The organism is Neisseria macacae ATCC 33926, from assembly GCF_022749495.1.
GTDB classification, from domain to species: domain Bacteria; phylum Pseudomonadota; class Gammaproteobacteria; order Burkholderiales; family Neisseriaceae; genus Neisseria; species Neisseria macacae.
Window position 1 is genome coordinate 1204571 of sequence record NZ_CP094241.1, and the last position, 461373, is coordinate 1665943.

Here is a 461373-nt window from a genome sequence, read left to right on the forward strand (position 1 = left end):
GGGCAAGCTGCTGCAATACTTGGGCGGGGGCGATGAGGATGGTGGGCTTTTGCGCGTTGAGCCTTGGGATGTGCGCGTCCAAGGCTTCGAGCAGGTCGTAAAACTCGAAGCGTATCAGCGGGCTTTTAACGGCGGTGTAGAGGTTGCTGTTGGCGCGCAGGAAGAAGGCGATGCTGTGGCGGGCGAGGTAGGGGCGGGGCAGCATGCGTTTGAGCATATAGCCTGCCCACAGGGCGGACTCTTCGGGGGAAACGAGGAAAATGCCCCTGTTGCCGCTGGTACCGGAGGAAAGTCCGACGGTGATTTCTTTGCCCGAGGTCGTCTGAAAAACGGGGCTGAAGTCGCGGCTTTCTTCGGCTTTGAGCGCGACGGAGAGGGCATCTTTTTCGCTGATGCCGTAGGCGTTGATGTCGGCAAAATGCTGCATGAAGATGCGTTTGTTGATAACGGGGTAGTCTTGCAGCTTGGCGCTGTGGGGGTAGAAGCGGCTGTTGTGGTTCGTTAAAAGGCGGTCGAGCTGTTTTTGCTGGTGTGCTTCAAGGGCGGCACGTTCCGTGTAGTTTCGTGTGTGGAAAAAGGATTTGAGGATTTGCCATTTTGAAGGTTTCATGGTGTGTTCTTTGAGGCGGTTGAGGGGCTTTGCTCGTCGGGTTTTCAGACGACCTGCTTTAATCCAAGCCTTCCATGCCCAATCGACGCAAGGTGGGTTCGCAATGGCTGGGAACGAGGATGATTTCGCGGTTGCGGCGGTGGAGGTGTTGCAGGCGGTCTATGGTGGCTTGGACGGCGTTGCGGTTTTGCGCGATAAGGCCGGTAAGGGGGTTGGGGCGGCGGTTGTGGCTGATGGTCGCAAACCGCCAAACGGCGTCGGCAATCAGGAAAAATTCTCCGGCTATCAGCCCGTATTGTCCGGCGGCATGGCCGGGCAGGGCGACGGCAATCAAATCGGCACTGATGCGGTAGCCTTGTTCAAACGGGTAAAACGCTTCGTCAAGGCGGACTTCGGGCATATCTTCGATAAAGCGGGCGCGCTGCGGCAGGTTTTGGGGCAACAGCTCGCGCAGGAAGCCTTGTTTGACTTCGATGATGCGGTTGGTCAGACTTTCGGGTTTGTCGGTACGGTATACAAAATCGTAGGCGGCGCGGGAAAGGATGATTTCCGTGTTGGGGAAGTCTTTGAGGCCGGCAATATGGTCGGCGTGCAGGTGGGAGAGGAAGATTTGGTTGATGTCGTGCGCGGCATCGCCCAAACGCTCGCGTATGGTCGGTTGGCTGAGGGTGACGGGCGTGGTCAGCGCGTAAAATTTCTCGGGAAATCGGCGGCAGGCTTGGAAAAAGCGGGGCGCGTAGCCGGTATCGAACAGCAGGTTGCCGCCTTGGTGGGTGATGTGGGCGGTCATGGCGGGAAAGGCGGCTTTACGCAGGCTGCCGCCCCGTTCGACCATACATTCGGGATGGGTGCAGTAGCCGGTGTGGTAGAAACGGATGTCCATAGCTTCAGCCTTTCAAGGAGCGGGCGTATTGCCGCAGTCCGTCGGCAACGCTGATTTGGGGTTCGTAGCCGAGCAGCGAACGGGCGCGGCTGATGTCTAGGGTTTGGTCGAAGGAAATCGTACCGATGCTGTAACGGGTGACGAGGGGTTCGCGAAAGGAACGGGTCAGCCGCGCCTGCGTTTCCAGTAGGCGGGCAACGCTGTCAATCAGGCGGTAGGAGACGGGTTTCAGACGACATCCGAGATGCAGGATATCGATGATTTGCCGGTAGAGTGCGGCGATGGTCTGCGGCTCGCCGTTGGTGATGTTGAACGGCATGGCGCGAGGGACATCGGCTTCAGCTGCCAACAGAAGGGCATGGACGACGTTGCCGACGTAGGTCACGTCCACTAATGCGCCGCCTGCTTCGCGGCCGCTGCGCCGAATCAGCGGCAGAAAGCCTTTTTCGGAGATTTTGAGCAGGCGCGGCAGGACGGCGGTATCGTATTCGCCGAAAATGCCGCGCGGACGGATGATGACGCTGGAGAGGTCGGTGGCGGCGGCAACTTCTTGTTCGGCAAGGAATTTGGTGTAAGCGTAGTCGTTGACGAAGTGGCGGCTGATAAAGGTTTCGGGGACTTTGTGCTGGTCGAGGTAGTCGAAATAGATGCTGGGTGTGGAAACGTGTACCAGCTTGCCGATATGGTGCTGCCGCATCGCCGCTAAGACATTTTGCGTGGCGGTCACGTTGGCGCGGTAGAAATCTTCATAACGCCCCCACGGCGAGGACAGCGCGGCGCAATGGAACACGATATCGGCATTGGAAAATGCCTTCAGGGTCTGATTGCGGTCGGACAAATCGAAGGCGTGAAATTCCGTATCCAGCATTTTGCCGATTTCGGCATTGCGCCCGCAGGCGGCTACCTGCCAGCCTTGGGCAAGCAGCGTCTGCACAAGGTTGCGCCCCAGTCCGCCGGTCGCGCCGGTGACGATGGCCTTTTTCATGGTTTTTCCCAAACCAATGCGCCCAAGCCCACGCCTGCGGATGTGCCGAACAGCAAAACTTTATCGCCGGATCGGACGGGGAAGTCGGTCAGCAGGTGGTGCAGCGCGGAGGGAATGGAGGCGGAGATTTGGTTGCCGTGGGTGTTGAAAATATCGACGATTTTGGCAGGATCGAGTTTCAGACGACTGATGATGTGTTGCAAAGCGCCGCGGCTTGCCTGATGCGGAACGATCCAGTCTATGTCTGCCAACGTCAAATCTGCCTGCGCCAACGTTTCATCCAAGAAGCCGGGTATGGCTTCGGCGGCAAGTTTGTAGAGCTTTTTGCCGTTCATGTGGAAATAGGCTTGGGAGACATAGCTTTCGGGATGTTTGGACGGGTGGTTTTCATAGCCGCCCGCGGGAATGGTGCAGAATTCGTAGCCTTCGGGATGTACCTCGAATTTGCTTGTCAGCACGCCGCCGCGTTCAGACGACCTGATGACCGCCGCCGCCGCGCCGTCGCCGAAAATGGTCGAACTGTGAAAATCGTTCCAGTCCAAGCCGACAGAGGCGACGTCGCAGCTGATCAATAAAATGGTGGGATATTTGTGTAACAGAGAATCCGCCAAATCCAAGCTGCGTAAGAACGACAAACAGGTCATGTTGACGTCGAATGCGGCAATCGGGCGCGCGGGCTTCAGCAGGCGCAATGTATGCGCGGCATTGAAGGGAATGCATTGACGGTCGATGCCCGAAGCGTTGATGACGCAATCCACATCGTCAATCGTGATGCCTGCCGCCGCCAGCGCATTTTTTGCGGCTTGAAGCTGCATCGCATCGGCAGATTCGTCATCCGCCAGAAAGTAGCGTTGCGCCAAGCCGCTGAGTTTTTCGGTGCGGCCTTCTTTGATGCCGAGCAGGGCGTCGATTTCGGTGGAAGGGACCAGCCGCGAAGGCAGTCCTTTGCCTGTACCGATGATGTTGAGACGGAGGGATGGGTTCGGATGAGTCGTTTGCATAATATATCCGCTAGTGAGTAATACTTCAGCATAGTATTAATATTTTGTCATTGTCAACGTTTATATCCGCGGCAAACTCAAAAAAAGGTCGTCTGAAAACCTGTAAACGGCTTTTCAGACGACGTTGCCAATATCTTTGTAAAACTGACTATCAGCCCATCAGCCAAACCACCAAATGCACCATGCTCGGCCCGATGATGACCATAAACAGCCCCGCCAAAATCATGGTCAGGCTCGCCATCACGCCTTCGGTTTCGTGGCGTTGTCCGGCGCGGGAAGTGCCGAAGCCGTGGGCGGCGTTGCCCAGTGCGACACCGTTGGCGGTGTGGAAGCGGATGCGGGTGAACGCCAAAAACAAATCGCCGAATATCATGCCGACGAAGCCGGTGATGATGGTGAATAGCGATACCAGCGACGCCGAGCCGTGGATTTCACTTGCCAATACGACGGCAAACGGCGTGGAAATCGAGCGCGCCATCAGGCTGTTGGTGACTTCGCTGTCGAAGTGGAACATATTGCCCATCAGAAACGCGCTGGCCACGCCGACGAACATACCGACCAAAATCGCTATCGACAGGATGGGAAGCTGGCGGCGGATGACTTCGCGGTTTTCATAAATCGGAATGGCGAAGGCGACCGTTACCGGCGTGAGCAGGAAAACGATGCCTTGCGTGTATTTGTGGTAAGTGTCGTAGGAAATGCCCAAAAGCAGCATCAGGACGATGGTGCTGACCGAGACGGTCACGACGGGCGAGAAAATCATCAGTGGTTTTTTACGGTAGATTTTTTTCGCTACAAAATAGGCGAAGCAGGTCCAAGCGAAGCAGGCGAGCGCGGCGTAATCCATTTTTGTTCCCTATCAGGCGTGCAGTTTTTTATACAGGCGGCGTTTCCAGCGGTAGCAGAAATTCAGCGTCAATGCCGTGCTGATCATCACCAGCGCGGTACCGACCGCAATCGTCAGCACCAGCCGCCAACCTTCGGAAAGAAGCAAATCGCGGTATTGCAATACGGAAACCATAATCGGAATAAAGAAAAACACCAGCTCGCCCAACACCCATTTCGCGCCGCGCTCGACCATGCCGGTTTTAATCACGCCCAAACCCAGCAGCGCAAGCATCAAAAACAGCCCCAATACGCCCGAAGAAACAGGCAGATGGGCAAAGCGCACCATCAAATCCGACACCAGCCAAACCAAGCCGACCACGGCAAGCTGCAAGGTCGTCTGAAAAAATCGCGTCAGCGTATCCATAAGGTTTATCCATCCGTAATCCAAAACGAAGGCTTGATTATAAGGATGCGGTTTGCGCATAATATGAATTATCCGCATCAAAATCATGCAAAAGAGGAATAATGGACTTCAAAAGCCTGCATTGCTTCGCCGAACTCGTGCGCCTGCAAAGTTTTTCCGCCGCCGCATCCGCGCTCAACCTGACCCAGCCTACCGTCAGCAAAACCATACAGGCATTGGAAGAAGAGCTGGGTGTGCCGCTGCTGGTTAAAGAAAACGGCCGCAAAAAACGCCAAGTCGCCACCACGCCCATCGGTGAAGAAGTGTACCGCCACGCGCTGAACCTCCTGCATGAACGCGACCTGCTGCTCGCCCGCATCGACGGCTACCGCCACATCAAAAGCGGCACGCTGCGGCTGGGTTTGGCACTGCTCGGCAGCGACCTGCTCAGCAACGCCCTGTTCCGCTTCCGCCGCCAATGGCCCGGCATCGAACTGACCTTCCTCGAACAAGGTTCGCTCGCCATCGAACAATCCTTGCGCAACAACGAACTCGACGCTGGACAACTGCTCGCCCCCGTCCACGAAGACTTCGACAGCATCCCCCTGTGCGACTACCCGCTCGTCGTCCTCATGCCGCGCGCCCAAGCCCGCCATGCCGCCCTCAGCCTCAAAAGCCTGCAACACGAATCGTTTATCCTGTTCGGCTCAGGGTTTTCCCTCAACGAAACCATCCAAACCGCCTGCCGCAGCCAAGGCTTCACCCCCAACGTCGTCTGCCGCACCGGACAATGGGACCTGCTCGCCGACATGGTGGCGCACCATATGGGTATCGCCCTTCTGCCCGAATACTACGCCCGCAAAATCAACCCCGACACCTTCGCCGCCGTCCCGCTGACCGAACCCGAAATCCGCTGGCAACTGACGATGGCGTGGAAAAAACACCAGCGTCCCACCCCCGCACTCAGGGCTTGGCTCGACATCGTCAGGGAAGAGTTCAGAAAATAGAAAAAGGTCGTCTGAAAACTTTTCAGACGACCTTTTTATCAACTGTAAATCTCAGCCCCTTTCTTCACAAACTCAACCGCTTTTTCCTCCATGCCCTGCCGCTGAGCTTTTTGTTTGTCGGCATAGTCGCGCACTTCCTGCGTGATTTTCATCGAGCAGAATTTAGGGCCGCACATCGAGCAGAAGTGGGCGATTTTCGCGCCTTCGGCGGGCAGGGTTTCGTCGTGGAAGCTCTCGGCGCGTTCGGGGTCGAGGCTTAAGCGGAATTGGTCGCGCCAGCGGAATTCGAAACGCGCTTTGCTCAGGGCGTTGTCGCGCAACTGTGCGCCCGGCCAGCCTTTGGCGAGGTCGGCGGCGTGGGCGGCGAGTTTGTAGGTGATGATACCGGTGCGCACGTCTTCTTTGTCGGGCAGGCCGAGATGCTCTTTCGGGGTAACGTAGCAGAGCATGGCTGTGCCGTACCAGCCGATATTGGTCGCGCCTATGCCCGAGGTGATGTGGTCGTAGCCGGGGGCGATGTCGGTAACAAGCGGGCCGAGTGTGTAGAAAGGCGCTTCAAAGCAGTGTTGCAACTCTTCGGTCATGTTTTCTTTGACGCGTTGCAACGGCACATGGCCGGGGCCTTCGATCATGACTTGTACGTCGTGTTTCCACGCTTTGCCGGTCAATTCGCCCAAGGTGTGCAATTCGGCGAACTGCGCTTCGTCGTTGGCATCGGCAATGCAGCCGGGGCGCAGACCGTCGCCGAGGCTGAACGATACGTCGTAGGCTTTCATGATTTCGCAGATTTCGTCGAAATGCGTGTAGAGGAAGTTTTCCTGATGGTGGGCGAGACACCATTTTGCCATGATGGAGCCGCCGCGCGATACGATGCCGGTGAGGCGGTTGGCGGTCATCGGCACATAACGCAGCAACACGCCCGCGTGTATGGTGAAATAGTCCACGCCTTGTTCCGCCTGCTCGATTAAGGTGTCGCGGAACAAATCCCAAGTCAAATCTTCGGCAATGCCGCCGGTTTTTTCCAAAGCCTGATAGATGGGCACCGTACCGATGGGGACGGGCGCGTTGCGGATAATCCATTCGCGCGTCTCGTGGATATGCGCGCCGGTGGATAAATCCATAATCGTGTCCGCGCCCCAACGCAGCGACCACACCATTTTTTCGACTTCTTCGGTCAGGCTGGAGGTTACGGCGGAATTGCCCAAGTTGCCGTTGATTTTGACGCGGAAGTTGCGGCCGATAATCATCGGTTCGAGTTCGGGGTGGTTGATGTTGGCGGGGATAATCGCGCGTCCGGCGGCGATTTCTTGGCGCACGAATTCGGGTGTGATTTGGTCGGGGTGGGTCGGGATGTTCGCGCCGAAACTTTGCCCCGCGTGCTGTTTCAAGAGCTTGACGTATTCGGGCCGTCTGAAAAGTTCGTCCAGCTTCATGCGTTCGCGTATGGCGGCAAACTCCATTTCGGGCGTGATGATGCCTTGGCGCGCATAGTGGAGCTGGGTTACGTTGCGGCCTGCTTTGGCGCGGCGCGGGCGGGTGATTTGGTTGAAACGCAAATGGGCGGTTTGCGGGTCGTGTGCGCGTTCGATGCCGTATTCGCTGGAGAGCTTGGGCAGGATTTCGGTATCGCCGCGTTCGTCCAACCATGCGGTGCGGACGTGCGGCAAACCTTGTTTCAGGTCGATGTGCGCCGCCGGATCGCCGTACACGCCGCTGGTGTCATAGACGGGAATCGGCGGGTTGGCTTCCGTACCTTGCGCCGTGTAGGTGTCATCCTGACGGATTTCGCGCAAAGGCACGCGGATGTCGTTGCGGCTGCCTTGCAGATACACGCGCTCCGAGTTCGGATATTTGAAGCGGATGCCGATGTCTTCGCTCAAGTCGGCAAGCTCGCGCGCTTCGTTGCCGGAAGTTTTGGCGGTTTTCTTTGGCGTAGTCATAAAAAATGCTCCTGTTTTCTCGTTTGAAAAGAAGAAACAGGAGCGTTTTGCTTTTTCAGACGACCTCAATATCAAAAAAGGCCGTCTGAAAGACAGAATCCGTGAAAACTCCCCACGCAGGTATTATCCCGATCGGGTGTAAAGGGTATTTCTCAGCCGCCTGAGTGTCAGGCAGCACCCCTGTTTCGTAAGAGTAGGATTATAAACCACGATACGCATTTGTTGTAAATTAACTTCATATCAGCCTGAGTTTGAAAGGAAAGGGCCGACGGCGGAAAGCACGCCCATATCTTGCCGCCCCGTCAAATTTTTCATGATTTTAGGTATCGGTTGAGGGCTGATTTATCTATAATCTTTTTCCGTTTTTTATAACTATATACGTCGTCTGAAAATGTCTGAAACCATTCAAAACCGCAAAATCAAATTCGCCTTAGTCGGCTGCGGCCGTATTTCCAACAACCATTTTGGCTCGTTTGAAGTATTGCAAGAAGATTGCGAACTCGTTGCCGTGTGCGACATCGATCCTGCCGCGCTTGAAGCGGCGGTCAAACGCACCGGGGCGAAAGGCTATGCCCGCTATACGGAAATGTTGGCGGAAATCGATGCCGACGTAATCGTCATCACCACGCCGTCCGGTTTGCATCCCGAACAGGCGGTTGAGGCGTTGGAAGCGGGTTTTCACGTCGTCACCGAAAAACCGATGGCAACCTGCTTTACTGACGGCGAACTTATGGTTCAAGCTGCCGACAAAGCGGGCAAACGCTTGTTTGTCGTGAAACAAAACCGCCTCAACGCCACGCTGCAACTACTCAAACGCGCGGTCGCAGAACAACGCTTCGGCAAAATCTATATGGTGCATTTGAATGTTTTTTGGACGCGCCCGCAGTCGTATTACGACCAAGGAGGCGGTTGGCGCGGCACTTGGAAGATGGACGGCGGCGCGTTCATGAATCAGGCTAGCCACTACGTCGATTTGATGGAATGGCTTATCGGCCCAGTGGCGGAAGTGCAGGCGATGATTGCGACCCACCGCAAAATTGAAGCTGAAGACACGGGCGTGATGAACCTCCGTTGGCGCGACGGCACGCTCGGCTCGATGGCAGTAACCATGTGCACCTATCCGAAAAACCTCGAAGGCTCGATTACCATTTTGGGCGAAACCGGCACGGTACGCATCGGCGGCATGGCGGTGAACGAAATTCAGGAGTGGAATTTTGCCGACGAGCGTGATTACGACGAACAGGTCAAAACCGCCAATTACGAAACCACGTCGGTGTACGGTTTCGGGCATCCGCTGTATTATCAAAATGTTGTCGATGTATTGCGCGGCAAAGCCGAGCCTATTGTCGATGGACGCGAAGGCTTGAAATCGCTGGAGCTGATTAACGCTGCCTATCTTTCTGCACACAACCGTCAAACAGTTTCGCTGCCGCTGGTGTTGCAATCTTTGCGAACGTTTGACCATTCTGATTGTCCGAAAGGAAGTCCCTTCCATACTCAATCAAAGGAATCATCATGATACTGACCCGCGAACAAGCCCTCGAAATTTTCAAACGCCGCGTTTCCGTCCGCTACTACGACCCTGCGCGCAAAATCAGTGCCGAAGATTTTGCCGCCATCCTTGACTTCGGACGCCTCTCGCCCAGCTCCGTCGGCTGCGAGCCGTGGCAGTTTGTGGTCGTACAGAACACGACATTGCGCGAAAAAATCAAACCCTTCGCCTGGGGGATGCAGGCTTCCATTTCGGATGCCAGCCACGTCGTTTTCCTGTTGGCTCGAAAACACGCCCGCTACGACAGCCCCGCTTTTGAAGAATTGATGGACAGACGCGGTCTGACCGCCGAAGAACGGGCGGGCGCATTTGAACGCTACCGCCGTTTCCAAACCCACGATATGCCCATCGCCGACGACGAACGCGCCCTGTTTGACTGGGCAAGCAAGCAAACCTACATCGCGCTGGGCAATATGCTTACCGGCGCAGCAATGCTCGGCATTGATTCTTGCGCCATCGAAGGCATGGAGTATGCCGCAGTGGAAAAAATCCTTGCCGAAGACGGATTGCTCGACCCTGAACATTACGGATTGTCCGTCGCCGCAACCTTTGGCTACCGTGTGCGCGACATTACCCCGAAACCGCGCCGCGATGCGTCGGAAACGGTAATTTGGGCGGAATAGGGCGCGTAGCCGGATTTCAATGAAATAGGTTGTCTGAAAGTGTTGTTTGACTTTGGTGAAGTGACACTTTCAGACGACCTTTTATTTGGCGGGATGATTTGAAAAACGGCGTTTATCCGTTGATGTCTTCCAGCGTCCTGCCTTTGGTTTCTTCGCCTAGAGCCAAAATCACCAATACAATCAGCATCATTACGCCAGCGAACATCATGAATATATTGCCGAATCCGCTGCTGCCGCCGACCATTTTGGCGACCACCATAGGCGCGAGGATGCCGCCCGCGCGTCCGATGGCGCCAGCCCAGCCGGAGGCGAAGGCACGGAAGCGGAGGGGGTAGAGTTCGGGCGTGTAGGTGTATAAAACGCCCCATGCGCCGAGGTTGAAGAACGACATCAGGCTGCCCCATGCCATGACTTCGGTGGCGCTGCTGCTTTGTCCGAAAAACCACGCGCAGACGGCACAGGCGGCGAGAAAGCCCGCCAAAGTCGCTTTGCGCCCGATTTTTTCCACCAATGCCGCCGCCGCGATGTAGCCGGGCAGTTGCGCGACTATCATCACCAGCACATATTCAAAGGTTTTGACCACCGTATTGCCTTGTTCGACCAGGAGTTTCGGCAGCCAAGTAAAAATGCCGTAATAGGAAAAGACGATGCCGAACCAGACCAGCCACAGCATTAGCGTGCGCCGTGCGAAAGGCTGTTGCCATAGTTGTTTGAAGCGGATGCGCTGTTTTTCCTTTTGCGGCGGTGCGATGGCCGTTGCGGCGGGCGTCATTCCCGCTTCTTCTTCCAAGCGGCTGACCAGCCGGTGCGCTTCGTCCGTTTTGCCTTGCGAGAGCAGGTAGGGTACGGATTCGGGTATGAATTTCAACACCAGTGGGATATACACAATCGGCAGCGCGCCGATTAAAAATGCGCTGTGCCAGCCGAATTTGGGAATAAAGAAATAGGAAGCGAGTGCTGCGGCAAGCCAGCCCAGCCCCCAAAAACTTTCCAGCAACACGATAAAGCGTCCGCGTACTTTCGGCGGCGCGTATTCGCTGACCAAGGACACCGCAACGGGAAGCTGCCCGCCCAGCCCTACGCCGACAAAGAAGCGGAAAAATAAAAGCGCGGACAGGTTGGGTGCAAACGCGCACAAACCCGTTGCTACGCTGTACACTGCCATCGTCCCGGCAAAAACGGTTTTCCTGCCGAAGCGGTCGGCAAACCAGCCGCTGATGACCGCGCCCAATGCCATGCCGACAAAGGAGATGCTGACAATCCAGCCCAATTGCGCAGGCTCAAGCGACCAGTCTTTGCCCAGCTCGGGCAGGATGAACGACACCAGCCCGGTATCCATCGCGTCAAACAGCCAGCCGATACCGACCAGCACCAAAAGCCTGTAATGAAACTTGCTCGGCGGCAAGTTTTGAAGGCGGGTAAGGATATCCATCGTATTTTCCTTTGCGTTGCTTGTTTTGCTCTTGCAGTTTAACGCAGAGCCGCTCCTTTTCAAGGCTTGCCGCTTTGCACGCATCCGTCAGAATGCGGCAAACCTGATATAGTGGATTAAATTTAAATCAGGACAAGGCGACGAAGCCGCAGACAGTACAGATAGTACGGAACCGATTCACTTGGTGCTTCAGCACCTTAGAGAATCGTTCTCTTTGAGCTAAGGCGAGGCAACGCCGTACTGGTTTAAAGTTAATTCACTATAACAAAAAGGTCGTCTGAAAACCCGAAATCCGTTTTCAGACGACCTGTCTTTATTTTTTCCAATAAGCCGGTGTCAGCAAAATCAACACCGTAAAAATCTCCAAGCGGCCCAGCAGCATCACGGCCGAACACAGCCATTTCTGCACATCGCTCAATACCGCATAGCTGCCCGCCGGTCCGACCTCGCCCAAGCCCGGGCCTGCATTGGTAATACACGCGATGACGGCGGTGAAGGCGGAGATAAATTCCATCCCGCTTGCCATCAGCAAAAAGCTGAACACAATCGTCGTCATGAAATAAATCGAAATAAACGCCATCACCGTCAGCGCCATGCGGTCGGGAATCATGCGTCCGTTGACCTTGACCGTGCGCACCGCTTTCGGGTGTAGCAGAATCATCATCTCGCGCAGGCTGAATTTGAACAAGACCAACGCCCGCACGTTTTTAATGCCGCCACCCATAGAGCCGGAGCTTGCCAACAGGTTGGACAGGAAAAACATCCACAGCGACACGATCAGCGGCCATTGCGCGAAATCCGTGTTGGAAAAACCGCTTGCCAGTCCGATGGAGACAAAGTTGAAGCTGACAAAACGCAGCGAATCCCCAAAGGTTGCATAAAAATCCTTCTGCCACAGATACACCGCCGACATCAAAATACTGCCTGCCAGCAGCACCAGCAGTACGCGGCATTCCTCGTCCTGCCAATAGGATTTGAGCGAACGCCGTGTCAGCGCCGTGAAATGCGTGGCAAAATTCACACCGCCCCAAAGCGTGAAAAACATGATCGCCCATTCGACGGTCAGCGAATCAAAATAAGCGATGCTGGCATCGTGTGTCGAAAAACCGCCCAGCGACACCGCCGACATCGCATGGCAAAGCGCGTCAAACCAGCTCATCCCCGCAAAATGCAGCGTCAGAAAAGCCGCCGCCGTCGTCATCGTATAGAAGAACCAAAGCTTCTTTGCCACCTGCGAAATGCGCGGCGCCATCTTGCTTTCCTTGTCCATCCCCGGAATTTCAGCCTTGAAGAGCTGCGTTCCGCCCACGCCCAGCATCGGCAGAATCGCAACCGCCAGCACGATGATACCCATGCCGCCCAGCCAGTTGAGCATATGCCGCCAAAAATTCACCGACGGAGCCAGCGTGTCCAAGCTCGTCATGACCGTCGCGCCCGTCGTCGTCAGTCCGGACATCGCCTCAAAAAACGCATCGGTAAAACTGATGCCCGGGATGTGAATATAAATTGGCATCGCCGCCACCAGCGCAAACGCCAGCCACAACATCAAAACCAACGTAAACCCGTCGCGCGGGCGCAGCTCGCGGCGGAAATGGAAGGTCAGCAGCCAAACCGCGCAAGAGGTCAGCGTTGTCGCCAAAGCCGTGTAGGCAAACGCCGGAAACGCGTTGTCCAGAAAAAAATACGACATCAGCGTCGGTACTGCGAGCACCATGGAAAACAGCAGCCCCAGTCTGGACAAAACGTGGACAATAGGGAGGAACTTATACATATCAATCTTAAATAGGGGTCGTCTGAACGGCGTAATGGACTTGAAGCTGCCGTCCATATCCGCCTGCGAAATCCACATTCAAGCCGTCAAAAGCGGTCGGGAAATTTTCAGACGACCTGTTTTACAGACCATCCTTAGCAGGCAGGCACAAATTCGGTCCGTAATTTTATCAAATTAGGCAAATGGCGTTATTGATATTTTACAGTCGGAAAAGGCAAGGGGTCGTCTGAAAAAATCGACCTCAATCGACATAAACGGACAAAGTAGGGATAAAATGCCGATTGCTTTTTGCGCCGTTGGGCTTTTCAGACGACCTCTTTGCATACTATCCCGCCAGCCACAACGATACCGTATAAATCACCAGTCCGACCAATCCGCCGACGAGCGTGCCGTTGATGCGGATATATTGCAAATCCTTGCCCACGCTCAATTCCAGTTTTTCCACCATCAGGCGGCTGTCCCAGCCTTTGACTTTGTCCGAGACGAACAAAGCGGCCTTATCTTTATAACGCATCACAAAATCCCGAACCAAAAGCGAAATCCGCACATCCGCCCGACGCATAAATTGCGGGTATGCCTGAGCTTGCGAACGCATATGGTTCAGCAGCTTTTCCAGTTGCGCTTGGCACAAAGAATCTTGTTTTTCCACATCTTCCCGCGCCCAGTCCAGAATGCCGCGCCATAAGGTCATGATTTGACGTTGCAGGGCGGGCGATTGCGCGAGCTGTTTTTTGAATTTGTCCAGGCGGCGGTGCCACAGGCGCGATGTGCTCAGGCGTTCGGTCAGTTCGTCGTATTGCACCAAGAATTGTCGGCGCAGCGCGTTATCCTGCTTGTCTGCGGTTGCCAAATAGCCGTCTATCCATGCCAACGCTTTTTCTGCTGCCCAATCATCGACTTTCTCCACCAAGGTTGATTTCACCGCTGCTTTAAGCCTGTCCCAAGTTCCAGGATTGCCGCCTTCGATTTTCGCTGCCCATTCGCGCAGGTTCTGCTCCAGCATTTCGCGGGTTTCCGGCGTTTTCAGCCAACGCCGAATCTGACGGAGCAGGCTTTCAAACGCTTTTTCGTGCATCCCTTGCGCTTTCAGCAGCCGCAAACCGTCGGCAAGCGCGTTGCCGATTTGTCCGCCGCTGTAACGTTCTTCCAGCAGCATTGCCGTAAAACGCGCCGTCTGTTCCGGTTTGGCGATGGCAAGCAGGGTCGGAATCTGCTTGGAAAGCCACGGCAGCCAGTGCGATTTCACGTCTTCGCCGTCCAGCCATTTCAATAATTTATCGCTGGGCTGCGCTTGATAAATACGCATGGCGATGGGTTTGCCCTGCAAAAAATTGTGTTCGATAAACCGCCCCAATTCATCGCCGATGCGTGCCTGATTACGCGGCAAAATCGCGGTATGGGGAATCGGCAGCCCGAGGGGTCGTCTGAAAAGCGCGGTTACGGCAAACCAGTCCGCCAGCGCACCCACCATCGCCGCTTCGGCAAACGCTTTGACAAATCCCAACCAAGGATATTGGCGCACATAAACGGCGGAGGTTGCAAACAGCCCGCACGCCGCAAGCAGCAAGCCCGTCGCCCAACACCTGCTTTTTGCCAACTTTTTGCGCGCCTCATTTAAGCGGACTTGTTCCGAAAGGGTGTGCATTTCTATTCCTTTTTTGAAAATCGGGATTTTTGAGTGGGTGTGTTTGATCAATCGGATTATACGCCGTATTGCCTAATTTTTAATCATTGAATATTTTGGTTGAGAATAGAATAAGTTAGCTGACTTTTCCACAGACTGCACACACAAAGGCAAACACGGTATGTGACTAAACCGACAAACTGCCTATTTTTTAAGCATTGTATTTTTTTGTTTGATTATCAAAAGGTAATAGAACTTATTCACAGGCTGTTCACACCGTTCGGCAAAAAAATTGTGTATAGCGGGGAAAATGGCCAATTCAGGGGTAGGGCGTGTGGACGGATGATGTGGATGATTTGCAGTATTCCTTGCCGGACCGTATTCAGACGACCTTTACTTTGCCGTGTCGCGTTACTACAATCACTATTTTAATCCAATAAAACCAGCCCTAAGGAGCGCATCATGAACGCCTCGCAATTAATCAGCAGCCTGACCCAAACCGTCGGCGAAAAATACATCATTACCGACCCCGCGAAAACCGAACAATACCGCCAAGGCTACCGTTTCGGCGAGGGTAGGGCGTTGGCGGTGGTGCGCCCCGGAACCATTCTGGAAATGTGGAAAATTTTGCAGGCCTGCGTCGAAGCGGACGTGATTGTGATTACACAGGCGGCGAATACCGGTTTGACAGGCGGCTCGACCCCCGACGGCAACGATTATGACCGCGACATTGTGATTGTAAACACCATGCGGATGAACATCATTCAAACCATCAACAACAACGAACAAGTCGTCTGCCTGCCCGGTTCGACCCTGAACCAGCTCGAATTGCTGCTGAAACCTTTGGGGCGCGAACCGCATTCGGTCATCGGTTCATCCTGCATCGGCGCGTCCGTCTTGGGCGGCGTGTGCAACAACTCCGGCGGCGCATTGGTGCAGCGCGGCCCGGCTTACACAGAAATGGCGCTGTTTGCCCAAATCAACGAAGAGGGCAAACTGGAGCTGGTCAACCATTTGGGCATAGACTTGGGCGACACGCCCGAAGAAATCCTGACTAATCTTCAAGGCCATCACTATCAAAGAAAAGACATCACGCAAGACGCAGGCAAAGGACACGACCACGCCTATTGCGACCATGTGCGCCAAGTGGACGAGCCGACCGCCGCGCGTTTCAATGCTGACCCCGCGCGCCATTACGAAGCGTCCGGTTGCGCGGGCAAACTGATGGTATTCGCCGTCCGCTTGGACACTTTCCCGCAAGAGAAGCAAACCGCCGTGTTCTACATCGGCACCAACGACATCAACGAACTGACCGACATCCGCCGCACCGCCTTGGGCGAATTTGAAAGCCTACCTGTTTCTGGAGAATACATCCACCGTCATGCTTTCGATATTGCCGATGTGTACGGCAAAGACACGTTCTACGTCATCAAAAAATTCGGCACGCACCAACTGCCGAAATTATTTGATTTCAAAGCCAAAGTTGACCGATTCGGCAAAAAAGTCAGCTTTCTGCCCAAACATTTTTCCGACAAGGTCATGCAGTTCGTCAGCAAATATCTGCCCGACCACCTGCCCAAATCCATGCGCGATTACCGCGACAAATACGAACACCATCTGATTCTGAAAATGGGCGGAAAAGGCGTCGATGAAGCGCGCGCGTTTTTGAAAGAGTATTTTGCCCACCACAGCGGCGCGTTTTTCGAATGCAACGCCGAAGAAACCCAAGCCGCCATGCTGCACCGCTTTGCCGTCGCCTCAGCCGCCATCCGCTACCGCACCGTGCATGACGACGAAGTGGAAGATTTGGTCGCGCTAGACATCGCCCTGCGCCGCGACGACCGCGACTGGTTTGAAAAACTGCCGTCGGAAATCGACAATAAAATTATCCACAAGCTCTACTACGGACATTTCATGTGCCACGTTTTCCATCAGGATTACATCATCAAAAAAGGCAACGACTGCATGGCATTGGAACACGAAATGCTTCATCTCTTAGACCAACGCGGCGCGCAATATCCCGCCGAGCACAACGTCGGTCATTTATACGAAGCGAAACCCGCGCTCAAACAGTTCTACCGCAAACTCGACCCGACCAACAGTTTCAATCCGGGCATAGGTAAGACCAGTAAGAAGAAAAACTGGGCTGAGTGATAAGGTTGGGATTGTGTAAGTAAATGAAAGGTCGTCTGAAACTGCATTTGGTTTTCAGACGACCTTTTATCTTGTAATGACTCAACTTGTTAATGTATTCTGATAGAATCATGACGCTAACGTTTTAAGGCATAAAGGCAAGGTGTTTAATGAGACTTTACAAGATTTTTAAAGATCCTATGAACCAGTACGAGGCGGTCAAACAAGGCTGGTCTTGGCCTGCATTTTTCTTTTGGGCTATGTGGGCTTGTGTGAAACAAATGTGGGGTTTGGGAATTAGAATTCTTGTCACGTTTGTTGTGTTAAGTTTATTAGCTGGTCAGAATGAATTGTTGAGGGCAATCAACAGTCTTCTTGGTTTCAGTGTTTTTCTTGCGTTTGGCATGTTCGGTAATACTTTGCGTGAAAAAAATCTGGTTAAACACGGTTATGTAGAATTACCTCAACTTATTAACGCTGCTAACCCTGAAGCTGCAATTGCCCAATATATTGCTGAATATGGTCATAAATAAAGCTTTTTGAGATTAAGGTCGTCTGAAAACTGTATTCGGTTTCCAGACGACCTTTTTTTAGATTGAGTACCCAATATTTAAAATGCAGCGACCAAAAATAAAAGCACCGATAAATCGGTGCTTTTTAAAATTTGGCGCGGCGGACGGGGCTCGAACCCGCGACCCCCGGCGTGACAGGCCGGTACTCTAACCAACTGAGCTACCACCGCGCATCATTGTTTTGCAACAATGAAAGGAAACCTGGTGGGTGATGACGGAGTCGAACCGCCGACATTCTGCTTGTAAGGCAGACGCTCTACCAACTGAGCTAATCACCCGAGAACTCGGGATTAAACCAAAAAACCTCTATCAGGGCAAGCCGTTTGTTTCAAGATAAATATATTTATTTGAATATAAATAATAAATAAGTTTAGTATTATCTCAATCAAAAATCATATGCCCCAATTTATCGGCTTTGGTGTGCAGATATCGTTCGTTTTCCGCATTCTTGCCGACATGGAGCGGAATACGTTCGACAACATTGATGCCTGCATTTTTCAACGTCTGAATTTTTTCAGGATTGTTGGTCAACAGCTTGACAGCACGGATATTCAGATGGTCGTAGATTTGCTTGGCAAGCGTAAAGTCGCGTGCGTCAACGGGCAGTCCGAGCGCGAGGTTGGCTTCGACCGTATCCATCCCCTCGTCTTGAAGCTTGTAGGCACGGATTTTGTTGATTAAACCGATGCCGCGCCCTTCTTGACGCAGATAAACGATCACACCGCGCCCTTCTTGTTGAACCACCTTCATCGCGGCTTCAAGCTGCGGGCCGCAGTCGCATTTTTTGGAAAACAGGGCATCACCGGTCAAACATTCGGAATGGATGCGGGTCAGGACAGGGAGGTCGTCTGAAAAATCGCCCATCGTCAAAGCGATGTGTTCTTGTCCGCTCGGTTCTTCAAAACCGTGCATAGTGAAGTCGCCCCATTCGGTCGGCAGGCGGCAGGAAGCAACGAATTTCAAGGTATTATTCATGTTCTTCTTCCTTGTCTTCGATGCCTGCCAATGCTTTCAGCGGCTCGGCAAGTGCCAACGCCAGCGCCGACCAATCTGTTTGGGCTGCGTCATCGGCTTGATCTTTATCGGCAAATTCAACGTGAACCACGCCCAAAACCGTGCCGTTTTGCGTTGCCACAGGGATGGACAACTGGCTTCCGCTGCCCTCGTTCCGGCTGCCTTGGATTTCGTCCAGCGAAAGCCAATAAGCTATATCGTTGGCAATATTCATCCAACCGCTTTGCGCCGTACGGCAGGCAAGGTAAACCGTACCGTTTTCTTCATGAACCGCGAGCAGGTTCTCCAAAGGCTCGCCTTGTGCCGCGATACGAACCAGCAGTGCATGCGGTTCGCCAGGAAGGTGGATGTAAACCGCCGCGCTTTTGACGGCTGTTGCACGGCTGAATACCGAATCCAAAGCCATGAAAACCTGTTTGAGCAAAACTTCGTTTTCAGGCGTTTCTTCAATATGGTCTGCCAGCTTCCAACCGTCTTCCTCACGCCACAAAACCGAGCGGTCAATCGAAGCATTGCCCATATTCATCACCGTCTTTGCGGTCAGATAAGCAATACGGAGGTCGTCTGAAGACAGCTTCAAACCCTGCGTCTGTAAAAAATCCTGAATCAGTAAAACAGGCATGATGTTCCTCTTTGATATTAGTGTGTTCCGGCAGATAACCGACCTGCCATTATATCGGTCGGAATAAAGCAATTTCAAGCCAAAGGTTGTTTGCAGAGTAGGATACTTTGTGTATAATCCTCGGTTTCATCACGCGGACGTGGCGAAATTGGTAGACGCACCAGATTTAGGTTCTGGCGCCGAGAGGTGTGAGAGTTCGAGTCTCTCCGTCCGCACCACACTATAAAATCTAACCGCTTTCGAGCGGTTATTTTTTCGTCTTTTTTTGGCTGATAATTTGTAAATTGTCCAAAGAAGAGCAGTATTGCCAATGTTGATTGTCGGTAATGGTTTGGTAGACACGGTTTATCGGTGCATCGAATATGGTTGTTTTGCTGAGTCGGTGTGTTTTGGGGAGCATTAAGCTGATGAGATGGGGTAGGACAAGCAAGCTGATGGGAAGTAAAACCGAATAAATCAGTATCTTCATTTCTACACCTGTTTGATGGAAAAGGTCGTCTGAAAAACGTTGGAGCGAAATTCGTTCTATCCGTTTTCAGACGACCTTTTTTGTTTTACCGCTTTGGCATCGATATCCTGAGCCGTTTAGTTGATTTCAGGCTGCGGGACTTTGTGTTGGACGGCGTAAACGGCGGCTTGGACACGGCTGCTGAGGTTGAGTTTGCGCAACAGGTTTTGGACGTGGACTTTGACGGTGGATTCTGCCAAGTCCAAATGGCGGGCGATGACTTTGTTGCTGTGTCCGGCGGCGAGGTAGCCGAGGATTTCGAGTTCGCGCGGGGTAAGGGTGGAGAGTGCCTGGTCGGTGCGCGGTGCGGACGGGGAAATCAGGGATTGGACGAGGCGGGTGGTCATTTCGGGAGAGAAGACGTTGTCGCCGTCCACGGCTTTGCGGATGCTGTCGAGCAGGAAGTCGGCGTTGATGTTTTTCAGCAAAAAACCGCGCGCGCCGATACGCATGCATTCGGTCAGGTCGTCGCTGTCTTCGGAAACGGTCAGCATGATGACGGTTTGGTTCGGGTTGACGCCCAAGATTTGTGCCAGTGCTTCGCGGCCGTTCATGACGGGCATGTCAAGGTCGAGTAAGACGACGTCGGGTTTGAGCTGTTCCGCCATTTTGACGCCGGACAAACCGTCGGCGGCTTCTCCGATGACTTCGAAGTCGCTTTGACGGGAGAGCAGGGCTTTGATGCCGCTGCGGAAGAGTGTGTGGTCGTCAATGAGGATGATTTTAATAGTCATGGGTCGTTCTCTTGTGTTGCGGTAAGGTTAAGGTAACGGTTGTGCCTTGTTCGGGCTGGGATTGGATGTCTAGGTTGGCATTGATGCGGCGGGCGCGTTCTTGCATGATGCCGAGTCCGACATGTTCGCCGGAGAGTTTGTGCAGGTGTTGCAGGTTAAAGCCGATACCGTCATCTTCGATGCTCAGGGTAAAGTTTTGTTGGTTGAGCATGCTGATTTTGACGTGTTGGGCTTTGGCGTGTTTGCGGATGTTGGACAGGCTTTCTTGCAGGATGAAGATGATTTGCAGCTGTTCGTCATCGTTTAATGTGCGGCCGTCGTCCTGCCATACTGTTTCTACATTGATTTTGGTTTGGCGTTTAAACCTGGACAGCAGGGTGGTTACGGCTTCCGGGAAGTCTTTGTTGCTGATTTTGGTTCGGAAATTCAGCAGGAGTTCGCGCACGTCTTCGTAACATTCTTGCACGCCGTCTTTGATGAAGCGGATGTTTTCTTCGGCTTGTTCTTTCTGGTCGGCATGGAACGCGCTTTCCAGCATTTGAACTTGAAGATTGAGGAAGGTCAATGCTTGGGCGATGCTGTCGTGCAAACCTTGGGCAATCAGGTTGCGCTCTTGGAGTACGGCAAGCAGGCGCCGCTCTTGTTCGAGACGGCTGCTGGCGATGGATACACCTAATTGACCGCATAATGTACGCAGGAGTTCGTTGTCGTTGTCGTTAAGTGTGGGGTCGTCTGAAAAATATAGGGTCAGGATGCCGAGTTCTTCTTCTTGATAGGTGATGGGGAAAACGACGGTATGTTTGAATAGGGGTGTTTCTTCTTCAGGTTGGGTTTGTTCGGTATCCGAATCTCTGTCTTCGGCTTCAGACAGTCCGATGGAGGCAATAAGGTTTGTGTTTTTACGGTCGTTATCTAAAAGGCGGATGCTGCCTGCGCTTGCGGAAACGGCAGGCAGGGTCCGTGCGAGGAATTCTTCTGCCGCTTCGCGCGGGGTTAGGGTTTGGTGCAGGTCGCGCGTGGTTTGGTAGAGCAGGGTCAGGTCACGGTTTTGACGGGCGAGGTCTTGGGTTTGTCTGGCGACTTGTCCTTCCAAATCGGTATAGAGGACTTTCAGACGACTGCTCATTTGATTGAAACCTTTGCTGACTTGCGCAAACTCTTGAATTTGTTCGGTATCGATTTGTACGCCGAATCGGCCTTGGCTGATGGTTTCTACGCCGTCGCGCAGGGTTTCAAGCGGACGGATAATCCAAGCGTAGTGCCATACGATCATTAAACCTGCGGCGACAAAAATCATCAGCATCATCGCCATTTGGAAACGGCGCAGCCATAAGGTGTTTTTTTCGTTGGCGTTTTCCAATGCCTGTAAGAACAATTCGATATTGCCGGCAAAGCGGTAGAGTTCGATCTGCGTCGGTCTGCGGTAACGTTTCAGCGCGGGTTGGATGTTTGATTTCCAGTCGATTAAGAGCATGGATTGGATCAAACCATAGGCCGGCGGTGTTTCCGAAGGCATCAGGGGATAGATGGCATCGCTTTGGGTGATGCGCAGGAGTGTTCCTTCAAATTCGCGCAATTGGTTGTCGATTTGCGCTTGCGGGGTGCGTTCGCTGGCCATGTAAGCCAAACGGTAAACCTGCATTCTCAAGCTTGCGGCATCATCAATGACGGTGGCTGCGTTTTCCAGCCTCAGCGATAAAATCAGGGTCAGGATGACGGACAATAAAGCCGAACCAACCCATAAGACAGTCAGCAGTTTTAATCGTGAGGACAGGCTCAGGCCGCCTGAAAATAGGGTTCGTAAGCTCATGGAATAAAGGAAGGGCGTTTTGTTGCCAAATGTTATAAACATATCATCCTTTAGGCGGGGAAACAACCTGTCCGAAGGGGAATTTGGTGCGAATGAGGCGATATGCGCTTTAATGTAAAATCGTGTTATGATAAAATTCACTTTATATGAATTTTATCGCGGGCAACCGTCTTTTCAGACGACCTGGGATGATGTGCCGATTTCGCAGGGAATCGGTAGGAACATAACACCTATGAATTAAAAACATAAGAATCAGCCGATTAACAGTATGGGCACACAAAACCAGCGACTTCACAAAGGACTACCAAAATGAAAACCTTCGCATTGATATTGGCCGGCGGGCAGGGAGAGCGAATGGGAGGGACGGATAAAGGATTAGTATTGTGGCGTGACAAACCTTTGATTGATCATGTTATTGAAGCGTTGCGTCCGCAGGTTGAACACATCGCCATCAGCGCCAACCGGAATTTGGAGGAATATGCTCGCCGTAGTGCGCATATTTTTGCCGATTCGCGCCAATGGCAACATTTGGGACCGCTGGCGGCTTTGTGTACGGCTGCCAATGATTTGCAGATTGCGGCGGCGGATTGGCTGCTGGTGGTGCCGTGCAATATGCCTGCGCTGCCGCCTGATTTGGTGGCGAAATTTGAAACGGTTTCCAAGCGCACGCCTTTGTGCAATGCGTTTTATGTGGAAACACCGGTCACGCCGCATTACAACGTAATGTATATCCGTCCGCAAATCCTGCAAAGCACCGTCCCGTATTTGTATTCAGGGATGAAAACCTTGAGCGGCTGGCTGCATCAGCAACGGGCGAGATCGGTGCATTTTGGTTCGGAACATGTTTTTTTCAGCTGCAATACGCAGGAAGATTTACGGGGGCCGCTTTAAGCTTTAAGCATTGCACTTTGGTTTTTATAGTGGATTAACTTTAAACCAGTACGGCGTTGCCTCGCCTTAGCTCAAAGAGAACGATTCTCTAAGGTGCTGAAGCACCAAGTGAATCGGTTCCGTACTATCTGTACTGTCTGCGGCTTCGTCGCCTTGTCCTGATTTAAATTTAATCCACTATACACAGAAAACCGTGTATCCGTACAAACAAAAAGGTCGTCTGAAACTTTCAGACGACCTTTTGTCATTTGCTTTATTGGGGGATGTATTGTTTCAGCAGTTCGCGGAACTGCGCGCCGGTTTCCGGATGTTTCAAGCCGTAGGCGACAGTGGCTTCGAGATAACCCAGTTTGCTGCCGCAGTCGTAGCGTTTGCCGTCGAAGGCGTGGGCGAGGACGAACTCGTGATCCAACAGGCGGGCAATGCCGTCGGTCAGTTGGATTTCGTTGCCCGCACCGCGCGGCAGGTTTTCCAGCAGGCTGAAAATGCGCGGGGTCAGGATGTAGCGGCCGACAACGGCAAGGTTGGACGGCGCTTCTTCGGGTTTCGGTTTTTCGACGATATTGGTAATTCTTTGAAAGTTTTTCAGTTTTTCCACTTCAACAATACCGTATGAGCCGGTTTGCGACGGGTCGACGGTTTCCACGCCTAAAACGCTGTTGCCGCTTTGATTGTAGATATCGACCATTTGCTTCAGCGCGCCTTTGGGCGCGTCAATCAAGTCGTCGGCAAGAATGACGGCGAAGGGTTCGTCACCCACTGCGGCGCGGGCGCACAATACGGCGTGTCCCAAGCCTAAAGCTTCGGCCTGGCGGATGTAAAGACAGGTAATGTTGGAAGGCAGAATGTCTTTGACGTGTTCCAGCAGTTTGTCTTTTTGACGCATTTCCAACTCGGTTTCCAGCTCGTAGGCTTTGTCGAAATGGTCTTCGATGCTGCGTTTGTTGCGGCCAGTGATGAACACCATTTCGGTACAGCCTGCTTCTACTGCTTCTTCTACCGCATATTGAATCAACGGTTTGTCGACGATGGGCAGCATTTCTTTTGGGCTGGCTTTAGTAGCGGGCAGAAAGCGCGTACCCATACCGGCTACGGGGAAAACGGCTTTTTTGATCGGTTTCATTCAGTTTCCTTCTATTTGATTGTCGAATCGAAAATTCAGACGACCTCGGTTGTCTAGGTTTGACTTGGTTGCCACATTGTCGGCGGCAAAAAGGCAAGGCATTTAAAAGGTGTTCAACAGATTTAGAGTGTTCATTCCCCGATAAGTTGCCAAATTGATTGAGAACAGAATCAACGATTTGGACAGTCGGAAAATTGGCTCGGTCATATCCTTGAATATCCTTAATAAATGCTTAATCCAGCATCGCCAAAAGCTCTTCCTCACTCAATACCGCCACACCCAAGGCATTGGCTTTTTCCAGCTTGCTACCGGCGGCTTCTCCGGCGATGACGTAGTCGGTTTTTTTGGACACGCTGCCGGAAACTTTGCCGCCTGCGGCTTCGATCAAGGCTTGGGCCTGGTCGCGTTTGAGGGTGGGCAGGGTGCCGGTTAACACAAAGGTTTTGCCTGCTACGGCTTCGTTGACGTCGTCTGAAATCGTTGCTTCTTGGTTTTCAGACGACGTTTGGGCGAAGAAGGTTTTTAGGTTTTCGAGCAGGGCGGCGTTTTGTGGTTCGCTGCGCCATGCTTGCCAGTCGGCGGGGAGGGCTTTGTCGGTTTGCAGGCCTTCTATGCTTTTGCCGGCGAGTTCCCACAAGGCTTGGGCTTTGTTTTCGCTGATTTTGAAACCGGGCAGGCGGGCAATCCAGCGTTGCGGCTCGGCGTGGCGGGCGGGTGGGATGGTAACCGCTTGGGTTTGCGGGGCAACGCCTGCGGCGAGCAGCTCATCTATCATCGCCTGCTGCGCGTCTTGGGCGAAGAAGTGGGCGATGGAGCGGGCGACGACGGTGCCGATGTCGGGCAGGCAGGCGAGGATGGGTTCGGGTGCGCGGCGGACGTGTTCCAGCGAACCGAATGCCTGCGCCAGCGTTTTGGCGGTGCGTTCGCCGACGTGGCGGATGCCGAGCGCAAACAGGAAGCGGGCGAGTTCGGGCGTTTTGCTGGCTTCTATGCCTGCGAGAATGTTTTCCGCCCACTTGGTCGGTTGTTTTTTGCCGTTTTGGGTGTTGGATTCAGACAGGTCGCCTGAAACCGTTTCGGCGTCGCCGTTTTCGTTTTCAGACGACGCTTTATCTGCCGTTTCCTTCATTTTTTGCAAGGTCAGGATGTCGAGGCGATAGAGGTCGGCGAAATGGCGGACGAGGTCTTGGGCGACAAGCTGCTCGATTTGTTTTTGACCGAGGCCGTCGATGTCCATGGCTTTGCGTGAGGCGAAGTGGATTAAGCCTTGTGCGCGTTGCGCCTGACAAAGCATGCCACCGCTGCATCGGGCGACGGCTTCACCTTCTTCGCGTTCGATTTCGCTGCGGCAGATGGGGCAGTGGGTCGGCAGGCGGTAGGGCTTATGGAGCGGAACGGATTGGGTTTGATTGGTAGACGGTGTTTCGGCAAACAGGTCGTCTTGTTGATGTTTGAGGTCGTCTGAAACGGCAACGGTAGTTTCCTGCATCGGGCGGCGTTCGAAAATCACGCGCACGACCTCGGGAATCACGTCTCCGGCGCGGCGCACGACGACGGTGTCGCCGACGCGCACGTCTTTGCGCGATACTTCGTCCTGATTGTGCAGGGTGGCGTTGGTGACGGTTACGCCGCCGACGAATACGGGTTGCAGGCGGGCGACGGGGGTAACGGCGCCGGTGCGCCCGATTTGTACGTCTATGGCTTCGACGACGGTCAGGGCTTCTTCGGCGGGGAATTTGTGGGCAATCGCCCAGCGCGGCGCGCGGGAGATGAAGCCGAGTTCACGCTGTTGCGCCAAGCTGTTGACTTTGACGACCATGCCGTCGATTTCGTAGGGCAGTTCGGGGCGTTTTTGCTGCATTTGTTCGTAAAACGCCAATACTTCGTCGATATTTTTGAAACAGCCGAAATTGCCATCGGGCAGGCTGAAGCCGAGTTCTCGGAAATAGGCGAGTTCTTGGATGTGTTCTTCGGCTGTGAAACCGCCTTGCTGACGGGCGATGGAGTAGGGGAAAAAGTGCAGTTTGCGTTGCGCGGTGATGCGCGAATCGAGTTGGCGCAGGCTGCCGGCGGCGGCATTGCGCGGGTTGGCAAAGGGTTTTTGCCCGTTTTCGGCTTGTCTTTTATTGAGGGCGGCGAAATCGGCTTTGAGCATCAGCACTTCGCCGCGCACTTCGATGAGTTCGGGCGTATTTTCGCCGTGTAGCCGCAGGGGGATGTTGGCGACGGTTTTGACGTTTTGGGTAACGTCTTCGCCCGTTGTGCCGTCGCCGCGCGTCGCCGCCTGCACCAATACGCCGTCGCGGTAGAGCAGGCTGATGGCGAGGCCGTCGAATTTGGGTTCGATAATGTATTCGGGATTGCCGCCGTCCAAGCCGTCGCGCACGCGTTGGTCGAAAGCGTACATTTCGGCATGATCGAACACGCCGTTTTCATCTTGCGGGGAGAAGGCGTTGGTCAGTGACAGCATCGGCACTTCGTGACGCACTTCGGCAAATCCTGCCAAAGGCTCGCCGCCGACGCGCTGGGTCGGGCTGTCGGGCAGTTTGAGTTCGGGATGGTTTCGTTCCAACGCTTCGAGTTCGCGGAACAATTTATCGTATTCGGCATCGGGCACGCTGGGCGCGTCGAGGGTGTAGTATTCGTAGGCGTAGCGGTTGAGGAGGTCGGTAAGGTGGCGGATGTGTTGTGCGGTTTGATTCATGAAGGAGGGTTTTCAGACGACCTTCGTCTGATACGGACAAAGGTCGTCTGAAAAATGATAGGTTGAAAACAGATGAATTTTACCCGAAAAAAAGCGGATATGCCGTAACGACATATCCGCTTTGATTACATTTGATTTTAGGAAAACAGGCGCAGGGCTTGTTTGCTGCCGGGTTTGATGCCGACTTTGACCATTTCTTCCTGACGCGCCAAGACGTAATTGCGAATGTCTTTGAGCCATTGGGTAGAAACTTCTTCCATTTTGTCGTTGACCAAATCCAAGCCCAACTGACCGGAGAGGCGTACCGCCAAGTCCATGAAGAGGTCGAAGGTTTTTTCGCCGGCAGGTGCGTGCGGGATATCGAGCAACATGCTGAAGCCTTTGTAGGACTGGTTGTCCAAGAGGGCGTTGGTAAACGCGTCGCCTGTGAGACTGTGGATGGCAAACATCGGGCTGCCGGTTTGTCCGGTGTAGTGGAATGCGCCGTCTTCGCCCAACACAAAACCGAGGTTTTCAACAGAAGCGCGCAGTTCGACGCCGCTGATGTTGCTGTGTGAAACCAAGTGGATGGCGATGGTTTGATCGACGCGGGCGCAGAAGGTATCCAATGCCTGCGCGACTTCGGTAAATGCCGCCAAATCGGTGTGGAGGACTTTGCCGCCCATCAGTTGGGCGAAGGTGTCAACCTGTTGGTTGAACTGTTGCAATTCTTCTTGGGTTGCCAAACCGTTGCGGCTGACTGCTTGCAGGCCGACGACGAAACCTTGGTAATACACGCTCGGAATCGGTTCGGCAACTTGGAAGCGGTCGTCCATGGTGCAGCCGATGATTTGGAAACGGTGGCGGTTGGACAGGCGGGGCAGGGCGTGCAGCTCTTGCGCTTCAGAGAGGGCGATGTAGGCGAGGTAGTCGAAGCGCGGGTCAAACCACGGCAATTCGACTTGAGACAATTCGTCCAAGCTGACCAAAGGTTGGTTGGCGGCGGACGGCAGGTTGACCGGCTCGTCGCTGGCGGTTTGGGTGGTGATTTCGTTGTTCAGCCCGATGACGGTATGCTGTACCGGCTCGTCGGTAAAGTCGTCTTCAATCGCCAACTCGACATCGGTTTTGATGGCGGAAGGTTTGGCGAGTTTGGCTTTGGCGGCGAAGATTTCGTCTTGTTCTTGCAGATTGCGCAGCGCGGCTTCTTGGGCTTTGTTCGCTTTTTTGACGAACAGGCCTTTGCCGCCGGATTCTTTACCGTCGCGCACATGGCTGGTTTTACTGTTCAGGAGCGCGTCTTTGTCGGAGTGGCCGAACTGCTCGCGCACCTGTTTGCGGTATTGGTTTTCTTGGTACATATTGTAGGCGATGACGGCAAGGATGACTGCCAAGCCTAAGACGATGAAAATCATGGGTAATCACTTTTTTGTAAGAGCGGCATTCCGTCTTCGTTGCCCGGGGTGGTTTGCCTTTGGGCGTATGCGGAATCGTATTGCCGCGAGTAAGTTCGTCGGAGTCGGACACGGATTGTCCCGTATGGATGCTCGATTATAACGAAAATAAACTTTTCTGACAGCAAATGCCGCGAATGATAGCTCAAAATGGGGCAGGGTCGTCTGAAAAATGCTATATGGCATTTTTGAGCGATTAACGGACAACTGGAAAACCTGCCGCCTGCAATCTTTGCCAATCGAAAAAGTGGCCGGGATCGGTTTTGCGGTCGGGCGCAATGTCTTGATGGCCGGTAACGGCGGTGATGGGATAATGCCCAACCAACGCTTTCAACAGAGTTTCCAGCGTTTGATATTGTGCTTCAGTAAACGGTTCGAAATCGCAGCCTTCCAATTCGATACCGACCGAAAACGCATTGCACTTTTCGCGTCCGCGAAACGACGATACGCCTGCGTGGTATGCCATATCGTCGCAAGAAACGAACTGCACCGCCTCGCCCTCGCGGGTAATCAAAAAGTGGCTGGAAACGCGCAAGGTGTGGATGACGCTGAAAAACGGATGTTCATCGGGGTCGATGCGGTTGGTAAACAGTTTTTCCACCGCGCCCGTCCCATATTCGAAAGGCGGCAGCGAAATATTGTGTAAAACCACCAGCGACACGGTTTCTGATTCTGCCCGCGGTTCGAAGTTTGGTGAAAACGCGCGGCGCGCAGGCTGCCACCAGCCTTGTTGCCAGTCAATGTCTTGGCATTCGGACGGAAGATTCATAATTCAGACGACCCTTTATTTCAGACGACCACTGAGGCGGAAAAAACATACGTCGGGCGGGTGTGCGGGAATGGGGTGCGCATTTCGGTTATACTGTCGCCCGACGTTCACAAATCAAAAATCCTACCATGCTGAAAAAAATGTTGAAATGGTTTGCGGTATTTTTTGTTGCCGTTGCCGCCGTGTTCGCCGCCTTGCTGTTTGTTCCCAAAGACAACGGCAAAGCATACCGCATCAAAATTGCCAAAAACCAAGGCATCTCTTCCGTCAGCCGTACGCTTGCCGAAGACGGAGTCGTTTACAACCGCCATGTGCTGGTCGCAGCCGCCTACCTGATAGGCGCACACAACAAACTCAACGCCGGCTCGTACCGCCTTCCTTCCAACATTTCCGCCTGGGGTATTTTGCAGAAAATCCGCAACGGCAGACCCGATGCTGTTACCGTTCAAATCGTCGAAGGTTCGCGTTTTGCCACGATGCGTAAAATCATCGATAACACCCCCGACATCGAACACAAAACACGCGGCTGGAGCGATGCGGAACTCATGCAGGCAATTGCCCCCGACGCGCTCAGCAGCAATCCCGAAGGTCAGTTTTTCCCCGACAGCTATGAAATCGACGCAGGCAGCAGTGATTTGCAAATCTACCAAACCGCTTATCAAACCATGCAACGTCGTCTGAAAGATGCTTGGGAAGATCGCCAAAGCGGATTGCCCTACAAAAATCCGTATGAAATGCTCATTATGGCGAGCCTGATTGAAAAAGAAACCGCCCACGAAGACGACCGCGCCCATGTTGCTTCAGTATTCGTCAACCGCCTCAACATCGGCATGCGCCTGCAAACCGACCCGACCGTGATTTACGGCATGGGAAGCGCGTACAAAGGCAAAATCCGCAAAGCCGACCTCCAGCGCGATACGCCGTATAACACCTACACCCGCAGCGGCTTAACCCCGACCCCCATCGCCCTGCCGAGCAAAGCCGCCCTTGAAGCCGCCGCGCATCCGTCGAATGAAAAATACCTCTATTTCGTCTCCAAAATGGACGGCACCGGCTTGAGCCAGTTCAGCCATAATCTGGAAGAACACAATGCCGCTGTACGCAAATATATTTTGAAGAAATAGGTTGAACTGAGCTTCAAAAGCATAAAGGTCGTCTGAAAATCTGTAAAACCGGTTTTCAGACGACCTTTTGTCTCAGGACGATTTAGAACAGATTTTTCTTGTTTATCTTTATCAAGTTATTTTATTTTCATTGCTACTGCAAAATAAAAAGCGGTCTGAAACCTTATTTGGTTTACAGACCGCTTTTATTATTTATGCCTTATCGGGTAGGCGGTTTGGCGTATCCGTCATCGGCGGGAAAGGCTTGAGGTTCATTTCTGCTGCGGTTTGGGTCGTACAGTTCGAAAATTGCAGTGCCGATTACACCCGTATTGCGGATGGAGCCATTATCCGAGTTGGCGGCATAAGAGTCGCGGGGGCTGCTGAAGACAAACGACGCCACCGCGCTGCTGCTTTTGCGGAAACCTTCGATTTCTAAAGAATCATGAGGATACAAGACATAACCGTCGGCGTATTTGCTGGCCGATTTGCCTGAAATCACATCCAAACCATCAACGCTGGCTACGATTTCCAAGGTTTTGTTGCTGTTGTTTTGATAGACCAAACGGTATGCCTGTCCGTCTGTACCGCGCAGATAGTAGTTGCCTTTATCACGGAATATCGGCAGCAGGCTGCCATCGTCACCGCGTACAGACAATTCCACTTTGCCTGAAGCTAAAGCAATCGAATTGACGCTGCGGCCGCGATAATCTTTGGAAGAGTAGTTTAATACGCTTTGCGCCAAAGGTTCCTGACTGACACGGCGCAAATTTACGGAATGAACGGAAGATTCCACTTCATCGCCCCAGCTTGTTCCTAATTTCTCTGCCGCTTGCGCACTTTGACTCGGTACGGCTGAATTGGTGGCAGCAGGTGCTTCAACTGCTTGATGTGATTGTGAACAGGCTGCTAAAACGGCAGCCAGCAACACCGGCAGCCATAATTTAAATTTCATTTGAGGCATAATCGCTCCTACGATAAGGTGGATGATGGATAAACAACCTGAAATTATAGTAGATTAACTTTAAACCAGTACGGCGTTGCCTCGCCTTGTCGTACTATCTGTACTGTCTGCGGCTTCGTCGCCTTGTCCTGATTTAAATTTAATCCACTATACATAATAAAACTTACCATATCATTATTGTTTTTTCTAAATAACAAGGGCAATACAGCAAAAGAGTTACCCATTATCTATACATTTACTTCAAATGGGTAAGAAACAGTATTACATCATACTTTGTAGGTTTATATGTCTAAAGCGCTTATCAAAGAACTTTTCTCATTGGAGCCTTGTCAATAAACAGGATAAATAGGGGTAAAACCGTCGGTCAGGTCGTCTGAAAATCCTCTTCAAACCTTTATTTATGATTCTAAAGAATTTTAAATAGCGTATTGTCGGCTTCAAGGATGGAGATTTGTTGAGAGATACCGTATTGTTATGGATGGCAATTTTGACGGCACATTAGAAGATGCTTCTATCGAAGGATAAAATGACGATGAAAATTAAAGTAGCTATGCTGGGTATTACCGGCTTGATATTGTCCGGCTGCTTTTTCGCCAATGACGAAATCAAGTTGGATGATATTGGGAATTTCAAAATTACTGTCCATGAAGCTAAGGATTATAGGCAGGTTCATTTGACAGGTTTATTAGGCAATAGCGCAATGGGCATTTCAGATATCAAAACAACTTCCCACAATGATGAGCTGAATATTACTTTATTTCAAAAATTGGCAGGTTCAAAATATTCAGGAAAGCTAGATAAAGAAATTGCTCTTGACCGCGATATTAAAAAGATTACTTATGGTTCTAAACACGAGATTATCTGGCAGGAGTAAATCGGTTTTATTCGGTATCGCTATTGCTTTTCGGTAATACTGTTTAGCGGTTTAAACGTAACGAAAAAGGTCGTCTGAAAACTGGAAAATCGATTTTCAGACGACCTTTTATGCTATCACTGCTTAGTAAACTAATTCACCAAATCATTGAAGTGTAATGAGATGCAGCAGTTGCCTTAGTCTATTCATTGATGGTCTAACTAATCTGCCAACTGCTCAGCAACGCTTCGAAAATTCATCAAAGCCGCTTCGATATTTTCAATGATTTCATCGGCCAAAATATCAGGGGCGGGCAGATTGTCCAAGTCGGTTAAAGAATGGTCTTTCAGCCAGAAAATATCCAAACTGGTTTTTTCTCGCTGATTGATTTCATCGATACTAAATTTACGCCAGCGTCCGTCGGGATTGTTTTCGGCATGATAGGTTTCTGCGCGCTTTGAACGGTCTTCGGGGCAATAGCAGGTAATGAAATCCTGCAAATCTGCCAACTGCATCGGTTTTTTCTTCAGCGTGTGATGCACGTTGGTGCGGTAGTCATATACCCAGACTTCTTGGGTAACGGCTTTTTCCTGTGCGGGGCGGTTATCAAAGAACAACACATTTGCTTTCACGCCTTGGGCGTAGAAAATACCCGTTGGTAACCGTAAAATCGTATGCAAATCGGTCATCTGCAATAGTTTCTTACGCACAGTTTCGCCTGCGCCGCCTTCAAACAGCACATTATCGGGCACGACCACGGCTGCACGCCCGTTGTTTTTGAGCATGGTGTAAATATGCTGCAAGAAGTTGACTTGTTTGTTGGAAGTGGTTGCCCAAAAGTCTTGGCGGTTATAGACAAAATCTTCGGTTTCAGCTTCACCCTCGGCATTGGTAATGGTCATGGTGCTTTTTTTACCGAATGGCGGATTGGCCAAAACCAAGTCTACTTTGCGTGCGCTTGGCGCAACCAAGGAATCATCGGAGCTAATCGGGCTATCGCCGTCCATTTCGCCGATCCCGTGTAAAAACAGGTTCATCAAACACAAACGGCGGGTATTGGCGACAATTTCATTGCCGAAAAACGTCCCTTTTTTTAACCGCTCTTTTTGGTCGGTGTTTAGATTGGCATGTTTTTCCAAATAGCTGTATGCCGCCAATAAAAAGCCGCCGGTGCCTGCTGCCGGGTCGGCAATCAGGGTATCTGCCTGCGGGCGGACGCATTCGACAATTGCCTGAATCAAAGCACGCGGCGTAAAGTATTGTCCCGCGCCTGATTTGGTATCTTCGGCATTTTTTTCCAAAATGCCTTCGTAAATATCGCCTTTCACATCCACGCCCAAGCGCGTCCATTTGGTTTCATCAATCATTGCCACCAAACGGGATAATTTGGCCGGGTCTTGGATTTTGTTTTGCGCCTTGGCAAAGATTTGGCCAAGCAAGCCTTTGCACATACTTAAATCGCGCAACAAAGCGAGATAATGACTTTCCAATTCCGCACCTGTGCGGTCGGTCAGACTTTGCCAGTTGTATTTGGCAGGAATGCCGACATCGCGCTTGTAGGGCGGCTGGCTGTATTCAAAAGCCATTTTCAAGAAAATCAGATAGGTAATCTGTTCCAAATAGTCGCCGTAGCTCACGCCGTCATCGCGCAGCATATGGCAGAAGCTCCAAACCTTTTGGACAATAGCATTTGAAGTGTGGTTTTGCGTTGTGGTCATATTCGTTTTCTCTTTAATTTATTTATCCAAAAGGCTACCTGAAAAAGCCGCTTTTAAGACGACCTGTTTGAGCAGCTCGGCTTGTTTGAGTTGTTTGGCAAGTTCGGCGGCGAGTTGGTCGCAGGCGGTGAGTTTGCTTTCTAAAATGGCAACGATTTGGGTTTGTTCTGCTAGAGAGCAAACTGGAATCGGCAAATTTCTACAAATTTCCAAAGTTAAATTATGTTGTCCAGCTGTTGTTTTAGCTTGAGATGACATGAGTTTTATAGTCTTTTCTGCTAATAAATAATTTGCCAAAAATTTAGAATGAACAAATATTGAACGATAAATAACTATTGCTTGGTTTATATTCCATTCAGGATAATCATCTGGAACTAAAGAAACCTTACCTAGCGGAGGACCAACAATGTTCATTAAGATATCATTTGGATAGACTTTTGAACGATTTAGGAAATTATTATGTGTTTCTTTTGAAACAAAAGTAGGTTCTATTGTGAAATCCAGCTTCCCATTTTTAGTTAAATTATAAACTTTTAAAAAAGGAACCTCGCCACTTTTCATAAATAGTTCATTCTTAGGAGGAGTTGTACCTTTGGTAATAAAATCACAAATAGATTCTGCTTCTGTTAATAGCCAATTTTCAGGCAATTCACTATCTTTAGAGAGTATATTTACACTCGATAATGAGCTAGGCTTACTCGGTTTTTTCCCTTCTTTTCCATTCTGTTCCCATTGGCTGACGGCTGTTTGCCAGTCGGCAAGCTGTTGGGCGTGGTGTTGTTCGCGGGTCGTCTGAATTTGGGCGAGCAGTTCGTTTTCAGACGGCAAGGTATCTGCGTGCTTGCTGCGCCATTCTTTGGTGAGTTCGCCGTTAAAGGCGTTTTTGAGCAGGGATTGGCGGTATTGTTGGATTTGCTGCGCTGCGGTTTTCAGACGACCTATGCCTTCGTCGATTTCGGTAAACAGGCTTTCGATTTTATTGACGATGGCTTGTTGGGTTTCTAGATTCGGTGGAATGGGAAAAGCATAATTCCACAATAAATCGGGATCTACGTGTGGTGTACCAGAACCTTTAGCGCGAGTATTAATTTCTTTATATTTTGACAGTAAGAAATAATAAGCATAAAGATTGTTTATATCTGGCAATGAAATGCGAACAAGCGTACTACCTAATGCTCCTTTAATGCCTTTACCTACCAATCCAGAGCGTGAACCATCCCAGACCATTAAGAAGTCATCTTCATCACACAGAACACATTTCACTCCATCGGTATAACTTTTAATAACACCTTTTTCAAAAGCTTCAATATCCACATAGGGATAGCAATGTGTATCTGTTTTTTCGCTAGATTGGCTTTTTGGTTTTTTACCCTTTTCAGTAATAGCAATATCACCCAATCGTTCTATTTTCCACCCTTTCGGCAATTGCTGTTCTGTGGTCATTTTTATGCTGTCCATTGTCGGTTAATCTCGTTTAATAGGGTGTTAAAGTCTTGGTCGTTGGCGGCGACTTCGCTCAATACGTCATAGGCTTGCCCTAAGCCGCCGTGTTGATTGAACGGGGTAAGTTCAAAGTCGTTCTCGTCGATGGCAAAGGAAGTGATGATGTGGTCACGAATCATGGTCAGCCATTGCATTTGCTCTTCGGTCAGCGGTTTGTCGGCGCGGCGGTTGTGTTCAAACGCCCATGTTTGGAAGTTTTTACGCACGGTTTTGCTAAATGGGGTGATTTTGCCATCAATGCCAATCACTCGGCGAATAAGGCTGACTAAGGCGGTGAGTTCGCTTTCTGCCTGTTCGCTGACGTTATCCAAACGCGCGTATGCCTGCCAGATATGGCTGAATGCCAATTTCGGTTTGGCTTTTTTGATGGCATCTGCCAGCTCTTTAATCATCGCAAGGCTTAAGGCTTGGCGTTGATAAGGCTGATTATAGAAAATCTGCAAGGCGGTAATTTCGTCTTTGTTGCTGCGTATCCATTCGGCAAAATCTTGGGTCAGGGTTTCATCATTTTCTGCCCAGCCTGCGTGGATGACTTCATCAATCTGGGCGTCAATTTTCTGCTCGTTTTGTTTGCGGATGTCGTCCAATATGGTGAAGAGTTCCATGGAAAGCGGACGTGTGGCGGCTTTGACGCGCTGTTTTTGTATCTGTAAAACGGTTTTTTCAGACGGCGTCTCATCGATGGAAATGCCTTCTTGCTCGCAAGCTGCCCGATGGATTTCATCGGCATTGATGGCGTGAAACAGGTCTTTGACCAATTGCGGTAATGGGACGCCGCCTGTGATGGCGGTGATTTGCTTCTGTTGTTCGTCATCAAGCTGTTTGTTTAAACGGGCAAGGCGTGCCGCCAGTGAGCTGATGCTGTCGCTATCAAATGCGCCGCCGAAGACGACGGCTTTTCCTAAATCGGAAAAGCTGACCGAACGCTTGGTGTCTAATTGTTGGCTTGCCGTTTTGAGCGATTTTGTAACACCGATGGCATCGACAATTACATAATGGGTTTTGGCTGATGATGCGGAAGGGCTGACTTTTTGCAGGCCTTCTTTATCAAGCGTGCGTGTGCCGCGCCCTTTCATTTGCTCGAAATAGTTACGGCTTTTGACATCGCGCATAAACAGTAGGCATTCAAGTGGGCGGACATCCGTTCCTGTGGCAATCATATCGACGGTAACGGCGATGCGCGGGTTGTAGCTGTTGCGGAAATTCGCTAAGACGGTTTTGGGTTCTTCGCCTTGTTCAATGATTTCGCCGTTTTCACCCACAATATCGTCTTTGGCTTTGTAAGTGATTTTTTTGCAAAATTCGTTGCCTTGCCCGAACTCTTCCCGCACCATTTTGATGATGTCGTCGGCGTGGCTGTCGTTTTTGGCAAAAATCAAGGTTTTGGGTACTTCTTGACGATTTGGGAACATTACGGGCAAATGGTCGCGGAACGTACGGATAATGGTGCGGATTTGGCTTGGATTGACAACATCCCTGTCGAGTTGCTTGGCGGTATAGGCCTCATCGCTATCTTGCTGCTGCCAGCGTTTGCGGCGTGTGGTGCGTTCGCGGTGTTCGACCAGTTCTTCGGCTTTGAATTTGCCGCCATCAAGGCTGATTTTGGTATTGATCAGATAGACTTCATTGCCTACGTTTACGCCATCGGCAACGGCTTGCTCGTGGCTGTATTCGCTGACGACATTTTGATTGAAAAAGCCAAAAGTGCGGTTGTCCGGTGTGGCGGTTAAACCAATCAGATAGGCATCAAAATAATCCAACACTTGTCGCCAAAGGTTGTAAATGGAGCGATGGCATTCATCGATAAAGATAAAATCAAAAAATTCGGGTGGCAGATCCGGTTGATAGGCAACGGGCAATGGTTCTTTTAAGCGGTTTTCCCATTCTTCCAATTCCATGCTGTCATCCGGTATCGACAGGTCTTCCCCTTTTAATAGGGAATACATGCGCTGAATGGTACAAATGCAGACTTCTACGCCGTTGGGAATGTGCGGCGATTTAATCACTTGAGCGTTGTAGAGTTCGGTAAATTTGCGGTTGTCGTCAGACGGGGTAAAAACCAACATTTCCTGCTCGGCCTGTTCGCCCAAATTGACGGTGTCGACTAAAAATAAAATGCGGCGTTTGCCTGTGTATTTGAGCAAACGATACATAATGCTGATGGCGGTATAAGTTTTGCCTGCACCTGTGGCCATTTGAATCAAGGCGCGCGGCAAATCTTTTGCCAAAGAATCTTGCATATTTTCAATGGCGGTTAATTGGCAATCGCGCAAGCCAAGTTCAGACGCAGATAGATGATTGGGATTAAGTAGCGGGATAGCCTTGAGTTTGGCGCGTAGGGTGTTTTTGCCTTCACTTGCCCATTTTTGCAATGTCTCGGGGCGGTGAAAGTTGAATACTTCACGGGCACGCGGGGCAGGGTCGTTGCGGTTGGTAAAACGTGTTACTACGCCCGTGCTTTCATATAAAAAGGCAATCTCTGCTTGCTGAATATAATTAAGTTCGCTATCGGCATAGCGTGCGCTTTGCTCTTCCACCGTATTGAGCTTATGTCCAAAATTTTCTGGCTTAGCTTCAATCATAGCAACCGGCTCGCCATCAACAAACAACAGATAATCTACCGGACCGCTGTCGGTCGGATATTCACGCACTGCCACACCTAAACTGCTGTTGCGATTAAAGTGCTTCACCGACTGTATCGCCCAGCCTGCCTGCTCCAATTTTTGATCGATGATGTCGCGGGCTTGCTGCTCGGGGTGTTGGTTGTAGGTTACCTGTTTGCTCATAAATACTATCCTAGATAACGCGTTAAAACTGATAAAAAAAGATGTTCATTTGTTGTATTCGGTGAAACTGTATAACTTGCTGTCCTGCTTCAAAAAGCGAAACACGACAATTTTCCCGGCTGCTCTGCAACTGCTTTTTGTAATTTTCAATGATAACCCAAGTAGCTTTCATTTGCTTCAACTGCATAAGTAAACATTCTGAAAACTCTCTGCTTAAATGGTTTCCCATTGAAACAATTTTGGTGCAAATGTATTTTCCTATTCGGAATCAACCTCAAATTATACAGGGTAGATTTAGATTAAATCAGGACAAGGCAACGAAACCGAAAACAGAACCGGCTTAAACTTGCCCACTATGTTTTTAAACAAGTAGAACGCGCAAGATTCATATTTCACGATTGTGCGTAAACACAGAAGGCTGTCAGGCTATCAATCCGGTTTAACTTGCGAGACACAACAAAAAGGTCGTCTGAAAACCGGAAAACCGATTTTCAGACGACCTTTTATGCAATTCTGTTTTAGAAGGGTTGTTTCTATATAAGGAAAGAATGAAAAAATAAAACTCTAATTATTTCAACTTGTTGCAATCAAATATTGATGACTTTCTTAAAAATACGTAAAAATAACCCGATAACAGAGTAATTATATCATTATATTTTACAATATTAACGTAAAATTTTTACACATTGCTTTCAAGAGCCAACCATTTATGTTCTCTGTTTTACTTTTTGAAAATAAAACAGAGGACTTCTATATTTTGGTGTAAATAATTCTCTTGAATAAATTTCTGTTCTATAGCTATGCTCTATTTTTGAGTTTCAAATGTAGTATGGAGCTATCAAAATTGACAACTCCATAAATAATATTCTTATTCTTTGTTTAATCTAACAAGAAAATGCTTAAATTGTTCTTCGTTGTTATCCAACTTTCCGAAAAATAACTCATCAATTTGCTCAATTAACGGAACAGCTGTTTGTAATATTTCTTCTCCTTTTGAGACCTTTGCAAAATTCCCCAAAATCCCCTAAATGTCTTGGTGGGAATTTAGGGGATTTTGGGGAATTTTGCAAAGGTCTCATTTTAAGATAAACAGGTCGGTGTTTGTCGGGCATCAATGCCCGACCTGCAACTGTTTTCAGACGACATCAACACCTATTCAAACGCCAAATCCCCCACCAGTTCCGCCAGCGTGTTCAGCCGCTGTTCCGATTTTTCTACAAACGGGTTTGCCGTATCCCACGCATAGCCCGCGAGAATGGCGGAAATCATGCGGCTGATTTCGGGCGCGCGGTTGGGTGCGTACACCACGTTTTGGAAACGGTTGTCGTACCAGCCGTCCACATAGGTGCGAAAAGCGTTTACGCCCACCATCAGCGGCTCGGCGAACTCGCGCTGCCAGTCTGCCGCTTCGCCTTTGAGCTGGCGGGCAAGCAGGTCAGCGGCGAGTTTGGCGGAATGCAGCGCGATGGTTACGCCCGATGAGAACACGGGGTCAATAAACTCGGCGGCGTTGCCTAACAGCGCGAAATGTTTGCCGTGCAGGGCTTTAACATTGGCGGAATAGCCTTGGATGCTGCGGTAGGGGAAGCCGTTTTCCCATTCGGAATGTTTAAAAAATTCAACCAGATTGGGGCATTCTGCCACTATTTGTTTCAACACGGCTTCGGAATCGCCCGCCAGTTTGTCGGGTGTGTCGACCACGCCGAGCGAGCAGGTGTTGTCGCCGAAAGGGATTGTCCAAAACCATACGTCGCGGTGCTGCGGGTGGGTGGTAATCAGGATTTTGTTGCGGTCAAAATCGGCTTCGGCGGCGATGTTGTCGGTGATGCGCGTGAAATGCGCCATGCGAACGCTGCGCCGTTTTTAAACTGAAAGCCTTTCTCGGCGCGCACGGCATCGGCAAAACCGGCTTCTTCCAGCATTTCCATGCAGTGCGGCAGCAGGCTCTCGCCAATCACAAAGCGCGGAAAATGCTGTTTTTCCAGCGCGCATACTTTGAAGCCCTGTTTGTTAAGCAGGGCGGAGGCAACCGAGCCTGACGGGCCTGCGCCGATGACGGCAACGTCAAATTGGGTGTGGGACTTTCGCAGATAAATGGTTTGGCATAAAAGCGTAATTATAGAATTTTACAAGGCAGCCTGAAAATGGGGGAATGGAGTTTGAGGCTGCTTTTTGTTGAGTGGGTTGGGCAATTGATGCACGGATAATGCCCGATTTGCTTTACTTCAATAAAAAAAGCAGTCTGAAAGGCCGTCTGAAAACTTTTCAGACGACCTTTTACCTTACTTCGTAGCAATGTTCACTTCCGCCGACATCCCCGGCGCGAGGCGTTCCAAATCCTGTTGCCCTGCGTCAAATACGATTTTTACGGCGATGCGTTGGACGATTTTGACGAAGTTGCCCGTGCCGCTGTCGGCTTTAATCAGGCTGAATTCGGAAGCGGTGGCGGGCGAGATTTCGGCGACTTTGCCGCTGAACGCCTTGCCGCCGAGTGCGTCGATACTCACGCTGGCACTCTGCCCGATTTTCACGTTGGCCATATCGGTTTCTTTGATGTTGGCGATGATCCAGCGTTCGGGCGGCACGACGGACATCAGCTGCGTGCCCGCGCTCACAAGCTGCCCTTGTTTTACGCTGACTTCGCCGAGTTTGCCGCTGGCGGGCGCGTAAATCACAGTATGCCCCAAATCCTGTTTTGCCAAGTCCAGCAGGGCTTGCGCGTTGGCGATGCCCGCCTGTGCGCCCTCGCGCCCTACTCCCGTGTTGATGATGTTCTGCTGCGCCACGGCGTATTGCTCCTGCGCCTGTTTCAGGCCCGCTTCGGCTTGTTTAACGGCGGTTTGCACGGCATCGCGGCTGCTTTGCGACACGGCATCGGCACTCACCGCCTGTATGCGCTGCCATTCGCGGCGGGCGCGGTCAAGCTGGGCGCGGGCGTTGTCAATCGCGGCTTGGTTGGCTTTGGAGACGGCGAGGGCGGAGGCTTTGTCCTGCGCGGTTTTGTTCAACGCCGCCTGCTGCCCCGCCAGCCCAGCTTCGGCTTGGGCGACTTTGGCGCGGTAGGGCGCGGGGTCGATTTCCACCAGCGGCTGCCCTGCTTTTACGTTGTCAAAATCGCGCACCAGCACTTTCTGCACATAGCCGCCCACGCGCGGGCTGACGGCGGTTACGCTGCCGCGCACATAGGCGTTGTTGGTGTAAACCTCGCCCATGCCGAAGGGCGGCAGGCGGAAGGCATACAGGGCAAGCACCACGCCGATTGCGCTGGCGGCGAGTATGCCGATGCTGCCGAAACGGTGTTTTTCAGGCTGCCATTGGGCGGGCTCTTGCGGCTCGGACGGGGTTTCAGACGACGTTTCAGGCTGCATCTCGGGCTGCGGCACGGCGGTTTTTTGGGATTCGGTGTCGGGTTGTTCGGGGGTGTCGGGTTGGGACATTTTTTGCTTTCCGTTGATTTGGGGGTTGTTGATTCGGTTAATGGGTTGGTGCGGTGGTTTTCAGGCTGCCTTTAATGCCGTCTGAAACACTATTTCCCCAACGCCGCAAACACTTTCGCCTTCTCCGCCGCCAGAATATCAATCTTGTAATAACGGCGGTACAGCCACAGGGCGACGGCGACGAGGGTCGATACCGCCGCCATCGCCGCCAGCAGCGCGAACAGGTCGCTGTATGCCGCCACCGACGCTTCTTTGCCCGCCTGCGCGGTGATTTGCGAGACGGCGCGGCCTTGCAGCAGCACCGGGTCGGAGAGGGTGGCGGAGAGGGCGGCGGCGTTGCGCTGGATGTCGGCGGCGAGCGCGGGGTTGGAGAGGGTCAGGTTTTGCGCGATGGCGGCGAGGTGGTCGCGGGTGCGGTAAGTTAAAAACGCGCTGAATGCCGCCGCACCCGCCAGCCCGCCGAGGGTTTGCGACAGGCCGAACACGGCGGAGAAGCTCATCATGTGGTCGGGGCTTTTCGCCAGCGCGCGCAGTGCGCCTTCAAGCATCATCGGCCCCATAAACAGCAGCGAGGCAAAGGCAACGATAAACTGGCTGAAATAAAGTTGCGCGGGGCGGGTCTGCATGCCCACGCCGATTTCCAGCCACGCACCGAGGGCGAAACAGGCGAGCGCAACCATCACGGGGCGGCGGATGTCGTTGATATCCAGCAAAATCAGGCTGCCGACCACACCCGCCAGCATTCCGCCCGCAACAATCAGGTAAAACGTGCTCATCTGCGCGCTGCCCACGCCCACCGCGCCCATCAGCCCCGCCGCGCCGACGGTCTGCTCCGAGGTCAAGAGCCGCGCCATCACGCCCATCACGGCGAAGATGAGGATTTGCGGCACGGTCATCCAGTGCCAGTCCAGCATCGGCTTGTGCCGCGTCGATTCGATGTACAACGCCAGCCCCGTCAGCCCCACACCGCCCGCGAGCAGCCAGCCGAGCCACTGCGTCGTCCACCACACCGTGCGCCCCTGCACGAGAAAGGCGCACAACAGCGCGATGCCGGAGGCGAACAGGGTAAAGCTGAGCGCGTCGGTCAGCGTGAACGATTTGCGCACGGTGATGCCGGGCGGCAGCGGCAGGGCGAACAGGCAGGCGGTGCAGGCGAGCGCGAGGGTAGCCTGAAGGGCGAACACGCCGTTGAGGTCGCCGTCGCCATACAGCAGCGGCACGAGGCTCTGCGCCAGCGGCGTGCCGACCTGCATCAGACCCAGCCCGAACACCAGCCCGACCAGCTTTTTCGTGCCGGTAAAGCCCTGCATCATGTAGTAAATCGACAGCACCAGCAGGCCGCTGGCGGCGATTGCGGCGGCAACACACGCGATGAGTTCCACTTCGTAATGGTGATAAACCAGTTGCAGTAGGCTGGCGGCAAGCTGGGCGAACAGGGTGATGCGGACGAAGCGTTGCAGGCCATACGCCTTGCGGACTTTGAAAAAGAGGACGCTCATGCAGGCGTAAGCCATGAAATACGCCGCCTGAATCCAGCCGCCCTGCTGCAAATCGAGCGACAAATCGCCGCGCAGTTGCGGCAGCGAGGCGGTGAGCAGCCCGTTTTGGAAGCCCGACGACAGCGCGAGTAATAAACCGATGGCAAGATACGCGAGCCGCCGCTTTTTCGGATGCTCGGGCGAGGCGGGCGAACCCGGCATAAAGGGCATTTCATGCGGCTTGAAGGTGTAGCCGCCGGATTGCAGGGGCATGGGGAGTCCTTATGGGTAGGTCGGGTAGGGATGCCCGACTAGCTTGCTGGTTTTCAGGTAGCCTTTGCGTTTCAGGCTGCCTCAAACTTTCGTCATTCCCGCGCAGGCGGGAATCTTGTTCGGGTTTCGGCGGCAGTGGTTTTTGCTGCCTTTTGATGCGGCTCAACCAAGATTCCCGCCTGCGCGGGAATGACAGCAAAATTTTGTTTCAGAAGACATTTAGGATTTTAGCTTCGCAGAAACTCGCGTTGCTCGTTTTCAGGCTGCCTTATTTGTCCGCCGCAAAACCTCCGCCAAAGGCGGTATTTAACGCCAGCCACGCGGTAAACAGCTTCGCCTGTGCCTGCGCCAGTTGCGCTTCGTTTTGCAGGGTTTCGTCCTGCGCGGCGAGCCAGTCAAGCTTGTTGTCCAGCCCCGCGCGGTAGCGGCTTTGCGCGGCGGCGGCGTTTTTGCGGGCCAGCGCGGTCATCTCGGTTTGGTCGCGCACGGCTGCGGCAGCGGTTTCGTATTGCGTCAGAGCGTCGGCCGCCTCGCGCAGGGCGGTGTAAACGTTTTTGTTGTAACGCGCCGCCTGCTCGTCAAACTCGGCTTCCTTGCGCGACAGGTTCGCCCGCAACGTGCCGGAAGTAAAAAGCGGCAGGCTCACGCTCGGCAGCAGTCCGGCGAGAAACGACGACGAATGCGGCAGGTTGCCGATTTCCACATTGGACAAGCCGGCCAGCGCCTTGATGGTAATGTTCGGATAAAACTCGGTTTTCGCGCTGGCAACCAGATGGCGGCGGGCGGTCAGTGCCTCGCGCTGCGCCGCCAAATCGGGGCGTTTGCCGAGCAAATCGGCGGTGAGCTGCGACACGGGCGGCGCGGGGGTGTTGGCGGCGGGGTTGGGCGCGAAGTTGTCCAACGCCTGCGCCGGTTGCCCGGTCAAGGCGGCAAGCGCGTGGCGGATTTGCGCAATGTTGCCGTCCAAATCCGACAAGGCAGCCTGAAAACGGCTGTTGCCTTGCTGTACCGCATAGAGCCTGCTCGGCGCGACCTGTCCGGCGCGGATGAGTTCGCGCACCACCTGCTCGCGCTCGCGGTTCAACTGCGCCCGCTGCGCCACGCGCTGCCGCGTTTCCAGCAGCAACTGCCATTGGCGGTAATACGTCGCCACGCCCTGCGCCAGCAGTAGCCGCGTCTGCGCGATTTCGTATTCCACGGCGCGTTGCTGCCCCAGCGCAGCTTCCAGCTGGTGCTTGTATTTGCCGAACACATCGGGCGACCATTGCCCTTGCAGTTGCAGCGATTCATAAGTGATATTGGTGCCGTGGTCGCCCAGCAGCCGCTTTTCCAAATCGCTGATGAGTTCGGGCTTCTCGCGCTCGTTTACGCCGTCGCGGTGCAGCAGTGCGCCGCTCAGCCCCAATCCAATCTTCACGCCGCGCTGCGAATCCGCCAAATCCGCCCCCGCCTGCGCCTGCCGCAAGCGCGCCTGTGCCGCCGCCAAATCGGGCGAACGCGCGAGGGCGGTGTCAATCAGGCTGTCGAGCTTGGCATCGTTGAGCGCACGCCACCATTGCGGCGCAATCGGCGGCTGCGAGCTGGCGGGCAGACCGAGCGTTTCGGCGGTTTCCACGGCGGCGGGGGTGTGCTTGGGATGAGTGGCGCAGCCCGAAAACAGTGCGGCACAGAGGAAAAATAAAGGGAAGCGTTTGAACATTTTGAAATATATATAAACAGGAATCGGGATGATTATAACGAAAAGCGTATCGGGCGGGGGTTGGAAAACTTCAACGCAAAAGGCAGAGACCTTTGCAAAATTTCTTTTCCTCCAACAACCGAAACCCAAAAACAGGTTTTCGGCTGTTTTCTCCCCCAATCACTCCTAATTTTACCCAAATACCCCCTTAATCCTCCCCGGATACCTGATAATAAGGCATCCGGGCCGCCTTTTAGGCGGCAACAGGCACACTTAGCCTGTTAGCCGCTTTCAACAGGTTCAAACACATCGCTTTCAGATGACTTTGCGCACTCACTTTGAGCAGACCAAAATAGGCTGCCCGGGCGTAGCGGAATTTACGGTGCAGCGTACCGAAGCTTTGTTCGACCACATAACGGGTCTTCGACAAATATCGGTTACGTTTGGTTTGCGCTTCCGTCAGCGGACGGTTGCGGCAGGCTTTGCGCATAATGCCGTCTAACAACTGATGCTCTTTCAGATGTTGCCGGTTTTCCGCACTGTCGTAGCCTTTGTCGGCATAGACGGTCGTACCTTCGGCAATGCCTTCCAACAAAGGGGACAGATGGTTGCACTCATGGGTATTGGCAGGAGTGATGTGCAGTTTCTCGATATAGCCTTCCTCATCGGTACGGGTATGTTGTTTGTAACCGAGTTTGTAGAGGCCGTTTTTCTTTGTCCAACGGGCATCTTTGTCCTTACTCGGTGTGGTTTGGCCGCTGACTTGTCCTTCCTCGTCGACTTCTATGGCCTGACGCTGTTTGCTGCCGGCAGTCTGAATAATGGTGGCATCAATGACGGCGGCGGATGCTTTCTCTACTTTTAGGTTTTTTTCGGCCAGTTGTCGGTTAATCAGTTCCAGCAATTCGGACAGGGTGTCGTCTTGCGCCAGCCAGTTGCGGTAGCGGCATAAGGTGCTGTAATCGGGGATGCTCAGTTCGTCAAAACGGCAAAACAGGTTGAAGTCGATGCGGGTGATGAGACTGTGTTCGAGTTCGGGATCGGAGAGGCTGTGCCATTGTCCGAGCAGGACGGCTTTGAACATGGACAACAGTGGATAGGCGGGACGGCCGCGGTGCTCTCTAAGGTAACGGGTTCTTTGACGATTCAGGTACTGCTCGATCGGTTGCCAATCAATCACCTGATCCAACTTCAATAGTGGGAAGCGGTCGATGTGTTTGGCAATCATGGCTTGTGCGGTTTGCTGGAAGAAGGTGCTCATGAGAAATCCCCTAAATGTCTTGGTGGGAATTTAGGGGATTTTGGGGAATTTTGCAAAGATCTCAATCCGCCTGTGTCAATAAAAGTGTAAAAAAGAGAAACCTTATTTTATAAGGTTTCTCTCATTTTTTTGTGTTATATTTTACAATATTTAATTATATGTAACTCAGAACGGAATATCGTCGTCGATGTCCTCGACAGGGGCTGCCGGTGCGGCGGGAGCTTGGCGGCGGGGGGCGGCAGGGGGTTCTTGGTTTTGCGGGGCGGCTTGGTATTGTTGCTGCGGCGCTTGTTGTTGGTAGCCGCCTTGGCTGTAACCGCCGTCGTCGTAAGGTGCGCCGCCGCTGTTGTCGTTGCGGCCGCCGAGCATTTTCATTTCATTGGCGATAATGTCGTATGCGGTACGTTCGATGCCGTCTTTGCCTTGGTATTTACGGCTTTGGATGCGGCCTTCCAGATAAACTTGGCTGCCTTTTTTCAGGTATTGTCCGGCGATTTCGGCGAGACGGCGGTACATGGTGATGTTGTGCCACTCGGTGCGTTCTACGCGCTGGCCGTTGCGGTCGTTCCATGTTTCGCTGGTGGCGACGCTGAAATTGCAGACGGCTTCGCCGTTGGGCATATAGCGGACTTCGGGGTCGCGGCCGAGACGGCCGATAAGGATGACTTTGTTCAATGACATTTTTTAAACTCCTGTGATGATGTTTTCGGCGGCCTCTTGGTCAAATCCTTTTTGCAACGCCTTGATGTAAATGGTTTGTTTGTCTGCGCTGAAGGTAATGCTTTCGACGCCTTCGACTTGGGACAATGCTTGGTAGAGCGAATCGTGTTTTTCCTGCCATACGGGGCTGACGGGATAGCTGAGGTTTTTGACGGGTTTGGGCGCGGGCGCGAGTACGGCGATGACCAGCCACAATAGCATCAATACGCTGCAAAAGGTGAAAACGCCTGCAAAGCCGTATTGTTGAAACAGCCATCCGCCGCTTGCGCCGCCCACAAACAGCCCGACGGACTGCATGGTATTGTAAACGCCCATCGCCGTGCCTTTCAAATCGGCCGGCGCAATCTTAGAAACCATGGACGGCAGGCTGGCTTCCAATACGTTGAAGCCGATGAAGTAAACAACCAGATAGGCGGTAATCAGCCAAATCGAGTGCATGCCGAACAATAAGCCGATTTGCGCCGCTGCGATGCAGGCGATGCCGAGGATGAAGACTTGTTTGAGCTTGTTGCGGGTTTCGCCGATGATGATGAGGGGGATCATAATCACCAGCCCTGCAATAGTCGAGGGCAGATAGACTTTCCAATGCTGGATTTTTTCCAAACCGAGCTGCGTCATGGCAAAAGGCAGGGCGGTAAACAACGCCATTTGTGCGGCATGCAGCGCGAAAATGCCGAAATCCAAGTTGAGAAGCTGGCGGTCGCGGAGGACTTCGCCCATGCGCGAGGGCTGCGCCTGTGTGTCTTCGTGCAGCTTGGACACTTCGGGATCAGGAGTCATCCAAGCGACAACGCCTATGCTGATGACGGTCAGGATACCGGTCAGCATAAACAATCCGGAAACGCCGATAATATCGGCAATCATCGGGGCGACCACCAGACTGACGGAAAAGGTCAAACCTATGCTCAAACCTATCATCGCCATCGCGCGGGTACGCACGCCGTCTCGGGTCAAGTCGGCGAGCAACGCGGTCACTGCGGCGCTGACTGCGCCCGCCCCTTGTATGGCGCGCGCGGCAACCAGCATGGGCAATGAGTTGGCGGCAGCGGCGAGAAAACTACCGGCGGCAAAGACAATCAGTCCGACATAAATGGTTTTTTTACGTCCGAATTTATCGGAGGCGATGCCCAAAGGCAGTTGCAGCAAAGCCTGCGTCAGTCCGTAGATACCCATTGCCAGACCGACCAAAGTTTTGTTGTTTTCCGCGCCGGGCAACGAGGCGGCATATAAGGACAAAACGGGGAGAACCAAGAACATCCCCAACATACGCAGAGCGTAAACGCCGGAGAGGGTGGTGCTGGCACGCCATTCGTGCGGGAACATTTGGATGCGGGTGTCTTTTGCCATAAACGGTTTTTCAGACGACCCGGTAGGATTTTAAGGTCGTCTGAAATTTTAAAATTATCAGATGTGCGGATTATACAGGATTCAAAAGGGTTTGCATTTGCACGGGCGCAGCCGTTTATACCCCGCGGTCAGCCCCATTGCCAGCGGTTGCGCCATGCGCCTAAGACGGCGTTGGGGTATTTGTTGCTGCCCAGGCTGCCGTTGAAGCGCGCCAAAGCGCGGACGATGTTGCCTTTTTCGATATTGTTGTAGTGGCGCAGGATGGTGCAGCCGTAGCGCAGGTTGGTGCGGATGTCGAACAGGTTGTGCGAAGGTTTGCCGATATAGTTTTTCCAAAACGGCATGACCTGCATCAGCCCGCGCGCGCCCACGCCGCTGATGGCGTATTGGCGGAACGCGCTTTCGACTTCGATCAACCCTAAAATCACTTGGGTATTCAGCCCCGCGCGGCTGCTTTCGTATTGGATGTTGACCAGCAGGCGGCGGCGTTCGGCGGCATCGGGAACGTAGCGGGCAAGGCGGGAGGACATCGCCGCCAGCCAGCGTTCGCCTTCGTTTGGATCGGCGAACACGAGGCGCGGCGGATTGACATTGTTGATGGAGCTGCGCATCACTGAAGCGACATCGTCGGCAAGTGTTTCTTCGCGTTGCGCGCCGGCGAGTGCGGCTGCAGGACTGAGCAGCAATGCGCCGCCAGCCAGTAAAAAGCGGCGGCGGGACGGGGATTCGGGCGTGAGGATCAGGTTTTCCGTTTTCATGTGTACTGTCATTCGTTTAGTCGGTTTAAAGGTCGTCTGAAAACCCTATTTTTGTTTTCAGACGACCTTTTGACGTTTGCAAAACGGGTATTATAAGAATATCTCCGTGCAGAATCAAAGGTGGCGTGTATCATTGATGAGCGGATTGACTTGAAACAGACAATGAGTGATACATCAACTCAGTGCAATATTGCGGCGGTTTAAAGTTGATCTGCGATATTGTCAATCAACGGCGGGACAGAGTAACATTAGAGCTTCGTTTATCCACCGGTATCCCTTCATGACCACTACGCCCACCAACGTCCTGGCATCCGTCGATTTAGGTTCCAACAGCTTCCGCCTCCAAGTTTGCGAAAATAACAACGGACAACTGAAAGTCATCGATTCCTTCAAACAAATGGTGCGTTTTGCCGCCGGTTTGGACGAACATAAAAACCTCGACGAAGCATCCCAAGAGCGTGCCTTGGACTGTTTGGCAAAATTCGGCGAACGGCTGCGCGGGTTCAGGCCCGAACAAGTGCGCGTTGTGGCGACCAATACCTTCCGCGTAGCAAAAAATATCGCCCAATTCCTACCCAAAGCCGAAGCCGCACTGGGCTTCCCCATCGAAATCATCGCAGGTCGTGAAGAAGCCCGCCTCATTTACACCGGCGTCGTCCACACCCTACCGCCCAACGGCGACAAGATGCTCGTCATCGACATCGGCGGCGGCTCGACCGAATTCGTCATCGGCTCCGACCTCCAGCCGCTCGCTACCGAAAGCCTGCCCTTAGGCTGCGTCACTTACAGCCTGCGTTTCTTCCAAAACAAAATCACCGCCAAAGACTTCCAAGCCGCCATCTCTGCCGCACGTAACGAAATCCAGCGCATCAGCAAACTCATGAAGCGTACAGGTTGGGATTTCGCCATCGGCACATCCGGCTCCGCCAAATCCATCCGCGACCTCATCGCCGCCGAGCTGCCCCAAGAAGCCGACATCACCTACAAAGGCATGCGCTACCTCGCCGACCGCATCATTGAAGCCGGTTCCGTCAAAAAAGCCAAATTCGAAAGCCTCAAGCCCGAACGCGTGGAAGTGTTCGCCGGCGGACTGGCCGTCATGATGGCAGCGTTTGAAGAACTCGAACTCACCAAAATGACCGTTACCGAAGCCGCCCTGCGCGACGGCGTATTCTACGACCTGATTGGACGCGGTTTGAACGAAGACATGCGCGATCAGACGACCGCTGAGTTCCAAAACCGCTACCACGTCAGCCTCAACCAAGCCAAACGCGTCGCCGAAACCGCGCAAGCCTTTATGGACAGCCTGTGCCACGCCAAAAACGTAACCGTCCAAGACCTTGCCCAATGGCAACAATACCTCGGCTGGGCAGGCAGGCTGCACGAAATCGGACTCGACATCGCCCACACCGGTTACCACAAACACTCCGCCTACATCCTCGAAAACGCCGATATGCCCGGCTTCTCCCGCAAAGAGCAAACCATACTCGCGCAACTGGTCATCGGACACCGCGGCGACATGAAAAAAATGGCGGACATCGTCGGCAGCAGCGAAATGCTTTGGTACGCCGTCCTCTCCCTGCGCCTCGCCGCACTTTTCTGCCGCGCCCGCCTGCCTTTGGATCTGCCGCCGCAAACCCAACTGCGCGCCGACGAAACAGGAAAAGGCTTCATCCTGCGCATCAGCCAAAACTGGCTCGAACAACACCCTCTAATCGCCGCCGCACTCGACTACGAAAGCGCGCAATGGCAAAAGATCGATATGCCTTTCAACGTGCAGCCTCAATAGGATCAAAAAGGCAAAAAGGTCGTCTGAAAATTAGATTCAGACGACCTTTTTGCCTTTTTGTATATGAACCGTTTGTATCCGCAGGGTAGATATTTTTACCCAAATATGATTCGCCGATCATTCAATACAAAATATGTTTCTTTAAATAGCCTGATTCAATCATTGGGAAAACATCAGCCAGAGGGGAAGGTACTATAATATCTGCGTGATAAATTATTACTTCTTCATTTTTGTTTAATTCATTCTTATATTTTCCGTACAGATTTTTATCATTATCAAAAAACCAAATTAAAGCATATATCTTCCCATGAATATTTTCTGATTCATGATATAACTTTTTAAATTTATCCCTATTTCCTTCTTTATTCAGTCTTTCAAAGCTATTGCTTTGCTTGGATTTCGACCCTTCTTCTCCAATTAATTTACTTTCCAATGCTTTGGCATGGGCTAATCTTGAAACATCACTATCATTTTTACCTGAACGAAAATTCATATTTCCTCCGGCTATTGCCGTAGTTAAGAAAAATAAACCTAACAGAGCTATGAGCATTTTCTGCCATTTCGTTTTGTCGGTTCTAAAAATGAGGATTCCCATAATAATGCTCCTTTCTGAGAGGTCGTCTGAAAAATCATTTTCAGACGACCTGAACTTTATTGCGGCAAGACAAGATTGTCTAACGTCAGCCCCGCATCGCGCAAGCTTTGTACGTATTGCTCAAACACGGTTTGATAATCGTCTGGTATTTGCGGACAGGTATAAGAAAATTCATCTGTTTTACGTTGGTAGTCCCAGTCTTGGCGGAGGTTTTTGATATAAGGGTGGCGTGTATCGTAATGGCAGAAAATATCACGCAGATTGCTCGAAAACAGGTGGCGTATGTTTCCCAGCGGGATGCGGTCGCGGCGGCATTCGGCGGTAAGTATGTCTAATATTTGGGCAATCAGATTGGTGTCGCCTTGAATGTGTCGAACGAGATAACTCAAGTCATACAAATCCTTAAAGCGCGGACGGATGAGCGTTTGATGCAGCTTCCATGCGATTTGCGGGGCGAGCGGTACGGAATAGGGCAGCGTAAATTGGTCCATCGCTGTATTGAATACGGTGTAGTAATCGGGTTCGATAGGCAAATCCAGATTAAACGATACATCAACGCTTAATTCTACAAGCTGACCGTTGATGGTGCAGGTCAAATCGGTATTGGTGGTGGGAAAATCGTCCGACATGGCGTAATCCACATTGCGCCAAAAGGGATTTTGGGAGAATGGTGTGAACGTTACGCCATCATAGGCATAAGCGGTGGTTACGGCTTGCGCCCATTTGTTCAGACTGTTTTCGGCAGAACGGTAGTCTTCTTTATACGGCAACATCACATAATCCAAATCGGCAGGCAGGCGCATTTGCAGATTGGGAAAATATTGGCGCGTGATGTGGCTGCCTTTGAGCATAAAGGGAAAATCCAAGCTGGCAGCGCGGCGGATAAATGCTTCTTGGGCGATAAGCTCCAGCAGCCGGGTTTCGGAAAGGTCGGGATACTGAAGGGCGTAGAGTTCAATGGGATTCATGATGCGTTTTGAGCAAGGTTATATAGTGGATTAACTTTAAATCAGTACGGCGTTGCCTCGCCTTGCCGTACTATCTGTACTGTCTGCGGCTTCGTCGCCTTATCCTGATTTAAAGTTAATCCACTATAAAACAGGGACATGGCTTGAGCACGCTGTTCGTCGGAGAGCGAGGGATTCAGACGACCTGAAGGATTCCTCTCAATGCGTCCATCCTTTATCCAAATCCAAATTGCCATCATACACGCAATATTCAAATTGCTGTTTGATAAGGGATACTGAATCGGGCAGATCGTCTAACAACTTTTGTACACGCTCAACAAACTCAGTGTAATTACCCGAATGGCGCACGGTAATAAACCGTTGGTCAGGCGTATGGCGTAAAGTGTTGCGCGACAGATGGGCATGGCAGCGAGAGCAGTAGGCGCGCAGGGCGGGCAATTCTTCAGCCTCATGGCGCACCTTGCCGTGCCATTCGAAATAACAGGGTTTTTCGTTTGGATAGGTCGTCTGAAAACGGGCGGCGCAGTCGGCAGGAATTTCAATTTTTTCACGAACGATGGTAAAGCCTTGTGCAGCGAACCGGTTGGCAAGCATCTGTACATGCTGCCGAACAGCATGATAATCGTCCGACTGTATTACGGCAGAAAACATCGGCTGCTGAGGATGCTCGCCCTCGGGCAGTTCGATTAGCACGGCTTTGCCTCCTAAGTCGGCACAGGTCGTCTGAAAACGGTGAAGGGCGGAGGAAGGTTGCGGCGTGGAAGTAAGGTGGAGTTCGTAATACATGGTTTCAGACGACCTTAATGTTCTAGGTTGTTTCGTTTATTTGTTTCGGTAGGCCGGATTGCAGGAAATCGGACATTTCGCGATAAAACGCCATAACGGTTTGCATGTTTTGCCGTTCCGGTTCGCTTGTTTGAGGTTGAATGTTTATTTCATCTATCAATTCGCGCAACGGGCGGCGTTTGGTGGGATTGGCTTCGTCCAATATAAAATACAGAATCCCCCCGTCTTGTATCAACCTGCGGCGGGCATCCATTATATGACTGTTAAAAAATAGATTTTGAATCAGATTGGTGCGTTGTTCATCATTTTGTGGAGGTTTAGCGGTCTCAGGAAGCAACACGGTTTTGTTGCATACGCAGGACTGAGACTGATTGAGCGCAAAAACGGGCAGGTAAAACATCATTAACATTGCCTTCAGAATATCGCAGAAATGCCCTTCAGCCTCGTCATCGCCCTGCTGCAGACAAGCGGGGAGTTGGCAGGTTTGAAGGGTAAAGTCACATTCGCTGCGGCCTGCAGGCAAACCCAGTCCCAGATCCAAATAAAAATGACCGTCCAGTTCGATAAAATGCCATGGCGTTCGGTTGGCGCGTACGCGCGGCAGATGCAGATAGGGATTGCGGCAAATCCTTAGGTACAGGCGGATCAGATGGGCAATATTACCGCAATAAGCAGGGGTGAGTTGAAGCACGCGGTTAATGCGGGCGGTCTTTTCTTTTGGGCGGAGGAAGCAGGGCGGTTGTTTGGTTTTCATTAGAATGGTTGGATGGTTTTTGTCGTAGCCAGGTGTGTTTAAATTAGTTTGGTGTAAGGGGTGTGCAGAACGCACGCCCACGGTTTTGCTGTTTAGACGACTTCTTCTATGTCAGCCACCTTAATCCTTCTGGTTAAGGAGGTTTCTACGTTACAACAAACCGTATGCAAGCAGAAAAATGGGTAGCAAGGAAGAACGTTCCTATAACACAATTTGATATACCTAATTCTGAATTGGATAAGTTAGATATTAAAAAATTCTCATCTGCTGATTTGGAATGGGGAGATTTTGTAACAAAAGGTCGAAAGGGCACTTTAAACCATAACCATGATGCGGTAAGTGGTCCAATGTTGGCAAATCCAAGTGATGCTAAAAGAGGAAAAGTACATAAAGCTATAGGTTTGCAGTTTGTTATTTTACAGAAAAAAGCATTCAATTTATTTAATCGATTTAAAAAATTTAATAAAACTGGTAAAAATTGCTCTTAATCTGCCATAAGGAAAAAAATGTTTGATGAGTCTAAAGACAATATGATATTCACTGATAATGAAGCTGGTGATAGAGTTATTTTTCATAGAAAAACTTGGTTATATATAATATTTGGGATACTAATCCATTATTCATTATTTAAGATATACCGATGATTATGCGGAAAAGATAATAAATGAATCTTTTTTATGTTCTAAGGAAGAGTTAAATTTTCATTCGGTTGGTATGTTATGTCATGATGAAGGGTATCATTGGGCAATGTTGTTGGTACATGGGGACAATTATTGGAATCATGGTTTTAATATTGAGCTGCCAGATGATTACTATGACTGGATGGATAGTTATATAAAAAATAATAATTTAAAGCCAATAATATGTGATTAATTGGGGCAATTGGTAAGATTGGCTCAAGACCTAACAAAAGGATGAGCAGGCAATATAAAAACGATCTATGGTTGATTAGGAGATATTTATGATTAAAGTTATAGACTTAAGAAGTGAATATAGTACAAGTCCAATATTTGTGAATTTCAATAGACAAGCTTATGCTATTCCGACGTTATATGTTAAATCACTTCCTAAATTTGACTCTAAAAAAATCAATACCTGTTTGATTATTTTGCATCCGCATAACAATTTCCCAGAAAAACCAAATATACAAGGGTTTGCAGATTTCTATCTGTATTTTAATTTTGATAAGTATTTTGCGTCTTCTGATACTGAGAAAAAAATGATGCAATTACAAGCAGTCCATCAAGGAATGTTGGGTATTGCAGTTGAGCAGGGCTGGAATACGGGCCCGTTTGAAATAGCATATCAAGCCTGTTTGGATGCTGATCTCGTCTTAAATACTCAACTTAAAAAACGTAAAATGAGTCCGAATAGAAAACAATATTTGTCCATATTCGCGCATTGTGATCTCTATCATTTTAAAATTACTTGGACAGTATCTGATAAAAAAGGAACAATCCTTCAAAGGGGGCCTTTATTTTCAGAAGACCCTTCTTTCTTGGCTATGGGCTATCGATTGAATTTCCATTGGATAGACGATGAACATTTTATTGTCGAGTCTAATTATAAAGGACTGATTTCAGATACTTGGGAAGTTGATATTTTGAATGGGACTGTCCTAGTAACTAGCAAATTGTAGCCTGCATAAATCAACAATTACAACAAAGGCCTAAATGATGATTAAAGAAATTAGCTTACCTCTCGAAGATTACACAAAATATAAAAACATTAGCAAAGGAATGTTTGCTATATCAGAACTATATTTGGTATCTCTACCAAAATTTGATTCAAAAAAAGTTTTTAAATGTAATATTTTTTTGTGTGAGGACCGACAATTTCCAACTAAAGCGAAAATACCAGGTTTTGCTATATCGTACCAATTTTTTGATTTTAAAAAATATCTTTCTTTAAATGAGGAAGATAGAAAGCTCATGGTATTACAAGTTATTCATCAGGGAATGCTGGATATTGCTGCTGATTACAATTGGGATACAAAACCGTTGGAAGAAGCTTACCAAAGTTGCTTGACTTCCGATCTAACTTTTAAAAGACAAATCAAAAAGCGCAAGCTAAGTCCGAACAGAAAACAATATCTGTCTTTATGGGCATATTGCGATCAACACCACTTTAAAATCACTTGGACAGTATCTGATAAAAAGGGGGAAATAGTTAAGCAGGGTACGTTGTTGACAGAACAACCATCTTATATCGACATATTGCGTAGCTTGAATTTCCATTGGGTAGACGACGAACATTTTATTGTTGAGTCCAAATACAGAGGATTGATTTCAGATACTTGGGAAGTTGATATTTCGAATAGTGCTGTCCTAGCAACTTGCTGGTTTTAGCCTGTGTGAAACTTCCAATTTTGACGTGGCGTGTGTCGGGATACGTACAGCGGTTTCTGCTTTTCAGACGACCTCAAACCTTAAAGTGAAATTATGATTAACGAAATTTGTTTATACTGTCAAAACGATGAAAGGACTTCTGAATTTAATCAAGAAACCTTTGCTATTCCGGAGCTTTATCTCATTTCAATACCTAAGTTTGATTCCAAAAAGGTGATTAAATGTAATATTTTCTTATGGGAGAATGGCCCATTTCCGCCCAAAGAAAAAATATTGGGGAGTGCTGATTCTTATCAGCTTTTTGACTTCAAAAAGTACACCTCCCTATCTGAAAAAGATAAGAAAATTATGCAGTTACAAGTAATCCATCAAGGAATGCTCGATATTGCGTCTGATTACAATTGGTCGAGAGAACCATTGGAGACTGCTTACCAAACCTGTTTGATGTCTGATTTAACATTTAAAAAGCAAATAAAAAAGCGGAAACTTAGCCACAATAGGAAACAATATCTTTCCTTATGGGCATATTGTGATCTTTACCATTTTAAAATTAGTTGGACAGTATCTGATAAAAAAGGGGAAATAGTTAAGCAGGGTACGTTGCTGACAGAACAACCATCTTATATTGATACATGGTGTAGCTTGAATTTCCGTTGGATAGATGACGAACATTTTATTGTTGAGTCCAATTACAAAGGATTGATTTCAGATACTTGGGAAGTTGATATTTCGAATGGTGCTGTCCTAGCAACTTGCTGGTTTTAGCCTGTGTGAAACTTCCAATTTTGACGAGACGTGTGTCGGGATACATGCAGCGGCTCCTGCTTTTCAGACGACCTCAATCCTTTTCGAGGTCGTCTGAAATATTTGTCCTTAAATAATCTCATTTTCGGCGGCGACGCATGGCTGTTGTCTGCCGAAGTTGATTTGGACTAGGGTTAGGGCTTGAATCAATTAATATTTGTAATCTTGGCGGAAGTAGAAGATATTTTGACAAAAGCTTGGATAAGAAATTTAGAAAATTATGAAAATAACTTTAGATAACTGGGACGGTTCTTCTTGTAAAGAAGAAATTTATCATGTTAATTCTTCAGTAAAACTCTTAGGCATTTTAGAAAGATTGGATAATAAAAAACATACTCTTGTAAATTTAGTTTTATTAGAAGAAAACTATTTGATGATTGGTGGAGGAAATGGAAAATATGTTATAACAGGTGAAGAAAATGGCATAGTTTTTAATTTATTAAACCCCAATGAAGAAAGCACCTTAAAAATAGAATTAAATACGGGAGGGCAAATTGGATTATTTGAGTCTAAATATATTTTATCTAAAGAAATGGCGTTCAAATGTGCTGTAAAATGTTTTACTATAGGATGTATTCCACAAAACGATTTAGATTTTGTCTGGGAAAAGTACTGAGGTTTAGTTTTGATAACTTTTTATCAAGCCCGAAGTTTGTCTAAAAAATTCCCCGATAACTCTGTAGGTATTAGGTATAAGGAGCACACACACGTGGTTTCTTCCAGATAAAATCAATACCTTCCTTAAGGGCGTCTGGAATATTTTTTCAGTAAACTTATTGCTAATTAACAAGCCGGTTGATATAAATTGGTCGTCTGAAACCAACTTTCATGAGAACGATTCTATATAAACTTTCTCACTTTGGTTACCTTCAGTAATACAAAATCGTGTATTGCCAATGTAGTAGGCGTCTGAAAGGAGATAGGAAATCTTGCGTAGAATAATTACTTTTTAAAATTTAGGAGTTTAAATTAATGTTACCTAAAGAATTAACAGCTAAAATTTTACTAGAAAGTGTTTTAGAATGTACGGATTTTATAGCAAATGAAGTGTCGAACTTATACAATGCGGTAATAGAGAAATTAAAGCAAGATGATGAAATATTCTTTATGAATTTTGTTGAAGATGAGCATAAAAAAGATGATTATTATGGATATGTCTATAACAAAACGAATAGAAAAATCTACGAATACGCCTTTCATGATGATAAGTTAATGAAAAATAGGAAGTTATCTCTTGTCGAAAAGAAAATTGAAGAGTTGACAACAAAAGATATTCTTGAGTTGCCTATAATCAATTTGTTGTGATGTTTAAATATAATATATGAACGCTGCTGGAACTCTGACAGTACAGGCTATCCTGACGGCAGTTATGAAACCTTCGAATAAAACCGTCTCAACCTGTTGTTTGCTGTTAAAATCACCTACGACTAGACTCACCGCCGAACTGAGCTCACCAAGTTTGGAGGGTTTGGTTTTGTTTTTGTTAATTTATTTTTTCTTAGAACTTGTATCCTTTTAGATAAGTAATCTTTGGGGGCATGTGGTATAGCGATCTGTGTATAAGGACTAAATCTATCAATCCGTCTTGAATCAATAAGGTCGTCTGAAAATCTACTTCGAACCCCATCAAGCATTTATAATCCTGCTTTTCAGACGACCTTTTGAACATCCGTTCTCTCAATAAAATTGACCTTATGAAACCCAAATTTATCACTCTGGACGGCATAGACGGTGCGGGCAAATCGACCAATCTTGCCGTTATCCGCCAATGGTTCGAATCCCGCGACCTTCCCGTATTGTTCACCCGCGAGCCGGGCGGTACGCCTGTCGGCGAGGCCTTGCGCGAAATTTTGTTGAACCCTGAAACCAAGGCGGGATTGCGCGCGGAGACGTTGATGATGTTTGCCGCGCGGCAGCAGCATCTTGAAGACGTTATCCTGCCTGCGCTGGCGGACGGCATTCATGTCGTTTCCGACCGTTTTACCGATGCGACTTTTGCGTATCAAGGCGGTGGGCGCGGCGTGCCTCTGCAAGATATTGAAATGCTGGAAAATTGGGTACAGGGCGGGTTTGGTCCTGATTTGACGTTGCTGCTGGACGTGCCGCTGGAAGTGTCGATGGCGCGTATCGGGCAGACGCGCGAGAAGGACCGTTTCGAGCAGGAGCAGGCAGATTTTTTCACCCGCGTGCGTGCTGTTTATCTCGAACGTGCCGCCGCGCATCCCGAACGCTACGCGCTTATCGACGGCAACCGGAGTTTGGAGGAGGTGAGGGCGGATATCGAACATGCGTTGGCGCGCAGTTTCGGTATGGATGTTTAAAACCGAATGAAGGTCGTCTGAAAGGATACGTTTTTGCTTTGAGGCTGTTTGTTTCAGATGAAAATAGCAGTATGCGCCGCATTGGGAACATGGTAAAATTACACGCTATTACAAAATAGGTTTATTTGTTAATAAATAAGCCGTTTTGTAATGCCAAACGTCCCGAAACCAATGTTTCAGACGACCTCGTCTCAATATCTCTCGCAACAGGATCGAAAAATGGAAAACTCATTAAAAGAAGCCGCACTGAAATTTCACGAATTCCCCGTGCCGGGTAAAGTCTCCGTTACCCCCACCAAATCGCTGGCCACGTCCAAAGACTTGGCTTTGGCGTACTCGCCGGGCGTCGCGGCTCCTTGTATGGAAATCCATGCCGATCCGCAAAATGCGTACAAATATACCGCCAAAGGCAATTTGGTCGCCGTGATTTCCAACGGTACCGCCGTTTTGGGCTTGGGCAACATCGGCGCGTTGGCGGGCAAACCTGTGATGGAAGGCAAAGGCGTATTGTTCAAAAAATTCGCCGGTGTGGACGTATTCGACATCGAAATCGATGAAAAAGACCCGCAAAAACTGGTGGACATCATCGCCGCGTTGGAACCGACTTTCGGCGGCATCAACCTCGAAGACATTAAAGCGCCTGAATGCTTCTACATCGAACGCGAATTGCGCAAACGCTGCAAAATCCCGGTATTCCACGACGACCAACACGGTACCGCCATCATCACCGCTGCTGCCGTATTGAACGCCCTGCGTTTTACCGGCCGCAACATTGAAGAGGCGACTTTGGTTTGCTCCGGCGCGGGCGCAGCGGCGATTGCCTGTTTGAACCAACTGCTTGATTTGGGTCTGAAACGCGAAAACGTAACCGTTTGCGACTCCAAAGGCGTGATTTACAAAACCCGCGAAGACAAAGACCGTATGGACGAGTCCAAACAGTTCTACGCCATTGAAGACAACGGTCAACGCGTGCTTGCCGATGCCGTCAAAGGCAAAGACATCTTCTTGGGCCTCTCCGGCGCGAACCTGCTGACGCCTGAAATGTTGAACACCATGAACGCCAAGCCTATCGTGTTCGCCATGGCAAACCCGAACCCGGAAATCCTGCCGCCGCTGGCAAAAGAAACCCGTCCGGACGTGGTCATCGGTACCGGCCGTTCCGACTTCCCGAATCAAGTAAACAACGTATTGTGCTTCCCGTTCATCTTCCGCGGAGCGTTGGACGTCGGCGCGACGACCATCAATGAAGAAATGAAACGCGCCTGCGTCTATGCCTTGGCGGATTTGGCGAAGGAAGAGGTAACTGAAGAAGTGGTTGCCGCTTACGGCAAGAAATTCGAATTCGGCGCGGAATACCTGATTCCGACCCCGTTCGACTCCCGCCTGCTGCCGCGCGTTGCTTCGGCTGCCGCCAAAGCTGCGATGGAAAGCGGCGTGGCAACCCGTCCGATTGCAGACTTGGAAGCCTACGCTGCCAAACTGAGCGAGTGGAAACTGTAATCCGGTTTTAATTTGAATGTGATGTAGAAAAGGTCGTCTGAAAACTTTCAGACGACCTTTTTGTTTGGGTAAACGTCCTCCCGCTTTAAACCGCGTCGGTCAGCGATGAGAACACTTCAAAATAAGTCGGGAAGGTTTTATGGGTGCATTTCGGGTCGTTGATGACGACGGGTACGCCCAACAGGGAAACCAGCGAGAAACACATCGCCATGCGGTGGTCGTCGTAAGTGTCGATGACGGCGTCGGGCGTCAGTATTTCAGGCGGGGTAATGTGAATCGCTTCGGCTTCTTCGACGACTTCTGCGCCAAGTTTACGCAACTCGTTTGCCATCGCGGCGATGCGGTCGGTTTCCTTGACGCGCCATGAACCGATGTTGCGCAGTGTACATGTTTGTCCTGTAGCAAGCGCGACGATGGCGAGGGTCATGGCGGCATCGGGGATATGGTTTGCATCCAAATCAAAGGCTTGGGCGGCACGTTCTTTCGGGCGCGAGACTTCGACGAAGTTTTCGCCCCAAACCACATCCGCACCGATTTTTTCCAGCTCGCGGGCAAAGGCGACATCTCCCTGTATGCTGTTTGCGCCGATACCGGTAACGCGGACGGGCGTAGCAGCAATCAAACCGGCTGCGAGGAAATAGGACGCGCTGGAGGCATCGCCTTCGACATATAAATGGTCGGGCGCGTGGTAGCAGGCATCGGCGGGGATTTTGAAGACGCGGTAGTCTTCATTGGCAACCTGTACGCCGAATTGCGCCATCAGTTTCAAGGTGATGTCGATATAGGGCTTGGAAATCAACTCGCCGACCATACGGATTTCAAATGCCTGTCCGGTCAGTGGCAGTGCCATCAAGAGGGCGGTCAGAAACTGGCTGGACACATTGCCCTTAATCGGAATCACGCGCTCGCCGCGGTCTTGGCGTTCGCCGATATGAAGCGGCGGATAGTGTTCGTTGCCGAGATATTCGACATCGGCGCCGGCAATCCGCAGCGCATCGACCAAATCGCCGATAGGGCGTTCGTGCATACGCGCAACGCCGTGCAGATGATAATCGCCGCCTAAAACCGCCAGCGCGGCAGTCAGCGGACGGAACGCCGTTCCCGCGTTGCCTAAAAACAAATCGGCAGTTCGGTTTGGAAATTGTCCGCCTGTGCCGTGTACTTTCAGACGACCTTCGGCAAGATATTCGATTTCAACGCCGAGTTTATCGAGCGCTTCCAACATACGGTTGGTATCGTCGGATTTGAGCAGGGAATGGATTTCGCAAGTATTGTCGGACAAGGCGGCAAGCAGCAGGGTGCGGTTGCTGATGCTTTTGGAGCCGGGTAGGGCGACGGTGGCGGGCTTGAGTGAAGCGGCGGGAAGGCGGATGGATTCGGTCATGATGGTCGTTTGGGAAGCGGAAACAGAAAACGGCATTATACGGCAGGGAGGGGTCGTCTGAAAAACGTGGCTGCTGCAATTCGATAACCGCAGAGTTTGTTTTTGAATGGTTTCGGTATCTTAATACGCTCAAACACGGGAAGGTAACATCCGAATGGTTTGTTGATGCGCGCAACCTTACCAACCGCATTGCGCCGTTCCGTCCGTGTAGGCGTGAGAATGAATTTCTAAGTTTGGAATAAAACAAACCGGATTCCTTTGATGGGAATCCGGTTTTTCTTTTCGATGATTGGATTTTCAGACGACCTTTGGGGTCGTCTGAAACCTTATTTATGCCCTTTACCTTCGTTTATTCAAAGTCTTATAGACTAGCTGTCAGACAAATACGGCTCGACGCTTTCTTTCAATATCTCGATCAATTCTTCGTCCATATAACGGTAATCGTCAGGAATGTCCAAAACAATAATTTCCTTATGCTGCAAAGCGCGGGAAAACTGTGCCGACAGGCGGTTTTTATGTTTTTGTTCCATCACAAAAACCTTATCCGCCCATGCGATGTCGTTGATGGAAACGGTGTGCCGTGCATTAGGGCTTGTGCCTGCAGAACGTGTCTGTACGTTCGGATAGCGTCGGAATACCGCTTCAGCGGTGGGGCTGCGCCATTGGTTGCGGCTGCAAATAAAAAGTGCGTTCATAGAAATTAAAAAAGGCGGAGAAATATCCGCCTTGTGAAAATCATCTCGATTGAGTCGAAATGCGTTTTTAAGTTAATCAAACCATTCGGCTTCAAATTCATGCTGCCTGAAGGGGTAAACAAAGCCCAGTTTTTGCGCGCGTTTGACTTTATTCCTGCGGAAATACATCAAATCCCACTTTTTCTCGAGCTTACCCTCAGAAGGGTTTTTGCCGTGTACGCGATGGCTGGGTCGTTTTGCTTGATGCCGCCGCCATGCACGGCTGCGACAGTGGTCTAAATTGTCCATTATCTGCTTTCTAACTTCGTTTCGGAAATCGGGTTCAGCAGCCGCGATTTTTTCTGTGTTCGATTATTCAGCAAGAAAAAGGAAAATCGGATTGTAGCCAAATTAGCTTGACGATACAAGCATTTGACCGTCGTTGTGGAACAGGTCGTCTGAAGACACCATTTACTTCTGCTTATCCAACGCTTCCTCATCCAGCGATTTCAACCATTCCAGCTTTTCGCCGATTTTGATTTCCAGCCCGCGCGGGACGGGTTGGTAGAAATCCGGTTCGTCCAAGCCGTCGGGCATATAGCTTTCGCCGGCGGCGTAGGCGTTCGGTTCGTCGTGGGCGTAGCGGTATTCGCGTCCGTAGCCCAATTCCTTCATCAACTTGGTCGGAGCGTTGCGCAGGTGGACGGGTACTTCATCGCTGGCGTTTTCTTTGACGAAGCGTCGCATTTGGTTGTATGCCTTGTAACCCGCGTTGGATTTGGCGGCGGCGGCAAGGTACAGCACGGCTTGTGCCAGCGCGAGTTCGCCTTCGGGCGAGCCTAAACGTTCGAAGGTGGCGGCGGCATCGTTGGCGATTTGGAAGGCGCGCGGGTCGGCAAGCCCGATGTCCTCCCACGCCATGCGCACGATGCGGCGGGCGAGGTAACGCGGGTCTGTGCCGCCGTCGAGCATACGGCAAAACCAATACAGCGCGGCATTCGGATGCGAACCGCGCACGGATTTGTGCAGGGCGGAGATTTGGTTGTAGAAACTCTCGCCGCCTTTGTCGAAACGGCGGATTTGCGCGCCCAAGCTGTCGGCGAGAAATTCGGTGGTTAAGGTTTTCAGACGGCGCGTGTCGGCGGCGCGTAAAAGTTGTTCCAACAGATTCAACAATCTGCGCGCATCGCCGTCGGCGGTATTGACGAGCAGCTCCTGCGCATCGGCTTCAATCGTAAAATCCCGGTATTCGGGCAAGGCCAATACTTTGGCAATCAGCTTTTTGAGGTCGTCTGAAGACAAGGACTGCAAAACATACACCTGCGCGCGGCTCAACAGCGCGGGATTGACTTCAAACGACGGGTTTTCCGTCGTCGCGCCGATAAAGGTCAGCAAACCGCTTTCGACATGGGGCAAAAACGCGTCCTGCTGCGCCTTGTTGAAACGGTGGACTTCATCGACAAACAAAATCGTCGCGCGTCCCTGCTGCAAGGCGATTTCGGCCTTGTCGATCGCCTCGCGTATGTCTTTCACGCCGGAGAATACAGCGGAAACAGGCAGAAACTGGGCATTGAAACTCTGCGCCAAAATCCGCGCCAACGTCGTCTTGCCCACGCCCGGCGGCCCCCACAGCAACATAGAATGCGGCTTCCCGCCTTCCACCGCCACACGCAGCGGCTTGCCTTCGCCAATTAAATGCTGCTGCCCGATAACATCATCAAGCGTATGCGGGCGCAGGCGTTCGGCAAGCGGCGCATCAGGTTGGCGGGTGAAAAGGTCGGACATGGCGGATTCCGTGAAAAGAGGGTTTTCAGACGACGTGGATTATAGCAGGTCGTCTGAAAACAGACGGATGGCAAAGGAAACAATAAAGACAGGATACATCACAACCGTCATTCCCGCGCAGGCGGGAATGACGGCATGGGTCTGCCATAACTTACTGGCAGATTTTTTTGTCCGAGTATCCTATATTAGGATGATCATCCTTGTTTCTTGGCGAATCATGATTACAGCTGCCGTAATTAATCTGGATTGACATATTTTTTGCATTAGATTGTATCGGCAGGATAGGTTGGACATTGAAATTATTTAAGCCGGCATTCGATACTAAGGTCATTTTTGAATTTAACGTCCGGTTTTAATATCAATTGCAGGGTCGCCATGACCGGTATTGTCAGGATTACTGACATCAATGCCATCAGTATTGGTACTGATATAACTTTCCGGCATGATTTGCAGGGCTTTTCCGCTGATGACGATACATTCTTCAGCTAATTTTTTAGCTTCTTTAGCAGCTAATTCGTCAGCTGCTTTTTGTTCTTCAGTTTTAGAGTCGTCATCTTTAATTTTAGTGGAGTCGGCTTTTTGGTTATCAATAGTTGGTGGACAGAAAACCTTGGTGTCGCCCAAATTCCACGCCATATAACCGTATAGGGCGTTGTTGCGTTGTTCGGGAATCGGAGAACAATTAATGTTTTTATCTTCTTTTTCTTTTTCTGAAAGAATAGAACATTTGAAATTTTGTTTTAATTTGATCAAGTCATTTTTATCAATGCCGTTGATTTCTTGAGAGCCGTTGTTTTGTTGGAAGTTACTGTGTAGTAAATACCATGAAGAGTTTTCAGGAATTTCAATGGAATGGGTAAAATATAAAATTGCTATTTTATCGCTAAAACCGAATATCAATAGACATAATGTTATTATGATATATGTCATGGCTCCCTTAATAGGAATTTTATAAATTGAATTGTGATCTTTAATCCAGTTTTTATAAAAATAATAGAGAACTATAGCGACAATTATTATTATTACAAATGGATATATATTTTTTGCTTGTGGGTATAAATATTTTAAAAAAATTTCGAGTAATTGAGAAAGAGTATAAACAAATACCAAGTAAAATATTATAAATAATAATATTTCTACCCATCCAACGCTTTTATTAGAGCGATTTGACTTAGGAGATTTTAGGCTTCGAATGTCCTGTATTAAAAGAACTGAATCTGGTAATAATAAATGCACTAAAAGTTGGTACAACAAAAATATAATAATAAAAATAATTATAAAAACTGTACTTGCAGCGATTAGGCTAGACGGATTGCTGATTACATCAGGAAGAATACTTAATTGATTAATATTTAAGAGATAGACAAATATAACAAATCCACCGAAGAGTATCCCTAATACTGTCGATATTCCGATGAGTTTGCTGATGGTTTCCAAATGATCAGATGGTTTTATTTGCTCTTTAGGTTGCTCAACCGTATCAGCTTGTTTTATTTCTGCCTGTTTTGCAGCATCATTGTTTTCTGTGGCATTTTCATCTGCCTTCTTTGAGTTTTTATTTTTTCTTGCGCATATCCATTCTGCAATCTTTTTAAAAAATTTACATAAGCATGTCGATTCATCTTTTTTCTGTGCATTGTCTTTTGATTCAGGCTGTTTATTTTCAGCAGTATGCTCTGAATGTTCTTGACTACCTTTTTCAGCCGTTTTTTCTTGATTCTCTTTAGGGTTTTGCGTGTTTTCGTTTGAGTTAGCTTTAAATTTAACTTTTAATTTAGCCATTGATAAATCCCCTATTTTCCCAAAAAAACGGATTATACCCCGACTTTCCCCAATCCCCCATCTCACACCGCTTACGGTATAATACGCGTTTGTTTAAAGACTTTGCGGGGCGTTTCAGACGACCTTGCGGCAAGGGATGGCTATGAATATGAAAAAGATGGTTGCCGTTGCTTCTGTGGCGGCGTTGTTGGGCGGTTGCGCTTATGATTCTGACTCGGCGTTCGGCGGTTTGGGTGGCGGTACGGGTATCGGTGGCAGCGTGGTGAAAATGGCGGTCGATCATCAATGCCGTTCGGAGTTGAACAAGCGCAATGAGTGGCGTTTGGTCGCGCTGACGATGAGCGCGGACAAGCAGCGCGAGTGGGAAGACAAAATCTGCGGCTGCGCGAGCGAGGAGGCGCCGAATCAGGTGTCCGCGCAAGAGTTGATGGATGTTTTGAATCCTTCTTCGCGCGATCGGGCGATTGCGTCGGTAACGGTGAAAACCGTCAATGCTTGTTTCAAGCGTTTGTATAGATAATGTTTTTCAGACGACCTTTGTGTATCGGGGTCGTCTGAAAGTTTATAGTGGATTAAGGTCGGGATAGGGCGGCTTGCGGGATGGTTCGCAGGCGAATTTCCTGTTTTGATCGGCAATATTTTTGTTTTTATAGAGAAGAAATCATGAAATATATCAGTACGCGCGGCGAGACGGCGCATAAACCGTTTAGCGAGGTTTTGTTGATGGGGCTTGCGCCCGACGGCGGTTTGATGCTGCCGGAACATTATCCGCAGGTCAGCCGCGAGACTTTGGACAAGTGGCGCGGTTTGAGCTATGCGGAGCTGGCGTTTGAGGTGATGAGCCTGTTTGTTACGGATATTCCGGCGGACGATTTGCGCGATATTCTGAACCGTACTTATACGGAAGCGGCGTTCGGCTCTAAGGAAATCACGCCTGTGCGTACTTTGTCGGACGGCATCAAAATTCAAGCCTTGTCCAACGGCCCGACGCTGGCGTTTAAGGATATGGCGATGCAGTTTTTGGGCAATGCGTTTGAATATGTGTTGAACAAAAAGGGCAGGGAACTCAATATCTTGGGTGCGACCAGCGGAGATACGGGTTCGGCTGCGGAATATGCCTTGCGCGGCAAAAAGGGCGTGAATGTATTTATGCTCTCGCCCGACGGCAAAATGAGCGCGTTCCAACGTGCGCAGATGTACAGCCTGCAAGACGAGAATATCCATAATATCGCCGTGAAGGGGATGTTTGACGACTGTCAGGACATTGTGAAGGCGGTGCAGAACGATGCTGCGTTCAAGGAAAAATACCATATCGGTACGGTCAATTCGATCAATTGGGGACGCATCGTTGCGCAAGTGGTTTATTACTTTGCAGGCTATTTCAAAGCGACGCAAAGCAATGACGAGCAGGTCAGCTTTTGCGTGCCGAGCGGTAACTTCGGCAACGTTTGCGCGGGACACATCGCCAAACAAATGGGCTTGCCTATCCGCCGCCTGATTGTTGCGACCAATGAAAATGATGTGTTGGACGAGTTTTTCAAAACCGGCGCATACCGCCCGCGCAACAGCGAGCATACTTATGTTACCTCCAGCCCGTCTATGGACATTTCCAAAGCGTCCAACTTCGAGCGTTTCGTGTTTGACCTGATGGATCGCGATCCTCAGGAAATCAATACGCTTTGGGCGGAAGTCGCGGCGGGCAAAGGCTTTGACTTGCAGTTTGCCTTGGAAAAAGTCGGCGGCAAATACGGCTTTACCTCCGGCAAATCTACCCACGCCGACCGCCTCGCCACCATCAAGCAGGTTTACGAGCAAGACAAAGAACTCATCGACCCGCACACTGCCGACGGCGTAAAAGTCGCCCGCGAAGTGCGCGAAGAAGGGGAGACGGTTGTGTGTTTGGAAACTGCGTTGGCAGCGAAATTCGATGCGACCATACACGAAGCCGTCGGCGATGTCGCCATTCCGCGCCCTGCCGCGCTGGAAGGTTTGGAAAAATTGCCTCAGCGCGTCCAAGTCGTGCCGAACAATGCAGCCGCCGTCAAAGAAATCATCCGCGAAACCTTAGACCAGTAATGCGTTGTCCGAGAGGTCGTCTGAAAAGTTTTCAGACGACCTCTGCCAGACAGCAAGCATTGTGATGATAAATATTTTCGTTTAAAATTGCGCGTTTGCTCTAATTCGGCATTATCTATTCACAGGCGAGAGAGGTCGTCTGAAAACCCTTTTAAACCATCATCCGCCCGACCCGCGCGATCAGACGGATTTACCGACAGGAAACTCAAATGGCAGCATTCAATACCCAAAAAGTATTGTCCGTACACCACTGGACGGATGCGTATTTCACCTTTACCTGCACCCGCGACGAATCGTTGCGCTTCGAAAACGGTCAATTCGTCATGGTCGGATTGATGGTGGACGGCAAGCCGCTGATGCGCGCATACAGCGTCGCCTCCGCCAACTGGGAAGAACACCTCGAATTTTTCAGCATTAAAGTCCAAGACGGCCCTCTGACCAGCCGCCTGCAACACCTTAAAGTCGGTGACGACGTGTTGATCAGCAAAAAACCGACCGGAACCTTGGTTGCCGGCGACCTGAATCCCGGTAAACACCTTTACCTGCTGAGCACCGGTACCGGCATCGCCCCCTTCTTGAGCATCACCAAAGACCCCGAAATTTACGAGCAATTTGAAAAAATCATCCTCGTACACGGCGTGCGCTACAAAAAAGATTTGGCGTACTACGACCGCTTCACCAAAGAATTGCCCGAACACGAATACCTCGGCGACTTGGTTAAAGAAAAACTGATTTACTACCCGATCGTTTCCCGCGAAGACTACGAACACCACGGCCGCCTGACCGACCTGATGGTAAGCGGCAAACTGTTTGAAGACATCGGCCTGCCCAAAATCAACCCGCAAGACGACCGCGCCATGCTGTGCGGCAGCCCTGCGATGCTGAAAGACACCTGCAAAGTTCTGGATGATTTCGGTCTGACCGTCTCCCCGAAAACAGGCGTACGCGGCGACTACCTGATCGAACGCGCGTTTGTGGATCAATAAGGGTTTTAGCAGTAATCAAAATATAGCGAGGCAGAACTTGTTATCAGGTTCTGCCTCGCTATAAATCCATTTCTCTAAATATTCTCTCAGACGCTTCAATAGCCACAATTCTCATCATGTACGATGTCAATACCCACGACGTCCGCCGATTTTTCGCACACGTTTGGAAAAACCGCCTGACCCCGCTGCAACTGGATGCACTTCAACATAAAGCACTCCGTATCATCGAATCCCATCCCGAATATACCCATTATCTTGAAAACATTGAAGATTACTTAGACAAAAACTGGCTGCCTGAAGACGGGGAGAGCAACCCGTTTTTACATATGTCACTGCATCTTTCTCTTCAAGAGCAAGCGGCCATTGACCAGCCCCCAGGTATTCGAGCAATTCATCAGCAGCTTTGCGTCCGTTATAACAACGACTGGATACGAGCTGAGCATGACATGATGGATGCACTAGCGGAAACCATTTGGGAAGCGCAACGATACGGACGCGGTTTGGATGTCAATGCCTACATGACACGGCTTCGCAAACTGATCGGTTTAGGGCAGGAAGAAAATGCCCGCATCAATCCACATGAAGTGAATGCTAAATTTGACTGATGAAAAAGTTTTCTATGTGATGGAAGATAACGATTTTGAGGTCGTCTGAAACGTTATTTTCAGACGACCTTACAGTTTTGTAGTTCTTTGATTTAACCTGAAATTTTTTATGTAGATATTGCTTGTTTTAATGAAAAGTACGATAAAAACTTCCCATTTCTAGTTTTCCATCTTCAGACAGTAATGAGAGTATGGAACTTAGTCCAATGGAAAATAGTATGGGTTTCATTATTATGCCTACTCCTTGTAAATATATAATCATATGTTCTGATTCTATTGTATGATAAGTAGCTGGTTGCTACCTAAAAAAGTTAAGCAGCAAAGGCAATTAATTATTTTACAAACAAAGGCATACACATGGATTTCGAGATTAAACTAGAAACTGACTTTAGGGACTGGTTGATGGCTGTAAGTCGGGAGAATATCCCGCATGATCTTGCGGCCTGGTCGTTCGAGTTGGCCGAGCCTTACCAAATCACTCTAGTCGGTTCAACCTATTTCGACGAGAACGATAATGATTGGGCATGTCCGGATGACGATGATTTTCATCCTATGGCTGCTGAGCCCGACTTATCTGTGTTGTATGGTCAAAACTGGGAAATTGTATTGGAAACAGTCATTAAAATCGTGCGGAAACTGACAGTTGAATTGCCAGACCTCGCCGTTTTTCGAGTACCTCACATCGCAGCAGGATTTGTTGATGGTGATTTAGTGTTGATTCGTTGATTTCAGACGACCTTCCTTTCTTTTCAGGTCGTCTGAAAAATGAATTGTAGCCATATAAGCCGCACGAAATAAGCTGATCTGTCCGAGAAACAGGCGCGATTTTGGGTCGGCGGGTTTGACGATGAAAAAGAATGTACCGCAGGCAATGAAGTTTCTGTGATCGTATTATGAGGAAGGCGTCCTATGACCACTAAGTTGTTTTATTATTAAGCTGTGTTTCAATGAAATCAAAAATTTTCCTGTCAGCAGCATGATTCAAATCTAAGAATGATAAATATTGGCAGTTGCCATTCGGACAGGGCAAAAATAAAAATTCATAAGCAATATCTTCTATATCTGTTATTATTAAATCATTAAATTGAAAATTAGTTGTTACCACATTTAACATATTGTTATTTTTGATAGATTCCAGTTCTAAAAGATTATCAAATTCATCTTCTAAAATATTAGAATCCTCTCCGATAAGAATTATCCAGAATAAAGGATATTGTTTAATCGATTCAAATAAATTATTGCAGTTTATTGTTTTTAGGAAGTTTTGACTGATTAAAGCCACGATAGGCTTATCTTTTTTTATTTTAATCTTTCTGAAATTCGAATCTAGATTTATATTCAGATAATCAATCATTATAGTTACTCCTTTGAAGCAACGGAAATAATCCGCATCATCAGGCGGCAGCGTTCAAATGGCATGGATATTGTTTTCACACATCCATATAGGCTGCACTTAATAAGCTTGGCGTAGGTCGGATTCTCGAATCCGACATTTTCCCGCAAGGGAAAACCCGCGCCGTTTCGGCAAAGATTGTCGGATACGAGTATCCGACCTACGCGCTGCTGGGTTTTTCAGGTAGCCTTTGAGGCCGTCTGAAAATGTTTAAACCGTGTACGCGGCGGGGCGGCACACGCTACGGCTGCGGGCTTGCCGCCAAATCGAACACGCGCTGCTGGTGTTCGGCGGCGTAGGCGAAGTCGGGGACGGTGTGTGTGCCGTGGTGCAGGTCGTGCCAGACGGCGCGGTAGGTTTCGACCAGGCATTCGGCGGGGGTGCTGTGGGGCGGCAGGGTTTGGCTTTGGCCTTCGTGGATGATTTCGATGGTGAGCGGTTCGTATTGGATGTGGCCGCTGTTGGCGGTGATGACGAGGCTGAGGTGTTCGCATTCGATTTGCATGGCCAGCCCGCTGCCGCCGCCGAGGTAAACCACGTCTGTGAGCGCGCCGTTGGTGTGGCGGGCTTGGTAGAGGACGTGGTCGGTGGCGGTGCGGCGGAGGGTTTGGCCGTTGTCTTTGCGGCGCACTTGGGGGTGGAGGCAGGCGGTGAGGGCGCGTTCGAGGGGCGGGCGGCCGGTCAGCAGGTTGAGGGCGGCGAGCATGTGGGCGAACGGGATGGTGAGGGTGTTGACGCCGTTTTCCTGTTGCTGGGCATAGAGATAGCGCGGGTCGATGAGGGCACCGCCTGCGGGGTTGCTGCCGCGCACGGTGCAGCTGAGCAGGCGGCCGGTGGCGGGGTCATCGAGCAGGGCTTTGATTTTGCGCACGTAGGGGGAGGTGGGGGCTTGCAGGCCGATGAAGGTGCGGCAGCCGTATTTTTCGGCGGTTTGTTGCAGGGCGCGGGACTGTTCGGGCGTGGTGCCGAGCGGCCATTCGCAGTAGATGGCTTTGCCGTAGGGGGCGATTTGTTCTATAAGGGCTTGATGTTGGGGGAGGCTGACGGCGACGACGATGAGGCCGATGTCGTCGCGGGCGGCGAGTTCGGCGGGGGTGTCGCTGTAAAACGGCACGCGGTATTTTTCGGCGGCGAGTTTGGCAGAAGCGGGGCTGCCGGCGGTGAGCCCTTTGATGGCGAACAGCTCGGGCAGGCGGGAGAGTGAGGGGTAGTGCGCCATCGACGCCCAGCCGCCGCCTGCGCTGAGGCCGATGATGCCGACGTTGACGGGTTGGGGGGCGGATGCGGAGGGGGCGGTCATGTTAGTTTCCTTTGGGCGGGGATGGGGGTTGGCTTCGCAGAAACTCGGCAACTTGTTTTCAGGTAGCCTTTGAGGCCGTCTGAAAAGGCTACCTGAAAGCGTAGCTTCAACGCAGTTAAAATTAGGGGCTGACGTAGATTAGCCCTAAATTCCACACCAATCCCGCAGGATTTTAAGCTGTTGGGACGGTGTGCCGAAGTTAAATCGAAATTCGCATTCTTTCAAGAACAGTGGGAAAGATTTGCGGTCAGTCCCGTTGTATTTGCGCAAGACGCGTTTCGCCTGATTCCAAAAATTCCCAATGCCGTTGATGTGGTTCTGACGGTCGGCAAACGCTTTGGAATGGTTGATGCGGTAATGGATAAAACCGCTTACGTCCGGCTTGTCATAGCTGCTCAGGCTGTCCGTGTAAACAATGCTGTCCGGCATGATTTTCTTTTTGATGATAGGGAGTAACGTTTCAGACTTGGCATTATCCGCCACAACGGTATAGACCCGTCCGTTGCGTTTCAGAATGCCAAAGACAACCACTTTTCCTGCCGCACCACGACCGCGTCTGCCTTTACGCCGTCCGCCGAAAATAGCTTTCGTCCAACTCGACAGAGCCCTCAAAAACCTCATCGGCAGCCAAGGCCAAATGATGGCTGATGATCATACGGATTTTGCGGTAGAACAGGATGGCGGAGTTGGGCTGAATGTCCAAAATATCGGCAGCGGAACGGGCGGTAACTTGGAGTACAAAAAATTCAAGCAGTTTATTTTGAACTCTCTTGCTTAATTTACAATTGGTTATCTTCATTTTCGTAGCCTAGCATAACTACTAATCTACGTCAGCCCCAAAAAGTTTATTTTCCATTTAATCCTCCAAAAAATCCATAAAAATTAATCACTCTGCCCCAAACAACAACCCTTCCTTAATCCCCCGAATCCTATCCCGTAACACCGCCGCCTCTTCAAACTGCAAATCCCGAGCCGCCTGCTGCATGGCTTTTTCCAGTTTGGCGATTTCTTTAATCGCATCTTCTTCATTGTGGATTTCGCCGACTTTGACCTTGTTTTTGCCTTTCAGACGACCTTTGCCGCTGTCTTCTTCGTGGTACACGCCGTCGATGATGTCTTTGACCTGTTTTTTAATTTGCTGCGGCACGATGCCGTGTTCTTCGTTGAATTTCATCTGTTTTTCGCGGCGGCGTTCGGTTTCGTCGATGGCGGCTTTCATGGAGTCGGTGATTTTGTCGGCGTACAGGATGGCGACGCCGTTCACGTTGCGCGCGGCGCGGCCTATGGTTTGAATCAGGCTGCGGTGGGAGCGCAGGAAGCCTTCTTTGTCGGCGTCGAGGATGGCGACGAGGGAGACTTCGGGGATGTCCAAGCCTTCGCGCAAGAGGTTGATGCCGACGAGTACGTCAAACAGGCCGAGCCGTAAATCTCTAATAATTTCAACGCGCTCGACGGTGTCGATGTCGCTGTGCAGGTAGCGCACTTTGATGCCGAGTTCGCTGTAATAGTCGGTGAGTTGCTCCGCCATGCGTTTGGTGAGGGTGGTAACGAGTACGCGTTCGCCTTTTTGGATGCGGTTGTTGATTTCGCTCATTAAGTCATCGACTTGGGTGGCGACGGGGCGGATGATGATTTGGGGGTCGACCAGCCCTGTGGGGCGGACGACTTGTTCGACCACTTGTCCGGCGTGTTCTTCTTCGTATTTGGCGGGGGTGGCAGAAACGAAGACGGTTTGCGGCATGACTTTTTCAAATTCGTGGAATTTGAGCGGGCGGTTGTCGCGGGCGGAAGGCAGGCGGAAGCCGTAGTCGACGAGGTTTTGCTTGCGCGATGCGTCGCCTTTGTACATGCCGCCGATTTGGGTAACGGTAACGTGGCTTTCGTCGATGAACATGATGGCGTTGTCGGGCAGGTAGTCCATCAGCGTGGGCGGCGGTTCGCCTTCTTTTTTGCCGGAGAAGTGGCGGGAGTAGTTTTCGATGCCTTTGCAGAAGCCCATTTCGTAGAGCATTTCGAGGTCGAAGCGGGTGCGCTGTTCGATGCGTTGTTGTTCGACGGGGCGTTGTTCGCGGGCGAAAAATTCGATACGTTCGCGCAATTCTTCTTTGATGGATTCGCAGGCACGCAAGACGGTGTCGCGCGGGGTAACGTAGTGGCTGGACGGGAAGACGGTGTAGCGGCCGACGCGCTGGTGCAGGCTGCCTGAAAGCGGGTCGAACATATCGAGGCGGTCGATTTCGTCGTCAAACAGGCTGATGCGCAAGGCGTTTTCGGAGCTTTCGGCGGGGTACACGTCAATCACGTCGCCGCGCACGCGGAAGCTGCCGCGTTTGAAGTCCAAATCGCCGCGTTCGTACTGCATGGAAACGAGCGTGGCGATGATGTCGCGTTGCTCGATGGTGTCGCCTTCTTTGACGGACAACACCATTTGTTGATACTCGGTCGGGTCGCCGATACCGTAAATGGCGGACACGGTGGCGACGATAATCACGTCGTCGCGCGTCATCAGGTTTTTGGTGGCGGAAAGGCGCATCTGCTCGATGTGTTCGTTGATCGCGCTGTCTTTTTCGATGAACAGGTCGCGGCTGGGTACATAGGCTTCGGGCTGGTAATAGTCGTAGTAGGAGACGAAATATTCCACCGCGTTTTCGGGGAAAAACTCGCGCATTTCGGCGTAAAGCTGGGCGGCAAGGGTTTTGTTGTGCGCCATGATGATGGCGGGGCGGCCGCTTTGGGCGATGACGTTCGCCATGGTGTAGGTTTTGCCCGAACCGGTTACGCCGAGCAGGGTTTGATAGGCCAGGCCGTCTGAAAGCCCTTCGAGCAGACCAGCAATGGCGGTGGGCTGGTCACCGGCGGGGGGGAAGGGTTGGTGGAGTTTGAAGGGGGAATCGGGGTATTGGATGACTTCCATATTGCCGCCTGTTTTCGGTTCGGGGAAAAGGGAAATTATAGCAAAAAGGTCGTCTGAAGATTTTCAGACGACCTATCTATTTCTTGATGGTAGGCAAGTCGGAACAAAGGTAATGCCAACCCGATTTCCACTACGCTATAATAGCGGATTCCCATTTTAGCCTAAGAGCAACTGCCATGAACGATTATCCCGATACGTCGTCTGAAGACCGCGAAGTCAGCGCGTTGTCGCTGCCGCCGCATTCTATGGAGGCGGAGCAATCCGTTTTGGGTGGACTTTTGCTCGAGAATTCGGCTTGGGACAGAATCGCCGATGTGGTTACCGGTGAAGACTTCTACCGACACGAACACCGCCTGATTTTCCGCGCCATCGCCAATCTGATTAACGAAAGCCGTCCTGCCGACGTGATTACCGTTCAAGAGAGTTTGGAGCGCAATGAGGAACTAGAGGCGGCGGGCGGATTCAATTACCTGATTACTTTGGCGCAAAACACGCCGTCTGCTGCGAATATCCGCCGCTATGCCGAAATCGTGCGTGAGCGTTCCATCATGCGTCAGCTTGCCGAAGTCGGTACCGAAATCGCTCGTAGCGCCTACAATCCGCAAGGCAGGGATGCGGGGCAGCTTTTGGATGAAGCGGAAAACAAGGTGTTCCAAATTGCGGAAAGTACCGCCAAGTCCAAACAGGGCTTTCTCGAAATGCCTGCGCTTTTGAAAGAAGTGGTCGAGCGCATCGACATGCTTTATTCACGCGACAATCCCGATGAAGTGACCGGTGTGTCAACAGGGTTTATCGACTTGGATAAAAAAACCTCAGGTCTCCAGCCGGGCGATTTGATTATTGTGGCAGGTCGTCCGTCTATGGGTAAAACTGCCTTTTCCATCAATATCGCGGAACACGTTGCCGTAGAGGGCAAGCTGCCTGTCGCCGTATTTTCGATGGAGATGGGCGGCGCGCAATTGGTGATGCGTATGCTGGGTTCGGTGGGCAGGCTTGATCAGAGCGTTTTGAAAACAGGCAGATTGGAAGATGAACACTGGGGTCGTCTGAATGAAGCTGTGGTCAAGCTTTCCGATGCGCCTATGTATATTGATGAAACACCGGGCTTGACCGCGCTCGAATTGCGCGCCCGCGCCCGCCGTCTTGCACGCCAGTTCAACGGAAAATTGGGCTTAATCGTGATTGACTACCTGCAATTGATGGCAGGCTCAGGCCGTTCGGACAACCGCGCCTCTGAACTCGGCGAAATTTCGCGTTCCCTCAAAGCCTTGGCGAAGGAGCTGCAAGTTCCCGTCATTGCTTTGTCGCAGTTGAGCCGTACCGTAGAGCAGCGTACCGACAAGCGCCCAATGATGTCCGACTTGCGGGAGTCCGGTGCCATCGAGCAGGATGCCGACCTGATTATGTTTATGTACCGCGACGAATACTATAACCAAGAATCGCCCATGAAAGGCCTTGCGGAATGTATTATCGGTAAACACCGTAACGGTCCTGTCGGGAAAGTATTCCTCACTTGGATGGGACAATTTACCAAATTCGACAATGCAGCCTACGTACCCGAATCCGCATTGATGGAAGATTGAGACAAATCAGCCTAAAAACCAAGCAAATTTCATATTTTATTAGGCAATTCATCCCAATATCGTTTAGAATGAGCCAAACCGCATAATTACCGGCGATAAAAACATTCTAAGCCGGATGATAAAACACATTACTTAACTCTAGACGTTTTTACTACTCATGTACGCACAACAAAAAGGTTTTACCTTAATCGAATTGTTGGTCGTGATCGCTATTACCGCCATCATGGCCACTATCGCCCTTCCCAATATGAGCGAATGGATTGCCTCCCGCCGCGCTGCCAGTCAGGCAGAGCAGGTGGCAAACCTCTTGCGTTTCGCACGAGCCGAAGCAGTCCGCCTCAATCTCCCTGTCTATGTCTGTCCCGTGCAAATCAGAAAAAACGGGATTCCAGATAATAAATGTGATACCAAATACAATCAAAGTGGCATCTTGGCCTATGCTGATAAGAGTGGTGATGTTAACTACAATGATGATAGGGCGGATATTTTCCTGCGCACTATTGTCTTGAACGCTAAGGATGCGAATAAAGTCACCTATCAATTTGACCATGTCAAATTCGGTGGCAAAGACTCTGATTCACAGCCTGTTTTCTTCGCATTCCAGCCGAACGGTACTTTTGGCTATTCTGTCAATAAACCCAGTAAAAAAACAAATTTTACCTACTCGGACGGCTATATCAAAATCAGCATGACCGATTCCGCCGCAACCACAGAAAGTACCAAAAAGTCTCGTGCCAGCATTGTGTTGGTCGACAGTAGCGGACGAGTGGAAATCTGCGCCAAGTCAGATTCACGCCCTCTCTGCCAATATTCTGAACCTCAAAATTCTGAATCACAAAACTAAAAAACGCTATCCTATGAAATACATGACATTACATACAAAAGGTCGTCTGAAAACGAACGGATCGAGTTTCGCCAAAACGAGATCGGTAAGTTCCTCTAAGCCATATCAATCAGGCATGACTTTAATTGAAGTTTTGGTCGCCATGTTTGTCCTCGCAATCGGCGTTCTCGCCCTGCTCGCCATCCAGTTGCGTACCGTTTCCAGCGTGCGCGAAGCGGAAGGACAGACTATCGTATCGCAACTTACTCAAAATTTGGTTGAAGGGATGCTGATTAATCCTAGACTTGAAAAATGCGATACTCATCAAACGGGAGCTACCAAGAGTGGGCGCGATAGAGGGTGGTGTAAGAATTATAAGGATTATTACACCACATACGGTGATTCCTCTACTGAGCCATTGAAAAAAGGACCGCTGAAAGAGGAAGAGAGTATGAAAAAAGAAGAGTTGGCTAAAGCACAGCTTGGTAAATTTCATGATGAACTGAAAGCAGCTCTTCCTGACTCTGCGTTCTACTATTCAGTATGTCAAGATAGTTTGAATAAGGAGCCTACTTATGACGGGGCTTTTTACGAAAATTGCGATAAAAAAGCAGGTGCTGATACCGTTATCAAAGTATTATGGCTTAAAGATTTGGAAGGCGGTAAAGCCGCAAGTGATGTCAAAACATATGAAGATTCCATCATTTACACCTACCAAGTACGCGTAAGGGAAAAATAATGAATAATAAAAACCGCTCACACATTCCGGTCAAAACAGGCATGCAAGGATTCAGTCTGATTGAATTCCTTGTGGCAAGCGCATTGAGTATGATAGTCCTGTTGGCAGTCAGCTCCAGCTATTTTACTGCGCGCAGTTTGAATACTGTTGCCACAGCGCGCTTAAATGTTCAGCAGGATTTGCGTAACGCATCTAATCAGATCGTACGTGATGCCCGTATGGCTGGAAACTTCGGTTGTTTCAATATGTCGGCATATGATGCCCAAGCCGTTATCGCTGATTCTGGCTCCAAAGACTTTCTCAAGCTTAAAGGTAGTGGAAAAATGCTTCCTGCTGTCAGAGAAACAGGTTCTTTAGGTGTAAAGGACTTTACCCAGAGCGGTAAGGCGCTGATTTTCCAATACGGCATAGATACCGCATCACCAAACGCGGCAACAGTAGTGGCCAGCAGCTGCACAAACATTACCAAACCAGGAAAGAAAATTACTGATAGCAAAGCAGCTTTAAAGACAGATGGTTCCCAAGCAGGCAATATCTCCATCATGAAACATGAGGTGAATGCCTATGTCGTCGGTACTGCGGGAGGGCAAAAGGGTCTTTACCGTTTCCAACTGACAGACAAAGGTGAGTGGAGTAATCCGCAGTTGCTGATTAAGGGAATTGAAAGTATGAGTATTCATTATTTTTATACCGAAGGCTGCCCTGAAACATTTGAGGAAAGTGAAACGGCATCTGCGTCTGCACCTACTCCAACTCCTGCCGGAAATGCTCAGAAGCAGGAGGAGGATAAGACAAAAGATGAAACATTTAAATATACTACGACACTGTCTAGTGATGAAACTCCAGCCTCTATCGAACTCCTGTTGAACAGCGGCAGTATTAATGCTGGCGGAAGCAATGATGAAAACAAAGTTCAACTCTATCAAATCAATGCAACTGTACGCGGAGGAAACAAATGCGCAGACCGATTACTCTAAACCATCCTGCTAAAGCCTCCGCACAAAAAGGCTTTGCATTATTCATCGTCTTGATGATCATGATCGTCATCGCCTTGCTCGTCGTTACTGCGACCCAGTCCTATAATACCGAGCAGCGAATCAGTACTAATGATGCTGACCATAAATTTGCTACTACACTTGCTGAGGCGGCATTACGCGAAGGTGAGGACTATATCTATTCTATTGAAGAAGGCACGCAGATTTTTAATGATCAATGTTCCAAAGGGCTTTGCAGAGCTAAACAGCTTAGTGTTAAAGAATACACTACCCCAACTGGTATTATTGATGTTAAAGGCGAGGCAGATCTGAGCAAAGTTGAAGAAGCTTGGAAAAGAAAGCATGCAGAATGTCTTGATTCACATTCTAAGAAAGAAACAGAATGTATCAATGTTAATGGTAGAGAATACCCGATTGATAAAAATAGTGGGGCCAAAAAGTCTCCCCGCTATATCATCGAATACCTAAGCACCAATTCTACCGACAACCGTACCATTTATCGCGTCACTGCTAAAGCATGGGGAAAAAACGAAAATACGGTAGTTATGCTGCAATCTTATGTAGCCAACGAATAAATAGATAAAATCATGAATACGTCTATCACTAAATTTCAAGGGTTTACGCTGGTTGAGATGCTGATTGTCATTGCTATTATCGGCATCCTCAGCACTATCGCTTACCCTTCCTATATCCATTACATTGAACGCGGCTATCAATCTCAGGCGCATGCTGAATTGGTTATCATCAATAATTCCTTGAAAACCGAACTGGTCAAAAACCCTGCCCTTAAAATGAAAGATGAAATTGAGGGAGATACAGGATTTTTTAAGAAATATCAGGCTACATCTGAGGTCGCGGCTAAATATGATTTCAGTGGCGCAATGAAAGATAAGGACTCTAAACACAGCAGAGCCTATTATCTTTTTGCTACTCCGAAAAGTGGGACGAATTACAAACTTTCCGTTTGGATGGATAGTTTGGGCAATGCCTATAAATGTACCGATGCAGAATCGGCTAAAGCCAAGTTAACAACTAAAAACGGTAATACAGGTTGCGAACCTGTTTCAAATAAAAAGTAGAGAAAAACAGTACATTTCCAGCTAAGAAGGTCGTCTGAAATGGTGTTTTAGACTTTAGAATAGATTAAATTGCACCTTAGTAGGTTCATTAAAGTGCAGTTTTTTATGGTGTAACGTACTTTACCCTACAGCTAGATTTTCAGACGACCTGTTTCAAGGAGTCCTGATGTTTTTCAAATTCAAAAACCTCGACAACCAATCACCGTATTCTCCCGAGTCGCCACCCAATCCCCTATACGCCATGCTTGCCGCCGATACAGCGGCTATGGAAGCAGGTAAAAAAACAAGCAAAATCCGCGCTGCTTGGAAAAAACATTTTGATACTTATTCCGTAGCGGCATGCCTGCCTTATTTTTACGATTTCCTGTTGGAAAATATCGATGCCGCACTAACAGGTCGTCTGAAAGACGGAATAGGGCTGCACAAATTCGCTGAAGCGCTTGCTAGCGACAAATTCTTTCATACTGTAGACCGTTGTCGCAGTAAATCTGAACAGGAAGCTGATCAAACTATTGCCTCATATGCTCCGGCAATCTGCGCGCGCATCGATGCCGTACTACAACGCGAATGGCCTGCTGAAATGCAAACCGGTGCGTGGCTGGCTGAAGTGTTCTGTCTGTTTTTTTATCATGCTGCCGCTAATAATCATACCTCCAGAATTGCTACCGCTCCGTGGATCGTGCCGTTTTTGCGTCGTTGGCCTGAACAGGAAGACAGATTGATTTTGAGCATGCTTGATGATTGGTGTGATGTAGCCGCATTGTCAGAATACCTGATGCTCGAAGCCGAAAATGCCCGTCGACAGTCACGTTCTGTAGGTGGATTGTGGAATGATATGATGGGTATTTATGCCGATAAGCGCAGCAATGTTTATCGTCATGCAAAGCAGCTTTTGGCTGCACTAAGCACTGGTGACGAAATATCCCCTGACAGAAAGGAAGCCTTACTTTGTGCCGCCTTGGATACCTTGAATCTCGCTTCAAAGAAGCCAGAAAGCCGTAAAGAAGCCTATGCTTGCATACGTCGCGATCCAGTCACGCGTAATTGTCTGAAGCTGTTGGCTGACAGTATGTCCGATAATCCGTCTGCAGAAACCATCCGTACACTCCTGACGGAAGCGGAAAGTGCATCCAAGTCAGCCGGTACTTACAATTTAAACCAAATCCCCAGTGTACCTTTTGCAGATATCGGTCTGAAAATCGCCGTCATTGACGAATTGATGTACCGCCGCGACCTGCTTAAACCGCGCCTGCTGCTGGATACTTTCGCTAAAGAATATGAAGGTCGGAATATAGACAGGGAGGCAGACGGCTATGCAGTCATTCCCGAAATTTTTGAATATTTCGAGCGGTTGGATATCCCGCAAAGCCTTTTAAACGAAGTGGAGGAACTCTACATCGACGGCGGTTTTGATGGTGGTTCGGCACTATATGAAGAAATGTTTCCTTTTTTTGATCCAGGTTGCGGTGATGAACTCTTGCCTATCAGTAAACAGGCTTTTGCTGATTTGGCGCACCTACCAAATCTCCGTCGTATCATCGGTTTGGAAAACTGCAACCCATCGTCTGAATTGATACAAGCATTGCAAAAAGCGGGTGTAGAAATCATAGCGCAGGAGCAGTGGCAAACTACGTAAGATGGTCGCCGCAAACAATAAATAATCACCGATACTGCCTATCAAACATTCTATCTATAAATGATTGTATCTATAAGCGCAATCTGTGTTTAAGCTGATGATGAGAATGCTAGCTTTTTGAGAAAAAATGATCTTAGAAACAGAAACGTCGTCTGAAATCTGTCATTGAGTTTTCAGACGACGTTTTATATTGAATTAGCTTAGAATGAACTGACGATTTTTTTAAATCTTTGCTTTGGAATTTAAAAAGCAGATTCGTTTCAAACTGTCAGTTCTTTTTAGCGAATCTTTAGCCAATGATATTGGATGCGTTCAACCATACTGCTTGGTCGCTATCGAATTTTGCAAATACAGTATTACTGCTTGCACCTGCCGCACGATAAGCAAGAGTTTGCTGTGCTGAATCAAAAACGAGATAAGAGCGGTCGGCATCGTAATAAGAAGGGTTGCTGACGAACATTTCTGACCAGCTCAACTTCGCATTGTTGCCACTCAATAATGAACGCATAGCAGACAGGTCGAGTTTGTCCATATAAGGGTTGAAGTCTGTCAAACGATCTGTGCTGCCGTCACGGATATCTGATGCAGTAAAGGCGACGGTGTCTCTACCTGTACCTGTGACGATAGTGTCGCTACCCAAGCCACCTGCAATATAGTCATCACCGTCTCCACCATTGAGGTAGTCATATCCATTGCCGCCTGACAGTGTGTCGTCGCCGCTCATGCCGTATAGAGTGTCGTTGCCGTCTTCGCCACTCAAGCGATTATGTCCGCTGTTGCCGGTCAGGGTATTGTTGCCATAATTGCCAATACCGAAGATGTTGTTGCTGCCTGTCAAAGCCAGGTTTTCAACGTTGGTTGGGGCGGTGTAGGAAACGCTGCTGTAAATGGTATCGGTCCCTTCAAACCATCCTTCAGTAACGGAGTCGTTCACATTGTCTACATAGTAAATGTCATCCCCATATCCGCCGCTCATGCTGTCTGCGCCGCTGCCACCGTCTAAAGTATCGTTGCCGTATCCACCATCAAGCAGGTCGTTTCCTTCGCCTCCTTGTAGCACGTCATCTCCGCTATCTCCGTAAAGATAGTCACGGTCATCGCCGCCCATCAGCAGGTCGTTACCGTCCATGCCGTGCAGCGTGTCGTTTCCACGACCACCGCTCAAACGATTGTTGCCGCTGTTGCCTATCAGGGTATTGTCGGAGTTGTTACCGAAACCGTAGTTGTTGCCGTAGCCTGTCAGTGTCAGGTTTTCGACGTTGGTTGGGGCTGTGTAAGAAACGCTGCTGTAAATGGTATCGGTACCTTCTCCCCACCATTCGGTAACCGTATCGTTCACATTATCTACATAGTAAATATCATCTCCGTATCCTCCGCTCATGCTGTCTGCACCGCTGCCACCGTCTAAAGTGTCGTTGCCGTATCCACCATCGAGCAGGTCGTTTCCTTCGCCTCCTTGTAGCACGTCATTTCCACTACCTCCATAAAGATAATCGCGATCATCGCCGCCCATCAGCAGGTCGTTACCGTCCATACCGTGTAGCGTGTCATTACCACGACCACCGCTTAAGCGGTTGTTGCCACTGTTTCCTATCAGGGTATTGTCGGAGTTGTTACCGAAACCGTAGTGGTTACCGTAGCCTGTCAGTGTCAGGTTTTCGACGTGTGTCGGTAAGGTAAAGTCCGTATCAGCATAAACCGTATCGTTGCCTTCATATCCATATTCAACGATAGTGTCACTTGCGTTTTTACTGTGATAAACATCGTTGCCTAAGCCTCCGTAGAATACGGTATGTCCGAGACTGCCATATAAAACGTCATCGCGGGTCGTGCCTTTAATGACGACAGATTCATTGTTTGCTACGTTATAGTATAAAGGGTGCAATGTATTGGCCATAATGGCTCTCCTTGTGAACAAGTTGCTGGGAAAAATAGATATAAATATCTATTTGACATTTATAGGTTTTTTCTTGTATGTTTGATGCTGATTGTATCGAGAAATAGAATGATGCAAAAGATATAATAATTTATATTATTGTTTTTTATATTAATTTAAAATATGAAATAATATTTAATAGTATTTTAATGTCGAGAGGGTGAAAAAACGAAAAGGTCGTCTGAAAACTGATTTTCAGACGACCTTTTGTTGCTATCTGTAACGAATCATGCTTTATGTGTCGTTTCCCAGTAAAAGCAGATTCGTTTTAAATGGTCTGTTCTTTTTAGCAAATCTTTAGCCGATGATATTGGATGGGCCCAACCAGACAAAATCGAATTTGGCAAATATGGTGCTGCTGCTTGAACCTGCCTCACGATAAGCAAGAGTATGCTGCTCTGTATCGAAGATGAGATAAGGACGGTCTTTTTGGAGAATGACCTCAGGGTCTTTTTCAACGAACATCTTTGACCAGCTCAAATTGGCGTTGCTGCCAGTCAGCAGTGAACGCATACCAGATAGGTCGAGTTTGTCCGTATTAGGGTCAAATTCGACCACGCGATCTATACTGCCTTCACGAATATCTGATGCAGTAAAGGCAACGGTGTCGTTGCCTTCACCTGTGATGATGGTGTCGCTACCCGAGCCGCCTGCAATATAGTCATCACCGTCTCCACCGTTGAGATGGTCATTTCCATTTCCGCCTAACAGGGTGTCGTTGCCACCCATGCCGTACAGGGTATCATTGCCGTCTTCACCGCTCAGACGATTATCCCCTTTGTTGCCTGTCAAGATATTGTCATTATGGTTGCCAATACCGAAGATGTTGTTGCTACCTGTCAAAGTCAGGTTTTCAACATTTGCTGCGGCGGTGTAGGAAACGCTACTGTAAATGGTATCGGTACCTTCTCCCGATCGCTCGGTAACTGTGTCATTTACATTATCCACATGATAGACATCATTTCCATCCCCGCCGGTCATCTTGTCTACACCGTAGCCACCGTCTAAAGTATCATTTCCGTGTCCACCATCAAGTACGTCGTTGTTTTCACCACCTTCTAGGATGTCATCTCCGTTACCCCCGTAAAGACGGTCGTCACCTGCGCCACTCTGCAGAAGGTCGTCACCGTCCATGCCGTAGAGCGTGTCATATCCATCTAGATTATCGAGCAAGTGGTTGTTGCCGCTGTTGCCTGTCAGGATGTTGCTTTCTTCGTTGCCATAACCGTTGATGTTATCGTTTCCTATCAGCGTCAAGTTTTCGACGTTGCTATTAATAAAGTAGGAAACGCTGCTGTAAACAGTATCGGTACCTTCATCAAAATATTCGTCAACTTCATCGAGCCAATTATCAACATAGTAAATATCATCCCCCTGGTCACCACGCATGAAGTCTACTCCACTACCACCGTTTAAAGTGTCGTTACCATCTCCACCCACAAGGCCGTCGCGACCATGTCCGCCCTCGAGCCAGTCGTCGCCATCTCCACCATAGAGCCGGTCATCGCCATCTCCAGCATAGAGTGAGTCCTTGCCATCTCCACCATAGAGCGAGTCGTCGCCGTCACCGCCTAGCAACAGGTCGTTACCAGCCATACCTTCTAGCTTGTCATTGCCGCGACCGCCGCTCAAGCGGTTGTTGCCGCTGTTGCCTATTAGAATATTGTTGGAGTTGTTGCCAAATCCGAAGGTGTTGCCGTTGCCTGTCAGTGTCAGGTTTTCGACGTGTGTCGGTAAGGTAAAGGTTGTATCGGCGTAAACCGTATCATTGCCTTCATGTGCATATTCAACAATGGTGTCGCCCGCGTTCTTACTGTAATAAATATCGTCGCCCAAGCCGCCGTAGAATGTGGTATGTCCGAGACTGCCATGTAAAACGTCATTACGGGGCGTTCCTTTGAGGACGACGGGTTTATTATTTGCTGCGTTGCTGGGTAAAGAGTGCAATGTATTGGACATGATGGCTCTCCTTGAGAACAAGTTGCTGGGAAAAAATAATACCTATCTATTTGACATTAATAGATTTTTTCTTGTGTGTCATGATGTTGATTGTATCGGGGAATAAAATGACGGGAAAGGTATAATAATTGATATTATTGTTTTGTTTGCTAATTTAAAATAAAAAATGATATTTGATAGTATTCTGATGTTGATGAGTGAAAAACGAAAAGGTCGTCTGAAAATCGGTTTTCAGACGACCTTTTGTTGTGATCTATGACGGTTCGTGCTTTATATAGTTTCCCTGCAAAAGCGTCGCAAGAATAGGCTGAGATTGTTTCTGTATGGATTGTCAAGAAGAGGAAGAATAATGCCGGATTCTCTAGAAAACAGTTAGGCTGATGCAAACTTGCGAATACGTTGAATTTTAGATATATAGTGGATTAACTTTAAATCAGGACAAGGCGACGAAGCCGCAGACAGTACAGATAGTACGGAACCGATTCACTTGGTGCTTCAGCACCTTAGAGAATCGCTCTCTTTGAGCTAAGGCGAGGCAACGCCGTACTGGTTTAAATTTAATCCACTATAAAAATTCAGACGACCTTGGGAAGGAATCACAAAGGTCGTCTGAAAATCTAAATCCCGTTATAAACCGCAAGTTTTCGGCTTGTTCGCCAGAATATTGATAACTTTACGTTCAGGTTTGGACGGGGTGATTTTGATTTCGCTTTCGTCTTCTTCGCTGCCGTCGGAGTAGCGTTCGGGCATTTTTTCGCTGTCAAACGCCAAGTCGCCGCCGTGTTTCAAGGTTTGACCACGTTCCAAACCGACGAAGTCGAAAAGCTCGGGGTCGGCGAGATGGGAGGGGACGACGTTTTGCAGGGCAGAGAACATGGATTCGATACGGCCGGGGAAGCGTTTGTCCCAATCACGCAGCATATCGCCGATGACTTGGCGTTGCAGGTTGGGCTGCGAGCCGCAGAGGTTGCACGGGATGATTGGGAATTGTTTCAGCTCGGCGTATTTGATCAAATCTTTTTCTTTCACATACGCCAGCGGGCGGATGACGATGTGTTCGCCGTTGTCACTCACCAGCTTGGGCGGCATAGCTTTGAGTTTGCCGCCGTAAAACATATTCAGGAACATGGTGGCGAGTATGTCGTCGCGGTGGTGTCCCAAGGCGATTTTGGTGCAGCCTAATTCTTTTGCGGTGCGATAGAGGATGCCGCGGCGCAGGCGGCTGCACAGCGAACAAGTCGTTTTGCCTTCGTCCAAGACGCGTTTGACGGTGGAGTAGGTGTCTTCTTCGACGATTTTGTACGGTACGCCTATGCTTTCAAGATAGGTGGGCAACACTTCTTCGGGAAAGCCCGGCTGCTTTTGGTCGAGATTGACGGCAACCAGTTCAAAATCAATTGGCGCGCTGGCTTGGAGCTGGCGCAGGATGTCTAATAGGGCGTAGCTGTCTTTGCCGCCGGAGAGGCAGACCATGATTTTGTCGCCCGGCTCGATCATGTTGAAATCGTTAATTGCGTCGCCAACGGCGTGGCGCAGGCGTTTGTTGAGTTTGTTGTTCTCTAATTCTTGCTTGGTTTTTTTGGACATGGCGGTTTGTGCTTTGAAATAATAGAAAATTTAAGGGCGGTATTGTACCGCAAAAAGCGTTTGGAAACCGAATATTAGAAAAAGAATGGGAGCAGATTGAGATTTTAATCACATTATAGTGGATTAAATTTAAATCAGGACAAGGCGACGAAGCCGCAGACAGTACAGATAGTACGGCAAGGCGAGGCAACGCCGTACTGGTTTAAAGTTAATCCACTATATTTGTCCCAATAGAAAGATTTGTGCTTAGGAGGAATTTTTGAGTTGTGTTGAGAATGGGATGTTTATATTCAGGATAGGGTGAGTAAATTTACAGCAGACAGATGTTTACATGCGTTTGGGAAATGATGAGGGCGATGTTGTTTTGAAATTGGAAAAGCCGGTTTCTGCGGTATACAGAAACCGGCTTGTATGAAACATCTGAAAGTTATTTATAGAGACCTAAAATTTGGGAATCACTCTTTTTCAGACGACCTTTTATTCCCATCAGGGCAATTAACGGCTGCGTTCGATAAAACGGTAATAGGTTTCGCCGTCTTGGACGTAACCCAATTCCACACGGGCAATTTCAGAAATTGCTTCTTGACCGTTCGCCAAATCATCGACTTCCGCAGCAAGGAACTGGTTGCGCAAAGTGAGCGTCTGATTTTTTTCCTCCTGTACGGAAAGTTGTTCCTGCAATTCTTCCGTATGCCCGATACTGCCTTTTCCAAACCAAAGGCTGTATTGGCAGTAAGCAAGCGCAATGGATAAAACAACAGTTACCCACTTCATACGTCAATACCTTTTCTTATTTGCCCAGTTGATAGAATGCGGCTTTGCCGGGGTAGTAGGCAGCTTCTGCCAATTCCTCCTCGATGCGCAGCAGTTGGTTGTATTTCGCCATGCGGTCGGAGCGGCTCAATGAACCGGTTTTGATCTGCATACAGTTGGTAGCGACTGCCAAGTCGGCAATGGTGCTGTCTTCAGTTTCGCCCGAACGGTGGCTCATTACGCTGGCGTAACGGCTGCGTTTTGCCAAGTCAACTGCTTGCAAGGTTTCGCTCAAAGTACCGATTTGGTTGACTTTGACCAGCAATGCGTTTGCCACGCCTTTTTCGATGCCTTCGGCAAGGATTTTCGGATTGGTTACGAACAAGTCGTCGCCGACCAGTTGTACTTTGCTGCCGAGTTTTTCGGTGAGAAGTTTCCAGCCGTCCCAGTCGTTTTCATCCATACCGTCTTCGATGGAGATAATCGGGAATTCGTTAACCAAGCCTTCAAGGTATTCGGCAAATTCAGCGCTGGTGTAAGAACGGCCTTCGGCTTCCAAGTGGTATTTGCCGTCTTTGTAGAATTCGCTGGATGCGCAGTCCAAAGCAAACAAGACATCATCACCTGCTTTGTAACCAGCAGCTTCGGTTGCTTCTACCATCAGTTGCAGGGCTTCTTTGTGGCTGTTCAGGTTAGGTGCGAAACCGCCTTCATCGCCGACAGTAGTCGGGAAGCCTTTACCGTCGCACAGTTTTTTCAGCGCGTGGAAAATTTCGGCACCGCAGCGCAGGGCTTCGCGGAAGGATTTTGCTCCGACAGGCATAATCATAAATTCTTGAATGTTCAAGCTGTTATTGGCATGCTCGCCGCCGTTGATAACGTTCATCATCGGAACCGGCAGAGCCATAGGACCGGCACCGCCCAAGTAACGGTAAAGCGGCAGACCTGAATCTTCGGCAGCCGCGCGGGCAACAGCCATAGAAACTGCCAAAGTAGCATTCGCACCCAAATTGCCTTTGTTTTCAGTGCCGTCCAGCTCGATCATGATTTTGTCGATGTAGGACTGTTCGTTGGCATCGATACCGATCAGTGCTTGGGCAATTTGGTTGTTGACGTGTTCAACTGCTTTCAATACGCCTTTGCCCGAGTAGCGGGATTTGTCGCCGTCGCGAAGTTCCAAAGCCTCTTTTTGACCGGTAGACGCACCGCTCGGTACGGCGGCACGGCCCATTACGCCGGACTCCAGCAATACATCGCATTCTACGGTGGGGTTGCCGCGTGAATCCAAAATCTCGCGGGCAAAAATATCAACGATTGCGCTCATGAATATTCTCCAAATGAGGATGAAAAAGAAAAAGTAGCTTTGTTACATTTCAGACGACCTATGATTGCCGCTGAAAGTATATCAATGGCGATTATACCGATAGCGATACCAGAATCGCGATGAAATCGACTGTAAGTTTGTTTCACGTCAACATCGGTTTGCACAAGAAGCCAAATACGTCTAAACAGCCTCGCATTTTAACAGTTTTTGAGATTTTAGGGCAGGGAGGCTTGCTGCAAATGCTTTGTTTTAGGTGGAGAGGTCGTCTGAAAATATCTTAAGTAAGCTAACTGTTTTTGAATATGGACAGGTCATATGGTTTTTTATAAAATTCAGACATCATTTTCAACAAGGTTAATGTATGAAGAAAATATTATTAGGCGCTTTCATTGCATCAGTGTATATGCCTATTGCACTGGCTGATACCTGCGAAAAACCAAAATTATCCGGCAGAGAAGGTTATGACACGGTTTATTGTCTGAATGAAGAAGGCTTGTCTATGGTTACTAAGCCGGGTAACGAGAAGATTCCTTTTTTGTATGGTTTTGTCAATCGACAAGGGAAAGTTATTGTTCCGCTCAAATATTACGTTGCCCGCGATTTTTCTGAAGGATTGGCAGCAGTTTGTAAAATAGTAGGAAAATCAGATCAGATTTTATGCGGTTATATCAATGCCAGTGGTAAAGAAGTTATTCCTTTAAAATTTCAAGACTTGCCTGGTGATTTTGAACAAGGTATTGCTCCTGTCAAACAAAAAGGCAGATGGGGTTTTATTGACAAAAATGGCAAAGTTGTCATTCCGTTTCAATATGTTAAAGCCGATTCATTCAGTGAAGGACTGGCTGCAGTTGTCACTGCTGATACAAATAAATATGGCTATATCAATACAAAAGGCGAGATGGTTATTCCACCAAAATATGAAGAGGCTTTTTATTTTAATGAAGGTGTAGCCGCTGTTCAGATTCTTGATAAATGGGGTTATATCGATAAAAGAAATCAGTGGGTAATTCCTGCGCGATATAAAAGCGCTTCTAATTTTGAAGATGGTATGGCAAGGGTTTCACAAAGTGATAAATACGGTTATATCGATAAAAAGGGAAAGGTAGTTATTCCCTTTAAATATGAATATTTAGGTTCATTGAGTGAGGGTTTGATTGGTGCGGAATTAAACGGCAAATTCGGCTATTTAGATAAAACCGGTAAGGTGGTTATCCCGTTCAAATTTGGTACTTTCAATGATTTCCAAAATGGTGTGGCACTTGTTAATATGAAGAATATGTTTAAAGACGAAGATTTTAGTGAAGATGAATTCTTTTATATTGATAAGCAAGGCAAGCCAGTTGAAGTGGAATAATGATTTGTAATTTTTTTTGTAAGTAAGGTCGTCTGAAAGTTTCAGACGACCTTTGTTCATTTTACCTTAGCGGTGATAGTTCGGCGCTTCTTTGGTAATCTGGACATCGTGAACGTGGGATTCGTTCATGCCGGCGGAAGTGATTTCTACAAATTCCGCTTTTTCGTGCATTTCTTCGATATTGGCACAGCCCAAATAGCCCATGCTGGAACGCAGGCCACCGGTCAGTTGGTGAATAATGTTCACAATCGGACCTTTGTAGGGAACGCGGCCTTCGATACCTTCGGGGACATATTTGTCGGTGCTGTCGGTTTTATCTTGGAAGTAGCGGTCGGCGGAGCCTTGGCTCATTGCACCCAGAGAACCCATGCCGCGGTAGGATTTGTACGAGCGGCCTTGGTAGAGTTCGATTTCGCCCGGTGCTTCTTCCGTACCGGCAAACATACCGCCCAGCATCACGCTGTATGCGCCCGCTGCCAAGGCTTTGGCGATGTCGCCGGAGAAGCGGATGCCGCCGTCGGCAATCAGTGGAACGCCTGTACCTTTGAGGGCTTCGGCAACATTGTGAATGGCGGTCAGTTGCGGCACGCCTACGCCTGCAACGATACGGGTGGTGCAAATCGAACCCGGTCCGATACCGACTTTGACGGCGTCTGCACCTGCTGCGACCAAATCCAAAGCGGCTTTGGCGGTTGCGATATTGCCGCCGATGACTTGGATGTGCGGATAGGTTTCTTTCACCCATTTCACGCGCTCGATAACGCCTTGGCTATGGCCGTGTGCAGTATCGACGACGATGACGTCGACTCCCGCTCCGACCAAGGCTTTTACACGCTCTTCGGTGTCGCCGCCGGTGCCGACAGCCGCGCCTACGCGCAAACGACCTTCGGAGTCTTTGTTGGCATTTGGAAACTCGGTGGTTTTCAAAATATCTTTTACGGTAATCAAGCCTTTAAGCTCGTCTTTTTCGTTCAAGACCAAAACGCGCTCGACTTTATGTTCGTGCATCAGTTCGCGCGCTTCGTCGATGCTTGTGCCTTCGGGAACGGTAACCAAGCGTTCGCGCGGGGTCATGATGGCGGAAACGGGCAGGTCGAGGCGGTTTTCAAAACGCAGGTCGCGGTTGGTAACGATACCGACCACTTTGCCGTTTTCAACGACGGGCAGACCGGACATTTTGCGTTTGCGTTGCGCGCGCATTTCCAATACTTCGCGGATGAGCGTCGTCGGGGCAACTGTTACCGGGTCTTTTACCACGCCGCTTTCATGGCGTTTCACTTTGGAAACAGCACGCGCCTGCATTTCGGGCGTCATGTTTTTATGGATAATGCCGATACCGCCTTCTTGCGCCATGGAAATGGCGAGGCGTGCTTCGGTAACGGTATCCATTGCAGCGGAAAGTAAGGGGAGTTTGAGCGTGATTTCGCGGGTGAGCTTGGTTTGAAGTTTAACGTCTCGTGGCAGCACGGTTGAATGTGCAGGAACCAACAAAACATCGTCGAAAGTATAGGCTTTTTCTACGATACGCATGATGCTCAGTCTTTCAGTTTGTGCAAGATGCACGGCATTATAACACCCGCTAAGATTTGTTGACAGCGGATTGTTTGCAATTTGAGATTATTTTTTTACGACACCATTACGATGCATATTTTTGAATTAATATGACATATTTTTAAAAATCAAGTAGAATAGGGTCGTCTGAAAACACGTTTACGATGAAAACAAAATGAACAAATCATCTTTATCCTTATTTTTGCTTGGCGTTTTGTATGCTGCCGGAGCAATGGCCGGAAATAATGTTTATACATGGAAAAGCGGCAGTGGCAGCACCAGCTACTCCGATACGCCTAATCGTTTGCAGCCGGAACGTTCGAATATTGTGAACATTCGAACCCGTAACGTGACGCCTGCAGTTGCCAAACCGGAAAATGCCCAAGAAGGGACGCTGTCAGAGCAGCAGGCTAAGCTGAACGAGAAGATTTTGGCGCAGAATAAGCAGGTTGAGGAGCAGAATAAGAAGGTTGAAGAAGAAAACCGCAAAAATAAAGAAGACAACTGTCGGATTGCCCGCGTAAACCGTCAGTTTGCGGAAAGTGCGCGCACTGCAAATCGTGATGATTTGATTAAACATTATCAAAGCGATATCAATAAATATTGCAATTGAAATTGGATTGAAACAGCAAATAAGGCATACAGTTATAACCGTATGCCTTATTGTTTTTATAGTGGATTAAATTTAAACCAGTACGGCGTTGCCTCACCTTGCCGTACTATCTGTACTGTCTGCGGCTTCGTCGCCTTGTCCTGATTTAAATTTAATCCACTATAGCTTTCTTTGCAAAGTTGCCCGCAGGGCATTGAACAGGGTTCACCCATTGATAATGGTGTATTGGGAAAAATCCAGGGTTCAGTTTTGATTTTGCTGCACAATGTATTCCAAAGCATGTTGCGCGAGCGTATTGCCTTGGGCGGCGGCTTTTTCAAACCAAGATTTTGCCTGGGTAAAGTTTTGGGTTACACCTTGTCCGTTTTCATATAAAACGCCTAAGTTGTTTTGGGCGTTGGCATTGCCTTGTTCTGCCGCTTTTTTGTACCAATATTTTGCCTTGGGATAATTTTGGGTAACGCCTTGTCCCTCTGCATACATGATGCCTAAATTATATTGCGCTTTGGCGTTGCCTTTCTTGGCGGCTTTTTCAAACCATGACTTGGCAAGTTTATAATCTTGGACTACGCCTTCACCTGAGTAATACATCAAACCCAAGTAAAATTGCGCACTGTCTTCCCCTTGGTCTGCTGCTTTGTGAAACCAAGTTTTTGCCTGTATATAGTCTTGTGGAACACCTATGCCGGCATAGTGAATGATGCCTAAATTAAACGCTGCTTCTGCATTGCCCTGTTCGGCTGCCTTTTCCCACCAAAATTTGGCCTGGCGATAGTCTTGTGCTGTTCCTTGACCTTCGTAATAAATGATTCCAAGATTGAATTGCGCTTCGGCGTTGTCGTTGTGCGCTGCTTTTTCAAACCAGTATTTAGCCTGCTCGTAATCCTGCGTCGTGCCGATGCCTTTTGCGTACATAGTGCCTAAGTCAAGTTGAGAGCGGGTGTCCCCCTGTTTCGCCATTTCTTGAATCAATCGGAAGGCTTGGTTTTCACTGTTTTGAGAGATATTGTGACGCGGGGTGTAATGTGGTTTTGCCGCATAAGCCTGCATTCCTGAGATGGAAAGCAGGATGGTTAGGATAAGTGTTTTAGACGTAATGTTCATGACTATAAAATATAATTGGTATTAGGAGAGTCGATTGTCTATATTAACTTGTCTTAAAAATGAAGTAAATCAAATATGGATGATTTGAACAATATAGGGATGAAAGGTCGTCTGAAATTGCCACAATTCCCCAAAACCCGATAAAATCGTCCTTCATAACCATATTTTTAGGACACGCCGTGCAAGGACTTGATTATTGCCGTCAGAAGGCAGAAGAAAGCCGCTCCAGTTTTTTGTCGGGCTTCCGTTTCCTGCCGCAGGAAAAGCGGGATGCGATAACGGTTTTGTATGCTTTTTGCCGCGAATTGGACGATGTGGTCGATGACTGTTCCGATCCGAATGTGGCGCAGGCAACGTTGAACTGGTGGCGCGGCGATTTGGACAAGGTATTCGGCGGCGTGATGCCGGAGCATCCGGTCAATCAGGCTTTGCGGCAGGTTAAGGAAACTTTCAAGCTGCCGAAATATGAATTGGAAGCCTTAATCGACGGGATGCAGATGGATTTGGTTCAGGCGCGTTACGGCAGTTTTGAAGAGTTAAAACTGTATTGCCACCGCGTCGCAGGCGTAGTCGGCTGCCTAATTGCGCGGATTTTGGGATTTTCAGACGACCGAACGTTGGAATACGCCGATAAGATGGGGCTGGCGTTGCAACTGACAAACATTATCCGCGATGTCGGTGAAGATGCGAGAAATGGTCGGATTTACCTGCCGATGGAGGAAATGCAGCGGTTTGACGTGCCTGCAAGCGTGATTATGCAGTGTAAGCCGACAGATAATTTTGCCGAACTGATGCGTTTTCAAGTTTCACGCGCCCGCGAGACTTATCATGAGGCTATGTCACTGTTGCCTGCCGCCGATAAAAAATCTCAAAAAGTCGGGTTGGTGATGGCGGCGATTTATTACGCGCTGTTGAACGAAATCGATCTCGACGGCGCGCAAAACGTCTTGACTTATAAAATTGCCATTCCTTCGCCGCGCAAAAAGCGTATTGCCCTGAAAACCTGGTTATTCGGATTTAAGCCATGAACACTCCGCATCTTCGCCCGAAAATTGCCGTCGTCGGTGCAGGCTGGGCAGGTTTGTCCGCCGCAATATCGTTGGCGCGCCGTGCCGATGTTACTGTGTTTGAAGCCGGTCGGCAGGCGGGCGGACGGGCGCGTACTTTGGCTGGGAGCGCTGACGGATTCAGTTTTTTGGACAATGGGCAACATATTTTGCTCGGTGCGTATCACGGCGTATTGACGCTGATGGAACACATCGGCGCTGACCCTGAAGCCGCTTTTTGCCGTTTGTCGCTGCAATGGTATATGTATGAAGGTTTGCAGTTTCAAAGTACGAACCTTCCTTCACCGCTGCATATTTTGACCGGCATATTGCGTGCTAAAAACATTTCGTTTTCTCTGAAAATCAAGCTGTTATCCGATATGGCTGCGTTGCAGCGTTACGCACGCGGCAAGCACGCTGATTTGGCTGTTGCTCAATGGCTCCGGCAGCGCAATGTTCCGCGCAGGCTGGTTGCAGAGTTTTGGCAGCCGCTGGTGTGGGGCGCGCTCAATACGCACTTGGAAAACGCAAGTTTGCGGGTGTTGTGCAATGTTTTGTCCGACGGTGTATGGGCGGATAAATCCGGCAGCGACTACCTTTTGCCCAAGCGCGATTTAGGCGCAATCATCGCCGAACCTGCGGTGGCAAAACTCAAGCAATGCGGTGCGGACATCCGTCTTGAAACCCGCGTAGGTCGTCTGAAAAACCTTCCTGACGGACGCGTCGTTGTGAATGACGAGGTTTTTGATGCCATTATTGTTGCGGTTGCGCCGTATCATGCCGTCCATCTTTTCCCTGAAGATACCCCGGACTATATTCAGACGACCTATCAAAACCTTCGTTATCATTCAATTACCACCGTCTATCTTCGCTATGCCGTTCCCGTCCATCTGCCCGCGCCGCTGACCGGATTTGCTGACGGTACAGCGCAATGGCTGGTGTATCGCGGCGCACTCGGTTTGCCGACAAACGAAGTCGCCGCCGTCATCAGCGTCTCCGATTATGTAGGTGCGTTCAAAAACCAAGAATGGGCAGAGAAAGTCCATGCCGACGTAAAACGTATCTGTCCTTATTTGGACGAGCCCGAAGCCGTCCGCGTTATTACCGAAAAACGCGCGACCACAGCCTGCACGCCCGATTCCGCCACTCCTGATTTTGCTTGGTTGCACCAGCGGCGCATCTATCCGGCGGGCGACTACCTGCACCCGCGCTATCCAGCTACGCTGGAAGCGGCGGTACAGTCGGGTTTGACGGCGGCAGAAATGTGTTTGGCAGAAATCAATCTGAAACAAAGGGATAGAGATACTCAGTCCTCGCTTTGACTGAGCTATTAAAGCTAAAGCTTGGCGTGAATGTTACGCAAAAAGGTCGTCTGAAAACGTTTGGCAGATTAAATCTGTGTTTTCAGACGACCTTTGTTGATGGTGGTTGCATGATCTAAACATTTGGGTCCGGCTGCGGATGACACATTGTCTTAATCGGCGCATAATCGACGAATTGACTCAATATAGTGGATTAACTTTAAACCAGTACGGCGTTGCCTTGCCTTAGCTCAAAGAGAACGATTCTCTAAGGTGCTGAAGCACCAAGTGAATCGGTTCCGTACTATCTGTACTGTCTGCGGCTTCGTCGCCTTGTCCTGATTTAAATTTAATCCACTATATCTGCAACGGCGTTGTTGTATTCGGTTCAAAGACAATCCAGATAGGAAATGTCTCATACCCTGTCGGACGAGACCATACGAAGCAACGCCTTTCATTGACTATACATCAGACTTAAAACCGCAAAGGAAATCGGATGCAAAACTACCTGACCCCCAATTTTTCATTCGCCCCCATGATTCCCGAACGCGCCCTCGGCAGCCGCGTCTGGGATACCGAAGGCCGTGAATACATCGACTTGTCGGGCGGTATTGCGGTCAACGCGTTGGGACACTGCCATCCCGATTTGATTGCCGCGCTGGCGGAGCAGTCGCAAAAATTGTGGCACATTTCCAATATCTACACCACCAAACCCGCGCAGGAATTGGCGCAAAAGCTGGTAGAGCATACCTTTGCCGACAAAGTATTCTTCTGCAATTCCGGCGCGGAAGCCAACGAAGCCGCGCTGAAACTGGCGCGCAAATACGGTCGCGATCATTTTGGCGGACAAAAAACCGAAATCATCTCCTGCCTAAATAGCTTCCACGGCCGCACGCTGTTTACGGTATCGGTTGGCGGCCAGCCCAAATACAGCAAAGACTACGCGCCGCTGCCGCCAGGCATTACCCACGTTCCGTTTAACGATGTTGCCGCATTGGAAGCAGCCATCGGCGAAAACACCTGCGCCGTAATCATCGAGCCGATTCAGGGCGAAAGCGGCATCCTGCCCGCCACGCAGGAATATCTGCAAGCTGCGCGCCGTTTGTGCGACGAACACGGCGCATTGCTGATTTTGGACGAAGTACAAACCGGTATGGGGCATACGGGTAAACTGTTTGCCTACGAGCATTACAGTATTACGCCCGACATCATCAGTTCCGCCAAAGCATTGGGCGGCGGCTTTCCCATCGGCGCGATTCTGACTACCGATAAAATCGCCCCGACCTTCGGGCCGGGGACGCACGGCTCGACTTTCGGCGGCAATCCGATGGCGTGCGCCGTCGGCAGTCGCGCGTTCGACATCATCAATGCGCCCGAAACTTTGGCACATGTGGAAAAACAAGGAAAAAAATTTCAGACGACCTTGCGGGAATTAGGCGAGAAAACCGGCGTATTTAAAGAAGTCCGCGGCATGGGGCTGCTCATCGGCTGCGTGCTGGCAGACAAATACCAAGGCCGCGCTTCGGAAATTACCGCCGCCGCGCTGAAACACGGCTTGATGGTATTGGTTGCCGGAGCCGATGTCGTGCGTTTCGCCCCTAGCCTGCTGCTAAACGATGAAGATATGGCGGAAGGGCTGAAACGCTTGGAGGCTGCATTAACGGAATGGCTCGTCTGAATTTGATTGATTTTATTTAACTGTTAACAAATTTGATGAAGTATTTCTATTCGGCTGATAATGGAAAATACGACCCTTTGTTGGTTTTGGAAAATAATCAATCTAAAAATTTTCTTTTTTGTTTAAAAACGAGCAGAATTTAATCAAATCCATATACCCATTGTTCAGAATAAAACCGATGTTATAAATTGTAATTTGCCAGTTATTCCAATTACTGATACGATTTGCGGCGGAATAAATTCAAATAAATGACTCATTGCGCCCTTTATTTTCAATTTTATTTTTAATTAATTGATAATATTAGGGTAATTGTGGTTTTGCGTTTGATTTAATTTTTGGAATTTTCGTTTTTGTATATCAATTTTCGCAAACGAAAACATTAGGGGTATAACCCTCTGTCATTGAATAACACTCAACATAAGGATAGATACTATGTCCACCCAATTACACGATGTTGACCCGATTGAAACCCAAGAGTGGTTGGACGCGTTAAGCTCAGTTCTAGAATACGAAGGCAGCGAACGCGCACAATACTTGTTGGAGCATCTGGTTAAATACAGCCGCGACAAAGGCGTCCGTATGCCTCACGGCACAACCACCCCGTATTTGAATACCGTTTCGGTTGAAGACGAAAAAGGCATTCCGGGCGATCAAAACATCGAACACCGCATCCGTGCATTCGTGCGCTGGAACGCCGCCGCCATCGTATTGCGCGCCGGTAAAAAAGATTTGGAGCTGGGTGGTCATATTGCATCTTTCCAATCTGCCGCAACCATGTACGAAGTGGGTTTCAACCACTTCTGGAAAGCTAAAGGCGAAGGCGAAGAAGGTGATTTGGTATTCTTCCAAGGCCACGTTTCTCCAGGTATCTATGCCCGCGCTTTCGTTGAAGGCCGTCTGACTGAAGACCAACTGAACAATTTCCGTCAGGAAGTGGACGGACATGGTCTGCCTTCTTACCCGCATCCGCACTTGCTGCCTGATTTCTGGCAATTCCCGACCGTATCTATGGGTTTGGGTCCGATCATGGCGATTTACCAAGCCCGTTTCCTGAAATACTTGGAATCCCGCGGTCTGGCAAAAACCAAAGGCCGTAAAGTATGGTGTTTCTGCGGCGACGGCGAAATGGACGAACCTGAATCACAAGGCGCCATCGCATTGGCCGCACGCGAAGGTTTGGACAACCTGATTTTCGTCATCAACTGTAACCTGCAACGTTTGGACGGTCCTGTCCGCGGTAACGGCAAAATCATCCAAGAATTGGAAGGCAACTTTGCCGGCGCAGGCTGGAATGTTGTCAAAGTCATTTGGGGCCGCCGTTGGGACCGCCTCTTGGCAAAAGACAAAGACGGTATCCTGCGCAAACGCATGGAAGAATGTTTGGACGGCGACTACCAAACTTACAAATCCAAAGACGGTGCGTACGTGCGCGAACATTTCTTCAATACCCCTGAATTGAAAGCATTGGTTGCCGATATGACCGATGACGAAATTTGGGCATTGAACCGCGGCGGTCACGACCCTCAAAAAGTGTACAACGCTTATGACCGCGCAGCTAATCATGCAGACGGCAAACCTACCGTAATTTTGGCGAAAACCATTAAAGGTTATGGTATGGGTGCATCCGGTGAAGGTCAAAACGTTGCCCACCAAGCCAAAAAAATGGACAAAGCGTCTCTGAAACAATTCCGCGACCGCTTTGATATTCCGGTTACCGACGAGCAAATCGACAGCGGCGATCTGCCTTACCTGACTTTTGCTCCCGACAGCGAAGAGTACAAATACCTGCACGCCCGCCGCGAAGCTTTGGGCGGCTACCTGCCTCAACGCAAGCCTACCCAAGAAGTTCTGGAAGTGCCTGAGTTGTCAGCATTTGAGACTCAACTGAAATCTAGCGGCGACCGTGAATTTTCAACCACTATGGCTTTCGTCCGCATCCTGTCTACTTTGCTGAAAGACAAAAAAATCGGCAAACGCGTCGTACCTATCGTTCCTGACGAAAGCCGTACCTTCGGTATGGAAGGCATGTTCCGCCAATACGGTATTTGGAACCCGAAAGGTCAACAATATACCCCGCAAGACAAAGACCAACTGATGTTCTATAAAGAGTCTGTTGACGGTCAAATCCTGCAAGAAGGTATTAACGAGCCTGGCGCGATGGCTGACTGGATTGCTGCAGCGACCAGCTATGCCAACAGCGACTTCGCGATGATTCCGTTCTACATTTACTATTCTATGTTCGGTTTCCAACGTGTCGGCGACTTGGCATGGGCTGCCGGCGATATGCACGCGCGCGGCTTCCTGTTGGGCGGTACTGCCGGTCGTACGACCTTGAACGGCGAAGGCCTGCAACACGAAGACGGCCACAGCCATATTCAAGCCGATTTGATCCCGAACTGTGTAACATACGATCCGACCTTCCAATACGAAGTAGCCGTTATCGTACATGATGGCCTGCGCCGTATGTACGTCAACCATGAAGACGTGTTCTACTACATCACCTTGATGAACGAGAACTACACTCACCCGGATATGCCTGAAGGTGCGGAACAAGACATCCTGAAAGGTATGTACTTGCTGAAAGCCGGTGGCAAAGGCGACAAGAAAGTTCAATTGATGGGTTCCGGTACCATCCTGCAAGAAGTGATTGCCGGTGCCGAATTGCTGAAAGCCGACTTCGGTGTAGAAGCAGACATTTGGTCTTGCCCGTCCTTCAACCTGTTGCACCGCGATGCCATCGAAGTAGAACGTTTCAACCGCCTGCATCCGCTGGAAGCTGAAAAAGTGCCTTTCGTTACCTCGCAACTGCAAGGTCATGACGGTCCGGTTATCGCCGCTACCGACTATATCCGCAGCTATGCCGACCGTATCCGCGCGTACATCCCGAACGACTACCATGTCTTGGGTACCGATGGTTTCGGCCGTTCCGACAGCCGTGCCAACCTGCGCCGCTTCTTCGAAGTGGACCGCTACAACGTTGCCGTGGCAGCATTGAGCGCATTGGCAGAACAAGGCAAAGTCAGCAAAGAAACCGTTCAACAAGCCATCGAAAAATACGGCATCAATGCCGACGTGGCGCCAAGCTGGAAACGCTAATCCTGTTTTCAGACGACCTCAAAGTCAATTTGCTTGCGGGGTCGTCTGAATCAAGAATACGTTGACGGTTTGCATAACGGATAAACCTCTAGTTAACAAGCAGCGGGCGTAAGTTGTGCAAAAGGTTCGAAGCGCAGAAAGGCTGCTCTGGAAATGGTTATCCGTGCCGGAAAACATAAGTGATGTCGTCTGAAACTGTTTTTCAGACGACCTCAAACCGAAATCATCAAAGGAACTCAAATGAGTATCGTAGAAATCAAAGTACCCGATATCGGCGGTCATGAAAACGTCGATATCATCGCAGTAGAAGTCAAAGCGGGCGACACCATCGCCGTTGACGACACCCTGATTACTCTGGAAACCGACAAAGCCACTATGGACGTACCTGCCGATGCAGCAGGCGTTGTGAAAGAAGTGAAAGTCAAAGTCGGCGACAAAATCTCCGAAGGCGGCGTAATTCTGACCGTTGAAACCGGTGCTGCCGCTGCTGAAGCCGCTCCGGCTCCTGCCGCTGAAGCACAACCTGCGCCTGCCGCTGCACCCGCTGCCGCTCCCGCAGGCGGTGCAACCGTTCAAGTAGCCGTTCCAGACATTGGCGGTCATACTGATGTAGATGTAATCGCCGTTGAAGTCAAAGTGGGCGACACCGTTGCCGAAGACGACACGCTGATTACTTTGGAAACCGACAAAGCGACTATGGATGTACCTTGTACTGCCGCCGGTGTCGTTAAAGCCGTATTCCTGAAAGTCGGCGACAAAGTATCCGAAGGTACTGCCATTATCGAAGTGGAAACCGCCGGTTCTGCCGCCGCTCCCGCTCCCGCGCCTGCTCAAGCCGCAGCCCCGGCAGCAGCACCTGCTCCGGCTGCCGCGCCTGCCGCAGCTCCGGCTCCTGTTGCCGCTCCTGCACCTGCCGCAGCCAAAATCGATGAAGCTGCTTTTGCCAAAGCACACGCGGGTCCTTCCGCTCGCAAACTGGCGCGCGAATTGGGCGTAGATTTGGGTCAAGTCAAAGGTACCGGCTTGAAAGGCCGTATCATGGGTGACGACATTAAAGCCTTTGTGAAATCTGTAATGCAGGGCGGTGCGGCGAAACCTGCTGCTGCCGGCGCATCTTTGGGCGGCGGTCTGGACTTGCTGCCGTGGCCTAAAGTGGACTTCTCCAAATTCGGCAATGTCGAAGTTAAAGAGTTGTCCCGCATTAAGAAAATTTCCGGTCAAAACCTGTCCCGTAACTGGGTAGTCATCCCGCACGTTACCGTTCACGAAGAAGCGGACATGACCGAGTTGGAAGAATTCCGCAAACAGCTGAACAAAGAATGGGAACGCGAAGGCGTGAAATTGTCTCCGTTGGCGTTCATCATCAAAGCCTCCGTTTCCGCGCTGAAAGCCTTCCCAGAATTCAACGCTTCTTTGGACGGCGACAATCTGGTTCTGAAAAACTACTTCAACATCGGTTTCGCAGCTGATACGCCGAACGGCTTGGTTGTTCCCGTCATCAAAGACGTGGATCAAAAAGGTCTGAAAGAAATCAGCCAAGAGCTGACCGAATTGTCTAAAAAAGCCCGCGAAGGCAAGCTCAAACCGCAAGAAATGCAAGGCGCCTGCTTTACCATTTCCAGCTTGGGCGGCATCGGCGGTACAGGCTTCACTCCGATTGTGAATGCACCGGAAGTCGCTATTTTGGGCGTGTGCAAATCCCAAATTAAACCGGTTTGGAACGGCAAAGAGTTCGCTCCTCGCCTGATGTGCCCGTTGAGCCTGTCCTTCGACCACCGCGTTATCGACGGTGCTGCCGGTATGCGCTTCACCGTATTCCTGGCGAACCTGTTGAAAGACTTCCGCCGCATTACCCTGTAATCCGAGCGTATTTCAGACGACCTTCGGCAAACAACCTGACAGGTCGTCTGAAAACAGAAGTCCGAATATCATTCAGAAAGATTAGACATGAGCTTAGTTGAATTGAAAGTGCCCGACATTGGCGGACACGAAAATGTAGATATTATCGCGGTTGAAGTGAACGTAGGCGACACCATCGCCGTTGACGATACCCTGATTACCTTGGAAACCGACAAGGCGACGATGGACGTACCTGCCGAAGTTGCGGGCGTGGTCAAAGAAGTCAAAGTCAAAGTCGGCGACAAAATCTCCGAAGGCGGCTTGATTGTAGTCGTTGAAGCTGAAGGCGCGGCTGCCGCTCCTAAAGCCGAAGCACCTGCTGCTGCTCCTGTGCAAGAAGCCCCTAAAGCTGCCGCTCCTGCACCGCAAGCGGCGCAATTCGGCGGTTCTGCTGATGCTGAGTACGACGTGGTCGTATTGGGTGGCGGCCCCGGCGGTTACTCCGCTGCATTTGCCGCAGCCGATGAAGGTCTGAAAGTTGCCATCGTCGAGCGTTACAAAACCTTGGGCGGCGTTTGCTTGAACGTCGGCTGTATCCCTTCCAAAGCCTTGTTGCACAACGCTGCGGTTATCGACGAAGTGCGCCACTTGGCTGCCAACGGCATCAAATACCCCGAGCCTGAACTCGACATCGACATGTTGCGCGGCTACAAAGAAGGCGTGGTTTCCCGCCTGACTACCGGTTTGGCAGGTATGGCAAAAGGTCGCAAAGTGGACGTTATCCAAGGCGACGGTCAATTCTTAGATCCGCACCACTTGGAAGTGTCGCTGACTACCGGCGATGTGTACGAGCAAGCTACGCTTACCGGCGAGAAAAAAATCGTTGCGTTCAAAAACTGTATCATTGCAGCGGGCAGCCGCGTAACCAAGCTGCCGTTTATCCCTGAAGATCCGCGCATCATCGATTCCAGCGGTGCTTTGGCTCTGAAAGAAGTACCGGGCAAGCTGCTGATTATCGGTGGCGGTATCATCGGCCTCGAAATGGGTACGGTTTACAGCACGCTGGGTTCACGCCTTGACGTCGTTGAAATGATGGACGGTTTGATGCAAGGTGCCGACCGCGATTTGGTGAAAGTATGGCAGAAACAAAACGAATACCGTTTTGACAATATCATGATCAACACCAAAACCGTTGCAGTCGAGCCGAAAGAAGACGGCGTTTACGTTACCTTCGAAGGAGCGAACGCGCCGAAAGAGCCGCAACGCTACGATGCCGTATTGGTTGCTGCCGGTCGTGCGCCTAACGGCAAACTCATCAGCGCTGAAAAAGCAGGCGTTGCCGTAACCGACCGCGGATTCATCGAAGTCGACAAACAAATGCGTACCAATGTGCCGCACATCTACGCCATCGGCGACATCGTCGGTCAGCCTATGCTGGCACACAAAGCCGTTCACGAAGGTCACGTTGCCGCTGAAAACTGCGCCGGACACAAAGCTTACTTCGACGCACGCGTGATTCCGGGCGTGGCTTACACCGCTCCCGAAGTCGCATGGGTTGGCGAAACCGAATTGTCTGCCAAAGCATCCGGCCGCAAAATCACCAAAGCCAACTTCCCATGGGCGGCTTCCGGCCGTGCGATTGCCAACGGTTGCGATAACGGCTTCACCAAGCTGATTTTTGATGCCGAAACCGGCCGTATCATCGGCGGTGGTATCGTCGGTCCGAACGGCGGCGATATGATTGGCGAAATCTGCTTGGCCATCGAAATGGGCTGCGACGCTGAAGACATCGGCAAAACCATCCATCCGCACCCGACCTTGGGCGAATCCATCGGTATGGCTGCCGAAGTGGCATTGGGTACTTGTACCGACCTGCCGGCTCAAAAGAAAAAATAAGTGTATTCAGTCAGTTGAATTAAACTGCTGATATTGCATTTATCAGTCAAAGGTCGTCTGAATCTTTCAGACGACCTTTTCGTCAAACAGCATATTGTCAGTGATAGTGATTTCATTAACGATATACTGGATTAACTTTAAACCAGTACGGCGTTGCCTCGTCTTAGCTCAAAGAGAACGATTCTCTAAGGTGCTGAAGCACCAAGTGAATCGGTTCCGTACTATCTGTACTGTCTGCGGCTTCGTCGCCTTGTCCTGATTTAAATTTAATCCACTATATAATGAATGAACAAGAATGCGTGCCTAAGCTCCAAGTGAGCCATTTAGTCATGCTTTAAAACAGCAAGCAAACAAATTCGGCAGGATTGATACTGTCAGCGGCTTGTTTCATGCTTATCTATCAACAATAAAAACAAACCGTTTAACGGTTGACCCCATACATTCAGAGGTCGTCTGAAACCATATCGCAGATTTTCAGACGACCTTTCCCCAGTTTTATCAGATACAAGAAATAATTTATGAACGAAATAACTCCAGATTCCACCGTTCCTGAAGCGCACAAACGCTCCATCCGCAGCTTTGTGTTGCGTCAAGGGCATATGACTGCGGCGCAGCAGCGTGCCATTGATACGATGTGGCCGCAATTCGGCATCGATTACCAAGATTCCGTGTTGGACTTGAATCAGCGTTTCGGCAGCGACCGTCCCAAGGTGTTGGAAATCGGTTTCGGCATGGGCGTGGCGACTGTTGAAATCGCCAAGCGCCTGCCTGATACCGACTTTTTGGCGATTGATGTACACGGTCCCGGTGTCGGCAATATTTTGAAATTGATTGAAGAAGAACACATCGGCAATATCCGCGTGATGCGGCACGATGCGGTCGAAGTGGTCGAAAATATGCTTTCAGACGACGTGCTCGACGGCATCCACATTTTCTTTCCCGACCCTTGGCACAAAAAACGCCATAACAAACGCCGCTTGGTGCAGACGCCGTTTTTGCAGAAACTGCTGCCCAAGCTGAAAGTCGGTGGTTATATCCATCTGGCGACCGACTGGGAAGAATACGCGCAGCAGATGCTGGAAGTGTTGAGCGGTTTTGACAATTTGCAAAATACCGCCGCCGATTACGCGCCTACGCCCGACTACCGTCCCGAAACGAAATTTGAAGCCCGCGGCAAACGTTTGGGGCACGGCGTTTGGGATTTGGTTTTCAAACGCATCAAATAAACCGATTGGAGAATCTCCCATGTTTACAGGTATCGTCCAAGGTGTCGGTGAGATCATCGCCATCCGCGAACCGTCCGCCGATTTCCGTACCCATGTCGTCAAGCTGCCCGATGGGATGACCGAGCATCTGCAAATCGGCGCATCCGTCGCCAACAACGGCTGCTGCCTGACCATTACCCAAATCGACGGCGATACGGTCAGCTTTGATTTGATGAAAGAAACCTTGGAAAAGACCAATTTAGGTCGTCTGAAAACGGGAGATGCCGTCAATCTCGAACGTGCCGCCCGTTTCGGCGATGAAATCGGCGGACACGTCATGAGCGGGCATATCATGACGACTACGTGGATTACTCGGATAGAACGCAGCGAGTTTAACCGCACGGTATGGTTTGCACTGCCACCCGAGCTCAAACCTTATATTTTGAGCAAAGGCTTTGTCGGCTTGGACGGTTGCAGCCTGACCATAGGCGACGTTACCGAAACGGAATTCAATGTCCACCTGATTCCGGAAACTTTGACGCGCACTTTGTTTGGCAGCCGGAAAGAGGGCGACGTCATCAATATCGAAATCGATCCGCAAACCCAAGCCGTTGTCGATACCGTGATGCGCGTGATGGCGCAACAAAATCCTGCTATATCAGGACAATAGGAGCACATATGAAACTTGCCGCCTTTTTGCAAAAAGCCTATTCCGTTTTGGACCGTCTTGATTTGGTACTGCCCGAAAAACCCGGCAAAACCGACTGGAACGCTTTGGCTTACCGTTGGCACAGCGTCGGTAAAAAAGGGATTTTGGAGAGCCTGCCAAACCCGCATACATTCCCGCTTGACCGTCTGGCTGCCGTCGGGACGCAAATCGAAAAGCTCAAGCGTAATACTGAGCAGTTTTTGGCAGGCCGCTCCGCGAACAATGTTTTGATGAGCGGCTCGCGCGGAACGGGCAAATCCTCGCTGGTCAAAGCCCTGTTGCACGAATATGCCGACCAAGGGCTGCGCTTAATTGAAGTTGATAAGAGCGATTTGGTCAGCCTGCCCGCGCTGCTTTCCTTGTTGAAAGACCGTCCTGAAAAATTCATCGTATTCTGCGATGACCTATCGTTTGAAACCGGCGATGAAACCTACAAAGCCCTGAAAACCGCATTGGACGGCGGTTTGTCGGAAAGATGCAGCAACGTGTTGGTGTACGCGACGTCCAACCGGCGCCACCTTATGCCCGAATATGTGGATGAAAACGGCGGCACAACGGGCATACGCGGCGAAATTCATCAAAAAGAAGCTGTTGAGGAAAAAATTTCCCTATCCGACCGTTTCGGCTTGTGGTTGAGTTTTTATCCGTTCGATCAAAATGACTATCTTCAAGCAGTTGAAAATTGGCTGGGCGACTTCGGCGTGGATTTTGATGAAACGGCACGCAAGGCCGCGTTGCAATGGGCGCAAACGCGCGGCAACCGCTCGGGGCGTTCAGCTTGGCAGTTTGCGTGCGATTGGGCAGGGCGTTTGCCGGAACAACGGGTTTTGGATTGAGTTTTTGGGAAATAGGCCTGCCGTACTGAAATCTGCGGGAGGATAAGGGTAGGGAAAGCCTTTTTCGGTTCAATTTCTTCCAATAGCATCGCTTTGAATCGCCATATCGTTCAAAAGGTCGTCTGAAACAGGATTTCAGACGACCTTTTTGTACGGATAAATCAGGAAAGCGATATGTCAGCGAAGACAGGAAGAGAGCCAAATCTGGCGTTGGCGCGGATTGAGCAGGTGGTAGAAGCGGTGTTGGATTTCCAATTCTTCCACAGCGAAATCCATGCTTGACAAGTAGCGGGTTTCGACATAATCGCGGGCGTTGTTTTGATCGAAATTATCTGCCGCAAGGATTTTCATAATGACTTGGCGGCGGTTACGGTCTGTGCGGACGAGTTTGCGGTATGCCTTGTCCGATGCCTGTTTGTAATCATTACGGATACGGCGCAAAGCATTGTGTTGGTCTTGCGTCAGATTAAGGGAGCGGATGTCGCAATTGGCTTGAAAATCGTCCAGCTTGATATATTGGGGGCCGGCGTGCGCTTGACCGACAGCCGTCAGCAGCGCAACCGATAATGCACAGAGGGGTAAATAAGATTTGAATCCGACAGACACAGCGTTTTCCTAGTTTCCGTAACCGCGCAAATATACCCGATTAGCGTGTGAAAGGCAGTATCCCTCCAGTTAACTTTTGTTAACTTCATATCTTTATTTTATTTCTGACAAAACATATCCTTAACCTATAATTATTTATGCATATGCTTACTTTTGTTAAATATTAACAATGCATAGTTAGTGTTGCGTGAGGCGTTGGTGGTAGAATATGAAAAATTATCTGTTTATCAAACCACACCATCCGACTGGATTTCTATGAACCACAATTTCCGTATTGCGCCCAGTATCTTATCCGCCGATTTTGCCCGTTTGGGTGAAGAAGTAACGAAAGTTATCGAAGCGGGAGCCGATTTGATTCATTTCGACGTGATGGACAATCATTATGTGCCGAATCTGACTTTCGGCCCTATGGTCTGCGCAGCGTTGAAGCCTTATGCCACCGTGCCGATTGATGTGCATCTGATGGTCGAACCCGTTGACGATCTGATTCAGGCATTTGCCAAAGCAGGGGCGTCGATTATCACGTTTCATCCCGAAGCCAGCCGCCATATCGACCGCAGCCTCAGCCTGATTAAAGATGCGGGCTGTCAGGCAGGATTGGTGTTGAATCCGGCCACTCCCGCCTACGTTTTGGAAAACGTATTGGACAGGTTAGACATGGTATTGTTGATGTCGGTCAACCCCGGTTTCGGCGGACAAAGCTTCATCCCGCATACCCTTGAAAAAATCCGTCAGGTGCGGGCGATGTTGGATCGGTACGAAGCGCAAAGCGGGCGGCATATCGCTATCGAAGTGGACGGCGGCATCAAAACCGACAATATCGCCGCCGTCGCGGCAGCGGGTGCCGATACTTTTGTGGCAGGTTCCGCCATCTTTGGCAAGCCGGACTATAAGGCGGTGATTGATGCCATGAGGAAAGAATTGGCTTCTGTGGCCTAATGTGCTGAACTGCTTGGCAAATCGTTTCCCAATTTTTATAGTGGATTAAATTTAAACCAGTACGGCGTTGCCTCGCCTTGCCGTACTAGCTGTACTGTCTGCGGCTTCGTCGCCTTGTCCTGATTTAAATTTAATCCACTATATATCATTCCGGGCTTGATTGCCTTGCTCTGCCTTGAAGCCTATCCGCCCCAACTACGCTGATAACAAAAGGTCGTCTGAAAACCAAAAATCCGGTTTCAGACGACCTTTCTTCATTTCAATACGCTTATTTTTCCATTTTCAAGCCGAAGTGCAGGTAGGCGCGTTCGGTGGCCATTCTGCCGCGGGGGGTACGTTGCAGGAAGCCTTGTTGGATGAGGTAGGGTTCGATAACGTCTTCGATGGTGTCTGTGGATTCACCGATGGCGGCGGCAACGTTATCGAGGCCGACGGGACCGCCGCTGAATTTGTGTAGGATGGCTTCGAGGAATTTTCTGTCCATAACGTCCAAACCTTGCGCGTCCACATCCAGCATACTTAAAGCGGCATCGGCGATGGCGGCATCGATGACGCCGTTGTTTTTCACATCGGCAAAATCGCGTACGCGGCGCAGCAGGCGGTTGGCGATGCGGGGCGTGCCGCGGCTGCGCTTGGCGACTTCCATTGCACCTTCTTCGCCCATGTCGAGTTGCAGTAATTGCGCGGAACGGCTGACGATGGTGGCAAGGTCTTGATTTTGATAAAACTCCAAGCGGGCAACGATACCGAAGCGGTCGCGCAGAGGGTTGGTCAGCATACCTGCGCGGGTGGTTGCGCCGACGAGGGTGAAGGGCGGCAGGTCGATTTTGACGGAACGGGCGGCAGGGCCTTCGCCTATCATGATGTCGAGTTGGTAGTCTTCGAGCGCGGGGTAGAGGATTTCTTCGACGACGGGGCTGAGGCGGTGGATTTCGTCGATGAACAATACGTCGTGCGGCTCGAGGTTGGTCAGAAGGGCGGCAAGGTCGCCGGCGCGTTCGAGGACGGGGCCGCTGGTTTGGCGCAGGTTGACGCCCAGCTCTTTGGCGATGATGTGCGCCAGCGTGGTTTTGCCCAGTCCGGGCGGGCCGAAGAGCAGGGTGTGGTCTAGGGCTTCGCCGCGTTTTTTGGCGGCTTGGATAAAGATGGCGAGCTGTTCTTTGGCTTTGTCTTGCCCGATATAGTCGTCCAGCGTTTTAGGGCGCAGGGCGCGCTCGAGCAACTCTTCCTGCGAGGAGATGCTTTGGGCGGTGATGATGCGCTGGGGCTGGGCGGCGGTCAGGTTGTCGGTTTGCAGCATGGGTTTTCCGGTGGGTTCGGGGTCGTCTGAAAAGCGGTTTGCCGTTTTCAGACGACCTTTTTGAAAGGGATTCAGCCGCGTGTTTCGCGCCAAACGAGGTAATCGCGCAGGGGCGGCATGGGCGGGTTGATGCAGTGGGGGCAGATGCCTGTGGTGTCTTCGTCGTCACTGTCGATGTGGTAGGCGTTGGGATCGAAGCGCACCTGCTGCATCACTGCCTGCGCCAATGCCTGCGCCTGAACGACGTCGAAAGTGAATTTTTCGAGGATTTCGTTCAGCAGGCGGATTTCGCCTTGGCTGAATTCTACGCTGTGTTTGAGGATAAGGCGTTGGTAATCTTCGTTGTTGATTTTGGGCAATAAATCGGTTTGTAGGGTCATGGTTTTTATATTTGTAACGAAATGGCTGAGAGGCAGATTATAGCGGATATGGCGGCGGCTGTTTTAAAGGTCGTCTGAAAGTTGACGGGCTTTAGCGGATGCCGGGATAAATCTGTTCAATTCAGTATTGATTATCTGAGCATCACGGCTGTCAAAAAAATCGCCGATAAGTATGGTTTTTTCCTGATAATCGAAAGACCATGCGCCTTGTTTACATTTTTGGATACGTAAGATATTGGGGATATCGTTTTTTGGTTGTTTTATACCATTTTGGTAGTAGTTTTTGTTTGGGTACTCAGCTTCCCTTCCTCTTGCAACAGGAGCTTTGGGAATATTGTCACGAAACTGCCATTCGGAAATTTCTGATAGCGGAAAACTACGCCAACGTCCAATGGAGAACAAGGTGTATCCATGAGACAAAGTATGGTTACGGATCTTGATGTTTTCACGTACGAAAAGTTGCCAGAGAAGGCTGTAAACCAGTGAGCCGACTAGGTAGAAAGTAAAAAGTATATGGATAAGAATTATTATTGGATCAGTGAAATAATGCTCTTCAAGGTAAAACGGCGCGATGCATGTAATAGCAAAGGAAAATATAAGAAATAGAGCGGTAAAACCGATTTCCTGCAAGTCATGTATAACACGCGCAGACACAGTAATGCCATCAGGTGCGCGTTCGATTTTATAACGTGAAGATGTCATTTAGAGCTTCCTATTTTTCTGTCTTATACGCTTTTTGCAAAGGAGCAATTTTTGCCAACCGCGCCCGGTCGATTTCTTCGGCGATAAGGTGCGCTTTTTCCTGCGCGCGGCATTCGGCGGCGATTTTGCCCGAATCCACTTGGTTGGCGGCTTCGAGCAGGGCGAGCCAGTGCGCGCGTTGCGGGTAGGGGGCGTTTTCGCGGTTCAGACGACCTTGTTTGTCGGCAATGCAGACGTTCAGGGCGGCAGCGAAGCGTTCGGGTCGTCTGAAAGCGTCGGTTTTTTTCAAAACGGTTAAGATGGTTTTGTTTTTGAGCTGCCCGACTTGGTGGAACATAATGTGCCAGCGGCAGACAAGTTCGGCAAGCTCGGCGCAGTGTCTCGGCGCGCGCAGCTTCTGATTGACTTCGCGCACGGGTTCGACGCCGTTGAGGTCGTGTCCGTGGTGTTTGGGCAGGATGTCGGGCGGGGTTTTGGCTTTGCCCAAATCGTGCAGCAGGGCGGCGTAGCGTTCGGGCAGGCTCAGCCCCATATCGGCGGCGCGTTGCAGTACCATCAGCGTATGGATGCCGCTGTCGATTTCGGGATGATAGTCGGCGCGTTGCGGCACGCCGAAGAGGGCATCGACCTCAGGCAGCAAGACTTCGAGCGCGCCGCATTCGCGCAATACTTCAATCATCCTGCGGGGATTTTTTTCCATCAAACCTTTCGCCAACTCCTGCCAGACGCGTTCGGCAACCAAAGCGTCCGCTTCGCCGTTTTCCACCATCTGCCGCATCAGCTTCATGGTTTCTTCGGCGATTTCAAAACCGTAGCGAGCGGCAAAGCGGGCGGTACGCAGGATGCGGACGGGGTCTTCGGCAAAGGCGGGCGAGACGTGGCGCAAAATGCCCGCCGCCAAATCCTGTTGTCCGCCGAAGGGGTCGATGATGAGGTCGTCTGAATCCTGCGCCATCGCGTTGATGGTCAGGTCGCGGCGCATCAAGTCTTGCTCCAGCGTAACGTCTTTGTCGGCGTGGAAACTGAAACCGGCATAGCCCTTGGCGGTTTTACGTTCGGTACGGGCGAGGGCGTATTCTTCGTGGGTTTTGGGATGGAGGAATACGGGAAAATCTTTGCCGACCGGCTGGAAGCCTTGCGCCAGCATGGTTTGCGCGTCAGCGCCGACGACCACCCAATCGCGGTCTTTGACGGGCAAACCTAAAAGATAATCGCGGACGGCGCCGCCGACGAGGTAGGTTTTGATGGTGTGTGTTTTCTGAGTCATTGAATTGGTCTTTGGTAACAATCAGAATGTATAGTGGATTAACTTTAAACCAGTACGGCGTTGCCTCGCCTTAGCTCAAAGAGAACGATTCTCTAAGGTGCTGAAGCACCAAGTGAATCGGTTCCGTACTATCTGTACTGTCTGCGGCTTCGTCGCCTTGTCCTGATTTAAATTTAATCCACTATATTGAAGCTTGGTCAGATGGGCATCCTGTCTGCCATCATGTGAATAAAGGTCGTCTGAAAAACGGTTTGGCGAAATCCGCTGTTTATGGTAGCGAAACGCGTTGCACTCGTTTTCAGACGACCTTGTGGCAAAACGTAAGGTTTATTTTGCCGCTTTGTTGCTGTCGATAATCTTCAGTCCGGCTGAAACCAGGCTGCCGATGTCGGCGACGTTGGCAGGCATAATCAGCGTGTTGCTTTCTTTTGCCAAATTGCTGAAGGCGGCGACATATTGCTCAGCAACTTTCAGGTTGACGGCTTCGGAACCGCCCTCTGAGCGGACTGCCTCGGCGATTTTGCGGATGGCGTCGGCGTTGGCTTCGGCAACCAGACGCAGGGCTTCGGCTTCACCTTGTGCGCGGTTGATGCGGGCGATTTTTTCACCGTTTGACGCGTTGATGGCGGCTTGCGCTTCACCTTCGGACTGTTGGATTTCCGCTTCGCGCTGACCGCTGGCAAGGTTGATTTGCTCGATTTTGCGGCCTTCGGATTCGGCGATGCGGGCGCGTTTTTCACGTTCGGCGGTAATTTGCGCCTGCATAGAACGCAGGATTTCTTGCGGCGGAACCAAGTCTTTGATTTCGTAACGCAATACTTTCACGCCCCATGCGCCTGCCGCTTCATCGAGCGCGGAAACGACGATGCTGTTGATTTCGTCGCGTTCTTCAAACGTTTTGTCCAACTCCATGCGGCCGATAACCGAACGCAGCGTGGTTTGGGCAAGTTGGGTAATCGCCATGATATAGTTGCTGGAGCCGTAAGAAGCGAGTTTCGGATCGGTTACTTGGAAGTAGATGATGCCGTCAACGGTAAGCTGGGTGTTGTCGCGGGTGATGCAGACTTGGCTGGGAACGTCCAAAGGCACTTCTTTGAGCGAGTGGCGGTAGGCGACGCGGTCAACGAAAGGAATCAGAATGTTCAGACCGGCGGTCAGCGCGTTGTGAAATCTGCCGAGGCGTTCGACGACGTAAACTTCCTGTTGCGGCACGACGATAAAGGCTTTGAAGCCGAAAATTACGACGACAAGCAACAGGATGACGGGAAAGCTGTATAAAAATTCCATTGTTTTTTCCTTATGCGGTGAGAGCAAAGATTAATATTAATAGATGAATATTTTCAGGAAGGGTAATCAATTCGCCCATGATGCTCCTTTCGATTTTATCAATCAATTTAAACGAATGAGTAAAACATTACCGTTTTTACCGGTAATCACGGCGGTAGAGGTCGTCTGAACGGCATCGGCATTTTCAGCCTGCGCCTGCCAGTACGTTCCCCGATACGAAACTTCATAACAATCGCCGTGAAGGCGGCGGAGGATTTGAACGGTCTGTCCGATGTCCAAATCATCGTTCAATTCTTGGCGGGGCGCAGTTTTTTTGAATTTACTGTGTACCACCCAGATACCGACGGCGGATAAAACGGCTGCCGCAGCAACGGCAATCGAATTATTACCGGTCAGCCAATACACCAATCCCGCGCCGAACAAAGCCGCGCTGACAACCAAGAGATATACAGTACCGACAAACAGCTCGACAATCAGGACGGCGGCGGCAACGATAAACCAAGTAGTCATATAGATTCCTTAAGATTCGGGTGGGACAGACTCAATCATAACGGTACAAAGGCTGACTGACAATTCAATCATGACAATATTTTATTTGATACGTCAGGAGGAAATGGAAGGTCGGCAGAAAAGGCGTCATCTCCATTTTGCTGCGTTATAATCATTTTTCACGATCATGAAGGCATCAATATGCAAACTTGGCACGAAGCAATCGGCTCGGAAAAGTCCGAATCCTATTTCCAACACATCATCGAAACCGTCAAGAAAGAGCGCGGCATGGGGCGGATTATCTATCCGCCTGCCGAAGACGTGTTCAACGCCTTTAAAGCAACCGAATTCGGTAACGTCAAAGTCGTGATTTTGGGGCAAGACCCGTATCACGGTGCAGGACAGGCGCACGGGCTGGCGTTTTCCGTCCGCGAAGGCGTCGCCGTCCCTCCCTCGTTGGCCAATATTTACAAAGAGCTGGCGGACGACATCGAAGGCTTCCGTATCCCGCAACACGGCTATCTGCAACATTGGGCGGAGCAGGGCGTTTTACTGCTCAATACCGTACTGACCGTCCGCGCGGGACAGGCGCATTCCCATGCCACATTGGGTTGGGAGCGCTTTACTGACGAAGTGGTCAACCAAATCAACCAAAACCGCGAACACGTCGTCTTCATGCTTTGGGGCAGCCACGCGCAGAAAAAAGGCGCGTTTATCGACCGCAGCCGCCATCTCGTCCTCAGCGCGCCGCACCCCTCGCCGCTGTCCGCCTATCGCGGTTTCTTCGGCTGCAAACACTTTTCCCGAGCCAATGCTTATTTGCAGGAAAAAGGCATAACGCCGATAGACTGGCAGGTATAAAAACAGGTCGTCTGAAAACGGCAGCCATAGCAAACCGGACAATCCACCCACCGTCTGAACAAGCCTTCCTTTTTCAGACGACCCCTTCCCCAACCCATAGGAGAACACTATGCAGGTAACGACTTCAGCCATTGTCAACGGCGAATTTGAAGACAAATACGGCAAACGCGGCAGTCAGTTTAGTCCGAACAATATGCCGACTTATTCCATTCCCTTTGAAATCAGCGGCGCGCCCGAAGGCACGAAATCCTTTGCCGTCGTTTTGGAAGACAAAGACGCCATTACCGCCAGCGGATTTGTGTGGACACACTGGCTGATTGCCGACCTCAAACGCACCTCCGTCGCCGAAAACGAAAGTCTGACCGCCACCGACTACACGCAAGGCGCAAACAGTTGGGCGAGCCTGTTGGGCAAGTTGGACATCGAAGAAGCCACAGGCTACGGCGGCATGTATCCGCCCAACTGCCGCCACCGCTACGAACTCATCGTTTACGCACTCGACACCGTATTAAACCTACCGCGCGGCTTCCGCTTCAACGACCTGCATTTCGCCATGCAGGGACATATCTTGGACAGCGCAAGCGTAATGGGAACGTATGATGTATAAAGCCTAAGCTGCTTGTTTGAAAAAAGGTCGTCTGAAAATTTTCAGACGACCTTTTGTTATCAATGATGGCCGCAACCGCCGCCATGACTTTCGCGCAATGCTTCGGCAGCCTGCTCGTCGGCATGGTAGCTTGAGCGGACCATGGCGCCGATGGCGGCGTTGGTGAAGCCCAGTTCGTATGCTTCTTTTTCGAAGATTTTGAACTGGTCGGGCGTGACATAGCGCAAGACGGGCAGGTGTCCGTCTGAAGGCTGGAGGTACTGACCGATGGTAATCATCTCGATATTGTGCGCCCGCATATCGCGCATGATTTCGCGCACGTCTTCGTCTGTCTCGCCCAAGCCGACCATGATGCCGGATTTGGTCGGGATGTGCGGCATCATTTCTTTGTAGCGGCGCAGCAGGTCGAGGGAATGCTGATAGTTGGCACCCGGACGGGCTTTTTTGTACAGGCTCGGATGGGTTTCCAAGTTGTGGTTCATCACGTCGGGCGGGGTTTCGGCAAGGATTTTCAGAGCGATGTCCAAGCGGCCGCGGAAGTCGGGAACGAGGATTTCGATTTTGGTATTCGGACTGGTTTCGCGGATGGCTTTGATGCAGTCGGCGAAATGCTGTGCGCCGCCGTCGCGCAGGTCGTCGCGGTCAACGGAAGTGATGACGACGTAACGCAGGTTCATGGCTTTGACGGATTCTGCGAGGTGTTTCGGTTCGTCGGGGTCAAGCATATTCGGGCGGCCGTGTCCCACGTCGCAGAACGGGCAACGTCGGGTACAAATGTCGCCCATAATCATGAAGGTCGCTGTGCCTTTGCTGAAACATTCGCCGATGTTCGGGCAGGAGGCTTCTTCGCAAACGGTGTGCATTTTTTGTTCGCGCAAAATGTCTTTGATTTCAAAGAATTTTCGTGACGGCAGCTTGGCGCGTATCCATTCGGGCTTTTTCAGTTTTTCCTGAAGGGGGACGACTTTGATGGGGATGCGGGCGGTTTTATCCGCGCCTTTGAGTTTGACGCCGCGTTTGGGATCGTCAACTTTGATTTCGCTCATTAATTGTTCGCTTTCGGTGTGAGTTGTGTCTCGAGGTGTGCGGTCAGTTTTTGTGCAACCTCATCCAAGGTGGGACAGGGTTGGATAAAATCCGCGATTTGTGTCATTTCCATGCCGGCATAGCCGCAGGGATTGATGTGGGTAAACGGGCTTAAGTCCATGTTTACGTTTAATGCCAGACCGTGATAAACGGAACCGTCTTTGATGCGCAAACCGAGTGAGGCGATTTTGCGCTCACCGACATAAACGCCGGGGCGTTTCGGGTCTGCCGCCGCTTCGATTCCGTATTCCGCCAACGTGGCGATGATGCTGTTTTCAAGCGCGGAGACGATGTTGCGGACGCTGGTTTTGCGGCGTTTGAAGTTGATCATGGTGTAGATGACCAACTGGCCGGGACCGTGATAAGTGATTTGTCCGCCCCGGTCGATTTGGACGACGGGTATGTCGTCGCGGATCAGGAGGTGTTCCGGTTTGCCTGCCAGCCCTTGTGTGAAGACGGGCGGATGCTCGACCACCCATAATTCGTCTTCGGTATGTTCGTCGCGGGCTGCGTTGAACGCTTTCATGGCTTCGAAAGTCGGTTGGTACTCGACCATGCCTTTCTGCACGATTTTCATATCAGTACACCACTTTCACCATTTCGTGATCGGTCAGGGCGCGGTAGATTTTGTCCAGTTGCTCTTTGCTTTCGACGTTTACTTTGACGGTTGCGCCGGTATAGTTGCCCTTGCTGCTCTGGCGGGTGGTGATGTGGTGGGGTTCGGTATCGGGCGCGTGCTGGCGGACGGTTTCCAAGATATTTTTTTCAAATTCGGGATGCGCGTTGCCCATGACTTTGATGGGGAATTGGCAGGGGAATTCGATGAGTGAGGTTTGGTCGGTCATGGCTGACTCCTGATGTGCTGTATGCCGAGAGGTCGTCTGAAAAGTTTCCAGCCTTTCAGACGACCTCGAACGGCGTGTATTTTATCGCAAAAAGTTGCCGATAAAAATAGAAGCGTACATCGGCTTTTTCAAGTCTTGAAATACGCTTTTCCATCCCAATTTAAGCCACATTCCGAATTTATTACCAAGTAGAGAACAATATGCCGACAAAAGAAAAGCATTTTGAGGAATACAGCGCACTGGCAACCCTGCCTTTACGCGATGTCGTCGTTTATCCGCATATGGTGCTGCCGCTGTTTGTAGGCCGCCCGAAATCCATTGCGGCATTGGAAGCGGCAATGGCGAATGACGATCCGGTGTTTTTGCTGGCGCAAATCGACCCGAACACCGAAGATCCGACTGCGTCCGATTTGCACCGTACGGGTACGGTCGCGCAGGTTTTGCAGGTGTTGAAGCTGCCTGACGGCACGGTAAAAGTGTTGGTCGAAGGTATCCGGCGCGGCAGGGTGTTGACCATTGAAGAGAGCGGCGGACTGTTCCTGTCACATGTCGAAGCTGTCGATGAGTATGCGGATGCGGACAATCCCGATATTGAAGCCATTCGCCGCACGCTGCTTACCCAGTTTGACCAATACGCCAAGTTAAATAAAAAAATCCCTGCCGAAATCATCAATACCATCAACGGTATCGATGATAACAGCCGTTTGGTGGACACGATTGCGGCGCATTTGCAGTTGAAACTGGAGCAGCGCCAACAGATTTTGGAAACCTTCGGCATTATCGGCCGTATGGAGTTTCTGCTTGCCCAGTTGGAATCCGAACTCGACATCATGCAGGTCGAAAAACGCATCCGCGGCCGTGTCAAACGCCAGATGGAAAAATCCCAGCGCGAGTATTATCTGAACGAGCAAGTGAAAGCGATTCAGAAAGAATTGGGTGAAGAAGACGAACGCGGCGAACTGGATGCTTTGGAAGCAAAAATCAAAGAAGCGGGCATGACCAAAGAAGCCGAAGAGAAATGCCTGTCTGAACTGAAAAAGCTCAAAATGATGCCGCCTATGTCTGCGGAATCTACCGTGGTACGCAACTACATCGATACTTTGCTTGAGCTGCCGTGGAAGAAAAAATCCCGCGTCAGCAAAGACATTGCCAAAGCCGATTTGGTGTTGAACGCCGACCACTATGGCTTGGAAAAAGTCAAAGAACGGATTTTGGAATACCTTGCCGTCCAAAAACGTATGGACAAGCTTAAAGGTCCGATTCTGTGTTTGGTCGGTCCTCCGGGGGTGGGTAAAACCTCTTTGGGCGAATCCATTGCCAAAGCAACAGGCCGTCAATATGTCCGCATGGCTTTGGGCGGCGTGCGCGATGAAAGCGAAATCCGCGGCCACCGCCGTACCTATATCGGCTCTATGCCCGGCAAAATCCTGCAAAACATGGCTAAGGCAGGCGTGAAGAATCCGCTGTTCCTGCTTGACGAAATCGACAAATTGGGCAGCGACTTCCGAGGCGATCCTGCCAGCGCGTTGCTTGAGGTGCTTGATCCTGAGCAAAACAACAAGTTTGCCGATCATTATGCGGAAGTGGATTATGACTTGAGCGATGTGATGTTTATCGCCACATCTAATAGCCTGAACATTCCGACTCCGTTGCTTGACCGCATGGAAATCATCCGTTTGTCCGGCTATACCGAAGACGAGAAAATCAATATCGCCATGCAGTATCTCGTGCCGAAGCAAATGAAACGCAACGGCGTGAAAGAAGGCGAATTGGTCGTCGAAGAAAGTGCGGTACGCGATATCATCCGTTATTACACCCGTGAAGCCGGTGTACGTTCGCTTGATCGCGAGATTGCCAAAATCTGCCGCAAGGTGGTGATGCAGATTACCTTGAACGAAGATAAGAAGAGGTCGTCTGAAACCAAGAAAACCAGCAAAGCCAAGCCTAAGGCGGTTAAAGTCAATGAGAAAAACCTGCATGACTACTTGGGCGTGCGCCGCTTCGATTACGGCGTTGCCGAAAGTGAAAACCGTATCGGACAGGTTACCGGTTTGGCGTGGACGGAAGTCGGCGGCGAATTGCTGACTGTCGAAGCCGTGGCGTTGCCGGGCAAGGGCGTGATTCAGTGTACCGGCCAGTTGGGCGACGTGATGAAGGAATCTGTGTCCGCGGCATGGTCTGTTGTCCGTTCCCGTGCAGAATCAGTGGGTTTGGCTCCTGATTTTTACGAGAAAAAAGACATCCATGTTCACGTTCCCGAAGGTGCGACGCCGAAAGACGGTCCGAGCGCAGGTATCGCCATGACTTTGGCGATGGTGTCTGCCTTTACCAAAATTCCGGTGCGCGCCGATGTGGCGATGACAGGCGAAATCACCCTGCGCGGCGAAGTCTTGCCAATCGGCGGTTTGAAGGAAAAACTGTTGGCTGCCTTGCGCGGCGGCATCAAACACGTCCTGATTCCGAAAGACAACGTCAAAGACTTGGAAGAAATCCCTGAAAACGTGAAAACCGGCCTGACCATCCATCCGGTCAAATGGATAGACGAAGTCCTTGCTTTGGGCTTGGAAAGCCAGCCGACACCTTGGGTTGCGCCTTTAAGTACCGAAGAGGCGCAGGTTGAAGCCACCAAGCCTAAGTCAAGGGCGAAAGCGACCAAACACTGATTTTGTAAAAAATGTGTTGCAAAAGATGCGGGTTTGCCTTGAAAGCCTGTAAAATAGGGCAATTCCGCATTTTTTGCTTGACACGGTATTTTCAGAATTGCTATAAAGCGCAAAGGTACTCAAAAGTACGAAGCCCCGAGTATTCGGGCATTTCATTATTTTCAACGATAGGAAGGGACTGATTGTGAATAAGTCTGAATTGATCGAAGCAATTGCTCAAGAAGCCGGCATTTCTAAAGCTGCCGCCCAAAAAGCTCTGGATGCCACTACCAATGCTGTAACCAACGCTCTGAAAAAAGGCGACACCGTAACTCTGGTCGGTTTCGGTACTTTCTACGTTGGCGAACGCGCAGAACGTCAAGGCCGCAACCCTAAAACCGGCGAGCCTCTGACCATCGCTGCTGCTAAAACTCCTAAATTCCGTGCCGGTAAAGCATTGAAAGATGCCCTGTAAGCATAGATAGGCATTAAGCCCGATAAAAATCGACTCCGATATAGGAGTCGATTTTTATTTTGTGCTGTTTTTGTACATTTAACATAGAAATAAATCTAGAAATAAATCGAATAAAATTTGTGAGCAATGCTGCCTTGTGCCGTTATGTTCATGGTTTTGAGATGTTCGGAAGAATTTTGCCGTCATGAATTAGGCGGAAAGCGAGACATTTCCAGAAATGTCTTTTGTTTGTTATACTTTCGGCGTTTAACTTTTGCAATTGTTTATAAGGAGCGCAAAATGGCAGATTTTAATAAAATCTTGACGCCGGGTGATGTCGATGGCGGCATTATTAATGTTGTGAACGAAATTCCTGCAGGCAGCAATCATAAAATCGAATGGAACCGCAAATTAGCGGCTTTCCAACTCGACCGTGTTGAACCTGCAATTTTTTCCAAACCTACAAACTACGGTTTTATCCCTCAGACTTTAGACGAAGATGGCGATGAATTGGATGTCTTGTTGGTGACAGAGCAGCCATTGGCTACCGGCATTTTTCTGGAAGCGCGCGTCATTGGCGTGATGAAATTTGTTGATGACGGCGAGGTTGACGATAAAATCGTTTGCGTTCCTGCCGACGACCGCAACAATGGCAATGCGTACAAAACATTGTCTGATTTGTCGCAACAATTAATCAAGCAAATCGAATTCCATTTTAACCACTACAAAGACTTGAAAAAAGCAGGTACGACCAAAGTCGAATCTTGGGGTGATGTTGAAGAAGCGAAACAAGTCATTAAAGAATCGATTGAGCGTTGGAATAAACAAGCTTAATTGAGATCAACAAGCAAAAGGTCGTCTGAAAATATTTTCAGACGACCTTTTTGTTTTTTATGACTATGGCGCGAGCTTGGCGTTTGCCTGTTTGGCAGGGGAATTTTTTGGTATGATTGCCCCTTATATTTTCTATTGATAGGTTTGCACTATGTCTGTCTATACAAGTGTTTCTGATGAGGAAATGCGGGCGTTTTTGACCCAATACGATTTGGGCGGTTTTGTATCGTTGCAGGGAATTGCGCAGGGGATTACAAACAGCAATTATTTTTTGACCACCACGACGGGGCGTTACGTTTTAACGGTATTCGAGGTATTGAAGCAAGAGGAGTTGCCGTTTTTTCTGGAATTGAGCCGGCATCTGAGTAGCAATGGCGTGGCTTGTCCTGCTCCGATTGTACGCAAGGATGGTAAGCTGGATTCTGTCTTGGTGGGCAAACCTGCCTGTCTGGTTACTTGCCTGAATGGCTCTGATACCGGCTGGGCAACGGAAATGCAATGTTTCAATACAGGGGCCATGTTGGCAAAAATGCATATTGCCGGACAGAGTTTTCCGCAAAAAATGGCTAATCCGCGTTACGACCGTTGGTGGCATGATGCTTGCAGTCAGCTTTTACCGGTATTGAGTGAAGATGACGCGGCTTTGCTGCAAAAGGAGATTTCTGATTTAGATGGTAATCCGGGTAATCATCTGCCTTCAGGTATTATCCATGCCGATTTGTTTAAGGATAATGTTTTATTGGATGGGGAGAAGGTGGCAGGCTTTATCGATTTTTACTATGCCTGCGACGGAAATTTTATGTATGACCTGGCCATTGCCGTCAATGACTGGGCAAGAACAGCGGAGAACAAGCTGGATAGTTCCTTGCAAGATGCTTTTATCAGGGGGTATGAAAGCATCAGGCCTTTGTCTGATGAAGAACGCGAATATTTCCCGATTGCCCAAAGAGCGGGCTGTATCCGGTTTTGGGTGTCGCGTCTTTTAGACTTTCACTTTCCGCAAACCGGTGAAATGACGTTTATTAAAGATCCCAATGCTTTTAGAGATTTGTTGCTGAGTTTGAATTGATGTATATGCAGGTAGTGAATTAATACTTGGTATTTGAAATGTAATGTATAGTGGATTAACTTTAAACCAGTACGGCGTTGCCTCGCCTTAGCTCAAAGAGAACGATTCTCTAAGGTGCTGAAGCACCAAGTGAATCGGTTCCGTACTATCTGTGCTGTCTACGGCTTCGTCGCCTTGTCCTGATTTAAATTTAATCCACTATATATTTGGTCTTAAAACTGCACCCGAAGTTGGATGGGATGTCCGACTTTTAGGGTGCAGTTTTATTTTTCAGACGACCTTTTTCAGTCTTTCTTCTTCAAGCGATGGCTGACGGTATTGAAAAAGCCGCGCAGGATGTCGATGTCTTCGGTTTGCGTGTTAGCGCGGCCGAACAGGCTTTGCATACGGCGCATCAGGCGTTCGCTGTTGCGGCGGTTGAAGAAGCCGATATCGTCCATGACGCTTTCCATGTGGGCGACCATGCCTTTGATTTGCTCGTGGGTGGCGGCGTGGTCTTCCTGTTGCAGGTGGGTCATGGGCATATCGGTCTGGCTGAAGATTTCGTAACACACGACCTGAACGGCTTGGGCGAGGTTGAGCGAGAAATAGTCGGGGTTGCCGTTGATGGTCATCAGACGGTTGCATGCCTGCACTTCTTCGATGCTCAAGCCGAAGGTTTCGTTGCCGAAGACGAGGGCAACTTGTTCTCCGCGTTGTGCCGCCTGCAATAATTCGGGAACCAGTTCGCGCGGGGTTTGCAGCGGTGCAGTGATTTCGCGACGGCGGCTGGTAAGGGCGCAGGCAAGCGTGGTGTCGGCGAGGGCTTCGTCGAGTGTGGCGGCAATTACGGCGTTGTGCAATACGTCTGCCGCGCCGGAAGCGAGGATGAAACTTTCCTCCGGCAGTTGGAAATCTTGCGGGTTTTCGGGGTTGAAAACGGGCGGTTGCCCGGTCATCGGCGTGGACATCAAATTCGGGGCGACGATGGTGAGTTTGTGCAGCCCCATGGTCTTCATGGCGCGGGCGGCAGAGCCGATATTAGCAGGATGGCTGGTGCGGGTGAGGATGATGCGGATGTTGCCGAGATAGTCGGGCAATTCGGGCTTGGCTGAAGTCATGTTTTGTTTTCGGTTTGTTCGGGAATCGGGTATAATACGCCATCTTTTTGTTTTCAGACGACCTTTCGCCTTTAGAGGTCGTCTGAAATGTTCTTTAACAACGTCGGAAACGTACAAACGTTGCGTCCGGTGCAGATGCGCCGGACGGTATTTTACCTGATTTAGAAAGAAAACCCATGAATCCGTTTTTAAATACCGCTTTCAAAGCCGCCCGTAAAGCCGGGCAGATGATGATCCGCGCAAGCGGCAATCTGGATGCCGTCAAAGTTGACAGCAAGGCATTCAACGATTTCGTTTCCGACGTTGACCGCAATTCTGAAATGATTTTGGTGGAAGCGCTCAAAGAGGCCTATCCGCATCACAAAATCACTTGCGAAGAAGGCGGTTCTCACGGCAAAGCCTCCGCGGAATACGAATGGATTATCGATCCGCTCGACGGTACGACCAACTTCTTACACGGCCATCCCCAATATGCGATTTCTATGGCGCTGCTGCACAAAGGCGTGTTGCAGGAAGCTTTGGTGTACGCACCTGAACGCAACGATGTTTACATGGCTTCACGCGGCAAAGGCGCGTTGCTCAACGACCGCCGTATCCGCGTTTCTTCCCGCATTGAGTTGAACCGCTGCTTGATCGGTACAGGCTTCCCTGTTGTCGATCAAAGCATGATGGACAAGTATCTGGCTATTTTGAAAGACTTTTTGGCAAAAACGGCCGGAGGCCGCAGAGAAGGCGCGGCTTCGTTGGATTTGTGCGCCGTAGCGGCCGGCCGTTTGGACGGTTTCTTCGAGTTCAACCTCAAGCCTTGGGATATTGCTGCAGGCGCGCTGATTGTGCAGGAAGCCGGCGGTATCGTTACCGATATGTCCGGCAATGAAGGCTGGCTGGAAAGCGGCGATATTGTGGCAGCCAATCCGAAAGTGCTGGCGCAAATGTTGCAAATCATTGGCGGACATCTGTAAACAGGAGGTCGTTTTCAGACGACCTTTTGCTCGTTTTTAATACGGTGTCGTGATTTAGCAATAGTAGGAATATCATCCATGTTACTTTCAGGAGCAGATAACTACCTTTTATCGCAATCTGAAAACAGGGATTCCGATTAATGATAATATGCTCAAAGAATTGATTTGCAACAGGCCACCCCTCTGCCAATCTGATAAATGACGAACCGTATTGTTGTGAATAATATGAAGAAAAAAACTTTTTTGAATCGTCCTAAAACATCCGTTTTCCGCACCGGGCAAATTGCTGCCGCGGTGTGCGCGGCAGCATGCGCGGCAACGGCGCAAGCCTACCCTTTGCAGGCTATTTTAAGGGATGCCATGGTGTCTGACCCGATTGTGAAGGAAGCGAAAGCAACCGAAGATTCGGCCAAAAGTACGACGAAGGCTACCCATGCGCGCCATTATCCCGTGTTGACGCTGACAGGTACCAAAGTTTTGGCGCAGAAAAACAAATATTCCAGCAACGATATGAATGACGGTGTCGGCATACGCGGAACTTTGAATGTATATTCATGGGGCGCCATCAATGCGGCGGTACGGCGCGATAAAAACAGAGAGCAATACTACCATCATCGTTATTTCGAAAATCAGGAACGTCTGGGCAGCGACATCGGCAAACTCTATTTGACCGCATTGCGCGCGAAAGAAATCTTGCGCATCAACCGTCAGAGCTTGGTCCGACACAATAATCTCCTGAAAGATTTGAATATTATTGTGAAATACGATAGCGGCCGCCGTTCCGAACTCATTGAAGCGCGTGCGCGCCTGTTGCAGGTCGAATCATCCATCGCGCAACAACAACGCACGATGGAATTGGCGTTGAGCCGCTTGTCCCGCTACACCGGACGGCAGTTGACGGCAGAGGATTTGGAAGATCCGTTTGCCAACGACAGCGCGGAATCATTGGTTCGCCGTTTCAAAACCGCCGATAACAATACCAATCCTTCCTATCGGGCGCAGGTGGCAGAGCGCGACAGCGTGAAGGCAGATTTGGACGTTTCCAAAGCAGAACGCCTACCTGCCGTGAATCTGGAAGGTAATGCGAACCGCGACAACAGACAGCTTTATTTAAATGTGGCATGGAATGTCTTAGACGTTGCCGCGCGGCATAATGTACAGAAAAATGCCGATGCACTGATTGCCGCCGAATCGAAATCCGAGCAGATTATGCGCGATATTACCGAAAAAACCCAAACCGCCGAAATCGACATGCGCGAGAGCGAACGCCGTGCCGATATTGCCGCACAACATATTGCCGCTCAAAAAGACGTGGTTAAAACTTACGAGCTGCAATTTAAAATCGCCCGCCGCACGCTGACCGACGTTTTAGGCGCATACAATGAATTGTCCAGCATCGAGCAGGAAAACATTTCGGCGCGCAACGACTTCCGCGATGCCGCATTGGATTATCTGGCTGCGCAGGCGCAAATGGCGAATTGGGCAGGCTTGAAGCAATAACATAAAATCTTAACATCATTACTCATTACGCGAATTATCATGAAAGCAATCATCGAACATATTGTGTTGGTTACCCGTCTCTTAGGGGCGCCTGTGTCAGAAGCCGCGCTGACGGCAGAGGTGGTGCGGGATAAAAAACTCAATGTCAACTATCATTCCCTCGTCGAAGTCTTACGCAGCCACGGCTTTGAAAACACATTGTCCAAGCGCAATCTGGAAGACATTCCATCGCTTGCCGTTCCTGTGATGATCATTCTTCACAACGAAGAGGCAGCCGTCATTACCAATATCGAAGGTTCGGGTCGGAACAGGAAATATCATATCCGTCAGGTAGATGGCTTGGAGCAGCAGCTTGATCATGACCAGCTTTCCGGTCTGTATCTGGGTTACTGCTGGTTTATCAAGCCCAAAATGGCGGCGGATACGCGTTCCGAACTGCCTGAATACCACCTCCCCAAGGCATGGTTTTGGAAAGTCATTTGGCGTTTCCGCAGCTATTACTATCAAGTGATTTTGGCGACTGTCATCATCAACTTCCTCGCCTTGGTCAGCTCGTTGTATGTCATGAACGTGTACGACCGCGTCATTCCCAACCAAGCCTATGAAACCCTGTGGGTTTTGAGTATTGGCGTTGTCCTCGCCATTTTGTTCGAATTTGCCGCCAAGATGATACGCGGCCATTTGACCGACATCGCCGGTAAAAAGGCCGACCTGATTATCAGCTCTGCCTTGTTCCGCCGCGTGATGGCATTGCGTCTCGCCGACCGTCCCGCTTCGTCCGGTTCATACGCCAACAACCTGCGCGAATTTGAATCCGTACGCGAATTCATGACCAGCGCGAGCCTGTTGACTTTGGTGGACTTGCCGTTCCTGTTGCTGTTTATCTTTGTTATTTCGATAGTCGGCGGCAAACTGGCATTGGTTCCTTTGGCGATTATTCCGATTGTCGTCATTGTCGGCTTCATCGTCCAACGCCCATTGTCGCGCCACATTAACGAATCCATGAAAGAAAGCTCGCAACGTTCAGGCCTTGCCGTAGAAGCGATCGAAGGCATCGAAACCCTGAAAACCAACAATGCGACTTCATGGGCGCAACAACGCTGGGACGAATATACCGCCAAAACCTCCGCCTCATCCATCAAAGTTAAAGATACCAGCAACTTCATGGTCAACTTCGCCGTTGCCATGCAGCAGCTCAATACTGTCTTTTTGGTCGTTGTCGGTACCTATCTGATTCATGCCGACAACCATGCGGAACGGATTACCATGGGTGCGCTGATTGCCTCCGTCATCCTGTCCGGCCGCGCATTGGCGCCGTTGGCTCAAGTTGCCGGCCTTGCTACCCGCTTCCAACAAGCGAAGCTGGCGTTAAGAGGCGTGAACGACATTGTTTCTCGTCCGATCGAACGCAGCCCCGAACGCAAATACATTACCTTGGATAACGTTCAAGGCAATATCGCCTTTGAAAACGTAACGTTCAAATACAAAAACGAAAGCAACAACGCAGTTGACGAGTTGCGTATCAACATCCGACCCGGTGAAAAAGTCGGTATCCTCGGACGTATCGGCAGCGGTAAAAGTACCATGCTGAAGCTGGCGAGCGGTCTGTACGACACCGAAAAAGGCAACGTAACCCTCGACGGCGTCGATATGCGCCAACTTGATCCGAATTTCCTGCGTAACCAAGTCCTCCTGTTCAGCCAATCTCCACGCCTTTTCTTGGGTACATTGCGCGAAAACATGGACTTGGCGCGTACCGACAGCTATTCGACCGACCAAGACCTGCTGACCGCACTCAAACGTTTCGGTTTGGACCAAATCATCCGCAACCACCCGAGAGGCTTGGATATGCCTTTGGGTGAAGACGGTTTGGGCCTGTCCGGCGGTCAAAAACAAATCATCGCCCTCGCACGCATGACACTGCGCGACCCCAAAGTTGTCCTTTTGGACGAGCCGACAACCAGCCTCGACCAAGGTACCGAACGCATGGCATTGAACGCGATTGCCCACTGGGGACGCAACCGCACCATGCTCTTGGTCACCCATCGTCCGCAAGTGCTGCAAATCGTTAACCGCATCATCGTAATGGAAAACGGCAAAGTCGTTATGGACGGCCCGCGCGATTTAGTGTTGCAAAAACTGATGCAAAACGAGCAAAACAAAGTCAAAGCAGCACAACAAGCGCAGGAAAACCAACGTCCCGGCGAAGCGGCGCAAGCATGACGAAAAGGGAAAAGGTCGTCTGAAAACACAAACGGAAAGCGTTTCAGACGACCTCTTTGAAAACAACAAACAGATACCGAAGATTCATCATTATGAGCGAAAACAACGTTAAATCCAAAGACCTGCATCTCATTAACGATTTGAATGCAGCCTTGCAAAAAGAAAAACACAGCGGCCAATTTTGGGTCATCATCCTGTTTTTCCTGCTGCTCGTCGTCTTTGTCGTATGGGCATACAACAGCACCGTCGAAGAAGTAACCCGCGGCAACGGCAACGTTATCCCCAGCAGCCGCGAACAAGTCATCCAAAGCCTGGACGCCGGTGTCATTACCCAAATGATGGTTAAAGAAGGCGATTTGGTCGAAAAAGACCAAATCCTGCTGAAGCTCGACGATACGCGCAGCCTTGCTGTATTGCGCGAGAGCGAAGCCAAAGTCCAAAACCTCGAGGCCACCATCGCCCGCCTGAAAGCCGAAGCTTACGGCGGCAAACTCACGTTCCCCAACAGCGTCAGCCCCGAACTCCGCCGCCGCGAAACCGCCGCATATAACGCCCGCCGCCAAGCCATGACCGATGCCGTACAAAGTCTGGTACAAAGCAAAGCGGCGCTTGACCGCGAAATCGCCATTACTGCGCCTATGGTTGCACAAGGTGTTATGTCCGAAGTCGAACTCCTCAAAATGCGCCGCGAATCCAGCGATCTGACCCTGCAAATTGCCGAACGCCGCAACCGTTACAGGACAGATGCCAACAACGAACTCGTGCAATCCGAATCCGAGCTGGCGCAATCCAAAGAAAACATGGCAATGCGCGCCGACCCGGTTGACCGCTCCCAAATCCGCTCCCCCATGCGCGGCATCGTCAAAAACATCAAAATCAATACCATCGGCGGCGTAGTCAACCCGGGCGAAGAAATCATGCAAATCGTTCCCGTTGATGACAAACTCCTTGTCGAAGCCTATATCCGTCCGCAAGACATCGCCTTCGTCCGCGCAGGACAGCCCGCACTGGTCAAAGTCAGCGCATATGACTACTCCATCTACGGCGGATTGGAAGGCAAAGTTACCCTTGTCGGCGCAGATACCGTCAGCAACTCCATGCAAAGCCGTGCCAACGATCTGAAGCTCGACCCCAACCAAGTTTACTACCGAGTCATCGTCCAAACTGAGAACAACGCCCTGAAAGACAAAAATGGTAAAGACATGCCGATTATTCCGGGCATGGTTGCCACAGTGGACATTAAAACCGGAGAAAAAACCATCTTCCAATACCTGATCAAACCGATTACCCGTATGAAACAGGCATTGAGCGAGCGTTAATTTTCCGAATCAAACTTGCGTAACAGTCAAAAGGTCGTCTGAAAAACCGGGCTGCGTCCAAATCTTGGACGTTCATAAAACCCTATTTAGGCGTTCTATATAAGCTGGGTTCTGTATACGACAGGGCCCAGCTTTTTTCACTTTCAAACTGTAACGCTCCCAGATGCAGTAATCCATACAATTATATTCGTCCACCGTCAATTCTCCTGAACGGTAGGAGCATTTCGTTTAATACCGCAAAGAAGCCCTCCATCTGCGTTGCCTTATGCGACTGTATAAATAATGGGATGTGGTTTGTTATTTGAAGCGTAACTTTGGTCATAAAAACTGCACCCGTATGTTTGGATGGAATATCCAACTTTTGGGTGCAGTTTGGTTTTTTCAGACGACCTTTATCCGTTTTAGCGACGGAATTTGCTGTGGTCGAAATCATCAAATGCTTCATAAGCCGCTTGGCATTGGATGCGTTGTTCTTTATAGGGCAGTTGGCGGAAGGCTTTCCGGGCTTTGACGTTTTCTTTCAGCTCGGCTTTGTTGCTTTTGGATTTGTACCATGCAGCGCGACGGTCAAGATATTTTTTGCAGGCAGGATGCAGCTTGCTTTGTTTGGCTTTGGTTTGAGTGTGGTGGGGCTTATGGTGTTTGTGGACGGCTGCATCGGCAGGTTGGGTTGCAAAACCCAGTATCAGTGCTGCAGACAGGGCGGGAATAAGGCTTTTTCTCAGTAACATGGCGGACTCCTGTTTATTTAAAGGGTGCATTTCATTATATTCATGGCTTTTGTAAAAAGGAAATTTGGCAGGATGGGTCGTCTGAAAAAGCAAGCGGGGTATTTAAAGCATTTTGACGAAACCCATCTTCCATTACATATTATCAAACAGAGAAAATAATAAACTACATGAATTATCACGTTTCAGACGACCTTATGTTGCGTATGTCATCCATTGTCATGCTGTTTATTTTCAAAATTTAACACAAATCCGAATTTGCCTTATTTCATAAGCGCATAGCCGAATGAGGGTTTTGATGCAAAAAAACACATCTTTGCGGTAAGGCTTGAATCATAGGGAAAGAGGTCGTCTGAAAGAAAATTGGGAAAAGCCCGATTTCAAAACAGCGGCCTTGTCAAGACTGGATAAGCGACGAAAAATACACTATATTGTGCCACTCGATATTAATACATACTGTATCTTGTGTTTCAGGATGGAGAAAGCTCACGATGAATGCACCGACTGATTTGAAAGTAACCAAGCGCGACGGACGTTTGGAAAATCTCGACTTAGACAAAATCCACCGCGTCGTTACTTGGGCGGCGGAAGGCTTGAAAAACGTCTCCGTATCGCAGGTCGAGCTCAAATCACACATCCAGTTTTACAACGGCATCCGTACCGACGACATCCACGAAACCATCATCAAGGCGGCTGCCGACCTGATTTCGCAGGATACGCCCGATTATCAATATCTCGCCGCGCGTCTGGCGATTTTCCACCTGCGCAAAATTGCTTACGGCGAGTTCGAACCGCCGCATCTCTTTGACCATGTTAAAAAACTCACTGATGCGGGCAAATACGACCGCCACATCATCGAAGATTACAGCCGCGAAGAGTTTGACGAGCTGAACGCTTATATCGACCACAGCCGCGACATGACCTTCTCGTATGCCGCCGTGAAGCAACTCGAAGGCAAATATCTGGTGCAGAATCGCGTGACCCGCCAGATTTATGAAACGCCGCAGTTTTTATACATTTTGGTGGCGATGTGCCTCTTCAGTAAATATCCGAAAGAGACGCGTTTGGATTACGTCAAACGTTTTTACGATGCCGTTTCCACATTTAAAGTATCGCTACCAACCCCGATTATGAGCGGCGTGCGTACGCCTACGCGCCAGTTCTCAAGCTGCGTATTGATTGAATGCGACGACAGTCTGGATTCCATCAATGCTACCACCAGCGCGATTGTGAAATACGTTTCCCAACGTGCGGGTATCGGCATCAACGCCGGACGCATCCGTGGATTGGGTAGCGAAATCCGCGGCGGTGAAGCGCAACACACCGGCTGCATTCCGTTTTTCAAAATGTTCCAAGCGGCGGTTAAATCCTGCTCGCAAGGCGGCGTGCGGGGCGGCGCGGCAACTTTGTTCTACCCCTTGTGGCACATCGAAGCCGAAAGCCTGTTGGTGTTGAAAAACAATCGCGGCGTGGAAGACAACCGCATCCGCCAGCTTGATTACGGCGTGCAAATCAACCGCCTGCTGTACACCCGCCTAATTAAAGGCGGCAACATCACGCTGTTTTCACCCAACGAAGTCCCCGGCCTGTACGACGCGTTCTTTGCCGACCAAGACGAATTCGAGCGTCTCTACACAAAATACGAGCAAGACCCGAACATCCGCAAACGCACCTTGTCGGCTACCGATTTGTTCTCCACGCTGATGCAGGAACGCGCCGGAACGGGACGCATCTACATCCAAAACGTTGACCACTGCAACACGCACAGCCCGTTTGACCCGCGCGTCGCGCCCGTGCACCAGTCCAACCTGTGCATGGAAATCGCCCTGCCGACCAAACCGCTGGACAACATCAATGACCCGAACGGCGAAATTGCCCTGTGTACCCTGTCTGCCTTCAACTTGGGCGCATTAAACAGCTTAGACGAGCTGGAAGGGCTTGCTGATTTGACCGTGCGCGCTCTCGATGCCTTGCTGGATTATCAAGACTATCCGGTCGAAGCCGCCCGCACCGCGACCATGAACCGCCGCACGCTCGGCATCGGTGTCATCAACTACGCTTACTATCTGGCGAAAAACGGCGTCCGTTACAGCGACGATTCCGCACTCGGCCTGACCCACCGCACCTTTGAAGCCATGCAGTATTACCTGCTCAAAGCATCGGTAAACCTTGCCAAAGAATACGGCGCATGCCCGCTGTTCAACCAAACCGTTTATTCGCAAGGCAAACTGCCCATCGACACCTACAAAAAAGACTTGGATGCCGTATGCAGCGAACCGCTGTTGTGCGACTGGGAAAGTCTGCGCGCCGACATCGTCAAATATGGCCTGCGCAACTCCACCCTGACCGCACTCATGCCGTCTGAAACCAGCTCGCAAATCGCCAACGCCACCAACGGCATCGAGCCGCCGCGCGGATTGGTAACGGTCAAAGCATCGAAAGACGGCATCCTGAAACAAGTCGTGCCGGAATTTGAAACCTTGAAAGACGCCTACGAAACCCTGTGGCAGCTTCCGGGCAACGAAGGCTATCTGAAACTTGTCGGCGTGATGCAAAAATTCGTCGATCAGGCGATTTCTGCCAATACCGCCTACGACCCGGGCAAATTCGAAGGCAACAAAGTTTCCATGAAACAAATGCTTAAAGACTTGCTGACCGCCTACAAATACGGCGTCAAAACCCTGTACTACCACAACACCCGCGACGGCGCGGACGATACGCAGACCGATATTCAGGATGACGGCTGCGCGGGCGGGGCTTGTAAGATTTGATAAGGGCTTTGGTGAAGTAATTGAAAGCCTTTCCTAAATTTGATTATCAAGGTATTGAATATGATCTAACGCATTTAACTGCGTTTTCTTGTGACTATATTCAACCTGCTAAAAGTGATGGTACGGCGGAAAAACGATACCGCTGTATTATCGAGTTTAGTACACATTGTTTTACAAGAGGTGAAAATAAACGTAAGGGAGAAAAGTTATCAGATATTGAATCTGCATTGCATTATGTAACGGCTAAAGAAACACGAATTTTTTGTTTCGAACGTTATCAGGTTTCAAAAATGTTGCCGCAAATTATGCGTGAAATTAGTAGAAACAAATGTTATTTCACTTCGGCTGATGATAAGTTTCTGACCATATCAGTAACGGATAAAAACGGTAAAAAAGTAGATTATGAAATTTACTTTTCACTTCAAAGAGCCAAATCTCCAAAACATGATGTACATATTTACATTAATAGTGCATATATACGGGATGGGGATTACAAAGAAAATCACGGAACAAAAGTAAGGAGAAAACCGGTCGGTTTCTTTGTGTTATTACATAATACATTGGTCAATAAGAGAATCAAACGCCCAAAGTAAAACAACCCTCACTTAAAAGCAAGGGTTGTCAGTACAGGCTTCGCTTTATAACTGCTCTTGGGCTAGTAGCCTAAAAAGGCCGGACAAACGCTGAAATGGTTTCATGCCTGCTCATGCGTTTTGTTGAGGCAAATTGTACCACGATTGCAATAAGGCTCAAAATAAAAATTTTCAGACGACCTATCTGCTTCGCATAGCCTAGAAGTCGCCTATCCTACTTTTAGATTTAAATCAACCTGAGAAAACAGCCATGTCCTGCGAACACCTAGTCATGTCATACAGCACCTTTTCCAAAACCAAAAACGACGCGCTGAAAGAGCCGATGTTTTTTGGTCAGCCTGTTAATGTTGCCCGTTATGACCAGCAGAAATACGAAGTATTTGAAAAACTGATTGAAAAACAACTGTCTTTCTTCTGGCGGCCGGAAGAAATCGACGTGTCGCGCGACCGTATCGACTACGCCAACCTGCCCGAACACGAAAAACACATTTTCATCAGCAATCTGAAATACCAAACCTTGCTTGACTCCATCCAAGGCCGTAGCCCGAATGTTGCCTTACTACCTTTGGTGTCGATTCCCGAGTTGGAAACTTGGATTGAAACGTGGAGCTTCAGCGAAACCATCCACTCGCGCAGCTATACCCACATTATCCGCAATATCGTGAATGATCCCTCGGTCGTGTTCGACGACATCGTGCAGAACGAATACATCATCGCCCGCGCCGAAGACATCGCCTGCTATTACGATGATTTAATCGAATATACTCAGTATTACAACCTGTTGGGCGAAGGAACGCACAATGTCGGCGGCAAGCTCGTTACCGTGTCTTTGCGCGAGTTGAAGAAAAAGCTCTATCTCTGCCTGATGTGCGTCAACGTGTTGGAAGCCATCCGTTTCTACGTCTCATTTGCCTGCTCGTTCGCCTTTGCCGAGCGCGAGTTGATGGAAGGCAACGCCAAAATCATCAAGCTGATTGCCCGTGACGAAGCCCTGCACCTGACCAGTACACAGCATATGCTCAACCTGATGCGCGCCGGTTCAGACGACCCTGAAATGGCGGAAATCGCCGTCGAATTGCAGGACGAATGTTTCAAACTCTTCAAAAAAGCGGCGGAGCAGGAAAAAGAATGGGCGGCCTATCTGTTTAAAGACGGTTCGATGATTGGTCTGAATAAGGAAATTTTGGCGCAATATGTCGAATACATCACCAACCTGCGTATGCAGGCGGTCGGTCTGCCCGCCGGATTCGAAGGTGCCACCCAAAACCCGATTCCGTGGATTAACGCGTGGCTGTCGTCCGACAACGTGCAGGTCGCGCCGCAGGAAGTGGAAATTTCTTCTTACTTAATCGGTCAGATCGATTCGGAAGTCAGCGCGGACGATTTGGGCGATTTCGAACTGTAATCAAACTCGGCGGTTTTCCGCATTTCCATCATCAGAGGTCGTCTGAACAGGTGTAGAAACGAAATCAAAGATTTCGGTTACGCCGTGCAGACGGCCTTTCCCGCTTAAACAGATAACAATGGCACTCATCAGCACACACGACAAAACCTTCGAACTCCAAGAGGGCGAAACCTTATTGGAGGGCTTGGAGCGCACCGGCCACGAGGTCGAATACCAGTGCCGCAGCGGCTATTGCGGTTCCTGCCGCGTCAAAATATTGGACGGCAGGGTGTCCTACGACGATTTCCCGCTGGCGTTTGTTGCGCCCGGCGAGATTCTGCCGTGTTGCTGTCGGGTAAATGAGGACATTAAGGTCGATTGCCGCGGGCGGGTGAGCGAACCGGATTTGTTCGATGTCGGCTTGTTTGATGAGCGGGATTGAGTCGATTGAAACCCAGTTGTATTATTTTCAGTTCTTAGCTTTAATAATAGGCTCTTCAAATTTAGGTGTAATCGTATGAATGTCGCTAAGGGTTTATTGGTTTCAGTTTTATGTTTGAGCTCGGGTTTGCTTGCTGCTCAAAGTCATCATTCCCAATGGAAAAAAGTTTATGAAAGGGATTTGACGGATTTTGAATTGAGTCTGGAGGGAAGCGGGTTGATATTGTTTGCCCAACCGCAAGGACGTTGCAGGATGGATGTTGATTTTTATGGGGAAACGGGACTGGCTAAATACCGGTATGAATTTACCCGAGACCGTTTGACGGCAGGTTCGCATCAGGAATACCGCTATACCGCTGCATCCTTGTCGGAAGTAACCAAAGATAAAATAAAATTGGTGCGGAATGAGAAGCTGAATCCTGCTTCAGGCGCGGTAAAGAAAGAATTTCGGGATATTTATCAATACGTTCCTAATAAGGTTTTAAAAAAATATTGTTTTTGATATGGCATGGCAAATAAAGCAAGAGGTCGTCTGAAAACTTTTCAGACGACCTCTTGCTTTATTTACCCTATCGTTTAATGCAGATGCTCGTAAATGGTTTCCGCCAATGCCTTGCTGATGCCTTCGACTTGTTCCAAATCTTCTTTGCTGGCGGCAACGACGCCGCGCAGGCCACCGAAGCGGGTGAGCAGGGCCTGGCGGCGTTTGCTGCCTACGCCGGGAATGTCGCTGAGGGAAGAGGTAACGCGGGCTTTGTCGCGTTTTTTGCGGTGGCCGGTGATGGCGAAGCGGTGTGATTCGTCGCGCACGGTTTGCAGGAGGTGCAGGGCGGGGCTGTTGGGCGGCAGGCGGAAGGTTTCGCCGGTGAACGGGAGGATGAGTTCTTCCATGCCGGCTTTGCGTTCGGGGCCTTTGGCGATGCCGACCAAGGGGATGTGCAGCCCGAGTTCTTCCCATACGGATACGGCGACGCCGATTTGTCCTTTGCCGCCGTCAATCAATACGACATCGGGCCATTTGACGGCCTCGCCGTTGGCTTCGGCTTCCTGCATTTTGCCGTAGCGGCGGGTGAGGACTTCGCGTATGGCGGCGTAGTCGTCGCCGGGTTTGGCGGTGGTGATGTTGTAGCGGCGGTATTGCGAGGGTTGGATGTTTTGTTCGTCGTACACGACACAGGAGGCGATGGTGGCTTCGCCTTGGGTGTGGCTGATGTCGAAGCATTCGAGGCGGTTGAGGTCGTCTGAATTCATGTTCAGGATTTTTGCCAACTCGTCGATGCGGTGTTGCTGGCTGCTTTGTTGCAGGCGGCGTTGGGCAATCGCCATTTGTGCGTTTTGTTCCGCCATTTTCAGCCAGACTTTGCGTTCGCCTATGGTTTTGGTCACGAACTGCATTTGTTTGCCGTGTTCGCCCTCCAAGGCTTCTTTCAAGGCGTCGGGGACGGGGAAGTTGCTGATGATGATGTCGGGTTTGCTTTTGCCCAGATAATGTTGGGCGACAAAGGCTTCGGCGTAATCTTGCCCGTTTGGTTCGGGGTCGTTTTTGGTGTCGGGGAAGAAGCTTTTATCGCCGACGTGCCGCCCGCCGCGGATGCTGACCCAGTGTACGCAGACGAGGCCGTCTGAAACGGCGAGCGCGAGCAGGTCGATGTCGTTAGGATTGTTCGGGTTTTTGCTGTCGATGAACTGGTTGCTCTGCATGATGCCGAGCGCTTGGATTTGGTCGCGGTAGCGGGCGGCTTCCTCAAATTGCAGGTTGGCGGCGGCGGTCTGCATTTTGTGTTGCAGGGTGCGGGTCAGTTCGTCGGTTTTGCCGTTGAGGAAGGTAGCAGCTTGGCGCACGCTGTCGCGGTAGTCTTCTTCGCTGATGTGGCCGACGCAGGGCGCGGTGCAGCGTTTGATTTGGTACAGCAGGCAAGGACGGTCGCGGTGTTCGAACACGCTGTCTTCGCAGGTGCGCAGCATGAAGACTTTTTGCAGAACTTGGATGCTGTCGCGCACGGCGTTGCTGTTGGGATAGGGGCCGAAGTATTGGTTCAGCTTTTTCAGCGTGCCGCGGTAATACGCCATCTGCGGATATTGATGCCCACTGAGCATGAGGTAGGGATAGCTTTTGTCGTCGCGGAAAAGGATATTGTATTTGGGCGACAGGGCTTTGATGAAGTTGTTTTCGAGAATCAGCGCTTCGGCTTCGGAACGGGTGATGGTGGTTTCGATGTGGTGAATCTGTTTCACCATCAATGCGATGCGCGGGGAATGGTCGTTTTTCTGGAAATAACCGGACACGCGCCGCTTGAGATTGACGGCTTTGCCGACGTATAAAACGTTGCCGCCTTCGTCGAAAAAACGGTATACGCCGGGCAGGTTGGGCAGGTTTTTGAGGAAGAGGGGGATGTCGAAGTCCGTGGTCATGGGGCGGATGGTAGTGGGCAGGTTTTCAGACGACCCGATTATAAATCAGAACGCTTGGGATAATGGAACATAAGCAGCTGGTTCATGAGGATGGAAAAGTACCAAATATGGACTAATTTGTACCGTCTAAGCTACCCAAAAGACAAATCGGCCAAAAAATGCTATTCTTATCGCTTTCAACCTATCTGTTTGTAGCAATGAAAAAGTATCTTATTTCGACCGTAGCCGTAGCCATCGCCGCGGGTCTCGGTGCGCCTTACTACTTCGGCATCAAAGCAGAAGAAACCCTGACTGCACAACAAAAGCTGTTGCAGGAATCAGGTTTTTTAACCGTAGAATCCCACCAATATGATCGGGGCTGGTTCGGTGCGACCGAAACTACGGTCATACGCCTGAAACCGACATTGCTTCAAAATACCCAGCAATATCTGCCCGATAATCTGAAAACCGTCTTGCAAGAGCCGATTACGGTTGTGAACCATATCAGCCATGGGCCGTTTGCCGGCGGTTTCGGTACTCAGGCTCATGTGGAAACAGAGTTCAAATACCATCCGGAAACCGAAAAAGTATTGTCCCGCTTCTTTGGCCAACAAGCTCCGTTGACCATGAGCAATACGATTTATTTCGGAGGAAGCGGCAAGCTTCAACTCAGCGTTCCGGCTTTCGACTATGAAGAGTTGTCCGGCATCAAGCTCAGCTGGAAAGGCTTGAGCGGCAACACCGATTACGAAAAAGATTTCCAAAGCTACCGCCACGACTATACCGCTCCGTCTTTGCAGATCAAGTTGGCGGATAAGGGCGATGTTTCGATGGAAAATTTACATTTCCAATCCGAAACTTCAGACGGAAGCAACAAGCTTTCTTTGGGCAAAAGCAGCATTACTTTGGATAAATTCCTGCTGCAATGGAAAGAAAACATTGATTACAACGTCAAGCTGAACGAGCTGATCAACCTTGTGACCAATCTGCAGATCGGGGCATTTGTCAATCCGACCGGCAGTATCGCGCCTTCCAAAATCGAAGTCAGCAAACTGAAATTCGATACCAATACCAACGAAGTTGATAAGTTTATCAATAGCGAAGGACGGTTCCAATTTGAAGAGCTGGTCTATGGCGAAGATAAATATGGTCCGTTGGATATCAATGTGGCAGCAGAGCATTTGGACGGCAAAGGTTTGCAGGCTTTAAAATCCAAGCTTGCCGAAGTCGCCAATAAGAAAATGAGCGAGGAAGAGATCCAAAACGCCTTGCTCCAAACCGCCAAAAACGAAGCTTCAGGTTTATTCACCAATGATCCGGTGCTGAATGTCAAAACATTCAAATTCATCATGCCGCAAGGTCAAGTGGATGTCAGCGGTAAACTCGCCTTTAAAGGCTTGGCGGCAAAAGATTTGAACAGCCTCAGCGAGATGTTGAAAAAAACCCATGCCGATTTCAATGTGAGCGTTCCGAAAAAACTGTTGGAGCAGATGGCAATCAACCAAGCGCGCAGCCTGTTTAGCGTCAATGCCGAGGATGAAGAAGCCGGACGCGCAGGAATTGAGGACATCAATGAAACGCTGCGTCTGATGGTGGACAGCACTGTGAAAAGCATGGCGCAGGAGCAATACCTGACTTTGGAAGAAAACAACATCAAAACCCATCTGACCCTGCAAAACAACGAATTGAAATTGAATGGCAAGGTGTTGCAAAACGATCCTGAGCCTGATTTTGACGAGCAGGACATGTTGCCGGAAAACCTGTCTTCATCTGAAGCAGGCAAGTAAACGGCAATAGACAAAAGGTCGTCTGAAACCGGATTTGAAGTTTGAATCCGATTTCAGACGACCTTTTTTGATTGGTTTGATGGAAGCTATGTTGAGTTGCGGGCAAAAAAAATCGCCCCTTTAATTTTAAGGGGCGCAAAAGGAACACAAACCACTACCAAAACTGTTACAGGGCGAACTCCTCTAATTGACGTTGATGGGTTGCCGGATAAAGTGCCTTCATCAAATCATAGGGTGAAAGCGACAAATCTTTGCTTTTGGTCGTCAAACGACCTTGTTGCGGTGTCAGTTCAAGCAAACGGGCATCAGACGCATGAATAAACTTTTCTTTTGCCTTCTGCATTTTGCGTTGTAAAACGGAAACGACGCGGCTGTACAAACTGTCTTTTTGTTTGACCTCCCGAGTGCTGGCAACCCAGCTTAAACGGGAATGGCTGTCTTCATCTTCAATCAGGAGGATACCGGTTTGCGGCTGCTTCGATTTACCCATGCAGGGAAGCCAAACATAATAACGACCATCGAGCGTAACATATACGGCATCATGTACTTCGCAATCATCGCAACACTGGGTTGCCAAAAGAGAGCGGATGGTATGTTGGTGCAGTCTCAGAATGTCGAGAGAGACTTGCTGGAAAATATTTTCAGGCATTTTCTTCTCCTTTCGTTCTGTAGTGCGTTGATTTCGTTTCGATGAATTGCATTATACGGATAATTTCAAAATTTGCAAATGATAATTGTTATTATTATGAAAATGTGTAATAAGATAATGATTTTTATAGAAATTAATTTTTAAAAAATTATAAAAGTTGAGTGATTTACTCGGAATTTAGAGAAAACAAGCCTTAGCGGGAATGCGAAGATAAATACGTCTGGAAAATTGTCAGCAAAATTTCTTGTCAGGCTGCATTCACGCCCTAAGAAATATTGCATTCAAATACACGCGTCCCGATTTTTGCCGACTATACATTTTTAGCAGCCTTGCGTATGATTCAAGGCATTTTATCAATGAGCGATATACAGAATATTCCTATGAGCAAACGCCAGATTATCCTTGATACCGAAACTACGGGCCTTTATGCCGAAGGCGGCGACCGCTTGGTCGAGTTTGCCGGTCTGGAAATGATCAACCGCCAGATGACCGACAACAATCTTCATTTATATATCCATCCCGAACGCGATATGCCTGAAGAGGCTGCAAAGGTGCACGGTTTGACCATTGAGGTTTTGGAAGAGAAAAACGCGCCGCCGTTTGCCGAAGTAGGGCGGCAGATTGCTGATTTTATACGCGATGCCGAGCTGATTATTCACAACGCCAAGTTTGACGTCGGTTTCCTGAACATGGAATTCCGCCGTATGGGGCTGCCTTCCATCGAGGAGCTTGGCTGTACCGTAACTGACACATTGGCAATGGCGCGGGAAATGTTCCCCGGTCAGAAAGCCAGTTTGGATGCTTTGTGCAACCGCCTTTCTGTCGACCGAAGCAAGCGCGTGCTGCACGGCGCATTGATTGACTGCGAGCTTTTGGGTGAAGTTTATCTCGCCATGACGCGCCAGCAGTTTGATTTAATGGGTGGCGAAGAAAAAGAAGAAGATGAAGAAGTCAAGCCGGTTATCGTTGCCGAAACCAAGCGTCCGGCTCATTTGAAGGTTATCAAAGCCAACGCAGAGGAACTCGCCGCACACGAGCAATATCTGGACGGTTTGGGCGAAGCCTGTCTGTGGCGCAAAGCCGAAACAGCCGGAGCCGAAGCATGACGCGCCGCCATATCGCCCTGATTCCCGCCGCCGGTGTCGGAACGCGCTTTGGGGCGAGAAAGCCCAAGCAATACGTTGAAATCAACGGAAAAACCGTGTTGCAGCATACGATAGACATTTTTGAAAACCATCCTGCCATCGATTTGATTGCCGTTATCGTATCGCCCGAAGACCAAACGTTTCAGACGACCCCTTCAAGCAAAACCCGCGTATTTCGCGTAGGCGGAGCAAGCCGTGCCGAAACGGTACGCAATGGCGTATCCGCATTGTTGGCACAAGGTCTAGCGGCTGAACAGGACAACATTCTCGTTCACGATGCTGCCCGTTGCTGCCTGCCACCCGAGGCGTTGACCCGACTGATTGAAGAAGCGGGCGGAAAAGAGCAGGGCGGTATTTTGGCAATACCCGTTGCCGACACGCTCAAACGCGTCGACGGTAAAAACCATATCGGCGAAACCGTTTCCCGCACCGGATTGTGGCAGGCGCAAACCCCGCAGCTTTTTCAGACGGCCTTATTGCACCGAGCTCTGTCGGCAGAGGATTTGAGCGGTATTACAGACGAAGCGTCGGCGGTGGAAAAGCTGGGCGTGCAGCCGCTGCTGGTGCAGGGCGATACGCGCAATTTGAAGCTGACGCTGCCGCAGGATGAATTTATTGTGAGGCTGTTGTTGCAGGTCGTCTGAAAACCGTTTTTCAGACGACCTGACATTGAAAAAAGGACAAAACATGAATATCCGTATCGGACAAGGCTACGATGTCCACCAACTTGTCGAAGGCCGCGATTTGATACTCGGCGGCGTAAAGATCCCGTTTGAAAAAGGTCTGCTCGGCCATTCCGATGCCGACGCGCTGTTGCACGCGATTACCGACGCTCTACTTGGCGCAGCGGGCTTGGGCGACATCGGCAGCCATTTCCCTGATACCGCCGCCGAGTTTAAAGATGCTGATAGCCGCGTATTGTTGCGCGAAGCGTATCAAAGCGTGCAGGCTTTAGGCTGGTGCGTTGTGAACGTAGATACGACCATCATCGCGCAAAAGCCCAAACTCGCGCCGCACATTCCCTCCATGCGCGCCAACATTGCCGCCGATTTGGGCATTCAGACGACCTGTGTGAACATTAAAGGCAAAACCAACGAAAAACTCGGCTATCTGGGACGCATGGAAGCCATCGAGGCGCAGGCGGCGGTGTTGCTGGAAAAAGCGTAAGCAGGCAAGCACAAACAGCATGAAAATGTTAACATAATCCTATTGAACAACATCCATTAAGGAGAACTCATGGATACTCAAGATGAATTGAAACGCATTGCCGCCGAAAAAGCGGTGGAATTCGTACCTGAAAACGAATACATCGGTATCGGTTCCGGCTCGACCGTGAATATGTTTATCGAAGCGTTGGGCAAAAGCGGTAAAAAAATCAAAGGCGCGGTTTCGACTTCTAAAAAGTCCAGCGAATTGATGGCGCAATACGACATTCCCGAAGTATCGCTGAATGATGTGATGGGGCTGGCTGTCTATATTGATGGCGCGGACGAAGTGAACCATATGCTGCAAATGATTAAAGGCGGCGGCGGTGCGCATCTGAACGAGAAAGTCGTCGCCAGCGCGTCCGACAAATTCATCTGTATCGCCGACGAGAGCAAATATGTATCGCGTTTGGGCAAATTCCCGCTGCCCGTAGAAGTATTACCCGGTGCGCGTTCGCTGGTGTCGCGCAAACTTTTGGCAATGGGCGGACAACCTGAATTGCGCTTGGACTGCACCACTTTCCACGGCAACCAAATCGTCGATGTCTATGACTTGAATATCGACCGTCCGCTGACTATGGAAGATGAAATCAACCGCATCACCGGCGTTCTCGAAAACGGCATCTTCGCGCGCAACGCTGCGGATTTGTTGATCTTGGGAACAGAGCAGGGCGTCAAAGTCATCAAACCCGGACAAAGCTAAGTATCCATCAAAACAAAGGTCGTCTGAAAAGCGGAAAATGGCTTTTCAGACGACCTTTATAGTGGATTAAATTTAAATCAGGACAAGGCGACGAAGCCGCAGACAGTACAGATAGTACGGCAAAGGCGAGGCAACGCCGTACTGGTTTAAAGTTAATCCACTATATTTTATTTTTGAAGGCTTATTCGATATTTTGAACCTGCTCGCGCATTTGTTCGATCAAGACTTTCAGTTCGACCGAAGCCTGCGTGCATTCCGCCGCGATCGCTTTGCTGCCCAGCGTGTTTGCCTCGCGGTTCAATTCCTGCATCAGGAAGTCCAAGCGTTTGCCCGCGCTGCCTTTGTTTTCCGTAACGATGCGGCGGACTTCGGCGATGTGTGTGCGCAGGCGGCTGAATTCTTCGTCAACATCGGATTTTTGGATAAACAGCGCAAATTCTTGCTGCAAACGGTCGTTGTCGATATTGCTGACCGCTTCCGCCAAACGCGCGTTTACCTTGTCCATATGCGCCTGAAGCAGGCTGGGGAACAGCTCACTCAACGCATCCACGATTTCTTCCATGTTGGCCAAACGTTGCAACAAATGTTCGCCGAGTTTTTTACCTTCGCGTTTGCGGGCGGCGGCAAATTCTTTCAAAGCCTCATCCAGCAATTCTTGCACGGTTTTTGCCAAAGCTTCGGGGTCTTCGCTTTGACCTGCCAATACCCCAGGAAAGCGCAACACTTCAGCGACCGTCAACTTGCCGAAACCGTGTTCCTTGCGCCAAGTTTTGTTCAAATCGGACAACTGTTTCACCAATTCTTCATTGGTTTCCAAACTCTGCCCGCCGACCGCCGCGTCCTGCAACTGAATGCGGCATTCCAGTTTGCCGCGTGCGGCTGAAGCCGCAATTTTCTCGCGCAACGCGCCTTCCAGATAGCGCAATTCTTCAGGCATACGGAATTGGACATCCAGATAACGGTGGTTCACCGCTCGGATTTCCAAGTTCACACGCTTGCCGCCGCATTCGCCTGCGGCATTGGCAAAGCCGGTCATGCTGTGGATATGGATAGATTGAGTCATGGTTTTACTCCGTTTCAAAATACGAGTGAAAGTGGAGGGACTATATCATATCTGGACTTTGATGACTTCAAGTATGGTGGATTGGGTTGAAAAGATACAGTGGATTAACTTTAAATCAGGACAAGGCGACGAAGCCGCAGACAGTACAGATAGTACGGAACCGATTCACTTGGTGCTTCAGCACCTTAGAGAATCGTTCTCTTTGAGCTAAGGCGAGGCAACGCCGTACTGGTTTAAAGTTAATCCACTATAAAAGACAGCCGCAAGAAACCTGTTTGATGTTTATACAAAAAGGTCGTCTGAAAACCTGTATTTCAAGTTTTCAGACGACCTTTAATCTATCCGTATCAAGTTATTTGCCCGCTTTTACGCCCTGCCATTGGCGAACCATGAATTTTAAAATGGCGGGTTGGATGGGAACCATGATGAAGCTGTTTTTCAAATCTTCGTCGCTCGGGAAAATGGTACGGTCGTCCCTGAATTCGGCTTCCATCAATTCGCGCGCGGGTTTGCTGGAAGGGGCGTAGGTGACGAAATTGCCGTTTCTCGCGGCGACTTCGGGGTCGAGGAAGTCGTTGATGTATTTGTGGGCGTTGGCGACGTTTTTCGCATCTTTCGGGATAACGAAGGAGTCCACCCAAATTCCCACGCCTTCTTTGGGCATCATGACGCGGATTTTTTCTTTGCCGCCCGCTTCTTCGGCGCGCCGTCTGGCGATGTTCAAGTCGCCGCCGAAGCCGATGGTGACGCAGGTATCGCCGCGCGCCAAGTCATCAATGAAGCCAGACGAAGTAAAGCGTTTGATGTTGGGACGGTTTTTCTTGAGGAGCTCGGTTGCGGCTTTGATGTCTTCGGTATCGTTGCTGTTGGGATTTTTACCCATGTAGTTCAACACCATAGGATAGATTTCCGCCGCGCTGTCCAAGTAGCTGATGCCGCATTGTTTCAGCTTGGATGTGTATTCGGGGTTGAACACCAAATCCCATTGGTTGTCCGGCAGTTTGTCCGTGCCCAAGGCTTTTTTCACGCGCTCAGTATTGATGGCGAAGGTGTTGGTTCCCCAATAAAACGGAACGGCGTATTCGTGGCTCGGATCGACGCCTTCCATCAGTTTCATCAATTCGGGATTGAGGTTTTTATAGTTGGGAATCAGGGATTTGTCGATTTTTTGATAAGCCCCCGCCTTAATCTGCCTTCCGACGAAGGTATTGGACGGGCCGACGATGTCGTAGCCCGATTTTCCGGTCAATACTTTACTTTCCAGCGTCTCATCGCTGTCGTACACGTCGTAAGTTACCTTGATACCGTTTTTCTTTTCAAAATCAGCAACGGTTTCGGGATCAACGTATTCCGACCAGTTGTAAATCCTCAATACATTTTGGTTTCCCGCCTGACCCGCTTTGTCGGAGGTGTTTTTATCCGAACCTCCGCAGGCGGCGAGCATGACGGCGGCTAGGGCGATGAGGGGCAGATGTTTGGTCATTATCATTCCTTGCATATCAGGTGGAAGGGAAAGTAAGGGATTATAAATCAGGCACGCACTATCTGATAGCAATTTCCATTATATTGATAGTCCGAAGGTCGTCTGAAAGTCCCTGATTCAATAGCTAGAAACAAGGTTTTGCGGTAATATAGCACCCATTTTCTTTTCACAATTACATACGGCCGGGAAGGTCGTCTGAAACCTTTTTAGTAGAGACATCGAAACATCATGAAAACCTCCGAACTACGCCAAAAATTCCTAAAATTCTTCGAATCCAAAGGCCACACCATCGTCCGCTCTTCCAGCCTCGTGCCGCACGACGACCCGACGCTGCTGTTTACCAACGCTGGTATGAACCAGTTTAAAGACGTGTTCCTCGGCTTCGACAAACGCGCCTACAACCGCGCCACCACCGCGCAAAAATGCGTGCGCGCAGGCGGCAAACACAACGACTTGGAAAACGTAGGCTACACCGCCCGACACCATACCTTTTTTGAAATGATGGGCAACTTCTCCTTCGGCGACTACTTCAAACGCGATGCCATCCACTTCGCTTGGGAATTCCTCACCTCCCCCGAATGGCTGAACATCCCCAAAGAAAAACTCTTGGCGACCGTGTATGCCGAAGATGACGAAGCCTACAACATCTGGCTGAACGAAATCGGTATGCCTGCCGAGCGCATCGTCCGCATCGGCGACAACAAAGGCGCAAAATACGCGTCCGACAACTTCTGGCAGATGGGCGACACCGGCCCCTGCGGCCCGTGCTCCGAAATTTTCTACGACCACGGCGAAGAAATTTGGGGCGGCATTCCCGGCAGCCCCGAAGAAGACGGCGACCGCTGGATTGAAATTTGGAACTGCGTGTTCATGCAGTTCAACCGCGACGAGCAAGGCAATATGAATCCGCTGCCAAAACCGTCCGTCGATACCGGCATGGGCTTGGAGCGCATGGCGGCTGTGATGCAACACGTCCACAGCAACTACGAAATCGACCTGTTCCAAGACTTGCTTAAAGCCGTTGCCCGCGAAACCGGCGCGCCGTTCAGCATGGACGAGCCCAGCCTGAAAGTCGTTGCCGACCACATCCGTTCCTGCTCCTTCCTGATTGCCGACGGCGTGATGCCTTCTAACGAAGGACGAGGCTATGTACTGCGCCGCATCATCCGCCGCGCCGTGCGCCACGGTTACAAACTCGGTCAGAAACAAGCGTTTTTCTACAAACTCGTGCCCGATTTGGTGAAAGCGATGGGCGACGCGTATCCTGAGTTGAAAGAGAAACAAGCCCAAATCGAAGAAGCCCTGAAAAACGAAGAAAGCCGCTTCGCCCAAACTTTGGAAACCGGCATGGCTTTGCTGGAAAACGCCTTAACCAAAGGCAGCAACAAATTGGACGGCGAAATCATCTTCAAACTCTACGACACCTACGGCTTCCCATACGATTTGACCGCCGACATCTGCCGCGAACGCAATATCGATTTGGATGAAGAAGGCTTCAACCGCGAAATGGAAGCCCAACGCGCCCGCGCCCGCGCCGCGCAAAACTTCAAAGCCAATGCGCAACTGGACTACACAGGCGCGGACACCGAGTTCACAGGCTACGAAAAACGCAGCCAAGACACCAAAATCATCGCCTTATACAAAGGCAGCGAAGCCGTGGACGAACTCCAAGCAGGCGAAGCCGGCGTGGTCGTTTTGGAACAAACCCCGTTCTATGCCGAAAGCGGCGGACAAGTCGGCGACGTAGGCTTCATCTTCGCGGGCGAAAACCGCTTCCGCGTCGAAGACACGCAGAAAATCAAAGCAGCCGTACACGGACAATTCGGCGCAGTCGTATCAGGTCGTCTGAAAGTGGGCGATGCCGTATCCGCCGAAATCGACAACGACATCCGCAACAGCATCATGCGCAACCACAGCGTTACCCATCTGATGCACAAAGCCCTGCGCGATGTTTTGGGCACGCACGTCGAACAAAAAGGCAGCCTGCAAAACGCCGAGCTGACCCGCTTTGACATCTCCCACCCGCAAGGCATCAGCGCGGAAGAAATCGCCGAAGTCGAACGCCGCGTCAATGCCGCGATTATCGCCAACGTGCCCGTCAAAGTGGAAACCATGTCCATTGAAGACGCGCAGAAATCTGGCGCAGTTATGCTCTTCGGCGAAAAATACGGCGACTTCGTCCGCGTCATCACTATGGGCGACTACTCCACCGAACTGTGCGGCGGCACCCACGTCGCCCGCACCGGCGACATCGGCTTCTTCAAAATCATCAGCGAAGGCGGCATCGCCGCAGGCATCCGCCGCGTAGAAGCCATCACCGGCCTTGCCGCACTGGCATGGGCGCAAAACCAAGAAAGCCTGATGAAAAACATCATCGCCGAAGTCAAAGCCCAAACCGAAAAAGACGTACTCGCCAAAATCCAAGCCAACGCCGCAAACGCCAAAGCCTTGGAAAAAGAGTTGGCAAAAGCCAAAGCCGAACTCGCCGTCCACGCAGGCGCCAAACTCTTGGACAACGCCAAAGACTTGGGCGCAGCCAAACTCGTTGCCGCCCAAATCGAAGCCGACGCAGCCGCCCTGCGCGAAATCGTTACCGATTTAACCGGCAAATCCGACAACGCCGTGATTCTTTTGGCGGCAGTGAACGACGGCAAAGTATCCCTTTGCGCCGGCGTATCCAAACCGCTGACAAACAAAGTGAAAGCCGGCGACTTGGTCAAATTCGCAGCCGAACAAATCGGCGGAAAAGGCGGCGGCAGACCGGATTTGGCACAGGCCGGTGGCAGCGATGTCGAGAAACTGCCCTCCGTGTTGGATAGCGTGAAAGACTGGGTTGGTGGAAAGCTGGTTTGATGATAAGAAAGGCAACCTGAAAGGTTTTAGGCTGATAAGTGAAAACTGAAATATCAATTTAGGATTAAAAATGAATATTCATAAATTTAATGCATTAGAGTGTACTCAAAATAATAAAAGATTTTATATCTCTGTTATTAGTAATAATATATTAAGATCAATATGTTATGTATCTTCTCGAGAAGAGAATCCAACAGAGGGTTTTCAAAGATCTTTAAATAAAGCAAGAGCAAAAGATATTGCCGAATATATGGATAAAAGGAATGGTATTATTCCCTCTGCTTTAATTTTAAGTGCCCAAAATAATGCTCAATTCACATTTGATGCTAAAAAATCAGAAATAACTTTTTCTGAGAAAAAAAATAGTTTTATGGTATTAGATGGCCAGCATAGATTGTATGGATTAATTCTTTCGGAGAATGAATACGATATTCCTGTAGTTATATTCAATAACTTAACTACTAGTGATGAAGTAAATTTATTTATTGATATTAATACTACTCAAAAAGGTGTTCCTACCACATTACTGTTAGATATTAAAAACTTATCTGGCAGAGAAACAAAAAAAGAAGAAAAGCAAAGACGGTTATTTGATGATTTAAATACTGAAAGTGTACTTGCGGGGCTACTATCCCCTTCTAAAAGTCGAGTTGGAAAAATTACAAGAGTATCCTTCAATCAGGCAACTTCGGATATATTTGATAGCGGTTTTTTCAAGGATAAAGATATAGAAACTGTTTACAAAGGAGTAAAAAATTATTTAGCAGCAGTTGAAACTAATTTAGTTCGTAGTAAATCAGAAAAAGCTAAATTAACAAATTCGGTTATATTTAGAGCGTCATTTTCAATTTTTCAAGAAGTAATTAATCAGTGTTTTAAGGAGTATGGAAATCTTAAAGAAGAGTCTCTTACAAATTGTTTAGAACCGATTTCAAGAATTAATTATGATACATACACAGGAACTAGCAATGCAACATATAATCTCATTGTTGCTGACATGAAAGATGAGTTGCATAAAAAAAATAGAGAGGAATATAACGATCTAGATAATAATGATTTATTTTAAATTACTCTGACATTATGAAATTAAACCCTAATTTTTTTAGTACGGCCTATTTGTATGCTAGAAATAAATTTATTATCCCGCGAATAGATTATGGAGTTACTGTTAAAAAATCTAGGCACTGGAAAATAAAAGATACTTTTTCAGATAAGTTAGGAGGATTTAACTCAATAGCTAAAGATGAATTTAGCATTTTAATCAAGAAAGAATATTTTTATAAATCTATATATACAGAAGTTGAATTCTTTTTTAGTAAAGCTAATATCCAATATTTAGAGTATCAAAATTTAGTAAGAAATAGATCATCGACGTGGGCGGTTGTTACTTTGTATTATTTTCTATTTTTTAATTTATGTTGTTTATTAAGAATTTTTAATCAAGGTTATGTATACTTCTCATTTGCAGAAAAAGATAAAATTGATAAATTTAATCAAGTAATTAATCCTTTGGTTGGTCCAATATCAATTGGAAATTATTTTTTTGACATTGTAAATCTAGATGATGGGTTTGGAAGTATAGAAATTAAACTAAAAAAAGTTGATACAACTCATAAAGTTATATGGGGGAAATTTCTTTCTGTAATTGAGATTTTAGAAAGCAAAGCTAATGATAAAGAGAAGGTTATATACTCAATTATTAAGAAATGTTTTGATGGAAATGTATTTTCTCATAGTTATCCCTCTTCATTGAGAAACGAATTAAATTATTTTGGTGAGTCAGTCTTTTATGATTTTGAAGATAGTTTAACGTGTGATCCCTTAATGGATATTAATGATAATTTTTACACCTCATTTTTAAAAATAAAATATGATAATAATCATAATAGTAAAATATCATCTATTGTTTTTTTATCATCCTATATATTTAATTTGAATAAGAATCTTTTGGAGGATTATCGCGAAAGGAGTAAATTTGGAAAAGATTTTCAAAAAGAAAGGGATAGAAATAGGCTTGTGAACTATAATATTAATTCATAGAAGAAAAGAAGGTATGGCGCGACTTTTTTCAAACAAATGTGATTTGCGGGGCATAAATGCCCGACCTTGTATCTTCCCCACCAGGGTAAACTCGCGATTTACCCCCACCGGTATGGCGGCATTCTGCGCCCGACCAAAGTGCCCGACACTGCAGCGTAGATAACACCGCCATACCATCCTCCAATCACAATCCGAATGGTATCAAAGTGCGCGGCAATGCCCGCTGACACTGTATTGACAAGGAGCGCGAAGACAACCGCATGGAGAAAGCCAGTGCCGTTCCATCGCCCGCATTGGTGGTTCAATCCATTACCACGATGCAAACGCAGCTGCACCAAGAAATCGACGGCCTCAAAAGCAAGCCGTAGCCTGCATTCCCACAAACCGCGTGCGTGGCTACGCCCCACACCCTACCTGCGGGCGACGTAAACCTTAAGATTGAGGTGTAGGGTGTGTGCGGTACGCACACACGCGGTTTTTGTTGCTACCGAATGATTTCAAACCATGCCGTAATTCAGTCGGCAGCAAACGCAGCTTGGTTCATAGTCCAACGAAATCCTCATATTACCTCTAATATCAAAAGTCGTCTGAAAAATAATTTTCAGACGACCTTTCTCTATCAAAAGCAGCCTGCACTTTCAAAAATCGAAGTGCAGGCTGCTTTTCATAAAAATTAGAAAAAAACGCGCAATATTTTTATACTGTACATCATGTAGCAGGCCGTACCTGCTCCCCTGCCAACTTATTTACTGAACGAACAGGAATAACATGCAGAAGCTTCCTTCAGAAAAACCGACAGCCGATTATTCGCATCCGTGGCAATACTTTCTGCTGGTGTACGCTTTGAGCGCGCCGTTTTGGTTGCTGTCTTTGTTTCTCAAAAATAGTCCTCTGCCTGATAATCTGCCGCTGACCGACATCGGCGCGGCGCTCACTCCGACGATTGCCGCCGCGTTACTGCGTTACCGCGAGGGCGGAATGGTAGCGGTGCGCAGCCTGTTTGGACGTATGTTTGATTACGGGCGGATAAAGCATTCTGCCTATTTTGGGACGGCAATACTGATTTTTCCCCTGCTTTATCTGCTGACTTATGTCGCGATACGCCAAACAGGACAAACCATACCTGCCTTATCCGTATCGCTTGCGCCGCTTGCCGGTGCGTTCGTCATGTTCTTTATCGCGGCAGTTGCCGAGGAATTGGGCTATGCCGCCTACGCTACGGAAAGCCTGCAACGGCATTTTATTCCGCTTGTTACAGCGCTGATTATCGGGGTACCGTGGGCATTGTGGCATTTGCCGTCCATGATTGCCGTGGGGCAGTCTGCCGAACTGATCGCATGGGGGTTGGCAGGGACGGTTGCCGTGAGGATTATCTATGTATGGCTGTATAACGGCAGCGGCGGTTCGGTATTTGCATTGATTGCGTGCCACACGGTTGCCAATACCGCGCGTACAGGCTTTCCAGGCGGACGGGCGGTATATGAAAACGGAGACGGTATGATTCCATACGGAATCATCATCATTGCGGCGGCAATTGTGATGGTTTTTTGGCGTAAGGCGATGTGTTCATTTAATGGCAAGCAAACGGAGCTTGGGTCATGTACCCAATGGGACTGAATATCAAAGGTCGTCTGAAATCTATTTTCAGACGACCTCTTTCTATAAAAAGCAGCCTGCATGTTCAAAAATCGAAGTGCAGGCTGCTTTTTGTGATGATTGGAAAAAACACGCACTATTTTTATACTGTATATTGTGCAGGCACAATGCAAAACAACATTACCCAAAGGAATCCCCATGTTTAAGACGCTCAAAAGCATTTGGCAGGGACTCACGCAAAAAGGCAAAATCTTCCCGCATCAGCTTGCATTCACGCTGCTGATTCCTTTGCGCAACTGGGCGCTTTCGCCGCAACAAATCGTACAACGGCTAAACCTTGCACCGCACCACTGCATTTTGGAAGTGGGCTGCGGGGCGGGTTATTTCAGCCCGACACTGGCGCAATCGGTTCCGCAAGGACGATTGGTGGCGGCGGATATACAGCCGGAAATGTTGGCTTATACCGAAAAACGTTTGCGTCGTTGGCATATCGACAATGTAGATTATTATCTGTGCGACGGTACGCATTTTGATTTTCCGGATCAATCGTTTGACCGCATTGTGCTGATTACCGTGTTGGGCGAGGTAGCCAACCAAGCCGAGTATTTGGCAGAGTTCCGCAGGCTGCTTCGTCCTGACGGGCTGCTGTCGGTTTCCGAAACGGCAGGCGACCCCGATAAACCGAGCCGCGCCGAATTGCGCGATTTAATGCGGCAAAATGGGTTTGAGACGGCGGATGAATATGGCAGCGAACGCAATTTCACTTTGAATTTCAAAGCGCAGAGTAATCTGTTTCTTGGCTAGTAGCTTGCATGGTTTTCCTTTTCTGTAAATTGAAAGTAAAGGTCGTCTGAAAGCTATTTTCAGACGACCTTTACTCTGTATTTTAAGAATCCCGCTTGCCTTATGGGGACGGCTTGTAGGTAAAAATAGATATTTATTACGTTATGAACTATATCTAAAGTTAGTTTGTATATATTTCTTATAATAGTTGAATTATTTAATGTATAAATAATAAGTAATAAAAAACGGACTCTGAATAACCAGAATCCGTTTTTTACCAAATGCATTGTATTATTTGGCTTCTTCTTTAGCTGCTTCAGCAGCATCTTTTGCTTCTTCTTTAGCATCGGCAGCTGCTTCTTTAGCGTCTTCTGCTGCTTCTTTAGCTTCTTCTGCTTTATCTTCAGGAGATGCAGCCGGAGCGTTGCCTTTCAACGCATCCAACGATGTTTTACAAGTAGCATCACGTTGGTCAGCAGGCAAGTTTTTCAAAGCTTCTTTGGTTTGTTCGAATGATTTTTGCATCATATCTTTTGTAGCTGCATCGACGTTTTTAGTAGCGTCAGCAAAAGCTTTTTCATATTCATCACAAACAGCAGAAGAACCACCACCACATGCGGACAAGGTCAGAGCGGCCAACAAAGTTGCCAATAAAGCTGATTTTTTCATGAGTCTCTCTTTTTGAATCTTGGTTAAAAAAGAAATTGTATGTTAAACCATTCCTGGGGAGTGTCAAGCATAGTCATTTTGTTTCCCTGACTTAAATCATGAGATTAGGCGAAATTAAGACGGTTTGAAAGAAAAAAGTTAAGTAATGAATACCGTGACTAAGGAATATTTTTATATGGGTAGGGAGGCTAATTTCCTTATATTTTAAAGAGTTAATTCATTTTTGCTGTTGTTTGAATTAATGCGGCATAGAGGGGCTTAGACCATGTATATTTAACTTAGTAAAATAACTTCAAAATCGGTTAAATCACGGTAATTCAAGCTGTTTTTGGATGGGGTGCAATTAAATTTTATATGTCATATTAAATGTATTTTGAATATAGACAATTTAGTTAATTATTTTTGAGGAGTAAGGGTAATTAAACTATATTGAATTATCTATAAACTATAGCATTAGTAAGATAATTTGCCATATAGTTATGCTGTTTGTTTTTTATTTATTGTCTTTCTTTATTGACTAAAAAGCTCAGGCAGTCTGAAAGACATTTTTCAGACTGCCTGAGCTTTTTGTTTACTGCTACTTATTTTGCTGCCACACCCGATATGAACGAATGGCTAAAAACAGGCAGACAATCTAGGCAACGCCTAGAACCCCCCCCCGCGCCTGCTACGCCGAACTCGTTAAATAGCCAGGCGACTGAACGACCTTTCCGATAAGCTGTTCGGCATCAACCAAGTGTACCTTACCGTCTTGCGTAAGATACTAGCTCAATGCGAGCAATACGATGAGCGTAAGCGGGTTTTGCAGCGGTTTTCGCAGATTGGCGTTCATGTTTTTTTACACAATCCCTTTTTTCTCCAGATAGCTTTCGTAATCGCCCAAATAGTGTTCGTAGCCGCCCTTACCGTCTAGCTCGATAATCTGGGTGGCGAGCGAGGAGACGAACTGGCGGTCATGCGATACGAAAATCAGCGTGCCGTTGTATTTCTCCAGCGCCATGTTCAGCGATTCGATGCTTTCCATGTCCATGTGGTTGGTCGGTTCGTCCATAATCAGCACATTGGGTTTCAGCAGCAGGAGTTTGCCGTAGAGCATACGGCCTTTTTCGCCGCCGGAGAGGACCTGCACTTTTTTCACCACGTCGTTGCTGCCGAAGAGCAAACGTCCCAAAGTGCCGCGGATGACTTGTTCGTCGTCGCCTTCCTGCCCCCATTGGCGCATCCATTCGCTCAGGTTCATATCGACATCGAAGTCGTTTTCATGGTCTTGCGGATAATAGCCGACGTTGGCTTTTTCCGCCCATTTGATGGTGCCTGCGTCGGGGGTGAGGCCGTCTGAATATTCGGGGTTGAACGCGCCGGCGAGGAGTTTCAGCAGGGTGGATTTACCCGCGCCGTTGGGGCCGATGATGGCGAGGCGCTGGCCGGCTTCGAGGATGAAGCTCAGGTTTTTAAACAACTGGGTTTCAAAGCGTTTGGCCAGATTTTCGACTTCTACCGCCTGACGGTGCAGCTTGGCCTTTTCATCGGCTTCAAAGCGGATATACGGGTTTTGCCGGGTAGAAGGTTTGACTTCGACCATCTCGGCTTTGATTTTGTCTGCCTGTTTCAGACGGCTGGTTGCCTGGCGGGCTTTGGATTTGTTGGCAGAGAAACGGGCGACGAACTCTTGCAGCTCTTGCAGTTTTTCTTTTGCTTTGGCGTTGTCCTTCAGGGCGCGTTCGCGCGATTGGGCGGAGGCGAGCATGTAGTCGTCGTAGTTGCCCGGGTAGATGGTGATGGTGTTGTAGTCCAAATCCGCCATGTGGGTGCAGACTTCGTTCAAGAAGTGACGGTCGTGCGAGATGATAATCATGGTGGAGTCGTATTGGTTCAACACGCCCTCTAGCCAGCGGATGGTATTGATGTCCAAGTTGTTGGTTGGTTCGTCAAGCAAGAGAACATCAGGTTTGGAGAACAGGGCTTGCGCCAGCAATACGCGCAGCTTGAAGCCCGGGGCGACTTCCGCCATGGTCGCATTGTGCAAATCTTCGGAAATGCCCACGCCGCTCAACAGTTCGGCGGCGCGCGCTTCGGCGGTGTAGCCGTCGTATTCGGCGAACTTGGCTTCCAGTTCAGCGGCTTTCATGTAGTCGTCTTCGGTGGCTTCGGGGTTGGCGTAAATCGCGTCGCGTTCGGTCATTGCCGCCCACATTTCGGTATGCCCCATCATCACCACGTCCAGCACACGCATGTCTTCGTAGGCAAACTGGTCTTGGCGCAGCTTACCCAAGCGCACGCCGTTTTCAATCGCGACTTCGCCCGCAGTCTGTTCCAAATCGCCGCCGAGGATTTTCATGAAGGTGGATTTGCCCGAACCGTTCGCGCCGATCAAGCCGTAGCGGTTGCCTTCGCCGAACTTGACGGATACGTTTTCAAACAGCGGCTTCGCGCCGAACTGCATGGTAATGCCGTTGGTAGAAATCATTATTGGTAAAACCTTTATAAATATAGATAAACAGGGTGTTATAATCGCCGGCGATTGTAGCATATTTTGTATAGGTCGTCTGAAACGGGGCGGAGGAAATGGAAACCGAAAAAATCTATTACGCCGTGATTATTCTGTTGTGCACCGCATCCATGCTGCTCAGTCCGTTTTTCTACATCCGCCGCACACGTTCGGGCGCAGAATTGCGCCACGCACCTCGGCAATGGAAGCCGATTATTATTGCCAATTTAGTGATGATCATTGCTTTGGTGGTGTGGTGGATATGGTTTTAATGATTTGATGAAAGGTATAAGAATGAATAAATTGATTTTAAGCACATTACTGCTCGCATTTTCCGCCACTACGACGGCATCGCCCGTATTTGAATGTATCGATAAATCGGGGCGTAAAACCTATACGCAGACCGGTGGCAAAAACTGCAAACCGGGCAATATCGGCAGACCTTCGGTTTATACCTCCGCCGCACCGTCTGCACACTCGGCATCAGCAAACGCTGCTTCAGGAAACGTTCCTTCCGAACAAATGCCGCCTCCACCAGCCGGCGTAATACCCGGTTCATCTTCGGCGCAAAACGAATTGGCTCAGGCACAGAAAAATCTGGAAGAGGGCAAACAGGTCCGCTATGGCAACGAGCGCAACTACGCCCGCTATCAAGAACGGATTAAGGGTTTGGAAAACCAAGTGAAAGCCGCGCAGGAACGGGTTAATGCGGCAAACAGTATGGGCGGTGAAGGTGAGATGATGCCCGAGTAGTGATGGTTGCAAAGATAGTAATAAAAGGTCGTCTGAAAACTCGGTTTAGGCAAAATAGAATTGCTTTACCGATTTTCAGACGACCTTTTCGGTTTGCCTGTCTTGACCGTATATTCCAGCGCTTTATAAGGTTTTAATGTGGATGAAACATAACCGTTTTCAGGACGGCGGACGTAATCGAGATAATCCTGCATGGCAGGTGAGAAGCCTTCCACATCGTCCACGGTGATGACCGCGCGGTCGGCAAGATTCGGTTCCAGCAGCTTGAATACGGGGAATACCAAATCCGGCCAGCCGTCGAGTAAGACGAAATCGGGGCGGATGGCTAAGTCTTTTAAGGTTTCCAGCGCATCGCCTTCGCGAAGCTCGATATAGTCTGCCAAACCGGCTTCTTGAAAATGTTTTCTCGCCGCTGCGGCTTTGTGCGGCAGATATTCGCAAGTGATGACGCGCCCGCCGTTGCGCTTGGCGGCTGCGGCAAGATACAGCGTCGAAATGCCGTAGGAAGTCCCGAATTCGACGATGTTTTTTGCACCCGATGCCAAAGCCTGCATATACAAAAACTTGCCTTGTTGCGGTGCGATGGGGATGTATTTGTCTTCGTAAAAACTTTCGTTTTCCCCCGTCCAATCCAGCCCTTTGTCCAACAGCTTGAAAATCTTGGGCAGAAAATGAAAAAACATCTGCCTGTTTTGCTTTAAGGCTTGGGTGTAGAGCCGCAGCAAGACGGATTCGGCTTGAGGCGCTTGCAGAAAAGCGAACATTTGGGGTGTCAGCTTGGGCATGGGCTTTCTCCTGTTCAGTTCAAATCCTCTATATTTTCCATCTTGCCACAGCTTCGCTTTTCAGACGACCCCTCCGTCCAAACTCCGTTATAATGGCGGCTTTCCCATTATTTCATTCAAAAGACGGTTTTATCATGAAACACATCCACATTATCGGTATCGGCGGCACGTTTATGGGCGGGGTGGCCGCCATTGCCAAAGAAGCGGGGTTCAAAGTCAGCGGTTGCGACGCGAAGATGTATCCGCCGATGAGCACCCAGCTCGAAGCCTTGGGCATAGACGTACACGAAGGCTTCGATGCCGCGCAGTTGGACGAATTTCAAGCCGACGTTTACGTGATCGGCAATGTCGCCAAGCGCGGGATGGATGTGGTTGAAGCGATTTTGAACCGCGGCCTGTCTTATATTTCCGGCCCGCAATGGCTGTCGGAAAACGTACTGCATCATCATTGGGTACTCGGCGTGGCGGGGACGCACGGCAAAACCACCACTGCGTCCATGCTCGCATGGGTCTTGGAATATGCCGGACTCGCGCCGGGCTTCCTCATCGGCGGCGTACCCGAAAACTTCAGCGTTTCCGCCCGTCTGCCGCAAACGCCGCGCCAAGACCCGAACAGCAAATCGCCGTTTTTCGTTATCGAAGCCGACGAATACGACACCGCCTTTTTCGACAAACGCTCCAAATTTGTGCATTACCGCCCGCGTACCGCCGTGTTGAACAATCTGGAATTCGACCATGCCGACATCTTCGCCGATTTGGGCGCGATACAGACCCAGTTCCACCACCTCGTGCGCACCGTGCCGTCCGAAGGCTTAATCGTCTGCAACGGACAGCAGCAAAGCCTGCAAGATACTTTGGACAAAGGCTGCTGGACACCGGTGGAAAAATTTGGCACCGAACACGGCTGGCAGGTCGGCGAAGTCAATGCCGACGGCTCGTTCGACGTATTGCTTGACGGCAAAAAAGCCGGACACGTCGCATGGGATTTGATGGGCGGACACAACCGCATGAACGCGCTCGCCGTCATCGCCGCCGCACGCCATACCGGAGTTGATATTCAGACCGCCTGCGAAGCCTTGAGCGCATTTAAAAACGTCAAACGCCGCATGGAAATCAAAGGCACGGTAAACGGCATCACCGTTTACGACGACTTCGCCCACCACCCGACCGCCATCGAAACCACCATCGAAGGCCTGCGCCAGCGCGTCGGAAACGCACGCATCCTCGCCGTCCTCGAACCGCGTTCCAACACCATGAAACTCGGCACCATGAAAGCCGCTCTGCCCGAAAGCCTCAAAGGTGCCGACCAAGTGTTCTGCTACGCCGGCGGCGTGGACTGGGACGTCGCCGAAGCCCTCGCGCCTTTGGGCGGCAAGCTGCACGTCGGCAAAGACTTCGATGCCTTCGTCGCCGAAATCGTGAAAAATGCCGAAGCAGGCGACCATATTTTGGTCATGAGCAACGGCGGTTTCGGCGGGATACACGGGAAGCTGCTGGAAGCATTGAAATAAGGTTGGTTGAAAGTTTTGAAAGATTGAGGTCGTCTGAAAACCGGAGTTTGGTTTTCAGACGACCTTTTTGTTGTGGAGGCTTAGATGTGATGGTTGGGTATGAGCCAAACTACGTTTACTGATGTAAGTATCCATAATCATATTTCCATCTGGTTAACATATATGATATTGTGATGAAACTCTGCTATTTTGATTATGTTGGAATTGTGATTGGAGAAAATTTGTAAGTGGATAAGCTGTCAAAATTAAAGATTAAATATACAATTTTTATATCGATATTTTTTGTCATTTTGTACAAAGGGGCTGAGTTTTATACCTATACAGTCGATAATGTGCCTTCATATTTTATGGACTGGGAAAGGAATATTCCTTTTTTGCCCATATTTATGTTGCCTTATATGACGTCTCAGGTTTTCTTCTTAGCCACTATATTTTTGGAAAAGAACGAAAGCAATTTGAAATTGCTGATAAAGAGGGCAGCCTTTTTAATTGCGGTTTCTACTGCTCTATTCGTCATATTTCCAATGAAATTTTATTTTCCCAAACCCGAAGTCGATAACCAAATTTTAAAATCTTTCTTTTATATATTGGGCAAAATAGACAGTAGTTTTAACCAATGTCCGTCATTGCATGTGAGTTTTGCTTTTCTTTCGGCTGAGGTTTATTGCAGGGAAGTCAAATCCACATTCTTAAAATCATTTTTTGGTATATGGGGATTGTTACTCGCCATTTCGGTCTTGTTTGTCTATCAACACCATTTTATTGATTTTGTGGGCGGAACTTTGATATTTTTAATTACTTGTATCATCTTTCCAAGAAAAAAGGCTGTTTAAACGTTTTGTTACCGAATAATGGAAAGTCCTAAAACAACCGCAGAACCATAGCCCAAACATACAAAAAGGTCGTCTGAAACCATTTCAGACGACCTTTCTGCTTCCTAGCTATCCATACTCAGCCGCAACCGCCGCATTTGCCGCAGCCGCTGCTGCAATCGTGTTTTTTCGGTTTGAATACGAATTTCCGCAAGAGGAAAAACAGGCAGGCAAGCATGATGATGCCGACGATAATATATTGAGTCATGATTTGAGTATCCAGTTAGTAGTTTGGTAAACCACAAATGCGGCGAAGTAAGCCATCAGGAACAAATAGCCTGTAATCATCACCATATTTTTTGTGGATTTAGTTTCGCGTTTGATGACTGCCAAAGTCGCGGCACACATCGGTGCGTACACATACCATGCCAGGAAGGCGAAGGCGGTCGGTAGGCCCCAGTTGTTGTGCACGATTGGAATCAGCGCGTTTTGTACGGCGTCTTCAGACGACGCGCTGACGGCATAGACCGTACCCAGCGCGGCAACGACGACTTCACGCGCGGCGATGCCCGGAATCATGGCGATACACATTTCCCAAGTGAAGCCCAGCGGGGCAAAAAATGGCTGGATGAAATGACCGATCATACCGGCAAGGCTGTAATCAATCGCTGCCCTTGTTGCGTCCACGGGCGGTTGCGGCCAGCTTACCAAGCCCCACAGGATCACGCTCAGCGCGAAAATAATCGTACCGGCACGTTTCAGGAAGGCTTTGACCCTGTCCCACAGGCTGGTCATGATGTGTTTGAAGTTGGGCGTACGGAAGGTCGGCAGCTCCATCAGAAGCGGGAATTGCTGCACGTTGCCTTTCATCCGCGCTAAGCGTTTCATGATATACGCTGCCAGCGCGGCAGACAGGATGCCTGCGATGTAGAGGATGAAGAGTGTCAGCCCTTGCAGGTTGAAAATGCCGCCCACCGTGCGGTTGGGAATGACGGCGGCGATAATCAGCGCGTACACGGGCAGTCGCGCGGAGCAGGTCAGCAGCGGGGCGACGGCGATGGTAACGAGGCGTTCGCGCGGGTCATTAATCGTACGCGCCGACATAACGGCGGGAACGGCACAGGCGAAACTCGACAGGAGCGGGATGAATGAGCGTCCGGACAGGCCGCTTTTCGCCATCACGTTATCCAGCAGGAAAGCCGCACGCGGCAGGTAGCCTGAGTCTTCCAAAAGCAGGATGAAGGCGAACAAAATCGTAATCTGCGGCACGAACACCAACACGCTGCCCATACCGGCAATGACGCCGTTGACGAGCAAGTCGCTGAGGATGCCCGGCTCCATGTTGGCGCCTATCCATTCGCCCAGCGCGGTAAAGCCGCCTTCGATGGCGTCCATAATCGGCGCCGCCCATGTGTAAACCGCTTGGAACACCATAAACAGGATGACCAGCAGCATAATTATGCCCCAGACGGGGTGCAGCACGATGTCGTCGAGTTTTTTGTGCCATGCGGGCAGCGTCATCTGGGTGCGTACCACTTGTGCCAAAATCGATTCGACTTCTTGATAAAGTTTGTCGCTCTCCAGCGCCTCGAGCGTGCGTTCGGCAGAAGCGGGGTTGGCGGGGAAGGAGCGTTTGCGCGGCAGCTTCGCCACGGCTTCGCGTACTGCCTGTACGCCCGATGCGCTCACCGCGACCGTTTCCAAAACAGGTACGCCCAGTAGTTCGCTCAGCTTGGCCGCATCGATATTCAAGCCCCTTTTGCGGGCAACGTCGCTCATGTTCAGCGACACCACCATAGGCAGTCCCAGCGTTTTCAGTTCCAAAATCATGCGCAGGGTCATACGCAGGTTGGTCGCGTCGGCAACGGCAATGATGGCGTCGGGCGGAATGCCCAGCTTGCCTACGGCGACATCTTTCGCCACCGCTTCGTCGGGGCTGGTCGTGCGCAGGCTGTATGTGCCCGGCAGGTCGATAATGCGAACGGCCTTGTCGTCAAGTAAGGCGCCCTCGCGCTTATCGACCGTTACGCCCGGATAATTGGCAACCTTGGCATGTGCGCCGGTCAAACCGTTGAACAAAACGGTTTTGCCGCAGTTTGGCGCGCCAATCAAGGCAAAATAGCTTAGTTCCATTTATTTATTCTCCTTGTTTGATTGTGTGATGAGTTTGGCGTTGAATTGGGGAAAAGGCTTTGAAACGGCGCTTTCAGACGACCCGGGTCGTCTGAAAAGGATAGGGCGGTCAGGTTCAATCCGCCTTTGCCGCATTTTCAGAACATGAAGCCCGCCTGCGTGTATGGCGGTCAGCCGTCAATCACATGGCACATAATTTTTCCCGCTTCTTCCTGCCGCAACGAGAATTGCGACTGGTTGCCCAAACGTACGGCAAACGGACCGCGTCCGAATCCGCCGACGGCGATCACCTGCAACGGCATTCCGCTTGAAAAACCCAAGTCGGCAAGACGGCGCGTAACCAGCGGGTCGAGTTCGCCGAAAGTCGAATTGGGGACGATGGAGTCGATGTGCGCGACTGCGCCTTTACTGAGTTTTGACAAAGGTATGGCAGACATAGGGTGTTTTACTTTCGTTGTCGATTGAAAAAAGAGACGGCAAGTAAAGACGAATTTGACACAGGGTAGGCCGAGGCATGTTCCAACGCCCGTTCCCGCAAAAGAAGTAGTTTTGATTGTTTATCACTTTGTTTTATTTTGATAATAAATCTTGTTAACATAAAAATCAAATCCAAAGCCACCAAATTCCTGATTTTCAGACGACCTCTTGCGGCAAATCAAAAAAAGCGAATGATTTGACGGGAAAGTCGGGCAGGGCTATTGATAAGGTTTGCATTTGGATGTTTGATAGGCGTAAAGAGAAAAGGAGCGAATGATGAAAATCTACACCGCCGCAGAAATGCGCGAACACGAGCAAATGGCAGTCGATAAAGGCACGACTTTCGAGCAACTGATGGAAAACGCGGGACAAGCCGCCGCCGCGGATTTGCTGCGCCGTTTCCCCAAAGCAGGGCGCGCGCTGATCGTTTGCGGCAAGGGCAATAACGGTGGCGACGGTTTGGTCATCGCGCGCGTGTTGTCGGAACAGGATTGGCAGGTAGATGTCGTCTTCGTCTTGGGAGATAAACTGTCGCCGCTGGCGCAGTTGAACCGCGAGCGTTTGAATCATTCGGACGGCGTCAGCTTTATCCGATCCGATGAGCTTGAAGGTCGGCTGAAAACAGGTTACGACCTCGTTATCGAAGGCATTTTCGGAACAGGCTTCAGCGGCGCATTGCCCGAAACAGCCGCCGCCGTCTGCCGCCTGCTGAATCAAGCCGACGGTTTCAAAATCGCGTTGGACATCCCGACCGGGCTGAACTGCGATACCGGCGAAGTAGATCAAGACACCTTCCGCGCCGATCTGACCTACGCCTTCGCCGCCTACAAGCCCGCGCATATGACCGATGCAGGCAAGGCATATTGCGGAGAGACCGTGTGTTTAGATATTGGGATAGAGTAAGAATATTTTATTGAGATGACGATGTTCGCGGCTATTTCCAGATTTGCGCCAAGTAAATGCCCAATGCCGTCAGAAGGAAGGAGCCGAAAACATGCAGGCAGACCGCTGAAAACGCCGTCGCCCAGCGTTGCGCCTGCATCAGGGTGACCATTTCCAATGAAAAGCTGGAAAACGTCGTCAGGCTGCCGAGAAAACCGGTAATCAGTAAAAGCTTCCATTGCGGATTATCCAGCCATTCGGCGCAGATGCCGATTAAGAGCGCGCCGATCCAGTTGGCGGCAAGCGTTCCGGCTGAAAACGGGACGGAGAGTGCGGCAAAGGCGAGAACGAGCAACCAGCGGGACAATGCGCCCAAAGCCGCGCCAAAAGCAACCGCCATGACGTTTTGAAACATATCGAAATCCGGAGACAAGAAAAATCAAAAGGGTAGGGTTGTGGATTTTAACCGTATTTTGAACAGGCAAACAAAGGGTCGTCTGAAAAGCATTTTAGGTTTTCACTTTGTTGAAACCATGCTTTCAGACGACCTTTTTTTGCACCTTTCCTTCATCATATATAGCGGATTAAATTTAAATCAGGACAAGGTGAGGCAACGCCATACTGGTTTAAATTTAATCCACTATAAAACAACATTTCCCTACATTGCCTGTCATTTGATGTTTGTTAAAAATTTTGCCGCCTATTCGTGTTACGCTTCGCAAACAAATTGATTTTCCAAGGGAAAGGAGCAGGATATGCCGTCATTGAGAACGCAAATCGCCGGTTTTTCTTTTGACAACTGTCTGATGAACGCCGCTGGTGTGGCGTGTATGACCGTGGAAGAATTGGAAGAAGTCAGACAATCCGCCGCGGGCAGCTTCGTCACCAAAACGGCGACGCTGGAAGCACGGATGGGCAATCCAGAGCCACGTTACCGCGATGTACCGCTGGGCAGCATCAATTCCATGGGCTTGCCGAATCAAGGCATTGATTACTATCTGGATTATTTGCTGAGCCTTCAAGAATCGCAGCCCGAACGGACATTTTTCCTCTCGCTGGTCGGTATGTCGCCCGATGAAACACACACGCTGTTGAAAAAGGTGCAAAACAGCGGTTTTAAAGGCATTACCGAACTCAACCTTTCCTGCCCGAACGTCCCCGGCAAGCCGCAAATCGCCTACGATTTTGAAACGACCGAACGGATTTTGGGCGAAGCCTTCGGCTATTTCGACAAGCCTTTGGGCATCAAACTGCCGCCGTATTTCGACATCGTCCATTTCGACCAAGCGGCGGAAGTGTTCAACCGCCATCCGTTGAAATTCGTCAACTGCGTCAATTCCATCGGCAACGGCATGTATATCGAGGACGAATCCGTTGTGATCCGGCCTAAAAACGGCTTTGGCGGCATAGGCGGCGAATACATCAAACCGACCGCGCTCGCCAATGTCCACGCGTTCTACCAAAGATTGAATCCGTCCATCCAAATCATCGGCACAGGCGGCGTTTATACCGGTCGCGATGTGTTTGAACATATCTTGTGCGGCGCGAGCATGGTGCAAATCGGCACGGCGCTGCATCAGCAAGGTGTCGAAGTTTTCGAACGCGTTTCGCTTGGTTTGAAAGCCATCATGGCGAAAAAAGGCTATGAGAAGCTGGAAGACTTCAAAGGCAAACTGAAATATCTGGGGTAAGTCTGCTCAGATGAAGGGGAAAAGGTCGTCTGAAAGCCATCATACGGTTTCAGACGACCTTTTATTACAAAACGGCTGCCGATAGGTTTCTTTGGAAAATCCGGATATCGGGGGAGGACGTTTTGATTGTTGTCATTTTGCTCATACGGCAGGCATCGAAATAGCGTGTATAGTGGATTAACTTTAAATCAGGACAAGGCGACGAAGCCGCAGACAGTACAGATAGTACGGCAAGGCGAGACAACGCCGTACTGGTTTAAAGTTAATCCACTATAAAAGGCGTTTTAACATTTATCTCTATAAGCAGGTTTGTTACAATTTCGGGAAAATTTTAGTGGAACTGCAAAATGCTGATGAACTCATCCGCCATCCTCCCGCCCGCCATGCTCGGCATCCTCGGCGGCGGACAATTAGGCAGAATGTTTACCGTTGCCGCCAAAACCATGGGCTACAAAGTAACCGTACTCGACCCCGATCCGAACGCGCCGGCGGCGGAATTTGCCGACCGCCATTTGTGCGCGCCGTTTGACGACCAAGCCGCTTTGGACGAGTTGGCAAAATGCGCGGCGGTTACTACTGAATTTGAAAACGTCAATGCCGACGCGATGCGCTTTCTGGCAAAACATACCAACGTTTCCCCCAGTGGCGACTGCGTGGCCATTGCGCAAAACCGCATTCAGGAAAAAGCGTGGATACGCAAAGCGGGATTGCAAACCGCACCGTATCAAGCGGTTTGCCGTTCAGACGACATCAGCGAAGAAAGCGCGCAATTCTTGCCCGGCATCCTGAAAACGGCCACTTTGGGCTACGACGGCAAAGGTCAAATCCGCGTCAAAACGGTGGACGAACTCAAAGCCGCGTTTGCCGAACACGGCGGTGTGGATTGCGTTTTGGAAAAAATGGTGGATTTACGCGGCGAGATTTCCGTGATCGTATGCCGTCTGAACGATGAAAACGTGCAAACCTTCGATCCTGCCGAAAACATCCACGAAAACGGCATCCTTGCTTACTCCATCGTTCCTGCGCGGCTGAGTGCCGACGTGCAGCAACAGGCACGGCAGATGGCGCAACGCTTGGCGGACGAATTGGATTATGTCGGCGTGTTGGCGGTGGAAATGTTTGTCGTCGGCGACACGCATGAATTGGTCGTCAACGAAATTGCCCCGCGCCCGCACAATTCCGGCCATCATACGCTGGATGCCTGCGCCGCAGACCAGTTCCAGCAGCAGGTACGCATTATGTGCAATCTGCCGCCCGCCGATACCAAGCTGCTTTCTTCATGCTGCATGGCGAATATTTTGGGCGGCGTCTGGCAGGAAGACGGCGGCGAACCGAATTGGCTGCCGTTGCAAAGCCATCCGAATGCACACCTGCACCTATACGGCAAAAAAGCCGCGCGGAAAGGCCGCAAAATGGGGCATTTCACCGTTTTGTCCGCCGATGCCGACACTGCTTTTGAAGCAGCAGGAAAATTACATCAAAGCCTTTGAATATAAAATATAATATCGGAAACAGCGTTCAGACGGCCCTCTGTCTGTTTATGAAGAAAACGTCGTCTGAACACGCATTACAATACATCTTACAACACATCTTGCCATGAGCCTTCTGACCATACTCCGTCCCGCAGTCGCGCAAGACTGCCAAGCCATACACAATGCCCATCTGCACGCCGTCCAATATACCTGCATCCGCAGTTACGACGATAAAGTATTGCATGCGTGGGAAGCCCTGCTCGATATCGACAGCTACCTCGAAACCATTTCCGATCCCGGCAAAGCCTTTTGGGTGGTGGAATACAGGGGGACCATACAGGGTTTTTTCCAAGTGGACTTCAAAGAAGCCCAATTGGACGCGTTGTATGTCCATCCCTTCGTTCATAATCACGGCTTGGGTACAGCCTTGCTGCGCCGTGCCGAAGAACTTGCCCATCAGGCGGGTTTGAGCTTTTTGAAACTGTACGCCTCGCTCAACTCCGTTCCTTTCTACCGCTTGAACCACTACGAATCTTTGGGTTCCGCCGTATTGCAGTTGAACAAAGACGTCAAGGTCAAGTGCGAACTGATGCGCAAATATCTATAAGCCGTTTTCAGACGACCTGTACACGGAGCGCAGAGGTCGTCTGAAAATGTGTTTTTTCATGTTCAACCTCAAAATATCCCCATGATGAAAACAGATTTCCAATCCGCCTTGAAAGCATTAGGCAAGCAAGCCAAAAAAGAAGCCGAAGCGCGGGCGCAGGAGCAAGCCTTGGCGAAGAAGCGCGAGGAAGAGAATATCGATTTCGCCAAAGCCGTAGGCGCAGTAACGCCGCTGAAAACCGCGCCGCGCTATGAAGCACCGCGTGATAAAACGCCCATCAAACCCCGTCCGAAAGAACAGGAAAGTTTGGCAGCCGAAGATTATTTTTATGTCGGCAGCGGCGCTTCTTGGGATGAACCGCCCGCTTCGTTCAGTAAAAACGGACAAGGGAAAAACGACTTGCAACGTCTGCGTAACGGGCATTATCCCGTAGTCGCCGATGTCGATTTACACGGCTACACGCAGGAAGAGGCACAACAGGTTTTAAACGAATTTATCGAATTTACCCAAAAGCGGGGTGTATGCGCCGAAATCATTCACGGCAGCGGTTTGGGCTCGTCAGGCTACAAACCCGTTTTAAAAAACATGACGCGCCGCTGGCTGATGCAGCACCCTGATGTATTGGCTTATATCGAGCCGAGGGAAGGCAATGACGGCGCTGTACGCATTTTGTTGAAGCGCAGGCGCAGGGAAGAAGAATAGTTTGTGCTGGATTGATTGGGCTGAGGCAATGTTGCCTTGAGTGCAATCTGCGAACCTGTCAAAGGTCGTCTGAAACAGGGATTAGGTTTTCAGACGACCTTTTCGATTTTGGCAAATACTGAAATATTGCTTACGGCAGGAGCTTGCCCGGATTCATGATGCCGTGCGGGTCAAGCTGGGCTTTGATGGCGCGCATCAAGGCGATTTCGGACGGGGTGCGGACGCTGGGGAGCCAGTGTTTTTTGATGGTGCCGATACCGTGTTCCGCCGCGATGGTACCGTGGCAGGCGAGGATGTGTTCATAGACGATGCTGTTGACGGCATCTTCGTAGCAGTAAGCATCGTTGCTCAAGACGTCGGGCAGGAAGGTGTTGTAATGCAGGCTGCCGTCGCCCAAATGTCCGAAGCAGACAATTTGTATACCCGGAAAACGGGTTTCTAAGGCGGGGGCGCATTGATGGACAAAGGCGGCGACTTGGGCAATCGGGACAGCGATGTCGTGTTTGATGCTGGTGCCGAGCTTGCGCTGGGAGGCGGAAATGTTTTCACGCAGCGTCCACAGATCGAGGCGCTCTTGTTCGGATTGCGCGATGATGCTGTTTTCTTGGCCGTTTTGATAGAGAAACTCGGCAAGTTTTTCGTCGAGAGCGGCATCGGGAACGGAGTCGGTCAGTTCGAGCAGGACGTGCCAGTTTGCATCGGTCGGCTGTTTGAGATGACTGAACTCGGAAGACAATGCCAAGGCGTAGCGGCTGATCAGCTCGAAACTGGTGAGGCGTTCGGCAAAATGCCCTTGTACGGCTGTTAAAAGCTGTACGGCAGATTCGATGTCATCCAAACCTATCCATGCGGTCGCTATGGTTTGCGGACGGGCGAAGAGTTTGAGCGTGGCGGCGGTGATAATGCCGAGCGTACCTTCGCTGCCGATAAAGAGGTGGCGCAGGTCGTAACCGGTGGTATTTTTGTGCAGCGGTTGGAGATGGGAAACAAGTTCGCCATTGGGCAGGACGACTTCCAAGCCTAATACCAAGTCGCGCATACTGCCGTAGCGTAAAACGTTTAATCCGCCGGCGTTGCAGGCGATGTTACCGCCGATTTCGCACGAGCCTTCGCTGGCAAGACTGAGGGGGAACAGTCTGCCTGCTTCGGCTGCCGCTTTTTGAACGTTTTGCAGGATTACGCCCGCTTCGACGGTGATGCTGTTGTCGGCAAGGTTGATTTCTCGGATGCGGTTGATTTTGGAAAGGTTGAGCAGTACGCCGCCGGAAGCTACCGCTGCGCCGCACAAACCGGTATTGCCGCCCTGCGGGGTAACGGGGATACGGTGTTCAAAACAAAACCGCATGATTTCTTGTACATTTTCTATAGAATGCGGTTGCAAGATGATGTCCGGTTCGGAAACAAAGCGGCGGCGCTGGTCGTTTAACAAGGCCGGTGTGGCTTCGAGGATTTCGGCGGGGGAAAGGAATTCAAGAAAACGGTCGTACAGATTGGGCATAACGGGCAGCAGGATGGTTTGTGTGTGTACGGAAGATTATATAGCGGATAAGGGAAGCGAAAAACGGTAAAGGTCGTCTGAAAAACAAAAAAGCAGGATACAATCCGTATCCTGCTTTTTTAACTGTAAAAATATTATTTTGCAGCAGAAGCGGCAGAAGCAGCAGCTGAGCTGGCAGCAGAAGCAGCACCAGTTGCAGCAGAAGCAGCGGTATTAGCTGCAGAAGCGGCAGTGTTGGCAGCAGAAGCAGCGGTGTTAGCTGCAGAAGCAGCTTCAGTTGCAGAGGAAGCTGCAGAAGCAGCACCAGTTGCAGAAGAAGCGGCAGAAGCAGCAGTTTCAGAAGCACCGGAAGCTGTAGGAGCAGCAGTATCAGCGCCTTTGTTACAAGCAGCCAAAGCCAAAGATAACAGAGCAGCAGCAATCAGAGATTTTTTCATTTTGAGAACCTTCTTTAAATCGATTTAAGTAGAACAAAACAACAAAACGACATATAAGTCGTTTCATTTAGAGTAAAAATTCATTGCTGAATTTCCTGCATTATGCCCCACAGGGTGCTTCGGTGCAACGATACGGACGAATTAGTAATTTTTAATCAATCTGAAATGGACGAAAGACGGGGGTAAAACTAGTCCGCATTGGCTGTTATTCAATGTACATTTGAAATAAATTGTATAGTAAAATTTATTTATTTCATGCGTTTACATTTGAAGAATGCGCTATGGGCCTTTGTTTTCAATCGGTTTAAATGAAATGCGGGCAGTTGTTGCGCATAAAAGCAAAAAGTTGTAAAAAAGTTACACAAATATAAAGATTATCAAAATTTACGCTTTTACGTGCAATATGTTAAATATTGTGCATATAAATTTATAATTGTTAGTTTTGATAATTTTGCGATAAATCTCCGTGCATGACGGCGGTGTGTTAGAATGCTTTAGATTTGTTGGCAGAGGGTTGTCAATAAAGAAAACCTGTTTTGATAAACGGTCATGATAAAGGATAAAAAATGGCTATTGAAAAAAATTCTGTGGTTTCGCTTCACTATGAAATGTACGATGCGGACAACCAACTGCTGGACAAGACTGAAGAACCCATCGTCTATCTGCATGGCGGATATGACGGCATTTTCCCTTTGGTGGAAGAAGCTTTGCACGAGAAAAACGTCGGCGATACCGTTGAAGTCGCGCTGTCACCCGATGATGCTTTCGGCGAGCAAGATCCCGGCCTGGTGCGTATCGAAGACGTCAGCGTGTTTCCGGTTGAAGTGGAAGTCGGCATGATGTTTGAAGCCGATGATCCTGAAACCGGCGATGTCTTGATTTACCGCGTAACCGACGTGGCGGACGGCAAAGCCGTAGTAGACGGCAACCATCCGCTTGCCGGCATGAAAATCTTGTTCAAAGCGACAGTTGACGGCGTACGCGATGCGACTGAAGAGGAAATCGCACACGGCCACGTTCACGGCCCGCACGGTCATCATCACTAATTGAGTTAGTCTGCAATGCAAAAGGTCGTCTGAAAACAGGATTGGGTTTCTGTTTTCAGACGACCTTTTTGTATGTCGCCTAAATCCACGCCTTTAAAAGGGATAATCTGAAACTTATTGACCGTCATTTTGATTGCCTCATTTTATAAATGGCGGCTGCCTGAGCATTATTCGATGGCAAGCTGAGCCAATTCGTCTTTCGTGAATGCTTCCAGCAGAATATACGCTGCGTCAATAAAGCGGTATTTTTCTTTGGGCAGCTGTGCGATAAAGGTTTCGTAGGGCAGCTCGGTAGGTGAATCGTCATCGTTGGTAAAAATCAATCTCCAGCTGCTGATATCGTTGTTGGAAATATCGAGATCCGTGCCGTATTCTATTTCGGGTTGGTAGGGCAGGATAGTCGGCAGTTCAGGGTTTAAGACATAAAAGCCGACGAGCTCTCCCGTGTCACTATTTTTTCCAATCATTTGATGAGCGGAATAGGCATCCAGCCATTGGGTTTCACGCATCAGGCAGCTGAAGGCTGCGAGTGGGTCGTTGTCGGCTAGAATTTTGTCGCGAATCTCTTTGTTCAGTGCCACAGGGCGGGTAACGCCGTAGAATTTATAGTTTTGTATTTCGTTTTCATCTTCAAAAGGCACCATGGATATACCGGCCTGTATGTCTGGTTTGAAATCGAAGGTTTGGATGGTGTCGGCAGTGAAGGTTTCACCGGTTTCGCAGGTAATCGGTTGTTTGAGCGCGCGGGCTAAATCGGCGAGATATTGCAGGGCAATTTGCCAGTCTTCCAAAGTGCTGGGCGTGAATTGCCGCACAGCGTATTCCTGTGTGTCTTCATCAAAGGATAATTCAAATCCCCTACCGCTTTTTTCGTTCACGCCAAGCAGCAGACATTCGAAGTCGGATAACGGCAGTGTTTGAAATCGCTTTAAATCAAAATCTTCATCGTGTTCATCAAATGAAAATTGTGCCAGCGGCTGCGATGAAAGCTGGAAACATTCCTGCACGGTTAATACGGGCATGCGGCTAAATAGCTTTTTGGGATTTTTGATGTAGAAAGAAATGCTCATCGGAATATCCTTTCCAAATTTTGGCGGTATTTAGCCGTTATTTGTAGGCAGCCTGCACAATGAAATTGATTCAGGCTGTTTTGAGTTTTCAGACGGCCTCATCAGTGGATGTCTATTCCTTTGCGTTTAAATTCATCCTCCAACTGCCGGATGTGCTGTTCCGCTTTGAGGAGCTGTCTGTAATCGTCGGGGTGCATCGTATCGCGCAGGTTCATGCTTTTCAGGCCGAGTTCGCCTATGCCTTGCACTTGGGACGCAGCCGTTTCCGTTATCCGTTGTTTTCCCGACCATCCGCCGGAGCCACTTATTTTGGTAATGCTGACTTGGCCTGAGGGCGCGTCGTAGAAGTTGTATGCGGTCGAGTCTTTGGGGTTGGGTTGGCCGTCCCGATAAAAGGTCGTCCATAGCAGTTTGTTGGTCTGTCTGGAATATTCCAGTTCGTGTCCCTGTATGTTGCCGTTGGCATCAAGGGTATAAAGTTTGACCAGTGGTCTGATCGTGGGGTGCTTCGAGTCGGTCGGCATCGGGTGGTAATTGCCTTCCCAGCAGCGTTGCATGCGGTCTGCAACAGGGGTGCAGTGTTTGGGGGTGCGTGTTTCGTTCAAACGGAGCCAGTTGTTGATTCTGGCGAGTTCTTCGGGTGAGGGGGGTGTGTATGAGCTGCTGTCTGACGGGCTGTCGTATGACGAACTCCTGTATGACGAGCTGCTTGGCGAATAGTCGGTGCATGTAGCGTTGCCATATACCTGCATGCAGTGCCCTATACGGTTCATTTGCTGTGCGTGCTCTCGGCGCAGTATGTTTTCGTCGGCTGCCGCGAATTGGCTTGCCGCCAATCCGCAGAATGCCAGCAGGATAGGCAAAATCGTTTTGCGCATGGGGTGGTTTCCGTTTCAAGGTAAAAATTCGAGTATTGGGGTTTAAGGGAATCCGCGCTTTTAAGCTGCCTGAATATTTGTTTGCGCGGATTGGGTTCGGGAAGATGGTGTGCAGGCTGCTTTTTCGGTTTTCAGACGGCCTCGGGTTGTCTGTGACTGTTAAGCGATAAAATGGTCGTACACGGCATCGATTTTTGCGCAGGCGCGTTGGACTGCGGCCTCCCAGTTGCCTGCCGTACCTTCGGCGTAAACGGTATCCACAGAAGCGAAGCCCAAGAAACCGCCAAGCAATGTTTTCAAATAGCTTGAGGCGAAATCCATTTGCGCCATCGGACCTTCGCTATAAACGCTGCCGCTGGTCTGCAACAGCAGTACTTTATGCTCGCCCATCAAACCTTTCGGTGTACCGTCTTCGCCGTAGCGGAAGGTTTCGCCGGGCATAACCAGATTGTCCAGCCAGTCTTTCAGGAGGGCGGGAATGGCGAAGTTATACATAGGGTAGGCGATAACGAGACGGCGGGCGGATTTGACTTGGTTCACGACCGACATCAGCTGAGCTTGCAGCGCAGCTTGTTCTTCGTTTGGTTGTTGCCCTTGAAACAGGGTAACAGTAAACATCTCCAGCACTGCCTTATCCAAAGGCTGAATATCTGCTTCTGCCAAATTGACCGTTTGCACGCTGCCTGCAGGCAGTTTGGTCAGCAGGTGGGCAACCATGCGATTGGTCGCGGAAGCAGTAGAATGTCGATCAGGATGTGCATTGATAATCAGGGTGTCAATCATTTTAGTTTCCTTTTTGGGGGTAGTTTAAGTGAGATAGGTTTTCAGACGGCCTCCGATACCGTATGGTCGTCTGAAACGTTTATTGCCGCAATGTTTTACCGTTCGATTTGGCTCACATCCCGCACCGCGCCTTTGTCGGCGGAAGTTGCCATCGCGCCGTAGGCACGCAGGGCGGCGGAGACGTAGCGGTCGCGGTTTTCCGGTTTCCACGCTTTGCTGCCGCGTGCTTCCATTTCGGCGCGGCGTTTTGCGAGTTCTTCGTCGGACACTTTCAGGTTAATGCTGCGGTTGGGGATGTCAATTTCAATCGTGTCGCCTTCGTGCACCAAGCCGATGGCGCCGCCTTCCGCCGCTTCGGGCGAAGCGTGGCCGATGGACAAACCTGATGTGCCGCCGGAGAAGCGTCCGTCGGTCAGCAGGGCGCAGGCTTTGCCGAGGCCTTTGGATTTTAGGTAGCTGGTCGGATACAGCATTTCCTGCATGCCCGGGCCGCCTTTGGGGCCTTCGTAGCGGATGATGACGATGTCGCCAGCGACGATTTGGTTGCCCAAAATGCCTTCGACGGCGGCTTCTTGGCTTTCAAACACGCGGGCGCGGCCGGTGAATTTGAGGATGCTCTCGTCCACGCCTGCGGTTTTCACCACGCAGCCGCGTTCGGCGATGTTGCCGAACAAGACCGCCAAACCGCCATCTTGCGAGTAGGCGTGTTCGACGTTGCGGATGCAGCCTTTTTCGCGGTCGAGGTCGAGGGTTTTCCACATGCGGTTTTGTGAGAACGCCTGGGTGGTGCGCACGCCGCCGGGAGCGGCTTTGAAGCGTTCGATTGCATGGGTGTTTTCGGGATTGGTCACGTCCCATTTTTCAATCGCGTCTTTCAGCGTCGGCGCGTGGATGGTGTACACGTCGGTGTACAGTTTGCCCGCTTTGTCCAATTCTTTCAGGATGGCGAAGATACCGCCGGCGCGGTGCACGTCTTCCATGTAGTAGTCGTGGTTGTTGGGCGCGGTTTTGCAGATGCAGGGCACGACGCGGCTCAGGCGGTCGATGTCGGCCATTTTGAAATCCACGCCTGCTTCGTTGGCAACGGCGAGCAAGTGCAGGATGGTGTTGGTAGAGCCGCCCATGGCGATGTCCATGGTCATGGCGTTTTCAAACGCTTTTTTGGTGGCAATGCTGCGCGGCAACACGGTTTCGTCGTTTTGCTCGTAATAGCGTTTGGTGATTTCGACAATCATGCGGCCGGCTTCGAGGAACAATTCTTTGCGGCCGGCGTGGGTGGCGAGGTAGGAGCCGTTGCCGGGCAGGGACAGGCCGAGCGCTTCGGTCAGGCAGTTCATGGAGTTGGCGGTGAACATGCCGGAGCAGGAGCCGCAGGTCGGGCAGGCGTTTTGTTCGACTTCTTCGACTTGCTGGTTGCTGACATTGTCGTCCGCCGATTCAATCATAGCGTCAATCAAGTCCAAGCGGCGTTCGGGCTGGATGTTGGCCACGCCGATGACCTTGCCCGCTTCCATCGGACCGCCGGAAACGAAAATGGTCGGGATATTCAGGCGCATGGCGGCAATCAGCATTCCGGGGGTGATTTTGTCGCAGTTGGAAATGCACACCAGCGCGTCGGCGCAGTGGGCGTTGACCATGTATTCGATAGAGTCGGCAATCAAATCGCGGCTGGGCAGGGAGTACAGCATGCCGCTGTGCCCCATGGCGATGCCGTCATCGATGGCGATGGTGTTGAATTCTTTGGCGATTGCGCCCGCTTTTTCGATTTCACGGGCAACCAGTTGACCCATGTTGTGCAGATGGACATGGCCGGGCACGAATTGGGTGAACGAGTTGGCAACGGCGATGATGGGCTTGCCGAAGTCGGTTTCCATCACGCCGGTGGCGCGCCACAATGCGCGCGCGCCCGCCATGTTGCGGCCGTGGGTGGAGGTTTTGGAGCGGTATTCTGGCATGGGGTATTCCTCAGAGGGGTGGTATTTTGAAAGACGAGCCGTCTGAAATAAAGGTATCGACTTGAGCAACCTTTGTTTCAGACGGCCTTTAGACCGGTATTTTATATGAAATACCGCATAATAAGAAATGCTTTAAGGCAAACGAAAGGTCGTCTGAAACAAGGTTTCGACTTTGCGAAAACTGTTTTTCAGACGACCTTGATGGCAAGAAATCCTAGCATTATTTACAGTTTTTGAAAGACAATACTTCCTTTGAAGCCGTCTCTCCCGATAGAGGCGCAATTAATTGATAAAGGCAAATTCAGAAAAGCAGGCAAGATGATCGATTATGAAATTAGTGAAGGGCATATTACCAAGACAGAAGGCCATAGATTAAATAGGAGATAAGCAAAATGTTGAAAATTTTGAATAATTCCTTAAATGGGATTACTTTGGGGCAAAGAAAGGTTGACTTAGATGATGCTACTTTAGATGAATCTAGTTGTTCATTAGAGTTTGATAGAAAGCACAAGATACAATCTGATTCACAAGTAATTACTTTATCATCTTCTGAAACTTGTGATGAATTTAGCTTAAATGGAAAAATTATTAACTTCTCCAATCTCGAAAAATTTGTAGAAGAGGAGAATCCTCTGGTAGAAATTTCGGATGAAGAAAAATATTTTTATACTTTTCCACAATATAATTTAGTTTTATATGTTGATTATAAAGATAAATTGTTTCTACAGGTATTAATTTACGATGAAAGTATAAAAGATTTATATGAAAATAGCGGGCAAAAATACTCAGACTTCCAAAAAAGTAAACTTAAAAGTCTAATTACATTTTATGGTAAATTGATATTTATTCCTTATAAGTCAGTGGGTAATTTGGAATTCAACAGTTCTCTATCGGATATTATAAAAGAATATGATATATTAGAAAAAATTATTCCTGATAAGAAAAATATCTTATGGATAAATAATTTTGCGCTTAGATTTGATAATGAAAAATTGACGCAAATTACAATTTTTTATGATAAAAAAGAAATTATTCCAATATATTATAATGAAATTAATATCTCATCAGAAAAAGGGCTTTCTGAATTATTAAATAAATATGATGGAATTGAAAGGGGAAAATCTAAATATCTTTTCAAAGAATTAGGTTTGGTTGTAGCAAAAGACTTCTCTGAGTTTCACTTTTTTGAACAATCATTATTAAAATTTTGGGCAAATTTACATAGAGCTATCACTAGTTGGTAATTGCAGGTCGTAAGTACGTAGCTCAATTAAACTCTGGATTACGATACATAGAATGTACGGAGTATCTGCATGTGTTTTTTGTTTTTCAGACGACCTCAATATCTTCTCTGAGGTCGTCTGAACTATCTGTTTTTTTATAGGAAAAGCGTTCTAAAGAAATTAGGCTTAGAATTGGAGAAAGTAAATGGGAAAGTTGTTGATTGGAGTAATTGGGACTATTTTGCTTTTGATAGGTGCTTCAAGTATGTCACATCCACTTGAAAAAAATATTCCATATAATGATTTGACTATTAGGTACTATTTAGGAATGAGTTTCCCTAAGTATAATCATCCTGCAAAATTGTATAATGAGATTAATTTGGATAAAGTAGATGAAATTAGAAAAAGCAAGGAAATTATATCTTATTATGTCGGATTTTATAGAGATGAAAAATTAATCAAATTTGATAAGTATATTAATAATAACAAAATAATGGGTTTTACCTATGAGTATGATGGCAGAGGAAATCTGATAAAAATATATCAAAATAACGTTGAATAAAATAAACAGATTGAGGCTGCGACTAACAAAACCGTGAGGTCGTCTGAAAATTAGTTTTCGGGCGACTTTCTTTTTATGCTGCCGAAAACGTGCTTCTACATTAACTGACTTCCACCCCCACCCACACACCGCCTTCAATGGTTATGCTTTTTCAATTTTATGGCTTATTTCAAAGCCGTTTTCCAGTCCAAACCGCCAAGGGATGGGACTTGGGTGATGCTGTGATCGGCAAGGTTGATGGCGGTCAGTTCGCCGCCCCAAAGCGCACCGGTGTCGAGGGAGAGGATGTTGTCGGTGTTCATAAAGCCCAGCGAAGACCAGTGTCCGAAGACGATGGTGTGGCTGAGGTTTTGCCTGTCGGGGGCTTTGAACCAAGGGCGCAGGTTCGCGGGCATTTTTTTGAGGGTGGATTTGTAGTCGTAATCGAGTTCGTTTTTCAGCGTCAGCGCGCGCATTCGGGTGAAGACGTTGAGAATCATGCGCAGGCGGTCGTAGCCGGTCAGATCGTCGCGCCATTCGGCGGGTTTGTTGCCGTACATTTTGGAGAAAAACTTTTTGTATTTTTTGCCGCGCAACTCGGCTTCGGTTTCGCTGGCGAGCAGTTCGGCGCGGGCGATGGTCCATTGGGGCAGGATGCCGGCGTGAACCATAACATGGCGCACGCCTTTGATCAGCAGGGGCTGGAAGCGCAGCCAATCGAGCATTTTTTTGCTGTCGGGGTGTTGGAGGATGGGGGTGATGGTGTCGCTGCGCTTGACAGTACCTTCGCCGTAGCCGACGGCAAGCAGATGCAGGTCGTGGTTGCCGAGAACCATGCGGACGCTGCTTTCGTGTTCCATGCAGAATTGGAGGACTTCGAGGGATTTGGGGCCGCGGTTGACGATGTCGCCGACGAGCCAGAGGGTGTCTGTACCGTGGTTGAAGTTGATTTTGTCGAGCAAAAGGGTGAGTTCGTCGAAGCAGCCTTGAATATCGCCGATTGCGTAGTGTGCCATTGTTGTTATTGTCCGATAGTGTGTGGTGTTTCAGACGACCTTTGGCTTGTGGGAGGTCGTCTGAAAACGGGTTGCGTGTCTTATGCGTTCAGTACCAGCACGGCTTCGGCTTCGACCTGCACGCCTTTAGGCAGGGAGGCGACACCGACGGCGGCGCGGGCGGGGAAGGGTTCTTGGATGAACTCTGCCATGACTTCGTTGAAGACGGCGAAGTTGGCAAGGTCGGTCAGGTAGGCGTTGAGTTTGACGATGTCGCCCAGTGTGCCGCCAGCGGCCTCGGCGACGGCTTGCAGGTTTTTAAAGACCTGGCGTGCTTCGGCACGGAAGTCGCCGTTGCCGACAACGGTCATGGTGGCGGGATCGAGGGGAATTTGACCGCTCATGTAAACGGTGTCGCCCGCGCGCACGGCTTGGCTGTATGCGCCGATGGCGGCGGGGGCTTTGTCAGTGTGGATGATGGTTTTGGACATGATTTTCTCCTGTTGTCGGGGTCGTCTGAAAGTGGGGGGGGCTTCGATAAAAACGGTGTCGATTATCGTATAAAACCGAGTGATTGTGTAGGGTATTGACGTTTTCAGACGGCCTGATAAAGCGGCAGCCCGAAGATGTTTCAGTTTGGCGCGTCAAGGCCGTCTGAAAAAGTAGGTGCTATAAAAAGCATTGCAACAAATCGTTTAAAAACAACCGTCCCCGTTCGGTCGGGCGGAACACGGTCGGGTCGGTTTCCAGCAGACCTTTTTGCCTTGCTGTTTCGATTTGCGCCATGATTTTGGCGGCGGGTACGCCTGTGCGCTCCTGCAACATCGCGGCGGGTACGCCGTCGGTCAGGCGCAGGGCGTTCATCATGAACTCGAACGGCAAATCTTCGGCGGCAACGGTTTTGCGTTCAACGGCTTCACTCGGCTGGCTTTGCATTAGAGCGAGGTAGTCGTTGGGATGGCGGCGGCGGACGGTGCGCTCGATGCGGTCGGGGTAGGAGATTTTGCCGTGCGCGCCCGCGCCTATGCCCAAATAATCGCCGAACTGCCAGTAGTTCAAATTGTGGCGGCACTGCATGGCGGGTTTCGCAAAAGCCGATGTTTCGTAGTGGATAAAGCCCGCGCCTTCCAACGCGCCGTGTACCGCGTCTTCGATGTCGAGGGCGGCTTCGTCTTGCGGCAAACCTTTCGGCGGCGTATGACCGAACGGCGTGTTCGGCTCCATCGTCAGATGATACGCGCTGATGTGGGTCGCGCCCGTAGCGATGGTGGTTTGCACGTCATCCAATGCCGTCTGAACAGTCTGGTTCGGCAGTGCGTACATCAAGTCGATATTGACTTTATCAAATAATTTCAAGGCGGTGTCGATGGCGGTTAGGGCTTCTTTGCCGTTGTGGACGCGCCCCAGCCACGCAAGCATATCGTCGTTGAAACTTTGCACGCCAATAGAAAGCCGCGTGATACCCGCATCTTTAAATCCTTGAAATTTCTCAATTTCAAACGTGCCCGGATTGGCTTCCAACGTAATTTCCGCTTCCGGCTGCAAGCGCAACAGCGAACGCACGCCGCTCAACAAACGGTCAATCGACTCCGCCTGAAACAGGCTGGGCGTACCGCCGCCGAAAAATATCGTTTCCACCGGTCTGCCCCAAATATTGGGCAATTCGAGCTGCAAATCGGTCAGCAGCGCGTCGATATAGGCGGCTTCGGGCAATCCGTTTTTCAGGCTGTGGGAATTGAAGTCGCAATACGGGCATTTTTTGATGCACCACGGGATGTGGATGTAGAGTGACAGGGGCGGCAGGGCGGTGAGTTGTCCGGGATGCCGAAAGGTAATATTATGTTTCACGTTGTTAGATTTTTTGTGTTCTCAAATATGGTTAAATTCTCTAAATAATTTAGGTAGTCTATCAATAATTTTAATTGCTTCTTTGTAGCTAGAATAGAGTTCATCTGAAGTTTTTTCAAGTGAAAATGCTGCAAAATTTTGATGAACTAAGCGGTTTCTATCTAAACCAAGTTCAAGAAATTTTTTTATTGATTCTTCTAGGTCTTCATCTTTAATTTTTCCAGTAGCATATTTTTTAAAAGACTCTCCAAAGATTCTTAAAAAAGAATTGATATTTTTCTCTTCCCACCTAAACCATGTATGATACTGTCTACTAATAAATTTATTTCTTACTAGCTCAGAAATGATATGTTTTTCATGAGTTTGTTCTTGTACATATTCAAGAACACAATTGGTAATTCGATCTTCAAAATAACTTGAAATGGCCAGCAATAGGGTTTTACGATAGATTTCATCAGTAGAAACTGATAAAGATATTTCCTTATTGTCTTCAAGAAATTTTTTGAGTTCTTTGTGATCTTCGTATATTCTATCAATAATATCCTTCATGATAGAAGGTTCCTATACTTTTAATGAAATAATCTGTTTAGCTTTTTCTAGTCTTTTAGCTACTTTGGTAGCATGAGCAGTACCTTTTAGTAGAGCCTCAGAGAATTCTTCATCCTCAGCTAATTTTTTGATACTATTTTCTTCGATAAAGCCTTCAATTAATTTATTTTCATCAGGGGAGAAAAACTTTTTAGCTACGGCATAAAAAACAGCCTCAAATATGCCGACATTGAATAAATTTCCTCTTGATCTACTTCTAAAAATCTTAGGGTCGAGATCCCGGCAGGCGGTTATAAAAGAGTTAAATAAATCTAATAAGTATTTATTATATTCATTTGAATATTTAGAACATTTTTCCGAAAATTGGTTTAAAAACCTAGTCATTGATGGTCGATAGTTTTCACTATCAATAAGCATAGCAAAAGATCGTAGAAGAATTTCTATATCTTTCATATGTAAATCAGGTTCTGGTGAACCCAATAAATTCCTCCAGTTAGAATTGTTATTTATCTTGAAAAGCATCTTGTAAAAATCTGAGTGATACATACTGGTACGGATTTCTTGTGCTTTCAAATTCATTCCGCCAGTATTCAATCTATTAAAAACTTCAAACATTGAAGAATTATCATTAGATGGCGCATTTTGTTTTACTATAATATTTCTGATTGGTCGTAAATCTAATTGTAGTTTAAATTCCCCAAGAGTTGAGTAGTTCATTCCATGAAATTTATTTTTTTTGTCAGATAGTTGACTAGGTAATTTAAGGTTGAAAGGAGTAAAATATTCATCATCATGCAATACTTCTTCAGGAATTTTTCCTTCTCTATCAAAAATATTACGTAAAGCAGAGCGTTTTTCTTTTTTAGGAAAACGTTTTTTCATAAAGTAATATATTGACATTAATCGTTGTTGCCCATCGATAACTAAAAATTTATTTCTTTCTTGTTCATATAGAAATAATTGGGGTACTGGAAGGCCTAATAATAATGATTCAATTAATTTAGATGACCTACCGATATCCCAAACAAAATTTCTTTGAAATCCAGGTATGATGACAGCTCCTGATTCAATAAAACTATTTAATGTCATAACATTAAAATCATTGGGAGTTGCTGTAATATCATATTCATCTATATCTAAATTTTCACATTCATTTTCTGCATAATCATCAATCTGTAATGAGTTAATTTTTTCATAAGTTTCCATATTGCTAACCTTAAAGTATGTAGAAATATAACTGATTTTATTATGAAATATTTATTTTTTGCAACAATTCCCGTAACGCCTGCCCCCTGAGGCTTTTGGCAATCATGGGTTGCGGGTCGTTTACGTGGCAGGCAGAAACGCAGGCATCATAGCAGCTTTTGTTGGAGAGGTCGTCTGAAATTTTCAGATGACCTTTCAAGCATTGCCCCGTCAGAATTTGCCTGTAAATCCGACGGTAACCGCCCGTCCCGGTGCGGGGATGGGGACGTTGGACATGGGGTCGAGGTAGTAGCGGTTGGTCAGGTTGCTGACGCTGAAGTTCATGCTCAGGTTTTTGCCGAAGTTGTAGCGTCCGTAAGCATCCAATACCAAGGCGGAACGCCAGTGGTAGGGGCGGCCTGATGCCTGCATGATCCGTGCCAAGCCCTGACGTGCCAGTTCGTCCTGCTGGTCGGTATCGACGGTGCTGTGGTAGATGCCGCGCATACCCAGTTCCAGCCTGTTGTTGAAGCGGCGGGTGCCGACATCGAGGTTGAGCGAGTATTTCGGCTGCATGGTTTGATAGAAACGGGTGGCACCGAAGCCGCCATCGATACATTTGGGGATGCGGTTGTTATAGACGTCGTAGTTGAAGGCGGTCGATTTGTCGCAGGTGCGCTGCTTTAAGCGGTAGTTCGCGCCGAACGAGGCAAACCATTTGCCGCTGTCGATACGGCTTTGCAGCTCGATGCCGCTGGTCTGTTTCTTGTCGTATTGGGTCAGGTTTTTGTTTTCGGTAATGTCGATGGCGTTTTTGATGGTGTTGTTGTAGTAGGTCAGGCGGATGGTAGCAATCTGGATCGATTTGGGCGGTATACGGTTTAGGAAAGGTCGTTTGAAAACTTTTCAGATATTTTAGTCTAGTCGGGAATTTTTAAAAATCGTGATTGGTTTGGATAGAAATTCTGAATAAATAAATTAAAAACGGTATCTCAAATTCAGTGCGATTTCATTCTGTCGGTAAACATAAAAATCCGAATTACTGCGGCTGACCGTCCGCTTGAATCTTAATTCGGGAGAGATGTTTTTAAACTGCCATTTCGATGCGCCCAAAGCGGCGGTAAAAATGGTCTGCCTGTCGCGGCGGCGTTCGCCGTCGGTGTGGTAGCTGCCTTCGTCGTAGCGGCTGAGGCGGTGAAGGGCTGCGGCGTTGAGATAGATACTGTTGCCGAAAATTTTATAGCCGCCGATGCGGGCGGTGTATTCCCTGCTGCGGGCAAACGCGTCGGGATACTTGCGGCGGGTAAGGTCGATGCCGCCGAACAGTCCGAGGCCGTCTGAAAACGTGTAGCCCAATCCTGCGCCGGAAGTATAAAGGCTGTAGTCGCTGTAATATCCGCGCTCGCTTTCCAGATATTTGACCCGTTTGCCTTCCAGTCGGGCGTTGACCGACCATTTGCGCCCCAAATTCCGTTCCCAGTTTATATCCGCGCCCCATGCGCGGTAACGGCTGCGGCCGCCGCGAAAGTAATGTTCGAAATACGGGGTCAGCGTCAGGTCGTCGTTGGCATCGGCGTATTGGTAGCCGGCGGACAGCAGGGCGGTGTTTTCACTGTATTTTTCAATCGGTTCGCTTTGGGTGTCGGCGCGGTCAAATCGGCTGCCGTAGGCAATAGGGCGCAGGATGAGGTTGTGATGGCCCTTGAGCGGAACGGATTTCGAGGCGGCGGCGCTGTATTGCCAAAACGCCGAGCCGACGGGCTTGGGCAGGGAGCGGTAGCTGAAACATTCGCCCATAAATTCGCCCACGCATTCGCGTTTGCCGTTGCCTTGATTGATGTTGTCGCTGTAACCGCGCCCGACGGAAATATCGACGTGCCAGCGGCTGCGTTTGTCGAGGATGTCGAGATAGTTTTGCACCGTCTCTTTGGTTTCAGATGGCATCCCGCCTTGCAAAACCTTTTCGAAACCGGCTTTTGCTTCGCGGGTCTGATTGTCTTCACCGTAAAGCCGTGCCAGTTCCAACCCTATGCGGACATCGCTGGGCGCAGCCTGTTGCGCCGCTTTCATCTTTTCCAGCGCGCCGGAAACATCGCCTTGCGAACGCGCCAGCAGCCCTTCGGCCATCAGTACCAGATGCGGTTTGTGGCCGGAAAGGATGCGGTAGTGCGTCAGAAATTCCCTCACTTTGTTCCACTGCCTGTCGTTGACCGCGTAATAAATGCCCAAGGCCAAATCGTGTTCCGTGTGCGGCACATGATAAGTCTCGCCGCCGATGTCAATGCGGCTTTCATCTGAAAGGCCGTCTGAAAATGCTTCCGCTTCCTGATACTGCCTGATTTGACGCTGAACCCCGTCGCGCAGCATACGCGTGTCGTCATCGTCGGCAAAGGCGGGGATGGAAAGGGGGAGCAGCAGGGCAAACAGGCAGGCGCGGTTTTTCATTTCGGGTTTCCACAATATAGGGGAAGCCGAATCACATCATCGGCTTCCCCATCCTTAAAATCCATCGGCAATCCTTTTGAATACATGTTTTCAGACGGCCTCAACGCTTGCGTCCGCCGAATGCCACGTCGTCTGCCGCACCTGCTTTACGGGTGGCGATACCTGCCATTGCCGCCGCGCCTTTGCCGTAGAATTGCCCCTTCATACCTTGGGCGGTATCGGCAAACGTGCCTTTGGTATTGTCGATTTTTGCTTTGTCAAAGCTGATTCTGTCCGCACCGCGCGCAATCTGGCCGCCCATTGTTCCTTGAGTTGTCGTACCGAATTTTGCCGTAACCGTGCCGCGGTAGAAATCGTTTGCGCCGGGCGTGTGTTTGTTGATGCCGACCACATCGTAGGTTGCCGTTGCCAAGCCTTGAGTCCGTCCGGTCGGATTGTCGCCGGCATACCATACTGTGCGGCGGGCGTCGGCCATGTTCAGGTTGGTATCATTGTCCGGAACGGTACCGCCTTTTCGCGGTGCCCATTCGCCGAAATAAACCCCGCTGCCGTCGGGCAGGTTTTTGACTTGACCGATAACTAGGCCGCCGAATTCAGGCAGTGTTCCTGCTTTGGCCATACGGCGAACGCTGTACACATCAATATTGGTGCCGCGTTTTTCATACCAAGTTTGCCCAATTTTGGCATCCCTTAATGAAGGAATCGGAATAAGGTTGCCTAAAGGAACAATAGCGGGGGTAAGGTATTTGGGATTGGTCTTGCCGTTTACCGAGACATTATAGTTATTACCGTTAATCGGTTTATTGGTATGAACTTTGTTGATGTATTTGACCGGACCGTTGCCTATGTTGATACGGATTGCTCCTTTGTTGATTCGCAAAGCTGCTTTACCCGCACCAAATGGTAAGACAGTGGAAGGAAGTCTTGTTTCAACGGTGGATTCATTTGAAGAGTCTCCTGAAGGGGTGGCATGGACGGTTGCAGATACAATCCAAGCTAAAGCTGTGACCAATAATTTCAGTTTCATTGCTATCACCTTTTAGTAAAGAATATGCCGTTTGCGGAACAGCACGACCGTTTTGCGTTAGGGCGCAAAATTTTGCGGCAGGAGGCTTGAATTGGAAACCTATCTTTGTTCTTTATTTGGGTAGTGGCTAAATTAAATTTAGAAAATATTGAAAATTTTTTGTAAGTTTTATCTTTTTTTGTATTGAGAATAGATATTAATACCGTTGGTCAAATTTATCAACCGTTGATTTATTTTATTTTGTTTTTTTGTAAATTTTAAATCGAAAGGTCGTCTGAAATTTTCAGACGACCTTTCAAGCATTGCCCCGTCAGAATTTGCCTGTAAACCCAACGGTAACCGCCCGTCCCGGTGCGGGGATGGGAACGTTGGACATGGGATCGAGATAATAGCGGTTGGTCAGGTTACTGACGCTGAAGTTCATGCTCAGGTTTTTGCCGAAGTTGTAGCGTCCGTAAACGTCCAAAACCAAGGCGGAACGCCAGTGGTAGGGGCGGCCTGTCGCTTCGTAGATGCGTGCCAAGCCGCTTTTGGCCAGCTTGTCCTGTTGTTTGTTTTCGGCTTTGCTGTGATAAGTGCCGCGTAGGCCCAATTCCAATTTTTCGTTGAATCGGCGGGTTCCGATATCGAGATTAATGGAATATTTTGGTTGGCGGCTTTGATGGAAGCGGGTTGCGCCGAATCCTCCATCCACGCAGACAGGAATACGGTTGATATATAAATCATAGTTGAATACGGTGGCTTTATCGCAGGTCTGCTGTTTCAGGCGGTAGTTGGCAGCCAGTGAGGCAAACCATTTCCCGCTGTCGAAGCGGCTTTGAAGTTCGATACCACTGGTAAGGCGTTTGTCGTATTGTTGGAGGTTGCGTTCAGACGACAGCTCGATAGCATTTTTTATCACGCTGTTGTAGTAGGTCAGACGGATGTCGCCGTGGCGCAGGCGTTTGAAACGAGGGGCGAAGTTGTAGGTATAGCCGATTTCCCAATTGGTGCTGCGTTCGGGCTTCAAATCAAATTCTTGGGAATAAGCGTCCGCCCACGACGAATTGGTGGTAGTGGCTTCGTATATGGTGGGAAAACGTACTGCTTGCGCCCACCTCAGGTGTAGCCGCCCGTTTTGCGTCAGGTTGTAACTGAGGGCAAGCATGGGAGACCAAGCATGCGCCCTGAGGTGTTTGGGGGAGGGCCAGTTTTCGTCGCTGTCTGCTGCGAGGTTTTTCGTTTCTTTTATCATGTCTCCGGCCTCTATCGGGTAATTCTTTTTTTTGTCCTCATAGTCTGTTGTGGCAGCGGTATCAGTATGCCGTTGGATTAGGTATTTGTAAAAATTTCCGTTTTGTCCTTGGGGATTGGCGATTTTTTCGTCAAACATCCCGTCTGGGAAAACCGGACCCTCAAATCTGCCGTTGCGGAAGGGGGTATATGCCTGTTCCAAGCGGTAGAGTGCTTGGGGTTCTCCCGTGTCATAAGCAGGGTTGCCTTTTGGATTGCGTAATATATTGTTGCTGGAGCTGAAAAGATAGCCGTATTTTTTTTCAAATTTTTGACCAAGTTTTTCTTGCTCGTCCGAGCCTGTCGGTGCGTTGTCATAGGCAAAATAATCGGCAACTTCTTGAGGATTGTCGATAAGTTTATAGTAGGGCAGGTATGTTCCGATAATGTATCCTTCATTACCTTTGGTAATGGAGTAGAAGGATTCTTTACGCTCTTTGCGTTTTTGGGCGAGTATGTCGTCATAGCTCCAGAATTTGTTGTAGCGTATGCCTGCCTGAATATTCAAACGGTCTGTCGGCTGCCAGTCGAATACCATTCCTGCGCCCCATTCGTGGCGGCGGCCGGAACGTGGACCGGAGAGGGCGGTCATTCCGCTTGCGGCATTGCTTAAGCCGTCGAAATCCAAGTCATTATTGTATTGTTCTGTAAATTCATTCAGTTTTTCATGTTGCACATTGGCAGAAAGGGTCATGGACAAAGTATCGCCCAAACGAAAGCGATTGCTGAGGTCTGCACCGGTACGTACCGAACGGGTGCGTTGTTCTGCTGCGGCTTTGACACGGTAGCCGTCCAGCTTTGGATCGCCGTCGTAAGGTTTTTTTGATGGCTCTTTATCGGGTATCAGGCCTTCGGCCATCATTTGGCTGCAGTTCATGTTATGAAATGCCATCGTCCATGGAATTTCGCCACGCGAACAACGTATCCAGTTATCGTAATCGCTGTCGGGGTAATCGACATATAAATCTGTGGCACCGTTCTGATAGCGCGTGCTGCGGGTGCGGGTACGCCAGATGTTGGCATTCAGGTCTATCCAGCTGTTGTTTTCGGGTTTCCACCCGTAGCCGATTTTATAGCTTTTATTTTGGATATTCGATTCCATACCTTGTATCGGCATCATTTGCATGGCGGCTTCGCGATATTGTTCGCCGATATTGAAAAAATCGTCGCTATATCCTTGCGCAAGGTTGCTGTAGAAGGGGTTGTGTTCACCGAAATCCACTCTGGTCTGCATATAGGACAGGCTGATTTTTTGATTGGCAGGAAGATGCCAGTTATTTTTCAATAATAGACTTTTGCTGGAAATATTACTGTTGACTACTTCTCTTCCTGGGCGATAAAACCGTGCCATATTGGGAACCATGCTGGCAGTGGTATTGGTATGGCCTGAATCTTCGTTTTTGTACACCGGATTATTAAGATAACCGCCCGCCGCGTGTTTGCCGGCGAAATAATTGCCTTTTTCACGGATACTGTAAGCAATCAGACCGTCTGAAATATCGGTTTTAAATGCAGCCGAAAACATACCCGAACGATCGTTTTTAAAATTCCTCAGTTTGTGGTTGCGGAAACGGGTTATGCGGTATCGGTCTTCAAATTGCAATCCATAGTAGTAACGGCTTTGTCCTGAAGGGTCTTCTAAAACGTTGCCTATTGTTCCGATGGCACCATCGGCAGTAGGGTTGCCTGGAAGGGTGCGATAATCGGGCCAGCCTTTATATTTAAGAAGGCTTTCTGGCTGCTTTACTGTATTGTCGGAAAAACTGCCCTTAATTTGTATCCCCCATTTTTTTCCTTCGGGAACAATGTCTTCAGGTTCGATGGTTTGAATGGCGACCGAACCGCCCACCCCTGATTTGACACCGCGTGTCATCGACGGGCCTTTTTCTACCGAGATACTGCGTAAAAGTGTGGGATCAATATAATTGCGGTCGGAAATGCCGTAGTTGTTTTGCCAAACATCAACTGTTTGTTCAATACCGTCTATGGTTACGGGAATGCGCCCTTTTCCTGAAATACCACGGATATTGGGCGTAATTGCGCTACCTGCCGTACGCGTATTCATGTTGTATACGCCGTTGAGCCCCTTGAGGATGTCGCCGGCGGCATCGGGGCGGTAGCGTTCGAGGTATTCTTTGCCGAGATAGGCATTGGAGACGTTTTTGCTGTATTGCTGCGCTTCGCCTTTCTGGTCTTTGGTCAGGCGTTTGCCGCGGACTTCAACAGCATCGAGGACGGCAGTTTCGGGTGCAGTCGCATCTGCTGCCCACAGGTGTGGGCTGTACCACAAAATACTGAGGCAGGCGACGATGGTTTTGAAGGGGTAGTTTCTCATGTGATGACTCCTTGTATTGTCTTTATAACAGGCGCTCCGTCGGGTGTGGACGGTAATCAATCTTCAAGGAGTGGTTTGTAGAATGTGTTTTATGTTTTTATGATTGGGATTTTTGAGTAAGGATATTTGCTGTTTTTTTTTTGGATATTATAAGTTTTTGAAAAAATTTTATAAGTTTTGTTCCTTTGGTGGTGCGTTTTACCGATAAACGGGATCGAAAACGTCGTCTGAAAACGGCGTAGCGGGTTTTCAGACGACGTTTTTGTTGTTCAGAGGGCTTCGATTTTTTTCAACAATTCCCGCAAAGCCTGCCCCCTGTGGCTTTCGGCGTTTTTGATTTCGGGATCAAGCTCGGCGGCGGTGCAGTTGTGTTCGGGCAGGTAGAAATGCGGGTCGTAGCCGAAGCCGTAGGTTCCTGCGGCTTCTGTCTGCCATTGGCCGCGCCAGATGCCTCCGGCGATGATGGGCTGCGGGTCGTTTTCGTGGCGGACGAGGACGAGGACGCAGACGTAGTAGCAGCTTTTGTCGGCTTGGTAGGCGAGTTCGTCTGAAAGGCGCTTGTTGTTGGCGGCATCGGATTTGGGATTTGCTCCAGCATAGCGGGCGGAGAGGACGCCGGGTGCGCCGTTTAATGCGGTAGCGCAGATGCCGGAGTCGTCGGCGAGCGCGGGCAGTCCGCTGTGTTTGGCGGCGTGGCGGGCTTTGGCGAGAGCGTTTTCAACGAAGGTGTGGTACGGCTCGGGGCATTCGGGCGTGTCGAACTGGGATTGCGGCAGGACTTCGATGTTCAAATCGGCGAAAAGGCGTGAAAATTCTTTGAGTTTGCCTGCATTACCACTGGCGAGGACGATTTTGTCGAACATGGGTTTTCCTTAATGGGATTCGGTTTGTTGCGAGCGCATGATTTGGGCGCGGGCTTTATGGCGGATATAAAGGGCGAGGCTGCCGATTTGGGCGAAGACGGCGCCGAAGGCGAACAGGAAGGCGGCAACGGCGAATTGTTTGCTTTGGATGGAAAGCAGGTAGCCGCCGAGCATGATGAGTCCGATGAAGATTAGGGTGAAAAGGGCGGTCAGCAGGAGGTAGATTTTTTGTCGGTTCATGATTGGGGACGTTTTTGATAAAGGGCGGATGCGTGGTTTGGGTTGTCCGTTTGTAGTTAGATAGGAATGGTGTTGGTTTGGGAATGGGGGAAGGGTTTGTGGGTTGATGAGGTCGTCTGAAAACTGGGCAATCGGGTTTCAGACGACCTTTTGTTTTTATACGAGCTGTTCGCCCCAGTGCAGCTTTTGCCGCAGGGTTCGGAAGTATTGGTAGTCGGTGGGATGGAGGATGCGCAGGGGGTTGTGGTAGCGGCGGATGATGATGCGGTCGAGGTTTTGTACGTCGATAAAGGATTGTCCGTCGAAATGCACGCGGGCGTCGCCGCTTTGGGTAACGAGGATTTCGATTTCGGAAGTATCGGGGATGGCGATGGGGCGGTTGGTCATGGATTGGGGGCAGATGGGCACGAGGGTGAAGGCGTGCAATCCTGCCTGCATGATGGGGCCGCCGGCGGCAAGCGAGTAGGCGGTGGAGCCGGTGGGGGTGGAGACGATGAGGCCGTCGGAGCGTTGGGTATAGACGAATTCTTGGTTGATGAAGACTTCGAACTCGATCATTTGTCCGGCGCCGCCGCGTGAGATGACGGCATCGTTGAGGGCGAGGGCACGGTGGATGGTTTCGCCGTCGCGGACGAGTGTGGCTTCGATGAGGATGCGCTCTTCGGGCAGGTATTTGCCTTCGAGGACGGGCAGCAGCTCTTCGGTCATGTTTTCGCGGGGGATTTGGGTGAGGAAGCCTAAATGCCCTTGGTTGATGCCGATAACGGGCACGGTACGGGGGGCGATTTCGCGGGCGACGGAGAGGAAGGTGCCGTCGCCGCCGAGGACGATGACGAGGTCGCAGTGTTTGCCCAAGTCGGATTTGCTGACGATGTGGCAGCCGACGGTATCTTGAACATAGATGCAGCGTTCTTCTATGCCGATTTCGTCCAGATAGACGGTAAAGCCGTGTCCCTGCAGGAATTGGATGAGGGTGTGGGCGGTGTTTTGGATTTCGGGGGTATTGGGGCGGGTTACGATACCGATGTTGTGAAACGGGCTGTTCATAGGCATAGGGTCGTCTGAAAGTTAGTCTATCCAGATGTCGCGTTCGAGCCGGTCGAGGCGTTCGTTGAGACGGGCAACGTCGTCGCGCAGTTTGTCCACTTCTTCCATCCAAGCGGACAGGGTGGCGGCATCGATAACGGGGGATTCGGGTTCGCGGGAAAAGTCGCTGATTTGCTCGGCTATGCTTTGTCCGATTTTTTTGACGGTTTGTCCGATGTTGGCGGCGCGTTCGCTGATGCTGCCTGCGAGTGAGTCGCCGAAGATGCGGGCGAGGTCGTCTGAAGCGTAGTAGCGCAGGCTGCCGAGTATGGGCAGGACGGTCATGCCGAGCATGAGGTCGCCTTCGAGGCTGATGTCGCCGACGCCGGGTTCTTGTCCGGTCAGGATTTTGCGGATGGCGCTTTGATGGAAGGTGATGAGGGTGTCGGCGGGTTGGTCGGCGGTTTCGAGGAAGCCGTCGTGATTGATGCGTCCGGTCAGTCCGAATCCGGCGAGGTTGAGGCTCAGGGTTTTGCCTGACAGGCGGGACAGGTCTTGTCGATGTTCCGGATTTTGCTGTATCAGGTGGTTGATAACGGGAAATAGGGCGGACATAGGGTGTTCTCGATACTTTCGGGCTTGGGGTTGTTAAGTAAGACTGTGTTTTTTGGTTTTGGTTTTGCCGCTGCCGAAAGGTCGTCTGAAACGGTTGCGGAGCGCCAATTTTACAGGCTTAATCCGTCGGCGGAAACGGTATTTACAATTTTGCCGCCGCCTGTGTCGTCGGGTGTGAAATCGGGCGGCGGGAGGCCGAGTTTGGCGGCTTCGGCGGTGTAGAAATCGCGGCGGGTCGGATGGTGCGGTTCGACGATGTTGCGGATGCGTCTGCCGTTTGGATGGAGGGTCGTCTGAAACAGGGTTTCGACGGCAATATCGCGGTGGACGATATTGACGGGCTGGTTGCCGCCCGGAATGTTTTGTTTTTGAACGAGGCGGCTGACGGGATGGCGTTCGGCGCAATAAAGCCCGCCCAGCCGCAGGATGTCGATGTTCGGAACGCCGCTGTCGAGCAGGTATTGTTCGGCAGCAAGGATTTGGCGGGCGGACTCGGTTTGCGGGTCGGGTGTGGCAGTTTCGTCGCATTCGCGCGCTTTATCGCCGTAAACGCTGGTGCTGCTCGTGAAAATCAGGTGTTGCACGTTACACGCCCGGGCAAGTTCTGCCCATTGTTTGACGGTGTCGGCGTAATGCGTCAGCGAGGATGGCGGCAAAAGACAGAACCAAACGGGTTTGTCGGCGTGGTGCTGCCAAATGGTGGTATCACAGGCACGATCCGCACTCGGAAACGCACTGTCTTGATTGAGGTCGAGAGTGTCGAGGCGTATGGGCAGATTGATATCGTCCGAAGTCAGGCTGCGCTTGACGGCGGCAACGCGGCTGCCGTGTTCGTAAAGTTTCTGCGCCAAAGGACGGCCGAGGTAGCCTAGGCCTAAGATGGATGCGTCGGGGGAGGTGGAAAGAGGGTTTATCATGTTTATAGATGAATGCCGTCTGAAAATCAGCTCAGACGGCATGGAAATTATGACTGCGCACCGCCTATTTTCCGGTCGTATTCCTCGCGGTGTTTCGGCAAGAGATAGGGGCGCAGGAGGCTTAAGGTACGACGGATGCCGCGTGCTTTAGAGTCTTCGGTCAGCTTGGTGCGTCCGCGCAGGGAGCTGTCGAAGTCAAACCAGTATTTCGTGACCATCCACATATTGACGGCGAGGTCGTTCATGGCGGTTTGGTCGGCTTGGATGATGTTCAATCCGTTGAGCTGGGTGAGCAGGTTGACCAAGAGCGGGGAGACTTTGGCTTGGGTGAAGGTATTGTGTTCGCCCAATAGTTCGGCACTGCGTGCAAGCAGGGTGTTCACGTCGCTAAAGAGGAAGCGGTATTCCCACATGACATCGTAAATGCCCGCCATATAATTGATGGAGTCTTCCACATCGGACGGCAACACGGCTTCATTCAGGTATGCCAGCAGGGCTTCGCTGTAACGTTTGAACAGTTGGACGATGATTTCGTCTTTGTTGCGGAAGTGGTAATAGAGATTGCCCGGACTGATGCCTAAATGCGCCGCGATATGGTTGGTACTGATGTTGCGCTCGCCTTCCTCGTTGAAAAGCGCAAGGCTGGCGTCGATGATGCGGGTGTAAGTATTGGTTTTTGCAATGCGGGTCACGGGCATACTCCTTGGATTTACAGGCTGAACGAAGCGGGCAGCCAATTGGGTTCTGCGTGTAATTCTACCTGAAATCGAGTAAATACTGTATTGCAGACGTGTTGCGCCAGTTTCCAAACGTCGTCTGAAGAGGCATTGTTTTTGTTCACCAAAACCAAAGCCTGCCGGTCGTGTACCGCCGCGCCGCCGATTTGGAAGCCTTTCAGACGACATTGGTCGATCAGCCAGCCGGCGGCGAGTTTGACCGAACCGTCGGGCTGCGGATAGCGCGGCATATCGGGATGCTGCTGCAACAGGGAAGCGGCTTTTTCCGCGCTGACGACGGGGTTTTTAAAGAAACTGCCGACATTACCAAGTACGTTAGGATTAGGAAGTTTACTGTTGCGGATTGCACACACTGCGTCGGAAACATCTTTCGCCGTCGGCGTTCTGCCCGCGCTCCGTTCGGTAACGGCGGCTGCCAAATCGCCGTAACCCAAATTCGGTTCGAAACGCTCTTTCAGGGCGAACACGACCGAAACAATCACATAACGCCCTTTGCCTTCCTGCTTGAACAGGCTTTCGCGGTAGGCAAAGCGGCAGTCGGCATTGGAAAGCTCGACAAAGGTTTCCGTATCCAAATCGAAGCAACGCACGCTGTGAATCACGTCTTTCGCTTCCACGCCGTATGCGCCGATGTTCTGCACGGGCGACGCGCCGACCGTACCCGGAATCAGGCTTAGGTTTTCCAGGCCGTTCAAGCCCAGCGCGACGGTGTGCAGGACAAAATCGTGCCAGATTTCGCCTGCCTGCGCTTCAATGTAAACGAGGCCGTCTAAACGCGCAATCTCGCGTATGCCTTTGTTTTCCATATGTACGACCAGCCCGGCGTAATCCTGCATCAAAAGGATGTTGCTGCCGCCGCCGAGCCATAAAACGGTATCGCGGTCGAACTCGGGCAGCCGGACGATGTCGCGCAATTCATCGGCGTGTTCGAGCGCGATAAAGGCTTGGGCTTGGGCGCGAAGACCGAAGGTGTTGTAGGGGGTGAGGTCGGTTTGGTATTGGATGGGTTGCATGGGTTTAAACTTTAAAATATGTTTTTATCAAAACAAAGATGAAACGGGTTTATCGCTGTTTATCCTCAAGCTGTCCTTATTTCAGCAGGCGATCAAAGTTTTTTAGTTTTACCATCATCAACGGTTACCCAAAAATTTTGAATAACTGAATTTTCTTCTTTGGGCTAGAAAGTGCGGCTTCAGACGACGTTTTGAAAACATTGAGAGAATTGACCGCACTTTTTACTCCTTCAACTATAACAATCTAATCATTTCCTCAATAGATTGTCTAAGTTCATTTTCCGTATAAAGTGCATTTCGCCGATTTTCAGGATGATGAATATGGTTGCGGATAAATGTTTGCAAGGTTACGTCATATGGAGCTTGTGCGGCTCCATTGTTTTCTCGTATCCATTGTTTAGTGAACTGAATATTCCTACTCTGTAACCATTGTTCAAAGTCTTTTTCTCGAAATTGCCCACTATCATGTTGTAATTTCCCATATAATTCATTGTGTAGTTCCACCGTAGGCAATTTATACGCCTTGAAATTAATTTCTCCCCATGTTGGACTCCAAGGAAACATTTTCTCCAATGAAGCATCTTCTACAATATTGCTAATTCCCTCTTTTCTAAAAATAAACAGGCCAACATTGCTTAAGTGTGGCGTAACCAAAAAATATGGCGAATGCGTGGTTAAAAATACTTGTTTAGTTCTTGAAATTTCTAATAACGCCTCAAGCAATTTAGTTTGCCCTTTTGGATGTAAACAAAGCTCAGGCTCATCAATAAACAAATAAAACGGCTTAGTCTGACCTTGCTCTTCATCATGCGCTAACTCTTCTGCATAGACTTGAAGCAAGGCTAATGCAACAGAACGCTGCATACCATTACCTTTTTCGGACATTGGAATATCCACACCATCGTCAATAAAGATAGAGGCATTTTTAAAAAACGAATCTATCTTTAGTTCATCAAATCTAAAATGAATATCAGCTTGTCCGAATTGTTCAGTAAAAATACGTTGAACTTTCTGTTCGATAGTAGCAATTTGTTGACGCAAATTAGAAGCTGGTGAATTAAATACCTGATTAAAACTATCACGAAATGTTTGATATTCAGCCGAATTGATATGCGCCTGAGCAATTTCTTTCAGTAGCAATCCGCAAAGAGTTGTAGATCCGAAAGCCGCTTCATCATTAGGATTTGTATCTGCCCAAATAAAATTAGTTTCAAAAAGAGCCTTAAAAGGAGCATCGATCCCACTTGGATTTGAATAGTCCTGAGATTCGTTATCCCACAAATCCAATTTCTTACAAGAAACTGTATTTCTCTTAGCTTTTAAATTCTGCTCATTATTAATTGCATTATTAAAAGCTGCTTGTTTATTCCTTTGAACAAAATAAGTTATTGCATTTTGAATATTCCCACAAAAAGCCAGCTCAACGCACGCGTCATTTGGCCGAGTATCATCTGCCAGTTTACTTTTTATTCTATAAGCTTCATCTTCTTTGATACCGTTCCTTAAGAAATTTATAGCTTCAAAAATAGACGATTTCCCAGAGTTATTTTCTCCGATAAAAATGTTCAAACCACTACCAGCAGTTGCTCCATCAGGAATTTTAAATTCAATCTGATGGTTATCACCGATAAACCCTTTAAAATTAGATAAACAAATACTTTTTATAAACATAACGGTTTCCTTATCTTAGGTTAGAAATAGAGATTGAGCTAAAACACCAAACTCTCTCCCTTCAAAAACTCTAAATCCTCCCAGCTCAACCCTGCCACATCATCCATTAATATTGTAATTAGCAGACTTCATCCTACCTATGGAATTTTCAGACGACCTTATGCGATCTGACCATCTCCCTGCTGCACAATTCCAAGCACCACACTAAGGCGACGGCTGCGATGGTGAGCGAGGCAATCAATGCCGTCCAGAAGCCGTAAATGCCCATATCGAAACGGTAGGCGAGCAGGTAGCCCGGCAGCAGGCCGCAGCCCCAGAAGGCGGCGGCGTGGATGAACATCGGTACTTTGGTCACTTTATAGCCGCGCAGGGCGTAGGACGCGATGCATTGGGTGAAGTCTGCCGGTTGGAACAAACCGGCGAACAGCAGGACGGTGGCGGCGATGCTTAAAACCGCCGGATCATCGTTGTACATGCTTGCCAGCGGGGAACGGAATAATACCAAGGAAAGCACGGTAATCACGGCGAGCACCCAGCCCGACACCAGCGATACGCCCGAAATATAACGCGCCCGCGAAAATTCGCGCCGCCCCAGCGAAAAGCCGATACGCACCGTCCCAGCCGAGCCGACGCTTTGCGGAATCATATAGAGAATCCCCGACAAACTGATGCCGACCTGCTGCGCCGCCACATAATCCTCGCCGAAAGGCGCAATCAAAAACACGATAAACGAAAACGCGCTGGCTTCCAAAAAATAAGACAGCCCGATGGGCGCACCGATTTTCCAAATCTGTTTGAACACCGCCCAATCCGGTTTGCCGAATTTCGCCGTCAGTCCGAACGGGCGGAAGAATTTTTCCTTGGCGATATAAATCCACAACGCCAGCGCGCTGAACCAAAACACCGCCATCGTCGCCAACCCGCAGCCCGCGCCGCCCAAAGCGGGCATACCGAATTTGCCGTAAACGAAAATATAGTTCAGCGGCACGTTCAACACAAACGCCGCGAAGCTGACCAACATAATCAGACGCGGGCGGTTCAGGCTGGAAGCGTAGGCGTGCAGCGCGCGGTGTACCATTGCCGCCGGCATCGCCAGACTGGTGAACAACATATACTGCGCCATCGTGCCTTCGACATAATCGCTCAAGGTCAGCCAGTTGCGGAACGGCGTAATCGCCGTCCACATCAATACCATGCCGAAAATCCCCAAAAACAGCCCGAACCAAATCCCCTGCCGCCCCGTTTCGCCTACTTCGTCGGTTTTACCCGCGCCGTAAAGCTGGGCAATCAGCGAGTTCAGCGCCGCCATAATGCCCATAAACGTAATATAAACCGTGGCAAACGCGCTGCTGCCCAACGCCACCGCCGCCAAGTCCTCCGTACTCGCATCGCCCGCCATCACGGTATCGACAAAACCGATGCCCACCTGCGCGACCTGCGCCAACAGCATGGGCAGGGCAAGGGCGGTCAGCAGGCGGATTTCTTTCAGGAAGACGGGAAAGGAAAAGCGGTTGAGGTCGAGCAGCATAAGTGTTTGTAGAACTTTAAAAAAGCGGAAATAAAGAAACAGGTCGTCTGAAAATAGACGGCCTGTTCCGTATGGGCATGGGATGCGACATTATAGTGGAAACGGAGGTCGATTGACAGCGTGCTCAGGCAGCTTTTCAGACGACCTCTTGCGCATCAAAGCAAAGGCTGCTGCCGCACGATGGCGCGGATGACGGCGCGGTTGGGGTGCAGGGCGGTGCGTAGGCGTTGGGACAGCGGCTGGGGCAGGCCGAGGATGTCGGCGGCAATGGCGGCGGCGCAGACGGGGGCGGTGGCGAGGCCGCGCGTGCCGTGGGCGGTGTTGATGTAGGCGTTCGGCAGGTAGGGGCAGGGGACGTTGTCGAGGCGGTAGTTTTTGTCCAACGCGAGTTTGGCGTAGGCAGTCTGCATGACGGCGATGTCGCCGAGCGCGCCGACAACGGGCAGGTGGTCGGGACTGTCGCAGCGCAGGGCGGCGTGTCCTTGCGGCGGGGTAGAGAGGTCGTCTGAAACCGAGCAAAGCGGGTTTTGTTCAAACAATGATTGCGCCAATGGCGGGTTGAGTTGTTGCAGGGCGGCGCGGTTGGCGGTTTCTTCGTGCGGGTGCCAAGCGTCGTCGTTGCTGTTGAGGACAAAGGTTGCGCCGTAGCAGTGTTGCCCCCGCCAGCTCGGGCTGATGTAGCTTTCGCCGGATAGGGCACAGCGCAGGCGTTCGGAAAAACCGCTTGCCGCCACTACGCCGGTTTGTCCGCGGATTTGGCGGAAAGGCAGGGCGGAGACGTTGGCGTCTGCGGCGTTCGGGCTGTGCGCGCCCATGCAGTAGATGATGTGGGTTGCGCTGAAGCTGCCGCGCGGTGTGTGTGCTGTCCAGTTTGCGCCGTCGTATTCGGCGGAGGATAGGGGCGTGTCTTCGTGCAACGCAATCAGCGGATGAGCCAGCAAGGCGCGGACAACGGCGGGCGGGTTCAGCCATACGCCCTGCGGCCAGTAGAGGCCGTCTGAAAAGACGTCTATGCCTGCGATTTGCGCGGCTTCGTCGGCGGACACGCTGCGGTAAAGGTGGGTGTGATGTTGCTGCAAACCCAATGCCTGATTGCGTTTGCGTTCGGCTTCGTCGAAATTGAGGTGCAACACGCCGTCGCCGCCCCATGCGTCGGAATCGGGCAGCAGGTCTTGCAGCAGGCGGCGGGTATAGCCGTAGCCTGCCAGCAGCAGTTCGGTCTGCTCGGTGTCGTGCGGCGAGATTTTGGCGTAGAGCAGCCCTTGGCGGTTGCCGCTGCCGCCTTGCGCCGCTTTGCCCGCTTCCAAAACGGTAACGCGCACGCCGTGTTCCGCCAGTTTACGCGCGGTCGCGGCTCCGGCAATGCCCGCGCCGATAACCAGCGCGCTTTCGGGCGGGGTGATGGCTTGAGGTCGTCTGAACCAAGGTTTGACGGGCTTGGGCGCGGCTTGCGGTACGGCTTCGGTCTGCCATTTGATAGGGGCGAAATGTTCGTACAGGCTGTCGGCGCGGTGCGGCGGGACAAGCCAGATATGCACGTCGGGCAACAGGTTTTCCAGAAAGTTGACGCTGTTGAACTGAAGGCATTTCACGGCTTGGTCGAGGCGGGTTTTCAGACGACCTTCCAGTTCGCTCGGAGCATCGGACAAAGGAAAATCAGGAATGCGGTTTTCGCTCAGACAGGCGACCAGATGCAGCGGCGCAGGATGAGTTTCGATCACGCGGGCAAGTTCGGCGGGGGCGGGCGGGGTGTTCCAAGCGAGGATGGGCATAGCGGGGTCGTCTGAAAAAGAGGTTGATTATAGTGGATTAACTTTAAACCAGTACGGCGTTGCCTCGCCTTGCCGTACTATCTGTACTGTCTGCGGCTTCGTCGCCTTGTCCTGATTTAAATTTAATCCACTATACTGAAGCACCGTCTGTCGGCTTGCCTTAATGTTTTTCTCCCTGCTCTTTAGTCGGCTCTTTGGTCTGAACCGGCGTAACCGGGAAAAACAAGATCAGCGGGTTGGCCTTAATCTGCTGCCAGAAACTTTTGCACAAATTGCCGACGCTGCCGATTTTCGTGCCGCGCGAGCGCAGGGCGACGAAGAGGGCGAGGGTGAAGCTGACGATGAGGTTGACCAAGCCGATGGCGAGGACGCTGCAAATGCCGAGCAGGAATATACCAAAGCCGACATTGCCGCTGACGGCGGCATAGCCGAGGTTGGCGGAGGAGAAGGCGACATGGCGGATGTCCAGCGGCAGGCCGAGGAGGTGTCCGAAGTAGCCGGTCATGCCCAAGAGCATACCGAAGATGAAGTTGCCGACCAGCGAGCCGTAGTGTTTGTGGATGTAGGCGGCGAGGATCCGGCGGGGTTTGGGGCGCATGATTTTGCGCAACAAGGGATTGAAGGGCAGGCGTTGGCGCAGGTTGAGGTAGTCGGCGCGGTTGTCGAAGAAGCCCGCGATGATGCCGGAACAGAACAGCCACAAGCCCGCGATGGCGGCATACCATAGTGTCGGGTGACCGATGATGTCTATGGATTTGAACTGGTAGGCGGTGGTGTGGGCATCGAGTATGGGCTGTTGGTGCAGATGGGCATAGCCGAACGATATGGCGCACGCCAAGAGGATGGCGATGGAAACGTTGCCGAAGACGGCGACGCTTTGGGAGCGGCATACGTCGATAAGGAGCTTGGCGAGCTTGTTGTCCACCGCTTTGCCGCCTTCGTTGAGATCGACCTGTTCGGCGAAGCTGGCGGCGGTCATGGCGGGCTGCTTGGTGGCGACGGTGCAGTGCAGCATATGGATGAGCATGAAGCCTATGCCGTAATTGAGCCCTGACAGCAAGGAGGTAACGAAGGGGCTGAAGCCGAGTGTGCCGATATGGATTTTGTGCAGTGCCATCAGGGCGATGATGACGCCGCCGCCTGCCGCGGAGTAGAACATTTTGAAATATTCTTTGCGGTTGCGGGTGATGTAATGCTCGCCGTGGTGGCTTTTGTTTTCGGTAATGCTGCGGGCGAGCATGCGTATGCTGCTGCGGCGCAGGTGGCGGGTACTGTATTGCTCGACCGCGGCGTAGATGAGGGAGTTCATCAGGGTGATGGTCAGGCGGTTGCGGTTGCCGGCATCGGTTTGGATGTCGGTGAGCAGTTTCAGGCGATCTACGGTCTGCTGTAGTCGTTCGAGCAGGTGGGCGACTTTGACGGACGAGCCTGAACCTGCGCCCGTCCCTTTACGGCGCAGATAGTCGATCTGACTGCAACATTGGTCGAACATGACTTCGAGGTGGGCGGTGTCGTAAGGGGTGGTGTCGTTGCGGTAGTGTTCGACCAGTTTGGCGGTTTCGCGCTGGAGGGCGACGAAGGGCGAATCGGCTTCGAGCAGGCGCGGGGCGATGCGGATGAGGTCGGGTTCGATGGCTTCGGAGGCAATCCAAATGGCCAGCATTTCGATGGCACGCAGGCGGGCGTCAACCAACTGACGGCAGGCGTTTTGCAGCAAGGCGGGATCGGCGCTGTTGCGGATCAGATCGTACAGGCTCAACCATTGGCGGATGCTGAGGGTTTGCAGCCATTTGTCGTCGTTTTCGGAGTGGAACAGGTAGAGGAACACTTCGCGCAGGTTGGCAAAGTCCTTATAGGACGGGCTGAAGCGTTCGTAGATGCGTATGCCCATCTCGCGGGTAAAGCTGTGGCGCGAGAAGATGCCGAGTTTGATCAGCGCGGGATAGATATGGACTTGCGAGAGCCAGTGGTAGAAGCGTCCGCTGAAGTTTTTTCCGAGTTCTTCGTCTTGTTTGAGCGTGGCGATAATCAGGTCGAAGCGTTCTGCCGCCTGTTTTTTGCCGCCGCGCCGCAGGAATTTGATTAAGGCGTTGAGGATAAGGACGAAATCGGTGTCGGTCAGGCTTTTGGAAAGTAAGGGATGTAGATTTTGGTGAGTAATTTTTTCCATTGCGGTATTTTTACACAAAACGGCGGGTTTGATAAGTTCGGGTAATTTATGCAACCTGCTGTAAGCACATTCGATATTTTGGAGCAATGTTTGACGATTTCAACCCTCTTTGTTTTGAAAAGGTCGTCTGAAAACCAGTTTCAGACGACCTTTCGCTTATTTCAGCATCTCTTCGGGAATTTTGCAGACGGGAATCGGATTGACTTTGTGTTGCATGGCTTTGTGCAGGCGGGTGTAGATTTCCAAGACTTCGCGCTGCCTGCCTTCAAAATCTTCAGGACGGTGCGTGCCGTAAACGCTCATCGCCCATTCGAGTTCGGGATAGCTTGCGCCCATCTGTTCTTCGTCCGTACGCTCGGTATCCCAAAGCCCGTCGGTCGGCACGGCTTTTTGGATGGACTCGGCGATGTCCAGTTCGGCGGCAATTTGATAAATCTGCGTTTTGGTCAAATCGGCAATCGGGCTGATGTCCACGCCGCCGTCGCCGTATTTGGTGAAAAAGCCCACGCCGAAATCTTCGATTTTGTTGCCCGTGCCGGTAACCAGCAAACCGTTTAGCTGACCGTAGTAATAAAGCGTCAGCATTCGCAGGCGGCTGCGGGCGTTGGCAAGCGCAAGCTGTTTGGCGGGGAACTCGGTTTCATCGACCTCGACACCGGCGGCAAAGGTATCGAAAGTCGGCGTCAAATCTACGCGCATCCCGCTGACGTTGGGAAACGCCTGCTCCAACCGGCGGATGTGTTCCTGTGCGCGGCTGACTTGGTCGGCTTTTTGGCGGATGGGCATTTCAAGCAGCAGAACCTTCAGCCCCGTCCGTGCCGCGATGGCGGAAACGACCGCGGAATCGATACCACCGGAAACACCGATGACAAACCCCTTGGCGTGTGCGGCGGCGGTATAGTTTTTCAGCCAGTCGGCAATATGGCGGATAACGGCTTGCGTCTGCATAGTCAGGCTCCTGATTTGAAAGGGGGAATCATACCCGATTTTGAGAGGCTGCGGCATATGGACGGGTCGTCTGAAAACACAGGTTTGGCATTGCGAAACCGATTGCCGTGTTTGCAATATTGTCGGTTTGAGGTTTTCAGACGACCTGTATCATGAGCGGTTGGCTCCCGTGTTTTAATGAGATTTTTTGTTTGACTTGTCTTTATATCGATAGATTTGCAGATTGGTTGACCTGCCGCCCTTGAAAGAATTGATTTCATAGGTAATGCCATCATACACAGCGCGTGTACTGATCAGCTCTTCATTCAGCGGCTGTTTCTGTTTAAAGGCTTCGATGTTTTGGATATGTTTGCCCAACAGGTTTTTAAACAGGTGGTCCGGTTTGTTTTTATGGTCGATAGTGGAAATGATTAAATCGGGGATGGTAGTATCTTGAAAGATCAGGCCGTTATACCCAATCACAGCATCTACACCGTCTACCTTGTTATTGACATGATATATATCGACACCGTACGGACATTCCGGATTGGCAAAGTCTTTTAAAACTATAGTGACAGAAAAAAGATTGGCATGATAGTCAGCGGCGCTATACATGTTTTTCTTCCCGAAATTTCTTTTAAAGATTTCGTTATTGCTGTTTTCTATAAAGCCTAACTCTTGCAATTTGGGGACAATCAGTTCTTTGTTCATGGGGATAGGCAGGCGTTTAACTGCCTCGAAATGAGTAGGTTCATATCGCGGGTATGCCGCAGGGTCTGCAGGCGGGAGCCGAGGAGGCGTATTAAACTTATACTCGGAAGGATGACATTCAAAATTCGGGGTAGCTGCAGTTTTAACGGCTTCTGCATCTTGCTTTCCATCTTGCGTCAAATTCGGCTGATTGCTACATGCCGCCATAATCAGCAAACCCGCCAATACCATCAGCCTTTTATTGACTATCTCCATGATTTCACTTTCTTTATTTGGTCTTTGTTATAGTGGATTAACTTTAAATCAGGACAAGGCGACGAAGCCGCAGACAATACAGATAGTACGGCAAGGCGAGGCAACGCCATACTGGTTTAAAGTTAATCCACTATATAATCAGTTATGGGCTTTCTTTCAGGTTTTATATCGATAGATTTGTAGTATTGTTCTCCTACCTCCACCAAATGAGTTGATTTCATAGGTAATGCCATCGTATACAGTACGCGTTCTGATCAGCTCTTCATTAAGCGGCTGTTTCTGTTTAAAGGCTTCGATGTTTTGGATATGTTTGTCCAACAGGTCTTTAAACAGGTTTTCAGGCTTGTGTTTATGATCAATGGTAGAGATGACTAAATCGGGGATGGTGGTGTCTTTTAAGATAAGTCCATCGCTTCCAATCAATATTTCTACGCCATTGATGGTATGACCTGATTCATTTAAATGAACTTCTGTTCGATATGCGCAATAAGGTTCGATAAAGTCTTTCAATGATATATATAAAGCAGAATCTTCATGACCTAAAACTTCATAGGTATATAAATTTTTCCCTTTTTCTGTTTTTACTTCATCATTATCATCTTCTCGAAAACCCAACTCCTGTAATTTAGGAACAATCAGTGTTTTGTTCATAGGTATGGGGAGGCGATGAACATTTCTAAAAGGCGCATCAAACTCCTGTACAGCTGATATGCTCAACACTGTTGCTGCAGATGGAGGTTGAGGCAGCTCTCCAAGGGTATTGAATTTATATTCGGAAGGATGACATTCAAAATTCGGGGTAGCTGCAGTTTTAACGGCTTCTGCATCTTGCATTCTATCTTGCGTCAAATTCGGCTGATTGCTACATGCCGCCATAATCAGCAAACCCGCCAATACCATCAGCCTTTTATTGACTATCTCCATGATTTCACTTTCTTTATTTGGTTTTTGTTGTAATCAGTTATGGGCTTTCTTTCAGGTTTTATATCGATAGATTTGTAGTATTGTTCTCCTACCTCCACCAAATGAGTTGATTTCATAGGTAATGCCATCGTATACAGTACGCGTACTGATCAGCTCTCCATTAAGCGGCTGTTTCTGTTTAAAGGCTTCGATGTTTTGGATATGTTTGTCCAACAGGTTTTTAAACAGGTTTTCAGGCTTGTGTTTATGATTAATGGTAGAGATAACGAAATCGGGAATGGTGGTGTCTTTTAAGATGAATCCATCGTTTCCAATCAATATTTCTACGCCGTTTACCTCATTATTTACATGATAAATATCGATATCATATGGGCACCCTTGATTGACAATGTCTTTTAAAGTGATAGTTATAGAAAAAATATTTTTATTATAGTCAACAGTATCATACATATTTTTCTTTCCGAAATTTTTTTCATAGATTTCGTTACTACTGTCTTCTATAAAGCCTAACTTCTGCAATTTGGGAACAATCAGTTCTTTGTTCATAGGGATAGAGAGACGTTTGGCTTCATCTCTAAAGGTCGATTTTCTCTGTTGCGCTAAACTGATTGGTATACTTGTAACATTAGGTAAAGGTGGGAGGATTTCTGGGAGTGTATTAAATTTATATTCGGAGGGATGGCATTCAAAATGAAGGGGAGGTGAATTTTTCTGCTTGGTTTTAGCAGTTTGGACATTTTGTTTTCCATCCAGGGTTAAGTTTGATTGATTTGTACATGCCGCCATAACCAGTAAACCCGCTAATACAGTCAGCTTTCTATTGAATGTCTTCATTATTGATAACCTTCTTTGTACTTTTTCGATGTTCATCATCTCCCGCTGCAGTTTGTAATAAATAAATCGGGTTTTATGTTGGGTGGAAATGACGATGAATTTTGTATGTTAGCTGGGTTGAGATAATGGGTAAAGCAAATGGGATAAGCGGTGGAAGGTGTGTCTGAATGGTTTGCTTTGTTTAGCGAGATATAGTGGATTAACTTTAAACCAGGACGGCGTTACCTCGCCTTGTCCTGATTTAAATTTAATCCACTATAAGTGGCTTGGTGATGTGAAAGGTCGTCTGAAAACCCGATTTGGGCTTTTCAGACGACCTTTCGTTTGGGGCAATATCAATAAACGTCGCGTTGGTAGCGTTTGTCTTCGCGCATTTCGTTGAGATAGTCTTCGGCATCGTCGCGGCTGAGTTTGCCTTGGGTTTCGATGACGTCGATCAGGGCGGTTTCTACGTCGCGTGCCATGCGGGTGGCGTCGCCGCAGACGTAGAGGTGTGCGCCTTGTTGCAGCCAGTTCCAGACTTCGGCGGCGTGTTCGGCGATTTTGTGTTGGACATAGACTTTGTGTTCGCCTTGTCTGCTCCATGCCAAGTCGGCACGGGTAAGGATGCCGTCTTTGCGGTAATCGCTCCATTCAAGCTGGTAGAGGAAGTCGTCGGCGAGGCGTTGGTTGCCGAAGATGAGCCAGTTTTTGCCGTTATCGCCGTTGGCGGCGCGTTGCTGCATGAAGGCGCGGAAGGGGGCGATGCCTGTGCCTGCGCCTATCATGATGACGGGGGTGTCGCCGTTGGCGGGCAGGCGGAAATTGGGGTTGGGTTCGACGAAGACGCGTACTTCGCCGCCTTCTTCAAGGCGTTCGCCCAGATAGCCTGAGGCTGCGCCGGTGTAGGTGTTGCCGTGGTGTTCGAAGCGGACGACGCCGACGGTCAGGTGGACTTCTTCGCCGACTTCGTCTTGCGCGGAGGCGATGGAGTAAAGGCGCGGGGTTTGGGGGCGGAACAGTTGGAACAGGGTTTGCGCGTCCAGCGGATGGGGATGGGCGGCGAAGACGCCGACGGGCGGGGTGGCGGCGAGGTAGGCGTCCAATCGAGCTTTGTTGGCGGCTGTGGTTTTGAGTTCTTCGCTGCCGGACAACTCGGCATATTGCTGCACGAGTGCGGGCGTGTTTTGCGTGATGTCGGCGGACTCGGTCAGGGCGGTGCGGATGTCGGTTTCGAGGTCGTCTGAAAGGCGGATTTTTTCTTCGCCGCTTAATTGGTGCAAATCAAGGATTTCTTGAACCAAAGCGGGAGCGTTGAGCGGGAGTACGCCCAATGCGTCGCCTGCCTGATAGTGCAGTCCGGAGCCGGACAGGTCGATTTCGATGTGTTCCACGTCTTTTTCGGCGGAGCGGGACGTGATTTTTTGGCGGACGGACAGGGTGGCGGTATAGGGTTTGTCTTTGGTATAGACAGTGCCGGCGGTTTGAAGGGCGGCAGGTGTCGTAACGGATGCTGCGGCGGTTTGCGCGGCAAGCTCGGCGACTTGGGGGACGACGGCTTCTATCCACGCGTCGGCGGCGCTTTGGAACTCTAAATCGCAGATGCCCAAGTCGTTCAGACGATGTGCGCCTAGTTCGGCGAATTTGGCGTCAAAATCTTTGCCCGCTTGGCAGAAATTGGGATAGGAAGAATCGCCCAAACCCAAGACGGCAAAAGTGAGTTTGCTCAAATCGGGGGCTTTTTTGCCGAAGACGAATTTATACAGCGGCAGGGCTTCTTCGGGCGGCTCGCCCTCACCTTGCGTGGATGTTACCAATAACACGATGTCTTCATCGGGCAGGGTTTTGCTTTTGAAGTCCCCCGCGCTGCTCAATACGGCTTCTACGCCGGCGTTTTTGAGTTTGGCATGTAAAGATTCGGCAACGCCGCGCGCATTGCCCGTTTGCGAGGCGGATAAGACCAACACGCGTCGCGCGGGGGCTGCAACGGCGGGAGCTGCGGAAACACTCAAACCGCCCGCCGCCCCTTGACTTTGCGCCCAGCAGTAGCCGGAAAGCCAAGCGAGCTGTGTAGGCGAGAGGGCGGCGAGTTGTGCGGAAAGTTCGGTGGGAAGCGGGTTGGCTGGGGTCATGTCGGTTCCTTTGTACGGACGGCTGCTTGAGGCAGAGCGTTTGCCTGCGCGGCTTTAATTGTTTGGTTGAATGGTGATTTTTCTGAAAACAGTGGCGATACTGTAAACAAGTCGTCTGAAAAACGGAAAGAATGCTTGGTTTTAATTTAATGCGATTTCGTTATATTCTGGATTGGGAGAGGGGGAGAGGGTTGATATCGGTTTTCAGACGACCTTTCCTCTTGATTATGCAAACAGGAGGCGTAAAATATCAAAAAATTACACAATAAAACAAATTCCAACACAACACATCATGAACCGTCTGCTCCAACACGCATTTACCCCCAATCAAGCCACATCCATAGGTCTGCTTGCCGTAGCCTTTTGGAGTTCCGTCGTCGGATTGATACGCGCCTTGAGCCTGCACATGGGGGCGGTCGGCGGCGCGGCGGTGATGTACAGCCTTTCCACTTTGTTGCTCTTGGCTATTTTCGGATTGCCGAATTTGCGGCAGTTCAGCCGCAGCTACCTTTTCTGGGCAAGCATTTTTTTCGTCGGCTGCGAATTGTGCCTGTCTCTTTCCATCGGTTTTGCCGACAACGCACGCCAAGCGGTCGAAGTCGGCATGGTCAATTATCTTTGGCCGACGTTTACCATCATCGGCGCGGTTTGGTTTAACAAGCAGCCGGCAAAATGGTGGATAGGCATAGGCTTTGCCCTGTCGTTTATAGGTATTGCCACCGTTTTAGGCGGTGACGGCGGATTCTCTTTGCCCGAGATTATCGGCAACGTCCGAACCAATCCGCTCAGTTACATCATGGCATTGTTGGACGCGCTGTTTTGGGCGGCATACTGCACCCTGACCGCCAGAACCAAAGCGCAGGGCAATGCCGTCGGTTTTTTCTTCCTCCTCGTCTCCTGCATCCTGTGGGCAAAATATTTCGCAGGCGGCTACGGCAGCCTTCATTTCGATACCGGCGCCATACTTTATGCCGTTGCCGCCGCAGCCTGCATGGGATTGGGCTATGCGGTTTGGAACATCGGCATTTCATGCGGCAATATGACCGTTTTGGCAGGCGCTTCCTATTTCATTCCCATTTTTTCTGCTCTCATTTCCTCCTTCCTGCTCAATGCGCCCCTGTCTGTTCAGTTTTGGCAGGGCGCGATTATGGTCTGCATCGGCTCAGGCGTGTGCTGGCTTGCGACGCAGAACTTCAGTTTCAGACGAATTGAGTAGTTCTCGGTCCTTACATCAGGGTTTTTGAAAATACAACAAAAGGTCGTCTAAATATTTTCAGACGACCTTTTGTTGTATTTTCAGTTGTAATGATACGTTTGCTTAAGTTAAATACCATTTATCTGAAATAAATTGCTGGTTTATGAGAATATGGTATTTCTACAGGAATCAGAAATTGATAATGGATTGTATTTCAGCTGGTCTGATTAATCAGAAATCTGTTACAGGAAGAGTAAAAGTGGAATGTGGAAAAGATAGGGTATTGAAGAAGCTATCAGCTCTAATAGCAGTTTTGGGTTCATTCGCTTTGGCAGCTTGTTATCCATCTTCAGAAAATAAGGAAGAAGTAGAAATGGACAATCAGATACCCATAACAGGCTTTGAAAGAAATATTAAAATTGATTTGGATGGGACGTTGCTGAGCGTACCTTACGGTTATTTGGCAGGTTCGTCCCGAAATTCGGCAACAAGATGGATGTCGGACGAGGAAAAAATCTATAAGGGCGGTAGGCTTGATATTTACGTCCATGCCAAACGCAAAGGAGATTCTTGGATTTTAGAGCCTTTTAATCGGGAGAATAAAGATAAATTTGTTAAGGCATTGAAGGATGATCTACCGATGATAGACACTATTTCGATTCAGAAAAATTCTGAATGCCTTTTAGATCCCAAGTATGTTACGAAAATGATGTTCAGGTACGGTTCAAAAGAAATAACTTCTTACTCTAAAGACTATAAAGCATATGAAAGGTTTAATGAAGAACCGTTCTATCATGAATTTAATTATATTAGAGATGATGAAAATCCAGTAAGAATACAAGTAAGGGATGATGGTAGAAAAAATGGAAAAAAACTTAATGAACCACATTTTTCAATCGCAGTTGACTCATGCATAAATGGTTTGTCAGTAGATTATTATCCTAGTATCAGTGCACATGAATATGGAAATTTTTCTAAGCAACCTTCTCAACAAGAGTTGATTGAATATCATCTAAAAATAGAGAAATTAATTAAAAGTTTTATCAAGTAATTTTATTTTAGGATCCTAACTTATGATTATTTTAAATGGATAACAACAGGCTGAATTAAAAGGAGAAGAACTGTGTGGAGATGTTCTATCCGAGTTTGCTATATAATCGCGCCATCTTTGATGAACAAACATCGTCTGAAAGAACGTCTTAATTTTCAGACGACCTAAAATAAAACCGACATACAAAGGAGCCGAACCATGTTTCACAGCATCAACGCCTATACCGGCGAAACCCTTTGCCGCCGTCCTGCGCAGGGTTATGCAGAGTTTGCACAAGAATTGGCAGCGTTGAAGGTGCGCCAGCAGGCGTTTGCGCGGTTGGGTGTAATTGGGCGGACTGCTTTGCTGCAAGCTTTTGCCGAGCGTTTGGCGCAAAACAAGGAGCGGCTTGCGGAAATGGTTTGCGAAGAAGTCGGACGCTGCCTGCATGAATGCCGTGCCGAACTGGATAAATCCGTCGAGCTCATCCGATATTACGTCCGCCTTGCCCTCGAGTTGCTGGCGCATAAGACCATTGCCACGCAGGCGAGCCTTAGTCAGGTGCGTTTTGAGCCGTTGGGTGTTGTGCTTGCCGTCATGCCGTGGAACTATCCTGTCTGGCAGGTTTTGCGTTTTGCCATTCCAGCCCTGTGCGCGGGAAACGCTTGTGCCGTCAAACCTGCGCCCAGTGTTGCTCGGGTCAGCGCTGCGCTGTTGGAACTGGTTTCAGACGACCTCCCGTTGATTGGCGCATGGTTGGACAACGACGATACGTTGAAAGCCATTGAAGACACTGATGCGATGGCGTTTACCGGCTCGACGCGGACCGGCCGCCTGCTCGCCGCCCATGCGGGAATGCACCTCAAAAAAAACGTCCTCGAACTCGGCGGCAGCAACCCCTTCATCGTCATGCCCGATGCGGATCTCGAACGTGCCGCCGTCGAAGCCTGTTATTCGCGTTTCCGCGATGCGGGTCAGTCTTGCAACGCAGCCAAACGAGTTGTCGTAACCGAAGCCATTGCCGACCGCTTCATCCCCCTGTTTCTTGCCGAATGCGCCAAATTGCAAACGGGCAATCCCAAAGACCCTGCAACCACGCTTGCCCCGCTGCACCGCGAAGACTTGCGCGCAAACGTACATGCTCAAGTACAGGACGCAGTCGCACACGGCGCAGAGGTTTTGACGGGCGGTTTCATTCCCGAAGGAAAGGGCTGGTTTTACCCTGCCACCGTATTGGACAAAGTGAATCCCGACTGCCGCGTTTGGAATGAAGAGGTTTTCGGGCCGGTTGCCATGATTTTGCGGGCGAAGGACGAGGAACACGCCGTCGCCCTTGCCAACGATACGCCCTACGGACTGGGGGCCAGCATTTATACCGCCGATACCCGCCGCGCTTGGGCGTTTGCCGAAAAAATCCAAGCAGGCTCGGTCTTTATCAACCGCCACACCAGCAGCGACCTGCGCCTTCCCTTTGGCGGCGTCAAGGCTTCCGGTTACGGACGGGAATTGTCTGAATTCGGGTTGTATGAATTTGTGAACGTGAAAACGTATTGGCAGAAATAAGGAAGGATTGAAAAAGGTCGTCTGAAAACGCCGGGAGTGTCTATGTTGCGTTTTCAGACGACCTTTTTATAGTGGATTAACTTTAAACCAGTACGGCGTTGCCTCGCCTTGCCGTACTATCTGTACTGTCTGCGGCTTCGTCGCCTTGTCCTGATTTAAATTTAATCCACTATAAGATGGAGAATTGACCGATAGCTGCGCGTCAAGCATCCACTGTAAAGAACAAGGTTTCTTGTTTTAAAGCATTACCGTCGGCATCGGTCAAATCGGCGTGTGCTGCGGAAAATTTGATAACTGCAAGACTCAGGCTGCCGGTATCGGTCAGCGCGGTATTGATGATTTGTCCGGCTTCTTCGCCTCCGTTTTGAACGGCAACGCCTGCGGCTTCCAACGAATCGCCCCGCAAAACCGCCAGCCCGCGTTTGACTTGTCCGCGATATTGGGCGCGGGCGATGATTTCTTGTCCCGGATAGCAGCCTTTTTTGAAATGTACGCCGCCGATGATGTGTTGGTTGAGCATTTGGGCAACGGCAGTTTCTTTGGTTGCCGTCGAAATCCAAGCGTAGCCGCTGCGGATTTCGTGCAGGTTCCAAGCGTTTTCGGCTGCCGCGTCATATTCGGGTAGAAGCCCGGCTTCGCCGATTTTCAGACGACCTGAATGGGGCAGGATAATGGTGTATACCCCATCGTCTGCTTGGGCAGGAAAGGATAGGGCAGGTTCGGCTGTGGGAGCGGGGGAGGCAGTTTCGTCCAACTCGCCTGTGACGGCAAAATCGGGCAGCGGTTCAAAGATGACTTTGGCTCTCAGGACAAACATGCGCAACCGTTTGACGATGGCTTCGGTCAGATCCTGCGCCATAATCAGCAGCAAATCTTCTCCTCGGTTGAGGACAATCATATTTGCCAACACGCGCCCTTTCGGGGTGTTGTAAGTGGCATAACATGCGGTATTTTCGTTCAGATGGTTGATGTCGTTGGATAATTGGCCGTGAAGAAAGGAGGCTCTGTCCTCCCCGCTGACTCGGACGACACCAAAAAATGGCAGGCGGCTTTGCATGTGGAATCCTTTGTCGGGTAGCAATGGAATAGTTTGATATTATAAGAACAAACGCTTGATGAAAAAAGCCGTTGAGTATAGGAAAAGTATACAGAGGTCGTCTGAAAAGGTTTCAGACGACCCATTTTGTTCTGATTAAAAGGAAAATCGGCTAAAATGACGGCGCTTTTTCTTTAGGATAGAGAGTGATTTCAAGATGATTCAGTTATACGGCATTCCCAATTGCGATACGGTGAAAAAAGCCCGCAAATGGTTGGAAGAACATGGCGTTGATTTTCAATTTGTGGATTTTAAAAAGAGCCCGCCGCAAGTTGACACGATAAGCAAATGGTTGGAGCAGATACCGCTGGAGGTTTTATTGAACAAACGCGGTACGACGTGGCGCAAATTGGATGAGCAAGCACAAGCCGCTGCGGCTACTGCCGATGGCGCGGTTCGATTGATGGCGGAACAGCCCAGCATCATCAAGCGTCCAGTTTTGGAAAAGGAAGGGCGGTTTTTCATCGGCTTTTCTGAAGAAAACTATCAAGAAATTTTTTCAAAATAACACGATACGGCGGAATGGGGTCGTCTGAAAAATAAGTCGGACCGGCGTTCTGCCAAGAGTGCATAACAAGGCAAAACGCGCTACAATGCGCGTTTGCTATTTTAACCATTACGTCTTCAGATAATATGTTCCATACCGTTGAAAAATATAAAACTCCGGCCCAGATTTTGTTGGGTCTGATCGCGCTGACCTTCGTCGGCTTCGGTGTCAGCACGGTTGCTGCGCCCGGCTCTGATTTTATCGTCAAAATAGGGGATGAAAAAATCAGTGAGTATTCTTTGAATAATGAGTTGCAAGGTGAGCAGCTTCAAGGTCAAAGCCCGTCGCGGGGAGCAGTATTCCAATCTTTGGTTCAACGCGCCTATCTGAAGGAAGGTGCCAAGCTGATGGGCGTGGAAGTTTCCCAAGAACAGCTTAAACAACTGATCGTGGATGACCCTAACTTTCACGACCAAAACGGTAAATTCAGCCAACAGATCTTTTCAAACTTCCTGAGCCAGCGCCATATGACGGAAGACCAGTTTGTCGCCGACATCCGCGAACGGTATGCGTTGCAAAGTTTGATCAATTTGGTGCAAAACGGTGCGATTATCAGCGATGCGCAAGCAGAGCAGCTGATTAAGCTGACTCAGGCGACCCGCGATATCCGTTCGGTAACATTCAATCCTGAAGCCTTTGTTTCTCAAGTAAAAGTCGATGATGCCGCATTGAAGGCATATTATGAGGCGCACAAAAAAGATTATCTGATTCCGCAAGGCGTGAAATTGGAATACATCGCCCTGAGTGCCAAAGATTTGGCGGACAAACAGACCGTCAGCGAAGACGAAGTGAAAAAAGCATTTGACGAGCAGGCGCCCCATCTTTCGCCCCGCCGTGAAATTGCCCACATCTTCTTCCCAGTTCCTCAAGATGCCGATGAAACGGTACGCGCGGCAATCAAAGCCGAAGCAGACAAAGTTGCGGCAGAGCTGAAAGCCAAGCCGGCTGATTTTGCTGCGTTGGCGCAAAAATATTCAAAAGACACTACGTCTGCTTCCAAAGGCGGCAACTTGGGCTATCTGTCTAAAGACGGCGGCTTGGGTACGGATTTGGAAAACGTGGCGTTTTCGCTGCCTAAAGGCGGAATCAGCGATGTGGTTCAAACGCCGGTCGGCTACGATATCGTCCAAGTTTTGAATATCGAAGACAAAGTATCTTTAGAACATGAAAAAGCCCGTATCGAAGCCGATTTGAAGCTGAAAAAAGCTGCTTCCGAATTCAATTCGGCCAAAGAAAAGCTTTCTGAAGAAGCATTTAATACGCCGACTTCCCTAGCGGATGTCGCCAAAAAAACAAATCTGAAACTGGAAAGCCTGGATCAAGATTGGTTGACTCAAGCCAATGGTAAAGCAGCAGGTTTGCCCGATGCATTGATTAATGCTGCGTTCAGTGAAGATGTGTTGAAGAAAAAACACAATTCCGATTTGATTTCCATGGACAAAGATACGGTTTGGGTTATTCGTGTCAAAGAAGTCAGGGAAGAAAAAACCGCGCCTTTCGCTGATGTTCAAGAAGAAGTGCGTTTGGCTTATCTGCGCAGCGAGGCCGCAAAATTGGCCGATAAAAAAGCCAAAGAAGCCATCGAGGCTTTGAAGGCAGGCAAGGCAGTTGACTTGAAATGGTCGGAAGTATCGAAATTGAGTGCGCAAGATGCACGCCGAACCATGGCACCCGAAGCGTATAACGAACTGATCAAAGCCCGTCCGCAAAATGGCAAACCTGCATACGCCATGCTGCTGGAAGGCATGCCGGCTCCTGTAATTGTTGAAGTACAAAATATTGCCGCGCCGGAAAATATCGCTTCCCAAGTGCCTGCTGCCAAACAAATGCTGGCGCAACAGCAGTCTGCCAACATTTTTGACGCATTGCTGCGTTATTTCAGCAAGGAAATCAAGCGCGAGCAAGGTGCGCAAAAAGTTGATAATTCAGCAGAGTAAGCTGGTGATGAACAGGTAGGCGGCAATCATGGCAAACATGATTGCCCGTCTGGCTTAAACAGAATCAAACGGTCGGAGAAAATCCGACCGTTTTCATTATATAATCAGCCTTTCTTGCCCTATCAATATATAGTGATTTCACTACTATACACATCCCGATTTTCCTTGTTTTTCGGTTAGAGGTCGTCTGAATACCATGAGCAAAGCTCCCGATGCTTTTACGCGGCTGATTAATGCCTTGAAAATTCTACCCAATGTCGGTCCCAAATCCGCGCAGCGCATGGCGCATCAATTGCTGCAAAGCAAGCGGGAGCAGGCGCAGGAGTTGGTTGATGCTTTGCAATATGCATTAAAGCAAGTCCAGCATTGCAGGATGTGCAACACATTTTGCGAAGGGAGTTTGTGTGATATCTGTTCTGACGAATCGCGCGACAAACGCCGCCTGATGATTGTCCACATGCCGGCAGATGTCTCCAATATGGAAACTGCCAATTGCCATGACGGTTTGTATTTTGTGCTGATGGGGCAAATCAGTCCCGCGCAAGGGATGGATGTGAGTGCCATCGCATTGGACAAACTGGTGGCAAGGTTGCAGAACGCCGATGTCGAAGAAATCATCATTGCAACAAATTTTACTGCCGAAGGAGATGCGACGGCGTATGTGTTGGCAGAATTGTTTAAAAACCTTCCATACAAAGTCAGCCGTCTTGCCAGAGGCATCCCTTTGGGGGGAGAGTTGGAATATGTCGATGCAGGGACTTTGGCGCAGGCCGTTTATGAAAGGCGCGCAATCAAGGAATAAAACAATAAGGAATAAACAATAAGGTCGTCTGAAAACGCGTTTCAGACGACCTTATTTCAAACAAAGCCGGTTTATTTGCAGCTTACGCCTTGAATTTGCGGAGTGTCGCCGCTGCCTACTTTGAAGGCACATTTGGTGGCGCTGCTGCCGGACACGGTGACGACACCGCTGCCTGCGGTCAGGCTAACCGGTTCTTTAACACCCATGCCGACTGCGGTTGCGGCAAGTTTTTGCACGTCGGCAGCGGAATAGGACGTATTGTTTGAACTGATTTTAATCTCCTTAGCCGCATACGCATTTGCACTGAATGCCAATCCGGCAGCGGCAACGGATAATGCTAAGAATTTTGTGATGTTCATTAATGGTTTTCCTTTTTGATGGCGGTAAACTTTACCGCGATTTCAGAATAAGGCCGAATAGATGATTGTGCAAGTTTTTCGGCCGATTTTACGGTAGCCCTGAATAAGAAGACTTTGGTTTACAAATTGCGATGTCTCTATTCTCGGTCGTTTCGGCGTATTCAGACGACCTGTCGGTTTTACGGTACAATAGGCGTTTTTTGACAAACGGATGAGGCATATAAATGGCTTCTTTAGAGACTTGGATAGGACTGCGCTATTTGCGGGCAAAAAAACGCAATGGCTTCATGTCGTTTATCACCGTCATTTCTATTGTAGGTATTGCACTCGGTGTGATGGCTTTGATTGTTGTATTGTCAGTCATGGCAGGCTTTCAGAGAGACATACGGGGGCAGCTTTTGAAAGTGGCTCCTCATGCCGAAATGGGTTATTACGATAACGGCAACGGTAAAAGCTGGGAGAGCCTGCGCGAGATTATTAAAGGACGCAAAGAGGTGCTTCAGTCGGCACCTTATGTTTCAGGACAGGCATTGCTGGCAAATGCGGGTGAGGTCCAAGGTGTTCAAATCCGCGGGATTTTGCCTGATGAAGAAAAAAAGATCGTTGAATACAGTAAAGAAATGCCTGTGGGCAGTTTTGATGATTTGAAGCCGGGCGAATTCGATATTATTTTGGGACAGGATTTGGCTGAGACTTTGGATGTAAAGGTTGGTGAAAAAATCACTGTCGTTACGCCTGAAGGCAACGTGACGCCTGCCGGTGTCGTACCTCGTCTGAAACAATTTAAAGTTGTCGGCTTGGTCAAAACCAAAATCCATGAATTGAACAATTCTCTGGCATTGACACACATGAAAGATGCCCAAGTCTTGTACCGCCTAGATGAAAATGCGGCAGGCTTGAGATTGAAACTTGCCGATCCGATCAACGCGCCGTCGTTCACCGAAACACTGCTGCCGAAAAATCTGCAAGAAGAAGTATGGTTGCGCGATTGGACGTACACCAACCGCAGTTATTTCGAGGCCGTAGAAATGGAGAAAAGGGTGATGTTCATCATTCTGCTGCTGATTGTTGCCGTAGCCACCTTTAACTTGGTTTCTTCTTTGGTCATGGCGGTTACGGAAAAACAAGCTGATATTGCCATTTTGAGGACTTTGGGTGTCTCCCCGGGCAGCATTATGAAAATTTTTATGGTGCAGGGCGTATTTGCCGGCTTTTTCGGCACCTTAACCGGTGTGATTACCGGTGTCACGCTGGCTTTGAACGTGGGCAGTATTGTCAAACAGTTAGAGAGTTGGTTTGGTTTCCAATTCATCAAATCACAAGTTTATTTCATTGATTATATCCCGAGTGATGTCAGTGTTCATGATGTTGTGCTGATAGCCTGCATTTCCCTGATTTTGTCGTTTATCGCTACGCTCTATCCAAGCTGGCGTGCTGCAAGAACCCAACCGGCGGAGGCTTTGCGCTATGAATAAAGTAGTTTTGAAATGCGATAATGTCAGCAAAAGCTACAAAGACGGTCAATTGAATGTCAACGTTTTGAATCAGTTGAGGCTAGAAGTGCTCGAAGGTCAAAGCGTCAGCATTATCGGTTCGTCCGGTAGCGGCAAATCGACATTGATGCACATTTTGGGCGGTTTGGATAAGCCGACTTCCGGCAGCGTGGTGCTGATGGGGCAGGATTTGAGTCAGTTGGGACAGAAACAACTGGGTCTGCTGCGCAATCAGTATTTGGGTTTCGTGTACCAGTTCCACCATTTGCTGCCTGAATTTTCCGCTTTGGAAAACGTCATGATGCCGCTTTTAATCGGCAAGATGAAAAAAGCCGAAGCAGAACAGCGTGCGGTTGAAATGTTGGAAAAAGCGGGTTTGAAAAAGCGCATACAGCACCGTCCCAGCGAGCTTTCCGGTGGCGAACGCCAACGTGCCGCCATTGCGCGCGCGCTGGTAACACGTCCCAAATGTTTGCTTGCTGACGAGCCGACAGGCAATCTTGACCGTAAAAATGCGCAAAATGTACTGGATATGATGCTAGATCTGAAATCCGAGTTGAATACCAGCCTGATTGTGGTCACGCATGATGACGAGTTGGCAGTCCGCTTTGAGCGGGTCATGCTGATGCACGACGGACGCTTGGAAGAGCAGTAACTTATCCGGCAAATACGCAAAGGTCGTCTGAAAAAGTAATATAGTGGATTAAATTTAAATCAGGACAAGGCGACGAAGCCGTAGACAGTACAGATAGTACGGAACCGATTCACTTGGTGCTTCAGCACCTTAGAGAATCGTTCTCTTTGAGCTAAGGCGAGGCAACGCCGTACTGGTTTAAAGTTAATTCACTATAGATGCTTTTCAGACGACGGCGGATTCGCATTTGAAGTGCAACTTTCCATAACAGAAAAAGGCCGGTATGCGGTAGCATACCGGCCTTTCCTGCAATGCAACACATTAATATCCTTATCCGCCAAATAAAAACACTTGGTTACGAAACCGCCAAGTGTTTTATTCTTGAATCTGTTCCAACCACTGTTGCACTTGAAATCCGAATCCAAAGTCGTCTGAAAACTGAATACCCCTTGAAGTTGAACCCACCCACTATACATACCCAATACTTGGGAGGCAGATTCAAAAAAAGCTGCTATGGAAATAGCAGCTTTTGTCCGGTTTGGCGGAAACGGTGGGATTCGAACCCACGGAGGATTTGCACCCTCAGCGGATTTCGAGTCCGCTGCATTCAGCCTCTCTGCCACGTTTCCGTAGAATAAAGTAAAACCAAATAAAAATGTTGATGGCTGGGCTTCACTTCATTTTTATTTGGTTTTTCTATTTTCAAGAAATGGCGGAAGCGGTGAGATTCGAACTCACGGAGGGCTATCAACCCTCGACGGTTTTCAAGACCGTTGCATTAAACCGCTCTGCCACGCTTCCGTTTCTTGAAGCCGAAATAATAATGAAATTTATCGGGTTTGCCAAGCGAAATTTGCAGGCGAATATTTAGTTTTTTGTTTTTACTTGGTTTGTTCTTTACGCATGAACACCCATTCGGACTCATTCGACGCTGCTGCGTTAAATGCGTAGCCTTCGTAATCGAAATTTTTCAGCATTTCAGGGTCGGTAATATTGTGTTCCGCCGCGTAGCGTACCATCAGTCCGCGCGCGCGTTTGGCGTAGAAGCTGATGATTTTGTATTTGCCGTTTTTTTCATCTTTGAAAACGGGGGTAATCAGGCGGGCTTTAAGTTTTTTAGTGTTGACGGATTTGAAATATTCTTGCGAAGCGAGGTTAACCAATATGTCGCTGCCTGCTTGGGCAAGGGTATCGTTCAGCAGGTCGGTGATGATGTCGCCCCAAAATTCATACAGGTTCTTACCGCGTGTGTTGGCAAACGCCGTTCCCATTTCCAAGCGGTAGGGCTGCATCAAATCCAGCGGGCGAAGAACGCCGTAGAGACCGGAAAGCAGGCGGACGTGCTGTTGCAGATATTGGATTTGTTCGGGCTTGAGGGTGTCTGCGGCGATGCCTTCGTAAACGTCGCCGTTGAACATAAAGACTGCCTGTTTGGCGTTGTCGGGGGTAAACGGCGTATGCCATTCGGCGTTGCGCTCGGCGTTTAAGAGGGCGATTTTGTCGGAAACGTGCATCAGCTCGGCGATTTGCTGCGGAGCAAGTTCACGCAATTGGCGCATCAGGATTTCGGCTTCTGCCAAGAGGTCGGGTTGGGTGAATTCTTTGACGGGCGCAGGGTCTTTTTCATTGAGGTTTTTGGCGGGGGAAAGGACGAAGAACATGATGGACTCGGAGATGTGATAAACAGCGGCATTGTAGGTTTAAAATGTTTTATGGGCAAGTTTGATAAGTGAAGTAAATGCCGTTATAGCAAAGGCTGTTTGAATGAAATTAAAAAGGTCGTCTGAAAACTCGGATTTGAGGTTTTCAGACGACCTTTTATTGAATCACTACTTTATTCAGCGATACAGGGAAACGATGGTTTCGGCGGCTTTGACGCAGGTATCGACATCGGCGACCAAGGCGATGCGGACGTAGCCTTCACCGGGGTTGCCCCATTCGGTATCGCGGGCGAGGAAGCGGCCGGGGAGGACTTGGATGGCGGCTTTTTGCCAGAGGTTTTTGGCAAATGACAAATCGTCTCCATCGGGGACTTTCAGCCAGATGTAGAATGATGCATCAGGCAGTTTGACGTCGAATGCCTGCTGGAAAATGGGGATGACGCGGTCGAATTTTTCCTGATACAGGCGGCGGTTGGCGATGACGTGTTCCTCGTCGTTCCATGCGGCGATGCTGGCGCGTTGGACGGGGATGCTCATTGCGCTGCCGTGGTAGGTGCGGTAGAGCAGGAAGTTTTTAAGCAATTCGGCATCGCCTGCGACAAAACCGGAGCGCAGTCCGGGGACGTTGGAGCGTTTGGAGAGGCTGGTGAACATGACGATATTGCGGTTGCTGCGCCCTAATTGCGCTGCCGCCTGTAAGCCGCCTATGGGTTTGTTGCCGTCGAAATAGATTTCGGAATAGCATTCGTCGGAAGCAATGATGAAACCGTATTTGTCTTGCAGATCAAAGATTTCTTGCCAGTCTTCCAGTTGCAGGACGCTGCCGCTGGGGTTGTTGGGCGAGCAGACGAACATGACTTTGGTGCGTTGCCATACGTCTTCGGCGATGCTTTTCCAATCGGGCTTGAAGGATGGGGCGGGACAGTTGGCGAAACGGATTTCGCCGCCGCCGAGAATGGCTGCACCTTCGTAGATTTGGTAGAACGGATTGGGACTGAGGACGACGGGTTTGAGGTCGTCTGAAACGGGATTTAAGACAGCTTGAACGAAGGAAAACAAGGCTTCACGGCTGCCGAGCACGGGCAGGACTTCTGTATCGGGATTGACGGTCAACCCGTCGTAACGGCGTTGCAGCCAGTCGGCACAGGCTTGGCGCAGCTCGGGCAGACCTGCGGTCAGGGGGTATTTTTCCAGTTCGTGCAGCGAGGCGGTCAGTGCTGAGGTAATGACTTCGGGCGTAGGGTGTTTCGGTTCGCCGATGTGAAGGTGGACGGGGGTGACGCCTTCGGGAGGGTTAACGCCCTGCATGGCTTCGCGTAGGCGGGCAAACGGATAGGGTTGGAGCTGGTTGAGTAGTGGGTTCATGGGTGTTCCAAATGTCTATCGAGACGGTCATCTTAGCATTTTTTATGCGGATTTTGTTGACAATGTGTGCAGGAAAAGGAAGGAAGCATAGAGAAAAGGTCGTCTGAAAATCGGTTTCAGACGACCTTTTTTGAGCATCACGCGATTTGCAGGCAAAATATAGTGGATTAACTTTAAACCAGTACGGCGTTGCCTCGCCTTGTCCTGATTTAAAGTTAATCCACTAAAAAAGGGCATATTGAAATATGCCCTTTTTTAGCGTTCATCTGCGGGTATGAATTATTTGGCTGCTGCGGGAAGAGCGCCGTTGAGCAGATATTGGATGGTTTCTTGCACCGTGCGGATGGCGTTGCCAAACGGCAGCGGGTCTTTACCTCGGAAAAACAAGCCTTTATCGACTTCGCCACGGAAGGCGGCGGAGAGTTGGATGTCAATGCAGAATTGTCCGGCTTTTGCCAAACCGTCGCGCAGGCCGCAGCTGGTCAGACAGTTCAAGCCTTGCGTACAGCGGCGCGGGTCGGCTTTGGCATTGGCTTGCAGCTTGGATTCGCGCTTGATGTAGCTGTCTAGGAATTTGGTGCGCACACCGCGTGCGGGCAGTCCGGCGACGGACATAAATTCGACAACATGCTCGGTTTCCGCACCTGCCAGCGTTTTTTTGAAGTTGATGTGGGCATCGCCTTCTTCGGTAACCGCAAACGCCGTGCCGATTTGGACGGCGGATGCGCCCCAGTTTTTCAGCGCGGTTTTGACTTTTTCAAAGTTCGCCATGCCGCCGGCGAGAATGAGCGGGATTTTTTCGCTTTCAAGACCTAAGTTCTTGAATACTTCGAAAGTTTCTTCGATGACGCGTTTGAATTCAAACTTGGCATCGTTCACACCTGCCACGCTTGCCGCGCCCAAGTGTCCGGCAGCGTGCGCGGGATGTTCGATAACGATGGCGTCGGGCAAAACACCTTTTTTCATCCAGCGTTTCAATACGATGCCGATACCGCGCGATTCGGACAAAATCGGGAACAGGGCGACATCTTTGTGATAACCCTCGGTCATTTCGGGCAAATCCAGCGGCAATCCCGCGCCCATCACAATCGCGTCCGCACCCGATTCGCAGGCTTGGCGGACGTAGGCAGCGTGGTCTTTGACGGCTTTCATGACGTTGACGGCAATCATGCCTTTGCCGTTTGCGTCGGCTTTGGCTTTTTGGATTTCGCGGTCAAGCGCGGTGCAGTTGAGTCGGGTGTATTTTTCTTCGCTCGGGTTGATTTTGGATTCGGCGAGCAGGTCGTCATGCAGGTGGCGCAAATCGACGCTGGCAATCGTGCCGACACCGTTTTCGCGGGCGACCGCGCTGGAGAGTTTCGATGCGGAAACGCCCACGCCCATCCCGCCTTGGACGACGGGAATCAATGATTTGCCTCGGATGTGCAATGGGTCGAAGTTGTTTTGCATGTATGGGTTCCTTGATGGTTGCGGGAGCGGACTGATATTGGCAGACCGGCTTTGCTGGATTTTTGAAAATTTATTTTTAATCAATGGGTAAGGTTTGGTTTTTTACTGAACCTGATGATATTGGGCTGCTTGTATCTTAGGTTTTAGTAATTATACTCTAAATGTGGACAAAAATTAGAGTATCAATACAGTTTTTGCAAATTAAATTTGAAAAGTATTGTTAACTAAGAAATATTTTTTCGGGTTAGGTCGTCTGAAAGATTGATTTATCGAAGGTTGGTTTGGGATGAAGGCTGACTGCTTTGCCTATTTCTATTCCACTTAAACTGTAAAAAGATGCATTCCAGATCATCTTAATGGGTGAAATAATGAGGATAACTGGTTTATTGCGATGAGATGTTGGGGATATAAGAAGACACCGTGTTATAGTGGATTAAATTTAAATCAGGACAAGGCGACGAAGCCGCAGACAGTACAGATAGTACGGCAAGGCGAGGCAACGCCGTACTGGTTTAAATTTAATCCACTATATTTACACAACGGGTTGAGAAAAATAATTCTGTAAGACCTCAAAAGGCGTATTACCTTTCAAGTTCTTATGTGTCCTTGACTGCTGCCCGTATACCGTTGAATGCGCCTGCTCGGATAAAGACACGGACTATCGGGGCAAGCAGTTTCAGGTGCCCGCACTTTGTCCGATTTCGACTTGACCGTTTGCCGACATGTTTATCTTGTCAAATTCTGTTTTTCAGTTTGTATTTCAGTTAATAAGCCAGTAATAGGCATTCCATTTTTTTGAGCACGCAGAGCCCATTTTTCTGCTTCATATAATTTGTTTTTATCATTACTGTCTTGGTAATGATCAAAGAATATATAGGCAAGATCATGTTGTGCTTGAGTATTGCCCGACTCAGCGGCCCGAACTAACCAAAATATAAATTTATCTTGGTTAAACTCATAAAAAGCAAAATAATGAGCTAATTTTGATGCTGCTTGACCATTACCGGAAGAGGCATCGATTTTTAACTTTTCCAGCTCAGTTTTAGAAATATACACGCTGTCATTTAATGACATATTGGCATCAGATTGCATGCGCCTCTCCTTGCCGTAGGAGGGGTTGCAAGATAACAAAAATATACCTAGCAAAATGATTTTAAGGGTCATATGGCTTGAATGTAACTTGTTTCCCTTCATTTCTCGCTCCTCCTGATGTAGAACCCGGCTTGCACCGATTATCTGGATAGTCTTTTATCTGTCTAAGATTTGTGGCGGTTCATTTTTCAGACGACCTTTTTGTATAGTGGATAAATGAGTTTGTTCACGGACTAATAGAAAACGAGATACCTGTTCTCCGTCACTCCTGCTTGCGCAGGCGTAACGGCCGGCTGGCGTTTCTATTTTCATTCTCGAAGCAAATCTCAATCCTCTTTTTTCTCCAACGCGGCAAAGGCGGCCTTCATGGTCGGGTTTTTGCGTACTAATTTTTTGACGGTCAGGTCGGTCGCTTTGTTGTTGGCAAGGCGCAGGTTGTTTTCCGAAGAGAGCAGGGCTTCTTTGGTTTTTTGCAGGTGGCTGATGGTTTTGTCGATTTCGTCGATGGCGGTTTGGAACTTGCGGCTGGCGAGTTCGTAATTGCGGGCGAAATCGGTTTTGAACTTGTCCAAGTCTTCTTCAAAATGCGTGATGTCGATGTTTTGCGCGCGCATTTGTGCCAATTCCTGTTTGTATTTCAATGAATTGAGTGCGGCGTTGCGCAACAGGGAGACGATGGGGATGAAGAACTGCGGGCGCACGACGTACATTTTCGGGTAGGCGTAGGACACATCGACGATACCGTTGTTGTAGAGTTCGCTGTCGGCTTCCAAGAGTGAGACGAGTACGGCGTATTCGCAGTTTTTTTCTCTGCGGTCTTTGTCCAACTCTTTGAAAAAGTGTTCGTTTTTCTTTTTGGTGGCGGTTTCGTCGTTTTCGTTTTTCATCTCGAACATGATGGAGATGATTTCGTTGCCTTCTTCGTCGGTTTCGCGGTAGATGTAGTCGCCTTTGCTGCCGGTTTTGGCGTCGTTGTCTTTGCCGAATACAGCTTGGGGAAAGGCGGTGGTGCGGATGCGGTTGAATTCGGTTTCGCAGTGCTGCTCAAGGCTTTCGCCTATCATTTTGGTGGACTGTTTGGCTTTGAAATCTTTATAGAAGGCGATGGTTTCGTCTTTTTGTTTGAGTTCGGCCTCGTATTTTTCGCGCAGGCTTTGTTTTTCCAACTGGTTTTCTTTGGATTGCAGCATGAGCTGCGTGTTCAAATTGCCCAATTCGCGCTCTTTTTCGGCAACGGCTTTGGTGATTTCCAGCTCTTTTTCCATGTTTTTCGCCGTTTCCAGCGATTTTGCCTGCGCTTTCAGTTCGGCAATCAATTTGTTCTGCTCGGCGATTTGCGCTTTCAGACGACCTTCGATTTCGGCGGCGGCGAGTTTGCTGTCTTTTTCGTAGGCGTTGATTTGGTTGGACAGGGCGGCGATTTCGTGGTTTTTGTCGGCTAGGATTTTGTCGAATTGATTTTGCGCCTGCGCTTGGGCAAGCTGCATATCGCTTTGAAACTGCATCTGCGCCTGTTGCAGGCGCTCGTGGATTTCGGTTTGAAATTCTTGGGTGCGGACTTGGTTCAGGATGTCGGCGTAACTGGCTTCGTTGACGGTAAACGCGGTGTGGCAGTGCGGGCATTTGATTTCGTGCATGGCGGGTTTCCCTTGTATTTGAAGCGTGTAATTTTAGCAGAAAGGTCGTCTGAAAAAGTTTTAGCGAAACTCGCTGCGCTCGTTTTGGCGAAACCCTTACGGGTTTTCAGACGACCTTGTCGCTTTAAATTCAATCGCAAGCTGTGTTGCCGACATCAAGACTGAAATCGTGAAACTCGTTGAGCGTGCTGCGGTGGCCGATGCTGATGATGATGCTCTGCGGCAGTTCGCGTTTCAAGGCGCGGTAGAGCAGGGCTTCGGTCGGTTCGTCCAAGGCGGCGGTAGCTTCGTCGAGCAGGATGACTTTGGGCTGTGAGAGCAGGGCGCGGACGAAGGCGACGCGTTGCAGTTCGCCGGGGGAGAGCTTGTGTTGCCAGTCGTCGGTTTTGTCTAATTTATCAATCAGATAACCTAAGCGGCAGGTGTTCATGGCTTCGGCTAGCTCAGGATGCTGTTTGTCGATGTCGGGATAACAAATCGCGTCGCGCAGGCTGCCTTGCGCCGTGTATGGGCGTTGCGGCAGGAAGAGGATGTCTTGATGCGGCGGACGGCTGACTTTGCCGCTGCTGCCGAACGGCCAAAGCCCCGCCAGCGCGCGCAGCAGCGAGGTTTTGCCGCAACCGCTCGGGCCGCGTATCAGTAGGGAATCGCCGCTTTTGAGGTTGACGTTGATGCCGCTCAACAGGATTTCGCCGTTGTGGCGGAATAGGGCGACGTTTTCCAGCGAGAGGTCGTCTGAAACTTGGATAATGTCGGGTTGTTGTGCGCTGTGTTGTTCTTCCGTACTCAGCAAGAATCCGTACAGACGCTCCAGTCGGGCGCGGTAGGCGGTAAATTTATTGTAGAACATCCGAAAGAAGGAGAGGGCGTTTTGCAAGCGGGAGAAGGCTTGGACGGTCTGCTGGATGTCGCCGATTTTGATTTGCCCGGCAAACAGGCGCGGGGCTTGCAAAATAATGGGGAAGAGCTTGATTCCGTTGGTAAACATGTCGTTAAAGCCGCTCAAGCAGACGCTTTGGCGGGCGATGCGCCAACGGTTGCGGATAATGGCTTTGAAGCGGTCGGCAAGCTGGTCGTGTTCGTGTTGTTCGCCACTGTAAAACGCCACGCTTTCGGCGTGGTCGCGCACGCGGATGAGGGAATAACGGTAGTCGCCGTTGAGCTTTTCGTTTTCATAGTTGTAACGAATCAACGGGTTGCCTATCCACATGGCGATAAAGGTCGCCAAAATCACAAACATATAGACAAACCAAACGATGCCGTGCGGAATGTCGAAGCCGAACACGGTCAGGATGCCCGCCAAGCCCCACAAAACAACGGCAAATTCCAGCGAGGTAACGACCGAATTGACCATGCCGCGCACAAATTCTATGGTTGATGCGATGAAATCCTGTGCGTCTTGTTGGATACGCTGGTCGATGTTGTCCGGCGCATGGCGGCGCATTTGCAGGCGGTAGTAGTTTTTGTCGGCAAGCCAACGCGTCGTCAGCACTTCATTGAGTCGCTCCGACCATTTAATCGCCAAGCCTTGATCGAGAAAGTCGTTGACGACGTTGTTAAACGCCCGCACCAACACCACACCGGCGTTCATCGCTGCAAACATCCAAAACGCGGAGGCGTTCAAATCCTGCATCGAGTCGTAAAGCCCTTTGGACATAAAGGTACTCAATACATTCAGCCGCACTTCGGTCAGCAGCAGCACAATCATCGCGGTAATCGCCAGCAAGACTTTGACCGCGCTTTTCGGCGTCAGGCACAGCCGCAGGATATAGGCAAACTCCCGCCCGAAGCGCGTTTCGCGTGCCAAAAACAGAATCACCGCCGAGGCGGCGGCGACCATCAATAAGGTTTGTAACAGCCAAGACGGCGTGGAATAAAGCTCGATTTGCCATTTTTGCATGTGCGTTGTCTCTTGAGGCAGGCAGCGGGCAGGGGTCGTCTGAAACCCTGATTCTCCGCTTAATAAAATAATTTACAATTACGATAGAAAAAGTTTTGATTGATGTTGTATTTTTATTTTTACAAATAGTTATCATCACTTTTTATAGAAAAGCAGAATGTTATCAAATATAATTCCGCAGCAAAATTACTTTGTGATTTTTAACGCTTATTGCAACAAAAATAACCCACCTCAAAGACAGAAGGAATTTATGAACAGCAAATTAGCCCTGATGCCGCTTTTGATTATGAGCGCATTTTCTTATGCCGCCGATGAAGCGACGCCCGAAGCCCCAGTGCAACAGCAGTTGCAGGAAGTCCATGTCCGCGCCGACGCCAAACGCGTCAAAGCCGCCCGCTCTTACTCCATCGCCAGCGACGGCGACTTGCGCGACCGCGTAAATTTGGGCGTATTGGGCAAAGCTAATGCCTTTACCGCGCCGATTACCGTCGTCAACTACGACGAACAAGCCCTTAACAACACCGAAGCGCGTACTTTGGTGGATGCCGTAGCAAAAAAAGACGCTTCCGTTTGGCAGTTCGGCGGCGAAAGCAACACATTGACCGGCCTGTATTTCCGCGGTTATCAGCTTGATGCGCGCCAATTCAGCGTCAACGGTTTGGCAGGTATGTACGGCACGCAAGGCACGGCCAGCGTGCATGTCGGTTCCGCGCAACTGATTAAAGGCGCGTCCACCACTGTAAACGGCATGGACCCTGAAGGCGCGGTATCCGGTTCCGTCAATATCGAGACTAAAAAAGCCGCCGATGAGGGCAACCGCAAAATCGGTTTGGGCTGGTTCAGCAACAACCGCGCCCAAGGTACGTTCGACTTGGGTCAACGCTTTGGCGAAAACAAAGAATTCGGCGTGCGCGCTAACGGCAAACTGCGCCACGGCGACACCCCGCGCCACGGTTACAGCGAAGACAACAAAGAATTTGCCTTAAATGCCGACTACCGCGGCGAAAAACTACGCGTGGCGTTCGATTCCATCTACGCGAAACGCAAAACCAACGGCGGCCGCGCGCGTATGCAGGATATTCAAAACGCCAACGGCCGCTTGTTTGACGCGCCCGATGGCAAAGTGAACCTGCTGCCAAGTTGGAACTGGCAGAACACCGTCGGTCGAACCAATATGCTGACCTTCGAATGGGATGCGTTTGAAAATGCACAGATTACCGGCGGTATCGGCTACAACAAGGCGCGCTATTACGGCACGCTGATTTCTCCGACTATTTGCGGCAAAGATGGCGCAAGCAGCCAAACCGCAACCTGCTCAAGCGCCAACCAATACCACACAGGCACGGCGCGCCTGACTGATCAATATTTCCGTACTTTGAGTATGAACCTTACTGCACGCGGTGAATTTGAAACCGGCCCGGTAACGCATAACTGGAGTACTGCTTTCGACCGCATTATCCGTCAACGTACAACGATCAATGGTAGCGCAGCCGGTAAAAGTAAGGTAGAAGTTAAAGCAAACGAAAATATTGAGAGTAAATTGGCATCGTTTAGAGCCGACTATCCAAACTCATGGGCGAACTCTGCCAACTTGGATGCCAATATCAAAGTCAACAGTTTGGCTTTGTCCGACACACTGGGCTTCGTCGACAACAAATACCGCCTGACCTTGGGTGGACGCTTCCAAGCGGTTGAATACACCAATAAAAAAGAAGGTAAAAGCGGCGATGCCAAACGCTTCAGTCCGATGTTGATGGCTGCATGGGTACCGCAGCCCGATTTGGTCGTGTACGGCAACTATATGGAAGACTTGGAGCCTGCCGACATCAAAACCGATGATGACGGTAACACTACCATGTCCAAACCGCGTGTCAGCCGTCAGTTTGAAGTCGGCGTGCGCAAAAACTGGGGCGACTTTGTCACTACTTTGAACGCGTTCCAAATCAAACGCCCGGGTTACTGGCGCGGCAATACCAAAAAAGGTACTGATTTTGCTGTATACAAAGCAGCAGGAGGCGCAGCCGGCGACAAACAAGGTTTTGAGCGTAACCGCGGTATCGAGTTCAATACCTATGCCAATCTGTTGAACAAAACTCTGCGTCCGAGCTTTGGCTTGATGTACCTGCAATCGACTGTGAAAAATTATCCGAACGCAGCCGATAATCTTGTTAACGGCGTACAAGTTGCCAACCCGCGCGTGATTGCCAAAGCGGGCGTGGAATGGGATACCCCGTTTGCCAAAGGCTTGACCTTGAACGGCAATGTTTCGTACTTCGGCAAGTCTTACCAAGATACGCAAAAACAATACGCCTTCCCATCCTATACCTTGGTTGACGTAGGCGCGCGCTACAAAACCAAGCTGGGCAAAAATACCCTGACTGTCAGCAGTTCGGTGGAAAATCTGTTCAACAAAAACTACTGGCAGGTACAGCGCGGCCAATACGACCGCAGCTTCGCCGTCGTCGGCATGCCGCGTACTTATTGGCTGAAAGCGGAATTGGATTTCTAATATCCGAACAGGTCAACCGGTAAAGACAAAGGTCGTCTGAAAATCCTCAATCTGGGTTTTCAGACGACCTTTTATATTGTTTTTTGAATGGAGCGGGTGATATGACTTATAGTGGATTAACTTTAAATCAGGACAAGGCGACGAAGCCGCAGACAGTACAGATAGTACGGCAAGGCGAGGCAACGCCGTACTGGTTTAAAGTTAATCCACTATATCGTAGAACGGCACCCCATTAATCACAACGCAGAGAAAATGGTTTAGAGGGATTCCCAAACGTTGGCAGCTTCTTCGGAGAAATGTTGCCACGCGGGCAATGTTATGGAAGTTGCTGTTTCCAATGCGCCAGCAGTTGCTTGAGGATTTCAGACTGTTCGTGACCGTCATTGATGGCGGTTTCAAGCCAACGGCAGGCTAAGGCTGTGTTGCGGCGGACGCCTGTTCCGTGGAAATAGAGGCAGGCGAGGTTGTATTGCGCCATTGTGTCTTTTTGCTGCGCTGCCTGCGCGAACCATTTGGCGGCTTGGGTATAGTCGGTCTCTGTTCCATGACCGTTGTAGTACATCATGCCGAGATTGGTTTGCGCTTTGCTGTGCCCCAAATCTGCCGCCTGCTGATAGAGCGTCAGCGCTTCGGCATGGTCGGGAGCGCGGTTCAGACCGTAATGGGCGGCAAAAGCCAGCTGATAGAATTGCTCCGCCTGTTGGCGTTGCAGCGCGTGTTCTTTGGCTTGGGGGTAGTTTTGCTTATTGTTCAGGGCAATGTCCGCAAGTAGTTTTTGGTGTGCGGCAAGATTGCCCAAATCAGCGGCAAGCTGATAGTAATGGCGCGCTTTGGAGGGCTCGGGAAGGATGCCCAGCCCGTAGCGGTAGATATCGCCGAGCAAACGCAGCGCTTCGGGATGATTGCGGCGTGCGGCTGCTTTGGCGTAGCGGCGTGCTTTATCCGTGTCTTTCGGGATGTCTTTGCCCAGTAGATGGATTTCTGCGAGCTTGGCGTAAGCATCGCTGCTGTTTTGTTTGGCGGCGGTTTTTAGCCATTGGATGGCTTTGTCGGGGTGGGTCGGGAGCAGGATTTCCGCAAGGGCGACTTGTGCAGGCGCGATGTTGTCACTTGCCGCGATGTACAGGTGTTGGGCGGCTTGCTCAAGGTCCGGTGCTACGCCTTGACCGAGCTTGTATTGCAATCCGAGTTGCCAATTGGCAGGCGTAAATCCTTGTTTGGCGGCAAGTTGGTAGAGCTGGTGTGATTGGGGATAATCGGGCGGCGAGGTGTATTGGCAATGCTGGCCTAAGAAATATAGGGCTTGGGGATTTTGCTGACGCGCGGCAAGTACGGCCCAATCGACGGCTTCTTCGTGTTGACCTGCGTCATGATAAGCACGCATCAGCTTGAGCTGAGCTTCGATAATGCCTGCTTCTGCCAATTCCCGATAGGAGGGAAGCAGGGTATTGAGCGGCATGCCTTGTGCTTCTTGGATTTGAAGAAGGTTGTAACTGGCGTAGGGATGACCGTCACGCGCCGCTTGCTGCATCAGGCGTATGCCGGCTTCACGGTTGGCAGGGATGCCTTGCCCTTGCAGCAGGCAGCCTGCAAGATGGAATTCTGCTTCCGTATGCCCTTCGTCTGCCGCTTTTTGCAACAGTGGGACTGCGGCGGCAAAATCGGGCGGATTTTGGGTCATGAATGAGTGAGCTTCCCGGAATAGTGTATCGGCGGTTGTTGTATTCATTTTATTGTATATGTTTTGAATTTTATAAAATGGACGCTGTAAGTGTTTGCTTGAGAGTTGCAGTATTTTACCAGAAATTACCTGATTATTCATTCCGTTGTAATAAATTTTGTCGGGCAAATTCCTTAATGTAAATGCCGCCGGGCATTCTGTGCAAACCGGCGGCATTTTGCTGTCGTTTTATTTTTTCAACATCTTTGCCGCTTCGACGGCGTAATACGTCAGGATGCCGTCGGCACCGGCGCGTTTGAAGGCGAGCAGGCTTTCGAGTATGACTTTTTCGCCGTCCAGCCAGCCGTTTTGAATCGCGGCTTGAAGCATGGCGTATTCGCCGGAAACTTGGTAGGCGTAGGTCGGTACGCCGAACTCGTCTTTGACGCGGCGGACAACGTCAAGATAGGGCAGGCCGGGTTTGACCATCACCATATCCGCGCCTTCCTGAATGTCGAGGGCGACTTCGTGCAGGGCTTCGTCAGTATTGGCGGGGTCCATTTGGTAGGTTTTCTTGTCGGCTTTGCCCAAGTTACCGGAACTGCCGACCGCATCGCGGAACGGGCCGTAAAAAGCGGAGGCATATTTGGCGGAATACGCCATGATGCGGGTGTGGATATGCCCCGCGTCTTCAAGGGCTTCGCGGATGGCGAGGATGCGGCCGTCCATCATGTCGGACGGGGCGACAACCTGCGCGCCTGCGTCGGCGTGGCACAAGGCTTGTTTCACCAAAACTTCGATGGTTTCGTCGTTGAGGACGTAGCCGTTCGCATCGGTCAGCCCGTCTTGCCCGTGGATGGTGTAGGGGTCGAGGGCGACGTCGGTCATGATGCCGAGTTCGGGGAATTTTTCGCGCAGGGTGCGTACGACGGTCGGTACGAGTCCTTCGGGGTTGTAGGCTTCTTCCGCCCATTCGGTTTTATTTCGGGTAACGACGGGGAAGAGCGCCAGCATGGGGATGCCGAGTTTGAGGGCTTCTTCGGCGGTAAACAATAATTTGTCCAAACTTTGCCGTTTCACGCCGGGCATGGAGGGGACGGCTTCTTCCTGATTGCTGCCTTCGAGTACGAAGACGGGGTAAATCAAATCGTCTGCGGTCAGGGTGTGTTCGCGCATCAGGCGGCGGGAAAAGTCGTCTTTGCGCATGCGGCGCATACGGGTGGCGGAAACGTAACGCGGTGGGAAATTCATAATCGTCCTTTGTCCTTCTGGAAACGGCTGAATCGGCAGGAGAAATGTTTTCAGACGACCTCTTTGCAAGCAGAGGTCGTCTGAAAATGGGTTTGCGACAGTTTACGCCGTTTTGATGAATTACTCAAAACTTGAACAGAGTGTCGAAAAATCAGTCTTTTACTTTTCTGATGGCTTTAACCGTTTTGGAAATCGAGTCGATTTTGTCAGGTTTGGGCATATTGCGCTCTTCCTCACGCAAGCCTTCGGCATCCAACGGCTCGATATTTTTCATGGCTTCGCGGTAGGCGGTAGGACTGAGTTTTTCTTGCGTGATGCGCCATACTTTGCGGCCGTTGGTACGCGTTTCCGATGCGGTCCACAAGCCGATTTTGTGGTAATAGAGCAAAACACTTTCGGCAAGGGCCTTCATGTCGGTATTGGGTCTGCCGCTGCCGATGCTGCGGCCGATACGGTTGTTGCGTTGGTCAACTGCCTGATCCGCGAGATAACGGCTGAAATAGTTGATTTTCCCTTCGCGGATTTTGATGTCGGCAAGGTAGGCATTACCTGCTTCTTCGGCGATTACGTTGTCGAATTGGGAGGTAATGGCGGCTTGCCACAGGGCTTGGCGCACGGCATTGACCTGTGTGCCTTTGCCATCTCCGTTGGCAGTATCGTCTAAGCCGCTGCGGTAGGCAAAGCGCGTGGCATTACTGCTGATATTGAATGAGCCTGTGTCTTCCATGCCGATGGCTTGCGCCGCTACGGGATGATTGAGGGCGAATTGGGTAATTTTGCTGCGCCGGGTTTGATCTTCTTCAAAGGCAGTTTGACAGCCGGAGAGCAAAATGGAAGCAAGTAGGATGCATTTAAGATGTGTTTTAAATTTAATCTGAGCCATGATATGAGCCGTGATGAAAATATTATTTTATTGATGATATACTGCTTATGTAACATACAATTACATATTGTAGCAAAATATTTTTCATACGGGCGCTTTATTGTATCAGCGGTCTCTTGTATTAGGGCAAAAGGTCGTCTGAAACCGGCTTTAGGCGGGGCGGTTTCAGACGACCTTTTCGTGTGTATGGCTGATTCAGCCTTGATGGGAAAAGTTTTCCGCAGCTAATGGCGCTCTCCCCAATAAAGCTGCAAAATCAGAATAATCGGCGCATGAGCCTTGTTTGAGCAGGGCAAAGCTATCACGGCTGATAATACCGTTGCTGAGGATGTTTGCCAACGGCAGCGCAGGGTCAAGCAGGCGTAGGGGAATAGGCAGGATATGTTGTGGCGGTTTGTGGTGCAGGGTTTGGCGGAGGGTGGTCAGGTATTCTGCCAAGGTCAGCGTTTGGCTGCCGGTCATATTGACGATGCTGTGGCCGGCGTCGGTTTGGACGGCAAGTTTTGCCAAACCTTCGGCAACATCGGCAAGATGTACGGGCTGTAAGTAAAAGCGTCCGCCTTCCGGCAGTGGAAGTAAAGGGAGGTGGGCTAGTTTGATGAACAGTTCGCAGCTGGTTCCCCCACGCCCGTAAACGACGGATGGTCTGGCTATGGCAATCGGGATGCTGCTTTGGGCGACGGCATTATCTCCACGTCCTTTACTGCCGACAAAGTTGATGGATTGAGATGGGTCGGCACCCAGTGCGGATAGTTGCACCCAGTGTTTTATGCCTGCTGTTTTTGCCCATGCGGCGAGTTGTTTGGGCGTACGGTGGTGTACGGTTTCGAGTATTTCGGCATGACGGCTCATGATGCCGATGCAGTTGATGAGGACGTCTTGCCCCTCTAATAAACGGCGTGCGGCGGTTTCGTCAGGATGAAGAAAATCGAAGGCGCGGCGGTCGGGCGTGTAAACTTGGTGACCTTGTTCTTTTAAGATTTGGGCGGTACGGCTGCCGATGAAGCCGCTGCCTCCGAAAATGATGATGTTCATGGTTTTTCTTTATGGTGTTGCTGAGGTCGTCTGAAAATCTTTAAATCGGTTTCATCACCATCAGGAAGTAAATCACGATAGTGGCGCAAAAGGCGGGATAGCCCAGCAATTCCCAGCGTCTGGCATAACGCCAATAGGGTTCTGGAATGGTGTCTGCGTTTTCTTTATGCGCTTGTTCGGCAATCTTTGCCATACGGATTTGCAGCCAGACAACGGGCAGCCAGCAAATGCCTGCAAGGATGTATAAACCGATCGTCATCCATACCCAATTTTGTTCTAGCATGGTGGAAACGGTATAGCCGCGTTCGTACAGCATCCATAAGCCGGACAAGGGTTGGAAAATGACGGCGGGAGTCGTAAACCACCAATCTGCTTTGATGACCCAATGCGATACGACCGACTGCGCGGCGACCGAACCGCTGCGGTTTGCCCAAAAGAGGTAAAACGCTGTACCAAAACCGGTGCCGACCATTAAGGTAGCCGAGATGATGTGCAGGGTTTTAACGATTAAATAAGTGTTCATTTTTTATCTCCTACGGATTGATACAGGAAAAATAAAGTAGCCATAATCGGCAGGTTTTTTACCAAAGGCGCAAACGGATGCGCCCACATTTCGGGCAGCCTGAAGGCAATAATCAGGCTGTATGTCGTGACGGTTATCAATTGCAGCAGCCATATTGCGGAACGGGCACGAAAGCGGCTGAAGCATAAAAAGGCAAAACCGATGTCCAATAGTGAAGCGGCGATTAATGTCGGCCACAGCAACGGATCGGGAATGCCGACCGAATGCAGCAAATCCAATGACATTTCAGGCATGAAAAACAGAGGTTGAGTGCCGCTCCACAGCCATAACAACCCCATCGAGTAAGACAGGTAAGCAGGGAGATTGCGTGTAGTGTTGGCGGACATATTGGTTTCCTAATTTCATTTTGGTTTGTTTATATATTTAGCCTGTAATTTCTAAAATTTCTGTCAAAAGAGAAATATAAAGGTAAAAAAATTAGGCAGGTTCCCGAATATCGTCTTCCCCAGGAGGATTAGGCAGACTTAAAAGACCGACAATCAAAGAATAAGTACCGCCTATTACCACGCCTGCTTGGAGGCTGCTGATAAAATCCGCACCAAACAATAAAAGATACAGACAACTGCATAACGATCCGACGATGCCTGCCCGGATAAGGCCGCATAAGTCCCTGTATGTAGACGTCAAGCTTAAGATCAAACCGCAAATTAGGGCCGGCACGGTAAATAATAAAGCATAGTAGCCGATATTAAATGCAAAAAATACCGTAGATGCAGTATAAACGATGATGACTCTGCCTCTCGGATAGTCGAAATAATCATCTGTTGAATGTGCCATAACACACCTATGATTGAGTAAGAGAAACCGGGGGTTGTGTCTTGCAAACCAATTGGGGCGGCATCATCGGAAAAATTTCTGTATTCCGGTGCCTATTTTTAAAATTTTCACCATGGTTGAGGTGGAAAGCTTCAGCATTTCATTTGCCCATATGGTCAGCGTGTTAATGAAATCATGGGTTTGTCGGATTCGCTGTTTGGCGGTTTCATTTTCCTGACTAAATTCAGGGCTGTCGATCAGGCTTTGCAAAAATTGCCGCGTCGGTTCGATTTCGCGCTGCATGCGCATTTCTGCGATGGTGCGGAACAAAGTCCAGACGTCGTCTGAAGTTTCAAAATGATCGCGTCTGTCGCCCAAGATATGCACGGTATGCACCAGCCTCAGATTTTGCAGCTCTTTGATGCTGTTGCTGACATTGGAGCGCGCTACGCCGAGCGTTTCGGTAATTTCTTCGGCATTCATCGGTCTGCCTAAGATGTAGAGCAGGGCGTGGATTTGCGCAACGGTACGGTTGACGCCCCATTTGGTGCCCATTTCGCCCCAGTGGAGGATAAATTTTTCAGTGGTCGGATTCAGTTTCATAGTGAGGGTATTTTATTTTTGTCTTTTATTTCTGTCAATACAGAAATAAAAGATTTTTTTGAAACGGGTAAAACAGGCGGACTGAATTCAGCCCGCCTGTTTTAAACCATAGATTATTTTTTACGATAGATTATTTTTCCGACTGCTGCTTGTAGTATTCAAGTAATTGCTTCGCTTGCAGCAAAGGCAGCCCGAAATGCTCGTTGATGTTTTTGAGGTCTGCTGTTTCTTTTCCGGTCAGATTTTGTTCGAGCCATTTCAGATTGTCCGGATTGCTTTTGATTTTTTCAAAATACGCCTGCTTGCGCTTCCAATTTCGCGACCACACCAGCAGCATGGTGAAAATACATAGCACGATTAAGAAAATATTCGTGAAAGCCATCATGTCCATTGTAGTCTCCGCTTACTTGGAAGTATGGGGATTATAAGCGAATCAAGTGTTTACGGATATATTGAGGAACGAGGACGGCATGGTTTCGGGTTAAGTTTGGATGGGACAGCTTATTTCCGTATTGTGATTCGTCATCTCAATATATAGTGGATTAAATTTAAATCAGGACAAGGCGACGAAGCCGCAGACAGTACAAATAGTACGGCAAGGCGAGGCAACGCCGTACTGATTTAAAGTTAATCCACTATAGTTTTTGCCGTACCTAAAATCCGTTTTGCGGAAAGGGTCGTCTGAATTGGGAAAACAGGGTAATTTTGTGGTTTCAAGTTTGGATTTCTATGCGCGTGTACAGTTAAATCATTAATAAAATAATGCGTTGTGTTAGAATCTTGCCGAGTTGTTAATACAGGTTTGGAAGTACTCCGTGCCGTCGGCAAGCCATTTGAGCAACGCGGCTCATACTTTCAGACGACCCCAATACCGAATTTCAAATATCTATGTCCGTCAACCATTACGAAAACTTCCCCGTCGGCTCGCTTGTCATGCCGCGCCGCCTGCGCAAGCCTACCCATGCCGTTTATGCTTTTGCGCGCACTGCGGACGACCTCGCTGATGAAGGCAATGCCGAAGCCGATGAACGCTTGCGCGCTTTGGATGAACTCAAATCCGAACTTGACCGCATACAGCGCGGCGAAACGCCGTTGACTCCGCTAATGCAACGTTTGCAGCATGAAGCCATCGCGCCTTTCAAGCTGCCGCTGCAGCCGTTTTACGATCTTTTGTCCGCATTCAGTCAGGATGTTGTCAAAACCCGTTATCAGGATTTTGGCGACCTGATTGACTACTGCCGCCGTTCTGCCAATCCGGTCGGGCGCATTATGCTGCACCTGTACGGACAAACCGACGAAGTCAGCATCGCCCAAAGCGACGGTATCTGCACCGCGTTGCAACTCATCAACTTTTGGCAGGACGTTGCCGTCGATTGGCAGAAAGGCCGTGTTTATATCCCGCAGGACGACTTGCAAAAATTTAATGTCAGCGAAACGCAAATTGCCGAAGGCAAAGCGGATTTTGCGTTCCAAAGACTGATGGCGTATGAGTGCAACCGCGCGTTCCAAATGCTCAAGGGCGGCTCGCCCTTGGGTAAAACGCTGAAAGGCCGTTTGGGATTTGAATTGCGGATGATTATTGTCGGCGGACAACTGATTTTGCAGAAACTGGACGGCAGCAAATACGATATGTTTACACAACGTCCTGTTTTGGATAAAAAAGATTGGCTGATTATTCTGAAACGGGCATTCTTGAAGAAATAAACCGACCGGCGCAAAAGGTCGTCTGAAAACGCGGCTTGAAGGCTCAAGGCTGTTTTCAGACGACCTTTTTCATGACTGCCCGCTGCACCCCGAATATCGATACCAACACCAACGCAAATCCCGCCAGCGACTTCGCATCCATCCCTTGCCCTAAAAACAGCCAGCCCAAGATAAATGCCGAGACAGGGCTGAGCAATCCCAGCGACGAAACCGCGGCAGGCGAGAGTTTTACGATGCCGTTGAAAAACAACACATAAGCAAATACCGCGCCAAACAGGCTCAAATACAGATAGCCGCCGATATTGGCGGGGCTTAAAGATTCGAGCCGCGGTTCGGCAAGCAGCGCGACGGGCAGTAAAAACAAGCCGCCGATGAAAAGCTGCCAGCCGGTAAACGCCAACACGGGCAGCGAAGTGCGGCGGTGTTTCGACAAATACACGCCCAACGCCATCGCCGCCGCGCCCGCCAATGCCGCCAAAATCCCCGTCCCGTCATAGCGCGCCTGCGGCGACAAAACCAAGAGCGCAATCCCCAAAACCCCTGCCGCCGACCAAGCCCAAGCCGCTTTCGGCGGCATGGTTTTGCCGATTAACCAAGTGAACACCAGCACCATCAGCGTCTGCGTCGAACTCAACACCGCTGCCAGTCCACCCGGCAAGCGATACGCCGCCACAAACAACATAGCTTGGAAAAAGCCGATGTTCAAAAAACCGAGCAAGACAACCGTCGCCCATTCATCGCGTTTGGGTATGCGCCGCGTCCACGCCAACAGCAAAAGCCCGGCGGGTAAAACACGGATAAGCGCGGCGGTAAACGGTCGATCCGGCGGCAGAAATTCGGTGGTCACGAGATAGGTACTGCCCCAAATCAATGGAGCGAGTGCGGTGGTCAGGATGGTGGCGGTACGGTTGGGCATTTTGATTCTCGTAGGAATGCAGCTTTTTCAGATTGACTATACAGTAGGTCGTCTGAAAAAAGGGAATGGAGTGTGATGGGGCAATATCAGCCTGCACTTTGGTTTTGAATGTGCAGACGCCCGCCTAAATCAGCAGACAATATCTGCCAAATCTTCTATCGCCATATCACATTGTCCCGTTTGTGCAGCAATAATCAAACCCTCACCTAATAAAAATACTTTGTCGGCGAGTTTCTGAGCATTATCTTTATCTGTGCCGTTTTCACTCAAACGGGTTCTTAAAAAATCACGGATTTGGGATTTATGGGCGGCAGATTTTTGGTGCGGGCTGCTGTTGGGGTCAGCATATTCTCCGCAGACATTGATGAACATGCAGCCGTAGAAATCGGGAGATTTTGTCCAATCTACGATAAAGTCAAGATAGGCGCGGGCGGTTTGCGCTTTGGGTTTTTCATCCAATGCCGCAGCAAGTTTGTCCATGAATTGTTTATGGCGGTAGTCCAAAACGGCATCTATCAAGCCGTCTTTGCTGCCGAAATGGGCATATAGTGTGCGTTTGGTTGTACCGGCGTTCTGCGCCAGCAATTCTACGCCTGATGCGTGAAACCCTTCCTTGTAAAACAGGTCGTGGGCAGTGCGGACGATGTTTTCTTTGATAGACATAAAAATCCTTGCATAAGGTATACCGACTGGTATAGTATTTAAAAATATACCGATTGGTGTATTTTAACTGATTTGGAGAATATTAAAATGTCAGAGAAAAAACTTTTTGCCGCCTATGAAAAATGTCCGCCCAGACTGCCTTATGGTGTTATCGCCGCCGCATGGCTGGGCGCGGCGTTGGCAACGGGTGCTTTTGCCGGAATAGGGAATGCGGCAAACCTGCCTTTGGTGTTGGGTTCGTTCGGCGCGAGCTGCTTATTGGTCTTCGCCTACCCACAAAGTCCTTTTGCACAGCCTAAAAACGTTATCGGAGGACATTTCGTCGCGACTTTAACGGGGTTGATATTTATGGCGGCATTCGGTGCAGGCTGGTGGGTAATGGCTTTGGCTGTCGGCACGGCGGTGGCATTGATGTTGCTACTTCGCGTACCGCACCCGCCGGCAGGCTCCAATCCTTTGATTGTGATGCTTGGTGGCGTGGGCTGGGATTTTTTGATTACGCCGACTTTGGCTGGGTCGTTGATTTTGGTGGCTGTGGCTTTGGTTTACAATAATTTGGGCAAAGGACGGCGGTATCCGACTTATTGGTTGTAATGTCTGGGTCGTCTGAAAACGCGACATTCCGTTTTCAGACGACCTCAGTTTATTCTGCAGACTTTTTCTTCTCCAGCCGCTTCAATTGCTTGGCGGCATATTTGTTGCCTGCCTCGGCGGCACGGCGGTAATAGCGGGCAGCCTTTTTCAGACGACCGGTATCTTCATAGAGGATACCGAGGTTGGATAATGCCATGATGCAGCCCGCTCGGGCGGCGAGTTTGTACCATTTTTTTGCCTGTTTTTTGCTGCGGCGCACGCCGTTGCCTTTGTAGTAGAGGAAGCCTATGTTGTTGCAGGCGGTTTCATCCGCTTGTAAGGCGGCGCGGGCGTACCATTTGTAGGCTTTGGTGTAGTTTCGGGGTAGACCGAGGCCTTCATCGTATAGGTAGCCGAGGGCGCGTTGGGCTTCGGCGCAACCCGCTTTGGCTGCTTTGCGATAAAGCAGGCAGGCTGTCTTAATGTCTTTTTTGCCGCCGAGTCCACGCTCGTTCAGCCAGCCAAGGCGGTAGGCTGCATAGGCTATATCGGGGTTTATGCTACCGTGTTGCTTAAAGGCGCGTGCATACCATTTGCGGGCGCAGCGGTAGTCGGGCTTTTCTGCAAATTCGTACAGGCGGCCGAGGGATTCCTGTGCTTTGGCGTGGCCGAGTTTGGCGGCGCAGCGGTAATATTTTTCGGCTTTGGTGAGGTTTGGTTTGGCGCCTTCGCCGTACTGGCGGGCATTGCCGAGACCGAACCAGCCGTCTGGGCAGCCTTTTTTGGCGAGTTTGCGGTAGGCGGCGTAGGCTTCGTCAGAACAGACATAACTGAGGCATTCGAGCAGGGCGGCGCGGTAGAAGGATTTAGGATTCATGTTTCTGCCTTTCTGTTGGTTTCAGACGACTTGAATGGCTTTTTTGGAATTTTTCCCGACAGCAGTTGGGCGTGCTGCGGTTGATGCGTATGGGCGGTTGGTAAGGTTTTAATTTTTGTGTTTTTTGATTTTCAGACGACCCCAAAGGTCGTCTGAAAGCTTGTCGGAACAGGTTTGAACGGACGATAAACCAAGCGTCGGTCTGGCAACATGGAACGATGGTTCGGGTGGGGGTGTCTGTATTTGCCAATTTATCTTATTTTCGTGTTTTTATAAACGGTTTAAATTGTGCGGTATGGATTTTTTGATGAGAACGAGATGGTATCTGATTCGGTGTCGGATTGAGGTCGTCTGAAAACGTAAAAAGCAGCCGGCGCTTTGATTTTTAAAGGTGCAGGCTGCTTTTTTGTTCCTATTACGTCATGACGGTATTGCAACACCTATTCATAAAAATGCACAGTTTGATTGTAACGTTTCAAACATTTCCCCTATAATCCGCCTGTTTTCAATTTTCACATGCAAAGAAAGGAGCAGCCATGACACGCAATACTTCAATCCGCTCAATCACATTCTTTGCAGCCCAAGCGTCGGTCTGATTTTCGGACAACGCGTTCCCGCATTTTCCCTATCGCCCGCTTCGGGCTGCTTTCCCATCAATCGGACAGAGGTCGTCTGAAAACGTCAGACGGCAGTCGGTATATTTTCAAACCGGACATTTTTTTTGTTTTGTCGGTTTGGGCTCGTTTTGCCATCTGTCCGTTTTAAAGAAAGCATACACATGGGCAATTATCAAAATCCCCATCATATTCACATCATCGCTGATTCGGAAACCTGGATTGAAGGCAACGCCGTCGCTCAACTCGAAACCACCGCCAAGCTGCCGCACATGCTGCGCGTAGCCGGTATGCCTGATTTGCATGCGGGGCGGGGTTATCCCGTCGGTGCAGCGTTTTTCAGCGAACACCATTTTTACCCCGCGCTCATCGGCAACGACATCGGCTGCGGCATGGCGTTTTGGCAAACCGGTTTGTCCGCCGCCAAGCTTAAACCCGCCAAACTTGCCAAGCAGCTTGGCAACATCGATACGCCTTTGAGCCAAGACGAACAAGAAGCCTTACTCGGAGAATCTGCATCCGATTTTCCGTTTTCAGACGACCTCGCAGTCGGCACTATCGGCGGCGGCAATCACTTTGCCGAGTTGCAAACCGTTGAAACTGTTTACCGCGACGATTTGCTTCCCGCTGTCTTTGATTCAAACCGTTTACAGTTGTTGGTACACAGCGGTTCGCGCGGACTGGGTCAGCAGATTTTGCAACGCCACATCGAAGCCTACGGCCATCGAGGTTTGGCAGAAGGCAGCGAGGCTGCGGCGGACTATCTTGCCGAACATCAGGCAGCCCTTGAGTTCGCCCGTTTAAACCGCCGTCTGATTGCCGCCAGAATGCTCGACCGCTGGCGTACAGAAGGCGAATGCCTGCTCGACGTGCATCACAATTTCCTTGAACAAACTGAAATCGCGGGGCAAACCGGTTGGCTGCACCGAAAAGGCGCAACGCCCGCCGATAAAGGTCTGGTCATGATACCCGGCTCGCGCGGCGATTACAGCTATCTGGTTCTGCCGACCCAAGATTGTCAGATTTCGCTGAACACATTGGCACACGGCGCAGGACGGAAATGGCAGCGCGGCGAATGCAAAGGCCGCCTGTCGCACAAATATTCCGCCGACAGCCTGCGCCAAACCGCATTCGGCAGCGTAGTCGTTTGTCAGGATAAAGCTTTGATTTTTGAAGAAGCTCCGCAGGCTTATAAAAACATAGACAGCGTCATTTCAGCCATGAAAAACGCAGGTCTGATTGAATTGGTCGCCCGCTTCAAACCTGTTTTGACTTACAAAACCAGCGGCGGATGCGGAGAATAAATATGAAGCAAAATTTACAAACGGTTTATCTGCAAATTTCTACCGCCCAAGGGCCTGCCGAATGCCGCATCTTTGCCCGTTTCGTATTGGGCAGGCTGCTTGCCGAGGCGCAAGCGGAAGGTGTCGGGGTGGAAATCATCTCCGAAACCGCCGATAAACACGGCATTATGTCGGCGGTGCTTAAATTGGACGGCAAACATGTCGAAATTTTGGCACAGCGTTGGCAAGGTTCGCTCCAATGGATATGCGCCAGCCCCGTCCGTCCGAAACATCCGCGTAAAAACTGGTATATCGGCGTTTTCCGTATGCCCGATATGCCTGAAATGCCGTCTGAAAGCGAAATTGAGTTTCAAACTTGCCGTTCGGGCGGTAAAGGCGGGCAGCACGTCAATAAAACTGAAAGTGCCGTCCGTGCCACTCATAAAGCAAGCGGTATTTCCGTGCGGGTCGAAAGCGAACGCAGTCAGCATGCCAACAAAAAATTGGCTTTGACCCTGCTGGCGCAAAAGTTGGCGGAACATCATGCCGGACAGGCTGACGATTACGCCCGCGCACAGCACAGCCGGCTTTATCAGGTGGAACGCGGCAATCCGAAACGGACGTTCGTCGGAACGGAGTTTAAGGAGAAGCCGGATGCTAAATCTTGAGCTGAGGCTGCCGCTTTGGCAACGTCGTCATCCCCCGTGTTTTTAATATACGGGAAAAGGTCGTCTGAAAACCTGAATTTGGGTTTGAACTGCACCCCAAAAGTTGGACATCCCCTCCAACTCACAAGGTGCAGTTTTTTTATGAGCAAATATACATTACACTTCAAATACCAAGCCGTACTCCACTACCTGCATATACGCAGCCAACAACGTACCGCAGACCACTACGGCATTTCCCGAACCCACCTGAGACGATGGATACGCGCCTATCAAGAAGGCGGTATCGGCGCACTCGAACATCCCCAATCCAAAACCATGCCCCAACACCGCAAAAACCCCTTCATCGCCGACAAACCCGACCAAGAAAAAACGCAGGCAGAGCTTATCGAAGAGTTGTGCTATATGCGCGCAGAGGTCGCCTACCTAAAGGAGTTAAAAGCCCTCAGCCAAAAACAGACCGAAAAGGACAAAGCCAAACCGTCCAAACACTGAGGGCGCAACACCCGCTCAAATACCTGCTGCACATCGCAAACCTGCCCAAAAGCAGCTTTTACTACCACCACCAAGACCAGCCCGACACCGACGCAGCCGACAAAGCCCTCCTTGTCGAAACCTACCGGCGGCATAAAGGACGCTACGGACAAAGGCGCATTGCCGCAGCATTGGGTTGGAACCGCAAAAAAGCGGCGCGGTTGATGAGGCAGCTAGGGCTGAAAGCCCTCATACGGGCGAAAAAAGCCTACCGCCATCCCGCCATGGGCGAAATATCGGAACACCTCCTCAAACGCCTATTCAAAGCTGAAAAGCCTAACGAAAAATGGCTGACCGACGTGACCGAACTCAAAGGAAAGGACGGCAAACTGTACCTCTCGCCGATATTGGACTTGTTCAACCGAGAAATCGTCGCCTACGCCATGAGCCGCAGAGCCGACAGCGAAATGGTGAAGGAAATGCTCGAAAAAGCCGCCCCCCGTCTGACTGATAAAGGAACGATGCTTCATTCGGACCAAGGTGTGCTGTACCGTACGGCGGGGTATAGGGAATTGCTTGCGGAGCATTCCATGGTTCAAAGCATGTCGCGAAAGGCGAACTGTTGGGACAATGCGCCGATGGAAAGCTTCTTTGCGGTGTTAAAGACGGAGTGTTTCTATAACGCAGGTGAATTGACGGTAGATGAATTGATGAAGCAGATAGATGACTATATGGATTACTACAACCGGGAGCGTTGCAGTTTGAAATTGAAAAAGCTGAGTCCTGTCGCATACAGAACCCAGCTTGCACAGAGCGCCTGAATAGGCTTTTATGAGTGTCCAAGATTTGGGGGCCAGTTCAGTTTTCAGACGACCTTTTGTCTGGCTATCAACGTCCGGTCAATAAGAATCTGGAATGTGTTTGAAATACAGCATGACCAGATACCAAAACAGCGTTGCTGCGGCAGCACCGAGCAGCACCCATGCACTGATTTTGGCGACATCGCGCAGGGCGCGTTTTTGCTTGCGGCTGAAGAGGCGGTTGATGATCAGCGCGGCAAGTGCGAAAAAGAAAAAAATACGGAAAAGTCTGCCTATCATATCGGGAAGCGGGGGAGGTCGTCTGAAAAAGTATGGTTCGGGCGCGGCGGCATGGAGACGGATGTTTCAGCGCGTCGGGCTGCTTGTCCGACCGTGTCAAAAAGTCATGCCGTTTGCTATATAATAACGCTTTTCGCCGCATTTGTTGGAACAGGATATGAGTCAAAGTGCCTCAGTGGGCATTGTAACGCCCCAAAAAATTCCGTTTGAGATGCCGCTGGTTTTGGAAAACGGTAAAACTTTGCCGCGTTTCGATCTGATGATTGAAACCTACGGCGAGCTGAATGCCGAAAAAAACAATGCGGTTTTAATCTGCCATGCGCTGTCGGGCAACCATCATGTTGCGGGCAGGCATTCGGCAGAGGATAAATATGCGGGCTGGTGGGACAATATGGTCGGTCCCGGCAAACCGATTGATACGGAACGTTTTTTCGTGGTCGGTTTGAACAATCTGGGCGGCTGCGACGGCAGCAGCGGGCCTTTGTCGATCAATCCTGAAACGGGCAGGGAATACGGCGCGGATTTTCCGGTGGTTACGGTGAAGGACTGGGTAAAATCCCAAGCCGCGCTTGCCGACTATCTCGGCATCGTACAATGGGCGGCGATTGTCGGCGGCAGCTTGGGCGGTATGCAGGCTTTGCAGTGGACGATTTCCTATCCCGAGCGCGTGCGCCATGCCTTGGTGATTGCATCTGCGCCGAAACTGTCCACGCAAAATATCGCGTTCAACGATGTAGCACGTCAGGCGATTTTGACCGACCCCGATTTTAACGAAGGACATTACCGCAGCCACAATACCGTTCCCGCACGGGGCTTACGGATTGCCCGTATGATGGGGCACATCACTTATCTTGCCGAAGACGGTTTGGGCAAAAAATTCGGACGCGATTTGCGCTCCAACGGTTATCAATACGGCTACGGCGTTGAATTTGAGGTGGAATCCTATCTGCGCTATCAGGGCGACAAATTCGTCGGGCGGTTCGACGCCAACACTTATCTGCTGATGACCAAGGCACTGGACTATTTCGATCCAGCGGCAGATTTCGGCGACAGCCTGACCCGCGCCCTGCAAAATGTAAAAGCGAAATTTTTTGTCGCCAGCTTCAGCACCGACTGGCGTTTCTCGCCCGCGCGTTCCAAAGAGCTGGTCAAAGCGCTGATTGCCGCGCACAAGCCGGTGCAGTATATCGAAGTCAAATCCAATCACGGCCATGACGCCTTTTTAATGGAAGACGAGGCCTATATGCGCGCCGTAGCGGTTTATATGAACAATGTTGACAAGGATTGCCGATCATGAATTTGCGCGACGATTTGCAGTTGATTTACGACTGGATTCCAGAAGGCAGCCGCGTCTTGGACTTGGGCTGCGGCGACGGCGAATTGCTGGCGGCTTTGGTGGAGCACAAAAAATGCAGCGGCTACGGCATCGAAATCGACACCGACAGCGTCATCGCCGCCATGTCGCGCGGCGTGAACGTCATCCAAGCCGATTTGGAGCAGGGTTTGGCAGAATTTGGCGATCAGACATTTGACGTTATCGTCTTGAGCCAAACCATCCAAGCCATGCAGAATACCGAGAAAATCCTGCGCTGCCTCATGCGCGTGGCGAAACAGGCGATTGTCAGCTTCCCGAATTTCGGCTACTGGCGCAACCGCTTCCAAATCGCTATCGGCGGGCATATGCCGGTTTCCGAGCGCATGCCCTACCATTGGTACGACACGCCGAATATCCATTGGTGTACGCTCAAAGACTTTGATTTATTGTGCGCCAAAAACAAAATCCGCGTCCTCGAGCGCGCGGTCATGACGGGCAACAAACAGGTCAAACATTTCCCCAACCTGTTGGGCAGCTTGGCGTTTTACCGCGTCGGGTAAGATGGGTTGAGCACCTTGTTGGCAATAACAAGGTTCTTGAGTTGTACTAACAGGAGGTCGTCTGAAAAATGAAGTGGCAGATTTTCAGACGACCTCTTTATGTTGAAAATAAAATAATGAAAAATGAAACGTCATCACTTCTCTTATGGCTTACTGCAATCATGCTGACTGCGTGTTCTCCAAGCAAAGAAGATAAAACAAAAGAAGTCGGCGCATCCGCTGCTTCGTCCTCCACGTCATCTGCTTCTTCCCAATCCGATTTGAATCCAATCGCGTCCAACTCTAATAGCGTCAAGCAAGTAGAAGGCGCACCTTCTTCAAATTGCACCAACCTGCATCAGATTGGCGGCATTGATGATTTTGTCCGTCAGGTTGCCGAAAATATCGATTCCAGTTGTTTGTTTGAACGCAGCCCTAAAGAATTGGCGGCGATTTGGGGCATTCCCGGCGGAGACGATCCGCTGGAGCAGGCACTGTTCCCTGATATTGATCCGAATGATCCTAAAAACGTTGATAAAGTGATAGAGGCTATTGATCAGATGGGAAAAGGGGAGCGGAGCCATAATCAGCAGGCGGTTGAACCGGTGGTACAAGAAATGAAAGCACTCAGGCGTCGGGATACTTTGGTTTTATCAACAGGCAAACAGACAAGCCAAGGTTCGGATCAGCCGCTGAGGGTAACGCACAATTTCGACATAGAAGGAACGCCGGAATATCTCAAGAAACATGGCGGCGGGTTTGGCGGCAGTTTTCAAAACATCAGCCAGCTGCCCGAATATTTGAAATCGCGCGGGAAGATTTTTGAGGCGCAACGGGTATTCCGCCTTTTCAACCGCGACCGCAGCCCTGATAAGCCTTATCTGGAAATTGTGTTTGACGAAAGTGGAAAAATTGTTTCGATTACTGTATATGAAAATGTTTCCAATCCGGCAAGCGGAATTCATTTGATGTAATGGGTTTGGAGCACAAACGGAGAAGGGGAAAATCTGGGCTTATTGAGCGTTCGTTGTGAATTTGATGCGATAAGCAGTTTGAATCGAAAAGGTCGTCTGAAACCTGAATCGGGTTTCAGACGACCTTTTGTTGATGTGTTCGAGCTTAACCAAATGCTTAACGGCTGTCTTTCCATTGGTAATATTTCGAGCCGAGGAAGGAGCCGAGTTTGCGCAGGAAAGGTTGGGTAATGATGCTGGGGTGTTTGAGTTTTTCAAATGGTTTCAGACGACCATCGTCGCCCATGATGGCTTCGGCGATGGCAAGGCCTGCTATGCCGGTAATTGCCATGCCGTGTCCCGAGTAGCCTTGGGCATAGTAAACATTGGGCGCGAGTCTGCCGAAGTGGGGGGCGAGGTTGGCGGTGATGTCGCATTCGCCGCCCCATGAATGTTCGATTTTGACATCGGCAAGCTGAGGGAAGACTTTGAGCATGTCTTGGCGGACAAGCTCGGTCATGCGGTCGGGATCGTCGATGAACTCGTTGTCTTTGCCGCCGAAGAGCAGGCGGCCGTCGGCACTGAGGCGGTAGTAGTCGAGGACGTGTCGGTTGTCGCAGACAGCCATGTTGTTGCGGATGAGTTCTTTGGCGCGTTCGCCCAGCGGTTCGGTGGCGATGATGAAGGTGCTGACGGCGATGGCTTTTTTTTCCAACGACTTGAATTTTTGATGCAAACCGGCGTAGGTGTTGACGGCATACACGAGGTTTTGGCATTCGATGCTGCCGTCCGGGGTATGGACGAGCCAGCCGCCTTGATAGGGTTCGATACGGGTCATCGGGGACTGTTCGAAAATCTGCGCGCCTGCTTCGGCAGCGGCGCGGGCGATGCCCAGGGTGTAGTTGAGCGGATGGAGGTGGCCGGAATGAGGATCGAACTGTGCGCCCAAGTACATATCGCTAGCAAGTTGTTGCTTGAGCGTGGCTTTATCCCAGAGTTGGTAATGGGTAGCGCCGTAATGTTGTCGGGCGTGTTCATGCCATTGTTGCAATTCTTCCCAATGCTGCGGGCGGATGGCGACGGTGGCGTAGCCGCGCTGCCAGTTGCAAGCGATTTGGTGTTTTTTAACCCGTTCGTCAACGAGTTCGACGGCTTGCAGGGATTGCTGCCAAAACCAGCGGGCTTGTTCCAGGCCGACTTGCTTTTCGATTTCTTCCATACCGCAGGCGTAATCGCTGATGACTTGCCCGCCGCTGCGCCCTGATGCGCCGAAGCCGATACGGGCGGCTTCGAGTACGGTAACTTCGCGTCCGTTTTCGGCAAGGGGAAGGGCTGTGCAAAGTCCTGTCAATCCTCCGCCGATGACGCAGGTCTCGGTTTTCAGACGACCTTCAAGCTTGGGATAAGCGGCGTGGGGATTGATGGTGCTGAAATAATAGGAGGGAAGGTATTCTTTGAAATTGGGATGAATCATAGGGTAATGCTTCGCTCGTTTTCAGACGACCTTTGAGGGAAGTTGAGGGTCGTCTGAAAAGTGGGTTAAACGGGTTGTGTGAAGAAAACAGGCTGACCTTGCATTGATGCGGTCAGCCTGTCTGATTGGGTCAATTTGTTTTTTCTGCGGCGAGCTTTTCCTGACGGTAGGCTTCGGCGGCTTCCCGATCGCGTTTGGTTGCTTGGCGCATCATCCAGTAATTGATGACGATGACCAGCGTACCGATAATGCCGATCAGGATGGTTGCCAACACATTCATCTGCGGGTCGAGACCCAGCTTGATTTTGGAGAAAATCACCTGCGGCAATGTGGAAGAACCTGGGCCGGACAGGAAGGAGGTAATCACCAAATCATCCAGCGACAGGGTAATGCCGAGCAGGAAGCCTGAAGCGATGGCAGGGGCAATCAAGGGCAGGGTGATGACGAAAAAGATTTTCAGCGGACGCGCACCCAAGTCCATGGCGGCTTCTTCGAGCGATTGGTCGAGCTCCACCAGACGCGAACGGATAACGACGGTAATGTATGCCATACAAAGCGTCGTATGTCCGAGGAAAATGGTGAAGAAACCGCGGTCGAAGTAAAGCCTTTGGAGCAATTCGCCGCTGCCTTGCAGGAACATTTGCACCTGAATAATCAGGAGCAGCATGGACAAACCGGTAATCACGTCAGGCATAACCATAGGCGCGGAAATCATACCGGCAAACAAGGTGCTGCCGCGGAAGCGTTTGATGCGCGCCATCGCGTAGCCTGCCAGCGTGCCCAAAACGACGGCTGCAAGCGAGGATGCGGCGGCAATGCGCAGCGACAGCCAAGCGGCTTCCAAGATGGTGTCGTTTTCCAGCAATGCGCTGTACCACTTGGTTGAAAAGCCGCCCCAAACGGTAACCAGCTTGGATTCGTTGAACGAATAGATGACCAAAACGACCAGCGGAATATACAGAAACACCAGCGACAGCATCAGCATCAGTTTCAGGAACCAGGATAATCGGGATTTCTGCATTATTTGGATCCTTCTTCTAATTCGCGGTTTTCATAATGCTGGAACAGTGCAATCGGCACGACCAGCAGTGCGACCATGACGACGGCGACGGCGGAAGCCAGCGGCCAGTTGTTTTGATCGAAGAACGCCTGCCACAAAACCTTACCGATCATCAGGTTTTCCGAACCGCCAACCAGCTCGGGAATCACAAATTCACCGACTGCGGGTACGAAAACCAGCATGGAGCCTGCGATGATGCCTGTTTTGGACAGAGGCAGGGTAATGGTGAAGAACGATTTAATCGGCCCTGCGCCCAAATCAGAAGCGGCTTCAAGCAGGCGGTTGTCGAGTTTCACCAGTTGCGTGTAAAGCGGCAGGATCATAAACGGCAGATAGGCATAGACCATGACCAAGTTCAGCGAGAACGCGTTGTAGAACAGGTCTAAAGGCTCTTCGATAATCTGCATTTTAAGCAGGAAATTGTTGATGATGCCGTTGTGTCCCAGCAGGCCCATCCATGCGTAGACGCGCAACAGGAAGGAAGTCCAGAAAGGCAGCATGATGGCAAGCAGCAGACCGTTGCGCATGGCGGGGTTGGCGCGCGAAATCGCATAGGCGGTCGGATAACCAATCAGCAGACAAATGATGGTCGTCGTCAGCGCAGTCTTAATCGAAGACCAGTAGGTCATCAGATAGATATTGCTGTTTTCGCTGTCGCCAAATGGATTCAGGGTATTCCAAAAATTTTGGAAGATATCGGCATAGTTTTGATAACTGATGGCGATGTTCAGACGACCTAAATCTTCATCGACGCTGGTCAGCGGCGTAAACGGCGGAATGGCGATTTCTTGTTCGGCAAAGCTGATTTTCAGCACGATGGCGAACGGAATCAGAAACAGCACCAAAAGCCAAATATACGGCACGGCAATGACCGCGCGCTGACCCGGGCGGCGGAACAGTTTGTTTTTCAGTTTTTTAAGGTTCATCTCATTCCCCTTAAATCAACGGAACAACGGAGTCGGTTGGTTTTCCGGCCAGCTGATATAGACGGTTTCGTCCCAAGTCGGCGGCGTGATGTTGCGCACGTACCAATAAGGTGCGGGAACTTGGCTTTTGACGACGCGGCCGTTGGCGAGTTTGATGTGGTAGATGGCGAAGCTGCCCAAGTAGGCGATTTCTTCCACAGTGCCTTTTGCCCAGTTGAAGCTGCCCAAGTGGTCGGGTTTTTCTTTGTATAAATCAATGTCTTCGGGACGGATGCTGACCCAAATGTCTTGTTCGCTCGGGCCGCCCAGACCGTGGTCGATGCGGACGTGGTTTTCCAAGCCTTCGCATTCGATGACTGCATAATCGGCATGGTCGTCAATCACGACGCCGCCGAAAATATTGGTCTCGCCGATGAATTCGGCGGTAAAGCGGCTGTTGGGGTAGTCGTACACATCGCTGGGCGTACCGACCTGTTGCAACTGACCGTCAGACATGATGGCGATGCGGGTCGCCATCGTCATCGCCTCTTCTTGGTCGTGCGTGACCATGATGCAGGTTACGCCGACTTGTTCCAGCGTATTGACCAATTCGAGCTGGGTTTGTTGGCGCAGTTTTTTGTCCAACGCGCCGAGAGGTTCGTCAAGCAGCAGGATTTTCGGACGCTTTGCCAAGCTGCGTGCCAAAGCAATACGTTGTTGCTGACCGCCGGATAATTGATGCGGTTTGCGCTTGGCGTATTTGGTCATCTGCACCAAACGCAGCATTTCTTCTACGCGTGCGGCGATTTCATCTTTGGGCATTTTGTCTTGTTTCAGACCGAAGGCAATGTTCTGCTCCACCGTCATGTGCGGGAACAGGGCATAGCTTTGAAACATCATATTGATGGGGCGCTCGTAGGGGGCAAGTTTGGTAATGTCCTGACCGTCCAGAATGATTTTGCCCTGATTAGGGCTTTCCATGCCCGCCAGCATACGCAGCAGCGTAGATTTGCCGCTGCCGGAGCTGCCCAAAAGGGCAAAGATTTCATGTTGATAAATATCCAAGTCGATGTTATCGACAGCGTAATTGTCACCAAACTTTTTCACCAAGCCTTGGATTTTAAGATAAGGTTTGGCTGAAGACGCAGTGGTTGCGGTCATAATGGCAATACTCCAATAAAAATGACGAGTACCGGCAAAACGGATTTTCGAAAGGGTGATAAAAAGCTGTTTGATTGCTGGCGGGAGTCGCAACGTCGAAACGTCGTCTGAAACTCTTGTGAAGCGCACGGGCAGCATGGATGGGAAACGGGTGGAAATCCAAGGATAAACCGCCTCCGCCGAACTCGCTATTATATTAGCCTATGGCACGCAGGGGCAATACGAAATTGCCCGAAGGGGCTGATTTCCCGCGGATTTGATTTAAACGGGACATTTTGAAACCTGTCAGATTGAATCTGCGGTCAATCCATACGGGTGAATAAGGAAAGGCAATCGCTTTCACAAGCGAAGTTGAGCGCGTTGTTTTTATGCAATTAATTTATATGAATATTATGCCTATATTTTAAATATTCATTCAAAATATAATAAAATATGAAATATTTACATTAATTGCTTGATAAGCATTTCGTTGTAAAAAGTGTAATAACAAGCAGATTTTCAAATAGATTTTTTTCGTGAATGTTCACGCAAGGGGTAAAGCATGAGTATCAAGCAGTGGCCTGAAGGCGAGCGGCCGCGCGAGAAATTGTTGGCGCATGGCGCAGGCGCGTTGAGCGATGCTGAGTTGCTGGCGATTTTGCTGCGGGTAGGTACGCGCGGGATGAGCGCGGTGGATTTGGCGCGTTATCTGCTGAACGAGTTTGGCAGCTTGGGCAAGCTGATGAGCGCCGACGCGAAAACGCTTTCCGCATACAAGGGCATGGGTTTGGCGAGTTTTACCCAGTTTGCTGTCGTCAAAGAAATCGGCAGGCGGATTTTGGGCGAGGATTTACAGGAGAACATCACGCTTTCCAGTCCGAAAGCCGTTGCCGATTATCTGCGCCTGCATTTAGGGCATGAAAAAATAGAAGTCAGCACCGCGCTTTTGCTCAACCGCCAAAACAGGCTGATTGCCATGCGCGAACTCTCGCGCGGAACGGTGGCAGAAAATACCGTCTATATCAGGGAAATCGTCAAGCTCGCATTGGACGAATACGCCGACAGCCTGATTATCGCGCATAATCATCCCGGCGGTTCGGCTACGCCTTCGCAATCCGACATTGCATTCACAGGTCGTCTGAAACAGGCTTTGGCATTGGTTGATGTCTCGCTTTTGGATCATTTCATTGTTACGGCGAAAGAAGTCTGCTCGATGCGGGAGCGGGGGTATATGGAAGGGTAAAAAGGCGTTTTGTCGGAGTCTGATAACGGTTTGTCTTGTTTTGATATTGTGCGAACAGATTGTTTAGATAGTATTTAGGTCGCCCCAAAGGTCGTCTGAAAATGTTTTCAGACGACCTTTTTGCTAATTTGAAAGTCTTTATTTCTTATGTCGGCAAACTGTTATGAACTTGAACAATAAAAGTTATGCACAGATTTTATAATAATAATTTCAATATAAAACATATAGATATTAAAAATTTTCTATCATAATAAAATTTTGCTATTGAGTTATCCACATTTGGGCCTATATTGGGTGTAACGAAATTCTAACCAAAGGAAACCAAAAAGATGAGATTCGACAAATTAACCGCCAAATTCCAACAAGCCCTTGCAGAAGCTCAGAGTTTGGCGTTGGCTGCGGACAGCAGCTATCTGGAAGCGGGCTTCGTACTGAAAGCCCTGCTTGACGATCAAAACAGCGGAGCCGCCGCGCTCTTGGCTCATGCGGGCGTGAACGTGCCGCAGGTGAAACAGCGTTTGCAGCAGCATTTAAACAGCCTGCCGAAAGTGTCCGGCCAGGGTGGCGATATTCTGCCCAGCCGCGAATTGCAGGCGGTGTTGAACCTGATGGACAAAGCGGCAACCAAACGCGGTGATGCCTATATCGCCAGCGAACTTTTCCTGCTCGCCTTGGTGCAGCAGAACGATGCAACCGGCAAAATCCTGAAAGAAGCCGGTGCGACCGAACAAAACATCAATGCCGCGATTGACGCGGTACGAGGAGGACAAAACGTGAACGATGCCAATGCTGAAGACCAACGCGATGCGCTGAAAAAATACACGCTCGACCTGACCCAGCGCGCCCGCGACGGCAAACTTGACCCCGTTATCGGCCGCGACGACGAAATCCGCCGCGCGATTCAAGTGCTGCAACGCCGCACCAAAAACAACCCTGTGCTCATCGGTGAACCGGGCGTGGGTAAAACCGCTATCGTCGAAGGCTTGGCGCAACGCATCGTCAACGGCGAAGTGCCCGAATCCCTGCGCAATAAACGTTTGCTGGTTTTGGATTTGGCGGCATTGATTGCCGGCGCGAAATACCGCGGCGAATTTGAGGAACGCTTGAAAGGCGTGTTGAACGACTTGGCGAAAGACGACGGCAACACCCTGATTTTCATCGACGAAATCCATACTTTGGTCGGCGCGGGCAAAACCGACGGCGCAATGGACGCGGGCAATATGCTGAAACCGGCTTTGGCGCGCGGCGAACTGCACTGCATCGGCGCGACCACTTTGGACGAATACCGCCAATACATCGAAAAAGACGCGGCACTCGAACGCCGCTTCCAAAAAGTATTGGTCGGCGAACCCAGCGTGGAAGACACCATCGCCATCCTGCGCGGTTTGCAGGAACGTTACGAAATCCACCACGGCATCGACATCACCGACCCCGCCATCGTTGCCGCCGCGGAATTGAGCGACCGCTACATCACCGACCGCTTTCTGCCCGACAAAGCGATTGATTTGATTGACGAAGCCGCCAGCCGCATCAAAATGGAGTTGGACAGCAAACCCGAGCAGATGGACAAACTCGACCGCCGCATTATCCAGCTCAAAATGGAAAAAATGCACGTTTCCAAAGAGAGCGATGACGCCAGCAAAAAACGTTTGGAACTGATAGACGAAGAAATCGACGGTTTGCAAAAAGAATACGCCGATTTGGACGAAATCTGGAAAGCCGAAAAAGCCGCGTCTTCCAGCACCGCCGACATCAAGAAACAGATGGACGACATCAAGGTCAAAATCGAGCAGGCCAAACGCCAAGGCGATTTTGCCCGTGCGTCCGAACTCGAATACGGCGAGTTACCGAAATTGGGTGCGCAGTTGCAAGCGGCGGAAAGCAACCCAGACGGCAAAAAACAAAACAAACTCTTCCGCACCGAAGTCGGCGCGGACGAAGTGGCCGAAATCGTATCGCGCATGACCGGTATCCCTGTGTCCAAAATGATGGAAGGCGAACGTGACAAGCTGCTGAAAATGGAAGAAGTATTGCACCGCCGCGTGGTCGGTCAAGACGAAGCCGTGCGCGCCGTGTCCGATGCCATCCGCCGCAGCCGTTCCGGCCTTGCCGATCCGAACAAACCTTACGGCAGCTTCCTGTTCTTAGGCCCGACCGGCGTGGGTAAAACCGAGTTGTGCAAAGCCTTGGCAGGTTTCCTGTTTGACAGCGAAGACCACCTCATCCGTATCGACATGTCCGAATACATGGAAAAACACGCCGTTGCACGCCTAATCGGCGCGCCTCCGGGCTATGTCGGCTACGAAGAGGGCGGTTACCTGACCGAACAAGTCCGCCGCAAACCGTACAGCGTGATTCTTTTGGACGAAGTGGAAAAAGCCCATCCCGACGTGTTCAACATCCTGCTGCAAGTATTGGATGACGGCCGCCTGACCGACGGACAAGGCCGCACCGTGGACTTCAAAAACACCGTCATCGTCATGACTTCCAACATCGGCAGCCAGCACATCCAACAAATGGGTACGCAGGACTACGAAGCCGTGAAAGAAGCGGTGATGGAAGAAGTGAAAGCCTACTTCCGCCCCGAAATGATCAACCGTATCGACGAAGTGGTCGTGTTCCACGGACTGAATCAGGAGAATATCCGCAACATCGCGAAAATCCAGCTCAAAGGTTTGGAAAAACGTTTGGAAGCGCAGCACCTGCACCTGAAAGTGGACGATGCCGCCTTGGATTTGATTGCCAAAGCCGGTTTCGACCCCGTGTACGGCGCACGCCCGCTCAAACGCGCCATCCAGTCGGAAATCGAAAACCCGCTGGCCAAAGCCCTGCTCGAAGGCAAATACGCGCCCGACAGCACGATTCATGTGAAAGAAGAGGGCGGCAAGCTGGTGTTTGCCTGATTTGAGTGTAGATTGAGATAAAGTGATGAAAAGGTCGTCTGAAAACTGTTGGCGCTAAGTCCACTGATTTCAGACGACCTTATTAGGTTATTGTTCAATTTATACGTTTTGTATCATAAGGTTTTCATATTAAAAGATATTACTTGTGATACCAAATTGTTGTTATCAAAAAATACAATTATCCGATTGTTATCATAATCTCCTTATTGAACAAATGATTTAATATGAACAATCTCTTCTAAATTTGCCTAACTAATCTTACTTGTATTGATAGCTGCCGGTAAGTTTTACAGTGTGGTTACATTATTAAGGTCGTCTGAAAAATGTTTTTCAGACGACCTTTTATCTATGTTTATCAAGCAGACTGTATCGGGATGATACGGTTTTGATTGCGTTTTGCACCGCCTTCGCAATAATTGACTTTGACGTATTCTTCGACAATCTCTAAGAATTCGGCTGCGATGTTGTCGCCTTTTAAAGTCACTTTGCGTTCTCCGTCAACATAAACCGGGGCAACAGGGGTTTCGCCGGTTCCGGGCAGGCTGATGCCGATGTCTGCCAGTTTGCTTTCGCCCGGCCCGTTAACAACGCAGCCCATGACGGCAACGTTTAAAGATTCCACACCGGGGTAAACAGTGCGCCATACGGTCATTTTTTGGCGCAGGTAATTTTGTACGTCTTGGGCAAGCTCTTGGAAGACTGTGCTGGTGGTGCGTCCGCAGCCCGGACAGGCGGTAACCATGGGGGTAAACGAGCGCAGTCCCATGGTTTGTAGAATTTCCTGACCGACGATGACTTCCTGCGTGCGCGAGCTGCCGGGTTCGGGAGTCAGGGAAATGCGGATGGTGTCGCCGATGCCTTCTTGAAGCAGTACGGCCAAGGCGGCAGTCGAAGCGACAATGCCTTTGCTGCCCATGCCTGCTTCCGTCAAGCCTAAGTGGAGCGGATATTGGCAGCGGCTACCCAGTTCGCGGTAAACCTGAATCAAATCTTGAACGGAGCTGACCTTGCACGACAAGATGATTTTGTTTTCAGGCAAACCTAATCGGACGGCTTTTTCAGCAGATTCCAACGCCGAAATAATCAAGGCTTCTTTCATGATTTCTTCGGGCGGTTTGGGCGATGAGGACGCCAGATTGGCATCCATCATGCGCTTGGCGAGGCTTTGGTCAAGCGAACCCCAGTTGACGCCGATACGGACGGCTTTGTCGTTTTTGGCGGCAGTCCGAATCATATAGGCAAATTTTTCATCGCCTTTTGCGCCTTTGCCGACATTGCCGGGGTTGATGCGGTATTTGGACAAGGCTTTGCCGCACTCGGGAAATTCCGCCAACAGACGTTCGCCATTGAAATGGAAGTCGCCAATCAGCGGGGTGGTGTAACCCATGTCGTCCAAACGCTGGCGGATTTCGGCAACTTTGGAGGCGGCTTCCGGGCTGTTAACGGTAATGCGCACCATCTCTGAACCTGCATCGCTCAATTCTTTGACTTGCAGGGCGGTTGCTTTAGCATCTGCGGTGTCGGTATTGGTCATCGATTGCACGACAACGGGAGCATCCGAACCGACGGTGAGATGATCGATTTGTACTTGATGGGTTTGGCGGCGTTTGGGTGTGTTCATCTTTATTTTTTTCCTGCTACAAAGGAAGCTGATTTTTCACCGGCAACCCGGTATTCTGCCAGATTGATGGTTGTCCCGCCATAATTGGCTTGTGCACCTGTGGCAATACCGATCCAGACATTGTAGGGCGCACCGCCTTTAAAACGCCTTTCGCTTCCTGCGGGAATGATCCGGCTGAAAATCATGGTACCTTTCTTGTCGGTGATAATCAGATTGCTTCGGTATTGGACTTTAATCCAAAGCTCGTCTGAATCGACTTTGACTTCAGGTGCGGATGCCGCTGCTTCGGATGCGGCGACACTTGAAGCTGCTTTTTCGGCATTGGATATTTCTTGTTTGCCGTTTTCTGCCATATTGGAAACGGCAACATTTTCTTTTTTCAAATCCGGCGTCTGCATACTGTTGCGTACTGCATCGCTGTTTTGCGCGACTTGTTGTTCGTTTTCATGATTGGACTTGCTTTGCCAAACATAAATACCGCCGCCAAGCAGGATGAGCGCCGCCATGCCCAAAACCCATTTGGGAAAACCGACTTTTTCACCATCTTGGTAGTTCAAGCCAGCATTTTGTTTGCGATCAACCAGATAGACATGGTCTTCTTCCGGCGCGGAAATGGCTTTCAGACGACCTGTAATGGTTGCTTCATCGATTTTCAACAGGCGGGCATAAGAACGCAGATAGCCCATAACGAAGACCAATCCTGAAAAGAAAGAATAGTCTCCTTTTTCAAGTGCTTCAATTTGTTCGGCAGACAGTTTCAACCGTCGTGCTACTTCGTCAATATCCCAACCTGATTTGTGTCTGAGTTGTCCCAGCTCATCACCCAATGATTTGGCAGCTTGAATGTCGTATTCGTTTTTCTTTTGATTTTCCATGTAGTTACTTACCTGTGGTTACTGCCTGTAATTGTTCCGAGTAGGGGAAGTTTGCCCTTAACTGGGCTTCGTATTCGTAGGCTGCCTGGCTATTGCCCAAAGCGGTCGCCAATTTCCAACCCAGCAGCAAATCATCTGCCTGCAAGACATCGACTTTGCTTTGGTATTGACGGAAATAATAGTCCGCTTCGTTTAAATTGCCTGCCAGCATTTTGGTTCTTGCCAATTCTTTAAACGCAGGCGGGAATTGGGGTTGCGCAGCCAAAGAGCGTTCGAGATAAGCTTCTGCCAGCGAATATTGACCCATCTTCGCGCTGCAAATGCCCTTGTTGAGGTTGGCGATAAACGGAGAAGGATAAGTCGGATCGGCCAGGGCTTTGTCAAAATAACTGATGGACTGGGCAGGATTATTCATCTCGCTGCACAAGAACCAGCCGTAGTTATTGTTGATTTCCGCATTGTCAGGTTTCAAAGATAGGGCTTTTTGGAAGCTTTCCTGCGCCTTTTCGCGCACTTTGAGATATTGATAGATTTGCGCGCGAACCAGCCATGCATCTTCATTGCTGCTGTCCGCTTTCAATGCCTCTTCAATGCTTACCGTTGCTTGACGGTAATCGCCCCCGCGCATGTATTCGATAGCCAACTGGGTTTTGATATTGGCGACCTGTGTCGCGCGTTCCGCTCTGCTTGGGCCTTTCGGGCCGGCACATGCGCCCAAAACCAAAGTTAAAATAATGGGTTGCCAAATGTTCAGTTTCATAATCAGCTCTGTTGTTCAACCAAAATCTGCTGCCATTTTTGTTGGCGGCGTGTTTTATCTTGTACTTGTCCTGCCAATTGACCGCAAGCTGCGTCAATATCGTCGCCACGCGTTTTGCGGACGGTTACCACGAATCCTGCCTGCTGCAAAATATCGCGGAAAACGCGGATATTTTCATTGGTAGATCGTTCGTAGCCGGAATTGGGGAAAGGATTGAACGGAATCAGATTGAATTTGCACGGTACGTCTTTTACCAGCTCAATCAGTTCGCGCGCATGCTGCGCCTTGTCGTTGACTCCGTCCAACATAACGTATTCAAAAGTAATGAAATCTCTTGGTGCTTTGACCAAATAGCGTTGACATGCCGCCATCAATTCTTTCAACGGATATTTTTTATTCAGCGGAACGATTTGGTCGCGCACTTCGTCGTTGGAAGCATGAAGGGATACTGCCAGCGCAACAGGCATCGCATCGCGCAGCCTGTCCATTTGCGGCACCATACCCGATGTGGAAACGGTAACGCGGCGGCGGCTGAGGCCGTAGCCATGATCGTCCAGCATGATGCTCAGCGCAGTAACGACATTTTCAAAGTTCGCCATTGGCTCACCCATGCCCATCATGACTACATTGGAAATCACGCGTTCGTTTTTCGGCGTAACGCCCATTGCTTTATTTGCCCACCACAGTTGCCCAATGATTTCGGCAGCGGTCAGATTACGGTTGAAACCTTGGCGGCCGGTAGAACAGAAGGTGCATTCCAATGCGCAGCCGACTTGAGAGGAAATACATAACGTACCGCGTTCTGCTTCGGGAATAAACACCGTTTCCACGCCGTTGCCCGTTCCTACATCCAACAGCCATTTGCGCGTCCCATCGGCGGATTCTTGCGCCATCATCAGTTTGGGCACATCCACGCTTGCCTGTTCGTTGAGTTTCAGGCGCAGGGATTTTGCCAAATCGGTCATTTCATCGAAACTTTGCGCACCGGCTTGGTGGATCCAGCGCATGACTTGTTTGGCGCGGAACGGTTTTTCGCCCATCTCGGCAAAATGATGGGTCAGTCCGTTTAAATCATAATTCAGCAGATTGGTTTTCATGTGGTTTATTTCTTGGTAAAGCTTTTAATAAAGGCTGTCGTGATAAATCTTGCAAATCCGGCGGATTAGTGCGTTGCATAGTGGGTTTGAACATGCACTGAATCTTGTTGAGCAAACAGCTTTTATTTCCAAGCTCCTTCTATCATATTTTCAGACGACCCCCATTTGAGAAAGGTCGTCTGAAAACAGATTGAGACAAACAATATCGACAAAACCGTCCAAACGACCGAACCGGTCGGACGTTCGAACGGCATCTATCGTTAACGCGGGCAGATTTCGCTTTGGCTGAAGAAGTAGGCAATCTCGATTGCTGCGTTTTCCAGACTGTCAGAGCCATGTACGGCGTTTACGCTGAGAGATTCGGCAAAATCGGCACGTATCGTACCGGGAGCGGCTTCCGCAGGATTGGTCGCGCCCATCAGTTCACGGTTTTTTGCAACGGCATTTTCACCTTCCAACACCTGAATCATGACAGGACCGCTGGTCATAAAGGCAACCAAGCTGTCGTAAAAAGGACGCTCTTTATGGACAGCATAAAACTCTTGGGCTTCGCGCACGCTGAGGTGCTTCATTTTGGCGGCGACAATACGCAGTCCGTTTTCTTCAAAACGGCTGTAAATTTTGCCGATTACATTTTTACCTACAGCATCGGGTTTAACGATGGAAATCGTGCGCTCAATAGCCATATTATGTCCTTGTTTTTATTGCATTGTACAATAGTCTGAGGTTGGGGAAAATGAACTGCTATTTTATCAAATTTCAGTTTACTTTGGGAAAAGCCGCTCTTTTTTCTTCTCCTGAATCTTATTTTTTCAACGTCAGATGCGGTTGTTCCAAATAAACTTCCGATTGCATTTCCACCATACGGCTGGCGGTACGGGTAAATTCTTCGGCGAAATCGCCTTCGACATAAATATCGTTTACGCCTACCGCGCTGGTGGCACAGAGTTTTACTCGGAAATCGTACAATACGTCAATCAGCCAAGTAAGACGGCGCGCTTCGGCTTTTTCCTGCGGCGTCAGACGTTCCAATCCTGATACGAACACCATTTCATAATGTTCGGCCAAATAGAGGTAATCGGCTTGCGAACGCGGACCAAAGCATAAAGCGCGGAAATCGAACCAAATGGCGCGCTCAGAATGGGCTTTGTGCGGAATTTCACGTCCGTGTATTACGCTGACACCGGGATTCAGTTCGGAAATTCCCGCCATTTCTTTAAACAAATCAACCAATTTCTGCTCGTTTTCTTCATTGTTGGGAACGAAGAAAATCTCAGCAGGACGTAAAGTACGCAGACGGTAGTCTTCCCCGCCATCAACATTTAAGACAGTCAGGCTGGATTCAATCAGCGCAATGGTCGGCAGAAAGCTGCTTCTGTTTTGACCTTGGGGATAAAGCTCGGACGGGGCATAGTTGGAAGTTGCCACCAAAACCACGCCTTCGCTCAACAAGTTTTCCAACAGGCGACCCAGAATCATCGCATCCGCAATATCGCTGACGTGAAATTCGTCAAAACACAATACGCGGGTCTCTTTGGCAATCTCGGCAGCAACTGCTTTTAAAGGGTTGGCTTCGCTTTTCAAGTCTTTCAAACGCTTATGGATTTCCGCCATAAAGGCATGAAAGTGGACACGGCGTTTGCGGCGGTATGGCAAGCAGCCGAAAAAAGCGTCCATCAAGAAACTTTTGCCGCGACCCACGCCGCCATAAAAATACAGACCTTTCGGCACTTGGGGAGAGCGCAGGCTGCGCCCTAGGAAACGATTGCGTTTGCGTTTGAACATCATCAGTTCCGTCCACAAACGATCCAAATATTCAATCGCCCGCGCCTGTGCTTCATCGCGGATGAAATTCGGTTGTTCGGCTGCAGCCTGATACCAAGTCAGCGGGCTGTGGTTTTCAAACGGAGGGGCGACAAACAGTTGACCTCTATCACTCATATCTGACCTTTATTATGTTTTTGGGTTTGACAATTATAGTGGATTAACTTTAAACCATTACGGCGTTGCCTCGCCTTAGCTCAAAGAGAACGATTCTCTAAGGTGCTGAAGCACCAAGTGAATCGGTTCCGTACTATCTGTACTGTCTGCGGCTTCGTCGCCTTGTCCTGATTTAAAGTTAATCCACTATACGTTTTATCAACGGGCAATCATTAAAAGAAACGTATTATAGATGATTTCAGACGACCCTATGAATTTTCCATTACAAATTCCGCCCAAATTACGAAAACAATAGAGAACCATATTTTCAGACAACAAAAACGCCGCATTTCTGCGGCGTTCGTTTACTCAGGTTTAGTTGGCATTTTCTTGTAAAGCCAAGTCCACACGTTCACGCAATTCCTTACCGGGCTTGAAGTGGGGGACGTGTTTTTCAGGCACTTCCACACGTTCGCCGGTTTTGGGGTTGCGGCCGATACGGGCCGGGCGATGGTTCAAATCGAAGCTGCCGAAACCACGGATTTCAATACGCTGACCGCGAGCCAGCGAGCGGGTCATGGTATCAACCAAAACCTTTACGCTGTATTCGACGTCTTTTGCCAGCAATTGGTTACCGTTTTTCTCGGCAAAAACTTCTGCCAAACGAACCATTAATTCAGACTTCGTCATGTCTGCAACCTTATTCTTGGTCGCCGGACAGTTTGGCTTTCAGCAAGTCGCCGAGGCTGGTAGTACCTGCGCTGGCGGTTGCAGCAGCGTTGACTGAATTCAGAGCTTCGCGGTTTTCTTTAGCGTCTTTGGCTTTAACAGACAGGCGGATGCTGCGGTTTTTGCGGTCGACGGTTACGATAACGGCTTCAACCTCGTCACCTTCTTTCAGTTTGGTGGTCAGGTCTTCAACGCGGTCGGCTGCGAATTCGGAAGCAGGCAGGTAGCCTTCCACTTCGTCAGACAGTGCAACAACAGCACCTTTGGCGTCAACAGATTTCACAGAACCTTTAACCAAAGAACCTTTGTCGTTTACGCTGATGAAGTTACCGAAAGGATCGCCTTCCAGTTGTTTGATGCCCAAAGAGATGCGCTCTTTGTCAACGTCGATTGCCAATACAACGGCTTCAACTTCTTCGCCTTTTTTGTATTTGCGTACAGCTTCTTCGCCGGCTTCAGTCCAAGACAGGTCGGACAGGTGAACCAGACCGTCGATACCGCCGGGCAGGCCTACGAATACGCCGAAGTCGGTGATGGATTTAACCGCACCGGAGATTTTGTCGCCTTTGTTGTGGTTGGCGGCAAATTCTTCCCAAGGATTGGCTTGGCATTGTTTCATGCCCAAAGAGATACGGCGGCGGTCTTCGTCGATTTCCAGAATCATGACTTCGACTTCGTCGCCCAATTGTACGACTTTGCTTGGGTGTACGTTTTTGTTGGTCCAGTCCATTTCGGAAACGTGTACCAAACCTTCGATACCTTGTTCGATTTCAACGAACGCACCGTAGTCGGTCAGGTTGGATACTTTACCGAACAGGCGGGTACCTTGTGGGTAACGACGGGTCAGGCCGCTCCAAGGATCTTCGCCCAATTGTTTCATACCCAGAGAAACACGTTGTTTGTCTTGGTCGAATTTCAGGACTTTGGCTTCAACTTCTTGACCGACTTCCAGAACTTCGCTCGGGTGTTTCACACGGCGCCATGCCAGGTCGGTGATGTGCAACAGGCCGTCGATGCCGCCCAAGTCAACGAATGCACCGTAGTCGGTGATGTTTTTAACGATACCTTTGATGATAGAGCCTTCTTGCAGATTTTCCAGCAGGGCTTTGCGCTCTTCACCCAAAGTAGCTTCCAGAACGGCACGGCGGGAAACCACGACGTTGTTGCGTTTTTTGTCCAGTTTGATGACTTTGAATTCGATTTCTTTGCCTTCAAAGTGGGAAGTGTCTTTAACGGGACGTACGTCAACCAAAGAACCCGGCAGGAATGCGCGGATGCTGTTGATCATAACGGTCAGGCCGCCTTTGACTTTGCCATTGATAACGCCGGACAGGATGTCGCCGTTTTCCATCGCTTCTTCCAAAGCGATCCAGTCGGCAGCACGTTTGGCTTTTTCGCGGGACAGTTTGGTTTCGCCGAAGCCGTTTTCAACGGATTCGATGGTAACGGTAACGAAATCACCAACTTTAACTTCAATCTCGCCCTGAGCGTTTTTGAATTCAGCAACGTCAATCAGAGATTCTGATTTCAGACCTGCATTAACGGTAACGAAGTTTTGATCGATTGCCACGACTTCGGCAGTAATCACCTCACCCGGGTTCATTTCTTGCAGGGTAAAGCTTTCTTCAAGCAACTGGGCAAAATTTTCCATAGTCATATATACTCTTTTCGGTACACCGCCAAGGGGTGCGGGGTAGGTTGGAGAATGCCTGCCGCCCTTGGCACGGCAGGCTTTGAAAATAAATATTTCAGACGACCTTCGGATGCTCCAAAGGTCGTCTGAAACAAAACGCAGGGATTATACCCTAAATTTCAAACTTTATGATACCAATCAAGCACTTTTTTTACAGCTTCTTCGATACTCAGCCCACCCGTATCCAAAAGCTCCGCGTCGGGAAGCTGCTTTAAGGGCGCAACGCTGCGGCGGCGGTCCGCTTCATCGCGTGCCTCGATGTCCGACAAAATCCGTTCAAATTCCAAGCCTTCGCATGGAATGCCGATTTGTTTGGCGCGGCGTTCCGCCCGTATTTTCGCACCTGCGGTCAGAAAAACCTTTAACGCCGCATCGGGGAAAACAACCGAACCCATATCGCGCCCGTCGGCGACCAAACCTTTTCCCGTTAGAAAATCACGCTGCCGCTGCAAAAGCGCGGCACGCACTTTTGGCAACTGCGCCACCGCAGAAGCGCCCATGCCGATGGCTTCGCTGCGGATTTGTCCCGAAACGTCTTCATCATCCAAAAAAACCTGCGTGCCTTCAAAGCGGGCGGGCAGATTTTCCGCTAACGCGGCAACCGCCTCTTCATCGCTCCATTCCACATCCCGTTTCTTCGCGTACAGCGCGGTCAGGCGGTATAACGCGCCGGAGTCCAGATAATCGAACCCTAAAGCCTGAGCGACACGGGAAGCGACCGTTCCTTTTCCCGATGCACTGGGTCCGTCTATGGCGATGACTTTTTGTTTGGTATTCATATTTTGGCTTTCTGAAATAATGCAGGAGGTCGTCTGAAAGGACGTATCAGGCAGGCATTATATAGATAATTATTTAATAATGAGAACCGAGGTCGTCTGAAAAAGCGTTTCAGACGACCTCTGGTGTCAATTGGAGCTTGGATATAAACCTGACTTTATTTGTTATTATTTCGTTTGGGTAATTCAGATGAAGATTTGGCAGGTTAGGAGTAGGGCAGTTCAGTTTTGTTTTCAGGGGCTTGGTATATTTAATGGGTTGTTTGTAAATTAATGTTCATTTATGGGGTGAAACTGTATAATTCCCGCCGTTTGAATTGATTTGACGAGGCTTTTTGATGAACCAGCTTAAATTGGCGGTTTCCGGCGCGCAGATTTTGTTTGTGGCGTTCGGGGCGATGGTGCTTGTTCCGCTATTGACCGGACTGAATCCTTCTTTGGCACTTTTGGGGGCGGGTATCGGTACGCTGCTCTTTCAAATAGTCACCAAACGTAAAGTGCCGATTTTCCTCGGTTCTTCTTTTGCCTTTATTGCGCCGATTATCTACTCCATTAAAACATGGGGCCTGCCTTCGACCATGTTCGGGCTGTTTGCGGCGGGTTTTATGTATTTTGTATTTGCCGCGCTGATTAAATGGCGCGGGCTGGCTACGGTCAACCGGCTGCTGCCGCCTGTGGTTATCGGGCCTGTGATTATGGTTATCGGTTTGTCTGTCGCTGCGGCCGCAAGTGAAATGGCAATGGGTAAATCCGGCGGAAACCAAGTGGTCGGCTATGCGGATGCACTGATTTTGTCGGGCTTTACGTTTGCCGTTACGGTGGTTGTGTCGGTTTTCGGCAGCCGCATGATGAAACTGGTTCCGATTTTAATCGGCGTGGCCGCAGGCTATATTTTGGCTTTGGTGATGGGCTTGGTGGATACTGCCACCATCGCGGCTGCGCCGTGGTTTGCCGTACCACATTTTGAAACACCGCAAGTCAACTGGCAGGCAGCGCTGTTTATGCTGCCCGTCGCCATCGCGCCCGCCATCGAACACATCGGCGGCATCATGGCCATCGGCAATGTAACGGGCAACAACTACACCAAAGACCCGGGTTTGGATAAAACGCTGGCTGGCGACGGATTGGGCGTATGCGTGGCAGGTTTGATCGGTGGTCCACCGGTAACGACTTATGGCGAGGTAACGGGCGCGGTGATGATTACGAAAAACAGCAATCCGGTCATTATGACTTGGGCGGCAATTTTCGCTATCGCTATGGCGTTTTTCGGCAAATTCAATGCTTTCCTCGCTTCCATCCCTCTGCCCGTAATGGGCGGTATCATGCTGCTTTTGTTCGGCACGATTGCTTCTTTGGGCATTAAAACGCTGGTAGATGCAAAAGTGGATTTGATGCAGCCGAAAAATCTGGTGATTGTTAGCTCGGTTCTGACGGTTGGCGTCGGCGGCATGGCGGTTCATGTCGGTACGTTGAGTTTTGCCGGCGTCGGTTTGTGCGCCATTTTGGCAATCGTATTGAACTTCTTGCTACCGGATCCGAAGACGGAAAGTTGATTTGGCATTGCCGCCGATAAGGTAAAAAGGTCGTCTGAAATGGGGAATGCCTTGATTTCAGACGACCTTTTTTAGCAAAAAGATTTGATGTTGGAAAAAATAATATAGTGGATTAACTTTAAACCAGTACGGCGTTGCCTCGCCTTAGCTCAAAGAGAACGATTCTCTAAGGTGCTGAAGCACCAAGTGAATCGGTTCCGTACTATCTGTACTGTCTGCGGCTTCGTCGCCTTGTCCTGATTTAAAGTTAATCCACTATAATAGGTCGTCTAAAACGATATTCTTGCCATATAGATATATTGATATGTTAATATCCTATTTTTATTAAACAGGAATAGTAACCATGTTGCACAAAATCGGGATCATGAGCGCGTTGATTTTAGGTCTTGCCATGCCGGCCGCTGCCGAATGTTTGATTGAAAAAGACAGTATCGCAGGAATTAAATTAGGGCAGAACTTAAAGCAGGTAAAACATAAATTCCCGAAGGCGAAAATGGAGAGAGAAAGCGATCCCGAAGGTGTGGCGTATGTTGCCATTACACTGTCTAAAGACGTCATGGTTATCACCCATCAAGATGGAGACGACGATCCTGATGCTCCTATAAAACTCCATAAAAAAATTGATTCTTTGGAGACCTACTCTCCCGCCTGTCACACGGCTTCGGGGGTACACCCGGGCATGAAGATCAAAGATGCAGAAGCCAAGCTGGGCAAAGTCAAAGAAGTCCACCTATCAGCAATCGAATCGCGTGAATACGCAATATTTACCCGTCAACCAAAACATTTTACATTTGAAGTGGAACGTGGAACAGGGATTTATCCGGGCAAAGGTGAAGCGCCGAATCAAACTCGGCGTTACCGTAAAACACGACATATCAGTTTGATTTCTGTATCTAAATATAACTGAAGAGTAAGGTATTGGGCAGAAAGCTCACAAAGCCGGCTACGAAATAGAAAGGCTTTGGTATGTTTCAACCGGCTAAAAGCTCTGACAGACCATCGTCCAGACGGCTATGGATTTGAACAACCGCCGCCTTGCCATTCTTAGCTATCGATTCCGTTACACCAGACAGGTCGTCTGAAAACAGGATTTCCGTTTTCAGACGACCTTTTTGATGCTTACCTGCCTTAACCATTTATAGTGGATTAAATTTAAATCAGGACAAGGCAACGAAGCCGCAGACAGTACAGATAGTACGGAACCGATTCACTTGGTGCTTCAGCACCTTAGAGAATCCTTCTCTTTGAGCTAAGGCGAGGCAACGCCGTACTGGTTTAAAGTTAATCCACTATATTTGTGCAACTAGAGTATTGAATCTATGCCTTCCGCCCTTATAAATAGCAAATACGGCATAATGATTAACATGATAAAGACGGAAGAACAACGATATGGCAGAAAAAACCTATTACGAAATTCTCGGCGTGGACAAAACCGCCGACGCCGACACCATTAAAAAGGCCTACCGCAAACTGGTACGCAAATACCATCCCGACGTCAGCAAAGAACCTGACGCCGCCGAGCGCACCGCCGAAATCAACACAGCCTACGAAACCTTATCCGACCGTGAAAAGCGTGCCGAATACGACGAATTGCTGGCCAACCCCTACGGCCGCAGCGCAGGCGGCAATCCGTTCGGCGGCGCGCAATCCGGCGGCTTCCGCTACGAATACCGCGGAGGCGAACCTTTCGGTGCGGGCGATTTCAATTTTGAAGATTTGTTTGCCGGCTTCGGCCGCAGTCAGAGACAGGCGCACGCAAGGCCGGACGGTCCGATTAAAGGCGAAGACCAGCACGCCGAACTGAGTATCGATATTTACGCCGCTTATGTCGGCGCGGAGCGCTCATTAAGCCTGAACGTACCGACCGTGGACGAATACGGCCGCGTCGGTTATCAGACCAAAACCTTAAACGTCAAAATTCCCAAAGGCATTACCGAAGGCCAGCAAATCCGTTTGGCGGGACAGGGCCTGCCCGGCCACAACGGCGGCGCAAACGGCGATTTGTATCTGAAAATCAAGTTCCACGACAAACCCGATTTATACGTTAAAAACAAAAAAGACGTATACCAGACCATAGACGTCAAGCCTTGGGAAGCCGTATTGGGTGGCAAAATCATCGTTCCCACCGCAGCGGGACGTTTGCAGGTCAACCTGCCCGCCAACAGCCAAAACGGTAAAAGCATACGCCTGAAAGGCAAAGGCATTCCGGCCAAAGAAGCGGGCGATTTGTACCTCAACATCCGCATCAACGTTCCCAAGGCCGAAAGCGAAGCCGACCGCGCCGCATGGGCGCAGCTTGCCGCCCACTTTGACGGCAAAAGCGCATCAAACTGAAAGGACAAACCATGACGCAACACACCGACATTACCCTGACTTTCGAAGAAATCCTCGCTGCCAGCCGCTGCCGCCGCGATTGGCTGCTGGAGCTGATAGAGGAAGAAATCATCAGCGTAAACGGCCGGCCGGAACAAACTTTGTACAGCGGCTTCCAACTCGCCCGCATCCGCCGCGCCCAGCGCCTGAGCCGCGACTTCGATGCCGGCATTCCCGCGCTCGGCCTGATTATGCGCCTGCTGGACGAAGTGGAAGAATTGCGCAAGGCACAGCGGCCTTTATCCCTTCTGGATGAAGGCAAATAGCGGTCAACAAAAGAAGGCCGTCTGAAAAACAGTTTTCAGACGACCTTTTTTCAATACGGGAAACGAAAATGGCTGAGAATACTGCCGATGATTTGAACCTTGCCGCCGCACAAGCGGCCGGGCATTTGCTGGAGCGTTGCGTACCGGAGCATGCTGCGGTGCTGACGCCTTATGTGTTGCGGCTGTTTGCTGCTTTGCAGAACGGGCATTCGTTTGTTTGGCTGGATGAGGGCGAGGCGGAGGAATTGGCGGGATTGGCGCCGACGGTCGGGCAGGGCGCGTCGCCGTTGGTGTTGCAGGGCAGAAAGTTGTTTTTGGGGCGGATGTGGCAGCTCGAGCATGATTTGGCGGCTGAAATCAAGAGTTTGGCGGAGGCGGAAGTCGAGCCTGTGGATTGGATGAGCGCGTCGCAAAACTTGTCCGGTTGGTTTGCCGACAAAGGCAGCGAAGGGCAGCGGGATGCGGCGGGGCTTGCCCTGCTTCAAGCGTTTATGCTGATTACGGGCGGGCCGGGTACGGGCAAGACGACGACTGTGGCGAAACTTTTGGGGCTGGTTTGCACCAACTCTGCCACGCGCCTGCCGCGTATCGCTCTGGCCGCACCGACGGGCAAGGCGGCGGCGCATATGGCACGCGCGCTGCATCGGGCGGTGGATGGTTTCGAGATGCCGGATGCGGTACGCAATCATTTGTCCGCGCTGGAAGGGCAGACGGTTCACCGCCTTTTGAAACTGCGCCCGCCGCAAATGCTGCCTGCGTTTGACGGCAGCCGCCCGCTGCCTTTGGATGTGTTGGTGGTGGATGAGGCTTCGATGTTGGATGTTTCCCTGCTGCTTCACTTGCTGCGTGCGATTCCGTCGGGCTGCCGCGTGATTTTTTTGGGCGACGAGTTCCAACTGCCCTCGGTCGGCGTCGGCGCGGTATTGGCGGCGTTGTCGAGACAGACGGTTTTGGATAAGGAGACGGCGGAGCAACTGAGTATTTATCTGCCGGAACACGGTTTCCCCGTGGAGGAAAATCCGCCGGCTTTGTCGCAAAACGTCGCGCAACTGAAGGTCAGCCACCGTTTCGGCGCAGACAGCGGCATCGGCTGTCTGGCTAGGGCGGTCGTATCGGGCAAGAGCGGGGAAGGTTGGGCGCAGTTTGCCTTGTTCCCCGACGAGCTGGAAATCCGCGAAGGTCGTCTGAAACAGCAGGCGGAGCTGCTTTACCGCAAACACGAAAAATACTGGCAGGCAGTCGATAAAAACGATGTGGCACTGGCGTTCGGACACGCGGCGGATGTGGTCGTTTTGGCGGCATGGCGGCAGGACGCGGAGGCGTTCAACGAAGAGTATTGCCGTTATCTGCAACGCAAACATCGGGCGGGCGCGGATACGCCGTGGTTCGCGGGACAAATCATCATGATTGCGCGCAACGACTATACGCTGGAAGTGTTCAACGGCGATATCGGGCTGATTATGCCCGATGCGGAATCGGCGAACGGCTTGGCGGCATATTTTCCGAATGCGGACGGTTTCAAAAAAATCGCCATCAGCCGCCTGCCGCAGTTTGATTCCGCGTTCGCCATGACTGTGCATAAAAGCCAGGGTTCGGAATATCGGGAAGTCTGGCTGCTGCCGCCGTCGGGGAAAATAGAGCAGGGCGGGGATGACGCGCTGTCGGGCTTAAACAATGCGCTGCTTTACACCGCCATCACCCGCGCACGGGAACGCTTCGTCTTTTGGGGAAATGAAGAGCAATGGCGGTTGGCGGTGGAAACCCGCAAAACCCGCCGCACGGCATTGGGCGACATCTTGGACGCGATGTTCGTACCGAAAGCTTGAATCAAACCCTAAAGGTCGTCTGAAAACGAAACGGATGCTGCCGAGAGTTTTCAGACGACCTTTCTCTATTGATGTGTGTCAAAATCAGTTTGGAAATAAGCATAATACTCTAAATCTTCTTGACGGTTTGTGCCGTCTTTCATAGGATTACAGCCGTTCGATTACAAAAATTAGTAAATTTCTAACAAATATTGATTAGGAATTTTTGTTAAAAATACCTTTTACCCTTCAATCGGAGATTGGCATGAACATCCAAAAAAACTTTGCCGTTGTATGCGCTGCCTTGGCGGCATTACCCACCGCATTTGCAGAAACCGCTAGCGTAGAGCGCGATGCCGCCGCATTGGCAACGACGAGCGATTACGTCAATTCGGGCAGCGTCATCCGCAAAGACGAAGACAAAATCAGTATTTTCAACGATTTGCTGACCGTAAACGGCACATTCCGCGTCCGTGCCGACACCAAAGACATCAATGCCAACAACAGCAGCACCAATCCCACGCCCGACGCCTCCAATACCAATTTCAACGCCGAATTCTGGTTGCGCGCCAAACTTTATAAAGACTGGAAACTGGTGACCCAAATCGAACCCAACATCGACTTGAAAACCGGCAAATTCAACGGCGACCATGATGTTCCCGTAAACAAACTGTATGCTGAAGGCTCGATTACCGAAGGCATCAAAGCCCGCGTCGGTAAATTCGGCGCATTCTCTTCCTACGGCCGTGTCTGGGATACGGAAGTAACCGGCGGAGAAATCTTCTTTGACAACAAAACCCTACCCACCAAAATCTATGCTGGCCGCCGTACCGGCAGCCTCAACGACAACGTATGGGGCATAGGCGGCCGCCGCAAACACTTCGCCGCCATTCAAAGCAGCCTGCCGATTAACGAAAACATCAACGTCGGCGCAACCGTCAGCTACATGAAAGACATAGACGTGCGCGGCGCGAAGAAAAACGCCGTCTTCGGCGAAATCGGCGCGGATGTCAAATTCAACGACGATTGGCGTTGGATGGCGGCAGTCAGCAAGTCCAACATCAAAGCCTATAACGACGCAGGACAAAAAATCAAAAACGACGGCGTGTTCACCGAAGTCCGCTACAAACTCGCCGACTGGAAAGTCCGCAATTCCTACGACGTCTTCCTGAACTACCGCCGCGTCGGCGCACTTTCGGGCGTATCTTCCGTACAAGACTACAGCAAAAACGTACAAGGCGTACAAGTCGGCGCGACCTACGTTCCTTGGAAAAACTGGAAAGTGTCAGGCTTTTACTTGGCGGGTAAACAAGTTACCCCGACTGCCGGCTCAAGCAGACAAGACGTCAACGTCTTGCGCGGTCAGGTGGAATACAAATTCTAAGCCGTTTGGATAAAGGTTTTGTAGAAACGAAAAAACAGGCAGGGAAAACCTGCCTGTTTTTTTTTGTTTTGGTCGTCTGAAAGTTATTTCAAACGATCTATCGGCATATATTGCTCTGTACGTACCTTACAGGCTATGGCTTACTAAAAATATATTTTTCCTCTAGTTGAGTTTTATCTTGTTTCAGGAAAAAATTTTTTCTATATGCAGATAAACTATTTTGATTAGCCACAGAATATTGCTCTTCATGACTACCGTCATCTTCCCAATAACAAATAGCACAAACATCATAGTTCGATTTACTAGATAAAGTATAGAAATAACAGCATGGGCATTTTACTTTTTGATCTATCTCATCTCCAACGACTTTTATTTCTGCAGATCGAATGATACTTACATTCTTCGCTAAAAACTTATTATTTAAAATCGAATTTTTATGTTTCAAACCTAAGATAACTACAGGATCAAAAAAATCACTATAAAATTCTATATCATCAAAATCATGTGTACTCAAGTAACTTATAAGTTCTTTATTCAAATATTCAGGGTCAGACTCGTAGGAATACCAAAAATCTAAAAGAATATTCATCTTTTCTGACTTAGATATTGCATTAATCTGATACTCAGATAAAAATTTTATGGCTTCTTTTCTAGTCATAATAAAACCTTAAATACTGAGGTTTGCATATCGTTCTTCAAACGAACTTTACTTATCCTTCTGCTTAAACCATTATAAACGGATAAGACGGCTTTACAGTTTTTGGGATTTAACCAAATTAAAACTCATGTACAAAAGGTCGTCTGAAAACCTGTTTTCAGACGACCTTTTGCTTTTCTCCTCCATCAAATCGAATATTCAATCAACTCGTTCTGCGAGAACACATAAACCTGTTTCGGTACCAATGCCAATTCCCGCCCGGCGGACAAATCCAGCCGCGAGGCGTCGCTGCCTGCGAGCGTGATGTGTACGTCCTGTTTGCCGTGTTTCACCAAAACGTGCGTCAGTGCGCCGACGGCGTGGATTTTTTCGATTTCGGCGCGGATCATCGGGGTTTCGTGTTCGGCGGCAAGCTGCCATTCGTGCGGGCGGATGTAGCCGGTGGCGGTTTGTTCCTGCCATTTGTATTGCGCGTCCAATTTCCACGCGAAGCCGTTGTAGTGCCAGATGCCTTTTTCGATTCTGCCTTCAAATGCGTCGGTTTCGCCGAGGAACTCGGTAACGAAGGCGTTTTCGGGTTTGCGGTAAATGGCTTCGGCGCTGCCGGTTTGTTCGATTTTGCCGTGGTTCATGACGACGATTTCGTCGGAAACTTCAAGGGCTTCTTCTTGGTCGTGCGTCACCAGAATGCTGGTTACGCCTAGGTTGTGATGGATGTCGCGCAGCCAAGTGCGCAATTCTTTGCGGACTTTGGCATCCAGCGCGCCGAAGGGTTCGTCCAGGAGCAGGAGTTTGGGTTCAACCGCGAGGGCGCGGGCGAGGGCGATGCGTTGGCGTTGCCCGCCGGAGAGCTGGTGCGGATAGGATTTGGCGAGGTGGGAGAGTTGTACGAGTTTGAGCAATTCTTCGACTTTGGCGCGGATTTGTTCTTTGGACGGGCGTTCGGACTTGGGCAATACGGTCAAACCGAAGGCGACGTTGTCAAACACGTTCATGTGGCGGAAGAGGGCGTAGTGTTGGAACACGAAACCGACTTTGCGCTCGCGCACATGCTTGGCGGTTACGTCTTGCCCGTCAAAGAGGATGTTGCCGCCGTCGGCGTTTTCCAGTCCGGCGATGATGCGCAGGAGCGTGGTTTTGCCGCAGCCGGAAGGGCCGAGTAGGGAAACGAGTTTGCCGGTGGGGACGTTGAGGTTGATGTTTTTCAGCGCGTGGAAATTGCCGAAGTGTTTGTTTAGGTTTTGGATGGTGATGCTCATGCTGCGTTCCTTTCGGCGGCGGCGAGTTTTTTATCTTGTAATTTTGTGATGATGTTCTGCACCGCCAGCGTCGCCAGTGCTAAAAGTGCCAATACGCCGGAGAGGGCGAATGCGCCGGTGAAGTTGTATTCGTTGTAGAAGATTTCGACCAAAAGCGGGATGGTGTTGGTTTCGCCGCGTATGTGTCCCGATACCACGCTGACCGCGCCGAACTCGCCCATCGCGCGGGCGTTGGTAAGGATAATGCCGTAGAGCAGCGCCCATTTGATGTTGGGCAGGGTAACGCGCCAAAACATCTGCCAGCCGCTTGCACCGAGTATCAGCGCGGCCTGTTCTTCGCTGTCGCCCTGCGCCTGCATCAGCGGGATGATTTCGCGCGCGACAAAGGGAAAGGTAACGAACAGCGTCGCCAGAATAATGCCGGGGATGGCGAAGATAATCTGTATGCCTTGCGCTTCCAGCCAGCCGCCCAATGCCGTGTGCGCGCCGAACAATAAGACGAACATCAAACCGGCCACCACGGGTGATACGGAAAACGGCAAATCGAGCAGGGTGGTCAGCAACTGCTTGCCGCGGAAGTCGAAACGGGTCAGCAGCCACGCCATCGCCACGCCCAAGACGGCATTGACGGGAACGACCACCGCGGCAGTAATCAGGGTGAGCTTGATCGCCGCCCACGCTTCGGGGTCGGTAAGGGATTGCAGGTACAAATCCCAACCGCCTTTCAGCGCCTCGTAAAACACGGCGACAAGCGGTACGACCAGCATCAGCAGCAGGAACCCCAGCGCGACGGCGGTCAGCAGCACGCGCAGCCAGCGCGGTTCGGTCAGGTTGGGATTGGCGGAATAGGGTTTCATGGCGGTGGTGTTCTCTGGTTGGTTTTAAGATGTTTGGAGGTCGTCTGAAAAAACCGTTTTCGTGGGGCGGATTCGTTTTCAGACGACCTTTTATTGATTAAGGGAATAAAAACGTCTAGCTACCGTCATTCCCGCGCAGGCGGGAATCCACCACAGGGCAACAGGAAAACAGAAAATAAATAAGGCAGCCGAAATTCACCAATGGATTCCCGCCTGCGCGGGAATGACGGCAACAGCGTAGTTCAGGTTTTCAGACGACCCCTCAACCCTTCGCTCCCGAACGCCTGCTCAACGCCCACTGCATCACATTTAACGCAAACAGAATCACAAACGAAACCAGCAGCATAAACAACGCCACCGCCGATGCGCCCTGTACGTCGAACTGTTCTAGCTTACCCGTAATAATCAGCGGCAGGATTTCGGAAACCATCGGAATGTTGCCCGCGATAAAAATCACCGAGCCGTATTCCCCCGTTGCCCGCGCGAACATCATGCCCGCGCCGGTTAAGAGCGCCGGCGTGATTTCCGGCAGCAGCACGCGGCGGAACGTCGTGAAGCGGTTTGCCCCCAAAGTCGCCGCCGCTTCCTCATATTCGCCCGACAATTCCTCCAATACCGGCTGCACGGCGCGGACGATAAAAGGCAGGCTGACGACGACCAGCGCAATCCAAATGCCGACGGGCGTAAACGCGATTTTGATGCCCAAAGGCTCGAAAAATCGGCCGATCCAACCGTTGGGTGCATATAGGGTCGCCAACGCGATGCCCGTAACCGCCGTCGGCAGCGCAAACGGCAAATCGACCAGCGCGTTCACCAGCCCCTTGAGCGGAAATTCATAACGCACCAACACCCAAGCCACCAGCGTGCCGAACACGACATTGGTCAGCATCGCATAAAACGACATCCGTAAACTCAGCCACACCGCCGCCAACACGTTCGGCTCGGCAATCGTGTTCCAAAAGCCGCCCCAGCCGATTTCCGCCGCCTTCGCCGCCATCATCGCAAACGGCAAAACCACCAGAAGCGACAGGCACAATACGGTCAGGCCGAGGCTGATTTTGAAGCCGGGCAGTACGCTGGGCGTTTTGAGTAATAACATGGTCGCTCGGAAGGGAAAAAGAAGATGCTGCCACTTTAACGGGGTCGTCTGAAAAACGGAAAGAATGGTTTGTTTGTTGCAAAGATGATTTTGTTATATATGTCGGATTGCCGTTTGGGGCTTTCAGACGACCTGTTATAATCTGCGCCTCTTTTTGGTTCGTCTGCATTCCCCATGAAACTCAACCCCCAACAACAAGCCGCCGTCAAATACCTCGGCGGGCCTCTGCTCGTGCTCGCCGGCGCCGGCAGCGGCAAAACCGGCGTGATTACGCAAAAAATCAAACATTTGATTGTCAACGTCGGCTATCTGCCGCATACCGTCGCCGCGATTACCTTCACCAACAAAGCCGCCACGGAAATGCAGGAGCGCGTCGCCAAAATGCTGCCCAAGTCGCAAACGCGCGGGCTGACGATTTGCACGTTCCACTCTTTGGGCATGAAGATTCTGCGCGAAGAGGCGAACCATATCGGTTACAAAAAAAACTTCTCCATCCTCGATTCCACCGACAGCGCGAAAATCATCGGCGAACTTTTGGGCGGCACGGGAAAAGAAGCCTTATTCAAGGCGCAGCATCAGATTTCCCTGTGGAAAAACGACTTGAAAACGCCCGAAGACGTACTTCAGACGACCTCCAACGCTTGGGAAGAACAAATCGCGCGCGTGTATGCGAGCTATCAGGAAACCTTGCAAAGCTATCAGGCGGTGGACTTCGACGACTTGATCCGCCTGCCCGCCGTGCTGTTGCAGCAAAACAGCGAGGTACGAAACAAATGGCAGCGGCGGCTGCGTTATCTGTTGGTTGACGAATGTCAGGACACCAATACCTGCCAATTCACCCTGATGAAACTCTTGACCGGCGCGGAAGGCATGTTTACCGCCGTCGGCGACGACGACCAGTCCATCTACGCATGGCGCGGCGCGAACATGGAAAACCTGCGAAAAATGCAGGAAGACTATCCGCAGATGAAAATCATCAAGCTGGAGCAAAACTACCGCTCCACCGCGCGGATTCTCAAAATCGCCAACAAAGTGATCGAAAACAACCCCAAGCTGTTCACCAAAAAACTTTGGTCGCAGTTCGGCGAAGGCGAAATCGTCAAAGTCGTTGCCTGCCAAAACGAGCAACACGAAGCCGACTGGGTTGTCAGCCAAATCGTCAAGCAGAAGCTGGTCGGCGGCGACAAAACCCAATACGCCGATTTCGCCGTGTTATACCGCGGCAACCATCAGGCGCGGATTTTTGAAGAAGCCTTGCGCAGCGCGCGCGTTCCCTACCAACTCTCCGGCGGACAAAGCTTTTTCGACAAGGCCGAAATCAAAGACGTTTTGTCCTATTTGCGCCTGCTTGCCAATCCCAACGACGATCCCGCCTTCCTGCGCGCCGTAACCACACCCAAACGCGGCATCGGCGACGTTACACTGGGCAAGCTCAACACCTACGCGCACGAACACGAATGCAGCCTGTATGAAGCCGCACAAACCGAAGAAGCCCTTGCCTTGCTGAACAATACCAACCGCCAACACCTGCAAGCCTTTATGGATATGTTCGGCAGCTACCGCGCCAAAGCGGAAACCAGTGAAGCTGGGGAACTCATCAACGGCCTGCTCAAAGAAATCGACTACGAAAACCACCTGCTTGCCAACGAAGAGGGCAAAGCCGGCGAAATCAAATGGCGCAACGTCAGCGACCTGACCGGCTGGCTAGAGCGCAAAGGCGAGCAAGACGGCAAAAACATCATCGAACTTGCCCAAACCGTCGCCTTAATGACACTCTTGGAAGGCAAAAGCGAAGAAGAAGTCGATGCCGTCAAACTCTCGACCCTACACGCCTCCAAAGGCTTGGAATACCCCTACGTCTTCCTTGTCGGCTGCGAAGAGGGCATCCTGCCGCACAACGACAGCATCGAAGAAGACAACGTTGAAGAAGAACGCCGCCTGATGTACGTCGGCATCACCCGCGCCAAACGCCAGCTTACGCTGACCCACTGCGTCAAACGCAAAAAACAAGGCACATGGCAGTTCCCCGAACCCAGCCGCTTCATAGACGAAATGCCGCAGGAAGACATCAAGATTTTAGGGCGCAAAGGCGGCGAGCCGATTGTGAGCAAGGAAGAGGGCAGAAGCCATCTGGCGGGGATGCTGGATATGTTGGCGGCGAAAGGGAAAGGCTGAAACGAGAGATAGGCCAGCAAAAGGTCGTCTGAAATAGGTTGCACATGGTACTCTTCTTTATAGTGGATTAAATTTAAATCAGGACAAGGCGACGAAGCCGCAGACAGTACAGATAGTACGGCAAGGCGAGGCAACGCCGTACCGGTTTAAATTTAATCCACTATAATTTGAAGTGTTCCGGATTCCTCCTGTCAGCCTGAAAGAACAACAAATCTGTATCAGCCTCAATAATTCAAAAGCAGCGTTGTCGAATGTAAAATACATGGCTATAATCCGCATTACAAGTTTTCCGACGGATAGCGAAAAGTCTGTCTTTCGGCTGCTCTTTTCAGTTAAGATTTTATTAAATAATGTCTTTGTTGGTTAAGGAAAAATACTAACCTTTCTTAACTGTATAGAAGATTGAAAATAATGATTTTTTTTGACTGCGTGCAGTCGGAAGACTTGCCCCACTAATCGGGGATTAAGACGATTCTTTCGCTTCCTCATGAGCTGCATCTTCAGTCGGAAGACTTGCCCCACGAATCGGGGATTAAGACAGGATCCACACACGGGCATCAGGGACAGTATTGAGGTCGGAAGACTTGCCCCACTAATCGGGGATTAAGACTATTTCTGATTTCAATATCCCACGCATCATCTAAGTCGGAAGACTTACCCCACTAGTCGGGGATAAAACTCAAACGGCCTTGATGATTCATCCCATCAAGGCCGTTTTTGCGTCATGCGTATTTTCAAGGTCTTAAAGAGGTCGTCTGAAAATGGCTTTAAGGGCATCTCAGGATATCGGTTTTCAGACGACCTTTTTCAACGATTTGAGGGTCGTCTGAAACGCCCGTCCTAGCAATAAGTAGCATATTCAAACTATTTCGTTTCGGGTATAGTATCGCCTGAACAGACTTTCAGGCAGGCTGACTGGTGCGGAAGCGACGTTTTATATGTTATCCCTAAAGATTCCCGCGCCGCCAATCGTCAGCCCGCCCTAAACCGTATGATGCGACATTGCTTTGGAGAAGCGCTGAAATGTTCAAACGTCCTGAAGAAATCATCGTCCTTGTCCTTGCCGTCATTTGGGTGGTGCTGACTTATTTCATCGCCGCCTTTCTCGGCGCCGATACTTACACCATCTTCCTGATTACCGGCCTGACGCTGGTATGGGCAGGCGTATGCTTCCGCCTGTGGCAGATTAATTTGAGCCGTAATATCTGGCCGCTGTTTTTAGGCAGCTTGGTAATGTGTTGGTGGCCATATTTGGATTGGTTCGCCATCAAAGACATCGTGGTTCCCGCTTCCGGAGGGGAGGCGATTATCCTGAACAGACCATGGTATGCAAGCTGGACCTTCAAATTCATCCTGTCGCTGATTCCGGTCGTACTCGGCTACGCATACAAATGGAAACAGGCTAAAAAACGCCATACCGCTACGCCAAATGCCTGATATCCCCAGCCTAAAACGCCGTTGATAGCAAACGGCGTTTTGCTTTTTCAGACGACCCGCATACTGTCAACACCATCGATAAACTGCTATACTTTTCGGATAATTCAACCGGTTTTTACTCGGATAAGGTCGTCTGAAAAGTACCCGACAAACGGAATAGAAATGATCAGCAAACAAGAATACCAAGCCCAAGCCGCCCAAGGCTACAACCGCATCCCGCTCGTTCAAGAACTCCTTGCCGACCTGGATACGCCGCTTTCCCTCTATCTCAAACTCGCCAACCGCCCCTATACCTACCTGCTCGAATCCGTTGTCGGCGGCGAACGTTTCGGCCGCTATTCCTTTATCGGCCTGCCTTGCCGCCACTATCTCAAAGTCAGCGGCAAACACGTCGATGTTTACCAAAACGGCGAAATCGTCGAACAACACGACGGCAATCCGCTGCCCTTTATCGAAGCCTTCCACAACCGCTTCAAAACGCCCGAAATCCCAAGCCTGCCGCGCTTTACCGGCGGACTGGTCGGCTACTTCGGTTACGAAACCATCTACAATTTCGAACACTTCGCCCACCGCCTGAAAAACACCGCCAAAGCCGACCCGCTCGGTACGCCCGACATCTTGCTGATGCTGTCGCAAGAATTGGCGGTTATCGACAATTTGAGCGGCAAAATCCACCTCATCGTTTACGCCGATCCGGCGCAGCCCGACGGCTACGAACGCGCCCGCGAACGCCTCGAAGACATCCGCACCCAGTTGCGCCAAAGCTGCGCCATCCCGCTCTCGCTCGGCAGCAAACACACCGAAGCCGTCAGCGAGTTCGGCGAAGAACCGTTCAAAGCCTGCGTCAACAAAATCAAAGACTACATCTTCGCAGGCGACTGTATGCAGGTCGTCCCCAGCCAGCGCATGAGCATGGAATTCACCGACAGCCCGCTCGCCCTCTACCGCGCCTTGCGCACGCTCAACCCTTCGCCTTATCTCTTCTACTACGATTTCGGCGATTTCCACATCGTCGGTTCCTCGCCCGAAATCCTTGTCCGCCGCGAACGCAACGACGTCATCGTCCGCCCCATCGCCGGCACGCGCCTGCGCGGCAAAACCCCCGCCGAAGACCTTGCCAATGAACAGGACTTATTAAGCGACGCCAAAGAAATCGCCGAACACGTCATGCTTATCGATTTAGGACGCAACGACGTCGGCCGCATCAGCAAAACAGGCGAAGTCAAAGTAACCGACAAAATGGTGATTGAAAAATACTCCCACGTGATGCACATCGTTTCCAACGTCGAAGGTCGTCTGAAAGAGGGCATTACCAACATGGACATCCTCGCCGCCACTTTCCCCGCCGGCACACTCTCCGGCGCACCCAAAGTCCGCGCCATGGAAATCATCGAAGAAGTCGAACCAAGCAAACGCGGCATCTACGGCGGCGCCGTCGGCGTATGGGGCTTCAACAATGACATGGATTTGGCAATCGCCATCCGTACCGCCGTAGTGAAAAACAACATGCTATACGTCCAAAGCGGCGCAGGTATCGTCGCCGACTCCGACCCGACCTCCGAATGGCAGGAAACGCAGAACAAAGCCCGAGCAGTGGTACGCGCTGCGCAGATGGTGCAGGAAGGGTTGGATAAATAAATTTCAGACGACCTTTGTAGAGAGGGTCGTCTGAAAATACTTAAAAGAAAGAAAAACACCAATGCTATTAAATGAAAAACAACAAAAATCCGTCAGCAAATTCCTTAGCCTGATCTTGCGTCACAGACCCGAACAGATCGGAATTACTTTGGACAAAAACGGCTGGGTGGATATTGATATCCTGCTGGCACAAGCAAATCACCCCAAGCACAACTTTACCGGCGTTGCATTGACGTACGATAATTTAATGGAAGTCGTTGAAAACAATGATAAAAAACGGTTTACCATATCAGAAGACGGTAAGCGTATTCGTGCCGCGCAAGGGCATTCCACAAAACAGGTTGAAATCCAATATTGCGCAACGACACCGCCTGATATCCTATATCACGGTACAGCGGAAAAATCGGTGCAGTCGATATTTGGTCAGGGATTGCATGCAGGTTCACGCCATTTCGTCCATCTTTCGGCAGATATTGAAACTGCAATCAAAGTCGGTTCCCGACATGGCAAACCCGTCGTATTGACCATCGACACCGCCGCCATGCTCGCTGACGGTCATCAGTTTTACCTCGCAGATAACGGCGTTTGGCTGACTGAAAACGTTCCGGCGAAGTTTATTGCCAAGTTGTGAATTTAGTTTGAGTTTTTTTATAAATCCAAATAATTGAGGAGTAAATAGATATGAGGAAATCTTCGATTCTAATTTTGACGGCTTTGACTGTACTGGTTGCTGGTTGTGACAAAATGAAGTCCGATACAAATTCTGATACAAATATCGATCAAAGTGATGTTTGTGTGGTGAGCAAAATCAATAAAGATGAAATTCAAAAATGTACGCCGGGCAAACTTATATTCCTTTCACCACAAACATGGGGTAGTGAAAAAGTTCCTATCGAATTGTCAGCATTTTTCTGCGATACCAATCATCAAGTCATCTACAACAATAGCGGGGTACTGTGTGTCTATACAGACAAACGCATGCATAAAATTAAATAGTTCACACTTGGAAAAATCCGCCTGTAAAAATAAGGGGCGGATTTTGTTTGTGAGTAACTTATTATCTGCCACATTAGTTCGCATAATGTATATTATGTTAAATTATATCGATTGATTCAAGTTTCTCAATATTATTTAGTTCTATCCATCTCTCTTCGTACCCATCACAGAGCTTTCTAAAATCAGTTAAAATACACGACTTGATTTTATTTTTCCCTATTTCCTTATGAACATCTTATCCGTAGAAAACGCTTCCTTTGCCGTCGGTCATGTTGCCCTGCTCGACAAAACTTCCTTCCAACTCGACAGCGGCGAGAAAATCGGCTTAATCGGCCGCAACGGCGCGGGTAAGTCTTCGTTTCTGAAAATCCTCGCCGGCGTGCAGAAACTCGACGACGGGCAGATTATCGTTCAAAACAACCTCAAAATCGTTTATGTGCCGCAGGAATCGTTTTTTGATAAGGAAGCCACCGTATTCGACACCGTCGCCGAAGGCTTGGGCGAAATCCGCGACCTACTGCGCCGTTACTACCGCGTCAGCCATGATTTGGAACACAATTCAGACGACGTTTTATTGAAAGAACTCAACGAATTGCAGCTTGAAATCGAAGCGAAGGACGGTTGGAAGCTGGATGCGGCGGTGAAGCAGACTTTGGGCGAACTCGGCTTGCCGGAAAATGAAAAAATCGGCAACCTCTCCGGCGGGCAGAAAAAGCGCGTCGCCTTGGCGCAGGCTTGGGTGCAGAAGCCCGACGTATTGCTGCTGGACGAACCGACCAACCATTTGGACATCGACGCGATTATCTGGCTGGAAAACCTGCTCAAAGCGTTTGAAGGCAGCCTGGTCGTGATTACCCACGACCGCCGTTTTCTGGACAACATTGCTACGCGCATTGTCGAACTCGACCGCGGCATTCTGCGCTCCTATCCCGGCTCGTTCTCCAAATACAGCGAGAAAAAAGCGCAAGAGTTGGCAGTCGAGGCGGAACATAACCGCTTATTTGACAAATTTCATGCTCAAGAAGAAGCATGGATACGCAAAGGCATCGAAGCGCGCCGCACCCGCAACGAAGGACGCGTGCGCCGTTTGGAAGAACTGCGCCGCCAGCGTGCCGAACGCCGCAACGTACAAGGACAGGTCAACTTCAAACTCGACAGCGGCGAGAAAAGCGGCAAAATCATCGCCGAGCTGGAACACGCCTCGTTTGCCTATGGCGACAAAGTCATCATGGACAAATTTTCCGCCATCTTGCAGCGCGGCGATAAAATCGGCTTAATCGGCCCCAACGGTATCGGCAAAACCACCTTCCTCAAGCTGATTCTGGGCGAATTGCAGCCGACCTTCGGCAGAATCCGCATCGGCAGCAAGCAGGAAGTCGCCTATTTCGACCAGTTCCGCAGCGCGTTGAACGAAAACGACACCGTGTTTTACACACTTGGTCAAGGTAATGATTACGTCGAAGTCGGCGGCAAGAAAAAACACGTTATGAGCTATCTGGAAGATTTCCTGTTCCACCCTGCCCGCGCGCAAAGCCCCGTCTCATCGCTCTCCGGTGGCGAACGCAACCGCCTCCTGCTGGCAAAACTCTTCACCCGCCCCGCCAATATCCTGGTCTTGGACGAACCGACCAACGACCTAGACATCGACACCCAAGAGCTGCTCGAAGACCTGCTGCGCGATTACCAAGGCACGGTATTCCTCGTCTCGCACGACCGTATGTTCCTCGACAATGTAATTACCCAAAGCATTGTTTTCGAGGGACAAGGTCGTCTGAAAGAATACATCGGCGGCTATCAGGACTACATTGACGCAAAATCACGCGAAGAGAAAATTCAGACGACCTCGCCCCCCAAAACAACCGCAGAACCGGAAAAAGCCAAACCCAAAGCCAACCGCACGGTCAAACTTTCCTACAAAGAACAGCGCGAACTCGACGCCCTACCCGACGAAATCGCCGCCTTGGAAACCGAACAGGCGGCAATCAACGTGCAGCTTTCCGATCCTGAAATCTTCAAAGATTATGAGAAAGCCGGGGCATTGCAAAACCGCGCCGAAGAAATCGAAACGCTGCTTTTGGAAAAATTGGAACGCTGGGAGCTTTTGGAGGCAAAGCAGAACGGTGAAGCAGTTTGATTTGTCGATAGTAGATTCCTGTTTGCTTTAAACATCAGCAATGAGATAACAAAAAGCCTTGAAATTGTTATATTTCAAGGCTTTTATACGTTATAAAATAAAACTGAAAATTAGACTTGGTGGAGGCGGGGGGGAATCGAACCCACCTAGCCCGTAACCAGTAGTATGTGTATAGACAAACGCCCTTGACTTAGGGCGTTTTTTATCTGTTCATATACTACTGGCTGCGGTCATTTGTGCCACAATTTGTGCCACAATTTGTGCCAAACCCAACGAGGGTATTCCCATTAATACTCAAACCAACCAATACAAAAAAACAAACCGCTCGGTGCCAAGTCTCGGGACGCTCTTTCAGACGGCCTTCATGATTGCTTTGGCCGTATTCGGTCTGTTGGACCAGTTGTCCGGCGGCGTCGTAGCCGTAGGCGGTGATTTTGCCGTCCCAGCCGGTTTCTTGGATCAGGTTGTCGGTTCGGTCGTAATCGAGACGATAGGTTTCGCCGTTTTCGTTGGTGAGGACGGTCAGACGGCGGGCTTTGTCGTAGGCGTAGGCGAAGGTATGGCCCAGCGCGTTGGTGCGTTTGAGCGGCAGTCCGTCCACCGCGAGCTCGTAGGCGGTTTTGGCACCGAGTCCGTCGATGTGGGCGGTCAGACGGTTGAGGCGGTCGTATTCGAAGGTTTCGTGACTGCCGTCGGGATAGTCGGTACGGACGGGGTTGCCCGCTGCATCGTAGTGGTGGCGGGTGGTATGGCCCAGCGCATCGGTAACGGTTTCGAGATCGCCGTATTCGGTGTAACCGAAGCGGGTGGTTTCGCCGGTACAGTCGGTAAAGCAGACGAGTTGGTCGAGGGTGTCGTAGTGTAGGCGTCGGGTTTTGCCTAAGGCGTCGGTAACGGTTTCGGGCAGCCATCGGGCGTTGTAGCCGTAGCTGGTGGTGTAACCGGCGGGGTCGGTGATACTGACGAGGTTGCCGCGTCCGTCGTAATCGTAGGCGGTAATCCTGCCTGCGGGATCGTTGACGGCAACCGGCAGGTTGAGGGTTTCGTGGTAGTCGATTTGGGTGCTGCTGCCGTCCGGCGCGGTAATGGCGATGACGTTGCCTTCGGTATCGTAAAGATAGCGGGTTTCGCGTCCGAGGGGATCGCGTTCTACGGTAATGCGGCCGTAGCTGTCGCGTTCGCTGTCGCTGCGCTGTCCGTCGGCGTCGATGCGGTAGACGAGTTCGCGGTTTTCGTCGAAACCGTACACTTCCGTCCGCCCCAATGCGTCGGTAACGACGGTATGGTCTTTGCGGTAGTCGAACGTCCATTCTTCGCCGAGGTTGTTGCTGCTCTTGAGCACTTTGCCGTCGGTGTCGTAACGGTCGTATTCGTAGCGGGACACCAGTCCGTCGGGCTGGCTGTGTTCGACCATGATGTGGTTGCGGTAGGCGAAACCGCGCAGTTTTTTGCCGTCGCGTCCGTAAACGGCGGTCAAATCGCCGTAGCCGTCGTAGTCGTAGCGCACCAGTTCCTTGCCGTTGAAGGTGACGGAGGTGAGGCGGTTGACGTAGAAACGCTCGTCTTCGGAAACGAAGACGTCCCGTTCTCCGGCAGGGTCGAAGTCGGGATCGTTGTCGTTCAGTTGGATGGAGGAGAATACGGGTTGGAAGTGTCGGCCGCTGCCGTCGTAAATGCTGTGCGGCAGCCCGTTGTCATCGTAACAAAGGCGGATATGGCGGCCGTTGCGGTCGAGTTGGGCGACCAGTTGGAAAATGCCGCAGCCGGAATCGACTTCGGCGAACAGCAGCCGTGCGCCGCCGTCGGGGGAGGCTATTTGGTAGAGGTCGTCTGAAATCTGTGAAAAGAAGATTTGTTCGTAAGGATCGAAATAGGCGTCATCCAGACCGTAGGGATCTTCTTCGGCGGAAGCAGGTCTTGGGGCAGCCTCTTCTTCATATAAATCGTCTTCATCTTCGTCGGCCGCGGAATAAGGCTTGTCCGCTTCGTCGCTGATATCCGGCAACGAAATTTCCCTGCCCTGCTCATCAATATAAAGGAAACCGTCGGCAGTCCGGACAAGACGCATGGAGAACGGCAGCGACCAACCTTGTCCCAGCCAGCCGTTGCCTATTTGGTCGGAATAGTAGCTGCGCTGCCAAACAAGGGGAAGTGGGGAATCGAAGGCAAAGTCGGTCTCGGTATCGTCAAATAGGACTTTGATACCGAGCACTGCGTTTACGGGGTTACCAACATTTGTGGCAGCAGCTACCTTACAAGGAATACAGTGCCCATGACCCGAGGTAACCACCCCGCCGTCAAAGCCCATGCCCATGCCGCCGCTAAAACCGCTAACCATTTTACGGGAAGGCGGTTTGGGACCCGGCTGACCGGGTATCATGGACGCAAGGGAAACCAGTTCGGATATGGCATCAACTGCATCGGCTGCAGCAGAATCAGGCGCAACTATGGAAAGGGCAGTGGAAGCGACATCGGCAACCATCTCTATCACATCAACCGGTCCGGCTGCATTGGTCAGCGGCTCAGGTGGATTGGCAGAACCTTGAGACACCATGGCTGGTGCTTCAGGTTTGGGGATGAGAACACCGAAAGTGTTACCGAAAGAGGCCATGCGCTTACTCTCTCCGTCGAGATTCTTTTATTTTTGAAATGAAAAACTGAAATATTTGAGAAACTTGAGAAACTAAGTCAAAATAATTATGACTGTTTTAGAATGGCATTGCAACAAAATTATACAAATAAGAAACTGTAAACACAGTGTATCTTAAGACGTTAAGAATAAATAACGTTTTGTAAATACAATAATATCATAAAATGCTTACTTCACCTATTTTTTGATATGTAAAAAATATCAATGCATAAATCAAATTTATGGTAAAGTATTCGCAAAGTAGGCATATTTTGGATATGTCTGAGATAAGATTATAATCAATAACTTAAGTAACTTTATTTTTGTTAATTTTATTTTAAGTGGTTGTTATTTATGCGGCAAATAGAAACCTACTTTCAACTAGATTTAATTGATTTATTAATTCAGAAAAATGCTGACCCTTTACAAACTAATAAATTAGGTTTATCACCCATCAATTATTACTTAAAATTACACCCTCCCTTATGCCAAACACCTTTTTCAAAAAAGAAAGTAGAGAATGAAGAACTTTTTGTAGAATCAGAAGAAGGTATTTCACCAGGGAATATGAATATGAATATTAGAGATACTAAGTACAACACATAGACTTTCCCAAGCTCTAACGCCCCCGTAAGGTCGTCTGAAAAATTTTCAGACGACCCCATCCCCAACAGGAGCAAGCCGCCATGGCATTCAATAAAATCGCCCGTAAAGACAGCGACTTCTATGTAATCTGTACCCTCCCCGATTTCTGCTGGGCACCTCCTCCCGCTCCTCCTATCACACCACCCATCCCCTTCCCGCTCTTCGCCGACTTGGGCAATGCCAAAACCGTCGCCAAAGACGTCCGCCTCAACCGCAAGCCCGCCTTCGTCTTCAAGGCCAGTAAAACCAACCGCACTACCGGTGACGAACCCGCCCTTCCGGGCCGCAAGGGCATACTTTCCCGTACCGCCACCAAACCCGCCTGGCCGATGATGCATTCTTCTTCGGTTAAAATCCGCAAGCGCCACATCATACGCGCCGGCGATATGTTCCACATGAACAACAAGTTCAAGAAGAAACTGCCGCCCAAACCCTGTATTTCCTGCAAAGCCGCCGCCGCTGCCGGCCGCCCGGTCAATCCGATACACGGGCTGAAGTTTTTGGAGAGTGAAACCGACTTTGCTTTTGAAGGCATCCTGCCGCTGGTTTGGAGCCGCAGCTATTATTCCGACCAAGACGGTACCGGCTGGCTCGGCGAGGGCTGGAGCGTACCGGGCTGCCAACGCATCATCCGCGATGCGGCGGGATTGGCCTATATCGACGATCATGGCCGTTTGTTCCCGCTGCCGGAAGTCGATGAAGACGATGAGGAACCGGTATTGTTCGAGAGCGAACAGATTTGGTTCAGTAAAAATCCGGACGGGCATTATGTCATTGCGTCGCTGGACGGTTCGATAGCGCTGCGTTTTGCGCCTTTGGTGGTGGCGGAAGACGGTTCGGACGAAGATTCCACCTTCTTCCCGCTGGTGGCGGTGGAAGACGCCAACGGCAACCATCAGCGTTTCGTCTATCATCCGCTGACCGGTCTGCCGCAGTACGTCATCGACGGCAACGGCCGGGTGTTCTCGCTGAACTTCGGCAATGTGGCGGATGAACAGTCGCCCAAAATGCGGCTGCTGTCGGTATCGCTGCTGGAGGGTTTGCCCGCCTTCGGCGAAGCGGTCCGGGTCGGCAGTCCGCTGGTCCGCTACGAATACAACGGCAGCGGCGACTTGGTCCGCGTCATCGGCCGCGACGGCAACGTCAAACGCAGCTTCGGCTATAAAAACAATCTGATGGTGTCGCACACGGATGCGGCCGGATTGGTATCGGAATACGAATACGACCATTACACCCCGACCGGCAAGGTGTTGCGCAACTGGACCTCCTTGGGCGAGGAATGGCGTTTTACCTATCACGACGGTTATACCGAGGTAACCGACGTGTTGGGCCGTACCGAGCAATATCATTACGATTACAACAACGAGTTGACCAAGCGGGTGTTTGCCGACGGCAGCGCTGTGTTGATGGAGCGCGACGGTTTGGGCCGTCTGCTCAGCCACACCGATGCGATGGGGCGCGTTACCCGTTATCAGTACAGCAACGAGGGGCAGGTTGAAACCATCGTCCGCCCCGACGACGCCATCCTGCATTTCGACTATGACGACTGCTACCGTCTGATCCGTAAAAGCGATGCGGAAGGCCGTTATGACGGCTATACCTACGACGAAGCGGGCAATCTGCTGACCCATACCGACCCGCTGAAGCATACCACCCGTTTCGAATACGCCGGCAACGGTCTGTTGCTGTCGGTAACCGATCCGAACGGCAGCAGTACCGCCTATCACTATAATGAAAACCGCCAGCCCGACCTCATTACCGACTGCTCCGGTTACGAAACCAAACTGGCCTACACCCCCGAAGGACAGCTGGCGCGTATAACCGATGCGCTGGGACAGTACACCGAATACCATTACGACGCCGACCAAAACCTCACCCTCGCCCGCTATCCCGACGGCAGCAAAGAGACCTTCGGCTACGATGCCGCGGGTCGTCTGAAAACCCATACCGACGGCGAAGGCTATACCACTTCCTACGAATACGGCCAAGACGGTCTGCCGACCCGACGCACCAATGCCTTGGGCCATACCTTCGGCTACCACTACGACAAAGCCCGCCGCTTAGTCGGCCTCACCAATGAAAACGGTGCGCGCTACCGCTTTGCCTACGACGTCCTCGACCGCCTGATTGCCGAAAGCGGCTTCGACCATAAGCTCACCGGCTACCGCTACAACGCCGGCAACGAGCTGGTCGAGCAGCGCGAATTCGGCGACGACGCCTCCCTAGCCGCCAAACTGATGGCGCAGCTGGGCGGACAGCCCGTCCCCAAAAAAGACGCCGCCACGCTTTCAGACGACCTCGACAGCCAAACCCCGCTGCGGATTACCGAGTTCAAACGCGATATATTGGGACGCTTAATCCACGCCCTCGCCCGCGACAACGACAAGGTTCAGGAAACCGTTTACGGCTACGACTTGGACGGCAATCTCGTCCGCGCCGCCAACCGCCACAGCATCACCTGCTTCGACTACAACGAAAACGGCCAGCTTATCGCCCAGCACCAATGGAAGGTGCCGTCCAAAGAAGAGAACGCCCGAAACGGTTTGCCGACAGCCAAAGAGGTTACGGCGCGGAAGAGATCGCCAGTGTGTTGGACCAGCTGGCGTTTACCTACCATTTTTACGGGCACACGGGCGAGGCATACCAAAACAACTTCGCGGATAACGGCATCACCCGGTCGGTAAAAATTAAAGAATTGGAATTTGACGGACAGGGAAAATTGTCGGAAGGCTGTATGTTGATTTTGGAAGTGGAGCAGAAGAAAGGGGACAAGCTGTTTACGCTTTCGCCTGTACCGTTAAACGAGATCATTCATTTTATGCAGGACACTTGGCGGTATTGCTGATGCGGAAAGGAGGGATTGAAAACCCGTCCTTTTGTTTTGCCGGTTGTTTTTCAGGTAGCCTACACCATTCAAGGCTACCTGAAAATTCATTTCTAAAAATAAAAGCTCATTCATTCAATGCCGCCAATCTCGCCCGAATTTTTGCAGCTGCATCTTCCGTACTGTTACCAACGATAACGTTTTGCTTGTCGTCGAAATACTGCACGGCGGGGAGGTCGCGCAGGAAGCTGTCAATATCCTGTGCGGTCAGGAAACGGCCGTGCATATCCCAGCCGACATTGAGGGCGCGTCCTTTGACGGCAGCCATGCGGTCGTGCAGATGGCCGTAGAGGTGGTATAGGCCGTGGTGGATGCCGTCCCATTCGTATAAGGGATAGTGGCACAAAATCGCGGTATTGCCGATTTCGGGCAGTTTGAGCCGCAGGTAATGGCTGGCGGACGAGAGCAACGGATGACCGTCGGCTTTGCGTGTGTTGAGGAAATGTGCTTCGTTTTGCCGAATTAGGTAGTCGTGGTTACCGTAAATCAAATGGTGTTGACCGTTAAGCCGTTGCAGCACGGCTTCGATGTGTGCGGGATTTTTGGCAAAGCAGACATCGCCGAGGTTGTACACAGTGTCTTGCGGGGTAACGACGCGGTTCCAGCAGTCGATCAGGTATTCGTTCAGCTCGTTGGTGTTATCGCTTTGTAGGCGGAATTGCGGGCAGTATCGGGCGATGTTGGGATGGGAGAAGTGCCAGTCGGCGGTGAAATAGGTTTGGGACATGGGATACTCGGTTTCGGGTGATCTGACAATGAAAAATAAGGTGCAGGCTGCTTTAGAGGCCGTCTGAAACAGGGTTGGGGCGATAAAAAGCAGCCTGCACTTTTTTGCCCACCTATCTGCCGGTCAATACCAACCGTCGGCAGAAGGCTTCCCAGTCGGTAAGGTGCACAACGTGCGTGCCGTCTGCCAACGGGTATACATCGGAAGCGCAAGTGGTGCGCCAATAGGTGTAAAACGGAAGTTTGGCGATGTCGGCTTCCGATACGGCAGGGGCATTATCCTGTTCTGGCGTATGCACAATCGGCAAGCCGAAATAGCTGTATTGACCGTCTGCGACTTTGTCACCTATGAGGCCGGTTTGGCCGCGGTGTCTGCCGGTACGGACAAATCGGCGGCAGAACGCGTTCCAATCATGCAGAAAAACGGTGGCTTGCCCGTCTATCAGGCTTTGGGCGGAACCGATGCTGCTGTCCCGCCAAAACGGGTAGAACGGTAATGCAGCGATGTGATGTTCCATGATGACCGGAAAATCTCTCTGCCCTACCGGCCGCATCACCGGAACGCCGAAACAGGCGGTTTCAGGCAAGGCATGTGCAGGCTGCATGAAGGTGTTTTGCAGGATAACGGCCGCTTCTGCAGGGTCAATACCCAAACTGTCTATGGCAGGCTGCAAGGTTGCAGGCAGGTCGCAAAAGCAGCCTGCACCTTCCAGCAGGCAGTACACCGAGTTGTGCGTATGTGCCAGCGGTGCAGCCCATAGGGTAACGGGCGAGGTGCGGATTCGGCCGCCTGCGGCAAAGCGTCCCGAACCATCTTGGGCGACTGTGCCGTACACCACGGCATACTCGGATTTGCCGGGCGTGTGGTAGCGCGTGAAGGTCCAGTCGGTGAGCTTGCAGGAGATAAGGGCGCCGTCGTGGAAATGTTCGGATGGGATGGGGTTGGCGGGGGTGTTGGGCATGGTTCATTCCTTGAAGGGCGGTTTCAGGTAGCCTCAAACATAGGCCGCAGGCACGGCAACCAAATTCTCCGCCAACCAGATTTTTTGCGGGTACTGGTTGATGATCGTGCCGTGGGCGATGCCCAATTCGTTTGCCGGCAGCGTGTTGCGCAGCAGGTTGAAAGCGGCGGCCATTTTTTTATTGGGATTGGCGGTGGCTTTGATTTCAACGGGGTACAGCATCTGCTGGTGTTCGATCAGTAGGTCGATTTCTTTTTGATTGGTGTCGCGGTAAAAATAAATCGGCGGTTCTTGGCCTTGGTTGTGGAAGGATTTGATGATTTCGCCCACGACAAAAGTTTCAAAAAACTGCCCGCTCTTGGCTCCGTTTTGAATGGTTTCCGGCGTCAGCCATTTGGTCAGGTAGGCCATCAGGCCGGTGTTCAGCATATAGACTTTCGGGGTTTTGATGGCGCGTTTAAGGTGGTTGTTGCCATAGGGTTGCAGCAGATAGACGATGCCCGATGTTTGCAGCACGGTGAGCCAACGCTTGACGGTATCCACCGATACACCGATTTCCTGGGCCACGCTGCTGTAATTCAATAATTCCCCGCTGCGGGCGGCAATAGCAATCATGAACCGAGTGAAATCGCCGCTGCTGCCTACATTGACCAATTGGCGCACGTCGCGTTCGATATAGGTGGCGACATACGAGGCATAGTAAACCTGCCAGTCGGTTGCGGGTTGCTCGTATAAGCGCGGCATATCGCCGCGGTGGATAATCTGCCAGATATTTTCGTGTTCGGGCAAACTGAATACCGGTTTCCGGTCAGCCAAATAGCCTTCGTCCGGCACAAAGGCCGTCTGAAAATCATCGCCGCGCATTTCGCGCCACGACAATCCGTTTAATTTCAATACCGCAATGCGCCCGGCCAGGCTTTCGCTGACATTTTGCATCAACTCAAAAGCCTGAGAACCGGACAGCAGGTACAGGCCGTTCTGCTTGCGCCGGTCTATATCCATTTTCAGCAGGGGGAACAGCTCGGGGGCATATTGGACTTCGTCCACAATCAGCGGCGGCGTGTGGTTCAATAAAAACAGTTGCGGCTCGTTTTTGGCTTGGTCGAGCAGCAAGGGATCGTCTAAGGTAAGGTATCCGTATTCGGGCGCAATGTGCTGAAGCAGCGTAGATTTACCGACCTGCCGCGCACCGGTCAGCAATACGGCGGGAAATTGGGCGGACAGCTTTTGCAGGACGGATTGCAGGTGACGTGGGTAATACATAACAAAATCCAGTTTAACTTAAGACAGAATCTTAATTTAAACTGTATTTTTGCGCAATACATCTTATTTTGTATGGTAATGATGCCGTAGGCCACACCGCGAAACAGCCGCTATATACACTCCTTGTTATACTGGCGTACATAGTCCTCGGGCGTGATGCGCCGCTCATTCTGGCTGTTAGGCAGGTAATCAACAATAGAGACCGGGCTAGATAACACGGTAGATTCTCTGGCGGTACAAAAGGTGCGTGAAGAGTTAACAGCATTAAGCGATCAGCGAGCATAACAGGAAGTAGCTGAGGATGCTTACAGATACGCTAACCCGACTAAAAAAAGAACCGCTCTTTCCAGTTAGGCAAGCTGACCGACAAAGGCACATCCGAACCACTGCTGAAACCAGAACATGCTCTTTCGCAGCTGCAGAGGGTTTTTGACGGGGTTCAGATGGCACTAAGGGGGGGGAGCTCATGGAGCACAGTACGCAGGCCTCCCTACTTCAAGTACGCTCAACAGAACAGCAACGGATACTGTGTTCTACCCGTAGTGATATCAATGCGCTCATGAAGGAGGTGCAAGGCATCAAACATCCTTTCCATAACCTATCTACATTCAACCAGAGATATTCAGCCCCGCCCTTCTAAAACATCATCGGTATCCTAGAATCCCAACTACAATCCTGATAATTATTGGTGGAACCAATATTAACCAAATCGCCAGCCAATAAACAAGCCACCCTGATTGGGTGGCCTTTTTATTATTGGGTGGACAGATACATCTCGCGAATCTGCTCTTGGGTTGGTTTGGTTAACCCCATTGATCATTGGTACAGCGTAGGATGAATTTATTGCTTCGGCAGACATAACTAACGCTCCATCCGCCAGTTTGCATACATCTCCATATTGGCATACTCGACTATTTCCCTTTTTGTCATCAACCCACCTACCAACCCGAAGGCTGTCGAGCCGAACCCGATAACATAAAATCAGCTTCGCCCTCGTTCGGTTGACGACCGAACTCGGAGTATGCCGACGGGCGTCTTACCGAATTCCGTCTCGACAATCCGATGACCATCGTGTCAAACCCTATGGGAAAAGTCAGCCAAAATTTCCAAAATCACCGATGTATATATACTATATATGATATATATATTCTTATAATAGGTACTTATATAGTATATATAAATATAAGTATGCGCTTTAAACAAAAAAAGCAATCTCTAGGACATATCATAGCTCCACTTTTCCCAAATCTATAATTTCAAAAAATTCGGGAGGCAAAACAATAAAAGTTTTACCTCCCAAGAAAAATTTTTCCGAAATCTTCATATATCGCTCATATTTTTCAGAGTCTCATTCCTCCAATGATAAATAATTCTTTGCAGACCAGTCCTTCATCTTTTTATTTTTATGCAGACCGTAGTAGAACACTTCGTGAAAAAAAATAAATGTGGCCCAAACTTGAGTAAAAATTTTTCCAACACGAACCCTAGTACACCGGCCTGGCAAACCATGGCTGGAATTTTTCTGTACCGGCTACCAAGTTTTGTTTACCTTACTACTTTTTCTCTTCAAATGACAGCAATCGAACAAAGCTTTGGTACGTTGCACCGTAAATTCCGCTATGCCCGGGCAGCCTATTTTGGTCTGATTAAAGTGAGTGCGCAAAGCCATCTGAAGGTGATGTGTTTGAACCTGTTGAAAGCCGCCAACAGGCTAAGTGTGCCTGTTGCCGCCTAAAAGGCGGTCCGGATGCCTTATTATGAGGTATCCGGGGAGGATTAAGGGGGTATTTGGGTAAAATTAGGAGTGATTTGGGGCGAAAACAGCCGAAAACCTGTGTTTGGGTTTCAGCTGTCGGGGGAAGTGCTTTTTTGCAAAGGTCTCGGCCAAAGTCAGCACGCCGGCGGCAATCAGCCCAATGCCCAGCCATTCCTGGGAAGACGGCCATTCCTTCAACACCACTGCGAATAACGCCACCAGCACGATACTGAATTTATCCACAGGCGCGACCTTTGAGGCCTCGCCCATCTGCAAGGCCTTAAAATAAGCCAGCCAAGATGCGCCTGTGGCCAAACCCGACAATATCAGGAACGTCCAATTGCGCGCGGAAAAATCGGTCACGCCCTGCCATTTGCCCGCATAACTCAAAAATGCCGCCAAGGCAGCCAAAATAACCAATGTGCGGATAAAGGTGGCAAAATCCGAATCGATGTCCTGCAAGCCGGCTTTGGCAAAAACAGCCGTCAAAGCGGCAAAGAAAGCAGAAGCCAATGCCCAATAAAACCAAGTATTTTCCATTTTACCGCCTTCTAATTTCAAATATTTAAACAAAAATCAAGGATTCCTATGCAAGACAACGGCTTCTCTTATGCCCAGCAACGGCATGCGCTGTTTTGGCTGGTATTGTTCCATATGCTCATTATTGCCTCAAGCAATTATTTGGTGCAATTCCCCTTCACCGTAACCCTGCCCAACGGATTTGAAGTACATTCCACTTGGGGCGCGCTGACCTTTCCGTTTATCTTTTTGGCTACCGATTTGACCGTTCGGATTTTCGGGCAGCGGCTGGCGCGGAGGATAGTATTTTTCGTCATGTTTCCCGCTCTGGCGCTGTCTTACGCATTATCCGTCTTGTTCCAAAACGGCACATGGGTCGGTTTTGCCTCTTTGGCCGTATTCATACCGTCTGTGTTCCGTATCGCCGTCGCCAGTTTTTCGGCTTATGCGGTCGGACAGATATTGGATATTTTCGTGTTCAACCGGCTGCGCCGCCTGAAATCGTGGTGGATTGCCCCTTTTTCATCAATGTTTGCCGGCAATGCAATCGACACTTTACTTTTTTTCGGCATAGCCTTTGCCGGCAGCGGCGACAAATTTATGGCTGCCAATTGGCCGCATATCGCCTTTGTTGATTATCTGTTCAAACTGGCTGTTTGCACCCTGTTTTTCCTGCCCGCCTATGGGGTATTGTTGAAAATTCTAACCGGCAGACTAACCACATTGCAGGAGGAAGACATAAGGCAGACCGCCGCCCTTGCAGAAGAACATTTGTGAAGGGGCGGGTGTTTCTGACGGGATGGATAAAGGGGTTGGTCAGGCTTTGCCGATTTCGGCCTGCCAAACTTCCAACACACAATCCAGCAGCAACAATAGGGCGTGGTCGGTGCCATATTCGTCCAGATAAACGAAATGCAGCGGCAGGCTTTGTTCGAATTCGTCTATCAGGGCGACGGGTTTGCCTTGTGTGCGGGCGGCTTTGGCGGTATGTTTGGGCACCATGGCCAGTCCCGCACCATCGGCGACCAAGTCGATAATGGTTTGAGGATAATCGCAGATGATCTGCTTTTTGGGCGACAGCTTGTGGCGGTGCCAGAACTGCTGTAGGTTTTTGTGGCTGCCGGATATGCCGGACATCTCTATCCAAGTGTAGTCATTCAGGCTTTTGGGCAAACCGCGCCGCAACTTATCTTCTTCCCCATCCGGGCAAATCAAGGCGTAGGCGATGTTTTGCAGGAAACGGCATTGCAGGCTGCGTCCTTCTATGTTGCCGAGGAAAAAACCGCCGTGCAGCCGCTTTGCGGTCAGGCGTTCCAAAATTTCGCCGCTCATACCGTATTGGATGTGAAGTTGCACATCGGGACTGCGCTGTTGGATCAGGCGGGTCAGTTCGGTTACCTTGTGTGATGCTATGGGGTGGATCAGGCCGAGCTGCGCATGGGAGACGAAGTGTTCCGACAGCGTTTCGGCAAACTTTTCCAAACGGTGCTTGTGCTGCATCAGGGCTTCGGCTTCGGGCAGCAGCACTTCGCCTGCGCGGGTAAGCTGCATACCGTTGCTGGTGCGGATGAAAAGCGGCGTACCGACGTCGCTTTCTATGGCCTTGATTTGGGCGGAAACGGCCGGTTGCGACAAAAACAGCCTTTCGGCGGCCTGTGTCAGATTTTGCGTATGCGCCACAGTGATAAAGGCGCGCAATTGATTGATATCCATATATTCTTCTTTTTTCTACAGATAGAGGGCAGCGTTCTGTCTGTTTTGCCCATGTTTATCTGTGCATTTGTTTGAATTTTCTTATTTAAAATCAATTAACTACTCAGAAACCGAATTACTTCGGCCTTATTAGGTATCAACCTTTTTGATAATCCTTATCCAAATTTGCAATTACCGCGCCAAAAATATCGTTTTTAAAATTTTTTCTTTTATATTCATTAAATTGAATCAAGCCATAGGTAGTCCGGATAGGCTTAATCAGAATTTGCGATTGGCATCGGGTGCGGCTTGGACATTTAATATCTCGGCGGGCTGCCGCTTCGCAATTAAATAACCCCTACATAAGGAGCAAACCGATGGACAAATCATCTACGGAAGAGGCCAGATTAACGGCTGAAATCCTGAATAATCCGAAATTCCAAAAAATGGCGCTGCAGAAGTCGTTGCTGGGCTGGTCGTTTTCGGCAGTAATGTTTTCCGTTTACACGGCCTTCATCTGGATCATCGGCACGCGCCCCGACCTTTTGGGACGCAAAGTTTCCGAAGGAGGCGTTACCACTTGGGGCATCTACGCCGGCATCGCCGTTATTGTATTTTCCTTCCTTATTACACTGACGTATGTGTGGTTGGCCAACGGCTATTTCGAAAAAACCACGCGGGAGGTGGTACGTGAAGTTCAGGGGGATGCATCCTGTACTAACGTACAGGAACATGCATAAGGCACAGCTTCATGTACCTGTCCGATTGGAAAGGGATAACGCCTGTTGTTACAAAAAATCCAGATTCTACTGCCCCAAAGGGCTCAGTTTCAACCATTAAGGAAATTCCGATGAAAAAAATATACATAAAAACAATATCATATTTCATTTCGCCGATATTTGCGAATGCGGCGTATGCGGACGCGCTGACGGGCGACGTGCAGCGGCAGGCGACCAATTGGACGGCCATCGTGATGTTTTTCGTCTTTGTCGGCAGCACGCTGCTGATTACCAAGTGGGCGGCACGGCAAAACCGTTCGGCCAAGGATTTCTATACGGGCGGCGGCGGGATTTCCGGCACGCAGAACGGGCTGGCGATTGCGGGCGACTATATGTCCGCCGCGTCTTTTCTCGGCATTTCGGCAATGGTGTTTACCAGCGGCTACGACGGGCTGATTTATTCCACGGGCTTTTTGGTCGGCTGGCCTGTTGTGCTGTTTTTAGTGGCTGAGCGGCTGCGTAATCTGGGACGGTACACGTTTTCGGATGTGGCCGCCTACCGCCTGAAACAAACGCCGGTGAGGGTGTTTTCTGCCGCAGGTTCGCTTTTGGTGGTGATTCTTTATTTAATCGCGCAGGTGGTGGGTGCGGGCAAGCTGATTCAGCTTTTGTTCGGCATGAGCTACCTTTCCGCCGTGATACTGGTGGGCGTGCTGATGGTGGCCTATGTGCTGTTCGGCGGGATGCTGGCAACGACATGGGTTCAGATGATTAAGGCGGTGTTGCTGCTGGGCGGGGCGACGCTGATGGCGTTTTTTGTGTTGCAACATGCGGGGTTCAATCTGGAAACCATGTTCGGCCAGGCCGTATCGGCGCATGAAAAGGGCGAGGCAATCATGTCGCCCGGCGGGCTGGTCAAAAACCCGGCGGACGCGCTGTCGCTCGGTTTCGCACTGATGTTCGGCACGGCCGGGCTGCCGCACATTCTGATGCGCTTTTTCACCGTGCCTGATGCGCGAGAAGCACGCAAGTCGGTGGTGGTGGCTACGGGGCTTATCGGTTATTTCTACCTGCTGACGATTATCATCGGCTTTGGCGCGATTATTTTCCTGAGCCGCGATAACCCGCAGTTTTTCACGCAGGTTGTCAAAGAAGGCAAAAGCGTGTACGAAATGGTGGGCGGCACAAATATGGCGGCGGTGCACTTGGCGGGAGCCACGGGTGGCGATTTGCTGCTGGGCTTCATTTCGGCCGTCGCCTTTGCCACAATTTTGGCGGTGGTGGCGGGGCTGACGCTTTCGGGCGCATCGGCTGTAAGCCATGATCTGTATGCTTCAGTCATCCGCAAAGGTAAGGCCACGCAGCACGAGGAGATGCGGGTTTCCAAGGCGGCCACGCTGACTTTGGGCATCGTGGCTATTTTGTTCGGGGCAGCCTTTGAGAATCAGAATGTTGCCTTTATGGTCGGGTTGGCTTTCGCGTTGGCGGCATCGGCCAATTTCCCCGTGCTGATGCTCAGTATGTTTTGGAAGGGACTGACCACGCGCGGGGCGATTGCGGGCGGTTTCGCGGGGCTGCTCGGCGCCTTGGTGCTGATTTTGCTGGGCCCGACCGTGTGGGTGAGTGTGCTGCATCACGACAAACCCGTCTTCCCCTACGGTAATCCCGCGCTGTTTACCATCCCGCTGGCCTTTATCGTGGCCTGGCTGGTGTCGCTGGCCGACAAATCGGAACAGGCCGGCTGCGACAAGGCGGGTTTTAACGCTCAGTATGTCCGTTCGATGACGGGTATGGGCGCAGCCGAAGCAAGCGATCATTGATTTCCGTTTTTGCAGGCTGTTTTTTCAGACGGCCTGTATCGGTTTTTCATCTTGTTGTTTGACCTATGTCGGTTTTTGGCTGTATTAATGATATAGAGACCTTTGCAAAATTCCTTTTCCCCCAACAGCCAAAACCCAAACACAGGTTTTCGGCTGTTTTCGCCCCTAATTGCTCCTGATTTTACCCAAATGCCCCCTTAATCCTCCCCGGATACCCGATAATCAGGCATCCGGGCCGCCTTTTAGGCAGCAACAGGCACACTTAGCCTGTTAGCCGCTTTCAACAGGTTCAAACACATCGCTTTCAGATGACTTTGCGCACTCACTTTGAGCAGACCAAAATAGGCTGCCCGGGCGTAGCGGAATTTACGGTGCAGCGTACCGAAGCTTTGTTCGACCACATAACGGGTCTTCGATAAATATCGGTTGCGTTTGGTTTGTGCTTCCGTCAGCGGACGGTTGCGTTGGGCTTTGCGCATAATGCCGTCTAACAACTGATGGTCTTCCAGATGTTGCCGGTTTTCCTTGCTGTCGTAGCCTTTGTCGGCATAAACGGTCGTACCTTCGGCAATACTCTCCAACAAAGGGGAAAGATGGTTGCACTCATGGGTATTGGCGGGGGTGATGTGCAGTTTCTCGATATAGCCTTCCTCATCGGTACGGGTATGTTGTTTGTAACCGAGTTTGTAGAGGCCGTTTTTCTTTGTCCAGCGGGCATCTTTATCCTTACTCGGTGTGGTTTGGCCGCTGACTTGTCCTTCCTCGTCGACTTCTATGGCCTGACGCTGTTTGCTGCCGCCAGTCTGAATAATGGTGGCATCAATGACGGCGGCAGATGCCTTCTCTACTTTTAGGTTTTTTTCGGCCAGTTGTCGGTTGATCAGTTTGAGCAATTCGGACAGGGTATCGTCTTGCGCCAGCCAGTTGCGGTAGCGGCATAAGGTGCTGTAATCGGGGATGCTCAGTTCGTCAAAACGGCAAAACAGGTTGAAATCGATGCGGGTGATGAGGCTGTGTTCGAGTTCGGGATCGGAGAGGCTGTGCCATTGTCCGAGCAGGACGGCTTTGAACATGGACAACAGGGGATAGGCGGGACGGCCGCGATGGTCTCGGAGGTAACGGGTTCTTTGACGATTCAGGTATTGCTCGATCGGTTGCCAATCAATCACCTGATCCAACTTCAACAGTGGAAAGCGGTCGATGTGTTTGGCAATCATGGCTTGTGCGGTTTGCTGGAAGAAGGTGCTCATGGAAAATCCCCTAAATGTCTTGGTGGGAATTTAGGGGATTTTGGGGAATTTTGCAAAGGTCTCGGCCTGAATATCTGTCCGAAGGCCGTCTGAAAGCCTTATTGCTTCGCCGCCCCGCCTTGACGGCAGCTTCGTTTCACCGCATTATGGCACAGCCGCCAGGCAGCGATATTCATTGTAATCCAATACATTAGGAGATAAAACATGACCGACGCACACAAAATCTACACCGCATGGACGCAGATGTGGAACGGCCATCTCGATATTGCCGACGAACTGTTGTCGCCCCATTTCAAAGCGCACCTGACCGCCGACTCCACCCCGCCGCCCGCACCCGTTACCGACATTGCCAGCGCGAAGGCCTGGATTGCCACCATCCGCGCCAAAGCCGATTTGCATTACGAACTCGTGCTCGGCCCGTTTTGCGACGGCGACATGATTTCCGCCTATTGGCGCGTTACCGCCACGCTCGGCGACAAAACCGCCGTCAAAGTCGGCACGGATTTCCTGAAAGTCAAAGACGGCAAAATCACCGACTGCTGGACGATGAACAACAACGCCGCATAAGGCGAAGCTCGATGGGTTTCAGGCAGCCTGCACTTGGGAAATTTCAAGTGCAGGCTGCTTTTTTGCACGTTCGGCTTGTAGGCCAGGCTAAATCAGTCCTGCCTTCTCCAATCCCATCAGACCGTCCATGCTGCCCGCCGGAGTGGCAAAAGCCACATTCAGGCGGTTCCAGACGTTGATGGTGTTGATGACATGGGTCAACGCCACCAGTTCTTCTTCATCAAAATGAGCGCGTACCGCTGCGTAGTCCGCATCGTGAATACCCCGTTCGGAGATGCGGGTCAGGTTTTCCGCCCATTGCAGCGCGGCCCGTTCTTTTTTGGTAAACAGGGTGGATTCGTGCCAAACGGCCAAATGGTGCAGGCGCAGTTCGCGCTCGCCGTGCAGCTTGGCTTCTTTAACGTGCATATCGACACAAAAAGCGCAGCCGTTGATTTGTGAAACGCGTAGTTTCACCAAATCTTTCAGGGTACTATCCAGCGTGAGGCTGGCTTCCAAGGCCAGCAGTGCCTTATAGGTGTCAAGGGCATATTGGGAATAGTGTAAGCGCATAAGTTCTCCAAATAAATGAATAAGCGGGTGGGAAATTTGGCCTGCCGGAACTTTCTTCTTCAAGTGCAGGCTGCTTTTCAGACGGCCTTGGTTACAACAGCGTCAGTTTGCCCAGCCTGGCTTCCGCTTTTTGATAGTCGGGATGACTTTCGATGCGGCGCACATAGGCGGTAATGTTCGGCAGGTTTAATTCGGTGCGCGACACGGCGGCTTGCAGCGGGAAGCTCATCATGATGTCCGCGCCAGTGAGTGTGTCGCCCAGCAGCCATGCGGTTTTGCCCTGCAATTTCTGTTCGACGAATCCAAGGTGCAGTTCGAGTTGCGGATTCAGGAAATTCCTGCGTGCCCCATCGGTAATCTTGCGGGCAATCGGCTTCGCAAAAAACGGCATCGGGTTTTGGTCTATCTTACGAAACACCAGCGACATGACCAAAAGCGGCATCAGTGATCCTTCGGCGTAGTGCAACCAAAATAGGTAGTCGGGGTAATTCGGGCTGTCGGCGGCGGGGCGCAGACTGCCTGTTTTGTCATACGTGGCAATCAGGTATTCCACAATCGCGCCGCTTTCGGGCAAGATAAGGCTGCCGTCCTGCAACAGCGGCGATTTACCGAGTGGGTGGATTGAGCGCAGGCTTTCCGGCGCGAGTTGGGTTTGTTCGTTACGGCGGACAATTTCGGCGTGGTAATCCAATCCGAGGTGTTCCAGCAGCCAGGCGATGCGGTAAGCGCGGGATTGGGTGAGTGCGTAAAGGGTAATCATGGCGTTTCCTTTATGTGTGCAGCAAAACGGTAGTATGGATGAATTATTCAATCCAATCAACCACATCTTCTACTGCCTGCCGTGTTTTGGCGCGCTTGGGTTCGCCTGTGCGATAGCCAAATGCCGCCATAACACTGACGCGGTATTCGTCAAGATTGATGAAGCCTTTGCCGGACAGCAACTTTTCCACATTTTCTTTTTGAAAGCCTTCCATCGGCGTGGAATCCACACCAATCAACGCGGCGGCAGTCATCATGTTTGCCAACGCGATATAGGTTTGCTTGGCTGCCCAATCGTTAAATGCGTGCGGATTATCGGCAATGGCAAAATCGGTTTCGGCAAACTGTTTGAAAAATTTTTGCATCATTCCAACGGTTTCAGGCGGCATTCCATGCACATCGCCCCAGATTTTTTCCTGATAATCCGCCTGCATGGCAGCCTGCGTGCGCGCCAACAAAATCACAAAATGGCTGCAATCCATGATTTTTTCCGCCGCGCCCCATGCGATGCCGCGCAACTCTTGGCGCAGAGTACGGTTTTGCACCACCAAAAACCGCCAAGGTTCCAGCCCGAACGAACTGGGCGACAGGCGTGCGGTTTCCAAAATATAAGCAAAATCATCGGCAGGGATTTTCTTCGCCGCATCATAACTTTTGCAGGCGTGGCGGAAACGGAAGGCGTTTAAAACAGTTTGTTTATCGGCAAACATAGTTTTCTCTAGTAAAATTATCTTGAATTCAAGTTAAATATAAATGGAGATTAGCTTGAAGTCAAGATAAAATAATCGCCATTTAAACCGAACGGAGCATTCTATGACCGAACACCTTGATGCAGCCGCCCACGCCGTTGCCCAATGGAAGCAGGAACTGCCTGAATTGGCCGCCGAAAATATGCTGTTAATCGGCCGTCTGAAACGTGCCGCTGCCTTCATCGCGCGCGAATTGGAAAAAGTTTACGGAGAATATGGTTTAACCGAAGGCTCGTTCGATGTGCTGGCCACTTTGCGCCGCAGTGGCGCGCCTTATACGTTGACCCCGACCGAGTTGTTCTCTTCGCTGATGGTAACATCAGGTACCATGACCACGCGCCTGAAAAACTTGGAAAACCAAGGGCTAATCGACCGTCTGCCCAACCCGGACGATGCCCGCAGCCTGCTGGTCCGCCTGACGGATAAAGGCAAAGACTTAATTGAAAAAGCCGTGTTCCCGCATGTGGAAAACGAAAAGCGGCTGCTGGAAAAGCTGGATGCGGACACCCGCACGCAACTCGAACAAGGATTGGCGGCGTGGTTGGGGGCTTTGGAAACGTGAAGGCCGTCTGAAAACATAAAGTCGGCACAATAAAAAGCAGCCTGCACTTCAATTTCCAAAGTGCAGGCTGCTTTTTTCACTTCATCAACCCAATGCCTTTGCCAACGCCACCCCTACGCCTTTGGCGGATGCCGGGTTTTGACCGGTAATCAGACGGCCGTCCACCACCACGTTTTCCGCCCAGTTCGGCGCGGCATGGTGTTTTGCGCCGTGTTCAACGAGCGCGGTTTCCAGCAGGAAGGGGACGATTTTAGCTCCGCCCGTTGCTTCTTCTTCGGCGTTGGTGAAAGCGGCAACGTTTTTGCCGCTGACCAGATATTCGCCATTAGAAAGTTTCGCGTCCACCAGCGCGGCAGGGCCGTGGCAGACGGCGGCAACGATACCGCCGTTTTCGTACACTTCGCGGATAAGGCGTTGCGCGTCAAGGCTTTCGCGGAAATCCCACATCGTACCGTAGCCGCCGGTAAACAGAATGGCGGAATAGTCCGCGCCGTTCAGACCGCCCAGCCCGGGCGCAGCTTGCAAACGTTGTTGCAGGTCAGTTTGCTGCCAGTAATGGGCGTTCACGGGGTCATCCATATTCAGGCTGTCGGCATCAACGGGGGCGACTCCGGCTCGGATGGCGGCGATTTCGCTTCGGTGCCCGGCGGCTTCGGTTTCGTGCATGGGGTGCGTGAGTTCGGACAACCAAAAGCCGGTGGGCTGGCCGCTTGCACCTTTAACGGCATTGCTGGTTACAACGTAGAGAATGGGTTTGTCGGACATGTGTGTCTCCTGTCTGCAAGGTTGGTAAATAAAGGCTGGTTTTCAGAGGAGCTTTTGGCTGTATTCAGCCGTCTGAAATTTAAAAACAATATTAGTTTGTCTATGAAAAGCGGCGCTTTTGTGAAGCTGAAAGCAGCCTACACTTTGATGCAACTGGGGTTGTCACTGCTTTATTCATGTTTTCAGGTAGCCTCAATCCGCCACCGAAGCCGCCACCCATTTCACCACCAACGGCCGCACGCCGAGCAGGCTGGCGAATGCCACCGGCCAAGTAATCAAATATGATTTCAACAAGCGCTGCAGGTAGCCCGCGTCGATGCCGGTATTCAGCGCCACCAGCACCGCGCACCATCACCGTCGAAGCGTAAAAAGAAAACAGTACGCCCGCGTATTTTTTCGGCAATTTTTTCATCTCGCTCCCCTCAAAAAATCCATATCGTGCAGTTTAAACCGTTTATAAAAACACGAAAATAAGATAAATTGGCAAACACAGCTAAAAAATGCACAAAGGAAGCAATAATGGATTGGGACTGGAACGGCATCCGCCACTTCACCACCCTCGTGGAAAAACAAACCCTTACCGCCGCTGCCGAACACCTGGGCGTGCAGCACAGCACCGTTTCGCGGCAAATCGCCCAGCTGGAAAACGCACTCGGCCTGCGCCTGTTTGACCGCATCGGCAAACGCTACCTGCTCACCCCCGAAGGCGAACGACTTTACCGCCATGCCTGCGAAATCTGCAAAGATATGAGCATGTTGCAGCGTACTGCACGCGAACAGGCCGAGCTGCGGCACAGCGTCGTCATTTCCGCACCGCCATTCGTCGCCCGACTCCTGCTGATGCCCCACATTGCCGATTTCTACCGCAAACACAACGATATACGTCTTATCATTCAAAGTGATGCCGCACTCGCCGACTTGCACGGCCGTCAAGCCGACATCGCCCTGCGCCTCGTCCGCCCCACCCAAAACGACCTTGCCGTGCGCCGCATCGCCCATTTCTCCTACCGCATCTACGGCCATGAAGGCTACCTGAAAACCATCCGCCGCGAAGACTGGCGTTTCGTGCAAATTGCCGTAAACACCCGTTTTTCCCGCTGGTTTGCCGAACAAATCGGCGAAGATGCCGACATTTCCTTCGCCAGCAACGACTTCGCCGCCGTCAAACAAGCCGTGTGCGAACAAATCGGCATCGGTATCCTGCCTGATTTCGCCGTTTTCCCCGCTGACAGGCTGCATCCCGTCTCACTCAATCCGGATAAGCCGCCGCCCGAATTCTCGTCGGAACTCTTTCTGGTCATGCACGAAGACGTACGCCGTAGCTCCAGCGTCAGGGCGGTGGCGAATTACTTCGCGGAGGTGTTGGAACACTTGTCGGCAATATGAAAAAGCAGCCTGCACTTCAATTTCAAAGTGCAGGCTGCTTTTGCGTTTGGGCGATACTGCTTTCGCCCTAGTCCTTTTCCTTCGGCGGATCGGTTGCTGGAAACCATCAGCACAATGGCGGTCAGTGCCCAAACTGTCCGAAGCAATCTGCGCCTTCGGCAATGCGCTGCTTGGCTTGCGCTTCGGTGGCGGAGTTGGTCAGGATTTCCGCTGCCTGCGTGCAGCCGATTTGTCGCAATACGTCAGCCAATACGTCCGATTTCGCCGTGTCTAAGCCGTCTTCGTAGCGGGCTTTTGGGCAGGCGCGCAGGGTTTCCAACCCGCGTTGTTTATCATGGCCTCTTACCCTATTAAAACGGAAGTCATGCTGATCGAGCCGAAGGCGAGTTCGTCATTGAATATTTCCATATCGTCCTGCGGTTCGCGCAGCGCGGCGGTGTAGAGCAGCGGCAGGTAGTGTTCGGGCGACGGCACGGAGAGCTCGGCGGCGTCCCCCAGCCGTTCGTAATGCACCAGCGTGTCGTTGTCCTGCGCGGCAAGGGCGCGGTTGACGGCATTGCGGAAGTCTATTGCCCAGTCGTAGCCCGCGGCGGGTTCGCGGCGCATGGCGCGCAGGTTGTGCACGATGTTGCCGCTGCCGACCACCAGCACGCCCTGTTCGCGCAGCGGGGCGAGTTTTTTCGCCAAATTATAGTCAATTAAAATCAAAATAAGACAGTAGCGCATCGTCAAATCGGGCGTAATCAGACAATACGGTTCGCAGATACCGCTTAATATTTGCCCACACCTTCTCAATCGGGTTGAGCTCAGGTGAATAAGGTGCAAGAGGCAATACCTTATGTCCCCATTTTTCCGCCATTTCCCGTAAGACACCCATACGGTGAAATCGTGCATTATCTAAAATAATCACCGATTTTTGAGTCAATGCGGGCAGTAGGCATTGCTGAAACCACGCTTCAAAAAAGACTCCGGTCATCGTATTTTGATAAACCATCGGAGCAATCAGCCGGTTGCCGACTTGTGCGGACACCAGAGATAAGCGTCGGTATCTTTTCCCACTTATCTGCGCTTTCACTATTTGCCCTCTCAGGCTACGGGCATAGGGACGGAACAGGTAGCGGTCAAATCCTGTTTCATCCAAATAAACGCGTTGGTAGTCGGAAAATTCGGCCAGCTGTGTCAAATAATGCGTTACTTTGGCCGGGTCTTGTTCTTTGTAAGTGGTGGTCTTTTTTTGCGCGTCATCCCCATCTGTTTGAGTGCATAGCAAACGGCGGCTGGCGTACAATCAAAATGTTTGGCGATTTCATGCAGATAGGCATCTGGGTGTTGCCCAACATATTGAGCCAGTTTTTGCCTATCCAATTTGACGGCATTCAGACCGGTAACTTGATGTTTTAGGCTGCCTGTTTGCTTTTTAAGGCGAATCCACAGGTAAAGCGTGTTTCTTGACAAGTTAAACGTTGCTGCGGTTTGGCTGATGTTTTTGCATTGTTCGTAATAGTTTAAAGCTTTGTTTCTTAAGTCCGCAGAGTATGCCATGGTTAAACCTTCAAAGTTGAGTATTGTACTATTTTGTTTTTAATTAATTATAAAATGCCATTGTGCAGGCTGCATCAGGTTCAGGCTGAGCTGCACCACGGGAATGTCGGCTTCGGAATACAAGTGTTTCAGCACCGCCCACGCGCCGTGGTCGAAGCCGCGTTCCGGGTTCATTTCCACATTTTCAGGTCGCAACAGCGAGCGCACCAGCCCCGCCAGTTCGGGCGAGCCGGGCGCGGGATATTGCACTTGGCTGAGTGCTGCGGGGAAGCCGTAAAAATCGTAAATCATTTCGGGGCGTTCGCCGGACGTTACCTGCAAACGGTTGCCGTACCAGTGCGCCGAAATCATCAGAATGGCTTTGGGCTTGGCAAATTTCTGCGCAATGCGGCGGAAGCCTTGGTTGAACGGATTTTCTGCGTCCAGCGCGTTCATCGGGCTGCCGTGTCCGGCAAACAATACGGGCATTTTGTTCATGGTGTTTCCCAATTCGTTTTGAAACGGATGATTTTACGGGAAACTTTTGCGCGAACAATCCCGTTTGGAGAAGAATATATTTTCTTAATGGGAAATCATCGGGCGGTTTTTGGCTTTTGTGTTTTATTTTTTGTTGTTTATAAAGGCTACCTGAAAGCGCAGCTTCAACGAAGTTAAAACGAAGCGAAGCGAGTTTCTGCGAAGCTAAAACGGATTTATGCTTCGCCTTCCCAGCCGCCGCGCGTATCCACGCCGGTTTCTTCCGCAGGCGTTCGATTTCGGCCGTTTGTTCGGCGGTCAGTACCAGCTTGGCAGAGACCTTTGCAAAAAAGCCTTTCCCCCAACAGCCGAAACCCAAACACAGGTTTTCGGCTGTTTTCGCCCCTAATTGCTCCTGATTTTACCCAAACGCCCCCTTAATCCTCCCCGGATACCTAATAATCAGGCATCCGGGCCGCCCTTTAGGCGGCAACAGGCACACTTAGCCTGTTAGCTGCTTTCAACAGGTTCAAACATATCGCCTTCAGATGGCTTTGCGCACTCACTTTGAGCAGACCAAAATAGGCTGCCCGGGCGTAGCGGAATTTACGGTGCAGTGTACCGAAGCTTTGTTCGACCACATAACGGGTCTTCGATAAATATCGGTTGCGTTTGGTTTGCGCTTCCGTCAGCGGACGGTTGCGTTGGGCTTTGCGCATAATGCCGTCTAACAACTGATGGTCTTCCAGATGTTGCCGGTTTTCCTTGCTGTCGTAGCCTTTGTCGGCATAAACGGTCGTACCTTCGGCAATACCCTCCAACAAAGGGGAAAGATGGTTGCACTCATGGACATTGGCGGGGGTGATGTGCAGTTTCTCGATATAGCCTTCCTCATCGGTACGGGTATGTTGTTTGTAACCGAGTTTGTAGAGGCCGTTTTTCTTTGTCCAGCGGGCATCTTTGTCTTTGCTCGGTGTGGTTTGACCGCTGATTTGTCCTTCCTCATCGACTTCTATGGCCTGACGCTGTTTGCTGCCGGCAGTCTGAATAATGGTGGCGTCAACGACGGCGGCGGATGCCTTCTCTACTTTTAGGTTTTTTTCGGTCAGTTGGCAGTTAATCAGTTTGAGCAATTCGGACAGGGTGTCGTCCTGCGCCAGCCAGTTGCGGTAGCGGCATAAGGTGCTGTAATCGGGGATGCTCAGTTCGTCAAAACGGCAAAACAGGTTGAAATCGATGCGGGTGATGAGGCTGTGTTCGAGTTCGGGATCGGAGAGGCTGTGCCATTGTCCGAGCAGGACGGCTTTGAACATGGACAACAGGGGATAGGCGGGACGGCCGCGGTGGTCTCGGAGGTAACGGGTTCTTTGACGATTCAGGTATTGTTCGATCGGCTGCCAATCAATCACCTGATCCAACTTCAATAATGGGAAGCGGTCGATGTGTTTGGCGATCATGGCTTGTGCGGTTTGCTGGAAGAAAGTGCTCATGAGAAATCCCCTAAATGTCTTGATGGGAATTTAGGGGATTTAGGGGAATTTTGCAAAGGTCTCCCTCTACCCAACCTCAAATTCTCTGCATTAGAATAGTATATTGATCAAAAGGAGAATACATGACTACCTACTTCGTCTCGCGACATCTAGGCGCAATTGAATGGATAAAGCAGCAACCTCAATGGCAGATAGATGAATTTACCCCACACCTGGACGCAACAAGAATTCAAGCGGGTGATGTGGTTTTAGGAACACTGCCTTTGCACTTGGCTGCGGAAGTGTGCAGTCGTGGTGCCAAGCTTTATTTTTTAATGTTGCCCCAACAATTTGCCGAACGCGGCAATGAACATACTGTCGCAGCCATGTCTGCCGCAGGCGCAACTTTACAGCGGTTTGAAGTCAAAAAAATCTCCGAATAAAACTTCAAGTTTCCTGAAAAACATTGATCCAGAAAATGCAATGAGACAAAAACGCAAAATCTTAATCGCCGTTACAGGCATGTCGCCACAAATTTTGACCGAAACCGTCTATGCCCTGTATACGCAGCAAAATTGGCTGCCTGATGAAATTTTTGTACTGACCACACAAACCGGCTACAACAATATCGTTCGTAATTTGCTTGGGGAAGACGGCTTTTTCACGCGCCTTTGCAAAGATTACAATCTGCCTGAAATTCAGTTCGGCGAACGGAATATCCATGTTATCCACGATACTGGCGGTGAAAAACTGAGTGATATCCGCACACCTGAAGAAAACAATTTGGCAGCGGATATGATTGTGAATTTTATCCGCCAACAATGCGCCGATGATAAGACCGAGCTACACGTTTCCATCGCAGGCGGACGAAAATCCATGGGATTTTATATTGGTTACGCACTATCTTTGTTTGGTCGTCCGCAGGATAAGCTGTCGCACGTCCTGGTTACCGAAGGATTTGAAAACAACCCGCTTTTTTTCTATCCGACCCATTACGACAACTATATTTCCAAAAAGCCGTACGACCCCAATTGTACAGAAACCATTAACACTCGTGAAGCCAAAGTAATGCAGGCAGAAATTCCGTTTGTACGCATGAGTTACGGTTTGCCAAATTTGGCGCAGAATAATGTGAGCTACTCTGAAGCAGTACAACTCCTACAAAACAATTTAAAAGCTGACCGCATCATTTTAAATATCAAAAATTGCACCATTCAACTTGGGCAGGACAAACCCATTAAAATAGCCGACAAACGCTACTTTTTTGCCTATGCCGCATTAGCGCGGTTTCATTTGCAAAATAAAAGCATCAAGCTGATAAACCAAGCAGCCTGCTATGACAACATTAAAAACAACAAATGGCAGCTTGGCGTATATCCGGAACTGGATGATTTTCAAACATGCTATTGGGACATCATGCAAATCAACGAACCATCTCTCAAAAATGCTCCGAATCGTCAAGAGCTGTTAGAGCAGGCGCGCAATAGCGCATTGCAAAGTTTGCGCGAACTACCTTCCAAACTCCGTCTCATCTTAATGGAGAACTTTTCAGAATACGTTGCAGAACAATACGGCGTATTTAGCACAGGTACGCGCAAAACAACGCCTACATATTATTTAAAAATGCCGGTCGAAAAAATTGAAATTGTAGGGTAACAAAAAATCATTTTTTTAAGCTGCCAGCCCTATTTCCACTTTTACATGGAGTCTTACATGTCCCAAACCATCATTGCCCTCTGCACTGCCGAGCAACTGGCCTCCGCCATTCCCGATTGGCAACGATACGGCATTCAATTTGCAAACACATCAGAGCGCCTAAACCGCTTCCAAGCAGCCGATTGCATTTTGTGCTTGCCCGAGACGCCCGTTCCATTATTAAGTGCGGCATGGCAGCGTTTTTCCCAAAGCCGCTTTTTCATCTCACAGGGCAGACAACAGTGGCTGGACGGACAAACACGGCAATCTGTAGATTTCAATCAGCTGTTATCTACCCGCGAACAGCCTAAAAAAGAACAACAGGCAGTAACAACCCCTCCCCAACAAATACAAATCAAACAGTCCAGTAATCCGCCTGGTAACATGACAGACAACACACTATTGTTTGAAATATTCAAATTCGCCGCCTGGGGCTTAGACAACAAAGACTATCAAGAAAAAGTAAACGAACTGCTTTACCTTGCGGCACAGCGTGGTACTGAATTGTCAAACTCCGCTCAAAAAAACAAGAAACAGGGCGAACACGCCTATCAGCTGACGCAAGAATTAGAAACCCTATTCAAAAAAGACAACCAGACAGCTCTAAACGCTTGGTTTAATGAGCAGCAAGCCCGCCCCGAACTAAGCCAACGCATCAAAAAACACTTAGCCATCAAACTGGGCAAGCTCAACAACAATAAAGACAAGAGAAAATCCTTCACGCCCACACAAGGCTGCCTGGTACGACCACCCCAATTTACCCAACATCATCCCAACAGCCTTCGCCACCTGCCAGCACATTCCAACTGGGAAATCGTCATTGACGAAACAGGCATGGAATTTGAGCAGGCGGAGGATTTATCCATCGACGACTACAGCTTAGGCCGCTATGTCGCGCTTGCCATTCCGCAAGGCAGAGCCAAATTGGACAAACTGCCCGAAACATTCCACGCCGCTGAAGAAAAGCCCGAGCTGCTGGACAAAGTCATCAACAACATCCTCTCGCAATCGGTAGGCGTATTGGGCATTACGGCCAAAGACCCGCTTTCATTCAACCGCCCGCGTTGGTTTAGCGGTGTGTACCGTTTACTGCAACTTGCCTTGCGCCTGCTGCCGCTACCCAACGAAGGCAGCAAGCAGGTACACGTATTTATCGAACAACGCGGCGGCTTTAATGCCGACACCGACTTGCAGGTTTTAAAACAACTGCTGTTAAGCGAATTGCAAAGCATAGACGAAGCCCGTTTCAGCCAGCTGCTCCTGTCGCTGGAAATCGCCCCCAAAGGCAAACACCCCTATCTCGCCCATGTTGATGCACTGGCGCACTGCTGGGGCGGTTCGTCCGCCAAACAACGTTTGATAAGAGCCAAATTCAAAGGACATTGTTTCCTTACCCCGGAAAGCGGCGATTTAGAACGCATTTATGCCGCACTCGATGGCAAAACTGCCCTGTCGTCGCACGACTGGTTTCAAGCAGTCTGCGCCCTGTCCGGTGAACCCGAACACAGCCTCTTACGCGAAGCCATGCAGCAATTGGGCGAACGCTGCCAAACACAGCCCGAAATCTGGCAAAACTACCTGCAAACAGTCCGCCAACGCCTAAACGAAAAAGACTACCACCCCCAAGCCCTAGATGAAATCTTAGGCTGGCTGCAAACCTACGCCCCGGCAGACAACAAACTGCCGCCACTATTACAACTGCGTTTTCAAGCAGCCCGGCTTGCCGCCGACAACCATCAGGGCAGAATGCGTCTGGAAGCCATACAAAACCTGCTTGATTTGGGCAACCAACTGAAATACGAAGCCGCACCCGAAGTCGCGCAGGTATACAACCGCCTGGCGGTAGCCACCACCAACATATACGAATTCGACTACGCCAAACAAATTCTGGAACACGCGCTCAAACTGCCTGAAATTGCCGTCGGTCGGCAGCAATACGGCAGGCTTCTATCAGGCATGGGACAGATACACGCCTTCTCGGGCGAACACCAAGCTGCCGCATCATTTTTTACCCAAGCACTTGAAACATTTGAAAAACTATCCGACCCTGACGCGGCACAAAAAGACATCCGTCAAACCCGCCTATACCGGCTGCACAACGCCCTGGACGCAGGCGAAACATGGGAAAACATACAGCCGCTCGCCACATCTGTTTTCGGCAGCGATTTAGACAAAGCCGCCAACAAATTTTCAATCAGCCCGGACGACCGCTTTACCCATCATGCCTTATTGCGCCTGCTTGCCGCCTATCCGCAGCAAACCGCATCCGCGCAAAAAACCTATTTGTACAATCAAGCCCACTGGCAAAGCGAAGCAGGACACCCATGGCAGCTTATCCACCTGTGGCGCGGCTGGTTGGCGCATTTTGCAGGCAACGACATCATTGCCATCGAAGCCTTTAACCATGCCCTAGACGAAGAAGCAGACGGCCTGACCCTGCAATGGATTGCGCTGACGACTGCCGTATTGGCAGAACGGCTCGGACTGGGCAAATCCAGCCCCTACCCCATTGCCGCCGAAGCTGCTCGTCTGAAAACCGCGTTCCCCCAAGCGCCGCACGCAGCCTTACAGACCTTGCAGAAAAGCGAAGCACAACCCGAAAAACTGCTTGCCGCGCTGAAAGCCTGCCTGCCTTTTAACTTCAAATAAAAAAGCACATACCGACACAACACGCCCTTTTTCAAGCAAACCGAATCTCTCAAACAAAGCGAGACCGCCATGTCCCAAATTCCACACTACTTCATCATCCTTTCCGAACACAACATCGCCGAATACCGCGCCTGCCTCGATTTACGGCCCCAAAACGTCCATCTCATCGTCACCGGCTGGATAGCCGGTAAAAACGCACACACCCGTTTCAAAAACACGCTCGAGCAAAGCGAACAATTTAACGGCAAAATCCACGAAATCGGCTTTCAAAGCGACAGCCAACTCATCGGCGAACGAACCGAAGAAATCCAAATGTGGCTCGACACCGTCTTCAAAGCCTACTGCGCCGAACACCACATTGCAAACAACGCCATACTCAACATCACAGGCGGCACAAAAATCCTGTCCCAACTGCTCGCCGCCCAAACCGGCATATGGCAGGAGCTGCACTACCAAGCCTTCCAACGCGACAGCAACCAAATCCACATAGACCGCCTCAATCCCGACAACCTGGCATTTCTGGGCGAAATCGTCCTATCCGACCGATTCTCCCTGCGCGACAGCTTGAAACTCTACGCCGACGAAATCAAAAAACACAACCCCAACCCCATTGCCAAACATCCCGACAGCCTGCCCCTTGCCCAAATGCGTTTTGCCGCCCAAAGCATGCAGCAGCCAGAAAACGGCAACCTCTTCCCCGCCGTTATGCCCGTATTGGAAAACGCATGGACACAAAAATATTCCAAAGACCAAAAAGAAATCCTGCTCGAATGGCAAGAGTTCGGGCTTGCACAACCCGACGAACTCAAACCCTTCCTTCAAAGGCTGATCAACCTGCTTGACCCGCAAGACCGCATCCGCCTGGACGAAAAAGGACTGATCCTGCCCACCAAATACAACAAAAACAGCCAAATAGCCCGACAAATTCACGACTGGAGAAAATGGATAAGCGGCGACTGGTTTGAACAACTCATTTACACATGGTTTAAAGAAAACGGCGTAAAAGACGAAGAACTGGAGACAGGTTTGCAACTGATACAAGGAGAAAGTCAGGGCAACGAAACCGACATTTTGCTGTTCCGTAAAAACCAACTGATTTTTTGCGAACTCAAATCCGATTTAAGCTCCGAAAGCAAGCTGGCAGACCCGCTAAGGCAAGTGATCGACCAAAGCCTCAACATGGGCAAAGTACGCCGCGTCCTGATTTTGTCGCCCAAAATCCAAAATGATTACCAAAAAGAAGAACGTAAAAAACCACAATGGACGGAATTCGAGCGCAACTGCGCCGCCAAAAACATCCAAATCATCATCGCCCGCGACAAAGAAGCGCTGAAAGCCCTGACAAGCTGACATCGAAGTTTCTTGACCATGGAAACGTCGTCTGAAAACGTTAAAAAACATTGTGAAATGCAAAGCAGACGGCTATAATCCGCAACACAAGTTTTCCGACGGATAGCGAAAAGTCTGTCTTTCGGCTGCTCTTTTCAGTTAAGGTTTTATTAAATAATGTCTTTGTTAGTTAAGGAAAAATACTAACTTTTCTTAACTATATAGAAGATTGAAAATAATGAAATTTTTTGACCGAGTGCAGTCGGAAGACTTGCCCCACTAATCGGGGATTAAGACGAGATGATACGAGCTGGATTGATTTCGAAATTTGTCGGAAGACTTGCCCCACTTATCGGGGATTAAGACGAACTGGTGAGCTTTACCAACTCAGTTCCTTTGGTCGGAAGACTTACCCCACTCATCGGGGATTAAGACTCACACGCCAATCGTGTATCGCCCGTCAGTACAGTCGGAAGACTTGCTCCACTTATCAGTCTTTCAAGCTTTTCAGACGACCTCAAACCAAGGTCGTCTGAAAATATCGGAAAACCTGCCCCACTAATCGGGGATTAAGACCCAGCGTCTCCCGCCAGTTTGTTAATATAGTCGGCGTCGGAAAACCTGCCCCTCTCATCGGGGATAAAAATCAAACAGCCTTGATGGTTCGTTCCATCAAGGCTGTTTTTGCGTCGGGTGTATTGTCAAGCTGCTTGGATAATGCGGTATTGCCCGTTGCCGAATACGGTTTCTTTGCCCAAGTGCAGCCATTGTCCGATATACAGCATTTGCGAGAAGGCGGGCGGAAGGCCGGTCAGCTGCCATGTGCCGATTGCGCCGCTAAGGGGCGTAATCTGCTTTTGACGGTTGGAAAAACGGCGGTGTTCGTGCCATGAAAGTCGGGGCGGGACGCCTTGTCCGCCGATTTGGGCGGACAGCTCGGCAGCGTTTGCATTGTTGCCCCAGTGCAGATGGGCAAGCGTCAGATAGCGGCGCAGGAGCTGGCGCAGGAAAACCGCCTGCGTCAGTTCGGTTTCCCGCAAAATCTTGCCTTTTTGCTGGATACGCAGAGGCGTAAGCAGCTGGATATACGCATGGGCGGGATAGCGTTCGGGCAGCCTGATATGGTTGTCGTGTAGCGCGATGGGGCTGCCGCGTTCGCTAATCGTCAGGAAACTGCCGTCCGCCTGCTGTACCGCAATGCCGCCCAATTCGCCCTTACCCGCATTGTTTGCCCCCAACCCTTTGGCAAAAGCCTGGGCAAATACCGCGGCAATCAAAGGCAGGCTGTGCCGCGCCCTGCCGAACAGCACCAAATCAAACGCATACCCCGCGCCCGCCGGAAAATGCGTGGGCGCGACCAGCGGCGTCTCGATCAGATAAGGCGGCGGCGGGCTTTGGCGCACGCTGCCGGGCAAGTCGGCACAAGGCGCCGGCTCGAAAATCTGCGCATAGGGGCAATCGGGAAGATGCGGCGTTTGGGGCGTGTCGCAGGTACACGCGGCAGCCAAAAGCGCATGCCCGAACACACCGCGCAAGGTCGAAGCCGCATAGGACGGAAGCTGCAAATCATGCGTCAGCGTGAAATGCAAACGATAGCGGGCTATGGGCAATTCCGGAGGAAGATTAAGCGGATTCATGGCAGACAGACAAGTAAAAAATGGCATGATACGGCGTTTCAGACGACCTGAAAATGTGAAATGCGGCGTATCCGCAAACTGTAAGCGCAAAGCCGCATTCAGACGGAGTGTCGGCGCATGGGCAAACGGCGAACCAAAGAAACATCAGCAGCCGACCGATATATCTGAACCCAACCCACCGAAGCCCGCCGTTTTCAGACGACCTCAAACAGCGTCCGCCAGCCGCCCCGTTGAACACAATATAGTGGATTAACTTTAAATCAGGACAAGGCGACGAAGCCGCAGACAGTACAGATAAACGTCGTACTGGTTTAAGGTTAATCCACTATAAAAAAGCAGCCCGCAAACAAAAACAGCCTTGATGCAATATCAAGGCTATTTTGCTATCGGTCATCAACAAACCCTTCAGACATTTTCAGACGACCTTGGCTTGAGGTCGTCTGAAAAGCTTGAAGTTCCAGATGAGTAGGGCAAGTCTTCCGACTAAATAATTTGGAAAAGGCGTTATCGGCGATTACATCTTAATCCCCGATTAGTGGGGCAAGTCTTCCGATCAACGGTTTATGTCTATTCGTCGGAAACACCGTTGTCTTAATCCCCGATACGTGGGGCAAGCCTTCCGATAATTGACGGCTGGACTAAGGAAAAGCCGCATATGTCTTAATCCCCGATGAGTGGGGCAAGTCTTCCGACTAAAATATGCTCAAACATGAATACATACGGACAAGTCTTAATCCCCGATGCGTGGGGCAAGTCTTCCGACTGAAACAAATGTGCCGTTCCGACGAAATGATTTTCGTCTTAATCCCCGATGAGTGGCGCAAGTCTTCCGACGTATTGGAGTGACTGCTTGCACAGTCTCTTTGTCTTAATCCCCGATTAGTGGGGCAAGTCTTCCGACGATGTTCAGCATGGATTACGAAAACCGCCGGTTCAGGTCTTAATCCCCGATTAGTGGGGCTAGTCTTCCGACCCAGCAATGACCTGTCTTACTTGGTATTGCCCAAGTCTTAATCCCCGATGGGTGGGGCAAGTCTTCCGACAGAAGATTAATCACTTAAGGATATAAAAATGGAGTCTTAATCCCCGATTAGTGGGGCAAGTCTTCCGACCTCAAGGCTCTGAGAAAAGAACACGGCCTAACGCGTCTTAATCCCCGATTAGTGGGGCAAGTCTTCCGACTGCACTCGGTCAAAAAATTTCATTATTTTCAAGTTTTTATATGGTTAAGAAAGATTAACATTTTTCCTTAACCAACAAAGACATTATTTAATAAAACCTTAACTGAAAAGAGCAGCCGAAAGACAGACTTTTCGCTATCCGTCGGAAAACTTGTGTTTCGGATTATAGCCGTCTGCTTTGCATTGGACAACGCTTTTTAACCCTTTTGCGGCTTTAGGTCGTCTGAAAAGCTAGTGCCTCGATAAAGATGAAAATCTATTCGCCGCGTAGCTTCGCCAGGATGGGTTTCAGCTCTTTGGGGTGTTTGCCGGTCAGCCAGTTTTTATACGCCTGCTCCATCTTTTTGACGGCAAACGCGACGGCGATTTCGGCTTTCTGCTCCGCGCTGAAATCGGGGCTTGCGGCGACTGGACAATTTACGCTGCTATCCCCTGCCCAATAGCAGCATAATCCATGCCCTGGGCAAACCCGCCTTGCCCGAAGGCATCATCTTGGGCGGTATGGGCAAACTGTAAGCGCGAAGCCGCCTTTCAGACGACCCCGAACTCACACAAACCCTCCGCCAACAAAAACAGCATTGATGCAATATCAAGGCTGTTTTGCTATGTAGAAACGTCGGAATATTTGTCGGATTCAAGAATCCGACCTACGTTTTCAGACGACCCAGGCTTGAGGTCGTCTGAAAAGATTGAAACCCCCGATGCGTGGAGCAAGTCTTCTGACTTTGGCTTCTATGGTTATGACCGGGTTGCCAAGGAATCTTAATCCCCGTTGAGTGGGGCAAGTCTTCCGACTAAACGCGCGGCAAACCTGATTAGCCTTATGCGTCTTAATCCCCGATTCGTGGGGCAAGTCTTCCGACTGAATCAGGCGGTCGTCTGGAAGGGGCAGGAAGTCTTAATCCCCGATTAGTGGGGCAAGTTTTCCGACTGAGTCAGATTTGGATTTTATTTCGGCAGAAGTTATGTCTTAATCCCCGATTAGTGGGGCAAGTCTTCCGACCTAAGATACTGGTACAAGGAAATCATGGCTGAAATGTCTTAATCCCCGATTAGTGGGGCAAGTCTTCCGACAAATTTCTTTGTCAACAAACATGAAAGGCATTCAGTCTTAATCCCCGATTCGTGGGGCAAGTCTTCCGACCCAACCTCACCACGGAAGGCGACTCTAATGTGAAGTCTTAATCCCCGATTCGTGGGGCAAGTCTTCCGACCCAAGAATGCAGTGTTGACGTATGCAAAACATGTGTCTTAATCCCCGATTCGTGGGGCAAGTCTTCCGACTGCACTCAGTCAAAAAATTTCATTATTTTCAATCTTCTATATAGTTAAGAAAAGTTAGCATTTTTCCTTAACCAACAAAGACATTATTTAATAAAACCTTAACTGAAAAGAGCAGCCGAAAGACAGACTTTTCGCTATCCGCCGGAAAACTTGTGTTTCGGATTATAGCCGTGCGCTTTGCATTCGACAACGATTTTTAACCGTTTTGCGGCTTTAGGTCGTCTGAAAAGCTTGGGTTTCGATAAAGCCGAAAAGCTATTCGCCGCGCAGCTTCGCCAGGATGGGTTTCAGCTCTTTGCCGCGCTTGTCGGTCAGCCATTTCGCGTATTTTGCCATCATCTTTTTGACGGCAAACGCGTCAGCAATTTCTTTTTTCTCTGCCGCGTTGAAATCGGGGCTTTCTGTGGCGGTTTGCAGGGCTGCCTTCCATTCTTGATAGAGTTTGTCGTGTGCTTGGTTGCCTATGATCTTGTTTGGTTGCTCCTCCATTCGTTCTTGCCATGTTTGGATAAACTGTTGATGCGCGGGCATGGCGGCAAGCTCGGCGGCTTTTTGTTGCGCGGCCAGGGCTTGTTGCTGCTCTTCTTGGATATGCTTGATTTTCCCAAGGGCATCGTCATCTGCAACTGTAAAATAGCCGTAGCCGGATGCGGTTTTGCTGCCTGCGCCTTGTGTCTGCAAGGCTTGAAACAGTAGGTTTTGGGCGTATGTCGCCCATGCCTGCGCGCCCGGTGCGCTTTCGATGACGAAATAGAAGCTGCCTTGTGTGGCGATTTGCTGATTGGGGATGGGGGATTCCATTTCGTCGGCTTCGGGTTGTTTGCCGTTGTAGTATTCTTGGTGGTGGGTGGTGATGATTTCTGCGGCAAAGGGAGGTGTGTTGGCGGGGATGAACCATGCGTCGTGCCAAACGAGTGCGCCTGACTTCAGGCTGCCTGAGTCGCTGTCGTCGCCGAACAATACGGTCAGGTGGGCTTTATCCAGTCCGAGGCTTTCGGCATGGCTGCGGGCGATGCCTTTGACGGAGGAGCCTGCGATGAGGGGCATGCCGTAGGTGTGGCTGGTGCTGATGCCTGTTTCCAGTGCGCCTGCGCTGTTGAGGCCTGTGTAAAGCCTGCCTGAAATGCCGGCGGCAAGTGTGGCGAAGCGGCCGGTATCGGAAGTGGCCTGCACCCAGCGCGTAAAGGCGAGTGCGTACAGGCTGTCTTTTTTGGGCGCGGGAATTTTGACGATTTTTTGAATCAGCTCTGCTTTGGCTTGTTTGTTGTCTTTGTCCCACTCGGTCAGGCCGCGCTGCATGAGCAAACCGGCGTGTGCGTCTTTTAGGTCGTCTGAAATGAGTTTTTTCAGGCTTTCCCGCATGAGTGATATGGTCATGATTGTCCCCCTTGTTCGTCTTTGGGTTTGGGCAGCAGGGCTTGGGTGTAGCGTTTGAGGCCGGAGGCGGCTTCTATGGCTTGGCGCGTGAGGAGTTGGTAATGCGGTAAGTCTGCTTCTAAGATTTTCTTGTGCAGGCTGTTTTCGTTTTCTTCCAACAATTCGGCAATGTGCGCCAGTAGGAGCAGGTGTTCTTCTTTGCCTTTGGCTTGTAAAAAGCCGATGGCTTGGGCAAGCCCGGATTGCAGGATCATGGTGGGGAAATTCAGCGCAAGCGTGCGGTATTCTTTGACTTTTTCGTTTTTCTCTTTGACTCTTTGAATCAAGCCTAATGCGCGTTGGGCGTATTTTTGCGAGCGGATGTGTGGCATGTTATTCCCCTTTTGTCAGGTCGTCTGAAAGTACGAGACGACACAGGCCGCGTCCGACTGTATGTTTGCCGCCGATTTGGATTTGGGTTTCTCCTGCGGGAATCAATGCGGAGAGTTCGTCTGCGCTTTTGGTGTTGCGGCTGTGGCGCGATTTGTCAATCGCTAAAATGCCGTACAACACGCTTTCAGCGGGCAGGTTTTCTTCCGACCAGAGCGCGCCTTCTTTGACGATGCGTGTTTCGCGGTCGATTCTGATGCGCATGCGGATTTCGGTTGCGGTATCGGCTAAGAAGGAGAATGTGCTGTCAGGCAGGATAATGAAGCGTTGGCAGAGCTGTTCGCGCCATGCTTCGCTGTTTGCCGTGTTTTCGGGGTAAACGGCGGCGGCAATGTGTTCTGCCCATTGTTTGGCTTCGGTACTGGTTTCGCTGCCGATGTCCAAATCTTCCAGCGCGATTTGGCTGCCTGAAACGCGCAATACGGTGTTGTCCGGCACGGATGCGCTATCTTTTAAAGCGGGTACTTTGGGGCTTTCCGGCAGTATCCCGCGTACATCGCGTGCATAACGTTGCAGGATAAAGGGGCAAGTGGCAAAGGCGACTGTTCCGGCAAACGAGCGGATCGGAAGCAGCAATAGATGTGCATCGCCAAAGGCGGCGGCACCGGCATGAATATTTTCTTTGTCGGCTTGGCTGTCTGCGCCAAACAGGGCTTGAATGTCGTCTTCGCTGACATGCCATTTTTCTTTGGCCTCATCACGCAATACGCCTTTGAGCGCGCTGCCGGGGACGAGCGGCAGATTGGTGGCGCGGCTGCGGGCGATGGGCAAGTCTACTGCGCCGATGCCTTGACCTGTGCCGACGTGGAGGGCGGATAAGGCATGTAGGTGGAAAATTCGGGTGTTCATTTTGGTTTCCTTGTTTTTAAATGTGAAATAGGTTGTCAGGTCGTCTGAAAATTAAATGCTCTGCCACGGGCCGATCAATCCGATGCCGAAGCCGTCGCGTCGGTCTTGTTCGCTATCGCTGAATGCCTGCCATTGGGCTTGGGTAAGTTCTGCCGGGTTGCCGCTTTGTATTTCAAACCAATACACTGCGCCTGCTGAAACGGCTTTTCGCATGGCTTTCGGTGCATGTTGCTGCAAATCCCAACCTGAAACGGGCAGCCAACGGTCTATGGCGGCGGCGCGGAGTTTGACTTGCAGGTTGGTATGCGGGAGTTTGCCTGTTAAGGTTTGGCTGTCCAACCAGCCGGGCAGCCAACCTTTTTCAAACAAGGCAGGCGTCAGCAAGGTGAGCATCAATCCGTTTGTATATGCGTATTCGGGCTGTTTGAATACGTCGTCTGAAATTTTATTCAGTCGCGACAGTCTTCCTTCGCCGCCAAAACGCACTACGCTGTTATCTTGCAAATCGGCTGCCGTGCGTATCACGAAACCATAGCGGTGGCTTTCCCAGCCCTGATGATGCTTCCGCGCAGATTCGGCAAAGTCATAGGCGGCAGTTTGGAACAAACGTCCGTCTTCGGCTGCAAGTGTTTCTCGATTTATGCCGACATGGGTACGCGTTTCAATCGGCAGCGATTGTGCGCCGCGTTTATTGATGTCTTCAAACACCAACTTCCCGCCGTTTTGCCAAGCCAGCAGATCCGCCAAATCCCAATACGTTGCGCCGCTTTGAGGCTTGCCTTTGATGGGCGATTGGATTTGTACGGACAATAAATCGGCTTGGGGAAAATCCGCTGCCGTATCGCTGCCAAAGGCTTGCGGCGCGAGACGGACGAGTTCGGTTTTATCTGTCTCTTTGTTTTTTAAATACAGGGCGTTGGCAGGTTTAGGCAATAGGATTCTCAGGTCGTCTGAAATATCCTGTTTCGCTAAAAACGCGCCCTGTACGGCAATTTGGCGTAATTCATCAACTTGTGCGTCCGACAACTTGGCTCGATTGCCTTGGGTTTTACTGTCCCAATTACAGCCGCTCTGCCCCATGATTTGCGTGCGTACCAAACCTGCTGCCGCAGAGGGTAACGGAAATTGAATATCATCGGTATCCGACTGCGCCCCAAACGGTTTGCCGCTGCGGAACACCAACGGCGCAAGTGCGTCTAAAAAATAGCTGTTCATGATTGCGCCTCCTGTCCTAAATCGTTTTGTGTTTTGGCTGCAAGCCAGCGGGCAATGATTAACTCGGTAGCGAAGATATTGAGTGCGCCGGTATGTTCACTGCCAAGCTGACGTTGCAAGGCATCCAGTCGGGCTTTCAGCTCTTTCTTCACATCGTCTTTCAATTCGCCACCCGACATATTTCGCGCCCTATCCAGCATTCGAATAAACTCGGCTTGGCGGATATTTTGGTGCAGATCGAAGGATAAATCGGCGGATTTCGGAAAATCCGTGCGCATAAAGATATCGCGGCTGTCGTAGGCAATACGGCTGCTGATTTCTTTCTTCTGATACCGGTTTTGCCATTTTTTAAATGCTGCCAAACCTGCTTCATCACTCCATTGCACACGCCAATCGCTGTCCGAGCCTGAACGCACAGACAGGGTAATCCCCAATCCATTGCGCTGTTGATCGGCAGGATAATTGTCGCCTTTTGCCACTTTTTCCGCGTGTTTCGCCAAACGGCGTACATTGCCGAGCGGCGTGCTGATGTGGCAAATCGCCAAACCGACGGACAATGTGGGCGTTTTTTCCACTTTCAAAACATCTGACACTTTTTTCAAGCTGTCTGAAAATGCTTGCCGCAACGCGTCCGCGCAATCAACCGCCTTATCCAGCGCGACAAAGCCTAATACATCGTCGCCGCCTGCATACACACATTGCGCCTGGAAATCGCGCATTTTCGCAGGTACACTTTCGGCAAATGTAGATAATGCTTCGGTAATCGCTTGATGCTCTTCAATCGTTTTCGCACGATCCAGCAACTCGCCCATGCGGTCGCCGTCTGCCAGCAACATCGCCCAGTAGCTGCATGGTTCGCCATATTTGTGCCAAATCGTTTTTAAAACATTTTTCAACTTTGATAATTTTTCTGATGCATCTGCACTGCTTTTATTGTCTGACAAAGCAGCATCCAACCGATTGCGGTACAGCAACTGCCCATCAAACGGAAAATCTGCGTAAATGCCTTGATTGCCCTTTACACGAGTCGCTAAATTCAGCGCGATTAAAGGTTCGTAAGCATCGCAAAGTTTGCTTAACTCATTTTCAGGCAAACCTTGCAGCCAAGCATCTGCGGCTACACGGGTAACGGGCGTAAACTGTTCGCTATTGCCGCCCAAACGCTTCACAATTCCTGCACAATCCAACTGCTCCGACCGGCTCAAACCCAGCTTGCGCCTTGCTACATCGGACAAGTCGGCATCGCCGTTGGCTTTTTCCAGCAATACGGTTTCACGTGCGCCATCCAGTGAGGATTTAGGCAACATAAACCGCTTGTCCCAAGCATCAGCCGCATGTGCAGGCGTAAAATCGCGTGTTGCCTTACGTGCCGCCAAAGCTGATGCGGCTCGTTGGCTTGCATCCGAATAACCTTTTTCGGTTATCCGCGCCCATGCTGCCTGGATTTCCAAATAATCATTAAGTTGCATCTGCCAGATTTCAACGCGCAAGGCCGCATTCAAATCCTGCAGCGCCTGCCGTGCTATGGTTTCAAACCGTGACTGTGCCACCGCTTTCGCCTGTTCGACCAAATCGCGCACGGCGGCATCATCAGCCGCCTCAACCTGCACTTGAATTTTGTTGCCGACTGAGAAATTATCGTCCATCCGGTCGCAAGGCTCTAAACGGTCTTTGGTCGTCTCATCCACAAACGGAAACACCATCTGCGCTCCGGCTTCAAACAAACTCTTTGCAGCAGCCTTCGCCATTTCCGACAGCAGCCAAGAACCGCTCCATAAATCCCGACTCCGCCGAGCCGAAGCAATGAATCCCTGTACAGGACCGATGGATAGGGTTAAAACGTATTGAGTCATTTCAGCTTTCCTCTTTTTTATTTCGTAAAATAATTCAAAAACGCATCAATTGGATTACCACCTCTGTTTTCACTTAACGGCTTAACCTTCTGTGCCTTGCCTTCATCCCACAGCGTTACTGAGTGTACAGTTACCTTATTTTGTTTTTTTTCTAATAACTCGGCAGAAACATTTAAAACCTTATCCAAAGGCAGGCTCAATGCGGCAGCCTGAAAGCCTCCCTTGCCATCCCAAACAGGGCGAATAATTAAAGGGCTGGCCATACGTTCCTTACGTTTAGGCTGTAACGTTGTATCTGCTGGCTCATCACCACCAACAAAATGAAAAATAATCGGCATACCGAATACACCGCGCGCAAATAAATCTCCGGCAGGATGTTCCGGTTTATGCCGATCAGAATGTGTTCGCGTTATACGGCGAATTTCATCAGGTTCCGACCAACGGCTGCGACCGGCAGGTTTCGTCGTATCAGATGAGGGATGATTGCGTCCAATACCTACACCTTGCCGAAAATCGCGTAATCGTTGGACTGCTTCTTTCCAAGCTAATAAAGCATGATTAGTACTTGTGCGCAGCACCAATTTGCAACCTGCCTTCATTACTTCATCAATACTCAAAGGCTGTTTGAAAACAGGATTAGAACTGTCCTTAACCACAAACGCACCACATCCGCGCCGGGTACGCGCACCAATCCCTCCAAAATTTACCCACCAGCGTAAAGTTTCCAAAACCTGTTCCCTATCTGTTTCGTTTGCCTTTTCACTCAAACGCCATTGCAAGGTCCAAGTCAAACCCTCTTTAATCAATAACGTTTTTTCACGTTTTTCCTCACTATCCATCGGAAACAAAACATAAGCATAAGGTTTTAAATCATTACTCTTACTCTTCGAACGTACTTTTTTATCTGAAGGTAGAGACGAATCCAAGCTGCCTTGAAAATAAGAAATCTGTTTAACATTTAATACATCAAGCACACGCAAAAACACCAAACTCGCAGCAGCTTCTTCACCGATACCTCCCCACAAACGAAATTCCGCTTCACGCAAACTTTTTTCTTTCAAATTCCATTTTTGCTGAGCTAACAGCCGCCACCAAAAGCGTAACTGACCACGAATCGCTGTAGCACGAATGGGCATCAAGACATCAGGCATGGCTGCCTGAACACCACCGCCATAAATAGGCGTAACAAGCTCACAGTAAATTTCCTGCCAAGCCTCCTTGCTTCCAGGCAGTTTTTCCATCGGCTCAAAATCGGGTATTAGTAAAGCCATTTTCTTATCCTTTGTTATTTAACCAGCAAGTTACTTTATAACGAAACTAATCAAATTTTGCATTATACACAAATTTGTTTAGCATTCATAACTCATAAAAATGAGACTTGAGAACAAAATTACTATAACTGATAATAGACTTCTAATAGTAATAGGCGATATTAGTAAATCGCAGATTTAGTTAAGACTAAACGTTACGTTAATAGAATCCGATCAAAACCTGATTTTAAAGTGACACACAGCCACATCACGAAAACAACTGGATTATGCCATTAAAAATTAAGAACTTTTTATCTATTACTGATGCTGAGAGAATCGATTCAGCTTTAAATCAACTGCCTTGGGCTGGATCGAGCATAGATTGGGATAAGATTAAAGGCGAGAAGCTGCGTATTTCCTTATTTGGGGAAATAACGACAGCATCTATTCATTATAATACTTTTAAAAGATTTAAAGCTTGCCAAGGGAAGAACGTGGTAATTTACTACTCTCCATCACATCAACCTTGGATACTGGATACGGATGATTTTATCTATAATTGGTTAAGTATCTTTGAAGAATTACTTGATTTTCCTAAATTTATAGTATTTTGTTATGAAAAAATTTGGCAGCCTGGATATTTAGAAAATTCAATAGAATGCGAACCTATGGGTGAATTAATTGGTTTAATCTGAAAAAGAACCCTAACACGCGTAATATCTGAATTTGCGCAGAAGGCACGGATTTTTGCTTACGATTTTTTATGTCATTCATTGCAATCAGTTTTTCAAAAAAGCCGAAATTCTTTAATGGCTGCATGAAAACAGCCAGAGACCTTTGCAAAATTCCCCAAAATCCCCTAAATTCCCATCAAGACATTTAGGGGATTTCTTATGAGCACCTTCTTCCAACAAACCGCACAAGCCATGATCGCCAAACACATCGACCGCTTCCCATTATTGAAGTTGGATCAGGTGATTGATTGGCAGCCGATCGAACAATACCTGAACCGTCAAAGAACCCGTTATCTCCGAGACCACCGCGGCCGTCCCGCCTATCCCCTGTTGTCCATGTTCAAAGCCGTCCTGCTCGGACAATGGCACAGCCTCTCCGATCCCGAACTCGAACACAGCCTCATCACCCGCATCGACTTCAACCTGTTTTGCCGTTTTGACGAACTGAACATCCCCGATTACAGCACCTTATGCCGCTACCGCAACTGGCTGGCGCAAGATGACACCCTGTCCGAATTGCTCAAACTGATTAACTGCCAACTGGCCGAAAAAAACCTAAAAGTAGAGAAAGCATCCGCCGCCGTCGTTGACGCCACCATTATTCAGACCGCCGGCAGCAAACAGCGTCAGGCCATAGAAGTCGATGAAGAAGGACAAGTCAGCGGCCAAACCACACCGAGTAAAGACAAAGATGCCCGCTGGACAAAGAAAAACGGCCTCTACAAACTCGGTTACAAACAACATACCCGTACCGATGAGGAAGGCTATATCGAGAAACTGCACATCACCCCCGCCAATGTCCATGAGTGCAACCATCTGTCCCCTTTGTTGGAAGGTATTGCCGAAGGCACGACCGTCTATGCCGACAAAGGCTACGACAGTAAGGAAAACCGGCAACATCTGAAAGAGCATCAGTTGTTAGACGGCATTATGCGCAAAGCCTGCCGCAACCGTCCGCTGACGGAAGCGCAAACCAAACGTAACCGATATTTGTCGAAGACCCGTTATGTGGTCGAACAAAGCTTCGGTACGCTGCACCGTAAATTCCGCTACGCCCGGGCAGCCTATTTTGGTCTGCTCAAAGTGAGTGCGCAAAGCCATCTGAAGGCGATGTGTTTGAACCTGTTGAAAGCGGCTAACAGGCTAAGTGTGCCTGTTGCCGCCTAAAAGGCGGCCCGGATGCCTGATTATGGGGTATCCGGGGAGGATTAAGGGGGCATTTGGGTAGAATCAGTGGATATTTGAAACGAAAACAGCCGAAAACCTGTGTTTGGGGTTTCGGCTGTCGGGGGAGGAAGGAATTTTGCAAAGATCTCTATATCATTGAATCAAAACGAATACTGCGGGTAACGAAAACAGTATCAACAATGAAACGATTGACCACGAACCTAGGTATTCCTCCGGACATTAGGGGAGATAGATGCCGGTCGTCGGTATACATCATCACTGCTTTATTAGGTTTCACTTTTCACTGAGTGAAAGAACCAGGTTCTTGCAATCATCTTTCAGCCAAGCAAAGCTGTCTGCCTCAATCCCCCTTTTGATTGCGGACTTGGTCTCGGCAATCTGCCCATTGCCCGTCGGTATGACTTTCTGCATCGGTGCGGATATGCTGTGAGCAAGCCTTAAAGTGCCTTTAACCCGGCATGCATCACAGTAGTTGCCGGTAGTGACTGCTGTACGGATTCCATTTGCACTAATACGCTGATCTGATTTTGTCAGCCGCCGATAAACCAGGTCCGGATAACGCTAGCGATACCTACATCGGCGCACAGGATATCGGAACCTTGTCCGCTCAATCGGTGCTTGATTAGGCTCAACAGATGGGGAAGTGTGCCTGACCAAGTTCTCCGGTTAGTGAGTTTTGCCAAGGACTCAGGTAGAAACCATTTCAAAAATATCAATCCATTGATATTTAATATTATTTCTACTTTATATTAAAAACCATGCGGCACTCAGCATTAACAGAACCTAGTTCCATTACATGAATACACTTGTGACCATCGTACTTTTTATAGTGATAACCAGCTACGCCAATCCAAAGTAACCTGTTATTCACTCAGTGAACAAGGGCTTTTCTACGTTTCAAACCGCCATATGGTCTGCCAATATTCATCCATTCTTTGAGAATGGGCTGAAAAAAATTTTAGGGCTTTTTGCTGCTAATATAGCAGGTACCGACATAGGCAATGGATGCGCACCTGACACTGTTGCTTATCCTAACGGTAAATCACCCGCCACGACGCAGTGTGGAACACAATCTGCCGTGGGCAATGAATTAACTAAGCTGCTTAAAGGCGAACTTTAAATTTGGAGAAAAAATGCAAACAGAAAGACGACTCAGGTTACCTGATGTCCGCCACATGGTTGGCTACGGCACTACGACCACTTACTGCAAGTCCTAATTATTCATATGGAGGATTGAATATGCTGAACCAAATCCAGTTGAAACGTTACGCCGAATTATCAGGCTATACAGAAAAGGCTTTAAGGGACAAAATCAGCACCGGTGTTTGGGTAGAGGGACTCCACTACTACCGTGCGCCCGACCGCCACATCTTAATCAACGTAAAAGAGGTAGAAAATGGCAACGAAACGAATACCAACCGGTGTAGTTATCCGCGATCGCAGTATCAAAATATGGTCCATGTATCGGGGTAAACGATGTTGGGAAAGCCTGCCGCTCAAGCCCACCACCGCTAACATCCGGCACGCTACTAAACTCCGGGAAGAAGTATGCACCCGAATCGCCATCGGCGTATTCGACTACGCCGAATTCTTCCCCGATTCCAAACGGGCTGAAGAAACGGAGCGCAGCCCCTCCTTCCGTGAGATGGCCGAAGCCTGGCTAGCCACCGTTAACCAGCTATCCCACTCCACACTATCCCGCTATCGCGGCATGCTCAACAGCCACGTCCTGCCTAAAATTGGCGACATGCCGATAGACCGTATCCAGTACAGTACCCTAGCAGGGCTGCTGGCTACCTTAGACTGTAGCGAAAAAACTCGCAATAACGTCGCCACCGTTATTCGGCAGCCGTTTGTTCTTGTGCTCCGCGACGGTAGGATAAAAGACAACCCCGCCCAGCATCTAGCCAACGCCAAAGTGCAGAAAGAGCCGCCCGACCCGTTCACACTCGAAGAGGCCGAATCCATCCTAGACTACCTGAAAAACAAACCTGTGTTTCACAATTACTTCAAACTGGCCTTTTTCAGCGGTATGCGTACCAGCGAGCTCATCGCCCTCACTTGGCAGGACATCGACTTCCAGAAGCAGTGCGTGCGCGTAAACAAAGCATCCGTGGCTGGCAAGCTGAAAAGTACTAAAACCCACAGCTACCGAGACATCGAACTCAATAGCCGCGCCTTGGAAGCCTTACGCAGGCAATGGCAAAGAACAGGAGGACTAGCAAGCGGATACGTTTTCATCAATCCAAAAACCGGCTGCCCGTTTGAGAACGACAAAGTACCTTGGAGACCGTGGCAGCACGCCATAAAAATAGCGGGGGTAAGGTACAGGAAACCCTACAACACCCGCCATACATTTGCCACACTCAACCTCATGGCCGGAGCCAACCCCATGTGGGTAGCCCGGCAGATGGGACACAGCACCATGAAGATACTACTTGAAAACTATTCCCGCTGGATTGACTTGGCCGACAAGCAGCGTGAAAAGTCTAAAATCGAGCAGCTTTTTGATGGGAAATGTGCCAATAGTGTGCCAAAAAACACAGAAATGAAGATAAGTATAGGATACTTATCGGATATCTTGGTGGAGGCGGGGGGAATCGAACCCCCGTCCGGAAGTCCTCTACAGAGCGTTCTACATACTTAGTCGTGTCTATTTAAAATCTCGTTCCTATCATGCCGACCGACAGGCCTTCTAGGAACCAGTTACCTTAAATCTTATTTCCCGCCAAGTAACCCGGCGGAAAACCAGTCAATGTAGAATGACGTTGCGGTAGCTTGCGCTACACAGCCCATTGACCAACTGCTGCAACGGCAGGCCTTAAGCGGCCAGTGCGTAAGTTTCGTCGTTTGCGACTATTTAGATTCAGTGTTTTACGGGAAATCTGAGACCCCGGTATGCCCGCATCTGCTTTGCAACCCCCGTCGAAACCAAGATCGCCCCCAGATGGGAAAGGTCAATTATACGCATATCGTTATACTTTGCCAAGCAGGACTGTCTTGATGATGAGTTGGATTGGGATGGTTGCAGAGATTCGAGGTCGTCTGAAAAATACAGTGAATTCGTTTATAATACCGCTTTCCGATTTTGAGCCTGTTTGAGCATGAAAAAGGTTGAGAAGAATATCTTGGTTTTGCACAGCGCGGAGCAAATGTTTGAGTTGGTCGATAAGGTTGAAGACTATCCGAAATTTTTGCCCTGGTACAGTAAAACTGAAGTAATCGAACGAAAAAACAATGAGTTGAAAGCGCGTCTTTTTATGGACTATATGCGCGTGCGCCAATCATTTGCTACGCACAATCACAATATTCCCGGTAAGGAAATCCGAATGGATTTGTTGGAAGGACCTTTTAAAATCTTGCGGGGAACATGGAAATTCTTAGATTTGGGCGACGATATGTGCAAAGTTGAATTTAAATTGGAATATGAATTTTCCAACTCTGTCTTATCTGCCATGATTTCGCCTGTTTTCAGCCATTTGTCCGGAGCATTGGTTGATGCGTTCGTTAAAGAAGCGGATCGCCGTTATGCTTGAGATTGAAGTCGTTTACGGTTTGCCTGACAAGCAAGTGTTGAAAAAAATGAATGTGCAAAATGGCTGCACGGCGCGTGAAGCGGTATGTCAAAGCGGGCTGGATGAAATATTTTCTGAATTGGACTTACAAATTGCTCCGCTGGGAATTTTTGGCAAATCAGTTAAAAGTGAGACGCTTCTTCGCGATAAAGACCGGATTGAGATTTATCGCCCATTATTGATCGATCCCAAAGAGGCACGCCGCAAACGTGTACAAAATCAGGATTGATAGTTAACTTGGGTCGTCTGAAACCATTTTCAGACGACCTTTTATCGAAATTGACCGCATTTTCTGCGGTATTGAGAAATAATTATGTCGAATAAAATCAAAATGATCGTCGGATTGGGAAATCCCGGGGGCGAATACGAACAAACCCGCCATAATGCAGGATTTTGGTTCTTAGACGAACTTGCGTGGCAGTGGAAAGTATCATTTAAAGAAGAGAAAAAATTCTTTGGTGAGGTGGCGCGGGCGAATCTGCCCGATGGCGATGTTTGGCTGCTTAAACCCATGACTTTTATGAATCGTTCCGGCCAATCTGTTACCGCACTCGCACAGTTTTACAAAATCAAGCCCGAAGAGATACTGGTTGTGCATGACGAATTGGACATTCCTTGCGGCCGTATCAAATTTAAACTTGGTGGCGGAAATGGGGGGCATAACGGCTTGAAAGATATCCAAGCCCGTCTTGGTACACCTGACTATTACCGTTTGCGTTTGGGTATAGATCATCCGGGTGACCGTAACCTCGTTGTCGCTTATGTATTGAACAAGCCAAGCGCAGAACACCGCCAACAGATTGACGAGGCAATTGCCAAATCATTAAAAGCGATGCCGAAAATAATGGCAGGCGAATGGGAAGAAGCTACACGTTTCCTACACAGCAAGTAAATAATATGTTGTGTACGTCATTATCCACCCTCCTCTTTTGAAAAATTCCCTATATGTCTCAGATTTTAGAATTAATCCAGAATGAACCCATCGGCGTAGTGGAAGAAACCCTTGATTTCCTGCTGTACGAATGCAGTATAGATGATGCACCGACAACAGAGGAAGTTGAACAATGGTGCGACATATTGAACGGACGCGGCAACAAATTCATCCGCCTTGCGGCTATCTGCCAAACTTGGTTGGATGAGGAACAAAAATGAAGTTTTACATCAATAAATTCAGTCTGTTGGCTATCGTTTGGTTTGTGGCCGGTATCTATTCTTTGATTTTCAAGGAATCTGGCAATACGCCGCCACCGTTTCCCAATTTCGACAAAGTAGCCCACTTCGCTTTGTTTTTTGCCCAGATTTGGTTATTGGCAAAATCTTATATTCACGAAAAAGCAAAAATTCCGTATCTCGGTTTGTTGATATTCGCACTTCTGTTTGCTGTTGGAAGCGAATGGGCTCAAGCCACTTTCACGACAACACGCGAAGGCTCTATCGGTGACGGCATTGCAGACATGTTGGGTACAGGTGCCGCGCTGTGGGTTGCATCAAAAATTAATGCATCTAAAAATCCATCTTCCTCTCAATCCAATTAACTACCCTCCCCTATTTACTCTACAAAGCTATCTGAAAGCCGGGTCCAAATATATTTGTGAATCGCTCCTGACGGTTAGATAGGCTGTTCAATTCATTTATTAATAAACAAAATTACTTTTAAATATAATGATATCTATTCGCATGTAGGCATTAATATCTGTGAAATCAGCATTTCAGACGACCCATCAATCGTTTCCAATATTATTTTTTAAAATTATACTTGACCGCCTACATGCAATTACTTAAAGTAGCCGTCTATTTATACAAAGAAAAACGGGTACTCCCGTTAACGAAAAAATGAGCGCAATCACCCCACCCAAAATCACTAAATTCGACAGCAAGCCGACGGATGTTTATTTCTTCGGCACCTGCGTCCTCGATCTTTTCATGCCCGAAGCAGGCATGGATGCCATTACTTTAATCGAGCAGCAAGGCATACGGGTTCATTACCCGATGGCGCAAAGTTGCTGCGGCCAACCCGCCTACTCTTCCGGTCATCCGACCGAGGCGTTTGATGTCGCCAAAGCGCAACTCGACCTTTTCCCTGAAAACTGGCCAATCGTCGTACCGTCCGGCTCGTGCGGCGGCATGATGAAACATCACTGGCCTACTCTGTTTAAAAATACAGAATACGAATCCAAAGCGGTTGATTGTGCCAACCGCATCATTGAGTTTACTCATTTCTTGCTTGCCATCGGCTATAAGCCTGAAGACAAAGGCGAACCGGTCAAAGTCGCCGTCCACACTTCCTGCGCCGCCCGCCGCGAAATGAATGTCCATATTTCAGGCTGGCAGTTGATTGACGGCATGGAAAACGTTGAACGCATCGTTCACGACCATGAAAGCGAATGTTGCGGCTTCGGCGGTACATTCTCCGTCAAACAAGCCGATATTTCCGGCGCGATGGTAACCGACAAAGTTGCCGCGCTGAAAGAAACCGGTGCGACCGAAATCATCAGCGCGGACTGCGGCTGCATGATGAACATCGGCGGCAAAATCGCTAAGGACGAACCGAATATGCCGCGTCCGAAACACATCGCATCCTTCTTGTTGGAACGCACCGGAGGCAAAGCATGAGCGCGCGCGAAAATATTTTGGCAAAACTGAAAAAAGCCGACGCATTGCCGATGGAAGAGCCTGCGGTTTTCGATTATTACCGTGAAATGGGTGTTTCTTGGGACAGCGAAGTTGAGCGCCTGAAACATTGGGCTGCCGCTATGCGCGCCGTCAAAACTGAAATTTATTGGGTGACCAAAACCGGCTGGCCGCAAGTATTCCGTCAAGCAGCCGAAGGCAAAGGTTTGAAAAACATCCTGCTGCCGTTGGCGACTGAACACGGACAAATCGCCCGTGCCGCGCTGGTGGACAGCAATATCGAACCGATTGCTTTCGAGCGCGAAATCGATACTTGGAAAACTGAGTTTTTCGCGAACATCGATGCAGGCTTTAGCGGCTCGCAATGCGGCATCGCCCGCACCGGTACGCTGATGCTGTTTTCCAGCCCTGAAGAGCCGCGTACTTTAAGCCTTGTTCCGCCCGTGCATTTCTGCCTGTTTGATACGGCGAAAATGTATAACGAATTTCACAACGCCGTCGAAGGTGAAAAACTGGTGGAAAACGGTATGTCGACCAATGTTTTCCTGATTTCCGGCCCGTCCAAAACCGCAGACATCCAACTGACGCTTGCTTATGGCGCACACGGTCCACGTGATTTGGTCATTCTCGCCATCCTGCCTGACCACATTTCCCCTGCCGATTTGGAGGAAAACGCATGACTACGCAAACCATCAAGTTCCACATGAAGCCGGAAACTTTCAAACAAAACGCCGCAATTTCCCTTCAAGACAAGCCTTTGCGTAAGAGTCTGCGTACCGCGATGGATATGCTGATGACCAAGCGCAAAGCCGTTTTGAGCGACGAAGAAGAGCTGCAAAGCCTGCGTGATTTGTGCGAACACGTCCGTCAGCGCTCATTGTCTAAATTGCCCGCCCTACTGGAGCAATTGGAAGAAAACCTGACTAAGCTAGGCGTAAAAGTACACTGGGCGGAAACGCCGGCCGAAGCCTGCGAAATCATCCACGACATCATTACTGCCAAAAACGGCAAGCTGATGGTCAAAGGCAAATCTATGGTCAGCGAGGAAATCGAGCTGAACCATTATCTTGAAGCAAAAGGCATTAAAGCAGTGGAAAGCGACTTGGGCGAGTTTATCGTCCAAATGGCAGGCGAAAAACCGACCCATATCGTGATGCCCGCCATTCACAAAACCAAAGAACAGGTTAGCGAACTTTTCCACCAAAATCTTGGAACTCCGCTTACGGACGATGTAGACCAACTGACCGGCTTCGCCCGCAAAGCCCTGCGCGATATTTACAGCACTGCCGATGTCGGTTTGAGCGGCGTAAACTTTGCTGTTGCTGAAACAGGTACACTGTGTCTGGTGGAAAACGAAGGCAACGGTCGCTTGAGTACTACCGTACCGCCCGTGCATATCGCCATTACCGGTATTGAAAAAGTTGTGGCGAAATTGTCCGACATTCCTCCCTTATACAGCCTACTGCCACGTTCCGCCATCGGTCAGAACATTACCACCTATTTCAACATGATTACCGGCCCGCGCCGCAGCAAAGAGCTGGACGGTCCGCAGGAAATGCACTTGGTTCTGCTCGACAATGGACGCAGCCAAGCCTACGCCGAAGACCAAATGCGCCGAACCTTGCAATGTATCCGTTGTGGCGCGTGTATGAACCATTGTCCGGTTTATACCCGTATCGGTGGCGCGGCATACGGCACAACCTATCCCGGTCCTATCGGCGAGATTATTTCTCCGCACCTGTTGGGTCTGGATGCCACCCGCGACCTGCCAACCGCCTGCACCATGTGCGGCGCGTGCGTGGAAGTCTGTCCGGTACGCATCCCGATTACCGAGCAAATGCAGCGTCTGCGCGTTGAAGCGCAACGTTCACCGTCCGAAGTCGTACCGCATCCTATCCGCGGACAAGGTGCATCGCATACCTTCGGCGAACAAATGGCATGGCGCACATTCAACGGCATTTTCAGCGGCAGCAAAGCCTACCGTGCCTTCGGTTGGGCGGCCACCAAATTCCGTGCATTGACGCCAAGCAAGCAAATGGGCTGGACGGACAACCGCGTTCCGATGAAACCTGCCAAGAAAACGCTGCATGAAATGATGGCGGAAAAGGAAAAAATGCGCCAAAAAGAAAAAGCGTAAAGCTGAAAATCGATAAAGACGTATATTTGCCATCTAAACGGCAAAGGTCGTCTGAAAATCATAAACTGCACATTAGTAAGCCGGATACCAAATCCAGCTTGATCATGTGCAGTTTTTTATAACTTAATAGGCATATCTAGGATATATATAGTCAATTAAAAACAAAATGGTACAATACTCAATTTTTAAGGTCTAACCATGGCATACTCTGCGGACTTAAGAAACAAAGCTTTAAACTATTACGAACAATGCAAAAACATCAGCCAAACCGCAGCAACGTTTAACTTGTCAAGAAACACGCTTTACCTGTGGATTCGCCTTAAAAAACAAACAGGCAGCCTAAAACATCAAGTTACCGGTCTAAATGCCGTCAAATTGGATAGGCAAAAACTGGCTCAATATGTTGGGCAACACCCGGATGCCTATCTGCATGAAATCGCCAAACATTTTGATTGTACGCCAGCCGCCGTTTGCTATGCACTCAAACAGATGGGGATGACGCGCAAAAAAAGACCACCACTTACAAAGAACAAGACCCGGCCAAAGTAACGCATTATTTGACACAGCTGGCCGAATTTTCCGACTACCAACGCGTTTATTTGGATGAAACAGGATTTGACCGCTACCTGTTCCGTCCCTATGCCCGCAGCCCGAAAGGGCAAATAGTGAAAGCGCAGATAAGTGGAAAAAGATACCGACGCTTATCTCTGGTGTCCGCACAAGTCGGCAACCGGCTGATTGCTCCGATGGTTTATCAAAATACGATGACCGGAGTCTTTTTTGAAGCGTGGTTTCAGCAATGCCTACTGCCCGCATTGACTCAAAAATCGGTGATTATTTTAGATAATGCACGATTTCACCGTATGGGTGTCTTACGGGAAATGGCGGAAAAATGGGGACATAAGGTATTGCCTCTTGCACCTTATTCACCTGAGCTCAACCCGATTGAGAAGGTGTGGGCGAATATTAAGCGGTATCTGCGAACCGTATTGTCTGATTACGCCCGATTTGACAATGCGTTACTGTCCTATTTTGATTTTAATTGACTATAGTAGATTAACTTTAAACCAGTACGGCGTTGCCTCGCCTTAGCTCAAAGAGAACGATTCTCTAAGGTGCTGAAGCACCAAGTGAATCGGTTCCGTACTATCTGTACTGTCTGCGGCTTCATCGCCTTGTCCTGATTTAAATTTAATCCACTATAAAAAGAGTTTTCAAGGATAAAGGTCGTCTGAAACCGTGTTTGAAGCATTGGCTTTGTAAACACAGTTTTCAGACGACCTTGTTTATTGGGAATAGGCAAAAACGATTAATAATCCACTTTAATCTTGGGCGTTTCCTGCGCCGCTTCGTATTCTTCTTCCAACTCAAACCGCAGCGGATACAAATCCAGCTTTTCCATCAACAGGCGGTCGCCGTCTTCGTCGGGGTTTTCGGTGGTTAAGAGCTTGTCGCCGTAGAAAATCGAGTTCGCACCCGCCATGAAACACATTGCTTGCATGGATTCGGGCATATTGCTGCGCCCTGCCGACAGGCGGACGTAGCTGTGCGGCATGGTAATCCGCGCTGCGGCGATGGTACGGACGAACTCAGTCCAGTCCAAATCTTCGGCATCGGCCAGCGGCGTACCTTCCACTTTGACCAACTGGTTAATCGGTACACTTTCGGGCTGCGGGTCGAGGTTGGCGAGGCTGGCAATCAGTCCAGCACGCTCGGCGCGAGTCTCGTTCATGCCGACGATGCCGCCGCAGCAGACTTTCAAACCGGCGTTGCGGACTTTGCCCAAGGTGTCCATGCGGTCTTCGTGTTTGCGCGTGTGGATAATGTCGTTGTAGCGGTCGGGGTCGGTGTCAAGGTTGTGGTTGTAATAGTCCAAACCTGCTTTTTTGAAGTCTTCCGCCATGCCGTCTTCAAGCATACCGAACGTGCCGCAGGTTTCCATGCCCAATCCTTTGACGGCTTTGATGATTGCGGAAACCGTCTCCACGTCTTTCGGTTTTGGGCCGCGCCATGCCGCGCCCATGCAGAAACGGCTTGCGCCGCGCGATTTGGCGATTTTGGCTTTTTCGACGATTTCATCCACATCCATCATCTGCTCTTTGCCCAGATTGGTGTTGTGGTGCGCCGATTGCGGGCAGTAAGCGCAGTCTTCGGGGCAGCCGCCGGTTTTGATGGATAACAGCGTGGAAAGTTGGATTTCGCGCGGGTTGAAATTTTGGCGGTGGATTTCGGCGGCTTGGTAAACGAGGTCGAGGAAGGGCAGCCCGAACAGGGCTTCGACATCGCATTTTTTCCAATAACGCGCGGTCGGATGCGGCTTGCGCTCGGTCTTTCGGCGCAAGGCGACGGGAGAGATGGTCATAGTGTGTTCTTTCGTGTTTACAGCGGCGCAATGACGCTGACTGCCTGACTGCCGGCGCAATGACGGCAGCGGCGTGGTTAGATAAGTTGACATCGATGTTATTTGCCTCAAAGGGTGAAATCATTCAAACACTTGAACAATTTTGGCAGCCCATAAAATCATAAGACTGCCACCCTACTCTCGATGCCGCATGGAGTGTAACGCTTTTGAAAACTCAGGGCAAAATTTTTTAGCTTCTCATTCAAGAAATAAACTGAATTTCCTATTTCTATTGATGGAAACCAAATTTTCAGACGACCTCCAACAAGCGGAACAAATTTATCCATGTGCGATATTGGCGGATAAGCAGATTCAAACTAGAATCGATTAATTAATCACATTGCACTATGACTATAAATTAAAAAAGGAATATGATGAATCAGCCTAAAATTAAAGCATATTGGAAATCTGCCGCTATGCTGCTGGTTGCATTTGGCGTACAAGCACTCTTGTTTTTATTATTGCTTTACATGTATGTTTTAGATAAAGGAAATCCGTCCGTTTTAGAGATATCGGGCAGTGTTTTGATTTTCGCTTCCCATGCACTACCCGCCATGCTGCTATGCACCCTTGTCGCGAAACGTTTGTGCTTGCGGCGCAGTGTAGCAGGAACGCTGTTGTTTGCATTGCTTTCAGCGGCAGGTGTGGTAATCACGATTGCGGCATCTGAAGGGATATTGATGCTGATATATCAGCGTTCAACGACATTGGATTGGCAAATATACACCGGAGTTGGAATAATGGGGGCAATTGCAGGCGCGATTGCTTCTTTGCTGTTGCCGAGGTCGTCTGAAAGCAAATCCCTCAATAAATAGTGACATAGTTTTGACGATTGTATTTTGGATAGATATTTGCGCTATAGACTAAAGGTCGTCTGAAACTTAGTTTCAGACGACCTTTTTCCTTAATAAAGATGGACAGTTTGCCTTCTATACAAACCACTGAACTAGCCTGCCAATTGCGGGAAAATAGATTTCAATCCGGCGACGATGATTTCTACGGAGACGGCGGCAAGCATCATGCCCATGATGCGGTTGAGGATGGTCAGTCCTGTCGTGCCCAGTTTTTTGCTGATTCGCCCGGCGACGATGAGGATGGCGTAGCAAATCAGGCTGACGAGGAAGCCTGCGGTGAGGATCAAAGCAATATCGCTGTAATTTTTGGCAGCTGAGGCGTAGATGATGACGGTAGAGATACCGCCCGGACCGATGGTGATGGGGATGGCGACGGGAACGACGGCGATGGCTTTGGCGTTTTTCTGGATGTGTGGTACAACGCCCTCCTCCTTGTCTCCACCGATATTTTGTTTGGCGGGGTTGTCATTGCCGTTCATCATGGAGATGGCGATAAGCAATACCAAAATACCGCCGCCGACTTGGAAAGAGCCGACGCTGATGCCCAATATTTTCAACAACATCCCGCCCGTCAAGGTGAAGACGGCAATGACGATAAAGACGGCGAGCGCGGCGGTGCGGGCGATGCGACGTTTTTCTTTGGTGCTGTGATCCTGCGTCAAATCGAGGTAAATCGAAAGCGCGCTGAACGGGTTGATCAGTACAAGGAAGGCAACCAAAAGTTTGCCGATTTCTACACCTAATTCCATTTTTTATTCCCTTATTGGTTTTTTGTAGAGACGTTTACGTCCGCTTTGTCGTTGAATTCGTAGCGGCGTTTGGTTTTGTGCTCGCTGGAAATACCCATGAGCAGCGCAAGTACGGTCATGATGGAGAGTGTTGCAGTGCCGCCATAGCTGACCAACGGCAGGGGAACGCCGACAACGGGCAAAATGCCGCTGACCATGCCCATGTTCACAAAGGCGTAGCAGAAAAAGGTCATGGTCAATGCGCCGGCAAGCGTGCGGCTGTAAAGCGATTGGGCTTTGGCGGCAATCAGCAGTCCGCGCGTCAGGATAACGAGGTAAACCAGCAGCAGCAAGATGTTGCCGATCAAACCGAATTCTTCGCCATATACGGCAAAAATGAAGTCGGTCGTGGACTCTGGAATGTAATCCAAATGCGTTTGTGTGCCGTTGAGCCAGCCTTTCCCCCAGACACCGCCCGAACCGATGGCAATCATGGACTGGATGATGTGGTAGCCTGCGCCCAAAGGGTCCTGCGTCGGGTCAAACAGCGTCAGGACGCGGGTTTTCTGATAGTCGTGCATCCCGTAGTTCCACAAAAGCGGCAATGCAGCAACAAAGGCAATGATGGCGGCAAAGATGACTTTCCACGGCAGACCTGCGAAAAAGACAATGAAAATACCCGATGCCATAATCAAAACCGCCGTACCCAAGTCGGGCTGTTTCAAAATCAGCGCAACGGGGATGAGGATCAAAAGCATGGCGATGACGTAGTGAAACCATTTCAGACGACCTTCGTGCCGCTGGAAGTACCAAGCGACGGTCATGGGCAGGACGATTTTCATGATTTCGGACGGCTGGATGCGCGTGAAACCCAGCTCCAGCCAGCGTGTAGAGCCATTGACGGTTACGCCCGCGACTTCGACGGCGACAAGCAGCAACACGCCAATCAGGTACATCGGCAGCGCAACCTTTGCGGCATCACGCGGCTTGAACGAGGCGACAAACCACAGCAGGGCGAAGCCGACAACCGTATGCAGGGTTTTGTGTTCAAGCTGGCCGAAATCCTGCCCGTCCGCCGAATAGAGTAAGAACAGGCTCATGACGTAGATGGCAAGCATGGGGAAAAACAGCCACGGGTCTATCGGAGCAGATACGGTGCGCTTGATTTTTGCCCACATTCCGACCGTTTCATTCATGATTTGCTTCCTCCTGTTTCAGACCGTAGGCTTTTTGGAATATGGTCGGCGGTTGGGGTTGTGTGCGGTGTTGTTGCGGTTCGGGCATTCCGCCTGCGTCGGGGTCGTCTGAAAACTGCTGCGGCTTGACGTTGAGCATATAAAAATCGGTCAGGCTGCGGGCAAGCGGTGCGGCGTAGGCACCCCAGCCGCCGTTTTCCAGAATCACGGCAATGGCGATTTCAGGTTTTTCCAAGGGAGCGAACGAAATAAACCACGCATGGTCGCGGTGTTGCTCGCGCAAGGCTGCGGCGTTGTAACGACCGCCCTGCTTAATTTGCACAACCTGCGCCGTGCCCGTTTTGCCGCCCATGCTGTAAGCCAATCCGCCGCCGATGCGGTGTGCCGTACCGCCCGGTTTCAAGACTTTCTCCATCGCCTGTTTGACGTATTCGAAGTTATCTTGTTTGAACGGGATTTTGTATTCAGGATTGGGATTGATACGCGTGATTTTGCGTTTGTCGAAATCCAACAATTCTTTTACCAAATGCGGCTGATAAACCACGCCGTTATTGGCGAGCGAAGCGGTGGCGTGTGCCATTTGCAGCGGGGTGTAAGCGTTGTAACCCTGCCCGATGCTGACTGAGACCATCTCGCCTGCGCGCCATTCTTTGGCGGTAGGATCGGACGATTTGGCAAAGCGTTTCGCCTTCCATTCGCGGCTGGGCAAAACACCCGTATATTCGCTGGGCAGGTCGATGCCGGTTTTTTTGCCGAAACCGAATTGCGCTAAATACGGCGACGCTTTGTCTATGCCCATTTCGTAGCCCAAGCGGTAGAAAAAGGTATCGGACGACACCTGTATCGCCTTGCTCAAATTCGCTGAACCGTGACCGCTGCGTACGGAATCTCGGAAAATGTGGCGGCTGCCGGGGATGCTCCATGCGCCGGGCGCGGGAACGACCGTCGTTTGGGTAATTTTGCCGCTTTCCAGCAAAGCCATGCCCATAAACGGCTTAAACGTCGAGCCCGGCGGATACAGACCTTGCGTTACGCGGTTGACCAACGGCTTTTTCCAGTCATCATTCAAGGCTTTCCAAGTTTCGCTGTCGATGCCGTCGATAAAGAGGTTGGGATCGAAAGAAGGCTTGGAAACGAAAGCCAACACTGTACCGTCTTGCGGATTAATGGCGACAATCGCCCCGCGCCTATCTCCCAATATTTTGTCCGCCTCTTGTTGCATGCGGATGTCCATGCCCAAGCGCAAAGTTTGCCCCATGCGCGACGGCACGTTTTTCAAGACGCGAACAATATTGCCGTAAGCGTCTTTTTCCACTTCTTGATAGCCGGGCGCGCCATGAAGCTGCGGTTCGTAATATTTTTCCAGCCCCGATTTGCCGATGTGCGTGCTGCCGCGATAGAGCGCAGTCAAGCCCTCTTCTTCCAAAATTTCCTGATCTTTATCGCTGATGCGGCCGATGTAGCCTAAAAAGTGTGAAGTCAGTTTGCCATAAGGATACTCGCGGAAAGTGCGCGAATTGACTTCTACACCTTTAAATTCATTAAGATGCACGGACAATTTCGCCGCTTCTTCATCTGTCAGGCGCAGCTTAAGCGGGATGTTTTCAAATTTGCGGTAGCTTTCGCGGTATTTGTGGAAACGCTTCAAATCAGTAGGCGTAATGTCGACATACTTCCGCAGGGCTTCGATGACATCCTCCATCTTGCCCTCAATGCGGCTGGGGATGACTTCCAGCGAAAACACGGGATAGTTTTTTGCCAGCGGTACGCCGTTGACATCTACGATTTCGCCGCGGACGGGCGGGGTCGGAATTAATGTGATGCGGTTGCTGGATGCCTGCCCGGAAAAATCGTCATGCCGGAACACCTGCAAATAGACAAACCGCGCCACCAATGCGGCAAACAAAACCACAATCAGGATAAACGCCACCAGCAGACGCAATAAAGAATCGGCTTGCGCCGCCTTTGCAGTTTGTGTTTTACCGCTACCGCCATTTTTCAGACGACGTTTCATAGTATTCAGTATGGACATGGTTTCACGTTATCTGTTGGCGCGATAAAAATTGGTCAGTACCAGCATCAACTGGCTCAAGAAAGGCCAAAGCAGCGCACCTGCCAAAGGCGCGATGAAACTTTGCCAAGTGATGATTTGGTTGTTGAGGAACAGGCGCGCCGCCACCAATACCGCCTGATGGCAGAATAATGCTGCCAATACCGCCCCGATCTGCATGATGTGGCCGTAGAGCATGATTTGACGGCGCGTGTTCAAGACGAAATACACCATGACCGTATAAGACAATGCATGCAGCCCCAAAGTTGCTGCCGTTGCGGCATCGACTATCAAGCCGAGCAAAAACGCAATGCCCATGCCGACGCGTTGGGGATGATGCATAGACCAATAAAGCAGCATCAGCGCAGTCAGTTCAGGCAGCCAAAAAAACACATCAAAGGGAAAAGGCATGAAATCGACAAGCATGGTTACGGCAAAACTTGCCGCAATCACGCCGACGGGCATGGCACGGTAGGAATCGTCAAAATCGTTCATGAATGATTTATTGGGAAGAATGGGAAGAAGACAGAACCAAAACAAAGCGGCTGCGGCGCAAGGCGGCAAACGGGGTCAGTTCTGTGTCGTAATAAGGCGTACCTGAAGCACGGACGACTTTATCCACGCGGGCTACGGGAATACCTGCCGGATAAATGCCATCCAAGCCGGAAGTAATCAAAACATCCTGCGGCTTCAAATCCGAGCCCGTCGGGAAATAACGCAAATCCAAACCCACGCCATTGCCGTAGGCGAGATTGCGTTCGCCCGTACGCTCAACAGCAACGGGGACGATACTTTGTGCAGCCGCCATCAGCTCGACTTCCGCGCTGTTTGCATGAACCAATGTAATCCGCCCGATTAAGCCGTTTTGGTCGATAACGGCATCGCCTGCCGCCACCCCTTCGCCACTGCCTTTATTGATAATCAAACGCTCGGACAGCGGGTCTTTGCCACTGGACAATACTTCAGCACCGATGACATTGCTGATGCCTTTTTGTTGCAAGCCGTATAGCTTTTTCAGCTCCTGCAATTCGCTCAGGTTGACCTTATCGCGTTGAAGCTGGATTTTCAGACGACCGTTTTCCTCCAAAAGGAGACGGTTTTGTTCCAACAGCTCGGTTTGTGATTGAGATTGGTTGGAAAAATATTGATAGAGACGGACCGGCTGGTTTGCCAACCATTGCACCGGATAAAGAATCTCTGCTGCCGCAGTGCGCACGGGCTGCATCAGGTTGAAACGGCCGTCCGCCACCATAATGCCTGCGCCCAGTAACAAATACGCAATAAAACGAGGCAACAGCTTTTGGCCCTTTGCCTCGTCAAACCGTAAAGAAGAATGTTCCATTTCAGCCTGCCTTACGGGTTATCCACAAAGACGGCATTCCATTTGCCGATATAATCCAAGGCTTTGCCCGCACCATAAGCCACACAGTTCAAAGGCTGGTCGGCAATACCGACAGGCAGCCCCGTCGCATCCGCCAAAACCGTATCCATACCGTGCAGCAGCGCGCCACCGCCCGTCAACATAATTCCCCTGTCGGCAATATCGCCGGCCAACTCAGGCGGAGCCTGTTCCAAAGCAAGGCGCACGGCGCGGATAATCTGATTAACCGTTTCGCTCAAAGCCTCGCGCACCTCTTCCGAAGTAATGGCAAGCGACTTGGGCGTACCTTCCGCCAAATCGCGACCTTTAATCCGCATAGCGGTTTCGGTTGCAAAACCGGAGGCAGAACCGATTGTTTTCTTCAATTCCTCAGCCGTTGCTTCACCAATCAACACGCCGCGATGACGGCGCAGATAATGCACGATACTCTTATCAAACTCATCGCCTGCCGCACGGACGGAGGCGGAATAAGCCATACCGCCCAACGACAAAATGCCGATTTCCGTTGTGCCGCCGCCGATATCCACCACCATCGAACCGGCAGTATCTTCAATCGGCAAACCCGCACCCAAAGCAGCCGCCATCGGCTCCTCAATCAAATGTACGGAAGATGCACCTGCGGCAAACGCAGAATCCAAAATTGCCTTTCGTTCCACCTGAGTCGCCCCGCCCGGCACACAGATCACTACGCGCGGCGGCACAACCGAATTGCCTTGTATTGCTTTTTTAATCAACATACCCAGCATACGCTCGGCAATCGTAAAATCAGCAATCACCCCGTCCCGCATAGGACGGACGATTTCAATATTGCGCGGCGCGCGCCCCTGCATTTTCTTGGCTTCCGTACCCACGGCGACAATCTTGCTTTTACCGCCCGTACCCGATTGAACCGCCACCACAGACGGTTCGTCCAAAACAATGCCTTTACCACGCACATAAATCAACGTGTTCGCCGTACCCAAATCAATGGCGATATCGTTGGAGAAAAAACGGGATAAAAAACGAAACATAAAATACCTGAATATCGGCCCAGCACCGATTTTATTTAATTGTTATTCAAAATATTAAAAACATGGAAACAACGCCTTTTCAGACGACCTCCCCACTCCCCGTATGAAACGCATGGCGAAATCACACGCCGTTTGAGTAGTTTTCGGTTATAATTCCTCGTTTCATCGAAGAAGAACGCAATGATACCCCAATAAAGGGGCGTTTGCTATCAGACAAGGATTTTTTATGGCTTTAAGCTTAACCGATGTGGAAAAAATCGCCAAACTCTCACGCCTTTCGCTGACCGAGGAAGAAAAAGGCAAAACCCTCTCAGAATTGAACGACATTTTCGCCATGGTTGAAAAGATGCAGAGCGTGAATACAGACGGTGTCGAGCCGATGGCACACCCCCACGAAGCCGCCCTGCGCCTGCGCGAAGATAAAGTTACCGAAACCGACCATGCCGCCGAATATCAAGCCGTCGCCCCTGAAGTGCGCAACCGCCTGTATATCGTGCCTCAGGTAATTGAAGAATAGATGGAGTTTATCCTTTAGGAAAACCGACAATGAATAAATTTTTGACCACATTATTACTTGGCGTACTCACGGTTAACGCCTACGCTATGCCTAAGGATGACAACAACCCTAAATCCTCTGTATTGCCTGTTGTTCATTCCGAGCAAGCCGTGCATTTGTATGACTACGAAACACCTGATGGGAAATACAGCGCATCACTCTATCCGAACAGTATCAAAAATCTCGGTAATGGTTGGTATTCAACCATTACACGGCATCAATCTGCGGGTTCAGGCAAACATGCCCATATGCTGATTTTAGATTGGGTACATTGCCAAGAACCCAAACAATCTGTTATGAGCGCGATTGCCCTGTTTGACAAAAACGGACAACTTGAAGAGCGTATCGACGTTCACAATTACAATAGTCCCGACAAAATGCCGCAAGAAGCCATTGAGCAGCTGAAAAAGGAAGATTCCAGCGAAACAATGCACAGTGACAAAATGGTGGAAACCGTTTGCAGCCGCGTAAAATAAAAATGTAAGTTATTTTACCTGGTTTAAATATTTGCAGCTTCAGACGACCTGAAAAGGAATTTCTGTGAAACAAGCCTTCATTTATACTGACGACAAGTCCCAGAAATTTTGGATTATCAATTCCGATGGTAGCGACATCATGGTCAATTTCGGCAAACTTGGTGCAACCGGACGTTACCAAATTACCGAATACGACGATGAAATCGAGTGTCAAAAAGCTGCTGACAAGCTCATTACGCAAAAGACCAAAAAAGGCTACAAACCTGCTCCTGATTTTAATTTCATCGACCGCTTTTATTTTGACGATGAAGATTTCGGTCCACATCGCAAAACCTCGCATCCACACTTCGTCCGATACTTAACCGATGATTTCTATTATGACTGCGGTGACGAATAGGCTCCATTTGACAGTGACGAAGGCAGTGATGCGTTGTATGAGCTTGCACAAACTTTCCGCAAAAATGCCGATCTGGATATATTGGCTTTCCCTCAGAAATTGATTTGTGAATATTGGGGTATGGATTACCTGCCGCCTCAAGCAGACCAAACTGCCAAAAGCATTGAAGAACTGTGTAAACAACAGGAAACTGAAGTTTACCAATCCGATAGAGTGATTATTGCTACTACATTCGGCAGCATTAAAATTACAGGTCGTCTGAAACCTGAATTGCAGCAACTTGCCCTACTTGCCATGCAGAGACTTGACATATTGGCACAGCTACGCGGTTGGTGTTTTGCTGGTACTCTGTCTGAGATCAACCAACAAATGGCAGATGACTTGCAACGTTTTGCTGTTGCACAGGCGAACCATTTTCAAACGACCTAACTATGAAACATAAGTGTGCCAAGCCTGTATGCACAATGTCTCCCAAGCGAATCATCAAGATACTGGGCTACCTGCGTGAATATGCTCAACAGTGGAACAAAACATACGAAGAAATCGCGGAGCAAGTCTGTCACGCATTTGCCGATACCCAACTAAAGAACGGAATCGGAATATTGGAAGCCGACTGCGTGGATGACTGGATGGATACCAATAATCCGGAACGTTGCCGCTATCGTGCTGAAGATGAACGGGATTATTGGGAAAATGTCCTTTTTCAAGGACACCGCGTAGGAGAAATCCCACGTTTTAATCCCTGTTCTGCCATCACATTTATGGATAGTATAGGCAGGCATTTCGCCCTACCATATTACTTGCTTTGGGCATTACAAGACCCTGACGGTATGATTGCCGATACATTGGCTTATGCCTTGGAGAACAGCTATTATACCGATGAACTGCTGCTCAACGCTGCTCAACAACGTGCTTTGTTGAATACAGTCCGTTTTCTCGTGGAAATAACGGCAAATACCTACGACGACGGCTACTCTTCATATATTGACAGCCCATGGCAGGCTGCATTTGAACACTTAAATCAAATATTGTCAGATGCCAATATTTTGCCCGATAAAAACTAAGCCTTCCAAAAGAAGGTCGTCTGAAAGAACAAGTACGGTTACAAAACAGTTCTGTTTCGCATACGAATAGAATAGACAAAAAGTACGAAGCAAAGGAATCCCATGTCCACCGAGCAACAACACCTTCACACAGTTGCCGTTAGCCACATCCACCAATGTTTCAACCGTATCAAGAAACAGGCCGAACAGGCAGGTAAAGAAGTTGCCGCATATTATTTCTATCTGGTAGACGACTTTTTCGCCGCAGGCAATGCCGCCATTACCTATCAGGATTTGGCTGCTTTTACCGTCGAACACGCAGACGAATATGAAAATTGCACCATTTTGCAGGCGATTTGGGATGGCAGATGTACCCTTTATGACAGTGAAACCGAGCCTCAGAACGTTTCAGATAACTGGCTGGAAAACCAAAGCGAGCTCTACCAAGCTGCATACCTCAGCATAGAGAACCTAGATGATGATGCTTATCAGCAAAAACGTGCCGAATACGAAACCGCCCTGATAGCCGCACTGCAACAATGCGACCAAGAAGGTCTGTTCGGCAATCGTGCTGAAAACGGTATATTGCTGTTTGCGTTTTATATTGATGATTATGATGAAAATGACGAACAATCACTGCTTTACCGTTCCACCACTCAGCTCAACCAACCGGATACTTACCAAAAATTGATAGGTTGATATTTTCAGACGACCCTGAAATCAGCCTACACCATTAAACCCTTTAAAATCCCGCTTATTTAAACTAAAAGACTCTTATGACCCAATACACCCTCAAACAAGCCAGCCAACTGCTGCAATCCAAGCAAATCTCCGCCGTCGAACTGGCAACCGAATACCTCGCCGCCATTGCTGCGCAGAACCCGGCAATCAACGGCTACATTACTCTCGACCAAGACAAAACCCTCGCCGAAGCCCGTGCCGCCGATGCTCGTATCGCTCAAGGCAACGCCACCGCGCTTACCGGCGTACCCATCGCCTACAAAGACATTTTCTGCCAAACAGGCTGGCGCAGCGCGTGCAGCTCCAAAATGTTGGACAACTTTGTCTCCCCCTACACGGCTACCGTCGTACAAAACCTGCTCGACGAAGGCATGGTAACGCTCGGCCGTACCAATATGGACGAGTTTGCCATGGGTTCGACCAATGAAACCTCGTTCTACGGCGCGACTAAAAACCCGTGGAACCCCGAACACGTTCCCGGCGGTTCGTCCGGCGGTTCCGCAGCCGTCGTTGCTGCACGCCTTGCTCCTGCCGCGCTCGGTTCAGACACCGGTGGCTCTATCCGCCAGCCTGCTTCACACTGCGGCATCACCGGCATCAAACCCACCTACGGCACGGTTTCCCGCTTCGGCATGGTTGCCTACGCTTCCAGTTTCGACCAAGCCGGTCCGATGGCGCAAACCGCCGAAGACTGCGCGATTTTGCTCAATGCGATGGCAAGCTTCGACGAGCGCGATTCCACCAGCTTGGAACGCAGCAAAGAAGACTACACTCGCGATTTGAACAAACCGCTCAAAGGCATGAAAATCGGCCTGCCCAAGGAATATTTCGGCGAAGGCGCGGATGCCGATGTGCAGGCTGCCTTGCAAAACGTCATCGACCTTTTAAAAGCGCAAGGCGCGGAAACCATTGAAGTTTCCCTGCCGCAAACCGCCCTGTCCATCCCCGCTTACTATGTCCTCGCTTCCGCCGAAGCCAGCACCAATCTTTCCCGCTACGACGGCGTGCGCTACGGCCACCGCGCCGCCCAATTCGGCGACCTTGAAGAAATGTACAGCAATACCCGCTCCGAAGGTTTCGGCAGCGAAGTCAAACGCCGCATCATGATCGGTACTTATGTGTTGTCGCACGGCTACTACGATGCCTATTACTTGAAAGCCCAAAAACTGCGCCGCCTCGTTGCCAACGATTTTCAGACGGCCTTCGCGCAATGCAACTTCATCCTCGCTCCGACTGCGCCCACCGCCGCCCCGAAACTCGGCAGCGACATCCACGATCCCGTGCAGATGTACCTTTCCGACATCTACACCATCGCCGTGAATCTGGCAGGATTGCCCGCCCTGACCCTACCCGCAGGTTTCAGCAGCAGCGGACTGCCCATCGGCGTGCAATTTATCGGCAATCACTTCTCCGAAGCCAAAATCCTTGGCGCAGCGCATCAAGTACAGTTGGCAAGTGATTGGCATACGAAAGCACCGGAGTAGAATTTATTAGTAGAAATTATCCAAAAATAAAATCCAGATTTCAGGCTGTTGTTTTCAGATGATCTAAAAAAAGAAAACCGTCTAATTTCCAGCAGTCTGAAACTAACAAAATTACTAAAATAATGGAATATTACGATTACTTTTCCCCAAAATTTTGGCAATTATTATGGGGTTTATGGCAGACAGCGGGGCTGGAAATATCTACAAGCATTATGTTATTTCTGCTGTACTGGCTCATCCTTTCTGTGCTTGTTACGTACATTTTGTGGCGTAAACGTCCAAAAACGCCGCATTTTTGGCGAAAACATTTATTACTCAATAGCATTATCTGCCTACTTTTGAGTTTGTTTATCAACCTTGGTTACATAGTCATACGTTTTATTATGCCGGCTCGCAATCAAGCGGCATATTATGGACAGTTGACGTTGCATCCTCTGGAACAAACATTTGTTACATTATTTAATGTTATTTATTCTTACGAATGGCTGTTCCTCGTATCTGTTGTGGCTGCTGTGAATGTATTGCTACTGGCTATTTGGCGTAAAAAGCTTTTTAAACAATCATCGCCATCCTGAATGCAAGCAGGTTTCTATGTATTAAGGAAACTTAAACTATGACTTGGGAAACAGTAATCGGCTTAAGAATTTACGTCCATTTCAACACACAATCCAAAATTGCCAGCGGCACACCGACCGAATTTGGTACGGAATCTGATGTGTATACCTGCGTAGAGGGAAAGGTATAATGCCGGAGCAGTTTGTTTTTCCAGATTTCAAAACCGTATATAAGGATGCGCCGAAATTTCAAATCCAGCATTTGAAATTCTCCTTACGCAGATTGTTTACACGGCGACAAGTCAAAGATTTTGAAAACTTTGTCAACACCTCCGCGCCGCGCCGTACCTTTTTCCAAAGGCGGCCGCAAGATGCCTATCCGTTGATACACGCCTTTGTCGACCAACGCTTCAACAGACGGCGCAGGCTGCAAGTTATGAAAGAAGACCTGCTGGCAGCCGAAAAACTGTTCGGACAGGAAACGCTCGCCAATATGACGACACGCAAATTCCATGTCGTTCTGGCGCATCTTTCAGACGACCTGACTTTATGGCTGAACCGAAACGATAATTGCGTGGATGAAGGAATGTGGTCGCTATCCTTGCGCGACAACGAAGGAAAGCGTCTCTACATGGCAACCTTCGCCCTAGTTGACGGCAAACTGCTGGCCGCCTCTATCCAAGGCCCCGCAGGGGGAGAAGCTAAAGACCTTGTACGCAGCCTGACCAAACAACTCCACGGCCTACGTCCGCAGCAGCTGATGGTAACTGCCCTGCAATATTTTTCGACATCACTCAATTTGGGCGGTGTTATCGGCATTGCCCAAGAGCATCAGGTCAAACTGCGCTGGCGGCTGAAAAAACGGGTCAAAATGAATTACGACCTGTTTTGGCAGGAGAACGGCGCAACGCTCGAAAGCGACGGCTACTGGCACCTGCCGCAAATCCCGCCGCGAAAAGACTTGGCGGAAATCGAAAGTAAAAAGCGTTCGATGTACCGCAAACGTTACCAAATGCTGGATAACATGGCGGCCGAGATGCAGGCTTGCTTTCAGAAGACTTGACTCTACGTTTTCAGACGACTTTTGCCATTTGAAAAACAAACAGGTCGTCTGAAAACGGCTGACCACTTTATATTATTGACATCAAAAGAAAGAACCTCTTATGACTTGGGAAACAGTAATCGGCTTGGAAATCCACGTCCAATTAAACACCCAATCCAAAATCTTCAGTGGCGCATCAACCGCATTCGGTGCGGAACCCAATGCGCACGCCAGCGTGGTGGAATGCGCGCTGCCGGGCGTGCTGCCGGTAATGAACCGAGAAGTCGTTGAAAAAGCTATCAAATTGGGCTTGGCGTTGGATGCGAAAATCAACCAGAAAAACGTGTTCGACCGCAAAAACTACTTTTACCCCGACTTGCCCAAAGGCTATCAAATCAGCCAGTTGGATTTACCGATTGTCGAACACGGCAAGCTGGAAATCGTAGTCGGCGACGCGGTAAAAACCATCAACGTAACCCGCGCGCACATGGAAGAAGACGCGGGCAAATCCGTGCATGAGGGCTTGAACGGTGCAACCGGTATCGACCTGAACCGTGCCGGCACGCCGCTGTTGGAAGTCGTATCGGAACCCGAAATGCGCTCCGCCGCCGAAGCCGTTGCCTATGCCAAAGCCTTACATAGCTTGGTAACCTGGCTGGACATCTGCGACGGCAATATGGCGGAAGGCTCGTTCCGCGTTGATGCCAACGTATCCGTGCGTCCGAAAGGTCAAGCGGAATTCGGCACGCGCCGCGAGATTAAAAACCTCAATTCCTTCCGTTTCTTAGAGCAGGCAATTAATTACGAAGTGGAAGCGCAAATCGAGATTTTGGAAGACGGCGGCAAAGTACAGCAGGCAACCATGTTGTTTGACCCGGAAAAAGGCGAAACCCGCGTGATGCGTTTGAAAGAAGACGCGCATGACTACCGTTACTTCCCCGACCCTGATTTGCTGCCCGTCATCATTTCAGACGACCAGTTGCAAAAAGCCAAAGCAGAAATGCCCGAGCTGCCGAAAGAAATGGCGGCGCGTTTCGTGGCGGATTACGGCGTATCCGACTACGACGCGCGCCTGCTCACCGCCAGCCGCGTGCAGGCTGCCTATTTTGAAGAAGCCGCCAAAGCCAGCGGACAAGGCAAGCTGACTGCCAACTGGATGAACGGCGAACTCGCCGCCACGCTGAACAAAGCAGGCATGGAACTTGCCGACAACCCGATTACCGCCCCGCGCCTCGCCGCGCTGGTGGGCAAAATCGCCGACGGCACTTTAAGCAGCAAATTGGCAAAAAAAGCCTTTGAAGCCATGTGGGCTGAACCCGAAGCCTCCATTGCCGAAATCATTGAAAAACACGGTTTGCAACAAATGACCGATACCGGCGCGATTGAAGCCATGGTGGACGAAGTGCTGGCCAACAACGCCAAAGCCGTGGAACAATTTAAATCCGGCAACGAAAAAGCCCTGAATGCGATTGTGGGACAAGTGATGAAAGCCAGCAAAGGTAAAGCCAATCCCGCACAGGTGCAGGAACTGATTAAAGCGAAGTTGGCTTAAGTAGTGTGCCGCCTGAAAACGGCAATAAAGCTGGTTCAGGCGGCTTGATAGCCGTGACGAGGAATCCCTATGACTATTCCGAAAAGCCTCAAACATCCCCGGTTTGGTATATTTAAATGGGAATCAGATTGGGAAGCCTATACGGGAAACATACCATGGGGCAGACGCAAAATCACAGCAATAATTTATCGTGATGCCTTTGACCATTCAGATGTAGAACATATATGGCAAATACTGGAAGATATTGTGTCCCATGTTGAAAGCTGGGATATTGCAATTCATAAAGCATTGAAAGAGCATTTTTATACGAAGGCACAAAACTGGTTTGCACCACACGATGATTACGATGAAACTGATTTTGGCAGTCTGATTACTGACATGGCGGAGTACGTTGGCAAAGAAACTGCCGAGCGACTGGTTTTATCAGGAAAAATAGACGAAGACGGCTTTTACCGTCTGATGAAATTGGACAGTATTTCCTTGTCGGAGCAGGGTCTTTTAGATTTTCACTTTGATGATAATGGTTGGATTTTTGACGGGCACAGCATCACACTGACCGCTTCAATCGAACAGGATATTTTGGACGGCAGCCTTGCGGGATAGCCTTGTCCATCCTGAAAGCACAGCAATCTCCACCACGTTTCCCTTCAAACAAAAAGCCCATGTTTATTCTCCAAACCGTCTCTGTACAATGGACAAAACGCAGCCGCTCTGCGCCATTTGCCACCATACGCAACCGCCTGCCTCGTTTACTGCCCTTGCCTGATACTGTTTTAGAGTGTGAATATGGTTGCCACAGTCAACATTATCAGGAATCTCATTCCGACAATGGTTCGGTCACTTTTTTAGTCTATGAACCCAAGTTCAGCATAATGCAAACCCTACCCGCAGAGTTGGATAACGGTTTCGGATTGATTCAGCAGGACAACCGCCTTACTGTTTACTTCACCGATCAACGCGGTGAAAGAAAACCTCGCAGACGCCTTTTTGTTTTAGCCGACGGGCAAACCGCGCAGCTTCGCACCAATGGGCGCGGCTGTGGATTTGATGATACCTATTACACTCAGCATACCTACAATCTTGCCTATGCCAAGCATATTCCACGCGAAATTTTTACCCAGCATCGATTCGATTACTCCATATCTCTGGAAAATCGACTATTCTAGTGCTTGCAACATCCTGTAATCACGTTGAATCTGCTTTCTAAGCTCCATTTTAATCTGAGTTACACAAGGATAAAACATGACAGAACAAGAATACCGCGAGACCTTCTCCGAAGACGAATCCGTCGGCTGGGACGCCATCGATGCCGAACTTGAAAAACTCTACGGCGACACCGAACCTCGTCACTACGGCAGCATCATCAAATACTGGATGGGCGGGGAAGATCCGCTGGACGGCACGAGCATCTACGATTGCGAAGAACAAACACCACACCGCCACATCATCTCCTACGGCATGAGCGAGCTTTACTTTTCTCCGGAAAGTGCTGATACCGAATTCAGCAAGTGGGGCTTCGAATTTACCTTCCGTATTACACCTTGCAAACTTGACCCCGATTCTGAATATGGCACGCCACACGAACCATTTTGGGCTATCAACCTGATGAATAACCTTGGCCGCTATGTTTTTGAAAGTAAAAAATGGTTCGAACCCTACCACTTTATCCCTGCCAACAGTCCCATTCGAAGCGATACTGAAACTGCTCTGGTCGGTATTGCTTTTGTCCCTGATCCCAAACTGCCTGCTATTGACACACCGAATGGCAAAGTTGATTTTCTGCAGATGGTTGGTCTGACCCAATCCGAGCTGGATTGGCTGTGGCAAGATCCTTCAACCGCCCGCTGCCAAGAGCTGATCGACAAAATGCGTGTTGACAATCCCCTTCTGATAACGGATTTGGCGCGTACACACAGTTATGTATAGCCACACGCTTTGATTAATACAACGCTCAATACAATGAGCTCATCTTCAAAGAATTTTATAAAAACTGCCAGAATAATGGCTTTGTGGGCGGCTTTGTTTGGAAGAGCATGGGCGGCTGAATTGAACGAGGATGATGCGGGTGACTGTACTGCTGAACAAAAAACAGCAACCGATGAACCTGAAAATCATTTATCTGTTTTAATTCAGTCTTGCCAGGCTGGCTGAAAGCAAGGCATATAATTCTATAGTGGATTAAATTTAAATCAGGACAAGGCGACGAAGCCGCAGACAGTACAGATAGTACGGCAAGGCGAGGCAACCCCGTACTGGTTTAAAGTTAATCCACTATACTACCCGTACACGGCGGGCGTTGCCGCCTTGTCTCATTTTTATTTTAATCCACTATATTAAAGCTTGGTTTTCAGACGACCTTCAAGCCATTACAAATTAAGGTGTAAGATGAAAATAATATTACCTGCAGTACTATTACTGGTAACAACTTCCTCATTTGCAAAAAATTACGCCGATCAGCCTCAGCCTTTTACTCCTCAAACAGTACAGGATGTATTGCGTTGCAAGGTGTCATCATTGGATTTTTCGTTTTGGACTCCGGAAAATTTTACCGGTTACCCTGGTTCAAATGAGCGTGCGGAAGAAGAAAATGTGGGACGTTTTGTCAATAAGATCGACAACATTACTTACCGTTACCGCTTGCCGTTTAAGGTGCATCTTGCCAATCCCTTAGATGGAAAAGAAGTAGAAGGTCAGTATGTCGCTATTCGCAACAATGCTGTCTATTTGGAAATTGATTGGGCACGATATCCCAAATTGCATTCACTATACCGTCAGAAATATCAGGAAGACCTTTATGAGCTGACGCAACAGCTAAAGGGACAAAATAGCACATCCAAAACGACACCTAAAAAACTGGATACATTGGGCTATAGTGTGCCTGCTGTCGAAAAATCGATAACAGACCCCAATAAAAAATTGAAGATATGGAAATATTTTGGCTTTCCTGCTGTCTTTAAAGCTGATGTAATAAGGGGTGATTCAGATAAGGGCTATATCGGCTGCCGTTATCCGTTGTAGACTGTCTTCCAAAAACGGAGGTCGTCTGAAAGCTGATTTTTCAGACGACCTTTTAACTTAATCTATTCAAACCACACCAAACCATGACCCATACCATTACCCTACCCGACCAAACCACCTTTACCGCCAATGACGGCGAAACAGTTTTAGCCGCTGCCGCCCGTCAAAACCTCAATCTGCCCCATTCCTGCAAAAGCGGTGCCTGCGGGCAATGCAAAGCCGAACTGGTGAGCGGCGATATTCAAATGGGCGAACACTCGGAACAGGCCTTATCCGAAGCAGAAAAAGGCCAAGGCAAGATTTTGATGTGCTGCACCACTGCGCAAAGCGACATCAGCATCAACATTCCCGGCTACAACGCCAACGCGCTACCCGTCCGCACCCTGCCCGCCCGCATCGAAAGCATGGTTTTCAAACACGATGTCGCCCTCCTGAAGCTTGCCCTACCCAAAGCCCCGCCGTTTGCTTTCTACGCCGGGCAATACATTGATTTACTGCTGCCGGGCAACGTCAGCCGTAGCTACTCCATCGCCAATTCGCCCGACCAAGAAGGCATTTTGGAACTGCACATCCGCAGGCGCGAAAATGGCGTCTGTTCGGAAATGATTTTCGGCAGCGAACCCAAAGTCAAAGAAAAAGGCATCGTCCGCATCAAAGGCCCGCTCGGTTCGTTTACCTTGCAAGAAGGCAGCGGCAAACCCATCATCCTTCTGGCAACCGGTACAGGCTATGCCCCCATCCGCAGCATCCTGCTCGACCTTATCCGCCAAGACAGCAGCCGCGCCGTCCATTTCTACTGGGGCGCGCGTCACCAAGATGATTTGTACGCACTCGAAGAAGCTCAAGAACTGACAGGTCGTCTGAAAAACGCCCGCTTCACCCCCGTCCTATCAAAAGCCGCTGAGGGCTGGCAAGGCGAAAAAGGGTACGTCCAAACCGCTGCCGCAAAAGATTATCCCGACTTGAGCGGTTACGAAGTTTATGCCTGCGGTTCCGTCGCCATGACCGAAAGCGCGAAATCCGTGTTGACCGCACAATGCAACCTGCCTGAGACAACCTTCTATTCGGATGCGTTTTCGCCTGCGCAGTAGAAATATAGTGGATTAAATTTAAATCAGGACAAGGCGACGAAGCCGCAGACAGTACAGATAGTACGGCAAGGCGAGGCAACGCCGTACTGGTTTAAAGTTAATCCACTATATCCGCGCAAATCTAATCCTGCCGCAACCGCAAAAGGCTTGGGAACTGAGTTGTCTTAAAAAATAATGTGCCGATGTCGTCGAACAAGTTTTCAGACGACCTCGGCACATTATTTTGTAAAAGGTCGTCTGAAAACGAATTTAGTGGGATTACTCAGGTTTTCAGACGACCTTCGGATTTGGGCGAACCTTATTCCGCTACCGTTTTGCGAATAAGCTTTTCAGCATTAGCGAGCGTGTTTTCCACTTCGGCAAACTCGATTTTGCTGCCCGACACCAGCGCGCGCGTGTCGTTGAACACGACTTGGACTTTCCCGTCGGTTTCGGTAACGAGGACGCGCAACGGCAGTTGCAGGGCGAAGGCAGGGTCTTTTTGCATCAGCGGCGTGCCGGCTTTGGGCGTGCCGAAGACGATGACTTTGGCGGGCTGCATATCCAAACCGCTTTGACGCGCGGCGGCTTGGTGGTCGATGACGGCGAACACGGTCATGCCTTTTTCTTTGACGGCGGTTTCCAAACGGCGGACGGTATCGTCAAAACTGTATTTGCTGACGGCGGTATGGGTTTGACTCATGGCGGAACTTTGTTGGGAATCGGGTTGTCGGGCGGCATCGCCGCCGTGCGAAGCGCAGGCGGTCAGGGCGGCGAGGATGGCGGCTGCGGCGAAGGTGCGTATCGATTTCATGTTTTTCCTTGGATAAAAGGTCGTCTGAAACGTTTCAGACGACCTTGTTGCTGGTTATTTCAAACCTTTTTTTACCAAGTCTTCGTAACCGCCGTGGTTGGTTACGTTGGTATAGCCTGCTTTTTTCAACTCGGTGAGTGCGGCTTCGGCACGGCGGCCGCTGCGGCAGTAGAGGTTGACGGGCGCGTTTTTGTCGGGGCTGACGCTTTTGATGCGTTCGACGATTTGGTCGTGCGGAATGTTGACCGCGCCTTGCAGGTGGCCGGATTTGAATTCTTCTTCGGAACGTACGTCAATCCATACGCCTTTTGCTTTGGCAGGTTGCGCGCTAGCGGCTTTAGCGGCGGGCGCGGCATAGGATACGGCGGCAGGCAGGACGAGTGCGGCGGCAGTCAGCACGGCAGTCAGCAATTTTTTCATGGTCGTTTCTCCAAACAGTTGAACAAAAATATCAATCTAAACGGTTCGGCGGCAAAAAGCAATGTTCCGTCAACAGAAGGGTCGTCTGAAACGGGAGTTTTTTTCAGACGACCCTTTGAGACAAAATCAACGCTGCGCGTCAACCGCTTCCAAAGCACGCAGGGCATAAGTGTAGGCTGCGCCTGCGTTCAAGGAAATGGCGGTCGCCAGCGCGCCGGCGATTTCGCTTTCAGTCGCGCCCGCCTTGGCGGCTGCAGCGGCATGGACGCTGATGCAGCTTTCGCAACGGGTAGTGATGGCGACGGCGAGGGCAATCAGCTCGCGGGTTTTCGCATCCAAGGCTTCGGCTGCGGCAGCTTGTTCCAGCGCGCCGTAGGCTTGTAGCATTTTCGGGTGGTTTTTACCCAGCTCACCGAATGATTTTTTAACGTGTGCGGTGTGTTCGGGCCAATTTTGAAACATTTTGATTTCCTTTCCAATGTGTTTGAAATGAAGGATGTTGCAGTTTTTTACATCCGATGAATGGCATTATTGCAATAATCTGACTATTATAATCGTCAAATCATCTCATTCACTTGCAAAAAATACTTATGGACACTTTAGACAAACTCATCGAACTGGCGCAAATCACCGGCAGTGTGGACATACAATGCCTGTTCCGCGACAAATGGTATGCTCCGCACGGACGCAGGCGTGCGCACGGCATCGCGCACCTCGTCGTCGCAGGAGAAAGCTACATCAAAATCGAAGGCGAACCCGAAGCGCGTCTCTTGCAAACCGGCGACCTTATTTTTTTCCCGCGCAGCGCGGAACACATCATCAGCAGCGAAGCAGACTGCAACAACTGCGGCGATACCATTCATATCAGCAACGACGGCGCGTTTACCATCGAATCTTCAGGCAGCGGCGGCGAAAAAAGCCTCGATTTGTTCTGTGCCCGCTTCGAATACGACGAACACGCCGACATCATGCACGACCTGCCCGAAACCGTCCTTATCAAAATGGACCATCCGTCGCTGCAATGTCTCATTTCCATGTTGCAATACGAAAGCGCGCACACGCTTTCCGGCTCGCGCGCCATCGTCAATGCCCTTTCCTCCGTCCTCCTCGTCCTCATCGTCCGCGCCCATCTTGAACAAGGTGGAGAAGCACCTTTGGGCGGCATACTCAACGGCCTGCGCGACAAACGTCTGCGCCAGCTCATCCAAACCGTCGTCAGCCGCCCAGAAGACGAATGGAACATCGAAAAAATGACCGCGCTTGCCAACCTCTCCCGCGCCCAACTCATGCGCCTGTTCAAACAGCAAACCGGCATCAGCCCCCACGCCTTCGTCAACCTCATCCGCCTGCGCCAAGCCGCCGTATTGCTGCGGCAAACCGCCGATTCCGTCCTGTCCGTCGCGCTGAACGTCGGCTTCCAATCCGAAACCCACTTTGGCAAAGCGTTTAAAAAACAATACGGGATTTCGCCGGGGCAATATCGGAAAAATGAAACGGCAGATGATGCTACCATGGCATTTGAACCCGAAAGGTCATCTGAAAACGGCTAAGTCAAAAGCGTCATAAACTTTTGATTTATCGTTCAGCCATTGGGATACTGCGGAAAAGCCTGTTTGGATACACCGTTTATTTGCCTATATAATCCATTTTTCCTTTTTCAGACGACCTCTTATGCTCAGCTACCGCCACGCCTTCCATGCCGGCAACCATGCCGATATGATCAAGCATTTCATCCTTTTCCTGACGCTTGATTACTTCAATCAAAAAGACAAGCCCTATTGGTATATCGATACCCACAGCGGCGCGGGTTTATATGACTTGAGCGGCAGCGAAGCGCAAAAAGTCGGCGAATACAAACAAGGCATCCAGTTGCTTCAAGAAGCGGAACATCTGCCGCCCGAGCTGTCCGCCTTCATCGCCCGTCTGAATGCCATACTCCCACAAGAGCAACTCTATTGCGGTTCGCCGTGGCTTGCCCAAGCCCTAACGCGCGACAGCGACAAACTGCGTTTGTTTGAGCTGCACCCTGCCGATTTCCAACATCTGAAAAACAATATGGAAGAAGCGCGCTTGGGCAGGCGCGGACAAATAATGCAGGCAGACGGTTTTCGCGGTCTGATTTCGCTGCTGCCGCCACCACCGCGCCGTGCTGTTGTCCTGATAGACCCTCCGTATGAAGAAAAACAAGACTATCAGCGCGTTGTCCAAACTTTAAAAGACGCGCTCAAACGCTTTGAGCAGGGTTGTTATATGGTTTGGTATCCCTGCTTGAGCCGCGAAGAAAGCCGCAAGCTGCCCGAGCAACTGCAAAAGCTGATGCCCGACAGCTACCTGCACGCCGAGCTGCACGTCCACACCCCGCGTCCGGACGGATTCGGGATGCACGGCAGTGGCATGTTTATCATCAACCCGCCCTACCTGCTGCCGGAGTTGCTGAAAAACAATCTTCCCGCGTTGACCGACATATTGGCACAAGACAACGGCGCACGCTTCGTCTTAAACAGTTGCATAAAATAATCGATATTATCCCGTCGAACCAAGACACCGGTGGGAAATCCTGTGGCATGGGCTTCCGATTTAAACTACAATTCACTACATTGTTTTCACGCTTTCAAATCATGACGATCAGACATCCCGCTTCATTGCTTTTGGCTTCCCTTTGCACGCTTTTTCTATGCTCCTGCGAACGTTCGGTTCAAGATACGGTACAAGAAACCTTCGGCGAAGAATTGCGCGGCCATTTCATCAGCAGCGCGACAGCCATCTGCGTGGAAAAAGCGCCGAAAAGCAGTGCGATACCGTCTGATACCATACAGCAAATCTGTTCGTGCGCTTCGGAAAAAACCGCAGACCAGATATCCATCGACGATATGTCGAAACTGATCGGCGGCGAAGTCGGCGGCGAGCTGAAAACCAAAATCAAGCAAAGCGCGGTCGAATGCGCCAAAGAAATGATAGGTGGCACCGCCTCCGCCCCTTCAAGCAAAAAATAAATACCGACCTCGTCTGAAAACCATTTTCAGACGACCTTTTCTTTATTTATAGCCAGAAACCGAGTCCGATATGAAAACATTAGCGCAATTCCTACCGCAGCATTTACAGCAAAACAACATTCCTGCCGAATTGGGCAGCGTCCTCGAATCCATTGTCGCCGCCTGCTCCGACATCAGCGGCAAAGTCCGCTTGGGCGCACTCGCCGGCGTGTTGGGCATGGCGGGTACGGGCAATATTCAGGGCGAAGATCAGAAAAAGCTGGACGTGATTGCCAACGATATCCTGATTGACGTCTTGAAAAACAACGCCCATGTCGCCGGTTTGGCAAGCGAGGAAGAGGATACTTTTGTAGCAGCCAACGAAAACGGCGGCTATCTCGTCCTGTTCGACCCTCTGGACGGCTCGTCCAATATCGATGTCAATATTTCCGTCGGTACGATTTTTTCCGTACTTACCAAGCCCGAAGGTCGTCTGAATACCGAATCCTTCCTGCAAAAAGGCCGTGACCAAGTGGCGGCAGGTTATGTTTTGTACGGCCCGCAAACCCAACTAGTGTTCACTTTGAAACACGGCGTTTTCGTGTTTACGCTCAACGAAAACAACGAATTCGTCCTGACCAAAGAAAATCCGCAAGTTCCGGCATCGACCAAAGAGTTTGCCATCAATATGTCCAACGCCCGCCACTGGCAAGCCCCTATGCAGCAATATATTAACGAGCTGCTGGCAGGCGATACGGGCATTCGCGGTAAAAATTACAATATGCGCTGGGTGGCGAGCATGGTCGCAGAAATCCACCGCATCCTGATGCGCGGCGGCGTATTCATGTATCCTCAAGACAAACGCGATCCGTCCAAACCCGGCAAGCTGCGCCTGATGTACGAAGCCAACCCGATGAGCCTGATTTTGGAACAGGCAGGCGCGGCTGCAAGCAATGCTTTGGAAAACATGCTCGACATTATTCCCACGGGTCTGCACCAACGCGTAGCCGTCGTCATGGGCAGCCGCGAGGAAGTCGAATATGTCGGCAAGCTGCATCAAAAATAAGATGTTGAGTTTGTAGGCTATCCTGCCATAAAAAGGTCGTCTGAAAATCCGTTTCAGCATTCTCTATGAACGTTGAAACAGGTTTTCAGACGACCTTTTGTGTATTTAGTATTCGGGCATTTACAAGGCCTGCTGTTCGGCAAGCCTTGACTCATCTGCGGGCCGTTATGGCCTTTCGCCCAAAATCATCGAGCCTATACCCGCATCGGTGAAAATTTCCAGCAAAAGCGCGTTGGGCAGGCGGCCGTCGATGATGTGGGTGGCTTTGACGCCGTTGCTTGCCGCTTCGACGGCGGAGCTGATTTTGGGCAACATACCGCCGTAGAGCGTGCCGTCTGCGATTAATTCGCCGATACGGCTTGGCGTGAGGTTGGTCAGCAGGTTGCCTTCTTTGTCCATCACGCCGGCGATATTGGTCATCATCAGCAGTTTTTCCGCGTTCAACTCTTCCGCCAGTTTGCCTGCGACCAAATCTGCGTTGATGTTGAAGGCTTCGCCTTTTGCGCCAACGCCGATGGGCGCGACGACGGGGATGCAGCCGCGTTCGATCAAGCCTTCAATCAGGCGCACGTCTATGCTTTCGACCGTGCCGACTTGTCCGATGTCCACGCCTGCCCGTTCGGGCGTATCGACCAGCAGTTTTTTCGCTTTGATGAAGTGGTTGTCACGCCCGGTGACGCCGACCGCGCGTCCTCCTTGCAAATTAATCAGCGAGACGATTTCTTTATTCACATGGCCGCCCAACACCATTTCGACGATGTCCATCGTTTCGCCGTCGGTCACGCGCATGCCTTGCACGAATTCGCCTTTTTTACCGATTTTTTCCAACATTTCATTAATTTGCGGGCCGCCGCCGTGGACGATGACGGGGTGGATGCCCACCAGTTTGAGCAAAACGACATCGCGGGCGAAACCTTCTTTCAAAGCAGGCTCGGTCATGGCGTTGCCGCCGTATTTGATGACGATGACGGAGCCGGAAAAACGGCGGATATACGGCAGGGCTTCGGCTAAAATGCGCGCTTTATCGGCTGCGGAAATGGGGTGGGATTCGCTCATAATCGTGTCTCATTATTAACAATTTAATCATTATAGCGGATTACCTTTGAATCTGTAAAAATCAGCTTCGCAACTGTTTGCTGCTTCGCCATCTTGTCCTGATTTAAAGTGAATCTGCCCTATCTTAACGTCAAAGGTCGTCTGAAACAACATTCCCCGCCCCTTATCGGTTGAGGACGCGCCCGTCGGAATGGTAGAATCAACGGATTCGGGCATATCGGTTTGCCGTCGCCGACGGACGCGGTATCGCCCACACATTTTTTCAAACAACGGTTATCCGGTTCGCCCGATATACCGAGGACTTTCCCATGATTAAAATCAGCACTCAATTTGATGCCGGCTCCGTCGTCGTCAAAGACCTGACCGACCCTGCCAATATCCGCCTCGCCCTGCGTCCGGACAACGCTTCCGATTTTGCCCAATGGTTTTACTTCCGCCTGCAAGGTGCGGCGTATCAGAATTGCGTGATGCACTTTGAAAATGCGGCGGATTCGGCTTATCCGCAAGGCTGGGAAGATTATCAGGCGTGCGCCTCTTACGACCGCCAAAATTGGTTCCGTGTCCCGACCGAATACGAAAACGGCGTGCTGACCATCAACCATACCCCGCTTTCCAACAGCGTTTACTACGCCTATTTCGAGCCTTATTCCCACGAACAGCATTTAAACCTCTTGGGCGACGCGCAAGGCAGCGGGCTTTGCCGCATCGACGACTTGGGCAGCACGGTGCAAGGCCGCGACATCAATCTGCTGACCATCGGCAACCAAGTCGAAAGCGACATGAAAATCTGGATTATCGCCCGCCAACACCCGGGCGAAACGATGGCGGAATGGTTTATCGAAGGCCTGCTCGGCCGTCTGCTCGATCCGCAAGACCCGACCGCGCGCACCCTGCTCGACCGCGCCACGTTCTACATCGTGCCGAACATGAACCCCGACGGCTCGGTATTGGGCAACCTGCGCACCAATGCCGCCGGCGCAAACCTCAACCGCGAATGGGAAAGCCCGACTTTGGAAAAAAGCCCGGAAGTCTTCCTCGTACGCGAAAAAATGCTGGAAACCGGCGTGGATTTGTTCCTAGACATTCACGGCGACGAAGCATTGCCGTTTGTCTTTGTTGCCGGTACGGAAGGCGTGCCGAACTACAATCCGCGCATCGCCGCGCTGGAAACGCAGTTCAAAACCGCCCTACTCTCCGCCAGCCCTGACTTCCAAGACGAATACGGCTATGAAAAAGACGCGTCCGGTCAGGCAAACATGACGCTCGCGACCAACTGGGTGGGCAACCGTTTCGACTGCCTCGCCTATACGCTCGAAATGCCGTTTAAAGACAATGCCAACCTGCCTGACGACGACTTCGGTTGGAACGGCCAACGCTCCCTGCGTTTGGGCGAAGCCATGTTGTCGGCTGTTTTGAACGTTGTCGATGATTTACGATAATTATTTTTCCCTATCACACAAAAGGTCGTCTGAAAATCCCAATCGGCATTTTCAGACGACCTTTGTCGGGCTAAAACACATAAACCGCCCTTCCCATAAGGAACACACATCATGATGATACATCCGAAGTTCAATCCTGTTGCAATCAGTATTGACCCTATCGCCATCCGCTGGTATGCCCTCAGCTATATCGTCGGCTTTATGCTCTTCTTATGGCTGGGCCGCCGCCGCATCAAACAAGGCAACACCGCCTTTACCCAAGAAATGCTCGACGACTTCCTGACCTGGGGCGTGTTGGGCGTCATCCTCGGCGGACGGCTCGGCTATATCCTGTTTTACAAATTCTCATACTACCTCGACCATCCGCTCGAAATGCTCAAAGTCTGGGAAGGCGGCATGTCGTTTCACGGCGGCTTCTTGGGCGTCGTCATCGCCATGTGGCTGTTCAGCCGCAAACACAAAATCAGCACCTTGAAAACCATGGATTTCGTCGCACCGCTCGTTCCGCTGGGTTTGGCTTCCGGCCGGATCGGCAACTTCATCAACGGTGAACTCTGGGGCCGCATTACCGATATCAACGCCTTTTGGGCAATGGGCTTCCCGCAAGCGCGCGCAGAAGACCTCAACGCCGCCGTGCGCAACCCGCTTTGGGCGGAATGGATGCAGCAATACCACGTACTGCCGCGCCATCCTTCGCAACTCTACCAATTCGCGCTTGAAGGCATCTGCCTCTTCATCGTCGTATGGATTTTCTCCAAAAAACCGCGCCCGACCGGACAAGTCGCCTCCCTCTTCCTCGGCGGCTACGGCTTCTTCCGCTTCATCGCCGAATACGCCCGCCAGCCCGACGATTATCTCGGCTTGCTCACCTTGGGCTTGTCGATGGGACAATGGTTGAGCGTGCCGATGATTGTTTTGGGCGCGATTGGTTTCGTTTGGTTCGGTAAGAAAAATCGCCTGAACTGATGCCCAAAGGTCGTCTGAAAACCCAAACGGGACGCGATAACCAGCGTCCCGTTATTACGTCAGCCATTCCAAACGGGCACAATTTGTGATTTATCAAACCGAATCGCAAAAAATCTTAAATCCGGCTTGGTTTATCCGCCGCCCGATGGTATCTTGGCACACCTTTCCACCCTTTTTTAAAGAGAGCCTAAAATGTCAGAAGAAAACAAAATCAAAGTCAACGACCTGCCCGAAGACAAAAAAGAACAGTCTGAAGAAGTCGAGCTGCCCGTAGTCAACAACGAAGAAAAACGCGGCGGCCACAGCGAAGGCGGTTGCTGCGGCGCATGCGGCGGTTGATTCCGTTTTGAAAAACAAAGGTCGTCTGAAAACCTGAAACATGGTTTTCAGATGACCTTTTTATCGTGGAAGGATATGGCGGATTCTGTCAAAACGGATGCTATAGTGGATTAACTTTAAATCAGTACGGCGTTGCCTCGCCTTAGCTCAAAGAGAACGATTCTCTAAGGTGCTGAAGCACCAAGTGAATCGGTTCCGTACTATCTGTACTGTCTGCGGCTTCGTCGCCTTGTCCTGATTTAAAGTTAATCCACTATATGCTCTTTGCCCTACCAAGTTGCCCAAACGCAACACGAAGTCTGTCTGCGGCAACTGTCTTGTCACAAAATAACCATTGCAAAACAAAACGTCGTATGAAAACAAGCATTGCCCGTTTTCAGACGACGTTTCCGCATTTTCAAACCGTCTTAAGCCCGACTAATCAAATGCTCAACCAATGCCGGCACGCCTTCCGCCGCGCGTTTCGGAATCACTTCGACATCCGCGCCCACGCCTTGCGGGTTCGGATCGACCAGATAGCGTTCCGCAGCGGGCGGCGCGTAATGAATCAGCGAAGCCGCCGGATAAACCTGCATCGACGTGCCGACAATCATGACCACATCGGCATCGCGCATTTCTTCGACCGCCGCGTCAAACATCGGTACTTGTTCGCCGAAAAACACGATATGCGGGCGCATCGGATTGCCTTGGCTGTCGCGCACGTCGTCGGTCTGCTCGCCGGTGAATTCGATGATTTCATCTTCATCGATGGTGCTGCGCAGTTTGTTCAGCTCGCCGTGCAGGTGCAATACTTTGCTGCTGCCTGCCTTCTCGTGCAGCGCGTCCACATTCTGAGTGATGATGTGCACATCATAATATTGCGCCAGCTTGACCAACGCCAAATGTGCGGCGTTCGGCTCGGCGGCGTTTGCCTGAAGCCTGCGCTGGTTATAAAAATCAATCACAAGCTTAGGATTGCGCGCCAAGGCTTCGGGCGTGCAGACATCTGTAACCCTATGCCCTTCCCACAAACCGCCCGCATCGCGGAAAGTCAGCAACCCGCTGTCGGCGCTGATTCCCGCGCCGGTCAGGACAACGCATTTTTTCATATCGTTATCCCGCCTTATTGCCGGTAAGTCTGCAAGAAGCGCTCGAGTTTGCCCATGGCTTCTTCGATTTGGTGGGTGTACGGCAGGGTAACGATGCGGAAGTGGTCGGGGCGTATCCAGTTGAACCCCGTTCCTTGGACGAACAAGACTTTTTCGCGCACGAGCAAGTCGTAGATAAATTTCATGTCGTCATGGATGCCGTACATTTCGGTGTCGATTTTCGGGAACATATAAAGCGCCCCCATCGGCTTGACGCAGGATATGCCGGGAATTTGGTTGACAAGTTCCCATGCTTTGTTGCGCTGCTCCAGCAGGCGGCCGCCGGGCAGGATGAATTCGTTGATGCTTTGATAGCCGCCCAAAGCGGTTTGGATGGCGTGTTGCATGGGCGTGTTGGCGCATAGGCGCATGGACGAGAGCATATCGAGGCCTTCGATATAGCCTTTGGCATGTTCTTTCGGGCCGTTGAGCACCATCCAGCCTTGGCGGAATCCGGCAACGCGGTAAGCTTTGGAGAGTCCGTTGAAGGTAATGGTCAGCAAGTCGGGCGCGAGTGCGGCAATGTGGTGGTGAACCGCGCCGTCGTAGAGGATTTTGTCGTAGATTTCATCGGCGAAGATGATCAGACCGTGTTTGCGCGCCAACTCGGCGATTTCGAGCAGGATTTCTTTGCTGTACACCGCGCCGGTAGGGTTGTTGGGATTGATGACGACGATGGCTTTGGTTTTGGGTGTGATTTTGGCTTCCATATCGGCAAGGTTGGGAAACCAGTCGTTTTCTTCGTCGCACAAATAATGGCGCACCGTACCGCCCGCCAAAGTGGCGGCAGCCGTCCACAGCGGATAGTCGGGCGCGGGAATCAGGATTTCGTCGCCGTCGTTCAAAAGTGCCTGCATGGACATGGTAATCAGCTCGGACACGCCGTTGCCGATGTAAACGTCGTTGACCGAAATGTCGCGCAGACCTTTGGTTTGATAGTAATGAACGATGGCCTTGCGGGCGGAATACAGCCCTTTGGAATCGCAATAGCCCTGCGCGGTCGGCAGGTTGCGGATCACGTCCACCAAGATTTCATCGGGCGCTTCAAAGCCGAACGGCGCAGGGTTGCCGATATTGAGCTTGAGGATTTTATGGCCTTCTTCTTCGAGTTGCAGGGCTTTTTTGTGTACCGGGCCGCGGATGTCGTAGCAAACATGGTCCAGCTTGGACGACTTGGGAAATTTCTCCATGATGTGTGTTCCGTAAAATTGTTAACAATGGGGATAAATGTACTCCGTTTGCAGGCGGAAAGAAAGGGGTAAATGCGGGATTTTTGCCCGCTGCTGCAAGAATCAAGTGTCAAAAACAAATAAGGTCGTCTGAAAACTGAACTGGCCCCCAAATCTTGGACACTCATAAAAGCCTATTCAGGCGCTCTGTGCAAGCTGGGTTCTGTATGCGACAGGACTCAGCTTTTTCAATTTCAAACTGCAACGCTCCCGGTTGTAGTAATCCATATAGTCATCTATCTGCTTCATCAATTCATCTACCGTCAATTCACCTGCGTTATAGAAACACTCCGTCTTTAACACCGCAAAGAAGCTTTCCATCGGCGCATTGTCCCAACAGTTCGCCTTTCGCGACATGCTTTGAACCATGGAATACTCCGCAAGCAATTCCCTATATCCCGACGTACGGTACAGCACGCCTTGGTCCGAATGCAGCATCGTTCCTTTAGCAGTCAGACGGGGGGCGGCTTTTTCGAGCATTTCCTTCACCATTTCGCTGTCGGCTCTGCGGCTCATGGCGTAGGCGACGATCTCGCGGTTGAACAAGTCCAAGATTGGCGAGAGGTACAGTTTGCCGTCCTTCCCTTTGAGTTCGGTAACGTCGGTCAGCCATTTTTCGTTGGGCTTTCGGGCTTTGAACCGGCGTTTGAGGAGGTGTTCCGATATTTCGCCCATGGCGGGATGGCGGTAGGCTTTTTTCGCCCGTATGAGGGCTTTCAGTTCCATCTGCTTCATCAACCGCGCCACTTTTTTGCGGTTCCAACCCAATGCTGCGGCAATGCGCCTTTGTCCGTAGCGTCCTTTATGCCGCCGGTAGGTTTCGACAAGGAGGGCTTTGTCGGCTGCTTCGGGATCGGGTCGGTCTTGGTGATGGTAGTAAAAGCTGCTTTTGGGCAGGTTTGCGATGTGCAGCAGGTATTTGAGCGGGTGTTGCGCCCTCAGTGTTTGGACGGTTTGGCTTTGTCCTTTGCGGTCTGCTTTTGGCTGAGGGCTTTTAACTCCTTTAGGTAGGCGACCTCTGCGCGCATATAGCACAGTTCTTCAATAAGCTCTGCCTGTGTTTTTTCTTGGTCGGGTTTATCTGCGATGAAGGGGTTTTTGCGGTGTTGGGGCATGGTTTTGGATTGGGGATGTTCGAGTGCGCCGATACCGCCTTCTTGATAGGCGCGTATCCATCGTCTCAGGTGGGTTCGGGAAATGCCGTAGTGGTCTGCGGTACGTTGTTGGCTGCGTATATGCAGGTAGTGGAGTACGGCTTGGTATTTGAAGTGTAATGTATATTTGCTCATAAAAAAACTGCACCTTGTGAGTTGGAGGGGATGTGTCCAACTTTTGGGGTGCAGTTCACCCTTTTTCAAGATTTTCAGACGACCTTTCCGTGTTGCAAGATGCTTAAACGGGCAAGCCGATTACGCGCCGTAAACGGGGTATTTGTCGCAAAGCGCGGTGATTTGTTTGCGGACGTTTGCCAAATTCGCTTCGTCTTCAGGATTTGCCAAAACATCGGCAACGAGGTTGGCGAGGACACGGGCGTCGGCTTCGTTAAAGCCGCGCGTGGTCATGGCGGCGGAGCCGATGCGGATACCGGAGGTAACGAACGGTTTTTCCGGGTCATTCGGAATGGCGTTTTTGTTGACGGTGATGTTTGCTTTGCCCAATGCGGCTTCGGCGGCTTTGCCGGTGATTTTCATCGGTTGCAGGTCAACGAGGAAAACGTGGCTTTCGGTGCGGCCGGAAACGATGCGCAAGCCGCGTTTGACCAATTCTTCCGCCATCGCTGCGGCATTGATTTTCACCTGTTTCGCGTATTGTTTGAACTCGGGTTGCAGGGCTTCTTTGAACGCAACGGCTTTGGCGGCGATGACGTGCATCAGCGGGCCGCCTTGCAGACTTGGGAAGATGGAAGAGTTCAACGCTTTTTCATGCGTGTTGTCACGACACAAAATCACGCCGCCGCGCGGGCCGCGCAGGGTTTTGTGGGTGGTGGTAGTCACGAAGTCGCAGAATGGGACGGGGTTGGGATATTCGCCGCCGGCAATCAGGCCTGCGTAGTGCGCCATATCGACAAAGAGGTAGGCACCGACTTTGTCGGCGATTTCGCGGAATTTCGCCCAGTCGATTTGCAGGGCGTAGGCAGATGCGCCGGCAACGATCATTTTGGGTTTGTGTTCAAGCGCGAGGCGTTCGACTTCGGCGTAATCGAGGACTTCGTTTTCATCCAAGCCGTAGGTAATGGCGTTGTAGAGTTTGCCGGAAATATTGACGCTGGCGCCGTGAGTCAGGTGGCCGCCGTGGGCGAGGCTCATGCCGAGGATGGTGTCGCCGGGTTTGAGGACGGAGGCGTACACGGCTTGGTTGGCTTGGGAGCCGGAATGGGGTTGGACGTTGGCGTATTCCGCACCGAAGAGTTCTTTGACGCGGTCGATTGCCAGCTGTTCGACGATATCGACGTATTCGCAGCCGCCGTAGTAGCGTTTGCCGGGGTAGCCTTCGGCGTATTTGTTGGTCAATTGCGAACCTTGTGCCTCCATCACGGCGCAACTGACGTAGTTTTCGGAAGCAATCAGTTCGACGTGGTCTTGCTGGCGTTGGTCTTCTTGGGCAATGGCGGCTGCCAGCTCCGGATCATATTGGGCTAGGTTGACGCTTTTTGAAAACATCTTCTCGACTCCTTTGTCGGTTGGGAAACGGGGATTCATAAGCATTGAACAATGTACCAAATCGGGTCGGATTGTCAACGATTTTATCTTTCAGACGACCCCTTTGCGGCTGGAGGGGTCGTCTGAAAAGTTTATTTGAACAGATTGTCCTGTTTTAAATGAAAGTCGATTTTTTCGAGCAGGGCTTCGAGGTCGGTCTCGGCTTGGGCGGCGGCAAGGTTTTTGCCCAACTCTTCCAAAGCCAGCGCGTCCAGCCTGCGGCGTTCGAGTTTGCGCGCTTCTTCGTTGAAGATTTTGATGTTGTCGGGCAGGATGAGCGGCGGCACGCTGCCGTCGGTCGTATAGAACGCTTCATCCGCAAACACAAACCCCGCCGGCAATGCGGGTGCGTTGTCGTAGTCGGCATCGTTGACCGGCATCCACTCGGAATGCTGTTCCAACAGGACGAATTGCCCGTTCATGCCGTAAATATGGGCAAAACGGGAGAGCTTGGGGCGTTTGGTGTTCATGCAAAGATTGTATGCCGATGATGCGGGAGCGTCTAGGGCGGAATTTTGTATCGGCGCAGTAGGAAGGTCGTCTGAAAGTAGTATAATTACAAAATCGATAAATTTTTGAAGACAAATATAAAAAGGGAAACCCCAATGTCAGCAAACACAAACAAACAATGGCTAAGCGTCATCGCCCTGGCGGTCGGCGCATTCATTTTCAACACCACCGAATATATCCCGATTGCCCTATTGAGCGACATCGGCGCAACCTTCAATATGCCGCCGACCGAAGTCGGCATCATGATTACCGTGTATGCCTGGATTGTCGCGCTATTGTCACTGCCGCTGATGCTGGTAACGAAAAACGTCGAACGCCGAAAGCTGCTGCTTGTCCTCTTCGCGTTCTTTACCCTCAGCCACATCGTTTCCTATTTCGCCCAAAGTTTCGAAATCCTGCTCATCAGCCGCATCGGCATCGCCTTGACGCACGCCGTGTTTTGGTCGATTACCGCCTCGCTGGCAGTACGCGTTGCGCCGCAGGGTAAAGGCAATCAGGCTTTGGGGCTGCTCAGTACGGGGACGGTCATGGCGATGGTGGCGGGCATCCCGCTGGGGCGCGTTATCGGGCAACACTCAAGCTGGCAGTTCAGCTTTTTGCTTATCGGACTTTGCGCGGCAGCGGTCATGGGCATATTGGCGAAAAACCTGCCGCTGTTGCCCAGCGTGAACACAGGTTCGCTCAAAAGCCTGCCCGGATTGCTCAAGCGCAAAAACCTCATGCTGCTCTACGCGCTGACCGTCCTCCTGATTACCGCCCACTTTACGGCATACAGCTATATCGAACCCTTCGTCCTGCAAGCCGGCGGCTTCGCGCCCGAACAAGTGACCATCGTCTTGAGTCTGTACGGGCTGGCGGGATTTGCCGCGTCGTATTTGTTCGGCAAATGGTTTGCCAAACACCAGCGCGCATTCCTGCTGACCTCGGTATCCGTCATCATGGCTTCAACGCTCTGCCTGCTGCCCCTTGCCGCTTACCCGATAGCCGTTTACGCGCTGGTGTTTGTCTGGGGTATCGCCATCGTCGTCTTAAGCCTCGGCATGGTATCCAAAGTATTGGACTTTGCCTCGGATGCGACGGATGTAGCCAACTCGATTTACTCAGGCCTCTACAACGTCGGTATCGGCGGCGGCGCGCTTTTGGGACATTACGTTACCGTGTGGGCAGGTATTTCCAACATCGGATTTGTAGCCGCAATCTTGGCAGCGGCAGGATTGGGCGTGTGTCGGATGTTGGTTGAGATGCGGAAATAAGGGGGTTGTATAGTGGATTAACTGTAAACCAGTACGGCGTTACCTCGCCTTGTCCTGATTTAAAGTTAATCCACTATATAAAATAAGGTCGTCTGAAAACGTTGTTTTGTTTCAGACGACTTTTGATTTTAATCCGATAAATTTTACTTCCTGCGGGCTCCCTTTCCCCGAAAATAAACTGCAACCGCGCACAAGGCTGCGCCTGCGCTCAGGCAGCCGAACCAGCTTGTGCTGGCGGCGGCGGGATGGGGCGAAGCGAGTGCGGCGGCAAGGGCGGCGGCAAGGAGGGTTGCGCCGGCGAGGCGCAGGCGGGCGGGGTGTTGGACGGGTCGTCCGAGCATGGTTTTGGCGTGGGGCGTTTGCGAGAGCATGAGGCAGAAAAAGCCGCCGAAGCAGAGGGAAAACATCAGGAAATACAGCATGGTCATTGCGCCTTTGCGATGCGGCGGGCGATGAGGAAGAATATTGCCGCAAATGTCAGGAAACACAGTTCCACCGTCCAATAGAGCGTGTCCCCCGACCGAATTGACAGCCAGAGAGGCCGTCTGACATAAATATCCAAGAGCGGGATCAGGGCGCACAGTGCGGCGGCGGCGTAAAACAGGCCGCGCCATTTGATATGCGCGGGGCAGGGGAAGAAAGCGGCAACCGCAGCAGCGGCCCAGACGGTAAAGAGGCTTTGCGCTTCCCAAATTTCGCGCCCGTCCCAGTCTGCGGGCAGCAGGCGGTTGGTGCAGAAAAAGGTGGCGCAGGCGAGCGGGAAACCGGCGAACACGGCGATGTTGATGCGTTCCGCCCACGCAATCCCGCGCAGGGGCGGCTGTTTGCGGTTGCGCCGCTTCATCGGCCACATTACCGCGCCCGTCGCAATCATACCGCAACCCGCCATACCGCTGAAGAAATAAAGCCAGAGCGTCGGATAGTCGGCAAAGCCCGCCGTATGCAGGCTGTAGAGCGAAGAGTAGGCCTGTTCGAAGCCGCCGTAGGCATCTTTGCGGTACACCTGCGCCCCGTCGCGCAAACGTACCGCCACCGACAAATCAGGGTTCGAGCCGACGCTTCTTTTGTCGAAATAATCCGCCGACAACACCACTTCTTCGCGGTCGGGGTCGGTGATGGTCAAGTTGATTTCCTTGTCCGTCCCGTTCGGGCGCAGCCTCTGCACCGTCGGATACCAATCCGCCATCTCCCACCGCTTCCCTGCGTTTTCAGACGACCTCGACACATAGGCGGAGCGCGCCTCGAATTCTTCATCCGACAATTCCGCTGCCGTTTGGCTGTAGGTCATCACCGTATGCGAAGTCAGCAAGAGGCCGCTGTAAACAATCATCACATGAAACGGCAGCGGCAGTACGCCCAGCAGGTTGTGCGCGTCCAGCCAGCTTCTGAGCTTTTTGCCTGCGCGGAAAGTGAAAAACTCCGCCAAAATCTTTTTATGCACAATCACGCCGCTGATTACCGCCGCCAGCGCGACCACCGCGGCCGCAGCCGTCAGCCAGTAACCGCCGTATTCCGCCGCCGCGAGGTTGCTGTGGATGGAAACCAGATAACCCGCCCCCGCCGTTTCGCGCGGTTTGGACTGCGGCGCGTCAGGATAAGGGCTGATGGTGGTATAGGACGCCTCTTCGGCCCCGCTCTCCGTCCAGCCCAAATCCAGGTACGGCGAACGTTCGGTCGGCAGAGAAACCGACCATTCTGCCGCATTCGGCGCATGGCGGCGCAGATAGTCCAGGGCGGTCGCCAGCGAAACCCGTTCGTCCGGCAGGCCGTCTGAAAACGGCAGCTCCGGCTGCATCCATACATCCAGTTCGGCACGGAAAAACGCAATGCTTCCCGCAAGGAATATTACGAACAAAACCCACGAACAGACCAGTCCCGTCCATGTGTGGATTTCCGCCATTACCTTGCGAAGCCCCGCCTCCTTAGTCATGCGGCAGCTCTCCTGCCGCCGAAAGCAGCAACACCGACAGCGACAGCACGCAAAACACCGTCCGCAGCCGCCGTGCCGCCAACGCCCACAGAAATACCAGCGGCAGCAGCGTGATGCCTAGGAGGGTGCCGCCGTAAACGGCATTGGTTGACCCGCCCGCATAAAGCGGAACCGTACCCGCCGCCAGCGCGGATACCCAGTAGCTTCCGGCCGAAGCCAGCACAATCCGCGCCGCGATGTGCAGCGGGCGTGGCAGGATGGGACTCATATGGTTTTCCTTGGGATATTTGTTACTTTTATTCGATTGGGTGTTTTTCAGACGACCTTTAGAAATGACAGGTTTCAGACAGCCTTTGCAGAGTACGGGAACCTCACGGCCGTCATTCCCGTGAAAACGGGAATCCAGACCTTTGGAGTTTCAGGAATCTCTAAAAATCGCCGAATCCCAAAGATTTCTAGATTTCCGCCTGCGCGGGAATGACGGATTATATAGTGGATTAACTTTAAACCAGTACGGCGTTGCCTCGCCTTAGCTCAAAGAGAACGATTCTCTAAGGTGCTGAAGCACCAAGTGAATCGGTTCCGTACTATCTGTACTGTCTGCGGCTTCGTCGCCTTGTCCTGATTTAGATTTAATCCACTATAGGTTTCAGACGACCTTCAAGAATTACAGCAACCCCAAACCCCGTCAAAACTTATACCTGAGCGTCCCCGACAGACTCCTCGGCTGGCCGTAGTCGTGGTACGCCGTATCCATGCGGTAGCGTTTGTCGAATACGTTGTCGAAATTCAGCGTCAGTTCGGCGTTTTTCGAAACTTGGTACTGCGCGTTCAGGTCGACCACGGCGAAGGATTTTTGGCGGGAGAAGACGCGGGCGCGTTCTTTGGCTTCATCGTCGTCAAACTCGATATTGCTGAGGTCACTGTATTTGTCCACAAAGGTCTTGCTTTGCCAGCGCACGCCGCCGCCAAGGGTCCAGCGGGTTTTGGGCAGGCGGTAGGTGGTGAAGAGTTTGAAGCTGTGGCGCGGGTCGTATTGGCTGTTGGGCCGGTTGCCGTTTTCTTCGCGGGTCAGGTGCGACTGCACGCCCGCGCTGATGTCCCAGCCTTCGGCGGGCGAGCCGCTGATTTCGGCTTCCCAGCCGTGGGCTTTGGTATTCGCTGCGCGGTAGTAGGTGTCGTCGTTGTCAAATTTGCCCGCTTCGACGGGGACGTTGCGTCGTTTAGATTGGAACACCGACAGCGAGGCGTTCAGACGGCCTTCGAGCCATTCGCCTTTCAGTCCAGCCTCGACGGTGCGGCCGGTAATCGGATCGATGGGGCGGCGGTTGATGTCTGTTTCGCCGTTTTCGTGCGGCTTGAACAGGCGGCTGTAGGAGGCGTAGGCGGAGAGGTTGTCAGTGAGGTCGTAGGTGATGCCGGCGTAGGGGGCGAAGCGGCCTTCTTTGGCTTCCGTATTCGGGCTGCCGCCAACCGGTATGGCTTGGTAATGGTAGCGGGCGTAGTTGGCGCCCAAAAGCAGCGAGAGTTTGTCGGTGGCGTGCAGGCGGGTGGCGGCATAGCCGCTGATTTGGCGTGTCGCGATGGTGTCTCCCTCCCATTTCCAGTCGTTGACGGAAGCGATGGCGGGATAGTCGCGGCGGCGTATGAAATCGTAGATGTCGTCTATGGAATAGTTGCCTTCAGAGTTTGCCCAGGCGCGTTTGTTCCGCGTGCGGTAGCCTCCGATGCCGAATACGGCTTCGTGTTTGCGCCCCCATAAATCGTATTGCCCGTTGAGCTTGAAGCTGAAGGCATGGCTGACGATATTGTCGGCCATTTTATAAAATTTGGCTCCGGCCGAGCTGTCGTCGTGCCTGAGATAGTTGTATGGGGCGTCACCCATACCGGGATTGAAGGTTTTCTCACGGTTGTAGCGGTATTCCAGCTTGGCTTTCCAGTTGTTTTCAAAGCGGTGTTCCAGTCCGGTAAAGAGTTCCGTCGCGCGTTCCCTATAGCTGCTGCCTTTGATTTTGTTGTTGTCACGGATACCGAAGCGGGTGGGGTAGCCTGCGCTGTCGTAAACGGGCAGGTCCCCGCCGTAAAATTCTTTTTCGCGCGCGCGCTGGTGGTTGATGCCGGCGTAGGCGGTGGTTTGCGGCGAAAAGTCGTATTCGGCAATGCCGTAAACCATGCCGCTGCGGTCGCGCGCCCCCTCGGTCCAATGCCGCCCGCCCTCGGCGTTGACCACGGCGCGACCGCGCAGGCTGCCGCTTGGGTTGAGCGGCCCGGACACATCGGCCTCGGCATTCCAACGCCGCCATCTGCCGATGCCGACGGAAATTTCAGCCTGCCGCTCTTTGGTCGGACGCTTGCGTACCAGGTTCACCGTCGCACTCGGGTCGCCCACGCTGCCCTGCAAGGTGGAAGTGCCGCGCACGACTTCCACCCGCTCGTACGCGCCCGAGTTCAGCAGTTGGTTGCCGTCGATTTCGGTGGTCATGCCGTCTATCTGGTAATCGTTGACCTTCTCGCCGCGCGCATACATGTTGGTTACCGCATAGCGCGAACTTGCCGGATTGCCGCTGATACCGTTGACCCATGAGAGCGCGTCGTAAACGCTGCGCTTGCCTTGGTCCTTCATCTGTTTGTCGGTTACCACGCTCACGCTCTGCGGCACCTCGCTCAGCGTCAGCGGCATCCCCGTCGCGGCGTAAGTGCCCGAAGCGGTATAGCCCTTGTTCAACGACTTCTGCCGCTTACCGCGCACGGTAACAGTGGAAAGGGTAACTGCTGCCGGTTCGGCATCGGCGGGAACGTATGCGTCCGCCGCCTGCGTGCAGACAGGCAGGATAAGTAACAGCGGCGCGCTCAAATGGTAAAACTTCATTGCTACAAATTCTCCTTTTCAAGTTCAAACAATAGATTGATAGGATTGATAATAATTTTTGTATAAAAATTGGTAATTTTGTTTCATTTTGTTTTATTCGGAAGACGGGGTAGAAAAATGCAAAACGGGCAGGACGCTATGATGCGGTGAACAGGGATAGGAAAAAGAAATGACAGAGGGTTTGTAAAAGTTTGGAAAGGGGATATTGAATACCGTCATTCCCACCCCAGTCTACGCGAAGGCAGGCTGAGACGAGAATCCAACACTTTGGATTTCTGGAATCTCTGGAAAATTACTGCAGCCCGTCAGTTCGTTGTTTAATTGGGTTAAATTGGCAAACAAGCGTCGGAATTTTGTTACACTCTGGGTTCTTTACACTTCACACTCACACATCACACAAGGAGGCTTTATGGCATTAATGGACAGTTTGTTGAACGTGGCGGCGCAAGCCTTGGGCGGCAAAGACGAAAACGGACAAAACTCGCTGACCGAAATGGCGATGAATTTGGTACAACAACAAGGCGGCGTGGGCAATCTGATTAATCAATTGCAACAAGGCGGGCTGGGCGACGTATTGAACAGCTGGGTTTCCAACCAACAAAGCAATCTGCCTGTATCCGGCAGCGATTTGCAAAACGCTTTGGGCAGCGATGCCATCAGCCAAGTAGCGCAAAAGTTCGGTCTCGACAGCCAGCAAGCCGGCGATATGTTGGCGCAGATTCTGCCCAATCTGGTGGACAAAGCCACGCCGAACGGTTCTGCGCAGGATGCGGACGGATTCGGTTTGGACGATATTGCTTCGGCGATATTGAAAAACTTTACCAAGTAAGCAGCACGAAAAATACAAAAAGGTCGTCTGAAAAACGTTTTCAGACGACCTTCTCTTATGGTTCAAATTGTTTCTTATTTCTTCGCCGCCCTTCTCGCGCGGATGACTTCGACCACACCCGGCAGGATGGAAATTACGATAATCGCCACCATCACTAAAGCCAGATTGTTTTTGACAACCGGAATATTGGCGAAGAAATAGCCGGCATAGGAAAACGACAAGACCCACAATACCGCGCCGATGATGTTGTAGCGGATGAAGGTGCCGTAGTGCATACTGCCCATGCCCGCGACAAACGGGGCGAACGTCCGCACAATCGGGACGAAGCGGGCGATGATGATGGTTTTGCCGCCGTGTTTTTCGTAGAACGCGTGGGTTTTCTCCAAATACGACTGGCGGAAGATTTTGGAATCGGGGTTGGCAAAGAGTTTGCGCCCGAAAAATTTGCCGATCATGAAGTTGGCGGCATCGCCCAAAATCGCGGCGGCCAAAAGCAGCGCGATCATGACATGAATATTCATGCTGCCGACCGCGGCAATCCCGCCCGCGGCAAACAGCAGCGAATCGCCCGGCAGAAACGGCGTAACCACCAAACCGGTTTCGCAGAAAATAATCAAAAACAACACCGCGTAAATCCATACGCCGTATTGCGCGGAAATCTCAACCAAATGCTGGTCGATGTGGAGGATAAAATCAATAAGGGTCGAAATCACGAGATTTTCCTGAAATAAAAAAGACAGGGGTCGTCTGAAAACAGACGCGTTGCCAAATGTCCGCCATTGTATATGAAACCCATGCCGCGCGCCCCTTTTTCAGACGACCCCGCGCCTTGATACGCGTTGACAAAACAACGTACAATAAACCCGATTCCAACCCATCCGGTATGCCTTTGTGAACCAGCTTATTTTCGACTTCGCCGAACGCGGCTATCCCGGTTTCGACAAATTCCTCGGAACGGAAAATGCCGAACTGGTCTATGTGTTACAGCATAAACACGACCCGTTTATCTACGTTTGGGGCGAAGAAGGCGCGGGCAAAAGCCACCTGCTGCGCGCATGGGTCGCCCAAGCGCTCGACGCAGGGAAAAAAGCCGTCTATATCGACGCTGCCGCCACGCCCCTGACCGAAGCCGCCTTTGAAGCCGAATACCTCGCCATCGACCAAATCGAAAAACTGGGCAACGAAGAACAAGCCCTCCTGTTTGCCGTATTCAACCGCTTCCGCAACAGCGGCAAAGGCTTTCTGCTGTTAAGTTCCGAACACACACCCCAACAGCTCGTCATCCGTGAAGACTTGCGTACCCGCATGGCGTACTGCCTCGTTTACGAAGTCAAACCCCTGACCGACCAAGAAAAAATCGACGCGCTCGTCAGCATGGCGGCGGCGCGCCAAGTCACCATAGACCCCGAAATCTTCGAATACCTGCTCAACCACTGGCGGCGCGACATGGACAGCCTGATGCAGATGCTCGACACGCTGGACAACTACGCCGTTACCATGGGCAAACGCATTACCCTGCCGCTTCTGCGCCAGCTTTTGAAACAACAGGAAACCCAATGAAAAACCTCGCCATCTTCGACCTCGACAACACCCTCATCAACACCGATTCCGACCACTCTTGGCCGCAATACCTCATCAAAAAAGGGCTGGTTGACGTTGCCGAAACCGAAGCGCAAAACGAAAAATTCTACCGCGACTACCAAAACGGCTGCCTCGACATCGACGCCTTCCTTAAATTCCACCTCGCCCCGCTCGCCCGTTACAGCAAAGAAGAGCTGGCAGAATTTCACCGCGAATTTATGGCGGAGTTCATCACGCCCCACATCTCGCCCATGCAGCGTATGCTGGTGCAGAGCCATCAAATGGCGGGCGACGAAACCCTCGTCATCTCCTCGACCAACGAGTTCATCATCACCCCCATCTGCCACCTTTTCGGCATCACCAACATCATCGGCACCCAACTCGAAACCGGTGTCGACGGCCGCTACACCGGCAACTACATCGGCACGCCCAGCCTCAAAGAAGGCAAAATCACCCGCCTGAACCAATGGCTCGCCGAACGCGGCGAAACGCTCGAAAGCTATGGCAAAACCTATTTTTACAGCGACTCCAAAAACGACCTGCCACTGCTGCGCCTCGTCAACGAACCCGTCGCCGTCAACCCCGATGCCGAGCTGGAACAGGAAGCCAAAGCAAAAGGTTGGCCGATATTGAACTTCAAATAAGCAAAACCGCACCCGCCGCCCAAACGGGCGCAACTCCGTAGCGTGGGCTTAGCCCACGAAAAACAAAGGTCGTCTGAAAATAGCACAACCCCGTAGCGTGGGCTGTGCCCACGAAAAACAAAAGGTTGTCTGAAAACAAATCAAAAACAACCCCCTAAACCCGCTATAAATCTACAAATAAGGAAAACAATATGTCCATCCGCGCCGTCATCCCCGCCCTGCTGCTTGCCTTCGTCCTACCCGCAACCGCGCAAACCGTCAACCCGGCAGAATACGCCCCCGCATCCAATAATCCCACGCAACCCATCAAACCCGTCAAACTGTCCATCCTAGTTTCCCCCGAAGGCAAAGCCGTAGAAGTCAGCATCCTCGAATCCAGCGGTTATGAAGGGCTCGACGAAACAGCCGTGGCAACCGCCAAAAAAGACAAATACAAAGCCGCCGGATACTGGGTGAAATATAAAGGAACCATCGAGTTTAAAAACCAATAGGTCGTCTGAAATGTCCGCATTCAAACCCGTCATCGTTACCACCACCGCCCCGACCCGCGAAGAAGCCGAAAAAATCGGCAGCCTGCTTTTGGAAAAGCAACTCGCCGCCTGCGTGCAATACGAAGCCATCACCAGCCAATACCTTTGGAACGGCGAAATCTGCCGCGACGACGAAATCCGCATCACCATCAAAACCTCGCGCCACTGCTACCGCGAAATCCAAAAAACCATCATCGCCAACCACAGCTACGAATGCCCGCAAATCCTGATGCAAAACGTATCGCGCGGATACGCCCCCTATTTGCGCTGGCTGAAGCAGAGTTTAGGTTGATAAAACAGCCGCGCCGTCTGAAAAACGCTCAAGCATCATTATGAATTTACAGGGAAGTCCACTATAATGACGGCTTTTGATTTTCAGACGACCTTATAGTGGATTAACTTTAAACCAGTACGGCGTTGCCTCGCCTTGTCGTACTATCTGTACTGTCTGCGGCTTCGTCGCCTTGTCCTGATTTAAATTTAATCCACTATACGTCTGCATCCGCAATCCCAAACCAAAAGGAAACCCATGTTCCGCACCATGCTCGGCGGCAAGATACACCGCGCCACCGTTACCGAAGCCGACCTTAACTACGTCGGCAGCATCACCGTAGACCAAGACCTGCTCGACGCCGCAGGCATCCTCGTTAACGAAAAAGTCGCCATCGTCAACAACAACAACGGCGAACGCTTCGAAACCTACACCATCCCCGGCGAACGCGGCAGCGGCGTCGTCTGCCTCAACGGCGCCGCCGCACGGCTCGTCCAAAAAGGCGACATCGTCATCATCATGTCCTACGTCATGCTGTCCGAACCCGAAATCGCCGCGCACGAACCCAAAGTCGTCCTCGTGGACGAACACAACAAAATCCGCGACATCCTCTCCTACGAGCCGCCGCACACCGTCCTATAAAACACAAAGGTCGTCTGAAACCGCAAAATCCGCTTTCAGACGACCTTTCAGCCATTTTCAGACGACCTTCGAGAAAGCCCCATCATCATGAACATCCGCATCAACAACCTCAACGTCGGCAACGACCTCCCCTTTACCCTGTTCGGCGGCATCAACGTCCTGGAAGACCTCGATTCCACCCTCAAAGCCTGCGAACAATACGTTAAAGTGACCGACAAACTCGGCATCCCCTACGTCTTCAAAGCCTCCTTCGACAAAGCCAACCGCTCCTCCATCCACTCCTTCCGCGGCGTAGGTTTGGACGAAGGTATGAAAATCTTCCAAGCCGTCAAACGCGAGTTTGACGTACCCGTCATTACCGACGTCCACGAACCCTACCAATGCGCCCCCGTCGCCGAAGTCTGCGACGTCATCCAACTGCCCGCCTTCCTCGCCCGTCAAACCGACCTCGTCGTCGCCATGGCAAAAACCGGCAACGTCATCAACATCAAAAAACCCCAGTTCCTCAGCCCCTCGCAGATGAAAAACATCGTCGAAAAATTCCAAGAAGCGGGCAACGGACAAATCATACTGTGCGAACGCGGCGCCAACTTCGGCTACGACAACCTCGTCGTCGATATGCTCGGCTTCGGCGTCATGAAGCAAACCTGCGGCGGCCTGCCCGTCATCTTCGACGTCACCCACTCCCTGCAAACCCGCGAATCCGGTGCGGCCGCATCCGGCGGACGGCGCGCGCAAGTGCTGGACTTGGCGCTCGCAGGCATGGCAACCCGCCTCGCAGGCCTCTTCCTCGAATCACACCCCAACCCCGACCAAGCCAAATGCGACGGCCCCAGCGCCCTGCCGCTCGCCCAACTGGAAGACTTCCTGACCCGCGTCAAAGCCGTGGACGAAACCGTCAAATCCTTCGCGCCTATGGACATCCGTTAATGCGGCATGGCAAACGAAAGGTCGTCTGAAAATTGAATCGTCGGTTTACCTTGTGTAAACTGACGGTCAGGCGATTTTGTATTTCAATCGATTTTTCGATATAAAACAGTAAATACACAAACCATCAACATTGTGGGCAAACGCGAAAACCCCAAAAAACGGATTTGCCGCCTGCGCCCGATTCTTCAACTGCTCATTACATATAAGGAAAACAATATGAAAACATGGAAAACCCTACTTGGCGCCGCCGCGTTCACCTTGACCCTGACTTCTGCCGCCGTGGCGGAGATGGCTTATGTACCGGGTCTGCACGTTACCGAACCCAACCAGCTCGTTACCGCCAAAAAAGTCAAACGCAAAGACTTGTTCGGCATGTGGGGCAACACCAGCAAAAACGCAGACGGCTCCCTGCTCAACGCCAGTCTGATGCGCCCCGACGGTACCGGCCGCGACCTGATTCATTTCCAAGCAAATTCCGGCGATACGACCACCATTACCCAAGACTTCAAATGGAAATTCAGCCGTTGGAGACAAGAATTCCGTCAAACCATAACCAACTACACCGTCAGCCACAACGATGGCGCGCCCGAACAAAAACCTGACGAAATTGGCAAAACCGTCAAATTCAAAGTTCCGCTGCTGCTGAAGCTGGAAGGCAAACCCAACGTATTGGAAATGACCAATAAAGAAGGTACAGACAGCGTCCGCTATTACCGCTACAACGAAGAAGCCATGCCTGATCTGCTGAAAAAACTGGAAGCGCAATAATCCATCTTCCCAATACAGAAAGGTCGTCTGAAAACCTAATTTCAAGGTTTTCAGACGACCTTTCTGTTTTCTGTTACCCCTTAAAGATTTATAGTTCTTTGTAACTAAAAACAATCATCAATAATATTTACATTTCGAAATAAAAAGAGTAAGGTTGCCTTGCTTTTCGGGCTTTCCGTTGGCTTTTGAACCGTAAACAATCAAATTTGAGGAAGAAACATGAAAAAATTATGGATACTTGGCGCATTGGGCTTGAGCATGGCGGCGCAGGCGCATGATTTGTGGGTGTCGGCTCCGGTGCGTTTGGATTCGGGCAGTACGTTGAAAGCGGATTTGGGTTACAGCCATGATTTCCCGAATGTCGAAAAAATCGCCGACGACCGCGTGCACATTTTCAAACCGCTGCAATTGACGGACAAGTCCGGAAAAACCGTTGATTTGACGAATAAAGGTGAAAATTACCAATATGTTTCCAAATCCCGCCTGAAAGACGGCTCTTATTGGGTCGGCGCGGTGTACAAACCAACGTTCTGGTCGCAAAACAGTGAAGGCTGGAAACAGAAAACCTTGAAAGACCTGCCCGGCGCGACTTATTGCGAACAGGCCCAGATGTTCGGCAAAGCGTTTTTGCAAGTGGGCAGCGCAGGCGTGGATGAAAGCGTGTTGACCCGTCCGGTCGGTCATGAATTGGAACTGGTTCCGCTGAAAAATCCGAATGAAGTCAAGGTAGGCGGCCTGCTGCCGATTAAAGTGCTTTATAAAGGCAAACCGTTGGCAAAAGCGACGGTAACGGCAAGCTCGGATACGCTGGCGGAAATGGATTTGGCGGCGACACACGACCACCGCGAGCCGCAAGGTTTTTCAGGGAAAACGGATAAAGACGGCGTCGTCAATGTGATTCCTTTGATTGAAGGTTTGTGGAAAATCAAAGCCGCCCATCAGGCGGATTATGCCGATAAAAGTGTTTGCCAACAAGACAATGCCTATGCAACGCTGATTATGCCCGTCGGAACGAAACGCGCGGCTGAACGGCATGAACACCATCATCATCAACACTAATTGAGTGTGAAAGATCGAAAAGGTCGTCTGAAAAAGTTTTCAGACGACCTTTCTTTATATAATGGATTAAATTTATAGTGGATTTACAAACCCAATGCCTCAGCATGAAACTCGATATGCGAGTCGATAAAGCTGGCGATGAAGAAATAATCGTGTCCGTAGCCGGGGCGGACTTTGTATTGCACATTAAAGCCGTTGGCGCGGGCGGCATTGACGAAGGCTTCGGGTTGCAGTTCGTCGGGGAAAAGCGGATCGATGCCGCCTTGATCGATGAGTATCGGCAGCTTGCGGGAGGTCGTCTGAACGAGCGATGTGCTGTCGTAAGCCTGCCAAGCATCCGACTCCTTGCCCAGATAGGCGGCAAACGCCTGCTTTCCGCCTCGGCTGGCGGTTGGGTGGCACAAGGGGGCGAACGCGGAAACGGCGGCATAGCGGCCCGGATTTTTCAGGGCGATGGAAAGTGCGCCGTGCCCGCCCATGCTGAAACCTGCGATGCTGCGCTCTTGGGTGGCGGGGAAATGCCGTTCCACCCAATCGGGCAGCTCGCGGCTAATATGGCTGTACATCTGATAATGCACCGCCCACGGCTGTTCGGTCGCGTCAATGTAAAATCCCGCGCCCTGTCCGATAAATTCGTTCGCGCTGTCGCTGATATGGCTGCCGCGCGGCGAGGTGTCGGGGAAAACGACGATGATGTTCCATTGCGCGGCGAAACGCTGGATGCCGGTTTGGCGTATCAGTTCCGAGCCGTCGCCGTGCAGCCCCGACAAGAAATACAAAACCGGCGCGGGATAGCCTTTCAATACTTGCGGCGGCAGGTAGATGCCGAAGGTCATGTCGGTTTGGCAGGTTTCGGAAAAGCAGCGGTATTGCTCTTGATGGCCGTTGAACATTTTGGCGCGGGAAAGCAGGTGTAATTCGTGTGCGGACATAGATGGGATGACGTGAAAACAGTGAAGGCATCATCTTAACAGAAAGACCTCGTTACGGGCTTTTAAAAACCTATCGAACGGTATGGTTTCAGACGACATCAATCTATACACAAACTCTGTGGATAAGTTTGTTGATAAGCTTTGGGTAATCGGAATTTTTGCTTTTGGAACAACCCAAGCCTTTCGGTGCTTAAAAAATAGTCAAATAAAATACAATAAAATCAATTGGTTATAAAAATAAAAAATTTCAAAGCCTTTATGGGAAAAATTTATAAGCAAAACAAGCCAATGCGGGATTGTGTATAAAAAGTGATTGACACGCCCGATAAATGTCAAATGAGTTGACCGAACAAGCAAGGCATCGGCTGTCGCCCTATGGGGAAAAACTTCAATCCCCCTGCCTTTCGCGTTACAATACACGCTTACTTTTTTACACAGAAAAACACACCATGAAAGCCAGCCAATTTTTCATTTCCACCTTGAAAGAAGCCCCCGCCGAAGCCGCGCTTGCCAGCCACAAGCTGATGATTCGCGCCGGTCTGATTAAAGCCAACGCGTCCGGCCTTTATACTTGGATGCCGATGGGGCTGCGCGTGTTGCGCAAAGTCGAAAACGTCGTGCGCGAAGAAATGGCGCGCGCGGGCAGCGTGGAGTTGCTGATGCCGGTGGTGCAGCCTGCCGAGCTGTGGCAGGAATCCGGCCGCTGGGAATTTTACGGTAAAGAACTGCTGCGCCTGAAAGACCGCCACGAACGCGATTTCTGCATGGGTCCGACCTGCGAGGAAGTCATCGCCGACATCGTGCGCAAAGAAATCAACAGCTACAAACAGCTGCCGAAAAACTTTTACCACATCCAAACCAAATTCCGCGATGAAGTGCGCCCGCGCTTCGGCGTGATGCGCGCGCGCGAGTTCGTCATGAAAGACGCTTATTCCTTCCATGCCGACTATGCCTCGCTTCAGACGACCTATGATGCCATGTACGACGCTTACTGCCGCATCTTCACCCGTCTGGGCTTGGAATTCCGTCCCGTTGCCGCAGACACCGGCAGCATCGGCGGCACCGGTTCGCACGAGTTTCAAGTATTGGCGGAAAGCGGCGAAGATGTCATTGCGTACAGCGACACTTCCGATTACGCTGCCAATATCGAACTGGCACCGACCTTGCCGCTCAAAGGCGAACGCGCGGCTGCTCAGGCAGAGCTGACCAAAGTACACACGCCGAATGTCAAAACCATTGATTCATTGGTTGATTTCCTCAGTATTCCGATTGAAAAAACGCTGAAATCCATCGTGGTCGAAGGCGAAAACGAAGGCGAAATCGTCTTATTGCTGTTGCGCGGCGATCATGAGTTCAACGACATCAAAGCCGAAAAACTCGCAGGCGTAAAATCGCCGCTGACCATGGCAGACTCAGCCGCCATCCGCGCGCAGTTCGGCGCAAACGGCGGCTCGCTCGGTCCTGTCGGTTTCACAGGCAAAGTCTATGCCGATTTCGCTACCGAAAAAGGCGCGGACTGGGTTATCGGCGCGAACGAAGACGATTACCACTATACCGGCTTCAACTTCGGCCGCGACGCCGCCGAGCCTGAGTTTGTCGATTTGCGCAACGTCGTCGAAGGCGACGAAAGCCCCGACGGACAAGGCCGTCTGAAACTGGCGCGCGGCATCGAAGTCGGACACGTTTTCCAATTGCGCGACAAATACACCCAAGCCATGAATGTAAGCTTCCTCGACAACAACGGCAAATCGCAAATCATGGAAATGGGCTGCTACGGCATCGGCATCACCCGCGTCGTTGCCGCCGCCATCGAGCAGAACAACGACGAAAAAGGCATCATCTGGACAAAAGCAATGGCGCCGTTTGAAGTCGTTATCGTGCCGATGAACTACAAAAAATCAGATGCCGTTCGCGAAGCCGCCGACAAAATCTACGCCGAACTGCTGGCGGCAGGCGTGGACGTCCTTCTCGACGACCGCGACGAACGCGCAGGCGTACTGCTCAATGACTCCGAGCTTCTGGGCATCCCGCACCGCATCGTCATCGGCGACCGCGCCTTGAAAGAAGGCAATGTCGAATACGCCGAACGCCGCGACAATCAGGCGCAAACCGTGGGCTTGAATGAAATCGCCGGCAAAGTATTGGCTGCATTGAAAGACTAATGACGGTTTAAAACGGATGCAGATGAAAGAAGGTCGTCTGAAAACTGGAAACAGGTTTCAGACGACCTTCATTATTGTGAAATCAGAAGCTTAACGGATGAATGCTTTGCCTTATAGCAAATATACTTAACTTTAAATCCAGCATGTCATCAAATTCCGTCATTCCCGCGCAGGCGGGAATCCATTTTTGAAATTCAGAAACTGTTTTTCAAATCAAGGTTCCTCAGATTTGACGATGGATTCCCGCCTGCGCGGGAATGACGGCAACCGGTAAGTTGCGTATCAAAAATAAAGTCTTTCAGCTCTATTTCTGAACGAATCCGTGTTCAATCGGACAATTCCCGTTTCAAAAACCAATCGCCAAACGGCCAGTCCACGCTGTCAAGCAGGTTTTTGGTAATCAGCCCCAGCTCGGTATCGCCTTCGATTTGCAGTTTGCGGTTGAAAAACAAAGTATCCGGGTCTTCCTCGCGCATCATCATGCGCATAAAGTCGATGCCGTTGGCGGCAAGGCGCAAATCGGGCGTGCCGAAGAAGTCCGCATCAATGAATTTTTCGGCATTGGCGGTGAAGCGTACCTTGATGCCCGCGTCCAATACGTCGATTTCGAATTTTTTGCCGTCAAACAGGCTCATGTCGGCGGGCAGCAATCCGCGTTTGAGCATGGTGTTGAGGGCAAAAACCAAAGCGAAACGCGGCGGCCTGCCCGGTAATTTACCGCCGATTTTTCCCGCCCATGCGGGCAATACGATTTCAGGCAACGCCATAATATTCCTCCTTCACGGCTTCGATACCCGCCTGGCCGTGCCAATAGCCGTCCACCAGCGTGCCGGTGGTCAGTCGTTCCAATTCGGGCAGCGCATCCGCCAGGGCAGTTTTGCCGTCCAATACGTCGCGGTGGATACGGACGATTTCCGCCATGCCGTGCATTTGCGGCGACAGACGCAGCATGTTCACGCCGATTTGCCGCAAATCCTCATGGTGCGGCAGCAGGTTTTGGCAGCCATAAGACATGGTTTGAATGCCGTTGATGGTTAAAAACGGTTTGCCCTCGCGGGTATTCATGTCCATGCCTTGTTCGTAATCCAAGCAGCGGAATTCGCAGCCGTCTTTGTTCAGGTTGTAATGCCGCGCGGTAAAGCAGCGCGATGAGTAGGCAAGCGGCATTTTGCCCCAAGCAAACAATTCCGTTTCAATGTCGTCTGAAGCCTTGATGATTTCGGCAACTTTGTCGCGGCTCAACTCGGACGGTGCAATCCAGCGGTATACGCCCAGTTTTTGGAAAAGCGCCAGCGTGCTTTCGTTGTAAATGTTCAGGCTGGCGCCGGCGACAAACGGAATGCCGTGTTCGCGCGCCAGTTTGACCGCGCCCATGTCGTTGGCTTCGACTTTGAATTTGTCCTGTCCGGTGATTTTGCGTAGGCGTTTCAAGTCGGATTCGCTCTCAAGCAGAACCTGCGACGAAAGGATAATTTCCTTGCCGCTTTCCGCCAAATCTTGCGCCAGGCTGACCCAGTCGGCAAAACGCATTTTCTGGCGGCGCGAACACACCACTTCGCCCAGATAAATGGTATCCACCGGCGCATCCAGCATGGCAGCGTAAAATTCCAGCAGCGCTTCCTTCTGCCAGAAAAACAAAACCGGCCCCAACGATAGTTTCATCGGATTCATTTTCCCTCCCCCTTATTTCCACGGACGGCTGTATGCGCCCAAGGTCGTCTGATGCCCTTCCGAAACCTTGCTCAGCGCGTTGTTCCACACCGGATTGACTTTGAAATGCGCCGGATCGGCAGCGGCCGCATCCAAAGCCTGCCGCAGCGATTTGGTTACCTGCGCCGTGTACATCGGGCTGCGCTGGCGGCCTTCGATTTTGATGGCGGACACGCCGATTTTGATGAGTTCGGGCAGCATTTCCAAAACGTTCAGGCTGGTCGGCTCTTCCAGCGCGTAATAGGTCTCGTCGTTTACCTCGAAACGGCCTTTGCACAAAGTCGGATAGCCTGCCGGTTCGTCCGGTTTGTATTGGTCGATTAACACTTGGTTCAGCCGCACGTTCATGCGGTCGGGTAACTGCTCCCAGCGCACCGCCTTCGCCGGCGAACACACGCCCTGCATATTCGGTGATTCGCCCGTCGCATAGCTCGACAAAATGCAGCGCCCTTCCACCATCACGCACAGGCTGCCGAAACCGAACACTTCGATTTCCACATCCGTATTGTCAATCACATGCTTGACCTGATCGACCGTTAAAACGCGCGGCAGCACGGCGCGGCGGATGCCAAACAGCTCCTTCATCATATTGATGGCTTCATAATTGGTCGCCGAACCCTGCACCGACATGTGCAGCCTCAAATCAGGATGACGCTCGGCGGCATAAGCCATAATCGCAGGGTCGGCGACGATTATCGCGTCCGCCCCCAGTTGCACCGCCGTATCGACAGCCCGATGCCACCGCTCGATTTGCCCCGCCTGGGCAAAAGTATTGATGGCCATCAACACATTGCGGCCGCGCGCATGGGCATAAGCCACCCCTTCTTGTGCCGATTTCATATCGAAATTCAGCCCCGGAAAGTTGCGCGCATTCGTCGCATCTTTCAGCCCCATATAAACCGTGTCCGCGCCATTGTCCACCGCCGTCTTCAAAGCGGGCAGATTGCCGGCTGGACAAACCAACTCAGGGATTTTCGGCATTTTGCGTTCCTCGACTCTTGTAGTTTGTTATTCGAAAATCAATATCTAGTATGATTTCGGGTATTTTAGAGATTTGGACACAAGATATTATGATTTAAATCAATTGTGAAATCAGGTTTGGATAACGTATGTTTTAGTTAACATAATTTAACTATGTTAAATATCAAGCTAATCAGCGGGTTATCTTTTCCAATTTGATAATATGAGATTAGTTATTATCTATTAAATTTATAGATTTTTACAATAAAAGGTCGTCTGAAACAGGTTTCAGACGACCTTTTATGTACTCAACGCGAATAATCGCACCTAGTGCTAAAATTATTCATTCGCAGCCCCAAACTGCCTATCTCCTCCATTCACTCCAACAGTCCATAATGGTACGCGGATGATTTTGAACCAGTTGTTTATAAAAAATAGCGAATCCGTCGGCTTTGGGATAAAAATGATAAGCAACTTGGCTTCCATCCGCTCTAAACTCCAGCCGCCAAACATGAGTACCGAAAAGGGCCATCATCGTCCTACTCAAATAAATCAAATCTTGAAGAGGATGACGTGCTTTGATTTCACTGCCTTCACAAATGAAAATCTCGTTTTTGCCAAAATAAATCCGTTCGTTATCCAATAAATTACCGAGACTGATGCAGATGAGCGGTTCGTTTTCCCAAATGATTTCAGGCGCTGGCCGTACTCTGCGGGCAATCAGGATGAAAATGAAGCATCCGACTAAAAATATAAAAATGTATGCCATAGCTGATAAACTGAATAAATGATGATGAAACGCGGATAATCATATGGCAAATTTGCGTATTGGGAAACTCATTATCAATATCTTAATATTGTCTTGAGTAATCAGCCTTGCCGACAAATTTCTTTTAACGAGCTAAATAAATAAAAATAAGAATTGATTGCATTTGTATTTTGAACTAAGATAGCCCATATTTCACACCTCGTCTGAAACGACCATGCGCTACCATTTCCCGATTTCCGTCGATATGTACGACTTTCTGACCACAGGCCGATTTGATTATCTGGAGATCGGGCAGACGGCGGAGATGATCCTGCAAATGTTCCCTGCGCCCGAATGCGTGCCCAAAGGGCTTTTGGTAAAAAAGGGGTGGAATATTTGGCTCTACGGCGATATCGAATTGCATTTTTCAGACGACCGCCTGACTCAAATCCGAGCGGACTTCCAACCCGGCACCTCGCTGAACGGCGGGCGTTGGTTGAGCTTAAACCCTTGGTTTTTCAGGCACGCGGACAAGCTTGATTTGTATTCCGCCATTGCCAAACTTGTGCAACACCATATCGACTTCATCAAAATCGATACGCCTTCCGCCCTGATTTTGCGTTTGCAAAGCGGCGTAGAGCTGATGTTTGAAAAGTGCAATGGGCAGCGTCTGTTCGCTTTTTGCAAACAAAAAACCACCCTACCCCAATGGGCGCATGAAACGGCGTAGATTTAAAATCTTTAAAACCTGTTTGCCCCCTGATAAAAGGTCGTCTGAAAACCAAATACCGTTCAGACGACCTTCCTCTATCGTTTTCCGCTAAAATACCCGTCTCTTTTTTCTTCACAACCGTCTTCAATGTCCCAGCGCAAAATCATCCATATCGACATGGACGCGTTCTACGCATCGGTAGAACTGCGCGAGCAGCCGCATTTGAAAGGACTGCCCGTGGTCGTCGCGTGGGAGGGCGCGCGTTCGGTGATTTGCGCCGCATCGTATGAGGCGCGGCAGTTCGGGCTGCATTCCGCGATGTCGGTGGCGACGGCGAAAAGGCTGTGTCCGCAAGCGGTGTATGTGCCGCCGCATTTCGATTTGTACCGTCAGGTTTCCGCGCAGATTCATGCCGTATTCAGGCGCTATACTGATTTAATCGAACCCCTGTCGCTCGACGAGGCCTATCTTGACGTGACCCATAATTTCAAAAATATCCCTTACGCCAGCGAAGTTGCCAAAGAAATCCGCGCCGCCATTTTTGCGGAAACCGGCCTGACCGCTTCCGCAGGCATCGCGCCGAACAAATTTTTGGCGAAAATCGCGTCGGACTGGCGCAAGCCGAACGGGCAATTCGTCCTGCCGCCGCACAAAGTCATGGCTTTTTTGGAAACCCTGCCCTTGGGCAAAATCCCCGGCGTGGGCAAGGTAACGCTGAAAAAAATGCAGTCGCTGGGTATGCAGACGGCAGGCGATTTGCGCCGTTTCGAGCGCGGCGAACTGTTAAACCATTTCGGACGCTACGGCTACCGCCTTTATGATTTGGCACGCGGTACGGACGAACGCCCCGTCAAAGCCGAACGCGAACGCCTCCAAATCTCCACCGAAATCACCTTGCCCGAAGACCTGTCGCTCGAACAGGCGGCAGGACATCTGCCCCATCTTGCCGAAGACTTGTGGCGGCAAATCGCACGCAAAAACGTCGAAGCCAAAGGCGTAACCCTCAAGCTGAAAACCCACGATTTCCGCATCATCACCCGCTCCCTGACCTACTCTTCCGTCCTGCCCGACACCGACGCCCTGCTTTGCGCCGCGCAGACCCTGATGCAGCGCGTGCCGCCTCAGCGCGAAGACGCCTTCCGCCTGATCGGCATAGGCGTGAACCACCTCGTGCCGAAAGACCAGCAGCAATCGCTTTGGTTATAAAGAAATAGAAAAGCATTCTTTCCCCTTCGCGCGAGACCGCCCGACAATAATGTTCCGTATAAACTTTCAGACGACCCCTTTGTCGCAAGAGGGGTCGTCTGAAAACAAAAACCAAGGAACAAGCCAACCATGTCCCTCTTCCGCCCCCAGCTTTGGCGCATCCCGACAACAGGCGAAGCCGAACGGCGCCGGCTTCCCGAGTTGACCGCCACACTCGAAACCCGCCTCAAACACATCGCCCGCCGCTATCCGCAAGCCGTTTTCGCCTCCAGCCTTGCCGTCGAAGACATGATCATTACCGACGCCATCTGCCGCCTGAAACTCCCCCTGCGCATCATCACCCTCAACACCGGTAAGCTCAATCCTGAAACCGCCGCCCTGATTACCACCGTCAACGTCCGCTACCAAACCGAGCTGGAAGTTTTCCACCCCGACCCCGAAAGCGCGCGGCAGTTTGAGCAGGAATTCGGCGCAACCGCCATGTACGACAGCGTCGAGCTGCGCCGCCGTTGCTGCCACATCCGCAAAATCGAGCCGCTCAACCGCGCCCTGAAAAACGCCCCCGCCTGGCTGACCGGACAACGCCGCAGCCAATCGGCAACCCGCAGCGAATTGGATTTCGAAGAAACCGACCATAGCCGCAACATCGCCAAGTTCAACCCCATTTTCGACTGGGAAGAAAACGACGTCTGGGCATACGCGCAAGCCTACGACGTCCCGCTCAACGCCCTGTATTTCCAAGGCTACCCGAGCATAGGCTGCGAACCCTGCACCCGCCCCGTCAAAGCAGACGAAGACATCCGCGCCGGACGCTGGTGGTGGGAAAGCAAAGACAGCAAAGAATGCGGGCTGCACAAATAACCCTTGTCAGGCAAGGCAAAAGGTCGTCTGAAACCCAAATTCAGGTTTTCAGACGACCTTTTTCATAAGTCGGCTTTCCTTAAATTTTTAAGGGATGAAAAATAGGCATTTTCTATTTCAAATTATTATCAATTTTCAAAACGACAATATCGTTTTTTAAAAAATGAATTCGCCTTAACTTCATAGCCTTAACAGAATTAACCCAAGAAGGCTTGACCTAATGATTTAATATGGCTATGGTTAAATAAAAAATAACAATAATCTACATACGCACCGCAATGCTTTTTTCCCTCCTCCTTACAGAAAGGATATTGCAATGCCCTGCTTGAACCTCACGCTGCCTCGCCTGACTGTTTTCCTGCTGTCCACCTTCGCAGCATTCTCCGCCGCCGCACATGGAAACCACACCCATTGGGGCTACACCGGACACGACTCCCCCGAAAGCTGGGGCGAGCTTTCTGAAGAGTTCCGTTTATGCTCCACAGGCAAAAACCAATCCCCCGTCAACATCACCGAAACCGTCTCCGGCAGACTGCCCGCCATCAAAGTCAATTACAAACCGAGCGCGGTTGACGTGGAAAACAACGGCCACACCATCCAAGTCAACTATCCCGAAGGCGACAATACCCTCAGCGTGAACGGCCGCACCTACACCCTGAAACAATTTCATTTCCACGTCCCCAGTGAAAACCAAATCAAAGGCCGCACCTTCCCGATGGAAGCCCACTTCGTCCACCTAGACGAAAACCGCCAGCCTTTAGTATTGGCAGTATTGTACGAAGCCGGCAAAACCAACGACCGCCTCGCGCCTATATGGAACGTGATGCCGATGAAGGAAGGAAAGGTAAACCTCAACAAAGCCTTCGACGCCGGCACCCTGCTGCCGAAACGGCTGAATTACTACCGCTTTGCCGGTTCGCTGACCACGCCGCCGTGCAGCGAAGGCGTATCGTGGCTGGTATTGAAAACCTACGACCACATCGACCAGGCGCAGGCAGAAAAATTCACCCGCGCCATCGGTTCACACAACAGCCGCCCCGTCCAGCCGCTTAACGCGCGCGTTGTCATCGAATAAACGGTAAAGCCATAAACAAAAAGGTCGTCTGAAAAACCAAATTTAGGTTTTCAGACGACCTTTTTACATGATGGTCTAAGGTTTCAGAACACCGAGTCCGGCGTATATCCGAAGGAAGAATCGCAATGCAGCATCAATCATCAGGATGAAACCTTGCTGCTTCGCGTTCTTTCATAGCAGTTTCCTTATCCTTCAATTTTGCCCCCAAGCCCAAGCGTTTTTCATATTCCGATTGCGGCGTGCCGTCCTCCTGCATACCAAATGCGCTGGCATTTACCCAAAGCGCAAGGACGGCAACTACGAAAGCAAAAAATCCTACGATATACCAAAACATTTCTTTTCCTATCATGGGTCAACAAACGGAAAAAAGACAGACTTCCCGTTTAACCGGCAGCTTGCTGCGGTTTGTGAAGGCAAAAATGTATCACAAATCCGGTCCGGTATAAATTGCCGATTTGCCCTGCGATACTTCGTGCAAACCTTATCTCAATCGGCATTGCACACTAATGCTTTTACCAATCAGACGGTTAATCCACTATACAAACAAAAGCCGGTCTTTCCGCTCAAAGGTCGTCTGAAAATCCATATCTGCATTTCAGACGACCTAACGTCGGCATCCGAAAGCCTAACGGAACAAATCCAATGCCTTGACGAACACCATCACTACGCCGTAAGCCAGCGGGACGCCGACCAACATCCAACGCCACCAAACCGAAAAACCGCCTGCCGCAACTTTTTCCTGCAACAAGTAGGCATCGGAAACGGCAGTCTCGTCATCGGGATTGCCGCTATGCGCCGCTGTTTTGATGTCGGTTTCATGGTGTTTTTCATGAACTGATCTGACGGCAAGGTTGCACAGCAAACCGACAATCAACAATCCCGCCATGATATACATGGTAACGCCGTATGCCTGCGCAGCGGGAACACCGCTGTCGATTTGGCTTTGGCGGATGTAGTTCACCAAAACCGGACCGATCACGGCAGCAGTTGACCACGCCAGCAAAATACGTCCGTGAATCGCGCCGACCTGATAAGTGCCGAACAAGTCTTTCAAATAAGCCGGAATCGCGGCAAACCCGCCGCCATACATGGAAATGATGACGCAGAATCCAATAATAAACAAAGCCTTGTTTCCACTCTCGCCAATGGACGGAACGGCAAAATACAGCAGCGAACCGAGTACGAAAAAGATGGTGTAGGTATTTTTACGTCCGAGTTTGTCGGAAACGCTGGACCATAAAAACCGCCCGCCCATATTGAACAAACTCAAAAGACTGACGAAACCTGCCGCCGCCCCCGCGCCGATTGCCGCTTGTTTGCCGACCGATGCCTCTGAAAACAGCTCCTGAATCATGACCGAAGCCTGCCCCAAAACGCCGATACCGGCAGTCACGTTCAGGCACAACACCCAAAACAACAGCCAAAATTGCGGCGTTTTCATCGCTTGGGAAACATTGACATGATTGCTGCTGACCAGCTTGTTTTTTACTTTCGGCGCGACATAGCCTTCAGGTTTCCAACCTTCCGCCGGCACGCGGATGGTGAATGCGCCGAACATCATCAACACAAGGTAAAACAGTCCCAACACGACAAAAGTCGGGGCGACGCCGACCGATACGTCGTCTGAAAACGCATTCATCAACGATACGGACAACGGCGAGGCAAGCATCGCACCGCCGCCGAACCCCATAATCGCCAAACCCGTCGCCATGCCCGGTTTGTCGGGAAACCACTTCATCAAAGTGGACACAGGGCCGATATAGCCCAACCCCAAGCCGATGCCGCCGATCACGCCGTTGCCCAAATAGAGGAGAAACAGATTATGCGTACTGACGCCGAGTGCCGACACAAAAAAGCCCAAGCTGAAGCAGCACGCCGCGACAAACATCGCCTTGCGCGGGCCGACACGCTCCATCCAAGTGCCGAACAAAGCAGCAGACGCGCCCAACATAGCCAGCGCGATACTGAAAATCCAGCCCACAGTCGTCAGCTTCCAATCTCCGGCTGCCGATTCGGTAATGCCGATAAGCTTGGTCAGCGGCGCGTTAAACACGGAATACGCATAAATCTGCCCGATGGCAAGATGCACCGCCAAAGCGGCAGGCGGCACCAGCCAACGGTTGAAACCCGGCTTGGCAATCGTCGCCTCACGGTCTAAAAATTTCATAAAAGCCTCTTGATGTCGAATGAAAAACAGCGTTCTCCGCGAGGAAAACGCCTTAAATTGTTGACAATATTGTACCACGCTTCCGCATGGGCTTTACTCCGCTTAACATGAGTTTTTTGAGTAAGAAAGAGAAAAATCATTCATAAATGACGATATTTGAAGATGGTTTGATGATATCCGTATCTCAGATAAAAGGTCGTCTGAAAATTGGTTTTCAGACGACCTAAAGAGTTTGAAAATGTATTCAAGCCTTATTACTTCTCAATATATTTTTCTATATCTCTACATTGTTCTTGCGTGCAGGAAACTGAAAAAAGCACTTTTCCACTTGTGGTACTTTGTGCAGAAAAGATGCTCTTTTCGTAATGAAATTTTATTTTATCCAATGAAATCAGCCCCTTTCCATTTTCTTTTCCGCAAAGCAGTTTATATTGCAGATTGGTTTTGCTTATATCGATATTTCCGCACACTTTTGTAGTATTGTTTTTAGATATGGATATTTTTAACCATTCATATTGCGAGTCGTAATAATAGTTTGAAATATAAGGCAGACTGGATGATGATACTGCTAGAGATATAACATAATTAAAAAAGGTTTCCATAACTTACTCACTGTTTGTTTTTTTAATTTTAAGTAGAGGGCAATTTTGGAGTATAGCCTTATATTCCCTCTTCCCATGAAATAGAAAATTTAGAAATTTTTACCCCACTCAAATCAAATGAAAAGACAATAGAAACGCCACCTTCGTTTTTTATTTCACACTCATGTTCCCACTCGTCTCTAGATACAAACTGCCATCCAATATCAGCAAGAAACAAATATTTTATAAATTTCTCAATAGTTAATTTTCTATTAATTTTATATTGCTTTGCAATGGTTACGCCTTTAAAACAAGGGTCTATTGACAATGAATAAACGATATTATCCGTAACCCCAACCTCCAATCCTTTCCAAAAAATGGAAAAACCACCTTCTACGTTACTGTCTTCGTATAACCATTTAGTCAGCTTTTTAAACCGTTTATGTTTGTGAAAGTCACTATACGACATACCAACAAATAAACCTTTAAATCTACCCGTTTTTAAGAAAGATGTTATATCCATCATCATAACCTTATGACCTCATTGCGGTCTATAACTTGAAATATCAATTCCCCATGTTCTACCGACCTTTTACCGTTTACCAAATTTTATTGCTGGATTTCAAATATCGGTTGTCGTCAAAAGTATTAATCCATTGCGGTCTGAGTGCGATAAAAATGGCGGTAGTGATGCCGCTGAGAAAAGCTTCCGCCCAGGCGATCAGGATGAAAATAGGAAAGGCGGTGGTCCAAAGTACGGAGGTTGGGAAGGCATGGCTGATATCCAAAATGCTGACCAGTACCAGTCCGGTCAGCATCATGCCTACGGCGGATGCGATGAAGCCGTTGACAAAAATGAAGATAAAAATATTCGCGGGAAGACGGTTGACCAAGCGGCAAGAGAGCTGATTAACAATGAGCGGCGGTAAGAGCAAGGCGAGGGCGTTGACGGGATAGGCGTATCCGTCGCCGCCGTTGAACAATAAAAGATAAGGAAAAAGCAAAGCCGAACCCAGCCATAATGCAGCGGGTGCGCCAATCATTAGGGCAACCAAATTCATGGCAAGCAGGTGGTAGCTCATTTGCGCGAGCTGCCCTTCGTCAGTCATTGCATTCAGGCACCATGAGGTCGTCAGTATCAGGGCGGAGAGGATGGGGGCGGAATGGTGTTTCTGCATGGATCGCCATGCCGGACGCGCGCAAGCGAAAAGCAGAATGGACAACAGCAGCCAAGCGGCGATTAAAATCAAACTGGAAAACCATGCGGCTTGAAAATTCATACGAAACCAGACCGAGGGTAAATATTCAGACGACCTGCATTATACCCCGCAGACGAAATTCGCTGCGGACTTGTTTTGTTTAGTGCTGAAACACGCTAAAATAACGACCTTTGCCGTTTATTTCAAGGGAAACAGCGAATGTTTTGGACAGTGCTGATTATCATTTTATTGTGTGCCATTTGCGGCGTATTTTGGCTGCACAGAAAACAAGAACGTGAGTGGCAGCACGAATTGGCGCGCTTAGAGCGCGGCATGCAAGAGGGCAAATATATTCCTAACGGTCAGGATGCTGATTCTCCACATCAATTTTCAGAAGATGCCAAAGCGGCATACGGAAAAACCATCGCACGCCTGCGCCTGATGGCGGCGCGTTACACTCCGCAGCAGGAGCAATTATCCGAGCAACCGGCAAACACTGAACACGAAGAATCTGAGACCGGTATGGAAGACATAGAGGGTTTCTTCGAAAGCCAAGAAGTAAAACACGAATATCATCAAGATGCCGATATTGAAAGGTCGTCTGAAAATCCGTCAGCAGAACAAGTCCCCCAAGCCGAGCCGCCTCAACAACACGCTGCCGAAAGGAAAGATACGCCGTATATCGTTCCTTTTGTCGAAACCGAAGAGCCTGAATATATTCCCCGTATCGTTAAAGACGAAGGCTTTGAAGAAATCACTTTGGAAGAGGCAACCCGTTCGCTCAATGAAGCGGCGTTACAGGAATGGGAAGAGCAGCAGACCGTCAGCCATCCTGCAGGCGACCGGAATAACGATGACGGGGAAATCCAACCCATCCGCGCATCGGTAACACCGATGAAAGGTTTGCAGATTATCGATTTCAACGATCCCGTACTGCGCCGGACCCGCGAGCGCGTCATGGCGGGCGTCAATGGCATCCAAATCCCCAAAGCCAGTGCGCCACATATCGAAACCGTGCAAACCGCATTGCGCACGGCCGAGCGCGAAGCCATTTTGCCTGTCGTTGACAACCTGGATAGCCGTGCAGAGATTGATGTGACGGACATTCGGAACACATTGGCTCGAAGTACGGCAGCACGCCAGCGCCTTGCCGCCGCTGTTGCGCCTGTGCGCGATTTCCAGCCGCAAATCATTCAAAACGATGAAATTTTGGCAAACCTGATTCCTGCAAGCCGCCGACGGACGGTTCGCCATGCTGAAGCGGCGGCGGAAAAACTGGCGCGCAAGCAGCAATCTGCTGCCGCGCAGGTGAAATTGTCGGAAGAAGCCGATCTGCGACCTGAGCAAACGGTTGAGCGTTCCGTCACACGCAAACCTCTATTCCCGCCTAAAACGCTTCGCACCGAACCTGTCGCTCCGCCAAAAGAAAAAGCAGTCTATATTTCAAGACAGCCCGCCCCTACCGCAACCGTAGTCGAGCCGCCCGAAGTACCGACCGTTACTCCGACGCCAATCGATATCCCGACGCCGCCAAGCTTTACGCCGCCACCTGTTGCTCCGGAAATCGTCGATCCTCCGGTAGCGCGCCCCGTTTGGGAAATCCCTGCTTTCCATTCTGAAGTCAATGCGCATGTCAGCGATAATCCTGTCCGCTCGATTCATGATTACTTAATCAGTGAATCCGAAACGGAGGATGAAGTCGCAGGCGGAAATGTACAGAGAAATGCTGAAACTGAATCCGCCCATACGGAAGATACGGAAATTTCTGCCTTTGAACATCATCAGCCGATACATCATGCCGATCTTGCGACGGGTTATGCCGCCGATGATGTTGATGCAGATTCAGAAGAAGAGACCGGGGCGTTTTACAAGTTTTCAGACGACCTGAAGTACCCATTACCAACCACAGACTTGCTCCTTCCGCCCCAATTCGACCCTGCCGCTACGCAGACTGAAGAAGAATTGCTGAACAACAGCATCACCATCGAGGAAAAGCTGGCAGAATTTAAGGTCAAAGTCAAAGTCGTGGATTCCTATTCCGGTCCGGTGATTACGCGTTACGAAATCGAACCTGATGTCGGCGTGCGCGGCAATTCGGTCATAAACCTCGAAAAAGACCTTGCCCGTTCGCTCGGTGTTGCCTCTATCCGCGTCGTCGAAACCATACCCGGCAAAACCTGCATGGGCTTGGAGCTGCCGAACCCGAAACGCCAAATGATACGCCTGAGCGAAATCTTCAATTCGCCCGCGTTTGCCGAATCCAAATCCAAGCTGACGCTCGCGCTCGGTCAGGACATTACCGGTCAGCCCGTCGTTACCGACTTGGGCAAAGCACCGCATTTGCTGGTTGCCGGTACGACCGGTTCGGGCAAATCGGTCGGCGTTAACGCCATGATCCTGTCCATGCTTTTCAAGGCGACGCCTGAAGACGTGCGCATGATTATGATTGACCCGAAAATGCTGGAATTGAGCATTTACGAAGGCATTCCGCACCTGCTCGCGCCTGTCGTTACCGATATGAAGCTGGCGGCCAACGCGCTCAACTGGTGCGTCAACGAAATGGAAAAACGCTATCGTTTGATGAGTCATGTAGGCGTGCGCAACCTTGCTGGCTTCAATCAAAAAATCATGGAAGCTGCCGCACAAGGCATGAAAATTGCCAACCCGTTCAGCCTGACGCCCGACGATCCCGAACCTTTGGAAAAACTGCCGTTTATCGTAGTCGTGGTTGACGAGTTCGCCGATTTGATGATGACCGCAGGCAAGAAAATCGAAGAACTGATTGCCCGCCTTGCCCAAAAAGCCCGCGCGGCAGGCATCCATTTGATCCTTGCCACGCAACGCCCCAGCGTCGATGTCATCACAGGTCTGATTAAAGCCAACATCCCGACACGCATCGCTTTCCAAGTGTCCAGCAAAATCGACAGCCGCACGATTCTCGATCAAATGGGCGCGGAAAACCTGCTCGGACAAGGCGATATGCTGTTCCTGCCGCCCGGTACAGGTTATCCGCAACGTGTCCACGGCGCATTCGCTTCAGACGACGAAGTACACCGCGTAGTCGAATATTTGAAACAATTCGGCGAACCCGATTACATCGACGATATTCTGATGAGCGGCACAACCGACGATCTGCCGGGCATCAGCCGCAGCAGCGACAGCGAAGTTGATCCGATGTATGACGAAGCCGTCTCCGTCGTTCTGAAAACACGCAAAGCCAGCATTTCCGGTATCCAACGCCAATTACGCATCGGCTACAACCGCGCCGCCCGCCTGATTGACCAAATGGAAGCAGACGGCATCGTTTCGCCTGCCGAAACCAACGGCAACCGTACCGTTTTGGCGCAAAGCAGCGAACATTTGGACTAAAGCCACACCAGAGCAGGGAAAAAGCCGATTGCCGTTGCAGTTTCCCCCGATTTTGGTACAATACCGCCATTCATTCTTACACAGACAAGCCGCCGAGATTTAGGCGGCTTGTATTTTTATTTTCATTTTGCGGATTTTATAGTGGATTAAGTTTAAACCAGTACTGTGCTGTACTGTCTTCGGGCTTCGTCGCCTTGTCCTGATTTAAACTTAATCCACTATATTTACCGTGTTTTTACCAGGCAAAAGCAGTCCAAACGCTTTTGCGGAGATGACAAACCATGCAAAAAATTCCATTGACCGTACGCGGCGCAGAATTGCTCAAACAAGAATTGCAACGCCTCAAAAGCATTGCCCGTCCCGAAATCATCGAAGCCATCGCCGAAGCCCGTTCGCACGGCGACTTGTCCGAAAACGCAGAATACGAAGCCGCCAAAGAAAAACAAGGCTTTATCGAAGGACGAATTTCCGAGTTGGAACACAAATTGTCCATGGCGCACATCATCAATCCCGCTGAGATCCACGCAGAAGGCAAAATCGTCTTCGGTACGACCGTAACACTGGAAGATTTGGAAACCGAAGAACACGTTACCTATCAAATCGTCGGCGAAGACGAAGCGGACATCAAAGAAGGCAAAATCTACGTCGGCTCCCCCATTGCCCGCGCCCTAATCGGCAAAGAGGAAGGCGATGTCGCCGAAGTGCAAGCCCCCGGCGGCGTTCGCGAATACGACATTATTTCGGTTCAATATATCTGATTGCACCGAATAGCCTTGATATAAAGAGAACAGAGGTCGTCTGAAAACCAAGGAAAATGGTTTTCAGACGACCCTTCTTACAGTATTCTCCTTGAACTAAGCCGTACAAGCAAAAACAGCCGATACTTTCCCGTATCGGCTGTTTCGTTTACTGCTTCATTCATATCAAACTAATTGGTGTTTAGGCAGCTCTTTCAAAGTCAGCGGCTCGATGTACCAGATATCGCGGCAGTAGTCGGCGATGGATCGGTCGGACGAGAAGAAGCCCATATTGGCGATGTTGATCAATGCGGATTTTCGCCATGCGGCAACATTGCGGTAGTGTTCGTCCGCTTTGTATTGCGTGTCGATGTAGCTGCGGAAATCCGCCATCAGTTGATAGAAATCGCCGTAAGGTTGCAGGACGTCGTTGTAGCGGTTCGGCTCTTCGGGGGAGAACGTGCCGCTGCTGATTTGGTTGACGACGCGGCGCAGGTCGTGATCGCGTTCGATGTAGCCCAGTGGGTCGTAGCCGTTGCGGCGGAGTTCTTCCACTTGTTCAACTGTGTTGCCGAAGATAAAGCAGTTGTCCGCGCCGACTTTTTCCAGAATTTCGACGTTCGCGCCGTCCAGCGTACCCATACAGAGCGCGCCGTTGAGGGCGAATTTCATGTTGCTGGTACCGGATGCCTCCGTGCCTGCCAATGAGATTTGTTCGTGCAAATCGGCGGCGGGGATGATGATTTGGGCGAGGCTGACGCTGTAATTCGGGATATAGACAACTTTAATTAGGTCGCGGATGCGTTCGTCGTTGTTGATGGTTTTCGCTACATCATTAATCAGGCGGATGATTTTTTTCGCCATGTAGTAGGCGGATGCAGCTTTACCGGCAAAGATGAAAACGCGTGGCTGCCAGTCGAAATCCGGGTTTTCCAAGATTTTGTTGTAGCGGTCGACGATGTGCATCACATTCAACGCCTGGCGTTTGTATTCGTGGATGCGTTTGATTTGAATGTCAAACAGCGCGTCTGTGTTGACCTTGATGCCCAATTCGGTTTCGATGTATTTGGCGAGGCGTTCTTTGGCGGCTTTTTTCACTGCGCCGAATTCTGCCTGCACGCTTGCATCGTCAACTTTTTCGTTGAGCTTGGTCAGATTGTCCAAATGCAGGCGCCAGTCTTGTTCGCCCAAGTGTTTGTCGAGGAAACGGGTCAGCTCGGGGTTGGCGATGTTGATCCAGCGGCGCGGGGTTACGCCGTTGGTTACGTTGGTGAAGCGTTCGGGGAACACTTTGGCAAAGTCGGAGAAGATGGAAGTGGTCATCAGGTCGGAGTGGATTTTCGCCACGCCGTTGACTTTGTGCGAACCGATGACTGCCAGCCATGCCATGCGGACACGGCGGCCGTTGTTCTCATCGATGATGGACACGCGGCGGACGAAGTCGTCGTCGAAGTTGCCGATGGCGCGCAGGGCGTTCAGGAAGTAGGCGTTGATTTCAAAGATGATGTCCAAATGGCGCGGCAGCAGGCGGCCCATCAAATCGACCGGCCAAGTTTCCAAGGCTTCGCTCATCAGGGTGTGGTTGGTGTAAGAGAAAATCTTGCAGCACATATTCCATGCTTCGGTCCATGCGATGCCTTCTTCGTCAATCAGGATGCGCATCAGCTCGGGAATCGCCAGCACGGGGTGGGTGTCGTTCAGGTGGATGGCGACTTTGTCGGCAAGGTTTTTGATGCTGGGGAAACGGCATTTGTGGCGCGCTACGATGTCTTGTACGGATGCAGAAATTAAGAAATATTCTTGTTTCAGGCGCAGTTCGCGACCGCTGTCGGTGGAGTCGTTCGGGTAGAGAACGCGCGAGATGTTTTCATCGCTGTTTTGCGCGCGGACTGCGGAAGCGTAATCGCCGCGGTTGAAGTCTGCCAAATCGAAGCGGTTGCCGGCGTGTGCCGTCCAAAGGCGCAACGGATTGGCGACGTCGCCGCCGTAGCCCGGGATGATTTCATCGTATGCCATCGCGGAAATTTCTTCGCTCGGATGCCATTCTTTTTTGTCACCCATATTGATGACCTGTCCGCCGAAGCTGACGGCATATTGTTTGTTCGGACGGCCGATTTGCCATGCCAAATCTTGGTCGAGCCACAAATCGGGTTTTTCCACTTGCTGACCGTCCACGATTTCTTGTTTGAACATACCGTATTGATAGCGGATGCCGTAGCCCATGGCGGGAATGCGCAAGGTAGCGAGCGAGTCGAGGAAACAGGCGGCAAGACGACCCAAACCGCCGTTGCCCAAACCGGGGTCTTGTTCTTGTTCGCAGATGTCGGCGAACTCTTTACCCAGTTGTTTGAACGCCTCTTCAAATTCGGCATACACGCCTTCGTTAATCAAAGCGTTGACGAAGGCGCGTCCCAACAGGAATTCCATGGAAAGGTAGTAAACCATGCGTTTGCCGTTGTCGATGTGGGCGCGGCGTGTTTGCAGGAAGTCTTCGGCAATCAGGTCGCGCGCGGCGAGCATGGCGGCGTTGAGCCATTGGTGTTCGGTCGCCTCTTTCGGATCGACGCCCAAAATAAAAATCAATTTATAGACGATGGACTTGCGGATGGTTTCGGCATCCGGTTTCGGCATGACATAATCAAAACCTGAAATGGGTTGTTTTTTCTTAGCCATGATAGCCTTTCTCTGTTGGGGATGGGATGATGAAGCGGGGAATTTGTATCTTTTGGCGGTCTGAGGTCGTCTGAAAAGCCGTATGCCTTTATGTTCCGTTAAGCAAGTCAAGCAGGTAAATTTATTACTCATCTTCGACATTATAACTGAGGCAGTTTAAATAATAGGGTTTCTTTTAAAAACATCTTATTAATGACATATGTCATATATTCGGCGATGTATTTTTACGTTGCAAAATCCAAATACCCATATGTTCGACTGTCAGCTTGCCGTCTGCATTGTAATTAAACTTCTCGGATGGTACGCAAGAAATCTGCCAACTTCCTTGAGGCAGGTTAAATATTTGTTGACTACGCTTGGCATTGATCAACAGCAGCCATTCATCGTCCAAAACGATCTGCATGGCTTTTGCGCCGCGGTTGTGCCAACAAAGCTCGCTCATCGGTTCGCCTTGGATATTGAGCCAGCGGACGCGCTCTTGTTTCCACCAGACATCATCGCCCAATAATTTGATTTCTTGGCGCAGGCGGATTAAATCGCGCGTATAGCCCTGCAACGCTTCGTCCGCCTGCTGCCAATCCAGCCAAGTAATCGGGTTGTCCTGACAATAGCTGTTGTTGTTCCCCTGTTGGCTGTTGCCGAACTCGTCGCCCGCCAGCAGCATGGGCGTGCCGTTGGCAAGGAACAGCGAGGCAAGCAAGGCTTTGACGGTGTAGGAGCGGTCTTCCAAAATCGCCGCATCTTCGGTTTCGCCCTCGATGCCGTGGTTGTAGCTGATGTTTTCGTTATGCCCGTCACGGTTGTCTTCGCCGTTGGCGTGGTTGTGTTTTTCGTTGTAGCTGACCAAATCGCGCAGCGTAAAACCGTCGTGTGCGGTAATAAAATTGATGCTGGCGGAAGGATGGCGCCCGCTGTGGTTGAAAATATCAGACGACCCCGCCAGACGTTCGGCAAACGCACCCAAATTGCCGCTTTCCCACACCCAAAACGCGCGCATATCGTCGCGGAAACGTCCGTTCCACTCGGCAAAAGGCTGCGGGAAATTGCCCAAGTGATAGCCGCCTTCGCCGATGTCCCACGCCTCGACAATCAGTTTGCAGCATGCCAACACTGGGTCTTGGTAAACCACCTGAAAAAAGCGTCCGTAAGCCTGAAAATCCGGTTCGCGCCCCAATACCGTTCCCAAGTCGAAGCGGAAACCGTCTACATGAAACGCTTCCGCCCAATAGCGTAGGCTGTCCGCCGCCCAACGGGTTACGTCGCGGCGGACGATGTTCAACGTATTGCCGCAGCCCGACCAGTTTTCATAGCTGCCGTCGGGCTTCAGCCAATACCACAAAGCATTGTCTATGCCGCGCTGGCAAAGCATCGGGCCTTTTTCATCCTGCTCAGCGGTATGGTTGTACACGACATCCAATATCACTTCCAAGCCCGCCTGGTGCAAGGCTTTGACCGCCTGCTTCAACTCTTCCGCCGCACGTTCGGCATCGGCGGCATAAGACGGCTCGACGGCAAAATGGGAATAGGTGTTGTAGCCCCAATAATTGCTCAAGCCCATTTTTTGCAGGTGGTATTCGTCCAAATGCTGGTGTACCGGCAGCAGCTCGACGGCGGTAACACCCAAAGTTTTCAAATAATCAATCACGCGCGGATCGGTCAACGCTTGATACGTTCCCGCGTGTTCCAAATCGGGGAACTGCTTGGTAAACCCTTTCACATGGGCTTCATACACTACCGTCCTGCCCCACGGATGGTTCGGACTGCAGTCGCCGCCCCAATCAAAATCATCGTCGCTCACCACCACGCTTTTCGGCGCTACCGCCGCATTGTCCCGCCCGTCTTCCGGACGGAACCACGCCATTTCCTCATCGTCCTTGTAACTTGGTTTGCCGTCGATTTTTTTGGAATACGGGTCAATCAACAATTTGTTCGGATTGAAACACGAGCCGCCCGGCGCATCAGCGCGTCCGTAAACACGAAAACCATACCGCTGCCCTGCCCTAACCTCCGGCACAAAGCCGTAAAATACTGACCCACGCCGCGAAGGCATTTCCAAACGGGTTTCCCCTCCCTTGTCAAAGAGGCACAGCTCGACTTTTTCGGCATGAATGGAAAACAGCGCAAAATTCGCCCCTTCCTCAGTCAGCGACACGCCCATCGGATAAGGCGCACCTTCTTCAATGCGCCATGTTTTGGTTTTCATTTTGTTTGTCCTGATTTGATGGAGACGCTTCGGGCTGCGCTTCCGGATAGATGTTCTTTTTATAGTGGATTAACTTTAAACCAGTACGGCGTTGCCTCGCCTTAGCTCAAAGAGAACGATTCTCTAAGGTGCTGAAGCACCAAGTGAATCGGTTCCGTACTATCTGTACTGTCTGCGGCTTCGTCGCCTTGTCCTGATTTAAATTTAATCCACTATATAGTGGTGATGCTTGAAGGGAAAGAGGTCGTCTGAAAAGCAAAATCCCGTTTTCAGACGACCTCTTTTAGCCATAAACCTTTGTTTTAACTTGAGGCCGTCCGAATTTGAGCGCTATTAATTCGGCAACCTCACCGCCAACTCGGCAGGCCAAGCCGCCTTAGCGTCGGTTTTTACGAAACCATTGCCCGTCAGCCCGCCTTTCAGCAGGCGGTTGTATTTCACCGCCGTTTCGCGCGGCACTTGCAATTTCACTTTAAACATCAGCTTCGCGCGTTCATCGACCGTTTCCACCGACTTGGGCGTAAACTGCGCGTCCGTCGCGATAAATTTGATTTTGGCGGGGAACACCGCGTCAATGCCGTCCAAACGGATACGCGCATCATCATTGACTTTCAGACGACTTATGCTGTCGGTCGGCAGGAAAATATTCATCGAAACATCGGCAGGATCAAGCAGGCTGACCACTTTCGAACCCGCCGCGACCACGTTGCCCGCTTCCGCAATGGTGTATTCCACCCTGCCGGCTATCGGCGCGCGGATATTCATATCATCGTTGGCGGATGTGGCCGATTTGACTGCCGCCCTCGCCTGTTCGACACCGGCGCGTGCTTCTGCTTGTGCGGCGGCACTTTGCGCTACCGTCGCCTGCGCTTCGTCCCGCGCCGCTTCGGCTGCTTTGACCGCCGCGACAGCGCGCTCATAATCCGCCTGACGTTTGGTGACTTCCGATTGCGACACCAGCTGGTCGGCAAGCAATTTGCGCGCATTGTCCAGCTCCATTTTCGCCACGCGCAGCTGCTGCCTATTCGCGTCCACATTTGCCTGCGCGCGCGCAACCGTCTGTTTCATCTGCGCTTCGGCGGCTTTGGCGCGCCCGACCGCCTCTTCTTGCCGCAATTCCGCCGCCCGCGCTTCTTCCAAACGGCTGTTGCTGGTTTCAGACGACAGTTCCGCCAGAATATCGCCCTCTTTCACGTCCGCGCCCTCTTCCACCAATACCGCCTTCACCCGCCCCGGATACAGGCTGGAGACATCGATGCGGTTCAGTTCCAGCCGCCCGTTGGATTGCGCGATCCATGTCGGCAGGGTTTCTTTTTGGTTTTGAAGGACATACCACACACCGCCCGCAGCCAGCGCGACGGCAAGAGAAGCAATAACAGCTTTTTTCATGTTGCGTTACACCTTAATCGTCAAAACGGACGCGCCTTAGAGCGGTAATGCGGAAACAGCGCGGCAAACGCCCAATCTATCCTTTGGTGGATGGACGAATCGGTCAGCAAATCCTCATGCCGCCCGTTCATCTCATCGGTCAGTATCCCCAACATACGGTAGCGCGTGTTCATAATCATCGGCGAGATGACCGCGCCGTTGAGAAACTCAAACTGATTAAACAGAGCCAGTTCCGGCACATCCTCCCTGCCGTTGCACGCCTTAATATGCTGAATCATCCCGCAGGCAAGCATCTTATGCTGCTTTTTCAAAGCCTTGGTAATCAAATCCACGCCTTCTTCGCTATCCAGCAGCATCCTGTGTATCCACGCCAAATGCTCGCGTATCGTCACCGCCAGCCGCCAGACAATCTGATACAGCCGCTCCGTATCTTCGATATTTTGGGCAAAATCGAACGACACCCGCCCCAAAGCCCGATTGCTGTACTCAATCAACATCGCCTTCACAAATTCGTCTTTATCGGCAAACATCCTGTTGAACGTTTCCAAATTCGAATTCAAATGCTCCGCGATCGCCTGCTCGGACAGCCGCTTGTAGCCGCATCTGGGATAAAAATGAATGCCTGCGGAAATAAATTGCGCACTGGTTACACCGTTCATTATCTTCACCTCATCTGCCTGTATTGTTGTCATAGGACAAATATCCAAGACTCAAATGAAACAAAAATCTTCTGAAATATCAGACCGCCTGTGGACGCTGCCGTCGCAAACCAACGCCTCATCCCAAGCCAAGCCGATACAAATGCCAACCAACCGTTATTTTATCAAGCACGCAAAACGCCTCGATTCCGTCATCCGGTCTGTTTTTTATTTCACTATATAACAAACCGCCCCCGCCTTCAATGCAAGCCATCTTCCAATTATCATTAAAATCCGATAGTTAAATTTGTTTTACGAGGATATGGGTCGTCTGAAAAAACGGTTTCAGGCGATTTGAAGGAGGCACTAACATAAACCAATACCCTTAAAACCCTGCATCGTTGAACTGCAAGCCTGACGGTTTGCCGCCATTCTTGCCCGAATAAAAACGGGCGAACAAACATAAATGAAAATATCAGGACGAAACCTTATTCGTTTCCCCCGAAAAATTTCAGACGACCCCTTCATCTCAAAAGGTCGTCTGAAACAGGCAAAGCGGTTGGTTTGAACCTGTCTTTCTGTGTTCAAAAAAACAAGTTCAGTTCAAGCTTACGCTTCGCCTTCTTCCTGATCGGCTACTTCCGTTGCCCTGGGTTCGGCGGCTTTGTAGAGGTAAACCGTTGCCAGCGGCGGTACTTTGACGGCGAGCGAGTTGGGTCTGCCGTGCGACCAGATTTCTTCGGTTTGCAGGATTTGTCCGGCGGATACGCCGCTGCCGTTGTAGCCGGGGTCGTCTGAATTGAGGATTTCGCGGTATTCGCCGGCTTCGTTCACGCCGAAGCGGTAGCTGTCGTGGACGACGGGCGTGAAGTTGCTGATGACGATGACGCGGTTGCCTTCGCGGTCGCGGCGTTCGAAGACGAAGACGGAATTGTTGCCGTCGTCGGCGACCAGCCATTCGAAGCCTTCCGGCCATTGGTCGAGCTGGTAAAGCGGCGCGGTGTCTTTATAGACGCGGTTCAAATCGCGCACGAAGTTTTGTACGCCTTTGTGCCAGCCGCCTTCTTGGTCGAGCAGGAACCAATCCAGTCCTTCGTTGTAATTCCACTCTCTGCCTTGCGCGAACTCGTTACCCATAAACAGGAGTTTTTTGCCGGGGAAGCCGTACATGAAGCCGTAGTAGGCGCGCAGGTTGGCGAATTGCTGCCAGCAGTCGCCGGGCATCCGTCCGAGCAGCGAGCGTTTGCCGTGTACGACTTCGTCGTGCGAGAGCGGCAGGACGAAGTTTTCGCTGTATTGGTACATCATGCCGAAGGTCATTTTGTTGTGGTGGTATTTGCGGTTGATGGGGTCTTCCATCATGTAGCGCAAGGTGTCGTTCATCCAGCCCATGTTCCATTTGTAGCTGAAGTTCAAGCCTTCTTGGCGGGTTACGTTGGCGAACGAGGTGGATTCTTCGGCGATTTCGGTGGCGGAGGGGACGACCTCTTTCAGCATGGTGTTGGTATCGCGCAGGAAGGCGATGGCCTCGAGGTTTTCATGGCCGCCGTATTGGTTGGGTATCCATTCGCCGTCTTTGCGCGAGTAGTTGCGGTAAATCATGGAGGCGACGGCGTCCACACGGATACCGTCGAAACCGAAACGCTCTATCCAATACAGGGCATTACCTTGCAGGAAGTTTTTGACTTCGTTCCTGCCGAAGTTGTAAATCAGGGTGTTCCAGTCTTGGTGGTAGCCTTCGCGCGGGTCGGCGTGTTCGTACAGCGCGGTGCCGTCAAACTTGGCAAGCCCGTGGTCGTCGGTCGGGAAGTGTCCGACCACCCAGTCGAGGATGACGCCGATGCCTGCATCGTGTGCGGCTTTAATCAGGGCGCGCAATTCGTCGGGCGAACCGAAACGGCTGGTCGGCGCATACAATCCGGTCGCCTGATAGCCCCACGAGCCGTCAAACGGGTATTCGGAAACGGGCAGGAATTCGATATGGGTGAAGCCCATGTCTTTGACGTATGCGACCAATTCTTTGGCGAGCTGTTCGTAAGTCAGCCAGAAGTTGTTTTCGGGATTGCGTTTCCACGAACCCAAATGCACTTCATAAATACTGATGGGCGCGTCAATGGCATTGGCGCGGGCGCGGAAGTCGGGTGTTTCGACTTTTTCCGGCAAACCGCGCACGACAGACGCGGTATTCGGACGCAACTCTGCGCCGAAGGCATACGGGTCGGTTTTTTGCCGCACATCGCCGTTGGCATCGCGGATTTCAAATTTGTAGAGGGCGTTGAGTTTGACGGCGGGGATGAAGATGTCCCAAATGCCGTTGTCGCGGTGGAAACGCATGACGTGGCGGCGGCCGTCCCAGTGGTTGAATTCGCCGATGACGGACACGCGCTGCGCGTTCGGCGCCCATACGGCAAAGCTGACGCCTTTCACGCCGTCCACTTCGGCAAAATGCGCGCCCAAAGTTTCATAAGGGCGCAGGTGTTTGCCTTCCGCCAGCAACCAAGAATCCATATCTTTCAGGGCGGAGCCGAAGCGGTAAGGGTCTTCTTCGCGCACAGGCTCGGCATCTTCGGCATAACGGACGTTCAACGCATAATCGGGCGCACCTTCGGGCAACACGGCAACAAAGAATCCGCGTTCATCGACTTTTTCAGACGACGTAATCACCTCGCCGGTTTCACGGTTGACAATATCCACGCCCCAAGCGTTCGGAATCAGGGTCCGCACGACCTCGTCGCCTTCGGCAAGGCGGTGTCGTCCCAAATAGGCGAACAAATCGCTGTGGGTGGCAAGAAACAGGCTTTCGACCGTGTCGCGTTCGACTTGGTCAAGCTCGTGATAAGGCTTCATCCGGCTGTTTTTCTTCATGCGTACCTCTCCAATCATGGCAAGTTGGCCGCCTATCAGGCGGTTGTGGGGAAAATCTTCAAGCGCGACAGGCATTTTGCGCGCCCAGTTGGGATAACCCTCGGAAACGCCCGGCACATTCAGGTTGTCGCTCATGCCCAGCAGGTTTTCCAGTTGCACCGCATACAGTTTGCTGCGGCTCATGGCGGCATACCGGTGCAAGGCGGTTAACAGCGTTTCGTCAATTTCAGACGACATCTCGGCGTCGGCAGGCAGGCAGCCGGCGTGTTTCAACTTATCAAACAAATCCGCCTTATCGTGTTCGCGCGCTTCCAAGGTCGTCTGAAAAGTTTCCGCATCGGGAATCGTACCCAAGCGGAACATCAAATCCAAATCCTTGCCCGTCCAATAGCCTGCCAAGGGCGCGACATCGTGCGTACTGACCACCGTAATCGCCTGTTCGGGATATTCTTCGGGCCATTCAAAGCCGTGCCAGCCTTTGCTGAAATACACGACCTTATAAGAAAACACCTGATAGCGGTTCAGCAAATACCGCGCTTGGTCGGGTACCGTTCCCAAATCCTCGCCGATGACCACGCATTGGTTCCGCCGGCTTTCCAAAGCCAGGATGGCAAACATCACATCCGCGTCGTAATGCACATACGCGCCAAAGTCCGCCGTCTTGCCCGCAACCCACCACAGACGGCACAAAGCCATCACATGATCAATGCGCAAGATACCGTAAAGCCGCATATTTTCACGCAAAAGGCGGACGAACTTCTCATAACCTGTGTGCTTCAACATCATCGGATTGAGCGGCGGCAAATCCCAGTTTTGCCCCGTCGGGCTGAACGGATCGGGCGGCGCGCCGACCGCCATATCCATACAATAATCGGCGCGGTTGAGCCAAGTATCCGCACTGCCGCGTGCCACGCCGACCGCCAAATCGCCGTAAATTCCGAGCTTCACGCCGCGCGCCTCAGCCGCCTCGTTCACTTCGCGCAACTGCTCCGCGCAAAGCCATTGCAGCCACATATAAAAACGGATTTCGTGCCGATGACCCTGTGCAAATCTTTGAACTGCCTCGCCATGCGGATCATGAAACTCCGACGGCCAAGACAGCCAACCCACTTCGCCGGAGCAGTTGTAATACTGATCCAACGCCTCAAACAAACCGAAGCCTTCCAAAGCCTCGCCGCGTTCTTCGGCAAAAGCGTCAAATGCCGCCCGCTCTTGTTCGGCGGCTTCGCATCCGTCGTTTTCAAACGCGTCAAACGCCCTCTGCAAAGCATCGCGCTTGAACGCCCAAACCGCCGTATAAGCGACGGTTTCCGTAATCCGCAACGCCGCAATGCGCTGGCAGATATTCGGCTGCTTGAGCCAGTTTTTCAGCTTTTCGTTGTAGGAGAGCGCGCCGACCTTCTCCACATCCAGATAAATCGGATTGAGCCATTCGCGCGAAGACGGGCTGTACGGGCTGGCAAAAGCAGGCTTGGCGCTGAAAAGCGCGTGCAGCGGATTGATGCCGACGAAATCCAGTTGCTTATCCGCCGCAAACGCCATCAAATCCAGCAAATCGGTAAAATCCCCGATGCCCCAGTTCCGTTGCGAACGCAGGCTGTACAAATGCGTTGTCAGCCCGTTCATGCGCAAACCGTGTTCCAGCATTTTCGGCTGATAAACCGACTGCGGCGCAACCACCAGCCGCACCTTGCGGACGCTGCCTTCCACTTCCTCAGACAAAGTGTAATAGCCGCAAGCCAAAGCCGGCAGCGCAACCCAAAGCACGCCGTCTTCGCCATGGTTCAACGGCAAAACCTGCCGTCCGCCCGCTTCGTCTTCCAAGCAAATTTCAGCCGCGTCATGAAACTCAGCAGGCAGTTGCAAAGATTCCCGACCGTTTTCATGCGCCACCAAAGTATCCGCATAAAGGTCGTCTGAAAAACCGTCCTGCTGCAAAGCCTTAATAATCCCTTCCAAAACCTCGGGCTTGGTCGCATGATAAATTCCACCGATGTCGTGGAAACCCAAATCAATACCCAAGCCTGCAGCCTGCTCTTCCAAATGTTCGCTCATGACACAATTCGCCTGTTTACAATAAACCGAATCTTAATATAAATAAGATTGAATGTTTCCCATAATTCAGAGAAAACAACCGTTCAGACCAGAATTTCCCTGCTTAGTTTGACTTAACCCAAAATTTTGATTGATGACTCTAAAGACATGCTGACAAAACGGCAGGAAAATTTCTATTATCATAATATTCTAAAATAGCAGCCATCTTTTTCGTTGTTTCAGCAGCAAACCTAAGTATTTCTCATTTAATCTCTGAAATTCGTTTTTCGTAAGATTTAAATAAGTTTTCCAAGTAATAATTTATCGAGGAACTTCTATAAAACCCAATATTGTCATACAGTTCATTGCAAAAAACGATTTGATTTGTTTCTTTCATATATGAAATAAATTCCAAAACATTCGTTAACATACTTTTTTGAATTACGACAGAAGTTTTAACTTGTAAATTCCATAAGATTAAAATAATATACAGAAAATTTTTTACCAGCCCTTCTTTTCATCTGAGATTATTACCTATGTTAAAACAAGCTATTTTACTGACTGCTCTGATTGGTGCGCTTACCGGCTGTACTTACGGCCATATGCACTACTCACCATCCTATGAACAAGAAGCCACCATGCGTGCCGACTCCCGTCGCGTTCAAGCTGACGAACGTGCAGAGCGTGCAGAGCGCCGCCGCGAGCGCCGTCAAGAAATGATGGATGAAGCCGACGCTATCAACCGCGCAAACCGCAATAACCGCATCTACATCCTTCACTGATCACCGGTCCTTACGGATTATTGGATTCCTAATACTTATATTTCAAACAGGTAACATCATGAAAAATAAAATCGCAGCCCTGCTCCTGACTTCTTTCGTTATCACCGGTTGCTCTGCGCCCGGAGGCTCCGTAGGCGATTTGGCTATCGGTAGCGATTCCGCAGCCATCAAAGCAGGCCGCAACCGCGAATCTGCACAACTCTCCCGTGCCGAGCTGGAACAACACCGCCGTCAACGTACCAATGTTTCAGAAGAGTTGGCATTGGAACGTGAAAAACGCCAAGACAAACGTGACCAAGTCAACGGTGCAATGGGTACCGCAGCCAATGCAGTCGGTCTGATTGGCGGTATCGCAGGTACTGCCGCTTTGATCAAAGCTTGGTTCTAATTTAGCAGGTATTCGTAAAAACGACCGGTACAGCGTATCGGTCGTTTTTCTTATCCTCAGCTTCAAAGGCTAATTGAGTTTAAACTTTCTATAGTGGATTAACTTTAAACCAGTACGGCGTTGCCTCGCCTTGCCGTACTATCTGTACTGTCTGCGGCTTCGTCGCCTTGTCCTGATTTAAATTTAATCCACTATAAATACCGCAGTTTAAACTCGTCCATCCTTTATAAAGTCCTAGACAAAACCCAAAAGGTCGTCTGAAAACCCAAAACCAGTTTTCAGACGACCTTTATCTATTCAATACCATCAAGCCGCTTTGCGGTGGTAATGCCGTAGCGCGTGTTCTTTGCGCCGTCCGCTTGAGAAGGCGGATACACGCTTCAAATAGCCGATGACGCGGGTGCCGTAGTCGATGTCGTGCGAACCGCAGGCGGAACAGGCGTGCAGGGTACGTTTATCGATATGGCCGCATTCGTTGCAGATGGTGATGCGCACGTTCACGCAGAAGTAGTTGCAGCCGGTTTGCGCAGCGATGTCCAGCAGCGAGCGGTAGCCGGATTCGGGCAGGGCTTCGTCGAGGTTCAGGTGCAGCGCGGAGCCGCCGTCGAGCCAGTCCACCAGTTCTTTACCGTGCAGCAGGAATTTGTCGAGCGCGTTGATTTCTTCGTCTTCGACAACGTAGAAATAGGAATTGTAGCATTCGCGGCTGACTTTGTAGCCGTCGGCTTTGTCCCATTTTGCGTTTTTCACGCCGAGGTTTTCGGCGGGAACAAACTCGGTGTTGAATTTCACGCCGTAGTGCTTGCTGGCGGCTTGGTTGGCTTCGAATATGGTTTTCAGACGACCTTGGACGAAATTGATGTAGTCGTCGTTGTAGCCGACTTTGATGCCTTGCGATTCGGCGGCTTCCGCCATGCCGTTGATGCCGATGGTGAGGAACTGTTTGTCCAGCGTGATGAAGCCTGCATCGTAAACGGGCAGCATTCCGGCGGCTTGGTATTCTTCCATCAGTTTGCGGTAGGCGTATTGGTATTTGTGGATTTTGGCGACTTCGGCGGCAAGGTCGCGCCCGTCTTGCTCCAACCGGTTCATGTTGATGGTGATGACGTTGATGGAACCGGTCGCCACGCCGCCCGCGCCGAGGGTATAGCTGAAAGTGCGGTCTTCAATGGCGTTGCGCAGGCGGCAGCAGGAAGCCAACGAGTCGGGATTGTCGGAAAGATAAACGAAGAAGGAATTGCCTTCCGCCAACTCTTTTGCCATTTCGTTGGCGAACACGGTGTCTTTGCATTTGCCGCCGTCGGTCAGCATCGCAGCGGTCACGACGGGGAAAGTCAAAACGGCTTTGGTGCGTTCCTGATTGAACCATTTGAGGAAGAAGTTTTGCAGCTTCGCCACGCTCGCCCACACCGGTTTGCTGAAATCGGGGAAGACGAAATCGCCGAACATTGCGTCGAAATAGTATTGATCGTAAACGGAAATATTCCAAAATACGCTCTGATAGCCGCGCGCGGCAGCGGGCTGGTTGATGCTGTACACCACCTGCTGCATATGGTTGGCGATTTCTTTGCCGTGGGTTTCCAAATAATCGTCGCCATAGTCTTTGCGGGCGAAATAGTCGAAATAGGTCAGAAATTCCACCGTTGCCACCGCGCCGGCAAACTGCGCGCTGATGGCAAACACAAGGTTGATAAATGAGCCGCAAAACGAAGCCAGATGCTGCGGTGCCTTGGATTCGCCGCCGAGTTTGCTTAACCCGTCGAGCAGGAAGGGATACAGCGTAACCGACACACAATAAGGCTTAAGGCTGGTTTCGTCATGCACATAAATCTCGTGCGCCTCAATCTGGCGGATGTATTCGTCGGCAACGGATTGGTCGAAAATTTCGGCGATTTTACGCGACACTTGGGCGCGGTTAATCTGCACGAAAAAGTCTTTCATGATTTCCGCTTCCATCGTGGCAATGTTTTTCTGGGTAACGTTGGCATTGGCGTCCATTTTCGAGCCATCCGCCGCGTTTTGCGCGCTGATGTAGTCATGCATGAATTGCAGTTTGCCGTTTAACTGTTCGGGATGCAGCCGAATCATGTTAATTCCTCCTGTGTGGGTTGGATAAAAAGCCTCAGGCCGTCTGAAACGCGGCCGCCTGCGGCTGAGTCGTAATCGGGATGATTTTGGGCGCGGGTTTGTCTTTGATAAACAGGCGGTTCAACACCTCGCCCGTGCGCAAATCGATAAACTTCTGATTGGTGGTCGGGCTGTCCAAGCCGCCCAGCTCCATCTGCCAGCGGCCGGTTTTCAGATACGTCAGATAAGGCAGGATGCCGTCTGAAACCGCCTCCAGCTCCTCACGCTCCAAACCGGTGTACAAACAGGCTTTCAAACCCGCCTGCGTCACGATACCCAACATTTTCTGCAAAGCTTCCGGCTGCCATTCCCCGCCCATAAACAACACGCAGCTAATCAGCCCGCGATAGCGTTTCAGACGGCCTTTCAAATAATCCTCGGTCAATTCCGTGCCGACACCCTCTTTCCACGCATCGGCACTGTGGCAGCCTTTACAGCGCAGCGGGCAGCCGGAAAACAGAAACGCCAGCGACACTTCGCCCGGCACTTCCTGCCATACGATTTGCTCGATTGTGAATTTCAACGCTGCCATGACTTGCTACTCATAAATACAATATATGGTGTGAATTAAATCATAAGAACACAAGATATGGTATTTTTATTTAACAATGCAACAAACCGATATGATAGTTTTTAATAATTCACTATATTAAAAATCCAAATCAAAAAGCAGTTTAAATATAAAAAAGCCGTACTCGGGAAACACGCTTCGCATTCCCCAATACGGCCGTTACGCCATCATATAGTGGATTAAATTTAAATCAGGACAAGGCGACAAAGCCGCAGACAGTACAGATAGTACGGCAAGGCGAGGCAACACCGTACTGGTTTAAAGTTAATCCACTATACTTTTTTGAAATTTACATCCTTTTCTTACAGTACGACCTTGCCCGAATAGCGAAAACCCAAAACGATAAGCAAACTCCGTAATAACAAAAGCCATTAACAATCCATTCCCTCCAATGACCAAAGGTCGTCTGAAAATCCGCTCCCCAACTTTTCAGACGACCTCCCGCAGTCTGAAACCCAAGCGAAAAGTGTTACAATAGCCGTTTTATTTTAGCCGCTTAAGACAGTCCGACCATGTGCAACCACCATCATCAAAACGACAGCAAAACTCCCCACTCAGAAGCTCGCGACAACGACACCATCCGCATCCGCGGTGCGCGCACGCATAATTTGAAAAACGTCGATTTGGACATTCCGCGCCACAAGCTGGTAGTGGTCACGGGGCTGTCGGGCAGCGGCAAGTCGTCGCTGGCGTTTGACACGCTGTATGCCGAAGGGCAGCGGCGTTATGTCGAGAGCCTTTCCGCCTATGCGCGGCAGTTTTTGCAGATGATGGACAAGCCCGATGTCGATTTGATCGAAGGCCTGTCGCCTGCGATTTCCATCGAGCAGAAATCCACCAGCCACAACCCGCGTTCCACCGTGGGTACGGTTACGGAAATCCACGATTACCTGCGCCTTTTGTACGCCCGCGTCGGCACGCCGTATTGCCCCGAACACAATCTGCCGCTGTCGAGCCAAACCGTGTCGCAGATGGTCGATGCTGTGTTGAAGCTGCCGGAAGACACGCGCGTGATGATTCTGGCGCCGGCGGTGCGCGAGCGTAAGGGCGAGTTTGTCGATTTCTTTGCCGACTTGCAGGCGCAGGGTTTTGCGCGGGTGCGCGTGGACGGCGAGGTCTATCAGTTGGACGAAGTGCCGAAGCTGGAAAAAAACATCAAGCACAACATCGACGTAGTCATCGACCGCGTGAAAGTGAAGGCGGACATCAAGCAGCGGCTGGCGGAAAGTTTTGAAACTGCGCTGCGCCACGGTAACGAGCGTGCACTGGCAATGGAGATGGACAGCGGCGAAGAGCATTGGTTTTCCGCGCGTTTTGCCTGCCCCGTGTGTTCATACAGCCTGCCCGAATTGGAGCCTCGCCTCTTTTCGTTCAACAACCCGATGGGTTCCTGCCCGACTTGCGACGGCTTGGGCAACACCAATTTCTTCGACCCCGAAAAAGTGGTCGCGCACCCCGAATTGTCGCTGGCAACGGGCGCGATTGACGGCTGGGACAAACGCAACCAGTTCTATTTCCAAATGATTCAGTCGCTGGCGCGGCATTACGGTTTCGACGTGCAGGCTGCTTGGGAAACGCTGCCTGAAAAGGTCAAAAAAGTCGTGCTACACGGCTCAGGCAAAGAAGTCATTGATTTCACATACCTATCCGAACGCGGCACCACCTTCAACCGCAGCCACGCCTTCGAAGGCATCATCCCCAATCTCGAACGCCGCTACCGCGAAACCGACAGCGAAACCGTGCGCGAAAAACTGCGCGAATACCAAAACCACCGCGCCTGCCCGAGCTGTGGCGGCGCACGTTTGCGCAAAGAAGCCCGCTACGTTTACGTCAGCGGCGAACCTTTACACGAAGTCTCCGCCTGGCCGCTGACCAAAACCCACCAGTTCTTTGAAACGCTGGATTTGGACGGCAACAAAAAACAAATCGCCGAAAAAATCCTCAAAGAAATCACCGAGCGCCTCGGCTTTCTGATTAACATCGGGCTGGATTACCTCAATCTCTCCCGCTCCGCCGAAACCCTCTCCGGCGGCGAAGCCCAGCGCATCCGCCTCGCCAGCCAAATCGGCAGCGGCCTGACCGGCGTGATGTACGTATTAGACGAACCCTCCATTGGCCTGCACCAGCGCGACAACGACCGCCTGCTCGCCACCCTCAAACGCCTGCGCGATTTAGGCAACAGCGTGATTGTGGTCGAACACGACGAAGACGCTATCCGCGAAGCCGATTTCGTCGTCGATATGGGCCCCGGCGCGGGCGAACACGGCGGCAACGTACTGATTGCCGACACCCCCGAAAACGTCGCCAAATGCGAAAAATCCGTTACCGGACAATACCTCAGCGGTAAAAAATCCATTGCCGTGCCGTCTGAACGCACGCCCGTCAATCCCGACCGAATGCTCATCCTCAAAGGCGCGCGCGGCAATAACCTCAAAAACGTCACCCTCGAACTGCCGCTCGGTTTGATTACCTGCATCACCGGCGTATCCGGCAGCGGCAAGTCCACCCTGATTAACGACACCCTCGCCAAAATCACCGCCCGCGAACTCAACCGCGCCCAAGAAGAACCCGCCCCATACGACGACATCCACGGCCTCGAACACCTCGACAAAGTCATCAACGTCGACCAGTCCCCCATCGGACGCACCCCGCGCTCCAACCCCGCCACCTACACCGGCCTGTTCACCCCCATCCGTGAACTCTTCGCCGGCGTACCCCTCTCGCGCGAACGCGGCTATAACGTCGGCAGATTCTCCTTCAACGTCAAAGGCGGCCGCTGCGAAGCCTGCCAAGGCGACGGCGTCATCAAAGTCGAAATGCACTTCCTGCCCGACGTGTACGTCCCCTGCGAAGTCTGCCACGGCAAACGCTACAACCGCGAAACCCTCGAAATCCAATACAAAGGCAAAAACATCAGCCAAGTCCTCGACATGACCGTCGAAGAAGCCCGCGAATTTTTCGACGCCGTCCCCACCGTATCGCGCAAACTGCAAACCCTGATGGACGTAGGCTTAGGCTACATCCGCCTCGGCCAGTCCGCCACCACCCTCTCCGGCGGCGAAGCCCAGCGCGTCAAACTCGCCTTGGAACTCTCCAAACGCGACACCGGCAGAACGCTCTACATCCTCGACGAACCCACCACTGGCCTGCACTTTGCCGACATCGCGCTGCTGCTGGAAGTCATAGGTCGTCTGAAAGGCAAAGGCAACTCGATTGTGATTATCGAGCATAATCTTGACGTGATTAAAACTGCGGATTGGATTGTGGACTTGGGGCCGGAAGGCGGAGATGGCGGGGGGAGGATTATTGCTTGTGGTAGCCCTGAACAGGTGGCTAAAGTTAAGGGGAGTTATACTGGGAAGTATTTGAAAGAAATATTGAAAGCAAAAAAATGAGTGATCAAACTTGTAGAAATTTTTCCAAAAAAAGAGTTAATAAAAGTGGAAGCTATTTAGCTCACAATACGATTAGTACAGTGAATGAATCAGAATTTGATGAAAATCTTGAAGTATTCAATAACTGGAGAGCTTTACATTCATACCCCATGAACATTATTTATATGAATTTACATCGTAGAATAAAGAAACTTGGGATACAAGATGCAATTATAGTTCAAAGACTAAAAAGAAGTCCTTCTATTTTAAATAAATTAAATAGATTTAAAGATATGAAATTATCTAGAATGCAGGATATAGGGGGAGTCCGAATAATAGTTAAAAAAATCTCTGACATATATAAGATAAGAGATGATATAAATAATGCTTTCCCACATAAAATATGTTATGAGAAAAATTATATTAACAATCCCAAAGAAGACGGATATAGATGTCTCCATATGATTTTTGAAATAAAAAATCTTAACGATGAAAAGTATAATGGGTTAAATATTGAATTACAAATAAGAACGGAGTTGCAACACCAATGGGCAACTGCTGTGGAGATTCTTGGGTTGTATAAAAATGTATCTTATAAATCGGGTTTAGGTGATGAAAGGACTAGAGAGTTTTTATGTTTATGCAGTAATCTATTTGCCTCAAGTGAAAATACACCCATAGATGAAAAGTATTACGGCAAGAATTTATCTCAAGAACTAAAAAATTTAAATGATGAATTAAAGATTTTGAAATATCTAAATGGTTTAACAGTTGCTGTGAACCACCATGATAAAATAAATCACGGTAATAGTAACAAATTCTGTTTAATTTTATTAAAGCTTGATGAAAGCATGCTGAATTTATGGAGTTTTCGTAATATTACAGATGCAAAAAGACAATATGAAAACTTAGAAAAAGAGATTACTAGAGGAAATAAGAATTGGGATGTTGTCTTGGTTTCTATTGATCAGATGAAATCTCTGCAAAAAGCATATCCAAACTACTATCTTGATTCAAAAAGTTTTGTGAAAAAAATAAAGAGTTTGATTCCGTAGCCGCATCAAGCAAGCCGTAGTCTGCATACCCAACCAACCGCGTGCGTGGCTTCGCCACACACCCTACCTGTGAATCACACGAAACTTCAAAGCCAATACGTAGGGTGTGTGCGGTACGCACGCACGCGGTTGCTTGATTGACGGTTTGCCGTTTCAACTTTTAACTTCGTTGAAACTAGCGCTCAGACGGCCTCCAATGTCGTCTGAAAGCGTCAACTTCAACAAAGTTAAAACTTTAAACAACAAACTATTCCTTCTCCAACGCTCAAACCACAAACAAAAATCCTATGGCGCGTTATCGCAGAAACTTCATTGCCGGCGGCACATTCTTTTTCACCGTCAAACTCGCCGACCCAAAATCGCGCCTGCTTGTCGAACATATCGACTTATTGCGTGTGGCTTATATGGATGTGCAAAAACAATATCCCTTTGCAACCGTCGCCGTATGCGTACTGCCGAACCATATTCACGCCATTTGGACGCTGCCGCCCGACGATGCGGATTATCCCCTGCGCTGGCGGCTGATTAAAACCAAATTCTCCGCACATTTCCCTCGTGCCGAAAACCTGTCCGCCAGCAAACAGCGGCGGCACGAACGCGGTATTTGGCAACGGCGTTTTTATGAACACACCGTGCGTGACGAAACGGATTTGCAACGTTGTGCAGACGACATCCATTTCAATCCCGTCAAACATGGATCGTGCGGCAATGTTCGCGATTGGGCGTTTTCGTCGTTTCACCGTTATGTGCGGGACGGATGGCTGCCGTTAGATTGGGGCGGAACGAAAGAAACGGCGGTAATGAGTTTCGGAGAGTGAATGCTATAAAAAACTACCGACCGCGTGCGTGGCTGCGCTACACACCCTAATTCAGGATTGAAGGTTTCATGCGGACCACAGCTTACTATTCATTCCACCAATTTAATAAAGTCTCATCAGACGAATTATCTATATTTTTATAGATATTAGCATAATACCATTCTGCTTGAATTTTTTCTTTGAGTTTATTGAAATAGTGATTAATTTTATCCATTCCATTACTTGATGGAATACTGAAAGAATAGACATCTTCATTAGCACCATCCAGTGTCCCATTGAGTTTTAATTTAATATCTTGGCTTAATTTATTAAGATCAATTTTTCTTGGAAAATACATCTGAATACAAAAATTCCCCCCTCTTGAAATAACAACTGGATGTTCAGCCTTACCATTAATTTCAATTACATCTCCTTTCGCAAGATTTTGTGCCAAACCAGGCGATTTAAGTATTTTGTATTGGTTTGCTTTAATAAATTGAGCAGGTATTTCTTCAAAGACAGCTCCATTCTTACCATGACCTGCATAAACATAAATTAATTCAAAATTATCTTCCATATGGTGCTCCACAACTACCTCTTTCAATACATGACATACCTTCTTTAACATATCCACTACTACCAGCACTTAAATTACAAGATGCGCCTTCAAGAGCTATATTTACATCATCTAAGTTCCCAGTTTTCGTCGAAACCCTACACCTCCGTCCGCCCCAATGCGTCGGTAACGGCGGGATGGTCTTTGCGGTAGTCGAACGTCCATTCTTCGCCGAGGTTGTTGCTGCTTTTAAGCACTTTGCCGTCGGTGTTGTAGTGGTCGTATTCGTAGCGGGACACCAGTCCGTCGGGCTGGTTGTGTTCGACCATGATGTGGTTGCGGTAGGCGAAACCGCGCAGTTTTTTGCCGTCGCGTCCGTAAACGGCGGTCAAATCGCCGTAGCCGTCGTAGTCGTAGCAATTTGTTAGAGGTCGTCTGAAAGTTGGTTTTCAGACGACCTCTATGTTAACTGCCAATGAGATTGTTAAAAAACAAATGGTTCAGACGACCTCAAAGAAGATAGTGAGGTCGTCTGAAAAACAGAAACCGCGTGCGTACGTACCGCACGTACCCTACGTCAAGACTGAAGGTTTTGTGCAGGGCGTGGAACCGTTTTGGGGCTTTGAAAAGCAGCCTGCACTTTTTCAGGTAGCCCGAAAGGGGGTGTGGGAAGCAATTGTCCACCCTACATCAGAATTGAAGGTTTCATCCAAACTACGGATTGCTTATTGCATATTATTTCCAATATATAATTTAATCTTCTCAAATTGCTCATTGGAACAATAAATGGAAAAAATATTCTTCCCACTCTGTTTATTCTGTGCAGATAAAATATTATTTTTATATTCAAAATAGATTCTACTTAATGGAATTGAACCCTTACCAATTTCACCATTACATGAAAAGGTAAAATTTATTTGATTAGCACTTATATTAATGCTTCCACATTCTTTTTTACTTCGTTGTTCGGCTAAAATTATTTTGAACCAACCTCCAAACCCTGGATCATAATGATAATTTGAAATATAAGGAGGAGTTGAAGATACCAAAATTGATGCTATTAATCCTGTTAAAATTTTCATGATTATTTACCTTTATTAAGCCTTCTAATTTTTCTTGCAAGCGAAGCGGGAGTAACCCAACCAGACATCTTCATTTCTTCTATGCCAGCAGCTTGACTCGTTCCATAAGCAAAACTTGCACATTGCCTGTTACGTAAGTTATAGCCAGAAGTTTCAGTATTTTTACTATTAAAATCATTTATGTAATTTTTAACCTTCACCATTTGTTTATCAGTTAAATTATAGCTTCTTGATACCAAATGTGAACTCCCCAAATGTGAAATATCATTGAAATCCATAGCTCCTCCCATATCACTCATAAGAATACTTGCAATATCTTTTGATTTATATCTAAATCCATCTCCATCAGGCCATTGTCCAATATATTGCGTTTTCCCATTTTCCTCCAAGCCAATAAACGCATGCCCTACAAAGTCACTAGGATCCGAGAAAATAGTTAATTTTCCCTCCAAACCTAACACATCCGTCCAACTCTGTATATTAGGAGCAAATCGATAAAGGTTACTACCCCCCAACAACCCAATCGGGTCCTGATTCACAAATCGCCCGGTCTCAGGCTCGTAATACCGCATCAGGTTGTAATGCAGCCCCGTCTCTTCATCATAATACTGGTTTTGCAATCTGAACGGCTGATGTGCATCCTTGTAAACCCGTTCATCCTTTTTCAGACGACCCCAGGCGGTGTATTCGCCGTACCATAAGAGATTGCCGTGGATGTCGGTCATCTCGCGCGGGATGCCGATTTGGTCGTTGTGGAAATAACTTAGGTATTGTTTGCCGTCTTTAGCGTTGTCAAAGATTTGCGCCAGCGGTTCGTAGCTGTCTTGGTCGGTGTAGATATAGGTGTAACAGCCTTTGTAGGTGTACTCCTGCAACAGGCGGCTGCCGTCCCAGACGAAGTGGGTGCGTTTCGGTTCGGTACTCGTCCAGGCGAGTTTGTCTTGGCGTTCTTTGGAAAGGCGGCGTCCGAACGGGTCGTAGGCGTAGGTCCAGATTTCGGTGTTGCCGGCGGGCTTTTTGATTTCGGCGCGGACGAGTTGGTTTTCTAAATCGTATTGGTAATATTGGTTTTCGCCGTCGGGCAACTGGCGGTAGATCAGGTTGCCCAATGCGTCGTAGGTGTATTCGATGCCGTTGTATTCTTTGAGGCGGTTGCCGCTGACAAGGTTGCCGCCCTTTCCTTCTGCCGCTTTGTCGGAAAGGATATTGTGTGCGGGGTCGAAGGCGAAGGTTTCGCTGCGGCCGGTTTGGCTGTTGCGGGCTTCTTGAATGCGTCCGATTTTGTCGTAAACGTAATTGAGGACGCCGCTTCTTTGATCGGCGCTTTGGATTAGGTTGCCGGCTTTGTCGTAGGCGTAGCGGCGGTTGACGGCGTCGCCGGCCAACGGGTTTTGTTTGCCGCGGGGTGTTTGTGTGCCGTTCCAAACGGTACGCTGGCTTTTCAGACGACCCATGGGGTCGTAGTCGTACAGGCTGCTGATGCTGCCCTGCGTCCTTTGGATTTCGCGGTGCAGTTTGTCGCGTTCGATGTCGGTTATGACTTTGCCGTCGAGGCTGATTTGGTGCAGGTGTCCGCTGCCGTAGTAAAGGTAATCGATATGGCGGCCGTCGGGCAGGATGGTGCGGATGCGGTTGCCCAACGGGTCGTATCGGTAGCCTACGGTGGCGCTTTGGCCGTTGTGGACGGTGGTTTCGCCGATGAGGCGGTCGAGTTCGTCGTAGGCGAGTTCGACGCTGCTGTGCTGGTTGCGGGCTTTGGTCAGGTTGCCGGTAACGGGGTCGTATTCGAAACGGGTGCGGCTGATGCCTTCGTCTTTGCTTTGTCCGTTGCGGCCGGAGACTTTGCGGCTTTGTTTTTCGATCAGTTGGCCGAGGATGTTGCGTTTGAAATGATGGATGTGCCAAGTTTCGGGACACTCTTTCAGACGACCTTCATGATTGCTTTGGCCGTATTCGGTCTGTTGGACCAGTTGTCCGGCGGCATCGTAGCCGTAGGCGGTGATTTTGCCGTCCCAGCCGGTTTCTTGGATCAGGTTGTCGGTTCGGTCGTAATCGAGACGATAGGTTTCGCCGTTTTCGTTGGTGAGGACGGTCAGACGGCGGGCTTTGTCGTAGGCGTAGGCGAAGGTATGGCCCAGCGCGTTGGTGCGTTTGAGCGGCAGTCCGTCCACCGCGAGTTCGTAGGCGGTTTTGGCACCGAGTCCGTCGATGTGGGCAGTCAGACGGTTGAGGCGGTCGTATTCGAAGGTTTCGTGACTGCCGTCGGGATAGTCGGTACGGACGGGGTTGCCCGCTGCGTCGTAATGGTGGCGGGTGGTATGGCCCAACGCATCGGTAACGGTTTCGAGATTGCCGTATTCGGTGTAACCGAAACGGGTGGTTTCGCCGGTACAGGGGGAAGCGATTTAATAAAGGTCGTCTGAAAGTTATTTTTCAGACGACCTTTATGTTAATTGCTAATGAGATTGTCAAAGAACAAATCTTTCAAACGATCTTGATGAAGGTTTAAAGTCGTCTGAAAAATGTGTGTACTGCGCACGCCCTTAAGTCGGGATTGGAAATTTAATGTAGGCTACGGCTTTCTTACCTCAATATTATTTTTATAAATTTTTATTAGATTTCCCCTCTCATCATATTCATAAGCAAAATCCATTACTTTATTAGCATTAATATATTTCTCAAATTTAATTAATTTTCCATCTTTATAAAACCCAATATAATAAGATATAGTCTCTTTGCTTTTTCTGATATTGTCTACCTTATCTAAATTGATTTCATCATACAATTTTGCAGGATGGTTATACTTAGGAAAAGTCATTCCTAAATAGTATCTAACGGTCAAATCATTATATTGAGTATTTTTTTTAAGTGGTTGTGACATTTTTAAAGCTCCTGTCAAAAGCAAAATAGTTCCAATCATTCCAATCAGTAACTTTTTCATTTTACTTTCTCCAATTTTAAACCTAATTTTTTTATAAAGCCCTCTTGGAAGGAGTGACAATTTTGACCTGTTGGCCAACTCCAGTTTCCCGAATAATTTTTGGCATAATCTCTGATGGCTTGTTTAATTTCTTCCTCTGTCTTGCCTTTAGGGAGAATTACTTTGAAGACATTCACCCCTTTGCTCCTATCACCATGGTGCGGATCCATTGTTGAAGTTCCACCAAAAGTTGACTGTCCATTCAAATCACCAGGTACACCAAAGATTGTCTCAGACAATCCTACTCCCTTACTAGGCCACCAGCCATAACTTTCATTTGGACCTAACTCAACCCACCAATGCCCATACTTATCATCACCAGTTAACGAAATATCTTTTCTATAAACCCTAATACTTGTTTCAGTAGCAGCTGAATTACAAGAGCTACATTTTTGTTTCAATCCCAAAGTATCTGTCCATGTGGCTACATTAGGTGCAAACGAATAAAGATTCTCCCCACCCCACAACCCAATCGGGTCCTGATTCACAAACCGCCCCGCCTCTGGCTCATAATAGCGCATCAGGTTGTAATGCAGCCCGGTCTCTTCATCGAAGTATTGGTTCTGCAATCTGAACGGCTGATGCGCGTTCTTGTAAACCCGCTCATCCTTTTTCAGACGACCCCAAGCAGTGTATTCGCCGTACCACAACAGATTGCCGTGGATATCGGTCATCTCGCGCGGTATGCCGATTTGGTCGGTATGGAAATAGCTGAGGTATTGTTTGCCGTCTTTGGCGTTGTCAAAGATTTGCGCCAGCAGTTCGTAGCTGTCTTGGTCGGTGTAGATATAGGTGTAGCAGCCTTTGTAGGTGTACTCCTGCAACAGGCGGCTGCCGTCCCAGACGAAATGGGTCCGCTTCGGTTCGGTGCTGGTCCAGGCCAGTTTGTCTTGGCGTTCTTTGGAAAGGCGTCTGCCGAACGGGTCGTAGGCGTATTCCCAGATTTCGGTGTTGCCGGCTTTCTTTTTAATCTCGGCGCGGACCAGTTGGTTTTCGGTGTCGTATTGGAAGTATTGGTTTTCGCCGTCGGGCAGCTGGCGGTAGATCAGGTTGCCCAAGGCGTCGTAGGTGTATTCGATGCCGTTGTATTCTTTGAGGCGGTTGCCGCTGACAGGGTTAGGGTGGGCAGGTGATTTCAGACGACCTTGAGTTTTGGGGTCGTCTGAAATCGGAGCGGTCGTTTTGCCCTCTCCCACGGGAGAGGGGGTAGATGTTGGGATGTCGAGGATGTTGTGGGCGGGGTCGAAGGCGAAGGTTTCGCTGCGGCCGGTTTGGCTGTTGCTGGCTTCTTGAATCCGTCCGATTTTGTCGTAAACGTAATTAAGGACGCCGCTTCTTTGGTCGGCGCTTTGAATCAGGTTGCCGGCTTTGTCGTAGGCGTAGCGGCGGTTGACGGCGCCGCCGGCCAGCGGGTTTTGTTTGCCGCGGGAGGTTTGTGTGCCGCTCCAAACGGTACGCTGGCTTTTCAGACGACCCATGGGGTCGTAGTCGTACAGGCTGCTGATGCTGCCCTGCGTCCTTTGGATTTCGCGGTGCAGTTTGTCGCGTTCGATGTCGGTGATGACTTCGCCGTCGAGGCTGATTTGGTGCAGGTGTCCGCTGCCGTAGTACAGGTAATCGATCTGGCGGCCGTCGGGCAGGATGGTGCGGATGCGGTTGCCCAGCGGGTCGTACTGATAGCCTACGGTGGCGCTTTGGCCGTTGTGGACGGTGGTTTCGCCGATGAGGCGGTCGAGTTCGTCGTAGGCGAGTTCTACGCTGCTGTGTTGGTTGCGGGCTTTGGTCAGGTTGCCGGTAATCGGGTCGTAGTCGAAACGGGTGCGGCTGATGCCTTCGTCTTTGCTTTGTCCGTTTCGGCCGGAGACTTTGCGGCTTTGTTTTTCGATCAGTTGGCCGAGGATGTTGCGTTTGAACCGGTGGATGTGCCACGTCTCGGGACGCTCTTTCAGACGACCTTCATGATTGCTTTGGCCGTATTCGGTCTGTTGGACCAGTTGTCCGGCGGCATCGTAGCCGTAGGCGGTGATTTTGCCGTCCCAGCCGGTTTCTTGGATTAGGTTGTCGGTCGGGTCGTAATCGAGACGGTAGGTTTCGCCGTTTTCGTTGGTGAGGACGGTCAGACGGCGGGCTTTGTCGTAGGCGTAGGCGAAGGTATGGCCCAGCGCATCGGTAACGGTTTCGAGATCGCCGTATTCGGTGTAACCGAAACGGGTGGTTTCGCCGGTACAGTCGGTAAAGCAGACGAGTTGGTCGAGGGTGTCGTAGTGTAGGCGTCGGGTTTTGCCTAAGGCGTCGGTAATGGTTTCGGGCAGCCATTGGGCGTTGTAGCCGTAGCGTGTGGTGTAACCGGCGGGGTCGGTGATGCTGATGGCAATTTGGTAGGGGTCATCTGAAAGTCGGTTTTCAGACGACCTCTACTCTATGTTAACCGCTAATGAGATTGTTAAAGAACAAATATTTCAGACGACCTCAAAGAAGGTATTGAGGTCGTCTGAAAAACAGAAACCGCGTGAGTGTGTACTGCACATACCCTATGTCAGAACTGAAAGTTTTGTCTGGGCTACGACTTACTAAACGGTTTTAGGCTATTTAAGCTTGCATCTATTTATCTATATTTCTTAATATCCTGTAAGGTAATTATATTATTTCTTAAATCATCTAAAAATAACAATTGAATTTCATATTCACGTTTTAAATTTTCCTCCTCTATTTTGCCATCTTCAGAGTATGGGAAATTCGCTAAAGCATCTTTCCAGTTAATTACGTTTTCAGCACATGCAGCAAAGTAATAACTATCAGATGATTTTTGTTGTATACCTAGTAACATATTTCGAATCGAAGCTAATAATTCTATAGTTCCTTGTGTTTCTACCATATCATTTAATGGATCATCATCATCCCAATTTATATCTTCTATAGCTCTTTGAGAGATTCCAATATTTATTTGGGAGAAATCATACCAACCAGCTTTAATGATAGCATCACAGAGTTGGTAGTTCACATTTGAATTAGTTATTTTAGTCATATTTTCTTTTATTTTTTTCTCAATGATTAGTGCATTACAGCACCAAGCTGCAAATTTACATTTCTTTTGTAGATCCATTTGATCTAAAAGAGATTGTACTTTTTCAATATGTAATTCTATATTCATAATTCATCCTTTCATTAATCATATACACCACCAGCACCGTCAACACTTGGTTTACATCTTGAACAAGGTGCATTTCTTTGTTTACTGCCCCAAGAAATTCCTTTTCGAGTAACTTTTGTGTCATCTGGTATATTTCGCATGATTGATATTTTTTACAACATATTTTGATAAGGCGAATGTTCCGCTGTGGTCTTCTTTACTTTGGGCTTCCTGAACGCATCCAATTTTATTGTAGACGTAATGGAGCGTGCCACTTCTTTTGTCAGTATTTTGAATCAGGTTACCTGCTTTGTCGTAAGCGTAGCAGCGGTTAATTACGGCACAACAAAGGTCGTCTGAAATTTGTTTTTCAGACGACCTCTATGTTAACCGTCAATAAGATTGTTAAAGAACAAATGGTTCAGACGACCTAAAAGAAGATTGTGAGGTCGTCTGAAAAACAGAAACCGCGTGCGTGTGTACCGCACACACCCTACGTCAGGACTGAAGGTTTTGTGCGGGCTACGGCTTGCTAGAAAATTACTTTTTCACAGCACGAATTTTTTTCAACCCATTCTCCAAAATAGTAACTTTCTCGGGAGGAGTTCCCCTATCCAAAGCATTCCACCAGTTATTTACTGGTTTAACGAATAATTGAAAACCTTCATCCGTTAAATTTGATTTCTTAATAATTAAATCATTTTTTACTGATCCATCTTGATTAAAAGGATTTATATTTACCAACAAATCATTTTCTATTAAAAATTTCATCAAAGACAAAGACATTTTTTTTATTGCTTCTTGGTAATCAACATCTTTACTTCCTGAAATAAATGCATCAAAATCAAATAAAACTATATCATTTGCTTCCATAAGTTTCCTTTCTATTTCAATCGGATAATTTCAGATAATTCATCTACTTTAATTAGGGATGTCCCATCTCTAACATAAACACCCCCAGAATTTCTAATCCTTAATTCTTTAGCACGTTGTGCCGTCTTAGACGCAGTCAAACTAGTTACTTCCTGAGCATGCCCACCACCATTTTTACCAGCTCCTTTTATAACAAAATCAAGCTTACGAGACTCACCTGTTACGGGATCTCTAACAATTTCGCCCTTTTTATTTCTCAAGTGTTTCTGACTCAATATACGGTCAGCTCCATATTGGGCATCTAAGTCTTTTTTATGTAAGGCTTCGCGAGCATCACCATCTTTTTTATTTTGGATACACTCCCCTTTACCCGCGCTTTTCTTCTTGGATTTCGGTCCAGGTTTTTTCCTAAATGTTCCGTTTTTTCTATGGCCATAAATTTTTAAACCAAGTGGATCGATAAAATCCAATACTTGATTACCAAATGAATATAAATTATCTCCACCAAACAACCCAATTGGATCTTGATTGATGAAACGTCCCGTATCAGGTTCATAGTAACGGAAAAAATTATAGTGTAGCCCCGTCTCTTCATCGAAGTATTGGTTCTGCAATCTAAACGGCTGATGCGCGTTCCGATAGACGCGTTCATCCTTTTTCAGACGACCCCATGCGGTGTATTCGCCGTACCATAAGAGATTGCCATGGATGTCGGTCATCTCGCACGGGATGCCGACTTGGTCGGTATGGAAATAGGCAAGGTATTGTTTGCCGTCTTTGGCGTTGTCAAAGATTTGCGCCAGCGGTTCGTAGCTATCTTGGTCGGTGTAGATATAGGTGTAGCAGCCTTTGTAGGTGTACTCCTGCAACAGGCGGCTGCCGTCCCAGACGAAGTGGGTGCGTTTCGGGTCGGTGCTCGTCCAGGCGAGTTTGTCTTGGCGTTCTTTGGAGAGGCGTCGTCCGAACGGGTCGTAGGCGTATGTCCAAATCTCGGTATTGCCGGCGGGCTTTTTGATTTCGGCGCGGACGAGCTGGTTTTCTAAATCGTATTGGTAATATTGGTTTTCACCATTGGGCAGCTGGCGGTAGATCAGGTTGCCCAAGGCGTCGTAGGTGTATTCGATGCCGTTGTATGATTCGAGGCGGTTGCCGCTGACAGGGTTAGGGTTGGCAGGTGATTTCAGACGACCTTGAGTTTTGGGGTCGTCTGAAATCGGAGCGGTCGTTTTGCCCTCTCCCCAGCCCTCTCCCACGGGAGAGGGAGTGGATGTTGGGATGTCGAGGATGTTGTGGGCGGGGTCGAAGGCGAAGGTTTCGCTGCGGCCGGTTTGGCTGTTGCGGGCTTCTTGAATGCGTCCGATTTTGTCGTAAACGTAATGGAGGACGCCGCTTCTTTGGTCGGCGCTTTGGATCAGGTTGCCTGCTTTGTCGTAGGCGTAGCGGCGGTTGACGGCGCCGCCGGCCAGCGGGTTTTGTTTGCCGCGGGGTGTTGGTGTGCCACTCCAGACGGTACGCTGGCTTTTCAGACGACCCATGGGGTCGTAGTCGTACAGGCTGCTGATGCTGCCCTGCGTCCTTTGGATTTCACGGTGCAGTTTGTCGCGTTCGATATCGGTAATGACTTCGCCGTCCAGGCTGATTTGGTGCAGGTGTCCGCTGCCGTAGTACAGGTAATCGATATGGCGGCCGTCGGGCAGGATGGTGCGGATGCGGTTGCCCAGCGGGTCGTATCGGTAGCCTACGGTGGCACTTTGGCCGTTGTGGACGGTGGTTTCGCCGATGAGGCGGTCGAGTTCGTGGCGAAGGTATGGGCCAACGCGTTGGTACGTTTGAAGGTAATGGGGATAAGGTGGCTGACGTAGAAGAGGTCGTCTGAAAAACAGAAACCGCGTGCGTACGTACTACCGCACGTACCCTACGTCAAGACTGAAGGTTTTGTGCAGGCTATGGCTTGCTGCATCAAAATAGAAATTTCATACAAACTACAGCTTGTTTAAGAAGTTCGGAGTTAAATTATTATGGGAAATACTCAATAGATGTATAAATATCCTGCTGAATAATCAAAAGGCCTCTCACTGAAATCGATTATGTCTTCAGATTTAAAACTCCAACCACAAGGCATATATCCATCATTAATGATTTTAAGAAGATTCAAATTTAAGTCAACTTTTATATTTTCATCCACCTTATTAATTGAATATTCTAAAAAAGCTCCCAACACAATACTATATAATGCAATATATGTATCATCTGTTTTTAATTTACTTTCTTTTATTTTTTCTTTTAGAATAGATTCATGTGAATGAAAAAATTTTGCGATATATTGTCCAAATTCATTTACCATAGCCCCTTTACCAGTTGCATTTTGAAATAAGTTGAATAAATAGTTATTAGAAGCCCTTTGTACTCCTTCCCATAACTCATCATTAGCAATCCATTTTTTTGCATCTTTTAAGGTTACTATTTTTTTACAAGAAAATGGATAAGGTTGTTTTCTTTGCTTTTCTGGAAAATCTCCTACTTTCCTTAGCCAATTATCAAAATAAAGGTTACCTTGAAATTCGTTAAGAATAGAAGTTATTGTTTCTTTATTCATCTTTTTTGACCTAATGTACGAGAAATATTGGGAACTAAATCATCTTCTTTTATACCATGTTTAGCTTGGCTTCGCTTAGCAGAAGACAATGCTTTGCATTTCTAGTATCTCTTTATGAAATTATAGAGGCCGTCTGAAAGACCAACTTTCAGACGGCCTCTGTGCCAAACTATAAACTAAAGAGTATCCGCCGGTATAACAGGGATTGGGTTGTTAAAGAACGGATGTTTCAGACGGCCTCAAGGAATATTGAGGCCGTCTGAAAATATAAAATCTCACTTTTTCGCAGCACGAATTTTTTTTAATCCATTCTCCAAAATAGTAATTTTTTCAGGAGGAGTTCCCCTATCCAAAGCATTCCACCAATTATTTACTGGTTTAACAAATAATTGGAATCCTTCATCGGTTACATTGGATTTTCGGATGATCAAATCTTCTTTGATAGAGCCATCCTCATTAAATGGGTCAATATCAACAAGTAAGTTATTGTTTTTGAGAAACGTCATAAGTGCAATAGACATTCTGATAGTATCTTCACGATAATCTTCATCAGCATTTGCTTCCCAAAATGTCCGAAAATTAAATAGTGTTATATCCATGATAATCTCCTAAGGTAATCGAATAATTTCGGATATTCCGTCAACATGAACTAAGCTTTTACCATCTCTGACATATACGCCACCTGCATCTCTAATCCTTTCTTCTTTTGCAAGTTGACTCCTTTTTGAAGCAGTCTTGCTAGTAATTTCTTGAGCAAGTCCACCACCTTTTTTACCAGCTCCTTTTATAACAAAATCAAGCTTACGAGACTCACCCGTTACGGGGTCGCTGACAATTTCGCCCTTTTTATTTCTCAAGTGTTTCTGACTCAATATACGGTCAGCTCCATATTGGGCATCTAAGTCTTTTTTATGTAAGGCTTCGCGAGCATCACCATCTTTTTTATTTTGGATACACTCCCCTTTACCCGCGCTTTTCTTCTTGGATTTCGGTCCAGGTTTTTTCCTAAATGTTCCGTTTTTTCTATGGCCATAAATTTTTAAACCAAGTGGATCGATAAAATCCAATACTTGATTACCAAATGAATATAAATTATCTCCACCAAACAACCCAATTGGATCTTGATTGATGAAACGTCCCGTATCAGGTTCATAGTAACGGAAAAAATTATAGTGTAGCCCCGTCTCCTCATCGAAGTATTGGTTTTGCAATCTGAACGGCTGGTGCGCGTTCTTGTAAATCCGCTCGTCCTTTTTCAGACGACCCCAAGCGGTGTATTCGCCGTACCATAACAGATTGCCGTGGATGTCGGTCATCTCTTTCGGGATGCCGATTTGGTCGTTGTGGAAATAGGCGAGGTATTGCGCTTCGTCTTGGTTGTTGTCAAAGACTTGCGCCAGCGGTTCGTAGCTGTCTTGGTCGGTGTAGATATAGGTGTAGCAGCCTTTGTAGGTATACTCCTGAAGTAATCGTGTTCCGTCCCAGACGAAGTGGGTGCGTTTCGGGTCGGTGCTCGTCCAGGCGAGTTTGTCTTGGCGTTCTTTGGAAAGGCGTCTTCCGAACGGGTCGTAGGCGTATGTCCAAATCTCGGTGTTGCCGGCGGGCTTTTTGATTTCGGCGCGGACGAGTTGGTTTTCTAAATCGTATTGGTAATATTGGTTTTCGCCGTCGGGCAACTGGCGGTAGATCAGGTTGCCCAATGCGTCGTAGGTGTATTCGATGCCGTTGTATTCTTTGAGGCGGTTGCCGGCGGTAAGGTTGGGGTTGGCGGGGGATTTCAGACGACCTTGAGTTTGGGGGTCGTCTGAAATCGGAGCGGTCGTTTTGCCCTCTCCCCAGCCCTCTCCCACGGGAGAGGGAGTAGATGTCGGGATGTCGAGGATGTTGTGGGCGGGGTCGAAGGCGAAGGTTTCGCTGCGGCCGGTTTGGCTGTTGCGGGCTTCCTGAATGCGTCCGATTTTGTCGTAAACGTAATGGAGGACGCCGCTTCTTTGGTCGGCGCTTTGGATTAGGTTGCCGGCTTTGTCGTAGGTATAGCGGCGGTTGACGGCGCCGCCGGCCAACGGGTTTTGTTTGCCGCGGGGTGTTTGTGTGCCGCTCCAGACGGTACGCTGGCTTTTCAGACGACCCATGGGGTCGTAGTCGTACAGGCTGCTGATGCTGCCCTGCGTCCTTTGGATTTCGCGGTGCAGTTTGTCGCGCTCGATGTCGGTTATGACTTCGCCGTCGAGGCTGATTTGGTGCAGGTGTCCGCTGCCGTAGTACAGGTAATCGATATGGCGGCCGTCGGGCAGGATGGTGCGGATGCGGTTGCCCAACGGGTCGTATTGGTAGCCTACGGTGGCACTTTGACCGTTGTGGACGGTGGTTTCGCCGATGAGGCGGTCAAGTTCGTCGTAGGCGAGTTCGACGCTGCTGTACTGGTTGCGGGCTTTGGTCAGGTTGCCGGTAATGGGGTCGTATTCGAAACGGGTGCGGCTGATGCCTTCGTCTTTGCTTTGTCCGTTGCGGCTGGAGACTTTGCGGCTTTGTTTTTCGATCAGTTGGCCGAGGATGTTGCGTTTGAACCGGTGGATGTGCCAAGTCTCGGGACGCTCTTTCAGACGACCTTCATTATTGCTTTGGCCGTATTCAGTCTGTTGAACCAGTTGTCCGGCGGCATCGTAGCCGTAGGCGGTGATTTTGCTGTCCCAGCTGGTTTCTTGGATCAGGTTGTCAGTTTGGTCGTAATTGAGACGGTAGGTTTCGCCGTTTTCGTTGGTGAGGACGGTCAGACGGCGGGCTTTGTCGTAGGCGTAGGCGAAGGTATGGCCCAGCGCGTTGGTGCGTTTGAGCGGCAGTCCGTCCACCGCGAGCTCGTAGGCGGTTTTGGCACCGAGTCCGTCGATGTGGGCGGTCAGACGGTTGAGGCGGTCGTATTCGAAGGTTTCGTGACTGCCGTCGGGATAGTCGGTACGGACGGGGTTGCCCGCTGCATCGTAGTGGTGGCGGGTGGTATGGCCCAGCGCATCGGTAACGGTTTCGAGATCGCCGTATTCGGTGTAACCGAAGCGGGTGGTTTCGCCGGTACAGTCGGTAAAGCAGACGAGTTGGTCGAGGGTGTCGTAGTGTAGGCGTCGGGTTTTGCCTAAGGCGTCGGTAACGGTTTCGGGCAGCCATCGGGCGTTGTAGCCGTAGCTGGTGGTGTAACCGGCGGGGTCGGTGATACTGATGAGGTTGCCGCGTCCGTCGTAATCGTAGGCGGTAATCCTGCCTGCGGGATCGTTGACGGCAACCGGCAGGTTGAGGGTTTCGTGGTAGTCGATTTGGGTGCTGCTGCCGTCCGGCGCGGTGATGGCGATGACGTTGCCTTCGGTATCGTAGAGATAGCGGGTTTCGCGTCCGAGGGGGTCGCGTTCTACGGTAATGCGGCCGTAGCTGTCACGTTCGCTGTCGCTGCGTTGTCCGTCGGCATCAATGCGGTAGACGAGTTCGCGGTTTTCGTCGAAACCGTACACTTCCGTCCGTCCCAATGCGTCGGTAACGACGGTATGGTCTTTGCGGTAGTCGAACGTCCATTCTTCGCCGAGGTTGTTGCTGCTTTTGAGCACTTTGCCGTCGGTGTCGTAACGGTCGTATTCGTAGCGGGATACCAGTCCGTCGGGCTGGTTGTGTTCGACCATGATGTGGTTGCGGTAGGCGAAACCGCGCAGTTTTTTGCCGTCGCGTCCGTAAACGGCGGTCAAATCGCCGTAGCCGTCGTAGTCGTAGCGCACCAGTTCCTTGCCGTTGAAGGTGACGGAGGTGAGGCGGTTGACGTAGAAACGCTCGTCTTCGGAAACGAAGACGTCCCGCTCCCCTGCCGGGTCGAAGTCGGGATCGTTGTCGTGCAGACGGATGGAGGAGAATACGGGTTGGAAGTGTCGGCCGCTGCCGTCGTAAATGCTGTGCGGCAGTCCGTTATCGTCGTAGCAGAGGCGGATATGGCGGCCGTTGCGGTCGAGCTGAGCGACCAGTTGGAAAATGCCGCAGCCGGAATCGACTTCGGCAAACAGCAGCCGTGCGCCGCCGTCAGGGGAGGCGATTTGGTAGAGGTCGTCTGAAATCTGTGAAAAGAAGATTTGTTCGTAAGGATCGAAATAGGCGTCATCCAGACCGTAGGGATCTTCTTCGGCGGAAGCAGGTCTTGGGGCAGCCTCTTCTTCATATAAATCGTCTTCATCTTCGTCGGCCGCGGAATAAGGCTTGTCCGCTTCGTCGCTGATATCCGGCAACGAAATTTCCCTGCCCTGCTCATCAATATAAAGGAAACCGTCGGCAGTCCGGACAAGACGCATGGAGAACGGCAGCGACCAACCTTGTCCCAGCCAGCCGTTGCCTATTTGGTCGGAATAGTAGCTGCGCTGCCAAACAAGGGGAAGTGGGGAATCGAAGGCAAAGTCGGTCTCGGTATCGTCAAATAGGACTTTGATACCGAGCACTGCGTTTACGGGGTTACCAACATTTGTGGCAGCAGCTACCTTACAAGGAATACAGTGCCCATGACCCGAGGTAACCACCCCGCCGTCAAAGCCCATGCCCATGCCGCCGCTAAAACCGCTAACCATTTTACGGGAAGGCGGTTTGGGACCCGGCTGACCGGGTATCATGGACGCAAGGGAAACCAGTTCGGATATGGCATCAACTGCATCGGCTGCAGCAGAATCAGGCGCAACTATGGAAAGGGCAGTGGAAGCAACATCGGCAACCATCTCTATCACATCCACTGGTCCGGCTGCATTGGTCAGCGGCTCAGGTGGATTGGCAGAGCCTTGAGACACCATGGCTGGTGCTTCAGGTTTGGGGATGAGAATACCGAAAGTATTACCGAAAGAGGCCATGGGTTTACTCCCTCCGTCGAGATTCTATTGATATTGAAATGGAAAACCTAAGTTGCTTACAGATTTACAAGTTTGGATCAAAATTGCTTTTGAATATATAGTGGATTAAATTTAAATCAGGACAAAGCGACGAAGCCGCAGACAGTACAGATAGTACGGAACCGATTCACTTGGTGCTTCAGCACCTTAGAGAATCGTTCTCTTTGAGCTAAGGCGAGGCAACGCCGTACTGGTTTAAAGTTAATCCACTATATTTTGAAAATAGCATGACACAACGCGAAGATTATAACAAACAACAAACTGCAAATAAATTGTAAAGTAAGACACCAAAATAATAAAAAATGTTCCACAAATACTTCTTTATCATACAAATATTACTTTAGTTATTCTTTTAATAAGGAAAAAAATATATTAATACATAAACCAAAATTATGGTAAAGTATATATACAGTAGCTATGGTGGACATAACTCATAGCCAAAGCATAATCGATACCTTAAGTAACTTTATCATTTGTTAATTTTACATTATGTGATTGTTATTTATGCAGCAAAGCGAAATCTACTTTTTCGGAAAACTAAATCAGTCTCGTGATTTTATTGTTTCTGAAAATCTCCAAACTAATGATAAAAACTTTTGGGACGGATGGTTTGATCGTTGCAACAACCAAGACAAACTCATTCCGTTTACCCGAAAGACGCTTTCTGTATCGCGGATTTGGCTGTTTTGCATTAAACTGTCTGATAGCATTACCTATATTGGGCTAACGGCACTCAGTTCAGACCAAACAGGTCGACAATATCCTTTTGTACTATTCCAAAAACCTTGCCCCCTTCTAGAACAGTTAAAATCTATTAATTTCTTCTCTCAAAACATAGATTTTTTTAACCAAACATTAATAAATGGTAAATGTATTATAACAAATTGTTTAGGTACACTTTATAAGTCTGACCATCCGTTACCCGAGCCTTTCCTTAATTTTTTATCTAAATCAGATAACATTGGCAGCTTTTGGCTGGACTGCGAAAGCGGTTACCATATAGAAAGAGACGGAGAGCCCACCTGCTCTCTGTTCAATAAAATATTTGGATTATAAATAGATGAATACATTTCCCTTATGGGCAGAACCTATTTCTGCTGACACCCCCGAAGGGGTAAATATTGAATACGACAGCCGCTTTTTAGAGCTTCAAAGCGCTGCCGAAGGGAAACCGGAAAGACAATATGGCGACACCATCATCCCTGCTGAAGAGCCTGATTGGGCAACAGTAGAGAAGCTGTGCAATCAATTGCTGGCTGAATCGAAAGACCTTCATGTTTTGTCCTATTACACACAGGCGCTCACTGCAAAACATGGCCTGGTTGGCTTTTGCGCCGGTTGTGAAGCCATCAAAACCAATGTGGATTTGTATTGGAAATCCCTATATCCCAAGCTCGAAGATGAAGACGGCGAACCCGACCCGTTTTATCGAATCAATGCACTAAGTGCATTCACTACGCATGACGGCATCGCTAAAGAAGTATTTTCAGCCAAATTATTAGTAAACGGGCTGACCCAACAGCCTATTACCGTTAAAGAAGCAGTTTCTGTCTTGCAAGGCAATGACCCGCAAAGCTATCCGGGCGGCAAAGAACGTTTGATGCTCGATATCAGGGTAAGTGCCGATACCGGCAAACCGGAATTGATTGCCTTAATCCAGGCATTAGACCATCTGAAAGATATTCAAAATACTTTCTCGACCCAGCTGCACGACGAACACTCACTCAATTTTGAAGTGATTCAAAAACCGCTTACCCTGATCCACAAAGCCATCAATTACAACGATGGAAGTACCCCGCAGCTGCAACAGGCTGAACAAACAGAACAACCCGCTGAAACACCCGTTTCGACTGTTGCTCAAGAGCAATCGACCCTTCAAGAAGCGGATGCATGGCGTCGTCTGAATATCAAAAATCGGGCTGATGTCGATTTGGCTTTGGAAAAAATCTGCATCTACTTTGAAACGCTTGAACCCAGCCACCCTGCCCCGTTATTTATCCGCAGGGTACAGCGGCAAATGAATATGAACTTCTACGACATCATGAAAGATATCAGTCCTGAAAGTATTGCCAATCTGGAAGTTTTGATCGGGAAGCAGGACGAAGAAACGGGAACTTCCAACGAATAAGCTAGTCTATCCGCAATATTTAAAGTTCGTTTAAATAAACAACTTTTATCATTTAAAGGTCATTGAATATGTCACGAAACAAATCATCCGGACAAAAATTTATTGCCCGCAACCGGGCGCCTCGCGTACAGATTGAGTACGATGTAGAACTTTACGGTTCTGAGAAAAAAATTGAGCTTCCATTCGTTATGGGGGTGATGGCAGATTTGGTCGGGAAACCCGTAGAGCCGCTACCTGAATTGGCCGAACGTAAATTTTTGGAAATTGACGTAGATAATTTCGATGAACGCATGAAAGCCCTCAAACCGCGTGTCGCATTTAATGTCAAAAACACGCTTACCGGGGAAGGCAACTTGAATGTAGAACTTGAATTGGAAAGCATGGATGATTTCTCTCCGGCAGCAATAGCAAAAAAAGTAGGTCCTTTAAACGAACTCCTACAAGCGCGTACAGAGCTTGCCAACCTGCTTTCATATATGGATGGTAAGAGCGGTGCTGAAGAATTAATCGGAAAAGTCTTGGGAGACAGTGAGCTGCTGAAAAGCCTTGCAGCCGCACCTAAAGCAACAACCAAAGACGAGCAGTAATTTCAGATGAAATCAATAAAGTGAGCGTGAATCATGACTGAAAAGCAATTAGACATCCAAGGGGACAGCGGCGCGAAAAGTGTGTTTGCCGCAAATGAATTTGAACAGCTGCTGCAAAAAGAATTCAAACCCAAAACTGAAGAAGCCAAAAGTGCTGTCAATAATGCCGTAGCGACACTGGCACAGCAAGCTTTGCAAAACGCCATTACTATTTCAGACGACACTTATCAAACCATCGAAGCGATTATTGCAGAGATCGACAGAAAACTTTCCGAACAGATCAATTTGATTCTGCATCATGAAGATTTCCAAAAGCTGGAAGGCGAATGGCGCGGCCTGCATCATTTGGTTACCAATACCGAAACCGATACTTTGTTGAAAATCAAAGTATTGCCCATCTCCAAAAAAGAAGTTGCCCGCAATTTAAAACGCTTCAAAGGCACCGCTTGGGACCAAAGCCCCCTATTCAAACGCATTTATGAAGAAGAATACGGCCAGTTTGGTGGCGAGCCTTTCGGCTGTTTGATTGGCGACTACTATTTTGATCACTCTGCACCCGATGTGGAAATGCTCAATAGTCTTGAAAAAATTGCCGCCGCCGCACACTGTCCGTTCATCGCCGGCGCATCCCCCAAACTGATGCAGATGGAATCTTGGCAAGAGTTGGCCAATCCTCGTGATTTGAGCAAAATTTTCCAAAATGCCGAATATGCCCCATGGCGCAGCCTGCGTGATTCCGAAGATTCGCGTTATATCGGTTTGGCCCTGCCACGTTTCTTATCCCGTCTGCCTTACGGTGCCACGACAAATCCTGTCGATGAGTTTGACTTCGAAGAAGAAACTGAAGGCGCGGATCACAACAAATACACATGGGCCAATGCGGCTTATGCAATGGCGGTAAATATTAACCGTTCATTCAAATATTATGGTTGGTGCACCTCAATCCGTGGCGTGGAATCCGGCGGTATCGTTGAAAACCTTCCCTGCCACACATTCCCGACGGATGACGGCGGTGTGGATATGAAATGTCCAACCGAAATCGCCATCAGTGACCGCCGCGAGGCCGAATTGGCAGCGCTGGGCTTCATGCCGTTGATTCACCGTAAAAATACCGACTTGGCCGCGTTTATTGGTGCTCAATCACTGCATAAACCGTCTGAATATTATGATCCGGATGCTACCGCCAACGCCCGCTTGTCTGCGCGTCTGCCTTACCTGTTTGCGTGCTGTCGTTTCGCGCACTATCTGAAATGTATCGTACGCGACAAAGTCGGTTCGTTCCGCGAGCGTGAAGACATGGAACGTTGGCTAAACGAATGGATTATGAATTATGTAGATGGAGACCCGATTAACTCCACTCAAGAAACAAAAGCCCGTAAACCGTTGGCCGCTGCTGAAGTGGTTGTGGAAGAAGTTGAAGACAATCCCGGATATTACACTTCCAAATTCTTCCTGCGCCCGCACTACCAACTCGAAGGCCTTACCGTTTCATTGCGCTTGGTTTCCAAACTGCCTTCGGCTAAACAGGAATAGTCGGGTTTGGTTTATTTAGGTGGGCATGCTCATGCCCTGTTGTTAAATCCCTTAATTTTTTTAACCTTTTAACAAGGAGAGTAAAAACATGGCTATTGATATGTTCATGAAAGTTGAAGGTGTTAACGGCGAATCAAAAGATTCCAACCACAAAGACTGGACCAACATCGAAAGTTTTGACTGGGGTGCCGAGCAACCCGGTTCGATGACCAGCGGTGGTGGCGGTGGTGCCGGTAAAGTCAATTTCAATGACTTGACCGTAGTTGCCGCTATTGATAAAGCCGCTCCGACCATTCTGAAAAACTGTGCTACCGGCCAACACTTGAGCAAAGTAGAAATTTCCGTATGCAAAGCCGGTGGCGAACAGATCGAATATTCGCGCACTACTTTGGAAGATGTCTTGGTAACCGGCGTGAAATTCATCGGTGTACAAGACAACGATGCGCTGAAAATGCGTTATTCATTCCAAGCTGCCAAAGTGAAAAACCAATATTGGGAACAAACCGATAAAGGTTCTAAAGGCGCTGAAGTTCAAATGGCCTTCAACATCAAAGAAAACAAATCCGCATAACCACTATGCGCATTTAACTGCAGAAGCCTGGCTTAAAAGGCGTTTTAAGTCAGGCTTTATTACAATAAATTTACTTTTCAGACGACCTCCGTCCTCCTGAAAAGTTAATCGGGTTTCAACTATTACACACTTTATACAAATAAATAAGGAGTTGCTGGGATGGATTTGAAGACTAAATTAACGGACATGATTGAGCTTGTACGTTCAAATCCTGACAATCAGGAACATCGTTTGGCATTGATTCAATACCTCTGTCTGAGTGCCAAATGGGAACAGGCTTTAAAGCAAATCGGGCAATACCAAAAACTGTTTCCCGATACTCAAAAGCCCCTGATGCTCTACCTTATTGAAAACATTTCTGCCGAAATGCGTCGTCAAGCAGTCTTGGAAACACAGCAAAAACCCAAAACTCTGGAACAGCACGCAAGCAAACTCGATATTCTTCAAAAACAACTCTCTTTAGTTGCTCATGTTGCAGAGAAAAAAAACTCTGCCCTCACTGCCGACTACGAAGCCTTATCCGACTGTATCGACGGTACACCAGCGCACATCACTTATCTTCTGGCAGATAAATCGGTTGCCGAAACCGACAACAACTGGATTATGGATGGCGACGTACGTACTGCTTTTGTTTATGAATTCTTCTATCAAGGCCACTACTATTGGCAAACTTGGGACTCTATTGAAAGTATAGCTTTCAAAGCACCCAGCTCATTGCTCGACATCATCTGGAGGTCGTCTGAAATCAAATTTACCGACGGCGAATGTATCCAATGTACCAGTCCTGCCCGCTATGCTGTTTTGCCGGATGCAGAAACCAAATGGTCGGATATGTTGATGAACTGCTCACAAACAGACTGGATAGAAGTAGCCGAACAGCTCTTTACAGGCATGGGTCAAAAAACCCTGTATACCGACAGCCATGATTTTGGTCTCTTGGATATTCGCAATATTAAATTCGGACAACAGCGTTAAACCTTATCCATCCTCCGACTATCGCAATCAATCATGTCGCAATTCAGAAACCAACTGCTGCCTTCTTTGTTTGACAGACTGACAGATGAAGAGCCGCGCAAAAAAAAAGAGGCACGCCCCGATCAGGTCATCAATCTTGACCAATATCGGCAGGCAGTGCTGCGCGATATTCTTTACCTGCTGAATACCTGCAACATGCAAGCGGAGACCATGGAGAAAGATCTGCCTGTTAACGTGCGCTCGTCCACACTCAATTACGGCATTCCGCCCCTGTCGGGAGTGAATTTCTCCGATATAGAATGGCAGGATGTAGAACAAAACATCAAACAAGCCATCATCGATTTCGAACCACGCCTTGAAAGCAAAACCCTGCAAGTTATCGTGAATACCGTAGACGATGATGACGATGCTTTACACAACAAACTTATTATTGAAGTCAAAGGTTACCTGAAACTCAATCCTTATCCCAAAGAGTTCCTGCTACGAACCAGTATGGATGTTGAGACCGGGTTGTTTGACTTGTTAGATGGGGGAAATAGGTCTTGAACAACAAGTTATTGTCTTACTACAATAAAGAACTGACCTTCCTGAAGGAAATGGGCAGGGAATTTGCACAGCAATATCCCAAAATCGCCTCCCGATTGGCACTGGATACAACCGACATCCCCGACCCTTATGTTGAAAGGTTATTGGAAGGTGTAAGCTTTCTCACTGCCCGCACCCAACTCAAGCTGGATGCGGAATATCCCTGTTTCGTACAAAGAATCTTGGAAGTTGTTTACCCAGACTTCATCAATCAGAAACCGGCAGCAGCGATTGTCAATTTGGAACCTACCGGTCAATACAACGCCGACGTGATCAATCTACTGGAACGTGGCAGAGTATTGCGCTCATTACCCATCGACGAATTCAAAGTAAGTTGCCCGTTTTCCGTAACCAAAACCACTGAAATCCTACCTTTACGCATAGAAAAAGCCAAATATACCGATTCGCTCGGCTATTTACCAAGTACGCTTCCCGCGCTCAAGGCATCTGCCGGGAAAAAAGTGCAATCTGCCTTGCGTTTGGACTTCTCACTCAGCGTACCTGGCGCATGTTCGGAAATGTTGCCGGATGAATTGTCTGTGTTTTTAGGTACAGAACTTTCTAAGTCATCTGCACTGCTGTTTTTACTGGCCTCCGAATGCGTGGGCGTCGTTTGCCACAGTTATGAGAACCCCAAACAATGGTATTACCCGTTGTCCTCCAAACCGGAACATCGGGGATTTCGGGAAGATGAAGCCTTATCGTTTAATTTGGACAAATCCGTCAGCGCATTCCGGATTATGCAGGAATACGCACGACTACCGGAAAAATTCCTGTTTGTCGCTCAAAAAAATATCAAACAGGCTGTCCGTCAGGCTGAGAATGACGGACATTTGCCCAAAGTACCCGAACATTTGGAAGAAATCGTAAACGATAAGGGCGTCAATAAAAAAATCATTACCTATCGCAAACGTTATTTCAGCCTTTCATTTTTATTCAGCAACAAAATACCCGAATTGACAGAATTGATTGGCGTAGAGGATTTTTCCGTCAATGCGGTGCCTGTGGTAAACCTTTTCAGAAAAAAAAGCTCCCGCTTCCCTGTAAATATCCAAGACCAGGAACACCACGTCATCATCGACCGTACACAACCTTTAAATTATGAAATCTACGCCATCGAACAAGTAAAAGGTTTTGACACCAACAACCGTCAAACCGTTGCATTTTCACCGATGTACAAAGCGCCGGATATGGGGCTCTTCCCCGAAGCCCAAACTCAGCATGCTTATTTTTCAGCACGGCGTGCAGACAGAGTCCCATCGGAAAATTCTGTCAAAAACGGCTTCCGTTCTTCCTACTTGGGCAGTGAAGTATTTTTGTCTCTTGCCGACAATCGGGATTACGCTTTCAATTCCGGCATACAGCATCTTTCCGTAGATGCCTGGTGTACCAGCAGGGATTTACCGCTGATGATGCCGCGTGACGGAGAGTCCGATTTCCTGATTGAGGGTTTCCTGCCGGTTAACTCTATTAAGCTGATTTCTAAATTGACACGTCCTCAAGCGGCTGTGAGTGAGGATCGGACACTTTGGTCGTTTTTAAACCAATTAAGTTTAAACTATCTGTCATTGTTAAACATCGACCAAGAAGATGCACCCGTCACCTTAAAAGAGCTTTTAATGGTATTTGTTTCTTCCGAAAATGATTTGCTGAAAAAACAGATTGAATCGATCACACGTATTGAGACTTCCATTGTAAACAAGGTGGTCCGTCATTACGGAGTTGCAGCGCCTGTTCGAGGCATCAAAATTACGGTTACGCTGGATGAAGCGCAATTGGGCGGTATCCATCCCTTCCTGTTCGGCTCGGTTTTGAACCATTACTTCCAACGTTTGGTGTCAATTAACTCATTCATACAGCTTCAAATTGACACGCTCCAACAAGGACATATGGCTACTTGGCCGACTGCTGTTGGAGAGAGGGTAATCGTATGAGTCCGGTTAACGCTCAAACAGATTTTGGCGACGCATTGGACGATACATGGGATGAAAAACTGACGGGCTTTTTAAACAAAGTTGCCTCTCAGCCCTATAAATACGATTATTTTTCACTCTTGCGCCAGCTTGAGTCCGTCAAATTTGTTACCGGCGGGAAATTATTGGGTAAGGCCGTCAGCCCGAAAATGGAAAAAATAAGGATTCGCCAAGAGCCATCGCTTATTTTTGCTCCCCGCAACATCCAATCGGTTGCCTTATCGCCGCGTTATGTGGAAATTTCCATTAATGGATTCGGTTTGTTTGGCCCATCCGGCCCCCTGCCCCTGCATTTGACCGAATATGCCTATGAGCGTCAACACCAACACGGCGACCGGACATGGACCGGTTTTGCCAATATGTTGCAACACCGTCTGGCTGTCTTATTCTATCGGGCATGGGCCAACGCTCAGAGCATTATTTCTTTAGATAAAAATGCTGAAGACCGTTTTGGGAAATATATCGCCAGCTTTAATGGGCTGGATACACCGGCCATACATAACAAAGGCTTAATCCACGAATTTGCCAAGCGTTATTTTGCCGGCCTGCTGATGAAGCAAAGCCGTTCGGCAGCCAATCTCCAGCAATTACTCAACCGTTATTTCAAAGTCCCCGTTACCATTCAAACCAATGTTGGGTATTGGGTTGAGGTTGCGGAAGAAAAAACGCAAATCGGTATCATGGGTAACTATACGCTGGGAGATGGCCTGCTGCTGGGCGACAAGCTTTACGATGTTCAAAGCAAATTCCGCATTATTATCGGTCCGCTTACCCTACCCGCTTACCGATCATTCTTCAAAGACGGTATCAATACCACCCGCCTACGGGAGTGGGTAAGGCTTTTTGCCGCAGATGAATATGAATGGGATATACAGCCTGTTTTAATGCAAAAAGAAGTACCGCTCATGGACTTAGGCGGACAAACACAACTCGGCTTAACAACTTGGCTGGGGAATGTTTCCCGTGATGCCGAAGACTTGATCGTCAGCAACCATTAAACAGCTTTTTCAGACGACCCCTTTGTTGAGAAAAGCTTCTTTCAAACTATTTTTAGACATACTTGGAATAACTTAATTAAGGACACATCATGTCAAACATCAGCCGCAGCGTATTATTTGGCAAGTTGAATACCACCTTGTATAAAACTCTGGAAAATGCCTACACCTTCTGCCGTCTTCGTGAAAACAGCTACGTTGAGTTGGTTCACTGGCTTCATTCTCTGCTGCAAACCGAAAAAACCGATATCTTCTGCCTGATCAACAGTTTTAATTTAGACGAAGCCAGAGTCCGAAAAGATGTATTGACAGCGGTTGAAAAACTTCCTGCCGGTTCTACTGCCGTTATCGATTTTTCCGAACATATCCAAACCCTTGTCGAACAAACTTGGACATACAGCTCGCTCAAATTCGGTACCGACAAAATCCGTACTGCTCATATTTTCTACACCATGCTTGAAAATAAGACGTTGCAGAGCATTTTGGCCAATATTTCATCAGAGTTCCTCAAAATCAAACCTGAAACATTGGCGAACAATATTATCGCGATTACTGCAAACTCTGAAGAAAATCTTGAAGTTACCCAAAATGCCTTATCTTCGGAGCCTAACGCTACCCACAAAGAAAGTGCCTTGGCCAAATACGGCAGCAATCTCACTGAAAAAGCCAAAAATGGCGAAATAGATCCCTTGACGGGTCGCGATGCCGAAATCAGGCAAATGATTGACATCCTGATGCGCCGCCGTCAAAACAATCCGATTCTCACAGGTGAGGCCGGTGTCGGTAAGACAGCCGTCGTCGAAGCACTGGCATTGCGTTTGGCGGCCGGAGATGTTCCCCCCGGATTGAAAGACGTTCAATTAATCCTGCTGGATATCGGTTTGCTCAAAGCCGGGGCCAGCGTCAGCGGAGAATTTGAATCACGCCTTAGAGCGGTTATGGACGAAGTGGAATCCAGTCCGACCCCAATTGTGCTCTTTATCGACGAAATCCATACCTTGATTGGTGCAGGCGGGGCAGCCGGTACGGGCGATGCAGCCAACCTGCTCAAACCTGCGCTCGCCCGAGGCAAACTCCGTACCATTGGCGCGACAACATGGGCAGAGTACAAAAAATACTTTGAGAAAGACCCTGCCCTGACCCGCCGTTTCCAAGTGGTGCAAGTGGATGAGCCCGACGAAAACAAAGCTATCAACATGCTTAGAGCATTAAACGCTTCTTTGGAAAAACACCATAACGTGATTATTCTTGATGAAGCAATTCAGGCAGCCGTAAAACTTTCCCACCGCTACATACCTGCACGCCAACTTCCTGATAAAGCTGTCGGTTTGATTGATACCGCTTGCGCACGTGTTGCTGTCAGCCAGCATGCTGTTCCCGGCAGTATTGAATTTTTGCGGAAGAAATCCGAGGCATTAAAACTTGAACAAGCAAATTTGGAACGTGAGAAAAAACTCAGTTTCGATTCTGAAACACGGATAACCAATATTGGCAAAGAATTAACTGAAGTCGAAGGTCGTCTGAAAAAATTAGAAGACAGATGGAAATCTGAAGCAGACTTGGTTACTGAGCTGTTAGAAGTACGTGAACAAATCATGCAAGCGGAAGAAGGAACGGCTGAGAAAGAAACCAAGCAGCTGCATACCCGCCAAAAAGAGTTGGTTAACAAACTGAAAAAACTGCAAGGTATCCAACCGCTGGTTATGCCTTTAGTGGATAGCCGTACCGTTGCTGACGTTGTAGCTGACTGGACAGGTATTCCCGTCGGTAAAATGATGAAAGACGAAGTTGAAGCGGTCTTGCAACTTGCCGATACTTTAAACAAACGCATCATTGGCCAACGTCACGGCTTGGATGCAATCGCCCGTCGTATCCAAACATCACGCGCGAATCTGGATAACCCCAACAAACCTATCGGTGTTTTCATGTTGGCAGGCCCTTCAGGCGTGGGTAAAACCGAAACAGCATTGGCTCTAGCCGATACATTGTACGGCGGTGAACAAAACGTAATTACCATCAATATGAGCGAATATCAGGAAGCTCATACCGTATCCACCCTGAAAGGCGCGCCTCCGGGCTATGTCGGTTATGGTGAAGGCGGTGTACTGACCGAAGCCGTGCGACGTAAACCTTATAGCGTCATCTTGCTTGATGAAGTGGAGAAAGCACATCCGGATGTGCATGAAATCTTTTTCCAAGTATTCGACAAAGGCTGGATGGAAGATGGTGAAGGCCGTTATATCGATTTCAAAAATACCATCATTATCCTGACTACTAATGTAGGTACGGATTTGATTATGGATATGTGTGATGACCCTGAAATGCTGCCTACTCCGGAAGGTTTAAACAAAGCCTTGCGTGCTCCTATGCTGAAAACTTTCCCTGCAGCGCTACTAGGCCGCATGCAAGTGATTCCCTACTATCCGTTATCTGACGATATGCTCTCAAAAATTGTGGAATTGCAATTAGGTCGTATCGTAGACCGAATTAAAGATAACCACGGTATCGACCTTCACTACACGCCAGAAGTGCTCAAGCTGATTACTTCGCGCTGCACAGAAGTTGAGTCAGGTGGCCGCATGATTGATGCGATTCTGACCAATACAGTTTTACCGCAAATCAGTCGTGAACTGCTTACTTGTGCAACTCAAGGCAAACAAGTTTTAAGTGTAAATATTGATGCAAGTAACCATGACTTTACTTATCAATATAAATATAAACCTCGCAAGAAAAATACTTTATAATTTTAGAAAATATTAAAAAAATTTAGTCTTTCTAATTAATTATAACGAACCTATTTATTTCTCCAGTAGTCATATATTGCATGACTGATTGAAGTATTTGTTGTCAGACGTAATCAATACTGATGAACTTGAAGGCAATTAAGATGCATACACAACTAATAAAATATATATCATTCTTAATGATATCTTTAATGGTAAGCTCATGTGCTTCCGACCATAAACCGCCTAAAGAATCTGATGAGAGCGGAGAAAAAATTGATGTACAAATCATAGTTTCCCCTGATGCGAATCCTAATATAGTTGGCCAACCTTCTCCCATCAGATTGGATTTATATCAGTTGTCTTCTGACGGTGAGTTCAAAAAATCAAACTATTTTGAACTTACCAACAACGCCAAAGAAAATTTAGGTGAGAAGTTAATCCAGCAAAACCAATTCATGCTGCATCCTGATACAGTTACCATATTGCCGATCAAAATGGATTCCCACCTGAAATATCTAGGTGTAGTCGCAAGTTATCGAGATTTGGATAACAGTCAATGGCAATTGGTATTATTGAAGCAGAAGAAAAAATGGTATCAGTTTGGCAAACATTATTTCTATGTAAATGTCGGCAAAAATAAATTAACCCAGTTATCAAAGTCAGAAATGAAGGACTTGTTGAAAGAATATAAAGAACGGCACCCTGACGATAAAAAAATTAAAGAAAATGGAAAAACTCGTAAATACGGCAATGACCTTAGCAAAGGCGTTTTCCGTGAAGAAAAATAATAACTAAAAGATTAAGGATAAAAGGCATGGCAATAGAAGCAAAAGTAGTTTGGTCGGAGGGTATCTTTATTACCCCTCAACATTTCCAACAATTTGAACGTTACCTTGAATCCGGTCTACGCCAATTAGCCGTTTCTCAAGAGGGTCATTTTTGGGGATTCTCTTCGCTGGTATTAAATTCAGACGGCCTCAAACGGGGGGTAATCGGTATTAATGAAGCAGAAGGTGTTTTTCCTGATGGTTCTGTATTTTTATTCTCTCAAAAACAGCTTGAAAATTTGAGTTTAAAAGTCCCTGCAAATATTAAAGACACCAAAATCTGCCTTGCCGTTACCCTGCCTTCTTCTGTAAATAATGAAATTTATTTCCCAGATCAGGACTCTTCAGACTCATGTCGCTACAAAGCCTTTAATAAAACTCTAGCAGACACTACAAATACTGAATTAGATGGTCGCCAAGTAACACTGGCAGATCTTAATCCGATGTTGGTTTTAGAAAATGACTTAACCAGTGGACAAACTGCCCTGCCCATTGCGCTTATCCGATCCAGCTCTGCAGACTTTGAAATTATTTTAGATGAATCATATATCCCGCCTTGCCTCGGAAGCCAAAAACAACCACACCTGAAAGCTTATATTTCAGAAATTTATGGTTTATTGATGCAAAAAAGCAATAGTCTGGCCAATGCAGTGAACGATCCTAATACTGGCGGCTCTGTTGAAGTTATGGATTTCATGATGCTTCAAACCATTAATCGTTATTTGGCATATTTGCATCATGAAAATGAAGGGGCACGACAAACGCACCCTGAACAATTATTCATTAATTTATCCAAACTATGTGCTGATTTAATGACCTTCCTGCCTTCTCGCAAAGTAGGCGATATCCCTGTCTATGAGCATAATGACCTAGCCTCATGCTTTGGCAAATTATTTTTCAATCTGCGTAAATCATTATCCATCGTTCTTGAACAACGTGCGATTAGGATTCCGCTGGATATGCGTGATGAAGCCACTCGCGTTGCTCAAACACCAGATCAAAGCCTATTGGATAAAGCCTCATTTGTCCTTGCTATCAAAGCCGATATGCCGAACGAAGCATTGCGCCAAAAAATTCCGAGCGTAGTAAAAATAGGTACTGTGGAGAAAGTAAAAGAATTGGTTGCTTACCATCTGCCTGGAATCAGGGTTCATGCTTTGTCTGTAGCACCCCGAGAATTGCCATACCATAGCGGTTATGTCTATTTTGAATTGGACAAAAAGCACGAGCTGTGGGACATGTTTGATACTTCATCAGGCATGGCCTTCCATTTAGCCGGTAATTTTCCGAATTTAGATGTTGAATTTTGGGCAATCAAGTCTTTAAGTTAATTTGGTTCAATTTGGAATTTCATTATGGATAACCAGAATAATGCTGCTCACAGCACCGCAAATATTTATAACCCGTTGATTGAGGCGGCCAAACCGGTTTTTATCTTAGTCAATGCGATGCAGCAGACTACCAGTCAATTGTCTACGGACAGTTTGATCAACAAATTTTCTCTCTTAATCAATAATTTTGAAGAAAATGCTGAAAAAAATGGAGCAAGATACGACGCTATCCAAGCTGCAAAATACTGTCTATGTACATTCGTAGATGAATTGGCTGTTCGTGCAGGCTGGGCAGATGAAACCTGGTCAAAAAACAGTCTGTTGGTATCTTTTTATGACGAAACATGGGGCGGGGAACGTTTTTTTGAGATTATTCAAAATTTGAAACAGGATCCGGATAAGAATATTGATTTATTAGAGTTTATGTACTTGTGTTTGCAGTTTGGCTACAAAGGCAAATATCAAGTGTTAAATAGCGGCGAACTCGAAATCGACAAAATCAAAAGAGATTTGCTCGCCTTAATTCATAGTAAACGACCGGATCAAACTGCCGATCTTTTCAAACACAATCCAATAATCACAAATACTATCCAGCGAAAACAAAGGCTTTCTATTCCTTTATGGGTTGTAGGTGTTTTAGGGGCAGTCGTCTTGGGGGTGGGCTATTTTGCAATGCAATGGTCTTTAGGTGATGACTTTGATGTTGCCAGTACAAAAGTTAACAATCTCAAACTCCCTTCTGTTACGGCTAAACAGCAAGAAACACAAAGTACTGTCCGACTACGTCCTTTATTGGAAAATGAAATTGCTAGAAAGCTAGTCTCTGTAGAAGACTTTCAAGATAGAAGTACAGTCACTATTTTGGGTGACGGTCTCTTTGAGTCTGGTTCTGCACAAATTCAAGACCAATATTACCCTGTTTTGGCAAGAGTCAGCCAAGCTTTGGATAGTGTAGAAGGGCAAATCGTAGTGACCGGATATACTGACAATCAGCCCATTCAGAGCTTGAACTTCCCATCTAACTGGCATCTCTCTCAAGCTCGTGCAGATGCAGTAAAAGAAATTTTATTGAATTACATCAAAAATGGCGGAGCTCGTATTCGTTCAGAGGGACGTGGTTCGACCGATCCTGTTGCTCCAAATGATACTTTGGAAAATAGAGCCAAAAACCGAAGGGTTGAAATTACCCTATTCACAACTGGAACCGGCCCCAAACTGGGTAGTGAAGTAGAAGTAAAAACCAATACTTCCACTACTCAGCCAAGCAGTGATGTAAGTACACATCAATAATCTGAAATTGGATTGATACGGAAAAACAAATATGAAAAAAATTCTTTATTTTCTAGGCTCCCGTTCTTTATGGGTAATGCTAGGTATCGCCGGTCTGATTATATTGGTATGGTTTATCGGCCCACTGATTTCCATAGGTGAAATCCGTCCTTTAGCAAACAAGACTATTCGCCTTGCCGTGTGTGCAGCCATTATCGGCATTTGGTTGGCTAAAGCCATATTTCGCCAATATCGTGAATCACGTCGAAACGCTGCCTTACTGAAGGAAATTCGTGCAGCACAAGAACCCATTTTAAAAAATGCAAGCGATGTCAGCTCAATGAGCCGTCAGTTTGCCGAAATGGATAAAGTACTGAAAAACGCAAAATTTTCCAGATCTAAAAATAGTTTATTGGCAAGATTGGAAGAGGGGCAATATCTTTATCAAATGCCGTGGTACGTTGTTTTAGGTGCTGCCGGTTCTGGTAAAACAACAGCATTAAAACGCTCTGGTCTCAACTTCCCTCTAGAAAGCACTTTAGGAACATCTGTAAGCGGCTTGGCAGGGACGCGCGATTGCGATTGGTTTTTATCCGATGAAATCGTACTTCTCGATACTGCAGGCAGATTGTCTTTACATGACAACCACAGCAATAAGGACTCCAGCGACTGGGAAGAATTTGTATCCCTACTGAAGCGCTACCGTCCCAAACAACCTATCAACGGTGTAGTAGTTACCGTAGGAGTGGACGACCTTTTAGGCGGTAAAACCAATATTACCGAAATTTCTGCAGAACTTCGCAAAAGAATCCACGAAATGCATACCAAATTAGGTATACATTTCCCTGTTTATCTTATGATAACCAAACTGGATTTGCTGCATGGTTTTGACAAATTCTTCGATCATCTGACGGAAGAACAAAGAAACCAATATTTGGGTATTTCTCTTTCTGATACCGAAGGAATGGAAACTCCAATTGCCACTGCTT

The 461373-nt window shown here is 50.0% G+C and carries 412 protein-coding genes, 5 tRNA genes, 1 other RNA gene, 14 pseudogenes and 1 riboswitch (2 of these 433 only partly in view); of the genes and pseudogenes, 205 read left to right on the forward strand and 227 right to left on the reverse strand.

Going from position 1 to position 461373, the window contains the following annotated elements; translation table 11 throughout:
* The 6 genes from MON40_RS05875 to MON40_RS05900 form a co-directional block, all read right to left on the reverse strand.
* A protein-coding gene (locus MON40_RS05875) for a F390 synthetase-related protein (protein ID WP_003778268.1) crosses the window boundary here: on the reverse strand, positions 1-610 show its beginning. Its footprint begins 677 nt before the window's first position; only the first 610 of its 1287 coding nucleotides appear in the window; the start codon lies at positions 608-610; the stop codon falls past the left edge of the window.
* Between the two features lie 58 nt (positions 611-668).
* Positions 669-1493 (reverse strand): MBL fold metallo-hydrolase, encoded by an 825-nt coding sequence (locus MON40_RS05880; RefSeq protein ID WP_039862971.1) that lies wholly within the window; start codon positions 1491-1493, stop codon positions 669-671.
* A gap of 4 nt (positions 1494-1497) precedes the next feature.
* Positions 1498-2478, reverse strand: coding sequence for an NAD-dependent epimerase/dehydratase family protein (locus MON40_RS05885; RefSeq protein ID WP_003778272.1), 981 nt, complete (start codon positions 2476-2478; stop codon positions 1498-1500).
* A complete protein-coding gene (locus tag MON40_RS05890) occupies positions 2475-3479 on the reverse strand; it encodes a 3-oxoacyl-[acyl-carrier-protein] synthase III C-terminal domain-containing protein (RefSeq protein ID WP_003778274.1) in 1005 nt (334 codons plus the stop codon). Before MON40_RS05890 ends, MON40_RS05885 begins: the two co-directional genes overlap by 4 nt.
* A 151-nt stretch (positions 3480-3630) precedes the next feature.
* The gene (locus MON40_RS05895; protein WP_003760310.1) at positions 3631-4326 is read right to left on the reverse strand and encodes an LrgB family protein; all 696 of its coding nucleotides are present in this window, start codon (positions 4324-4326) and stop codon (positions 3631-3633) included.
* 12 nt (positions 4327-4338) lie between these two features.
* On the reverse strand, positions 4339-4818 hold the full coding sequence (locus MON40_RS05900) for a CidA/LrgA family protein (protein WP_003778278.1): 480 nt from the start codon (positions 4816-4818) through the stop codon (positions 4339-4341).
* A 14-nt stretch (positions 4819-4832) separates the two neighbouring features.
* Here MON40_RS05900 and MON40_RS05905 point away from each other — a divergent pair, with 14 nt between their 5' ends.
* Entirely contained in the window at positions 4833-5717 is an 885-nt protein-coding gene (locus tag MON40_RS05905) for a LysR family transcriptional regulator (protein WP_003778281.1), read from the forward strand.
* Positions 5718-5755: 38 nt separating this feature from the next.
* On the opposite strand, the gene thiC is transcribed toward MON40_RS05905, so the two are convergent.
* Positions 5756-7657, reverse strand: a complete 1902-nt coding sequence (thiC, locus tag MON40_RS05910) for a phosphomethylpyrimidine synthase ThiC (RefSeq protein WP_003778283.1) — start codon at positions 7655-7657, stop codon at positions 5756-5758.
* Between the two features lie 92 nt (positions 7658-7749).
* A riboswitch (TPP riboswitch) is annotated at positions 7750-7849 on the reverse strand.
* Between the two features lie 199 nt (positions 7850-8048).
* Here thiC and MON40_RS05915 point away from each other — a divergent pair.
* Both MON40_RS05915 and MON40_RS05920 read left to right on the forward strand, forming a co-directional pair.
* Entirely contained in the window at positions 8049-9176 is a 1128-nt protein-coding gene (locus tag MON40_RS05915) for a Gfo/Idh/MocA family protein (RefSeq protein WP_003778285.1), read from the forward strand.
* The gene (locus MON40_RS05920) at positions 9173-9832 is read left to right on the forward strand and encodes an NAD(P)H-dependent oxidoreductase (RefSeq protein ID WP_003778288.1); all 660 of its coding nucleotides are present in this window, start codon (positions 9173-9175) and stop codon (positions 9830-9832) included. The genes MON40_RS05915 and MON40_RS05920 overlap by 4 nt, the downstream gene beginning before the upstream one ends.
* Positions 9833-9944: 112 nt before the next feature.
* Here the strand turns inward: MON40_RS05920 and MON40_RS05925 are convergent, their stop codons facing one another.
* The 3 genes from MON40_RS05925 to MON40_RS05935 all read right to left on the reverse strand — a co-directional run bounded on the left by MON40_RS05925 (position 9945) and on the right by MON40_RS05935 (position 14680).
* A complete protein-coding gene (locus MON40_RS05925) occupies positions 9945-11264 on the reverse strand; it encodes an MFS transporter (RefSeq protein WP_039862973.1) in 1320 nt (439 codons plus the stop codon).
* A 313-nt stretch (positions 11265-11577) separates the two neighbouring features.
* Positions 11578-13035, reverse strand: a complete 1458-nt coding sequence (locus MON40_RS05930; protein WP_039862975.1) for a TrkH family potassium uptake protein — start codon at positions 13033-13035, stop codon at positions 11578-11580.
* A gap of 325 nt (positions 13036-13360) precedes the next feature.
* Positions 13361-14680 carry a DUF445 domain-containing protein gene (locus MON40_RS05935; protein WP_003778296.1) on the reverse strand — a complete coding sequence of 440 codons (1320 nt, stop codon included), beginning with the start codon at positions 14678-14680 and terminating at the stop codon, positions 13361-13363.
* A gap of 441 nt (positions 14681-15121) precedes the next feature.
* On the opposite strand from MON40_RS05935, the gene dld reads away from it, so the two are divergent.
* Together dld and MON40_RS05945 are read left to right on the forward strand one after the other, a co-directional pair.
* A complete protein-coding gene (gene dld, locus MON40_RS05940; RefSeq protein WP_003778298.1) occupies positions 15122-16813 on the forward strand; it encodes a D-lactate dehydrogenase in 1692 nt (563 codons plus the stop codon).
* Positions 16814-16962: 149 nt separating this feature from the next.
* Entirely contained in the window at positions 16963-17325 is a 363-nt protein-coding gene (locus MON40_RS05945; RefSeq protein WP_003778300.1) for a DUF2628 domain-containing protein, read from the forward strand.
* A 132-nt stretch (positions 17326-17457) separates the two neighbouring features.
* On the opposite strand, the gene MON40_RS05950 is transcribed toward MON40_RS05945, so the two are convergent.
* The 4 genes from MON40_RS05950 to MON40_RS05965 form a co-directional block, all read right to left on the reverse strand.
* Positions 17458-17534 (reverse strand) — tRNA-Asp (locus tag MON40_RS05950).
* 32 nt (positions 17535-17566) lie between these two features.
* Positions 17567-17642, reverse strand: a tRNA-Val gene (locus MON40_RS05955).
* A gap of 103 nt (positions 17643-17745) precedes the next feature.
* Positions 17746-18339: a GTP cyclohydrolase II gene (gene ribA, locus MON40_RS05960; protein ID WP_003778303.1), complete on the reverse strand. Its 594-nt coding sequence runs from the start codon at positions 18337-18339 to the stop codon at positions 17746-17748.
* Positions 18332-19000, reverse strand: coding sequence for a hypothetical protein (locus MON40_RS05965; RefSeq protein WP_003778305.1), 669 nt, complete (start codon positions 18998-19000; stop codon positions 18332-18334). The genes ribA and MON40_RS05965 overlap by 8 nt, the downstream gene beginning before the upstream one ends.
* 133 nt (positions 19001-19133) lie before the next feature.
* On the opposite strand from MON40_RS05965, the gene MON40_RS05970 reads away from it, so the two are divergent.
* Positions 19134-19218: transfer RNA gene (locus MON40_RS05970), tRNA-Leu, on the forward strand.
* 367 nt (positions 19219-19585) lie between these two features.
* Here MON40_RS05970 and MON40_RS05975 read toward each other — a convergent pair.
* Positions 19586-20242: a response regulator gene (locus MON40_RS05975; RefSeq protein ID WP_003760231.1), complete on the reverse strand. Its 657-nt coding sequence runs from the start codon at positions 20240-20242 to the stop codon at positions 19586-19588.
* Positions 20232-22052 (reverse strand): histidine kinase, encoded by a 1821-nt coding sequence (locus tag MON40_RS05980; RefSeq protein WP_039863021.1) that lies wholly within the window; start codon positions 22050-22052, stop codon positions 20232-20234. Before MON40_RS05980 ends, MON40_RS05975 begins: the two co-directional genes overlap by 11 nt.
* A gap of 309 nt (positions 22053-22361) precedes the next feature.
* Here MON40_RS05980 and MON40_RS05985 point away from each other — a divergent pair, with 309 nt between their 5' ends.
* Positions 22362-22943, forward strand: a complete 582-nt coding sequence (locus MON40_RS05985) for a molybdenum cofactor guanylyltransferase (RefSeq protein WP_003778310.1) — start codon at positions 22362-22364, stop codon at positions 22941-22943.
* A 119-nt stretch (positions 22944-23062) separates the two neighbouring features.
* On the opposite strand, the pseudogene MON40_RS13525 reads toward MON40_RS05985, so the two are convergent.
* From MON40_RS13525 to ampD, 5 genes and pseudogenes are all read right to left on the reverse strand, one after another.
* Positions 23063-23125, reverse strand: a pseudogene (locus tag MON40_RS13525) (transposase); the annotation flags it as partial.
* A gap of 71 nt (positions 23126-23196) precedes the next feature.
* Entirely contained in the window at positions 23197-24066 is an 870-nt protein-coding gene (gene galU / locus MON40_RS05990; RefSeq protein WP_003778314.1) for a UTP--glucose-1-phosphate uridylyltransferase GalU, read from the reverse strand.
* A gap of 232 nt (positions 24067-24298) precedes the next feature.
* Positions 24299-26770, reverse strand: coding sequence for an NAD-dependent DNA ligase LigA (ligA, locus tag MON40_RS05995; RefSeq protein ID WP_003778315.1), 2472 nt, complete (start codon positions 26768-26770; stop codon positions 24299-24301).
* Between the two features lie 137 nt (positions 26771-26907).
* The gene (locus tag MON40_RS06000; RefSeq protein WP_003778316.1) at positions 26908-28164 is read right to left on the reverse strand and encodes a cell division protein ZipA C-terminal FtsZ-binding domain-containing protein; all 1257 of its coding nucleotides are present in this window, start codon (positions 28162-28164) and stop codon (positions 26908-26910) included.
* Between the two features lie 235 nt (positions 28165-28399).
* Complete coding sequence (ampD, locus tag MON40_RS06005; RefSeq protein WP_003778317.1) at positions 28400-28972, reverse strand: 1,6-anhydro-N-acetylmuramyl-L-alanine amidase AmpD; 573 nt, start codon at positions 28970-28972, stop codon at positions 28400-28402.
* Positions 28973-29100: 128 nt separating this feature from the next.
* On the opposite strand from ampD, the gene mltG reads away from it, so the two are divergent.
* Complete coding sequence (mltG, locus tag MON40_RS06010) at positions 29101-30096, forward strand: endolytic transglycosylase MltG (protein ID WP_003778319.1); 996 nt, start codon at positions 29101-29103, stop codon at positions 30094-30096.
* 199 nt (positions 30097-30295) lie between these two features.
* On the opposite strand, the gene MON40_RS06015 is transcribed toward mltG, so the two are convergent.
* Positions 30296-31039, reverse strand: a complete 744-nt coding sequence (locus MON40_RS06015; RefSeq protein WP_003778320.1) for a hypothetical protein — start codon at positions 31037-31039, stop codon at positions 30296-30298.
* A 532-nt stretch (positions 31040-31571) separates the two neighbouring features.
* Here MON40_RS06015 and MON40_RS06025 point away from each other — a divergent pair.
* A complete protein-coding gene (locus tag MON40_RS06025; RefSeq protein ID WP_242926025.1) occupies positions 31572-31913 on the forward strand; it encodes a hypothetical protein in 342 nt (113 codons plus the stop codon).
* A gap of 200 nt (positions 31914-32113) precedes the next feature.
* Here the strand turns inward: MON40_RS06025 and MON40_RS06030 are convergent, their stop codons facing one another.
* The 11 genes and pseudogenes from MON40_RS06030 to MON40_RS06080 form a co-directional block, all read right to left on the reverse strand.
* Positions 32114-33610 carry a class I SAM-dependent DNA methyltransferase gene (locus MON40_RS06030; RefSeq protein ID WP_003778323.1) on the reverse strand — a complete coding sequence of 499 codons (1497 nt, stop codon included), beginning with the start codon at positions 33608-33610 and terminating at the stop codon, positions 32114-32116.
* A gap of 18 nt (positions 33611-33628) precedes the next feature.
* Positions 33629-35053 (reverse strand): restriction endonuclease subunit S, encoded by a 1425-nt coding sequence (locus MON40_RS06035; protein ID WP_242926026.1) that lies wholly within the window; start codon positions 35051-35053, stop codon positions 33629-33631.
* A 2-nt stretch (positions 35054-35055) separates the two neighbouring features.
* Positions 35056-37899, reverse strand: coding sequence for a type I restriction endonuclease subunit R (locus tag MON40_RS06040; RefSeq protein WP_039862980.1), 2844 nt, complete (start codon positions 37897-37899; stop codon positions 35056-35058).
* A 1152-nt stretch (positions 37900-39051) separates the two neighbouring features.
* Positions 39052-39989: pseudogene (locus MON40_RS06045) on the reverse strand (NAD(P)/FAD-dependent oxidoreductase).
* 192 nt (positions 39990-40181) lie between these two features.
* Positions 40182-41336 carry an HlyD family secretion protein gene (locus MON40_RS06050; RefSeq protein ID WP_003778331.1) on the reverse strand — a complete coding sequence of 385 codons (1155 nt, stop codon included), beginning with the start codon at positions 41334-41336 and terminating at the stop codon, positions 40182-40184.
* 89 nt (positions 41337-41425) lie between these two features.
* Positions 41426-43087 (reverse strand): MFS transporter, encoded by a 1662-nt coding sequence (locus tag MON40_RS06055; protein WP_003778333.1) that lies wholly within the window; start codon positions 43085-43087, stop codon positions 41426-41428.
* 268 nt (positions 43088-43355) lie between these two features.
* A complete protein-coding gene (locus MON40_RS06060; RefSeq protein ID WP_242926027.1) occupies positions 43356-44786 on the reverse strand; it encodes an efflux transporter outer membrane subunit in 1431 nt (476 codons plus the stop codon).
* 232 nt (positions 44787-45018) lie between these two features.
* On the reverse strand, positions 45019-46026 hold the full coding sequence (locus MON40_RS06065) for an IS5 family transposase (protein ID WP_242926028.1): 1008 nt from the start codon (positions 46024-46026) through the stop codon (positions 45019-45021).
* Between the two features lie 165 nt (positions 46027-46191).
* Positions 46192-46707, reverse strand: coding sequence for a single-stranded DNA-binding protein (locus MON40_RS06070; protein ID WP_003742079.1), 516 nt, complete (start codon positions 46705-46707; stop codon positions 46192-46194).
* A 3-nt stretch (positions 46708-46710) separates the two neighbouring features.
* Positions 46711-48093 (reverse strand): MFS transporter, encoded by a 1383-nt coding sequence (locus MON40_RS06075; RefSeq protein ID WP_003778338.1) that lies wholly within the window; start codon positions 48091-48093, stop codon positions 46711-46713.
* Between the two features lie 128 nt (positions 48094-48221).
* Entirely contained in the window at positions 48222-48851 is a 630-nt protein-coding gene (locus MON40_RS06080; RefSeq protein WP_003756649.1) for a lytic transglycosylase domain-containing protein, read from the reverse strand.
* 280 nt (positions 48852-49131) lie between these two features.
* Here MON40_RS06080 and ppx point away from each other — a divergent pair, with 280 nt between their 5' ends.
* Positions 49132-50640 (forward strand): exopolyphosphatase, encoded by a 1509-nt coding sequence (ppx, locus tag MON40_RS06085; protein ID WP_003778342.1) that lies wholly within the window; start codon positions 49132-49134, stop codon positions 50638-50640.
* A gap of 121 nt (positions 50641-50761) precedes the next feature.
* Here the strand turns inward: ppx and MON40_RS06090 are convergent, their stop codons facing one another.
* The 4 genes from MON40_RS06090 to MON40_RS06105 all read right to left on the reverse strand — a co-directional run bounded on the left by MON40_RS06090 (position 50762) and on the right by MON40_RS06105 (position 53743).
* Positions 50762-51235 (reverse strand): hypothetical protein, encoded by a 474-nt coding sequence (locus tag MON40_RS06090; RefSeq protein WP_003778344.1) that lies wholly within the window; start codon positions 51233-51235, stop codon positions 50762-50764.
* Between the two features lie 56 nt (positions 51236-51291).
* A complete protein-coding gene (locus MON40_RS06095; protein ID WP_003764731.1) occupies positions 51292-52203 on the reverse strand; it encodes a nucleotidyl transferase AbiEii/AbiGii toxin family protein in 912 nt (303 codons plus the stop codon).
* A gap of 198 nt (positions 52204-52401) precedes the next feature.
* Complete coding sequence (locus MON40_RS06100) at positions 52402-52989, reverse strand: hypothetical protein (RefSeq protein ID WP_003778347.1); 588 nt, start codon at positions 52987-52989, stop codon at positions 52402-52404.
* A gap of 22 nt (positions 52990-53011) precedes the next feature.
* Positions 53012-53743: a hypothetical protein gene (locus tag MON40_RS06105; protein WP_003778349.1), complete on the reverse strand. Its 732-nt coding sequence runs from the start codon at positions 53741-53743 to the stop codon at positions 53012-53014.
* A 164-nt stretch (positions 53744-53907) separates the two neighbouring features.
* On the opposite strand from MON40_RS06105, the gene MON40_RS06110 reads away from it, so the two are divergent.
* The 8 genes from MON40_RS06110 to MON40_RS06145 all read left to right on the forward strand — a co-directional run bounded on the left by MON40_RS06110 (position 53908) and on the right by MON40_RS06145 (position 60716).
* The gene (locus MON40_RS06110; protein ID WP_003778351.1) at positions 53908-54231 is read left to right on the forward strand and encodes a DUF3990 domain-containing protein; all 324 of its coding nucleotides are present in this window, start codon (positions 53908-53910) and stop codon (positions 54229-54231) included.
* Positions 54232-54704: 473 nt separating this feature from the next.
* A complete protein-coding gene (locus tag MON40_RS06115) occupies positions 54705-55382 on the forward strand; it encodes a hypothetical protein (protein WP_003778353.1) in 678 nt (225 codons plus the stop codon).
* Positions 55383-55416: 34 nt separating this feature from the next.
* Entirely contained in the window at positions 55417-56091 is a 675-nt protein-coding gene (locus tag MON40_RS06120; protein ID WP_242926029.1) for a hypothetical protein, read from the forward strand.
* A 93-nt stretch (positions 56092-56184) separates the two neighbouring features.
* Positions 56185-56856, forward strand: a complete 672-nt coding sequence (locus tag MON40_RS06125; RefSeq protein ID WP_242926030.1) for a hypothetical protein — start codon at positions 56185-56187, stop codon at positions 56854-56856.
* Between the two features lie 259 nt (positions 56857-57115).
* Positions 57116-57511 carry a hypothetical protein gene (locus MON40_RS06130; protein ID WP_242926031.1) on the forward strand — a complete coding sequence of 132 codons (396 nt, stop codon included), beginning with the start codon at positions 57116-57118 and terminating at the stop codon, positions 57509-57511.
* Positions 57512-57867: 356 nt separating this feature from the next.
* Positions 57868-58200 carry a hypothetical protein gene (locus tag MON40_RS06135; protein WP_003778366.1) on the forward strand — a complete coding sequence of 111 codons (333 nt, stop codon included), beginning with the start codon at positions 57868-57870 and terminating at the stop codon, positions 58198-58200.
* Positions 58201-58589: 389 nt separating this feature from the next.
* Entirely contained in the window at positions 58590-59216 is a 627-nt protein-coding gene (tmk, locus tag MON40_RS06140) for a dTMP kinase (RefSeq protein WP_003778371.1), read from the forward strand.
* A 219-nt stretch (positions 59217-59435) separates the two neighbouring features.
* Positions 59436-60716 (forward strand): malic enzyme-like NAD(P)-binding protein, encoded by a 1281-nt coding sequence (locus MON40_RS06145; RefSeq protein WP_094112927.1) that lies wholly within the window; start codon positions 59436-59438, stop codon positions 60714-60716.
* An 85-nt stretch (positions 60717-60801) separates the two neighbouring features.
* Here the strand turns inward: MON40_RS06145 and aroA are convergent, their stop codons facing one another.
* The 5 genes from aroA to MON40_RS06170 all read right to left on the reverse strand — a co-directional run bounded on the left by aroA (position 60802) and on the right by MON40_RS06170 (position 66341).
* Positions 60802-62100 (reverse strand): 3-phosphoshikimate 1-carboxyvinyltransferase, encoded by a 1299-nt coding sequence (gene aroA / locus MON40_RS06150; RefSeq protein WP_039863028.1) that lies wholly within the window; start codon positions 62098-62100, stop codon positions 60802-60804.
* 368 nt (positions 62101-62468) lie between these two features.
* Positions 62469-62795 (reverse strand): low molecular weight protein tyrosine phosphatase family protein, encoded by a 327-nt coding sequence (locus tag MON40_RS06155; protein ID WP_003778376.1) that lies wholly within the window; start codon positions 62793-62795, stop codon positions 62469-62471.
* A gap of 72 nt (positions 62796-62867) precedes the next feature.
* A complete protein-coding gene (locus MON40_RS06160) occupies positions 62868-63083 on the reverse strand; it encodes a hypothetical protein (RefSeq protein ID WP_039862985.1) in 216 nt (71 codons plus the stop codon).
* 162 nt (positions 63084-63245) lie between these two features.
* The gene (locus tag MON40_RS06165; RefSeq protein WP_003764224.1) at positions 63246-64559 is read right to left on the reverse strand and encodes a replication-associated recombination protein A; all 1314 of its coding nucleotides are present in this window, start codon (positions 64557-64559) and stop codon (positions 63246-63248) included.
* A 339-nt stretch (positions 64560-64898) separates the two neighbouring features.
* On the reverse strand, positions 64899-66341 hold the full coding sequence (locus MON40_RS06170; protein ID WP_003764238.1) for a hypothetical protein: 1443 nt from the start codon (positions 66339-66341) through the stop codon (positions 64899-64901).
* 142 nt (positions 66342-66483) lie between these two features.
* On the opposite strand from MON40_RS06170, the gene MON40_RS06175 reads away from it, so the two are divergent.
* The 5 genes from MON40_RS06175 (at position 66484) to MON40_RS06195 (ending at position 70734) form a co-directional block, all read left to right on the forward strand.
* The gene (locus tag MON40_RS06175) at positions 66484-66861 is read left to right on the forward strand and encodes a hypothetical protein (protein WP_016688279.1); all 378 of its coding nucleotides are present in this window, start codon (positions 66484-66486) and stop codon (positions 66859-66861) included.
* Between the two features lie 143 nt (positions 66862-67004).
* Positions 67005-68417, forward strand: coding sequence for a threonine synthase (thrC, locus tag MON40_RS06180; RefSeq protein ID WP_003778384.1), 1413 nt, complete (start codon positions 67005-67007; stop codon positions 68415-68417).
* A 209-nt stretch (positions 68418-68626) separates the two neighbouring features.
* A complete protein-coding gene (locus MON40_RS06185; protein WP_003756710.1) occupies positions 68627-69403 on the forward strand; it encodes a ferredoxin--NADP reductase in 777 nt (258 codons plus the stop codon).
* Between the two features lie 116 nt (positions 69404-69519).
* The gene (locus MON40_RS06190) at positions 69520-70008 is read left to right on the forward strand and encodes a DUF1841 family protein (RefSeq protein WP_003778386.1); all 489 of its coding nucleotides are present in this window, start codon (positions 69520-69522) and stop codon (positions 70006-70008) included.
* A gap of 357 nt (positions 70009-70365) precedes the next feature.
* Positions 70366-70734, forward strand: a complete 369-nt coding sequence (locus MON40_RS06195) for a hypothetical protein (protein WP_003778388.1) — start codon at positions 70366-70368, stop codon at positions 70732-70734.
* Between the two features lie 190 nt (positions 70735-70924).
* Here MON40_RS06195 and MON40_RS06200 read toward each other — a convergent pair whose 3' ends face one another.
* From MON40_RS06200 to uvrB, 4 genes and pseudogenes are all read right to left on the reverse strand, one after another.
* Positions 70925-71362, reverse strand: coding sequence for a hypothetical protein (locus MON40_RS06200; RefSeq protein WP_242926032.1), 438 nt, complete (start codon positions 71360-71362; stop codon positions 70925-70927).
* A gap of 280 nt (positions 71363-71642) precedes the next feature.
* Entirely contained in the window at positions 71643-72701 is a 1059-nt protein-coding gene (locus MON40_RS06205; protein WP_003778391.1) for a Gfo/Idh/MocA family protein, read from the reverse strand.
* A 144-nt stretch (positions 72702-72845) separates the two neighbouring features.
* Positions 72846-73500 (reverse strand): annotated as a pseudogene (locus MON40_RS06210) (IS1595 family transposase).
* A gap of 87 nt (positions 73501-73587) precedes the next feature.
* On the reverse strand, positions 73588-75615 hold the full coding sequence (gene uvrB, locus MON40_RS06215) for an excinuclease ABC subunit UvrB (RefSeq protein ID WP_242926033.1): 2028 nt from the start codon (positions 75613-75615) through the stop codon (positions 73588-73590).
* A gap of 176 nt (positions 75616-75791) precedes the next feature.
* On the opposite strand from uvrB, the gene dnaB reads away from it, so the two are divergent.
* The 7 genes from dnaB (at position 75792) to MON40_RS06250 (ending at position 82470) form a co-directional block, all read left to right on the forward strand.
* Positions 75792-77198: a replicative DNA helicase gene (gene dnaB, locus MON40_RS06220; RefSeq protein WP_003778401.1), complete on the forward strand. Its 1407-nt coding sequence runs from the start codon at positions 75792-75794 to the stop codon at positions 77196-77198.
* A gap of 157 nt (positions 77199-77355) precedes the next feature.
* Positions 77356-78042: a pilus assembly FimT family protein gene (locus MON40_RS06225; protein ID WP_242926034.1), complete on the forward strand. Its 687-nt coding sequence runs from the start codon at positions 77356-77358 to the stop codon at positions 78040-78042.
* 13 nt (positions 78043-78055) lie between these two features.
* Positions 78056-78760, forward strand: a complete 705-nt coding sequence (gene pilV, locus MON40_RS06230; RefSeq protein WP_050797963.1) for a type IV pilus modification protein PilV — start codon at positions 78056-78058, stop codon at positions 78758-78760.
* Entirely contained in the window at positions 78760-79737 is a 978-nt protein-coding gene (locus tag MON40_RS06235; RefSeq protein WP_003778408.1) for a PilW family protein, read from the forward strand. Before pilV ends, MON40_RS06235 begins: the two co-directional genes overlap by 1 nt.
* On the forward strand, positions 79716-80330 hold the full coding sequence (locus tag MON40_RS06240) for a pilus assembly PilX family protein (protein ID WP_003778410.1): 615 nt from the start codon (positions 79716-79718) through the stop codon (positions 80328-80330). The genes MON40_RS06235 and MON40_RS06240 overlap by 22 nt, the downstream gene beginning before the upstream one ends.
* A 12-nt stretch (positions 80331-80342) precedes the next feature.
* Complete coding sequence (locus MON40_RS06245; RefSeq protein ID WP_003778412.1) at positions 80343-80834, forward strand: PilX family type IV pilin; 492 nt, start codon at positions 80343-80345, stop codon at positions 80832-80834.
* A 166-nt stretch (positions 80835-81000) separates the two neighbouring features.
* Positions 81001-82470: a DUF6892 domain-containing protein gene (locus MON40_RS06250; RefSeq protein ID WP_003778414.1), complete on the forward strand. Its 1470-nt coding sequence runs from the start codon at positions 81001-81003 to the stop codon at positions 82468-82470.
* 289 nt (positions 82471-82759) lie between these two features.
* On the opposite strand, the gene MON40_RS06255 is transcribed toward MON40_RS06250, so the two are convergent.
* The 5 genes from MON40_RS06255 to eno form a co-directional block, all read right to left on the reverse strand.
* Positions 82760-84367, reverse strand: coding sequence for a calcium-binding protein (locus MON40_RS06255; RefSeq protein ID WP_003778416.1), 1608 nt, complete (start codon positions 84365-84367; stop codon positions 82760-82762).
* A gap of 336 nt (positions 84368-84703) precedes the next feature.
* Positions 84704-86365 (reverse strand): calcium-binding protein, encoded by a 1662-nt coding sequence (locus tag MON40_RS06270; protein WP_003778418.1) that lies wholly within the window; start codon positions 86363-86365, stop codon positions 84704-84706.
* A 627-nt stretch (positions 86366-86992) separates the two neighbouring features.
* Positions 86993-87952 (reverse strand): tRNA 2-thiocytidine(32) synthetase TtcA, encoded by a 960-nt coding sequence (ttcA, locus tag MON40_RS06275; RefSeq protein WP_049230729.1) that lies wholly within the window; start codon positions 87950-87952, stop codon positions 86993-86995.
* A gap of 495 nt (positions 87953-88447) precedes the next feature.
* Positions 88448-88726 (reverse strand): cell division protein FtsB, encoded by a 279-nt coding sequence (ftsB, locus tag MON40_RS06285; protein WP_003743241.1) that lies wholly within the window; start codon positions 88724-88726, stop codon positions 88448-88450.
* Between the two features lie 16 nt (positions 88727-88742).
* Positions 88743-90029: a phosphopyruvate hydratase gene (eno, locus tag MON40_RS06290; RefSeq protein ID WP_003778422.1), complete on the reverse strand. Its 1287-nt coding sequence runs from the start codon at positions 90027-90029 to the stop codon at positions 88743-88745.
* 361 nt (positions 90030-90390) lie between these two features.
* On the opposite strand from eno, the gene MON40_RS06295 reads away from it, so the two are divergent.
* Complete coding sequence (locus MON40_RS06295; protein ID WP_003778427.1) at positions 90391-91383, forward strand: WG repeat-containing protein; 993 nt, start codon at positions 90391-90393, stop codon at positions 91381-91383.
* 66 nt (positions 91384-91449) lie between these two features.
* On the opposite strand, the gene guaB is transcribed toward MON40_RS06295, so the two are convergent.
* On the reverse strand, positions 91450-92913 hold the full coding sequence (gene guaB, locus MON40_RS06300; RefSeq protein ID WP_003778428.1) for an IMP dehydrogenase: 1464 nt from the start codon (positions 92911-92913) through the stop codon (positions 91450-91452).
* Positions 92914-93109: 196 nt separating this feature from the next.
* Between guaB and MON40_RS06305 the strand changes: the two genes are divergently transcribed.
* Positions 93110-93547: a DUF4124 domain-containing protein gene (locus tag MON40_RS06305; RefSeq protein ID WP_003756761.1), complete on the forward strand. Its 438-nt coding sequence runs from the start codon at positions 93110-93112 to the stop codon at positions 93545-93547.
* Between the two features lie 59 nt (positions 93548-93606).
* On the opposite strand, the pseudogene MON40_RS13530 reads toward MON40_RS06305, so the two are convergent.
* Positions 93607-93726 (reverse strand): annotated as a pseudogene (locus MON40_RS13530) (IS5/IS1182 family transposase); the annotation flags it as partial.
* Positions 93727-93790: 64 nt separating this feature from the next.
* On the reverse strand, positions 93791-94651 hold the full coding sequence (locus MON40_RS06315; protein WP_003778431.1) for a tetratricopeptide repeat protein: 861 nt from the start codon (positions 94649-94651) through the stop codon (positions 93791-93793).
* A 179-nt stretch (positions 94652-94830) separates the two neighbouring features.
* Between MON40_RS06315 and hpnD the strand changes: the two genes are divergently transcribed.
* From hpnD to MON40_RS06360, 9 genes are all read left to right on the forward strand, one after another.
* Entirely contained in the window at positions 94831-95679 is an 849-nt protein-coding gene (gene hpnD, locus MON40_RS06320; RefSeq protein ID WP_003778433.1) for a presqualene diphosphate synthase HpnD, read from the forward strand.
* The gene (hpnE, locus tag MON40_RS06325) at positions 95676-97019 is read left to right on the forward strand and encodes a hydroxysqualene dehydroxylase HpnE (RefSeq protein ID WP_003778435.1); all 1344 of its coding nucleotides are present in this window, start codon (positions 95676-95678) and stop codon (positions 97017-97019) included. Before hpnD ends, hpnE begins: the two co-directional genes overlap by 4 nt.
* Before the next feature lie 475 nt (positions 97020-97494).
* Positions 97495-98676: an acetylornithine/succinyldiaminopimelate transaminase gene (locus MON40_RS06330; RefSeq protein ID WP_003778437.1), complete on the forward strand. Its 1182-nt coding sequence runs from the start codon at positions 97495-97497 to the stop codon at positions 98674-98676.
* A 432-nt stretch (positions 98677-99108) separates the two neighbouring features.
* Positions 99109-101772 (forward strand): pyruvate dehydrogenase (acetyl-transferring), homodimeric type, encoded by a 2664-nt coding sequence (gene aceE / locus MON40_RS06335; protein ID WP_003778439.1) that lies wholly within the window; start codon positions 99109-99111, stop codon positions 101770-101772.
* Between the two features lie 240 nt (positions 101773-102012).
* The gene (gene aceF / locus MON40_RS06340; protein ID WP_003778443.1) at positions 102013-103632 is read left to right on the forward strand and encodes a dihydrolipoyllysine-residue acetyltransferase; all 1620 of its coding nucleotides are present in this window, start codon (positions 102013-102015) and stop codon (positions 103630-103632) included.
* Between the two features lie 87 nt (positions 103633-103719).
* Entirely contained in the window at positions 103720-105507 is a 1788-nt protein-coding gene (lpdA, locus tag MON40_RS06345) for a dihydrolipoyl dehydrogenase (protein ID WP_003778445.1), read from the forward strand.
* Positions 105508-106025: 518 nt separating this feature from the next.
* On the forward strand, positions 106026-106733 hold the full coding sequence (trmB, locus tag MON40_RS06350) for a tRNA (guanosine(46)-N7)-methyltransferase TrmB (RefSeq protein WP_003778447.1): 708 nt from the start codon (positions 106026-106028) through the stop codon (positions 106731-106733).
* Between the two features lie 19 nt (positions 106734-106752).
* Positions 106753-107382, forward strand: coding sequence for a riboflavin synthase (locus MON40_RS06355; RefSeq protein WP_003756790.1), 630 nt, complete (start codon positions 106753-106755; stop codon positions 107380-107382).
* Between the two features lie 8 nt (positions 107383-107390).
* Complete coding sequence (locus MON40_RS06360; RefSeq protein WP_003778448.1) at positions 107391-108257, forward strand: ATP-binding protein; 867 nt, start codon at positions 107391-107393, stop codon at positions 108255-108257.
* Between the two features lie 177 nt (positions 108258-108434).
* Here the strand turns inward: MON40_RS06360 and MON40_RS06365 are convergent, their stop codons facing one another.
* Positions 108435-108863, reverse strand: coding sequence for a Spy/CpxP family protein refolding chaperone (locus MON40_RS06365; protein WP_003767916.1), 429 nt, complete (start codon positions 108861-108863; stop codon positions 108435-108437).
* A 255-nt stretch (positions 108864-109118) separates the two neighbouring features.
* On the opposite strand from MON40_RS06365, the gene rpe reads away from it, so the two are divergent.
* Positions 109119-109802: a ribulose-phosphate 3-epimerase gene (rpe, locus tag MON40_RS06370; protein ID WP_003756799.1), complete on the forward strand. Its 684-nt coding sequence runs from the start codon at positions 109119-109121 to the stop codon at positions 109800-109802.
* A gap of 268 nt (positions 109803-110070) precedes the next feature.
* On the opposite strand, the gene ruvB is transcribed toward rpe, so the two are convergent.
* The 6 genes from ruvB to MON40_RS06400 all read right to left on the reverse strand — a co-directional run bounded on the left by ruvB (position 110071) and on the right by MON40_RS06400 (position 115248).
* Positions 110071-111102 (reverse strand): Holliday junction branch migration DNA helicase RuvB, encoded by a 1032-nt coding sequence (gene ruvB / locus MON40_RS06375; RefSeq protein WP_039404965.1) that lies wholly within the window; start codon positions 111100-111102, stop codon positions 110071-110073.
* Positions 111103-111173: 71 nt separating this feature from the next.
* Entirely contained in the window at positions 111174-111482 is a 309-nt protein-coding gene (locus MON40_RS06380; RefSeq protein ID WP_003778454.1) for a hypothetical protein, read from the reverse strand.
* 63 nt (positions 111483-111545) lie between these two features.
* Positions 111546-112184, reverse strand: a complete 639-nt coding sequence (locus tag MON40_RS06385; protein WP_003778457.1) for a hypothetical protein — start codon at positions 112182-112184, stop codon at positions 111546-111548.
* A 10-nt stretch (positions 112185-112194) separates the two neighbouring features.
* Positions 112195-113430, reverse strand: coding sequence for a multifunctional CCA addition/repair protein (locus MON40_RS06390; RefSeq protein ID WP_039863036.1), 1236 nt, complete (start codon positions 113428-113430; stop codon positions 112195-112197).
* A 348-nt stretch (positions 113431-113778) separates the two neighbouring features.
* Positions 113779-114738 (reverse strand): SPFH domain-containing protein, encoded by a 960-nt coding sequence (locus MON40_RS06395; protein WP_003767900.1) that lies wholly within the window; start codon positions 114736-114738, stop codon positions 113779-113781.
* A 102-nt stretch (positions 114739-114840) separates the two neighbouring features.
* Positions 114841-115248 carry an NfeD family protein gene (locus tag MON40_RS06400; RefSeq protein ID WP_003778461.1) on the reverse strand — a complete coding sequence of 136 codons (408 nt, stop codon included), beginning with the start codon at positions 115246-115248 and terminating at the stop codon, positions 114841-114843.
* Positions 115249-115428: 180 nt separating this feature from the next.
* On the opposite strand from MON40_RS06400, the gene ung reads away from it, so the two are divergent.
* Together ung and MON40_RS06410 are read left to right on the forward strand one after the other, a co-directional pair.
* On the forward strand, positions 115429-116088 hold the full coding sequence (gene ung / locus MON40_RS06405; RefSeq protein ID WP_003778463.1) for a uracil-DNA glycosylase: 660 nt from the start codon (positions 115429-115431) through the stop codon (positions 116086-116088).
* A 109-nt stretch (positions 116089-116197) separates the two neighbouring features.
* Positions 116198-116695 carry a YbhB/YbcL family Raf kinase inhibitor-like protein gene (locus MON40_RS06410; protein WP_003778466.1) on the forward strand — a complete coding sequence of 166 codons (498 nt, stop codon included), beginning with the start codon at positions 116198-116200 and terminating at the stop codon, positions 116693-116695.
* Positions 116696-116754: 59 nt separating this feature from the next.
* Here MON40_RS06410 and lipA read toward each other — a convergent pair whose 3' ends face one another.
* From lipA to MON40_RS06425, 3 genes are read right to left on the reverse strand one after another with little or no spacing between them, the layout of a single operon-like run.
* Positions 116755-117741 carry a lipoyl synthase gene (gene lipA, locus MON40_RS06415; RefSeq protein WP_003778467.1) on the reverse strand — a complete coding sequence of 329 codons (987 nt, stop codon included), beginning with the start codon at positions 117739-117741 and terminating at the stop codon, positions 116755-116757.
* On the reverse strand, positions 117741-118358 hold the full coding sequence (gene lipB / locus MON40_RS06420; RefSeq protein ID WP_003778469.1) for a lipoyl(octanoyl) transferase LipB: 618 nt from the start codon (positions 118356-118358) through the stop codon (positions 117741-117743). Before lipB ends, lipA begins: the two co-directional genes overlap by 1 nt.
* Position 118359: 1 nt before the next feature.
* Positions 118360-118626, reverse strand: a complete 267-nt coding sequence (locus tag MON40_RS06425) for an HP0495 family protein (RefSeq protein WP_003756826.1) — start codon at positions 118624-118626, stop codon at positions 118360-118362.
* A 200-nt stretch (positions 118627-118826) separates the two neighbouring features.
* On the opposite strand from MON40_RS06425, the gene lon reads away from it, so the two are divergent.
* The 4 genes from lon (at position 118827) to thrB (ending at position 123625) form a co-directional block, all read left to right on the forward strand.
* Positions 118827-121289 (forward strand): endopeptidase La, encoded by a 2463-nt coding sequence (lon, locus tag MON40_RS06430; protein ID WP_003778471.1) that lies wholly within the window; start codon positions 118827-118829, stop codon positions 121287-121289.
* A 184-nt stretch (positions 121290-121473) separates the two neighbouring features.
* The gene (locus MON40_RS06435) at positions 121474-121743 is read left to right on the forward strand and encodes an HU family DNA-binding protein (RefSeq protein ID WP_003677477.1); all 270 of its coding nucleotides are present in this window, start codon (positions 121474-121476) and stop codon (positions 121741-121743) included.
* Between the two features lie 279 nt (positions 121744-122022).
* Positions 122023-122556, forward strand: a complete 534-nt coding sequence (locus MON40_RS06440; RefSeq protein WP_039862995.1) for an inorganic diphosphatase — start codon at positions 122023-122025, stop codon at positions 122554-122556.
* A gap of 151 nt (positions 122557-122707) precedes the next feature.
* Positions 122708-123625, forward strand: coding sequence for a homoserine kinase (gene thrB, locus MON40_RS06445; protein WP_003778475.1), 918 nt, complete (start codon positions 122708-122710; stop codon positions 123623-123625).
* Between the two features lie 284 nt (positions 123626-123909).
* On the opposite strand, the gene MON40_RS06450 is transcribed toward thrB, so the two are convergent.
* Positions 123910-124725, reverse strand: a complete 816-nt coding sequence (locus tag MON40_RS06450) for an RNA methyltransferase (protein WP_036492859.1) — start codon at positions 124723-124725, stop codon at positions 123910-123912.
* 176 nt (positions 124726-124901) lie between these two features.
* On the opposite strand from MON40_RS06450, the gene MON40_RS06455 reads away from it, so the two are divergent.
* The 4 genes from MON40_RS06455 to MON40_RS06470 all read left to right on the forward strand — a co-directional run bounded on the left by MON40_RS06455 (position 124902) and on the right by MON40_RS06470 (position 130729).
* Positions 124902-125687 carry an inositol monophosphatase family protein gene (locus tag MON40_RS06455; protein WP_003767904.1) on the forward strand — a complete coding sequence of 262 codons (786 nt, stop codon included), beginning with the start codon at positions 124902-124904 and terminating at the stop codon, positions 125685-125687.
* Between the two features lie 198 nt (positions 125688-125885).
* A complete protein-coding gene (locus MON40_RS06460) occupies positions 125886-127187 on the forward strand; it encodes a TolC family protein (protein WP_242926035.1) in 1302 nt (433 codons plus the stop codon).
* 39 nt (positions 127188-127226) lie between these two features.
* Positions 127227-129410 (forward strand): type I secretion system permease/ATPase, encoded by a 2184-nt coding sequence (locus MON40_RS06465; RefSeq protein WP_003767962.1) that lies wholly within the window; start codon positions 127227-127229, stop codon positions 129408-129410.
* Positions 129411-129502: 92 nt separating this feature from the next.
* Positions 129503-130729 (forward strand): HlyD family type I secretion periplasmic adaptor subunit, encoded by a 1227-nt coding sequence (locus MON40_RS06470; RefSeq protein ID WP_003756845.1) that lies wholly within the window; start codon positions 129503-129505, stop codon positions 130727-130729.
* 401 nt (positions 130730-131130) lie between these two features.
* On the opposite strand, the gene MON40_RS06475 is transcribed toward MON40_RS06470, so the two are convergent.
* Positions 131131-131460: a hypothetical protein gene (locus MON40_RS06475; RefSeq protein ID WP_003778484.1), complete on the reverse strand. Its 330-nt coding sequence runs from the start codon at positions 131458-131460 to the stop codon at positions 131131-131133.
* Between the two features lie 488 nt (positions 131461-131948).
* Between MON40_RS06475 and nrdA the strand changes: the two genes are divergently transcribed.
* From nrdA to MON40_RS06500, 5 genes are all read left to right on the forward strand, one after another.
* Positions 131949-134228 carry a class 1a ribonucleoside-diphosphate reductase subunit alpha gene (nrdA, locus tag MON40_RS06480; protein WP_003778485.1) on the forward strand — a complete coding sequence of 760 codons (2280 nt, stop codon included), beginning with the start codon at positions 131949-131951 and terminating at the stop codon, positions 134226-134228.
* A gap of 20 nt (positions 134229-134248) precedes the next feature.
* Positions 134249-134821 carry a hypothetical protein gene (locus MON40_RS06485; protein ID WP_003778487.1) on the forward strand — a complete coding sequence of 191 codons (573 nt, stop codon included), beginning with the start codon at positions 134249-134251 and terminating at the stop codon, positions 134819-134821.
* Positions 134822-135092: 271 nt separating this feature from the next.
* Entirely contained in the window at positions 135093-136226 is a 1134-nt protein-coding gene (gene nrdB / locus MON40_RS06490) for a class Ia ribonucleoside-diphosphate reductase subunit beta (protein ID WP_003756859.1), read from the forward strand.
* 118 nt (positions 136227-136344) lie between these two features.
* On the forward strand, positions 136345-136647 hold the full coding sequence (gene yfaE, locus MON40_RS06495) for a class I ribonucleotide reductase maintenance protein YfaE (RefSeq protein ID WP_003778493.1): 303 nt from the start codon (positions 136345-136347) through the stop codon (positions 136645-136647).
* Positions 136648-136722: 75 nt separating this feature from the next.
* Complete coding sequence (locus MON40_RS06500; protein ID WP_003778495.1) at positions 136723-137148, forward strand: hypothetical protein; 426 nt, start codon at positions 136723-136725, stop codon at positions 137146-137148.
* A 74-nt stretch (positions 137149-137222) separates the two neighbouring features.
* On the opposite strand, the gene uvrC is transcribed toward MON40_RS06500, so the two are convergent.
* Positions 137223-139058, reverse strand: a complete 1836-nt coding sequence (gene uvrC / locus MON40_RS06505) for an excinuclease ABC subunit UvrC (protein ID WP_003778497.1) — start codon at positions 139056-139058, stop codon at positions 137223-137225.
* Positions 139059-139216: 158 nt separating this feature from the next.
* Here uvrC and MON40_RS06510 point away from each other — a divergent pair, with 158 nt between their 5' ends.
* Positions 139217-140824 (forward strand): YdgA family protein, encoded by a 1608-nt coding sequence (locus MON40_RS06510; protein ID WP_003778499.1) that lies wholly within the window; start codon positions 139217-139219, stop codon positions 140822-140824.
* A gap of 166 nt (positions 140825-140990) precedes the next feature.
* Here the strand turns inward: MON40_RS06510 and MON40_RS06515 are convergent, their stop codons facing one another.
* Positions 140991-141473, reverse strand: a complete 483-nt coding sequence (locus MON40_RS06515) for an NGO0322 family iron-responsive protein (RefSeq protein ID WP_003778503.1) — start codon at positions 141471-141473, stop codon at positions 140991-140993.
* Between the two features lie 380 nt (positions 141474-141853).
* On the opposite strand from MON40_RS06515, the gene dnaQ reads away from it, so the two are divergent.
* The 5 genes and pseudogenes from dnaQ to MON40_RS06540 all read left to right on the forward strand — a co-directional run.
* Positions 141854-142579, forward strand: a complete 726-nt coding sequence (gene dnaQ, locus MON40_RS06520) for a DNA polymerase III subunit epsilon (protein ID WP_039862999.1) — start codon at positions 141854-141856, stop codon at positions 142577-142579.
* Positions 142576-143262 carry a 2-C-methyl-D-erythritol 4-phosphate cytidylyltransferase gene (ispD, locus tag MON40_RS06525; protein ID WP_003778507.1) on the forward strand — a complete coding sequence of 229 codons (687 nt, stop codon included), beginning with the start codon at positions 142576-142578 and terminating at the stop codon, positions 143260-143262. Before dnaQ ends, ispD begins: the two co-directional genes overlap by 4 nt.
* A gap of 43 nt (positions 143263-143305) precedes the next feature.
* Complete coding sequence (gene ispF, locus MON40_RS06530) at positions 143306-143785, forward strand: 2-C-methyl-D-erythritol 2,4-cyclodiphosphate synthase (protein WP_039863002.1); 480 nt, start codon at positions 143306-143308, stop codon at positions 143783-143785.
* Between the two features lie 69 nt (positions 143786-143854).
* Positions 143855-144526 (forward strand): ribose-5-phosphate isomerase RpiA, encoded by a 672-nt coding sequence (rpiA, locus tag MON40_RS06535; RefSeq protein ID WP_242926036.1) that lies wholly within the window; start codon positions 143855-143857, stop codon positions 144524-144526.
* 51 nt (positions 144527-144577) lie between these two features.
* Positions 144578-144698, forward strand: a pseudogene (locus MON40_RS06540) (IS5/IS1182 family transposase); the annotation flags it as partial.
* Between the two features lie 9 nt (positions 144699-144707).
* Here the strand turns inward: MON40_RS06540 and MON40_RS06545 are convergent.
* Both MON40_RS06545 and MON40_RS06555 read right to left on the reverse strand, forming a co-directional pair.
* Complete coding sequence (locus tag MON40_RS06545) at positions 144708-145589, reverse strand: YicC/YloC family endoribonuclease (RefSeq protein ID WP_003778514.1); 882 nt, start codon at positions 145587-145589, stop codon at positions 144708-144710.
* A gap of 352 nt (positions 145590-145941) precedes the next feature.
* Positions 145942-147072: a polyamine ABC transporter substrate-binding protein gene (locus tag MON40_RS06555; RefSeq protein WP_147611971.1), complete on the reverse strand. Its 1131-nt coding sequence runs from the start codon at positions 147070-147072 to the stop codon at positions 145942-145944.
* A gap of 228 nt (positions 147073-147300) precedes the next feature.
* On the opposite strand from MON40_RS06555, the gene alaS reads away from it, so the two are divergent.
* The 5 genes from alaS (at position 147301) to MON40_RS06580 (ending at position 154365) form a co-directional block, all read left to right on the forward strand.
* The gene (alaS, locus tag MON40_RS06560; protein WP_003778519.1) at positions 147301-149925 is read left to right on the forward strand and encodes an alanine--tRNA ligase; all 2625 of its coding nucleotides are present in this window, start codon (positions 147301-147303) and stop codon (positions 149923-149925) included.
* Positions 149926-149995: 70 nt separating this feature from the next.
* Positions 149996-150991, forward strand: coding sequence for a DGQHR domain-containing protein (locus MON40_RS06565; protein ID WP_242926037.1), 996 nt, complete (start codon positions 149996-149998; stop codon positions 150989-150991).
* A gap of 14 nt (positions 150992-151005) precedes the next feature.
* Positions 151006-151965: a hypothetical protein gene (locus MON40_RS06570; RefSeq protein WP_242926038.1), complete on the forward strand. Its 960-nt coding sequence runs from the start codon at positions 151006-151008 to the stop codon at positions 151963-151965.
* 768 nt (positions 151966-152733) lie between these two features.
* The gene (locus MON40_RS06575; RefSeq protein WP_003778528.1) at positions 152734-153582 is read left to right on the forward strand and encodes a CPBP family intramembrane glutamic endopeptidase; all 849 of its coding nucleotides are present in this window, start codon (positions 152734-152736) and stop codon (positions 153580-153582) included.
* A 177-nt stretch (positions 153583-153759) separates the two neighbouring features.
* Entirely contained in the window at positions 153760-154365 is a 606-nt protein-coding gene (locus MON40_RS06580) for a class I SAM-dependent methyltransferase (RefSeq protein ID WP_003778532.1), read from the forward strand.
* Between the two features lie 270 nt (positions 154366-154635).
* Here the strand turns inward: MON40_RS06580 and MON40_RS06585 are convergent, their stop codons facing one another.
* Both MON40_RS06585 and MON40_RS06590 read right to left on the reverse strand, forming a co-directional pair.
* Positions 154636-155013, reverse strand: coding sequence for a DUF5339 family protein (locus tag MON40_RS06585; protein ID WP_003768017.1), 378 nt, complete (start codon positions 155011-155013; stop codon positions 154636-154638).
* Positions 155014-155851: 838 nt separating this feature from the next.
* Positions 155852-157480, reverse strand: coding sequence for an ABC-F family ATPase (locus tag MON40_RS06590; protein ID WP_003768011.1), 1629 nt, complete (start codon positions 157478-157480; stop codon positions 155852-155854).
* Positions 157481-157578: 98 nt separating this feature from the next.
* Here MON40_RS06590 and MON40_RS06595 point away from each other — a divergent pair, with 98 nt between their 5' ends.
* Together MON40_RS06595 and MON40_RS06600 are read left to right on the forward strand one after the other, a co-directional pair.
* Positions 157579-157773, forward strand: coding sequence for a hypothetical protein (locus MON40_RS06595; protein ID WP_039863004.1), 195 nt, complete (start codon positions 157579-157581; stop codon positions 157771-157773).
* 22 nt (positions 157774-157795) lie between these two features.
* Positions 157796-158254 (forward strand): DUF4124 domain-containing protein, encoded by a 459-nt coding sequence (locus MON40_RS06600; RefSeq protein WP_039863006.1) that lies wholly within the window; start codon positions 157796-157798, stop codon positions 158252-158254.
* Between the two features lie 65 nt (positions 158255-158319).
* On the opposite strand, the gene MON40_RS06605 is transcribed toward MON40_RS06600, so the two are convergent.
* Positions 158320-159039: an O-methyltransferase gene (locus MON40_RS06605; RefSeq protein WP_003778541.1), complete on the reverse strand. Its 720-nt coding sequence runs from the start codon at positions 159037-159039 to the stop codon at positions 158320-158322.
* A gap of 134 nt (positions 159040-159173) precedes the next feature.
* On the opposite strand from MON40_RS06605, the gene mpl reads away from it, so the two are divergent.
* Positions 159174-160550: a UDP-N-acetylmuramate:L-alanyl-gamma-D-glutamyl-meso-diaminopimelate ligase gene (mpl, locus tag MON40_RS06610; protein WP_039863007.1), complete on the forward strand. Its 1377-nt coding sequence runs from the start codon at positions 159174-159176 to the stop codon at positions 160548-160550.
* A 227-nt stretch (positions 160551-160777) separates the two neighbouring features.
* A complete protein-coding gene (locus MON40_RS06615; protein ID WP_242926039.1) occupies positions 160778-161383 on the forward strand; it encodes a phosphatase PAP2 family protein in 606 nt (201 codons plus the stop codon).
* A 118-nt stretch (positions 161384-161501) separates the two neighbouring features.
* On the opposite strand, the gene MON40_RS06620 is transcribed toward MON40_RS06615, so the two are convergent.
* The 3 genes from MON40_RS06620 to MON40_RS06630 all read right to left on the reverse strand — a co-directional run bounded on the left by MON40_RS06620 (position 161502) and on the right by MON40_RS06630 (position 163932).
* On the reverse strand, positions 161502-161630 hold the full coding sequence (locus tag MON40_RS06620) for a FeoB-associated Cys-rich membrane protein (RefSeq protein ID WP_003778549.1): 129 nt from the start codon (positions 161628-161630) through the stop codon (positions 161502-161504).
* A complete protein-coding gene (gene feoB, locus MON40_RS06625; protein ID WP_003778552.1) occupies positions 161627-163495 on the reverse strand; it encodes a ferrous iron transporter B in 1869 nt (622 codons plus the stop codon). Before feoB ends, MON40_RS06620 begins: the two co-directional genes overlap by 4 nt.
* Before the next feature lie 170 nt (positions 163496-163665).
* Complete coding sequence (locus tag MON40_RS06630; RefSeq protein ID WP_003742387.1) at positions 163666-163932, reverse strand: FeoA family protein; 267 nt, start codon at positions 163930-163932, stop codon at positions 163666-163668.
* A gap of 316 nt (positions 163933-164248) precedes the next feature.
* Here MON40_RS06630 and MON40_RS06635 point away from each other — a divergent pair, with 316 nt between their 5' ends.
* The gene (locus tag MON40_RS06635) at positions 164249-164875 is read left to right on the forward strand and encodes an NAD(P)H-hydrate epimerase (RefSeq protein WP_174263547.1); all 627 of its coding nucleotides are present in this window, start codon (positions 164249-164251) and stop codon (positions 164873-164875) included.
* 31 nt (positions 164876-164906) lie between these two features.
* On the opposite strand, the gene crcB is transcribed toward MON40_RS06635, so the two are convergent.
* Positions 164907-165269: a fluoride efflux transporter CrcB gene (crcB, locus tag MON40_RS06640; protein WP_003778558.1), complete on the reverse strand. Its 363-nt coding sequence runs from the start codon at positions 165267-165269 to the stop codon at positions 164907-164909.
* A 340-nt stretch (positions 165270-165609) separates the two neighbouring features.
* Between crcB and MON40_RS06645 the strand changes: the two genes are divergently transcribed.
* The 4 genes from MON40_RS06645 (at position 165610) to MON40_RS06660 (ending at position 169326) form a co-directional block, all read left to right on the forward strand.
* On the forward strand, positions 165610-166545 hold the full coding sequence (locus tag MON40_RS06645) for a dihydroorotate oxidase (RefSeq protein ID WP_003778562.1): 936 nt from the start codon (positions 165610-165612) through the stop codon (positions 166543-166545).
* Positions 166546-166898: 353 nt separating this feature from the next.
* The gene (locus MON40_RS06650; protein WP_039863042.1) at positions 166899-168035 is read left to right on the forward strand and encodes a 5-(carboxyamino)imidazole ribonucleotide synthase; all 1137 of its coding nucleotides are present in this window, start codon (positions 166899-166901) and stop codon (positions 168033-168035) included.
* Positions 168036-168141: 106 nt separating this feature from the next.
* Entirely contained in the window at positions 168142-168624 is a 483-nt protein-coding gene (locus MON40_RS06655) for a GNAT family N-acetyltransferase (RefSeq protein ID WP_003756935.1), read from the forward strand.
* 84 nt (positions 168625-168708) lie between these two features.
* On the forward strand, positions 168709-169326 hold the full coding sequence (locus tag MON40_RS06660) for a Smr/MutS family protein (RefSeq protein WP_141745719.1): 618 nt from the start codon (positions 168709-168711) through the stop codon (positions 169324-169326).
* 130 nt (positions 169327-169456) lie between these two features.
* On the opposite strand, the gene MON40_RS06665 is transcribed toward MON40_RS06660, so the two are convergent.
* Together MON40_RS06665 and MON40_RS06670 are read right to left on the reverse strand one after the other, a co-directional pair.
* Positions 169457-170824 carry an FAD-binding oxidoreductase gene (locus tag MON40_RS06665; RefSeq protein WP_003778569.1) on the reverse strand — a complete coding sequence of 456 codons (1368 nt, stop codon included), beginning with the start codon at positions 170822-170824 and terminating at the stop codon, positions 169457-169459.
* Between the two features lie 134 nt (positions 170825-170958).
* Complete coding sequence (locus tag MON40_RS06670) at positions 170959-171261, reverse strand: hypothetical protein (protein ID WP_049224223.1); 303 nt, start codon at positions 171259-171261, stop codon at positions 170959-170961.
* Between the two features lie 566 nt (positions 171262-171827).
* On the opposite strand from MON40_RS06670, the gene MON40_RS06675 reads away from it, so the two are divergent.
* Complete coding sequence (locus tag MON40_RS06675) at positions 171828-172307, forward strand: FKBP-type peptidyl-prolyl cis-trans isomerase (RefSeq protein WP_003778575.1); 480 nt, start codon at positions 171828-171830, stop codon at positions 172305-172307.
* A gap of 167 nt (positions 172308-172474) precedes the next feature.
* On the opposite strand, the gene MON40_RS06680 is transcribed toward MON40_RS06675, so the two are convergent.
* The 4 genes from MON40_RS06680 to ilvD form a co-directional block, all read right to left on the reverse strand.
* The gene (locus MON40_RS06680; protein WP_003778578.1) at positions 172475-173377 is read right to left on the reverse strand and encodes a DUF4299 family protein; all 903 of its coding nucleotides are present in this window, start codon (positions 173375-173377) and stop codon (positions 172475-172477) included.
* A gap of 101 nt (positions 173378-173478) precedes the next feature.
* Positions 173479-174255, reverse strand: a complete 777-nt coding sequence (locus MON40_RS06685) for a hypothetical protein (protein WP_039863009.1) — start codon at positions 174253-174255, stop codon at positions 173479-173481.
* A 159-nt stretch (positions 174256-174414) separates the two neighbouring features.
* A complete protein-coding gene (locus MON40_RS06690) occupies positions 174415-175038 on the reverse strand; it encodes an FMN-dependent NADH-azoreductase (protein ID WP_003778586.1) in 624 nt (207 codons plus the stop codon).
* A gap of 95 nt (positions 175039-175133) precedes the next feature.
* The gene (gene ilvD / locus MON40_RS06695; RefSeq protein ID WP_003778588.1) at positions 175134-176993 is read right to left on the reverse strand and encodes a dihydroxy-acid dehydratase; all 1860 of its coding nucleotides are present in this window, start codon (positions 176991-176993) and stop codon (positions 175134-175136) included.
* 392 nt (positions 176994-177385) lie between these two features.
* Here ilvD and MON40_RS06700 point away from each other — a divergent pair, with 392 nt between their 5' ends.
* Both MON40_RS06700 and MON40_RS06705 read left to right on the forward strand, forming a co-directional pair.
* Positions 177386-178237 (forward strand): hypothetical protein, encoded by an 852-nt coding sequence (locus MON40_RS06700; protein WP_242926040.1) that lies wholly within the window; start codon positions 177386-177388, stop codon positions 178235-178237.
* Between the two features lie 184 nt (positions 178238-178421).
* The gene (locus tag MON40_RS06705) at positions 178422-178778 is read left to right on the forward strand and encodes a hypothetical protein (protein WP_070512066.1); all 357 of its coding nucleotides are present in this window, start codon (positions 178422-178424) and stop codon (positions 178776-178778) included.
* A 164-nt stretch (positions 178779-178942) separates the two neighbouring features.
* On the opposite strand, the gene MON40_RS06710 is transcribed toward MON40_RS06705, so the two are convergent.
* The 22 genes from MON40_RS06710 to MON40_RS06815 all read right to left on the reverse strand — a co-directional run bounded on the left by MON40_RS06710 (position 178943) and on the right by MON40_RS06815 (position 204858).
* Positions 178943-179773: a symmetrical bis(5'-nucleosyl)-tetraphosphatase gene (locus MON40_RS06710; RefSeq protein ID WP_003778593.1), complete on the reverse strand. Its 831-nt coding sequence runs from the start codon at positions 179771-179773 to the stop codon at positions 178943-178945.
* An 80-nt stretch (positions 179774-179853) separates the two neighbouring features.
* Complete coding sequence (locus tag MON40_RS06715) at positions 179854-180243, reverse strand: RidA family protein (RefSeq protein WP_003756963.1); 390 nt, start codon at positions 180241-180243, stop codon at positions 179854-179856.
* 178 nt (positions 180244-180421) lie between these two features.
* Positions 180422-181588, reverse strand: coding sequence for a radical SAM family heme chaperone HemW (hemW, locus tag MON40_RS06720; protein ID WP_222811582.1), 1167 nt, complete (start codon positions 181586-181588; stop codon positions 180422-180424).
* Between the two features lie 33 nt (positions 181589-181621).
* Entirely contained in the window at positions 181622-182149 is a 528-nt protein-coding gene (locus MON40_RS06725; RefSeq protein WP_003766999.1) for a HEPN domain-containing protein, read from the reverse strand.
* 12 nt (positions 182150-182161) lie between these two features.
* Positions 182162-183355: a DUF262 domain-containing protein gene (locus MON40_RS06730; protein ID WP_003766992.1), complete on the reverse strand. Its 1194-nt coding sequence runs from the start codon at positions 183353-183355 to the stop codon at positions 182162-182164.
* 210 nt (positions 183356-183565) lie between these two features.
* Positions 183566-184210 (reverse strand): TonB-dependent receptor domain-containing protein, encoded by a 645-nt coding sequence (locus MON40_RS06735; protein WP_094112929.1) that lies wholly within the window; start codon positions 184208-184210, stop codon positions 183566-183568.
* A 102-nt stretch (positions 184211-184312) separates the two neighbouring features.
* Positions 184313-185779 (reverse strand): surface lipoprotein assembly modifier, encoded by a 1467-nt coding sequence (locus tag MON40_RS06740; RefSeq protein ID WP_003778617.1) that lies wholly within the window; start codon positions 185777-185779, stop codon positions 184313-184315.
* A 100-nt stretch (positions 185780-185879) separates the two neighbouring features.
* Complete coding sequence (locus MON40_RS06745) at positions 185880-186806, reverse strand: Slam-dependent surface lipoprotein (protein WP_003778619.1); 927 nt, start codon at positions 186804-186806, stop codon at positions 185880-185882.
* 310 nt (positions 186807-187116) lie between these two features.
* Positions 187117-190413 (reverse strand): TonB-dependent receptor domain-containing protein, encoded by a 3297-nt coding sequence (locus MON40_RS06750; protein ID WP_242926041.1) that lies wholly within the window; start codon positions 190411-190413, stop codon positions 187117-187119.
* A gap of 269 nt (positions 190414-190682) precedes the next feature.
* Positions 190683-191276 (reverse strand): RdgB/HAM1 family non-canonical purine NTP pyrophosphatase, encoded by a 594-nt coding sequence (gene rdgB / locus MON40_RS06755; RefSeq protein WP_003778630.1) that lies wholly within the window; start codon positions 191274-191276, stop codon positions 190683-190685.
* A 9-nt stretch (positions 191277-191285) separates the two neighbouring features.
* Entirely contained in the window at positions 191286-191516 is a 231-nt protein-coding gene (locus tag MON40_RS06760; RefSeq protein WP_003778632.1) for an NGO_0222 family membrane protein, read from the reverse strand.
* A 156-nt stretch (positions 191517-191672) separates the two neighbouring features.
* Positions 191673-192563, reverse strand: coding sequence for an NAD(+) kinase (locus MON40_RS06765; RefSeq protein WP_003778633.1), 891 nt, complete (start codon positions 192561-192563; stop codon positions 191673-191675).
* A 21-nt stretch (positions 192564-192584) separates the two neighbouring features.
* Complete coding sequence (locus MON40_RS06770; protein WP_003778635.1) at positions 192585-193157, reverse strand: ubiquinone biosynthesis accessory factor UbiJ; 573 nt, start codon at positions 193155-193157, stop codon at positions 192585-192587.
* Between the two features lie 110 nt (positions 193158-193267).
* Positions 193268-194074, reverse strand: coding sequence for an SDR family oxidoreductase (locus tag MON40_RS06775; RefSeq protein WP_003778638.1), 807 nt, complete (start codon positions 194072-194074; stop codon positions 193268-193270).
* A gap of 47 nt (positions 194075-194121) precedes the next feature.
* Positions 194122-194772, reverse strand: a complete 651-nt coding sequence (locus MON40_RS06780; RefSeq protein WP_003778640.1) for a TetR/AcrR family transcriptional regulator — start codon at positions 194770-194772, stop codon at positions 194122-194124.
* An 11-nt stretch (positions 194773-194783) separates the two neighbouring features.
* A complete protein-coding gene (gene murB, locus MON40_RS06785; protein ID WP_003778642.1) occupies positions 194784-195824 on the reverse strand; it encodes a UDP-N-acetylmuramate dehydrogenase in 1041 nt (346 codons plus the stop codon).
* A 234-nt stretch (positions 195825-196058) separates the two neighbouring features.
* Positions 196059-197495, reverse strand: a complete 1437-nt coding sequence (locus MON40_RS06790) for an ATP-dependent nuclease (RefSeq protein ID WP_003778643.1) — start codon at positions 197493-197495, stop codon at positions 196059-196061.
* A gap of 148 nt (positions 197496-197643) precedes the next feature.
* A complete protein-coding gene (norM, locus tag MON40_RS06795) occupies positions 197644-199023 on the reverse strand; it encodes a multidrug efflux MATE transporter NorM (protein ID WP_003778645.1) in 1380 nt (459 codons plus the stop codon).
* A gap of 155 nt (positions 199024-199178) precedes the next feature.
* The gene (gene mnmC1, locus MON40_RS06800) at positions 199179-200795 is read right to left on the reverse strand and encodes an FAD-dependent 5-carboxymethylaminomethyl-2-thiouridine(34) oxidoreductase MnmC1 (protein WP_003778646.1); all 1617 of its coding nucleotides are present in this window, start codon (positions 200793-200795) and stop codon (positions 199179-199181) included.
* Between the two features lie 160 nt (positions 200796-200955).
* Positions 200956-202965, reverse strand: coding sequence for a site-specific recombinase (locus MON40_RS06805; protein ID WP_039863087.1), 2010 nt, complete (start codon positions 202963-202965; stop codon positions 200956-200958).
* Between the two features lie 156 nt (positions 202966-203121).
* Positions 203122-203913: an NAD(+) synthase gene (gene nadE, locus MON40_RS06810; RefSeq protein WP_039863062.1), complete on the reverse strand. Its 792-nt coding sequence runs from the start codon at positions 203911-203913 to the stop codon at positions 203122-203124.
* A 174-nt stretch (positions 203914-204087) separates the two neighbouring features.
* Positions 204088-204858 carry a hypothetical protein gene (locus tag MON40_RS06815; RefSeq protein ID WP_003778652.1) on the reverse strand — a complete coding sequence of 257 codons (771 nt, stop codon included), beginning with the start codon at positions 204856-204858 and terminating at the stop codon, positions 204088-204090.
* 28 nt (positions 204859-204886) lie between these two features.
* Between MON40_RS06815 and MON40_RS13535 the strand changes: the two are divergent.
* Positions 204887-204994, forward strand: a pseudogene (locus MON40_RS13535) (IS5/IS1182 family transposase); the annotation flags it as partial.
* Between the two features lie 20 nt (positions 204995-205014).
* On the opposite strand, the gene MON40_RS06820 reads toward MON40_RS13535, so the two are convergent.
* The 3 genes from MON40_RS06820 to MON40_RS06830 all read right to left on the reverse strand — a co-directional run bounded on the left by MON40_RS06820 (position 205015) and on the right by MON40_RS06830 (position 208727).
* Positions 205015-205782 carry a hypothetical protein gene (locus MON40_RS06820; RefSeq protein ID WP_003778657.1) on the reverse strand — a complete coding sequence of 256 codons (768 nt, stop codon included), beginning with the start codon at positions 205780-205782 and terminating at the stop codon, positions 205015-205017.
* A gap of 51 nt (positions 205783-205833) precedes the next feature.
* Positions 205834-206655, reverse strand: coding sequence for a hypothetical protein (locus MON40_RS06825; RefSeq protein WP_003778659.1), 822 nt, complete (start codon positions 206653-206655; stop codon positions 205834-205836).
* A gap of 296 nt (positions 206656-206951) precedes the next feature.
* Positions 206952-208727, reverse strand: a complete 1776-nt coding sequence (locus MON40_RS06830; RefSeq protein ID WP_003778660.1) for an assimilatory sulfite reductase (NADPH) flavoprotein subunit — start codon at positions 208725-208727, stop codon at positions 206952-206954.
* Between the two features lie 292 nt (positions 208728-209019).
* Between MON40_RS06830 and yddG the strand changes: the two genes are divergently transcribed.
* The 3 genes from yddG (at position 209020) to MON40_RS06845 (ending at position 212515) form a co-directional block, all read left to right on the forward strand.
* Positions 209020-209943 carry an aromatic amino acid DMT transporter YddG gene (yddG, locus tag MON40_RS06835; protein WP_147611974.1) on the forward strand — a complete coding sequence of 308 codons (924 nt, stop codon included), beginning with the start codon at positions 209020-209022 and terminating at the stop codon, positions 209941-209943.
* A gap of 181 nt (positions 209944-210124) precedes the next feature.
* Complete coding sequence (locus tag MON40_RS06840; protein WP_242925826.1) at positions 210125-210973, forward strand: RTX iron-regulated FrpC family protein; 849 nt, start codon at positions 210125-210127, stop codon at positions 210971-210973.
* Between the two features lie 198 nt (positions 210974-211171).
* The gene (locus MON40_RS06845; protein ID WP_003778664.1) at positions 211172-212515 is read left to right on the forward strand and encodes an aldehyde dehydrogenase family protein; all 1344 of its coding nucleotides are present in this window, start codon (positions 211172-211174) and stop codon (positions 212513-212515) included.
* A 202-nt stretch (positions 212516-212717) separates the two neighbouring features.
* Here MON40_RS06845 and ygfZ read toward each other — a convergent pair whose 3' ends face one another.
* Positions 212718-213572: a CAF17-like 4Fe-4S cluster assembly/insertion protein YgfZ gene (gene ygfZ, locus MON40_RS06855; protein ID WP_003778665.1), complete on the reverse strand. Its 855-nt coding sequence runs from the start codon at positions 213570-213572 to the stop codon at positions 212718-212720.
* A 196-nt stretch (positions 213573-213768) separates the two neighbouring features.
* Between ygfZ and MON40_RS06860 the strand changes: the two genes are divergently transcribed.
* The 3 genes from MON40_RS06860 to recR all read left to right on the forward strand — a co-directional run bounded on the left by MON40_RS06860 (position 213769) and on the right by recR (position 216897).
* Positions 213769-214119, forward strand: a complete 351-nt coding sequence (locus MON40_RS06860; RefSeq protein WP_003778666.1) for an ArsC family reductase — start codon at positions 213769-213771, stop codon at positions 214117-214119.
* Between the two features lie 125 nt (positions 214120-214244).
* Positions 214245-216095, forward strand: coding sequence for a SurA N-terminal domain-containing protein (locus MON40_RS06865; protein WP_242925827.1), 1851 nt, complete (start codon positions 214245-214247; stop codon positions 216093-216095).
* Between the two features lie 196 nt (positions 216096-216291).
* Positions 216292-216897, forward strand: a complete 606-nt coding sequence (recR, locus tag MON40_RS06870) for a recombination mediator RecR (protein WP_003778669.1) — start codon at positions 216292-216294, stop codon at positions 216895-216897.
* A 71-nt stretch (positions 216898-216968) separates the two neighbouring features.
* Here the strand turns inward: recR and MON40_RS06875 are convergent, their stop codons facing one another.
* A complete protein-coding gene (locus MON40_RS06875) occupies positions 216969-217256 on the reverse strand; it encodes a hypothetical protein (protein ID WP_003760695.1) in 288 nt (95 codons plus the stop codon).
* Between the two features lie 224 nt (positions 217257-217480).
* Between MON40_RS06875 and MON40_RS06880 the strand changes: the two genes are divergently transcribed.
* Positions 217481-218731: a lipoprotein-releasing ABC transporter permease subunit gene (locus MON40_RS06880; RefSeq protein WP_003778670.1), complete on the forward strand. Its 1251-nt coding sequence runs from the start codon at positions 217481-217483 to the stop codon at positions 218729-218731.
* The gene (lolD, locus tag MON40_RS06885) at positions 218724-219404 is read left to right on the forward strand and encodes a lipoprotein-releasing ABC transporter ATP-binding protein LolD (protein WP_003760685.1); all 681 of its coding nucleotides are present in this window, start codon (positions 218724-218726) and stop codon (positions 219402-219404) included. The genes MON40_RS06880 and lolD overlap by 8 nt, the downstream gene beginning before the upstream one ends.
* Positions 219405-219922: 518 nt before the next feature.
* Here the strand turns inward: lolD and MON40_RS06890 are convergent.
* The 5 genes from MON40_RS06890 to MON40_RS06910 all read right to left on the reverse strand — a co-directional run bounded on the left by MON40_RS06890 (position 219923) and on the right by MON40_RS06910 (position 223858).
* Positions 219923-220012 (reverse strand) — tRNA-Ser (locus MON40_RS06890).
* A gap of 81 nt (positions 220013-220093) precedes the next feature.
* Positions 220094-220184: transfer RNA gene (locus MON40_RS06895), tRNA-Ser, on the reverse strand.
* A gap of 80 nt (positions 220185-220264) precedes the next feature.
* Positions 220265-221044 carry a peroxide stress protein YaaA gene (gene yaaA, locus MON40_RS06900; protein ID WP_003778672.1) on the reverse strand — a complete coding sequence of 260 codons (780 nt, stop codon included), beginning with the start codon at positions 221042-221044 and terminating at the stop codon, positions 220265-220267.
* A gap of 177 nt (positions 221045-221221) precedes the next feature.
* Positions 221222-222409 carry a succinyldiaminopimelate transaminase gene (gene dapC / locus MON40_RS06905; protein WP_003778673.1) on the reverse strand — a complete coding sequence of 396 codons (1188 nt, stop codon included), beginning with the start codon at positions 222407-222409 and terminating at the stop codon, positions 221222-221224.
* A gap of 279 nt (positions 222410-222688) precedes the next feature.
* Positions 222689-223858 (reverse strand): NAD(P)H-dependent flavin oxidoreductase, encoded by a 1170-nt coding sequence (locus tag MON40_RS06910; protein ID WP_003778674.1) that lies wholly within the window; start codon positions 223856-223858, stop codon positions 222689-222691.
* 424 nt (positions 223859-224282) lie between these two features.
* Between MON40_RS06910 and MON40_RS13540 the strand changes: the two are divergent.
* A pseudogene (locus MON40_RS13540) lies at positions 224283-224393 on the forward strand (IS5/IS1182 family transposase); the annotation flags it as partial.
* A 191-nt stretch (positions 224394-224584) separates the two neighbouring features.
* Here the strand turns inward: MON40_RS13540 and MON40_RS06915 are convergent.
* The 3 genes from MON40_RS06915 to MON40_RS06925 form a co-directional block, all read right to left on the reverse strand.
* Positions 224585-224950 carry an SEL1-like repeat protein gene (locus MON40_RS06915; protein ID WP_039863092.1) on the reverse strand — a complete coding sequence of 122 codons (366 nt, stop codon included), beginning with the start codon at positions 224948-224950 and terminating at the stop codon, positions 224585-224587.
* A gap of 326 nt (positions 224951-225276) precedes the next feature.
* Positions 225277-226587: a DUF2130 domain-containing protein gene (locus MON40_RS06920; RefSeq protein ID WP_003778677.1), complete on the reverse strand. Its 1311-nt coding sequence runs from the start codon at positions 226585-226587 to the stop codon at positions 225277-225279.
* Positions 226588-226717: 130 nt separating this feature from the next.
* Positions 226718-228487: an ABC transporter ATP-binding protein/permease gene (locus MON40_RS06925; RefSeq protein ID WP_003778682.1), complete on the reverse strand. Its 1770-nt coding sequence runs from the start codon at positions 228485-228487 to the stop codon at positions 226718-226720.
* Between the two features lie 250 nt (positions 228488-228737).
* Here MON40_RS06925 and MON40_RS06930 point away from each other — a divergent pair, with 250 nt between their 5' ends.
* On the forward strand, positions 228738-230996 hold the full coding sequence (locus MON40_RS06930) for a TonB-dependent receptor (RefSeq protein ID WP_242925828.1): 2259 nt from the start codon (positions 228738-228740) through the stop codon (positions 230994-230996).
* A 316-nt stretch (positions 230997-231312) separates the two neighbouring features.
* Here MON40_RS06930 and MON40_RS06935 read toward each other — a convergent pair whose 3' ends face one another.
* The 9 genes from MON40_RS06935 to MON40_RS06975 all read right to left on the reverse strand — a co-directional run bounded on the left by MON40_RS06935 (position 231313) and on the right by MON40_RS06975 (position 238158).
* Positions 231313-232725: a tetratricopeptide repeat protein gene (locus MON40_RS06935; protein ID WP_039863093.1), complete on the reverse strand. Its 1413-nt coding sequence runs from the start codon at positions 232723-232725 to the stop codon at positions 231313-231315.
* Positions 232726-232905: 180 nt separating this feature from the next.
* Positions 232906-233907, reverse strand: a complete 1002-nt coding sequence (gene hemB, locus MON40_RS06940) for a porphobilinogen synthase (protein WP_039863064.1) — start codon at positions 233905-233907, stop codon at positions 232906-232908.
* Between the two features lie 151 nt (positions 233908-234058).
* Entirely contained in the window at positions 234059-234790 is a 732-nt protein-coding gene (locus MON40_RS06945; RefSeq protein ID WP_003760647.1) for a DUF6973 domain-containing protein, read from the reverse strand.
* A 195-nt stretch (positions 234791-234985) separates the two neighbouring features.
* Positions 234986-235825, reverse strand: a complete 840-nt coding sequence (locus MON40_RS06950; RefSeq protein WP_003778697.1) for an NAD-dependent epimerase/dehydratase family protein — start codon at positions 235823-235825, stop codon at positions 234986-234988.
* Positions 235826-235865: 40 nt separating this feature from the next.
* Positions 235866-236348, reverse strand: coding sequence for a DUF2269 family protein (locus MON40_RS06955; RefSeq protein ID WP_003778699.1), 483 nt, complete (start codon positions 236346-236348; stop codon positions 235866-235868).
* Entirely contained in the window at positions 236345-236734 is a 390-nt protein-coding gene (locus MON40_RS06960; RefSeq protein WP_003778701.1) for a DoxX-like family protein, read from the reverse strand. The genes MON40_RS06955 and MON40_RS06960 overlap by 4 nt, the downstream gene beginning before the upstream one ends.
* Positions 236735-236825: 91 nt before the next feature.
* Complete coding sequence (locus MON40_RS06965) at positions 236826-237185, reverse strand: NADH dehydrogenase (RefSeq protein ID WP_094112931.1); 360 nt, start codon at positions 237183-237185, stop codon at positions 236826-236828.
* A 63-nt stretch (positions 237186-237248) separates the two neighbouring features.
* On the reverse strand, positions 237249-237767 hold the full coding sequence (locus tag MON40_RS06970) for a GbsR/MarR family transcriptional regulator (RefSeq protein ID WP_003778705.1): 519 nt from the start codon (positions 237765-237767) through the stop codon (positions 237249-237251).
* A gap of 130 nt (positions 237768-237897) precedes the next feature.
* On the reverse strand, positions 237898-238158 hold the full coding sequence (locus MON40_RS06975) for a hypothetical protein (protein WP_003778708.1): 261 nt from the start codon (positions 238156-238158) through the stop codon (positions 237898-237900).
* Positions 238159-238655: 497 nt separating this feature from the next.
* Here MON40_RS06975 and hpnC point away from each other — a divergent pair, with 497 nt between their 5' ends.
* Positions 238656-239471, forward strand: a complete 816-nt coding sequence (gene hpnC / locus MON40_RS06980; protein WP_003778710.1) for a squalene synthase HpnC — start codon at positions 238656-238658, stop codon at positions 239469-239471.
* Between the two features lie 55 nt (positions 239472-239526).
* Here the strand turns inward: hpnC and MON40_RS06985 are convergent, their stop codons facing one another.
* Both MON40_RS06985 and MON40_RS06990 read right to left on the reverse strand, forming a co-directional pair.
* Positions 239527-240387 carry an EamA family transporter gene (locus MON40_RS06985; RefSeq protein ID WP_003778712.1) on the reverse strand — a complete coding sequence of 287 codons (861 nt, stop codon included), beginning with the start codon at positions 240385-240387 and terminating at the stop codon, positions 239527-239529.
* Positions 240388-240516: 129 nt separating this feature from the next.
* Entirely contained in the window at positions 240517-241050 is a 534-nt protein-coding gene (locus MON40_RS06990; protein ID WP_003778714.1) for a TetR/AcrR family transcriptional regulator, read from the reverse strand.
* 87 nt (positions 241051-241137) lie between these two features.
* Here MON40_RS06990 and MON40_RS06995 point away from each other — a divergent pair, with 87 nt between their 5' ends.
* Positions 241138-241644: an HPP family protein gene (locus tag MON40_RS06995; RefSeq protein WP_003778716.1), complete on the forward strand. Its 507-nt coding sequence runs from the start codon at positions 241138-241140 to the stop codon at positions 241642-241644.
* A 49-nt stretch (positions 241645-241693) separates the two neighbouring features.
* Here MON40_RS06995 and MON40_RS07000 read toward each other — a convergent pair whose 3' ends face one another.
* On the reverse strand, positions 241694-242500 hold the full coding sequence (locus MON40_RS07000) for a tetratricopeptide repeat protein (protein WP_003778718.1): 807 nt from the start codon (positions 242498-242500) through the stop codon (positions 241694-241696).
* A gap of 778 nt (positions 242501-243278) precedes the next feature.
* On the opposite strand from MON40_RS07000, the gene MON40_RS07005 reads away from it, so the two are divergent.
* The 4 genes from MON40_RS07005 to MON40_RS07020 all read left to right on the forward strand — a co-directional run bounded on the left by MON40_RS07005 (position 243279) and on the right by MON40_RS07020 (position 246357).
* Positions 243279-244418 carry an RNA ligase RtcB family protein gene (locus MON40_RS07005; protein WP_039863066.1) on the forward strand — a complete coding sequence of 380 codons (1140 nt, stop codon included), beginning with the start codon at positions 243279-243281 and terminating at the stop codon, positions 244416-244418.
* A gap of 2 nt (positions 244419-244420) precedes the next feature.
* Positions 244421-245065 (forward strand): peptide chain release factor H, encoded by a 645-nt coding sequence (prfH, locus tag MON40_RS07010; RefSeq protein WP_039863067.1) that lies wholly within the window; start codon positions 244421-244423, stop codon positions 245063-245065.
* Positions 245066-245206: 141 nt separating this feature from the next.
* Positions 245207-245557 (forward strand): helix-turn-helix domain-containing protein, encoded by a 351-nt coding sequence (locus MON40_RS07015; protein WP_003756443.1) that lies wholly within the window; start codon positions 245207-245209, stop codon positions 245555-245557.
* Complete coding sequence (locus tag MON40_RS07020; protein WP_242925829.1) at positions 245461-246357, forward strand: IS3 family transposase; 897 nt, start codon at positions 245461-245463, stop codon at positions 246355-246357. The genes MON40_RS07015 and MON40_RS07020 overlap by 97 nt, the downstream gene beginning before the upstream one ends.
* A 78-nt stretch (positions 246358-246435) precedes the next feature.
* Here MON40_RS07020 and MON40_RS07025 read toward each other — a convergent pair whose 3' ends face one another.
* Positions 246436-246636, reverse strand: a complete 201-nt coding sequence (locus MON40_RS07025; protein WP_003675061.1) for a protein MIGRI — start codon at positions 246634-246636, stop codon at positions 246436-246438.
* Positions 246637-246793: 157 nt separating this feature from the next.
* Between MON40_RS07025 and metX the strand changes: the two genes are divergently transcribed.
* The 3 genes from metX to MON40_RS07040 all read left to right on the forward strand — a co-directional run bounded on the left by metX (position 246794) and on the right by MON40_RS07040 (position 249464).
* Positions 246794-247933 (forward strand): homoserine O-succinyltransferase MetX, encoded by a 1140-nt coding sequence (gene metX / locus MON40_RS07030; protein WP_003778727.1) that lies wholly within the window; start codon positions 246794-246796, stop codon positions 247931-247933.
* A complete protein-coding gene (gene metW / locus MON40_RS07035) occupies positions 247930-248511 on the forward strand; it encodes a methionine biosynthesis protein MetW (RefSeq protein ID WP_003743445.1) in 582 nt (193 codons plus the stop codon). Before metX ends, metW begins: the two co-directional genes overlap by 4 nt.
* A gap of 116 nt (positions 248512-248627) precedes the next feature.
* Positions 248628-249464 (forward strand): NMB0938 family lipoprotein, encoded by an 837-nt coding sequence (locus MON40_RS07040; protein ID WP_360720979.1) that lies wholly within the window; start codon positions 248628-248630, stop codon positions 249462-249464.
* 157 nt (positions 249465-249621) lie between these two features.
* On the opposite strand, the gene MON40_RS07045 is transcribed toward MON40_RS07040, so the two are convergent.
* The 4 genes from MON40_RS07045 to MON40_RS07060 form a co-directional block, all read right to left on the reverse strand.
* Positions 249622-250917 (reverse strand): NAD(P)/FAD-dependent oxidoreductase, encoded by a 1296-nt coding sequence (locus MON40_RS07045; protein WP_242925830.1) that lies wholly within the window; start codon positions 250915-250917, stop codon positions 249622-249624.
* Between the two features lie 130 nt (positions 250918-251047).
* On the reverse strand, positions 251048-251938 hold the full coding sequence (locus MON40_RS07050; RefSeq protein ID WP_003778738.1) for an ABC transporter permease subunit: 891 nt from the start codon (positions 251936-251938) through the stop codon (positions 251048-251050).
* Complete coding sequence (locus MON40_RS07055; protein ID WP_003766008.1) at positions 251938-252903, reverse strand: ABC transporter permease subunit; 966 nt, start codon at positions 252901-252903, stop codon at positions 251938-251940. The genes MON40_RS07050 and MON40_RS07055 overlap by 1 nt, the downstream gene beginning before the upstream one ends.
* Before the next feature lie 15 nt (positions 252904-252918).
* Positions 252919-254043, reverse strand: a complete 1125-nt coding sequence (locus MON40_RS07060) for an ABC transporter ATP-binding protein (RefSeq protein WP_009312960.1) — start codon at positions 254041-254043, stop codon at positions 252919-252921.
* A 541-nt stretch (positions 254044-254584) separates the two neighbouring features.
* Here MON40_RS07060 and radC point away from each other — a divergent pair.
* Together radC and clpB are read left to right on the forward strand one after the other, a co-directional pair.
* Positions 254585-255265, forward strand: a complete 681-nt coding sequence (radC, locus tag MON40_RS07065; protein WP_003778741.1) for a RadC family protein — start codon at positions 254585-254587, stop codon at positions 255263-255265.
* Positions 255266-255594: 329 nt separating this feature from the next.
* Positions 255595-258168, forward strand: coding sequence for an ATP-dependent chaperone ClpB (gene clpB / locus MON40_RS07070; protein ID WP_003778743.1), 2574 nt, complete (start codon positions 255595-255597; stop codon positions 258166-258168).
* A 355-nt stretch (positions 258169-258523) separates the two neighbouring features.
* On the opposite strand, the gene ispG is transcribed toward clpB, so the two are convergent.
* From ispG to cmk, 10 genes and pseudogenes are all read right to left on the reverse strand, one after another.
* Complete coding sequence (gene ispG / locus MON40_RS07075) at positions 258524-259789, reverse strand: flavodoxin-dependent (E)-4-hydroxy-3-methylbut-2-enyl-diphosphate synthase (RefSeq protein WP_003778748.1); 1266 nt, start codon at positions 259787-259789, stop codon at positions 258524-258526.
* 2 nt (positions 259790-259791) lie between these two features.
* Entirely contained in the window at positions 259792-260664 is an 873-nt protein-coding gene (locus MON40_RS07080; protein ID WP_003778752.1) for a helix-turn-helix domain-containing protein, read from the reverse strand.
* A gap of 4 nt (positions 260665-260668) precedes the next feature.
* Positions 260669-261424 carry a type IV pilus biogenesis/stability protein PilW gene (gene pilW, locus MON40_RS07085; RefSeq protein WP_003759214.1) on the reverse strand — a complete coding sequence of 252 codons (756 nt, stop codon included), beginning with the start codon at positions 261422-261424 and terminating at the stop codon, positions 260669-260671.
* A 2-nt stretch (positions 261425-261426) separates the two neighbouring features.
* The gene (gene rlmN, locus MON40_RS07090; RefSeq protein WP_003778755.1) at positions 261427-262521 is read right to left on the reverse strand and encodes a dual-specificity RNA methyltransferase RlmN; all 1095 of its coding nucleotides are present in this window, start codon (positions 262519-262521) and stop codon (positions 261427-261429) included.
* 260 nt (positions 262522-262781) lie between these two features.
* Positions 262782-263207 carry a nucleoside-diphosphate kinase gene (gene ndk, locus MON40_RS07095; RefSeq protein WP_003759208.1) on the reverse strand — a complete coding sequence of 142 codons (426 nt, stop codon included), beginning with the start codon at positions 263205-263207 and terminating at the stop codon, positions 262782-262784.
* A 118-nt stretch (positions 263208-263325) separates the two neighbouring features.
* Positions 263326-264462 carry a cell division protein ZapE gene (zapE, locus tag MON40_RS07100; RefSeq protein ID WP_003778759.1) on the reverse strand — a complete coding sequence of 379 codons (1137 nt, stop codon included), beginning with the start codon at positions 264460-264462 and terminating at the stop codon, positions 263326-263328.
* A gap of 128 nt (positions 264463-264590) precedes the next feature.
* Positions 264591-264653, reverse strand: a pseudogene (locus MON40_RS13545) (transposase); the annotation flags it as partial.
* A 163-nt stretch (positions 264654-264816) separates the two neighbouring features.
* Positions 264817-265131, reverse strand: a complete 315-nt coding sequence (locus MON40_RS07105; protein WP_003744632.1) for an integration host factor subunit beta — start codon at positions 265129-265131, stop codon at positions 264817-264819.
* A 10-nt stretch (positions 265132-265141) separates the two neighbouring features.
* Positions 265142-266827, reverse strand: coding sequence for a 30S ribosomal protein S1 (rpsA, locus tag MON40_RS07110; RefSeq protein ID WP_003759201.1), 1686 nt, complete (start codon positions 266825-266827; stop codon positions 265142-265144).
* A gap of 155 nt (positions 266828-266982) precedes the next feature.
* Positions 266983-267642: a (d)CMP kinase gene (gene cmk / locus MON40_RS07115; RefSeq protein ID WP_003778764.1), complete on the reverse strand. Its 660-nt coding sequence runs from the start codon at positions 267640-267642 to the stop codon at positions 266983-266985.
* A gap of 335 nt (positions 267643-267977) precedes the next feature.
* Between cmk and MON40_RS07120 the strand changes: the two genes are divergently transcribed.
* The 6 genes from MON40_RS07120 to MON40_RS07145 all read left to right on the forward strand — a co-directional run bounded on the left by MON40_RS07120 (position 267978) and on the right by MON40_RS07145 (position 275020).
* On the forward strand, positions 267978-269192 hold the full coding sequence (locus MON40_RS07120) for a uracil-xanthine permease family protein (protein ID WP_003778766.1): 1215 nt from the start codon (positions 267978-267980) through the stop codon (positions 269190-269192).
* A gap of 343 nt (positions 269193-269535) precedes the next feature.
* Positions 269536-270099, forward strand: a complete 564-nt coding sequence (locus tag MON40_RS07125; RefSeq protein WP_242925831.1) for a hypothetical protein — start codon at positions 269536-269538, stop codon at positions 270097-270099.
* A 482-nt stretch (positions 270100-270581) separates the two neighbouring features.
* Positions 270582-271526: a DnaJ C-terminal domain-containing protein gene (locus MON40_RS07130; RefSeq protein ID WP_003778770.1), complete on the forward strand. Its 945-nt coding sequence runs from the start codon at positions 270582-270584 to the stop codon at positions 271524-271526.
* A gap of 11 nt (positions 271527-271537) precedes the next feature.
* On the forward strand, positions 271538-271831 hold the full coding sequence (locus MON40_RS07135; RefSeq protein WP_003778771.1) for a chaperone modulator CbpM: 294 nt from the start codon (positions 271538-271540) through the stop codon (positions 271829-271831).
* 68 nt (positions 271832-271899) lie between these two features.
* A complete protein-coding gene (recD, locus tag MON40_RS07140) occupies positions 271900-273657 on the forward strand; it encodes an exodeoxyribonuclease V subunit alpha (protein WP_003778772.1) in 1758 nt (585 codons plus the stop codon).
* Between the two features lie 244 nt (positions 273658-273901).
* Positions 273902-275020, forward strand: coding sequence for a hypothetical protein (locus tag MON40_RS07145; protein ID WP_003778773.1), 1119 nt, complete (start codon positions 273902-273904; stop codon positions 275018-275020).
* Positions 275021-275153: 133 nt separating this feature from the next.
* Here the strand turns inward: MON40_RS07145 and MON40_RS07150 are convergent, their stop codons facing one another.
* From MON40_RS07150 to cysT, 4 genes are all read right to left on the reverse strand, one after another.
* The gene (locus MON40_RS07150; RefSeq protein ID WP_003778774.1) at positions 275154-275678 is read right to left on the reverse strand and encodes a CPCC family cysteine-rich protein; all 525 of its coding nucleotides are present in this window, start codon (positions 275676-275678) and stop codon (positions 275154-275156) included.
* 185 nt (positions 275679-275863) lie between these two features.
* A complete protein-coding gene (locus MON40_RS07155; RefSeq protein WP_003778776.1) occupies positions 275864-276937 on the reverse strand; it encodes a sulfate/molybdate ABC transporter ATP-binding protein in 1074 nt (357 codons plus the stop codon).
* Positions 276934-277794 carry a sulfate ABC transporter permease subunit CysW gene (cysW, locus tag MON40_RS07160; protein ID WP_003743550.1) on the reverse strand — a complete coding sequence of 287 codons (861 nt, stop codon included), beginning with the start codon at positions 277792-277794 and terminating at the stop codon, positions 276934-276936. Before cysW ends, MON40_RS07155 begins: the two co-directional genes overlap by 4 nt.
* Before the next feature lie 262 nt (positions 277795-278056).
* A complete protein-coding gene (gene cysT / locus MON40_RS07165; protein ID WP_003759178.1) occupies positions 278057-278893 on the reverse strand; it encodes a sulfate ABC transporter permease subunit CysT in 837 nt (278 codons plus the stop codon).
* 174 nt (positions 278894-279067) lie between these two features.
* Here cysT and rep point away from each other — a divergent pair, with 174 nt between their 5' ends.
* The 6 genes from rep (at position 279068) to MON40_RS07195 (ending at position 287273) form a co-directional block, all read left to right on the forward strand.
* Positions 279068-281068: a DNA helicase Rep gene (rep, locus tag MON40_RS07170; protein WP_242925832.1), complete on the forward strand. Its 2001-nt coding sequence runs from the start codon at positions 279068-279070 to the stop codon at positions 281066-281068.
* A 1023-nt stretch (positions 281069-282091) separates the two neighbouring features.
* Positions 282092-282505, forward strand: a complete 414-nt coding sequence (locus MON40_RS07175; RefSeq protein ID WP_003778783.1) for a hypothetical protein — start codon at positions 282092-282094, stop codon at positions 282503-282505.
* Between the two features lie 162 nt (positions 282506-282667).
* Positions 282668-284143 carry an anthranilate synthase component I gene (trpE, locus tag MON40_RS07180; RefSeq protein ID WP_003778785.1) on the forward strand — a complete coding sequence of 492 codons (1476 nt, stop codon included), beginning with the start codon at positions 282668-282670 and terminating at the stop codon, positions 284141-284143.
* A 61-nt stretch (positions 284144-284204) separates the two neighbouring features.
* Positions 284205-284774 (forward strand): RNA 2'-phosphotransferase, encoded by a 570-nt coding sequence (locus tag MON40_RS07185; protein ID WP_003778787.1) that lies wholly within the window; start codon positions 284205-284207, stop codon positions 284772-284774.
* Positions 284775-284824: 50 nt separating this feature from the next.
* Positions 284825-285139 (forward strand): hypothetical protein, encoded by a 315-nt coding sequence (locus tag MON40_RS07190; protein WP_003778796.1) that lies wholly within the window; start codon positions 284825-284827, stop codon positions 285137-285139.
* Positions 285140-285365: 226 nt separating this feature from the next.
* Positions 285366-287273 carry an ATP-binding cassette domain-containing protein gene (locus MON40_RS07195; protein WP_242925833.1) on the forward strand — a complete coding sequence of 636 codons (1908 nt, stop codon included), beginning with the start codon at positions 285366-285368 and terminating at the stop codon, positions 287271-287273.
* A 217-nt stretch (positions 287274-287490) separates the two neighbouring features.
* Here the strand turns inward: MON40_RS07195 and MON40_RS07200 are convergent, their stop codons facing one another.
* A complete protein-coding gene (locus MON40_RS07200) occupies positions 287491-289884 on the reverse strand; it encodes a DUF6531 domain-containing protein (RefSeq protein WP_242925834.1) in 2394 nt (797 codons plus the stop codon).
* Positions 289885-290256: 372 nt separating this feature from the next.
* Between MON40_RS07200 and MON40_RS07205 the strand changes: the two genes are divergently transcribed.
* Positions 290257-290508, forward strand: coding sequence for a hypothetical protein (locus tag MON40_RS07205; protein WP_147612010.1), 252 nt, complete (start codon positions 290257-290259; stop codon positions 290506-290508).
* Between the two features lie 80 nt (positions 290509-290588).
* Complete coding sequence (locus MON40_RS07210) at positions 290589-293231, forward strand: PAAR-like domain-containing protein (RefSeq protein WP_242925835.1); 2643 nt, start codon at positions 290589-290591, stop codon at positions 293229-293231.
* 267 nt (positions 293232-293498) lie between these two features.
* On the opposite strand, the gene MON40_RS07215 is transcribed toward MON40_RS07210, so the two are convergent.
* The 3 genes from MON40_RS07215 to MON40_RS07225 all read right to left on the reverse strand — a co-directional run bounded on the left by MON40_RS07215 (position 293499) and on the right by MON40_RS07225 (position 296382).
* Positions 293499-294158, reverse strand: a complete 660-nt coding sequence (locus MON40_RS07215) for a hypothetical protein (protein ID WP_003778809.1) — start codon at positions 294156-294158, stop codon at positions 293499-293501.
* A gap of 112 nt (positions 294159-294270) precedes the next feature.
* A complete protein-coding gene (locus MON40_RS07220) occupies positions 294271-295119 on the reverse strand; it encodes a hypothetical protein (RefSeq protein WP_003778810.1) in 849 nt (282 codons plus the stop codon).
* A gap of 33 nt (positions 295120-295152) precedes the next feature.
* Positions 295153-296382, reverse strand: a complete 1230-nt coding sequence (locus tag MON40_RS07225; protein WP_003778812.1) for an ATP-binding protein — start codon at positions 296380-296382, stop codon at positions 295153-295155.
* Between the two features lie 1579 nt (positions 296383-297961).
* On the opposite strand from MON40_RS07225, the pseudogene MON40_RS07230 reads away from it, so the two are divergent.
* Positions 297962-298117, forward strand: a pseudogene (locus MON40_RS07230) (IS5/IS1182 family transposase); the annotation flags it as partial.
* A gap of 147 nt (positions 298118-298264) precedes the next feature.
* On the opposite strand, the pseudogene MON40_RS07235 reads toward MON40_RS07230, so the two are convergent.
* Positions 298265-298678 (reverse strand): annotated as a pseudogene (locus MON40_RS07235) (EamA family transporter); the annotation flags it as partial.
* 48 nt (positions 298679-298726) lie between these two features.
* Here MON40_RS07235 and MON40_RS07240 point away from each other — a divergent pair.
* Positions 298727-299434 carry a 7-cyano-7-deazaguanine/7-aminomethyl-7-deazaguanine transporter gene (locus MON40_RS07240; protein ID WP_003778819.1) on the forward strand — a complete coding sequence of 236 codons (708 nt, stop codon included), beginning with the start codon at positions 298727-298729 and terminating at the stop codon, positions 299432-299434.
* 39 nt (positions 299435-299473) lie between these two features.
* Here the strand turns inward: MON40_RS07240 and MON40_RS07245 are convergent, their stop codons facing one another.
* Complete coding sequence (locus MON40_RS07245; protein WP_003755169.1) at positions 299474-300370, reverse strand: LysR family transcriptional regulator; 897 nt, start codon at positions 300368-300370, stop codon at positions 299474-299476.
* Positions 300371-300726: 356 nt separating this feature from the next.
* On the opposite strand from MON40_RS07245, the gene MON40_RS07250 reads away from it, so the two are divergent.
* Both MON40_RS07250 and MON40_RS07255 read left to right on the forward strand, forming a co-directional pair.
* Positions 300727-301089, forward strand: a complete 363-nt coding sequence (locus MON40_RS07250) for a DUF485 domain-containing protein (RefSeq protein WP_003778821.1) — start codon at positions 300727-300729, stop codon at positions 301087-301089.
* A 110-nt stretch (positions 301090-301199) separates the two neighbouring features.
* A complete protein-coding gene (locus MON40_RS07255) occupies positions 301200-302888 on the forward strand; it encodes a cation acetate symporter (RefSeq protein WP_039863073.1) in 1689 nt (562 codons plus the stop codon).
* 242 nt (positions 302889-303130) lie between these two features.
* On the opposite strand, the gene MON40_RS07260 is transcribed toward MON40_RS07255, so the two are convergent.
* Entirely contained in the window at positions 303131-304138 is a 1008-nt protein-coding gene (locus tag MON40_RS07260) for an IS5 family transposase (RefSeq protein WP_242925836.1), read from the reverse strand.
* Between the two features lie 204 nt (positions 304139-304342).
* Here MON40_RS07260 and MON40_RS07265 point away from each other — a divergent pair, with 204 nt between their 5' ends.
* Entirely contained in the window at positions 304343-304705 is a 363-nt protein-coding gene (locus MON40_RS07265; protein ID WP_003778828.1) for a nuclear transport factor 2 family protein, read from the forward strand.
* Between the two features lie 87 nt (positions 304706-304792).
* On the opposite strand, the gene MON40_RS07270 is transcribed toward MON40_RS07265, so the two are convergent.
* The 3 genes from MON40_RS07270 to MON40_RS07280 all read right to left on the reverse strand — a co-directional run bounded on the left by MON40_RS07270 (position 304793) and on the right by MON40_RS07280 (position 306726).
* Positions 304793-305257 (reverse strand): carboxymuconolactone decarboxylase family protein, encoded by a 465-nt coding sequence (locus MON40_RS07270; protein ID WP_039863076.1) that lies wholly within the window; start codon positions 305255-305257, stop codon positions 304793-304795.
* A 91-nt stretch (positions 305258-305348) separates the two neighbouring features.
* Positions 305349-306017 (reverse strand): glutathione S-transferase, encoded by a 669-nt coding sequence (locus tag MON40_RS07275; protein ID WP_003778830.1) that lies wholly within the window; start codon positions 306015-306017, stop codon positions 305349-305351.
* Positions 306018-306060: 43 nt separating this feature from the next.
* Complete coding sequence (locus tag MON40_RS07280; RefSeq protein WP_003778831.1) at positions 306061-306726, reverse strand: NAD(P)H-dependent oxidoreductase; 666 nt, start codon at positions 306724-306726, stop codon at positions 306061-306063.
* Positions 306727-306829: 103 nt separating this feature from the next.
* On the opposite strand from MON40_RS07280, the gene MON40_RS07285 reads away from it, so the two are divergent.
* On the forward strand, positions 306830-307327 hold the full coding sequence (locus MON40_RS07285; RefSeq protein ID WP_003778832.1) for a MarR family winged helix-turn-helix transcriptional regulator: 498 nt from the start codon (positions 306830-306832) through the stop codon (positions 307325-307327).
* A gap of 84 nt (positions 307328-307411) precedes the next feature.
* On the opposite strand, the gene MON40_RS07290 is transcribed toward MON40_RS07285, so the two are convergent.
* The gene (locus MON40_RS07290) at positions 307412-308092 is read right to left on the reverse strand and encodes a type 1 glutamine amidotransferase domain-containing protein (RefSeq protein ID WP_003778834.1); all 681 of its coding nucleotides are present in this window, start codon (positions 308090-308092) and stop codon (positions 307412-307414) included.
* A gap of 100 nt (positions 308093-308192) precedes the next feature.
* A complete protein-coding gene (locus MON40_RS13550; protein ID WP_003778836.1) occupies positions 308193-308504 on the reverse strand; it encodes a hypothetical protein in 312 nt (103 codons plus the stop codon).
* A gap of 107 nt (positions 308505-308611) precedes the next feature.
* Here MON40_RS13550 and MON40_RS07300 point away from each other — a divergent pair, with 107 nt between their 5' ends.
* Positions 308612-309478 carry a LysR family transcriptional regulator gene (locus tag MON40_RS07300; protein ID WP_003778839.1) on the forward strand — a complete coding sequence of 289 codons (867 nt, stop codon included), beginning with the start codon at positions 308612-308614 and terminating at the stop codon, positions 309476-309478.
* 121 nt (positions 309479-309599) lie between these two features.
* Here the strand turns inward: MON40_RS07300 and MON40_RS07305 are convergent, their stop codons facing one another.
* From MON40_RS07305 to MON40_RS07325, 5 genes and pseudogenes are all read right to left on the reverse strand, one after another.
* Positions 309600-309797 (reverse strand): hypothetical protein, encoded by a 198-nt coding sequence (locus tag MON40_RS07305; RefSeq protein WP_003778841.1) that lies wholly within the window; start codon positions 309795-309797, stop codon positions 309600-309602.
* A gap of 23 nt (positions 309798-309820) precedes the next feature.
* Positions 309821-310171, reverse strand: a pseudogene (locus tag MON40_RS07310) (dioxygenase); the annotation flags it as partial.
* A gap of 1 nt (position 310172) precedes the next feature.
* A protein-coding gene (locus MON40_RS07315; RefSeq protein WP_242925838.1) for an IS630 family transposase occupies positions 310173-311020 on the reverse strand; the annotation gives its coding sequence in 2 pieces (ribosomal slippage) (positions 310173-310705 and positions 310705-311020; 849 coding nt in all).
* A gap of 51 nt (positions 311021-311071) precedes the next feature.
* Positions 311072-311497 (reverse strand): annotated as a pseudogene (locus MON40_RS07320) (dioxygenase family protein); the annotation flags it as partial.
* A gap of 461 nt (positions 311498-311958) precedes the next feature.
* Positions 311959-312966 (reverse strand): IS5 family transposase, encoded by a 1008-nt coding sequence (locus MON40_RS07325; protein WP_242925839.1) that lies wholly within the window; start codon positions 312964-312966, stop codon positions 311959-311961.
* A 122-nt stretch (positions 312967-313088) separates the two neighbouring features.
* Between MON40_RS07325 and csx16 the strand changes: the two genes are divergently transcribed.
* The 4 genes from csx16 (at position 313089) to MON40_RS07345 (ending at position 318639) form a co-directional block, all read left to right on the forward strand.
* Positions 313089-313388, forward strand: coding sequence for a CRISPR-associated protein Csx16 (gene csx16 / locus MON40_RS07330; protein WP_003778845.1), 300 nt, complete (start codon positions 313089-313091; stop codon positions 313386-313388).
* A gap of 40 nt (positions 313389-313428) precedes the next feature.
* Positions 313429-314601, forward strand: a complete 1173-nt coding sequence (gene csm6 / locus MON40_RS07335) for a CRISPR-associated ring nuclease Csm6 (RefSeq protein WP_003778846.1) — start codon at positions 313429-313431, stop codon at positions 314599-314601.
* 57 nt (positions 314602-314658) lie between these two features.
* On the forward strand, positions 314659-317289 hold the full coding sequence (locus MON40_RS07340; RefSeq protein ID WP_242925840.1) for a tetratricopeptide repeat protein: 2631 nt from the start codon (positions 314659-314661) through the stop codon (positions 317287-317289).
* 69 nt (positions 317290-317358) lie between these two features.
* Positions 317359-318639: a PDDEXK family nuclease gene (locus tag MON40_RS07345; RefSeq protein ID WP_049225897.1), complete on the forward strand. Its 1281-nt coding sequence runs from the start codon at positions 317359-317361 to the stop codon at positions 318637-318639.
* Between the two features lie 680 nt (positions 318640-319319).
* Here MON40_RS07345 and cas6 read toward each other — a convergent pair.
* Complete coding sequence (cas6, locus tag MON40_RS07350; RefSeq protein WP_003778855.1) at positions 319320-320255, reverse strand: CRISPR system precrRNA processing endoribonuclease RAMP protein Cas6; 936 nt, start codon at positions 320253-320255, stop codon at positions 319320-319322.
* Between cas6 and MON40_RS07355 the strand changes: the two genes are divergently transcribed.
* Both MON40_RS07355 and MON40_RS13555 read left to right on the forward strand, forming a co-directional pair.
* Entirely contained in the window at positions 320254-320508 is a 255-nt protein-coding gene (locus tag MON40_RS07355; RefSeq protein ID WP_147611975.1) for a hypothetical protein, read from the forward strand. The genes cas6 and MON40_RS07355 overlap by 2 nt on opposite strands.
* Positions 320509-321890: 1382 nt before the next feature.
* Positions 321891-322202 carry a hypothetical protein gene (locus tag MON40_RS13555; protein WP_423227270.1) on the forward strand — a complete coding sequence of 104 codons (312 nt, stop codon included), beginning with the start codon at positions 321891-321893 and terminating at the stop codon, positions 322200-322202.
* 773 nt (positions 322203-322975) lie between these two features.
* Here MON40_RS13555 and cmr6 read toward each other — a convergent pair.
* From cmr6 to cmr1, 6 genes are read right to left on the reverse strand one after another with little or no spacing between them, the layout of a single operon-like run.
* Positions 322976-324097, reverse strand: a complete 1122-nt coding sequence (gene cmr6 / locus MON40_RS07360; protein ID WP_003778858.1) for a type III-B CRISPR module RAMP protein Cmr6 — start codon at positions 324095-324097, stop codon at positions 322976-322978.
* Positions 324094-324468 (reverse strand): type III-B CRISPR module-associated protein Cmr5, encoded by a 375-nt coding sequence (gene cmr5 / locus MON40_RS07365; protein WP_003778859.1) that lies wholly within the window; start codon positions 324466-324468, stop codon positions 324094-324096. The genes cmr6 and cmr5 overlap by 4 nt, the downstream gene beginning before the upstream one ends.
* Before the next feature lies 1 nt (position 324469).
* Positions 324470-325375, reverse strand: a complete 906-nt coding sequence (gene cmr4, locus MON40_RS07370; protein WP_003778861.1) for a type III-B CRISPR module RAMP protein Cmr4 — start codon at positions 325373-325375, stop codon at positions 324470-324472.
* Positions 325376-325426: 51 nt separating this feature from the next.
* Positions 325427-326590, reverse strand: coding sequence for a type III-B CRISPR module-associated protein Cmr3 (locus tag MON40_RS07375; RefSeq protein WP_003778863.1), 1164 nt, complete (start codon positions 326588-326590; stop codon positions 325427-325429).
* On the reverse strand, positions 326587-328443 hold the full coding sequence (gene cas10 / locus MON40_RS07380) for a type III-B CRISPR-associated protein Cas10/Cmr2 (protein WP_003778865.1): 1857 nt from the start codon (positions 328441-328443) through the stop codon (positions 326587-326589). Before cas10 ends, MON40_RS07375 begins: the two co-directional genes overlap by 4 nt.
* A gap of 17 nt (positions 328444-328460) precedes the next feature.
* Positions 328461-329714 carry a type III-B CRISPR module RAMP protein Cmr1 gene (cmr1, locus tag MON40_RS07385; protein WP_003778867.1) on the reverse strand — a complete coding sequence of 418 codons (1254 nt, stop codon included), beginning with the start codon at positions 329712-329714 and terminating at the stop codon, positions 328461-328463.
* A gap of 266 nt (positions 329715-329980) precedes the next feature.
* On the opposite strand from cmr1, the gene MON40_RS07390 reads away from it, so the two are divergent.
* The 4 genes and pseudogenes from MON40_RS07390 to MON40_RS13560 all read left to right on the forward strand — a co-directional run.
* Positions 329981-330388, forward strand: coding sequence for a hypothetical protein (locus MON40_RS07390; RefSeq protein WP_242925841.1), 408 nt, complete (start codon positions 329981-329983; stop codon positions 330386-330388).
* Positions 330389-330586: 198 nt separating this feature from the next.
* Positions 330587-331594 carry an IS5 family transposase gene (locus MON40_RS07395; protein WP_242925842.1) on the forward strand — a complete coding sequence of 336 codons (1008 nt, stop codon included), beginning with the start codon at positions 330587-330589 and terminating at the stop codon, positions 331592-331594.
* A gap of 1260 nt (positions 331595-332854) precedes the next feature.
* The gene (locus MON40_RS07400) at positions 332855-333088 is read left to right on the forward strand and encodes a hypothetical protein (protein ID WP_003778871.1); all 234 of its coding nucleotides are present in this window, start codon (positions 332855-332857) and stop codon (positions 333086-333088) included.
* Positions 333075-334007, forward strand: a pseudogene (locus MON40_RS13560) (Arm DNA-binding domain-containing protein); the annotation flags it as partial. The gene MON40_RS07400 and the pseudogene MON40_RS13560, both read left to right, overlap by 14 nt.
* Before the next feature lie 190 nt (positions 334008-334197).
* On the opposite strand, the gene ssrA reads toward MON40_RS13560, so the two are convergent.
* Positions 334198-334560: a transfer-messenger RNA gene (gene ssrA, locus MON40_RS07405) on the reverse strand.
* A 159-nt stretch (positions 334561-334719) separates the two neighbouring features.
* On the opposite strand from ssrA, the gene MON40_RS07410 reads away from it, so the two are divergent.
* The 9 genes from MON40_RS07410 (at position 334720) to MON40_RS07450 (ending at position 341004) form a co-directional block, all read left to right on the forward strand.
* Positions 334720-335151 carry a type II toxin-antitoxin system RatA family toxin gene (locus MON40_RS07410; protein ID WP_003756250.1) on the forward strand — a complete coding sequence of 144 codons (432 nt, stop codon included), beginning with the start codon at positions 334720-334722 and terminating at the stop codon, positions 335149-335151.
* Entirely contained in the window at positions 335144-335419 is a 276-nt protein-coding gene (locus MON40_RS07415; protein ID WP_003778873.1) for an RnfH family protein, read from the forward strand. The genes MON40_RS07410 and MON40_RS07415 overlap by 8 nt, the downstream gene beginning before the upstream one ends.
* Positions 335420-335503: 84 nt before the next feature.
* Positions 335504-336082 (forward strand): aminoacyl-tRNA hydrolase, encoded by a 579-nt coding sequence (gene pth, locus MON40_RS07420; protein WP_003778875.1) that lies wholly within the window; start codon positions 335504-335506, stop codon positions 336080-336082.
* A gap of 53 nt (positions 336083-336135) precedes the next feature.
* Positions 336136-336342: a hypothetical protein gene (locus MON40_RS07425; RefSeq protein ID WP_003778877.1), complete on the forward strand. Its 207-nt coding sequence runs from the start codon at positions 336136-336138 to the stop codon at positions 336340-336342.
* Complete coding sequence (locus MON40_RS07430) at positions 336339-336725, forward strand: VanZ family protein (RefSeq protein WP_003778880.1); 387 nt, start codon at positions 336339-336341, stop codon at positions 336723-336725. Before MON40_RS07425 ends, MON40_RS07430 begins: the two co-directional genes overlap by 4 nt.
* A 298-nt stretch (positions 336726-337023) precedes the next feature.
* Complete coding sequence (locus MON40_RS07435) at positions 337024-337803, forward strand: (Fe-S)-binding protein (RefSeq protein ID WP_003763626.1); 780 nt, start codon at positions 337024-337026, stop codon at positions 337801-337803.
* On the forward strand, positions 337800-338501 hold the full coding sequence (locus MON40_RS07440) for a LutC/YkgG family protein (protein ID WP_003778882.1): 702 nt from the start codon (positions 337800-337802) through the stop codon (positions 338499-338501). The genes MON40_RS07435 and MON40_RS07440 overlap by 4 nt, the downstream gene beginning before the upstream one ends.
* Positions 338498-339958: a LutB/LldF family L-lactate oxidation iron-sulfur protein gene (locus MON40_RS07445; RefSeq protein ID WP_242925843.1), complete on the forward strand. Its 1461-nt coding sequence runs from the start codon at positions 338498-338500 to the stop codon at positions 339956-339958. The genes MON40_RS07440 and MON40_RS07445 overlap by 4 nt, the downstream gene beginning before the upstream one ends.
* A gap of 198 nt (positions 339959-340156) precedes the next feature.
* A protein-coding gene (locus MON40_RS07450) for an IS630 family transposase (RefSeq protein WP_242925844.1) occupies positions 340157-341004 on the forward strand; the annotation gives its coding sequence in 2 pieces (ribosomal slippage) (positions 340157-340472 and positions 340472-341004; 849 coding nt in all).
* A gap of 263 nt (positions 341005-341267) precedes the next feature.
* On the opposite strand, the gene bioB is transcribed toward MON40_RS07450, so the two are convergent.
* Complete coding sequence (gene bioB / locus MON40_RS07455; RefSeq protein WP_003778888.1) at positions 341268-342320, reverse strand: biotin synthase BioB; 1053 nt, start codon at positions 342318-342320, stop codon at positions 341268-341270.
* A gap of 413 nt (positions 342321-342733) precedes the next feature.
* On the opposite strand from bioB, the gene MON40_RS07460 reads away from it, so the two are divergent.
* On the forward strand, positions 342734-343174 hold the full coding sequence (locus MON40_RS07460) for a methionine ABC transporter permease (RefSeq protein ID WP_147611976.1): 441 nt from the start codon (positions 342734-342736) through the stop codon (positions 343172-343174).
* Positions 343175-343305: 131 nt separating this feature from the next.
* Here MON40_RS07460 and MON40_RS07465 read toward each other — a convergent pair whose 3' ends face one another.
* From MON40_RS07465 to mreB, 6 genes are read right to left on the reverse strand one after another with little or no spacing between them, the layout of a single operon-like run.
* Positions 343306-343962, reverse strand: coding sequence for a MarC family protein (locus MON40_RS07465; RefSeq protein WP_003756281.1), 657 nt, complete (start codon positions 343960-343962; stop codon positions 343306-343308).
* 11 nt (positions 343963-343973) lie between these two features.
* Positions 343974-345137, reverse strand: a complete 1164-nt coding sequence (gene rodA / locus MON40_RS07470) for a rod shape-determining protein RodA (protein ID WP_003778895.1) — start codon at positions 345135-345137, stop codon at positions 343974-343976.
* The gene (mrdA, locus tag MON40_RS07475; protein WP_039863103.1) at positions 345130-347151 is read right to left on the reverse strand and encodes a penicillin-binding protein 2; all 2022 of its coding nucleotides are present in this window, start codon (positions 347149-347151) and stop codon (positions 345130-345132) included. The genes rodA and mrdA overlap by 8 nt, the downstream gene beginning before the upstream one ends.
* Before the next feature lie 27 nt (positions 347152-347178).
* Complete coding sequence (gene mreD, locus MON40_RS07480) at positions 347179-347682, reverse strand: rod shape-determining protein MreD (protein ID WP_003756286.1); 504 nt, start codon at positions 347680-347682, stop codon at positions 347179-347181.
* Between the two features lie 7 nt (positions 347683-347689).
* The gene (mreC, locus tag MON40_RS07485) at positions 347690-348529 is read right to left on the reverse strand and encodes a rod shape-determining protein MreC (protein ID WP_003778898.1); all 840 of its coding nucleotides are present in this window, start codon (positions 348527-348529) and stop codon (positions 347690-347692) included.
* 11 nt (positions 348530-348540) lie between these two features.
* The gene (gene mreB / locus MON40_RS07490; protein ID WP_003778899.1) at positions 348541-349578 is read right to left on the reverse strand and encodes a rod shape-determining protein; all 1038 of its coding nucleotides are present in this window, start codon (positions 349576-349578) and stop codon (positions 348541-348543) included.
* A gap of 226 nt (positions 349579-349804) precedes the next feature.
* On the opposite strand from mreB, the gene gatC reads away from it, so the two are divergent.
* The 18 genes and pseudogenes from gatC to MON40_RS07580 all read left to right on the forward strand — a co-directional run bounded on the left by gatC (position 349805) and on the right by MON40_RS07580 (position 361532).
* Positions 349805-350095, forward strand: coding sequence for an Asp-tRNA(Asn)/Glu-tRNA(Gln) amidotransferase subunit GatC (gatC, locus tag MON40_RS07495; protein WP_003778900.1), 291 nt, complete (start codon positions 349805-349807; stop codon positions 350093-350095).
* A gap of 29 nt (positions 350096-350124) precedes the next feature.
* Positions 350125-350610, forward strand: a complete 486-nt coding sequence (locus tag MON40_RS07500; protein ID WP_003763615.1) for a hypothetical protein — start codon at positions 350125-350127, stop codon at positions 350608-350610.
* Between the two features lie 64 nt (positions 350611-350674).
* Positions 350675-351007 carry a WGR domain-containing protein gene (locus MON40_RS07505; RefSeq protein WP_003778901.1) on the forward strand — a complete coding sequence of 111 codons (333 nt, stop codon included), beginning with the start codon at positions 350675-350677 and terminating at the stop codon, positions 351005-351007.
* 33 nt (positions 351008-351040) lie between these two features.
* On the forward strand, positions 351041-351436 hold the full coding sequence (locus MON40_RS07510; RefSeq protein WP_003778902.1) for a hypothetical protein: 396 nt from the start codon (positions 351041-351043) through the stop codon (positions 351434-351436).
* 35 nt (positions 351437-351471) lie between these two features.
* A complete protein-coding gene (locus MON40_RS07515) occupies positions 351472-352071 on the forward strand; it encodes a DUF6714 family protein (protein ID WP_003778904.1) in 600 nt (199 codons plus the stop codon).
* 102 nt (positions 352072-352173) lie between these two features.
* Positions 352174-352749, forward strand: a complete 576-nt coding sequence (locus MON40_RS07520) for a DUF4303 domain-containing protein (protein WP_003763632.1) — start codon at positions 352174-352176, stop codon at positions 352747-352749.
* 77 nt (positions 352750-352826) lie between these two features.
* Positions 352827-354275 carry an Asp-tRNA(Asn)/Glu-tRNA(Gln) amidotransferase subunit GatA gene (gene gatA, locus MON40_RS07525; protein ID WP_003778906.1) on the forward strand — a complete coding sequence of 483 codons (1449 nt, stop codon included), beginning with the start codon at positions 352827-352829 and terminating at the stop codon, positions 354273-354275.
* Positions 354276-354397: 122 nt separating this feature from the next.
* Positions 354398-354850, forward strand: a complete 453-nt coding sequence (locus MON40_RS07530; protein WP_003778907.1) for a hypothetical protein — start codon at positions 354398-354400, stop codon at positions 354848-354850.
* A 38-nt stretch (positions 354851-354888) separates the two neighbouring features.
* On the forward strand, positions 354889-355020 hold the full coding sequence (locus MON40_RS07535; RefSeq protein ID WP_003778908.1) for a hypothetical protein: 132 nt from the start codon (positions 354889-354891) through the stop codon (positions 355018-355020).
* A complete protein-coding gene (locus tag MON40_RS07540; RefSeq protein WP_003778909.1) occupies positions 355020-355892 on the forward strand; it encodes a VirK/YbjX family protein in 873 nt (290 codons plus the stop codon). Before MON40_RS07535 ends, MON40_RS07540 begins: the two co-directional genes overlap by 1 nt.
* A 100-nt stretch (positions 355893-355992) precedes the next feature.
* Positions 355993-357423: an Asp-tRNA(Asn)/Glu-tRNA(Gln) amidotransferase subunit GatB gene (gene gatB, locus MON40_RS07545; RefSeq protein ID WP_003778914.1), complete on the forward strand. Its 1431-nt coding sequence runs from the start codon at positions 355993-355995 to the stop codon at positions 357421-357423.
* Positions 357424-357492: 69 nt separating this feature from the next.
* The gene (locus MON40_RS07550) at positions 357493-358026 is read left to right on the forward strand and encodes a DUF2262 domain-containing protein (RefSeq protein WP_003778917.1); all 534 of its coding nucleotides are present in this window, start codon (positions 357493-357495) and stop codon (positions 358024-358026) included.
* A gap of 2 nt (positions 358027-358028) precedes the next feature.
* The gene (locus MON40_RS07555; protein WP_242925845.1) at positions 358029-358589 is read left to right on the forward strand and encodes a hypothetical protein; all 561 of its coding nucleotides are present in this window, start codon (positions 358029-358031) and stop codon (positions 358587-358589) included.
* A 76-nt stretch (positions 358590-358665) separates the two neighbouring features.
* On the forward strand, positions 358666-359349 hold the full coding sequence (locus MON40_RS07560) for a suppressor of fused domain protein (protein ID WP_003778921.1): 684 nt from the start codon (positions 358666-358668) through the stop codon (positions 359347-359349).
* Between the two features lie 33 nt (positions 359350-359382).
* Positions 359383-359574: a hypothetical protein gene (locus MON40_RS07565; protein ID WP_147611978.1), complete on the forward strand. Its 192-nt coding sequence runs from the start codon at positions 359383-359385 to the stop codon at positions 359572-359574.
* Between the two features lie 18 nt (positions 359575-359592).
* A pseudogene (locus MON40_RS07570) lies at positions 359593-359700 on the forward strand (IS5/IS1182 family transposase); the annotation flags it as partial.
* A gap of 108 nt (positions 359701-359808) precedes the next feature.
* Entirely contained in the window at positions 359809-360441 is a 633-nt protein-coding gene (locus MON40_RS07575) for a hypothetical protein (RefSeq protein WP_003778924.1), read from the forward strand.
* Between the two features lie 83 nt (positions 360442-360524).
* Positions 360525-361532 carry a 2Fe-2S iron-sulfur cluster-binding protein gene (locus MON40_RS07580; protein ID WP_003778925.1) on the forward strand — a complete coding sequence of 336 codons (1008 nt, stop codon included), beginning with the start codon at positions 360525-360527 and terminating at the stop codon, positions 361530-361532.
* Positions 361533-361830: 298 nt separating this feature from the next.
* On the opposite strand, the gene MON40_RS07585 is transcribed toward MON40_RS07580, so the two are convergent.
* The 3 genes from MON40_RS07585 to MON40_RS07595 all read right to left on the reverse strand — a co-directional run bounded on the left by MON40_RS07585 (position 361831) and on the right by MON40_RS07595 (position 363207).
* Positions 361831-362325 (reverse strand): DUF302 domain-containing protein, encoded by a 495-nt coding sequence (locus tag MON40_RS07585; protein ID WP_003778928.1) that lies wholly within the window; start codon positions 362323-362325, stop codon positions 361831-361833.
* Between the two features lie 54 nt (positions 362326-362379).
* Positions 362380-362745, reverse strand: a complete 366-nt coding sequence (locus MON40_RS07590) for a rhodanese-like domain-containing protein (protein ID WP_003778931.1) — start codon at positions 362743-362745, stop codon at positions 362380-362382.
* A gap of 126 nt (positions 362746-362871) precedes the next feature.
* A complete protein-coding gene (locus tag MON40_RS07595) occupies positions 362872-363207 on the reverse strand; it encodes a carboxymuconolactone decarboxylase family protein (protein ID WP_003756322.1) in 336 nt (111 codons plus the stop codon).
* Positions 363208-363335: 128 nt separating this feature from the next.
* On the opposite strand from MON40_RS07595, the gene MON40_RS07600 reads away from it, so the two are divergent.
* From MON40_RS07600 to MON40_RS07615, 4 genes are all read left to right on the forward strand, one after another.
* Positions 363336-364295, forward strand: a complete 960-nt coding sequence (locus MON40_RS07600) for a helix-turn-helix domain-containing protein (protein ID WP_003778933.1) — start codon at positions 363336-363338, stop codon at positions 364293-364295.
* Positions 364296-364416: 121 nt separating this feature from the next.
* Positions 364417-365262 (forward strand): 23S rRNA (adenine(2030)-N(6))-methyltransferase RlmJ, encoded by an 846-nt coding sequence (locus MON40_RS07605; protein ID WP_003778935.1) that lies wholly within the window; start codon positions 364417-364419, stop codon positions 365260-365262.
* Between the two features lie 101 nt (positions 365263-365363).
* Positions 365364-365738, forward strand: coding sequence for a hypothetical protein (locus MON40_RS07610; protein WP_039863081.1), 375 nt, complete (start codon positions 365364-365366; stop codon positions 365736-365738).
* 70 nt (positions 365739-365808) lie between these two features.
* A complete protein-coding gene (locus MON40_RS07615) occupies positions 365809-366783 on the forward strand; it encodes a class 1 fructose-bisphosphatase (protein WP_003778939.1) in 975 nt (324 codons plus the stop codon).
* A gap of 165 nt (positions 366784-366948) precedes the next feature.
* On the opposite strand, the gene argB is transcribed toward MON40_RS07615, so the two are convergent.
* Both argB and MON40_RS07625 read right to left on the reverse strand, forming a co-directional pair.
* Positions 366949-367839: an acetylglutamate kinase gene (gene argB, locus MON40_RS07620; protein WP_003778941.1), complete on the reverse strand. Its 891-nt coding sequence runs from the start codon at positions 367837-367839 to the stop codon at positions 366949-366951.
* Between the two features lie 30 nt (positions 367840-367869).
* A complete protein-coding gene (locus tag MON40_RS07625) occupies positions 367870-368055 on the reverse strand; it encodes a hypothetical protein (RefSeq protein ID WP_003778943.1) in 186 nt (61 codons plus the stop codon).
* 92 nt (positions 368056-368147) lie between these two features.
* Here MON40_RS07625 and MON40_RS07630 point away from each other — a divergent pair, with 92 nt between their 5' ends.
* The 3 genes from MON40_RS07630 (at position 368148) to MON40_RS07640 (ending at position 370583) form a co-directional block, all read left to right on the forward strand.
* Complete coding sequence (locus tag MON40_RS07630) at positions 368148-369278, forward strand: M14 family metallopeptidase (protein WP_003778945.1); 1131 nt, start codon at positions 368148-368150, stop codon at positions 369276-369278.
* 111 nt (positions 369279-369389) lie between these two features.
* A complete protein-coding gene (lgt, locus tag MON40_RS07635; RefSeq protein ID WP_003778946.1) occupies positions 369390-370244 on the forward strand; it encodes a prolipoprotein diacylglyceryl transferase in 855 nt (284 codons plus the stop codon).
* A gap of 192 nt (positions 370245-370436) precedes the next feature.
* Entirely contained in the window at positions 370437-370583 is a 147-nt protein-coding gene (locus MON40_RS07640) for a hypothetical protein (protein WP_003767024.1), read from the forward strand.
* Positions 370584-370990: 407 nt separating this feature from the next.
* Here MON40_RS07640 and MON40_RS07645 read toward each other — a convergent pair whose 3' ends face one another.
* From MON40_RS07645 to MON40_RS07670, 6 genes are all read right to left on the reverse strand, one after another.
* On the reverse strand, positions 370991-371671 hold the full coding sequence (locus MON40_RS07645) for an SIR2 family NAD-dependent protein deacylase (protein ID WP_003778948.1): 681 nt from the start codon (positions 371669-371671) through the stop codon (positions 370991-370993).
* 14 nt (positions 371672-371685) lie between these two features.
* Positions 371686-372900, reverse strand: a complete 1215-nt coding sequence (locus tag MON40_RS07650) for a pyridoxal phosphate-dependent aminotransferase (RefSeq protein ID WP_003778950.1) — start codon at positions 372898-372900, stop codon at positions 371686-371688.
* Between the two features lie 177 nt (positions 372901-373077).
* Positions 373078-373974, reverse strand: a complete 897-nt coding sequence (locus tag MON40_RS07655; RefSeq protein WP_242925846.1) for an IS3 family transposase — start codon at positions 373972-373974, stop codon at positions 373078-373080.
* Complete coding sequence (locus MON40_RS07660; protein WP_003756620.1) at positions 373878-374228, reverse strand: helix-turn-helix domain-containing protein; 351 nt, start codon at positions 374226-374228, stop codon at positions 373878-373880. The genes MON40_RS07655 and MON40_RS07660 overlap by 97 nt, the downstream gene beginning before the upstream one ends.
* A gap of 120 nt (positions 374229-374348) precedes the next feature.
* Positions 374349-375599, reverse strand: coding sequence for a serine hydroxymethyltransferase (gene glyA, locus MON40_RS07665; RefSeq protein WP_003756352.1), 1251 nt, complete (start codon positions 375597-375599; stop codon positions 374349-374351).
* A gap of 131 nt (positions 375600-375730) precedes the next feature.
* A complete protein-coding gene (locus MON40_RS07670) occupies positions 375731-376108 on the reverse strand; it encodes a hypothetical protein (RefSeq protein ID WP_003778954.1) in 378 nt (125 codons plus the stop codon).
* Positions 376109-376243: 135 nt separating this feature from the next.
* Here MON40_RS07670 and MON40_RS07675 point away from each other — a divergent pair, with 135 nt between their 5' ends.
* Entirely contained in the window at positions 376244-377401 is a 1158-nt protein-coding gene (locus tag MON40_RS07675; protein WP_003778956.1) for a sugar transporter, read from the forward strand.
* A gap of 143 nt (positions 377402-377544) precedes the next feature.
* Here MON40_RS07675 and MON40_RS07680 read toward each other — a convergent pair whose 3' ends face one another.
* From MON40_RS07680 to MON40_RS07695, 4 genes are all read right to left on the reverse strand, one after another.
* Positions 377545-377823, reverse strand: coding sequence for a DUF3325 family protein (locus tag MON40_RS07680; RefSeq protein ID WP_242925847.1), 279 nt, complete (start codon positions 377821-377823; stop codon positions 377545-377547).
* Between the two features lie 2 nt (positions 377824-377825).
* A complete protein-coding gene (locus MON40_RS07685; protein ID WP_003778959.1) occupies positions 377826-379331 on the reverse strand; it encodes a PepSY-associated TM helix domain-containing protein in 1506 nt (501 codons plus the stop codon).
* A complete protein-coding gene (locus MON40_RS07690; RefSeq protein WP_003778961.1) occupies positions 379324-379599 on the reverse strand; it encodes a hypothetical protein in 276 nt (91 codons plus the stop codon). The genes MON40_RS07685 and MON40_RS07690 overlap by 8 nt, the downstream gene beginning before the upstream one ends.
* A gap of 420 nt (positions 379600-380019) precedes the next feature.
* Complete coding sequence (locus MON40_RS07695; RefSeq protein ID WP_003778965.1) at positions 380020-382200, reverse strand: TonB-dependent siderophore receptor; 2181 nt, start codon at positions 382198-382200, stop codon at positions 380020-380022.
* 409 nt (positions 382201-382609) lie between these two features.
* Here MON40_RS07695 and MON40_RS07700 point away from each other — a divergent pair, with 409 nt between their 5' ends.
* Positions 382610-383029 (forward strand): YidB family protein, encoded by a 420-nt coding sequence (locus MON40_RS07700; protein WP_003763112.1) that lies wholly within the window; start codon positions 382610-382612, stop codon positions 383027-383029.
* A gap of 74 nt (positions 383030-383103) precedes the next feature.
* On the opposite strand, the gene MON40_RS07705 is transcribed toward MON40_RS07700, so the two are convergent.
* Positions 383104-383742 (reverse strand): DedA family protein, encoded by a 639-nt coding sequence (locus tag MON40_RS07705; protein ID WP_003756379.1) that lies wholly within the window; start codon positions 383740-383742, stop codon positions 383104-383106.
* 56 nt (positions 383743-383798) lie between these two features.
* Here MON40_RS07705 and MON40_RS13370 point away from each other — a divergent pair, with 56 nt between their 5' ends.
* The 9 genes from MON40_RS13370 to MON40_RS07745 all read left to right on the forward strand — a co-directional run bounded on the left by MON40_RS13370 (position 383799) and on the right by MON40_RS07745 (position 389454).
* The gene (locus MON40_RS13370; protein WP_276307965.1) at positions 383799-383924 is read left to right on the forward strand and encodes a hypothetical protein; all 126 of its coding nucleotides are present in this window, start codon (positions 383799-383801) and stop codon (positions 383922-383924) included.
* Entirely contained in the window at positions 383921-384589 is a 669-nt protein-coding gene (hda, locus tag MON40_RS07710; RefSeq protein ID WP_003763115.1) for a DnaA regulatory inactivator Hda, read from the forward strand. Before MON40_RS13370 ends, hda begins: the two co-directional genes overlap by 4 nt.
* Positions 384586-385254, forward strand: a complete 669-nt coding sequence (locus MON40_RS07715; RefSeq protein ID WP_003778969.1) for a histidinol-phosphatase — start codon at positions 384586-384588, stop codon at positions 385252-385254. Before hda ends, MON40_RS07715 begins: the two co-directional genes overlap by 4 nt.
* Positions 385255-385445: 191 nt before the next feature.
* Complete coding sequence (locus MON40_RS07720) at positions 385446-385745, forward strand: TonB family protein (protein WP_003778973.1); 300 nt, start codon at positions 385446-385448, stop codon at positions 385743-385745.
* Positions 385746-385755: 10 nt separating this feature from the next.
* Positions 385756-386076 (forward strand): divalent-cation tolerance protein CutA, encoded by a 321-nt coding sequence (gene cutA / locus MON40_RS07725; RefSeq protein WP_003778975.1) that lies wholly within the window; start codon positions 385756-385758, stop codon positions 386074-386076.
* A gap of 237 nt (positions 386077-386313) precedes the next feature.
* A complete protein-coding gene (gene panD, locus MON40_RS07730) occupies positions 386314-386697 on the forward strand; it encodes an aspartate 1-decarboxylase (RefSeq protein ID WP_003778979.1) in 384 nt (127 codons plus the stop codon).
* A gap of 87 nt (positions 386698-386784) precedes the next feature.
* A complete protein-coding gene (kdsA, locus tag MON40_RS07735; protein WP_003756394.1) occupies positions 386785-387627 on the forward strand; it encodes a 3-deoxy-8-phosphooctulonate synthase in 843 nt (280 codons plus the stop codon).
* A gap of 216 nt (positions 387628-387843) precedes the next feature.
* Complete coding sequence (locus MON40_RS07740) at positions 387844-388395, forward strand: hypothetical protein (RefSeq protein ID WP_242925848.1); 552 nt, start codon at positions 387844-387846, stop codon at positions 388393-388395.
* A gap of 219 nt (positions 388396-388614) precedes the next feature.
* Positions 388615-389454, forward strand: coding sequence for a DUF4198 domain-containing protein (locus MON40_RS07745; protein ID WP_003778985.1), 840 nt, complete (start codon positions 388615-388617; stop codon positions 389452-389454).
* 83 nt (positions 389455-389537) lie between these two features.
* Here MON40_RS07745 and fghA read toward each other — a convergent pair whose 3' ends face one another.
* Entirely contained in the window at positions 389538-390386 is an 849-nt protein-coding gene (fghA, locus tag MON40_RS07750) for an S-formylglutathione hydrolase (RefSeq protein WP_003778987.1), read from the reverse strand.
* Positions 390387-390835: 449 nt separating this feature from the next.
* On the opposite strand from fghA, the gene MON40_RS07755 reads away from it, so the two are divergent.
* A complete protein-coding gene (locus MON40_RS07755) occupies positions 390836-392548 on the forward strand; it encodes a proline--tRNA ligase (protein ID WP_003778991.1) in 1713 nt (570 codons plus the stop codon).
* A gap of 326 nt (positions 392549-392874) precedes the next feature.
* Here the strand turns inward: MON40_RS07755 and ubiT are convergent, their stop codons facing one another.
* The 4 genes from ubiT to MON40_RS07775 all read right to left on the reverse strand — a co-directional run bounded on the left by ubiT (position 392875) and on the right by MON40_RS07775 (position 395987).
* Positions 392875-393315 (reverse strand): ubiquinone anaerobic biosynthesis accessory factor UbiT, encoded by a 441-nt coding sequence (ubiT, locus tag MON40_RS07760; RefSeq protein ID WP_003780358.1) that lies wholly within the window; start codon positions 393313-393315, stop codon positions 392875-392877.
* The gene (locus MON40_RS07765) at positions 393302-394219 is read right to left on the reverse strand and encodes a U32 family peptidase (RefSeq protein ID WP_003780357.1); all 918 of its coding nucleotides are present in this window, start codon (positions 394217-394219) and stop codon (positions 393302-393304) included. The genes ubiT and MON40_RS07765 overlap by 14 nt, the downstream gene beginning before the upstream one ends.
* Positions 394220-394231: 12 nt before the next feature.
* Positions 394232-395239 (reverse strand): ubiquinone anaerobic biosynthesis protein UbiU, encoded by a 1008-nt coding sequence (gene ubiU, locus MON40_RS07770; RefSeq protein ID WP_003780356.1) that lies wholly within the window; start codon positions 395237-395239, stop codon positions 394232-394234.
* Positions 395240-395582: 343 nt separating this feature from the next.
* On the reverse strand, positions 395583-395987 hold the full coding sequence (locus tag MON40_RS07775; protein ID WP_003778993.1) for a hypothetical protein: 405 nt from the start codon (positions 395985-395987) through the stop codon (positions 395583-395585).
* A 214-nt stretch (positions 395988-396201) separates the two neighbouring features.
* On the opposite strand from MON40_RS07775, the gene MON40_RS07780 reads away from it, so the two are divergent.
* From MON40_RS07780 to cah, 4 genes are all read left to right on the forward strand, one after another.
* A complete protein-coding gene (locus tag MON40_RS07780; RefSeq protein WP_003756439.1) occupies positions 396202-396696 on the forward strand; it encodes a hypothetical protein in 495 nt (164 codons plus the stop codon).
* Between the two features lie 129 nt (positions 396697-396825).
* Positions 396826-397884 carry a DNA polymerase IV gene (dinB, locus tag MON40_RS07785; protein WP_003761139.1) on the forward strand — a complete coding sequence of 353 codons (1059 nt, stop codon included), beginning with the start codon at positions 396826-396828 and terminating at the stop codon, positions 397882-397884.
* 129 nt (positions 397885-398013) lie between these two features.
* A complete protein-coding gene (locus tag MON40_RS07790; protein ID WP_003778995.1) occupies positions 398014-398745 on the forward strand; it encodes a phosphoadenylyl-sulfate reductase in 732 nt (243 codons plus the stop codon).
* Between the two features lie 316 nt (positions 398746-399061).
* On the forward strand, positions 399062-399820 hold the full coding sequence (gene cah, locus MON40_RS07795) for a carbonic anhydrase (RefSeq protein ID WP_003779001.1): 759 nt from the start codon (positions 399062-399064) through the stop codon (positions 399818-399820).
* A 133-nt stretch (positions 399821-399953) separates the two neighbouring features.
* On the opposite strand, the gene MON40_RS07800 is transcribed toward cah, so the two are convergent.
* From MON40_RS07800 to MON40_RS07820, 5 genes are all read right to left on the reverse strand, one after another.
* Positions 399954-400154 carry a hypothetical protein gene (locus MON40_RS07800; protein WP_003765401.1) on the reverse strand — a complete coding sequence of 67 codons (201 nt, stop codon included), beginning with the start codon at positions 400152-400154 and terminating at the stop codon, positions 399954-399956.
* Between the two features lie 291 nt (positions 400155-400445).
* Positions 400446-401987: an L-lactate MFS transporter gene (locus tag MON40_RS07805; RefSeq protein WP_003779002.1), complete on the reverse strand. Its 1542-nt coding sequence runs from the start codon at positions 401985-401987 to the stop codon at positions 400446-400448.
* Between the two features lie 254 nt (positions 401988-402241).
* Complete coding sequence (locus MON40_RS07810; RefSeq protein WP_003779004.1) at positions 402242-402589, reverse strand: hypothetical protein; 348 nt, start codon at positions 402587-402589, stop codon at positions 402242-402244.
* Positions 402590-402647: 58 nt separating this feature from the next.
* The gene (locus MON40_RS07815) at positions 402648-403097 is read right to left on the reverse strand and encodes a hypothetical protein (protein ID WP_003779005.1); all 450 of its coding nucleotides are present in this window, start codon (positions 403095-403097) and stop codon (positions 402648-402650) included.
* A gap of 70 nt (positions 403098-403167) precedes the next feature.
* Positions 403168-403848, reverse strand: coding sequence for an energy-coupling factor ABC transporter permease (locus tag MON40_RS07820; protein ID WP_003779007.1), 681 nt, complete (start codon positions 403846-403848; stop codon positions 403168-403170).
* Positions 403849-403986: 138 nt separating this feature from the next.
* On the opposite strand from MON40_RS07820, the gene MON40_RS07825 reads away from it, so the two are divergent.
* Both MON40_RS07825 and greA read left to right on the forward strand, forming a co-directional pair.
* Positions 403987-407136 (forward strand): DNA translocase FtsK, encoded by a 3150-nt coding sequence (locus MON40_RS07825; protein WP_003779008.1) that lies wholly within the window; start codon positions 403987-403989, stop codon positions 407134-407136.
* 281 nt (positions 407137-407417) lie between these two features.
* Positions 407418-407894: a transcription elongation factor GreA gene (gene greA, locus MON40_RS07830; protein ID WP_003779010.1), complete on the forward strand. Its 477-nt coding sequence runs from the start codon at positions 407418-407420 to the stop codon at positions 407892-407894.
* 165 nt (positions 407895-408059) lie between these two features.
* Here the strand turns inward: greA and MON40_RS07835 are convergent, their stop codons facing one another.
* From MON40_RS07835 to glgB, 5 genes are all read right to left on the reverse strand, one after another.
* On the reverse strand, positions 408060-410546 hold the full coding sequence (locus tag MON40_RS07835) for a glycogen/starch/alpha-glucan phosphorylase (RefSeq protein ID WP_003779013.1): 2487 nt from the start codon (positions 410544-410546) through the stop codon (positions 408060-408062).
* Between the two features lie 202 nt (positions 410547-410748).
* Entirely contained in the window at positions 410749-412749 is a 2001-nt protein-coding gene (glgX, locus tag MON40_RS07840; protein WP_003779015.1) for a glycogen debranching protein GlgX, read from the reverse strand.
* A gap of 333 nt (positions 412750-413082) precedes the next feature.
* On the reverse strand, positions 413083-414138 hold the full coding sequence (locus MON40_RS07845; protein ID WP_003779017.1) for an HlyD family secretion protein: 1056 nt from the start codon (positions 414136-414138) through the stop codon (positions 413083-413085).
* Between the two features lie 20 nt (positions 414139-414158).
* Positions 414159-414830 carry a TetR/AcrR family transcriptional regulator gene (locus MON40_RS07850; RefSeq protein WP_003779018.1) on the reverse strand — a complete coding sequence of 224 codons (672 nt, stop codon included), beginning with the start codon at positions 414828-414830 and terminating at the stop codon, positions 414159-414161.
* Positions 414831-415385: 555 nt separating this feature from the next.
* The gene (gene glgB, locus MON40_RS07855; protein WP_003779021.1) at positions 415386-419696 is read right to left on the reverse strand and encodes a 1,4-alpha-glucan branching protein GlgB; all 4311 of its coding nucleotides are present in this window, start codon (positions 419694-419696) and stop codon (positions 415386-415388) included.
* Between the two features lie 515 nt (positions 419697-420211).
* Between glgB and MON40_RS07860 the strand changes: the two genes are divergently transcribed.
* Positions 420212-420457: a hypothetical protein gene (locus MON40_RS07860; protein WP_003761186.1), complete on the forward strand. Its 246-nt coding sequence runs from the start codon at positions 420212-420214 to the stop codon at positions 420455-420457.
* A 58-nt stretch (positions 420458-420515) separates the two neighbouring features.
* On the forward strand, positions 420516-420845 hold the full coding sequence (locus MON40_RS07865) for an NGK_0946 family protein (RefSeq protein WP_003761187.1): 330 nt from the start codon (positions 420516-420518) through the stop codon (positions 420843-420845).
* Between the two features lie 306 nt (positions 420846-421151).
* Here the strand turns inward: MON40_RS07865 and nrdD are convergent, their stop codons facing one another.
* Together nrdD and nrdG are read right to left on the reverse strand one after the other, a co-directional pair.
* Entirely contained in the window at positions 421152-422933 is a 1782-nt protein-coding gene (nrdD, locus tag MON40_RS07870; protein ID WP_003779024.1) for an anaerobic ribonucleoside-triphosphate reductase, read from the reverse strand.
* Positions 422934-422967: 34 nt separating this feature from the next.
* The gene (nrdG, locus tag MON40_RS07875; protein WP_003765419.1) at positions 422968-423504 is read right to left on the reverse strand and encodes an anaerobic ribonucleoside-triphosphate reductase activating protein; all 537 of its coding nucleotides are present in this window, start codon (positions 423502-423504) and stop codon (positions 422968-422970) included.
* A gap of 551 nt (positions 423505-424055) precedes the next feature.
* On the opposite strand from nrdG, the gene uvrA reads away from it, so the two are divergent.
* The 3 genes from uvrA to MON40_RS07895 all read left to right on the forward strand — a co-directional run bounded on the left by uvrA (position 424056) and on the right by MON40_RS07895 (position 428790).
* Positions 424056-426938, forward strand: coding sequence for an excinuclease ABC subunit UvrA (gene uvrA, locus MON40_RS07885; protein ID WP_003779025.1), 2883 nt, complete (start codon positions 424056-424058; stop codon positions 426936-426938).
* The gene (locus MON40_RS07890; protein ID WP_242925849.1) at positions 426935-427972 is read left to right on the forward strand and encodes a RelA/SpoT domain-containing protein; all 1038 of its coding nucleotides are present in this window, start codon (positions 426935-426937) and stop codon (positions 427970-427972) included. The genes uvrA and MON40_RS07890 overlap by 4 nt, the downstream gene beginning before the upstream one ends.
* Positions 427973-428259: 287 nt before the next feature.
* Positions 428260-428790: an REP-associated tyrosine transposase gene (locus tag MON40_RS07895; protein ID WP_003780587.1), complete on the forward strand. Its 531-nt coding sequence runs from the start codon at positions 428260-428262 to the stop codon at positions 428788-428790.
* 85 nt (positions 428791-428875) lie between these two features.
* Here the strand turns inward: MON40_RS07895 and MON40_RS07900 are convergent, their stop codons facing one another.
* The 13 genes from MON40_RS07900 to MON40_RS07965 form a co-directional block, all read right to left on the reverse strand.
* Complete coding sequence (locus tag MON40_RS07900; RefSeq protein ID WP_242925850.1) at positions 428876-429358, reverse strand: DUF4265 domain-containing protein; 483 nt, start codon at positions 429356-429358, stop codon at positions 428876-428878.
* Positions 429359-429483: 125 nt separating this feature from the next.
* Entirely contained in the window at positions 429484-429717 is a 234-nt protein-coding gene (locus MON40_RS07905; RefSeq protein ID WP_003780552.1) for a hypothetical protein, read from the reverse strand.
* Between the two features lie 333 nt (positions 429718-430050).
* Complete coding sequence (locus MON40_RS07910) at positions 430051-430407, reverse strand: hypothetical protein (protein WP_036492246.1); 357 nt, start codon at positions 430405-430407, stop codon at positions 430051-430053.
* Positions 430408-430409: 2 nt separating this feature from the next.
* Positions 430410-432734, reverse strand: coding sequence for an RHS repeat-associated core domain-containing protein (locus MON40_RS07915; protein ID WP_242925851.1), 2325 nt, complete (start codon positions 432732-432734; stop codon positions 430410-430412).
* 245 nt (positions 432735-432979) lie between these two features.
* Entirely contained in the window at positions 432980-433348 is a 369-nt protein-coding gene (locus tag MON40_RS07920) for a hypothetical protein (RefSeq protein WP_242925852.1), read from the reverse strand.
* Entirely contained in the window at positions 433345-435336 is a 1992-nt protein-coding gene (locus MON40_RS07925; RefSeq protein WP_479724787.1) for an RHS repeat-associated core domain-containing protein, read from the reverse strand. The genes MON40_RS07920 and MON40_RS07925 overlap by 4 nt, the downstream gene beginning before the upstream one ends.
* 656 nt (positions 435337-435992) lie before the next feature.
* Complete coding sequence (locus tag MON40_RS07935; RefSeq protein WP_242925853.1) at positions 435993-436538, reverse strand: cation:proton antiporter; 546 nt, start codon at positions 436536-436538, stop codon at positions 435993-435995.
* Between the two features lie 14 nt (positions 436539-436552).
* Positions 436553-436678: a hypothetical protein gene (locus tag MON40_RS13570; RefSeq protein ID WP_423227271.1), complete on the reverse strand. Its 126-nt coding sequence runs from the start codon at positions 436676-436678 to the stop codon at positions 436553-436555.
* Positions 436679-437057: 379 nt separating this feature from the next.
* On the reverse strand, positions 437058-437390 hold the full coding sequence (locus MON40_RS07940; protein WP_242925854.1) for a DNA polymerase III: 333 nt from the start codon (positions 437388-437390) through the stop codon (positions 437058-437060).
* 11 nt (positions 437391-437401) lie between these two features.
* On the reverse strand, positions 437402-439273 hold the full coding sequence (locus MON40_RS07945; RefSeq protein WP_479724788.1) for an RHS repeat-associated core domain-containing protein: 1872 nt from the start codon (positions 439271-439273) through the stop codon (positions 437402-437404).
* A gap of 146 nt (positions 439274-439419) precedes the next feature.
* Positions 439420-439986, reverse strand: coding sequence for a hypothetical protein (locus tag MON40_RS07955; protein ID WP_003780373.1), 567 nt, complete (start codon positions 439984-439986; stop codon positions 439420-439422).
* Between the two features lie 275 nt (positions 439987-440261).
* A complete protein-coding gene (locus MON40_RS07960) occupies positions 440262-440585 on the reverse strand; it encodes a hypothetical protein (protein ID WP_003780371.1) in 324 nt (107 codons plus the stop codon).
* Between the two features lie 9 nt (positions 440586-440594).
* The gene (locus MON40_RS07965; protein ID WP_242925856.1) at positions 440595-444845 is read right to left on the reverse strand and encodes a DUF6531 domain-containing protein; all 4251 of its coding nucleotides are present in this window, start codon (positions 444843-444845) and stop codon (positions 440595-440597) included.
* Between the two features lie 543 nt (positions 444846-445388).
* On the opposite strand from MON40_RS07965, the gene tagF reads away from it, so the two are divergent.
* The 14 genes from tagF to tssM all read left to right on the forward strand — a co-directional run.
* Positions 445389-445940 carry a type VI secretion system-associated protein TagF gene (gene tagF / locus MON40_RS07970; RefSeq protein ID WP_003780318.1) on the forward strand — a complete coding sequence of 184 codons (552 nt, stop codon included), beginning with the start codon at positions 445389-445391 and terminating at the stop codon, positions 445938-445940.
* 4 nt (positions 445941-445944) lie between these two features.
* A complete protein-coding gene (tssA, locus tag MON40_RS07975) occupies positions 445945-447012 on the forward strand; it encodes a type VI secretion system protein TssA (RefSeq protein WP_003780319.1) in 1068 nt (355 codons plus the stop codon).
* Between the two features lie 68 nt (positions 447013-447080).
* Positions 447081-447599 (forward strand): type VI secretion system contractile sheath small subunit, encoded by a 519-nt coding sequence (tssB, locus tag MON40_RS07980; protein ID WP_003761725.1) that lies wholly within the window; start codon positions 447081-447083, stop codon positions 447597-447599.
* 33 nt (positions 447600-447632) lie between these two features.
* Positions 447633-449132 carry a type VI secretion system contractile sheath large subunit gene (gene tssC / locus MON40_RS07985; RefSeq protein ID WP_003761727.1) on the forward strand — a complete coding sequence of 500 codons (1500 nt, stop codon included), beginning with the start codon at positions 447633-447635 and terminating at the stop codon, positions 449130-449132.
* An 88-nt stretch (positions 449133-449220) separates the two neighbouring features.
* On the forward strand, positions 449221-449703 hold the full coding sequence (locus MON40_RS07990; protein WP_003761730.1) for an Hcp family type VI secretion system effector: 483 nt from the start codon (positions 449221-449223) through the stop codon (positions 449701-449703).
* Positions 449704-449862: 159 nt separating this feature from the next.
* On the forward strand, positions 449863-450678 hold the full coding sequence (locus tag MON40_RS07995) for a type VI secretion system accessory protein TagJ (RefSeq protein WP_003780320.1): 816 nt from the start codon (positions 449863-449865) through the stop codon (positions 450676-450678).
* Positions 450679-450711: 33 nt separating this feature from the next.
* Complete coding sequence (tssE, locus tag MON40_RS08000; protein WP_003761733.1) at positions 450712-451224, forward strand: type VI secretion system baseplate subunit TssE; 513 nt, start codon at positions 450712-450714, stop codon at positions 451222-451224.
* Positions 451221-453197 carry a type VI secretion system baseplate subunit TssF gene (locus MON40_RS08005; RefSeq protein ID WP_003780323.1) on the forward strand — a complete coding sequence of 659 codons (1977 nt, stop codon included), beginning with the start codon at positions 451221-451223 and terminating at the stop codon, positions 453195-453197. Before tssE ends, MON40_RS08005 begins: the two co-directional genes overlap by 4 nt.
* Positions 453194-454234 carry a type VI secretion system baseplate subunit TssG gene (gene tssG, locus MON40_RS08010; protein WP_003780324.1) on the forward strand — a complete coding sequence of 347 codons (1041 nt, stop codon included), beginning with the start codon at positions 453194-453196 and terminating at the stop codon, positions 454232-454234. Before MON40_RS08005 ends, tssG begins: the two co-directional genes overlap by 4 nt.
* 89 nt (positions 454235-454323) lie before the next feature.
* The gene (tssH, locus tag MON40_RS08015) at positions 454324-456975 is read left to right on the forward strand and encodes a type VI secretion system ATPase TssH (protein WP_003780325.1); all 2652 of its coding nucleotides are present in this window, start codon (positions 454324-454326) and stop codon (positions 456973-456975) included.
* A gap of 143 nt (positions 456976-457118) precedes the next feature.
* Entirely contained in the window at positions 457119-457745 is a 627-nt protein-coding gene (gene tssJ / locus MON40_RS08020) for a type VI secretion system lipoprotein TssJ (RefSeq protein ID WP_039863309.1), read from the forward strand.
* Between the two features lie 26 nt (positions 457746-457771).
* Positions 457772-459115 carry a type VI secretion system baseplate subunit TssK gene (tssK, locus tag MON40_RS08025; RefSeq protein WP_003761746.1) on the forward strand — a complete coding sequence of 448 codons (1344 nt, stop codon included), beginning with the start codon at positions 457772-457774 and terminating at the stop codon, positions 459113-459115.
* A 24-nt stretch (positions 459116-459139) separates the two neighbouring features.
* Complete coding sequence (gene tssL, locus MON40_RS08030; RefSeq protein ID WP_003780329.1) at positions 459140-460405, forward strand: type VI secretion system protein TssL, long form; 1266 nt, start codon at positions 459140-459142, stop codon at positions 460403-460405.
* 31 nt (positions 460406-460436) lie between these two features.
* Positions 460437-461373, forward strand: the beginning of a protein-coding gene (tssM, locus tag MON40_RS08035; RefSeq protein WP_003780331.1) for a type VI secretion system membrane subunit TssM. The gene runs 2621 nt beyond the window's last position; the window shows 937 of its 3558 coding nt (coding positions 1-937); the start codon lies at positions 460437-460439; its stop codon lies beyond the right edge, outside the window.

Excerpts from the sequence above, each read along its gene's own strand:
- dnaQ (WP_039862999.1), top strand. The coding sequence starts at position 141,854 with ATGAGCAAACGCCAGATTATCCTTGATACCGAAACTACGGGCCTTTAT.
- lipA (WP_003778467.1), bottom strand. The coding sequence starts at position 117,741 with ATGAGCGAAATCAAAGTTGACGATCCCAAACGCGGCGTCAAACTCAAA.
- MON40_RS07045 (WP_242925830.1), bottom strand. The coding sequence starts at position 250,917 with ATGATTCATCCCAATTTCAAAGAATACCTTCCCTCCTATTATTTCAGC.
- ndk (WP_003759208.1), bottom strand. The coding sequence starts at position 263,207 with ATGGCTATTGAGCGCACGATTTCCATCGTTAAACCCGATGCTGTAGGT.
- dnaB (WP_003778401.1), top strand. The coding sequence starts at position 75,792 with ATGAACGATTATCCCGATACGTCGTCTGAAGACCGCGAAGTCAGCGCG.
- cas10 (WP_003778865.1), bottom strand. The coding sequence starts at position 328,443 with ATGACTCAATACGTTTTAACCCTATCCATCGGTCCTGTACAGGGATTC.
- norM (WP_003778645.1), bottom strand. The coding sequence starts at position 199,023 with ATGCTGCTCGACCTCAACCGCTTTTCCTTTCCCGTCTTCCTGAAAGAA.
- MON40_RS07245 (WP_003755169.1), bottom strand. The coding sequence starts at position 300,370 with ATGGATATCAATCAATTGCGCGCCTTTATCACTGTGGCGCATACGCAA.
- MON40_RS07265 (WP_003778828.1), top strand. The coding sequence starts at position 304,343 with ATGACCGACGCACACAAAATCTACACCGCATGGACGCAGATGTGGAAC.
- MON40_RS07130 (WP_003778770.1), top strand. The coding sequence starts at position 270,582 with ATGGCAGAAAAAACCTATTACGAAATTCTCGGCGTGGACAAAACCGCC.
- MON40_RS06050 (WP_003778331.1), bottom strand. The coding sequence starts at position 41,336 with ATGTCCCAACCCGACACCCCCGAACAACCCGACACCGAATCCCAAAAA.
- MON40_RS06200 (WP_242926032.1), bottom strand. The coding sequence starts at position 71,362 with ATGATTGATTATCTGAATATAAATCTAGATTCGAATTTCAGAAAGATT.
- MON40_RS05880 (WP_039862971.1), bottom strand. The coding sequence starts at position 1,493 with ATGGACATCCGTTTCTACCACACCGGCTACTGCACCCATCCCGAATGT.
- MON40_RS07005 (WP_039863066.1), top strand. The coding sequence starts at position 243,279 with ATGGGCAATTATCAAAATCCCCATCATATTCACATCATCGCTGATTCG.
- pth (WP_003778875.1), top strand. The coding sequence starts at position 335,504 with ATGTCGAATAAAATCAAAATGATCGTCGGATTGGGAAATCCCGGGGGC.
- MON40_RS05905 (WP_003778281.1), top strand. The coding sequence starts at position 4,833 with ATGGACTTCAAAAGCCTGCATTGCTTCGCCGAACTCGTGCGCCTGCAA.
- MON40_RS07135 (WP_003778771.1), top strand. The coding sequence starts at position 271,538 with ATGACGCAACACACCGACATTACCCTGACTTTCGAAGAAATCCTCGCT.
- rdgB (WP_003778630.1), bottom strand. The coding sequence starts at position 191,276 with ATGTTCGACAAAATCGTCCTCGCCAGTGGTAATGCAGGCAAACTCAAA.
- rpsA (WP_003759201.1), bottom strand. The coding sequence starts at position 266,827 with ATGACTATGGAAAATTTTGCCCAGTTGCTTGAAGAAAGCTTTACCCTG.
- MON40_RS06145 (WP_094112927.1), top strand. The coding sequence starts at position 59,436 with ATGGAAAACTCATTAAAAGAAGCCGCACTGAAATTTCACGAATTCCCC.
- ispD (WP_003778507.1), top strand. The coding sequence starts at position 142,576 with ATGACGCGCCGCCATATCGCCCTGATTCCCGCCGCCGGTGTCGGAACG.
- MON40_RS07080 (WP_003778752.1), bottom strand. The coding sequence starts at position 260,664 with ATGGAAAATCAAAAGAAAAACGAATACGACATTCAAGCTGCCAAATCA.
- MON40_RS06745 (WP_003778619.1), bottom strand. The coding sequence starts at position 186,806 with ATGAAACTGAAATTATTGGTCACAGCTTTAGCTTGGATTGTATCTGCA.
- MON40_RS07580 (WP_003778925.1), top strand. The coding sequence starts at position 360,525 with ATGACCCATACCATTACCCTACCCGACCAAACCACCTTTACCGCCAAT.
- ung (WP_003778463.1), top strand. The coding sequence starts at position 115,429 with ATGCAAACTTGGCACGAAGCAATCGGCTCGGAAAAGTCCGAATCCTAT.
- MON40_RS07210 (WP_242925835.1), top strand. The coding sequence starts at position 290,589 with ATGGCATTCAATAAAATCGCCCGTAAAGACAGCGACTTCTATGTAATC.
- MON40_RS07780 (WP_003756439.1), top strand. The coding sequence starts at position 396,202 with ATGCGCTACCATTTCCCGATTTCCGTCGATATGTACGACTTTCTGACC.
- aceF (WP_003778443.1), top strand. The coding sequence starts at position 102,013 with ATGAGTATCGTAGAAATCAAAGTACCCGATATCGGCGGTCATGAAAAC.
- MON40_RS07990 (WP_003761730.1), top strand. The coding sequence starts at position 449,221 with ATGGCTATTGATATGTTCATGAAAGTTGAAGGTGTTAACGGCGAATCA.
- MON40_RS06840 (WP_242925826.1), top strand. The coding sequence starts at position 210,125 with ATGGATTGTATTTCAGCTGGTCTGATTAATCAGAAATCTGTTACAGGA.
- MON40_RS06225 (WP_242926034.1), top strand. The coding sequence starts at position 77,356 with ATGTACGCACAACAAAAAGGTTTTACCTTAATCGAATTGTTGGTCGTG.
- gatA (WP_003778906.1), top strand. The coding sequence starts at position 352,827 with ATGACCCAATACACCCTCAAACAAGCCAGCCAACTGCTGCAATCCAAG.
- MON40_RS06675 (WP_003778575.1), top strand. The coding sequence starts at position 171,828 with ATGGCTATTGAAAAAAATTCTGTGGTTTCGCTTCACTATGAAATGTAC.
- MON40_RS07965 (WP_242925856.1), bottom strand. The coding sequence starts at position 444,845 with ATGGCCTCTTTCGGTAATACTTTCGGTATTCTCATCCCCAAACCTGAA.
- tssE (WP_003761733.1), top strand. The coding sequence starts at position 450,712 with ATGTCGCAATTCAGAAACCAACTGCTGCCTTCTTTGTTTGACAGACTG.
- MON40_RS07460 (WP_147611976.1), top strand. The coding sequence starts at position 342,734 with ATGAATCAGCCTAAAATTAAAGCATATTGGAAATCTGCCGCTATGCTG.
- MON40_RS07755 (WP_003778991.1), top strand. The coding sequence starts at position 390,836 with ATGAAAGCCAGCCAATTTTTCATTTCCACCTTGAAAGAAGCCCCCGCC.
- trpE (WP_003778785.1), top strand. The coding sequence starts at position 282,668 with ATGATCAGCAAACAAGAATACCAAGCCCAAGCCGCCCAAGGCTACAAC.
- MON40_RS06400 (WP_003778461.1), bottom strand. The coding sequence starts at position 115,248 with ATGACTACTTGGTTTATCGTTGCCGCCGCCGTCCTGATTGTCGAGCTG.
- MON40_RS06155 (WP_003778376.1), bottom strand. The coding sequence starts at position 62,795 with ATGAACGCACTTTTTATTTGCAGCCGCAACCAATGGCGCAGCCCCACC.
- MON40_RS07445 (WP_242925843.1), top strand. The coding sequence starts at position 338,498 with ATGACTACGCAAACCATCAAGTTCCACATGAAGCCGGAAACTTTCAAA.
- MON40_RS06175 (WP_016688279.1), top strand. The coding sequence starts at position 66,484 with ATGAATATGAAAAAGATGGTTGCCGTTGCTTCTGTGGCGGCGTTGTTG.
- MON40_RS06035 (WP_242926026.1), bottom strand. The coding sequence starts at position 35,053 with ATGACCACAGAACAGCAATTGCCGAAAGGGTGGAAAATAGAACGATTG.
- MON40_RS07700 (WP_003763112.1), top strand. The coding sequence starts at position 382,610 with ATGGCATTAATGGACAGTTTGTTGAACGTGGCGGCGCAAGCCTTGGGC.
- clpB (WP_003778743.1), top strand. The coding sequence starts at position 255,595 with ATGAGATTCGACAAATTAACCGCCAAATTCCAACAAGCCCTTGCAGAA.
- MON40_RS06055 (WP_003778333.1), bottom strand. The coding sequence starts at position 43,087 with ATGCCCCTGCAATCCGGCGGCTACACCTTCAAGCCGCATGAAATGCCC.
- eno (WP_003778422.1), bottom strand. The coding sequence starts at position 90,029 with ATGAGCGCAATCGTTGATATTTTTGCCCGCGAGATTTTGGATTCACGC.
- MON40_RS07865 (WP_003761187.1), top strand. The coding sequence starts at position 420,516 with ATGAAAAATAAAATCGCAGCCCTGCTCCTGACTTCTTTCGTTATCACC.
- MON40_RS07660 (WP_003756620.1), bottom strand. The coding sequence starts at position 374,228 with ATGAGCAAATATACATTACACTTCAAATACCAAGCCGTACTCCACTAC.
- ampD (WP_003778317.1), bottom strand. The coding sequence starts at position 28,972 with ATGAATCTTCCGTCCGAATGCCAAGACATTGACTGGCAACAAGGCTGG.
- uvrC (WP_003778497.1), bottom strand. The coding sequence starts at position 139,058 with ATGACCACGGACTTCGACATCCCCCTCTTCCTCAAAAACCTGCCCAAC.
- MON40_RS06985 (WP_003778712.1), bottom strand. The coding sequence starts at position 240,387 with ATGCCCAACCGTACCGCCACCATCCTGACCACCGCACTCGCTCCATTG.
- cmr5 (WP_003778859.1), bottom strand. The coding sequence starts at position 324,468 with ATGCCACACATCCGCTCGCAAAAATACGCCCAACGCGCATTAGGCTTG.
- MON40_RS07225 (WP_003778812.1), bottom strand. The coding sequence starts at position 296,382 with ATGTATTACCCACGTCACCTGCAATCCGTCCTGCAAAAGCTGTCCGCC.
- MON40_RS06110 (WP_003778351.1), top strand. The coding sequence starts at position 53,908 with ATGCAAGCAGAAAAATGGGTAGCAAGGAAGAACGTTCCTATAACACAA.
- MON40_RS07920 (WP_242925852.1), bottom strand. The coding sequence starts at position 433,348 with ATGAAAAAGTTACTGATTGGAATGATTGGAACTATTTTGCTTTTGACA.
- MON40_RS07220 (WP_003778810.1), bottom strand. The coding sequence starts at position 295,119 with ATGCCCAACACCCCCGCCAACCCCATCCCATCCGAACATTTCCACGAC.
- cysW (WP_003743550.1), bottom strand. The coding sequence starts at position 277,794 with ATGAAACCCTATTCCGCCAATCCCAACCTGACCGAACCGCGCTGGCTG.
- MON40_RS06500 (WP_003778495.1), top strand. The coding sequence starts at position 136,723 with ATGAATGTCGCTAAGGGTTTATTGGTTTCAGTTTTATGTTTGAGCTCG.
- hemB (WP_039863064.1), bottom strand. The coding sequence starts at position 233,907 with ATGAATTTCCCACCGCGTTACGTTTCCGCCACCCGTATGCGCCGCATG.
- tssG (WP_003780324.1), top strand. The coding sequence starts at position 453,194 with ATGAGTCCGGTTAACGCTCAAACAGATTTTGGCGACGCATTGGACGAT.
- MON40_RS06545 (WP_003778514.1), bottom strand. The coding sequence starts at position 145,589 with ATGACTCAATCTATCCATATCCACAGCATGACCGGCTTTGCCAATGCC.
- MON40_RS07050 (WP_003778738.1), bottom strand. The coding sequence starts at position 251,938 with ATGCAGAAATCCCGATTATCCTGGTTCCTGAAACTGATGCTGATGCTG.
- zapE (WP_003778759.1), bottom strand. The coding sequence starts at position 264,462 with ATGAGTGATAGAGGTCAACTGTTTGTCGCCCCTCCGTTTGAAAACCAC.
- MON40_RS06255 (WP_003778416.1), bottom strand. The coding sequence starts at position 84,367 with ATGGCCAATACATTGCACCCTTTATACTATAACGTAGCAAACAATGAA.
- ligA (WP_003778315.1), bottom strand. The coding sequence starts at position 26,770 with ATGAATCAAACCGCACAACACATCCGCCACCTTACCGACCTCCTCAAC.
- nrdA (WP_003778485.1), top strand. The coding sequence starts at position 131,949 with ATGAATGCACCGACTGATTTGAAAGTAACCAAGCGCGACGGACGTTTG.
- MON40_RS06590 (WP_003768011.1), bottom strand. The coding sequence starts at position 157,480 with ATGATTTCTACCAACGGCATTACCATGCAGTTCGGCGCGAAGCCGCTG.
- MON40_RS06160 (WP_039862985.1), bottom strand. The coding sequence starts at position 63,083 with ATGGACAATTTAGACCACTGTCGCAGCCGTGCATGGCGGCGGCATCAA.
- MON40_RS07955 (WP_003780373.1), bottom strand. The coding sequence starts at position 439,986 with ATGAATAAAGAAACAATAACTTCTATTCTTAACGAATTTCAAGGTAAC.
- MON40_RS07425 (WP_003778877.1), top strand. The coding sequence starts at position 336,136 with ATGTCTCAGATTTTAGAATTAATCCAGAATGAACCCATCGGCGTAGTG.
- MON40_RS06685 (WP_039863009.1), bottom strand. The coding sequence starts at position 174,255 with ATGCGCAAAACGATTTTGCCTATCCTGCTGGCATTCTGCGGATTGGCG.
- guaB (WP_003778428.1), bottom strand. The coding sequence starts at position 92,913 with ATGCGTATCGTAGAAAAAGCCTATACTTTCGACGATGTTTTGTTGGTT.
- MON40_RS06620 (WP_003778549.1), bottom strand. The coding sequence starts at position 161,630 with ATGACTCAATATATTATCGTCGGCATCATCATGCTTGCCTGCCTGTTT.
- MON40_RS07835 (WP_003779013.1), bottom strand. The coding sequence starts at position 410,546 with ATGGCTAAGAAAAAACAACCCATTTCAGGTTTTGATTATGTCATGCCG.
- MON40_RS06135 (WP_003778366.1), top strand. The coding sequence starts at position 57,868 with ATGTTACCTAAAGAATTAACAGCTAAAATTTTACTAGAAAGTGTTTTA.
- MON40_RS07815 (WP_003779005.1), bottom strand. The coding sequence starts at position 403,097 with ATGATGATGGATATAACATCTTTCTTAAAAACGGGTAGATTTAAAGGT.
- MON40_RS05965 (WP_003778305.1), bottom strand. The coding sequence starts at position 19,000 with ATGCCTGTTTTACTGATTCAGGATTTTTTACAGACGCAGGGTTTGAAG.
- MON40_RS07775 (WP_003778993.1), bottom strand. The coding sequence starts at position 395,987 with ATGGCATACATTTTTATATTTTTAGTCGGATGCTTCATTTTCATCCTG.
- MON40_RS07590 (WP_003778931.1), bottom strand. The coding sequence starts at position 362,745 with ATGAAAAAATTGCTGACTGCCGTGCTGACTGCCGCCGCACTCGTCCTG.
- MON40_RS07790 (WP_003778995.1), top strand. The coding sequence starts at position 398,014 with ATGTCCCTCTTCCGCCCCCAGCTTTGGCGCATCCCGACAACAGGCGAA.
- MON40_RS06185 (WP_003756710.1), top strand. The coding sequence starts at position 68,627 with ATGGCAGCATTCAATACCCAAAAAGTATTGTCCGTACACCACTGGACG.
- MON40_RS06955 (WP_003778699.1), bottom strand. The coding sequence starts at position 236,348 with ATGAACACTTATTTAATCGTTAAAACCCTGCACATCATCTCGGCTACC.
- MON40_RS05885 (WP_003778272.1), bottom strand. The coding sequence starts at position 2,478 with ATGAAAAAGGCCATCGTCACCGGCGCGACCGGCGGACTGGGGCGCAAC.
- MON40_RS06965 (WP_094112931.1), bottom strand. The coding sequence starts at position 237,185 with ATGGCACATTCAACAGATGATTATTTCGACTATCCGAGAGGCAGAGTC.
- MON40_RS06195 (WP_003778388.1), top strand. The coding sequence starts at position 70,366 with ATGGATTTCGAGATTAAACTAGAAACTGACTTTAGGGACTGGTTGATG.
- panD (WP_003778979.1), top strand. The coding sequence starts at position 386,314 with ATGTTCCGCACCATGCTCGGCGGCAAGATACACCGCGCCACCGTTACC.
- yddG (WP_147611974.1), top strand. The coding sequence starts at position 209,020 with ATGAACCGTCTGCTCCAACACGCATTTACCCCCAATCAAGCCACATCC.
- rlmN (WP_003778755.1), bottom strand. The coding sequence starts at position 262,521 with ATGAAAACCAATCTGCTGAATTATGATTTAAACGGACTGACCCATCAT.
- MON40_RS06860 (WP_003778666.1), top strand. The coding sequence starts at position 213,769 with ATGATTCAGTTATACGGCATTCCCAATTGCGATACGGTGAAAAAAGCC.
- MON40_RS06705 (WP_070512066.1), top strand. The coding sequence starts at position 178,422 with ATGGGAAAGTTGTTGATTGGAGTAATTGGGACTATTTTGCTTTTGATA.
- MON40_RS06295 (WP_003778427.1), top strand. The coding sequence starts at position 90,391 with ATGAAGAAAATATTATTAGGCGCTTTCATTGCATCAGTGTATATGCCT.
- MON40_RS06670 (WP_049224223.1), bottom strand. The coding sequence starts at position 171,261 with ATGAAAAAATCTCTGATTGCTGCTGCTCTGTTATCTTTGGCTTTGGCT.
- hpnC (WP_003778710.1), top strand. The coding sequence starts at position 238,656 with ATGTCCGTCAACCATTACGAAAACTTCCCCGTCGGCTCGCTTGTCATG.
- MON40_RS06990 (WP_003778714.1), bottom strand. The coding sequence starts at position 241,050 with ATGTCTATCAAAGAAAACATCGTCCGCACTGCCCACGACCTGTTTTAC.
- cmr4 (WP_003778861.1), bottom strand. The coding sequence starts at position 325,375 with ATGAACACCCGAATTTTCCACCTACATGCCTTATCCGCCCTCCACGTC.
- MON40_RS06960 (WP_003778701.1), bottom strand. The coding sequence starts at position 236,734 with ATGTCCGCCAACACTACACGCAATCTCCCTGCTTACCTGTCTTACTCG.
- MON40_RS07465 (WP_003756281.1), bottom strand. The coding sequence starts at position 343,962 with ATGGAATTAGGTGTAGAAATCGGCAAACTTTTGGTTGCCTTCCTTGTA.
- MON40_RS06465 (WP_003767962.1), top strand. The coding sequence starts at position 127,227 with ATGAAAGCAATCATCGAACATATTGTGTTGGTTACCCGTCTCTTAGGG.
- MON40_RS07540 (WP_003778909.1), top strand. The coding sequence starts at position 355,020 with ATGCCGGAGCAGTTTGTTTTTCCAGATTTCAAAACCGTATATAAGGAT.
- MON40_RS07270 (WP_039863076.1), bottom strand. The coding sequence starts at position 305,257 with ATGCGCTTACACTATTCCCAATATGCCCTTGACACCTATAAGGCACTG.
- yfaE (WP_003778493.1), top strand. The coding sequence starts at position 136,345 with ATGGCACTCATCAGCACACACGACAAAACCTTCGAACTCCAAGAGGGC.
- MON40_RS06475 (WP_003778484.1), bottom strand. The coding sequence starts at position 131,460 with ATGTTACTGAGAAAAAGCCTTATTCCCGCCCTGTCTGCAGCACTGATA.
- MON40_RS06395 (WP_003767900.1), bottom strand. The coding sequence starts at position 114,738 with ATGGAATTTTTATACAGCTTTCCCGTCATCCTGTTGCTTGTCGTCGTA.
- MON40_RS07895 (WP_003780587.1), top strand. The coding sequence starts at position 428,260 with ATGGCGCGTTATCGCAGAAACTTCATTGCCGGCGGCACATTCTTTTTC.
- tssJ (WP_039863309.1), top strand. The coding sequence starts at position 457,119 with ATGCATACACAACTAATAAAATATATATCATTCTTAATGATATCTTTA.
- MON40_RS07680 (WP_242925847.1), bottom strand. The coding sequence starts at position 377,823 with ATGCTGTATTTCCTGATGTTTTCCCTCTGCTTCGGCGGCTTTTTCTGC.
- MON40_RS07685 (WP_003778959.1), bottom strand. The coding sequence starts at position 379,331 with ATGACTAAGGAGGCGGGGCTTCGCAAGGTAATGGCGGAAATCCACACA.
- MON40_RS06605 (WP_003778541.1), bottom strand. The coding sequence starts at position 159,039 with ATGCCCAAGCTGACACCCCAAATGTTCGCTTTTCTGCAAGCGCCTCAA.
- MON40_RS06630 (WP_003742387.1), bottom strand. The coding sequence starts at position 163,932 with ATGTCTGCCATACCTTTGTCAAAACTCAGTAAAGGCGCAGTCGCGCAC.
- MON40_RS07995 (WP_003780320.1), top strand. The coding sequence starts at position 449,863 with ATGGATTTGAAGACTAAATTAACGGACATGATTGAGCTTGTACGTTCA.
- MON40_RS05925 (WP_039862973.1), bottom strand. The coding sequence starts at position 11,264 with ATGGATATCCTTACCCGCCTTCAAAACTTGCCGCCGAGCAAGTTTCAT.
- MON40_RS07800 (WP_003765401.1), bottom strand. The coding sequence starts at position 400,154 with ATGTTTTGGTATATCGTAGGATTTTTTGCTTTCGTAGTTGCCGTCCTT.
- uvrA (WP_003779025.1), top strand. The coding sequence starts at position 424,056 with ATGTGCAACCACCATCATCAAAACGACAGCAAAACTCCCCACTCAGAA.
- MON40_RS06130 (WP_242926031.1), top strand. The coding sequence starts at position 57,116 with ATGAAAATAACTTTAGATAACTGGGACGGTTCTTCTTGTAAAGAAGAA.
- tssB (WP_003761725.1), top strand. The coding sequence starts at position 447,081 with ATGTCACGAAACAAATCATCCGGACAAAAATTTATTGCCCGCAACCGG.
- MON40_RS06815 (WP_003778652.1), bottom strand. The coding sequence starts at position 204,858 with ATGGAGATAGTCAATAAAAGGCTGATGGTATTGGCGGGTTTGCTGATT.
- MON40_RS06425 (WP_003756826.1), bottom strand. The coding sequence starts at position 118,626 with ATGACCGACCAAACCTCACTCATCGAATTCCCCTGCCAATTCCCCATC.
- lipB (WP_003778469.1), bottom strand. The coding sequence starts at position 118,358 with ATGAAAATCGTGCAGAAAGGCATGGTCGAGTACCAACCGACTTTCGAA.
- MON40_RS06245 (WP_003778412.1), top strand. The coding sequence starts at position 80,343 with ATGAATACGTCTATCACTAAATTTCAAGGGTTTACGCTGGTTGAGATG.
- MON40_RS06740 (WP_003778617.1), bottom strand. The coding sequence starts at position 185,779 with ATGAAAAACCGCGCCTGCCTGTTTGCCCTGCTGCTCCCCCTTTCCATC.
- MON40_RS07810 (WP_003779004.1), bottom strand. The coding sequence starts at position 402,589 with ATGGAAACCTTTTTTAATTATGTTATATCTCTAGCAGTATCATCATCC.
- csx16 (WP_003778845.1), top strand. The coding sequence starts at position 313,089 with ATGACTACCTACTTCGTCTCGCGACATCTAGGCGCAATTGAATGGATA.
- tssL (WP_003780329.1), top strand. The coding sequence starts at position 459,140 with ATGGATAACCAGAATAATGCTGCTCACAGCACCGCAAATATTTATAAC.
- rodA (WP_003778895.1), bottom strand. The coding sequence starts at position 345,137 with ATGAATGAAACGGTCGGAATGTGGGCAAAAATCAAGCGCACCGTATCT.
- MON40_RS07910 (WP_036492246.1), bottom strand. The coding sequence starts at position 430,407 with ATGAAAATTTTAACAGGATTAATAGCATCAATTTTGGTATCTTCAACT.
- MON40_RS07820 (WP_003779007.1), bottom strand. The coding sequence starts at position 403,848 with ATGAATTTTCAAGCCGCATGGTTTTCCAGTTTGATTTTAATCGCCGCT.
- yaaA (WP_003778672.1), bottom strand. The coding sequence starts at position 221,044 with ATGTTCTTCGTCCTTTCCCCCGCCAAAAACCTCAATGAAAAAGACCCT.
- alaS (WP_003778519.1), top strand. The coding sequence starts at position 147,301 with ATGAAAACCTCCGAACTACGCCAAAAATTCCTAAAATTCTTCGAATCC.
- MON40_RS07145 (WP_003778773.1), top strand. The coding sequence starts at position 273,902 with ATGAACATCCAAAAAAACTTTGCCGTTGTATGCGCTGCCTTGGCGGCA.
- MON40_RS07125 (WP_242925831.1), top strand. The coding sequence starts at position 269,536 with ATGTTGCACAAAATCGGGATCATGAGCGCGTTGATTTTAGGTCTTGCC.
- MON40_RS07650 (WP_003778950.1), bottom strand. The coding sequence starts at position 372,900 with ATGGAGAAATTTCCCAAGTCGTCCAAGCTGGACCATGTTTGCTACGAC.
- MON40_RS07575 (WP_003778924.1), top strand. The coding sequence starts at position 359,809 with ATGAAAATAATATTACCTGCAGTACTATTACTGGTAACAACTTCCTCA.
- MON40_RS06700 (WP_242926040.1), top strand. The coding sequence starts at position 177,386 with ATGTTGAAAATTTTGAATAATTCCTTAAATGGGATTACTTTGGGGCAA.
- MON40_RS07585 (WP_003778928.1), bottom strand. The coding sequence starts at position 362,325 with ATGAAATCGATACGCACCTTCGCCGCAGCCGCCATCCTCGCCGCCCTG.
- MON40_RS06000 (WP_003778316.1), bottom strand. The coding sequence starts at position 28,164 with ATGATTTTCATCGTCTTAGGCTTGGCAGTCATCCTTGCCGTCATCGCC.
- MON40_RS06440 (WP_039862995.1), top strand. The coding sequence starts at position 122,023 with ATGGCAGATTTTAATAAAATCTTGACGCCGGGTGATGTCGATGGCGGC.
- MON40_RS07400 (WP_003778871.1), top strand. The coding sequence starts at position 332,855 with ATGCTGAACCAAATCCAGTTGAAACGTTACGCCGAATTATCAGGCTAT.
- MON40_RS05920 (WP_003778288.1), top strand. The coding sequence starts at position 9,173 with ATGATACTGACCCGCGAACAAGCCCTCGAAATTTTCAAACGCCGCGTT.
- MON40_RS07390 (WP_242925841.1), top strand. The coding sequence starts at position 329,981 with ATGCCATTAAAAATTAAGAACTTTTTATCTATTACTGATGCTGAGAGA.
- MON40_RS05890 (WP_003778274.1), bottom strand. The coding sequence starts at position 3,479 with ATGCAAACGACTCATCCGAACCCATCCCTCCGTCTCAACATCATCGGT.
- glgB (WP_003779021.1), bottom strand. The coding sequence starts at position 419,696 with ATGAGCGAACATTTGGAAGAGCAGGCTGCAGGCTTGGGTATTGATTTG.
- MON40_RS07025 (WP_003675061.1), bottom strand. The coding sequence starts at position 246,636 with ATGATAGGCAGACTTTTCCGTATTTTTTTCTTTTTCGCACTTGCCGCG.
- MON40_RS07340 (WP_242925840.1), top strand. The coding sequence starts at position 314,659 with ATGTCCCAAACCATCATTGCCCTCTGCACTGCCGAGCAACTGGCCTCC.
- mltG (WP_003778319.1), top strand. The coding sequence starts at position 29,101 with ATGCTGAAAAAAATGTTGAAATGGTTTGCGGTATTTTTTGTTGCCGTT.
- ygfZ (WP_003778665.1), bottom strand. The coding sequence starts at position 213,572 with ATGCAAAGCCGCCTGCCATTTTTTGGTGTCGTCCGAGTCAGCGGGGAG.
- MON40_RS07825 (WP_003779008.1), top strand. The coding sequence starts at position 403,987 with ATGTTTTGGACAGTGCTGATTATCATTTTATTGTGTGCCATTTGCGGC.
- tmk (WP_003778371.1), top strand. The coding sequence starts at position 58,590 with ATGAAACCCAAATTTATCACTCTGGACGGCATAGACGGTGCGGGCAAA.
- MON40_RS13570 (WP_423227271.1), bottom strand. The coding sequence starts at position 436,678 with ATGCGAAATATACCAGATGACACAAAAGTTACTCGAAAAGGAATTTCT.
- MON40_RS05980 (WP_039863021.1), bottom strand. The coding sequence starts at position 22,052 with ATGAGCTTACGAACCCTATTTTCAGGCGGCCTGAGCCTGTCCTCACGA.
- thiC (WP_003778283.1), bottom strand. The coding sequence starts at position 7,657 with ATGACTACGCCAAAGAAAACCGCCAAAACTTCCGGCAACGAAGCGCGC.
- rpiA (WP_242926036.1), top strand. The coding sequence starts at position 143,855 with ATGGATACTCAAGATGAATTGAAACGCATTGCCGCCGAAAAAGCGGTG.
- greA (WP_003779010.1), top strand. The coding sequence starts at position 407,418 with ATGCAAAAAATTCCATTGACCGTACGCGGCGCAGAATTGCTCAAACAA.
- MON40_RS07410 (WP_003756250.1), top strand. The coding sequence starts at position 334,720 with ATGAAAAAGGTTGAGAAGAATATCTTGGTTTTGCACAGCGCGGAGCAA.
- glyA (WP_003756352.1), bottom strand. The coding sequence starts at position 375,599 with ATGTTTTCAAAAAGCGTCAACCTAGCCCAATATGATCCGGAGCTGGCA.
- MON40_RS07185 (WP_003778787.1), top strand. The coding sequence starts at position 284,205 with ATGCTATTAAATGAAAAACAACAAAAATCCGTCAGCAAATTCCTTAGC.
- MON40_RS07520 (WP_003763632.1), top strand. The coding sequence starts at position 352,174 with ATGTCCACCGAGCAACAACACCTTCACACAGTTGCCGTTAGCCACATC.
- ilvD (WP_003778588.1), bottom strand. The coding sequence starts at position 176,993 with ATGCCAGAATACCGCTCCAAAACCTCCACCCACGGCCGCAACATGGCG.
- nrdD (WP_003779024.1), bottom strand. The coding sequence starts at position 422,933 with ATGATTCGGCTGCATCCCGAACAGTTAAACGGCAAACTGCAATTCATG.
- MON40_RS07195 (WP_242925833.1), top strand. The coding sequence starts at position 285,366 with ATGAACATCTTATCCGTAGAAAACGCTTCCTTTGCCGTCGGTCATGTT.
- MON40_RS06460 (WP_242926035.1), top strand. The coding sequence starts at position 125,886 with ATGACGAACCGTATTGTTGTGAATAATATGAAGAAAAAAACTTTTTTG.
- MON40_RS07960 (WP_003780371.1), bottom strand. The coding sequence starts at position 440,585 with ATGGATATAACACTATTTAATTTTCGGACATTTTGGGAAGCAAATGCT.
- MON40_RS06120 (WP_242926029.1), top strand. The coding sequence starts at position 55,417 with ATGATGATTAAAGAAATTAGCTTACCTCTCGAAGATTACACAAAATAT.
- recD (WP_003778772.1), top strand. The coding sequence starts at position 271,900 with ATGGCTGAGAATACTGCCGATGATTTGAACCTTGCCGCCGCACAAGCG.
- lgt (WP_003778946.1), top strand. The coding sequence starts at position 369,390 with ATGATGATACATCCGAAGTTCAATCCTGTTGCAATCAGTATTGACCCT.
- MON40_RS06865 (WP_242925827.1), top strand. The coding sequence starts at position 214,245 with ATGTTCCATACCGTTGAAAAATATAAAACTCCGGCCCAGATTTTGTTG.
- MON40_RS06360 (WP_003778448.1), top strand. The coding sequence starts at position 107,391 with ATGAAACTTGCCGCCTTTTTGCAAAAAGCCTATTCCGTTTTGGACCGT.
- MON40_RS06410 (WP_003778466.1), top strand. The coding sequence starts at position 116,198 with ATGCAGGTAACGACTTCAGCCATTGTCAACGGCGAATTTGAAGACAAA.
- MON40_RS07325 (WP_242925839.1), bottom strand. The coding sequence starts at position 312,966 with ATGAGCACTTTCTTCCAGCAAACCGCACAAGCCATGATCGCCAAACAC.
- metW (WP_003743445.1), top strand. The coding sequence starts at position 247,930 with ATGAATTTGCGCGACGATTTGCAGTTGATTTACGACTGGATTCCAGAA.
- MON40_RS06115 (WP_003778353.1), top strand. The coding sequence starts at position 54,705 with ATGATTAAAGTTATAGACTTAAGAAGTGAATATAGTACAAGTCCAATA.
- MON40_RS06945 (WP_003760647.1), bottom strand. The coding sequence starts at position 234,790 with ATGGCTCAGATTAAATTTAAAACACATCTTAAATGCATCCTACTTGCT.
- lpdA (WP_003778445.1), top strand. The coding sequence starts at position 103,720 with ATGAGCTTAGTTGAATTGAAAGTGCCCGACATTGGCGGACACGAAAAT.
- MON40_RS06090 (WP_003778344.1), bottom strand. The coding sequence starts at position 51,235 with ATGGGAATCCTCATTTTTAGAACCGACAAAACGAAATGGCAGAAAATG.
- cmk (WP_003778764.1), bottom strand. The coding sequence starts at position 267,642 with ATGAATACCAAACAAAAAGTCATCGCCATAGACGGACCCAGTGCATCG.
- MON40_RS07040 (WP_360720979.1), top strand. The coding sequence starts at position 248,628 with ATGAAAAATGAAACGTCATCACTTCTCTTATGGCTTACTGCAATCATG.
- MON40_RS06975 (WP_003778708.1), bottom strand. The coding sequence starts at position 238,158 with ATGGACATGATGGCTTTCACGAATATTTTCTTAATCGTGCTATGTATT.
- MON40_RS07395 (WP_242925842.1), top strand. The coding sequence starts at position 330,587 with ATGAGCACCTTCTTCCAACAAACCGCACAAGCCATGATCGCCAAACAC.
- MON40_RS07435 (WP_003763626.1), top strand. The coding sequence starts at position 337,024 with ATGAGCGCAATCACCCCACCCAAAATCACTAAATTCGACAGCAAGCCG.
- MON40_RS13370 (WP_276307965.1), top strand. The coding sequence starts at position 383,799 with ATGTCCGCCATTGTATATGAAACCCATGCCGCGCGCCCCTTTTTCAGA.
- prfH (WP_039863067.1), top strand. The coding sequence starts at position 244,421 with ATGAAGCAAAATTTACAAACGGTTTATCTGCAAATTTCTACCGCCCAA.
- MON40_RS07190 (WP_003778796.1), top strand. The coding sequence starts at position 284,825 with ATGAGGAAATCTTCGATTCTAATTTTGACGGCTTTGACTGTACTGGTT.
- MON40_RS06025 (WP_242926025.1), top strand. The coding sequence starts at position 31,572 with ATGAAAATTAAAGTAGCTATGCTGGGTATTACCGGCTTGATATTGTCC.
- uvrB (WP_242926033.1), bottom strand. The coding sequence starts at position 75,615 with ATGGAAGTCATCCAATACCCCGATTCCCCCTTCAAACTCCACCAACCC.
- MON40_RS06125 (WP_242926030.1), top strand. The coding sequence starts at position 56,185 with ATGATTAACGAAATTTGTTTATACTGTCAAAACGATGAAAGGACTTCT.
- MON40_RS06385 (WP_003778457.1), bottom strand. The coding sequence starts at position 112,184 with ATGACATCTTCACGTTATAAAATCGAACGCGCACCTGATGGCATTACT.
- cah (WP_003779001.1), top strand. The coding sequence starts at position 399,062 with ATGCCCTGCTTGAACCTCACGCTGCCTCGCCTGACTGTTTTCCTGCTG.
- MON40_RS13555 (WP_423227270.1), top strand. The coding sequence starts at position 321,891 with ATGCCCTGGGCAAACCCGCCTTGCCCGAAGGCATCATCTTGGGCGGTA.
- tssH (WP_003780325.1), top strand. The coding sequence starts at position 454,324 with ATGTCAAACATCAGCCGCAGCGTATTATTTGGCAAGTTGAATACCACC.
- lolD (WP_003760685.1), top strand. The coding sequence starts at position 218,724 with ATGAATAAAGTAGTTTTGAAATGCGATAATGTCAGCAAAAGCTACAAA.
- MON40_RS07300 (WP_003778839.1), top strand. The coding sequence starts at position 308,612 with ATGGATTGGGACTGGAACGGCATCCGCCACTTCACCACCCTCGTGGAA.
- MON40_RS06065 (WP_242926028.1), bottom strand. The coding sequence starts at position 46,026 with ATGAGCACCTTCTTCCAGCAAACCGCACAAGCCATGATTGCCAAACAC.
- MON40_RS13550 (WP_003778836.1), bottom strand. The coding sequence starts at position 308,504 with ATGAAAAAATTGCCGAAAAAATACGCGGGCGTACTGTTTTCTTTTTAC.
- MON40_RS07515 (WP_003778904.1), top strand. The coding sequence starts at position 351,472 with ATGTCTCCCAAGCGAATCATCAAGATACTGGGCTACCTGCGTGAATAT.
- MON40_RS07670 (WP_003778954.1), bottom strand. The coding sequence starts at position 376,108 with ATGAACACCAAACGCCCCAAGCTCTCCCGTTTTGCCCATATTTACGGC.
- MON40_RS06730 (WP_003766992.1), bottom strand. The coding sequence starts at position 183,355 with ATGGAAACTTATGAAAAAATTAACTCATTACAGATTGATGATTATGCA.
- MON40_RS06170 (WP_003764238.1), bottom strand. The coding sequence starts at position 66,341 with ATGGCTAAATTAAAAGTTAAATTTAAAGCTAACTCAAACGAAAACACG.
- MON40_RS06580 (WP_003778532.1), top strand. The coding sequence starts at position 153,760 with ATGTTTAAGACGCTCAAAAGCATTTGGCAGGGACTCACGCAAAAAGGC.
- MON40_RS07260 (WP_242925836.1), bottom strand. The coding sequence starts at position 304,138 with ATGAGCACCTTCTTCCAGCAAACCGCACAAGCCATGATTGCCAAACAC.
- tssA (WP_003780319.1), top strand. The coding sequence starts at position 445,945 with ATGAATACATTTCCCTTATGGGCAGAACCTATTTCTGCTGACACCCCC.
- MON40_RS06105 (WP_003778349.1), bottom strand. The coding sequence starts at position 53,743 with ATGAAAACCAAACAACCGCCCTGCTTCCTCCGCCCAAAAGAAAAGACC.
- MON40_RS07345 (WP_049225897.1), top strand. The coding sequence starts at position 317,359 with ATGTCCCAAATTCCACACTACTTCATCATCCTTTCCGAACACAACATC.
- MON40_RS06165 (WP_003764224.1), bottom strand. The coding sequence starts at position 64,559 with ATGTCCGACCTTTTCACCCGCCAACCTGATGCGCCGCTTGCCGAACGC.
- MON40_RS07845 (WP_003779017.1), bottom strand. The coding sequence starts at position 414,138 with ATGAAAAAAGCTGTTATTGCTTCTCTTGCCGTCGCGCTGGCTGCGGGC.
- MON40_RS07275 (WP_003778830.1), bottom strand. The coding sequence starts at position 306,017 with ATGATTACCCTTTACGCACTCACCCAATCCCGCGCTTACCGCATCGCC.
- csm6 (WP_003778846.1), top strand. The coding sequence starts at position 313,429 with ATGAGACAAAAACGCAAAATCTTAATCGCCGTTACAGGCATGTCGCCA.
- bioB (WP_003778888.1), bottom strand. The coding sequence starts at position 342,320 with ATGACCATCTCTCCCGTCGCCTTGCGCCGAAAGACCGAGCGCAAGCCG.
- MON40_RS06315 (WP_003778431.1), bottom strand. The coding sequence starts at position 94,651 with ATGAACATTACGTCTAAAACACTTATCCTAACCATCCTGCTTTCCATC.
- aceE (WP_003778439.1), top strand. The coding sequence starts at position 99,109 with ATGTCCACCCAATTACACGATGTTGACCCGATTGAAACCCAAGAGTGG.
- MON40_RS06075 (WP_003778338.1), bottom strand. The coding sequence starts at position 48,093 with ATGGCAAAAGACACCCGCATCCAAATGTTCCCGCACGAATGGCGTGCC.
- MON40_RS06880 (WP_003778670.1), top strand. The coding sequence starts at position 217,481 with ATGGCTTCTTTAGAGACTTGGATAGGACTGCGCTATTTGCGGGCAAAA.
- MON40_RS06995 (WP_003778716.1), top strand. The coding sequence starts at position 241,138 with ATGTCAGAGAAAAAACTTTTTGCCGCCTATGAAAAATGTCCGCCCAGA.
- MON40_RS06775 (WP_003778638.1), bottom strand. The coding sequence starts at position 194,074 with ATGATAAACCCTCTTTCCACCTCCCCCGACGCATCCATCTTAGGCCTA.
- MON40_RS07550 (WP_003778917.1), top strand. The coding sequence starts at position 357,493 with ATGACTATTCCGAAAAGCCTCAAACATCCCCGGTTTGGTATATTTAAA.
- MON40_RS07630 (WP_003778945.1), top strand. The coding sequence starts at position 368,148 with ATGATTAAAATCAGCACTCAATTTGATGCCGGCTCCGTCGTCGTCAAA.
- MON40_RS06680 (WP_003778578.1), bottom strand. The coding sequence starts at position 173,377 with ATGAGCATTTCTTTCTACATCAAAAATCCCAAAAAGCTATTTAGCCGC.
- MON40_RS06715 (WP_003756963.1), bottom strand. The coding sequence starts at position 180,243 with ATGTCCAAAACCATCATCCACACTGACAAAGCCCCCGCCGCCATCGGC.
- MON40_RS06660 (WP_141745719.1), top strand. The coding sequence starts at position 168,709 with ATGAAAACAGATTTCCAATCCGCCTTGAAAGCATTAGGCAAGCAAGCC.
- MON40_RS06875 (WP_003760695.1), bottom strand. The coding sequence starts at position 217,256 with ATGAACATCACAAAATTCTTAGCATTATCCGTTGCCGCTGCCGGATTG.
- rep (WP_242925832.1), top strand. The coding sequence starts at position 279,068 with ATGAAACTCAACCCCCAACAACAAGCCGCCGTCAAATACCTCGGCGGG.
- MON40_RS05935 (WP_003778296.1), bottom strand. The coding sequence starts at position 14,680 with ATGCACACCCTTTCGGAACAAGTCCGCTTAAATGAGGCGCGCAAAAAG.
- MON40_RS07175 (WP_003778783.1), top strand. The coding sequence starts at position 282,092 with ATGTTCAAACGTCCTGAAGAAATCATCGTCCTTGTCCTTGCCGTCATT.
- MON40_RS07240 (WP_003778819.1), top strand. The coding sequence starts at position 298,727 with ATGCAAGACAACGGCTTCTCTTATGCCCAGCAACGGCATGCGCTGTTT.
- MON40_RS07720 (WP_003778973.1), top strand. The coding sequence starts at position 385,446 with ATGTCCATCCGCGCCGTCATCCCCGCCCTGCTGCTTGCCTTCGTCCTA.
- MON40_RS06330 (WP_003778437.1), top strand. The coding sequence starts at position 97,495 with ATGCAAAACTACCTGACCCCCAATTTTTCATTCGCCCCCATGATTCCC.
- MON40_RS07600 (WP_003778933.1), top strand. The coding sequence starts at position 363,336 with ATGGACACTTTAGACAAACTCATCGAACTGGCGCAAATCACCGGCAGT.
- MON40_RS07255 (WP_039863073.1), top strand. The coding sequence starts at position 301,200 with ATGAAAAAAATATACATAAAAACAATATCATATTTCATTTCGCCGATA.
- tagF (WP_003780318.1), top strand. The coding sequence starts at position 445,389 with ATGCAGCAAAGCGAAATCTACTTTTTCGGAAAACTAAATCAGTCTCGT.
- MON40_RS07375 (WP_003778863.1), bottom strand. The coding sequence starts at position 326,590 with ATGAACAGCTATTTTTTAGACGCACTTGCGCCGTTGGTGTTCCGCAGC.
- MON40_RS06750 (WP_242926041.1), bottom strand. The coding sequence starts at position 190,413 with ATGAGAAACTACCCCTTCAAAACCATCGTCGCCTGCCTCAGTATTTTG.
- MON40_RS07935 (WP_242925853.1), bottom strand. The coding sequence starts at position 436,538 with ATGAATATAGAATTACATATTGAAAAAGTACAATCTCTTTTAGATCAA.
- galU (WP_003778314.1), bottom strand. The coding sequence starts at position 24,066 with ATGAAACCGATCAAAAAAGCCGTTTTCCCCGTAGCCGGTATGGGTACG.
- MON40_RS06790 (WP_003778643.1), bottom strand. The coding sequence starts at position 197,495 with ATGTTTATAAAAAGTATTTGTTTATCTAATTTTAAAGGGTTTATCGGT.
- MON40_RS07850 (WP_003779018.1), bottom strand. The coding sequence starts at position 414,830 with ATGACAACAATACAGGCAGATGAGGTGAAGATAATGAACGGTGTAACC.
- MON40_RS07715 (WP_003778969.1), top strand. The coding sequence starts at position 384,586 with ATGAAAAACCTCGCCATCTTCGACCTCGACAACACCCTCATCAACACC.
- MON40_RS06725 (WP_003766999.1), bottom strand. The coding sequence starts at position 182,149 with ATGAAGGATATTATTGATAGAATATACGAAGATCACAAAGAACTCAAA.
- ubiT (WP_003780358.1), bottom strand. The coding sequence starts at position 393,315 with ATGGCGTTGCCTGAAATCGTATTGCCCGCATGGGCGGGAAAAATCGGC.
- MON40_RS06575 (WP_003778528.1), top strand. The coding sequence starts at position 152,734 with ATGCAGAAGCTTCCTTCAGAAAAACCGACAGCCGATTATTCGCATCCG.
- lon (WP_003778471.1), top strand. The coding sequence starts at position 118,827 with ATGCCGACAAAAGAAAAGCATTTTGAGGAATACAGCGCACTGGCAACC.
- nrdB (WP_003756859.1), top strand. The coding sequence starts at position 135,093 with ATGTCATACAGCACCTTTTCCAAAACCAAAAACGACGCGCTGAAAGAG.
- MON40_RS07640 (WP_003767024.1), top strand. The coding sequence starts at position 370,437 with ATGTCAGAAGAAAACAAAATCAAAGTCAACGACCTGCCCGAAGACAAA.
- mreD (WP_003756286.1), bottom strand. The coding sequence starts at position 347,682 with ATGAACGATTTTGACGATTCCTACCGTGCCATGCCCGTCGGCGTGATT.
- MON40_RS07675 (WP_003778956.1), top strand. The coding sequence starts at position 376,244 with ATGTCAGCAAACACAAACAAACAATGGCTAAGCGTCATCGCCCTGGCG.
- MON40_RS07740 (WP_242925848.1), top strand. The coding sequence starts at position 387,844 with ATGAAAACATGGAAAACCCTACTTGGCGCCGCCGCGTTCACCTTGACC.
- MON40_RS06565 (WP_242926037.1), top strand. The coding sequence starts at position 149,996 with ATGAATATTCATAAATTTAATGCATTAGAGTGTACTCAAAATAATAAA.
- trmB (WP_003778447.1), top strand. The coding sequence starts at position 106,026 with ATGAACGAAATAACTCCAGATTCCACCGTTCCTGAAGCGCACAAACGC.
- gatC (WP_003778900.1), top strand. The coding sequence starts at position 349,805 with ATGGCTTTAAGCTTAACCGATGTGGAAAAAATCGCCAAACTCTCACGC.
- MON40_RS07890 (WP_242925849.1), top strand. The coding sequence starts at position 426,935 with ATGAGTGATCAAACTTGTAGAAATTTTTCCAAAAAAAGAGTTAATAAA.
- mrdA (WP_039863103.1), bottom strand. The coding sequence starts at position 347,151 with ATGAAACGTCGTCTGAAAAATGGCGGTAGCGGTAAAACACAAACTGCA.
- recR (WP_003778669.1), top strand. The coding sequence starts at position 216,292 with ATGAGCAAAGCTCCCGATGCTTTTACGCGGCTGATTAATGCCTTGAAA.
- MON40_RS07205 (WP_147612010.1), top strand. The coding sequence starts at position 290,257 with ATGCGGCAAATAGAAACCTACTTTCAACTAGATTTAATTGATTTATTA.
- MON40_RS07440 (WP_003778882.1), top strand. The coding sequence starts at position 337,800 with ATGAGCGCGCGCGAAAATATTTTGGCAAAACTGAAAAAAGCCGACGCA.
- cas6 (WP_003778855.1), bottom strand. The coding sequence starts at position 320,255 with ATGAATCCGCTTAATCTTCCTCCGGAATTGCCCATAGCCCGCTATCGT.
- MON40_RS06825 (WP_003778659.1), bottom strand. The coding sequence starts at position 206,655 with ATGATGAACATCGAAAAAGTACAAAGAAGGTTATCAATAATGAAGACA.
- fghA (WP_003778987.1), bottom strand. The coding sequence starts at position 390,386 with ATGTCCGCACACGAATTACACCTGCTTTCCCGCGCCAAAATGTTCAAC.
- MON40_RS06450 (WP_036492859.1), bottom strand. The coding sequence starts at position 124,725 with ATGACTTCAGCCAAGCCCGAATTGCCCGACTATCTCGGCAACATCCGC.
- MON40_RS06380 (WP_003778454.1), bottom strand. The coding sequence starts at position 111,482 with ATGACCCTACAAACCGATTTATTGCCCAAAATCAACAACGAAGATTAC.
- MON40_RS07860 (WP_003761186.1), top strand. The coding sequence starts at position 420,212 with ATGTTAAAACAAGCTATTTTACTGACTGCTCTGATTGGTGCGCTTACC.
- MON40_RS06515 (WP_003778503.1), bottom strand. The coding sequence starts at position 141,473 with ATGCCTGAAAATATTTTCCAGCAAGTCTCTCTCGACATTCTGAGACTG.
- MON40_RS06040 (WP_039862980.1), bottom strand. The coding sequence starts at position 37,899 with ATGAGCAAACAGGTAACCTACAACCAACACCCCGAGCAGCAAGCCCGC.
- MON40_RS07595 (WP_003756322.1), bottom strand. The coding sequence starts at position 363,207 with ATGTTTCAAAATTGGCCCGAACACACCGCACACGTTAAAAAATCATTC.
- MON40_RS07250 (WP_003778821.1), top strand. The coding sequence starts at position 300,727 with ATGGACAAATCATCTACGGAAGAGGCCAGATTAACGGCTGAAATCCTG.
- MON40_RS06595 (WP_039863004.1), top strand. The coding sequence starts at position 157,579 with ATGGAAACCGAAAAAATCTATTACGCCGTGATTATTCTGTTGTGCACC.
- MON40_RS06600 (WP_039863006.1), top strand. The coding sequence starts at position 157,796 with ATGAATAAATTGATTTTAAGCACATTACTGCTCGCATTTTCCGCCACT.
- MON40_RS06095 (WP_003764731.1), bottom strand. The coding sequence starts at position 52,203 with ATGAATCCCATTGAACTCTACGCCCTTCAGTATCCCGACCTTTCCGAA.
- MON40_RS05895 (WP_003760310.1), bottom strand. The coding sequence starts at position 4,326 with ATGGATTACGCCGCGCTCGCCTGCTTCGCTTGGACCTGCTTCGCCTAT.
- MON40_RS06060 (WP_242926027.1), bottom strand. The coding sequence starts at position 44,786 with ATGTTCAAACGCTTCCCTTTATTTTTCCTCTGTGCCGCACTGTTTTCG.
- dld (WP_003778298.1), top strand. The coding sequence starts at position 15,122 with ATGAACGCCTCGCAATTAATCAGCAGCCTGACCCAAACCGTCGGCGAA.
- nrdG (WP_003765419.1), bottom strand. The coding sequence starts at position 423,504 with ATGGCAGCGTTGAAATTCACAATCGAGCAAATCGTATGGCAGGAAGTG.
- feoB (WP_003778552.1), bottom strand. The coding sequence starts at position 163,495 with ATGGAACTAAGCTATTTTGCCTTGATTGGCGCGCCAAACTGCGGCAAA.
- MON40_RS06650 (WP_039863042.1), top strand. The coding sequence starts at position 166,899 with ATGAACTCATCCGCCATCCTCCCGCCCGCCATGCTCGGCATCCTCGGC.
- MON40_RS06470 (WP_003756845.1), top strand. The coding sequence starts at position 129,503 with ATGAGCGAAAACAACGTTAAATCCAAAGACCTGCATCTCATTAACGAT.
- MON40_RS06845 (WP_003778664.1), top strand. The coding sequence starts at position 211,172 with ATGTTTCACAGCATCAACGCCTATACCGGCGAAACCCTTTGCCGCCGT.
- aroA (WP_039863028.1), bottom strand. The coding sequence starts at position 62,100 with ATGACCGAATCCATCCGCCTTCCCGCCGCTTCACTCAAGCCCGCCACC.
- tssC (WP_003761727.1), top strand. The coding sequence starts at position 447,633 with ATGACTGAAAAGCAATTAGACATCCAAGGGGACAGCGGCGCGAAAAGT.
- MON40_RS07280 (WP_003778831.1), bottom strand. The coding sequence starts at position 306,726 with ATGTTTGCCGATAAACAAACTGTTTTAAACGCCTTCCGTTTCCGCCAC.
- MON40_RS07120 (WP_003778766.1), top strand. The coding sequence starts at position 267,978 with ATGAACCAGCTTAAATTGGCGGTTTCCGGCGCGCAGATTTTGTTTGTG.
- kdsA (WP_003756394.1), top strand. The coding sequence starts at position 386,785 with ATGAACATCCGCATCAACAACCTCAACGTCGGCAACGACCTCCCCTTT.
- MON40_RS06070 (WP_003742079.1), bottom strand. The coding sequence starts at position 46,707 with ATGTCATTGAACAAAGTCATCCTTATCGGCCGTCTCGGCCGCGACCCC.
- cysT (WP_003759178.1), bottom strand. The coding sequence starts at position 278,893 with ATGTTATTACTCAAAACGCCCAGCGTACTGCCCGGCTTCAAAATCAGC.
- MON40_RS06690 (WP_003778586.1), bottom strand. The coding sequence starts at position 175,038 with ATGATTGACACCCTGATTATCAATGCACATCCTGATCGACATTCTACT.
- MON40_RS06100 (WP_003778347.1), bottom strand. The coding sequence starts at position 52,989 with ATGTATTACGAACTCCACCTTACTTCCACGCCGCAACCTTCCTCCGCC.
- MON40_RS07535 (WP_003778908.1), top strand. The coding sequence starts at position 354,889 with ATGACTTGGGAAACAGTAATCGGCTTAAGAATTTACGTCCATTTCAAC.
- MON40_RS07355 (WP_147611975.1), top strand. The coding sequence starts at position 320,254 with ATGGCAGACAGACAAGTAAAAAATGGCATGATACGGCGTTTCAGACGA.
- MON40_RS06805 (WP_039863087.1), bottom strand. The coding sequence starts at position 202,965 with ATGGAAAAAATTACTCACCAAAATCTACATCCCTTACTTTCCAAAAGC.
- ppx (WP_003778342.1), top strand. The coding sequence starts at position 49,132 with ATGACCACTACGCCCACCAACGTCCTGGCATCCGTCGATTTAGGTTCC.
- MON40_RS07015 (WP_003756443.1), top strand. The coding sequence starts at position 245,207 with ATGAGCAAATATACATTACACTTCAAATACCAAGCCGTACTCCACTAC.
- MON40_RS07285 (WP_003778832.1), top strand. The coding sequence starts at position 306,830 with ATGACCGAACACCTTGATGCAGCCGCCCACGCCGTTGCCCAATGGAAG.
- cmr1 (WP_003778867.1), bottom strand. The coding sequence starts at position 329,714 with ATGGCTTTACTAATACCCGATTTTGAGCCGATGGAAAAACTGCCTGGA.
- MON40_RS06635 (WP_174263547.1), top strand. The coding sequence starts at position 164,249 with ATGAAAATCTACACCGCCGCAGAAATGCGCGAACACGAGCAAATGGCA.
- rpe (WP_003756799.1), top strand. The coding sequence starts at position 109,119 with ATGAACCACAATTTCCGTATTGCGCCCAGTATCTTATCCGCCGATTTT.
- MON40_RS07055 (WP_003766008.1), bottom strand. The coding sequence starts at position 252,903 with ATGAACCTTAAAAAACTGAAAAACAAACTGTTCCGCCGCCCGGGTCAG.
- MON40_RS07805 (WP_003779002.1), bottom strand. The coding sequence starts at position 401,987 with ATGAAATTTTTAGACCGTGAGGCGACGATTGCCAAGCCGGGTTTCAAC.
- MON40_RS06920 (WP_003778677.1), bottom strand. The coding sequence starts at position 226,587 with ATGCACGAAATCAAATGCCCGCACTGCCACACCGCGTTTACCGTCAAC.
- MON40_RS06510 (WP_003778499.1), top strand. The coding sequence starts at position 139,217 with ATGCTATTCTTATCGCTTTCAACCTATCTGTTTGTAGCAATGAAAAAG.
- MON40_RS06555 (WP_147611971.1), bottom strand. The coding sequence starts at position 147,072 with ATGACCAAACATCTGCCCCTCATCGCCCTAGCCGCCGTCATGCTCGCC.
- MON40_RS07695 (WP_003778965.1), bottom strand. The coding sequence starts at position 382,200 with ATGAAGTTTTACCATTTGAGCGCGCCGCTGTTACTTATCCTGCCTGTC.
- MON40_RS06250 (WP_003778414.1), top strand. The coding sequence starts at position 81,001 with ATGTTTTTCAAATTCAAAAACCTCGACAACCAATCACCGTATTCTCCC.
- tssK (WP_003761746.1), top strand. The coding sequence starts at position 457,772 with ATGGCAATAGAAGCAAAAGTAGTTTGGTCGGAGGGTATCTTTATTACC.
- hpnE (WP_003778435.1), top strand. The coding sequence starts at position 95,676 with ATGAACACTCCGCATCTTCGCCCGAAAATTGCCGTCGTCGGTGCAGGC.
- MON40_RS06015 (WP_003778320.1), bottom strand. The coding sequence starts at position 31,039 with ATGCCTCAAATGAAATTTAAATTATGGCTGCCGGTGTTGCTGGCTGCC.
- nadE (WP_039863062.1), bottom strand. The coding sequence starts at position 203,913 with ATGCAGACGCAAGCCGTTATCCGCCATATTGCCGACTGGCTGAAAAAC.
- ruvB (WP_039404965.1), bottom strand. The coding sequence starts at position 111,102 with ATGCTGCAAACCGACAACCTGACCGCCGCCCAGCCCCAGCGCATCATC.
- cmr6 (WP_003778858.1), bottom strand. The coding sequence starts at position 324,097 with ATGACCATATCACTCATGCGGGAAAGCCTGAAAAAACTCATTTCAGAC.
- MON40_RS07200 (WP_242925834.1), bottom strand. The coding sequence starts at position 289,884 with ATGGCCTCTTTCGGTAACACTTTCGGTGTTCTCATCCCCAAACCTGAA.
- MON40_RS07765 (WP_003780357.1), bottom strand. The coding sequence starts at position 394,219 with ATGAATCCGATGAAACTATCGTTGGGGCCGGTTTTGTTTTTCTGGCAG.
- MON40_RS07940 (WP_242925854.1), bottom strand. The coding sequence starts at position 437,390 with ATGGAAGCAAATGATATAGTTTTATTTGATTTTGATGCATTTATTTCA.
- pilV (WP_050797963.1), top strand. The coding sequence starts at position 78,056 with ATGAAATACATGACATTACATACAAAAGGTCGTCTGAAAACGAACGGA.
- thrB (WP_003778475.1), top strand. The coding sequence starts at position 122,708 with ATGTCTGTCTATACAAGTGTTTCTGATGAGGAAATGCGGGCGTTTTTG.
- MON40_RS06930 (WP_242925828.1), top strand. The coding sequence starts at position 228,738 with ATGAACAGCAAATTAGCCCTGATGCCGCTTTTGATTATGAGCGCATTT.
- MON40_RS07430 (WP_003778880.1), top strand. The coding sequence starts at position 336,339 with ATGAAGTTTTACATCAATAAATTCAGTCTGTTGGCTATCGTTTGGTTT.
- MON40_RS07745 (WP_003778985.1), top strand. The coding sequence starts at position 388,615 with ATGAAAAAATTATGGATACTTGGCGCATTGGGCTTGAGCATGGCGGCG.
- dapC (WP_003778673.1), bottom strand. The coding sequence starts at position 222,409 with ATGAACCCACTACTCAACCAGCTCCAACCCTATCCGTTTGCCCGCCTA.
- thrC (WP_003778384.1), top strand. The coding sequence starts at position 67,005 with ATGAAATATATCAGTACGCGCGGCGAGACGGCGCATAAACCGTTTAGC.
- MON40_RS06830 (WP_003778660.1), bottom strand. The coding sequence starts at position 208,727 with ATGACCCCAGCCAACCCGCTTCCCACCGAACTTTCCGCACAACTCGCC.
- MON40_RS07625 (WP_003778943.1), bottom strand. The coding sequence starts at position 368,055 with ATGCCCGAATCCGTTGATTCTACCATTCCGACGGGCGCGTCCTCAACC.
- MON40_RS06910 (WP_003778674.1), bottom strand. The coding sequence starts at position 223,858 with ATGCAAAACAACTTCGACCCATTGCACATCCGAGGCAAATCATTGATT.
- MON40_RS06270 (WP_003778418.1), bottom strand. The coding sequence starts at position 86,365 with ATGTCCAATACATTGCACTCTTTACCCAGCAACGCAGCAAATAATAAA.
- MON40_RS05900 (WP_003778278.1), bottom strand. The coding sequence starts at position 4,818 with ATGATTTTGATGCGGATAATTCATATTATGCGCAAACCGCATCCTTAT.
- MON40_RS06665 (WP_003778569.1), bottom strand. The coding sequence starts at position 170,824 with ATGCCCAATCTGTACGACCGTTTTCTTGAATTCCTTTCCCCCGCCGAA.
- MON40_RS06780 (WP_003778640.1), bottom strand. The coding sequence starts at position 194,772 with ATGCCCGTGACCCGCATTGCAAAAACCAATACTTACACCCGCATCATC.
- MON40_RS06240 (WP_003778410.1), top strand. The coding sequence starts at position 79,716 with ATGCGCAGACCGATTACTCTAAACCATCCTGCTAAAGCCTCCGCACAA.
- argB (WP_003778941.1), bottom strand. The coding sequence starts at position 367,839 with ATGAGCGAATCCCACCCCATTTCCGCAGCCGATAAAGCGCGCATTTTA.
- murB (WP_003778642.1), bottom strand. The coding sequence starts at position 195,824 with ATGCAACCCATCCAATACCAAACCGACCTCACCCCCTACAACACCTTC.
- MON40_RS06030 (WP_003778323.1), bottom strand. The coding sequence starts at position 33,610 with ATGACCACAACGCAAAACCACACTTCAAATGCTATTGTCCAAAAGGTT.
- mreC (WP_003778898.1), bottom strand. The coding sequence starts at position 348,529 with ATGGAACATTCTTCTTTACGGTTTGACGAGGCAAAGGGCCAAAAGCTG.
- MON40_RS07215 (WP_003778809.1), bottom strand. The coding sequence starts at position 294,158 with ATGTCCCAAACCTATTTCACCGCCGACTGGCACTTCTCCCATCCCAAC.
- MON40_RS05945 (WP_003778300.1), top strand. The coding sequence starts at position 16,963 with ATGAGACTTTACAAGATTTTTAAAGATCCTATGAACCAGTACGAGGCG.
- cutA (WP_003778975.1), top strand. The coding sequence starts at position 385,756 with ATGTCCGCATTCAAACCCGTCATCGTTACCACCACCGCCCCGACCCGC.
- MON40_RS06455 (WP_003767904.1), top strand. The coding sequence starts at position 124,902 with ATGAATCCGTTTTTAAATACCGCTTTCAAAGCCGCCCGTAAAGCCGGG.
- MON40_RS07150 (WP_003778774.1), bottom strand. The coding sequence starts at position 275,678 with ATGACTAGAAAAGAAGCCATAAAATTTTTATCTGAGTATCAGATTAAT.
- MON40_RS07000 (WP_003778718.1), bottom strand. The coding sequence starts at position 242,500 with ATGAATCCTAAATCCTTCTACCGCGCCGCCCTGCTCGAATGCCTCAGT.
- mpl (WP_039863007.1), top strand. The coding sequence starts at position 159,174 with ATGAAACACATCCACATTATCGGTATCGGCGGCACGTTTATGGGCGGG.
- MON40_RS06645 (WP_003778562.1), top strand. The coding sequence starts at position 165,610 with ATGCCGTCATTGAGAACGCAAATCGCCGGTTTTTCTTTTGACAACTGT.
- MON40_RS07500 (WP_003763615.1), top strand. The coding sequence starts at position 350,125 with ATGAATAAATTTTTGACCACATTATTACTTGGCGTACTCACGGTTAAC.
- ribA (WP_003778303.1), bottom strand. The coding sequence starts at position 18,339 with ATGAATAATACCTTGAAATTCGTTGCTTCCTGCCGCCTGCCGACCGAA.
- ispF (WP_039863002.1), top strand. The coding sequence starts at position 143,306 with ATGAATATCCGTATCGGACAAGGCTACGATGTCCACCAACTTGTCGAA.
- MON40_RS07155 (WP_003778776.1), bottom strand. The coding sequence starts at position 276,937 with ATGAGCATCACCATCCAAAACCTAAACAAACACTTCGGCAATTTCCAC.
- MON40_RS07060 (WP_009312960.1), bottom strand. The coding sequence starts at position 254,043 with ATGACCGCAACCACTGCGTCTTCAGCCAAACCTTATCTTAAAATCCAA.
- MON40_RS06820 (WP_003778657.1), bottom strand. The coding sequence starts at position 205,782 with ATGGAGATAGTCAATAAAAGGCTGATGGTATTGGCGGGTTTGCTGATT.
- radC (WP_003778741.1), top strand. The coding sequence starts at position 254,585 with ATGAGTATCAAGCAGTGGCCTGAAGGCGAGCGGCCGCGCGAGAAATTG.
- MON40_RS07290 (WP_003778834.1), bottom strand. The coding sequence starts at position 308,092 with ATGTCCGACAAACCCATTCTCTACGTTGTAACCAGCAATGCCGTTAAA.
- ubiU (WP_003780356.1), bottom strand. The coding sequence starts at position 395,239 with ATGCCGAAAATCCCTGAGTTGGTTTGTCCAGCCGGCAATCTGCCCGCT.
- MON40_RS06235 (WP_003778408.1), top strand. The coding sequence starts at position 78,760 with ATGAATAATAAAAACCGCTCACACATTCCGGTCAAAACAGGCATGCAA.
- MON40_RS07610 (WP_039863081.1), top strand. The coding sequence starts at position 365,364 with ATGACGATCAGACATCCCGCTTCATTGCTTTTGGCTTCCCTTTGCACG.
- MON40_RS06760 (WP_003778632.1), bottom strand. The coding sequence starts at position 191,516 with ATGAACCGACAAAAAATCTACCTCCTGCTGACCGCCCTTTTCACCCTA.
- gatB (WP_003778914.1), top strand. The coding sequence starts at position 355,993 with ATGACTTGGGAAACAGTAATCGGCTTGGAAATCCACGTCCAATTAAAC.
- MON40_RS06305 (WP_003756761.1), top strand. The coding sequence starts at position 93,110 with ATGAACAAATCATCTTTATCCTTATTTTTGCTTGGCGTTTTGTATGCT.
- MON40_RS07690 (WP_003778961.1), bottom strand. The coding sequence starts at position 379,599 with ATGAGTCCCATCCTGCCACGCCCGCTGCACATCGCGGCGCGGATTGTG.
- MON40_RS06355 (WP_003756790.1), top strand. The coding sequence starts at position 106,753 with ATGTTTACAGGTATCGTCCAAGGTGTCGGTGAGATCATCGCCATCCGC.
- MON40_RS06970 (WP_003778705.1), bottom strand. The coding sequence starts at position 237,767 with ATGAAACTGAATCCGACCACTGAAAAATTTATCCTCCACTGGGGCGAA.
- ftsB (WP_003743241.1), bottom strand. The coding sequence starts at position 88,726 with ATGAAGTGGGTAACTGTTGTTTTATCCATTGCGCTTGCTTACTGCCAA.
- pilW (WP_003759214.1), bottom strand. The coding sequence starts at position 261,424 with ATGAAACTGAACATTTGGCAACCCATTATTTTAACTTTGGTTTTGGGC.
- MON40_RS07560 (WP_003778921.1), top strand. The coding sequence starts at position 358,666 with ATGACAGAACAAGAATACCGCGAGACCTTCTCCGAAGACGAATCCGTC.
- MON40_RS07645 (WP_003778948.1), bottom strand. The coding sequence starts at position 371,671 with ATGAAAAAATGCGTTGTCCTGACCGGCGCGGGAATCAGCGCCGACAGC.
- MON40_RS06655 (WP_003756935.1), top strand. The coding sequence starts at position 168,142 with ATGAGCCTTCTGACCATACTCCGTCCCGCAGTCGCGCAAGACTGCCAA.
- mreB (WP_003778899.1), bottom strand. The coding sequence starts at position 349,578 with ATGTTTCGTTTTTTATCCCGTTTTTTCTCCAACGATATCGCCATTGAT.
- ispG (WP_003778748.1), bottom strand. The coding sequence starts at position 259,789 with ATGAACACACCCAAACGCCGCCAAACCCATCAAGTACAAATCGATCAT.
- crcB (WP_003778558.1), bottom strand. The coding sequence starts at position 165,269 with ATGTTTCAAAACGTCATGGCGGTTGCTTTTGGCGCGGCTTTGGGCGCA.
- metX (WP_003778727.1), top strand. The coding sequence starts at position 246,794 with ATGAGTCAAAGTGCCTCAGTGGGCATTGTAACGCCCCAAAAAATTCCG.
- MON40_RS06950 (WP_003778697.1), bottom strand. The coding sequence starts at position 235,825 with ATGAACATCATCATTTTCGGAGGCAGCGGCTTCATCGGCAGCCGTACC.
- MON40_RS07605 (WP_003778935.1), top strand. The coding sequence starts at position 364,417 with ATGCTCAGCTACCGCCACGCCTTCCATGCCGGCAACCATGCCGATATG.
- MON40_RS07415 (WP_003778873.1), top strand. The coding sequence starts at position 335,144 with ATGCTTGAGATTGAAGTCGTTTACGGTTTGCCTGACAAGCAAGTGTTG.
- MON40_RS06770 (WP_003778635.1), bottom strand. The coding sequence starts at position 193,157 with ATGTCCGCCCTATTTCCCGTTATCAACCACCTGATACAGCAAAATCCG.
- MON40_RS07615 (WP_003778939.1), top strand. The coding sequence starts at position 365,809 with ATGAAAACATTAGCGCAATTCCTACCGCAGCATTTACAGCAAAACAAC.
- MON40_RS05915 (WP_003778285.1), top strand. The coding sequence starts at position 8,049 with ATGTCTGAAACCATTCAAAACCGCAAAATCAAATTCGCCTTAGTCGGC.
- MON40_RS07530 (WP_003778907.1), top strand. The coding sequence starts at position 354,398 with ATGGAATATTACGATTACTTTTCCCCAAAATTTTGGCAATTATTATGG.
- mnmC1 (WP_003778646.1), bottom strand. The coding sequence starts at position 200,795 with ATGCCCATCCTCGCTTGGAACACCCCGCCCGCCCCCGCCGAACTTGCC.
- MON40_RS06925 (WP_003778682.1), bottom strand. The coding sequence starts at position 228,487 with ATGCAAAAATGGCAAATCGAGCTTTATTCCACGCCGTCTTGGCTGTTA.
- ttcA (WP_049230729.1), bottom strand. The coding sequence starts at position 87,952 with ATGTCCAAAAAAACCAAGCAAGAATTAGAGAACAACAAACTCAACAAA.
- MON40_RS07105 (WP_003744632.1), bottom strand. The coding sequence starts at position 265,131 with ATGACGAAGTCTGAATTAATGGTTCGTTTGGCAGAAGTTTTTGCCGAG.
- MON40_RS06765 (WP_003778633.1), bottom strand. The coding sequence starts at position 192,563 with ATGAACAGCCCGTTTCACAACATCGGTATCGTAACCCGCCCCAATACC.
- MON40_RS05985 (WP_003778310.1), top strand. The coding sequence starts at position 22,362 with ATGAAAACCTTCGCATTGATATTGGCCGGCGGGCAGGGAGAGCGAATG.
- MON40_RS05930 (WP_039862975.1), bottom strand. The coding sequence starts at position 13,035 with ATGTATAAGTTCCTCCCTATTGTCCACGTTTTGTCCAGACTGGGGCTG.
- MON40_RS06205 (WP_003778391.1), bottom strand. The coding sequence starts at position 72,701 with ATGACCGCCCCCTCCGCATCCGCCCCCCAACCCGTCAACGTCGGCATC.
- MON40_RS05975 (WP_003760231.1), bottom strand. The coding sequence starts at position 20,242 with ATGACTATTAAAATCATCCTCATTGACGACCACACACTCTTCCGCAGC.
- MON40_RS06935 (WP_039863093.1), bottom strand. The coding sequence starts at position 232,725 with ATGAATACAACAACCGCCGATACACTATTCCGGGAAGCTCACTCATTC.
- MON40_RS06080 (WP_003756649.1), bottom strand. The coding sequence starts at position 48,851 with ATGAAAACGGAAAACCTGATCCTCACGCCCGAATCCCCGTCCCGCCGC.
- MON40_RS06190 (WP_003778386.1), top strand. The coding sequence starts at position 69,520 with ATGTACGATGTCAATACCCACGACGTCCGCCGATTTTTCGCACACGTT.
- MON40_RS06570 (WP_242926038.1), top strand. The coding sequence starts at position 151,006 with ATGAAATTAAACCCTAATTTTTTTAGTACGGCCTATTTGTATGCTAGA.
- glgX (WP_003779015.1), bottom strand. The coding sequence starts at position 412,749 with ATGAAAACCAAAACATGGCGCATTGAAGAAGGTGCGCCTTATCCGATG.
- MON40_RS06915 (WP_039863092.1), bottom strand. The coding sequence starts at position 224,950 with ATGCAATCTGATGCCAATATGTCATTAAATGACAGCGTGTATATTTCT.
- MON40_RS06585 (WP_003768017.1), bottom strand. The coding sequence starts at position 155,013 with ATGAAAAAATCAGCTTTATTGGCAACTTTGTTGGCCGCTCTGACCTTG.
- MON40_RS06710 (WP_003778593.1), bottom strand. The coding sequence starts at position 179,773 with ATGGCACACTACGCAATCGGCGATATTCAAGGCTGCTTCGACGAACTC.
- dinB (WP_003761139.1), top strand. The coding sequence starts at position 396,826 with ATGTCCCAGCGCAAAATCATCCATATCGACATGGACGCGTTCTACGCA.
- MON40_RS07565 (WP_147611978.1), top strand. The coding sequence starts at position 359,383 with ATGAGCTCATCTTCAAAGAATTTTATAAAAACTGCCAGAATAATGGCT.